The sequence below is a fragment of the Sphingobacterium sp. GVS05A genome (assembly GCF_019969845.1).
Lineage (GTDB): Bacteria > Bacteroidota > Bacteroidia > Sphingobacteriales > Sphingobacteriaceae > Sphingobacterium.
The window spans coordinates 1-355,093 of sequence record NZ_JAHXYR010000009.1 but is presented as its reverse complement, the minus strand read 5'-3'; the positions used below and the strand labels follow the sequence as shown (position 1 = coordinate 355,093).

The window sequence follows — 355,093 nt, the reverse complement described above, 5'->3', positions numbered from 1 at the left end:
CGCTATATTCCGATGGCATTGCGCCCTCTTTATCTTTTTTTTGTTTCCCTCCGTTTCCGTTGGGACTGCAAAGGTAGAAATCTTTTTTGAAATTCCAAAAAACTTTTGAAGTTTTTTTTCTTTTTCTTTTTCCCGATTTCCGCGCTCAACTTCCGTTAAACCCTTCTTTTTTCAGTGGTCACCCCTTCCGAAGTAACCGTCCCTCCCTTGCGGAGTGGTGCAAAGATAGGGAGTTTACTAACAAACTTCCAAGCCTTTTGTTCTTATTTATTTCAATATATCCGTAACTCGCTGTGAACTTGGCGGATTCTTTTTGTAAAACAGCATCCCGGGGGGCGCCGGGATGCAAAAATGGACGGTTATACGGGAAAATGCAGGGAAAATGCAGGGGAAAGACCACAGAAAGGTCGCAGGAACGTGGATGGAGGAACCGGGGAATGCCGCACGGGTCTCGATACCCTGGGCGCAGAGGTTATAGAAAAGGTGGACTCATGTGAAAAAAGTGTCCCGGAGCGAAAAGAGGGCAAAAACAAAGATCATATAGGAAAAGGTAACCCGGAACGAAAAGAGGGACGCTAAACATAACAGCCGCATCCCCAAGGCGCCCTACCACCACGCCGCAGCAGGGACAGAAAGCCGGTATGCCCACAGCAGCGAACTTCCCGCAAAGATAGACGACCACAAACAGAAAAAAAGCCGATGAGCCGCAGCAGGCAGACCGGATCACGGACAGGTATAAAAACCGCAGCCGAAAAAAAGCGCAGACCATCCCGAAAGACAACCCAAAAAGAAGGGGCACCAAAGTAAGGACAAATCTACTGTTTAGTTAGGTTTAGTTTAGGTATTGTTTAGGTTTTAGCTAAACAATACCTAACTATACCCTAACCTAATCGTAGACTATTGCTACTTTAATACTGGGCTTATCATTAAAAAATACCAGGATTGGTATCCCTAAAGGCAAAAGCATCCCCCTTCAGGGTGGTGTTCGCACCTTCCTGCGAACTCCTCCGGCTTTTCTATACCATTTAACTATCGTTTGGATAGGGAAATTCAGAACGTGAGGGGAAGGGGGTACGGCTTCAGGGAGAATTCGTGCTGTTTCCGTGATGAGTCCGAGTTAGGCAGCGAGAACAGCAGTAGGAGTCTGGTCGAACCATGCCAACATCTGCTATCAGGCTCGTTTAAAGCCTAATTCAGCGCAGAAGAGTTTTCCAACCGCGGTTGAAAAGTTCCAAAATAAGCTAAAAAAAATATGGATCATTGGCTGGAAACGCAGTTTTTTGAAGCAAAGCATTCAAAAAACCACGGATCAAAAAATATAAATTGAGCAGTTTACTTGGCATAAAAAGGAATATATATGCCACTACCACCAACAGTTTTGAATAGTATCTCAAATATAATTTAAGATATAGACAGAATTAAGAAGAAAATGCATTTAGGCCCGTGATATCCTGACCAGTAATCAATAAATGAATATCGTGAGTTCCTTCATACGTAATAACCGATTCAAGATTCATCATATGTCGCATAATTGGGAAATCTCCAACAATGCCCATTCCTCCCAAAATCTGCCGGGATTCACGCGCGATCTGTAAAGCCATATTCACATTATTCCGTTTGGCCATCGAAATTTGCTGTGGAGTTGCTTTCCCTTCATTCTTTAAAAGCCCCAAGCGCCAAGACAACAACTGAGCCTTCGTAATTTCTGTCAGAAATTCAGCCAATTTTTTCTGTTGTAACTGAAAACCGCCAATTGGTCGGTCAAATTGCTGACGCTCCAGAGCATATTGAACAGCCGTTTCATAACAGTCGATCGCCGCTCCTATCACACCCCAAGATATTCCATACCGTGCAGAATTCAAACAAGACAGCGGCCCACGCATCGAATTTACCTCAGGCAATACATTTTCAGCGGGAATAAAGACATCATGAAAAACCAGCTCCCCAGTTTTAGAAGCTCGTAAAGACCACTTATGTAATGTTTCCGGTGTTTCAAAACCATCCATTCCACGTTCAACAATTACCCCTCGCACTTTTCCCGCTTCATCGCGTGCCCAAACTACAGCAAGATCACATACTGGCGAATTTGTAATCCACATCTTAGCACCGTTCAATAAAAAACCACCATTACTCGCTGTCAATCGCGTTTCCATCCCTCCGGGATCAGAACCGTGGTTCGGTTCGGTTAAACCAAAAGAGCCCACGAGTTCCCCGGAAGCAAGCCCCGGCAAATATTTACGGCGTTGCTCCTCGCTACCATAGGTATATATCGGATACATCACCAAAGAAGATTGCACCGAAGCCGCAGAACGAACCGCAGAATCACCGGCCTCGAGTTCCTGCATAATCAAACCATAAGAAATCTGATCTAATCCCGCACCACCATATTCTACTGGAATATAAGGACCTAAAGCACCTATTGCACCAAGTTTGGGCATCAACCCCTCTATGGCCTGATGTGCCTGTGCTGCATCTTCTATGACTGGTTTTATCTCTGACCGAACAAAATCCCGAACAGCACGACGCACAAGCTTGTGCTCCTCCGATAAAAGGTCATCCACTTGAAAATAATCAACATTTATTTGTTTCATAATCGTATAGTCTACATTAGCTTCTCTAAGATAATAAAATATTTTCAAACTGAACAATATTCACACAAAACTTGTTTAACAGAATTTTATTCCCTATATTTAACATATTCCACGAATAAAATAAACCATTATGATAAAAAAAGAACTTAAAATACTCGGCATAACATCCCAGAATTTAGGCTCGTCAACAGGCCAAAAGTGGTTTTCTTGTGGTGAAGTATTCGAATCCCTATCTCCTGTAGATGGAAAACTCATTGCAAAAGTGTCAGGTAGCAGCCAGAAGGATTATGAGACAGTCATCGGTGATGCCCAAAACGCTTTCAAAGCATGGCGACTTATCCCCGCTCCCAAGAGGGGAGACATTATCCGTCAACTAGGCGATAAATTACGAGAATTGAAACTGACACTCGGAAAATTAGTCTCCTATGAGATGGGGAAATCCTATCAAGAAGGTATGGGGGAAGTACAAGAAATGATTGACATTTGTGACTTCGCGCTGGGGCTATCCCGACAACTCTATGGCAATACCATTCATTCTGAACGTCCCGGCCATCGCATGTATGATCAATATCATCCTTTGGGTGTAGTCGGTATTATTACCGCCTTTAATTTCCCCGTAGCTGTGTGGGCATGGAATACGGCCATCGCTTTGGTTTGCGGAAACACAGTCGTATGGAAACCTAGCGAGAAAACGCCATTATGTGCCATTGCCTGTCAAAAACTATTAGCAGAAATCCTCCATGACAATGGATTACCTGAGGGTATCTCCAACTTGGTCATGGGCGACAAAGAAGTCGGTGAATGGCTTGCTGCTGACAACCGCATCTCCTTGGTGTCGGCAACAGGATCAACACGGATGGGAAAAGAAGTTGCTGTTACTGTCGCACAACGGCTGGGCAAAACGCTACTGGAACTTGGTGGCAACAATGCGATTATTGTCACCCCAGATGCGGACCTCCACATGACAATCATCGGTGCTGTATTTGGAGCCGTGGGAACAGCAGGACAACGCTGCACTAGCACACGACGACTGATTATCCATGAGAGCATCTACGACAAAGTCAAGAAACAACTGACAAAAGCCTATGGTCAATTAAAAATTGGCGACCCATTGGACACAAAAAATCATGTAGGACCATTGATTGATAAAGCCGCCGTAAAATCATACTTAAACGCACTAGACAAAATTAAAACACAAGGGGGAAAACTTCTAATTAAAGGGAAAGTAATAGAAGGGAAAGGTTATGAAAGTGGTTGCTATGTACAACCTGTTATTGCCGAAGTCGAAAATCATTATGAGATCGTTCAACATGAAACTTTCGCTCCCATTCTATACTTAATCAAGTATCAAGGCGACATAGGCAATGCTATCGCATTGCAAAATGGCGTCAGCCAAGGCCTGTCCTCAGCTGTGATGACAAACAATCTGAGAGAAGCCGAACTATTTCTTAGTGCGGCCGGATCGGATTGTGGCATAGCAAACGTCAATATCGGTACCTCAGGTGCAGAAATCGGTGGGGCCTTTGGCGGAGAAAAAGATACCGGAGGCGGTAGAGAATCTGGTTCGGATGCATGGAAAGCATATATGCGTCGCCAGACAAATACCATTAATTACACAACAGACTTACCATTGGCACAAGGTATAAAATTCGATTTATAAACCATTCAGATTCGAAATTATGAGCAACGTACATGAAAGACTAAGTAAACATATATTGGCAGACGGGTTTCCACTGGTCATGGATATGGAAAAATCGCACGGCTCTTATGTTGTCGATGAAAATGGGGACGAATACCTGGATATGTTTAGCATGTTTGCCTCTATGGCTGTTGGCTATAACCATCCCCATCTGGTTAAGCATCGTGAGTTTCTGGGCAAAATGGCAGTCAACAAGCCTGCTATATCGGACATCTACCCCAAAGAATTCGCAGATTTTGTGGATACCTTCGACCGTGTGGCAATACCAAAAGAACTCCCCTATGCATTTTTTATTTCCGGCGGAGCACTAGCTGTGGAAAATGCATTGAAAGCAGCCTTTGACTGGAAAACAAGACTTAATTTCGCTCAGGGCATACAAAAAGAAGCGAGTCAGGTCATCCATTTTAAACAGGCTTTTCACGGTAGATCGGGCTATACACTCTCTTTAACAAATACGCAGGACCCCCGAAAGTACTTGTATTTTCCAAAGTTCAATTGGCCACGTATTGTAAACCCCAAATTAACGTATCCATTAACGACAGAAAATATCAGCCAAACAATAACCGTAGAGGAGAAAGCAATCGCAGAGATCAATCAGGCCATCCACGACAATCCCAACGATATTGCCTGCATTATCATTGAACCAATACAGGGCGAGGGTGGAGACAATCATTTTCGGAAAGAATTTTTCCAGCAACTGCGCCAGATATGCGACAAGAATGAAATTCTCCTGATTTTCGATGAAGTACAAACGGGGCTGGGTATTACCGGAAAAATGTGGGCTTATCAACATTATGATGTTATACCTGATGTACTTGCATTTGGCAAGAAAGCCCAGGTTTGTGGCATATTAGCCAATAAGGAAAAATTTGATCAAGTCGAACATCATGTGTTTAAGGAATCCAGCCGGATCAACTCCACCTTTGGAGGAGATTTTATAGATATGCTCCGCTTTAAACTAATTCTTGAAGTTATCGAACAGGAAAATCTCTTGGTTAATGCTGCTGAAAAAGGAACTCACCTTAAGAGTAAACTACAAGAAGTTATGAAAGATAGACCGCAGCTCAGTAATTTAAGGGGTGAAGGGTTATTTGTTGCCCTGGATTTTGATTCTGCAGATTCCCGTAACGAATTTATTAAAAGGGCTTATGCCAATAAATTAATTATATTGGGTTGTGGTGAAAAAAGTATTCGATTCAGACCGCATCTTAATATCAGTAAGGAAGATATTGACAAAACGATCATAATCATCGAAGACAGTCTATAAAAAAATGCAGTACTATTGGTGACTCATTCACAAATAGTACTGCATTTTTTTAACAGTATTGACCAAGGTCATTATTTTCTACAAACATTTGGGCGATCTATGTCTACAAGTTCTGATATCCCATATTCATCAAAAAGATCCAATAAGGCATCTGTTCCTTCTTCCAGTTTGAAATCCATCTCTTCCTTATAAACTGGAATCATTGCATAGAAATTAATGATATTGCCATCTTTTGTTTGAAGTTCTAAAAATTTCTCATCAAAGCTCAACATCGGAGGCAATAAGAGCATACAGCCAAAACCGGTATTTGCTATTTCTTCGGCCTCCATCCCATTGGGAATAGTATGGCCATAACCTAACCATGTTTTATACTCATGAGGAAAACGCGCTAACCTTTTCAAAAAGTAGACTGGCCAGTAGTTGTTATCATCCTGAAACTCTTCATCGCCTATTTTCCAATCAGCAGGAAGAACAACCATTAACTCGGCACGCTCATAAGCTTCCTTATCGTCTATTTCCTCTGGAACGTTCATGGGAAGGTCACTCATTCCAGAAGTTACCAGGATATTGTATGGATAATTCGCACTAGGCTTGATCCAGTGTACATCAATATGCACTAATTCGGATATAATTTCGTGAAATACCAGATCTGGTTCAGCTATATATTTTGTCAAATGCTCTTCTATCTCTTCAAGATACACACATTGTACCTCAGGGAATAGGTCTTTCGGATCTTTTTCCTCGGGCTGATCTTCATAACGATATATGGTCGAACCGCCGGCGGTAATTTCAACATCTTTCTTTTCAGTGGAAGATTCATCTTCTCCCCCGCTCATGATTTTTTTGACTTTATCCCAAAATGACATATGAAGTGAATAAATGGTTAATTTCCTAAATTACTTTTGCATTTCAATTATTCAATAACAGCAACTACTGGCTGCCGAAATTTTGTTTTGACTGGCTTTCCCTTGACTAAAGCTGGCATCCACTGTGGTGATTTCCGCATTGCCGCCAATACGGCTTTCGCAAATTCGGGGCTAACCTTTTCCCTATTCTCGATTTCAATATTACAAATAGCCCCATCCTCACAAACGATAAAATTAAGAATTGCAGTCTGTTTAGAGCCATATTTTGCATACGCAACACTATCCATAGCTCCGACAGTTCGTGTCAAATCGAGATTATTCTGTAAAAATCTGGACCAGGCCACCACCCCGCCCTTAAAATAAGGAAAATCATCTACCTTTTGGGCTAGACTATCTGCAGGTATGTTACGAACAGCAGCAGTCTGCGCCCGTGAAGTCAAACAAACGATAAAAAGCAGGGCTGTCGAAACAGTAATTTTAAAATTTGGTGAATACATACCTGATCCTATCCATAATCATACCATTTTAACGCGTATTTGGAGCAACTTATTACTTTATTTTCTTCAGATTCAATTTATAGGCATATCAACATCCGTAACAAAAGCTCCTTGATCATCCAGTAAAAAGCTAATTGGTTGTTCTGGATTTTTAATAATTTCGAACAAGGTCAAACCCCAAGGTTTCCAGAAATTTTCCACTACCTGACCGTAGGTCTTATTCTGCCAATGATCGAATATAGGCTTCATAGACATATCCGCTAACGGCATAGGTTCAACATATACTTTCTGAGGTGTATTTAAATAAGTGTAATCCGGCAGGCGGTTAAAAAGGTAAGCAGAGTAGAAATAGCGCGCACACAACTCTTCAAACTGTATGGGGTGAAGCTTTTTCCCTGCAATTGTCTTCAATATGTCTTCATGATAGATATTGTTTGTTGCATTATCCTGAAGGCAGGCAATAACCGCAAAATCTTTCATTCGAATAGAAAAAATCAAGGTATTTATTTCATCACGATACATAAAAGTATCAGGCGCATTTTCTACTGGCACTACAACAAGGGAAAATGGGAAAGTATTTTCAAATTCCATCGGAACGACCAACGACTGCAACATGGCGTGCAAGTTAGTAAAACGCTGTGCCAGCGCCTGCGAAAAGTTCATATCCTCACCTGAGGCTTTCTGTTGGCGGATTCCAGCAAGAATTTCGTTATAGACAACGCCATAGATAATTTTTGACATCCATTGAAAAAGTAGCAGAGGATCTAATTGGCTGACCGCTTCGTAGCCCTGCTCAAATGATTGCTCAACGGCACGTTCCATTTGTTCTATTGCTTCAGCTGTATCAATCGAACATGGAAGCTTGAGTGACTTATAAGTCACTAGATTCTCATCCAACATTTTGAAAGGCTTATCTTCCAATTGAAAAGATTTCATCATCCAAACAGGAAAGACCTGGATGCTCTCTTCCTCAGACTGAAGTTTATTGCCTGTTAAAAAACAAATAGCTGGATCAAACTGAAATTGTTTGAATGGATTATACAAAGTTGTTGCCATAATGCCAGCAAAGTTAATACAAATCAAAAAGGACACAAGAAAAGGAAAACCTTATTACGATATGGTGACTTGTTTATTGAATTTATTTTATTTTCAGAAATTTTTGAAAATTAAAAAACTATATATAAATTTGAGTAAGAAATAAAAATGAAGATGGAATTACAAGAAGCAAAACAGCAATTTATAGATACTTGGGGAGCGTTGGGTTCCGAATGGGGGATCAACAAATCCGTTGCTCAGGTACATGCATTACTCCTTTCTGCGAGCAATCCTATGTCTACAGACGAAATCATGGAGAAGCTGGTTATCTCCAGAGGTAATGCTAACATGAGTATCCGTCAATTGGTCGATTATGGTATTGTTTACAAAAAACATATTGCAGGAGACCGAAAGGAATATTTCGTTGCGGAGAAAGACGTATTAAAATGGGCGATGAAAATTGCTGTTATGCGCAAGCAAAAAGAACTTGATCCGGTCATGGATATTCTCAGAGAAATCAGCAAAAATACAGAGAAAGATAAAACGCCAGAAGGCAAGGAGTTTCATAAGACGGTAAAAGATATCCAGGTATTAACAGATCAACTCGAAACCATCGCAAACAAACTATTCAATACTAGCGGCGGGGATCTGTTACTAAAATTAATCAAACTAATGATGTAATCTTATGAACTTTAATATCCTTGCTTACGCGATATATGGCTTGCTAACCTGCTACATTATCCTTTGGGTAGGTCGCTTGTTTCACAAAAACGGTCGGATTTTTATTCTTTCGTTGTTTAAAAACAACATTGCACTAACAGACACGACAAACAACTTATTGCTTATGGGATATTATTTGCTCAATATTGGTTATGCCGTCATTCAATTCAGTTACTGGAAACAAATCCAAACATTTGAGGATATGATCAGCAGTATTGCATTAAAAACAGGAACATTATTATTTGTACTTGTCTGCATGCACTACTTTAATATGCTTGGCATTTATTTCTTCGCTAAAAAGACAAATTCATTCACTATTAAATCATAATATCATGGGAAATTTAACAGTTATCGGGTATTTTATTTATCTACCCATTGCAATTGCACTGACCTATTATGTTGCGTATGTGCTTTTCAAAAATAGCATCGTGTACATGAATGATATTTTTGCGGGGCGACCGGAAGTCGCCAATGCGACAAACAATCTTTTCCGGATTGGTTTCTACCTCATGAACCTGGGATTTGCTTTGTATATCCTTGAGATTAGCTTATATGAACCAAGTGTACAGGAACTCATTGAGCGACTCAGCTATAAAATCGGTGGATTCAGCATTTATTTAGGTGTCATGCTTTTTCTGAATATGTTCCTATTCTTCCGGGGCAAAAGAATCGCAAAACAAAGAAGAAATATGCCAGCAACAATTAACGAGTAAAACAGATCTCTAAAAACGGTATTATCATGCCTAAAATAGTTATTGCAGGTGGAACAGGTTTTGTCGGACAATATCTTTCCAAAAGATTCCAAATAATGGGATATCAGGTGATCCTCGTTGGTCGGCAGAAAGGAAATATAACCTGGACCGATACGGATGGCATTTCAGCCGCACTTGAACATGCTGAAATGTTGATCAACCTCGCGGGCAAGTCCGTCAATTGTCGCTATAACGCCAGCAACAAAGCGCAGATATTTTCTTCAAGAACAGAGACCACAAGTATTTTAGGCAAGGCAATTGAAAATTGCAGCCATCCTCCTATTCTTTGGTTAAATGCAAGCACCGCAACAATCTACCGTCATGCAGAGGATCGTCCAATGACAGAAAGCAGCGGTGAGATCGGAACGGGATTTTCCGTCGAGGTCGCAAAGAAATGGGAGAAGACATTTTTCGATTTCCACTTACCCCGCACCAGGCAGGTTGCTCTTCGGATGGCTATTGTCCTAGGCGCCGATGGTGGTGTTATACAACCTTTTAAAAATCTTGTTCGATTCGGTTTAGGTGGAATACAAGGTAATGGTGATCAATATTTTAGCTGGATACATATTGAAGATCTATTCCAGATTATCTTATTTATACAAAAACATCATGAAATAGATGGCATCATAAATTGTGCTGCCCCCAATCCGATTACGAATAAGACCTTTATGGAGACTTTTCGAAGCATCATGCATCGAAAAATTGGTCTCCCCTCACCGAAATGGTTGTTGGAAATAGGTGCTTTATTGATCGGGACGGAAACTGAGCTTTTGTTAAAAAGTCGTTGGGTAATACCGGAAAGATTAGCGGGATCTGGGTTTGGATTTCAATTTCCAACGATTGGAAAGGCTTTAGACGATATTCTAACCGAGAGATAAATAGCTACGATGCTAGCTACAACGTGGGATAGGTATACCTATCCCACGTTAACTTTAAAGTTTTCGAATACAAGTGGAGCATTTACAATAGCTCCCTCACTGTTTTTAACACCCTTAAACTCCGAGGTCTTCCCTTTTTCCAAAAGATTCTTCATCTCTTTTTCTTCCAGAAAAATACCGTTCAATGTTCGCCAGATCTTAAAATCACAACCGCGGGCGTAGTGATCACATTGTGCCACCCGATCATAGAGAAGGATTAAGCCTTTCTCACATTTAGGACATTTGATTTTCCCCTTTTGTTGTGGTTTGACTTCCTCTTGCGCCAATGAAATTCGCAGTGTCAATAATTCTTTGGTAATTTTCGCAGTGTAGTCCTTTATATGTTTCATAAAAACATCATAAGAAACCTTATTGGCCCGCATTTCCTCCAGCTTTTGCTCCCATTTTCCAGTCAATGTTACCTTCGCAATCGAACGATCTTTAACTAGGTTATACACAGCCAGTCCTTTTTCAGTCGGAATCAGTTTTTTCTTATCCCGTTTGATATAGTCGCGCTGAAAAAGTGTCTCTATCGTGGCAGCACGGGTAGCTGGTGTTCCCAAACCGCAGTCTTTCATCGCCTGACGCATTTCATCGTCTTCAATTTCTTTACCGGATGTTTCCATCGCTTTTAAGAGGGAAGCTTCGGTATGGATCGGACGTGCCTTGGTAAAACGCTCAGCAAGTTCCAACGTCAATATTTGCAGTAATTCCTCAGCCAGCAACTTAGGTAACTGCGCGTTCTCATTGTCTTGGTCATCGTTGTTCTTATCTTCATCCGGAGCTTCGATCTGCTCAGCAGAAAGACGCCAGCCGTATTGTTTGATGACCGTCCCTTTTGCGATCAGCTCGACACCTTGTGCATCTATCGTAACTGTGGTGATATCCTTGATACAGACTTCCGAGAAACTCTCGACCATACGCTTAGCAATCATGTTGTAAATATTTTGCTGTTCTTTCAACATGTGGCCGGGCTTTTCATCAGTAACCAACAGCGCATGGTGATCGGTTACCTTTTTGTCATCAACAGAACGCTTATTTAACTTTGCCCCGATTAAATTCTTGGCAATGGATGCAATAGATTCCTCTGCATAATCCGAGAGATGCTGAAAAAGCGCTTCTATCTGTTCGAAAACATCCTCACCGATGTAACGGGATCCTGTACGGGGATAGGTAATAACCTTTTTCTCATAAAGCGTCTGCGCAATACTCAGGGTTTGGTCGGCTGAGTAGCCATATTTTTTGTTTGCATCCTGTTGCAGGGAAGTTAAGTCAAACAATAAAGGGGGTTGTTCCTTTGTCTCTTTGGCCTCTACTTTAGCAACACGCGCATTTGTCCCAACAGTCAATCGAGCGATTGTCTGTTCGGCAACATCTTTTTTATCTATTTTATTTGAAGTAGCTTTAAAGCTTATATTATCTTTCTCAAAGCCTGCCTGGATTTTATAAAATGCCTGCGGCTTAAAATCTTTATTTTCGAGGTATCGCGAGCAGATCATCGCCAAAGTAGGTGTCTGTACTCTTCCCAAAGAAAGAAGTCCTTTGTTACCTGCAGCCAAAGTGATTGCCTGTGTGGCATTGATCCCGATCAACCAATCCGATTCTGATCTCGACCGGGCAGACATATATAAACTATCGTATTCAGTACCTTCTTTTAAATTCGCGAAACCTTCTTTGATGGCCTTATCCGTCTGGCTTGAAATCCAAAGCCGTTTAAACGGCACCTTTGAACCCAAGAAGTAATAGATATTACGAAAGATAAGCTCACCTTCCCGTCCGGCATCCGTCGCTACAATAATTTCTTCGGCCTGTTCTAATAGTGATTTTATCGTATTGAGCTGTTTGACCGCACCGCTATCATCCATCTGCTTTCCGTCCCGTTTGACTTTTTTCGATTCCAGTTTAAAATTTGCAGGGATGATGGGAAGATTGGAAATCGTCCAGCTATTATAACCGTAAGCCTGAGGCGTACACAATTGAACCAAATGACCAAAAGCATAGGTAAAAGCATAGCCATTTCCGGCGATATAGCCATCTTTGACTTCTTTCGCTCCCATCACACGGGCCAGATCACGAGCCACGGAGGGCTTTTCAGCTATTACAACCTTCATTTTAGCGTATTGAGATTTGAATATTGAGATTTGAGATGCTACATGTACATGCCCTTAGCTTATCGAGTACTTTCATTTTACTTTGACAAGATAACTTACAAAAGTAAGCATGATCTTAACAAATCGATAAACAGGATCACTAGTTAACAAACTAAATTGTTCGCAAACCTATTCGATACTCGGAATTGTTATTCCTTTAATCTTACGATAAAGTTCAATGGCATATACATCGGTCATTCCAGAAACAAAATCCAGCACAGAACGGATTTTGGAATAGGAGTCCTGTTTGTCTGTATAAAACTGCTCCGGAATCAAAGCAACTAATTTCTTGTCGTAATTATTTTTGTTCTTTTTGAGGTATGCCGGTACAAACTCTTTCAACAGGGCATCCATAACACGATAGCCTGCAATCTCAATCTGGACTACAGTTGGCGCATTATAGATCTTCGCTATAGAAATTTTCGAAATTTTGCTCATTTGCTTTACAATACTGTCATCCAGTGCATCCATCAATGCGGATGAAAAAGTACCCGATAAAAACTGTTCTTGCTCACGGACAAATACATCAACACAGCCTTTGATGAGGGTATTAATTGCCTTAGCCCGTAAAAGCGCCACACGACTCGGTGTATCAAGCAAACCGTCCAATCGGTCACGAAGATTTTCGGAACCACATAATGGCAACAAAAGTTCTTCTACTTCTTGGTAGGATAATATTTTTAAATGATGCGCATCCTCCAGATCAATGATATTATAACAGATATCGTCGGCCGCTTCGACAAGATACACCAAGGGATGTCTCAAATAGCCCTTGGGATTGGAAGGGTCTCTTAGCAACCCTAACTCGTCCGCAATTTTCTCAAAAGCTTTTTGCTCCTCTGTAAAAAAACCATATTTTTTGCGATGATGGCTTTTTTTGACATGCCCATCGATAGCTAAACAAGGATATTTCACAATAGATGCCAAAGAGGTATAGGTCAAAGCGAATCCTTTTGGATCTTTTCCCTGAAAAGCGTGAGTCAAAATCCGCAGGGCATTGGCATTACCTTCAAAATGGGTCAGATCTGCCCATTCTTCTGCTGTTACCTGTTCCTGATATTTCCGTCCATCTCCATCTGTGAAGTAGGTAGATATCGCAGATTCCCCTGAGTGTCCAAATGCAGGGTTCCCTAAATCATGGGATAGACAGGCCGCCGAGATAATATTTCCGACCTCTTGTAGGAACGGATATTCGGAGTCTATATTTGGGTTTTCTTCCTTTAACTGTGCATAGAACATACGGCCGAGAGAGCGACCTACACTGGCTACTTCCAAGCTATGTGTCAACCTATTGTGTACAAACACAGCGCCTGGAAGCGGAAAAACCTGAGTTTTATTCTGTAATCTTCGAAATGGGGAAGAAAAAATCAATCGATCATAATCCCGTTGAAATTCCGATCGAGCCACAAGGTAGCTATCAGCTGTTCTATCTTCATACCCCCAGCGTTTTGCAGAAAGCAAATCTTTCCAGTTCATTTTTTCAGACATAGCGCAAATATACCATTTCTCCAATAATTGGTTTGAACCAAATCTCAAAATGAAAAATTTTACAGGCAGCTGTTACCGAGGTCATTTTTATACAGGTAATATTCTGTATCTTTAGCTTTCAATACCAACAGGAACAATCATGACTAAATATCAATCACTTATTCCAAAATATTTTGAAGGCATTATAGAGGGGAAAAATACCCATTTACTTTTATTAAAAAATGAGGGTGGCATGCAGGTGCTCTTAACGGATTATGGTGCTCGCATTGTCAGTATCTTAGTCCCCGACAACAAAGGTAATCTGGTTGATGTTGCGCTTGGCTTTGATTCAATTCAGGGCTATCTGGAATCGGACGAAAAATACCATGGATGTACTGCTGGCCGTTTTGCAAACCGTATTGCAAATGGCAAATTTGAAATCAATGGAAATCCGTATACACTTCCTCAAAATAATGGGGTCAATTGTTTGCATGGGGGTATCTCAGGCTTCCACGATAAAGTTTGGGATCGCAGAGTTACCTATCAATCTCATGTAGAATTTTACTATGTTTCTAAAGATGGTGAAGAAGGCTTCCCTGGGAACTTAAAAGTAATGGTTTCTTATACCCTAACCAGAAACAACGAAATCGTCATCAAATACCACGCGCAATCAGATGCTGACACACATGTTAACTTAACAAATCACACCTATTTCAATCTTGATGGAGAAGGGAGTGGAGACGTATTGCAACAGGTGCTTCAAATAAATTCAGATGACGTGCTCTTTGTCGATGAAAATCAAATACCCTATGCGGTCGTACCGGTCGAAGGCACTCCTTTTGACTTTAGAACCCCAAAAAAGATTGCGCAGGATATTACAGAAAATGATGAGCAGCTCATCTCGGCCAAAGGCTACGATCATTGTTATGTCAATAATAAACCAATCTCGCAGCCTTGCGCAACGGTCTATTCAAAAAATACAGGAATACAGCTAGATGTATTTACTACCGAGCCGGGCGTGCAGCTTTACACGGGGAATTGGATGACAGGGAACGACATAGGGAAAAGAGGAAATAAATATTTACCCTATGCGGGATTCTGTCTGGAAACGCAACATTTCCCCGACAGCCCCAATCAAGCTGAATTTCCTTCAACATTGTTAAAAGCCGGAGCGCAATTTGATTCTGAAACGCACTTCAAGTTTTCAATAAAGAAATAACAAGAAAGGACCAAAATCTTTAAGAATTTGGTCCTTTCTCATTGTATTTAAGAGCGTATTCCCCTCCGTGAAAACGCTTCAATTTCATTCGTAAGCTCAACGATACACACCGCTCCTATTTCACCAATTCTTCCAGGGCCTTTTCTACCTTTTCGAATTCGAAAGTCGCTTTCACCTGCTGAAACATGCGCTGAATCTGGTCGTTACAAAGATTCCCGATACTGCCTTCATGTGTATGATTCACCTCCTTGGACGGTTTGAAACGCCCTTCATCAATATCAATACCAATAGTCCGATACGCTTCACGGAAAGGCACACCTTTGAGCACCTCATTGTTTACAACCTCTACCGAGAATAGATAATCGTATTTTGGGTCATCAAGAATATTGTCTTTTACAGAAATATTTGCCAGCATAAACGTGGCTATTTCAAGACATTCATTAAGTGACTTAAATGCTGGGAATAGATTTTCTTTCAACAACTGAAGATCCCTGTGATAACCTGAAGGAAGGTTCGTTGTCATCAAAGCGATTTCATTTGGTAAGGCCTGAATTTTATTACAACGGGACCGAATTAGCTCAAATACATCAGGGTTTTTTTTATGTGGCATTATACTGGAGCCCGTTGTCAAATGCGCTGGAAAGGATATAAAACCAAAATTTTGATTGATATATAGACAGACATCCATCGCGAATTTAGCTAGGGTTGCCGCAATAGAACTCATCCCCTGTGCCAGAATACGCTCGGTCTTTCCTCTCCCCATCTGTGCATAAACTACATTATAATTCAAATCTTCAAACCCTAATAACTGGGTTGTCATCGTTCTATTTAGTGGAAAAGATGAACCATAGCCCGCAGCAGATCCCAGCGGGTTTTTATTACAAACCTTCCATGCAGCTTTCATCATTTCAAGGTCATCCACTAAACTTTCTGCATAAGCGCCAAACCACAAACCAAAGGATGAAGGCATCGCAATTTGAAGATGTGTATATCCCGGAATCAAAATATGCTTATAACGCTCACTAAGTTGAATCAATTCATTGAAGAAAGATTCCGTATTCTGAATAATATTTTGGATTTCGGAACGGAAATATAATTTCAGATCTACAAGTACCTGATCATTGCGGGATCGACCTGAATGAATTTTCTTTCCTGCTTCACCGATACGCTGTGTAAGTAGCATCTCAACCTGTGAATGTACATCTTCTACCGAATCTTCAATCTGAAAATCCCCTGCTAAAATTTCTTTATAGATATTTTTCAATTCCTTCTGTACCACAACAAGATCTTCATCAGTCATGAGGTTGATACTATTTAACATACGTGTATGCGCCAAAGAGCCCAATACGTCCGCTGCTGCAAGTTGTAGGTCCATCACACGGTCATTACCTACAGTAAATGATTCCACAAATGAATCAACATCTATATTTTTTTGCCAGATTTTCATTAATATATTTTGTTTTATGATAACGAAATTATGATGAGCCGATTATTCATTTCGGTTTAGCTGCTGCTCATAGCCCACAATAATTTTCTCAGAATATTTATTTGTATGTCATTATATCCCCGCATTAAAGACATTTATATGCCTTACAGCGATAAGTTTTTTTATATCCATCACACGATCATACGCTGTATCCATTTTTTTTTTGCGCATGAAACAATCATAAGCTCATTATACTATCTGCGGTTCTAAAACGATCGAATTGATTACGGATATTTATATATATTATTAACATGACAAAAATACCAATTGCAAATGGTTATATCAATGCCAAGCTGTTTTAGGTTCAACATTATTCATGGAAAGGGTAAAAAGTAGAATTTTTGACGTAGGAAAAACGCTGTTACAAAAAAAAACAAATGTTAAAAGTTTGTTAAATCGCAATAAACACATTTTATAAGTAAGCACTCACTTTATTTTTAAAACTTATTTTGTCAGTTTTTTAAGTATTCCTATGTTTGTAGTGTAAGGGAGATGAAAAAATAAAAGCCGGTAAGGTTAGTAAATACTTACCACTTTAAATACACCGAATTTTAGAACCAAATATGATAGACCCCAACGTCTTAAAACTTGCAAGAAATTACCTAACCAATTGTGAATCGAAATTTAAAGGCACGTCAAACCAAGATGTGCCTTTTTTCGTATTCATACCACTGGAGTTAGTCAACATGTAGCGTATATTCTTGCCTAAAATACTTATCTTTGTGTATCATATTGAGAATATTCAACATAAAACGTATACGATGGGAACAGAAAGCAAGAGACAGCAACGTTTTGCTGGGGTCATTCAACAGGATTTAGCATCATTATTTCAACGCGATGGCAAGGCATGGGCTCCAGGGGCATTCATTACGGTTACACGTGTTCGAGTTACTCCCGATCTAGCTATCGCACGTGTTTATTTAAGCTTTCTAAACACGAAGACTGCACAGGAAGATATTAAAGCTATTCGTACCAAAACATCTGAGATACGCTATAAGTTGGGATCAAAAATTAAAAACCAGGTAAAAATTGTCCCTCAATTGGACTTTTTCCTTGATGATACCAATGAATATGTGGAGCACATGGACAAATTATTTGAAGAAATAAGTAAAGAGCCACGCCAACCAGAAGAATAATATACCTTAAACTGGCTGATCTAAGAATCAATGATATTTGAACTGGATAGCAAAAAGCTGGATTTTCCACATCCGAGCTACGCCGAAAAAGATGGCCTATTGGCCATCGGAGGTGACCTTTCGGCTGAACGGCTATTATTAGCTTATAGCAATGGTATTTTTCCTTGGTTTAGTGATGATAGCCCAATATTATGGTATGCCCCTAATCCACGCTTCGTCATTTATCCATCCAAGATAAAGATCAGTAAGAGTATGGCTTCGTGTATACGGAAGAATACATTTTCTATCTCCATAGACAAAAACTTCGATGAAGTCATTAGATCTTGTTCTTCGATCAATAGAAAGGATCAAGATGGAACATGGATCACAGAAGACATGATCAGGGCCTATACAAACCTATATACCATGGGCTATGCCCACTCTGTTGAAGTGTCGCAAGAGGGGGTACTTGTAGGCGGACTTTATGGCGTTCTGATCAATGGTGTATTTTGTGGAGAAAGCATGTTTTCCAAAGTACCTAATGCATCCAAAGCTGCGTTGATCTATCTCGCACAAGAAATAGACCTACAGTTGATTGACTGCCAATTTCATACCGTCCATTTGGAGAGTATGGGCGGTGAATACCTTCCCCTATTAGATTATTTAGCAATACTAACAAAAGATCCAAGATATGAACAGCCCCTATAGCAAACATTTCGATATTGACACAGCGATAACTTACTTGACTACACCTGGCTCAGGTCTACTTTCACGTGAAACAAAACAATGGCGTGCGCAACGGGACCAAGAATTCCATGATTCGAACACAACACTTCGTGAACAACAGGCTGCTGCCTTGGATTCCTGCAGAAATACACTTGGACAATTCTTCAATTGCTCCGGAAACAACGTTTTTCTGTCAAGCTGCTTTTCTTTTGCATTCAACGCATTGTTAGCGGGCCTACCTAAGCATTATAAGGTTCTGCTTTTGGATAATGATTATCCTTCGGTAAATTTCCCAACAATAATAACTGGGTTTGAGCACAGCTTCGTCACTATGGACGAACAGCTTGAGGCTAATATATTGGATGCTATAGCTAACTTTAAGCCAGATGTACTTATTCTATCGATTGTTCAGTATATCTCTGGTTTAAAAATAGACCTTTCTTTTATACAGGAATTAAAACATCAGCATCCTGAATTGCTAATTATTGGTGATGGTACACAATTTTTAGGAACAGATTTATTTGATTTTAATTCCTCAGGCTTCGACGCTGTGCTAAGTAGCGGATATAAATGGCTTATGGCTGGATTCGGAAATGGTTTTATTCTATTAAACGATCGGCTTAAAGAAATCCTCTACGCTGACATACAGAAAAACTACAGTTATCTCAACAATCAATGGATGAATAAATCTGTCGTTCAACTTTGTTTTGAACCGGGGCATTTGGACACCTTAGCTCATGGAACCCTACAACAGTCTCTGATGCAGTTTGAACAATGGGGTTATCCTGAAACAGTTTCATACACACAAGATCTGGTGGCGCAAGCGCGAGTTGAACTGGCCAATAGAGGGCTACTACTGGATAGCATTATCAATAGGCGTCCACAAAGCAATATCTTCAATATACAGATTAACCCAAACAATTTTCAACTCCTGATAGATGAGGGTATAAAATGTTTTCCTCGCGGCACTGGCATTCGTGTTGGATTCCACCTCTACAATGACCATGCAGATCTTGAAAAGCTATTACATATTATAGATACAAAAATAAATTAACCATGAAATTTAGAATAGGCGACTTAGTCAGGTTTGTAGATGAGCCCATTGAAGGACATATCACTTCCATGCAAGCCAACAATATTGTAGGAGTAACGGATGAAACAGGATTCGAAATTCCTGTTCCTATGGACAAGATAACCCTCGTTTTTGGAAATATGCGACGAGCGGATGATGAGCTTGATCAACATGCAACTCCGTTGACCCCAAACCGATTTATCGAAAAAGGGATTTTACTGGCCATTTCCGGAGATCACAAAGATGGATTAGCCAAGTTGTATATCATCAATGAGACAAGTTATGAACTCCTCGTATCGGTTTCTGAAGCTACAGCAAATAAAGTGAAAGGACTTTTTAGCAATAAAATACCACCACATGATTTCATCCAATTCTATACAGGAAACTTTGCTAATGTGGGTAAATGGCCAACATTCCGTTTTCAAATCATTAGACATAGCAGCAGTTTGCAGGAACTGACTAATCCGATCAATAAGGAACAACGTGTACGTCCTGTGGACCTGACTAATCCAAAGGTGCTTCATGAAATTTTGGATGAAAAAATCTGGTCTTATGAACTGGACAAAATTGAAGAAGATTTAGGGCTAGATAAATTAAAGACGCATTTTATACCGCATCGTCCAAACAAAAAATAAGCTAGATAAATTATCTAGCTTATTTTTTTAATGCCCTATTCATTTGTTGCCCCAATCTTCTTTGTGCTCAACAACAACAACAGAATACCGATTAGATAGACTATCCAGCCCCAACGCATATGGAGTGATTTGGAAAGCAGTTTGTCCGCAAAACCCCAGTCAAAATAGTTGTTGATTTTAAACCATACTGCAGAAACACTTAATAGATACCAACATGCTGCCAATCTGGTCATCCATTGATAGGCGCGAACCGCACGAACAAAAAATAACAATGCTGTTATTCCCAAAATCAGCATAGTAATAAAAAATAAATAGGCGTCCACCTGATAAAGGTTCCAATTACCTTTGATAGGAACTTTTAAAAATGGAGTCATACTGGACAAAAAACAAACGATAAGTCCAACAATGGCAAAATACTTCCTAATGATGACCATGGTTCAAATTACTTTAAAATTGACACGAATATAAGTTGAATATCGCCACTTATATAACTTGTCTTCAATTTTCTGAAAAATTAATCTATTTTTAAAACGAAATTCTCGTACAGAATTCCGAACAAAGAGCTATACCTCAAAAAATAACAGTAAAGCGAGCAAAATTAATCGCGTAATAACTGGGTTAGAAGAGTATTTGAAAGGAATTCCTACCTGAAAGTTTATTTTAAATTTAAGCCGGATATTAAACATGAAAAGAGCGTTTGAAGAAACTGCAGCGGAGCAGATACCACAGCCGAAATCAAAGAAAAAAAAATATATTTTTTTCGGAATTGTCTTGCTATTGGCCATACTTGCCGGTGGGGGATATTATAATTTTGTCAAACGGCAAGACCTTCATGCTATACCTGTAGATAGTGCAGCAACAGCCGTAGACGGATTTGAGAATGCAGATCCAAAGGATCTCGAAGAGGCCGATGGCTGGAGCTCCATTGATGACTACGCCCATTGGAACAATGCCATCTTTACAATCCCTGAATATGACAATATTCCATTACGTTACCGCAGAGGCATTACAAAAATCTTTATGGGGAATAGCTACCTGGAACCTTCTGGTGATAAGCCCATCTATAAATTTACCCGTATAAAGGATCGTGCAAAATCGGTATTCTGTTACGGTAATTTTACTGATCGTCATGACGCAGATAATTGGAACAAAGAAATGGCGTTTCTTGTCGAAAAGAATGACTATCAAAGCAGTGCGATCTGGATTATATCAGCAAAAGGAGATATTTTGTTTTGGAAAGAATATTCCAGTGAACTTCCTTTGATCAATAGTTTTAAAAAAGGACAGAAGATTTTTATGGATGAGATGAAATTAGTGCCCGCTCCAGCCGATGGAATTATTGTTAAAAACAAAAGTTCTAAATATGCCTTGATTTACAATAAAGGAACAAAAACTTTTGATACCTATTATCAGTATAGTGACAGTGAAATTAAAGAAGCAACCACTGCTGAAGAGGGCCCTTATATGGAGGAATTGGAAGACATAACTATAGACTCAGCACAAACAAATACAGGCAATAATGAATAGTTTAATGCCTTCGGTAGACCGAGATTTTCATCACACATCAACGTGATGAAAATCATCTATTCGAAAAATAAAATATAACACACTAAATTACAACTTATTAATCACAAAAAACATCTATTTAAAATCTTTCTAAATTAATCCCTTTGACAGATTTTTGACACAAGCACAAAGCATTTAAGCTACATTTGTACCGTTAAATATAAGCGAGGGATTAGAGCTTTGAAAAATCTTAAAGTATTAGCGTTTACTCATAAACATGTCGAATTAAAAGATCTAGGTAATCTAGTGATCTGCAATGAGGATTTAGAAAGTCGCCTCATTAGCCTAAAGCACAGCCTAGATATTCCGGAGATCTTTTACATTGGTACTTGTAACCGGGTAGAGTTTGTATTTTATGGAGCTCACGAATTGACCAACGAATTTATTGCGGAATTTATGGGAAAATTGAATTTCTGTGTTCCGCAAGAGCGACTTCAATGTTATTTGGGTCAGGTCAACAAATATGAAGGAATGGATGCTTTACATCATTTACTTCGTATGTCCTGCTCGCTTGAAAGCTTGGTTGTTGGAGAAAAAGAAATCTTAGCGCAGGTACGTAGAGCTTATGACCGCTGTAGAGAAGCTGGTTTCACGGGTGATTTCCTTCGTCTAATGATGGACAGATTGGTAAAGACAGCAAAAGAAGTTTATACCTATACTAAAATTTCCAGAAACCCGATTTCCGTTGTCTCTCTTGCCTACCGCAAACTACGCGAATTAAAGTTAATTGAAAACCCTAGAATCGTCATTATCGGATCAGGGGAAACAAACCAAAACTTAGCGAAATATTTCCAAAAAAATCAAAAAGCCAAATTTGTCGTTTTTAATCGCACGCTTGAAAACGCAAAAGCATTAGCTGAGGAGTTAAACGCTGAGGCGTATCCGCTTGCTAGCATTAACGAATACAAAGAAGGTTTTGATATTCTGATTACATGTACCGGTGCTCCAACATCAATTATTGATAATACCTTGTACCAATCACTATTAAATGGTGAAACCGACAAGAAAATTATCATTGATTTAGCTGTTCCAAATGATATTGATGCCGAAGTAATCAAAAATCACCCGATTCATTACATCGAAGTCAGTAGTCTGCAAGCTATTGCGGAGAAAAATATCCAGGAACGTTATAATGAATTGGATAGTGCAGAAAAAATCATCCAAGACAATATTCAGGAATTCTTACCACTCATCAAACAGAGACGTGTAGAGGTCGCCATGCGTGAAGTTCCTGAAAAGATTAAAGAAATCAAATCATTTGCTTTAAACGAGGTCTTTGCCCAAGAAGTACAGGCATTGACACCTGAAGCAAGAGAAGTATTGGAAAAAGTCATTAACTATATGGAAAAGAAATACATCAAAGTTCCAATGGTAATGGCGAAAGAGATTTTGGTTAAAACACCTGAGATCGAGAAAAACTAATTATAATCATTTCCTGACAAAATACATGTGTTACTTTCTTAACAGGTGACCAACACTGGTGTTCGTATGCGGTTTCCTTTTTGTCATAGCCCTACCGCTATTCTAATTTTCGGTTTATCAATCATTTCCTTTTAGATAATGACAGTAACGTGTCAACATATTCCACCTATTTATTTATTTTTGCTTCGATAAATGGTATTAAACACATTTTAATAGGTAAAGTAAATTAACGTGAATAGAAAACTAATTATTGGCACCCGGGGAAGTATTCTTGCAATGTGGCAGGCAAATTTTGTGAAAGACCGACTACAGGAAATCGGTATCGGAGCAGAGTTAAAAGTCATCAAAACTCAAGGTGATATTATTCAGCACCTCCGTCTGGATAAATTGGAAGGTAAAGGATTTTTCACCAAAGAACTTGAGGAGGAACTTTTGAATGGAACCATAGATTTAGCTGTACACTCACACAAAGATTTACCTACAATCAATCCGCCGGGATTGATTATTGCGGCTGTTTCTGAACGGGAGGATCCTTCCGAATTATTGATTATCCACAAGGATTGCGTAGATATCAAGAAGCGTCTATCCCTAAAACATAACGCAACTGTCGGAACATCTTCCAACCGTAGAAAAGCACAAATATCGGCTTTACGCCCAGACCTCGAATTCGACGATCTAAGAGGTAACCTCCAAACAAGAATGCAGAAGCTGCGCGACGAGCAATACGATGCGATTGTGCTGGCAAAAGCCGGTATCAGCCGTATCGAAATGGATATCACAGACTTTCATGTCGAAGAAATTCCACCGGTAGAAATTATCCCTGCTCCGGCACAAGGTGTCTTAGCTATTCAGATCCGTGAAGTCGACAAAGAACTCTTTACTGCATTGCAACCATTAAATAACAATGAGGTTGCTAAAACCATTGCTGTAGAACGTTTGGTATTGAACAAATTTGACGCTGGATGTCATGCACCACTTGGATGTTATTGCCGCAAAAGTGGTGATGAGTACGAAGCTTGGGCTTCCATTGCTGATACAAGTGAAGACTTTCCTGACCGTGTATACTTGAGAGATACCGATCCAACTCGATTGGCTGAGCGTATTTTCAGCAAGTACGCAAAAGATCGTAAGTTGCCGCAATCTGTCTTTATTTCCAGGGAAGTAGACGAAAATTCCTACTTCGCCCGTGCAATGGCCAAACATAGTATCACTATCGAAGGCCGTTCATTGATCAAAATATTTCCGATCATCAATAAGTTGGATCCTTTTATCTTAAAACATGTCGATTGGATCATATTTTCAAGTAAGAACGGGATTGAGCATTTCTTCAATTTGGAGCCTCGGTTAAGTAAAAAGACCAAAATTGGCGTTATCGGCCGTGGTTCGGAAGAAATATTACGTAAGTACGATCGCGTAGCGGATTTTTCCGGTGATAGTGAAGGTATTAATATGGATGAAATCGCCAAGAAATTTGCCGAATTGGCAAATGGTGGAACGGTACTTATCCCGCGTGCAAAGGAATCGCTTGAGACTATTCAGAAAGCACTAAGTCCAGAGACTAAAATCATTAATATCCCAGTCTATGAGACTGTACTGGAAGAGGACGTCGATCCATCCAATGCAGAAGTACTGGTATTTACAAGCCCTAGTAATGTAGAGGCTTATTTTGCGGACAATCTTTTAGAACCCGGACAAAAAGTCATCTGCATCGGTCGTTCAACCGGAGCCAAGTTTGATGAGATGAATGTTCCATATACACTTCCCTATTCACCAGACGAGATCGGCCTCTCAGAGGCTGTTTTTGGCTTAGAATATTAAATAGTATTGCGTAGTTAGTATTGAGCAGTTGGCAAAAGGATTTACTGCCTTGCAATTGAACAACACTGGATCACTAGATAATAAATTAAATATAATGTTACAACGTCCGAGAAGAAATCGTAAATCTGCCGTGATTCGCGACATGATTCAAGAGACACGTTTAGACGCGTCAAATTTGATTTTTCCACTTTTTATTGTAGATGGCCAAAATCAAAAAACCGAGGTTAAATCAATGCCAGGTATCTATCGCTATTCGATAGATAATTTATTGAAAGAAGTAGAGAGCTGCCTCAAATTAGGCTTACGTTCATTTGACCTATTTCCCAATATTGAAGAATCATTGAAGGACAAATATGCGACGGAGAGTTACCGTGACGGAAGTTTGTATTTACGCGCCATTGCAGCGGTAAAGAAAAATTTCCCAGAAGCCTGTATTGTTACCGATGTAGCGATGGATCCTTACAGCAGCGATGGTCATGATGGAATTGTCGAAAATGGCGAGATCCTAAACGACGAAACATTGGAAGTATTGGGCAAGATGGCTCTCGCACATGCGCAGTCCGGTGCAGATATTATCGCACCATCGGATATGATGGACGGACGTATCGGGTATATTCGTGAGCTATTGGACCATAATGGCTTCACAAACGTGTCTTTAATGTCGTATACGGCGAAGTATGCATCAGCATATTACGGCCCTTTCAGAGATGCTTTGGGTTCTGCTCCTAAACATGGGGATAAGAAAACGTATCAGATGAACCCCGCAAATGCAAAAGAAGCACTTATCGAGGCCCAGTTAGACGCGCAAGAAGGTGCGGATTTTCTAATGGTTAAACCAGGACTTCCTTATTTAGATATTGTGAAACTTCTCGCTGATAATTTTGATCTCCCAATCGCGGTGTATAATGTCAGTGGTGAATATGCTATGTTAAAAGCTGCCATTCAAAATGGTTGGCTGGATGAACGTGTGATCCTGGAAACGTTATTAAGTTTCAGACGTGCGGGCGCAACAGCAATTTTATCCTACCACGCCAAAGAAGTTCTGGAAAAAGGTTTTATATAGGCAAATAAGATCGGGTTTTAGCGCTAAAAACAGCGAATTGCTCAAAGACAAAAGTAAATATTGAAAAGGTTCGAAATTAAGTTTTCGAACCTTTTTTTGATCAAATAAACTCAACAAAAGAGATCACTTTATTTATCAATAAACAAAAAATACTATTGCGAAAAAAAGAGGATACCCCGACTTTCAAATAAGGAATATCACTGAATTCTTGATTCCTTACGTTTCCATGAGACTTATCTTGGCAAAAAAAGATAACTTCGCATTCAAATATAATGACTATGCAAGCACCTGATATTTCAAGAGCAAAATCTGCTGAATTATTTGAAAAAGCAAAACAATATTTCCCCGGCGGTGTGAATTCTCCGGTTCGGGCTTTTAAATCCGTATTTGGTACCCCATTATTTATAGAACGGGGTGACAAAGCACATCTTTGGGATGCCGACGGCAATGAGTTCATCGATTTCTGCTGTTCGTGGGGTCCTTTGATTTTGGGACACAATAACGATCAGGTTCGCGAGGCCGTTGCCGCACAATTAGGTAAAGGATTGAGTTTTGGCGCACCTACTGCTCTGGAAAATCAACTCGCCGAATTGATTATTGAAAAAAATAAATATATCGAGAAAATCCGCTTCGTCAGTTCAGGAACCGAGGCTGTAATGTCTGCAATCCGCTTGGCAAGAGGATATACCAAACGTGATAAGATTATCAAATTTGATGGCTGTTACCACGGTCATTCGGATTCGCTTTTAGTGAAGGCTGGTTCTGGATTGGTTACTTTCGGAGAAACTTCTTCGGCCGGTGTTCCCAAAGCCTTTGCAGATGAAACAATCGTCATCGAGTTAAATGACAAAGACGCGCTAAGAGCTGCTTTTACAGAATTTAAAGATCAGATTGCTGCTGTGATCATTGAAGGTATTCCAGCCAACAATGGTCTATTAATGCAATCCAAAGAATACATGCATTTCCTACGTGATATCACAAAAGAAAATGGAAGTATGCTAATCATGGATGAGGTCATCACCGGATTCCGGATCGGTTTTGAAGGAGCTTCTGCTTACTACGAAATCCAGCCAGATATTATCACCTATGGCAAGATCATAGGCGGTGGTATGCCTGTGGGAGCCTATGGAGCATCCAAAGAGCTTATGGCTTGTATATCACCTGACGGTGCCGTTTATCAAGCTGGTACCTTGTCAGGGAATCCTGTGGCCATGGCAGCAGGTATTGCAGCCTTGACTATTTTGGCGCAAGATGATTTCTACACAAACTTAAATGCGAAAACTGCGGCATTCGTTCAAGATCTTCGTAATTATATCGCTGAAAAAGGCTATCAAGTACAATTATTCCATGTTGCCTCTATCTTCTGGTTTGCATTTACTGAGCAAGAAGATATCAAGAAAGCAAGTGAAATTGATCCTGCTTCCATGGAATCATACAAAATCATGCACCGCGAACTCCTGAATAGAGGGGTTTATTTCGGTCCTTCGGGCTATGAAGTTGGTTTTGTTTCTGCTGCGCATACCGAAGCGGATTTAAATACCGCCAAGAAGCATATTTTCGATGCCTTGGACATCGTCTTTCATTCATAAAAGGAAAGTATAATACTACAATGCCCCAAAAACTATTTTAGTTCTTGGGGCATTTATATGCTGTTTAATAAGGAATCTCTATCTCAGCTAAAGTTCCTGTTGAACTACAGTATGGGTATCAGCCAATTTAGTGGCGAGCTTTTTATCCTTTGATTTTATCTTATTCAATCCTTGAACAAGCTCATCCAGCGAAAATTTACCTTTTATATCCATAAATACACTTTCATCTCCTTCGTCATGGACCAATAGTGAAACCCGGCTGATCACATTATCTTTATCAATACGTGCATTAATCGAGATCTCCTCCCCTTCACTGTTGATCACCAGTAGCTCCTCAAATTTGTTCTTCTTTAAAAACTTATGGTAATCTTCCAGAATCAATGCATTCTTTTCCTGATCATTATTTGATAATGTCATCATCCTGAATTTTTTCAACTTTTTGACGATGCCCGCCATTACCTTTGCATCCTCGCCGTTCTCATCCTGCAAGGCCTTTTTGATAAATGGTTTTGTCAACCACATTGGCAAATTGATAGCAACGATCTCTGCATTATTCGAAACATTGGACCCCCTGACGAAATCCATGTTGGAGCCTTTTTTGATGATGCAGGATTGCAATGAAAATAGCACTCCAATTAGGCATAACAATGTTAGTAATCTTTTCATCTGTATAAATTTGTTTTTCAGTTGTGATGAAGCTATCAGATTTATTCACTTCCCAGTGTGAGTGAATAAATCATGATGGTTTCATAGTATCTACTTTTTATTGTTATTCTGTTTGTCCTTACTCACTTTGTTGTTTCCTTCGTTGACCAAGTTTGTCACGTCTTTCAAAGGTATCGCCCCATCAAGAATCATAAATAAATTTTGCCCATCTCCATTTATTGTAAGCAACAAATTGTTGAGGATATCTGCATTCGCAGACATATTCTCCACCATGAATCGAATATCTTGACCTTCACTGTTGAGCGACATAAGTTCCTCGTATTTTAAATTTGAAACCGCACCACGAATGATACCTGTCAAGTCCTTATCTTCGCCATCTTCTACAATTAACATACGTAAAGATTTAACATTCTTGAGTAATGGCGTAATCGTTTCCATATCCTCATCATCAATTTTTAAGTTCCCTAACAATTTGAACATAGGGGCTCCAATTTTAAGCGTCGTTACTCCTTTTTTCCCTTGATATTGCTCGAAAAGTTTATCTAACTTGGAAATCTGTGCGTTTGCCATACTTGCTACAAGTAAAAGGCAAGCTATTAATAATCCTTTCATATTGTTTTAGTTAATCGATATTGACATTTGTTTTATATTCATTGCTTTATCTACTCCATTTTCCAGATTATTTGCCAATAATCCCAATGAACGGAGCGTCAGTTCTACAGCCTCCTCTTCGTTGGCAACAGGTTTACCGTTTAATACAACATAATCCGCTTGGTATCCTTCCTCCATTTGCTGCAAAGATTGGACAACCTTCTTCTTTTTCGCTATCATTCTCTTTGATTGCAGGCGCTGATTGGAACGCTTCGAAGTATTTGACGTGAGCATTGCACTTCGTTTCCTGTCCCTGCTTGTTATGGTCTCCACATCCGAATGAACTGTTGCTTCACTGTTCTCCGTCACCTCCTTCGTCGACGGTCTTTGAGGTTCTTTTATCTCTTTATTAGCAAGTACCGACGGCTGTATAGCTGGCTCTTGATTCAGATAAAAAGTTAATCCCATAACCGCCAGGAGAATTGCCGCAGCAGCATATTTTATCCAGATATTGTCTCGCCATCTGATGATTTTTTTATCTGCTTTGACTTGATTTTCAAAATCCTCAAACGACCAGTCCATTTTCACATCCTTTTCCTGATCCAATAGCTGAAAGAACAGTTCATCCGATTTTTTCAGTTCCCTTTCTTCCTCCGATGACGACTTGCCATCAAAGTATTTATCTTTCAATTCCTCTAATCTTCTGTTTTTCATCATTACAAATTTGAGTTTCACTATTAAGATAGCTATTGGATCTATTTTTTATTTGAATAAATCCGGAAGCTTTCATAATTAAATAATTTTGTCAACTGCTCCTTTACTTTCTGTCTGGCCCGCATCAGATTAACTCTAACAGCAGACTCCCCCATTTCCAACACTTCACCGATCTCCTCTATATCATAATCCTCCACATCGCGTAGGTGCATTACAAGACGCTGCTTCTCAGGCAGCGAGTTGATCATCTCTAAAATTATTTCTTTCGTATTTCCAACAGAATTTTCTGTTGTTGAAATAATCTGATATTGTTCGGCAAAATCTGTACGGACTTTATCTCTTTTTATCCGGTTTAGTGCTTCATTTTTAACACTCTGCATGCAAAATGCCTCTAAATTTTTATATTGGCACAATTTATCTTTCCCCTGCCATAGACGCATCATCACATTTTGAACCGCATCAAACGCCTCATCTTCATCAACCAAGATCCGTTTCGCAAAGCGAAATAGCTTATCCTTATGGACGAAAACGGTATTTTTAAATTGTTCTTGGTTCATTTTAGTATTTAGTGTTGAGATGCTAGATTTGAGATTTTGATTGTACAAACCTGCTTACCTAATTTTTCTTTATTCGTTTTAAATACACGCTATATCATTTCCTTTACCATTTTTGCATTCTATATAAGCAAGACATCTCAAGCATTCTATTTATTACATCTAATATGAATATTTTTTTAAAATATTTATTTGTCCAAATAATAGGTTCTGATTGCTCTGGCTCTTACCTGCTTCCAGGAACAATTAAACAAGTTTTATTCCAGCTGAATATAACATATTCCTACAATCAAAACCTTGTTTTACCATTACTACAAACAAAAGATCCTGCACAATTGTTATTTAAGATGCTGAGTGTTAAAAATTTAAATAAAAAGATCATGAAATACTACAGAATTACCGGCATTACCGCCGCATTAACTTTATTAATCGGAGCTATTGGATGTAATAATTCAACCAAAAAGGGCACCGACCATACAGATTCAATGGGTGGTACCGATACGAGTATTGCACAGAAAATGGATTCCATTTCCGTTAGTCCAATTGCAGATTCAAAACAATTTCCAGGAGCGAGTCTAGGAATCTCTTCCATAAGCGCTGAAAAAGTAGGTACAGACTCCGCAAAAGTTACCGTGAAATATAATGTTAGCAACTTTAAGCTTACTGAAATGACAGCGGACGAGCATGCAGCTCATATGGCGAACTCGCATGATGGGCAGCATATCCACTTTATTTTGGACAATAAACCATATACTGCATTATATAAACCGGAACATAGTGTTACTTTGGCTCTAAATTCTGAACATTATCTCCTATCGTTTTTGTCGCGGTCTTATCACGAATCCATTAAAACAGCTGAGGCCTCAAAATTGATTAAATTCAAGATAGATGCAACGGGTAAATTGACACAGGAGCCAACACCTAAAGAAGCATCCTTATTCTATTCTCGTCCAAAAGGAGAATACAAAGGTAATGAAACCAAAAATGTCCTTTTAGATTTCTATCTGGTCAACACAAGTATTGCTCCCGACGGTAACAAGATTAGCGCGGATATTAACGGTCAAACTTTTACTTTGGACAAATGGGGGCCCTATGAGATTAAGGGTTTACCTATGGGGAATAACAAAGTAAAATTAACCTTGGTAGATAAAGAGGGAAATGCCGTTACCGGCGATAATGTATCGGTAGAACGAGATATTAAACTCTCCGAAAAATAGTCATTTAAAAGTAAGCGCCTAATATTAAAATATCAGGCGCTTACTTTTTGTAACAGTACATTTGTGGATCATTGTATTACCATCTTAGCTACGGTAATTTCTCAAAATCAATTTTCGGTGCAGTATTTTTATTGACAAGGTCAAACTTGCTACCCGGTTTAACAATCTCATTAAAGAAACCTCCGTTTCTTAAAAAGTAGCCATTTTTTGTCGTTCCACCCATAGCATCAATACGTTGATGAGCACGGTAGGTATTATCGACACTAAATGAAGCGGATTGAACAGCGCGCCATTGACCATCATAAACCCATTGATTTTTAAATTCCACCTGTCTTCCTAAATACCCCTGATTCGGACTAAAATTCTCTAAGAAACTATGAAATCTTTTTAAATATGTATTTGTTTGCGGACGTTTGAAACTAGCAATTACATTCCATGCATTTTCCTCAGGCACAAAAAACCAAGCGGTATAGTCTGTATTTCCTTTTCCATCTGGAACACCTTTCAACAAGAATTTATAGGTTTCACCCGCTTTCCAGAAATATTTACGGTAACTCTGCCCGCCAGATCCCTCGTTACCAAATTCTCCTGTATGCACGTCTTTTCCTTTCTTCAATAAATGGATTTTTTGATCTTCTGGAATACTTTTGGGATCATCCGTATGGAAGGGGCTCCAAACGGAAAAAAGAATACGTCGTTCGGTCTCCGAGTTCACCTGTATCCCGAAGTAGCCCTCTCCAAAACCATTGGCCATAAAATATGAACCGATTTTATCTTCTCCTTTTGGTACAGTTACCTCATTGTAATAATAGCTGACATTCCCTTCACTCGGTATCGTATAATTTAAATGACAGGAAGGACCACGACGCGACCAATAGTAATAATCAGGATCATTTGAGTAGGTAAGACCTTCAGATGCAGCTTCTCCACTAACAATTAATTCTGTTACATCGGCAAAGGTATCACCCGACTTACTTAATCCTTTTAAATTCACCTGTACGTAGCCCGGCGTTTTGACATGAATAGCCAAGGCCGCTGTTTCGGATAGCTCAGTCCCTTTGATATCTAAGGAACTCTTTTTTCCCAAGGCAGAAATCTCTATTTTGGAGGAATTTCCAGCATCGGCTTTTGCTTTGAGCTTCAATTCAAGATTTCCGGTTTTCTCAGTTCTGAAATATACCGATGCAATGCTTTGGTCACTCGACCATTTCACCAATCCATTGCGGCCTGAAATTTCTGCACCACCACCTTGTCCGGTAGTAATAAAAGCATTGCCCGCGAGCGGAACAGAATAAGATTTCGTAGAGATCTGCGCATTAACACCTAATGAAAGGCAAGATAAGGCACCTAAAAAAAAATACTTAATAAAATGTTTTCTTTCCATTTGGGTATAATCTAATGGGCTATTGCCCGTTTCTTTTTTTATAATCATCGTTCCTGCCCCTGCCTCTAGATTGTAAAGCAGATTTATAATTGTTCAGGGAAACTGGATTATTTTATGAAGATAAAACTTAGATTGTGATGAAAAGAAACCAAATGTACATCAATCGATTGTGTAAAAAAAATAGTATTAAAACAATACCTATTCATGTAAGCTGAGTTCGGTAACCATCTTCTGATAATTATTCAGAAAATACGTATAGAGTTTAAACTGTTCCGTTTCTTCATATTCCACCTGTTGCAAGCCGAATTCAGACACGGTATAAATCTCCGCGTTTGGATAAGCCAGCAAAATTGGTGAATGGGTAGCAATAATAAATTGGGACTTATCATTGACCAATTGATTCATTCTCGTTAGTAGCCGAAATTGACTATTGATGGAAAGTGCTGATTCAGGTTCATCAAGCAGATACAGTCCACGTCCCGAAAAGCGTTTATGCATTAAATTAAGAAAACTCTCTCCATGAGAGCACTCATGCAATGAACCACCATAATTTGTCTCGAGAGCTCCCAAATCATCTTCAAATACATCATCAACCTCAGTTGCCACATTATAAAAGCTTTCGGCCCGTAAGAAAAACCCATCATTTTCACGAAAGGCTGTTCTTATGACCTGCAGGTCATTAAAAAGTTCAGAATGGGAATCTTTCGTATGGAAATTAAAATTCTTAGTACCTCCTTCGGGATTGAAACCAGCATTAATTGCAATAGCCTCCACCAAAGTGGACTTACCCGAACCATTCTCGCCAATGATAAAGGTTACGGGGGATCTAAAACGCAATTCATTCAAATTCAATATTGAAGCAATATTAAATGGATAAGCTATTCGATCCTCGATTGGTTTTGTATTTCTTATGGAATGAATATAATGCATAGAATGTGATCGTAATGAAGTACTAAGCTTTCCGAAATGTCTGTGCAACGTAATAGATCACAGGAATAAAAATAAATCCCAGTGTCAACGGCAGAAACCAGACACCCAACCCAGCTGAAGTTCCTGCCGAATTTGGAATAGCCTTGAAAGTGATTACACCAAAAATAACTACAACAATAAATTTCAAGTACCGTATCATACAACTTGCATTCGCATATTGCCGGAAGGCATTTTCTTCAGTTATCCGAACGGGATAGTTAAAAATATGTGGAAATCGATTTAGGATGGTCATCCCTATAAATAGTATTGTGGCAATAATTGGTAAAGCAAAAATAGTCTCTTTCCCACCAAAACTATCCGCATTTCCTGCAGCATTATAATGCACTGGAATCGTTTCAGGTAGTTTATAATAATTTATAGCAACCAGATACCATAACGTGAATAAGGACAGGTAACCCATTAATTCCAATATGATATCGCCGAGCGTCGGTATGAGTTTTATACGTGGTCTTTTTTCCATTTTGAAATTGATTATCGCTACATTGGTTTGGCTAAACAAGATCGAATAAAACTCGATTTTATACTCACTAAGTTAAGAAACATACGGTAACAATACAAAGCATAAACCGACTGCTAACTACCCCAATATTGCATTTAAATTGGCCTAATACCTGAACAGTCATTGAGCGTATTCACATTATTCTTTATACAAACCGCTACGGGCATAAAAAAAGTGAAGCGGTTATCCTCTTCACTTTTCCACACAGTGTTAATAACTATATTGATAACTGTATTTCATGGAGTTTTCACCCATCCTGATTATTCACATTCTGTTAATACAGCTGTTGAATAAGTCATAAATAACTAAAAACCAACGCTCTTTAAATTTAATCCTGTACGCTCATTCAATCCGAACATTAAGTTCATATTTTGCACGGCTTGTCCAGATGCTCCTTTCAACAAATTATCTGTAGCATTTAAGATCAGCAACTTATTTCCATGTTTCTCCAAATGGATAATACTTTTATTGGTATTTACGACTTGTTTGAGGTCGATATTGCTGCGGCTAACGTGCGTAAATGGATGTGTTGCATAATACGCTTCGTACAACTCGTAAGCTTGTTCCTCCGTTAAATCGGAGTCTACATAAATCGCTGAGAAAATTCCCCTTGCAAAATCACCACGCTGTGGAACGAAATTTATCTTTTCAGCAGCCCGCGCTAACAACGAATCACCAGACGCTGGCAAAAATCCACTTTGTAATTGATCCAAGGACTCCGAAATTTCCTGTAGGTGTTGATGTTCGAAAGACTTGTATGCAGAAAGATTGTTGTTACGCCAAGAGAAGTGCGTGGTTGCCCCAGGCTTCTGTCCGGCACCAGTAGATCCGGTCGTTGCATTAACATGAATCTGATCGGGTAATAAGCCCTTGCTCGCCAATGGCAATAATGCCAATTGAATATTGGTGGCAAAACAACCCGGATTGGCAATATACTGCGCAGATCTGATCGCTTCCCTATTTAATTCCGGAAGTCCATATACAAATTGCTGCCCTTGGTATAATGTATTTGCCCGAAGACGATAATCTTGCGAAAGGTCGATAATCTTTACAGCTGATGCTACCGGATTCGCATCTAAAAACTTACGTGCATCACCATGTCCTACACATAGAAACAAGACGTCAATATCACTATGAAAGTCAGAAGAGAAGGTTAGTTCTGTATCACCGAACAGATCATTGTGAACTTCATATAATTTGTTACCTGCGTTAGATGCACTGTTAGCAAACACAATTTCTACTTCAGGATGATAAATCAATACCCGCAATAATTCTCCGCCTGTATATCCTGCTGAACCAACGATTCCTACTTTTATCATATTTTTATTTCGTATTGAGTAGCTAGTATTAAGACTTTACTTCTGCAAGCCGGTGGCTTACAGAAGTATCCTTATTTCTTTATTTTTGATTTACTTTATGCCAGATAATAGTCTGGTTTCCGAAAATTTTCGAGAAACCTTTCACATCATCACCAGTATAACCTTTATTCATCTCACCGTAGCTACCGAATTTATTGGACATTAAATCATGCTCAGACTCAATACCAATCACAACAAAACGATAAGGATGCAATTCAACGATCACACGGCCCGTTACAGTGTCTTGTGAAGACTGTAAGAATGCTTCAATATCGCGCATCACAGGATCGTGCATCTGTCCTTCGTGCATATAATTTCCATAGAAAGCAGCGATTTGATCTTTCCACGATAATTGCCATTTAGTCAGCGTATGTTTTTCCAAGGTGTGGTGTGCCTTAATTAAAATCACTGAAGCTGCGGCTTCAAAACCTACACGACCTTTGATACCAATGATTGTATCACCTACGTGAATATCACGACCGATGCCATAAGGCTGCGCAATTGCCTGCAGTTCCTGAATAACTTTCACAGATGCCATTTTCTCTCCGTTTAAAGCAACTGGCTCGCCTTTTTCAAAATCTATTGTGATCTGTTGGGGTTCTGAAGAAGTCACTGGTGTTGGCCATGCTGATTCCGGTAAATATTGATTGGATGTCAATGTTTCTGCTCCACCTACAGAAGTACCCCAAAGACCTTTGTTGATCGAATACTTGGCTTTTTCTGCCGAATATTCAACACCATGTTTATTCAAGTATTCTATTTCAGCTTCACGGGATAACTGTAGATCACGAATAGGTGTGATAATTTCAACCCCTGGGATCAAGGTTTGAAAAATCATGTCAAAACGTACTTGGTCATTTCCAGCACCAGTAGAACCATGTGCAACACATTCAGCTCCGATTTTCTTCGCATAGTTTGCAATGGCAGTTGCCTGACATACACGTTCAGCGGATACTGACAATGGGTATGTTGCATTTTTCAACACATTACCAAAAATCAAGTATTTAATAGTTTCGCGGTAATAGTCTGCTGTTTCGTCAATCGCTGTATGTGATTTTACGCCTAATGCATAAGCACGTGCTTCAATATTCTTCAATTCTTCATCCGAAAAACCACCTGTATTTACGACAACGGAATGAACCTCTAAACCTAAATCTTGCGTCAGATAAATACAACAAAACGAAGTATCTAATCCTCCGCTGAATGCTAAAACTACTTTTTTCATTGAGATAAATTGTTTTTAATGTGGTGAAACGATTATGAACCAATCCGGCTCTATTCAAACCCTAAATTGACCGTTTCATTGCCTGTTCATTATTTATTTTCAATGGCTGCTACGCCAGTTGACATGCTATGTATGATTCTTATTAAAATCCTTTGGCAACTTTATTATGCTTTGGAAAATTGACCGCAATAAACTTATTTGCCGACTTCCAAAACTTTGCCTGTATACGTTTTAATAACGATTGTTTTTGTGTGATTCTTTCCAAACGCTCCTTTGCTTCATGCTTGCGCTGAATCTTTTCTCTCAGTTCACGTTCTTTTTCCTCGGGATCCCAAAGCATAGCTGTACACATGCAGTTCTTACGGTCCTTGCTCATTAAGATCTCGTAATTAACACAGCTCTGACATCCTTTCCAAAATTCGTCATCGGTCGTCAATTCTGAATAAGGTACCGGTTCATACCCCAGTTCCGAATTAATTTTCATGACAGCAAAACCCGTTGTCAGACCAAATATCTTCGCTTTGGGATATTGCTCACGAGACAAATCAAACACCCTTTTCTTAATGGCTTTTGCCAAACCAACTTTTCGAAATTCGGGATTGACAATAAGTCCTGAATTTGCGACGTAATCGCCATGGCCCCAAGTTTCAATATAGCAAAACCCTGCCCATCGACCGTCTCTATGCAAAGCAATCACTGCTTTACCTTCATTCATTTTCTTGGCAACATACTCTGGTTTACGACGCGCAATACCAGTACCACGAGCCTTTGCAGACTCGAACATTTCGTTGCAAATAACCTCTGCATAGTGCGCATGCTCAGGTTTAGCCGGAATAATTAAAAAATCTGATATAGTCATTGACTTACGACCCTAATAATAAAACAACAACTATTGCTGCGTTTTGTTACTGAATAAATAAAATAATGGATTCAAAAACCATCGGACAATCATGGTTTTGCTTGGAAAGATTCACTACCTCAAATCAAGCCCGAGGTAGTATGGGTCGTCGGAAGCGTAAAACAGGTATTTCTACGAAAATGAAAGCACAGAACACCTTTCTCATAAACTTCTCAAAAGTTTGAGTATAAGAATAGTCGTTCTTTTTGCTCTGTTTCATTTTATTTCTCTGTCAATTGTTTCTGACGATGCAAATGTATAAAAATATTTTTTTCTTTTCCACAATATTATCATGGATTTTTTGCAAAAATTAAAAAATTACAATCAAGCATCAAAACCGCCCTGCAACCTTCATTTTCAAGCAATTAATCAACTATAACTGGGGCATGCCCCCACACTCCAACTGATATTAATTTGACAATAAAACTGATAAAGGTTTAAGGCTTTGTCAATTGAAAAGCAGTGTTTTTTCTATGGGTTCGTTATTTTTAGACAAAAACGATACTTTTGTATACATCATTTAGAGGAAAATAGCATGTCACCGAGTTTAATTTTCTATATTATCTTTGCTGTGCCTTATATCATCTTTATGTATTGGCTTGTCAAACAGGACAAACATAAATATGCTTGGGGGCTTGCAGTTATCACTATAGTTGCCATATTGGCGATCTACGTATCGCAGAAAGCAAGCAAAGTTGCGATGGACAACTATCAGCAACATCAAATCGATTCTCGAGAAATCGAACGAGAAGAACGTTTACAAAAACAACAGGATAGCATCAATCATGCTCAACAATAAAAAAGCGGCTTTTGCCGCTTTTTTATTGTTGTCATCATATTCTATTTTAGTGGCCGATCCCTTCCAGTTTAAACAGAAAGGCATATTCCATCGCAATTTCTTTCAAATAGTCAAATCTGCCCGAGGCACCTCCATGTCCATAATCCATATCCGTCTTCAAAAGTAAAACGGAATTCCCGGTTTTGACCGTCCGTAATTTTGCTACCCATTTGGCGGGCTCAAAATATTGAACCTGGCTATCGTGCAATCCCGTTGTAACCAGTAGATTTGGATATTCTTTCGGCTCGATATTCTCATAAGGTGAATAACTTTTCATATAAAAATAAGCATCAGACTCATTGGGATTGCCCCATTCATCATACTCATTTGTTGTTAATGGTATTGTCTCATCCAACATGGTATTCACAACATCCACAAATGGCACCTGTGCTATAATACCCTGATATTGCGCTGCTGCAATATTCGCAACTACGCCCATCAGAAGTCCTCCGGCACTGCCTCCTTGCGCATAAAGGTGGTCTGGCGATGTATAACGTCGTTCAATAAGACACTTACCACAATCCACAAAATCATAAAAAGTATTCATTTTATGCATCATCTTCCCATCCTCATACCACTGACGCCCCATTTCTTCGCCACCACGAATATGGGCCAATGCATATATAAAACCACGATCCAATAAACTCAAGCGATTGCTGGAAAAACTAGGATCCATAGAGGCTCCATAAGAACCATAGGCATATTGCAATAAGGGAGCTGTGCCATCTAATTGAGTTCCCTCCTTATAAACAAGAGAAATAGGCACCCTTACTCCATCCCTCGCCAAAGCATAGATACGTTCAGTCTTATAGGCACTCTGGTCATAGCCGCCCAAAACTTCCTGTTGTTTCAACAATGTTTTGCTGCGATCCCCCATATTATACGCGTATACGGAACTAGGTGTTACCAATGAAGTATATCCATAACGCAGGTTTTCGGAATTGTATTCAACATTTATCCCTGGATATACTGTATAGGCCACCTCTCCAAAATCCAGATAATGCTGCTCTTGGCTGTTCAGATCATAAATTGCCAACTGTGTCAATCCATCTTTTCGTTCAGCTATTGCCAAAAATGATCTGAATTCCTCAATATCGCTTACGAGGACATCTGGCCGATGCGCTATAAATGTGGTCCAATGTTCCCGATCTGTTTTGTCCAATGGACATTGCATAATTCTGAAATTAATAGCTTCATCATTGGTCAATATTAAAAAACGATCCTCCAAAGGAACTATGGTGTAAAGCACATCATTTCGGCGTGGTTGAAACAACTTAAAATCATTACTGGGAAGATCGGCATCCAACAACCATATTTCAGAGGACAGGGTACCTTCCGAACTGATAATAATGTATTTACCATTTTTTGATTTACCAACTGCGATATAATTTGTGTTATCTTTTTCCTCATACACAGACACATCTGCGGAAACATCGGTTCCAAGCGTATGCCGCATAATTTTTTCACTCAGTAATGTTACGGGGTTCTTGGCTGTATAAAACAGGGTCTGGTTATCATTAGCCCAAATTGCAGCACCTTCGGTATTAGCGATCCGATCGGGGTAGATCTCACCTGTCTCCAGATTCTTGATATATACCGTGTATTCCCTTCGGGAAACTGTATCCACACTAAAAGCCAACAAGCGATTGTCAGGACTGATCGAAAAGCCTTTTGCTGCGTAATAGGCATAACCTTCTGCGAGATGATCTATATCCAATAAGAGCTCTTCGTCAGCATCTAAGGTCCCTTTCTTACGGCAAAACTTGAAATATTGATTTCCTTCCTCTGTTCTACTGTAATAATAGTAACCATTTTTAAAATAGGGTACCGACTCATCTTTTTCCTTGATGCGAGATTTCATTTCCCGGAATAAGTCTTCTTGAAAAGATTCCGTCTCCTTTAACATCGCGGCAGTATAGGTATTTTCCGCGGTCAGATAGTCGATAACCTCCGCTGATCGTTGTCCTTTTTTGAAATAGTCAATCATCCAGTAATAATCGTCAATGACAGTATCTCCATGAATCTGTCTTTTATAAGGATGCACTGCAGCTATTGGAGCCAAAACTTCCGGCCACGGTATATTTTTGTTATGTTGCATATATAATATGAATGCGCTAAATCTCTTTTTTAAATAAAAACAAATACGATTTGTACTTTGCTATTCTATCACTCCCCAGAACATTGAATTTAATGCATTTCTAGAGAAATAGCAAAACTATATATAAACAGGAATAGATTGACTGTAATATCCCCTTCATTTTGATATATATATTATAAGCCGATCTATTCTGTCTCCTTCATTATCTACATAAAAGTCACTTTTAATAAAAATTAACAATTCAACAGGGCCAATAATACTATATTTGCTACTGTGCTAGGAGAAAATTTTATGAATTTAAAGAAATCACTATATCTGATTGCCTTGGGTGCTTTGCCGATGACCACCTTTGCTCAGGCTGAGGCTGTTCCTCTGAATTGGTATAACTTAGATTACAACACGGATGGTGTAATGGGTATCAGTACGGAGAAAGCGTATAAAACTTTATTAAAGGGAAAAAAATCAACACCCGTTATTGTCGGTGTATTAGACGGTGGTGTGGATGTTTTCCACGAAGATCTGAAGGATGTCGTTTGGATCAATACAAAAGACAGTCTTTCCAACGGGAAAGATGCTGATGGTAATGGCTATATCAATGACAAATATGGCTGGAACTTTATTGGTAACGCCGATGGAAAAGATGTTCAATTTGACAATCTGGAATTAACAAGGCAATTGCGGATTTTAGACAAAAAATTTGCCCACGTCACCCCAACCACTGAGCTGAATGAAGCAGACAGAAAGGCTTTTTTAGCGTATCAAGAAATGGTGGCAAAATACAAGAATAAGCTCGAAGAAGCCAAAATGGGACAGTTTTCCTATGATGCCCTTAAGCGCAATTTGGACGCTGTGGTTCGTGAAATAGGCAAAAAACCTGAAGAAATCACATTGGCTGATCTAGAAAATTTCAATCCAAAATCGAACAATCAACGTATCGCTCTGGGTTATGCAAAAGACGAAATTCAAACGAATGGCTTTGTCAAATTTTTTGACGATATCACTGAGGGAGCGAAGTATTTCAACAATCAAGTTGACTACCATTTAAATAAAGAATATGACTCCCGTCCCATTATTGGCGACAATTACGAGGATGCTTCCGAACGTCATTACGGAAATGCGGATGTAAAGGGGCCTGATGCGCTCCATGGAAGTCATGTTGCGGGCATCATCGGTGCTAAACGCAACAATAATATTGGTATAAACGGTGTTGCAGACAATGTCAAAATACTAACAGTACGTTTGGTGCCGGATGGCGATGAACATGATAAAGATGTCGCAAATGCGATCCGTTATGCAGTAGATAATGGAGCGAAAGTGCTCAATATGAGCTTCGGAAAAAGCTACTCACACAACAAGCAAACAGTGGATGACGCTGTTAAATATGCTGAATCCAAAGATGTCCTACTGGTACATGCTGCCGGAAATGACAGTGAGGATAATGATGTGGAGCCCAATTTTCCAATGAAATACTATACGAATGCGAAGGGGGATACCACAGGAATAGCAAATACCTGGATCACTGTCGGAGCAAGTGGTTTACATCCGGACAACGAACTTCTAGCAGACTTTTCCAATTATGGAAAAAAAACAGTTGATGTTTTTGCTCCGGGTGTGCGGATTAATTCTACTATTCCAGATTCAAAATATAAAGAAGAACAAGGTACAAGTATGGCTGCCCCTGTCGTTGCGGGACTAGCAGCTATGATACGCTCTTATTACCCCAATCTCTCTGCTGCAGAAACCAAGCAAATTATTCTGGAATCTGTTGTAAAGCCGGAACAAACGGTCCAGGTAAAAATTAGTGAAGAGGCCACAAAAACGGTCAAATTTTCGGATATTTCTGTCACTGGAGGAATTGTCAATGCATATAATGCCATCATAAAGGCCGAAGAATTTAGTAATAAAAAGAAAAAATAAATAATATTCTCATTTTTCGTATACCAAAACTATCTTTTGTCCGTTTAATTAATTAACTTACAGGGACAAAACTTAAGATGCTTATGGTAGAAAACTTTACCCAATCAGAAAACGAAGTTCAAAATTTACTAACCCAAAACGAGAAGGTAATGACTGATGAGGATATAGAAAATGAATTGAAACTTCAATTACCCAAAATGTTGCTTAATCCAAGCAAAAAATGTATTGCGAATATCATGGCATATTCCAAACAAATGGAAAAAAGAAAGGCCTAATCCTGAGATTAGGCCTTATTTATTGGAATAAAATCCCCCCCCTCCCTCATTACCTAAGTCGATAAATAGCTTCATAGTATTCCTAAAATAATGCCGTAAGCCTCATGTTACGCGAATTATTTCATTATCTATTTATACTGTAAAAATCAATTTGATAAGCACTGAGTAAGCCGCAAGTTTTCTTTTTTAATGGAAATTTTGGGTAGTTTTGGAGTGATGTTAAAACAAGAACGATACAAGGCTTTTGTGGAATATTTTACCAAAAATAATCCCGATGCGCAAACAGAGCTCAACTATAGTAATCCTTATGAATTACTCGTGGCGGTTATTCTGTCTGCCCAATGCACAGACAAGAGAATTAATCAGGTAACGCCAAAGCTATTTGAACGTTACCCGGACGCACATACTTTAGCCGCTTCAAGCGTCGATGAAGTATTTACTTATATCCGCTCGGTAAGCTATCCAAATAACAAAGCCAAGCATCTGGTAGGAATGGCACAAATGCTTATTGAAAAATTTAACAATATCGTGCCTGAGCAGATTGAGGATTTGGTTAAACTCCCAGGCGTTGGTAGAAAAACGGCCAATGTCATTTCTTCTGTGGTATATCATAACCCTGCAATGGCTGTCGATACACATGTATTCCGTGTGGCTAACCGGCTTGGTTTAACCTACCGAGCAACAACCCCATTGGCGGTAGAGAAACAATTAGTCAAAAATCTCCCGAAAGAGACCATTGCCGTTGCGCACCATTGGTTGATCCTGCATGGACGATATATTTGTCTGGCCCGAAAACCGCTTTGCGAAAAATGCCCGATTACCTACATGTGTAAATACTTTGAGAAAACCCATCACATAAAGAGTGCTCAAAGCACAATAGAAATAAAAAACTAATTTTTTTAGTGAAAACATTTGGTTTATTATTTTTTATTTTTAATTTTGATAAATATATACTAAAAATATGAGCAACACAGATAAATTAAAAGCGTTACAGCTGACGTTAGATAAATTGGAAAAGAACTTTGGAAAAGGTTCGATTATGAAATTAGGAGATACAGCTGTTGAGCCTATCGAGGCGATTTCTACAGGATCCTTAGGTCTGGATATTGCTTTAGGAATTGGCGGTGTTCCAAAAGGGCGTATCATTGAAATATATGGACCTGAATCTTCGGGTAAAACGACATTAGCAACACACATTGTTGCTGAAGCACAGAAAAAAGGCGGTATTGCAGCAATTATTGATGCGGAACACGCTTTTGATAAATATTATGCACAAAAGCTAGGTGTTGATGTTGAGAACTTATTAATTTCTCAGCCAGATAATGGTGAACAAGGTTTAGAAATTGCGGACAATTTAATTCGCTCAGGTGCCATTGATGTTATTGTAATTGACTCTGTAGCTGCATTAGTACCTAAAGGTGAGATTGAAGGTGAAATGGGTGATTCAAAAATGGGTCTTCAAGCCCGTTTAATGTCTCAAGCATTACGTAAATTGACCGGAACAATTTCCAAAACAAACTGTTGTTGTATTTTCATCAACCAATTACGTGAAAAAATTGGTGTGATGTTCGGTAACCCAGAAACAACAACTGGTGGTAACGCATTGAAGTTCTATGCTTCTGTACGTTTGGATATCCGTCGTACATCACAGATTAAAGATTCTGACGAGGTATCTGGTAACCGTGTAAAAGTTAAAATTGTAAAAAATAAAGTAGCACCTCCTTTCCGTATTGCGGAGTTTGATATCATCTTTGGTGAAGGTATCTCAAAAGTCGGTGAAATCATTGACTTAGGTGTTGAATATGGCATCATCAAAAAAGCGGGTTCATGGTTTAGCTATGGTGAAACCAAATTAGGACAAGGTAGAGATGCTGTAAAAGCCCTATTGTTTGACAATCCAGATCTAATGGATGAACTTGAGGCAAAAATCCGTACTGAAGTAACAGGAGAAGATCCAATGCTTCATGTAGAGGAAAATAAAGACTAGTTGCTGTAAAAATTAGTATAATGTAGGTAGCCATCCTTTTTGGGATGGCTATTTTTTTGCTCCCTCCCCTCACAAAACCTCCATTAAGTTTAAATGATTATTTTGTTACATGTCCAAAGTTTTGAGTTTGTACGCTATGATTTTAGTATTTTTAGCGGAGCGAACATAAATCGCTGACTTCATTCTAAACTTAACTTTGAAAAATGAACCATAAGCTAATTGCATTTCTTTTGATCCTTTTTGGATCAGTATTCCATCTAAGTGCACAAAAAATCCGCGTACTTTCCTTCAATATTCATCATGGGAATCCACCCTCAGAAAAGGAATCTGTTGTCAATCTCGATACCATCGCTCAAATTATTAAAAACAGTAATGCGGACCTTGTAGGATTGCAAGAAATTGATGTCAACCTAGGGCGCTCCCACAACGAGGATCAAGCCAAAAGATTAGCTGAGCTAACAGGAATGCACTACATTTTCTCCAAAGGAATAGACCTTGAAAAAGGTGAATATGGCACAGCAATATTATCGAAACATCCAATAGAACGTGCAGAAAAACATTTTCTACCTTCCCCCGTCGAAAGCGAACGTCGAAGCTTATCCATTGTTGAAGTGCGTATCAACAATAGGAAGATCTTATTTGCGAACACTCACTTGGATCTAAAAGACAAAAACAAAATCGCACAGGCTAAGTTCATTACATCCCGTTTCAAAAATGAAAAGCTACCGACGATTCTGGTCGGCGATTTAAACTCCGAACCCACTGATCCTGCAATCGTAGAACTTGGCAAAATATTCACAAAAACGACGAGTCAAAATGGATTAACCTTTCCACAAGATAAGCCTAATACCGAAATAGACTATATTATGGTCAATACGTCATCACATCCAAAATTCTTCAACCACCGTGTCCTTGAAGAGAAATATGCGAGCGACCATCGGCCATTATATGTTGAAATCGAAATTAAATAACCCATTATGAATTTTAATAGAAGAAGATTTTTAGAAGCGCTAGCGCTGGCAGGAATTACATTGCCCAATATCAGCGTCGCTAAAGAAACAGAAACAGAAAATCTCGAAGGAGATTTTAGTTTTATAGTACCTGCTTACTTACAAAACCAGACAGAGAAAGGCATCAGCATCTTTACGATCTTGAGCAAACCTGCTCTAGCTTGGTTGGAAATCCTTGACAATGCAGGTAATGTACAGCAAACAATCCATCAATCCGAAGATGGTATGATTAATGCAAATACAGATTTCTTTCATTTTACTGTCGAAGAGGCTCCCCGATCATTCCGCTATCGCATCAAGGCAAAAGAAATTCAAAAATTCGATCCCTATAAGATTGTCTATGCGCAAGAAATCGAAACGCCAATCTTTGAGGCCAAGCTGGCGAAAAACAATCAAGAAGAAATTCGTTGCCTGGTCTATAATGATGTCCATGAAGAAAAAAGTAGCTATCGTGATCTTGTCCCCAATCAAGACACCTCAATCTATGATTTCTTTGTCCTGAATGGAGACTCTTTTCATTATGTGAGCAATCAGGAAGACATTACAGAAAAATTATTGAAGCCTATCGAATTCATTGCGACAGGTAAACCTTTCATTATGAACCGTGGGAACCATGAAACGAGAGGCTCCTTTGCCCGCAATTTCAAAAGGTATTTCGGTTATCCCAACAATAAATATTACCAAGCTTTCAAAAGGGGACCTATTTTTTGGATTATGCTGGACAGCGGTGAGGATAAACCCGACAGCCATGAAGTGTATGCTGGTACCGTAGATTACGACAATTACAGAAAAGAACAGGCAAAGTGGCTGGAAACTGTATTACAATCTAAAGAAAGAAAATCGGCCCAACATACGGTGGTTATCAGCCATATCCCTATATTCCATTCAGATGAATGGCATGGCACATTGCATAACCGGGAATGCTTCCATCCTTTGTTTCAGAAATATAAAATAGATGCGATGGTCTCTGGCCATACGCATCAATATGGATACTATCCAGCAGATAAGGATCACAATTATCCTGTATTTATAGGCGGTGGTCCAAAAGCTGGAAAAAGGACCATTATCGATATTTCGGGATCTGCCAAATCATTGGCTATTCGAATGATCCGAGACGATGGAACCGAACTCGGACAGTTTAAAAAATAACAAAGGCACTCCACATAGCGGAGTGCCTTTATTATGTTGAATGTATCCGTTATCGTCGATAGAGCTTGCAACCAAGCTATGGCTACCGTCCGTGCAGGAGATAATTCGATTTATTTTATTCGCCTTTTTCTAAGAAAGGATATCTGTAATCCGTATCCGGATTGAAGGTTTCTTTGATTGTACGTGGAGATACCCAACGCAACAAGTTGATCATAGATCCAGCTTTGTCGTTTGTACCTGAACCTCTCGAACCACCAAATGGTTGTTGACCCACCACAGCACCAGTACATTTATCATTCACATAGAAGTTACCCGCAGCATGTCTCAATTTATCTGTAGCTAAATTAATGGCATAGCGGTCTTGTGCGATAATTGAACCAGTCAATGCATAGATCGAAGTTGTATCAACGATATCTAATGTTTCTTCGAACTTAGCATCTTCATAAACGTATACGGTCAATACTGGGCCGAACAATTCTTCAACCATTGTTTCGTAATCTGGCTTTGAAGCTTCAATAATCGTTGGGTGAATGAAATAGCCTTTAGACTTATCATAAGTACCACCAACTACGATCTCTGCCTCATTGGATTCTTTCGCACGGTCGATGTATTTCGCTAATTTATCAAATGATTTCTCGTCGATAACTGCATTGAAAAAATTTGTAAAATCCTCAGTTCCACCGATTGTAAATGACTTCACATCTGTTGTCATAGACTCCTTCAATGCTGGCCACAATGATTTAGGAATATATGCACGTGAGGCTGCTGAACATTTTTGACCTTGGTATTCAAATGCTCCACGAACCAAAGCTGTATTTGCAGCTTTTAGATCAGCTGAAGGGTGTACAACAATAAAATCTTTACCACCTGTCTCACCGACGATACGTGGATAAGTTTTATAACGGTGGATATTATCACCGATAGTTTTCCAGATATCTTGGAATACACCTGTTGAACCAGTAAAGTGAATACCAGCAAAATCAGGGTGTTGGAAAATCACATCACCAGCATCTGGTCCCGAAACATACACTAAATTGATAACACCATCCGGAAGTCCAGCTTCACGGAAGATTTTCATCAGTACGTTTGCTGAGTAGATCTGCGTATTAGATGGTTTCCATACAACAACATTTCCCATCATAGCAACACATGAAGGTAAGTTACCTGCAATAGCTGTAAAATTGAACGGCGTCAATGCAAACACAAAGCCTTCTAGAGGACGTTGTTCTACGCGGTTCCATACACCTTTTCCAGATACAGGAGGTTGTTGCTTATAGATTTCGCTCATATATTGCACGTTGAAACGCAAGAAATCTATGATCTCACAAGCCGAGTCAATTTCCGCTTGATATGGGTTCTTCGATTGACCCAACATTGTCGCAGCATTTAACTCATAACGGTATTTCCCTGAAATCAATTCAGCTGCTTTCAAGAATATCGCGGCACGATCTTCCCATGCTAGATTCTCCCAATCCTTTTTAGCCGCCAAAGCAGCATTGATTGCATCTGTTACATGAGATTTCTCGCCTTGATTGTATTGACCTAAAATATGTTGGTGGTCATGTGGAGGAGCTAGGTTTACTTTTTTAGAAGTAGTTATTTCTTTACCACCAATATACATTGGGATATCGATTTGTTTCGAACGTGCTTCATCAATTGCTGCTTTCAACAACTTACGTTCTTTCGTTCCGACAGCGTAAGTATACACCGGTTCATTTGCAGGAACAGGAACTGTAAAAAATCCTTTAGACATATTACAATTATTTATTTTTCAACTTATTAGCACCACACTAAATGGTACCAACATGAGTAAAATTACCTTAAATTTTATGAATACCCAAAGTTACTCTCCCTCTTTGAGCACCTTGGAAAAGATACGTTTAAATTTTTCCAATTTCGGTTTAATAACCAATTGACAATATGGTTCCTTCCCATTTAACCTATAATAGTCTTGATGATAGTCCTCTGCGGGATAAAAGACATCTGCTGGGACGACCTCAGTTACGATCGGTTCGTTATATACATCCTCCTTATTTAGAGCCGCGATATAAAACTGCACTTTATCCAACTGATCCTTGCTATGGACAAATACGGCCGATCGGTATTGTGTCCCTACATCATCCCCCTGACGGTTGAGTTGTGTAGGGTCGTGCGCGACAAAAAAGGCTTCCAATAATTTATCGTAACTGATCACTTTCGGATCATAAATAATATCGGTTGCCTCAGCATGCCCCGTATTACCTGTACAGACCTGAGCATAGCTGGGATTGACTACCCATCCGCCTGTATATCCGGAAACAACTTTCTGCACCCCTTTCAACTCCTTAAACTGTGCTTCAGTACACCAAAAACAACCTGCAGCAAATGTTGCCGTATCCAAGCTCCCTACACTTTTTGCTGGTAGTTTAGAAAAGTCCGATTTCGCGGCCTTCGGCTCTTGAGCTCGACAAGAACTCAACAAAAAAATAACTGCAAAAATTATAATAATATCTTTCATGGACATATCATTACTTTGTGGATTGATAAGGGATCCTGATCGTCAGTGATTCGTATATATTCGGCAACAAATTGCAAAAATACCTACTGTTTTGACCCTGTATCCCATAAAACAAAGAAGCGACAATAAACTCATATTGTCGCTTCCTTTTGTACCTATCAAAATGGTCAATTATTTTGCGGCAGCGTAATTTTGTGCTACTGCATCCCAATTGATAACATTAAAGATTTCCTCCAAATAAGCTGGACGTTTATTTTGGAATTTCAAGTAGTACGCATGTTCCCAAACGTCAATACCTAAAACTGGTATTCCTTTTACCTCAGCAACATCCATCAATGGATTGTCTTGATTAGGCGTAGAAGTTACCGCTAATTTACCATCAGCTCCTACGATCAACCATGCCCAGCCTGATCCAAAACGCGTAGCACCAGCAGCCTGAAGTTGTTTTTTTAACTCATCAAAAGAACCGAAAGTTGCATTGATTGCTTCTGCCAATTCACCTGTTGGAGCTCCACCAGCATTTGGACCTAAAACTTTCCAAAACAAAGAGTGGTTGAAATGACCACCACCATTGTTGCGAACAGCTGCTGAATATTTGCTCACATTCTTGATAATATCTAATAAAGATAAGTTCTCTGCATCTGTTCCTGCGATTGCTTTATTTAAGTTGTCCACGTATGCCTGATGGTGTCTGTCATGGTGGATTTCCATTGTAGTCTTGTCAATATGTGGTTCTAATGCGTCGGCTGCGTATGGTAACGCTTCTAATTCAAATGCCATATCTATTTTAATTTAAATGTTTATTACTTCGTTTTTATATACAAATATAACACAATATAGCCTGTTATGTTTTTATGTGTTACAATAAATTCAATATTTCGTTAACGTTTTTGACGAAAAAATGATTTTACCAAATCAGCACACTCTTCCTGCAAAACACCTTGGGTAACGACGGTTTTCGGATGTAAAATCTTATCATGAAAATGGGAATAACCACGCTTTTCATCCTTCGCACCGTAGACAATTTTACTGATATGGGTCCAATATGCCGCCCCAGCACACATGATGCAGGGTTCTATGGTCACATATAATGTACAATCGTCCAGATATTTTCCGCCAAGATAATTTGCGGCCGCTGTAAAGGCCTGCATTTCAGCATGGGCAGTTACATCATTCAAGCGTTGTGTGAGATTATGCCCTTTACCGATAATACGTCCTTTATGCACGATAACAGCACCAATTGGAACCTCTCCTTCTTCGAAAGCTTTCTTTGCTTCATTTAGTGCCATGCGCATAAATGACTCATCGCTATCGATTAATTGTGTTCCTTCAAAATCTATAAATGTCATGCCACAAACTTAACTAAGTTTCGATCCATTTGGTAATTTTCTGTCCACAGAAGTCAAAATAATATCACCATTTGCATCAGCGAATCCAGTCACTAGACACTCAGAAAAAAAATTAGCGATCTGTTTCTTTGGGAAATTCACGACAGCAACAACTTGTTTCCCGATCAGTTCCTCCTTACTATAATGTACTGTAATCTGGGCACTGCTTTGCAATATTCCGATTTCACTCCCAAAATCAAGTTTCAATTGATAAGCTGGCTTTTTAGCTTTCGGAAAATCCTGTACGTCCAAAATAGTTCCCACACGTAAATCTAATTTTTCGAAATCCGTCCAACTAATGGTATCATTCATAATCTATTGCTATCGATGTCCTGAATTTCTTTACCAATTGTAAATATAATATAAGAGGGTTTGCGTTTTAAACGCGAAGAGAGTTTATGGATCAATTTGTCTTCCTCGCCTGCTTGAAAAGCAAGATCCTCATCGCTTAGATGGTTATACTTGCGACGGAGTTTTTCTTTCGCAACCTGCCATTGTTCTTCGTTAATTTTAAGCATAACTATGATTTAGGTATAAAATTTGTATATCTTTACCAAACTTGTGAAAGTTTGTTTAAAGATACAATATATACATAAATAAAAAATTATGAAAAAGATTTTACCAGCATTACTATTGATTTGTGGTAGCGTAGCAACAGCACAAGCGCAGCTATTGCCTGGATTTGAGGTCGGTTTAAAAGGCGCCTTGAATTTTTCTAAATTTAAAAGCGATGGCAAGTATTTCAGTTCAGACAATAAAGCAGGTTACCAAGCAGGTCTTTATGGACGTGTTGGTGTATTGGGATTCCATGTTCAACCTGAGGTCTATTTAACAGGTAAAAACACCACTGTAAAAGCAGAAAATGGAGAAACTACTGATGTTAAGTTTACTACAGTTGATATTCCTGTATTATTAGGTAAACGTTTTGGCTTGGGTCCAATCGGAGCGAGAATCCAGACTGGTCCAATTTTTTCGTTTAAAGTGGATGATAACCAAGACAAAATCATCGATCAGTTGAATCCAAACAGCTACAAAAAAAGTGGTACCTCTTGGGCTTTCGGTGTCGGTGCTGATATTTCGAGCTTGCGTGTAGATCTACGTTACGAAATGGGCTTGAACAAGGTCAACAATGAGAGTCAGGCAAATCCAAAAATCAACATGTGGAGTATTGGTTTAGGCTATAGATTATTCAGTATCCTATAGTACATTAACCCGAGTATATATACCATTAAAAAGTCCGTTTTTATCCAAAACGGACTTTTTATTTTAAGAAACTTTAGAACCGTTCTAAATTATTCCTTTTTCTTGTCAAAATGGTATCATATTTAATAGCAAATAGTAGATTTGCCTAATTAAAATTAAATTACAAGGATAATGAGTAAATCAAAGCCAGTTTTCAGTTCTTCGATTGGGAAGAAGCTAATCATGAGCTTAACAGGAATCTTCCTATGTTTATTCCTAGTTGTTCATTTGGTTGGTAACTTGCAATTATTTAAAGATGATGCGGGTCTAGCGTTCAACAAATACGCTTATTTCATGACTCACTTTACACCAATCAAAGTTGTTTCTTACTTATTGTACGCTTCGGTCATCGTTCACGTCATCTACGCCATTACATTGTCGATGAAAAACAAAGCCGCCCGTCCTATTGGTTACGCCAAATATGATGGTCAAGCAAACAGTAAATGGAATTCACGCAACATGGGTATCTTAGGTACTGTCATTTTAGTATTCCTAGCTACGCACATGTCTAATTTTTGGTGGAAGTTTCACAATGATGAAGTTCCGTACATCGAATACCGTACTGATTTGGCAACTGGGCAAACAACAGCTAGAGAACTTCAAGCTTCTGAATTCCACGACTACCAAGAAACGGTAGAAAACAACGTTCAAATCTTAAAAGCAAGAGATTTGTACAAACAAGTTGACTTTGCCTTCAAAAATGTAGCTTTAGTCGCTTTATATCTTGTTGCGATGGCAGCTTTGGCATTCCACTTAATTCATGGTTTCCAATCTGCATTCCAAACTTTAGGTTTCAACCACAGAAGATATATTGGAATTATCAGAGCAATCGGAGTTTGGGTATTTGGGGTATTAATTCCAATTGGCTTTGCAATGATGCCATTGTTTTTCTTCTTTAAATAATTCAGAATCTTTTAAGATGAGGCCTTAGGCTTTATCGATCAATATAAAATTAAGAGATATGTTAGATTCAAAAGTACCAGCGGGCCCATTAGCCCAAAAGTGGTCAAATCATAAATTTAATCTTAAGTTGGTTAACCCTGCTAACAAACGTAAATTTACAGTTATAGTTGTTGGTACAGGACTTGCTGGTGCATCTGCAGCAGCATCTTTAGCTGAGTTAGGATATAATGTAATTACCTTCTGTTACCAAGATTCACCTCGTCGTGCGCACTCAATTGCGGCGCAAGGTGGTATTAACGCGGCAAAGAGCTACCAAAATGATGGTGACTCTGTGTTCCGTTTATTCTACGATACAATTAAAGGTGGTGACTACCGTTCACGTGAGGCAAACGTTTACCGTTTAGCTGAAGTATCGGTCAACATCATCGACCAATGTGTTGCGCAAGGTGTTCCTTTTGCACGTGAATATGGTGGCTTATTGGACAACCGTTCTTTCGGTGGTGCTCAGGTAAGCCGTACGTTCTATGCGCGTGGTCAAACTGGACAACAATTGTTGTTAGGTGCGTACTCAGCATTGAACCGTCAAATCAAAAAAGGAAAAGTAAAATCATATACTCGTCATGAGATGTTGGATTTGGTCATGATCGATGGTCATGCCAAAGGTATCGTAACTCGTGACCTGGTATCAGGTAAAGTTGAAACACATGCAGCACATGCTGTATTGATGTGTACTGGCGGTTATGGTAACGTATTCTTCTTGTCTACAAATGCAATGGGATGTAACGTTACAGCAGCTTGGAGAGCGCACAAACGTGGTGCTTACTTCGCTAACCCTTGTTATACACAGATTCACCCAACTTGTATTCCTGTAACTGGAGATCACCAATCTAAATTGACGTTGATGTCAGAGTCATTACGTAACGATGGTCGTGTATGGGTTCCTAAGACTCAGGAAATGGCTGAAAGATTACGTAAAGGTGAAATCAAAGCCAACGACATCAAAGAAGATGACAGAGATTACTTCTTGGAACGTAAATACCCTTCATTTGGTAACTTAGTACCTCGTGACGTAGCATCACGTAATGCAAAAGAAGCTGTTGATGATGGTCGTGGTGTTGGTAAAACTGGTTTCGCAGTATTCTTGGATTTCAAAGAAGCTATTGGTCGTCTAGGCGAAGATGCTGTACGTGCTAAATACGGTAACTTATTTGACATGTACTACCAAATCACTGACGAAAACCCTTATAAACAACCAATGCGTATCTACCCTGCTGTTCACTATACAATGGGTGGTGTATGGGTTGACTACAACTTGATGACTACAATCCCAGGTTTGTATGCTTTAGGTGAGTGTAACTTCTCTGACCACGGTGCAAACCGCTTAGGAGCTTCGGCATTGATGCAAGGTCTTGCTGATGGTTATTTCGTGATCCCTTACACTGTGGGTGATTACCTAGCTAAACTAGGTTCTTTCGCACCAGTAGATCACAACCATCCTGCTTTCGAATCTACGCGTAAAGAAGTTGAAGAGAAAATCAACAAATTGTTATCTCTAAACGGTACTCAAACTGTTGATGATATCCACAAAAAATTAGGTCTCATCATGTGGGAATACTGTGGAATGGCACGTACTGCTGAAGGATTACAGAAAGCACAAGGTTTGATCCAAGAGTTGAAAAAAGAATTCTGGACTAACGTTAGAGTTCTTGGAGAGAACGAAGAATTAAATCTTTCTTTAGAGAAAGCTGGCCGTGTAGCTGACTTCTTGGAATTGGGTGAATTAATGGTTGTTGATGCATTGCAACGCGCTGAATCTTGTGGTGGTCACTTCCGTCTGGAAAGCCAAACAGAAGAAGGTGAAGCAAAACGTAATGACGAGGAATTCGCGTATGTATCTGCGTGGGAATACAAAGGAGACAATGTACCTGAGGAATTACACAAGGAAGACTTGGTATTCGAAAACGTTCAGTTAACACAAAGAAGTTATAAATAAGAAGGAAAATTATCATGGCACAACATATGAATTTAACGCTGAAAGTTTGGCGTCAAAAAAATGATAAAGATAAAGGTCAATTTGTAACTTATCAGGCAAACGACATCGCTGATGATATGTCTTTCCTAGAGATGCTTGATATTGTGAATGAGGAATTGACACGTAAAGGTGAAGACCCTGTATATTTCGATCACGATTGTCGTGAAGGCATCTGCGGGATGTGTTCATTAGTAATCAATGGTCGCCCTCATGGTCCTAAAGAAGGTACTACAACATGTCAATTGCACATGCGTAGTTTCCACGATGGGCAAACGATCGTAATCGAACCTTGGAGAGCTGCTGCATTTCCAGTATTGAAAGACCTTGCCGTTGACCGTACTGCTTTTGACCGCATTCAACAAGCAGGTGGATATGTGAATATCAATACAGGTGGTGTCCCTGATGCCAATGTCATTCCTATTCCGAAACGTATCGCTGACGAAGCTTTCGAATCTGCTACTTGTATCGGTTGTGGTGCTTGTGTTGCAGCTTGTAAAAATGCTTCTGCAATGTTATTCGTATCTGCTAAAGTATCTCAATTTGCATTATTGCCGCAAGGTCAAACTGAGCGTTACGAACGTGCACAAGCAATGGTAGATCAAATGGATGCTGAGGGATTCGGTAACTGTACCAATACTGGTGCTTGCGAAGCTGAATGTCCAGTAGGTATTAAATTAACTAATATCGCGCGTTTAAACCGCGAATACTTGACTGCGAAAATTTTCAAACAAGAAGAACCGCACGCTTAAGCATTTTAGAATAAAATAATATAAAAGTCCTTGCCCTGAGAAAGCAAGGACTTTTTTTTATATTTACAATAATGTAATTTGACGCACGTGAATTCTGGTATAAAAATTCGTTTACTTCTACTGATCTTAACACTATGCTTTATAGGAACAGCTATCACCATCAAAGAATCTGTTACAAATAAGGAAATACTCGACATTGACACTAAATCCCTCAATGATTATGTTGCCAAGCAAGAGAAAAAAGTAGATCGTCTTTTTAAGGATTCCTTGCTTCTCAAAACATTTAAGAATTATGATCAATATCCTATAGCTGTCTATCAAGCTTTTGAAAGGTATAAAAATGATGAAAAGGTCTATTTATTCTTATTTAAGGATCATGAACCAAAAATGTGGAGTACACATTTATTTGTTCCCATCACAGATCAGGGCTTTTTGGAAAAGTCAAATTTTGTCCAGGATGATAACCGCTCTTATATCGTCCGTAAAAAAACAATCGGAAATATAAGTATACTTGCGTATATCCTTGTTAAGCCTTATACCAATAACAACAATCCGTATCTAAACTCCTCTTTACGACGAAATTTCTTCGATACGCGAAACATTGACATTGCGTCTTATACAGATACGGTAGCGATCAAAAACATCTATAGTAACGAAGGGTCCTACCTCTTTTCTGTGAAGCTCAAAGATGGTGACCATGAAAATATCTATACCATCCTGCAGTTCTTTTGCTGGTTGCTGGCATGGATTGCACTGTTGATATTCTTCAATAGTCTCTGTCTACACATGGCCAAGACCAAAAGGGCCTGGTGGGCAATAGCACTACTTGCGGGTGTGTTTATCCTAGTCAAATTTTCGGATCTAAAATGGAATCTACTCTCCGAAAATGCGACATTCGCTATATTTGACTCGCGCAACTATGCCTACAATAGCTTCTTTCCTAATATTTGGTCCGTTTTATCAACCACAATATTGATTCTCTGGCTCATATTATTTATCTACTCTATCCGAAAAGAACTCAATTTCGATAAAATAAAAAGCATTCGGATCTTTAAACTACCCATCGCGATTGCATTTATATTGAGTATTTATTTATCCTTTGCATTTTTATATGATATCGCCGGGACATTAATTACCCATTCAAATAATATCTATTTTGACTTCACCAAACTCGTTGATCTGCATTTCCTGAGCTGGGTGGATCTTGGCATTGTCGGTATGGGGATTCTAGCATTAAATATTTACATAGACCTGGTGTTGTTCATTCTTAAAAAGTTAGAACTAAAGCCCACCCAACTATTAAATATTCAACTAGCCAGTGTCATCTTTGTCATTCTCATTATTTCGATCTACATTGAAAAGAACAGCTTGGTCAATCTGCTTTTGGCGCTGATTATTCTGATCAAATCCTTTGGTGAGAAATATTTCGACAGGCATGTATTGACCAACTATATTGCCGTTTTGATCCTTTGGGCTATCATAAGTGCGATTACTCATGCACGTTTCTACCAAGAACGCGATCTTATTGATATGAAGATATTGTTGAACAATCTCCAGTCAGAAGACGACCTGAACGCTGTTTCGCTATTTTCGGACATCGAGAGCGGCATCTCTAACGATAAGGAATTAAAACACCTCTTTAACATCAGTCTACCCTATACCAATACAGAGGAAATCAATAACTTCATCAAGAAGAAATACTTTAGTGGATATCTCTCGAAATATGAATTTAAAGCATATTATTATGATCAGAATAATATTCCATTAAACCCCAATGGCCAAAACAGAATTAATGAATATCGGGAAAAAGTAATCAATAAGTCAATAAAGGTAACTCAAAATTTTTACCGCGCCAGTGCTGAACTCGGGACACATGAATACTTTTCGATCATTCCAGTAACGATCGATCAAAACAGGATCGTTAACGTGATCATCAATCTATCTAACAAGGATTTCAGCTACACAGTACCCTATCCTGAGATATTAACAGATATGCGCATCAACAATTCGCAATACTATAATAAAGGAGAGTATTCGATTGCCCTATATAAAGGTGGTTCGCTGGTTACACAGTTTGGAAAATATACATATGAAAATAACCTTCGTGGATTAAAGGGTGGACCCGGAGAATATATTGAAGTGCTTGATCGAGATTCATACCTGCATATGGCCTATATTGCCAATACCTTTTCGACTTATATCATTAGCAAACAAAAACCTTCTTTCTGGGATTATGTAGCCACAACCTCTTTCTTATTTTTGGTATTTTTCATGATTTTCGTGATTTTCCATTATGCGGCGGCATTTTATATTTTTCTCAAGAATACAAAACTTACGTTCCGCAACTTGAAATATCAGTTTTATAAAATCATAAACAAAATACAATATTCCACACGTATCCAGACCTCGATTATTTCATCGGTTATATTAGCTATTTTGATATCAGCCGTGATTTCATATATCAGTATCAATAAACAACTCTACAATAACAACAGGAATAGCAAAGAGCGTTTTATTATCGAACTGGGCAAGCGGTTGGAAAATATGTTAACCTCTACCGAGGAAATCCCTAATGAAGACCAGCTTACCAATATTTTAAAAACTTTATCCGAAACGATATCAAAGGATTTCAATTTGTACTCAAAATCGGGGAAATTATTATATAGTTCCCAGCCAAGAATCTATGATCTGGAGCTGTTCTCCATGTTCATCAATCCAGCCGCCCTCAAAAATCTCTCCCTGCTTAAAAAATCAGAAACAATTGAAGATGAGCGCATTGGAACATTCCAATTTGAGACGAGTTATGCCACAATAAGGGACAAGGACTATAGTACGTTGGCCTATATTGGCATTCCGAATTTTTCCCTTCAAAAGGAAGAGAATATCAATAAGAACTTATTATTAAACACTATTGTTAATATTTATTCTTTAATTATCATAGGTTTCGGCTTTTATGCGACTTTCGTAGCCAATAGTGTGACCAATCCGCTCAGTATAATCAGTAAAAAAATATCCCAGTTACGATTGGGGCAGCCTAATGAACCTTTATTCTGGCAGCGAAATGACGAAATAGGAACATTGATCAAAGAGTACAACCTTATGATCATAAAGCTGGAAGACTACGCCAATAAAATAAAGGATACCGAGCGTGAATCGACCTGGCGGGAAATGGCACAACAGATTGCCCATGAGATCAAAAATCCGTTAACACCGATGAAATTGGGTATACAACAGCTCAGAAGATCCTATAAAGATGATGATCCTAAATTTCCTGATCGCTTCAATAAATTTTCAACTTCGTTTATTGAACAAATAGATGCTTTAACCCAAATTGCCTCAGAGTTTTCCCACTTTGCAAAATTTCCAACGACTGTGATGGAAAATATCAATATTGTGGAGAAAATAACGAAGTCGATATCAGTATACAATAATACGCCAAATGTCAACATCCGATTAATAAACAATGCTGATCAAAAAACATTGATTGTTAAAGCAGATGGAAACGAGTTATTAAGGACGTTCAATAATTTGATAAAAAACGCTATTGAAGGGGGGTATGGACGAAAAAACATGAAGATAGAGATCTCTATCGAACGATACTCTGACAAGTTCGTCAAAATAGATGTCAAGGATAATGGCTATGGTATCCCCGCAGCAATGAAAGATAAAATATTCCAGATCAACTTCACAACGAAGAGTTCAGGAAATGGTCTAGGTTTGGTACTTGTGAAGAAAACAATCGAAGCAAGTAATGGACAGATCTATTTTGAGACAATGGAGGGTGAAGGCACTACATTCCATATTTTGCTTCCGTTACAACAAATTGAATCTTAATTATCGTGGATGTTATGAGTCTCACCTCATATAGGAGACTTGGCTCACAAAGAGCTCCTTCTCTTTACTAGGACCAAGTTATCATCGGACAGATGAGAAGTATGATCAGTTAATTCCAATAGATTCTTTGTTAAGGGCTTTACACACAAAGTCTACAGCTCCTATTGACCTTCCTAAAATAAGGGAAGAATAAAAGTAGCACTGCTACCAAACGGGTTCTAAATACGAAATACGGCTGAAAAAAGTAAAAGTGAACCTGCTCAGTATTGAAGATTTAAAGCCGCTCTCAAGCGTATTATATATAAAACTAAAGCAAAAGGGGCAGTCCAACTCTGAACTGCCCCTTCTTTATTCTTATAATAATATTTTGCTAACGCAATACAACGGTTGATCTACCCATGATCGCATTGTCTTCATAAAGCAATATCGTATATGCTCCCTTGGTAAAACCATCCTCAGCAGCCCAGTACACGATATAATCCTCGCCCTTATTCGTAAACAAAATATTATGTTTAAAGGTATACTGTAATTTTTCACCGTGTACAAAAAAGATATTGTCACCTTGGACGACAAGATTTCCCTGAGGATCGATTATTCGTATAAAAATGTCACGTTCTCCGCTTCTTGCAAGCGAGTTGTCTGCGATAGTGAAATTGATTTTCAATTTATCCACCCGTTTAGCGCGCTCTTCAACAGATTCCTTCCCGTTTCTTTTGACCTCAAGGCCATTGATACTGATACTTGAAACCTTCAAAGCAGATGCTGTTGTCACCTTCTCCTTCAATTCAGAATTAGTGGTTGTCAAGGAAGTAATTTGCTTATTTTTCTCGACTACCGATTCATTTAAATTAGAATTCTGCTTTGATAAAATTTGATTTTCTTGAATCAATCGTTGAACATCTACGCGATAGTTATCAACTTGTTTTTTCAACAGGTTGATTTTGCGTTGAGCGTCATCAATATCCCTAGGAGTAATACTCTTATTTTCAAGCTTTTTGCGAAGTTCTGCAATCTCAGTTCTAGAGTCTTCCTTTTGTACAGTCATTTCAGGAGTCAATTGAACATTTTCAACATCAATCTTATCCAATTCGGCTTCTATCCGATCGATTTGTACCTGAAGGTTTTCTTTTTCCACTGTTAAGGCATAGACTTTTTCGCCGTTCGTCTTAAACTTAACATAAAAATATATATTCGTTGCTAGTAACGCCGCTATCGCAATGATGAAGAAATAAACTTTAGAAGAATCTTTCTTCTTCTCATCTTCCTTCTTACTCGAAACAACCTCTGAATTCATCATAATACATGCACTGTCATTTTCATCATATGAACTTATCGATTCATATCAATTAAATGTTTAAACAAAAATTATTCCAGTTTTATTTTTTCTCTATTATTTATGATTATTCAAAATAGTTTAAGGTCTCAAAACCACCTTGTTTCAGATATTCTTCCTTTCTCATCAAGTGAAGATCTGATTGTACCATATCTGTTACCAACATTTGGAGGTCATATTTAGGAATCCAACCCAGCTTGGTATTTGCTTTTGTTGGATCTCCAATGAGTAAGTCAACCTCCGTTGGCCGGTAATAAGCAGGATCCACTTTAACAACAGTTTGTCCAAACTTAATAAGCGATTTATCAATATTTAATTCGGTCAAACGCTCCTCGTCGACATCTATTATAACGCCTTTTTCCTGTTCGCCTTTTCCACTAAATTCTATTTCTATCCCCAATTCGGCAAAGGCCAAACGAACAAAATCTCTAACAGTTGTCGTAACTCCGGTTGCAATTACAAAATCCTCAGGTTTTTCCTGTTGGAGGATTAACCACATTGCTTCAACATAATCTTTTGCATGTCCCCAATCACGTTGAGCGGAAAGATTTCCAAGGTAAAGTTTGTCCTGCAAACCTAACGCAATTTTTGCTACTGCTCGGGTAATTTTACGGGTCACAAATGTTTCTCCCCTGACAGGGCTTTCGTGGTTGAACAAAATTCCATTACAAGCGTACATCTTGTAAGCTTCCCGATAGTTAACTGTAATCCAGTAACCATACATTTTGGCAACAGCATAAGGACTTCTCGGATAAAAAGGAGTCGTCTCACTTTGTGGCACCGCTTGCACAAGACCATATAATTCTGACGTTGACGCCTGATAAATACGCGTCTTCTCAATCATCCCAAGTAATCTGACTGCTTCCAATATACGGAGCGTGCCGATACCGTCAGCATTGGCTGTATACTCAGGTGTATCAAAGCTTACTTTTACGTGGGATTGAGCTGCAAGATTATAGATTTCATCAGGCTGAGTCTCTTGAATGACACGGATCAAATTGGTCGAATCCGTCAAATCACCGAAATGCAAGGTGAAATTTCTATTGTCAAGATGAGGATCTTGATAAAGGTGATCAATACGATCCGTATTGAACAGAGAGCTACGGCGTTTTAGACCATGTACCTTATAACCTTTTTTCAATAGGAATTCTGCTAAATAGGCACCATCTTGACCTGTGATACCTGTTATCAATGCAGTTTTCGTGTTTTGTTCAGCCATATTTCTAGTTATATTAAGCATGTCCTAAGCTAATCCACAGGGCTCATGCTATTTTTATCAGATCAATCTGTTTTTAAAGGTGATGAAGCGAGTTGAATAAATCACAATCGTTTCGGACTGTAAAAGTATTAAATTTTCAACAAAAAAAGCCATAGGAATTCCTATAGCTTCTCGTTATTCTTTTTTTCTCGTTTGACTTTAGTTTACGCGGGAAAAATTAAACACTAAATATGCTTCACCATTGGCAACTGTCAACGGCATTTTCATGACTAATTTATTACCATCAGAATAAGATAGATCCAAACGGTAACCTGTTGTAACGTTTTTAGCTTTGTCTCCTGCATAGATCTTTTTAAATTGGAATTGTGGTTCACCTAAACCTTTTCCAGGATTATAGATAGACCAAAAAATCTCACGCGATGCACCTGGAGCACATAAAGTACCTTGCGCATTGAACGTGATTGATCCCTTTCCATTTCCAATAAAGTTCCAGTTACTACCGACAAAACACTCCGCCGGAGCTTCTTCAAAGACACTTTTAATAGTGAAAGTCGAAGGCAAATTTTCTCTATCGATTGAATTTAGTGTCCAAGTTCCTTTCACCGCAGATTTCCATTCTGAAGCGCTAGGTCCCGAAGCTGCACTTGTATTGGAAGAACCATTACCAGGATTTCCAGATGATGTACCTTGCTTTTGTGCACCACAAGAGAACAAGGTCACCGTAGCAAAAATTGTTGCTAATGATAAAACGAATCGATTCATATGTATAAATTTTAATTTCAAATTGTATTTTTGGGGTAAATTAATCCACAGATCATGAACGTAACAGCCAAAAATCATACCATAAGCAAAATAATAGCAAAAACTCTTTTAAGGTTATTTATTATCCTCTTGGCATTCGCTGCCTATCCGCTTTTCTTAGGACAGGAAGCCAAAGCAAAATTAAGCCAAATAAGCCTCGCTTTCACAAATAAGGTTGCCTTCATTGCCCCTATTTTATTATTTTGCTTTATCGTCGGATTAATGATTGCTGTGCTTAAGCACAAATATAATAGAATTGACCTAAATTGGCTATTTTCTCTTGCGACTATATTCGGTATTTTATACCTGATATTATTGTATTCAAGAATTTACCCAACTATTGCCTAGGTTCAATTGCACAATTCGACAAAGTTCCTAACTTTGAATTTTCCAAAATCGCTATTATAATTGATCAAGATTGGAAAAATAAACTTCTATGGACAAAAAAAAAGGTTTAAAGATCCTAAAAAACATACTAAAGATTGTCGTTACTGTAGGAGCCTTGTATTGGGTTTTCAGTAAAGTTTCACTCAAAGATCTCAAAGAAGCTGTAATTAATTCAAATCCCATCTATTTATTTTTAGCCTTATTAGCTTATAGTATATCGATATTTATATCCTCTTCGCGCTTACTGACCTTTTTAAGGGCTATTGGCTTAGATGTATCTGAAAAATACAATTTAAAACTCTATCAATTGGGGCTATTCTATAACCTGATTCTACCCGGTGGAGTAGGTGGAGATGGCTACAAGATCTTCTTCCTCCGGAAAAGGTTCAGTATTAAAGGCAGAAAATTATTTACGGCATTATTTCTAGATAGACTAAGTGGCTTATGGGCCTTATGCTTAATTATTGCGGCTTTAATTACCTATATGCCACAACTGGGCATACCAAATTACCTGACGATCATATTATTCATATTGGGTAGTATCCTTTACTATTTTATTGTCACAAAATTTTTCAAAGAGTACAAGGCTACCTTTTTAAAGGCACATTTAAAAGCAATAGGTGTACAGTCTATGCAAGTAATCGCTGCAATTTTGATTCTTTACGCGCTAGGATTTAATGGAAAGTTTTCACCTTACTTATTTCTATTTCTCGCATCTTCATTAGTATCTATTATTCCTTTTTCAGTAGGCGGATTGGGTATGCGCGAACTTGTTATCATGTGGGGAGCAGGTATATTTCACGTAGATTCACACAATGCTGTATTGATCACATTGTTATTTTATATTATCTCAGCGATGGTCGCTCTTTCAGGAATTTATTTTATCTTCAATCCCAAAGCAATCGGAGAGGATAAACTCCCTTCTGTAGAGGAAGTTGAGCAAAGTCAAAAATTAGAAGAATAAGCATGGCGAATATTATTATCACAGGAGCAAGTAGCGGAGTTGGGTTTGAAGCGGTACTTGATTTGACCTCAAAAAAGGACAACAAGGTTATCGCATTGGCCCGATCAGCAGACAAATTGAGGAAACTTCATGAAATTGCAAGTCAGCTCAATCATGATGGAGGAACACTCTTCCCCGCTCAATTTGATATCGTCTATGACGACTACGCAACATTGGTCCCTTTTATTCAATCGAAATTCGATACTGTTGATATCCTGATCAACAATGCTGGAGCATTAGTGAATAAACCTTTTATGGAAACCAGTGGACAGGATTTTGCAGAAATGCTCCAAACAAATGTGATGGGACATGTTAATATGATCCAGCATATCGTTCCATTCATGCATGAAGGTTCACATATTGTCAATATCAGTAGTATGGGAGGGTTTCAAGGCTCGCTGAAATTCCCAGGTCTATCCGCCTATTCTACTAGTAAAGGTGCATTAGCAATTTTAACGGAATGTCTGGCTGAAGAATTTAAGGAAAGAGGAATCAAAGTCAACTGCTTGGCCCTAGGATCATCACAAACTGAAATGTTTGAAGCCGCTTTTCCAGGAATGGAGGCAGGTACATTAGCTTTTGAAATGGGCAGATATATTGCGGAGTTTGCGCAGAATGGGCACAAATATTTTAACGGCAAAATCCTACCTGTTGCCAACACAACACCATAACAAATAGTGACCCGATAGCAATTTAACAATTAGCATCAAAATATTCATATATGAAAGGGCTATATCAAAAGTCGATTTTTCAAATGACTCAAATGAAATTTTGAAACTTCATTAAATCAAATGAAAAATGACCAAGTTCCTAATGAACTTTGGTCATTTTTTCAGGTCTTTCTGTATTTTTAAAACTATCCCCACAATTTAACTCTGATTTGCAATCAGGCTTTTTAATTTTGAGACAATCCCTTTAACGTTCTCCTTTATAACGGGCAGCTATTCCATATTGCCCAAAGGTACATTTCATAGCCACTAGCATCGAAATTCAATTACTTTGTTTTCAATTTAAGCCACTTGGTCAGATCATCCATCAATTGCTCATTGAAACTTTCCGGATTTTCAAAATATTCCTCAATTTTTCCTGTTTGCGCATTTTGAAACAGATGATTCAAATTTGGATAGTCTTTAATGGTAACATCTGTCGTATTCAAGTGCAAGCGTTGAAGTGCATAGATATTTTCATTTGCAGGAACCTGAATATCCTTGCCTCCAAAAGAAGCAAAAACAGGTACTTTTACTTGTTTCAGATAATATGCAGGATCAATACGTAGGAAAGTTTTGAACCATGGGATCAACATCGGGCTCAATTTAACTTTCATATCAGATGTTAATGCACTTCCATTGTTTTGACGGATAAGTTCTTCTTCCAATGATTCTGCCAAAGTCTTCGGCGGCTCGTCCCTTAGCAGAATGTCATATAGCTTTCTGTTATTAAGCTTATTTGCCTCCAACGCAGGCTCAGATAGTCCAGCCACTTTCCCCAAAGCATAGCTTTGCAAGATCAATAAGGAATCACCTTTGAGGACTGGTCCAGACAACAAAGCAATATAATCGACCTTATCGTTTTCAGCAGCAACTATTTCTGCTATCAAAGCACCTTCACTATGGCCAATGATACCAATTTTATCAGTCTTGACCATTTGCTGTTTGCTTAGAAAATCCACGGCCGCATTTGCATCCGATGCAAAATCAATTGTAGTCGCCAAGTTAACCTCACCTTTCGAACCACCAATACCGCGGTCATCATAACGTAAAACTGCAAAGCCATTTTTGCTGAGATGATCTGCTAAGATCTTAAATGGTCTATGACCAAAAACTTCCGAATCTCTATTTTGCTGTCCACTCCCATTGACCAAAATAACAGCGGGGAAAGCCCCCCCACCCTTTGGATAGGTCAGGGTACCTACCAGAGAAGCATTGCCCTTTGTATTTTGAAATGAAACATCCTGTTCAATATAATCATACGGAGGAAAGACATCTTGCTTGCGTGAAAGCCCGCTTTGCTCGTTCTCACTACGCACCAATATCATCGCAGATTCGAAATTTCCTTGTTTCATGACACCCTTCATCACATCCTTGTCTCGATCCAGATAGCCCGTATATGAAAGCCCAATTGCTTTGACATCCATTGAGATCGAATCCTTATGTGTTTTTATTGTATTAACTGGAAACTTCAATGAGGTCTGCATTGGGCTTTCAAAGGTCCCTACCCAATTCGCATTACTATCCTTCTTTAGGTTGAACACCAAAAGTAATTTCTGTCCGGACACATTCACCTCACCCTTCCACGAGCCATCAAAGGTTTGCGCACCAGCACATGAAAAATGTAAAAAGATCAAAAATAAGTAGAGAATTTTCTTCATAGTTTTCCGGCCGTTAAAAATAAAACTGTATACCTAAATCAAGCATAAAATATAATGCCACAAACAAAATGCTTACCCAAATCTTTTTATTGTTAACAGCGATGTTCATTCCTTTTACCAATAAATAGAACTGATAAAACAAGAGAAATAACACAAAGATCCCAAATAAGCCAAATAGTACCATCTGTCCCTTGTCAATGCTCGACAAGGTATGGTCACCATTTTTTAACGCTTGATCTATCTCATTGGTAAACTTATCCTGATTGATCAACTTACTCAAGAGCAACATTAAATAAAGTGGAAATGGAGCAATCAATATAACATTCAATACGTCAATAATCCTTGTCTTATGATTGGCAACAACTCCCACAATATATAAAAGAATTAAAGGAGCCAAAACCATATAGGTATGAACTTTTAACACCGCAATAAAGGAAACAGTTACTTCGGGCTTATAGAAGTGCATAAAGCCATTGAACTGCTGACCTGATAAATAAATAAGGTAACTGGATAATAAGAAACCGATGATTCCCACGAGAAACAATGTCCCTTCTGAAAAATCCGCAAACGGATTTAAAAATAGCTGTTTAATTTTCATTGGCGAGCGAATTTAATTTATGGATCAGATCATCCAAAATATTACGAACCGTTGGGTAGGATTTACCCATCTGGTTGGCCATTTCTTTTAAACTACCTGAATACTTTAAGAAATTGAGGACAAACTCCTGCTCTTCTACTGTCAACTGCATCAGTAAGGGTAAAGTAAACTTACCGACAACTTCGGTGTCGCAGGAATCGCAGACCAGCTTGGAGACTTTCAATTTTGCATCACAACATGGACAATTTACAGGTATCTTTTTCATTTAACAATAAGACTATTGATATTATTAAATTTAATATTAATAATATTAAAATCAAACACAATATTATCAATATTTTTCAAAATCATTGCTTAATGATATATTTGTAAACAATAAAAAAAGCATATGAAAAAGTTTTTAGGCTATATTCTATCTATTATATTTTGGTTTTGTTTTGGCTTATCCTTGATTATATTCCACCCCATCCAATGGCTGTGCTTGAAATTCGGTGGCTATAATGCACACAAAAAAAGTGTTGACATCTTAAATGCATGCCTCGTCGCGTCTTACTATACATTATTCAATAGGGTTACTTTTATAGACAACAAATCTATCCCTCTAGGGCAACCCATTATATTTGTTGCCAATCATCAAAGTACCTTTGACATTCCACCGCTCATTTATTTTCTGCGGAGATTTCATGGAAAGTTTATCTCAAAAATTGAGCTGGCCAGTGGTATACCGAGTATTTCGTTTAATCTAAAACATGGTGGCGCAGCCAATATCGATCGTAATGACGCCAAACAATCGATAGCTGAGATTCTGAAACTTGCCAACAATATGAAAACAAAGAATTGGTCGGCCTTTATCTTTCCAGAAGGAACTCGATCAAAAACAGGTAAGATGAAAGCTTTTCATGTAGGTGGTATTGCAACATTATTAAAGAAAAACCCAAATGCATTAGTCGTCCCGATTGCAATCAAAGGATCATATGAGATGGTACAATATGGTATGTATCCGTTGACTCCTTTTCTGCATATGACATGGGAGGTACTTGATCCACTAGATACAAAGGATAAAGATATTGAGGAAATTGTAAAACTAGCCGAAGAGACTATTAAGCAGAAAGTTGAAAAATAAAGTAGAATTATTTGACTTGCCTACCCTTCCAGTCATACTTTCCAATATTCCCCAATATTCCAATATAAGCTAAATACAGAATATGGGCCAAACTCAATATAGGAAGATACCAGAGCAGATTAGTCCGTTTTGCAAAATTGGTTAAAGGCTGGATAAACAACAGTTCGACTGTCATTTTAAGTAGCAATGCAAAAAGGACAACCCAAGCAAGTGTCTTAATACCTGCAACTGCAAGAATGGCTCCGACCAATAATAACACATTAAACAGCCAAATAGCGATCCCTAAAGCAATAACTCCCTTATTTTTATACTTGGTACTCTTAGATGCCCAACGTCTTCGTTGGCTGATAAATGACCTAAGATCGGGCTTGGCATCTGTATACACGATCGCTTTCTCCGATTTACAGAAAGCAATTCTTTCAGGGTACTTCTCCGCCACTTTATGCAAAAATAACTCGTCATCCCCTGAAGCCAGTTCATCAATACCTTTAAAACCGCCCATTTGTTTGAATATATCTTTTCGGTAAGCCAAATTTGCACCATTACAGGTTGTAGGTTTTCTATTACCTATACTCGCTGCACCAAGACCTATGAGATACAGGAATTCCAAGGTTTGTAGCCGTTCAAAAAAGCTCTTTTCCTCCGAGTATACGACTGGAGAAGACAATAAATAAGCATCTTCCTTTTCAAATGTCCCGATCACTGTCGCAAGCCAATTTGCCCCCATCCTACAGTCTGCATCCGTAGTAATAACAATCTCTCCCTTGCAGCAGTCAATTGCCCTTGAAATCGCCAGCTTCTTATAGGAATTCATTCGACCATTCTCATTTAACTGAATCAATTTCACACCTCGCTCTGCATATTCTTTTACTATAGTGGAAGTGTTGTCATTCGAATGATCATCAATAATAATAAGTTCAAGAAGTTCACTCGGAAAATTTTGGTTCAATATTGATTCTATCGTTCTCCGGATATTTAATTCTTCATTCCGTGCAGCGATAATAACTGATACAGTCTTGGTAGAAGGTAAGAGACCTGTGGGCGCTTGAATCGTGGCCCAGCCTTTTCGCATCCACAATACTAAAATAGCATACACGCACGCAAAACTGATCAATAAATAGCTAAGAATTTGTATCACCGAAAAAATTAATCTTAAAAACAAAAATAGAACCAAATATCGCAGGGAGAATCAAATTGACAAACCAGATACACGATACAATTGCCATCACCGCAATTTCTTGTGTTGTAATATAGCTATAAAGATTACTTGCCACAAAGCTACGTACACTAAAATCGAAAATATCCAATGTCGGCAAAGCTGCCTGAACAAAAAAGAGGATAAAGATCATCAAAACCATGGAAAGAAGTGGCAGCTCAGGTAAGGTCAGCTTCATCAAAATAATATACTGCGAAGTAAAAATAATAAACCTTGCCAGTGAGTTTACCAAAACAATGCTCAACTCAGGTGCGGAATAATGCTCCAATACCTCAAAAAAAGGTCTTATTTTCGCCAAAAACTTAATTCGGCCCACAAGCATATCCACCCATCTCACATTAAAATACAAGATGACAAATCCAGCAGCGTAAATAATGGCGAGCAACCAGACACCAAATTGAACGGATAAAGGCGTGGATAAAAACTTACAAATAAACCAAGCTATGCTCAGCGAGCCTGCAACACTTGTCAATACCAGTTGAGCAAACAACCCTACCCCCATAGCAACAGCTCCTTTAGCCCTATTTTGCGGCTTCAGGAACAACACCCGCCCCCCATACTCGCCGATCCTATTCGGGGTAAAAATCGCCCATGTAAGTCCACAAAAAACGGATTGAAATGCCTTCCAGAAGGATATATGCTCCAGTTTGGATGCAAGATAGCGCCATTTAACCACCTCCAGAAGCCAGTTTACAAGCATTAAAACAACAATCAAGATCAATGTCCAGACAACAGAATGTTGCTCTAATCCTGTGATTAGCGTCTTAAACTTATCGATATTGCTCTTATCAGATACTTTGGTAATAATGTACCATGTTGCAAGTGCAAACACAAGTATCTTCAATAAAAGACTAATATATTTTTTTTGTCTCCCAGTCAACTTTTGATAATTAGAGAGCAATGTTACTAAATTTTAGCCAAATGATTAAGTTTTGTGTACAGCAATCCACTTATAAAAAGCAAAATTTGTAATATTGTACATGCAGAAGGAAAAGGCGAAAGAAAGAATCATTTTAGGGATCGATCCTGGGACAGTAGTACTTGGATACGGAATTATTAAAGAAGTGGGTAATACAATCTCCCTTATTTCAATGGGTGTCATCAAAATGGGGCATCTCGACGATCATGCCCTAAAATTGCAGCGCATCTTCAAAAAGACCTCTGCATTAATGCAAGAATATAATCCAGACTGTGTTGCGCTGGAATCACCCTTTTATGGCAAAAACATTCAAGTGATGCTCAAACTAGGACGAGCACAGGGTGTTGCCATGGCAGCAGCACTGGCACAGGATATTCCCATCTTTGAATATTCACCCAGAAAAATAAAGCAATCCGTTACGGGAAATGGAAATGCCACGAAAGAACAGGTTTCTGCCATGCTCAAAAATCTCTTAAAATTCGAAGAGACACCTCAATTTCTAGATGCAACAGATGGGCTGGCAATTGCAGTTTGTCATTCGTTTCAAAAAAATAGTACCTCAGGCAGCGGCAAATCCTATTCAGGTTGGTCCTCTTTTATCAAAGACAACAAAGACCGAATCAAATAACTACATCTGTACCTGTCGAATCACATTTTTAACGTTTAATTCCACAATATCAGTCATTGTCTTGCACTTCAAATAAGAATTATTTTGGTAAAACTCCGCGTAGCCTTCGCGCAGTTGTTTAATATTTTCCGGTGTTGAAAGGATCTGAGTCTGCGAAGCATCCCGAAGATCAGCAATTCGATGCCGCTCACTTCGGACCCGATGTACGATCGACGATCGCTCCTCCTGTTGGTATTGCAATACCGTTTTTTCAGTTAGATGTTCCATCGCAAGCTTGACATATGGATAGTTCTCTTTAAAAAACTGTGGCATATATACCTTGGGATTTCCCTCATAAAATTGTTGATCAAAATCAATTGCTCTGATCCGAAACTGAAAGTCATCAAAATCAGGTGTAATCTGCATGACAAAATTATAGGCACGCATATCTCCCAGCAGCGTGATAATACAACGTTCATTAAACTTGACAAATTCCTTCGAAATACGTGTCAAATTGTAATCGGGTGTAAACATCCTTGTTTGCGAAAATATATCACCAGGGATACCAACTATATGCTCTTCAACCAGTGTATCCTGATCCACCATATAGTTGACCTGATTTGGAGATAATATTTCCTCTAATTCTAAACCATAGATCCGTGATGCATCCGCCTGTTTGATATAAAAATAATCATAAACGTCATTCAATCGGTTTACGATACGAATCCGAAATGGTCTTGTATTACCAAAACCACAGTATTCAACACGGTCTATATATTTGTGCTGTACAATACGCGTGTTACCGGAAGCTTTAAGCTTTGCATAGATGACCTTTAGCCCGTCATATAATTGGTCAATCAGATATTGAGGATAAAGTGGTGTTTCCCAGAACGTATCATTACCAAATTTGTCCATGACCGGCACGGTCTCTGTAAAATTCAATAAATCCTTATAACCAATGGGCAGCTTTTCATCCCGTTGATATAGCTTAAGATATTTATGAAGCCCTTCCCCTACCTCAAAGATCGGCTTCTTCCTCGAAATCTTTACATCTTGAACTTCTTCCATCTTTATTTTAGTCTTGAGATATTAGATAAGCGTATTGAGACTTTGGTTTAACATATATGCTGCTTATTTACTTGTCTTTTGTTTTTGATCTTTATCCTACATCTTTATCGTCTAACTGACTTTAATAACAAGATAACGAAACAATCCGATAACCTTACAATAAAATCACCTCTAAAACAATTATAAGCACTTTCAATCAAAAACATATAACATTATCAATATCAATAAGTATTTTTTATTAAATTTACATCTATAAACCGAAAATTCTTAGTAATTTTGAAATAAATTTAATTATTTTAGCTATTGGTCAGATTTTGATGTATGACCAATGAATGAAACACAAAACCCATTGTTAATGGAAAATCAATATGCAAACTATGATCTAGACAATTTGGATATCCAAATCCTGTCTATTCTAATGAATGATGCTTCTATTCCTTATACTGAGATAGCGAAAAAGCTAATTGTATCAGGTGGTACCATCCACGTTAGAATGAAGAAGATGGAAGAATTAGGTATCATCAGAGGTTCAAATCTTATTATCAATCCTCAAAAAGTTGGATTTGACATCACTGCCTTTCTCGGTATCTATCTAGAAAAAGGTTCACAATATGCAGATGCGGTAGATAAGTTGAAAGAAATCAAAGAAGTGGTTGAGCTACACTATTGTACCGGCCAATACAGTATTTTTGCAAAAATTATCTGTAGGGACACTGTCCACCTCAGAAAAGTATTGAACGAAGATATCCAATCGGTACCTGGGATCCAGCGTACGGAAACGATTATCTCCCTTGAAGAAAGTATTAAGCGTCAGATCAGTTTAGTCTAGTATAAAAAAAGCTTCCAACAGTTGGAAGCTTTTTTTATACGATCTTTTGTAGCATCGCTATATACAAATCAATTCCTTCCCTAATTTCATCAATATAGATAAATTCATCCGCCATATGCGATCTTGCACTATCCCCTGGCCCCAGCTTTAAAGAAGGTACCGGAATAAGCGCTTGATCACTCATCGTCGGAGATCCATATAGTTTCCGGCCAAGCGTTATTCCTGCTTGGACAATTGGGTGTTCTTCCGGAATAGAAGAAGATTTCAAACGCGTAGAGCGAGCCGAAACTTCTGAAGAGACATGGGATTTGATTATCGCTAAGGTTTCTTGATTGGTATAAGCATCAGTTGTTCTTACATCGACAACAAAACTACAGTTGGCGGGCACCACATTGTGTTGCGACCCCGCTTGAATCATCGTCACTGACATTTTGATCGGGCCTAAGGTTGCTGATGTTTTTTCAAAAGCATACTCCTTAAACCATTGAATATCCTTAATTGCTTTATAAATAGCATTATCACCCTCGTTACGAGCGGCATGCCCTGCTATTCCTATTGCATTACAATCCAATACCATCAGCCCTTTTTCAGCTACGGCAAGATCCATCAGTGTTGGCTCGCCAACGATTGCAAAATCAATTGTTCCAATATCTTCCAAGACAGATTCAATACCATTTCGACCTGAGATTTCCTCTTCAGCACTCGCAGCCAGACAAAAATTATATTTTAAATCCTTCTCTTCGTAAAAATACAAAAAGGCGGCAATCAGTGACACCAAACACCCGCCTGCATCATTACTACCCAAGCCATAGAGCTTCCCCTCCTCTACCGTAGGAACCAATGGATCGCGGGTATAACCAGGGTTAGCCTTTACTGTATCATGGTGTGAATTAAGTAGGATTGTTGGCTTATTTGTTTCGTAATGTGCATTGTATACCCAAACGTTGTTTCCCTTCCTAAAGGTCTTAATATTCCTTTCTTTGAAGAAGGCCTCAATCAGATCTGCTGTCAACATTTCCTCCCGACTTAGGGAAGATACAGCGATCAACTGTTTCAATAAAGCTAGACTATCCTGAAATAAGCTATCTTTATCCTTCATGATATAGTCCTCCTGCTTTATCCGCAGACAATTTTATTCCCTTGATAAATGCAGAACTAAAACCATTATGTTCCATCTCATTCAATCCGGCAATAGTACATCCTTTCGGCGACGTAACTTTATCAATCTCACCTTCTGGATGAGCATTCGTATGTAACAATAAATCCGCAGCACCTTTAGCCGTTTGAACGGCCATTTTCAAGGCATCATGCGCATGGAAACCTATTTCAACCCCACCTTGCGACGCTGCTCGGATAGCACGCAGGAAAAAGGCTATTCCACAGGCACACAAGGCAGTTGCCGAAGTCATTAGATCTTCATTGATAACGACAACTGATCCAACGGTCTCAAACATCTTCTCGACCTCAGCAAGACTAACATCCGAAGCATTATCGCTAGCAATACAAGTCATCGACTGAGCAATCGCGATTGCCGTATTCGGCATAGCACGTATTACAGTTGCATCCTCACCCAATACCGCTTTCAGGTCAGTACATGAAACACCAGATACAATGGATACAAAAATCTGGTTTTTCTTATCTATTTCGGGAGCAACTTCAACCAATACCTTTTTTAACTGCTGTGGTAGTATGGCGAATACAATAATATCAGCGCCTTTAACAGCAGCTTTATTATCATTACTTACCGAGAATCCTTGGCTTGCCTCTTCAGCCAAAGCATTCAGATTTCTCCGGGTCAATGTAATATCAGCAGCACTGGCAAATGCACTTTTTACAAGCCCTTTTGCCAAGGATAGACCGATATTGCCACTTCCGATAATAGTGACCTTTTTCATAGTTGGGTTTAGATTAGATTACATGATTACTTTAATGTCAAGCAGGTACCAAACTGTCCCTGTTGGAACAAGTGTAAATTATTGGCATGACCAATATATACCTCCTGAACTCCTTTATTTATTGCATTAAATGCATTTTGTAGTTTCGGAATCATACCATCATTAACAATTCCCGATTCTTTGAGATATTCAAATTCCTCAGATTTAATCGTTGGTATAACCGAGTTTTCATCCGTCACATCCCGTAATACACCATTCTTCTCGAAACAATACACCAATGACGTTTCATATAAAGACGCCAGAGAAACCGCCAACGAAGATGCAATGGTATCTGCATTAGTGTTAAGCAGCTGTCCTAAACCGTTATGAGTGATAGCGGAGAACACAGGAATAAAACCCGCTTCCAAGAATTTTTTTATAGCCAGTGTATTCACAGAATCATGCAATAAATCCCCTACAAAACCATAGTCAATATCCTTGACAGGGCGTTTTATAGCCTTTATCACATCGCCATCAGCACCAGTTAAACCTACAGCATCACATTTTAATTTTTGTAATTTGGCAACGATGGTTTTATTTGTTAATCCAGCATATACCATCGTGACTATACGAAGCATATCCTCGTCAGTCACCCTACGGCCTTCAACCATCTGAGCTTGTACACCAAGCTCGCTTGCCAAACGTGTCGCAATTTTACCACCGCCATGCACTAGGATCTTCTTCCCAGACAATGCAGAAAATTTCTCTAAAAAAGAATCCAACAGACGCTCATCATCGATAATATTTCCGCCAATTTTTATAATATTTAATACACTATTAGCCATTACGCAACTTTTCCCAAATAAAAATAGTTTCTCAATAATCAAAAGATCGGTCTTAGACTAGATCTTCCAGCATTCGTTTTAAAACAACCTGAGCTGCCCAGACACGATTACTTGCCTCTTTAATAACTAACGAGTTCGGTCCATCCAAGATTTCAGAGGACAACTCCAGATCCCGTCTTACAGGCAAACAATGCATGACCTTCGCATCATTTGTCAAAGACAGTTTTTCGTTATCCATCATCCAATCCTCATCTACCGTATATACCTCGCCATATTCCTGATAGGATGACCAGTTTTTCACATAAACAAAATCAGCGTCTTTCAGGCTTTCATTTAAATTCGTTGAAATCGTAGCTCCTTTTGTAAAATCCTTGCTCAGTTCATAACCCATAGGTTGCGCAATCGTAAACTCTACAAGCCCTTCTTCCTGTGCCTTACACATCCATTCTGCAAAGGAGTTCGGCACAGCTTGTGGCAAAGCTTTCACATGCGGAGCCCAAGCCAATACAACCTTTGGTTTAGCCGTCTTCTTATGCTCAGTAATGGTAATGATATCCGTCAAACTCTGTAATGGATGACGTGTGGCACTTTCCAAAGAAACAACAGGGACACCACAATACTTAATAAATTTATTGAATAAATCCTCGCTGTAGTCCTCCTCTCGGTCCTTTAGCTTCGGAAAAGATCGCAATCCGAGTATATCACAATATTCGCCCATCACCGCTGCCGCTTCGCGGATATGCTCAACAGTACTGCCGTTCATCACGACACCATCCTGTGTTTCCAATGCCCAACCATCCTTGTCCATGTTCATGACCATCACATTCATCCCCAAGTTCATTGCCGCTTTTTGGGTACTCAGACGAGTACGCAAGCTAGGGTTCAAAAACACAAGACCCAACGTCTTATGTTTACCAAGATCTTGGTTATCATAAGGTGCCGCTTTTAGCGCTAACGCCTCCTGGACAACGTCTGCTACACTGGATACGTCTTTTACAGAGAAAAACTTTTTCATCTATACAAATCATTTATGGGGGTATTTTCTATGGCACAACACGCTGTGCTACCCGCTTTGTTTATTTATTGCTGATGGAATAATTCAGATTGATCTTCCGTCATATCGGGAGGCTAATCATTATTATTTCATCTATTATCTTTAAGCGACTACAACCGCCTTTATATGTTCTTTTAATGCTAATAAAAATTGATCAGCATGCTCTTTGGTAATATTTAATGCTGGAAGCAATCGAATAACATTCGGTTTAGCCTCCCCCGTAAAAATACGATTCTTTAACAAAAGATCTTTCTTTACATGTGCCAAAGATGCTGGAAGTTCAATTCCGATCATTAATCCTCTACCTCTCACTTCTACAATCTCTTCAATTTTCTTTAGTTCGTCAATGAGATACTGCCCTACAGTATTCGCATTCTCCATCAAACGATCTTGTTGGATGACCTCCAAAACAGCCAAAGCTGCAGCACAGGCCAGATGGTTGCCGCCGAAGGTTGTCCCCAAACTACCGTGGGAAGCTTTAAACTTAGGAGAGATACTTATTGCACCGATAGGAAACCCATTCCCCATTCCCTTCGCCATCGTGTAAATATCTGCATCTACTCCAGAATAATCCTGTGCATAGAAAGAACCTGTCCGACCATAGCCACATTGCACCTCATCAGCAATAAATACTGCATTATATTGGTCACAAAGTGAGCGAATCAATTGAAGAAAGGCAACGGATGCTTCCCTAATTCCACCAACACCTTGAATACTTTCGATAATAACAGAAGATATCTCTTCACCATGAGTTGAAAATACCTCCTTTAGTGCATCCTCATCATTAAAGGGCAGAAAAATAACGTTCTCTGTTTCGTTAATAGGTGCAACAATACTAGGGTTGTCCGTCGCAGCTACAGCCAACGACGTTCTACCGTGGAAAGATTTAGAGAATGCAATCACCTTTTTTCTTTTATTATAAAAGGACGCGAGCTTCAATGCATTTTCATTCGCCTCAGCGCCGGAATTACAGAGGAATAAGTCATAATCAACCTTACCAGATACTTCGCCAAGCAATCGTGCAAGTTCACGCTGAATTGGAATTTCAACAGAATTAGAATAGAATCCGATACGATTCAACTGTTCTGTAATACGTTGCACATAGCGTGGATGCGTGTGTCCGATCGATATCACGGCATGACCACCATACAAGTCCAAATAAGCATTTCCTTCGGCATCCCACACCGTAGATCCATTAGCTTTAACTATGTTAATGGGATTAATGGGATAAACATCAAATGGTTTCATCTTAATGAATTATAGATTGATAAACGAAATAGCTTGTAATAGAAAAAGCTATCAGATTTTAGCATTACAAATATATCAGTTATAACGGTAGGAATGGTCATAAAATAAAAAAAGTCCCCTTAAAAAGAGGACTTTTTCTATGATAACGGGAACAATATTATTCTCCGTCAACTTTTTCTTCACCTTCTACTTCAGCTTTTACTTCCGCCGGAGCGTCAGTTTCAGCAGGAGAAGCAGCTTTTTTAGCACCGCCACGACGACGAGTAGCTTTTTTCTCAGCTGCAGCAGCTTTTTTACCGTAGATTTCGTTGTAATCAACTAGCTCGATGAAAGCCATTTCTGCGTTATCACCTAAACGGTTTTCCATTTTGATGATACGAGTGTAACCACCTGGACGGTTAGCTACTTTTTCAGAAATTTCGCGGAACAAGATAGAAACTGCGTCTTTATCTTTCAAATAAGCGAATACTGTACGACGAGAGTGTGTTGTGTCGTTTTTAGATTTAGTAATCAAAGGCTCAACGTATGTACGCAATGCTTTAGCTTTAGCCAAAGTCGTCGTGATACGTTTGTGTAGGATTAATGATGTTGCCATGTTAGCCAACATTGCTTTTCTATGGCTATCCGTACGGCCTAAGTGATTTACTTTTTTTCCGTGTCTCATTTTGATTTTATTATACTATATATACCGTTCTTGTTTTACCAAAATTGCTAAACTTTTCAGAGGCAATACGCCCATCTTCTTCAGCAATCAGCTTCAAGAGGAATTACATATAGTGGTCGCTTAATAAATTATTATTCTTCGTCTAATTTATATTTTGCTAAGTTCATTCCGAATGATAAACCTTTAGATTTAACTAATTCTTGGATTTCGCTTAACGATTTTTTACCGAAGTTTCTGAATTTCAACATGTCAGCTACGTCGTAAGTTACCAACTCAGCTAATGTGCGAATATCAGCAGCTTTCAAACAATTCAATGCACGCACTGAAAGGTCAAGGTCTACTAGTTCAGTTTTCAAAATCTTACGCATATGCAAGATTTCTTCATCTACTACTTTAGTTTCTTCTTTCGTTTGAGACTCAAGAAGCATATTCTCATCAGAGAATAAGATAAAGTGTTGAATTAAGATCTTAGCAGCCTCTTTTAAAGCTTCTTCGGGGTGAATTGAGCCATCTGTAGAGATATCTAGCAACAATTTCTCGTAGTCAGTTTTTTGCTCTACACGGTAATTCTCAATGGTATATTTAACATTCTTGATCGGAGTAAAGATCGAATCGATAGCGATAACACCTACTGGAGCATCAGTCACCTTATTCTCATCTGCATTTACATATCCACGACCTTTAGCAATACTCAATTCCAATTCAATTGTCACTGCGTTATCCATGTTACAGATTACTAAGTCTGGATTTAAGACAGTAAAGTTATTAGAGAATTTTGTGATATCACCAGCTAAGAATTGTTCTTGACCATTGATTACTACAAATACCTTTTCGTTGTCGCCAATCTCACCTGTTTTTTTGAAACGAATTTGTTTCAAGTTCAAGATAATTTCAGTTACGTCTTCAACAACACCTTTGATCGTTGAAAATTCGTGCGAAACGCCAGAAAACCTTATCGACGTAATTGCATATCCTTCTAACGAGGACAATAGAATACGGCGCAAAGCATTACCAATGGTTACACCAAAACCAGGCTCCAATGGACGAAATTCAAACGTACCATCAAAATCCGTAGATTTTTGCATGATAACTTTATCCGGTCTTTGAAATGCTAAAATTGCCATTTATTTTCTTTTAATGTTTTATTTGTAATAATAATTGTAATACAATAGAAAGATGCATACCCCAAAAATGGACTATGCATACTTCTATTTTATTTATTATTTAGAGTATAACTCAACGATTAAGTTCTCTTTGATGTTTTCAGGAATATCAGATCTTTCTGGATAGCTTAAGAAAGTACCTGTCAATTCTTTCGCATTCCACTCTAACCAAGAAAATTTGTTTACAGTACGACCTGCAACTGAATTTGTGATGGCTTCAAGAGTTTGAGAACGTTCACGAACTGCTACAACGTCACCTGGACGCAAGCTATATGATGGAATGTTAACAACACTTCCGTTAACAGTAATGTGTTTGTGAGATACCAACTGACGAGCAGCGGCACGAGAAGTAGCAATACCTAAACGGTAAACTACGTTGTCCAAGCGAGCTTCTAATAATTTCAAGAAGATCTCACCTGTAATACCTTGTTTAGAGGCAGCTTTAACAAATAAGTTTGCGAACTGACGCTCCAATACACCGTAAGTGTATTTTGCTTTTTGTTTTTCTAACAACTGAATAGCGTATTCAGATTGTTTACCTCTGCGTTTAGAAGCTCCGTGTTGTCCAGGAGGGTAATTTTTCTTTTCTAACGCTTTATCTGGGCCGAAGATCGGCTCTCTAAATTTACGGGCAATTTTGGACTTAGGTCCTGTATATCTAGCCATTTTTTTTTACAATTAAAGTATCTATCAGCCTATAGCCAATGAATCTTATCTTTAAATTAATTAAACTCTTCTGCGTTTTGGAGGACGACAACCGTTGTGAGGAAGTGGAGTGATATCTTTGATAGTAGTCACATCGATTCCTACAGTTTGTAATGTTCTGATTGCAGATTCACGACCTGCACCAGGTCCTTTAACAAACACTTCAACTTTGCGTAAACCCAAATCATGAGCAACTTTTCCACAATCTTGTGCAGCCTGACCAGCAGCATATGGAGTGTTCTTTTTAGAACCACGGAAACCCATTTTACCAGCACTAGACCAAGAAATAGTTTGTCCTTGATTGTTAGTCAAAGTTACAATGATATTATTAAACGTTGCGTTAATGTGAGCCTGACCTACAGGTTCAATAACAACGATACGCTTTTTTGCAGCTTTTTTAGTTTTAGCCATTTCTTATTTATTATTTAGTAGCTTTTTTCTTGTTTGCAACTGTCTTACGTTTACCTTTACGAGTACGTGAGTTGTTTTTAGTACGTTGACCACGAACTGGTAAGTGTTTACGGTGACGCAATCCACGGTAACAACCGATATCCATTAAACGTTTGATGTTTAATTGAACTTCTGAACGCAATGCACCTTCTACTTTCAATTCATCGTTGATGATGCTACGAATTGCTGCCAATTGCTCATCATTCCACTCTTGTACCTTCACATCTTCGCTGATACCAGCTTTTTCCAAGATATATTCAGCTCTTGTACGACCGATACCAAAAATATAGGTAAGGCCGATCACACCTCTTTTGTTTTTAGGTAAATCAATACCTGCTATCCTTGCCATATAATATTAAGCTATTATTTTTTTAATGAATTAACCCTGACGTTGTTTAAACTTAGGGTTCTTTTTGTTGATTACAAAAACTTTACCTTTACGACGGATGATCTTACAGTCCGCGCTACGTTTTTTTATTGATGCTCTTACTTTCATGATATTTATTTTTTCAAAAGCTTGTGCTAATTAAAAGGCTTACGACTATTTATAGCGGTAAGTGATCCTTCCCTTAGTCAAATCATACGGAGACATTTCCAATTTAACTTTATCCCCAGGTAAAATTTTGATATAGTGCATACGCATTTTACCAGAAATATGGGCAATGATTTCATGTCCATTTTCCAATTCTACCCTAAACATAGCATTAGAAAGTGCCTCTCTAATTATACCGTCTTGTTCTATTGAGGCTTGTTTAGCCATATATTCTCGATTAAATTTAATTTAAAAGCCTGCGAACAGGAGTGCAAAGATAAATAAAAATAATTGAAAACCAACTACTTTTTGTTCAAAACTTTCTCTACATGTTCGAATGTCAGCAACACATCTGGTTCACCTTTTCGGATTGCAACCATCTGTTCGAAGTGCGCCGATAACTTCCCATCTACTGTACTTACAGTCCAACCATCATCCCAAAAACGAACGCCTGCGCGTCCCGCATTGATCATCGGCTCGATACAAATAACCAAACCTTCTTCCAATTTTGGACCTGCGCCACGTTTTCCGTAATTCGGAACCTCTGGCTTCTCATGTAAATGATATCCAACTCCATGTCCGACCAGTTCGCGTACAATTCCGAAACCGAACTTGCTCACGTACTCTTGAACTGCAGAGGAAATATCTCCAACACGTTTACCGGCCACAGCCTGTTCAACACCTTTGTACAATGATTCCTTTGTGACATCCAACAACAATTGCGCTTCCTCAGAAATCTCACCAACACCAAAAGTATAGGCTGAATCACTGATAAAACCGTTCAAATTGACACCCCCATCGACCGAAACAAGATCACCATCTTTAATTTCGTAATCGCTAGGAAAACCGTGCACAATCTGATCGTTGACAGAGATACACAAAGAGTATGGAAATCCATGATAATTTAAGAACGCTGGCGTTCCACCGTTATCATGAATATACTCATAAGCTAATTTATCAAGAGATATAGTTTTTACCCCAGGTTTAATCACTTTTGCGATTTCACCAAGCAATTGCGAAAGCACATCTGCTGACTTCCGCAATTGCTCTATATCATCTGCTGACTTATAAAATACTTTAGACATCTAAAGAAATTAAATTGCCGAATGATCCATTCCCTCAACAGACGCGGCCGAACGACCTTTAATACGACCTGTTTTCATCAATCCATCGTAATGACGCATCAATAAATGAGATTCGATCTGTTGCAAAGTATCCAACACCACACCTACTAAAATCAATAATGACGTACCTCCGTAGAAGTGCGCAAATTGATTATTAATACCAAACAAACTTGCAATAGCAGGTAGAATAGCAATGATCGCTAGGAAAATTGCACCTGGAAATGTAATATTTGATATTACGCGGTCTATAAAATTACTAGTTTCCAATCCCGGTTTAATACCTGGAACAAAACCTCCGTTTTTCTTCATGTCATCTGACATCTGTTGTGGATTAACCATGATCGCTGTATAGAAGAACGTAAATGCGATAATTAAAACCGCAAAAGTCACGTTGTACGCTACAGAAGTATAGTTACTCAACGAAGTCAAAAATTCCGACTGAAGATTTGGGAAGAACTGTCCTAAACTCATCGGCACAAACATAATTGCCTGTGCAAAAATGATCGGCATTACACCTGCAGCATTTACCTTTAACGGTATATACTGACGTACTCCACCGACTTGCTTGTTTCCGACAATTTTCTTCGCGTATTGTACAGGGATCTTACGAACCCCTTGTACGATCAAGATCGTAAAGATCACAACGAAAAATAAAGCCACAAATTCAAGCAACAATGGAATTGGACCACCACCACCTTTCGCCATTCTAGAAACCCATTCCGCAGTGATACCACTTGGCAATTGAGCGATAATACCAGTCATGATGATCAAAGAAATACCATTACCGATACCTTTATCAGTAATTTTTTCCCCTAACCACATCACAAATAAAGTACCGCCTGTCAAAACTATGGCAGTCAGAATCGTGAACAATGGGTCAGCGATTGTCTTAGCACCTGGCTCGATCTGAGTACGTACATAAGCAAAAGCCTGAAGCAAAGTAATCCCTAATGTTAAATAGCGAGTAATCTGATTCATTTTTTGACGACCACTTTCCCCTTCTTTCTGCATCTTTTGGAAGTAAGGAACCGCGATGCCCAACAATTGAACAACAATGGATGCCGAGATATATGGCATTACCCCTAACGCAAAGATAGCTGAACGAGAGAACGAGCCCCCCGCAAACATATCCAATAGTCCCAATAAACCCTCTTTTTGACCGGAAGCCAAAGCTTGAGGATTTACACCTGGTAATACCACGTGACATCCAATACGGTAAATCAAAAGAAAAAGTAAGGTATTTAGAATACGCGTACGTAAATCATCGATTTTCCAAATATTGGTTAAGGTTGTGATTAGTTTCTTCATTTATTAAATTTTAACGATAGAACCGCCTGCAGCTTCGATAGCTTTTTGAGCAGAAGCAGTAAACGCGTGCGCTGTTACTTCAACTTTAGCTTTCAACTCACCGCGACCCAAGATTTTTACTTTGTCATTTTTAGACACTAATCCATGAGCTTTTAATGCATCGAAATCTACAGCTGTCAAATTGAATTTCTCGATCAACGCTTGCAAAGTATCTAGGTTGACACCATTGTACTCAACACGGTTGATGTTTTTGAAACCAAATTTAGGTACACGACGTTGCAAAGGCATCTGACCACCTTCGAAACCGATTTTCGTAGAGTGACCTGAACGAGAACCAGCACCTTTGTGACCACGTGTAGAAGTACCACCACGACCAGAACCAGTACCACGACCGATACGTTTGCTACCTTTTACTGCACCTTTTGCAGGTTTTAAATTACTTAAGTTCATTTTTAAACTAAATTGTGCTAGCCCTTCGCTCTCACTAAACAGGTACTAGCGATTAAAAAATAATTATTATTAATAACAAGTAATGGAAAGAGCCCAAAGACCCTTTCCATATGCTAATATTAAATAGTTTCGATAGCTACTAAATGGTTTACTTTACGTACCATTCCAATGATTGATGGAGTAGCTTCAACTTCTACTGAGTGGTTGATTCTTTTCAAACCTAATGCCTCAATAGTTTTCTTTTGGCGCTCGCTTCTGTCGATAACGCTCTTTATCTGGGTGATTTTGATTTTTGCCATGATAATTAACCGTTAAATACTTTATTCAAATCGACACCGCGGTGTTGTGCTACTGTATATGCATCACGCATGTTTGCTAAAGCAGTTACAGTTGCTTTTACCACGTTGTGTGGGTTAGAAGAACCTAATGATTTAGCCAATACGTCTTTGATACCAGCAGACTCCAATACTGCACGCATTGCACCACCTGCCAAAACTCCTGTACCACCTACAGCTGGTTTAATCAAAACTGAACCACCAGAATATTTACCATATTGTGCGTGAGGAACAGTACCTTTGATTACAGGAACTTTCACTAAATTTTTCTTTGCGTCGTCGATACCTTTAGTGATAGCTTCAGTTACCTCTTTCGCTTTACCTAAACCGTAACCAACGATACCGTTTTCATCACCTACTACAACAATTGCAGAGAAGCTGAAAGTACGACCACCTTTAGTAACTTTAGCTACACGTTGGATACTTACTAAGCGATCTTTCAATTCAATTTCGCTTGATTTTACTCTTTTTATATTGCTTAATGCCATTTCTTTCTAAGATTAAAAGTCTAAACCGCCTTCGCGAGCACCTTCAGCCAAAGATTTGATACGGCCATGGTATAAGTACCCATTACGGTCAAAAACTACTTTATTAATACCTGCTGCTACTGCTTTTTCAGCAACCAATTTACCTACAGCTTTAGATTGATCAACTTTGTTACCAGATGCAACAAATTCTTTTGACAAGCTAGATGCAGCAACTAATGTTTTACCTGCATTGTCATCAATGATTTGCGCATAGATACCTTTGTTGCTTCTAAAAACCGATAAACGTGGACGTTCAGACGTTCCAGCAAGGTTTTTTCTGATTCCTTTTTTGATTCTCTCTCTACGAGATGCTTTTTGTCCTGCCATGATTATTATTTTTTAGCTGATTTACCTGCTTTTCTTCTCAACACTTCGCCTTCAAACTTGATACCTTTTCCTTTGTAAGGTTCTGGTTTACGGAAGCCACGGATTTTAGCCGCGATCTGACCGATCAATTGTTTGTCAGCACATTCTAAAGTGATTGTAGGGTTTTTACCTTTTTCAGCAGTAGTTGATACTTTAACTTCATTTGGCAATACAAAAACAATCTGGTGAGAGAAACCTAAAGTTAACTCTAATACATTACCAGTACTTGTAGCACGGTAACCTACACCGACTAACTCTTGAGTAGTTTTGTAACCTTCAGTCACACCTTGAACCATGTTGTTCAACAGGGAACGGTATAGACCGTGTAATGCTTTGTGTTTCTTTTGATCAGTTGGACGCGTCACGACGATATTGCCTTCTTCTTGAGCAATAGTGATGTCACGGTCAACTTGTTGTGTTAATTCGCCTTTAGGACCTTTTACTGAAACTAAGTTTTTGTCCGAAATAGTAACAGTTACCCCAGCAGGGATAGCGATAGGCGCTTTTCCAATTCTTGACATTTCTTTGTGTTTTTACCTAGATTAATAAACGTAACATAAAACTTCACCACCAACATTTTGAAGTCTAGCTTCTTTATCTGTCATTACACCTTTAGATGTTGACAAGATAGCAATACCTAAACCATTCAAAACACGAGGCATAGTATCAACGCTTGCATACTTTCTTAAACCAGGTTTACTCACACGTGTCAACGTACGAATAGCCGGAATTTTGCTAATTGGGTTATATTTCAATGCGATTTTGATCGTACCCTGTACGCCATTCTCATCGAATTTGTAATTAGCAATGTAACCTTTATCAAAAAGAACTTTAGTGATTTCTTTTTTAAGGTTCGATGCAGGAATTTCAACAACCCTGTGGTTGGCCTTGATGGCATTCCTTACTCGTGTAAGGTAATCCGCAATTGGATCTGTAGTCATTATATATGAAAATTTGTGACAGCGGTTTCCCTCCCAACCATTGGTATGGGACCTTCTATCTGTTAAACAATTTTAAAATGCAAAAACCCCGGCAATCCCTAGTAGAATTGCCCGGGCAAAATTAAGTATTTTTTTTAAATTACCAAGAAGCTTTTTTCACCCCTGGGATCTTGCCATCTAAAGCCATCTCACGGAAAGTTACACGAGAGATACCGAATTGACGCATATATCCTTTAGGACGGCCAGTCAATTTACAACGGTTGTGTAAACGTACCGGAGAAGCATTTTTAGGTAATTTATCTAATGCAACGTAATCGCCAGCAGCTTTTAATTCTGCACGTTTCGCCGCATATTTAGCTACCAATTTAGCGCGTTTTACTTCGCGTGCTTTTAATCCTTCCTTAGCCATTGTTATTAGTATTTTGATTTTTAAATGGTAAACCGAACTGTTTCAACAATTCTAAAGCTTCAACATCATTTTGAGCAGAAGTCACAAAAGTGATATCCATACCTTGGATCTTGTTGATTTTATCAATGTTGATCTCAGGGAAAATGATTTGTTCAGTGATACCTAAGTTATAGTTACCACGTCCGTCAAAACCTTTATCGTTGATACCGCGGAAGTCACGAATACGTGGAAGCGATACTGCTACCAAACGATCCAAGAATTCAAACATGTTGTTGTCACGTAAAGTAACACGTGCCCCTACAGGCATACCTTTACGTAATTTAAAGTTTGAAATATCTTTTTTCGATTTTGTAGCAACAGCTTGTTGACCTGTAATCAAAGTCAATTCAGCGATAGCGTTATCGATTAATTTTTTGTCAGCTGTTGCAGCTCCTACGCCTTGTGAAACAACGATTTTCTCAAGTTTAGGAACCTGCATAATACTTTTATACTGAAATTTTTCTTGAAGTGCTTTACGGATTTCCTCCGCATATTTCACTTTTAATCTTGGTACGTAAGTCATTATTTAATTTCCTCCCCTGATTTTTTAGCGTAACGAACTAATTTACCATCTGTATTTAACTTACGACCTACACGGGTAGTTTCACCTGTTTTAGGATCGATAACAGCTAAATTAGAGATGTGAATACCAGCTTCTTTCTCAATGATACCACCATTAGGATTAGCTGCACTTGGTTTAGTGTGTTTTTTTACGATGTTAGCGCCTTCAACGATAGCTCTATTTTTATCCACTAAAACAGTTAATACTTTTCCTTGAACACCTTTAGAGTTACCAGCGATAACTTTCACTAAATCACCTTTTTTAATTTTGATTTTGTGCGTAGTCGTTTTTGTTTTCTTGATTGCCATAATTATAAAACCTCCGGTGCTAGTGATACAATTTTCATGAACTGTTTCTCACGCAATTCTCTGGCAACAGGGCCGAAGATACGCGAGCCACGTGGCTCATCATTATTATTTAATAATACAGCGGCGTTGTCATCAAAACGGATATAAGAACCATCTTTACGACGGATTTCTTTTTTCGTTCTAACTACTACTGCTTTAGAAACGGAACCTTTTTTCACGTTTCCTGAAGGCATAGCGCTTTTCACTGTCACAACAATCTTATCTCCGATTGATGCATAACGCTTACGCGTACCGCCCAATACACGGATTACTAAAACTTCTTTAGCACCGCTATTGTCAGCTACATTAAGTCTTGATTCTTGTTGTACCATGTTATTTAGCTCTTTCTATAATTTCAACTAATCTCCAGTTTTTTGTTTTACTCAGCGGACGAGTTTCCATGATTAATACCGTATCGCCGATACCGCAGGTATTAGTTTCGTCATGAGCTTTGAATTTAGTAGTTTTTTTAACGAACTTACCGTAGATAGGGTGTTTTACTTTACGTTCAACAGTTACTACGATAGACTTGTCCATTTTGTTGCTAACTACTAAGCCGATTCTTGTTTTTCTTAAATTTCTTTCCATTTCGACTTAATTTTACGCCTCAGAGGCTGTTTCATTTTTAGCTGCAGCTTTGCGTGCACTGATCTCTGTACTAATACGGGCGATAGCTCTGCGTGCTGCTTTGATCACGTTAGGGTTCTCAATAGCTGAAACAGCATGTGCAAATTTCAATTTTGTAAGGGCCGTTTTCTCCTCGACTAGACGAGCTGCTAGGTCCTCATTAGATAATTCTAAAATTTCTGAATTTTTCATGTTTTTTCAGTTGTTATTTGGGTTATCATCCGTTTATATATAGCGTTAGGGGTAACGGCCCTAACGCTTAAATGATGACATTACCAAGATTTTTATGCTTCAACGTAGTCTCTACGAATCACAAACTTAGTTTGAACCGGAAGTTTTTGAGCTGCAAGGCGTAAAGCTTCTTTGGCAATTTCCAAAGGCACACCTTCTGCTTCAAATAACATACGGCCTGGGCGTACTACTGCTACCCAGTATTCTGGAGCACCCTTACCTTTACCCATACGTACCTCTGCAGGCTTTTTCGTAACAGGTTTGTCAGGGAAAATACGAATCCAAACTTGACCTTCACGTTTCATATAACGTGTAACCGCAATACGAGCTGCCTCGATTTGACGACTAGTGATCCATGCTTGCTCCATTGTTTTGATACCGAAAGAACCGAAAGCTAACTCCGCTCCACGAGAAGCGTTACCTTTCATGCGGCCTTTCTGCATCTTTCTGAACTTCGTTCTTTTTGGCTGTAACATGTTCGTATACTTTTTAAATCTGCTTCTTCAGCAGGTTTTTGTTGTAATCTAAATAAACTCTATTAATCTTTTTTCGGACCACGGTTATTTCCACCACGGTTGTTTCCACCACGGCTATTTCCACCGCGACCACCTTTGTTACGGTTGTCACGACGTTCGCCACCACCTTCGTGGTTGCCACGTGATTTTACACCAGATGCTTGACCAATGTTTGGAGATAGGTCACGTTTACCGTAAACCTCACCTTTACAGATCCAAACTTTGATACCGATTTTACCGTATGTAGTCAATGCTTCAGCTAAAGCGTAGTCGATATCAGCACGCAATGTGTGTAAAGGAGTTCTTCCTTCTTTGTATTGTTCAGTACGTGCCATTTCAGCACCACCTAAACGACCAGAACACATGATTTTGATACCTTCTGCACCCATACGCATTGTAGAAGCGATTGAAGTTTTCATTGCACGACGGAATGAAATACGCGCCTCTAATTGCTTAGCGACACCTTCAGCTACTAACTTAGCATCTAACTCAGGGCGTTTGATCTCGAAAATATTGATTTGAACATCCTTTTTAGTCAGTTTTTTCAACTCTTCTTTGATCTTGTCAACTTCTTGACCACCTTTTCCGATAACGATACCTGGACGAGCAGTGTGAATTGTAACAGTGATACGTTTTAAAGTTCTTTCGATAACAACTTTAGCTACACCACCTTTTGCAATACGAACAGAAAGATATTTTCTGATTTTTTCGTCTTCAACTAATTTATCGGAATAGTTTTTACCTCCGAACCAGTTAGAATCCCAACCTTTGATGATTCCTAATCTGCTACCTATTGGATTTGCTTTTTGTCCCATTTCTCAATAAATTAGTTTTGTTCAACGTTTAATTTGCTATCAACTACCAACGTAACGTGATTTGAACGTTTACGAACTCTGTATCCGCGACCTTGAGGAGCTGGACGCAATCTTTTCAATTGACGACCTCCACCTACTGATACTTCTTTTACAATAAGTTCGCTTTCTTCCACTGATTTACCTTCGTTTTTGGCTTCCCAGTTTTTGATTGCAGATAATAATAATTTTTCTACACGAGCAGCAGCTTCTTTACTAGAGTGTTTCAAAATGTATAATGCATTTTCAACACGCTGACCACGAATTAAGTCTACCACTAAACGCATCTTACGAGGCGAAGTTGGGCAGTTCAATAATTTGGCATCCGAAGCTCCACCTTGTTGAGCTTTCTCTTGCTCTTTGCGCTGTCTAATTAAGACAGACTTTTTAAGTTTTTTTGTTGCTTCCATTACCTATTATTTTTTCTTTTCTGCGTGGCCTCTGAATGTACGCGTAGGCGCGAATTCACCAAGCTTGTGACCTACCATATTTTCTGTTACATAAACAGGGATAAATTTATTCCCGTTGTGCACTGCGAAGGTATGGCCAACAAAATCAGGTGAAATCATTGATCTACGAGACCATGTTTTGATAACTGACTTTTTGTTAGTTTCATTCATAGAAAGAACTTTTCTCTCTAAGTTGTGATCGATATAAGGACCTTTTTTAATTGAACGAGCCATTATTTTTTCCTTCTCTCAATGATGTAACGATTCGATGTTTTCTTCTTGTAACGTGTTTTGAAGCCTTTAGCTAATACACCTGTACGTGAGCGTGGGTGACCTCCTGAAGTACGGCCTTCACCACCACCCATTGGGTGATCTACTGGGTTCATTGCAACACCACGAACTCTTGGACGACGACCTAACCAACGTTTGCGACCTGCTTTACCTAACACTTGGTTAGATCTTTCATGGTTCGATACTGAACCAATTGTAGCAACACAAGTCAATAAGATCATACGTGTTTCGCCTGAAGGCAATTTGATGATGGCATATTTACCATCACGAGCAGACAATTGAGCATAAGTACCAGCCGAACGAGCAATTGAACCACCTTGACCAGGATTTAATTCAATGTTGTGGATGATAGAACCCAATGGAATGTTTGCTAATGGTAATGTATTACCAACTTCTGGGGCAACTTTATCACCTGCTACTACAGTTTGACCAACTTTTAAACCAGCTGGAGCAATGATGTAGCGTTTTTCACCATCTACGTAGTGCAACAATGCAATACGAGCAGTACGGTTTGGATCGTACTCAATAGTAGCTACTTTTGCAGGGATATCTTTTTTATCGCGTTTGAAATCAATTAATCGGTATACTTTTTTATGTCCCCCACCGAGATAACGCATAGTCATTTTACCGGAGTTATTACGACCACCTGATTTCTTGTTGATTTTTACTACTAACGATTTTTCAGGAACGTTTGTAGTAACATCAGAATAATCTGCGCCTATTCTGAAACGAGTACCAGGGGTTACCGGTTTGAATCTTTTAACTGCCATCTTAAATTATATAGTACTGTAAAAGTCAATAGTTTCGCCATCTTTAATAGTAATGATAGCTTTTTTATACTTAGGAGCTCTACCAGATACGAAACCTGCTTTTGTGTAACGGCTTTTTGCTTTACCTGCTACAACCGCAGTGTTTACAGCAAGAACTGTAACACCGAACATAGCTTCAACAGCTGATTTAATCTGGATTTTGTTTGCTCTGTGATCTACTTTGAAAGCGTAACGGTTTAATTTTTCCGTTAACATAGAAGCTTTCTCAGTCAAGATAGGTTTTTTGATAATTTCCATATTACTTAGCTAATGCTTCCTCCAAAGTTTTAACAGAATCTGTAGTTAACAATAGTTTTGTTGCATTTAATACATCATATGTATTTAAATCAGAAGCAACAATAACTTTTGCTTTTTTCAAGTTTCTGCTTGATAAATAAACATTTTTATCATATGCTGGCAAAACCAATAAAGTTTTTTCGTCAGCAATGTTCAACGCGTTTACTAAAGCTACATAGTTTTTTGTTTTGCAAGAATCAAATTGAACTGCATCCAAAATAACTACGTTGTTATCTTGAGCCTTGTAAGACAACGCTGATTTACGTGCTACTTGTTTCAATTTTTTATTCAATTTGAACGAGTAATCACGAGGTTGAGGACCGAATACACGACCACCACCATTAAACAATGGAGATTTGATAGAACCCGCACGAGCACCACCAGTACCTTTTTGTTTGTGTAATTTACGAGTTGAACCCGCGATTTCATTACGTTGTTTAGATTTGTGAGTTCCTTGGCGTTGGTTCGCTAAGTATTGTTTCACGTCCAAATAGATCGCATGATCGTTAGGCTCTAACCCAAATACCGACTCAGGAAGTTGCACCTTGGCACCTGTTTCTTTACCTGATAAATTTAAAACTTTAACTTCCATCTCTACTATTTGTCTACGATTACATAAGAACCTTTAGCTCCTGGAATGGAACCACTAACAACGATAAGGTTTTGCTCAGCGTAAACTTTCAACACCTGTAAGTTTTGAACTTTAACTCTGTCACCACCTGTACGACCAGCCATGCGCATACCTTTAAATACGCGTGAAGGCCATGATGAAGCACCTAATGAACCTGGAGCACGTAATCTGTTGTGCTGACCGTGAGTCGCACCACCTACACCACCAAATCCATGACGTTTCATTACACCTTGGAAACCTTTACCTTTTGAAGTACCGACTACATCTACGAATTCGCCTTCCTCGAAAAGTGTAACGTCAACTACGTCACCAAGTTGTTTTGCATCTGGGAAAGTTTTAAACTCTACCAACTTACGCTTAGGCGTTGTGTTTGCTTTCGCAAAGTGCCCTTTCAAAGGAGCTGTCGTGTTTTTCTCCTTAGCTTCGTCGAAACCAAGTTGAATTGCCGAGTAGCCATCCTTTTCTTCCGTACGTATCTGCGTAACCACGCACGGCCCGGCCTGAATCACTGTACAAGGAATATTTTTCCCATCAGCGTTAAACAGGCTCGTCATTCCTACTTTTTTTCCAATAATACCTGACATGTTGTAAATTAATTAATTAAAAGTCCTTCGAAGCAGTAGGGCTTCGCTCAAGACACACTATTCCCATTAAGGGACTGCAAAGTTACAAACATTTTTATAACTGTCAAATAATTAGTGAATTATTTTTTTTATTTTCTACTTTACCCCATTATCAGTTTTTATTCGTCCAATTACACAGCTCTTCTTCCCGAGCATAACAGCCCGCACAAAAAATATAAAAAAACAATATTTCTATTTTCCTACTGCCACACAGCTGTCATTGATTCAGCTAATTTTGAAATGTCTTAACAAAGTAAGACGCTTAGTATAGACTAAAATTTAAATACTTTAATACGATAATCATGAAAACAGAAATCATTTCCAAGAACGAACTACTTGCACATTGGTTGGGCCACAGAAATTTAACAAGACAAGCAATCGAAAAATTCCCTGAAGAAGCACTTTTCAACTATAAAGTAGAGGGCATGCGGACATTTGCTGAAATGATCCAAGAGCTTTTGGGTATTGCTGTCCCAGGGCTGCAGGAAATTGTCAACAATAAAAGCGGCGAACTTAATGAGAAGTTTAGCTTTACCACCAAGGCTCAACTGCTACAAGCTTGGGACGAAGCCACTCCGCAGATCAGTGCATTATTCGACAAGATTCCAACAGAACGTTTCTCCGAAGAATTTAACCTGTTCGGACAATACAATTCACCGATCATCCACAGTATATTCTATTTCATCGATAATGAGATCCACCACCGTGGTCAAGGATTTGTCTATTTACGTTTGCTGGGTATCCAACCTCCATTTTTCTGGGAGCGGGATTAACTTGTTAGATGAGAGATATTAGATTTGATATGGGAGATTCTAGTATTACTAGTCGAAGACGCTCTATATAATATTGGAGACCTGCCACATTATTATCACTGACATCTTAAAATCTATATCATAATAGCGATACTTGTTCGGGTTTAATTCAGATACCGGACAAGTATTCTTTTTAGTAATCTCGCGACGGGGAACCCCAAGCCCCTAACCTCAGATTAAACTTGTTCGATTGCTGCCGCCAGCAATCGTTTTACGGTTCCTTTTAGCGATTCCGGCTCTATAATCTTCCCTTTATCAGCAAACATCAAGTACCAGCGGGCAAAGCCCCCCTCAACATGAATGCTTTCAAAGTGCATTTCAACATAAGTATCGGTAACCACTTCTTTTTGAAATCCAAAGTAATGGCGATCCCATTCCATATATCGCGCCATCTCCTTGTCTACCTGAACCACCACTTTGGTTGTTGGTATTTCGTGTTTCTTATTCAGAAAAAATGAAAGCTCAGGATGGTCTTTTCCAAAATCGTCGGCGAGTATCCGGATATTGCTGATCCGGTCCAGACGAAATTGCCTATAATCCTTTCGGAGTTTACAAAAAGCAAGAATATACCAAAACTTGCTTTCCACAAAAATACCGACTGCTTCGATTTCACGTTTTTCTGGAGTTTTATCAGACGGCTTGGAATAGTAGATTTCTACACATTTTTTTGCGGCTATGCTTTCTATAAGCGTATTGGTTCCATGCGTTAATTTTTCATTGAATTGATGACGTTCTCCCCGTACCAAAAAATTATCCCCGACCAGAGCAACATGCTCCTTTTCATTCCCTCTTAAAATAGCCTTCATTTTGAGCATGGCTGTCGTAAAATGGTGGGCGAGATTTTTGTCCGTATACTTTTCAACCAATTTCTCTGCAGCGACAAAACTCAAGGCCTCCTCTCGGCTAAATTGCAACGGTGGCATCTTATACCCCTCAACCAACGAGTAGCCATTTCCTGCTTCGCCATAAATAGGTATTCCAGCTTGCATCAGGGAGCGGATATCCCGATAGATTGTCCGCAGACTTACTTCATATTTTTCTGCCAGCGCAGCGGCTGTCACCACAGGCTTTGCTTGCAGATGCATATAAATAGCAAGGATACGGTCGAATCTTTTCTGAATGTCGGTCATAAGTGTAAAGGTACGAGTTATTCCATATTTTTGAAGGAAATGATATTGATTAAAACAGCATGACAAAACAAAAAATCACGACCCAAATACATGAATCGTGATTTTTTTATTACCAAAAGTCTTTAGGTATACGCCGCTTATTGTTTTGTCCCTTGGAAGAAGTATTCTATATCACTATTGGCTTCAGCCTCCGTAGAGATCTGGATATTCTTATCATCAAGTTTATAGGTAATTGAGCCCATAGGCCCCTGACCGGAAATATGGATATTGGAAATGTTTTGAACAGGGAATGTTTTTGCTGTAGCTCTACTGTAAGCCTCTCCTGTTTTCACCGTAGCTTTCACCTTGCCATCATCGACTTTAGAAACAGTGATAATCGCGTTAAAATATTCAGCATCACCGCCGATGACCATTTTCCCTTTAAACGTGCCTACAATGGCATCTATTTTTCCTGAGACTGTTGGCTCATCCTTATCTTTGCTACATCCGACAAAGATCATTGCAACCATTGCCACTAGGCAAAGGATCATTAGGTTTTTGTTTATTGTTTTCATCTTTTGCATATCTATATAAGCAAAAGTAGAAATACACTGTGCACAGGACAATACCACGAAATAGGGTAATTTACCCTCCTAATTTTAGGGTAGTTACTCGAAATGAATTAGAGCAAGTTTTCCTTAAATAGTATTGTCAACAGTTCTGCGGTATTTTTTACGGCAAATTTCTGAATTAGATTTTTCCGATAAGTATCCACTGTCAATGGGCTTAAGAATAGCTTTTCGGCAATTTGTGCACTTGTCTTTCCCTCTGCCAACAATTGTAACACTTGCTTCTCGCGCATTGTCAATGAGGGTAGTTGTCGGGTTGGGGAGGCCGCTATGATCCGTTGTGTTGCCCCACATAAGGCCATGTTACCTTGAGAAACTTTCTGAATACAAGTAATAATTTCCTCCGCATCGGCACTTTTCAAAATATATCCAGCTGCACCATTTGCAAGCATCTGTAGTATGCTATTGCGCGCCATATGATTACTAAAGCCAACGATGATAAGCTCAGGATGGTTCTTCTTGAGTTCACCACAGAGATCGATACCATTCGCATCGGGCAAAGCGATATCCAACAAGAGCAGATCTACCTGATCCTGTTTCAAAAAATCGGTCAGCGCCTGTCCCAGCGAAAACCCCAGTACGCGGTCGTAGGATAGATTTTCTTTTAAAAATGATTTGATCCCTTCGATGGCAATTGGATGATCGTCCAAGATAGCCAATGTTTTATTTTGCTCAGACATGTATTTCGATATTGACACTTGTTCCCACCCCAGGCTGCGACAAGATATTCATTTTTCCATTTAAATATTCAACTCTCATTTGTACATTTTTAAGTCCCATTCCCCCATTAGCTTCCACAACCGCCTCCACATCAAATCCTTCACCATTGTCGTCCACCCCGATCAAAAAGCCTTGCTCGTTTTGCAGGCATTGCACAATGATTTGATCGGCATTCCCATGTCGAATGGCATTGTTGATCAATTCCTGAATAATACGATAGATATTGACCTGCATATTCTCCGCAATAGCTTTGGAAAGGCAATTGCACTGCAACTCAATGGCAACAGCACCATGTTGCATCGAAGTACAGAGATCTTCAAGTGCAACCAATAACCCCGAGCGTGATAAGTTTTCGGGCATCATATTGTGTGCGATCAGCCTGACATCCGATATCATCTGATCCAGCTGAGATTTTATCCCAGCCAATACAGGCAGATTCCCTTCAGAAGAGATCTGAAGTCTCATCGCAGTCAAATGGCCACCAAGGCCATCATGTAAATCACGGGCAACCCGATGACGCTCCAGTTCCTCACCTTCCAATAGTGCTTTGGTCACCTGAAGCTCTTGCTGCTTTGCCAACAGTTCCATATCGCGCTGCGACCTCTTTCTATGCTGACGATATAAATAAACAGACAAACCGAGCAACAACAGCAATACCAAAGAAAATATACCCAATATATAATTATACAAACGCTGGTTTTTCTGTTGAAGTACAGTTTGCTTCTGTTCAAACTCCAATCTCATGATCTTCTCGTTCTTCTCGGCCGTTCTAAATTTGGTTTCAAGACCGGCTATTTCACTTTTATAAGCAGCTTGGGCCAAACTGTCTTTAATGGCAACATGTTTTCCCAGCCATTTATAAGCATTAGGGTAATCCTTTAATTTGGCATAGGTGTCAGACAAATCCTTGGCAAATTGCTGCATGTTACTTGTCATGTCATAAGGCATATCCCGCATGACAATCTTAAGCTCCTTCAATGCCAGTTCATATTTCTCCAAACTAAAATAGATATTAAACTTCTGATAATGCATCATGCCGATCTCATAAGGCATATTTAGCCGTTCCGCAATTTTCAGTGCTTTCTCGACAACCTCAAGGGCCTTCGTGAAATCATTTTTCGCACAATAATACATGCTGGCTGTCTCACCATAGTTTAGGTGAGCTACGGACTCCTTTAGCGTATCTAAAATTTGCTCTGATTTTAACAGATAGGACTTCGCTAAGTTAAGTTCGCGAGATTCAACATATTCCCGGGCCAGATTTAATAGCGATATTGCATGTCTCTCTTTTGACAGGGGATATTTCTCATAGAGTTCAAGCCCTTTTTTAAAATAATAGATCCCCTTTTCCTGATCGCCGATTTCCTTAAAAGCAAAGCCAATCGTTTGATAGGATTTTGCAGCTTGATTATAATCCCTCTGTTTGATTGCTGCGGGAATTATTTTATCAATCTGGATCCGTACCATTCCTTTCCGATCATCTTTATGATCGATGATCATGGCATAATTCCACCAGGCCTTCACCCAAAATTCATAAGCTTCCTTAGTCTTAAATTTTTCAAGCATCTCCGCAGCTTGTTTATAAAGCTGTAGACATTCATCAGTCTCACCTGCTGTCATAAAGATATGGGAGGCACTATAATATGTATACAGTGCTTTCAGGTAAGGCTTCGTTACGCATAATTTCTGTGCTGCACCCAAATAACTCGTCGCAGCGGCTGTATCCTTTCTGTCAAACATGAGTTTATTCGTCAGCAACAGCGCTGCTCTGGCTTTCACGCTATCGTTCTTAACGATATTGAATACAGTACGCAGACTGTCAATGGAACTGATAGATGCCCCGCCCTGCTGTAATGCAGAAGTGGATAAAAGCATAATGCACAGCAGCATCGTAAGAAAAACAAGTTTTTTCATCTATTGAGTTTATTGACAGATTGGTCAAATTCCACGACACAAAATGCAAAAAAAAGACAATATATTGTCGTTTTCTGACGATATTTTATACGCCTATCCCCATCCCTTGTTACATAAGATTTAGTAATATTCTTGAATCCGAAATCCGTCATATCAATTATAAGATGTAAACCAACAAATAAGATCAAGATAGCTTGGACCGACAAAGTCCCCTCAACTCCGTTAAGGTATACCAAAACTAAAGTATAAGACATTGTCTTCAATTAGGAGCCAACTAGGGATCTTACTTTCATTTAATAGGGACTTTATACGGATCTTATTCGGACTTCACCCGGACCTCATTCGGATAAAAGCGTATAATCTCCCTATTATATCCCTGTTTTATATCAGTTAATTTACAATAAGTATACTAGTTGAGGTAAGCCTTTCACCCACTTGCCTCTTAAAAGAGTCAAACCAATTATGAATGAATTTATGCCACGAGTAAATAGTGGAGCAAACAATAGTCGAAAAACAGTCAAACCAGTACCGAGATTGAAACAGCCCTTAAAAGACAGCTATTCGTTTAGGCTGAATTGATCCTAAATTCTATAAAAAACGCCTGCCTCAGCAAAATGAGACAGACGTTTTCAAAATATCTTGTTATTAATTATTCGTTTTCTATATCCAAAGAAGTACATCCCTGGGTATCAGACAAAACGACATTTTCAAAAGTATAGTATTGTCCTGAGCCAGAATAACCGCAACTCATCATATATCGCATAGACAGTCCATATGGGCAGCTTGCATAGATATAATGGCTTCCTCTCTGTAAATTAACAGTATATCCCCGTGTATTTGCCGGAACAGTAACATGTTGAGTTGAACCACCAGAAAAATTGGGGCTAAAAGTTAAATAAATAGGTGAACTAGTAAAATTCCAGACATAAAACTCAAAGGTATCGCTAAGGTTCGCTGTACTTTTACCTGCTACCTTTTTGTTGGAGAGATGAGTCGTTAAAGTTTTATTTGCTGCTTTCGAACCCTTAACAAGATTTGTGGTTCCATGATCTCGCGCTTGAACCAATAAGCTAACGCTTATCAATAGCATAAATGCTACTATAAAAGATTTTTTTAACATAATTTAAAATTGTTTATAAATAATTGAAGAAACGATAAGCTTTTTACAGCGTATCAAAAAATAAATCTCCGCTTTCAATACGCCATAGGCAACCTCCTTTCATGTTAGTTACTAACAGGATAAACCGAATCGATCGCTTATCCCAATGAAAATATATGTAATGGTCGTTCCAATTCTTCCAGGATTATTTTCTTATCCTGTTTGAATAGCAATATCAATGATCTTTTCCTTTCCCAAGGTTTTTAGTTTGTTTTCATTTTTATTGTGTTTGTTATTTCTTCCGCTCTTTGTAAACATCTGCTCCAATAATATCCGGAGTCAACGTATGATCTATAATCATTGTTTCACCATTCCATGCCTTTTTAGCTGTCCAACTTGCATCAGGGGCAGTCCATAGCGGATCGTTTGGCGGTAAGCCCAGAATAATAAAGGCTTCTGAGCATAAATATTCACTTCCTGTAGAAACATAGGTTTCGCCCACTTCCGGTTGATGACCCGCAAAACCAATATTTAACCAACCGGAGCTATTAAAAGTACCTGGCATTTCAATCTGTCTTTTTATTACTGTATAAAGCGCACATCGCACCTGAGCTGGTTCGATTCGTTTTTCTAATTCGTGCATATATGCAATTTTCGACAGCAGCTGAAAAGCACCGAAACGGTAACTCAATGAACGTCCTACTGGTGGATAAGTTCCTTCTGGAGAGATTAAACGTTCTTGTATGGTCGCGTATCTTCTGGCGCGATCTAGGAATATCGGATAGAGGTTTGCTATATCCAAATTAGCATTCTTCAGTTCCAGACTAGTTTCTAAAAGCATCGGATGTATCACAAAGCTATTGTAATAATCGTAATGAAAGTTAGGGCCGTCACCGTATATTCCATCGCCTTTATACCAGGAAACCATTAGGTCAATAGCCCTGTCCAACCGACTTTTATCGACAACTTTATCATATTTTAAGAAAAAGGCTTCGATTTCGGAGCTAAATAACACCCAGTTATTGCCATAGGCATTCATTTCGCGGGTCAGGTTAAATGCATTGATCACATTTTTCTTGGTCTGATCATCTAATTTACCCCAGAGTTGATTTGGAGACCTTAAGAGTGCTTGCGCTAAAAATGCAGCATCCACCAGCGCTTGACTTTGTGTTTTGGGATGCTTTCTAAAATTCATATAATCCGGATTATTGGGATCCGTTGCGTTTTTTATACAGGCAATGGATAAATCGATATATCTCTTTCTCAACTTACCTTCGGCTGTATTATCCGGTCCAAGTTCAAGCCAAGGTGCCATTCCTGCCATTAACCGACCGAATGCTTCCAAGTAAGTACAACCTGTCCGGTCCAGATTGTTACGCGATTCGATCGGCATTGTTTTAACTAATTCACCTTTGCTCAATGCCATTAATACAGGATCAGCAATTTTGGTAAGCGTTTTTACCAAATATGCCCGCTGCTGTAGACCATTATTTTCCTCTTTGTTTTGAGCAAATAATACCTGTGGCACTAATAATATGATAATGACTAATTTTTTATAGTTCATATTACTGGAATTAGTTATTTTAAAATGGAATTAGTTCCCCTCACCCGTTACCCATAGATAATGCCTCTATTGTTTGATCACTTTTTCGCCATTGAGCATTCGGTCATATCTGATCAATGCCTCTACGTAATAATAATCGGCATAAGTCAATGGCACATCTACCTCCGTTTTATGCGGAATAGAACCGACACTATGTTTCAATATGTAACCCCCAGCTTCTTTGTAGTCCGCTTTGTATGGTTTAGAGGAAAGTGACTTTAACATCTGCTCACCTTTGGAAATGTACAATTGACTTTCACTGCCCTTTGTATATTGTGCCAATTCTAACAATGCGGAAGCTGTAACCGCAGCAGTAGAAACATCACGTAGATCCTTTTGATTATAATACTTACTTTCCCTGGTCAATTTATTTTGATCCATATCCCAATACGGAATCAGATCCTTTGGAAGATTGGGATGATTAAGGTAAAACTTAGCGATATTCCGTGCTTGTTCCAGGTATTTCTTTTCACCTGTTTCGCGGTACATCATTGTATATCCATATAATCCCCAAGCTTGTCCCCTTGCCCATGCAGACTCATCGAATGCTCCTTGTGCAGTTTTTCTTGAGATTATACTTCCATTATCCGGATTATAATCTACCACGTGGTAAGAACTGTAGTCTTTTCGATAATGGTTGACCATTGTCGTATTTGCATGCCGTATGGCAATATCCCGAAATCTTTTGTCTCCTGTCATTTTGGACACTTCGGTCAAAAATTCCAGATTCATCATATTATCAATAATAACTGGATATGTCCACGGTTGCCCGTCCCAATTCTTACCGCCATCCCATGAGCGGATTGTTTTTGGAGCTTCATGAAAGCGTGTTGCCAATGAAGCAGCACCTGTACTTAACACGCCTTTATATGCTGTAGAATCACCTGTCAACCGTAATGCATTACCGAAACTACAATAAAGCATAAACCCAAGATCATGTGTTCCTTTATTATTTTTCTCCTTTTCTAAATGTTTTAGTTTTCGTTTTGCCTCATCCAACAACTTCTCATCTTTTGTATATTCATAAAGATAGAGCACAGTACCCGGATAAAATCCGGAACACCACCAGCTAGAGCCCCAATTGACATATTTCCCATCTTTAAAGGTGGTAGGAATATCCGACTCCTGGATGGACGAAGCTAGATAGTTAATCTGTTTATGTGCATCTTCAAGATTGGTTTTGACAAATTCTTTGTTCAGTCCTAATTTGGCTGTTGTTAAATTCTTCTGACTAGAACATGATATTGCTTGTACGCCAAGCCCAATCATTAAAGCTCCTGTAATATAGTGTTGTATCTTCATATTAGTATTGAGTATTGAGATATGAGTATCAAGATTTTACTTATACAAGTCTAAGACTTACCTAGTATCTCTATTTTTTTAATTTCTACCTTTTGCCTATTTAGTATTGAGACCTGCGTATTAAGTTTTTACTTAATAAGAGTCTAAGACCTACCTAGTATCTCTATTTTTTTAATTTCTACCTTTTGCCTATTTAGTATTGAGACCTGCGTATTAAGTTTTTACTTAATAAGAGTCTAAGACCTACCTAGTATCTCTATTTTTTTAATTTCTACCTTTTGCCTATTTAGTATTGAGACCTGCGTATTAAGTTTTTACTTAATAAGAGTCTAAGACCTACCTAGTATCTCTATTTTTTTAGTATTTAGATTATGAATAAAAGAACAAGGAATTAGTAACTGACGTAATAATCTTTCGGAAACTGTTCCGCATTCCAGCATTTCTGTGATGTCCATTTCTGTGGGACACATGTCCAGAACTCATCCGTAGCGGGTAATCCTAAGGGTAGGAACGACAACGATGCCACATACATTGATCCGGCGTTGGTATAATAGTCGGCCAAATTTGACTGCTGGTCTCCAACCACCCCCATACGCAGCCATCCTGACGGAGCGAAAGTTTTGTCAATATAGATATGTCTGAGTACTGCCGTCAGGGCTGCCCTCACTTGACCTTTTGAAATATCGTCCGGCAACTTATTTTCTAAGGCTACAGTTGCCAAAGGTTGAAACGCTGCATTCTTGTAGGTAGACGAACGTCCTACAACCACATAGTATCCTTCAGGCGATATCATCCGTTCTAAATGATGTGCATAACGCTGCATGCGTTTATAGGCACGTTCATACATTTCTTTGTATTTTCCACCAGCGGAGATATTATGACGAAGTGATTCGACCTGCATGCAATGGATCACATAGCCATTGTAATGGTCAAAGCTAAAACGAGCCCCATCACTATACCAACCATCACCAACATACCATTCCTGATCAAATTTATTGACCGCGTAGTCTATTTTCTCACGCGCACATTCCTCGCCAGCACTATATAGGAAAGTTTCTGTCATTGCAGCAAAAAGCAACCAGTTACTTTCATTAGGTTTAATCTTACGTAATAGTTTGAATTCTTCGACAACCCTTTTCTTTGTTACCTGATCCAATGGTTCCCAAAGTGCTTTGGGTGCTCTCAGGAACGCAAGGGCTAGATGTGCAGCATCTACTAGTGTCTGCGATGAGGGACCGCGCCATGTAAAATAGTCCGGAGATTTAGGATCTACACCATATTGAATACCCAATAAGGCTTGATCACGTAATTTCTTACGTAATTTCCCCTCTTCAGTGCTGTCATCAGCTAAAGCCAGCCAAGGTGCCATGCCTGCCAGCAATCGACCGAAAGCCTCGAGATAACCAACTCCCGGATCTCTACTGTCAAAAGTAGGACTGACCTCCATCGGCATCTTTTTGCGCCATTGCTGTTTACTGATATTATCCAATATAGGTGTGGCCATCTTGCTTAGTATTGAAACCCAATAAGCACGGTCATTCCCAGCATAACTTATACTTTCATCGGATAAAACACTTGCCTTCGCCCCCATTGGCAACGAGGCCGTCAATGCACCAACGCCAGCACCGCCTAACAATTTTAATACAGATCTTCTCTTCATCGATAATGGTTTATAAGTAAATGTGCACGCTACAAGCGCACATAAAACACTAAAAATCTTTATTTTAATATAGAAAAACAAGCTAAAAAGAATCAATCGCCCGTGCAATCGTTTGCCAGAGCGATTGATCCATAACTTTGTTACATCTTAATTACTATTTCCATACCGGATTCTGCACCAGATTCGGATTTAAGGACAATTCTGAGATAGGAAGCGGCCAGAGATAATCACGAGCGGGATCAAATTTCCGAGTTGCTGCTGTCTGTGCAATCACATAACCTTCAGGTGTAAGATTCACAACAGGCTGTTCTGCATATTCGCCTTTGAAAAATTGAATACCTAGTGTAGGCAACGGTAATACCTTTTCTGCAATTTTCCACCGGATAATATCCCAATAACGGTGTTCACCTTCTATTGCAAATTCTACTCTACGCTCTCTTCGAATTTCCTCCAACATATTCATCTGATGGTCTGTCGCAAAAGCATTCGTCAATTTGGGCATGCCTGCGCGCGCGCGAACTATATTTAAAGATTTATCCAGGTCAGTATCTGAAATTTTTCCATCCAGTTCATAGACTGCTTCTGCATAAGACAACAATACTTCAGGATATCGAATAATTTTATGCTCATTGAAACTCGCTTGGTTCACCCAATCTGTATCATTAAAATATTTAAAGGTTTTATATCCCGTTTGTGTAAATGAAAACATAGGCTGGTATTTGGAACCATTGATATAGGCATCTCCTGTCTTAAAAACAGTCATTGCCAGACGAGGATCTCTATTTTCAAACTCCGTTAATGTGCTTACACTTGGTTTATAATAAGGTGATCTATTCGCACCCTCTCTAGGTAAACCATCAATATACAAGTAAGCGTCCACTAAATAACGTGTAGGTGTAATCGCCCCTTGCTCTATATTCCGGCTATAATTATGTGTCGAGATTCTATCCGTCATATCTTTCCCATATAAACGGGGTAATATGACTTCCTTATTTGCATAACCGTTTCCTTCTTTTTGAAAAAGATAATAATAACTCTTTTCTGGGTTAGCTCCATAAGTAAAAAGCTTAAAATAACCTGTTGAAATAATATCATTGGCCGTATTTTTCGCTAATGTCAGGTGTTTTTTAGCATCTCCAAATTGATGATACTTTTCAAAAGTTCCTTCAAAAAGTGCAAGTCTAACCTTAAGCGCCTGTGCAACACTTTTATTGATTCGGCCGTAATCGGTGGATTTTGTCGCACTGGCCTCAGGTAAATTTTGGATCGCATAATCCAGGTCACTATAAATCAGATTGACAACTTCATCACGTGTTCCTCTTGGCGCTTGAAGCAATTCATCCCCAAGGTCCATGGTACGGGTTATGATCGGCATTCCTCCAAATCTCTTGAGCAATTCGCCATAAGCATAAGCTCTAAAAAATCGTGCTTCAGCGCTATATTTCGTTATAACAACTGCGTCTAGCGACATCTTTTCTGCCTTTTCCAAGACAGTATTTACTGCGCGGATTAGCTGATAATTACTTGTATAATCTCCGCTACCATTAGGCACCAAGCGGGATCCATCGCTGATCGAATTGTTACCTGTAGAACGAGAATCATCAGTCCAATTTGCGGCGCTATTTTCGCCTATTCCTGGCAAGAAGGTATAAAGATAATTTACCCCCATCAGCAAGTGCTGTTCGGTTTTCCAAAAAGACGCATCCGTCACCCTAGTCTCATCTATCTTATTATCTAAATCCTTCATACATGATGAAAATAGGATATTGGCCGACGCGATTAGGACTCCCAATTTTGCAACTCTCTTTATAATGGTTTTTGATTTATTTATTTCGATTTTCATAATTTCCCAGGTTTTAAAACGTAACATTTACCCCTAATGTGAATGAACGGAAAAATGGATATCCGAATGCCTGTCCATTTGGCGTTTCAGGATCATAATAAGGGTTCCATGATTTTTTAAATTCAAATAGATCTTCGCCGGAGAAAAAGACTCTTAAACGTTCTATTTTCGCTCTTGTCGTCAATTCCTTTGGTAAGGTATAGCCCAATTGGATATTTTTCATGCGTGCATAGGCACCATTGACTACCCATTTATCGGAAATCCTTGTATTACTTCCCCCACCCATAACTGGTCTTGGGAACATTGCATTTGGATTTTCTGGCGTCCAGTAATCTTTATGGATGGCCCAGGCCTGCCGCCAGCTTTCAACATAAGGAAGGGTCAAAACGGAAGGTAGTAAAAACTCTCTTTTCCCAACACCTTGAATAAATGCACTAAAATCAAATCCTTTATAATTAAAACCTAGATTCAATCCGAAAGAATATCTTGGATTTTGAGTACCGAGGTATACTAAATCACCTGGATCTTCTAAGTTACCTTTGCCAGAGGAAATAATTCCATCACCATTTACATCAACATAGCGAATATCTCCAGGCCCCAAATTAGGGTTTTGATGATTTACCTGGTTATTTTTTATCTCATCAGCATTTTGGAAGTAACCATCCGTACGGTATCCAAAAATTGAGTTTTTAGAATATCCTTCTAAAAGGGAAGCGACACCATTACTTACATTGGTTCTATTTAAAAATTTAACAACTTTATTGTTATTATCAGATAAGTTAGCACCAATAGAATAATTGAAATCCTCCCCTATCTTATCACGCCAATTTAAGCTCAGTTCCCAGCCCCAAGAATCAAAATCGCCAATATTAGTACTCGGGCTTCCAATACCAAATACACCTGGTTGAATGACTACCCCATAAGTTCCTCTTGTTTGTCTCCAAAAATAGGAGAATGATCCATCGAGTTTTCTATTGAACATCGCAAAATCCAATCCTACATCAGTATTTGTCACTTTTTCCCATTTTCTTAAAGGTGACGCGGCGGCGTTAATCCAATAATAGGTATTACGGACATTATTAAATGGATATGCATCGCCCTTAGATAATAGATTTGTATAGTCATAATTGCTTGCGCGAGGATTATCACTATTGGGGTCATTGGCTTGTTTACCCCAGGCAGCTCTCAATTTTAATTCATTGAATATTTTAGAAGCAGCCCCAAACCAAGATTCATTATTTATCCGCCATCCTGCAGAGATACCAGGTAAAGTGATCCAGCGGTTAGCTGGAGATAAACGAGAACTTCCCTCTCTATTTAAGGTTCCCTGGATAATATATTTTTGATCAAAAACATATTGCGCGGTACCAAAGAAAGAAATCAATGTATTGGTTTGTATATTATCGCCAACAGTGGTGTTATTTTTATCCCCAAACTGACTTAAAGCCAAGACGTCATCCGTTGGAAGATTAGAAGCCGACGCGCCAATATAATCGTAGCGATAATCGTCATAACGGTAGCCTCCACGTGCTAATACTTCATGTTTTTCATTAAAAGTGCGATTATACTCACCTACTGCTTGCCAATTGTTCGTTAATGTCTGAGAACGTCCTTTCATTATTGAATTAAGATTAATTCCCCCTGCCCATCCTGTTCGTCCATTTACATTATACATTGGGACTGGTATTCTAGTATTATTATCATTTTCGACTACTATCCTTGGACTATATAAAACGCGTAGTTTTAAACCTTCTGTAAAAACATCCTTTGCCCCCAATTCAAAACTACCGCCAATTTCTTGAATGACATTATTGTTACGTCCACCATCCTTTAATAACCCAACAGTTTCGCCAGCAGCACTTCCAGCAGCATATTTTGTATCACCACTTTCGGGAAGATATATCGGACTTAGGCTCCGCGATGAAACAATATTATAGATCAATCCATAATCATTACTGGCTCCCAAAACGCTTGTATTTCTCTCCGATCTACTGTATAATATTTTAGAGTCCAAGCTAAATATCTTGGAAAGTTCTCTATGATAATTAAACCGTCCATTCAAACGTTTATAGTCATCTGGGCCAAATCTAAAAATTCCTTTATCCATGATATAGCCTAAAGAAAACAAGTAATTATCCTTTTCTGTACTTCCTGAAATAGATAGATTTTGATTTAAACGGGTTGATTTATCTTTGAGTAAAATCTCTGGATAATTATAATTGCCAAAATATTGATATGCAGTGGGGTTAGTTGGGTTAATTCTATAATATTGATTGGGATCCTTCATCAAGGCAATTAATTCAGCTGACCAATCTGGAGATTGACCGGCATTAATACGAGCTAGGTTCTGCATCTCAGCCTCCTCCCAGCTATTAATCCGCTCTGGAAAAAGTCCCATCTTTTTTGCCGTCCACATCCCTTGATAGTTTACCTTCAATTTTCCCTGACCAGATTTTGTCGTCACAAGAACAACACCGGCTGCTCCCCTAGAGCCATATATAGCAGTTGCCGAGGCATCTTTCAGAATAGATATACTTGCAATATCGTCCGGATTGGTGTAGGTTAAACTACCGGGAACGCCATCAATAAGTACCAATGGATTAGATGACCCCGTAGATAGATCCCCACGAATATTAACCGAAAAGCCCTCGGCGCCCGGCTGTCCACCAGAGCGAGTCACAACTAAGCCGGGTGCAGCTCCCTGCATTGCAGACATGACATTGGATATTGGGCGGGAATCCAGAACTTTTTGATCTATTGTAGATACCGAACTCGTCAAATTTGCTTTTTTCTGTGTTCCATATCCTACAACAACGACTTCATCAATTGCCGAACTTGCCCCCTCCAGCGTGACGTTAACTATTTTGCGATTGTTTAGTGCTATCTCTTGGTTTTGATAACCAACATAAGAAATTACTAGCGTTGCGTTAGGGTTTACAGATAAGGAATAGGTTCCTGATCCATTTGTAGAAGTTGAGACTGTTCCGCCCTTCTCACGAATTGTTACACCTGATAGCGGTGTTCCTTGACTGTCTTTGATTTGGCCTGTTACATTTACTTTCTGCTGGGCATGAACTGCACCTACAGAAAATAGCGTCATAGCGGACAATCCAATTGCGTAAAACTTAGCCATACTTTAGGAAATTGGTTTTATAATTAAAAATGGTTACTTAACTATGTCAAAATTGAGCAAGAACGACGATTTAGTAGGGTGATTTTTATAAATATTAAGGGGTAAAATCTTAAATTTGATGCTGTAACCTCTATTTATCTATGAAATTCCCAGTACAACAGATTCGAAGCATTGCCATCACTTTATTGCTCCTCTGCTCAAGTATCATTTGTTGTGCCCAGCACTTTAGTTTCGAAACTCTGACACAGGATAACATCCTGGACAAACAGGCGGTACTGACAATCGCGCAGGATCGACAAGGTAAATTATGGTTTGGTGGGGGAAACAACCTATTTATTTATGATTCCAGAAATGTGACCAATGTTTTAGTCACGGACTCGATTTTCAAAAATGTAGATTACATCAATAAGATTAATATCAATGCCCGCAATGATATTTTTATTGCAACCGCAACGAAACTCTTCATTTTTAATATAGACAAAAGAAAACCTGTCTATCAACAAGACAAGTCATTTGAACTTCCTTTAGTTATTCATGATATTTACGTTCATGGCAATAACACCATCCTCTGTTCCGCTCGCGGGCTATATCTTGCCGTCCCTTTAGGAAATTCCTATACCATAAAATCGATCCTGACCCGCAATCATGTCCAAGCTATTGTTCCTGTTAATTCGACAACATATGCAGTTGCCAGCGATAGTGGTATTGAATTTTGCACGTTAAAAGAGAATAAGATAACGTCCATCGAACGTATCTCATTACCGCTAAAAGATCAGGGTATCGTCAGCACTTTTTATTATCAAAATGGCACATTATGGATTGGGACAAAACTTCAGGGATTATTTCAATATCGACTATCGGATAAGCATTGGCAGCACATTCATGAAGGGAACAGCAACCTTCTAAGTAATAACATCCGAAAAATCAATAAAGGCCCAAATAATACATTATTGCTGGGCACACTAAAAGGGCTTTCTGTCTTTACCGGTAGTACACCTTTTATTAATTACAAGCACAATACTTTGGTTCCGCATTCACTAAGCCAAAATTCCATTTATGATATATTTGTCGACGATCAACAAATTATTTGGTTAGGCACTTATTTTGGCGGCATCAATGCCATTTATCCGAATATGATTCCCTTACATGTTTATTCGAGTCGTGAGTTGCCTCAAAACAGGCTAAATAGCGATATTATTGGCAGTTTTGCAGAATCCCCAGATGCTTATTGGATCGGAACGGAGGAGGAGGGAATAAATCTTTTGGATAAAAAGACGGGAACGATGCAACCTTTTCCCAAACTATCGCGATCTAATCTGATCAAGGACTTGTCAATACGTAACAATGTCCTCTATGCGGCACAGCATGGTGGCGGTTATTCGATCATTGACTTAAAAACTAAAACTGCACGCCATGTCCTCTTGGACAAAAATCCGCTACATTTAAAAAATAATATCTATAGCATCTATGCCGGAGTAGACAATTATCTGTACCTGGGTACAAATGCTGGTTTATATATTGCACCTCCGGAGAAACCGCCATATCCGGTCAAAGGACTTCCTACCACATTGGCGGATATCCAAGCCGATAATAAAAATTGTGTTTATTTTTTATTAGGTGGGCGGCTTTACAAGCAAGATCCCACGACAAAAGTTATTCAACTATTTACGGACCCAAAATTATCCATTCAAGGGTTTTATGTCCATCCTGATGGTGATATCTGGTTTACAACTGCAACCGAATTGTATCATTTGGGCGATATCAAGCCTCTAGCCCGTTTTCATAATAACAACTTAGGCTGGCCTGTCATTATCGACAAACATTTCTGGATCAGCAGCAAAAATGGACTGATTTTCTTCGATCCGACAACAAAGTATAATACTATACTTAATCAGTACGATGGTCTCCCTGTTAAAAATATGCAAGGGGCAAAGGTCTATAGCAGCGAAGCCGGATTTTTATTCGTGACTACATTGAATGGTTTAGTTTCGATCGACACGCGAAAAATCACTTTCAATCAGAAAAAACCGAATGTGCTTTTTAGAAATATATTCCTTGAAGATACACCCTTAAACTATGGTCGCATCCAGCAAGGTGATCAGCCCAATAACTATACGTTGCAATTACGTTATGACGAGAATTTTATCACGGTCAATTTTTCGAGTTCCAATTTTATCAAACCACAGAAAAATAGATATCGTTATAAACTAGAAGGTTTTGATAAGGATTGGATAGAAACCGGTACGCCAAGTGTCAGATATACCAATATTCCCGAAGGAAGGCATACACTCAGTGTATATGCCAGCAATAACGATGGTATCTGGAGCAGTACCCCTCTACAAATAAACATGGATATAAAGCCTCCGCTCTGGAGAACTTGGTGGGCTTACCTCTTATACGCCGGATTATTTACCCTCGGTGTACACTTTGTTATCAGGTTTGTCGTAGAACGCCAGATGCTGATCAATTCTGAAAGAGAACAGGAGAAGAAAATCAAATTCTTTACACAAATTTCACATGAGATTCGTACCCCGCTGACCTTGATCATGTCACCTCTGGATGAAATCATCACCGAAACGGCCAACTTATCGGCCACGCAATCTAAGATAAAACGGATTAAAAAGAATGCAGCTAAATTATTGGGGGTTGTTAACGAGCTACTTGATTTCAAAAAATTTGATGACAAGCACTTCATCTTGAAACAGAGCGATATCCCTTTCAGGGAATATATTGAAGATACATTCTACCTCCTCAATGATCTTGCTCAGAATAAACATATCAATTATTATATCCGACAATTGGATGCCGTAGGGTTACAATCCATAGACGCTGTTCAATTTGACAAGGTCATGTTCAATCTATTGTCAAACGCCATTAAGTATACACCCGAGAATGGCACAGTTTATCTTGAACTCCTTGAGAGCGAAGACAACATCATTATCAACATCGTTGACAACGGGATTGGCATCGCAACGGACAATCAATTCAAGATCTTTGAAGAATATTATCGGGAGGAACAAGCAAATGACAGTATAGGTACTGGTATCGGACTAGCCTTAACCAAGCAAATTGTCCTACAGCATCAGGGAGAGATCCGTTGTTTTACCATGAAAGATGATAAAGGAGAGTGGACAGTGTTCAACCTACGTTTGCCAAAGCTATCGAAAGTCCGCATGTCCTCTCCTACAGACTCCCCGATGACCATAATAGATGAATCAAATTCAACAATTCCGACCATATTGGGCAGATCTTTGCAACAGACCATTCTCATTGTCGAAGACAATAGAGAGCTATTGGATACCATTGTTCATTTGTTTCAGGATAGCTATACCGTCATCACGGCTGTCAATGGAGAAGATGCCTTATCGAAAGCGCAAGAGTATATTCCCGACTTGATCTTATCTGATCTGATGATGCCTTATATGAATGGAACCCAGTTGTGCCAGGCAGTAAAAACAAATATCGCAACCAGTCATATTCCTGTTATCCTGTTGACTGCAGTGACAGACAATGAATCACAAACACAAGCCCTACAATACGGAGCAAACATCTATCTAACAAAACCTTTTGACAATAGGCTGTTGTTTCTATCTGTCCAGAATCTCATAGCAATCAGTCATAAAAAGAGCAAGGAATTTCAGGTCAAAAAAACAGATTTCGACAATGAACTGGATGCTCAATTTATTGCCACATTAGATCAACTGATCGAAGATAATATGCAGTCGGATGACTTTGATGTTAATTTTATCTCCCGAAAGATGGGAATGAGCACACCTATTATTTACCGAAAGCTCCGGGCGATATCCAACCTTTCAATCAATAATTATGTGAAAATGTACCGGCTTAACAGAGCGAAGGAGTTGCTAAAATCTTCGATGAATGTCAGTGAAGTCGCCTATGCAGTCGGATTTTCTGAAAGAAAGTACTTTAGCAGGGAGTTCAAGAAACAATTTGGGTATAATCCGTCAGAGCAAGTAGCGGATTCCTACGAAGATGATTAAAAAACAAAAGGGATTAAATATTTGAAAAGAGACTGTAGTAGGATACGAATAAATTTAAAAGTAACAAAGGCGCCTAAATGGGCGCCTTTGTTATCTTTACCTTGGTATCTTTACGCTATTTACTTCGCGATTTCTTTAATCATTGGTTCGCCATCCAAGAGCCTTTTATAGCGCACTAATGCCTCTACATAATAGTAGTCAGCATATGTCAGTGGTACATCAATCTCCGAATTTAGAGGAAGCGCCCCCACACTATGTTGAAGAATATAGCCTCCATTTTGGCCATAAGTAGCCAAATAAGGTGCTTGAGATAGATTTTTGATCATTGTCTCCGCTTTATCGAAGTAAAGTGCAGATTCGCTACCCTTAGTGTATTTCGAAAGCTCTAATAGCGCCGAAGCATACAAAGCAGCGGCAGAGACGTCTCTTAAGTCTTTATTCGGGTACATCTTATCAGATGCAGCGATCTTATCCTTATCAAAATCCCAGTACGGAATTAGATCGGAGGGTAGATCTGGATTGTCAAGAATGTATTTCGCTATCAGCTGTGCCTGCTTTAAAAACTCCTTTTTCTTTGTTTCACGGTACATCATTGTATAACCGTATAAAGCCCACCCCTGTCCCCGTGACCAGGCAGACTCATCAAATGCACCTTGATGTGTCTTTTTGGATCGTACTTTACCTGTATTCTTATCATAATCGATCACGTGGTAAGAACTATAATCTTTCCGAAAATGGTTTTTTAATGTTGTTTCAGCATGTGCGACCGCAATATCATAATACTTTTTATCTCCTGTTATTTTAGAAACCTGTGTCAAAAACTCCAAGTTCATCATATTGTCTATAATGACGGGATAATCCCAGGACCCGTGATCCCATGAACGGATAGTTTTTGTCTTCGGACTATAACGCGACGCTAATGAATTTGCTCCTGTTGTCAAAACTGGTTCATATTGCTGCGTCTTTCCGGTCAATCGAAGGGCATTTCCAAAACTACAGAACAACATAAAGCCCAAGTCATGCGTACCTTTGTTATTCTTCTCTCTTTCCAAGTGGGTTAATTTATTCTCAGCTTTCTTTAATAGATCCGGATCTTTGGTTCCTTCATATAAATAAAATAAAGTCCCAGGATAGAATCCCGAACACCACCAGCTCGATGACGAAAAAACCTCTTTACCATTTTCAAATGTTTTCGGAAACTTATCCGCTGGCGTTTCCTTATCCAAAACTTTAATCTGCTTGGCAGCTGCATCAAGTTGCTGTTGTACAAACTCTTTCGACAGTTTCAATTTCACAGTTTGTCCATGGACCAAAGTACCTGTCCCCAGAGCAGCCCATAAAATCATAAAAATTTGCTTTCTAAATCTCATTATTTATATTCCCTTTCTATACGTTGTTTATTTTGCTTGCTTTTATTTATTTACTTTCACGGATAGTGACTATAGCTCCCTTATTGAGTTCTAATCGGATTAAACCATCCTCCTGCTTCGTATACTTACCCTTTCCTTTTATTTTAAAGATTGGGTTAGGCATATCGAGCTTTAGTTTTAATGTTCCACCGTATTGGCTTTTAACTTCAACAGCTATTGTATTCCCATTTTTACGTTGCGCAGAAATCAAATTGCCCCCATCCGCTAAAAAATTGTTAAAGGAGACATCCTTCCATTTGCTCGGAACAGCTGGGAATACGCGCAATATCCCATTCCAATATTGCAGACATAGCTCCTGTATACTTGCCATGGCGGCCAACGGCGTTTCGATCACAGGACCACTTTCTGCATAGAGGGTATTCGCTTTTACATATTTGTTCAATAAAACATCCAACGAGGCTAAAGCTGCATCGCCGCGTCCTATCATGGCATACATCGAAGCCGCCCCTGAAAAGGAATACCCTTGAAGCCATTGCTTTTTACTCTGCCAATGTGCAATAGATTTTTCGATCAGCTCTCTATTTTCCTTTTGATCCCAGTTTACATCATAAAAAGGATAAATCATCATCAGATGCGAATAGTGTCGATGTGACTCGTCATAGGGTACATCTTTGGCAATCATAAAACCATCAGTGTTTTGTGGGTATTCAACCAAATGTGCCAGCACATCCTTCCACACCTTATGAAGTGGATCGTTGCCTCCACGTTCGTCATCTAGTTCCAGTAAAGCCTTTAAGCCCCACTTTAGGATTGATAGGTCGTAGTTTGTATTATAAGCAAATCCTTTTGAATATTCAGGGGAATAGGTTTTAACAGCGATAGCATATTTCCCATTTTGATCTTTCTCCAGCAAATGCAAATGGTAGTTGATTGCTTCCTTCAAAAGTAGAAATAGACGATCATACACATCTCGCGACAGTGTTGCCCGATAATACTGATAGTAGCTGTGCAGCAGCCATACAAGGTTACCAAGTTCTTTATCACCATCAGAAGCTTTTTCAAGGGAGACACCTTTTTGCAATAATACTGGACTCCATAAATCCGATGCAGAAGAACGACCTACGGCTATACTATTGTAACGATAGGGCTCTGGAACATTAAGACGCAGATTATCCTTATTTTTGTCAATCATTTGAATCAAGGAATTAGCGATATCCAGGTGATTTGCTTTAAAAGTCGGCGAATATGCGAGCTGTATATTTAGATTGAGCCAATAAGCTGGCCAGGGAGTGGGACTCGTCCACGGTCCTTGCAGATCCATAGCTGGCTTGTCCGATCTGGTTGCGCTTGCCAGCTTGTATAATTGCATATCGTAGAAACTTTGATAAGTTGAATCAGGCAGTTCGAGTGTAGATGCCTTAAAATAGCTTGTCCACCATTGACGATGTTGTGTCAGCCCCTTCGCTATTTTCCTATTGTCGATTTTTTTGAGATAATCCAGAGTTTCTTTTGTAAAATCCTTTCCTTCTTGGCTGTAGCCAACTGTGATAACATAAGTGTCAAGATCTTTGGATGATCGAAGTAAATAAGCTGTGGTATATCCCCCACCCGCTGTTAATGCTTGTTCATAATATTTTATGTGACCTTGTTGTCCATTCTTTCCAGCAGGATTGGCAAGGTATATCTTTGGTTTTTGGGTATAGGAAAATTTCATTCGCGGACTGATTGCCGAATCGGCCACCCAATTGAGCGAGTACTTTCCCGTAAAATCTTTTTTTAACACCTCTAATAAGATAATGTTATCGTTGGAAAGTGTCGTCGTTTTCACTTTGATCTGTCCCTGATCTGTCGAGACAGTCGCAACAGCATAAGCCTCCTTTAGATAGATATCACCCTTGCTTTGGGCTATTGCACTCCCCAGGTCCAGATTAAAGTACCCCAATGGCAGACGGGCCTTATCGAACAACTTCTCATCCGAATTTGCACGGTGGTCATATACATCGGTTCGGCCGATGTCAATACGCACCGATTTGTTACCCGATAGGTAGGTCATCGTTCCTAATAGACCATTCCCTGTAAACACACCCTCATATATCGTATTTCCGAGTGGCGCAACTTTAAATTGCCCAAATCCCATTATGGGTAGGATTGTCGCAAAAATAATTATGAATAGTGTTTTTGGTCTCATCATATCAGTTTCCTTCTGTTGAAGGCTCCATAAAGATGCTTGATTATCCAAGCATAATCAAGCTTGTTTTACGAAAACGATTGAGTGGCTTCACGAGTTTCCGGTATCATATCATCTGATTTTTATGTGAGTACCAACTGGATGAATACAAACCAAGGCTGCTATTCAGGTATTAATAGGATCAATAAATCGTTCTGTCCTTTCAAAATGCCACATACTGCGGTTCTATTATCACAAGGTGATTAGATTGTGTTCTAGAAAATTTGTGCGCTTTAATAAGAAATTCGAATAGTATAGTTCATGTAACAATTCTGTAACTAAATATAAGCTTTGTACAATAGAATCGAACCTTAAATATGAAAGAAATGAATTTAGAGCTATCCTTTTATTATTTTTTCATAAAACAAGAAGAAACAATACATAAAATTTTAGTTATCAGTTTATATTTATCAGTTTTTTATCTATTTTTAGGTTCAATATCCAATTGCAGTTAATTTTAACAGCCTAAAATGGATCAATTATAAAACAACTAATCCAACCAACATGAAAGAACAGAATTCATCAAGGCGTGATTTCATTAAAAAATCAGTGGTAGGTGCTGCAGCATTTTCTATTGTACCACGCTTTGTACTTGGAGGCCAAGGCTATCTTGCTCCGAGTGATCATCTAACCAAAGGAGTAATTGGCGTCGGAAATATGGGCCGTGGACACTTCGGCTATGCCGGAACAAAAACAGTTGCCATTTGTGACGTTGACAAAAGCCATCTTGCAGCTGCACAAAGTGACTTGGGTGGCGGCATAAAAGAATACCATGATTTTAGAGAATTAATCAAATCTCCAGAGGTAGATATTGTCCACATTGCTACTCCGCCGCACTGGCATGGCCTTATGTCTATAGAGGCTGCTAAAGCAGGAAAAGATATCTGGTGTGAAAAGCCAATGACGCGTACCATTGGTGAAGGTAAGAAAGTGAAAGAAGCCATTGCACAACACGGAAATATGTTCCGTCTGAACACCTGGTTTCGCTTCAAAGATGATTTTTATGGAATGAATGTTCCTGTTAGTAAAATCAAAAAACTGGTAGATACAGGCATGTTGGGTTGGCCATTAAAAGTAACAATAAGTAAACATACAGGATTTGACTGGAAATTCTATTGGGTAGGAAAAGAGAACCTACCAGAAGAACAAGTGCCAGCCGAACTAGACTACGAATTTTGGTTGGGTCCAGCGCCATATAAACCTTACAATAAACATCGCGTACACACGACTTTTAGAGGGTATTGGGATTATGATGGTGGTGGATTAGGTGATATGGGCCAGCATTATATGGATCCAGTGCAATATTTCTTAGGTAAGGACAATGAAAGCCCTGTGAGTGTAGATGTGGACGCACCACAGCAACACCCAGATGCCGTTGGTACCTGGAGACGCATTACTTTCACTTATGCTGATGGTTGTCAGATCATTTTAGATGGCGAGGCCAAAGATGAAAAAGCGGCTTATATTGAAGGACCTAAAGGTAAATTATATAAAGGATTTGCATCCGATATTCCTGATCTGGAAAGAAAACTGGCGCAATACCCTGAGCCTGCTCCGCAAATCACTGATTTTTTGGAATCCGTACGGACACGCGAAAAATTTGCCCTCAATGAAATAAACGGACACCGCTCCTGTACATTGGTTAATATGGGATTAGCAGCACTGCGCCTCAACCGCTCATTAAAATACGATTCTCAAAATGAGCAATTTATTGATGATGATGCTGCAAATCGTTTAATTCACCAACCAATGAGGGGTCCTTGGTCTATCTAACAATTATAATACGATGAAATATCATGAACCAAAAAAGACATCAGAACACTGGATGGATAGCAGTAATCATGGTAGCTTCATGCCGATAAAAGATAAATAATCTCAATGAAAAAGATATTTAATTCGCTGGCTGTATTGCTTCTCATCTCGAGCGCCTCATATGCCCAGCAACCGCAAAATAGAACCACAGCTACCAAAATAGCTGATGTGCTGGCTCAGCAACCCGCAGAGGAAAAAGAAAAGTTCCTGCTCGCCATGCATGAGCTGGAAGGATTTTCTTCCGAAGACATCGTTGCTTTCCTTAAAGGCCTAAAAGCACCAGGAAGTAATAATGCTCCAATTGAATTTGCTGCCAACAGCTATTCTTTTTATGTCAATCAGCCTGGAAAAGAGCAACAAAAAAAGATATTTGTTGAAGGTCTAGCAAAATCCATTGCACAACTGAGCGAACCTACAAATCAAGTTTTCGCTTTACGTTTGCTCCGCCAGTGCGCAGATAACTCCGCAATCTCAGCTGTGGCAAATTGTTTAACGAACGACAATCTAGCTGATGCAGCTGCGAGAACTTTGGTCTCTATCCGTACCAGCGAGTCAGCTGCGGCCTTGGAAAAAGCATTAGCAGCTTCTACGACAGAAAAAACTGCAATCGCTATTGTTACAGCACTAGGCGATTTAAAGGTTGCAAATGCGGAAAATGCTATTTTGGATTTCACCAAAAAATATAACTCTGATGCCTTCCAACGTACCGCTTTGATCGCACTAAGTAAAATTGGTGGTGCAGCTTCCGCTTCGTTATTCCAAAATAAATTGAACGATGCGGCATACAGTTACGATAAATTTGATGCTGTCGGACTAGGTATTGATTATGCACAATCGCTGATCGACAATAAGCATGATCAAGATGCCATCAAATTCCTGAACAAATTCTTCCAGGAATCACAGAAAGCGAAATCCATCAACGGACAATTTGCTTCATTGAAATTATTGGCGGCCATCAATCCAGGTAAGCAACAAAAAAATCTGCTTTCTGCTGTAAAGAGTGATAATGGTGCATACCGTAACCTTGCGTTGCAATTGCTCGGTAAATATGGTAAAGGTAGTGATGCGAAAAGCCTGCTGGCTCTAGCGAGTAAAGCTACACCAGAGGTACAGGAAAGTGTCCTAAACTATCTCGCACACAACGGATCTGCGAGCAGTTTAAAAGCAATCCAGGCCTTAGTCGGCAAAACGACTTCGCCAGTGACAAAATTGGCAGGATTAAGCGCGATCAACACACTTTCACAAGGAAAAGAGACCAATACCCTAATACAGGCCTTTGATGCGGATCAAGAATTTAACAATTCTGTTAAGGCGCTTATCCTGTCTTCAAAGGATGCTAATGTGATCAATGATGTCAATACTGCACTCGCTTCTGTTGATGACAGCAAAAAAGTTCAGTTATTGGATATATTGAGCAAACGCTCCAATAATGCGTCTTCAAAAGCTGTTCTATCGATTAAAACAACAAATCCAACAGTAGAGGAAGCAATAAATAAAGCTTTACCCAATGTCGCTCAGGAATCTGATCTTGAAGAACTTTTCAATAGACTGAACAATACCACTGATCCGAAATCGGCAGCGTTATTGCAGAAAGCAGTTGTCAATGTTGTTCAATCAAGCCCTAATGCAAAAGGATTAACAGGAAAATTAGCTGCAAATATCTCAAAATCAGCCGCTCCGAGTGCTGCAAAATATTTCCCAATTTTTGCTGGACTTGGTGACGATCAATCGTTGCAAGCAGTCGGCAATTACGTAAATAATAATAATCCGGAATTAAGGACTGCAGCCATTACATCGTTGTCAAGTTGGTCATCCGCTAATGCACTTCCTAAACTAGTATCCTTATCAAGAACAGAAAAAGATGACAACCTATTCAATACGGTTTACAGAGGATTAATCAAGTCTATTTCATCTTCGGCTAGTACGGCTGATCAAAAAACACTTTTATTACGTGACGCATTTAGTGTTGCAAAGACTGTAGAACAGAAGAAGGCTGCACTTTCTGCCCTTCAACCAACAGGTACTTACCAAGCTTTTATTTTTGCTGCGGATAAAATGGCTGATTCACAGCTGGGAGAAACCGCTGCCAATACAGCCATGAATATCGCCATGGACAATAAATACTATGGTAGCAAAGTCAGAGAAGTACTAGAACAGGTAATTGGCAAACTATCCGGTAGCGAGAGTGGTTACCTGAAAGAAGCCGTTGTTCGCTATCTTTCTGAAATGCCAGTAAAAGAGGGTTATGTATCCCTTTTCAATGGTAAGGACCTTAGCGGCTGGAAAGGATTAGTCGCTGATCCAATCAAACGAGGTAAAATGAATGCCAAAACACTGGCAACCGAACAAGCGAAAGCAGATGAGATCATGCGCAAGGGTTGGTCTGCCTCAAATGGAGAAATTGTTTTTAGTGGAAAAGGAGATAATCTGGCTACCATAAAACAATATGGAGATTTTGAGATGCTTGTAGACTGGAAATTGGAGAACTATGGTGGTATAGAGGGTGATGCAGGTATCTACTTGAGAGGTACTCCACAAGTACAAATTTGGGATATCGCCAATACGAGAGTTGGTGCTCAGGTAGGCTCAGGAGGATTGTACAACAACCAAAAAAATGAAAGCAAACCGCTCAAGGTTGCAGACAACGCTACTGGTGAATGGAATACGTTTAAAATCAAAATGGTTGACGATAAAGTCACGGTTTGGTTAAATGGTCAATTGGTCACCGATAATATTCCACTGGAAAATTATTGGGACAGAAATCAATCCATTTTTCCAACAGAGCAGATCGAACTCCAAGCTCATGGGTCAGTTGTTTACTACAGAGATCTTTTCATCAAGGAATTCCCTAGGAAGCAGATCTTCAAAATAAGCGAGCAAGAGAAAAAAGATGGTTTTGAGGTGCTATTTGACGGAACAAATCTGGACAAATGGACTGAAAACAAAGCATACATCATCAATGATGAAGGTTATATCTGGGTATACCCCAATGCTAAATTTGGCGGAAACTTGTATACAAAAGAAGAGTACTCAGATTTTATCTATCGCTTTGACTTCAAATTGACACCAGGAGCTAACAACGGTGTGGGGATACGTGCCCCATTAGAAGGTGATGCGGCTTATGAAGCCATGGAAATCCAAGTTCTTGATAATGATGCCGATGTCTATAAAGATTTAAAACCCTATCAATATCATGGCTCTATATACGGTGTAGTAACAGCTAAAAGAGGTTACTTAAAACCATTGGGCGAGTGGAACTCCGAAGAAATCTATGTAAAAGGCAACCGTGTCAAAGTAACATTGAACGGTACTGTAATTGTCGATGCTGATATTGCAGAAGCCAGTAAAAATGGAACGCTGGATGGTAAAGAGCATCCAGGTTTAAAACGTACAAGTGGTCATGTTGGTTTCCTGGGACATGGAACTGAAGTATTCTTCAAAGACATTCGAGTAAAAAAACTCAAATAGTTTTACCAAGTGTAAAAAAAGGGGATAAGGAATCTTATCCCCTTTTTTCTTAAAGAACGGCTTGTTTGACAAGTGAGAAAAATAACCGAATGATTCCAAAACTTTTATTAAATTAAGGTTCTAGGATTCTAATTCAAAATATGATGTTTTATGACAAAAGCCGTAAACTTACTGATTAACAAAAAATTGGATAGTAAACCCGAAAAGAAAAATCTATTCAATAAACTTTCTATTATCAAATTAATAGCCGAATTAGGATCTGTATCAGTAAACGACATTGTAAAAAATCTCTCCCTAAGCCTTCCTACGGTCAACAGCCTGATTGCTGAACTATTGGAGGACAATATTGTCCGTCAATTTGACAAGGGAGAATCTATCGGTGGTCGCAAACCAAACCTATATCGGCTGTGTGATGGATTATTTCAAGTGTTATGTATCGAGTTGCAGCGCTTCTCCATCACACTGAGCATCATGGACAACAATCAAAATATAGTTGCTGAAACTGTAGAACTGGATAATGAATTATCACGCAATGCCGATAATCTCCACGATATTACGCAGATTATCGATCAATATTTATTGGAAAAATTAGTAGATACGGAAAATCTAACCGGGCTAATTGTTAGCATGCCTGGTCTAATCAACGCTGAGGAGGGAACTAATGAAACATTTCTGCATGACACATCGCAATCTATTACAGCTTACTTCGAGAACAAATACAGAAAACCTGTTTATATCCTCAATGACGTAAAAGGCGCCGCATATGCAGAACTAAAATTTGGTTTGGCCAAAAACACGAGAAATAGCCTCATTATTTTAATGGATTGGGGAATAGGACTTGGAATAGTTTCCAATGGTGAAGTTTATCTCGGACGGGATGGTTATTCCGGCGAGGTGGGCCATATGCCATTTATTGATAATGGTGAATTGTGTTATTGCGGAAAAAGAGGTTGTCTTGAAACTGTGGCTTCAGGAATTGCCTTAGTCAACAATGCAAAACAGGAGATCCAAAAAGGTGAACTTACCAAGCTCAATGAATTACATAAAGAGGAATTAGATCACCTAACACCAACTCATGTAATCGAGGCGGCTAATAAAGGTGATCAATTTGCCATAAACCAAATTTCCAAATTGGGTACAAATCTAGGTAAAGCTTTTGCTTCTTTGATCCAGCTACTCAATCCCGAACTTATTGTACTTGGAGGCAAAATCGCCAAAGCCAATGAATTAATTACGATCCCGATACAACAGGCAATCAATTCTTATACAATGGCGATATTAAAAGAACATTGCGATATAAAAGTATCGAGCTTGAATCTGGACAGTAATACAATAGGTTTGACAAACTATTTTATCACAAAGTATTTGTCTGTTGAATTGCTCCAGAAATCCAAAATCTAAAACTGACCTGTACTCAATAATACCAGAGTACAGGCTCTTTCAGTTTTAATACCATTCTCCATAGCTATCTGCTCTAACTCAGCATTCTCAGCCCCCGGATTAAAGATTATACGCTTTGGTTTCGTAGCCAAAATATAATTATAATACTCCTTTTGATTCTGCTCTCCAAGATACATGGTTACTGTGTCTATATCACTATGCACTTCACCTTTCTTCTCGATAGGCACGCCAGCCACTTCTCCCCCGCTCAAACCGATGTTAACAATATCATGTCCGTGCTTACGGAGCATATTCGCTGCCTTATTTGAATAACGCGAAGGGTTCGTACTTGCACCTAAGATTAATGTCTTTTTCATACTTATTTGTTCATCAACTAAATGGCGAAAAGGCATTTACACAGCCTTCATCGGTATTGGAGTTTTAATCCTGTAGTTTCCTTTGAACACGCAGCCTTTATTTTCTACAGCGATCAAAAGAATGGATCTATTCATCAATAATAAAATCGCCATGGGTACTGTAGGCATTCTTACGCAAAACTGGCATCCCCAAAATTTTATAAAGTTCATCCAATTTCACCAAGCTGCCATTTGTCATATTGGAAAGTAAAACAATCACAATATTCCTTTTCAGATCCCGCACATAAATGTGACGAAAACCGTGCCACCATCCTGTATGATAGACAATATGATCGTTTCCATGTTCAAATGTCCGCCATCCGTATCCGTAGCTAAAAATGCCTTTTTTTGCATCAGGGTAACCGCGATAAGCCGAATCCAAGGTTGATTGCTTCAATAATCGTCTATCCCGCAGCGCCAGATCAAAGCGGTATAGGTCACGTACTGTACTGTAAACGCCCTTGTCACCCAATGGGCCATCTTGAAAATTCTGTACAACAGATCTTCGCCATACCTTGTCATGCCCAATAACGTTGGTTGGGATCTTATCGTATACAGCCTTTGACAAGGCGGCTGTATTCGTCATACCTGCAACATTGAAGACACTATCTTTCATATAGGTCGCATAATCCTGCTTCGACACCTTTTCGATAATAGCTCCTAAAACCATAAAATTGGAATTATTATAAAAAAATCGACCACCTGGAGCACCATATCTATTCGGCTTGAATTCGGTCAGCATTTTCATAACATCCTGGTTTGTCATTCCCTTTTTACGATCAGGCCAGTGGTCCTCCGAAAAATAGACATAGTTAGGTAAACCCGAACGGTGGGTCAATAGCATTTTAATAGTAATACCGGGATAGGGAAAATCAGGATAAAAATCATTGATAGTCTGATCCAAACGTAATTTTCCCGCTTCGACCAACTTCAATATACCTACAGCCGTTATTGGTTTGGTGACTGAAGCCAGTTCAAATTTATCATCAATTGCCAAGCTATCGCGCTTCAGGTAATTGGCCCAGCCAAAAGTATTTTGATATAAAATTTTTCCATCCTTAGCCACTAGCACGTTTCCATTGAATGCCGCCTTTGAATGCAAGTTTTTCATAAAGGCATCAATCTTTGGATCAGCATCCTGGGGATTGTAAATGAGTCTTGTACTATCTATTTTTGCTTGTGCTATCGCCGCCTCTTTTTGTTTTTTCTCTTTTGAACTACAAGCGATTGTAGACACGAACAAAAGAGCTGCCATTCCCTTTAAAAAAAATAATTTCACGTATTGCTTCTCCTGGATTTTCTATATTGTATTATGTTTGCCTATTTCACTAAGGCAATTCTGTATCTCATTTTTTACACGATCTTTATATCGCAATCATCCTATTCCTACGCTGATTAATATGTATTCTTTTTGATTTTCAATAAAGAACCGAGTTTAAAGATAATAATGCTAAAATGAAGATTTTAGTATAAAAAAACGAATTTTTAGAACAAAAAAAGCCACTTTATTACTAAAGTGGCTAATATTTTATTGGCTTGTGGAATCTAAGCTAGTAATCTAACTGGATTTTCTACCAATGCTTTTAAAGTCTGTAAGAATGCAGCACCTGTTGCGCCATCTACCACACGGTGGTCACAGCCCAAAGTTACTTTCATTACGTTACCAGGAACCACAGCACCATTTTTCACAACAGGAACAGCTTGGATAGCTCCTACTGAAAGAATAGCACCATCAGGAGAGTTAATGATAGATGTAAACTCATCTATTCCAAACATTCCCAAGTTGGAAACTGTGAAAGTAGATCCTTCCCAATCCGCTGGTTGTAATTTTTTAGCTTTCGCTTTTTGAGCAAAATCTTTCACCTCAGCAGAGATGTGAGATAATGATTTACCATCCGCAAAACGTACCACAGGAACTAATAAGCCATCTTCAACTGCCATAGCCACACCAATGTTGGTATGTTCGTTGAAACGAATTTTATCTCCTTGCCAAGACGAATTCACTGCTGGGTGTTTTTTCAATGCGACAGCAACGGCTTTCACCACGATATCATTGAATGATACTTTTACTGGAGCGATCTCATTGATTTGCGCACGAGCAACCATTGCATTATCCATATCGATAGAAACTGTCAAGTAGAAGTGCGGTGCAGTAAACAATGATTCTGCCAAACGGCGCGCAATTGTCTTACGCATTTGGTTGACAGGTTTCTCTGTATAACGTTCTTCACCAACATAGGTAGGCAAAGTAATTGCTTTTGTTTCTGTAGCAGGAGCCGCTGCAGCTGCTGTTGCAGCAGGTTTTGCCGCTGCAGGAACAAAAGATTCAACATCTTTTTTCACGATACGACCACCATCTGCTGATCCTTTGATATCGCTCAAGTTGATGCCTTTGTCTTTTGCAATCTTACGTGCTAATGGAGAAGCCTTTACACGAGCATCATCATTTGTAACAGATGCTACTGGAGCCGCAGTTGCAGTAGGAGCTGAATCAGCCTTAGGTGCTTCCGCAGTTTCCGCTTTTGCAGGAGCAGATTTTTGATTCAATAAAGGTGTAATATCAGTTCCCGCAGGACCAACAATAGCAATAATATCATTTACTTTTGCTGCTTCTCCGGCTTCAAGACCAACATATAACAATGTACCGTCAGCATAAGCTGTAACTTCCATTGTCGCTTTATCCGTTTCTACATCAGCAATAGCGTCATCAGATTTGATCGTGTCACCAACTTTGAAATTCCATTGCGCAATAACACCTTCTTTCATGGTATCACTCAACAACGGCATTGTGATCACAGTACATCCCAATTCCTCGGCTGTAACTGTGCTAGCCGAAGATTCTGGACCAGAAACTTCTTCGGCTTTTTTTTCTTCAGCTTGTTCTGGTGCTTTCTCAGCTGCAGGAGCATCACCACTCAACAAAGCTTGAAAATCTTCACCAGGTTCACCCAAAACAGCGATAACAGCATCGATAGCTACTGCTTCACCTTCTTTAGGGCCAATATATAAAAGAGTACCTTCTTGGTAAGACTCAAAGTCCATTGTAGCTTTATCTGTTTCAATTTCAGCTACTAAATCACCAGAATTTACTTTATCACCAACATTTTTGTGCCATTTTGCGATGACCCCTTCGGTCATTGTATCGCTCATTTTGGGCATTCTTACTACTTCAGCCATTCTGTATTATATTATCAAGTTAAAGAGTATTAATCTAAAATAAATGGATAGTCTTGTTGTACATAAACATCTTTGTACAATTCGTCTGCAGTTGGGTAAGGAGATTCTTCCGCAAACTTCACCGACTCATCAACTACTTTTTTCACATCAGCCTCAATCTCAGCAAACCATGCATCATCCGCATATTTGTTTTCCAAAATAGCATGTTTAGTAGCCAATAATGGATCGCGGTCTTTATACGCTTCTAATTCCTCTTTCGTACGATATTTCGCCGGGTCAGACATGGAGTGTCCTTTATAACGGTAAGTACGGATTTCTAAGAATGTAGGACCTTCGCCAGCACGAGCACGTTGAACAGCCTCATCCATTGCGTTGTGTACAGCAACAACATCCATTCCGTCTACAGGAGCAGAAGGCATATCAAAACCTAATCCCATTTTGTAAATGTCCTGCATGTTAGTTGTACGTTGTACAGAAGTACCCATCGCATAACCGTTGTTTTCACACACGAAGATAACTGGAAGTTTCCACAACATCGCCATGTTTAGTGTTTCGTTGAATGCACCTTGACGTACAGCTCCATCGCCCATATAACAGATGTTTACATTATCTGTACCAAGATATTTCTCAGCAAATGCGATACCAGCACCTAAAGGAATCTGACCACCGACAATACCATGGCCACCCATGAATTTATGTTCTTTAGAAAAGAAGTGCATTGAGCCTCCTTTACCTTTTGAACAACCAGTGATCTTTCCATATAATTCAGCCATACAAGCATTTGCAGAAACGCCTTTAGCCAAAGCGTGGGCGTGATCACGATAAGCAGTGATTAAAGAATCCTCAGGTTTGATAACCGACATCGTTCCAGCGACTACTGCCTCTTGTCCTATGTACAAGTGACAGAAACCACGAATCTTTTGCTGTCCGTAAAGTTGACCTGCTTTTTCTTCAAACTTACGCATAAGTAACATAGACTTATACCACTCCAAATATGTCTCTTTTGTTATAGGTGTTGAACTCATTTCAAAGTTTTGATTTTCTTACAATTCTAGACTACAAATCTAATAATTTTGGATGAATTTTCTTGGTCAAAAATCAATTTTATTTACACTTTAAGACACTTCTAAGACATTTGATTTAAAGTATATAGCATTTTTCAGCAAATAAATGAACGGCACAATCAAATAAATCAAAAACTTATGAAAATAAAAAAGCCAAACGACTTAATAATCATTTGGCTTTATCTATTTTATATAAATTGTTTGCTAACGCAGTTTTTGGATAAGCTCACTTTCGGTAACCTTCACCTGCTCCCCACTTTCCATGTCCTTGAGTGATAATTGACCGGATGAAACCTCTTCATCTCCAACCAACAACACGTAAGGGATTCCTTTTCCATCGGCATAAGCCATCTGCTTTTTCAGCTTTACTGGAGCGGCATATAGTTCTACAGCAATATTTTCTTTACGAAGTTTATTGAGCAAACCTAGTGTGTAGGTTTCAAGTTGTTTATCAAAATTGATAATCAACAGCTTGGTAGAATCCGCTTTATTTGCTGGGAATAAATTCAATTCTTCCAATACGTCGTATATACGGTCAGCACCGAATGAGACGCCCACTCCTGTCAGATCCTTCAATCCGAACATCCCTGTAAGGTCATCATAACGGCCACCACCACCAATACTTCCCATAGCTACTTCATTTGTCTTTACCTCGAAAATACAGCCTGTATAATAATTGAGACCTCGCGCCAATGTAATATCCAGATCAATTATACGGGTCAATAGCTCCGTATCCTCGCTCAACTTGGTAATATAATCGAAAACCTCCTCTATTTCAGCAATACCTGTCAAACCAATGGAAGAATCGGCCAAGATAGATTTTAACGACGCAAGTTTCTCCCCATTTGAACCTTCCAATAAGATGATCGGTTTCAACAGATCCAGATCGGCTTCGGTAAAACCTCTTTCCAACAATTCTTTATTGACCCCATCCAATCCGATTTTATCCAACTTATCAATGGCGACAGTCATATCGACAATAAGTTCTGGCTTTCCGATAATTTCGGCGATACCAGAAAGGATCTTCCGGTTGTTGATTTTAATATTAAAATCCTTCAGTCCAAAACGTTCGAAAGCCTCTTGATAAATCAGAATAAATTCAGCTTCATTCAGCAAGCTTTCTGATCCCACCACATCAACATCACATTGGTAAAATTCACGGTAACGGCCTCTTTGTGGACGATCCGCACGCCAGACTTGTTGTACCTGAAAACGCTTAAATGGTAAGGAGATATCATTTTGATGCATCACAACGTAACGTGCAAAAGGCACCGTCAAATCATATCTTAGTGCTTTTTCAGAAATATGAGGAATTAGCTTATTCGAATTTTTATCTTGTAGTAGACTATCTGGAGCTTTTGTCAAATAGTCTCCGGAATTAAGGATCTTAAAGATCAATTTATCACCTTCATCACCGTATTTACCTGTTAAGGTCGTTAAATTCTCAAATGAAGGCGTCTGTATTTCATTGTAACCATATTTTTTAAACACAGCTTTCAATGTATCAAAAATATAATTACGTTTGATCATTTCGGAAGGCGAAAAATCACGGGTACCTTTCGCCAAAGAAGGTTTTACTGTTGCCATATCCGGCAAAGTTAATATTTAGTGGGGACTAAATAAATTAAAGAATAAAAATCCTTTATTCTACTTCCAGAATCTTGAGGAATTCGCAGGCTTTTTCCGCTGCTAATTTTTCAGCCGACTTTTTATTAAAATCGCGTCCCAGACCACATACAACTCCATCTACAACGGCTTCGACACTAAACATCTTCGAAGATTCACCCTCTGGATTATCCGTTTGTTGAAATAGGATTTCTTTTCCGGTATGCTGACACCATTCGATCAATCGACTTTTGAAATTAGTCTCGGTCTGCTCCAGCAGTTGGATATCAACATGTGGTTTAATAATACGGTTTAGGAGAAAGCTTTTTGTGAACACATAGCCTTTGTCCAGATACACTGCACCAATCAGCGCTTCAAATGCATCACCTAACAAAGATCCTTGTTTGTTCGGGAAACTGATCATTCGGGCATCAAACTGTATCATTTCGTTGAATCCTAGTTTTCTGGAAAGTTGGTTCAGGTTTGCACGACTCACGATTTTGGAACGCATTTCAGTTAGGAAACCTTCGTCTTTATACGGATATTTCTTGAACAATAATTCGGCAACGACAGAACCTAAAACAGCATCACCCAAGAATTCCAGGCGTTCATTACTGTTCTTAGCCCCTTCTTTGATTGTTACTGCAACAGACTTATGTCTAAATGCCATCTTGTACAAATGCACATTCCCGGGAACAAAACCTAATAGGTTTTTTAGTTTCTTAACATATTCCCGATCCGGCGAAATATATAACTTGTATATCCTTGAAAAAGGCATCTCATCTAAAAATAAGGCGACAAGTTCTAATTAAAGAACCTGTCGCTAGCTCATATTACCAAACCATGTTTGAAGGATCAAACATTAAGCTTTATATTTTTTTACAATCACGGTAGCATTGTGGCCACCGAATCCAAATGTATTACTCAACGCCGCATTCACTGTACGTTTTTGCGCTTTGTTGAATGTAAAATTCAATTTATTATCAATTTCCGGATCATCTGTGAAGTGATTGATTGTCGGTGGGACAATATCATTTTGCACAGCTAAGATCGAAGCGATAGTTTCTATAGCCCCTGCAGCACCCAAAAGGTGTCCAGTCATTGATTTAGTTGAACTGATATTCAATTTATATGCGTGTTCACCAAACAGATCAACAATAGCCTTTGTTTCACTGATATCGCCGACCGGTGTAGATGTTCCATGGACATTGATATAATCAATATCTGAAAAATCCATCTCTGCATCATTGACAGCCATTGTCATTGCCAGTTTAGCGCCCAATCCTTCTGGATGCGAAGCTGTGATATGGTGTGCATCGGCACTCATTCCACCACCTGCAATCTCTGCATAGATTTTTGCACCACGTGCTAAGGCATGCTCTAAGCTTTCTAAGATCAAGGCACCTGAACCTTCACCCGAAACAAAACCATCTCTGTCTTTATCAAAAGGACGAGAAGCTGTTTTGGGATCATCATTTCTTGTTGACAAAGCATGCATAGCGTTGAATCCACCGATTCCAGCCTCATTGACTGTGGCTTCTGATCCACCGGTAACAATCACATCTGCTTTTCCCATACGAATATAGTTGAAAGCATCAATCATTGCATTGGTAGCAGAGGCACAGGCCGATACTGCTGAAAAGTTGGGACCGCGAAGGCCATGACGCATTGAAATATGTCCTGGAGCAATATCAACGAGCATCTTAGGAATAAAGAAAGGATTGAAACGTGGTGTTCCATCTCCCTTTGCAAAGTTGGCAACTTCTTCTGTAAAAGTTGTCAGACCTCCAATTCCTGAGCCCCATATTACTCCGATACGATTTGTATCTAATTTTTCAAAATCTAAGCCAGCATCTTTAATTGCCTCATCAGTAGACGCAATTGCATACTGTACAAAAGGATCGACTTTACGAGCTTCCTTACGATCCATGAAATCATGTGGATCAAACCCCTTTACCTCACACGCAAACTGAGTTTTGAATTTTGACGCATCAAAATGCGTAATAGGAGCAGCTCCGCTTACACCATTTATTAACGCCTCCCAGTATTCTGAGACGGTATTACCAATTGGTGTAAGGGCGCCTAATCCTGTTACTACTACTCTTTTAAGCTCCATTTATTACGATTAGCCTAATTAAATTAGTTAGTTAACGTTTTTTTCTAAATAAGCGATTGCTTGACCAACAGTACCGATAGTCTCTGCTTGATCATCAGGAATAGCAACGTTGAATTCTTTTTCAAACTCCATGATCAACTCAACAGTGTCAAGTGAATCAGCACCTAAATCATTAGTGAATGAAGCTTCTGGTGTTACTTCGTTTTCGTCTACACCTAATTTTTCAACGATAATTGCTTTTACTCTTGAAGCGATATCTGACATGATTTTATAGTTTAATTGTTTAATAAATCTGTGCAAAGAAAAATAAATTTCATCAAAATTCAAACCTAAATTGATATTTAGATGAAAGTCACCATGTTAGGCGACCGAACTTATTCGCGTCTTATACTAGCTAACCCACTCTATATTAACTTAGTTCAAGTATAACAAAAATTATTTTGTATTCCAAACACTCAGCTAATTAACTCAAATTTTACACAAAAAGTATATTCCTACCTTAAAATTATTAGTACCTTCGTTAGCATAAGGACATATATTTTAGAAAAAAAGTGGTCAATAAGTTAGTAGCAAGGTTAGACATGGATATGGATGAAGAGTTAGATTTCACCCTACTCGCCATCACCTGCCCGCTTAAAGATTACCGCCTCTGCCATTTTATCAACAAAGTGACAAACCTGGATTTTTCCAGGGGCAAAGAGAGCAAATACGACCATGATGGTCGCCCAAAAAATAAATCAGAAGAAGAGCTTGAATATCACATCATCTTTGACGCAAAGAAAAAAATAAGCTATCACTTCACTGCTTTTCATTATCTCAGTCCGGATTCCGACACAGAATATTTTCTTATTAACAATAAAAGTATTGAAGGAACCTTTTTAATTCCCGAAAACCCCCATTTTGATTTCTTTGTCATCATCAAAAATTACATCTGCGAAGACGATGTTGAACATATAATCAAAAGGATCAGCAAATTACCGGAAGTGGTCATTGCAAAAGAAATATCACCAAAAATATTGAAATCTAAAGAAAATCTCATATTTTAGCAGACTGTAGGTTAGTGTAGCAAATACACCTAACTGTAAATCTAAATTAATTCGATTTAGTTTTGACAAAAGACAACAATACGGCTTGCCGTTTGTTGTCATAAATGAAGAACATTAAAAATACAAAATAACAGATGGAAAAAGTTCAAAAAAGGACTAAAATTGTCGCAACATTAGGCCCTGCTTCGGCAGACAAACAAGTTTTGACCAACATGATTGCCAAAGGGGTTGATGTGTGTCGGTTGAATTTCTCTCATGGCAGTCAGGCAGATCACCTTAAGGTAATCGAAACTATAAATGCAATAAATAATGAAACCGGATTCAATGTTGCCATCTTAGCTGACTTACAAGGTCCAAAGATTCGGATCGGAAAAATGAAAGAAGGCGGTGCTGTCCTCGTAAATGGTTCAAAAGTTGAAATTACCACACATGAACTCATTGGAGACGAAAACAGAATCTACATTACATACGAAAACTTTCCAAACGATGTTGAAGCCAACGAAATCATATTACTTGATGACGGAAAACTTCAACTTCGTGTTTTAGAGACCAACCATAAAGACACTGTTACTTGTGAAGTGGTGCATGGTGGTGTCCTTACTTCACGTAAAGGTGTAAACTTACCAAACACCAAAGTATCTATCCCTTCATTGACTGAAGAAGATTTGGATAACTTAAACTTTGCGTTGGATCACGGAGCTGACTGGATCGCGATGTCATTCGTCCGTTCGGCAGAAGATATTGCACAATGTAAAGAAATCATTGCTGCAAAAGGAAGCCATGCACGCGTAATCGCGAAAGTAGAAAAACCTGAAGCAATCGAAAACATCGATGCAATCATCGAAGCTACCGACGCTGTCATGGTTGCTCGTGGTGACTTGGGGGTTGAACTTCCAATGGAAGAGGTACCAGGGCTTCAGAAGATCATTGTCCAAAAATGTAGAGACCTTTCAAAACCTGTAATTATTGCTACGCAAATGCTAGAGAGCATGATTACGACACCTCGTCCTACTCGTGCTGAAGTAAACGATGTTGCCAATTCAGTATTGGATGGTGCAGATGCAGTGATGCTAAGTGGCGAGACTTCTGTGGGTGAATTCCCTGAGATTGTAATCGAAACAATGAGTAAGATTATTATCCACGTGGAACAAACTTCTTATCCTTATTATAATGAGAAAGTTAGTGAAATCCACGACGGAACACTTATTCCAGACGCGATTTGCGCATCTTCAGTTTATCTTGCTCAAAAAACAAATGCTTCAGCAATCGCTGTATTGACTTCTTCTGGAGCAACTGCATTTGAAATTACAAGCTACAGACCAAACGTAGACATCTTGGTATTTACCGGAACAGAAAAACTATTGAAACAATTGAGTTTGCTTTGGGGTGTGAAAACATTTATCTATGACAAATTTGAAAGTACTGATGGTTCTATCCATGATGTCAATAGATTTATTGTAAAAAACAACTATGTTAAACCAGGATCAATTATCATCAATACCGCATCAACTCCGTTAATTGAAAAAGGTAAAACAAATACAATCCGTGTTTCTCAGTTGTAAGAAATAGGATCATAAAAAAGAAAGGCATTCTCATCGTGAGAATGCCTTTCTTTTTTATTTCTTAGGGTATAGGGAGTCAATCTTTAATTTGAAATCTTTTACTTTCAAACTATCTTCCAATAGCCTAAACCGCAATGTATCCTGTTGTGATTTCCTTCGCTTGGGTGATTTTTCTGTTCCCGGCATAGGTGCCAGACCATCCAGCTTTTTGAATTTCTGAACAGGCATATTATACTTAGCCGATGTGGTATCTAATCCAAGGACTGGCATCTTGGATTGTTTATCCTGCAGTAACGGACGATGCTCTTTTAGCTTGATCTGACCGAAAGCAATCCCCACTGTAAAAGACAATGCCAATGATAATACATAAGTTTTCATAACATAATCTATTTTAACTCCTAATTTACAACAACATAACCAAGATTTAAAGCAATTGCTGTTAAACATTGTTAAAACAACTCCAAAACAAGTTAGCATCTTTATATTTGTAACAATTCAAGTAAAGCAGCAGATGGAATGTGGGAATGGCTCAGAATCACAGGATGTAATGAGCTCATGATGCTATTGAAAATATATATTTGCAAAACATAATTTCATGAAGAAAAATAGTATTGTATTAATCATTGGACTAATGTCTTTGGCACTAATCGGCGTATTGGCTATGCAATTCTATTTTCTACGAGATTCCTACCGTCAAAAATCACAGCTCTTTGACGAGTCGGTCAATGCTGCACTTACTGCTGTTGCCGGAAAACTCGAGCGACGTGAAGTCGTCGATTTCGCGAAAGTACAACAGGAGCGTAATATCGAAAAATCCAAACAGGAACAGGCGAAACAACAACAGTTGACCGAGCAGCTCCAGCTTCAAACTCAAATTGAGAATCTAAGAGGCAAACTGGAGCAGATCTATCAAAAATATAAATTAGAAGAAGATAGATTAAAAGCAACCTATCCAAATATTATTAACATTGAAAACTGGTTTTACGAAACTTATGTTAAAAGAACACAATATCAGGATTTGGTTGAAATCAACATTGTCAAGACTCCCACAAGTGGGCTATATTATCAAGAAGACGTTATCGTTTCAGCAACAAAAACAATTCCACGTATTGAAGCTAAAGATGACAGTACACGGTTTTTAATTGTCCATATTGATGATTTCAAGCGATTACTTGGAAAGAGTATCGTAGCTCTCCCCCCAAGATCTAATCCAAAACTGTCGAAACGAATTTTTGAGCTAGAAACAAAATTAAATAAACTGTCGAAAAAAAATGCAGGCTACGGATTCAATGTTTATGATTCTGTTGCCATGCTTGGTGGTAAAAAAGCTGATTACATCGAAGATGTCGCTATCGGAATGGAATTGGCGAAAAGACCACTTAAGGATCGGTTGAACATTATTATTGTTCAAGAACTTCTAAAGGAAGAATTGATCCATCGTGACATCAAAGCACCGTTTAATATCGAGATATGGAGCACCAGCAATATTTTGCTAAATAATATTCTGAATGAGGCCGAACTAAATAATCCCATAAATACCACAAAGTATTCTACAGCGCTATTTAAAGGCGATGTTGGCGCTGCCCCAGGGAAGCTGACCATATACTTCCCGAACAAAAAAGCGATCATAGCAGACAATATGAGCTATTTGCTACTTCCTATGCTCACTCTTTTGTTTTTATTGGTCGGATGTTTTGCTTATACACTCATCATTATCTTTAGACAAAAGAAGGTATCTGAGATGAAAACTGACTTCATTAATAACATGACCCATGAGTTTAAAACTCCTGTGGCCACGATCATGATCGCCAGTGAATCACTTAAGGACCCTGACATCAATGCGGACCACAAACGTGTACAGAAATTGGCTAATATCATCTACGATGAGAATGTTCGCCTCGGAAATCATATTGAGCGGGTATTAGATTTAGCAAAACTGGAGAAAGAAACATTAAAACTTGATCGTGAAGATGTCCATATCAATGATCTTGTAGCCGCTGTCACAGACAGTATGCAGCTCCGGATGCAGAATATCGGCGGAAAATTCAGTGTCGATCTCGCGGCGACAAAAGATATTGTAGTCGGGGATGAACTGCATTTCTCCAATGTATTTTATAACCTAATGGACAATGCGATTAAGTACAGCAAAGGAGATCTACATGTAAATATCGGTTCTAAAAATATTGGCGATAACATTGTTATTACCATCGCTGACAACGGAATTGGTATGAGCAGAGATCACCTCCAAAAGATATTCGATCAATTTTATCGTATCCCCACCGGAAATGTCCACAACGTTAAAGGTTTTGGTCTGGGCTTAAGTTATGTTCAGGATATTTTGAGAAGACTCAATGGAAGAATCACCGTAAAAAGTGAGAAAGATAAGGGCACAACCTTTGAAGTAATTTTGCCCGTAAAAAAATAACACGTTCCTTTTTTGTATATTCAGGGAACATTAGTGAAAATTAATAGATTCATTATGCAAAAGATATTATTAGCAGAGGATGATCCCAATTTGGGGGATCTTTTAAAGGACTATCTCGAATTAAAGGGAAAATTTGACGTTACGCTCTGTATTGATGGAGACGAAGCCGTTTCCCAGTTCAAAAAAAATGATTATGATTTATGCATTTTCGATGTCATGATGCCTAAAAAAGACGGTTTTACCGTGGGCCGTGAGATCAGAAAAACAAATAGCACCGTACCGATTATCTTCGCTACTGCAAAAGGCATGATGGAGGACAAGACAGAAGCGTTTGAATTAGGTGGAGATGATTATATCACAAAACCTTTCCGTGTTGAGGAGTTACTTCTTCGGATTAATGCTTTATTGAAACGAAGCGTCAGAGACAAAGAGGATGAAGTAGTTGCAGATAAGTTTGAAATTGGAGATTACTTCTTCGATTATACGAGTCAGCAGATTTCCTACAAGGGTCAAATGCAAAAACTATCGACAAAAGAGGCTGAATTGCTTCGCCTACTTTGTTTAAAAAAGAATGATGTATTGACCCGGGAAGAAGCTTTATTAAAAATATGGCATGACGACAATTACTTCACAGGTAGAAGTATGGACGTATTCCTGAGCAAACTTCGTAAGTACCTAAGAGAAGACAGCAAGGTTGAAATCGTCAATGTCCACGGTAAAGGTTACAAACTCTTGGTGAGTTAAAGGCATAGAGGGTGAGATACCAATGCGTGATTTCACCCTCCTTTCCAATGAAAAGAAAGAAATAAAACATTTCTATCCTTAGTAGAATATAAAAAATAGATGCACTTTTATAAAAAATTTGCATATCAAAAAGAAATGTTCTAACTTAGCATCGCTTATAGAGAAAGGCAGAGGGAATAGACCCGATGAAGCCTTAGCAACCTGTCCCTTGACAAGGTGCTAAATTCTACCCTACTTGATATGGGAATGATAAGCCGAAGTCACCGAATTCTAGTGTGTCCTTCTCTCTCTAGCAAGAAATATAGTTGAAAAGAAATATTAAAAACATTATTATGTTATTGACTAACAATTTAGGTTACCCTCGTGTGGGCGCGTTCCGCGAATTGAAAAAAGCCAATGAGGCCTATTGGGCTAAAAAATCTTCTGTTGAGGAATTATTGGACACAGCAAAAAAAATTCGTGAAGGCAATTGGAAAACACAAAAAGATGCTGGAATAGATTTGATCCCTTCCAACGACTTCTCTTTTTACGATCAAGTATTGGATTTAACCCTTACTGTTGGTGCGATTCCTGCTCGTTACCATTCTTTATTGAATAAAGTAGACAGCAACTACAGCTTAGACTTATATTTTGCAATGGCGCGGGGTTTCCAACAAGAGGGAATCGATGTGACTGCAATGGAAATGACAAAGTGGTTGGATACCAACTACCACTATATGGTTCCTGAATTCACAAAAGATCAAGAGTTTAAATTGACTTCTGAGAAGTTCTTAAATGAATACAACGAAGCAAAATCATTGGGTATTGAGACAAAACCAGTTTTACTTGGTCCAATCACTTACCTTTTGATCGGTAAAGAAAAAGAAGCTGGTTTCGACCGTATCGACCTATTGGACAAATTAGTTCCTGTATATGAGCAAATCTTGTCTAAATTGGCAGAAGCTGGAGCACAATATGTTCAGATCGACGAGCCTTTCTTGGCTTTGGATTTAGATGCAAAAGTAAAAGCATTATACCAACCTACGTTTGAGAAATTGGCTGCTGCTGCCAAAAACATCAAATTGATCGCGACAACTTACTTCGAAGCTTTAAAAGACAACGAAGATATCGCGGTTAACTTACCGATCCATGCATTACACTTGGATTTAGTACGTGGAGAAAACCAATTGGATACCGTTTTAGCTAAAGTTCCAGCTTCATTGACATTATCTTTAGGTATTGTTGAAGGCCGTAACATCTGGAAAAACGATTACGAAAAATCATTGGTTAAAATCAAACAAGCAGTTGATGCATTAGGCAAAGACCGCGTTTGGATTGCTCCTTCTTCCTCTTTATTGCATGTTCCTTTTGACTTAGATAATGAGCACAATGAGCAATCATTACCTGCTGAAGTTAAAAACTGGTTAGCATTTGCAAAACAGAAATTAGCGGAAGTAAAAGATCTAGCCGTCTTAGCAGAAGGTGAAGTTGATGCAGAAACAACAAAACGTTTCGAAGCCAACAAAGCTGCAGCAGAAAGCCGTCGTACTTCTCCGTTGATCCACAAACCAGAAGTTAAAACACGCACCAGCAACATTACTGATGATGATGCAAAACGTACATCAGTTTTTGCTGACCGTAAAGCGGCACAACAAGCGAAATTCAACTTGCCAGCGTTCCCTACGACAACAATCGGTTCTTTCCCACAAACAAAAGATGTGCGTAAGTGGAGAGCTGATCTGAAAAAGGGATCGATCACACAAGAAGAGTACGATAAAGCGATTGCTGAAGAAACAGAAAATACAATCCGTCTTCAAGAGCAATTGGATATTGACGTATTGGTTCACGGTGAGTTCGAACGTAATGACATGGTTGAATACTTCGGTGAGCAATTAGCTGGATATGCATTCACACAAAACGGTTGGGTACAATCCTACGGTTCACGTTGTGTGAAACCTCCAATTATTTACGGAGATGTATACCGTCCAGAAGATATGACTGTACGTTGGTCATCATACGCTCAATCATTGACAAATCGTCCGGTTAAAGGGATGTTGACTGGTCCTGTTACAATTTTACAGTGGTCTTTCGTACGTAACGATCAACCACGTTCAACAACAACTTACCAAATCGCATTGGCGATCTTAGACGAAGTACAAGCTTTGGAAAAAGCAGGTATCAAAATCATTCAGATCGATGAGCCAGCGATCCGCGAAGGATTACCATTGCGCAAAGCAGATCAAAAAGATTACTTAAACTGGGCTGTACGTGCATTCCGTGTGTCTTCATCTAATGTAGAGGATGATACGCAGATCCACACACACATGTGTTACTCTGAGTTTAACAACGTGATCGAAGATATCGCAGCAATGGATGCTGACGTAATTACAATTGAGACTTCACGTTCTCAAATGAAATTATTGAATGCTTTTGCAGGTGATTTCAAATACCCGAACGATATCGGTCCTGGTGTATACGATATCCACTCACCACGCGTACCAAGCAAAGATGAGATGGTAGACCTATTGCGCAAAGCAAAAGCAGTAGTTCCTTCGGAACAACTTTGGGTTAACCCTGACTGTGGTTTGAAAACTCGTGCTTGGCCTGAAACTAAAGCTGCTTTAGAATCTATGGTTGAAGCTGCGAAAATCTTAAGAGCAGAATAATTCTTAAACTATATTGATAAAAGGGGCTGTCTCAAAAATGTGAGATAGCCCCTTTCTTTTATTCAATTTTTCGGTTTCTATTTATTGTTTAAATATTTGATATTCAGTATTTTTATATAAAATATCAGAGACATTTATGGCCAAGCGCGTACCAGTTTTTAAGCCCTACTACCAGGACCAGATCATGGCGATTCCTCCAACACTGGATGAACTGGTATCCAGGTCGCACCCTGTACGGATCGTAAACGATGTTATCAACCGTATCAATATACAGGGGCTCCTGGATGCCTATAAAATAAAGGGCAGTTCTAGTTATCATCCACAGATGTTGTTGAAAGTGCTGGTTTATGGCTATGTGAGCAATGTTTACAGCAGCCGCAAACTGGAGACGGCCTGTCGGGAAAATATCAACTTCATGTGGCTGAGCGGGATGAGTTTTCCGGATCATAATACCATCAACAGATTTCGTGGGGTCCGTTTAAAGGATGCCCTACGCAGTGTATTTGAAGAAGTCGTTAAATTACTGGCTGATGAAGGGTTGTTGAGCATAGAAGATATCTATACCGATGGTACCAAGATCGAAGCGAATGCCAACCGGTATACTTTTGTATGGAAAAAGGCTATCCAGACCAATAAGCAGAAGATGGGGGCAGCATTAAAAGAAATATGGGATTATGCCCAGAGCGTAGCCAAATATGAGGATGAGCTTCCTGAACCTCCGGACCTGACTGAAATTGACAGGGATAAAGTTCAGGCCACTGTGGACAGACTGAATGCTGTGCTGGAGGGGAATCCCTGGGTGAATAAAAAGATGCGGGCGAAATTGCGTTATGCCACCAAGAATTATCCGGGCAAGATAGCGCAGTACCAGGAGCAGGAGGCTGTGCTGGGGGAGCGAAACAGTTACAGCAAGACTGATACGGATGCAACCTTCATGCGTATGAAAGATGACCATATGAACAATGGCCAGCTCAAGCCGGGTTACAATATACAGATATCTACTTCCAATCAGTTCATTGTCAACTTTACCATCCACTCAAATCCTACTGATACCAGCACATTGCCCGTACATCTGGCCCAGCATGAACATAGCTACGACAGCTATCCGGATAGCCTTACCGCGGATGCGGGCTATGGGAGTGAGGAAAATTATACTTTTCTGCAGGACAAAGAAACAGCAGCTTATATCAAATACGCATCATTCGATAAAGGGCAAAAAGGAAGCAACAGGGATAAAAATCCGTTTTCTGCCGACAAATTGTTTTATAACAGTGAACAGGACTGCTATATCTGTCCGATGGGTCAGCAGATGAAGTGTATAGGTGTTTTTAAACAAAAAACATCAACCGGGTTTGAACAGCAGCTCAGGAAATATCAGGCCAAAAACTGCGATGGCTGTCCATTGAATGGAGCCTGCCACAAAAGTACAACCAACAGGATTATCCAGGTAAACCAAAACCTCAACAGACAAAAAGCCAGAGCGCGGGAGCTGCTCAGCAGTGAGCCTGGGATTGCCAAACGAAAGCAACGATGTCACGATGTGGAATCGGTCTTCGGAAATATCAAACAGAACCATGGGTTCCGCCGGTTTATGCTCCGTGGGAAAGAAAAAGTGTCAATAGAATGGGGATTATTGGCTATCGCACAAAATATCCGAAAAAAGGCAGACTAAAAAAAGGCCGCTTTCGACCCCTATTTGGTTCTATGAACCTAAAAACCCATCTTAAGAAAATACTCAATAAAGATCATAGCGATAACGAAAAAAAGGGGCCGTATCAAAATAGCTATTTTGATACGGCCCCTTTTTTTTTTGAATACTTTATCCGGAATCGAGCGTCTTCGTCAGTTATTTACTTCGCTTTTTGCCCGTCTTATTCATTTCCAATTTTCCTTTAATCCGATCTTCAATAGACTTTATGATCGTGGACAGATCGCTGTTCAGATTATCCAATTTAGCCATTTTGAGGATTTTTAAAGCCTTTTTGTATTTCTTTAATTTCTCAAGCAGCAGCACCTTCTTAATCCAGATTACAGCCAGGGACATCCCCGGCAATGTCAACGCATATTTGATGGTTTTCTTTGCCGCTTCGTAATCCCCCATGTCTATCAGGGTCTGTATAAAATAAGGATACACCTCCAAAGCATGCACATTATGGCTTAGAGCTTCCTGAAAATATTTCTTTGCCTGTTCATAATCAAACAGCTGCTCCGCATAGACCCGCCCCATTAGGCACAATGCCATCGTATTGGATTCATCGTATGACAAGGCATAGGATAAGGATTCTAGCGTATCCTCCAGATAATATGGATAATTATCCAAGGCCTGGAGAACATATTTATTCACTGAATTCATCGTTTTTTTAAAACATTACATGAGTATTGAGCTTCTTGCGGCTACCTCTAGCCACACAGATGCCATTTCCTTTTATCGGTTAGATCATCTCAAATGATCGCGTGGCAATACAGACATCACAATCCGATGTCACATACAAATGCCAAAATTGGTCCGGAAAAGAAGATTAAGAGAGTGCGGTATTCCGGAGAATATGCCCAAGACTCTTCTTTAAGGACGAAGCTGGGGTTTTTAGTATAGCAAACATATTCTTCCGTTTTTTTATTTTATATTAATACCTTATTATGCTGCAAAGATTCAAAATATTTATCAAATTACAAAATATTTGATTATTAACAACTTACAAATACGTTATAACATTGGCATATTATTGTCATATCGTTTTTTTTAAAATCATCAACCTTTTGATCATTTTCGTTTCATGGAAAGTCAAACAGTAAATCAACTCATCAAACAATCTAGAAAGCTCAGAGGACTGACACAACAGGATCTCGCCAATCAAGCCGGTCTATCTTTAAGAACAGTACAACGAATCGAAAAGGGGACAGAAGAGATCAGTGGTTTCAGTTTAAGGCAAATCAGTCAGATTTTAGAAATTCCTTTAGAACAATTAATTATGCCAAATGTAAATCAAATCAGTATCGACAAAAACCAAAGTGGAAGCATAAAGGCTCTTTACCTCGCTTCCCTAACATTTCTGGTCAACCCCCTATTAGGCCTATTGGTCCCAGCCATTATGGGCTACACCAAGCAAAATAAAGATGCCCAATACAGCATTCATCTAAAAAAGATCATCATCATACATGCCACCGGTCTTTTATTTCTCGGCGCCTTTATAGGTTATATTCTTGCAGCAGATTTTTTAAAAATTGAGTTGCCTTCATCTTTAAATTACATCTTTAACAGCTGGCTTTTTCTTCTAATCCCCGTATGCTATTATGTCGTGATTATTACTTTCACAGCAGTAAACTATTTTCGAATTAAAGGATCCGATGTAAGTTAAGAATGACTGGTATTCAATTTGCTCGAATCGAAATTCGTGATTCGAGCAAGCTGAAAACACGGTTGCATGAATAGGTTTCAGAAAATCAGAAGGACATTTCCCAGAAGAGATAAAGAGGGAAAGCGGTGACATTGAGGAGAAATTGTTGTTAAATATTATAACGGATTTTTTTTCACAACCAATATCAAGTCTTTTTCTAAAGCCAGATATCCCATCTCATAAATAAAATTATAAGTCTGACCTTTACTTGTCGTAATTGTATGTGTGTGAAATTTGAAATCAAATCCCAGTCTTTTTAACTTTTCCCGCTGTACCTTCAGCATGCCTTTCTCCTCCCCGTTTAATACTTCCATGAGAATACGGCGATTCTTACGCAAAATATTATTCACATTGCGAACCAGATTAGTTTGATCGCTATTCAGTTTATTGTTATATGTATTTCGGCAAGAGTCATCACAAAAGCGCTTATCCGACCTTCCTCTTATATTTTCTCCACATTCCAAACAGACTTTTTCCATAGTGTTCAATATGAAATTTAAACGACAACAAACGGTTACAACCGACTATAGTCGAATACAAATGGTAAACAGACGATTAATATCCCCTCTCCTTTTCATCTTTGCTCAAGGTCATTCCACATCCATTGGAGGTTATGGCCTATAACTAAAATAAGAATTATTAGAAACATTTAAAAATTAGACAAAATGAGCACATTACGTAACAAAGTACAATTAATCGGTCATTTAGGAAATGATCCTATCATCAGAACCACTTCAACAGGGACAAATTATACTGTTTTACGACTTGCCACAAATGATCTTTTCAAAAACAGAGCAGGTGAATGGGTTGAAGAAGTACAATGGCATACACTTGTTGTTTGGGGTAAGCAAAACAATACCATTGAAAAGAAATGTAGTCGCGGGACCAAGCTGATGGTTGAAGGGAAACTTACCTATCGTAACTATGAAAATGCTGATGGGGTAAAAAGGTATATTACCGAAATCAAAGTTGACAGCTTTTTGATTCTATCGGATCAAACTTGCTCAAACGAGGAAATACCTGTACTACAAGAGGAGGATGAGGATGAACTCCCGTTTTAATTTAGGGATAAAAAGAAAGTAGGACTCCTAACGCAGTCCTACTTTCTGTCTTATATCAAAAAAATTATTTTGTTGCACTCGCAGTTAACTCCGTCGCTAGCTTTTGAGCATACTCTGTCCATAGCTTTGCATCTTCAGGAGTTAATTTAGTAAGAGCAGTAGCTGTTTTTGTAGCCCACTCCTGTTGTTTTCCAGCTAACTCCTGGATTTTAGTCGCATCTCCACTTTTAGCAGCAGCAACATATTCATTCACATATTTTGTGTAATCGTCTGCCAACTGTTGTGCTTCTGGAGAGCTAAACTTTGGCACTGCAGTAGTCGTAGTTGTTTCTGTCGTTGTTGTCTGTGCAACACCGCCCTTAGTATCAGTTGTGGTGACTGTATCCTTTGTTTCTACTTTTTTGCTGTCTGCATTGTTACAAGAAGCAAAGAAAAGTGCAGCAATTGCCGCAGATAATACCATTTTTTTCATCTGTATAAATTTGTTTTTTAAATTGTGATGAAGCTATCAAATTTATTCACCCCGCAGAGAGGTCAAATAAATCGTGATGGTTTCATGAAACGAATAAGTTTATAATAAATTAAAATTATTTACCAACTTAAATTTGGATTATTTTAATTTATAATCCAAATATATTTTTTTCACAAAACAAATAAATATTAAAAAAGCTCAGTTTTTCTCTTTTCCATGCGTTTAAATTTAAATCTCCGATGATTGAAATAGTCTTCGATTGTAACAAAACCATAGCTTTAATCACGATTCTGTTTTCTCCAAGTCTCCAAAGGAAAATATTCTCCAGAAACGATGTCCAGGATCTGGATATTCTTACAGTCACTCTTGTCCAAATAGAAATGATAATAGGGTTCAAATCTTACTTCACTATTATATCCGGCGGTAAGGGAATACAATTCCTTTCCATCCTGTTTCAAACTATCGATCATAAACGAGATATTGGCTTTGTGATCAGTCAAGCTATCCAAATTTCTTTTGCTTTCCTCAACCTCTTTCAGCGCCAAGATTAATTTCATCGCCTTTTCTGTTGAACAACCAGTTTTCTCGCCCATCTTAGCTGAATTTTCAATTTTCTCTACAGCTGGTTTTTCAGGTATTTGGTCGCTTTTCGCTTTATTAGACTGATTGTTTTGACAGCTGATAAAAACAAGGAATGATATCAAAAGGACAAATAAGATCCGTTTTTTCATTTGTATAAATTATTGATAAGTGTTGGTCTCATCGGTATAAATGAGCTCGTGTTTTGTCCCGACCACCAATGCAAGTCTATATTCTTTCAAATTTACCATACAATTTCCAGAAGTTTCCCTTCTCGGCCAACACAAAGTCGGCTTTTTTCCAAGCGTTTAACACCAGGCTTATTTCTCTTTCTGCCATGGTATATTTCCCAATAAAGAATTCCTCTGCCGAAAAACACAGTCCAAAGGCATTATTTAGTGTATGTAAGCTTTCAATATCAATTTCTTCAAAAAATAGAATCGCCTGTGCTGTTACAGCAAAATCACTCGGAACTGGTATCGCATCCATATACTCTATCGCAATAAAACGATTACGGCTCTGTAGTGGGAATTCAATGACCGGAAGTTCATTCAATTTTGACACATAAGTACAGGCATCTAATAATGCCTCCCTTTCCAACAGCGGAACCTGCGACAATCGTTTGCCACCTAATGTAGGAATATCGGGCTGAAAATAATCGTTAAAATTGAGGATCTCATTAACGGATAGATTTTTTTCAATTAGATGCTGCACAGGAATGCCAAAATAATTTGCAATTTTCAAAACAATCTCGATTTTTGGTTCAGCGCGCATCTCTTCATAAGATGAAATATTACCTCTAGTGAGATTAAAAACATCTCCAAAAGCCTGTTGACTCAATCCTTTCACCTTTCTCAGCTTCTTAATATTATTCCCGACGTTACTCATTTTAAAAAAAAATTAATTTTTTCTTGCAAAATATTTTTGCAATTCACTATCTTTATGCAAAGAATATGTGCAATATATAAAAAACTTGATTATGTACTTCTCAAAAATTGAAAATTATATCGCCAATATCGGTTATAACATCACTCATAAAGATGAAAAAGAAGGTGTTTTTGTTATCGAAAACGAAGATGATGGTATTCGCAATCTCATTGTGGGTATTGCGCAGCCTATCATAATTTTCGAGCAGTACCTATTTACCCTAAACAACGAAAACGTGGACATGTTCAAATCGTTGCTCATCAAAAATAGAGATATCATCCATGGCGGATTTGCCTTGACAGAGGATGGCAAAAAGGTCATATTCCGATATACCATGCAAATACATAATCTCGATCAAAATGAATTTGATGCTGCCATTAATTCGCTCAGTCTTTTGATCAGCGAATATTATAATCAGTTAATAAGTTTTTCAAAATTATAGAATAATGAATATTTTTAAGAGAATTTTCAGAATCGGTCAAGCAGAAATCCACGCTGTAGTGGACAAAATGGAGGACCCCATCAAAATGACGGAACAAGGTATCCGTGAGATGAAAGAAGACCTAGAGCAATCGTTGGAAGCTTACGCAAAAGTAAAAGCGCTAGCCATACGTACGCAGAATAACTGTGAAAAGAAAAAAGAAGAGGCCAATGACTTTGAAAACAAAGCCATTTTATTATTGCAAAAGGCTCAAAAAGGCGAACTTTCTACTGAAAAAGCAGAAAGCTTAGCCAAAGAAGCCCTATTACTGAAAAAGCAATTGTTGATCGAAGCCACCGAATTGGAAAAACAAGCGACAATCCACCAAAGCTCTGCGGAAGAGTTGCACAAGAATGTGGATATACTTAAATTCAATATTTCCAAATGGGAAAGTGAGTTATCAACCTTAAAAGCACGGGTTAAAGTATCCAATGCAGCCAAAATGGTCAATCGACAACTTGCTAATATTGATTCCAACAGTACCATTTCCATGTTGGAACGCATGAAAGAAAAGGTCGAAGAGGATGAGGCTCTGGCCAAAGCCTATGGTGAGATCGCGACGGGCAACAAAAGTAGGATAGATGAAATCAATGAGAACATCGGTGGTTCGGATTCCGTCAACAGTGAACTGGAAGAGTTAAAACGAAAATTAAATAATGATGCGGAGATTTGAGTATAAAACAGTCAAAATCGAGCCCAAAGGTTTCTGGGGAACCAAATTGGATCCGGACAAAATCGACGAGATCCTGAATGATCTAGGGAATCAGGGCTGGGAATTGGTCACAATGCAAGATCTTGAAGTCAATGGCCACTCTTGGTCGTTTCATTACACGTTCAAACGAGAAAAAATTTAAAAGAAAATACAATGACAGAATTAATCAATATCTTATTCAATCCATTATCAAATGGCATCATGACTGTCCTTACAGGACTTTCTGTAGTGTATTGGTTTTTTATGTTTCTCATGGGCGATGGTGTACATCTATTTGATACGGACGCAGATGTAGACCTTCATCCTACTCCTGATGTCGGCGACGTAGATGGCTCGCATGGTATGAACACCGACGGATCAGATCACCCACACCATCATACAGACTCCGATACGCATACTGAACCGGGCTTCTTTGCCAAGGCAATGGATTATATCAATGTCGGAAAAGTGCCGATTATGCTTATTGTCACCATGTTTAAATTCATTGGCTGGGTGATTACCATTGTATCTTCATTGTATATTGACGTCGCATCCTGGGGAATAAAATCGGTCTTGATCTTAATTCCTGTTTTTATCGTTACGTTTTTCTTAATGCATTTTCTGACCAAACCGCTCGCAAGAATGTTTAAAAATATTGGCTATAATGGCGAAGAGAGCCATGACTTCCTGGGTCGCATGGGAAAAATGCGCGCAAGTATTGAAGGCAAAAAAGTAGGTTCTGCTGAATTTATCATCCAACAAGACCCTATCCGTCTCAATGTCGTGAGCCATAATGGTGAAAAGATCGGCTATGGAGATGATGTCATTATCGTGGACGAATCCAAGGACAAAAAATATTATTATGTCACCAAGGAAATCACCATAGACAATATTTAAAATTGATGAGCAAAACAGAAGTGCCCTGTCAGCGCAAAAGCTTACGCAAGCAAAATCTAAATACTCATATTTAAATACTAAAATCTAAATAAATACTAATCATATGCTATATCAACCTCTTTTATTTTTAAGTGGCTTAAACGGAATTATATTGCTAATTGTCGGTTTAGCTGTCTTTCTAATTTTTGCATTCTTTGTTGTACTGAGTGCATTCTATAAAAAAATCCCACAGGGAAAAGCGATTGTCCGGACGGGGGTCGGCGGGACAAAAGTTGCTTTCAATAAGGGTATGTATGTCGTCCCTGTTTTCCACAAAATGGAGATCATGGACATCTCTATCAAAAAAATTGAGATTGCCCGTATGCAAAGCGAGGGATTGATCTGTAAAGATAATATCCGTGCAGATATTAAGGTGGCATTCTTTGTCCGTGTCAACAAAAATGTGGATGATGTGATCAACGTTGCCCAGAATTTGGGCTGTGACCGTGCAAGTGAGCCTGAGACTTTAAAAAGCATCTTTGAATCTAAATTTTCTGAAGCGCTAAAGACCGTAGGTAAGAAATTCGATTTTATCGAATTGTATGAAGCCCGTCGCGAATTTCGTGATGAAATCCTCAATATCATTGGTACCGACCTGAACGGTTATATCCTTGATGACTGTGCGATCGACTATCTGGAGCAGACAGATATCGAACACTTAAATCCCAGCAACATCCTGGATAGTGAAGGTATCAAGAAAATCACCGAACTGACAGCAAAACAAAATATCAATGCCAACTTCATCCGTCGTGACGAAGAGAAATTGATCAAAAAACAAAACGTAGAAGCACGTGAGGCGATTTTAGAACTGGATCGTCAACTTGCCGAAAAAGAAGAAAAACAAAAACGTGAAATCGATAATATCAAAGCCCGCGAAGAAGCAGAGATAGCAAAAGTACGTGAGGAAGAGCGCCTGAAATATGAAAGTGTCCGAATTTCGACCGAAGAGCAGTTGGCTGTACAGGAAGAAAATAAGCTGCGTCAGATAATCATCGCCGAAAAGAACAAGCAACGTACGGATGCTGTCGAAACAGAACGTGTGGAAAAAGACCGTGCACTGGAACAGACAGAGCGTGAGCGTATAGTCACTTTGGCTCAGATTGACAAAGAACGTTCGATTGAGACCGAAAAGAAAAGTATCCAGGGTGTAATCAAAGAACGCGTCCAATTAGAAAAAGGTGTTATCGAAGAACAACAAGGAGTCAAAGATATTGAAGTATTCCGCGAAGTAGAACGGAAGAAACAAGCGGGCGTTATTGCAGCATCACAAGAAGCAGAAGAGAAATTAATTTCCACAGTAAAAGCTGCTGAAGCAGCGAAAATTGCTGCAGAACAAGAAGCAGAGAAAAAAGTGATTGACGCTGAAGCAGCACGTAAGATCGCTGAAAAGCGTGCACAGGAATTATTAATAGACGCCGAAGCGAAAAAAGAAGCATCACTCAAAGAGGCCGAAAGCCGTAAGATCATAGCTGAAGCTCAAGCGAAAGAAGAAGCCGCAATAGGTTTATCGGAAGCCGAAGTAATGGTCGCAAAAGCCGAAGCCGAAGAGAAGCAAGGCACTGTACAGGCAAATGTTATTGAGAAGAAAGCTGAAGCCATGCGCAAAGAAGGTTTAGCACAAGCGGACGTTGTTCGTGAAAAAGCACTTGCCGAAGCGAAAGGTATCGAAGAAAAAGCCGAAGCCATGAAAAAACTGGATGGTGTGGGTAAAGACCACGAAGAGTTCAAATTACAGTTACAAAAAGAACGGGACATCGAACTTGCACAAATCAATATCCAAAAAGATATTGCACAAGCACAGGCCGGTGTATTGTCCGAGGCACTTAAAACAGCGAAGATTGACATCGTCGGAGGTGAAACCATGTTTTTCGAAAACATTGTACGTCAGGTATCCAATTCCAAAGGTTTTGACCATCTGATTGACAATTCGAAACATGCGACTGATATTAAAAATTCGCTATTGGGCCCAGACGGAAAAGGTGATCTTACTGAAAAAGTGCGTGGATTAGCGGATAAATATGGGATCTCATCCAATGATATCAAGAACTTAACAGTTTCTGCGGCGTTGATCAAATTGCAGCAAGCAGCTACAGACGCCGAGAACGGTGAAGATGCAGGTTTTATCAATTCCCTATTTGGGTTGGCAAAAAACCTAGGCATTTCCAATAAAAAGCTGTAACCATATTCATCATCTTGAGCCTTGTAAAGCGTCAAATCTTAACAGGCTCAAGATAATATCCCAAAAACCAAAGCAATCACATGATACGTTTTGTCCTATTTTCTATTTTTCTGGGCTTAAATACCCTCTTGGTAACTGCTCAGACAGTTCAGCAACGATTGGATTCACTATTCCAATCTTTGAATCAGGACGGTGAATTCAGCGGAGCATTCTTGGTAGTCGACAGTGGTAAAGTTGTTTTTGAGAAATATATAGGTTTTGAAAACCCTGCAAAAACGGAAAAAATAAATAGCAATAGTCGTTTTGAATTGGCCTCGGTGAGTAAGCAGTTTACTGCTATGGCCATTATGCAATTGGAAGAAAAAGGCAAGCTCTCCTATGAAGATGATATTACCAAATATTTCTCGCGTATAAAATTCAAAAATGTCCGTATTAAAAATCTATTGCGCCATACCTCGGGAATACCGGAATTTTTGGCATGGGATCAGCAATGGATCGATAAGAAAAAAATAAATACAAATCAGGACTTCCTCAAAATAATTGAGACAAAGATTGACAGCACCTCCTTTAAGCCAGGTGATCAATACGCTTATTCAAATACGAACTACCTACTCCTGGCTCTGATTGTAGAAAAAGTATCTGGGCAATCTTTTGCTTCCTATATGCAGCAGCATATATTCAAACCTGCGGGGATGAACAATACCTCTGTATTTTCGGCGCGTTCACCCAATGCCAACCTTAAAAACTACGCAAAAGGAATGGCCTATGATGCGAAGACCAAGAGCTTCAAAAATGTTGATGACTTTCCTGCATTTAGCTATCTAACTTATTTTGATGGCGGAAGTGGGCCCTATGGAATAAGCAGTACAGCTCAAGATTTATTCCAATGGAACCAGGCTATCCAAAACAATACGTTATTAACGCGTCAGAATTTCATGAAGGCCATCTCTGTCGATACGCTCAATAATGGCAAATCCATTAAAATGGCAGGTTTGTACTATGGTTTTGGCTGGCTCTTTACCGACAGCACCAACAGTGAAAGCAAGATGCATTTTCACACAGGGGGATACCCAGGCTATAAAACGATCAACATTCGAGATTTTAAAGAACAAAAATATTTCATCGCTTTAATGAACAAATGGAATACAGTTGATGTATATCCATTGACATCAACTGTTAATGCAATTCTTCAAAAAAGAAAAGCTCCAGTTATTGAACGTGAAAAATTAACGGGAGCAATCATACTTATGGAGTTTCAGATAAAACAGCTCTTGGGCACATATGAATACACAAAACAACCTGAATTGAAGTTTAAAATTACCGCGAACGATGATGGTAATCTATTTGCCCAGTTATCGGGACAATCAGCCATTGAAGTCTATCCCAAGAATGATTTAGAGTTATTTTATACGGCAGTGCAAGCCGTGCTGAAATTCAGCAAAGAAAATGATCAGATCACAGCGCTGACGTTGTATCAAAATGGTCAGGAATTAAAATTCAATAAAGTTAAATAAGTCAAGAACTAGCGGAACTTATGCCAGAAGAAAACGTAATAAATCAGAACGACAGCCTTGACCAAGGTGCATATGAGATTATCCGAAAGCGACTTCTTACACAAAAAGAAGAACTAGCGACCAAGCTCCTACAATTGAATGAAGCCCGTAAAGAAGTCTTCAATTCAACGAGCTTTGTCCTCAAAGCCAATCAACGGATTACCACAGAAAACAACTGTGTTGCCCGCGGCATTCTGGCCTTGGATAATCAATGTATCTTTGGGTATAACGTGCATTTTGGACTGCGTACCGAGATCAAGCTGGAAGATGTTTTCAGTGTTTATGCATTTGAGAATAATCAATTTATTCCGCAGCCCCTCGACCTGATCAACGATCAAAATTTTATCTCAGATTATCAAAATCTATATAAATACTATAGGGACTCCATATTCTCCAAATTTCGTAGGACGGAGAACTATTTGTACATGATCTTTCAGACCAGCAAAAATCCTGCTGACCTCAAAGCATTCAAATGGTTAATCAAAGATGGTAAGCTCCAGTATCAAGATGACCGCAGCATCCATGAAGTCAAATTGCCCAACCAATTTGAATTTGACTGGACAAAAACAACGCTCGAAGACCGTCGACTGGGAAAATATCCCCATATATCCATTATGGATAAGATCTTTATTGAGGCGATCAATGGCGACATCACCTTCAAGATCGAAAACAATACAGACAGTGGCAAAGGGATCTATTCCGAAAAAGTGGTCAATGTAGACCAACAATTGGACGATGCCGATTATTACTATGCAGATCTCGGCAATCTTATTGCGGTACGTATCAAGCCTTACCAGGAAGATTTCAGGGCCTTTGTCTATAACCAACGGACGAAGGAAGTAATCAACCTCAAATCACTGAATGAATCAGCAATATTGTTACCGGACAATCAAGGGATTATTTTTTCCAATGGATACTACTTACAAAATGGTACACATAAGGTTTTTGACGCCCAGTTTGAACATGTATCGTTCCTGCGTAGGATAGCTTCCCCCAATGGTGAAGATTTTCTGTATATATTCTGTCAGGAGGAAACCAATACTTATATCCTACTGTCATATAACATCATTCAGCAGCATGTCGAGACCCCGATAATCTGCAATGGATTTACCCTATTCAAAGATGGTAGCTTAATTTATTTCCGCACCGAGGCGGAAGCCACCAGACATCATCAGGTGCAGATCTGGGAAACGCCCTATATGGCCATGCTCAAAGAAAATGAGCAGAAGAAAGATGATCCCCTTTATAAAGTAGGCAATAAACAGATCGTGCAGGCGATGGCCGAGGCTCAGGAGGTTATACAGCTGATCAACAAAGAGGACAGCTACGAAGGTTTATACGAAGATATCCTCAAAAAGTCCACGGTTTTATTGGATTCCTATTTCTGGATAAAAGATGACGCTTTATCAAATCTTGGCCAGCCATTAACACAGATCAAGGAAGTCGCCAATACCGCTATTGATGAGTTTGTCAAAGTACAGACACAACGCAAACATGCTGCAGAATTAAATCTAGCAGCAGAAAAGAAGATGGAAGAACTCTCCTTCTCCATCAATAGTATCATTGTGGACAAACTCGATCAGCTCGTCCACCAATTGGCCGACTCCCGTCGTCTCCAGGGTGAAATCATCGACCTTAAAAATGTAAAATATATTGATACGGTCAGGATAGATAGCCTATTGGAAAAACTACAGCGTATCACCTCCGAACTGGCCGAAAAGACCATTGCTTTTCTCCTACGTGACGAGGCCCTGCTTCCTTACGAACAAAAGGTGGAACAGCAGAAGAAAAATGTGGAGGCCATAGTTAAGGTCTATGATGCCAAAGCAATCGAGGAAGCCAATTCAGCCATTTCAAGCGAACTGGAACTATTGATTGATATCCTCAATAGTCTAAAAATTGACGACTCCACACAAACAACCAAAATCATTGAGAAGATTTCGGTTATCTTCTCCTCCTTAAATGAAGTGCGTGCACAGCTTACGCGAAAACTCAATTCATTGAAGAGTACGGAAGCAATAGCCGAATTCTCTGCGCAGCTGACTCTGTTGGAGCAATCCGTAACCAACTACCTCGAACTGTCAACGACAACCGAAAAGGTAGACGAGTATTACACAAAAGTCATCGTTCAGCTGGAAGAACTTGAAAGTAAATTTTCTGAATTTGAAGATTTTGCCCTTAAGATCGCGGACAAACGTGATGAGGTTATCAAGGCTTTTAATTCCCGCAGGGAACAAATCGTTGAACAGATCAACAAGCGTACCTCTTCGCTCGAACAGATCGGTCTTCGTGTATTAAAAAACGTTGAAAACAAATCCAAGACATTTGCAACACGGGAAGAGATCCTCAGCTTCTTTGCCTCGGATCTGATGATCGACAAGATCAGACAGTTGGTACAGGAGCTAAAAACACTGCAGGATGTCTCAAAAGCAGAAAACCTTGAAAATCTGTTAAAGAAATCACAGGAAGATGCCTTACGCGTTTTACGCGACAAAAATGATCTCTTTGTTGATGGCGAAAATATCATTGCATTGGGCAAGCATAAGTTTGCAGTCAATAGTCAATCCCTCAGCCTGACCTTGCTGCGCAGAAATGATGAACTGTATTTCCACTTGACCGGGACAAGTTTCTATCAAAAGGTGCAGGCCGAGGAAATCAACAGTTTTCAGGACATCTGGGATCAGGAACTTGTCTCTGAAAATAAGGAAGTCTATCGTGCAGAATATCTTGCATACAAAGCTTTCATTGCTTCAAAAGGACAACAAGATTTTGATGCCGCATTATTTATCACACAGACCGTGGAGCAAAGTTATTCGGAAGGTTATGTCAAAGGAGTTCACAATGTGGATGCACTGTTGATTTATGATACGGTCAAACAGTTGGACAGCAAATTGGATCTGCTTCGCTATGATCCCCTCTTGCGCACAATGGCTCAGCTATTTTGGCAATCCCTTTCGGATGATCAACGGACAAAGCAGCTGGCACTGATATACTCGACGTACACAATATTAAAAACGTTTCCAAATTCAAATCGTTACCAGTCGGTCATTGATGAACTGACCAAGTTATTCAATGCATGGGAGACACATTTGGATCGCTCCACCATTCATGGCCGTGACCTGGCGACGTACCTTTTTCAGACGTTTACAAGCTACAATACCTTTGTCGTCAGCGAACAGTCCGATGAACTGAAAAAGGCTTTTATTCGATTGCTGGAATCCAAGAAAAGTTACAAGCTATTTGAAGCGGATATTCAGAACGAACAATTTAGCTTGGTAGATCGCTTTTACCTGACCTTAAACTGGCTCAACTCCTTCGTGGACGAACATCCGGAATATCTTAAGCTACGTAAGTATATTGAGGAAGCAGCGATCTTGTTGCTTTATCCGACCCATGACTATCACCTGATCATAGCAAAAGACCAAGCACATATCAGCGGATTAAAAGGCAATCATGCGATCCTGAACAATGGGGAGGAACATATCCAATATCATGAGTTTTTAGCACGTCTGGCACAATTCAGTGAGTATAATGTACCTCGTTTTGTGGCTTTCTCCACACTGAAGGAACAGCTTGCGAAGTCCTATGCCAAAGAACTAAAGATCGGTGAGTTTGAGCCCAAAGTACTGACCTCCTTTGTCCGTAATAAGCTGATCAACGAAGTTTACTTCCCATTGATCGGAAATAACCTCGCCAAACAGCTGGGAGCCGCAGGCGACAACAAGCGTACGGCCCGTATGGGAATGCTTCTATTGATATCGCCTCCGGGTTACGGTAAGACCACTTTAATGGAATATCTTGCCAAAACGATGGGCTTACATTTCGTCAAAATCAATGGCCCGACCATTGGTCATTCCATTACATCCATTGATCCGATTGAAGCAAAAACATCCGGAGAACGGGAAGAACTGAAAAAGATCAATCTTGCATTTGAGATGGCTGACAACGTCATGCTGTATCTGGACGATATCCAGCACTTAAATCCGGAATTCTTACAGAAATTCATTTCTCTTGCCGATGGTCAGCGTAAGATTGATGGCATATTTGAGGGCGAGAGCAAGACCTATGACCTCCGTGGCAAGCGCTTCTGCATCGTAATGGCCGGAAATCCATACACAGAAAGCGGCTCCAAATTTCAGATTCCCGACATGCTTGCCAACCGTGCCGATGTGTACAATCTGGGAGATGTGATCGGTGATACTGAAGCATTATTCAACCTCAGTCTGATCGAAAATGCGGCGATTGAAAACAGTTACCTCGAAAAGATTGCAAGCAAATCGTTTAACGACTTCTATGCCCTGGTCAATTATGCACAGTCTGTTATGGATCAATTACCCGACTTAGAAGGCAACTACCTGAAACAGGATATTGATGACTTTATCGCGGTGCTGCGACATGTACTGAAAATCAGAAATGTCGTGATCAAAGTGAATCAGAATTATATTCAGAGCGCAGCGATGCAGGATAATTACCGTACCGAACCACCATTCAAAATGCAGGGATCCTATCGGAATATGAGCAAACTGGTGGCACAGGTGGTACCGATGATGAATGAGCAGGAAATTGATCAGGTTCTTCTTGCGCACTATGAGAGCGAATCGCAGACACTCACAGCGGATACCGAAAGCAATCTCTTAAAACTAAAAGAGCTTGCCGAGCTGATAAACCCTGTTGAACTGGAACGTTGGGAAACCATCAAGGAAATCTTCCGCAAGAACAACAAACACGGTGGACTTGCCAAAGACGATAAAGTATTCGGTCAGCTACTGGACTTCAATGAAAATCTGGAAGGTATTATTCAGGCTATTCGGGAGTATAAGAACTAAAACCATAAACTTTATTTTTCTCCATTGGTCTATCCAAACCAATGGAGAAAAATAATTTATAAGATGATTTAGCTAAGATGGCATCTACAGTCATTCCGAAGCACGATTGCCCTATTTCACAGCCCCCGAAGAAACGGTAAATATTCCGTAATCGTCAATAAGCATCCGCTCCTTGGTCACCCCATTATACGCCATAATCCGATCCAGTTCTTTCTGCGAACGTCGGCGCATGACCCAATCTTTCTTTTGATGACTGTTCAGCACAAAAGCGATCATTTTCAACTGTGGATGCCATGGCTGTCCGGTATAGACCAGATGGCTGTTTTCCTCACAAATGGAAGTCGCACCATGCACCGCCCTGCTCGCCATTTCATTGTTGCCAAACAATTCGAAAATACCAGAGATCACCACAATATTAGGTTCAAAATCCAGCTTGCTGTAAGTCTCCAGATCAAAACAGTCGTAATTGCTGAAACGTATTCCTTGGAACCTTTTCTTCTTGATGATTTTCTCTCCCACAGCAATATTTGACAACATAAACTCGTTGATCACGATCTCCACTTCCGGATATTTTTCTTTGATGTCAAACAAATAATTTCCGGTACCACCAGCGATATCCAATATTTTCACAAGCCGGCCTGTAGACTTGACCTGCTCAATATTCTCTTCCAATAGACGTAATAGATGCTGTTTGCGTATGCGGATTCCTTTCCAGCCGATCGCTTCCAAGTACCCTTTATCAATGACTTTACCTAGCCCCAACCTGCCTTTCGGCTCATTGCGATATACATAATCCAATGAAATTCCTGAATCAAAACCAAACTGAAGCCCTAAGTTCATGCCATGACTCAATGATCCGATCTTGCCTAAAGTCCATTTCTGGAAAGCATAATTTAGCTTCTCAGCCGCAGGCATCACCTTATGATACAATTTTTCATATTCTTTTACCGAAAACTCGTCGGGCTCTAACCCTTGTTCAGGCTTTTTCCTTGCATAGGCTTTCGTAATAAAATCTTTTAAATAGGTATACACTTTCTGTCTGTTGGATTCAAACAGTATACCATGATAAAAATTGCGCAGGGTAATAAATGTCTTTAGCTTGGAAGCGATGGAAACGAAGAATTGCTTTTGCACTGAGTTTTTAACCACATAGTCCTTTTCGGCGGATAGCACAATCACGGGAATATCGATTGCGGCTGCATCGTCTACGATACGCACACCAGCTTTCAATAGATCAACCAATAAAGCGCCGTTAATGGATTTTGAGATTAGGGGATCAGCATCATAAGCCTGTTGTTGCTCAATATCATGGGTCAGTACCTTCGCCTTGACATAGCTTTGGATAACAAGATCCTTTTTCAGCTTGGTTCCAAGCGCAATCATCTGGTTGGCCAATGGTACATACAGTTTAATCTCAAAGGCAGGGGCCAATAAAGCCATACCTGCAATCGGAGGGGCAAAATCATGTACCCAAGCACTCACAATGACCCCAGCAATACTATTGGCGATGACAAAGACATCCTTCGTATCAACCGCATATTCGGCGCGGATATAGGCCACAAAACTGTCCAGATCGCGCACATTATCCATGAATACTGGTGATACGGGCACTTTGGTATGGCCATGTCCCCGCAGATCAAATGCAAAGATGGAATAATCGGCAAACTGTGGATCGGTAGCCATCTCTTGCAGGCGTTCTGAATGTTCATGCCCACGGTGCAATACAACTAAAGCCTTTTGTCCCTTTTGATAATTCCAAACACGATATAGCAGCTCCCCTTGATCGAAACTCTTAAAATAACCTGATTTCATCTTTTTATAATTTATTCCATCAATACAATGGTGTATGTAATTTTAGTATCTATTCAGCTATGGCTGTTAAAAACAAAGACCAAGCCACCCTTTTTGATTAGGATCTGTCCGCGACGATAATTTTCATCAACGGGATCGCATGATCCTGTAACACCATATGTCTATTGATCGACTTCACCCGATCAATAGCTTTATTTAAATCTAAAGATAATAATTTCTGAATCATCAGAATAGCAAAAATCATGCTCCTACTATAACCCATTGTACAATGAATGATCATATTTTCATGTTCATCCAATGTGTGATAAGCGGATACCATTGCGTCTATGGTCACATGGGCATCATACACACTGATCTCCGCAATATCCAGCAAAGGGAAAGAATAATACTTTTCCATGGCACCCAAGAGTCTCACTTCCTCCAGCTCAGCTGCGAGGTCAAAAACAACCAGATTGCGATCCAACCCCATGACTACAAGTTCCGAAGCGTTCAACCTTGGCCCCACATAACAGCGGGGTAGTAATTCCATCAGCGACGGATTATTTTTCTTTCTAAAAAAACGCCACGTCAACCAGTACACAAATTGGTAAGGAGCGTAAAATACTTTCTTGATCAGCGGTATTCGACCCCGATGATCCTTTAAAAACCCCGTATTACCGCACAGGTAATTGTTACCAACCGCAAAGCAGACTAAGGCTATCCAAGCAAAAACAATCAGCGGCAATACGTATCCCTCGCAGAGCAGTGCCAGTAGCATGAATATCCAGCCGATGAGGTAATAAGTATTCGCTGGCTGTTGATTTCTGCCCCACTCCTTATTTGGAAAGAGTATAAAACTGACCTGAACCAATATGCAAGCTGTCAGTAGATCGATTACATGGTGTTGATATACCGTCAATGTTCCCAGGCCCATCAACAGAAGCCAGATGCCAAAGATTATTTTCTTCCATCCGTTGAACTTCCAACACAGCACCGACCAAAAAAGACAAGCATAAGCGACATGCAGGGAGGGTGCCTGATTAAAAGGCGAATCATATTCCTTTAAGAAGGAAAAGAAAATGTTAAACAGAGGATTTTCAACCGACGGTCTGTCAAAAGAAAACCGCAGCGGAAAAAGGAGAAAGCACAATGCCGCAATCAGGGTGACAAACGTAAATCGCTTTGCATAACACAGGAGTTCGCTCTTTTGTCCGCAATAAAATGGCACAAGGCAAAAAAATAGTCCACTGCTCATATAGGGCAGAATCATCCATGGAATGAATGGGATGTACTGTTCAAAAGCAAATACAAAAGAAGGTACCGCAGCTAAACTGGAGGCGTAGGCTGCAGTATAAAGATAGGTAAGTTGAAAAAGTAACAGGCAATAGATGGCAACAAGGAGCTGCCCGCCTACTTTCTTTAATCGTTTTTCATCCATTTGGCTTTCCTAAACATGATTTTACTTAATAATACATGAGGGAGCAGGCCTAAAAATCCCATCAACCATTTCATACGCTTCGGAAAAATCACGATTTTTTTCTTTTGCTGTATCGCTTTTAAGATGCGTTGCGCGGCATCGTCTACACTGATCAAAAAGGGCTTTTTGGAGAGATCCTGCTGATTAAGTTGACGGAGCTTAGTTGTATCCACATACCCTGGTGCGATGACTGTCACTGCAATCCCATACGGAAGCAATGCCCTCCGATAAGCTTCTGCCATTTGGATTGCGGCTCGCTTTGTTTTGCTGTACAAACTTGAATTCGGAAAGTCTAAAGTTCCCGAGACGGATGCTATTGTCGCGATCTGCCCCTTTGATTGTCCACGCATGGCTTCGCTGGCGACTTCAAAACAGTTCAGGGTACCGAGCATATTGACTCGGAGCATCTCACCTGCCTCTTCATAACTGATACGCTGTGCCACATCATCAGCATAACTTCCGGTACAATTGATAAAAAGATCCAATGCCACATGATTACAGAAGGAATCAACGGCATCAGCCAAAGCATCCCGATTACATACATCTACTTCAAACTTGATGAGCGCATCGTCTGCTTGTTGATTGGTCAACTTTGAAAGGTCTCGACCACATACAGCAACTTCAGCCCCCTGTTGGAGATAGCATTGTGCTAGTGCCAAACCTATTCCGCTTGTTCCGCCTGCGATAAATACCTTCATTTTATAAAAAAATAGCGATTATTTTACCCGCTTGATCGGGCTATCTTGTCAAACAAATAAACCTTCGATGTATGCCACCTAAGTTTTCCAATAGATCCCGTATTAAACCATATACAATTCCAAGCTCTCCAGAACTTCATAATTTATGTACATTGTGAACGATCTCTTCGCTCGCATGGCCTCTCTCCAAACTACCATTATTCTGATATCTCGGGCACTACGCCATACGCAGTTCCAACGTCTTCCGATATCCATAATTCCACTGTGCTTCCATAGCGGTGGCAAATTCATCCAGACTTGCTGGTAGGGACAATGTTATTTCAAATCTACGCCAATCTATACCTTTTTTACAATAGTTTCCTGCTAACTGTTCCGCGGCATCCCTTGTATCGATCCATCGGATCCCCTGAAATTGCCGATCAATATCCCGCAAGCGTTGGTTTCCGCTGAAGCCCAATACCGCCCTTACCAATCCCTCTTCCTGCAATTTATACGGCGGCTTCCGCTCACAGATAACTTCTGCGGCCAAAGACTGCGCCAACTCTACAGGGACCAGATCAATGGCTCCACCGGCATAAAATTCCCCATTCCGCTGTATCGGCTCTATATAAAACATATCGGACATGGAAATACGAACAGCCTCCAACAATGTCACCGCTGAATTTATCGCTATCGTTGAGGTAACAGCACTTTGTCCATAATTTTCACCTTGAATTTGAATGCTATCCAAATTTACGTTCGATAGTACACTTGTATTTCCCATCAGGATTTTCTGATAGAGCTTACGTTGGCCACGTCTCTCCCCAACTCCCGAACGGTCAAAAAGCATTTTCGAACCAATAATAATCGACGGTATTTCCTCCGAAAATGGGCGGTTCAAAGTTGGTAATAAGGGCGAAAGATCATATTCCATATCGACCAGATAACGATCAAAGACATCTTCCAGATAAGGAGCAGATCGTTTATCCCACTGCTTTTTTAACACATACCACCCCAGTTTACCCAGATGACGTTGTTCCGTAAGCTGATGCCCACAGAAGAAGCGATAAAACTCTTCGGATTGGAGATAAGATTTCCGCTCTGCATCTGTTGCAAAAGCCTGAATAATCGCAGCAGCCAGCGATCCACCGCAGGCGGCAATCAGTAGATCCGGTTTTAACCCCAGTTCCTCCAGCGCGGCATACATTCCCAAGTACAAGCCAAAACGAGTACCACCTCCTGAAAATAAAACTGCCCGCTGATAATTCATTTCGCGATATATTAGATATGATATTCTGGTTTTACTTACAAATTCGTCATTTCTATCAAACAAATCAAACCATAGAAAACAGGTGCATTAAACACCAAGCTATCTATCCGATCCAGTAATCCACCATGTCCGGGGATTAATGTACCCGTATCCTTGACTCCCGTCTTGCGTTTCAAAAAGGAGAAAAGCACATCACCACAAAATCCCAATGAACCAAAGAGCAGACCAAGCAACGAAAAGCAGATAAAATCCCCAAATGGCAATAACAGATAGCCCAAGATATTACTCAAAATTACCGTCAGCCCGATCCCACCGATACATCCGGCAACAGTTTTGTTTGGACTGATACGCGGAACAATCTTTCGTTTACCAAAGAATTTACCCATTAGATATTGGAATACATCGTTCAGTTCCGTTAAAACAATGATATAGGCTACAAGCCGTAATCCCATGAGCTCATCCTGATTGATTTGTACTGCTCGGATAAAGGCCAGTTGGCTGAATGCAAGCAGACAGGCAGCCGCTCCAAAGGTCATCCCGATAGCAGCACTCATCGCTGTTTTCTGTCCCAACCGGAAAAACAGCCCAACTCCTATGCACAATAGTGTCGCCCAACATAGATAGGCGCTGTATGAACAGTGGATTAAAAGGATCAGCTGCAATAGACCCGCTACAATAGCAAAGGGCAGTGCAAAACTAAAATTGGGGACAAACATCTTCATAAACTCGCGCATGCCCTGAAACGTCAGCCAGGAAACAAACAGCAATGTTATTGTTTGCGGAACGAAAACGATAGCCAGTACCAGTACGATATAACCCCAGCTTCTGACCCGTACAGGTACGTCAGCAAACTTGCCCTTCGGATTGGATACTTCACTCATGTACCACCAATGCCTTTCTTAATCGCGTTATCGAACTCAAGACCAATAGCAAACATAGCACAGCAAAAATATAAACTGAAATAGTCGTTATCGAGACCTGTAACAAGCTCAAAATACCATATACGCCGAGCAACAATGCACGGTCACTTTTACCCATGGGCCCATCATAACGACGATCATTGGCCACAACTTTTCCAATCAGACCACAGAATTCATTGATGACACACAAAATAATAAAGCATACCACCAGATATAAACTCTCAGGATGAAATTTCAGCAAGGGAAAAAAGATCAGGACATCGGAGACAATATCGCCTACCTCGTTCAAGACTTCCCCTTTTTTACTTGTCTGATTGAAAAGACGGGCCATCATGCCATCCAATGCATTGAAGGCCATCCGCAATAATAAACCGATCGGTAATACCAAGAACAAAATTGACATCCGGTCAGCGTACCAAAACGATACTGCGATAACCAAAGACAAAACGATCGACCCAATAGTTATCTGATTGGCTGTTACCTTTTTCCGATGCAAGAAAGTCAGAATCGGCATCAATAACTGCTGAAACTTTGGTTTTAATTTATAAACAGAAATCATATATGCGCTATATAGCTTACTTTTTTTATTTTTTTTAAAAAAAACTTTTGATAGTGTAAAAAATACACTATATTTATACCATCATAATTTAGGTTTATAATTGGTTATTTAAGGTTTTCATTCTCCCCGATTGAAAACCTTTTTTTTTGCCCACTAAATCACGAACTACCATCGCCCGCCTGCGCCTCCACCACCTGAAGAACCACCGCCAAAACTTCCACCGCCACTACTACTGGATCCACCGCCACCAGACCTGCTCGATGAAGACCGCACTTTAACAGGTATAGTATGCTCACCATGAGATACGCGATGCCCACAGTTCTTACATTTATCAAAACGTTCCTCCAAGCCCTGCGAACTGTATGTTGCAGATCGGATCGTATGTGAAAGTCCCGTTTCAAACGTACGGTAATGACATTGAGGACAATCAATGTACCCCGCATTTTCATCCCAGGGAACCAACTTGGTTTCATTGCTTATCTGATCTACCCAAATCTCATAAGATCGACTACCAATTTTCTCCTCCATGAGTTGTCCCTGATCTAGGTAAGCACTTTCTCTGATAGATACATCATCCTTATTCATCCGTAACCAACGCCCCGAACCATCCGGAGGGGTCAATCGTAGTTCATTCCTTCGAATCCGCTTATTTATTCCAAAAAGATCAAACAGCGCCAAAGGACTTAGCAATAAAGGAACAAGTCCCCAAATGCGAAATTTACGTAAGGCTTGCTGGATATTCTCCTCATCGCGATAAGAATTGACAATCTGCGTACGGCTCGCATTATATTTCATCGCCAATGTAATACTGCCAAATATAAAAATAAAGTAAGGAAGGTTTTTCCATTGATAAACGACTTCAAAGTTGTTCAACGCAAAAGCACATATAAACACACTGGCAAACATCAACATCCCCATACAACCACAGCCGCTGACCAGTGGTGGAAAATACTTACTTTTCTTGGTCAGTTGCCCTTTTATCGCGCGGGTCACCTCACCCAGCCAGATATAACAGACGGCAAATAAAGCTAGCACCAAAAGTGAATTTCGCAGGATAGGACTGCTGAAGCTCCAGATCGGAGTTGCCTCAGGCATCAGGCGCTCCAATTCAGCCTTGCTATCAGGCGACATTAGAATGGTTTTGATAAACTGTGAAGCCTCAGAAACTCCTTGGTCATAATTTCCATTTCGAAAATTAGGCACCAGATACTTCTCACCGATCCGCTTTAAATAGGCATCAGGCAAGGTACTTTCCATCCCATATCCCGTAATAAAACGATATTCCCGCCGATCTTTGGCAATAAACAATAATAAACCATTGTTACTCCCCTTCTTGCCGATACCCCAGGTATTAAATAGTTTAAGTGCAAATTCAAAATCGCTGTCACCGACATAGTCATTGACCAATACAATGGCATATTCACTTTTGGTAGCTGCTTCGATCTGTGTGGATAAACCATCCAGTTCAGCTACAGTACCCGATGACAAGATCCCATCAGGATTGGAGACAAAATAGTCTTGCCCTTTCTGCTTCGGACTAGGTACATTATCGACAGTATACTGTGCCAATACCGGAACAGCATTTAAACAGCAGCTTAGCCAAAATAAAAGGAAGATATAGAGTTGATGTGATCTATGCATATTTTTTAGAATAACTCAAACAACAAAATTTGGTTCATTGTCACGATATTAAGAAAAAAAAATCAAACAAAGGTTTCCATCAAAAAAAAGCCCATAATCAACCGATTATGGGCCTGTATAATTCAATATTCGTTTGAGACTCTCCGTCCTATTAATGTATCCTAGCAATTACTTTATATAACCGTTTTGTTGAACTATAGCCACAGTACGCGGGCCTGTTTATCGCTATCAATGACCAAGCCAGTGTAAAATCAAGACACCGATCAATCCAATAACAGAAACCAGCGTTTCCATCACCGTCCATGAGCGAAATGTATCCTTCACGCTCACTCCAAAATAAGATTTAAACATCCAAAACCCCGGATCGTTGACGTGTGAGAACATGAGACTGCCCGCTCCGGTCGCTAGCACCATTAATTCAGGAGTAACATCTCCTGCTTGCACAATGGGGAGCATAATGCCCGCTGCCGTGAGTCCAGCAACACTTGCCGAACCGATAACTAGGCGAATGATACCGGCTATTAACCATGCAAGCACAAGAGGTGACAAGCTAAGGTCTGCAGTTAGGTCAGCGATGTAGTTCGCTACACCACTATCTACCAAAATTTGCTTGAAGGCGCCTGATGCTGCAATGATAAAAAGGATCATCATTATCCCACGGATTGCTTCTTCCACACTTTCTGACTGCTCCCGCAAACTTTTACCTTGGCGGATCCCCATCGTGTACATCGCCACCAGAGATGCAATCATTAAAGCCACCACCGGGTCACCCAAGAAACGTAGTGCCGTCAGCCAAGGGGAATCTTCTGGGAATATTAGATGTGCAAATGAACCAAAAGCAATTAAAATTATTGGAAACAGTCCCGTAAATATACTTATTGCAAATCCAGGAAGCTCTTTCCTATCTGCCTGATTGTATTCAGGAAAAAACTCCGCCGGTGGGTTGGTCGGAATACGCTTAAGCATCCTACCAAAGAGCGGCCCACCAATGATTATGGCTGGAATTGCCACAACAATGCCATAGGCCATTGTCAAACCTATATCCGCATTGTAAGTAACCGCTATGGCTGTAGCTCCCGGATGCGGTGGCAAATAACCGTGCGTCACAGACAGCGCTGCCAGCAGTGGAATACCCACGTAAAGCAAGGGCATTTTATTGGAAGCACATACCATGAAAACAAACGGTACCAAGACGATAAAACCGACATTGTAAAATAAAGGAATTCCTACTAAAAAGCCCGTGAGAACCATTGCCCAAGGTAAGTTCTTTCTGCCAAATACCGCCGTTAGTTTCGTTGTAATCTTTTCTGCAGCGCCCCCCTCCGCCATCAATTTACCCAGTAAAGACCCGAAAGCCAACAAAAGTGCCAATTGGCCCATAGTACTACTCACTCCGGTTTCAACGGATTTAAGGATATCGACGGCATTCATATTCATAGCAAAACCAACCGCAACAGAGGTTATCAGTAATGAAAAGATCGTGTTTAACCTGACGACAGTGACTAAAAGAAGTAGCAAAGCTACTCCCAAAATAACGATGATTAGAGGCATAATAATTTACATCTAGTTAAAACTCACCTTCCAATATATGGTACAGGCGTTCAAATTTCTGGAAGTTCTTCATATATACGGCGTGATTCTCTTCACTCGGTTTGTAATAGTACTCGGTATCTTGTGTTCCCTCTGTTTGCTTGTTTTTTACGGAAGGCTCCCCTCGCTGTATACCCAATGCTTCCAAGCCTATCAATGCTGCTCCCCATGCAGAGCTTTCTACCGTATTTTTGGTGAATACAGGTTTATTGAAAATGTCTGCAAGCATTTGCAGCAACAACGATGAACGTGCTAAGCCGCCGCTTGCAAAGATCGTATGAATGGGGCCAGTATTCTCCTCTAATGCGATTCCTACACTGTAAATTGCAAACAACATCCCTTCCATCATGGCCCGCGCAAAGTACGCCCTGCCATGATGGAGCTGTATTCCAAAATAAACGCCTTTTGCATTGGAATTCCAATGTGGTGCCCGTTCACCAGTTAGATAGGGCAAGAATATCAAGCCCTCTGCCCCGGGAACGACGGAGTCGACCAAAGCATTTAACGCAGCAGAAGAATCTTCATCCGTTTCCGTTTGGGTAAATTCATGCAAAAAATTATCTCGAAACCAGTTGCGTAATACACCGCCATTGTTAACCGCGCCACCAATTATATATTCATTTGGCCTCAGTAGGTAGGTAAATAGCCTTTGTTTTTTTTCTTGATTTGCCTGCGAACTTGCTACACGAATAGCACCACTGGTACCGACAGTTATCGAAGCCACCCCAGGACTAATAGCCCCTACCCCCAGATTAGCCAAACAACCATCGCTACCACCTATAACAAAAGGGGTATCTGCAGGGATCTGCATCAAGGCCGCAATTTCTCGGTTAGGCATATTTAAAATATAGTCGACCGGAACTGGTGATGCTAGTTTCTCTTCCGATATGCCCGTCAATCTTAACGCCTGATCAGACCACCTTAGCTGATGTATGTCGAAAAGCCCTGTTGCAGATGCAATGGAATGATCGACCACATAAACTCCAAAGAGCCTGTAAAAAAGAAATTCTTTGATCCCGATAAACTTGTGCGACTGAGCAAATAATTTTTGATCGTTGGACTTTATCCACATTAATTTGCAAAGCAAAGACATGGGATGTATTGGTGTGCCCGTCTGCTGGTACAACAGCCTGCCCGCCTCACTTGCCTGCAAGGCAACCGCAATATCCTCGCTTCTGCGATCTGCCCATATCATGCAATTGCTAAGTGGCTTGCCCACCGAATCAACAGCGATCAGTCCGTGCATAGCACTGCTCACTGAAATACATACGGGTTTCGGTATCTCGGCACTAGATTGCTTTAAGCCAATCATTACATGTGCAATAGACTCAATACATGCGCCGTAAACAATCTCCGGATCTTGCTCATACCAGCCTTCCGACGGGTTTAATATGGGATAAGGTATACTATGCTGCGACAAGATGTTACCTTCGTTGTCAAATGCAACAGCTTTCGCAGATGATGTCCCAATGTCTAATCCAATGATCATAAATAAAATTGATGTTTAGAAGAGTTCAATATACGGATTATCTGTTGGTTTACAACAAAAGACTCAATACCAGCGAAGTAATTGAAGCGAGAAAAGCGCCTCATACCGATCTGCTGATAATTGTCTTTCATAGTATCAACAAAAATGGTAAACTTCAACTTAGAAAAAAACGGTATCAAACGATGAGTATAGATAAAATGAATAACTACGATTTTGGAATAGTTGGACTCGGCGTAATGGGACGTAATTTATTGCTGAACATCGCCGACAACGGTTTCGCGAGGTATTGAAAGATGCTATCGCAAACGGGATACCTGTACCCGGATACGTAAACGCACTTTCTTATTTTGATGCCTACCGGTCCGAAAAATTACCTACAAATATTATACAAACACAACGAGACTATTTTGGCGCACATACCTATGAATGTATTGATCAGGAAGGTATCTTTCACACACTTTGGGATTAAGGGACAAAAGCTTGAAAATTCGATTTAATCTTCGTTTTAAACGCTAAAAAGCGGCTTTTTTATATAAAGCCGCTTTTTATAACTGAGCCTCCTATCGGGATGAACCAATGACCTACTACTGATTACAAGTCAGTTGCTCTACCAGCTGAGCTAAGGAGGCTTCGTTTACAGATAAAGTTTCTGATTTCTGTGCTGCAAATATCGGGATTTGAACAAAAACTTGTAGCGTATGTTATATGAGATAGACTAACAGCATACGTTTACACTTCGTTGATTTAGATGTTATCGTTCAATATCCTTTAAGCTGCTCATTTTCTTATATTCCAAGAATCCTTTGATATCCTCAAAATGTTCACGGACACGCTTATTTCCAAACTCAAATACTTTTTCTGCTAAGCCGTCCAAAAAGTCCCGGTCGTGTGAAACAAGGATCAATGTACCATCAAAATCCTTTAAGGCATCTTTGATAATATCTTTGGTTTTCATGTCCAAATGGTTGGTAGGCTCATCGAGAATCAACACATTCACTGGCTCCAAAAGAAGTTTTATCATGGCCAAACGAGTTCGCTCTCCACCAGATAATACCTTTACCTTTTTAGTCGTGTCATCACCACTAAACATAAAAGCACCCAAGAGATCTTTCATTTTAACACGCACATCGCCTATTGCAATTTGATCGATGGTATCAAAAACAGTCAATTCACCATCAAGCAATGCCGCCTGATTTTGGGCAAAGTAACCGATCTTGGCGTTATGCCCCACCTTCAATGTACCTTCAAAATCTATTTCACCCATAATCGCTTTGATCATGGTCGATTTACCCTCTCCATTTTTACCGACAAAGGCAACTTTTTCGCCACGTTCAATCACCATATTGGCTTTATGGAATACCACATGCTCATCATAAGCCTTGGTAAGATCCTCCACAATGACAGGGTATTGACCCGATCGAGGTGAAGGTGGAAATTTCAGGCGCAGCGCCGAAGTATCTACTTCGTCAATTTCGATAACTTCCAGCTTTTCCAACATCTTTACGCGCGACTGCACCTGTAGAGTCTTCGAGTAAGTACCTCTGAAACGATCAATGAATTCCTGATTGTCAGCAATAAAACGTTGTTGCTCCTCATAAGCTTTCAATTGATGCTGACGTCTTTCCTGACGCAACTCCAAATAATGGCTATACTTGGCTCTATAATCATAGATACGGCCCATCGTTACCTCGATGGTACGGTTGGTTATATTATCAACAAAGGCTCTATCGTGTGAAATAACAATAACTGCCTTGGCAGAATTGACAAGGAAATCCTCCAGCCATTGGATACTCTCGATATCCATGTGGTTGGTTGGCTCATCCAACAAAATCAGATCCGGTTTCTTCAATAGTATTTTGGCAAGCTCGATACGCATACGCCACCCCCCGGAAAACTCCGAAGTCTGTCTGGTAAAGTCAGAACGCTCGAAACCAAGCCCCTTCAACACCTTTTCTACTTCTGCATCGTAATTGACCTCTTCGATTGAATAAAACTTCTCGCTTAGTTCCGACACCCGCTCGATCAATTGCATATAATCATCCGACTCATAATCTGTACGGATATTCAATTGCTCGTTCAGCTGCTCCAATTCATCCCGCATTCCATAAACCTCTTCAAAAGCCTTCGAGGTCTCCTCAAAGACCGTCACATGATCCTGCGTCAGCAAATGTTGCGGTAGATAAGCAATGACGGCATCTTTTGGCCCCGCCACATTACCTGTCGTAGGTTTACCCACTCCAGCGATAATTTTCAACAGGGTAGATTTACCAGCACCATTCTTACCCATCAATGCAATCTTATCATTCTCATTGATCGAGAAAGATACATCCGAAAAAAGAGTCGTTCCCCCAAAGGAAACAGAAATATTATTTACGTCAATCACTGTATGTACACTTAAATTTGCCACAAAGATAAGCGAATCAATCTTATAAATATACAATGGATCATTTTTGTGTATCTTTGCGCCATGCGTTTTGATATTATTACGGTCCTACCAGACCTTTTGGAAAGTCCATTTGCACACTCTATTTTGCAACGTGCAAAGAATAAAGGCCTCGCGGAGATATATGTACACAATTTAAGAGATTACTCAACAAATAAGCACAAAAGTGTGGACGATTACCCCTATGGCGGCGGCTCCGGCATGGTACTACAGATCGAACCCTTCGCTAAGTGTATTGAACAATTGCAAGCCGAACGGACATACGATGAAATCATCTATATGACTCCCGATGGAGAAACCTTCAATCAGGATATTGCAAATGGGCTCTCGACAAAAAGTAACATGATGATTCTCTGTGGCCACTACAAAGGTATAGACCAACGCATCAGAGATATATATGTGACAAAGGAAATCTCTATAGGTGATTATGTGCTGTCCGGAGGCGAACTTCCAGCGGCAATTGTTACAGACGCCATCATCCGTTTGATCCCCGGAGTTCTATCGGACGAAACCTCTGCGCTTTCAGATTCTTTTCAGGACGGATTGTTGGATGCACCGATCTATACACGCCCTGCAGAGTGGAAAGGGCACAAAGTACCCGATATTTTACTCAGTGGACATGAAGCAAAAATTGCTGCATGGAAGGACGAACAACAGCTAAAAAGAACACAAGAACGACGCCCTGATTTATTAAATGATTAAGAAATAAGGGGATTTTTTGTTTTTTTATCACAAAAAGTTTGGTTATTTATTTTTTTTTATAAATTTGTGTAATAATGACACGAAGATATACAAATACAAATTGGTGGTGGCCTGAAGCAATAAGCATCGGGAATCAATTGGTATTGTCATAATATTTCATAATCAACCAAAACCATTTGTGGAAATTCCAAACCCGATGCTAACCAGTATCGGGTTTTTTTTGTATAAAATTTATCATAACGAAGAAAAGAATAAAATGAAGTATAAATTCAAAACACAGAGCAGAAAGTTGCTTGCCGACACAACAACACCGGTGAGTATTTATCTTCGATTAAGGGATATCTTTCCAAATTCACTCTTATTGGAAAGCTCCGACTACCATAGCCGTGACAACAATATCAGCTATATCTGTTGCCAGCCCATTGCAGGGATTCAACTAGATGAGCGAGAGTTAATATTAACCTATCCCGGAAAAGAACGAATTGTAAAAAATGCACAAGAAATAGAATTACGTCAGGAGGTATCCGATTTCAGGAATTCTTTTGAAGATTCTACGATAGCCGAACTGAACCTAATCTCCAACGGTCTATTTGGCTACTTTACATTTGATTGCATCGAACATTTTGAGGATATCAAACTGACGACACCCGTCGATCCGGCACGGAAAATACCGTTTATGCAGTACCATGTCTACAAGTATGTGATTGCCATCGACCATTTCCGTAATCAGCTTTATATCTTCGAACATCTTTTGGAAGATGAAGAGTCAGAACTGGAACGCATGCAATTCCTGATCCAGAACAAAAACTTCCCAGAGTATACGTTCAAATTGGCCGGAGAGGAAAGTTCCAACCGTACTGATGAAGATCATCGCCAATTGGTGAAAAAGATGAAAGAACATATCCAACGTGGGGATGTCTTTCAAATCGTTCCATCCCGAGGCTTCCGAACACCATTCTCAGGTGATGAATTTAATGTCTACCGTGCATTACGTTCCATTAACCCCTCGCCTTACCTATTCTATTTTGATTATGGTGACTTTAAACTATTCGGTTCATCGCCTGAGGCACAATTGCGCATCCATGGCAAGCAGGCTACGATCTTCCCGATTGCCGGAACATTCAAAAGAACCGGAAACATGGAGGAAGACCAAAAGATTGCCTCTAGGCTAAAACAGGATCCGAAAGAAACCTCCGAACATGTGATGTTGGTAGACCTTGCACGTAATGACCTGAGCAGACACTGTACACAGGTTAAAGTAGAATCCTATATGGAACCACAATACTACTCGCATATCATCCATTTGGTATCGAAGGTAACAGGGGTATTAAAAGATAATATCAATCCATTCGACATTGTAGGCGACACCTACCCTGCCGGGACGCTCTCTGGAGCTCCAAAACACATGGCATTGACACTCATTGACCGCTACGAGGGATTGCAACGTTCGTTCTACTCCGGAGCGATTGGCTTTATGGGCTTCAATGGCGATTTCAATCATGCCATCATGATTCGTTCATTCCTCAGTAAACAAAACACCTTGCACTATCAAGCTGGTGGTGGAATTGTATTGGACTCTGACCCTGAAATGGAACTTCAGGAAGTCAACAATAAAATAGCTGCTTTGCGAAAAGCATTACAATTAGCAGAAACGTTATGATCAGACCATTAGAATACTGTGTCAATACACAACATATCAATGTTTCGATAGACACCATCGACAACCGCATCGTTGAATTGCTGGCTTTGCGGAAGACCTATCTCAATAAGGCAAAAGTATTAGATGATCATACCGATGCCGGGCAGCATATTATTAAAAATATCAGCAGCAATCAGGCGACACTGGCAAAGAAATTCGACCTGCCAGTGGAATTTGTTCAAGCGATATTTCAGGAAATAGATAATTACTTTAATCAGGACTATACAACAAGAGGCTATGAGCAACAATAAAATCGTCGTCATTGACAATTACGATTCATTCACCTATAATTTGGTTCATTTGCTACAGGAGTTGGGACAGGACTATGTGGTGTTGAGAAATGATAAATTCAAATTGGAAGAGCTGGAAGCATTCGATAAAATACTTCTTTCCCCAGGTCCCGGGATTCCGGAAGAGGCAGGTCTATTGCTTGACGTGATCCGCACCTATGCTCCGCACAAAAGTATATTGGGCATCTGCCTGGGGCAGCAGGCTATCGCCGAAGTATTTGGTGGCACACTATTTAATATGGAAAAACCGCTGCATGGGGTTGCTACCAACATTATTGTCACTGATGAATCCGAAAAGTTATTCCAGGACTTCCCGAAAGATTCCAAAATAGGACGCTACCATTCATGGGCTGTAAACAAAGAGACATTGCCAAGCACACTTAAAGTGACAGCCGTAGACGAGAATGGCATCATCATGGCACTGACACATACGGAGTATGATGTGCGAGGTATGCAGTTCCATCCGGAATCAGTACTGACAACAAATGGAAAAAAATTAATTGAAAACTGGTTATCTTAATACTCAACACAAAAAATGACGATACTCGATAAAATCATTGAACGAAAAAGAATAGAAGTAGAAAAGGCGAAGGCCTTAGTTCCATTCGAAGAGCTGTTGAACTATCCCTATTTCAATGTAGCCTGTCTTTCTTTACGGGAATCTATATTAGATCCTGAAAAAACAGGGATTATAGCTGAATATAAACGAGCATCACCTTCAAAAGGAGATATCAACAGTACGGCAAAAGTCGAAGATGTTGTCAAGGCTTATGAAGAAGCTGGCGCCTCAGCAGTATCTGTGCTGACCGATGGGGAGTTTTTCAAGGGCAATCTTAAAGATCTTTCCAAAGCAAGGGAAGCAATTAACATCCCTATTTTGCGTAAAGAATTCATTGTCGACAAATATCAGATTACTGAGGCCAAGGCTTATGGTGCCGATGTCATCCTTTTAATAGCGGCCTGCCTCAAAAAGGAAGAAGTTCAGGAGTTTGCCGCCTATGCACATCAGATCGGACTCAATGTATTGCTTGAAGTACACAATGAACAGGAACTTTTGGATAATCTTTTCGACGATATTGATGCCATTGGTGTCAACAATAGAAACTTAAAAGATTTTTCCGTAGATCTAAACCATTCGTACGAGCTTTTGGATAAAATTCCATCCGAATATATTAAAGTTTCTGAAAGTGGCATCTCTGACCCAACGACTATTAAAGCATTGAAAAAGGCTGGTTTCCAAAGCTTTCTAATCGGTGAAAATTTTATGAAAACTGCAGATCCGGGTAAAGCGATCAAGGATTTCGTAAAAGAAATTTAGAAATTATTTAAAACGAATCTAAATAAGCCTATCTTTGCGTCAGAACAAGCAGAGAACTGGTATTTTGGAAAAAGAGTTTTTTATTATAGATAAAGCAGGTTTTGAGCAAATATATCTTCAACACTGGGAAGGTATGTTTGCCTTTTGCCTGAGCAGTATCAAAGATGAGGAGCATTCCAAGGAAATTGTACAGGATGTTTTCAAATCACTTTGGGAGCGACGTGAAGAGCTTCGTCTCATCGAGGTTGAACGGTATCTGATCAGATCAGTAAAGCTCAAAACATTTGAATACATCCGCAATAAAGTATCACGACAACAACACCTAGACAATATTTCAAATACAAGAGAAGAACATTACGTAGATAATTCGCTGATCGCTGATGAACTAGCCAAGAAGATATCAAATCTGATCGATAGTTTGCCCAAGCAATGTAAAAATGTATTTCGCATGAGCAGAGAACAGGGGCTCACCAACAAGGAAATTGCGCATAAGCTCTATATTTCTGAACGAGCGGTAGAATATCATATTTCACGGGCATTAAAAACATTAAAAACAGAACTAACGGAATATATATCCTAAATTTATCTATACAAAAGAAATCCTGTACTTTTGTCAGGAAGTATATCATATGAAAATAGACCATAAACTCATAGAGAAATATCATTTAGGCCAATGCTCTCCCACAGAACAATTTCTAGTGGAGGAATGGTTATTGGATGACACCCTCGAGTCGGAGCCCTTGTCTATTTCCATCACTAAAAAAACAAAATTAGAAACGGATATCTGGGCCGAGCTGAGCAGCCATATTGATCAGTCTGGAGTCCCAACAATAGCTCCTGCTAAAAAATATAACTTTACATATACTGGAATAGCAGCCAGTATCGTACTGTTACTCTGTTTTGGTTTTTATCAATTCAGTCAGGATGCCGAAAAAACTGCCGCCATCTTTGATAACGGAACGAGTGCTGGACTGAAATATATTAACCAAAATAGTTACAATATCATCCTCGGTAAAAATGCACGGGCTGAGATCAATACGGATACCGGGGAATTCAAAACCTCGGGCAATATGATGTTCATTCCCAAAAAAAACTTTGCCTTTAGCTTTTTTGGAACAGATAAAAAGAAGGAACTCAAACATGGGGAAACATATTTTGTATTAAAACCACAAAAAAATGGCAAGCAGGTAATAATCTCTAAATCGGAACTTACCTTTTTAGCCCCTACCATCCAACACGAACTGAAAATACAATTTAATATCATCTAAATAAGAAGATCTTCAATTAGTCCATACACTCATGCTATCCAACCGCTTCACGCTATTCTTATCCTTGTTATTACTTCATTTAGTAATAAGCTGCAGAACAGAAGATGAGGGCAGAAATACCGACGGGAAGTACAGTCTCTATACGATGAATAAAGATCTCGGAAACACGATCATCACCTCAAATACCATTGATAGTGGAAATCTGACCATTTCAAAAAATGGCATAGACATTCCGACACAACAATTCGACCGAAGCATCATTGCTAAGGACAAGCATTTTTATTTTTTAAGAGCGGGAAAATTCAGAAAATATACACTTGAATCAAATGGATTAAAGGAAATTGCACAGTTGGCTATGCAAGATCAGCATATTGAAAATATAAACTGGCTTGATCGAGACACATTACTCCTATTTACTTCGGACAACAAAACAAACCGTCGGCTATGGGTCTATAAAATTACCGTCAACGATTTCAAAATCAACCAACAGCAAGAAGTAAAACTACCTTCAGCCTCAGCGGACTTTAAGATTCTTTCTGTCGGGTTTGGTACCATACATCAACAACAGTTATTGATCGGTTATACCTTTAATAAAGTGATTAATGAGACTGACTTTACCACAATAGATACAATGTATATTGCGACACTGGATAAGAAGACTTTACAATTAGAAAATATACAAAAAGATACTCGTTCCTCTTACCCCGGAGGAGTCAATACTGTTCAATCTTATAGCTTTCATGACGAAAATGGCAATTTCTATTTTATGTCCTGCCCTGGTATAGCATTAGGCAACAGCCCATCAAAACCTACCGCAATTTTCAGAATTGACAACAATTCGCCCCACATCAACCCTACTTATTTTCTTAATCTAACAGCAAAAACGCACAATCACGCTTATGGCATGTGGTATTTGGGCAACAATCAGGCTATCATCCGAAGTGAACGTAGAGATCGCTACACAGACTTTAGTGATCATCATTCCACCTATCAATTTGAGTACTATGTGGTCGATCTTATCAGCCAAACTACGACAAAATTAAACCTACCCTTCGACAAGGGAACACGCAAAGAATCTGTTCTCGTTGAAAATGGGAAAGCCTATATCACAATAGACGATGCAAAGGATCAGCATCAAGTTTGGATCTATGATATCAAATCAAAAGATATTCAGGTTGGTCTTACCCTAGATCAAGCGACTGATTTTATTGTCAGAATAGACCGACTACATTAAATTTCTAACTGATATTCAGTTTATTAAAAAATAATAATTTTTATTTACTTATTTGACCTTCGGTAGATTTAGAGTTACGCAACTTCTCTATGTGTAATTAATCTAAATAAAGTAATGTCAAAATTTAAAGTAGTATGGTTATTCTTTTTCCTAATCATATCATTTCCTTCACATTCCCAACAACTAGCCGAAGTCAAAGGTAATGTTACCAATACATCAAACGAACCTATTCATGGGGCAACAATTGTTCTATCAGGTACAAATAAAGGAGCCAAAGCTGACAAAAATGGTTTTTTCAAAATAAGTGGAATCTCTTTCGGAAATCATCAGGTTACAATTTCCGCGGTCGGATATCAGACTATAAATCGGTCAGTAGCCTGTAGTAAAAATGTTATTGATCTATCCGGAATACAAATGACCCCAGATCAAAAAATCATGGCGGAAGTTGAAGTTATAGGTAGATCCACTACAAGTGAAGTAACACGACAACCTTACAACGTCTCTGCAATAGATGCAAAAAAACTGTACAATACGACTTTAGACATCGGTCAGGCACTTAATAGAGTTTCGGGCGTACGCTTGAGAGAGTCTGGCGGTGTTGGATCAAATATGTCTTTTAGTATTAATGGATTTTCCGGCAATCAGGTGAAATTATTTCTGGATGGTATTCCGATGGACAATTTTGGTTCATCATTTCAATTGAATAATATCCCGATCAATTTTGCCGAGCGTGTGGAAGTGTACAAAGGCGTTGTTCCGGTATGGCTGGGTGGCGATGCCTTAGGTGGTGCTGTGAATATTGTCACCAAAAATGACCCTGGTAAGTACCTTGATGCTTCTTATTCTTTTGGTTCCTTCAACACACATAAAACTGCGGTAAATGCAGGATACATCTCGAATAACGGGTTAACGATGACCTTGTCGGCCTTCCAAAACTATTCGGACAACAATTACTGGGTGAATGTGCGGGCGGCTGATTTTGAAACCGGAAAATATACCAATGGAAGAAGAAGGCGTTTCCACGACACCTACCGAAATGAAACCATGGTTTATAATATCGGAGTCTCCAACAAGAAATATGCAGATCAGCTACTTTTTGGAATAACACTGGGTGAAAACAAAAAAGAAATCCAGACCGGAAACCACATGGACGATGTTTATGGAGGCCGGGAAGCTTTGGGAAATATCATTCAACCCAGTGTAAAATATATCAAAAAAGATCTATTTGTAAAGGGACTAGATGTCAACATATTTGGCCGATACAACCTCGGTAAAGAACGCAGTCTGGATACAGTGAATAGAAGATTTACCTGGTCCGGAGAAAGTGAACCCAAAGATAAAAATAACCCCAATGCTCCCGGAGGTGAAAACGAACTACGCGATTATCGTTTCAACAATAACAATGGCAACTTCATTGCCAACCTCTCCTATGCGATCAATGAAAAACACCATTTTATGGTCAATCACTTATTGACAACGTTTGACCGCAAAGGAAAAGATAAATATTACCCAGATCTCGAAATCAACAAGTTGCCACGAAAAACCACAAAAAATATTACTGCATTAGGTTATCGTACCAACATAGCCGATCAATGGGATTTAAATGTATTTGTAAAAAATTACAATCAAAAAGGTAAATACTTTGAAGAAGTCAAGAAAAATGAAATCTACAAAAATGTAGAAACGACGGTCAATAAATTAGGCTATGGCTTTGCGGCTTCCTACTTTGTCAATCCAACCCTACAATTGAAAGCTTCCTATGAGAAAGCCTCCAGATTACCTGAAAACAACGAATTATTTGGCGATGCACAAGATTTGAGCGCAAATCCAACACTTAAACCAGAGAATAGCCATAACATCAATGTCGGCCTCTCCTACGCAAAAAAATGGAATGAGAATAACCATATCATCATAGATGCTAACTATACCTATAGAAATGCAACTGATTTTATAAGACTCTACATCAGCCCATTAAGCTCAAACAACAAAAGAGAGAGTAAATACCTCAATTTAAGGAGTGTACTCAATAATGGAGTAGATCTTAATCTAAAATATTTCTATAAAAATCAGTTTTCAATCGGTGGTAATCTAACCTACCAAAATATAATTAATAATACGAAATATGAGCCCGGTCAACTCGTAGAAAGCAGTGTTTACAAGGATCGCATGCCTAATATCCCCTATTTATATGGTAATGCAGATGCTGCCTATTATTTGCACCACTTCGGAGGTAAACATAATACATTGACGATCGGTTACAACCTCCAATATATCCATGCTTTCTTTTTGGACTTTCCAAGTTTAGGCACACCAGCACAGCGTTTCATTATTCCCAAACAACTATCCCATGATGTCAACATTGTCTATGCGATGGCTTCAGGAAAATACAATGTTGCGCTGGAATGTAATAACCTAACCGACGCAACACGATACGACAATTTCGAAATGCAGAAACCTAGTCGGTCTTTCAATGTCAAATTCAGATACTTTATACGCAAAAAATAACACACAATTTATTAAATAACTCAAAATGAAAAAGTCAAATTACTTAAGATTGCTTACAGTAGCCTGTGGCGTATTAACAATTACCGCTTGTTCAAAGGACAAGCCTGTTGAAGGAGGAGAAGATTCAGGAAACTCGAAAAAGAAAGAAAAATTTGTCTTTATCGTAACTGGTCAAGGGAGTTCGGAGTCAGGTTCATCAGGTACTTATATTGTTACTACGGATGATGTTAGCCAAGGTAATTTAAGTATTGTAGGTAACGGTATGCCAGCAACAGAATTCTCTTTTATCAATCAAAACAACCATGTTTTTGGTCTGACATACGGTGGCCAAGGCCCGATAACTCCTTATGCTATTGATGCCAAAGGCGATCTGCAAAGACTTAAAGATGACCAGGTAAATGCCGAAACCGCAGGTATCTATGGTAATTTCGGTGATAAAAATGTGATTTTAGGGACAACCAACCGAAGTATCGTAAACCCAGTTGCGACGCTAAGAAACTATGATGCTCAAAATTTCTCCATCGCCAACAAAAACACGGTCGATCTTTCCAAAGTATTGGGCGGCAAACGCATGGCGATCTGGACAGGTGTATTCCAAGTAGGTAATAAGGTCTATATTCCTTTCCAATCTGGAGATGGTTCAAATAACTGGGGTGGAAATTTTACGACGACCGACACGACCTATATCGGTATCTTCTCTTATCCTGAACTTAAATTTGAAAAAACAATCCGTGATGGAAGAGGTTCCCATATCGGAAACTGGTTTGCTCAACAAGGTTTAGCAGTAGACGATAAAGGTGATGCATATGTATGGTTCTCGGCAAATGAAGCATCATTGGCTACAAAAAATAAATCTGGATTCCTGAGAATCAAAAAAGGAACGGATGAATTTGATAAAGATTATTATTTCGATATCGAATCTCTTGGAAAGGGTAAAATAGCAAGAGGTAGTTATCTCAAAGACAACAAATTTTTAATGACGATCTACAACAAGGGTGAACAGTCCGAAGGTGTAGGCGGTGGTCTTGTCAAATTATATATCGTAGATATACAGACCAAAAAAATGACAGAAATCATAGAGATTCCTTCACATGAACAACAAGGTTATAAAGATGTCGTATATGTTGACAAAGGTGGCGCTAAGGCTTACTATACCTGTCAGGATAAAGACGACAAACAATATTACACCTATATCATTGATATCAACAACGCTACAGCAAAAAGAGGGTTGAAATTTACTGGAATATCCCAAGTATCATCAATGAGCAAAATCAGTTATTAATCATCCGCAATGATCCGATCTGCCGACCAACATGTGCAGATCGGATTATAAAAAAACGTTTCCCATTATGCTCAGTAAAATTAATGCCTGGCTACACCTTTGGTTAGGAATCGCTGCGGGTATTCCTGTTATCATCTTAGGAATTACAGGCTGCGTACTTGTCTTTGAACATGATATCAAAGAATTAACCACAAACTATATTCAGGTCACAGCTCAAAAATCAGAAGAACAGCTTCCCCCATCTGCGATCTATAAATCTGTTAAAGCGATGCTTCCCGATTATGAAATTGCGAGCTCATGGTATTATGGTCTCGACAAATCAGTCAAAGTAAGTCTAGATCACTCTGACAGTCTTGTCTATGTAAACCCTTATACAGCCGAAGTGCTGGCGATTGTCAACCATGAGGATTTTTTCCATTTCATGGATGAAGGGCATCGTCATCTTTGGATGCCCACAAAAATAGGCAGGCAGGTCGTTGGCTGGAGCACCTTTATCTTTTTCATACTGCTGATCACAGGCCTAGTATTATGGTGGCCAAAGAAGTGGAACCGTAGATCAAGAGAACAGAGTTTTACCATTAAATGGAAAGCTAAATTTAAACGTGTCAATTATGACCTCCACAACGTATTGGGTTTCTATGCGCTAACGATCGCATTCGTCATGTGTTTTACAGGGCTCATCATGAGTTTTCCCTGGGTCCGCAGTTCTGTGGTTTGGATGACGGGAGGCTATCCCAACAAACCAAAAACGGAAAAGAATAATAAACCTGAGCTTCCGGATCAGCCGTTAAATGATGCGTTGGTGGTCGCCGATCAAATCTGGTATAAAGTGCGTCATGAATATGCAAAATTCAACAAAGAAGCTGTTATTGTCCACTATCCCGAAAAAGAAGATAAAGCGGTGTATGCCTGTACGGACATGACCAACGGAAGCTGGAGAGACCTTAATTTTGATCGCAATACACTGGAACTCACCGGCCGCAAGCAAGGCCCAATCGATGAAGCCAATACCACGGAATGGCTCATGCGTTCCAATTACGCCCTGCATACCGGTTTTATCGGTGGAATGACCACCAAAATAATTTACTTCATCGCATCGCTTATCTGCACGACTCTACCTATAACAGGATTCTACATCTGGTGGGGAAAGAAAAAAAAGTCAACAAAAAAAACAAGACGTCCACAATTAGCAACAACTTAATTATATAATCATGCCTAATATCCTCCGTTATCTCTTAAGTCTCCTTTGGATCTGTACCCTATTTACAAGCCAAGCTCAAAAAGCAAATCATATCAAGGGACAGACTGTGGGCGAAGATAAACAGGCCATTCCTTATGTAAGTATTTCGCTTTATCACGTCAATGATGGTACACTGGTTAATACAGCACACTCAGATAGTACCGGAAATTTCAGGTTTACCAATACAAAAGCGGGTAGCTATTTTATTAAAGTCAAAAGCCTTACTCATCAGGATACTTTCAGTCCCCATTTCAGGCTGGACGAACATTTTGACGAGTATGATCTTGGCAAGATCCTATTATTGCAAAACAATGCCTATCTCGCTGAGGTCATCGTCGAAAGAAAAAAACAATTTATCGAACAGCAACAGGACAAGTTGGTCTTCAATATTGAAAACTCAATGCTCGCAGACGGCAACAACGGACTGGAATTACTCAGCAAGATTCCAGGTGTCGCTGTCGACGAAAGTGGTTCGCTAAGTATTAAAGGTAAATCTGGAGCGACGGTCATGATCAATGGGAAAATTACATACCTGTCTGCCGATCAATTGGCCAATCTCCTACGGAGTACCTCTTCAATGGACATCAATAAAATCGAGGTCATGTCCAATCCAAATGCAAAACAGGATGCTGCTGGATCCGCAGGTATCATCAACATTGTATTAAAGAAAGGACTCAAACAAGGGTTTAATGGTTCCGTATCGGCTAATGCCGGTGCCGGTAGAGGAGCACATCTTGGCGGGAGTCTAAACCTTAATTATCGTACAGAAAAAATCAACGTATTCGGGATTTATAATCAGTATTTCCAAAATCTGAAATATTACAACTCACTTACGCGTTATTTTTACACTGATCAGGGATCAGTCCCCGAATCGTATTCACAGCAGGAGAACACCATTCAGCCCAAACTCCGATCTAATAATTTTAGAGTAGGCATGGACTACAGCATAAATCCCAAACAGACGATAGGTTTCTTAATTAATGGAGGATTCGGGAAATATCCAAAGTACGAGCCCACCACGAATAATTTCCGAAACTTTAATACCGATAATCTAGTATGGTCATCCACGACCATCACGGCGGGCAAAGAGCGTTGGCGAGATATGCTGTACAATGTCAATTATAATTTAAAGCTCAATGATAAAGGTCATGAATTAAAAATAGATCTCGACCTTGTTGACCACTATTCAAAAATGGATCAGCAGCTGAATACAGCATACAACAATGTCGGAGCTTCAACACCGCCTGCAAGTTCCTCCAGAATAGGTGATATCCCTTCAGACAATAAGGTATATGTCGCCAAGCTAGATTATACACTTCCACTTCCAAAGGAATATAAACTGGAAGCCGGCTGGAAGAGCAGTTACGTACGCACTGAAAACGATCTACATTATGATACATTACAAAATGATCAATATGTTCCGGATCTGGGTACAAGTAATCACTTTATCTACAAAGAGACTATTCATGCGGGTTATCTAAATCTATCAAAAAGCTGGCATAAGTTTTCAACGCAAATAGGCGTTCGCGGGGAACACACCCGTACACGTAGTCATCAAATTACATTGAACGACCAATTTGAAAGATCCTATTTCAAACTATTCCCAGCAGCGTTTTTCACTTATATAGCCAATGACAATCATAAAGTACAGACCAGCTACAGCTATCGCGTACAACGGCCTTCGTTTTGGGATTTAAATCCATTCAGGGTATACACAGATCCTTTTTCCTATGCTGAGGGAAATTCGAACTTAAACCCAGCATACGAACACTCCTTTGAACTAGGCTATACTTACGCAAGCAAATACGTCTTAACGCTGAATTATGCACAGCGGTCAAATGTTGTCAACGAGATATTAGGAAGAGATCCACTTAATCCCTATATTACTTTTGAAAGACCCGAAAACATAGGTTCTTTTAAAAATTATGGGATCTCCTTTATTGCCCCGACCCAATTTACCAGCTGGTGGTCGGCAACCCATTTTGCGAACTATTATCGGAACGAATATGAATTGCCACAAGAAGATGGGCTAATTGTCCGCAAGGGCAATACATTAAGTCTAAATAGCCAAAATTCGTTCAAATTGCCTAAGGATTGGTCTATCGAATTGGGGGGCAACTATGTATCTGGCTTGACGGTAGGGATCAGTCATATCAAAAGCTACGGACAGGTATATTCCGGCATCCAAAAAAACTTCCTCAATAAAAAAGCCACACTGAAATTAGTGGTTAACGACATTTTCAGAACCAACAATCGACGATATGAAACGATCTCGCCGACCATCAGGCTCATCGGTAGATCTAACCCCGACAGTAGAACCGCCATCTTATCTTTCAACTACCGTTTCGGTGGTTCTCAGAATGCAACAGCACAACGCGCTACGGGTTCTGAAGACATAAAAAGTCGACTCTAAACTCATGACAGTTAGCTAACTTTATACTAATACCAAATTTTGTACCTTTGTAAAAAAAAAATTGAAGATGTCGGTCAAGATTGGTGAAAATATTGAGTTGGGAAAATTCCCATTGTTACTTGCTCCGATGGAGGATGTCAGCGATCCCCCATTTCGGTATGTTTGCAAACAAAATGGTGTTGATTTAATGTATACTGAATTCATTTCCTCAGAAGGACTGATTCGTGATGCGGCTAAATCTGTTCAAAAACTTGATATTTTTGAATATGAACGGCCTATCGGTATCCAGATATTCGGTGGAGATATTGAAAGTATGCGTCAATCAGCTGAAATCTGCACAAAAGCAAATCCAAATCTAATCGACATCAATTACGGCTGCCCTGTTAAGAAAGTGGTCTGTAAGGGAGCTGGCTCTTCCTTATTGCAAGACATTGATAAAATGGTTGCAATGACCAAAGCTGTTGTTGAAGCAACTCATCTACCGGTGACAGTAAAAACTCGTCTTGGCTGGGATGACAATACCAAAAATGTATACGAAGTAGCAGAGCGATTGCAAGATGTCGGCATCAAAGCATTAGCAATACATGGCCGTACCCGTGCACAATTGTACAAAGGTCAGGCAGACTGGTCTATGATCCGTGATATCAAACGCAATCCACGCATTCAGATTCCAATTTTTGGGAACGGTGATGTGGATTCGGTGGAGAAAGCCGCTGCCTGGAGACAAGAATATGAGGTTGATGGTATTATGATCGGTCGCGCTGCAATTGGTTACCCATGGATCTTTAGAGAAATCAAACATTTCTTCCATACAGGCGAACGCCTGGAGGGACCTACAATTGCCGAACGTGTCGAGGTATGTAAAACACACTTAAACAAATCCATTGAATGGAAAGGTGATAAATTAGGGATCTTTGAAATGCGGAGACATTACGCAAATTATTTCAAAGGAATTCCGAATTTTAAAGAATCCAGAATGAAACTTGTCAGCTTACAAACGCAAGATGAAATTTTGGATGTACTCCATGATATTGAACATACCTTCGAAACTGAATTATTTTAAGATTTTCCAATAATTGAAAAAGGCGACAATCAATTGATTGTCGCCTTTTCTATGTCTTGAACAAACCCGCTATTTTCTTCGAATTAATTTCATCAGCCCATTCTTTTCAAGGAAAAAAGTAATCCCCAGCAGCAGCAATAACATGGCGTTTCCGAGCCAGATATTACTATGAAAAACTTGAAAGCTCAACCAGGAAATCAACAGCCCTACACCAAGATAGACCGAGATCTTGATCATCTTATAAGGTATGGGATAATACTTCTGGCCCCAGTAAAGTGAAAAGGCGATCATGACTAGATATACAACTGTTGTTGATAAAACAGCACCAACATAGGAATAAGTTGGGATAAGCCAAACATTGAGCATAATTGTAATTAGCGCTCCTATGCCCGAAATATAAATAGCGTAACGTGTATGATCTGTCAACTTATACCAAATCGATAAATTCATATATATTCCTAGCAGCACATAATTAAATAAAAGAATGGGGACAATTTTAAGCCCAGTCCAGTATGTTGCGATCTCTTTTTCATTACCCTTGATAAAATATTTCAGCCAATCCAGATTGACTGTCAATCCGACCATTGCGATAACCATAAGGATAACAAAATACTCCATGATTAGTGCGTAGGTTTTCGATGCGTTCTGGTTTTTTGAATATGAAAAGAAGAAAGGTTCCGCCCCTAATCTAAAAGCTGTAACAAATAAGCTTAAAAATACGGCCAATTTAGCAACTGCACCATATATACCTAAATCATCTTTCCCCGCCTCCCCAGGCACCAATTTCAGAAAGAACATTTTGTCTAGATTCTCATTAATAATAAATGAAATATTAGCGACTAAAATGGGGAAGCTATACTTTAACATTTCATTCATTAATCTTTTATCTAGGCTAAATCGGAAAGTTAACAATTCAGGCAGTAATAGAATTAATGTTACGATACTTGCGAGAAGATTGGAAATAAAAACATAACCGATCCAACCTTCTTTGAACCATGTTCCAGCAAAATCGGCCCAAAAGGTGTACTTATGTACCCAATCCGGCAAGAACAAAATAAAGAACAAATTTGAAATCACGGTAATACCAATATTGACAAATTTCAGCGCGCTATACTTATAAGGTCTCCCTTCGGCACGCAATTTTGTAAATGGTATGACAGCAAGCGCATCCGCAACGAGAATAAATGCAAAGTATTTGATATATTGCTCATAAAGAGACACATCCCCACCGTCCGCAAACCACGAAGCAATAGGTCTTGTGAAAACAAATACGGACAACAATAATAATCCGGAGGTAATTAAAGTAATAAAGAAACTATTGTTGTAAACTTTATTCTTATCCTGTGGTTCAACTTTCTGCAAATAGCGGAAATAAGTTGTCTCCATTCCAAATGCTAGAATAGCATTCAGCATGGACATCCACGCATAAAAATTAGAATAAATTCCATAGATCGCTGCATCCTTGAATTTACGGAGATAGAGCGGTGTCATCAGGAATCCTATCATTCTTGAAACGATAGTAGTCACACCATAGATAACGGTATCGCTGAGAAATTTCTTTATTGTTGACACTAGGCTTGGGATTGGACTCTTTTAATCACTTCAAAATTAGAAAAGCCCTTCAGCTCACCTTCCTTAACTTCAACAGCTTCAACATTTGCATCCTCTGGACCTTCCTGGCAGAAGTCCAACATTGAATCAAGTGCAAAATCGTCACCCTCAGCTTCGATATAGACAGATCCATCCTTTTGATTGAGCACAAAGCCTTTTACACCAACCTGATCTGCAACGGCTTTGGCCGTCAATCGAAAAAAGACTCCCTGTACTTTACCCCTTATTGAAATATTCAAATGTTTCATAAGAGCAAAAGTACAGAAGTTTTTGTGGAATTAAATACTATGCTAACCGTTTGATCTTAACTTTATCTGTCAGACGCATGTGTTCCATACCTTGGAGCAAAACAATTCCCGGCTTTTTACCGACCTCCAAAGAGCCGTATTCATCCTGAATATTCAACGCAACAGCTCCGTTGATCGTAGCCCATTGAATGGTTTGCAAGAAATCCAAATCTTCGAAATGTTCATGCAATGTCTTCAACTCTTCCAATACTGAAAGCGTATCGTTCGATGCCAAACTATCGGTTCCGATAACTAATGGTTGTCCAGCATTTATAAAATTATAAACCTTAGGTAAGGCACCTTCGATATATAAATTTGCTTTCGGACACAAACACCACACGACATCCCGATCCATACGCTCCACAAAATCCAAATCTTTTAATGAAGTATAAGTGTTATGAACTAACAACAACTTATTCGGATAAGGCAAATAAGGTAAGTAAGACTGGATCGAATTCCGGGCTTGTGCTTTAATAGAATCTGCATTTTTTCCAATACTCTTATAGAAGTCCAGAAACTCCCCCGTTTTGTATCTAAACAATTTATTCTCTTCATCACTCTCTTGATTATGAATACTAATGATGTTAGTCTCAGGGACAGCTTTTTTGAATTTTTTGAAAAGAGCTTTTGAACAGGAATAAGGTGCATGTGGCGTAATGGACACATGGCCATTTCTGAATTCTTGTGTCAACGATTTCGCTTCTTTTAATTTAAAATCAGCTTCTTCAGGTTCAACACCAATGACTTCCACAAATGTATGATAAAGTATTTGCGATTCCTCCTTCAATGTAGAGGAGTTATCTGTATTCGCATGGTCGCCCACTGCTACAATACCATTTTCATACATCTCCTTATCCGCTTTTGCCATTGCATCATCCATTTTCTTCATTGAAGCACTCCGTGAGGTCATCACCTGACTCAAGAAATTCGGTAGACCGGTACCTTTAGGTACTACACCTTTCATATGTGACAATTCAATATGGCAATGGGCGTTGATAAAACCTGGAATAATAACGCCATCATACCTTTCGATCTTGACCTTATCATTCAAAGTAAACGATGTGGGGTCGTAAATACCCTGAATTACCCCCTCTTCATCTACCGCCACAATACCATCTTTTATTGGCATTGAAGTGATCGGTAGAATATAATTTGCGCTTAAATATTTTAACATTTTATCTCCTCACTCTCAAATTAGTAATTAAAAATTTTTGACCGATATGAATACATACTAACAGTAGAAAACTCTATGCCAAGGTACCTAAAAAGAACAATAAATACCAAAAACAAGCCTAAACGTAAAACTTTAAACCATAAGGAAATTTTAACGATTTTTTAACGCGACTACCCTTTTGTCAAAAAACATATCACGTTATACCATTCCGATTTTAATGTATATATTCGCATCATCGAATAGGGGTGCCTTGTTTTGTCAGAAACACAAATAAGGGCTGAGATTATACCCAACAGATTAAGTTCTGTGCACCTGATCCAGGTAATGCTGGCGGAGGGAGAGGTTAGTTAAATAGAACGATCATAGTGACCCCTTTCTATGATTTGTTTAACTTAAACAAAATACATCAACATGATCAAATTTTTGATTTGTAGCGCTTTAGCTACTGTTTCTATCCAAATTGCTGTTGCTCAGCACAATTTGACGATTAAGACCGTAGAAAGGAACACACAAACGCCGCTACAAAATGCATCTGTATCCCTGGATGGACAGGCTTCTTTTACAACCAAATCGGACAAAGATGGTCTGATCAAATTGTATAATATTCAGAAAGGGAAGCATTCAGTTCAAGTTTCTTTTATAGGATATCAAACCTGGACCCAAAACCTGAACATTGAGCGTGATATGGAATTGACTGTCCAACTTGATCCGAAAACAATTCGTACAGAAGAAGTACTCGTTGTATCTACCAGAGCCAAAAAGAATGCCCCAACAACATTCAAGAATATCTCAAAAGAAGAGATTTCCCGAAATAATCTGGGGCAGGATATACCCTATCTATTGAATCAAACGCCTTCTGTCCAGGTCAACTCCGATGCCGGAGCCGGCATAGGATATACAAACATGACCATTCGGGGATCTGACAACCAGCGCATCAATGTAACTCTTAATGGAATTCCACTAAATGATGCTGAAAGTATGGGCTCATTCTTTGTCAATCTTCCTGACTTCGCATCATCTACTGAAAGCATTCAAGTGCAACGGGGGATTGGAACTTCGACAAATGGCGCTGGTTCCTTCGGCGCCTCGTTAAATATTCAATCAAATACTTTAGCCGAAAAACCCTATGCCGAACTTAACAATTCATTTGGATCTTACAGCACTTGGAAAAATACAGCGAAGCTAGGTACAGGATTGATCAACGACAAATTTGCTTTCAATGCTCGGTTATCAAGGATTAGCAGCAATGGCTATATCGAAAGAGGCGCCTCAGACCTACAATCTTTTTATATCGACGGTGGCTACTACGGTAAGAAACACATTTTAAAAGGAATCGTATTCTGGGGAAAAGAAAAAACATACCAGGCTTGGAACGGGGTACCAGAACCCTTGATCACAGGGGACAGATCCCGTATGGATGATTATGCAGATAATGGTCTTGGTGTATCCGGTACAGAAAAAGACCGTTTTATGAATGCTGGGCGGAACTATAATCTATATACCTACAAAAACCAAACGGACAATTATACACAGAAGCATCACCAACTTCATTACACCAATATCCTCAGCGAGAAGCTCACGCTAAATACCGCGCTACATTATACAAGAGGCTATGGTTACTATGAAGAGATGAGACCAGCCGATAAATTAAGTAAATATGGTTTACCAGACGTCATCATTGGCCAGGACACCATAAAAAAAACAGATCTAGTCCGCAGAAGATGGCTTGATAATTACTTTTATGGTATGACCTACGCCCTTAATTACAAACCCAATGATCAACTTGAAATAATATGGGGTGGTGCATATAATCAATACAAGGGAAAACATTATGGTGAAGTAATCTGGGCGCAGTATGCCTCAACGGGATTTATAGATGACAAATATTACTTTGGAAAATCGCAGAAAAACGACTTCAGCAATTTCTTAAAGGTAGATTACAAATTGGATAAATGGATTCTAATGGCCGACGTGCAATACCGAAATGTAGACTATCGCATGTATGGCGATGATGATAAGGTCAAAAACTATAATTACCACCCAAAATTCAATTTCCTAAATCCTAAGGCTGGAGCAACCTATCTATTAAATGATCATGCAAATATCTATGCTTCCTATGCCTTCGCACAAAAGGAACCCGTCCGGAAAGATTTCATAGAGAAAAACAGCAAACTTCCGGATCCAACGCCAGAAAAAATGCAGGACATTGAAATTGGATATAGATTCACCAATACAAAATTAAATATTGGATTGAATGGATACGGTATGTTTTATAAGGACCAATTGATTCCGACAGGTGAAATCAGTGATACCGGAGCTCCTATCCGACAAAATGTGAAAAACAGTTATCGCATTGGACTGGAATTTGACGGATCCTGGAACATCAATAAGCAATTGAACTGGAAGGCTACTGCTACCTTCAGCCAGAATAAGATCAAGAATTTTGAAGAAGTCATGGGTGACCTCAGAATCTCCTATCCAAAGACAGATATTGCGCTGTCTCCAAATACGATTATATCCAGTAATTTCTCCTATAGCCCTGTTGAACCGCTCACATTTTCATTGCTGTCAAAGTATGTAGGACGACAATATCTCGATAATTCCTCAGCGAAAGAAAGAAGCATCTCTTCATCCTTTGTCAATAATCTACTGGCGAATTATAATTTTACAGCTTTAGGCATAAAGGACATTAACTTAAGTTTACAGGTAAATAACTTATTGAATGAAAAGTATGAAACAAACGGTTATACTTTTGGTTGGATGGAAGGCGATACCAGAAAATATTACAATTTTTACTTTCCACAGGCACCTACAAACTTTATGTTAGGCTTAAATATCAAATTTTAACAATTAGAATCCCACATATATAGAAAGCCTCCTTTTCCTAAATAGAAAAGGAGGCTTTTTTGGGCACCAATAAATACGAGATTAGATCGTGTTTGACGATCGGAATTTTTAACTTTGGTTTTATACTTTTCATTATGCGTGCAGTAATACAACGGGTAAAACATGCTTCCTGTACAGTAGACGAACAGATCACCGGGCAGATTCAAAAAGGTTTAGTGATCCTATTGGGAATAGAAGAAGCCGATACAATTGAAGACTTAAAATGGTTGGGACAAAAATTCGTTAACCTACGGATTTTTGAAGATGAGCAGGGACTAATGAACAAATCTATACTGGATATCGGCGGCAATATCTTACTGATTTCTCAGTTCACCCTATTTGCTCAGACAAAAAAAGGAAATAGGCCATCATTTATTCGGGCGGCCAAACCTGATACCGCCAAACCGCTTTACGAAGAAATGGCCAAACTGCTTTCCCAACTGATCGATCAGCCTGTTCAGCTTGGCGTATTTGGAGCTGACATGAAAATCAATCTATTGAACGATGGTCCCGTTACCATTATTATGGATACAAAAGATAAGGACAATTTTTAAACTACTTAATCCGAAAAAATGACAATCAAAGAAGCACAAGAAGTAATTGATAAATGGATCAATACAACGGGGATACGCTATTTCAATGAGCTGACAAATACAGCCATGCTTATGGAAGAAGTTGGCGAAGTCGCCCGGATCATGGCGAGACAATATGGTGAACAGTCTTTCAAAAAATCAGATAAAGAAGTTAATCTCGCTGATGAAATGGCCGATGTATTGTTTGTTTTAATGTGTCTTGCAAATCAAACGGGCATAGACCTGACCGACGCATTGGAAAAGAACCTGCAAAAGAAATCTATTCGGGATGCAGACCGTCATAAAAACAACGAAAAATTAAAATAACACCTTTGTTTTTCAGAGGTATACAAGGTTTAATATTAATCTTACGCACAATTTTAGAGCAGATATTATGAATAAACTATTTATTTATTCGCTAATAGGAAGTTTGCTATTCGCTTCATGTTCCAATACCCGCAGGCAGCTTGACGCCCATAAAACGCGCCCCGAGACATTCAACAAAGCAGCGGTGGTAACAGCACACCCCATAGCTTCGGAAGTTGGCGTCATGGCGCTAAAAAAGGGAGGAAATGCCATTGATGCTGCCGTTGCGGTGCAGTTTGCCCTCGCTGTAGTATATCCAAATGCAGGAAATATTGGTGGCGGTGGTTTTATGCTATATCGCAACAATAAGGGGCAGTACGATGCACTAGACTTTCGGGAAACCGCTCCTAAACAGGCTCACCGGGATATGTATCTGGATGCACAAAAGAATGTTATCCCTGATTTGAGCCTATACAGTGCGCTCGCATCGGGTGTGCCCGGTTCTGTCGCCGGCATGTGGGACGCCCATCAGAAATATGGGAAGCTAGCCTGGAAAGAATTGCTCTTACCCGCAATCGAACTTGCGCGAAAAGGTTTCAAGATCAGTGAAAGGCAGGCCCACGAGTTTGAAAGCCATAAAGAGCGATTTGTGAAGCTGAATCCCACTGGTTCCGCAATTATCAAAAATACAACCTGGAAAACTGGTGACCTATTTGTACAAGAAGATCTAGCCAATACTATCGAAAGAATCGCTAATGAAGGACGTGACGGCTTCTATAAAGGAAAGACCGCCGATCTGCTCATTGCAGAAATGAATAAAGGTAAGGGGATCATTACCCATGAGGATCTAACGAGCTACAAGGCGCTCTGGCGTGCCCCGATTGCATCGAGCTATAGAGGACACAAGGTTGTTTCTATGCCTCCACCATCGAGCGGCGGAACCTCTCTACTGGCCTTGTTAAAGTCAGTTGAACAATTCCCGCTTCAGCGTTGGGGCTTTCAGACAGACTCCACAATACGTGTCATCGTTGAAGCAGAACGTCATGTGTATGCAAATAGAGCTAAATATTTAGGGGATCCCGATTTTATCAATGTCCCTGTGAAACAACTGATAGATTCCACGACAAATGCCGCGAAACTGAATCCGTTTAATTTTCATCAGGCAACACTGAGTAAAAACGTCAATGCAGATGTCATTCCGGGTTATGAAAGTGAGCAAACAACTCATTTCAATATTGTTGATGAGCAGGGAAATGCTGTTTCCATCACCACCACGCTCAATGATTCCTATGGATCTGGTGTTATCGTAGATGGTGCAGGGTTTTTATTGAACAATGAAATGGACGATTTTTCAATAAAGACCGGTGTACCTAATATGTATGGTTTGACAGGAGAAAAGGCAAATGAAATTCAGCCTGGGAAAAGAATGTTGAGTTCTATGACACCTACTATTCTAGAAAAAGATGGTAAACTATTTATGGTGGTGGGGACACCGGGCGGATCAACTATTATTACCTCCGTTTTTCAAACCATATTGAATGTGATTGACTTTGGACAAAATGCACAATCCGCTGTCAGTTCACCCCGATTCCACCACCAGTGGTTACCTGACCGCATTGATGTTGAGCAAGATGCGATTGATGCAACATTGCGAGACAAATTGACGAAGGATGGCTATGTAATAAATCCCAGAGGAACAATAGGACGTGTAGAAAATATTCTTATCCTTCCAAATGGCAAATTGCAGACCGGTGCTGATCCTCGTGGAGACGATATGGCAAAAGGATATTAAACATCAAATAAAAAGGCTCATCTGGAATCCCAGATGAGCCTTTTTTATATTAGATAGTTCGGATGATCTTACATCATTCCACCCATACCACCACCCATTGGAGGAGCACCAGCACCTACAGGGTTTTCTTCAGCCTCGTCAGCCAATACACACTCTGTTGTCAACAACATTGAAGCAACTGAAGCTGCATTTTCCAAAGCAATACGGGATACTTTAGTAGGGTCAATTACACCTGCTGCGATTAAGTTCTCGTAACGGTCAGTACGTGCGTTGTAACCAAAGTCAGCTGTACCTTCTTTTACTTTTTGAACGATCACTGCACCTTCAATACCTGCATTATTACAGATTTGACGCAAAGGCTCTTCGATAGCGCGTTTGATAATATCGATACCGATTTGCTCATCTTCGTTTTCACCTTTAAGGTTTACCAAAGCTTCAGTAGCACGGATAAATGCAACACCACCACCAGCAACGATACCTTCTTCAACTGCAGCACGAGTTGCATGTAAAGCATCATCAACACGATCTTTTTTCTCTTTCATCTCTACCTCAGTAGTAGCACCTACGTACAATACGGCAACACCACCTGACAATTTTGCCAAACGCTCTTGCAATTTCTCACGATCGTAGTCAGAAGTTGTTGTTTCGATTTGTGAACGGATTTGAGCAACGCGAGCTTTGATGTCATCTACGTTACCACCACCGTTGATAATTGTTGTATTATCTTTGTCAACTTGAACTTTTTCAGCTTGACCTAAATAAGATAACTCAGCATTCTCCAATTTGAAACCTCTTTCTTCAGAGATTACTGTACCACCAGTTAAGATAGCGATATCTTCTAACATTGCTTTACGACGGTCACCAAAACCTGGAGCTTTTACAGCTGCCACTTTCAGTGAACCACGGATTTTATTGACAACTAATGTTGCAAGAGCTTCACCATCTAAATCTTCAGCAATGATCAACAATGGTTTACCAGTTTGAACTTGTTTTTCCAAGATAGGCAACAACTCTTTCATGTTGCTAATTTTCTTGTCGTAGATCAATATGTAAGGGTTATCTAATTCCGCTTCCATTTTGTCAGAGTTCGTAACAAAGTATGGGGATAAATATCCACGGTCAAATTGCATACCTTCTACAGTTTTTACTTCTGTTTCAGTACCTTTTGCTTCTTCAACGGTGATAACACCATCGTTACCAACTTTTTCCATTGCCTGCGCAATCAAAGAACCGATGATCTCATCGTTATTCGCAGAGATCGCTGCTACTTGTTTAATTTTATTGTTATCTTGACCAACTACTTGAGATTGAGATTTCAAGTTAGCAACAACAGCTGCAACGGCTTTGTCAATACCACGTTTTAAATCCATTGGATTAGCACCTGCAGCTACAGATTTGATACCTGGAGCAACGATTGCTTGTGCCAATACAGTAGCCGTAGTTGTACCATCACCCGCTTGATCAGCAGTTTTAGAAGCAACTTCTTTTACCATTTGAGCACCCATATTTTCCAAAGCATCTTTCAATTCGATTTCTTTCGCAACTGAAACACCATCTTTAGTAATTACTGGTGCACCGAATTTCTTCTCAATAATTACGTTACGTCCTTTTGGACCCAATGTTACTTTAACAGCATTAGCTAAAGTGTCTACACCTTTTTTAAGGGCCTCACGAGCCTCAACGTTATATTTTACTTGTTTTGCCATTTTTTTAGTATTGAGTATTGAGATATTGGTAGTGAGACTCTAATGTTACAAGTCTGCAGCTACGAACTGCCTCAATTTTTTAAATTTTAACTTTGTAATTTAGACTTTTAATCCCTTAGATAACAGCGTAAATATCAGACTCACGCATAATTAAGTACTCTTTTCCTTCGTAAGTAATTTCAGTACCTGCATATTTACCATATAATACTTTGTCACCTACTTTTACAGTTAACGGCTCGTCAACTTTACCAGTACCTACAGCAACTACTGTACCTTGAGATGGTTTTTCTTTTGCTGTATCGGGAATATATAACCCTGAAGCTGTTTTTTCTTCTGCTGGAGCAGCTTCTACTACTACTCTATCTCCGATAGGTTGGATACTTAATGCCATAATTAATTTACTTTTTATCTGTTATTGAATTTATTTTTATGTTATAATCGTTATAGACACATCATCTTTTATGCCAATTGTAAATAAGATGATGTATAAGACAATTTTTCACCGAAAACTTAACATGTTCACAAATAAAAGCACATTTTGCTGTCACACTGTCACTGTTTGTCTGACATCCTTACAAAACTCTGTTTGCCATTTCGATCATACTTCAATAGGCAGACTGACAAACCGCGTATAACAAAAAAAGGCCTCGTCTAAATTGTAGACGAGGCCTTTTGAATTTCTTTGTTCGCAACTATTTCTTAGCTTCTTCAGTTGGCTTAGCTGCTGGCGTTGTAGCCGGAGTTTTTTGTTCTGATTGCGCCGGAGCAGCTTGCTCTTGTCCTGCTGGAGCACCTGCAGGTTTCTGTGCTGGTGTACCCAAGTTCAAAGGTCCTGGTTGTTGAGCTGGGGCTTCAATTTGACCACCCAAACCACCTTTAGATGTACTTGGTGATGACCCCATAATGTTAACACCCAAACTAAAAATCATAATAGCAATAACCATGATCCATGTACCTTTTTCCAAAAAGTCTCCTGTACGTTTTACACCCATTAAGTTTGTTCCTCCGGAAAAACCAGATGATAAACCACCACCTTTTGGATTTTGGATTAAAACCAAAAATGCTAAAATAATACTAGCTAATATGATAAGACCAATTAATAATCCTTGCATCTCTTTATGTAATTAATTTAATTTCTTTTCTAATTCTGTTATGCGTGCCGCAAAGTAAGCATTTTTTTCTGGATATTTCAAAACTAATTTTTCGTAAACCTCTATTGCTTTAGGATATAAACCTTGTTCGGTATATATTTTTGCAAGGGTCTCCGTCACCAATGAATACTGATCTTCCGAGCTCTTTCTCGCTTTATTCTCCAAATCTAACTTTTCAGCCTGCAATGGTTGGATAATAGGCTCTTCGCGGATAAATTTCTCGATCACCTCATCCGTTTTGCGCGGAATATGGAAAGAGATTGTTGTTTTCACTTCATCACTGAGTTTTGCCTCTGGTGATTGTAGGTGAAAAATATTTTCCCGAATTTGTTGATCCAATAGCTGGCTATCCAATTTTTCATGGATCTTTGCAATATCATCATTTGATGGTGTCATTGGGCCCAACGGCGACTTTACATAAGGTTGGTACGTTTCAGCATACTCAAGTCTCGTCTTATGCAACCACCATAGGAAACTATAGGGCATTGTATCATCATCGTAGACTGTGACACGCTCCTGCGTATCCTCCAATGACTGAACTGCAATTTCGGAATGAGCGGGCTCAACAGTTTCAGTTGACTCAATAATGGTGGTCTGTTGTTTTGCTTCACGCGAACGAAAATAATCCTGCGCTACACCTGCTTGAATCAAACGGTCCAATTCATCTGTCTTCTCCACCTCTTCAACATCATTTTCCTCCAGCTCAACCTCAGCATCTACCGCTACCGCTTCCTCAACGACAACACCTTCCGACAAGCCACCCTCAATTTCCTCATCAAGAACGATGTCTTCCAATTGGATTTCTTTCACTGCCACCCCTGGCCTGCTATGCATAAATTCGTATAACCAATTTGGGGACGAAGCATACAACAATGCAGATGATAGATTCTGAACAGGTTTGCTTTCACCAAAAACTTTACGTTCATATATAAATCGCAAACTTTGCGCATAGGGATATTTTTCAATCAAAGCCAAAATTACATCTTCATCAATAGACTCCGGATGATTGATTGCTCGAAAGAAAAGGTCGTTATTCGATAGTGGCATAGTAATATTCATCTTGGAACAGGATTACCAGTTAGCAAATGCCTTATTATAAATATCCTCTGTCAACATTTGGATAATCTCCTTACCCAAGGTCTCCTCCTGTGCACTCTGAAGATTTCCCGCGAACTCTTTGAAACGTGTAAAAGGTTGCTCAAAGTCGTCTTTAGGATTGAGCTTATTATGATAGGAGACTTTAATTGTAATCGTCATTCTATTCATCGCAGCGCGGTCTGTTCCTGCTTCAACGGCGGCTGGACTGATTGTATAGTCTGTAATGAACCCTTCAAAAGTAGCATCACCATCTTGGTTGACCTGGCTTAATCGGGATTGGTTTCGAATACGTTCCTTTAATGCCTCTGTAAAATTCTGGCTTAAAGTCGGATAAACCAAAGGTGCGATATTTTCGAAATATTGAATATTGACGGTCTTCATTCCTTCTGGAATGGATCCTCCTGTAAATCCATATTTCACACCACAACTATTCATGATGAATAGAAAAGCGGTTGTGAGAAAGGTATATAAAATTCTTCTTGGCAACATGTGCAAAACCTTAGTCTAAATTTAAGTCTTTAATTTTCCGATACAAAGTTCTTTCGGAAATTCCCAATTCTTGTGCTGCAGCTTTCCGTTTACCGCGATGTTTTTTCAAGGCTTTTTTGATCAGATCCGACTCCTTATCTACCAAAGACAAAGACTCTTCCACCTCTTGTGCATCTTGCAGATAATCGTCCTGCGCAACAGGGTTCTTCAATACATTTGCGGTATTATTATTATTCGGCGAATGTATCGTCAAGGTTGGCGCGATACCGTATCCTTCGGTATCGGATTTTATCTGTGGTTCAATTTCCTGATAGAGCTGATTGATATAAGGAGAATTTTGATCGAATGTAGAAGAATCCACACCTTTCTGGATCAACTCGACTACGAGCTTTTTCAGATCGACCATATCTTTCTTCATATCGAACAGAACCTTATACAGGAGATCTCTCTCAGAGAAATCCTCTTTTGCGTTATTATTGGATGAAACTATAGCTGGTAGACTCGTACGTGATTCATTTGGCAAATAGTTTTGAAGTATATGCGCGTCAACAATACGTTCTTTCTCTAAAACAGCAATTTGTTCGGCGACATTTTTCAATTGACGCACATTCCCTGGCCAGTTATAGTTACGCAGCATATTTTGTGCATCTTCAGTAAGTTGCACGCCAGGAGAGCGATATTTTTCCGAAAAATCGACAATAAACTTGCGGAACAATAAATTGATGTCTTCGGGACGTTCTCTGAGTGAAGGCACACGCAGAGGGACGGTATTTAGACGGTAATAAAGATCCTCCCTAAATTTACCTTTTTGAACAGCTTCAAACATATTGACGTTTGTCGCAGCAACCACACGCACATTGGTTTTTTGAACCTTCGATGATCCCACACGAATATACTCCCCGGATTCCAGAACACGTAGTAATCGGGCTTGTGTACCTAAAGGTAACTCCCCAACCTCGTCCAAGAAAATTGTCCCACCATCAACCACTTCAAAATAGCCCTTACGTGCTTCATGCGCTCCTGTAAAGGAACCTTTCTCATGTCCGAATAATTCAGAGTCTATTGTTCCCTCTGGTATTGCTCCACAGTTGACCGCTATAAATGGGCCATGCTTACGGGAACTCAATTGATGGATAATATGCGAAAAAACTTCTTTACCACTACCGCTTTCACCTTGTATTAATACAGAAATATCAGTTGGAGCCACCTGCCGGGCAATATCTATCGCCCGATTTAACAACGGTGAATTACCGATGATTCCAAACCTATTTTTTATATCTTGGTTATCCATAAATTTCCAGTTGGAAATAAATTTATATTAAGTTTTCTTAATCAACAATTTTACCGAGCAAGGTTGCTGATGTACATGATTCCACAAGCACATTGACATAATCCCCTTGTTTGTAGCGAGGGTCTATAGGAAACACAACCAAGGCATTCTGATCATTACGACCACAAAAATCAAACTCAGATCTTTTTGAAAAACCTTCTATCAGAACTTTACAGACTTTTCCAATAAAATGTTGGTAACGATATAAGCTATGGTCACGTTGTTTGTTGATTACCTCAGTCAAACGACGTTTTTTGACATCTTCTGGAATATCATCTTCATAACGCTTTGCAGCTAATGTACCTGGTCTTTCAGAATAAGCAAACATGTATGCAAAATCATATTTCACATAATCCATCATGGATAACGTTTCCTGATGTTCTGCTTCCGTTTCTGTACAGAATCCTGTAATTACGTCAGTAGAAATCGCACAATCTGGAATAATTTTGCGGATAGCGTCTACACGTTCCATATACCACTCACGATCGTAAGTACGATTCATAAGCTCCAATACCCTAGAATTCCCAGATTGCACTGGCAAATGGATATAGTTACAAACATTTTCATGTGATGCGATTGCATACAAAACTTCATCCGTAATATCTTTTGGATGGGAAGTCGAAAAACGAACCCGTAAAAGTGGACTCACCTCTGCGACCATGGTCAATAATTTAGCAAACGTCACTGTCTCACCAGGAGTTTCTCCTTCTGCAACTGGCGCTGTATGCTTATAGGAATCTACATTTTGACCCAATAAGGTCACTTCTTTATATCCAGCGTTGAATAAATCCTGTGCTTCTTTCACAATAGAATGTGGATCGCGGCTACGCTCACGTCCTCTGGTAAAAGGAACCACACAGAACGAACACATGTTATCGCAACCACGCATGATAGAAATAAAGGCCGTTACACCATTTGAATTTAATCGAACCGGATTAATATCAGCATAAGTCTCCTCACGTGAAAGCAATACGTTCACTGCTTTTGCTCCGTCATCTACCTTTTCAATTAAGTTAGGAAGATCACGATACGCATCAGGACCTACTACAACATCAACTAATTTTTCTTCCTCTAGAAACTTCGATTTTAAGCGCTCAGCCATACAGCCTAGTACGCCGACGATCATTCCAGGATTTCTGGTCTTAGCCGCCTCAAATTCTTTCAGTCGATTACGAACACGTTGCTCTGCATTCTCACGGATTGAACAGGTATTAATAAAGACAACATCAGCTTCCTGATAATTCTTTGTCGTTTCAAAACCCTTATCCAACAAAATAGAAGCAACGATCTCACTATCCGAGAAGTTCATTTGGCAACCGTAACTTTCAATATACAGTTTACGTCCATTACTGATCTTTGGATCTTGTTCCAATAACAATGCCTCACCCTGACGAGATTCGTCGTGTTCCTTAGTTGTATGTGTTAAATCTAGCATAGCTCAATTTTCAAAGACTACAAAGTTAGAAATTAAAATCCATATAATGACAGTTTGTCAGCCAGAAATATGGTTTATACTTTGTCAAATTTGTGAAGTGAATAATATATATCATAGCGGTCTGGCGGGATACTTCACAAAAAAGCGCGGATAGATTCCGCGCCTTCTGTTATTTTTGAAATTCAACAGACTCAACATTTAGAAGAGTCAAACATATTTACTCCTAAAGGAGCAATATGTTTAGCTCGTTATTGACCAGCTTGTTGTTTTGCTTCTTTCTTCATTTGGTCACCAGCAACAATTACGATCTCAACACGACGGTTTTGAGCACGTCCAGCTTCAGTATCGTTGCTTGCAATTGGCTCAGAGAAATTTCTTCCTTCAGTTTTAACACGTGAAGAAGCCAAACCTTTAGATACCGCAAATGCACGTACCGAATTTGCACGGTCCAAAGAAACTTTGTCATTTGCAGCTAGAGTCCCCACATTATCTGTGTGTCCGATAACTAAAATTTCTGTTCCTTGCTCTTTATTTAATGTTGCAACCAAATTTGCAATATTATCCTTTGCAGATGCTTTCAAATCAGATTTATTGAAATCAAACAAAATACCTGAATCAAATTTTACAACAATACCTTCTGCAGATTGAGTCACTTCAGCACCTTCTACTGTTTTAGAAATCTCAGCAGCTTGTTTGTCCATTTTCTTACCGATCAATACACCAGCTGCACCACCAATGGCCGCACCTGCCAATGTACCAATAGCCGTATTACCAGCCTTACCACCAATTAATGCGCCTAAAGCACCACCCGCAACACCACCGATCACCCCACCTTTAGTCGTATTATTTGTATTTTGGATTGTAGAACAACTTCCAAATAACATAGCCGAGGTTGCAACAGTCAAACCAAATACAGCTAATTTTCTATTCATTTTCATATCTATCTAAGACTTTTAATATTCAAATTAAATTACTATTCATGTTAAAATCAAACAAAGTGCCAAAAGCATCCTTTTTTAACTTTTTTGTTACCATACTCCAAAAAAAGCATCACAACGTTGATAAATGAAGACGATAAGCTACAAATAATCTTGACGGTCAATGTTCACAAGAACTAACAGCATAAAATGAAAAATGTTTTATTTCTCTTGGGTCTTAACTTCAATATCAGGCAATAATGATCCTTTTGGACGTCCTTTTGCTTCAAAATCCGCTAAAGATTGCTGTACATAATTCATCAAATCATATTGCCCCCAATGTTCAGCTAAATCAAATGAGGGACGATAACGTATCATAAATGCGTCTAAATCAGCGCTATCCAATTTCGTTAATTTTTGGACAGCTGCCCTTGAAAAGATACGGTCTACTTGCAATTCTTCTTTTTCCCGGTCCATAAAGCGTCCAAAACGTTTCGCATTTTTCGCCTCACGTCCAAAAAGATTATAAAGCGCGGTAGCAGGACTACCTAAATAGGTTCCAAATTTATTTTTCCCGCCATTATAGACCCCTTTTTTTGAATAATTCCCCATGGCATCATTCAACTCAGCTTCCTTAGACTTTCGTTCTACAATGACTGTTTCAAGCTTAATTCCCTCCTGCATCTCAATATAGAATTCATTCAGGTTTGTCAAAACAGTCTTTACAGGTGAAAATCCAACTTTAGTGAAAGAAAGAGAATCTCCGACAGAGGCGTCTATCGTGAACACCCCAAAAGAGTTCGTCAACGCTGATCTGCTCGTGCGCAAATTCAGGACCACCACATCACCAATTCTATTGGCAGTTCCCCTTTGCATCACCATACCTGACACTTTCTGTATATGTTGGGCCTTTGCACCGAATGCCATCAAAAGCAATATCAAGATGCCGAATAGCCCCCCTATATGTATATGTATTCTTTTCATTAGAATATATTGTTTTATCACGCTAGTTTTCTCAGGCATTTATCTTGCCATTAGCGTTTTTTGGAAGCTATGAAGTAATATCAACGACTCTAAATCCAAAAGACCTGATTCTCCGGTCTGCTCATTATAGCTTTTTGATTCCATCATGCTTTCAACCTATTTCGCTAAAAATAGTAATAGTTTGACAATTGTATTGTTAAAAAAGTTTAAATATTCTTTCTCTATTTATAGGGGTAGAAAACAAAATTGGCTCCCTCAGCAACAACGACAAACAAACACATATAATCCTTCGCAGATTTATAATTCTGAATAAAAGCAGCTTTACGATCCTCCTGAATGATATCCAATTCGACAAATTCCTCCAAAGTAGAAGCATTGATTGTCCAATTAGTTTCCAGATCTACACGATCTAAAATCACTTCACCCACGGAAACCTCATGTTGATGTGCTACAAAAATCGGATAGGAAGAATAGCCCTCCTCTATGATCTCCATCGCAACTTCACGGATCGACTCACTATAAAAATCAAGATCTACCTGCAAACTTTTCAAGGGGCTCTGCCCAGTAGATGGCGCTTCCTCATTTCTGGATCCGCTCGAAAATAAATCCTCTACTTCCATAATATTATGATTTTTTTAGTTCCAATAGAACGACATTTTCTACGTGTTGTGTATGGGGAAACATATCTACTGGCTTGATACGTTTTACATCGTATTTTTCTGCCAATAGCACTAAATCTCTCGCCTGTGTCGCTGCATTACAACTCACGTAAACAATTCTCGGAGACTCCATTTCCAATAACCGGGCCACAACATCCGCATGCATACCTGCTCTTGGCGGATCCGTAATCACGACATCTGGTTTCCCATGCTCAGCAATAAAAGATGGTATCAACACATCTTTCATATCTCCAGCGTAAAACTTTGTATTGTTGATATTATTGATCGCTGAATTGACCTTTGCGTCTTCAATTGCAGTAGGTACGTACTCAACTCCGATCACTTCTTTTGCCTTCTTAGCAACAAAATTCGCAATTGTACCAGCTCCTGTATATAAGTCATAAACCAACTCATCCCCCTTTAAATCCGCAAAATCACGTGTGATCTTATAGAGTTCATATGCTTGTGCAGAATTGGTCTGATAAAATGATTTCGGCCCGACCTTATAACGAAGACCTTCCATTTCCTCATAAATAAAATCCCGGCCCGCATACACGTAAATATCTTGATCAAAGATGGTATCATTGCGCTTTTGATTCACAATATAAAGGAGTGAAGCTATTTGCGGATATTTTTCATTGATGAAATTCATTAACAATTCCACTTGTCCTTCTTCTGGGTAGGCAAAAACCACAATGACCATCATCTCCCCAGTAGAAGAAATACGGATAATCAGATTTCGCAATACCCCTGTATGCTCACGAAGATCATAGAAGGTCATCCCCTTGCTTAGTGCAAAGTCCCGTATGGTATTCCGCACCTCATTGGAAGGATCTCCCTGAAGAAAACAATGATCGATATCTAAGATTTTATCAAAACGTCCGGGCACATGGAAGCCCAAAGCATTCATTTCCAATTGTGATGAATCTTCATCAACAGAGGTCAACCATTTCTTATTGGAAAATGTATATTCCAATTTATTTCTATAATACTCCGTTTGAGCTGATCCCAAAATATCTTCCATGGAGGAAGTATCGACCTTCCCAATACGGGATAAAGCATTATAAACAGATTGTTGCTTGAATTTTAATTGGGCTTCATAGCTCATGTGTTGCCATTTACAGCCACCACAAATACCAAAATGCTCACAAAAAGGATCAACGCGATAAGTAGAAGCTTCTTTTAAACTCGTCACCCGGGCTTCAGCAAAATTCTTCTTCTTGCGCATTAACTCCACATCGACAACATCACCGGGGACAGCTTTTTCGACAAACAAAACCAAATCATCAGTTTTACCTACACCTCTACCTTCTTCGGCAATATCAATGATTGCGATATCTTTCAAGAACTTTTTTTCTTGCGGAATTCTTCTACTCATAGTTTGCAAAAATACAATTTTTTATAATGATTTTCCACTGACCTACATGGTCTTAAAAAAAAGACCTTTTGGGCATCACAATAATCCATTTCCATCACCCCAATTCCATCTGTATTCAAAATGATTCAAGCAATATCAACGACCATCATTCAAGTATCAACGATGATATAAGTTTAGTACAAACAGCTATGAAAATCGACTAAAAGTTCTTTCTGCCCAATAAACTGAACCTAGCAAGCTCATTGATCCCCTAATAAAAAAATACGAATCAATAAAAAACAAACAATTCAGAAAAAAATTGAAGATAATTTAAAAGTGGATAACCGAAAAATACTAGACAAATAAGACCTACGTCATTTAGAGTATAGTTGCCTGAACGAGATAAGGAAGAATCTCCTTTTGAAAAGAAATGAAATTTTTACGCACATCGGCATCTGAAACAGCTGTAAAAGCAAAAGAGAATACAATGCTCTTACTTGATTTGATCAGAAATGTCAGTTTTTCCTCACTGATCGCCTCATTAATCTTTTCATTCTGAATAAATGTGCTTAAAAGCAAAAATTCCAAATCCTCAGATAGTGTTTTTAGATATTCCTGTGCATTGGCAGACTCACGAATAAATTCCCAGCCAATCAACTCATTACATGCGGTATAGGTTAGTCGGCTGACACGAAGAATAGTGGACGCCAAAAAAGAGGCCATATCATCCTCATATCTTGTCGTCTTTAAGATTTCCAACAAACTCGCCCGCAGATAATCCATCAAGATAGCATGCAAAATCATCTCCTTACTATCAAAATACTTATAAACAGTCGCTTTAGCAATCTTAGCTTTTTTCGCTAAGGTGTTTACACTGGTTTTATGATAACCATTTTGACGAAAGAGTTCTCGTGCGGTTCTTTTTATGGATTCAATGATATGATCTGGTTCCATATTCTTCAGATAAGACTACCACACATCACACTATTTCCAATTCCTAAACAGAACAAGATGCGCTTTAAGAGTGGCAATAGTGTGATGGTTTCAATAGTCTTTATTAGCATTGATTTATATTAGTTCAGTCTCAAATTGAGATAAGAAACGTGTATCATTTTCAGAGAAAAGTCGCAAATCTTTGATCACATATTTAAGGTTTGTAATCCTTTCGATACCCATACCGAAGGCAAAACCTGAATACTTTTTACTGTCGATACCGCAATTCTCAAGTACATTCGGATCTACCATTCCACAACCTAAAATCTCTACCCAACCTGAATATTTACAAAGATTACATCCTGCACCTTTACAGATCGTACAAGAAATATCCATCTCCGCAGAAGGTTCTGTAAAAGGGAAATAAGAAGGACGGAAACGCACTTTAGTTCCCTCGCCATACATTTCTTGAACAAAATGATATAAAGTCTGCTTCAAATCAGCAAACGAAACATTTTCATCCACATATAATCCTTCTACCTGATGAAAGAAACAATGTGCGCGAGCAGAAATTGCTTCGTTCCGATACACACGTCCAGGCATAATCGCACGGAAAGGCGGTTTACCAGCTTCCATAAGGCGAACCTGAACAGAAGATGTATGCGTTCTTAGCGTAATATCGTTACCTTCTTGCTTTTTGATAAAGAATGTATCTTGCATATCACGAGCCGGATGTTCAGGAGGAAAGTTCAACGCGGAGAAATTGTGCCAATCATCTTCAATCTCTGGCCCCTCAGAAACGATAAAGCCCAGCTTTTTAAAGATCTCAACGATTTCCTTACGTACCAATGAGATCGGATGTCTAGACCCCAATTGAAATCCATTACCAGGCAACGTAAGATCACCTTCCATTTGTTGGGATTTCTGTTTCTCACCGGAACCAAATTTCTCTTGTGCTTCCTTGAATGTATTTTCTGCCAACTGCTTAAATTCATTCAGTACTTTCCCCAAAGTACGTTTTTCCTCAGGAGTAACTGTTTTGAATTCGTCAAAAAGATTTTTCACGATCCCTTTGGAAACCAAAAACTTCAATCTGAAATTTTCTACATCGGCTGAAGAAGATGGCACAAACGCCTTAATTTCTTCAGTATACTGCGTAATTTTATCTTGCAACATAATTACGACAAACATAGCCAAAATTTCCGCCAAAAAGAAATTTTCGCGATCTCTCAACTCGTGTCAAAAGCGCTCCTGTAAAGAAAATCAGCATTTACGAATCGATGGGACAAAGGTCTTTGTAATCAACTCTTTGAGCCTACACAAATGGTTCGATTCTTTTTTATTGTGATTAAAAGGAATTAGAAATATGTCAAAAATCAAAAAGAGCAGATTTTTCATCTGCTCTTTTGCCCATAACTATATTTAATATAAAATGATAATCTTCTAATATTCAAAGCTACCTTTAAGTTCGATTAAAATGGAAGCGGATTATCTTCCTGATCATTTTCGGTAAAATCAACTTCGATTTCTTTATCCTCAGCTTTCTGCGCCGGTGTACTTGCAACATTCCCCGTGTTAGCAGCTCCAGTAGGTTCAAAATCCGATTTCCGTCCCAAAAGGGTAAAAGTCTCTGCAACTACTTCAGTAGCATAGCGTCTGATCCCCTCTTTATCTTCGTAGGTACGTGTACGTAATCGACCTTCGATATAGACCAATTTGCCTTTAGTAAGGTATTTTACTGCCACATCCGCCAAACCGCGCCACATGACGATATTGTGCCATTCGGTTTGTTCTACTCGTTTTCCGTCCTTGTTATACGTTTCTGAAGTTGCCAATGGGAAACTGGCAACGGAGACATTGCCTTCTAAATATCTAATTTCGGGATCTTTTCCAAGATGTCCCACTAAAATAACTTTGTTAACTCCTGACATAATTTAAAAGCATAAATGGTTAAAAATTGGATCTTTCCAAAAAGGTAAAGATCAACTTGTGTTTAGCTAATTTATCTAAATCTTTTAAAAATACATAATCCCAATTGGATTTTTTTTGATTTAGACCGCCCTCTAACCGCACTTCAAAGAATGTCGCATAAATATTCTGATGGCTCAGAATATGTTTAATTTGTTTTTGTAGAAGTTTGATCTCCGCCTTATCCCCAAAATAATGGACAAATTGTTCATCTCCAAGGAGCTCGAATATACTTAATGTTCGATCAGACTCGATCAGGGGAAACTCGTATAAATTCTGCCAGACATCGCCTTCTCCGCGTTTTGACATCAAAATTTGCGCTTCGTCTTTAAGGATAAAATAATTAAAGTACCGTTCTCTGCTTGCTTTGCCTTTAAGTTTAATTGGCAATCGATCGACCTCTCCCTGTAGCAAAGCGTAACAAGATGTATTAAACATACAAGTAATACACAAAGGTTGCTTCGGCTTACAATGAATAGCCCCAAAATCCATAATGGCCTGATTGTATAATGCCGGATGGTCCTGATCCAAATTTTCCTGAGCGATAGCCGTAAAAATTTTCTTTCCCTCAGTAGAATTAATCGCTGTGTCTATGCCATAATATCTTGACAGCACACGGAACACATTCCCATCCAGTACTGCCTGAGCCTCATTATTGGCAAAGGATGAAATTGCGGCAGCGGTATATTCACCTATACCGGGAAGCTTTAGCAAGGTCTTATAGTCTACGGGAAAAATGCCGTTATATTCATCACGGACGATTCGTGCGGCCTTATGCATATTTCGTCCCCTTGAATAATAACCTAGTCCCTGCCAAAGGTGTAAAATATCATCTTCCTCTGCGTTAGCAAAGTCAACGACTGTCTCAAACCGTTCCACAAATCGTAAATAGTAAGGCAGCCCTTGTTCTACTCGAGTCTGTTGCAGGATAATCTCAGAGAGCCAAATTTTATAGGCATCTCTTGTTTCCCGCCATGGTAAATCACGCTTATGCTGTTGATACCATCCCTGCAATTCCGCACCAAATGTCATAACAACAAAAATGCACAATTTTTCAGCATTTTCAAGCAGCGTACAAACAAAGATCGGTTCCCGCTATCAAATCAAAACCTAAAACAAGTGTTCGAATACTCACCTCTTATTTTTTCGCATTGCGAAGCGACGTAATCTGTTCATCCGGTTCCAAAATGGCATTTTCCAAGGAAATGGAACCATTATATTTTTCTTTTAATGCCTGATACAAGCGTCCGTCATAGGAGACAGCAAAGCGCCCATCAGCTTTCAGATACACGGGCAAATGACGATTGCCTACATCAAAACAGAATTCCCCGACCACAGAAAGATCTTGACTGTCAAGCAATACACAAAGACAAGGTAAGATATTGACCTGTATAAACAGATCTTCGCTATGATAAATACATTGCCCCGACTGTAAAGCCGTGCTGTCATCCCGTTGTATCTTTACCGTATTGCCCTTACGCGTTTTGCGATGGATAACACGTTTATTCACTTCAAAGTAGGAAAGATCCAAAATATCCGATTCACGATTGAATTTAACATGCTCAAAATTGGGAATGGACTCAATGAGGATTTCGGAAGGCTCTTTCGATTTACGCATATTTCAGTCCTTCCTCCGTTTTACTCTTGTTTACCCTCTTTTTCCGCGGGCTGGCTGTACTTTTCTTTTTAGCGACAACAGATTCGGTCAAAACCGATTCTGCAACAACCGCTTCTGCCACAACTGGTAAAGGCTCAGCCCCCTCATTTTCGATAACTTCAACTTCTTTTGACTCCGACAGTTTATGCATGGTAAAGTCCCAGCACAATTGCCCCAACATTTGCAGAAAATCATAGAGCAATTCACCATCAGAACCCAGCGCTCGTAAAATAACGACATCTGATGATGCCTGGGTAAATCCATAAGAGATGTCATTATATTCTACGGTCAATATTTCATCAAGCTCGTTCTTTAATTCCTGCGCAAAAAGAGCGGAGAATATAAAGGTCGCTTGATGGGTGTAACCTTCAAAGAAGAGCATCTTCTGAATGGGCTGCTTTTTGGGTTGCAACAGCTGATTATCAATAAAGGCCAGTTTTCCTGATCTGAAAATCTTAGTCTGTGTATGCAAACGATCAAATTCAAATGCTTCTTTCATATAGATCCGCCCGACACTGATAATATCACCCCACATCAAAACTGCATCTTCTGCCAAATGAATATGATTGGTCGCCTTGAATATGGAGTCTTTAAAAGGCGTGACCGGATGCGGAATGTAATGCAATATCCCCCCTGAGGCAACCTGCACATCTGTATGCTGGCCGGCACCAGTTTTCATCGGGTGCAATTTATTGAAAGACTGCGTAAACAGCTTTAATTGGGCCTCTTCCTTTACATGGATATCAATATGAAGATGATCTGTATCCATAATACCGGGTGATGCACTCATGATAATCATTTCCAGATGGTCGGTTAGATTCGCTGCTCCATAATGCGTCAATTTATAAGGCGCATTATGGTAGCTTTCTTTCAGTCTGCTTCTACCGTCCTCTTTGGCTACATTTAATACTATCTTACTATCCATATCCTATTGTTTTTAGCCTACTTGTTCTAATAAAGCGTATTCCTTGATCCATTTCTTTACATCTTCCAACCCTTCTAATGTCATCAGATTCGTAAAAATAAAAGGACGTTCTCCGCGCATGCGCAATGTATCGCGGCGCATGACCTCCAAATCTGCATGTACATAGGGCGCCAAATCAATTTTATTGATCAATAGCAAATCTGAGCGTGTGATACCAGGGCCACCTTTACGCGGCATTTTTTCTCCTTCGGCAACATCAAGAACAAAGATGGTTAAATCCGCTAAATCTGGGCTGAATGTTGCTGTCAGGTTATCCCCGCCACTTTCAACAAAAATAAGCTCCACATCCTCAAAACGATTGGCCAATTCTTCTACGGCTTCAATATTCATCGATGCGTCCTCGCGGATCGCGGTATGTGGGCATCCACCAGTCTCTACACCAATGATACGTTCTGCTGGTAGGGCCGAATTTTGCTGTAGATACATCGCATCTTCACGTGTGTAAATATCATTTGTAACAACACAGATGCTATAATCTGCGGACATCGAACGTGTCAATCGTTCGATCAAAGCAGTCTTGCCCGATCCTACAGGTCCGGCAACACCAATTTTTACATAATTTCTTTTTGACGTCTTTTTCATCTTTATTTATTTTTTCGATCGATTAGATGAAGTTTATGATGCTTAAAATTTACCTTGCTCTATCAGATAAAATAAATTTTAAGTATAGCAGTAATCTTGCTTTTACGATATATAGATACGTGTATACAACTTTTCATGTTGCATACAACGGATATCTTGTGCGATACAACAATTACCGATTAAATCCTCTTCCAACGCTGGTTGCGCGATAACCAACTTATTGATTAATGGCTGCAACTTAAACAGAATCTGTTGTGCATCCATTTGACTAATAGGGACCAGTTTCGCGCAGTTGGTCATAATACCATTGAGTGAATTGTAATAAAAAGCACTCAATGCATCTGAATAACTAATCCCTTGCGCATGTGCAAACATGGCAAATGCCATCGCGTAATGCCCATGCAATTCTTGTGTATTTATTGCTTTTAAATAAGCTGAACAACGTTTAACCGGCTGCAATTTTTCAGTCAGCTTCAAGAAGCGTATTCCTAATTTTTTACTTGCATCCCGAATTTCATAAGGCGCTTTAAAGGCCGTGATCAAGGCATCTAATTCTGCTACCTTCTTCTTTGTTGCCTTTGTTTCGCATAATTGCCAAGTCTTATGAAAAAAGGCCGCATCGTTGTAATAGAAGCTATGTTCCAATAAAGTCTGTGCGTACTCTTTGGCAGTTTTCGAGTCCTGTACAAGACCTTTGGTTATATAGGTTTCCAATCCATAGGAATGTGTGAACCCTCCAATCGGAAAAACGGAATCATTGATCTGCATCAATGTCAACAATGGATTCATATGTAAATTATTTGTTTTTTAATGGTCATATGGAATATCCAGGTTACTTTGTTCTATCACTCCTGCTAGCAATCGCCTGATCATACTTTGTGATCATTAGATTTATGTAGCTACAATATGGATATTTCATATTATATCTCCTTTGCTAGTGTGATTTTATTTTGCACTACAGCATACTGATGTATGCGCAATGTATGCGTGCGTTCGATTACCCGTGACTCTTTCGTTGGTGTAAATCCCGCCCGCAGTAATTGTTCCCACAGCGGATTTTCGTAAGCCGCTATGATTTCATGATCTTTGTTGATAAAAACAGGGATATGCTTATTGCCTATTTCTAAACATATTCTTGCCATATCCAATACATTTTTTGGTCGTACAACCAAACAAGGACAGGGCAATATTCGGACAACGATACGGAGCTCCTCTGTTTCAAACAGAATATCACCATCAAACAAGGAGTCTTCACCCAGATTCTTAAATCCGATCTCTCGGCCCCGAACGGTAAATCCCCGAATGACACGTCGCTCGGTATCAAACCATTCAAGCTCTAAAAAATCAAGTTCCGTAGCATCCTGCTCCCTGCCATCCGCCCAAATATTGCCTTTAATGTCTCTTGCTAAAATCATATATTCTGAATTAGAACAGGAAGTAACGTTGTGCCATTGGAAGCTCTTTTAATGGCTCACAAGTAGCTAAAACACCATCTACTGTTACTTCATACGTTTCTGGATTGACCACGATATTTGGTGTGGCATGATTATGTACCATATCCTTTTTCATCACTGTACGACAGCCTTCTACTGGCAAACATTTACGTGATAAATTCAATTTTTGGATATTTCCATTCTCTAAAGATATTTTTGAAACGAAGTTGAAACACAATTTTGATACTGCTTTACCATAGTTTCCGAACATCGGTCTGTAGATGATAGGCTGTGGTGTAGGGATAGAAGCATTCGCATCGCCCATTTTCGCACCTAGGATCATACCACCTTTGATAATCAGCTCTGGTTTCACACCAAACAACTCTGGCTTCCACAAGATCAAATCGGCATATTTACCTGTCTCAATAGACCCGATATATTTATCAATACCATGCGCTTTTGCAGGGTTGATTGTAAATTTAGACACATAACGTTTTACACGGAAGTTGTCATTATCTTTACCCTTATCCTCAGCCAAAGGACCACGTTGTATCTTCATTTTATGTGCCGTCTGGAATGTACGCGAGATAACCTCACCCACACGTCCCATTGCCTGGCTATCCGAACTCATAATAGAGAATACACCCATATCTTGAAGAATATCTTCAGCAGCGATCGTTTGTGGACGGATACGTGAATCTGCAAAGGCAACATCTTCTTTCACATTTTTATCCAAGTGATGGCAGACCATCAACATATCAAGATGCTCTTCTGCGGTATTTACTGTAAACGGTTTTGTCGGGTTGGTCGATGCAGGGAGAATGTTTGGATACATCGCAATTTTGATGATATCAGGTGCGTGCCCACCACCAGCTCCTTCTGTATGGAACGTGTGGATAACACGTCCGTCGATTGCAGCAACGGTATCTTCTAAGAAACCAGCTTCATTCAATGTATCCGTGTGTATAGCTACTTGTACATCGTATTTATCAGCAACTTTTAACGCTGCATCGATAGTCGCAGGCGTAGCACCCCAGTCTTCATGGATTTTCACCCCTAATGCACCAGCTTCAATTTGCTCTTCGATCGGTTTGGTTGTCGAAACGTTACCTTTACCGAAGAAACCAACGTTGATCGGTAGGTTTTCAAACGCTTCAAACATACGCTCGATATACCATTTGCCCGAAGTGACCGTTGTTGCCAATGTACCATCTGCTGGACCGGCACCACCGCCGATAAATGTAGTTACACCTGAGTATAATGCAGTTTCGATCTGTTGTGGTGATATAAAGTGAATGTGGGTATCAATACCACCGGCAGTAAGGATATAACCAGCGCCACCATGCACTTCTGTAGAAGCTCCGATAATCATACCTTCGGTTACACCATCCTGCACGTCAGGGTTACCCGCTTTTCCGATTCCAACAATTTTACCATCCTTGATACCGATATCAGCTTTCACAATACCCCAGTGGTCAATAATGATTACATTGGTAATACAGAAGTCTAAAACACCCTCATCGCGCAGGGCTCGGGCAGATTGCCCCATCCCATCACGGATCGTCTTACCACCACCGAATTTATTTTCTTCGCCATATACGTTGAAATCTTTTTCAATTTCAATAAACAACTCCGTATCAGCTAAACGCACCTTATCACCCGTTGTCGGGCCAAAAAGAGCAGCATATTTTTCTCTAGGGATGTAAAGTTCCCCATCAATATATTTAACAGATGATTTGTCTAAACCTAGTTTATCTAAACCAAGCGCATGTAGACCAACGGTAGATCCCAATGTCGTGAGTCCTACCACCTTAATCCATTCGCGTCTATTCCATCCTCCCATTCTATATTATTTAGATTGTCTGAATTTTAATTTTTTCATTTTCTCAACAGCTTTTGATTTGACATTTTGGTCAGTATACTTCCCATTTGTCAATCCATTGAAACCGTGAATTTCTTTGCTTCCTCCAAATTCAACCAGTACAACAGACTTCTGTTCACCTGGTTCAAACCGTACCGCTGTACTTGCAGGAATATTCAAGCGCATACCAAATGCTTTTTCGCGGTCAAACGAAAGCAATTTGTTCGCTTCAAAAAAATGATAGTGTGAACCTACCTGAATCGGTCTATCGCCTTCATTTTTTACAACAAGGCTAGTGGTTCTACGCCCCACGTTAGCTTTGATTTCTTCTTTTTTTAAAATGTATTCTCCTGGAATCATATGATTAAGATTTATTAACGAATAGGATCATGAACTGTTACCAACTTGGTACCGTCCGGAAAAGTAACCTCAATCTGCACATCATGGATCATCTCAGGGACACCTTCCATCACTTGGCTTCTTTTCAATAAGGTCGTACCATAAGACATTAAGTCCGCAACAGACCGACCATCTCTTGCTTCCTCCATAATCTGAGCACTGATATAGGCAATACATTCAGGGTAATTTAGTTTCACCCCGCGCTTTAGTCGCTTTGCTGCCAATTCTCCTGCTAAATGCAATAGCAGCTTTTCTGTTTCTCTTGGTGTTAAACGCATAAAAAATAATTATTTGTTATTTTGTTAAAGGAATTATTACAAGACCGGAATTGTAAAATATGCTCCAAAGGCAACACGGTTATATTGACTTTTACCCATATCCATATGTCCCTTGTAGTTTACTGTATTACCTACATAACCAAGGTAGAATCGCAAATCCTGATTATGAAAAGGCTTATGTTGTAGGGTAGCAAAGTAGGTCCAGTTTTGACGGAAATTTTTGCCAACTTGATCGTCATCTCTTGATCCGGCAGTCTCATAACCACCTTTCAGAGCTACCTCCCATTTTTCACTTAAAAACTGATCATACCGTACAATTGCCGAAGCGTAATTGACATCCTTTGCCAAAACACGTCCTGTTCCCGTACGTCCATAAAAGTCATTGATCGCCGATGATGCAATCAAGGCATGGTCAACACCTAAATAAGAATATTGCAGGTCTAAATAGACCATTTGCTTCGGCGTTTTAAACTTGTTTGCCAAAGAGATGGAATGATTGGTATGCCCCTTCGCAAACTGAGAGATATTATAGGACCATTTCGTATTGATTTTTTTATCCATAAAGGCTCCTACCCAAGTAAAGTAAGCACCCATTGGCACATCAGATCGCTCCAGATCACCTACTGCAAAACCATTTTTGGTATGCACATCCATAAAACTATCGTTTGTCGTATTATAAACTTGTGCATGTAAGGAATGATTAGGGTTAACTTCATAGGACAATGTTCCCCCGACCACAAATAAATTCAGAATACGGTCAACATAATCCGTGAATTTATACTCGTAAATAGGATTATTTTCAAACTCGTAGCTACCCACGATAGCACTCTGCTTACCCGCTGTGACGGACCATTTCAGATCCTTTCCAAACTTATATTTGATATAGGCCATATCCAATGCCCTTGATCCATTGTCCTGGCTGGTTGGTGCGAATGATCTATTCAGACGAAAACGTACTTTATAGGAAAGCTGATCATTGTCATCACCGGTCATCAAGATACGGGCATCGTCCAGATTTGCTTTTGCCTGACCGGAGCCATCGCTGTTATCAGCCTGCAGACCTGCACGCAGCAAAACATCCAATTGAAATGATTTTGCCCTAGCTGGTTCCTTTGACAATAGACTACTTCTGGATAATAAGCTATTTCTTTCTGCTGGAATGGAATCTGTTGGAGCCTGTTCCTGCGCCTCTAATGCCGCAATGCCCAAACCCAACGTTGTAATAAGTGAAAGTGTTTTTTTCATCCGTTTAAACCGTTTTTTATTCGTGATGAAGCTATCAGATTTATTCCTTTATAGGTTTGAATAAATCATGATGGTTTCATATGATATACCTATCTCTGGTACAAGTATATCGCGGCAAATTAAAAATGGGATAAGGATGAGATTAAAATGAGATTAGAAAGCAATTTTAGGCAGCGTGACAACAACCTGGGTACCTTGGCCTTCTGCAGAATACAGATGGAGCTCAGCACCATGAAGATCAAAGATATTCTTGGCTAAAACAAGCCCTAGGCCATTTCCATAGATATCCCCGACATTGGATGCGCGATAAAAGGAAGTAAAAATATGGGGCTGATCTTTCTGCGGAATTCCGATCCCTTTATCAAATACTTTAATTGTAATATTTCGGTCATCACAGCTAATAGCGACCTGAACCTGCTCACCATTGCCATATTTATACGCATTGGAGATAATATTGCTAAATGCGATATAGAACAGATCGGGATTAGCAAATACAGTTAACTCATCGCTATCCTCAGGGATTTGAGTAAGGTCAAAAGACAACCTAAAATCTTTATGAATGCTTCGTTCAGCCTTATAAATTTCATAGAGCAATTCGTCAATGCGAATGAGCACCTTATTATCTACCTCTCCTTTAAAGCCCATACGGGATAATTGAAGGAGATTATTAATAATGAGTTCCATCTTATCCGCATACTTGGCAATCGTCTCCAATGAATAGTAGGCTTCGTGTTCTTTTGGGATTAGATTTCGTGCAAGTTCGGCCTCACCACCAATAATTGTTAGCGGTGTCTTTAATGAATGGGATGCATTTCCGATAAAACTCTGTTGCGACTGTACAGAAATATCCAAACGACTGAGCATCGAGTTGAGGTTAGCAATTAATACCCCTAACTCATCTTTAGCATTGCTAAATTTACTGGATAGTCTATAGTCCAGATTGGCAATATCCACTTTCCCCAAATCACTGTTGATATCTTTTATAGGCTTTAGTAGTCTATCTGCAAAATAAAATGACATGAGGATAATCAATAGAATTGCTAAGAATCCACCTGTAATTAAGGTACGGTCTAATTGACGTTGTTCATCATGGCCATACTCATCTATACCTTCGGATACGACTATAAGGTTATCATGATGGAGATTGTCATTAAAGAATACCGCAACAAATGCAGTCTTGTTATGCATATATCTGCCTTTGCCATTCTTAATAACTTCTTTATAAAAGCTCATGGGCATGGGTAGATTGGGTTTAAACCGAATACTGTCGCTACCTTTCACCACCCGTAGCAAATGGTCTGTCCCTTCGGACAGCTGCTTGAGGTATTTGCGTTTTACCTGAATATATAATTCTTTGTTTTCTTCTTTTTGATGGACTATATGATCTCCAACGATAACTGCATTTTCTTCTAAACGGTGAAAAAACTTAGTCTGCAAACTATCGTAGGTAAAATAAGAAACATAGAGGGCAAAGACAACAAGCAAAAGCGTGCTGATGATTGAAAATAAGAGTACAATCTTGGTCCTAATTTTCATGACGGATGACATAGCCCATACCAATAACTGTATGGATCAGTTTACGGGCAAATTGCTTGTCAATTTTTTTACGTAAATAGTTGACATAGACATCCACCACATTGGTACTTAGATCGACATCCATACCCCATACTTCCTCTAGGATGTCTATTCGTGTCAATACCTTATTACGATTGAGCATTAAGAATTCCAATAAGCGGAATTCGGTGGCTGTAAGTATGATCGGAGATTCCCCGCGTTGAACAGATTTGCTATCCCGATCCAATTGCAGGTCATCAAATGTCAAGACGTTCTTTTGTTCAGTCACTGTTTTGGACTTGCGGCTATAGCGATTTATACGAGCCTTTAGTTCCTCCAAGCGAAACGGTTTGGTCAGGTAATCATCCGCATCACGTTCAAAAGCTTCCACAATATCTTCGGTTTGGTTCAGTGCAGTAAGGATAATAATCGGGACTTCATTATTGGACATCCGGATGTTTTTACATACATCAAGACCATTCATCCCCGGCAACATCACATCCAGCAAAATGAGATCATAATGATTTAATCCGGCCATTTTCAAACCAGTATAGCCATCCATTGCAATGCTAATGTTATAGCCTTCTTCCTTTAGCCCTCTTTCTATTAAGGATATGACCGACGGTTCGTCTTCTATAAGCAGTAGTTCCACAGATATTGTTTTAAAAAGTAAACTTAAGGTTTGTAAAATACAAAAATATCGCCGCTCGTCTTACCTAAGCAGCTGAATGCCCTGAAATTCAAAAATTCTTGACTTTTATATGATATTTTTGTGATGATAAAAACGCACTTATTATTTTCCGGCCTGTTATCATCACCTATATTTTACAATATGGCATTTGAATACAATAATATCAAAATTTCTGCATGATTTTTCCCAATCGGCAAAAGATTATTTCACAAACCGACCAAATTTCAATACTTTCGTATTCTAATTTGTATTTCCAATGAAACATTTTTTCCTTTGCATAGCCTTTTTCACGTTAGTTTTTGTTAAAACCAGTTCAGCTCAACAAAAGGTCTTTAAAATAACCTATCAGTTTGCAGACCCCGAAACAGGCACAGATACATTAGCTTCTGAATTTATCAAAATTTTGGCCGAAAACGGAGAGGCATTGATGCACGCCTATATTTGTAAAGATCAAATGCGTGTAGAGACTTTGCTGTTTGGAAAATCCATACAGATTAGCAACATCAAAGACGAGACTTCTTATCTGATCGACGAAAATAGCAAAACATATACTTCAACGGATCTTGCTTCCGGTAAACTTATTGAAACATCAGCGGGTGGAGATTACGCTTACTCAAGTGATTTTGAAATGAGCTTAATTCCGAATGAAAAGAAAGTTATCGCAGGATTGTCCTGCAAAAAAGCAACATTTAATCTGGCAGGCAGTAAAGATAAACAAACAGAAATCACGGTCTGGTATGCGGAAAATTTACCAAAATTATATTGGGGAACCTACGATTATCTAGAAAAGGTACCCGGAGCAGCGCTATCTATCGGTGCCGAAGGTTTAGGAATCCAAGCGACGAAAGTTGAAGAAGTTCCTTACGATACGGCATTATTCGAAATTCCAGAAGGTTATGAAGAAGGAGAAGCAGAAGAAACTGCGACCGACTCTGCTCTAAATGATCATTTATCTTGGTATCAAGATCCCAATACTGAATTTTTTGGCGTACAGGATAGCTTAGGCAATAAACTCACGCCAGCAAAATATGCTTCCATATATGCGTACGTAGGTGATTATGCTATCGTCACCGATGCAGCTCAGATGTTTGGCCTGATTGACTTACAGGGAAAAGAAGTTATCCCTTGTCAATACGAATCGTTAAGTTTAGATACGGAAGGTGCACCATTAGTATTTATGAAAGATCAGAAGTATGGTCTGTTGGATAACAGCGGTAAACTATTGCTTGCTGCAAAATATGACTTCATCTCCGTCCCAAGTTTGAGCCATGCCTTATATAACGAAGGAGACTTGACTGGTGTACTCGATCTAAAAGGGAACATATTGATTCCTGCGAAATACGAAACTATTTCGGAGTATCGCGACAATCTAGCACTGATTGTCGAAAATCTAACCTATCAGTTAGTTGACAAATCCGGCAAAAATTTGTTACCTACAGGTCAGGAATATTTATCTTTTGCTGGCGAGAAATTATTATTGGTTTTTAAAGACAACAAATATGGATATCTCGACTACAGTGGCAAAGTGACCATTCCTTTTAAATTCCAAAATGCACAACCCTTTGAAAATGGATTAGCCTTGGTCAGCGAAGACCTTGAGAATTTTTACTATATTAATGCAAAAGGAAAGTTTATAAAAAAGTATGAAGAGTAATCCACAAACATTCTATCTTTCAACATTGCATCGCGGGAAATACATGTTTATTCTATTGACCTCGATTCTATTGATAGGGATAGGGATGTCGAAAGTTCCGATTCAAGAAATTTATAAGATAATCATCGCTCTTTTGATGGTTCCCCTTGCACTGTATTTGGCGATCAAGTGTTCTACGCTGGATTCAACATGGCGGTTGGATGCAGATACACTCACCGTCAGCAATTCAAAAAAAACAGTTGAATTCCCCTTGAACAACATTTCGCATATTCGAAATCTCAGACGCTCCGGCGGCAATTTGATTATTATAAACCAAAACAAAGGTTCCGCTTTTCGTACCTGGCGTAATAAGTTATTTCAGAAAGAGGATGACCTGCCCCTATTGACCCAAGCGCTCAAAGAGGCTAATATTGAGTATTACGATATGTAATAGCGTACATTCCACGGTAACATTTGTTACCGTTTTTTGTAATAGCGGTATGTACCTTTGTCATATAACTTAAGAACAAGCTATGTTATTGGAATACATCAAACAACCATGGCCTTGGTATATTTCGGGGCCTTTAATTGCATTAGTCATGTACTTATTGCTAAAACAAGGAAAAGATTTCGGTATGTCGAATAATCTGCGGACGATGTGTACGATATTAGGTGCCGGTAAATCATCCTCTTTTTTTCGCTTCGACTGGAAGACGCAATCCTGGAATCTTCTTGTGGTACTAGGGACCGCCATTGGAGGATTCATTGCCCATTACTTTTTAAGCGACGGCTCTGCTGCGCAAATCAATGCAAAAAGTGTCGCTGATTTAAAGGAACTAGGCATAATAGATCAACTACAGGGCTATCTTCCCGAATCTATCTTTATTTTTAATGGCTCTTGGTTTCAGTTTTTAATACTGAGCATTAGCGGACTATTGATTGGCTTCGGGACAAGATATGCCGGAGGTTGCTCTTCCGGACACGCCATCTCAGGACTCAGCAATTTCCAGCTTCCCTCTTTAATCGCTGTCATTGGCTTTTTTATAGGTGGCATCATGATGGTTCACTTCTTATTTCCTTTAATCTTCGCATAAATGAAAGCAGTAAAATTTATATTGATTGGGATCTTATTTGGGATCATTTTATACAAATCAGAAGCAGCTTCATGGTATCGCATTTATGAGATGTTTCAGTTCCGTTCTTTCCATATGTATGGCATGATCGGTACAGCACTCGCAACAGCGATTATTATTGTACAAATTATCAAACGGAAACAGATTAAAGACAGCAATGGCATGCAGATCGCATTTCAGGCGAAAGACAAAAGCATCACACGCTATCTCGTCGGTGGCACTATTTTCGGGCTGGGCTGGGCATTGTCAGGAGCCTGTCCGGGACCTATGTTTGCATTGATCGGCTCAGGCTATTTGACATTGGGCATTGTACTGATCTTCGCCATCCTAGGGACATGGATCTATGGTTTACTTAGACACAAGCTGCCTCATTAAGCCGAGAATAGACAATCATGAGTCTGTGGGTATAACAATAGCATTTGATTTAGCAAGCATGGAATTACTATTTATAATTGGCTTTTTATTGGCGATATTGGTTGGGCTATCAATGGGTTTGATGGGGAGTGGCGGCAGTATTTTAACACTACCGATCTTCGTGTACCTATTTCATATTGAGCCCCAATATGCACTTGATTATTCGCTGTTCTCCATCGGAATACTGGCCATAATCGGCTCAATTAAACCTCTGACCAGAGGCGAAATAGATCTAAAGACCACAGCATTCTTTTTGGTTCCGTCTTTACTGTCGGTCTACTTGACCAAGCGCCACCTGTTGACCGCCATACCAACGCAATTTCATCTTGCAGAAATAGCGGTCTCCAGAAATCACGTTATTATGCTGCTATTTTCGATTGTTATACTGATTTCCGCACTGGCAATGATCCGCAGAAGGAAACAGGTCGAAATACCAGCTGTCACGATGCATATTGGTCAAGTCCTCAAAATAATTATCGCGGGTCTGCTGGTCGGTGCCATGACAGGACTTGTCGGTGCCGGAGGGGGTTTTATTATTGTACCCTCGTTGGTGCTCCTTTTGGGAATTCCATTAAAACAGGCTATCGCAACATCGCTATTCATCATTGGGTTAAATGCCTCCTTTGGTCTGGTAGCAAACTACCAACTCTTGAACCACATGAATTGGCCGATATTACTTACTTTTACGTTAATCACTTTAATAGGCCTTCAGATTGGTTCCAAATGGAAAGACAAATTGGAGGTGGTACGACTACAGGGGATCTTTGGTTATTTCCTGATCAGTATCGGTATCCTAATTTTTACTTTCGAAATCATTCAATTTGTAAATCACTAAAAATCATATATTATGTTTTTTCAACACATTTTTGAGTCATCTTTAGCACATTCAAGTTATTTAATTGGCTGTCAGGCCAAGGGTGTTGCCATGGTAATTGACCCCAAAAGAGATGTCGACACTTACTTAGAGATTGCAGCAAAAAACAATTTAAAAATTACACATATTGCCGAAACACATATCCATGCTGATTATCTCTCTGGAACATTGGAATTAGCCGAACTAACAGGCGCCCAATGTTACCTTTCCGACGAAGGAGGCGAGGATTGGCAATATGAATTTCCCCATATCGGATTAAAAGACGGTGATCAGATCCATCTTGGAAATCTAATTTTTAAGGTGCTCCATACTCCTGGACATACGCCTGAGAGTCTTAGTTTTGTTTTAATTGATACGCCAGCAACAATGGATCCGGTGATGATATTTACAGGTGATTTTGTATTTGTTGGAGATATTGGCCGTCCAGATCTTTTGGAGAATGCCGCTGGCCTCATTGGTACCAAGGAAGTTGGTGCACAGCAGATGTTTAAGTCTTTACAGCATTTTTTGACTTTACCAGATTATATCCAGGTGTGGCCTGCCCATGGCGCTGGATCAGCATGTGGTAAAGCATTGGGTGCTGTACCTAGCTCAACCGTTGGTTATGAACGGATACGCAACTGGGCGTTTCAATATCAAAATAATGAAAGTGATTTTGTTGCGGAACTTTTAGAAGGACAGCCTGAGCCGCCGCGCTATTTTGCCATGATGAAGAAACTCAACAAAATCATGCGTCCGCTACAGACAAGCGTACCTCAGTATCCCAAGCTTTCGATGGAAGAGTTTACCAGACTGTATCAGTCAGGTACCACCGTCATCGATACACGACATAAATTTGATTTTGCGAAAGGTTATCTTCCCAACAGCATCAACATACAACATAATCGGACATTCAACACCTGGGCCGGCTGGATATTGGATTACACAAAACCATTTATTCTTATCATAGATGAAAACGAACAGGACGAAATTGCACGTAAATTAATGCGCATAGGTCTTGACAATGTTGTCGGCTATATTACAGTCGAAGCCATTCCACAATTGGGAATTCCTTTGGAGCAACAACAGCTTATCGGATTTCAGGAAATGAATGATGTCCTTGACAATCCCAACGTTCAGATTCTGGATGTCAGGAATACAGCCGAATTTACGGCAGGACATCTACCACATGCCACACATCTCTTTGTTGGAACAATTGAAGACAATCTAGACAAAATTGATCGCACAAAAGAATTATACCTGCATTGTCAATCTGGAGACCGGGCGACAATTGCAGCTTCGATCTTAGCTAAAAATGGAATTAAAGACATCAAAATATATAGTGCGTCCATCAATGACTGGAAAGCAAAAGGTGGTCTATTAGTTAAATAGCCTGTTGAATAAAATAGCTCCAGAAATAAATCCTGGAGCTATTTTATTTTCACATAATCTCAGTCATTCAGCTGCTTCTATAAGCTATTCCTGTTAATTCGAAGGAATTCAATAACCTCATCTTTCTTTTCCTCCATCTTCCCTTTCTTCTCCACGAATTGATGATTATAGATGGTCAGGTATTGATGGTCATCGGTATCCGATTCGTACACTTCTGCCGTTGCAAAAGAAAAATGCTCTTCTTCATCGGAAAGATGATCGTAGACATAGGCAAAATCATGATTGGCCAATGTGTTCGCCATAGCATCTTTGTCCTCAACAAACTTTAATCGCCCCGGTAAAATCCGTTTGTTCATCCAGATCTCGTCTTTCTCTGAAAAAGGATAAATGGTAATACCCCGGAAAGCCATAATAATAGGTGTAATCAGAATGATTGCCATTTCAATTCCCCATACGGCCCAAAGCATCCCTCCTGACACAGTTGATTTCTTCAAGCTAAATGTACCAACCTCATTTAAGCCCTGTAATGCCTCCCAGATAAAAGAGGGGTGCATAAAAAATGCTTTAAAGCCTTCTAGGCTAAAAGAAGATTTCACCCAGGTGTCTCCACCCATGGTACCTTCAGCATTATACATCAACGAAACAAACAGAGCCCACTGTGCATAAAAACCAACTATAGCAACGATCAGTGTGATGATAATCGCAACACCTTTGTTCCTGAGCTTCCATTGTTTGAAACAAAAATTAAGCAGATAAAACAGTCCTGCTCCAAATCCAAGTGTGATAAAGACATTGAAATAGACAATCGGAATAAACCACTGTAAGGCGATATAGACAATTGCCAAAATAATTGACCCTACAATACCCAACACAAGCGAGCCGATTAATGCGAAAGCAGGCACCTTCCCCGAAGGCTTATAATACAGATTTTCCATAAATTTATTTGTAATATTTAGTAACTCATCAGATAAATTTTCTAACCAAAACCAAGCCAATTATTAATAATCAAATCACTTTTCGTCAAGATTTGATGACATTTAGTACGATTGGGCTGATTAATCGGCATTTCTTGAGACAATTTTGTAAGTTTGGAACATGAAAATCAAAATATTGTCCTTTCTAGCACTTATATGTGTCATAAATATTGGAGGACAGGAAGTAAAGGCCCAGAGAAAAGGATTCTGGCAGCAGAAGGTTGACTATACAATGGACGTCAACGTGGATGAAAAAGCTTATCAATATGATGGAAAAATGGCTTTGAAATATAGCAACAATTCAGGCCAATCCTTAAAAAAAGTTTATTTTCATTTATATTTTAACGCATTCCAACCAGGATCAATGATGGATTACCGGTTGAAAAACATCAGCGATCCAGATAAACGGATGGTATCAAATATTGGCACCAAAGAAAAACCAATATTACAAAGCCGTATCGAAACGTTACAACCCAATCAGATCGGCTACCAAAAAATCAAAAGCCTCAGCGTGAATGGGGTCAATACAAGCTATAAGATAGATGGTACCATACTAGAAGTCACCCTACCCACTGCGATCCAAGATGGAGAAACAGCTAATTTTAATATAGAATGGACTGCACAGGTACCTGAACAGATCCGGAGGTCAGGCCGCAATTCGGCAGAAGGCGTAGCGCTTTCTATGGCACAATGGTATCCGAAGATGGCTCAGTTTGATGAATTCGGCTGGCATCTCGACGAATATATAGGTCGTGAGTTTATAGCCCCTTTCGGCAACTTTGACGTCACTATACACCTCAACAAGAATTATGTTGTCGGTGCATCAGGTGTTCTTCAAAATCCAGATGAGGTAAAAGGCTATCAGGCAAAAGCGAAAGTAAAAGCCAGCAATGGTAAGGCTACATGGCATTACAAAGCCCAAAATATTCACGATTTCGTTTGGGCTGCAGACCCCAAATTTATTGTAGACTCGGCTGCTAGCAAAAATGGAATCAAAGTTTATACAGTTTACCTTCCTACTGACAAAGAGGTCATTTCAAATTGGAAGACAGCCCTGGGCCTATCAACCGAATTTTTCGATTTCTGCAGTGCTAAGTTTGGCACTTATCCTTGGCCAACCTACACCATCATCCAAGGCGGCGACGGCGGTATGGAATATGGAACAGCGACATTGATTACCGGTGGCCGTAATCTGAAAAGCCTTGTTGGTGTAATTTTTCACGAATCTGCTCACTCCTGGTATCAACATTTATTTGGAATCAATGAAACCGTAGATGAGTGGTTTGATGAAGGATTTACTTCCTATGTGGAAGAATTGGCCATGCAGCATCTCTTCGAAAAAAGAGGAGCCATTGCATCCAATCCTCTTATCGATGCTTATCGGGCTTATTATAAACTTGCACTTTCGGGCAAGGAAGAGCCGATGAGCCTGCTTGCGGATTATTACAATACGAATTATGGGTATAGTAATGAGGCTTACAATAAGGGTGCTGTGCTAGCGGAGCAATTAGGCTACATTATCGGTCAGGAAAATCTAGAGAAAACCTTTTTGAAATTCTACGACATCTGGAAATTCAAACATCCTACACCTAATGATTTCAAACGTGTTGCAGAGGATGTATCCGGAATAAACCTGAAGTGGTATTTCAATTTGTTCATCAATACGACACGCCAAATTGATTATGCAATTGGCCATGTAACTGATTCAGAAATTCAACTGCTCAATAAATCAAACTTTGCGATGCCACTCGATATACTTGTAGAATATCAAGATGGAAGCAAAGAACTATTTTACATTCCTTTACGTGAAATGCGCGGTGAAAAACCGGAGGAAAATTTTGAGATCTACAAGGGTATAAAACGCACAGTACTGAAGGATTGGTTCTGGACAAACCCTGAATATAAAATTTCAGTCAATAAGGCACCAAAAAGAATCACAATAGATCCATCGCTTCGGCTTGCGGATGTGGAATCGGCGAACAATAGCCTCACACGCTAATTCAAATGCTGAAAAAATAAGCATCTATAAACAGATTGCTGTTCCTTTGATGAAATCATAAAAATCATAAAGAGCTGTATCATACTAAAAATTTGATACAGCTCTTTTATTATACCTTCAAAGGAATGACCATATTCCAGGTCCGTTCAAACTGATAAGACTCCGCCCCATCTCCTGTAGCCGCAAAAAGATGTGTCGGTTTCCCATTTTCAAATAGTAGAAATGGCCGTTCAAAATTGGCTTGATGGCTGACAGAACCATCATTCCAACGGATCGTCTTGGAATAGGCTTTAACTGCTTTTGACAGATGCCAATCAATTCCATCTTTCGAATACGCATAGATACCGCCGCCCTCTTCCCCACAGATTTTGCCATAGCGGTCTTTCATAATCAATTCAAAATGCCGACCATTATGCCATACGAAAGGATCTTCCACATCATTTTCATGATTTTGATCGCTATGGAAAGAAAAAATAGGTTTATTAGACAAACGAAGATATGGCCCCAAGAACGAATCTGCTTGCGCCGCCCCCAATAGCAAAGGGGGATTATAATTCACAGGTGATGATTTATAGATCAAATATACCTTTCCGTCTGGCAAAACTACCGGAGAAGGATTGGATGTTATGGAAGTATCCCACTCCCCTAGCCTCGGATTCAAAATCGGTTGATCGACGCGCTTCCAAGGACCTGATATCGACTTTGAATAAGCCATTCCAATACGTTTATGCATCCAAGCCTTCTGTCCCAACCCCGATTCCCAAACATTCTCGGAAAAACTAGGATTGGGCTCCTCATAATTGTTTCCAAAATAATAAAGCACATAATAGTCACCATTTTTAACAATCCGAGGATTGTGGGTTGTACAACCATCAAAATACCTTTTCCCACGGGCAGGCAATACCACTTCGACAAATTCATAAGGCCCCTCCGGTGTATCAGCAATCGCTCGCACGACTTCGGAATTGGTAACCCAATTACCAAAGCCATATTTTTTGCTCCAACGTGATGCAAACATATGATATCTACCATCTTCGCCCTTAATCACTGAAGGATCCCATATCCAATAATCTCTCATCGCAAATCCGCCTCCCTTTGGTGCTGGGAGCAACTTATCGACAAATGCTTCTTCATACCGATTATTCACCGCAAACCCTTGCTGTGAAAGCAGTAGCATACTCGATGCACCAATGACATTTTTCAGAAAGTCACGACGGGAAGATATTTTCATAAGATTGGTTTTTTGATTATGTAAAATGAATCTGACCATCAAGATAGAAAATAACTCCTTTGTTGTCAAACTCTTTATCTCCTATTTTTAAAAGACTATTTCTAAAAATAACCCCCATTCAACATTGACGTTACATAACACGGGTTTTGCTTCCCAATAAAAATATCCAAGGATGGTGGAAACGACTCCACAAATGGAAGAAAAAATGTGAATAAACGCCGAAGTTGGACCAGTCTTGGTATATTTGTGCCCATGATTTACATCCATATCCCATTCTGCAAACAGGCTTGCCATTATTGTGATTTCCATTTCAGTACTTCACTGCAATACAAGACCGAAATGGTTAATGCCCTTTTGCGAGAAATCGAACTTAGGTCTCCATATTTGGAAGACAGAAAAGTTGAATCCATTTATTTTGGTGGTGGGACTCCCTCGCTGTTGGAGGCGGACGAAATCTCAAAGATCATTGATGCTGTTGCCAAACAATTTGACATAAGTGATCATGCTGAAATTACGTTGGAAGCTAATCCAGATGATCTTAATGCTGCAAAAGTGAATGCATTAAGATCAACTCCCGTGAATAGGTTCAGTATAGGGGTACAATCTTTTTTTGAGGAAGATCTGAAATGGATGAATCGGGCGCATACCAGACAGGAAGCATCCGCAGCAATCATGCGTGTACAGGATGCAGGATTTGAGAACATCACCTGTGATCTTATTTATGGCTACCCCTTGTTGACGGATGAAAAATGGCGTTACAATATGCAACAACTGATCGATTTTGCAATCCCCCATATCTCTTCTTACTCAATGACTGTGGAAGCCAAAACAGCACTAGATCATTTCATCAAGAAGGGCATGAGTCCAGCCATTGATTCAGATCAGGCGGCCGATCAGATGAATCTGCTGATCGAAACATTGAAAGGTGCGGGTTATGAACAATATGAAATTTCCAATTTTGCTAAAAATGGCTTATATGCACGTCACAATACTAACTATTGGAAAGGCAAACATTACCTAGGTATCGGCCCTTCGGCCCATTCATTCAATGGTCATTCTAGATCGTGGAATATCGCCAATAACGCCAAGTATATCGGCTCCATACAGACCAACCAGCTTCCCTTGGAGATCGAGCATCTATCTGTCCGCGATCAGATCAATGAGTGTATTATGACCTCACTGCGCACCATGTGGGGGCTTGATCTGGAGCAGTTAGAAAAGAATTTTGATTACACCGTTAAAAGCAAAATTATGGAAGATGCCGCACCATTTCTCGAGCAGCAACAATTAATTTTAGACGATAGTAAATTGAGATTAACAGATTCTGGTAAATTAATGGCGGACCATATCATGTCCGAATTATTTATTATTGAAAATTAACAACAAAAAAGTCTGAAAAATTATCAAAACAGCAATAATAAACATATTTTTATTTAAATAATTACGAAAATGAAAATCAAATCGCTTTTTTAGCTCTGTTTATACTATGTTTGCAACATAATCTATTATAAAAATATTATGTTACATAGTCCTTCTTTTGACTTAGAAATCAAAAGTTACAGAGAGCAGCAAAATGCAGCCGTCGAACTGATTCAAATCATTAGTAATCTTTGGTATAACCAGGCTGTTGAGCTCGTTCTGTTCAGAGAGCAGCTTGTTGATGAAAAAGTAAGTGTGATTCTCAACCACCTCCGGGAAAGCACTATCCTTACCGGCAATATACTGTCCATATTTGATCTATTGAATGTTGCCCGGGGATTGGAAAAATTAAATCTAGCTCCCGCTCGAATTGATCTCGGTAAACTTGCGACTAAAGCCACAAACGACCAGATCAATGTGGAGGATTTGTCTTCTTTTATTTTCAATGAATTAGAGGGAATCGCCAAGTGGCAGGAATTAACACCCCGCGATGTTGTACTCTATGGTTTCGGTCGTATTGGTCGTCTGCTGGCGCGCGAACTTATTAATAAATCGGGTTCTGGCAAGCAACTTCGTCTACGTGCAATAGTCACTAGGGATCCCAACGATGCCAAATCATTGTTAAAAAGAGCTGCTCTCCTAAAAAGCGATTCTATACACGGCGAATTTGAGGGTGAAGTTTATACAGACCCTAAAAAAAATGCGCTAATTATTAATGGTATCACGGTCTACGTCATCTCTGCTAAGCAACCTGAAAATATTGATTATACAGCATACAGCATCAATAATGCATTGGTTATCGATAATACAGGTGCCTTTCGTGATGAAAAAGAACTTGCACGCCATTTAGCCTCTAAAGGCGCTTCTCAAGTATTGTTGACGGCACCTGGCAAAGGGGTACCCAACATTGTTTACGGTGTAAACGAAAGCACGATAGATCTGGAAAAACATGCTATTTTTTCAGCAGCCTCCTGTACCACAAATGCTATTGCGCCTATTTTGGCCGTCCTCGAAGAGAAAATAGGTATCCTGAAAGGCCATATAGAAACTATTCATTCCTATACGAATGATCAAAATCTGGTGGATAATATGCACAAAAAATCCAGAAGAGGTCGTGCTGCGGCGCTGAACATGGTCATTACGGAGACTGGGGCTGGAAGTGCTGTTTCAAAAGTCCTCCCGACATTAACAGGCAAACTCACCTCCAACGCAATCCGGGTACCTGTCCCTAATGGGTCATTAGCAATATTAAATTTAGAATTGACATCAGCCATATCTTTGGAACAAATAAACACACTCTTAAAAACGAGTGCTTTGGAAGGCAATCTTGTCGAACAGATTAAATTCTCAAGCAATGATGAGCTTGTCTCTACGGATATAATAGGTACAACAGCAGCCGCTGTCATTGATGGACCAGCAACTATTGTTTCAGCTGATGGTAAAAATATTGTACTCTATGTATGGTATGATAATGAGTATGGTTATTCCCATCAAGTTATGCGTTTATCGCGGCATATTGCGGGTGTAAGAAGGTATACGTACTATTAGAATCCAATTTTCAATATAAAAATAGGGTATCCAAAAGGATCGGATACCCTATTTTTCTTTAATTTCGTTCGTCTACTCTTAGCGTCTCTTTTTCAGCTATTCAATTCCCGGCTAGTTTGCTTTTAACTTTGGAGCAGCTTTCTTTATATTTTTATAAATTGGCATTCTTCAAATATTTTATGATAATGGGTGTTGCTCCCGCTTTTTGCTGTACATATTGGCGTGCAGATTTCGCTGCTTCTACACGTTTTGATTGATCCTGCAATCGTTCAAAGACATCCATAAACCCCTTAATGTCAGCAAATGAAAAGCCTCCCCCCTGTTCTATCAGATCTTTCGCTTCCTGAAATTTCTTAAAATTGGGACCAAACAGTACTGGCATTCCATAGGTTGCCGCTTCCAGTGTATTATGTATCCCCACACCAAATCCGCCGCCGATATAGGCGAGCTGACCAAAACCGTACAAAGAAGATAAAAGTCCAATATTGTCTATGATCAATACCTTTGCTTCCGTTAAAGTCGTCATGTCATATTCCGTCATTTTTGAAAAACGAAGTGCCGCAGGCCACAGATTTAATATGCTGACAATATGGCCCTCATTGATCTCGTGTGGCGCTAAGATCAGCTTATATTCTTGAAACCGTTGGAGCAGTTCTTTCAATAATTTCTCATCCTCAGGCCAGGTACTTCCAGCCACCAAAACAGGAGCTGTTTCCACAAAAGCCGCTATCAACGGTATTTCTTTTCGAACCTTAGGCAGGTCAATCACACGATCAAAACGTGTATCACCTGCTAATCCCGCATTTCGAATTCCAAATTCCTTCAATAGACGCACACTTTCCTCATTCTGAACAAAGAAATAAGTCACAAAGCCCAGAATTTTCAGAAAAAAAGTACCATAAGCCTGAAAGAAAATCTGTTCGGGTCTAAAAATTGCCGAAACAAGAAATAATGGAATAGACCTGCTGTGTAAGCCTTCAAAATAATAATACCAATATTCATATTTTGTAAAGACTGCAAATGAGGGATTGATCAGGTCTAAAAACAGTCGTGCATTCTGAGCCGTGTCATAAGGTAAATAGAAAACATGATCCGCCAGATTGGTATTCTTTCTGATCTCATAGCCCGAAGGAGAATAAAATGTTACAATTATTTTATGGTCTAAATAATTATTTTTTATGGCCTCCAAAACAGGTCTGCCCTGCTCAAATTCGCCCAATGAAGCGAAGTGAAACCAGATATGTTTTTGGCTAGAGTCAACCGATTGTTTCATCCGCAAATACCAGTCTTTTCGCCCTGTTACCATGAGGCGCGCTTTGGCATGAAAAGGGGCCAAAATACGCAATAAGAGTCCATAAAGAAAGATTCCAATTGAATAAAGCAAACGCATGTTGTTAAAATAATGTTTATCTTAGTCAAAGATATCAAACCCATTTCATTAATAAGGAACCATTGAGTGGAAAATAAACATCGCAAACGGATTTTGATCACTGGAGCAGCAGGCTTCCTTGGTTCCCACCTTTGCGATCGCTTTATTGCCGAAGATTACGATGTTATTGGGATGGATAACCTGATCACTGGAGACCTACAGAATATCGCACATTTATTTAAGCTGGAGAATTTCGACTTTTATCATCACGATGTTTCGAAGTTTGTGCATATTCCGGGAGATTTGGATTATATCCTCCATTTCGCTTCTCCAGCCAGTCCAGTTGATTATCTCAAAATCCCTATTCAGACACTCAAAGTCGGTTCCTTAGGTACACATAATCTCCTTGGCTTAGCTAGGGCAAAACAAGCCCGGATATTAGTAGCATCGACCTCAGAAGTCTATGGCGACCCTTTGGTCTCACCACAGTCAGAAGATTATTGGGGAAATGTTAACCCTGTCGGTCCCAGAGGGGTATATGATGAAGCCAAAAGATTTCAGGAAGCAATTACGATGGCCTATCATAATGCACATGGGCTTGACACACGTATCGTGCGAATATTTAACACCTTTGGATCCAGAATGCGTCTAAATGACGGGCGTGCCATCCCAACGTTTATAGCACAAGCTATTCGAGGCGAAGACATTACTCTTTTTGGTGATGGTTCACAAACACGGTCGTTCTGTTATATCGATGATCAAATCGAAGGCATTTATAGGTTGTTGCATTCAAATTGTATACAACCCATAAACATAGGCAACCCAGATGAAATATCACTATTGCAGTTGGCACAGGAGATCATAGAACTAACTGCTAGCTCAAGTAAGATCAGCCATAGACCATTGCCCATAGACGACCCTAAACAACGTAAACCGGATATTGGTATGGCGAAGGCAAAATTGAATTGGCAGCCCAAAATAGACCGAAAATTAGGCTTAGAAAAAACCATAGATTTTTACAGAAAGGTTCCTTTGGAAACTTTATCACATAAAGACTTTACATACTATAATCAAAAATAATGAGCAAAAAAATATTAGTCACAGGCGGAACAGGCTATATTGGTTCTCACACAGTTGTCGAACTACATCAGGCGGGATATATTCCTGTAATCGTTGATGATCTTTCCAATTCAAATATCAAGATATTAGATCAAATAGAAAAAATCATCGGGATTAAACCTGAATTTCATCAATTCGATCTTTGTGATACCAATAAAGTAAATGAATTTGTGAAAAATAACAGTGATATTTCAGGGATTATTCATTTTGCAGCATCCAAAGCTGTAGGTGAATCCGTTCAAAACCCTTTAAAATACTATCACAATAATTTTTTCTCCTTGATCAACATCTTGGAATCTTATCGGAATAAACCGATTAATTTTGTATTCTCTTCAAGCTGTACAGTTTACGGCGAACCAGACTATCTTCCTGTCAATGAAAGTGCTCCTGTAAAAAAAGCAACTTCACCTTACGGAAATACAAAACAGATAGCCGAAGAGATTCTTGAAGAAACAGCTACTGCATACGATAACTATAACATTATCGCCCTACGTTACTTTAATCCAGTAGGTGCGCATGAGTCTGCATTGATAGGCGAATTGCCAAATGGTGTACCTCAAAACTTACTACCATTCATTACACAGACCGCAATCGGGAAAAGAGAGAAACTAACAGTATTTGGAGACGATTATGATACGCCAGATGGTTCTTGTGTACGTGATTACATTCATGTGGTCGATTTAGCAAAAGCCCACGTCGCTGCAATCAAATTATTGGAAAAAGGAAACCCTAACGGTAAATATGATGTATTCAATGTAGGAACCGGTAACGGCTATTCAGTACTTGAAGCTATCAAAGCATTTGAGAAAGCTTCTGGTCAAAAATTGAATTATGAAATTGGCCCACGTCGGGATGGCGATATCATCAAGGTATATGGTGATGTAACCAAATCGGCAGATCAATTGCATTGGAAAGCTGCATTGGGTATCGATGAGATGATGGACTCAGCATGGGCATGGGAAAAAAACCTGAAAGAAAATCCTTTGGATTAAATAGAGCCCGTTGAGCTCTACACTTAATATGACCTTCTTCGTAACCGGGACGGTCATATTAAGTGTAGTATTAAATTGGATTATTTGCATCCATTCTCTTTTTGCAAAAAAAACTCCCCGATCCGCAGCTCATCCTATCCATCTCAAAGCTGAAAAGCAGCCAGAATAGAAGCTGGATTAAAATTCACTTCATTGAGTACATTTGACCGATAGCTTCCTTTTTCCAGATACAGCATGGTAAATCCAACAAATATAGAACTACCGACAAAATCGCCACATTTAATGATCAAGTTTTTTGCAGGTATCATATTCTCTTTATACTTAACATCGTATTCCCATTCTACCCCTTTTATCTCAATAGGCTCAAGCTGGTCAAAGTTGAATGAGAACGCCTGAAATTTGAATACCACCGCATTGCATTTTTCAGGAAAGACCAGCGCTCTTTTGATATCAAACTCCGGGAATGATATTTTAAGATCTTTTTTCTTGTTCATGGAAACTACCGGATCGATAAAAAAATAATCCTGCATGTGACAGTTTTCATTGAACTGAAAATTCACCAATCTATCCAATATGCTGTTGCTCAGTGTGCGGCTTCCCTTTTCGCAATCAAGATTTGTTTTTATTGCCCGGTAGATCTGCCTATTTAGCCGATTGCCCATCTGCCCATCATGAAGCCCTTGATGTATTTCGCCAAAACACATCCGGATCAGAGCGCCAGCACGACTTACATTTCCAAAATCTTTACCTGCTCTTTTGGTATCATCGGTCTGTTTGACCCGGTATGGCCTGCTTTGCAGGTAGTTTTTATTGCCAACTTTTCTATTCACCAGCGGACCGACCAGGCCCCTGATAAATCCATTATCATTTATTCCCATACCTAAAGATACCACAGTAAAGCCCTGTAATCAAGCATCTTGTTGATTTTTAAGGATTTCCAAATTCGAGTAAAATGACAATTGTAAATCTTGCAATTTTCAAGGGACTTTGTTGTAAATAGCTTATGGGCAAGTTCGTCCCACGCTCGCCCTGCTCCCAACTTGTAAAAAATGTGCACGCACAGTGAAAGCACCTTAAAAGGTGGACTCAACGTGCACGCACTGTGCACTGAACCTGCCTACAGGGCGAGCTTGGCAATAACATGGTCTTAACTTGGTCCCCATGGGATCCCTTTAACAGCCGAAGGGCGACAGTAGACATCCCAAAGAAGCGACTTGACAAAATATGTTCTTGATATCGATGGATTAACTTTTTAGAAAAATCAGCCCCAGTTCGATTCGACCGGCTTGGTAGAATCATTGCGTAATAAAAAACGAAAACAAGCATCACAATCTTTCTGCAAAGCATTCTTAGCGTCAAGATAAGTAAGAAATTACCCTTTAGACAAGCTCTTTATCAGAAATATATTCCATCAATATTCCGGCTTGTCCACCAAGTTTCTTTTTCAAACGTTGCATTGATTTTTTGATTGCATCAGGAGTAACGCCCAAAACATTGGCAACCTCTCTATTATTTAAGCCCATTTTCATAAGCACAATCACCCTCAGGTTAGATTCGGTAATATCTGGAAATTTAGCTTGGATATCCTGTAATAAGTTCGGAAACTCCTTAGCCAGCAAAAACTTAAATTCCTGCCATTTCTCATCAGTTATAAGATGGGACTGCAAAAGTGTTTTAAGTTCATCCCGGTCTTTGACACTTGTCTCCCCCATTTCATCAAGCATTGAAGAAAGAAGATCTATCTGTTCATTATTACGCTTGAGATATACCATATACTCCTCGAGCTGACTTTTGGAACTCATCAATTCCTTGTCCAATTCGGCTTTGGTATACTTTAGATTCAACAATTGGTATTCATATTCCCGCATACGCTTGCGTGAACGGTATCGAAATGCATTATAAATAAAAAAGGACAATACCAATACAAACAAACTCAATATCACCCACAATCTCGTCTCAGCGCGCTTCTTTTTGATGAGCGCCTGAGCCAATAATAGTTTATCAGCATATTTTTGTTTGTCAGCCATAAATTTCAATTGCGACAAAACGGGGTCCCCATCCAGAAATCGCAATGAATCCTGAAGTTGTTCGATACGTCGACGTGCGTTTAATTCTTGCTTCAAGTCGCCATTTTGAATAGCAAGATTCAACTTATGCCCTTCCAGCTCCAGTATTGTTTTTTTGTCATCAGCTCCTTCCAATAGATGTTCGGTGTCCTTGATCATTTGACGAACTTCTCGATTTGCGCCCATAGAAATACACAAGCGGATCCGCATCATTAAAGCGAAAATGGTATTTTTATTATTACCCAGCGATTTCGAGATTTCCAGATCTTTATCTAAAAGTGACAATGCCTTTTGATAATCTTTCATTCCTTCGTAGATCCGTGCCTGATTGCCCAAGGTCTTGGCATAGCGAAGAGAATCCTTCTCAGAAAGCGCCAGATTTTGGGCAATCTCAAAATTTTTCATTGCCTGCGCCGTATCCCCACCACTTTTTAAAGTTAATAAGCCAAGGTTGTCTAAGATCTCAGCTTTCAGTTTTGGAGAAATGCCTGCTTGCTGTTGGCCAAGTTCCAAATACTTAATTCCCGTTCCATAATCGCCCAAAGTTCCGAAAAAATAACCAAGCTTTTTGTAAGTATGCGTCAGATCTAACACCAGATCCTTTGGTATATCCTCTAAGCCCTTTTCACCCTCTAATAGTAGAGGAAGTGCCTCAGAAGCTTTTAGACATCTATACAGATAAAAACCATACATCACTTTTACCCAAGCTTTGACATTCTGATAACTATAATCCTTTTCCAGATCGAGGGCCTTTAGGTAGTATTTATCACTAAAGCTATTTCTTCCACCTTCACTGTCAAAAGATTGATCCGCTAACAAGCAATAATAAATTGCAAGCAATGCATTGTCGTTTTTCCGAATGGCCTGATTGAAATATGGAGTTAGGTATGTGCTCAACGCCGAACTAGAAGTCTGATACTTCTGTGATTCCCGGATAATAGTTTCATAAAAATTCTTTTCTTCTGCCGAAGAATTAGAATCCATGATATCCATTCCAAAAACAGCGCGACTGGGAATTATCGTTATAAAAAAAAGTATAATAAAAAATCTCAGCATAACGGCATAGAAATCGAATTTCTCACTAAAAATAAAAAATAATTTTAATTAAATCAGCATACAATAAAATCAGTATACAGATAAAAGAAAAATACACTGATCCGATAAAATAAATCGATAAACGGAGATTCCAGGACATCTTAAAGATCACTAGAATGAGGTATCATACCCATGAGAACTAAAATTATAAATGCGATTTGGAGTAATCGCCTTAGTCAATTCAACATCGTGTTCATTTCGATCAGCGATTCGTCTTATTGGATCAAAAAAAGATAATCCTACACGTTGGGTTTCTCCCGCACAAAGTGCAAAAAAACGATCATAAAATCCTTTTCCATAACCGACTCGATGACCATCAACATCAAATGCCAATAAAGGAACAAGGATAAAATCAATAACTGAAGGGGGTACTTCTACTCCGGAAACAGGCTCCGCAATTCCCCATTCATTCGTCTCGAAAATCGTTTGATGATCAAGGATATAGTGTTGCATAGAATAGTCCGAAAAGTTTGAACGGGATACGACCAAGATGATCTTCGGAAAAAATTCCTTCACATAATTTATGATCGGATAAGTATCGGGTTCATGATATTTTTGGATTGGAAGAAAAACATGCATATAGCTAACCTTTGTTAGCTCTATTTTTTGAAATTGCAACAGTAATTCGTGGTTAAGACTTTCCTCATCTTCTTTGGAAAGTTGGCATCTTTTAATCTTAAACTCCTGTCTTAATTCCTTTTTAGATTTCATGCTTAAAGATAATTTTTTTATTCCATCATTCAGATAAAACGCATCCAGTAAATGGATAATCTAATTCCCGTTAATGAAACTGTAAATAGACGGAACCAAGCAAAAAAAAACGGCCTTGTAGCGAGCGCTATCAAGACCGAATAATCAACCTAAACCTAAAATCTTATATTACTTTACGCGTTCGATATAGTTACCTGTTTGCGTATCGACTCTGACTTTCTCTCCCTGATTAATGAATAAAGGCACCATAATCTCAACTCCTGTTTCTACAGTAGCTTTTTTCAAAGCATTTGTAGAAGTATCTCCCTTCACTGCTGGCTCCGTATATGTAATTTCCAATTCAACACTTTTAGGTGCTTCTGCCATAATAGGCTCATCACTTTCAAAAGCAATAATGACAGTCATTCCTTCTTTTAGAAAACGCGCTGAATCACCAAACAAAAACTTAGGAATATTGAATTGCTCGTATGTATTATTGTCCATCACGACGAAAAATTCGCCATCCTCGTATAGATATTGGTAATCACTCGTTTCAACACGCGCAATCTCCACACTCTCATCAACTCTAAAACGATATTCGACTAATTTCCCAGTCTTCACGTTACGCATTCTTGCTTGATAAAAAGCGCGCAAATTACCTGGTGTACGGTGTATATATTCTTCTACAGAGACTAACTCTCCATTAAATCTTAAAATATTTCCTGATTTTACCTCTGATGCCTTAGCCATTCTTTGAATTGAACTTTAAACGGTTATCTCATTATTGAGTCGTCAAAAATACAAAAACTAATTGTTTTATTAAAATTTCATTCGCTACTTTTTGAAGTCGACAATAGAAATTGTTTCGTCACAAAATTCGTATTCTTTTTTTTGATTTGAACAGATAATAAACAATCTAAAATCGAGCTTGGTACACGCTATTAAATTCAGATACCATTCCTCTCCTGCACTATCCAGATTACTTGTTGGCTCGTCCAACAACACTAAATTCGAATTAGAGCAACAGGCCAGTACCAGTTTAACCCGTTGGCGCATTCCTGATGAAAAATGCTTTATTTCTTTGTCCAGAGCACTTTCCAACCCCAACAAATTTAAAACACGCTCTTTATCAAAACCCTGAAGATAACTTTTAAATTGAAAATGAAAATCGAACAGCTCACGCAAGGTAAACTCTTCGATCAATTCTATATATGGTGCAGCGATAGTCAGATGTTGGTAAACCTGATCGATACCAATGATGCTCTCGCCATTCGTATAAACCAATTCACCTTCAGAAGATGACAGGCTGCCAGAAAGAACCTTCAACAAGGTGGATTTTCCAGAACCATTCTGTCCGAGGACAGCATAGCTCTTTCCGGATTCAAAACGATAGTTAATATGCCTGAAAATCCATTCACTGTTATATCTTCGACCAATATCCTTTAATGTTATTTCCAAAGCTATAAAAATCGGTAAAGCTATTACATCGCTCTATTGTTGAATCCTTTCATGATACCCCTTCCGGAATTCCGAATGAAATCCAAAATTTCATCACGGATCTCTGTTGCCTGATATTCAGCCTCAATAATCTCTATTGCTTTGGCGAGATTTCGGTTCTGAACAAATAGAATACGGTAAAGATTTTGAATTTCAGCTATCTGCTCTTCCGAAAACCCTCTTCTCCGCAATCCTACAGAGTTAATTCCGGCATATGAAATCGGCTCACGGGCTGCTTTTACAAATGGAGGAATATCTTTCCGTACCAAAGAACCTCCTGTAACGAATGCATGCGAACCAATTTTCACAAATTGATGTACTGCAACCATTCCCGCTAAAACAACATAATCTCCTACTGTGATATGTCCTGCAAGGGTACTATTATTCGAAAAAACGCAATTATCACCCACTTCACAATCGTGTGCGACGTGACTGTAAGCTTGAATCAAACAGTTTTTACCAATGACGGTTTTATAACGATCCTTCGTTCCTCTATTGATTGTTACACATTCACGAATCGTTGTATTATCTCCAATTTCTGCTGTTGTAATCTCGCCATCAAATTTTAAGTCTTGAGGTTCGCCAGAAATCACGGCACCCGGATATATCTTACAGTTCTTTCCAATTCGAGCTCCATCCATAATGGTTACATTTGAGCCAATCCAAGTACCTTCTCCAATGACAACGTCTTTGTAAATGGTTACAAATGGTTCAATGACCACATTTTTAGCAATCTTTGCTTCTGGATGAATATAAGCTAATGGCTGTATCATCTATACTTCTTTAGTTGTTATTTACTCTTACGATCTGTGCCATAAGTTCTGCTTCGCAGACAATTTTCTCTCCCACCATGGCCACACCTTTCATTTTAGCGATACCTCTCCGGATCGGTTCCATGAGATCACATCTAAAAATAACACAGTCCCCTGGGGTTACTTGGGCTTTAAAACGTGCATTCTCGATTTTGAGAAATAATGTTAGCCAGTTTTCAGGATCTGGAACAGTCTTTAGAACCAATATACCACCGGTCTGCGCCATTGCTTCAACTTGCAATACACCAGGGAATAATGGAGCCCCAGGAAAATGTCCCATAAATAAGTCTTCATTCATGGTAACATTCTTTAACCCCACAACATGTGTCTCGGTTAATTCCAAAATTTTATCGACCATAAGCATTGGCTGACGATGCGGAAGGATTTTCATAATCTCCACAGTATCATACAACGCTGGCATATTTGGATCGTAAACTTTTATTTTTTTACGTGTTTTATCTTTCTTAATCTGCTCTTTGATTTTCTTTGCAAAGGCAACATTTGCAGCATGCCCTGGACGAGCAGCCATAATATGGCCTTTTAAAGGTCTACCTACGAGTGCCAAATCACCAACCATATCCAACAGTTTATGTCGGGCTGGCTCATTCTGATGACGCAATTGATTATTATTCAGAATACCTTCTTTTGCAACAGCAACGGTCTCTTTATGAAAAAGGTGTGCCAGCTTCTGCAACTCCTCAGGCGAAGTTTCTTTATCAACGATAACAATTGCATTGCTAAGATCCCCTCCCTTGATGAGTCCGTGGTCGACTAACATCTCCAATTCGTGTAGAAAACAAAACGTACGTGAAGAAGCTATTTCTGCTTTAAAATCTTCTATGGAAGTAATTGCAGCGTGTTGACTACCCAAAACAGGTGAATTGAAATCAATCATACAAGTCAAACGATAACCATCCATAGGCATTCCCAGTATCTCAACTTTACGATCTGGCTCTGCATAATGAATATTATTGGAGATCTCATAATAATCTCTGTCTGCATCTTGTTCTTCAAACCCCGCTTCTTCCAACAATTTCACAAAAATTGCTGAACTCCCATCCAATATTGGAATTTCAGGTCCATCAATATCAATCAGGACATTGTCGATTTGAAGACCAATTAATGATGCCATTAAATGCTCGATTGTACTGACACTTGCTCCATTTTGAGAAATAGTGGTTCCTCTTGAAGTGTCTGTGACATTATCTGCATCAACCAAAATCTCCGGTTGACCGTCTAAATCTACACGTCTGAACTTAAACCAGTGATTTTCCGGAGCTGGTTTGATTGTCATCGATACAATTTTTCCTGTATGAAGACCTACCCCCGAAATTTCAACCTCGTTTTTGATGGTTCTCTGTTTCACATTCATTTCTAATAACATATTTTTAAATCAAAACTTCTTTTGACAAAACCATCATGAGATTATAATATCATATCGAGATAGCAGCCAGCTAGGGCCGCTCATGATAGCTTCATTACAATTAAATAACAGTTTATTTCAATGAAAAAAGATTATTTCAACTTCGATTCTATTAATTTTTCCAACTCTTGGATGCGTTTCTCCAACTCTGGAAGGCGAGCAAATATGACATTTGATCGAAGCTGAGGCTGATACGGCATCACTGGTGTGCCACCCCATTTTTTTCCTTCGTCTTTAATTGACCGATTAACGCCCGATTGAGCCTGTATTTGCGAACCTTTAGCCACGACAATATGCCCTACGACACCAACCTGGCCACCTAAAACCACGCGCTCTCCAATTTTTGCACTTCCAGAAATACCCGTCTGAGCAGCTATAACTGTATTTTTACCTACATCTACGTTGTGCGCTATTTGAATTAGATTATCCAATTTGACCCCGTCACGTATAATAGTAGCTCCCATTGTAGCCCTATCGATCACCGTATTCGCGCCAATCTCGACATTGTCTTCTATCTGAACATAGCCTATTTGCGGAACCTTTTTGTAAGTACCATCTTCCTGCGGCGCAAAACCAAAACCATCCGAACCAATCACAACGCCCGAATGAACAACCACATTCTTACCAACTTTACAATCATGATAAATCTTTACTCCTGGATAAAGGGTTGTATTATCATCAATCGTAACTTTATCCCCTATAAAAACCTGTGGATAAATTTTAACATTATCGCCGATCGCAACTCCCTTACCAATATAAGCAAACGCTCCAATATACCCGCCAGCTCCTATTGTCGCCTCAGGGTGTATAAAACAAGGTTCTTCGCGTCCACTTTTGTCAAGACGAAACTCATTATACATATTCAATATGGTAGAGAAAGCCGCATAGGCATTCTTAACGCGAATAATCGTCAGTGTGGGTTTGGTCGCTTGCATCAATTGCAAATCTTCATTCACAATGACTATTGATGCATCAGTAGTATAAATAAAATGCTCATATTTTGGATTTGACAAAAAAGAAAGATCGCCTTTTTTACCTTCCTCAATTTTGGCAAGGTTACCTACAGTAACTTCAGGATTCCCTTCAATCCTTCCTTCTAATAATGTCCCTATTTGTTGAGCAGTAAATTGCATGGTACAAATCTATGTTTTTTTATTAAAAAATAACTATCCGATGGAAGGAATTGCAATATATCCTACCTCTTTCGGATAACATAATGCATATTTGGACACATTTTTTGACAACGCTTCTAAATTTCCAAGATCCGACGCTTCAGTAATATCAATAAGTTCTCCCGACTTCAATAATATCTTGATTTGATCATTAGTAGGGTTATATGCGCGATTATGAATTTCCTGTGTAAACACATAATAATGAATATCCTCTTCCTTTACACCTAAGGATTCCCGTACTTTGGCTTTTACCAGTTCTATATAATCTGGGGGAAAGGGTTTATTGCTCATAACTGAACGATACAGGTCTCTTTTCATTATTCGCTGACACATTTTACTCAAAATCTTATCCTCATGCAGCTCCCATGTTTTTATCGCTGACATAATATCCGTATCATCTAAACGAGTGAACCAGTCCAAATGCAACGGGTCAGCCATAAAATTTGTTCGGTCAATCTCTTGGCTTAAAAACCAATGGAATGCAGGGGTAGAAAAGAGTTTTGCTCCAGATGCCGTTAAATATTTTGCTCTTTGTAAAATTTTAATCAATAATTGCTCTGCCCCTATAACTGTTTTATGTAAATACACTTGCCAATACATTAGTCTCCGCGCAATAATAAATTTTTCCACAGAATAAAGTCCTTTGTATTCAACTACAATCTCGTCATTCACAACATTCAACATCTTTATAATACGGTCAAATGAAATTACTCCTTCAGAAACGCCAGTAAAAAAGCTATCTCTATTCAGATAATCCATCCGGTCTACATCCAATTGGCTAGAAACAAGCTGATGGAGAAATTTTCGAGCGTATTTATTATTAAAAATATCAATCGCCATGCTTAATCCCCCTCCCAAGTCCTGATTCATCCGATCCATCAACAAAGAGGAAAGTAATTCATGCGAAACGCCTGCAATCAAACTATGTTCCAGTGAATGGGAAAAGGGACCGTGACCGATATCGTGTAGCAAAATTGCAGCTAAGACAGCTTCTTCTTCCTTTTCAGAGATCTGGACACCTTTACTTCGAAGCGTCTCCAATGCCATAGACATCAAATGCATCGCTCCTATCGCGTGCTGAAATCGTGTATGTAACGCCCCTGGATAGACCAAATGAGTCATACTCACCTGTTTAACATAACGAAGACGCTGAAAATAGGGATGTTGTACAAGGTCAAAGACCAAACCAGTAGGAATAGCAACAAACCCGTATACAGGATCATTGATGATTTTATTTTTGTTCAATGCGGCGATAAATTAATGCTACTTTTCAACATATTAAATAGAAAACCCACTTATGTAAAACACAAACTTATGGTTATCACTAATATAAACTTAAAACAAAGATAGTTAGTTCATCGTTAAGAAATGTTAAAAATAAATCTAAAGCACGATATTTGCTTATGTTAGCACGATATTGAAATCCATTCAATGAACGAGGTATTTTCTTTTGTTACAATTTGAGTAACATATCAACCTCTCTTATAGTAGACATATATAACAAAATGCAAAAAACACATATTCTCTGGGCTGATGACGAAATTGACTTTCTAAAACCTCATATCTTATTTTTAGAAAGTAAGGGGTATAAAGTTGACACAGTCAACAATGGAAATGATGCGGTTGAAGCCTTTAAAAATGGTTTTTTTCACTTGATATTTCTGGATGAAAACATGCCGGGGCTAACCGGGCTCGAAACACTTGCGATCATCAAATCCATTAATCCTACAGTTCCTATCGTACTCGTCACCAAAAATGAAGAGGAACATGTTATGGAAGATGCCATCGGATCTAAAATAGATGACTATTTAATCAAACCTGTAAATCCCAAGCAGATTTTGATGACAATAAAAAAACTTACTGAAAATAAACGTATTGTCAATGAGAAAACTTCTATGGCCTATCAGCAAGATTTCCGCAATTTGGGTATGATCTTAAATGATGATCTGGATTTCGATCAATGGTCAGAAGTATATAAAAAACTTGTTTACTGGGAATTATCACTTGAGAAGCTTGATGACAACAACATGCATGAAATCCTGACCATGCAAAAGTCGGAAGCGAACATGCAATTTTCAAAGTTTGTAGAAAATAACTATATCAATTGGATCAATCGTCCGGAAAATGCACCTATTTTATCCCATCAGTTGTTTAAAAAGAAAGTATTTCCAGTACTTCAGGATGAAATCTCTACCTTTTTCTTCCTGATAGATAATTTGCGTTTTGATCAATGGAAAATCATCAACGAAGTGATTACAGATTATTTTAGACTGGAAGAGGAGATCAACTATTTCAGCATCCTTCCAACTGCAACGCAATATGCAAGAAATGCTATCTTCAGCGGCTTAACACCCTTAGAAATGGAAAAACGGTTTCCTAAGCTATGGCAAAATGACGAAGATGAGGGGGGCAAGAACTTATATGAAGACAAATTTTTAGATGATCAGGTCAAAAGGTTATATCGTAAACCGATAAAACATTCTTACACCAAAGTTTTAACACTTGAGCAAGGCAAGGACGTTTTAGATAATTTAGGAAACTTGATGCATAATCAGCTCAATGTTCTGGTCTACAACTTCGTTGATATGCTATCCCATGCACGCACGGACAGCTCCATGATCCGTGAACTGGCGAATGATGAAGCGGCATACCGTTCGCTTACCTTATCCTGGTTTGAGCACTCACCTCTTTTAGAGACACTTAAATGGCTTTCACAGAAAAAAGTACGTGTTATTATCACAACGGACCATGGGACGATTCGGGTAAAAAAACCGAGCAAAATCGTTGGAGATAGAAATACAAATACGAACCTCCGCTATAAACAAGGGAAAAATCTAAACTACATTGAAAAAGACGTATTCACGATAAAGAATCCCCATGATGCACAGTTGCCCAAACTTCATGTGAGCTCAACCTATGTATTCGCCAAAGAGGATTCCTACTTTGTTTATCCAAACAATTACAATCAATTTGTTAATTACTTTAACGGAACATTCCAACATGGAGGAATATCATTAGAAGAAATGATCATCCCCTTTGCGACATACTTGCCGAAATAGTAATTTTGCAACATGGAAATTATCGTAAATACAACGGCAGATCTTTCTGTTGCAGCCCAAACTCTTTTGACCAGGTTTCCAAAGGATCGAATTTTTCTGCTATATGGCCCAATGGGGGCAGGAAAAACGACCTTTATAAAATATTTGTGTGAACAATTAGGTGTAAAAGATAGCACGTCGAGTCCTACCTTCTCGATTGTTAATGAATATGATTCTGATAACGGGCCAATCTATCATTTTGATTTTTATCGGATTAAAGATGAACAGGAGGCATTTGACTTTGGTTACGAGGAATATTTCTATTCGGGAGCATATTGCTTTATTGAGTGGCCTGAAAAAATACCAAATTTGTTGCCCGAAGAAGCGAAAGAAATACATATCAGCATCATAGACGCTGCTACCCGAAAAATATCTATCCGTTAATCTATCTTTTATCATATTCCATTATGGCTCATTCATCGTCTTGTCAATATATTCCTTCAGATATCCACGTACCGGGGTTAGCAGCTATTCACGCCGAACATTTAAGTTTCTCATTTCATGAAAACAATGTACAGTTTGCTGTTGAAAATGCTTCTTTTGATATTGAAGGGGGGAAAATAACGGCTATCATCGGTGAGTCCGGAAGTGGAAAAAGTACCCTACTTAAATTAATCTATGGCTTGTTAGAACCTAGGGACGGTGTCGTGCGGTATAAAGGCTGGCAAGTTCCTACGCGCAAAGACAAGCTAATACCCGGACATGATGCTATGAAACTCGTTTCGCAAGGATTCGACGATTTAAATACCTATGCGAATGTATGGGATAATGTTGCTTCACAGCTACCCAATACGGATATCAAACGCAAGCAGGATAAAACCGCGGAGATTTTACAACGTTTACGCATAGATCATTTGGCAAAAAAACGAGTTGCCGATATCAGTGGTGGAGAAAAGCAACGCGTTGCCATCTGCCGTGCATTGATCAATGAACCTGAGGTATTATTGATGGATGAACCATTTAACCAAGTTGACGCATCTTTTCGAGATACTTTGCAACAGGACATCAAGGATATTGTGAAGGAAACAGGTCTTACGATAATTTTGGTTTCGCATGACCCCACTGAGGTGCTTGCGCTGGCAGACAACCTTATTGTCATGAAATCAGGAAAAATATTAGATCAAAATAATCCACACCTATTATATAGCCAGCCATCACACCCTTATACAGCACAATTGTTGGCAAAAAGTAATATCCTAAATCCCCAACAAGCTCAAAATTTAGGCATAGCAAGTGAAAAGCCCATTGCAATTCATCAAGAATGGATTTCTATTATGCTCGCCGATGAATCACCTTTCTTTGTAAAAGACACTAAATTTAGAGGCTTCTATTATGAAATCGTTGTTTCAAACAATGTGGTTGACCTACATTGCACAACCATTTCACAGCTAATCCCTCAGAAAAATCAAGCGGTTGATCTAACAATTTCCCATTGGATTCCTTTCGATTAATTCAACGTGGACATCCAGGATAGAAATGCATCAAACCATTTTTTTTCTGAAGTTTTGTTGATCAAGCCAAAGCCGTGGCCGCCTTGTTCAAACACATAGATTGTATTTGGGACATGCACCTTATCCAATGCTGCCATCATTCGGTAGCTGTTTTCAATCGGAACAGATTTGTCATCTTTGGCATGCACAAAGAAAACAGGACAGACCTCAGGAGAAACCTGTAAATCTGAAGAGAATAATTGAACAAGTTCTTCGGATGGATTTTCTCCAATCAGATTGATTTTAGAACCTTTATGCGTCACATCATTCTGCATAGAAATAACTGGATATATTAGTCCTGCAAAGTCCGGTCGAAGTGACACATGTGAAGGATTGGAAATATATTCTTTCTTAAATTTGGTCACTAAGGTTGATGCCAAATGCCCTCCCGCCGAAAAACCTATAACGCCAACTTTTTTGAATTGTGGATTGGAAGTGCGAATCAATTGTACTGCCCGTTGAGCATCCTGAAGCGGCCCAATACTCTTATCCCGCATGATATTGGGTGACGGTAATCTATATTGTAATACATAAGCCGAATATCCATTTCTTACGAGTTCCTTAGCGACGGCATGCCCTTCATGATCCATTGCGATATGTGCGTATCCACCTCCAGGGATCACAAGTACAGCAATATTTTTGGCCGCACTTTCAGCTGGAGTATAAGCAAATAATTTGGGTATATTTTTTTCCAAAAGAACCTGATCTTTATCCGTTGCATTCGGAATAGTATCCGGGTAAAGATTTATAACTTCCTGAGCCTTTGCAAGCGAAACCAAAGAACATAAGATCATAAGAATTTTTTTCATCTGTATTATCTAATTATATAATATGAGGTGTCCTTTATAGTGAAGAAACTACCAATAAGTCCAAATCTTTTGCCGTCATATTAAATCGGGAAGCGATATCGGCATTGGTTAGGTTGCCTTGGTACAGATAGATTGAACTTCTTATCCCTGGGCTTTTCCAAATCGCATTTTTCAATCCGCCCAACTCGGCGAAGTCCAGCAAGATGGACGTGAAAATATTACTCATTGCATAAGTCGCTGTACGAGCGACCCGAGAAGCTATATTGGGAACACAATAATGAATGACATCAAATTTCCGAAAAACAGGTTTATCATGTGACGTTACTTCCGATGTCTCAAAATTCCCGCCTTGATCGATACTGACATCTATTACAACCGAGTTCGGTTTCATCTTTGAAACCGTTTCTTCGGAAATCACACAAGCAGAGCGGCCATTGCGTGCGCGTAATGCACCAATAACGACATCTGAACTTATTACTGCTTTATTGAGAATAATTGGTTGAATAACCGAAGTGAATACAAGACTGCCGAGGTTGTTTTGCAAACGACGGAGTTTATAAATTGAGTTGTCAAATACTTTTACCTGTGCACCCAGCGCCAAGGCTGTTCGTGCAGCCTGTTCCCCAACTGTGCCCGCGCCTATAATGACGACTTCTGTAGAAGCTACTCCTGTAACACCACCTAGCATGAGTCCCTTTCCACCAAAAGCATTACTTAAATACTCTCCAGCGATCAAAGTCGCCGTCGCCCCAACAATTTCGCTCATCGCCCGCACCACAGCTAAACATCCCCCCTCATCCCGCAGATATTCATAGGATATCGCGGTAATCTTCTTATGCATCAGCGCCTTTAACACCTCAACATTCATTAAGGAAGGCTGTTGGGAAGACAAGAGTAATTGCCTTTCTTTCATCAATTTAACCTCAGAGACGGTAGGACTACCAACTTTAATGATCAAATCGGCCTGGTATATTTCCTCTCTGGATGACACGATCCGAGCTCCTTGTTCACTATAATGGTGATCCAAAAAATTTGCTCCGGCTCCGGCTCCGGTCTCAATCAATACCTCATGCCCGTTTTCGACCAGTAATGCTACTGCCAATGGTGTCAGACATATACGCTTTTCCTGAAGAGAGATCTCTTTTGGGATCCCAATAAAAAGACTTTTCCCGTTCTTTTTCTTCTCAAAAAGCATTTCTTTTGGAGAAATCATGGCCTGACTCGCAAGCTTCCCTAACTCATTCATTTTATTAAATTGACTTTAGTTAAAATTACAATAAATAATCAATCTAATCAAACGAAGATAAAATTGTCATAATACCTCATCGTTGTCGAAGCAATAACACAAATCATAGATCTCCTATTATCCTTTTGGAACCATTATATGCTGTGGAAGATTAATGCATATAAAGACCATGGGAATGAAACAAAATTATCTACATTTGTCTAAATTAATCAGATATAATACCATGCTAAGTAAAATCAGTATAGTACCCAGATGGATCATTTTTTTATTGGATATTTTCAGTGTCTCTATAGCCTATCTCCTTGCAAACGTCATTTATTACGATTTTAACTTCGACTTTCTCCTTGACATAGATTTCAGCATAAGGTATATCCTATTTATAAGCGTCTGCTCCCTATCATTTTACTTATTCAAGATGTATACGGGGATAATTCGTTACACGAGCGCGATTGACTCCATCCGAATATTATCCACCATAATATTTAGCGTGTTCATGCTTTTAGTCATCAAACTGATTATTCAAGCAAATGAAATTGAACGGAATATTCCCACGGCGTTAATTATCTTTTTTGCGCTCTTCTCATTTTTAATATTAACAGTATATCGAACTATTATTAAAATTTTCTTTCTCTATACAAAAAAGGTCAATGGCACCAGAAAGAAAACCTTGATTTATGGCGCAGGTGATCTCGGTATCGCCGTAAAAAGAACATTAGATCATGATGTACGATCGAAAAATGCTATAATTGGTTTTTTGGATGATAATGACCAGAAGATCAACAAAGTGATTGATGGAACGAAAATTTATTCATCCAAGAAGTTTAATCATCTGATCAATACCTTAAATGTTGAAGAAGTCATTATAGCATCACATAATATTCCTTCAGAGCGCAAGAATGCAATCACGGATATTGCTTTAGAGCGAAATGTAAGTATATTAACACTTCCACCTGTCAAAAAAATCATGAATGGGGATCTTAATCCCAATCAGATCCAAAAAATAAAAATTGAAGATCTTTTAGAAAGGGATCCAATCAAAATCAATGACGATCATATCCTAAACCAAACCAAAGGTAAAAGGATCCTTGTTACTGGTGCAGCTGGATCAATAGGGAGCGAAATCGCCTCACAATTGGGTAAATATGAGCCTCAAATGATTATTCTCTGTGATCAGGCGGAATCCCCATTGCACAATTTACAACTGGATTTACAAGACGAGTTTCCAAATCAGGTATATCACACTTATATAGCAGATATCAGAAGTACAAAAAGAATGCGTTTACTCTTTGAAACATTCAAACCACATTATGTATATCATGCGGCAGCTTATAAACACGTACCTATGATGGAAAACCATCCACTTGAAGCTGTACAAACCAATGTTATGGGTACTAAAAACCTAGCTGATCTGGCGGTGGAATTTCAGGTCGAAAAATTCGTTTTCGTTTCTACAGACAAGGCTGTTAATCCAACAAATATTATGGGGGCGACAAAACGAATTGCCGAAATATATGTACAGGCCCTAAACAATCATTTGGAAAGCTTATCGAATGGAGACGTCAATACCAAATTTATTACCACACGTTTTGGTAATGTTCTTGGCTCAAATGGTTCTGTTATTCCTAGATTTAGAGATCAGATCCAAAAAGGAGGCCCTGTTACAGTAACTCACCCCGAAATTACACGTTATTTTATGACTATCCCCGAAGCCTGCCGGCTTGTTCTTGAAGCTGGAGCAATGGGTCAGGGTGGAGAAATATTCGTCTTTGACATGGGTAAATCAGTGAAGATCGTTGAACTTGCCAAGAAGATGATACGTCTTTCCGGATTTAAACCGAATGAAGATATCGAAATAAAGTTTACAGGTCTAAGACCAGGTGAAAAATTATATGAAGAGCTCTTAAACGATCTAGAAAACACCCTTCCGACGCATCATGAGAAAATTATGATCGCCAAGGTCCGTGAAAATAATTATAACATTGTAAGCCTGAAACTAGCGGAATTAAAATTGCGGTTAGCAACGCAAAATAAAAATGAGGTCGTCTATCAAATGAAGCTTATTGTTCCGGAATTTAAAAGTAAAAATTCGATCTATGAACAACTGGATAAAGAAATCGAATTATCAAATGAGTCTGAAAACAAAAGTTAATTCACTTTAAAATTTGTAAAACACTTGCAAATTTGCTCGAAAAGTGTATTTTTGCAACCATATTTTACTGATTAGTAATGTCTAAAAATACAAATAATACAAATCAAGGTTTGAAACCTTCAAAAGGATCTTTTTTTCAAGATAACCAAAAAAGCGTTGCGTTTATTTTAGGTGGTATCGTTGTATTGATTTTGCTGTACTTTGGATACGAAAAACTTTACTTGCAACCAAGAGCAGAGGAAGCATCGAATCGTATGTATAAGGCCGAGCAGCTTGTTACAATTGATTCTTTACAGAATAAAGCGATTTCAGGAGATGGCGCATTCCTTGGTTTCAAGCAAATTGCAGACGAATATTCAAATACAAAATCTGCAAATATTGCAAATGCATATTTAGGAGGTCTTTACTTACGTCAAGGTAAATTTGATGATGCTGTAAAAGCATTAGAAAAATATTCCCCTACAGGAAGTCAAATCTTAGACCCACTAGTTATTGGTTTGACAGGAGATGCTTATTCAGAGTTAAAAGACTATAAAAAAGCAGCGGATTATTACAAACAAGCTTCTGAAAAATCGAGCAACTCATATACAACTCCATTATTCCTAAAAAAATTAGGTCTTGTTTATGAGGCACAAAATGACTACAAAAGTGCTGAAACAGCTTACAAAAAGATCAAAACAGATTTTCCAGAAAGCCAAGAAGCTTCTACTATCGACGGTCTATTGGGTAGAGTACAAGCACATTTATAAGAAATCATAAATACACAAAAAAGAGGCTATTTGATAGCCTCTTTTTTTGTGACCATCTAAAATCACTATCTTTGCATCTATTATGGCAAGTAGCATTAAAAATCTATCAGACTTTTCGCATATCCAAGTTGCGGATGCGAGTCCATTCAAATTTGCAATCGTAGTTGCACAGTGGAATGCAGAAATTACTGGTGCACTATTGAACGGTGCTATCTCAGGTTTAGAAAAACATGGTGCAAAAGAAAGCAATATCGAAGTTATCGAGGTTCCAGGAAGCTTCGAGCTGACCTCTGGAGCAGATCTGGCATTGAGAAATCAAAGCTTTGATGCTGTTATCTGTCTGGGTTGTGTAATCCAGGGAGAAACTCGCCATTTCGATTTTATTTGTCATGCGGTAGCTAATGGCGTTTCAAACGTAGGAATGAAGTACAACAAACCGGTTATCTTTGGTGTACTGACTACAGACAATCTTCAACAAGCTTTGGACCGTGCCGGTGGAAAACATGGCAATAAGGGTGAAGAAGCTGCTATTACGGCAATACAAATGGCTGCCATTGCTAAAAAATTCTAGTTTGGTATCAATTTTGTCTATTATTTAATCATGAAAAAGTATTCTTGGCTAAAACATAGAAACGCACAAGTACTTTAATTTTAAATAAATCGATTAATAAAGTATAATAATATCTTATTAATCGATTTTTATTTTTTAGATATGATTATGAAAACATTATCGAACATACTCTTAGCATTTATGCTATCATTCCTTTCTTTAGGGCATTTATCTGCTCAAGATGATAGCCTGAATAAGCAAATCTGGCGCAGTATTGGTGGCCAAGGTAAATGGGATTCCTTACAGTATCTCGCTTTTTCTGCAAAGGGTAATACAGTATCGGAAGAGTTGTCCAATGAAGAACGTAAATTCCTCTTTAACCGTACAACAGGAGAATGTAGATTCGATGGATTTAGCGGATCTGATCAGGTGACCTATTTATTCAATTTTAAAAGAAGCAGTACAGATAAGCTTTTTATTGCGGGCAATGTATCTACTGACGGTCAAGAAATAAAGAAATCCATAAAAAATCAACTTTTTGCAGATTTAAATCTGCTCCTGTTACCCACACTTATAGAGCAAAGAAGTGTTCAGTTTAAAAATCAGGAAGAACGATTTATTGGCGGGCAAAAATTAACAGTTGCAAGTATTACATCATCAGGTCCAGTTCTCGGTTTCAAACTAGACGGTTTAATCTATATAGATCAAAATACCGGTGAGATTACGCGTTATGAATACACTGATAAAACAGAAAAAATCAGTTATGAGGTAAGCAAATACAAAGAAATAGGTGATGGAATACGTCTACCTAGTTTGTTTAGTGCTTCAAGCAACGACAAGAGAACCTGTGTATTCTCTTCGATATCTTCATTTGTGCAAGTCGAGCAAAAGAAATTTAAAGAATTATAGTTATTATGATCAATTGGATAGAATTAAATACAGAAGAACAATTACAAGAACTTTATCAATCGGATAAGGTGTCCGCCATATTCAAACACAGCACAACCTGTGGTATCAGTAACATGGCAAAACGCAGCTTAGAACGGATGTCAAATACTGTTGATCAGGACTATTCTATTTATCTTTTAGACCTGTTGCGCTACCGGGCACTTTCCAATGAAATTGCTCAACGATGGAATATTGAGCATCAATCACCGCAGATACTGATTGTCGAAGGTAAAAACAGCCTTTATGATGCCTCACATGGGGATATTCAATTTGACGAAATTGAAAAATACCTATAATTATTTGATCTTAAATATTTTGCCTTCATCATAGGCACTCAATGTAAGGTTATCCCAAGTGATCACTCCATTGGATTTTTTCTTTAATCCACGTGGATTTTTGGCCACGATTACTTGGGATTCCCCAACCACTTTTACAGTATTTTGTCGAACTATGATAGCAGTTCCCTCATCAATCCCAATACAGGTCTTGTCAGGGAACTCCGCTAAGGCAGTAAAAAGTCGATTATATCGACTTCTCTTTACAAAATGCTGATCTATAATCGCAGATTTTATCAATCCCAGACCCTTGGCTGTCTCTAAATTTTGATGTTCCAGTCTATTGAAGGTAGGCCGATAGACCGAATCTTTTAATTGATTACCTGTTATCATTGTCTCGCTCATAATAGCGGCACCGGCGCTTGTTCCCGCTATACACGCACCTTGTTGATAAGCTGCATGAATCGCATCGAACAATGCTGTATGCGCTACGATCGACATAAAACGATTTTGATCTCCCCCTGTAATATAAATCAGTTTTGCATGGCGTACCGAATCAACTAGCTTCCGATCTTCAGCATCCGATTTCGAAAAATTAATACTGGTGATCTTATTTTTTGTCACTTCCTTTAGTTGATTTACCATCCCCTCTACAGACTCATCGGGAACCGTCGAAGCCATCGGTAAGATCATAATGTAATCCTTTGGTGAAAGCTGCGCTGCTTCGACCAAAGCTTCCATCAGATGTTCATCTTTATACCCACCACCAATGACAAACAATGTTCCTTTAGGTGAAATTCGTGATTTCTGGTAGGTGAAAGAACACAAAACGATTACCGCGATAATACACAACAACTTTTTCATAACAGCTTTCCTTAGATTATACGTTTGATTACTTATAAATTTCTACTTTTATCTTACCCTCCTTTGTCACCGTCCCTCTATACATCCCTTCGGTATTAAACGGCATGGCGACATGACCTTCTTTATCCATAACAATCATTCCACCATCTCCGCCCATTTTGCCAATGCGATCAATGACAGCTTGACCGGCATGCCATACATTATCATTTTTATATTCCATTAAGGCCGAAACAGAATATGCGGCTACATTACGAATATAGAATTCACCCCAACCGGTACAGGAAACCGCGCAGGTTGCATTATTAGCATAAGTCCCTGCGCCAATAATTGGTGAATCGCCAACACGACCAAATTTTTTGTTCGTCATCCCACCGGTCGAAGTACCCGCAGCTAAATTACCATGATTATCCAATGCGACACAACCCACTGTCCCAAATTTAGAATCCTTATTAAGAATCCCCAAACGGGAACTCTGTTTCTGATCATGATCCAGCTGTGTTTTGGTACTGTCCTCTTTTTTAATTTTTTGCAAGGCATCCCAACGCATTTTCGTCCAAAAATAAGATGGATCGACGATTTGCAAACCAGCTTCTTTGGCAAACTCTTCTGCTCCTTTGCCCACCATCATGACATGTTCCGATTTCTCCATGACCGCACGCGCTGCGGAAATTGGATTTCTAATGGTGGTGACTCCAGCAACTGCACCAGCAGCTAATGTCTTTCCATCCATGATAGAAGCATCCAATTCGTTTTTTCCCTCATTCGTAAAGACAGCTCCCTTGCCTGCATTAAACAAAGGAGAATCTTCCATTACATGAATCGCCTGTTCAACGGCATCTAAACTGGAATTCCCCTTCTTCAATTGGTTATAACCAGCTTGTAGAGCCTGCTCTAAAACTGTTTTATACGCCTGCTCCATGGAGTCAGTCATATTTTTTTTCAAAATTGTCCCTGCGCCACCATGAATTGCCAGAACAAATTGTTCCTTCACCATGTCTTGCTTTTCCTTTACGCCATTGTGATTACAAGAAGCTGCAACCGCAGCACTTCCAATAATCATGGCTATCATTGCATGTATCTTCATTTTATTATTTTGTATAACCAGGATTTTGCACCATATTTTTGTTGACAAATATTTCATCTGCGGGAATAGGAAGATTGTATTGTGCTTTTGTCGACTCCAACAATATTGCTCCCGCCGTATTTACAGCATCTTGGGCACCTCTACGAATAGGCATTTTCCTTCTTTTCAAATCAAAAAAACGATGGCCTTCAAATGCTAACTCCTTGTAGCGCTCCACTAAAATAGCATCAATAAGTTCCTCTTTCGAAGCAATCACTTGGTTTTGATAATCTTGGATTCGAGCTTTTCGCAAGACGTTCAAATCATTATTTGCTTCATTGAACTTATTTGTTTCGGCATTAGCTTCAGCCCGAATTAAATACATCTCCCCCGTTCTAAATAATTTAACATCCACAAGACCAGCTGTTGCATCAGCTTCTTTACGGCCCAAATATTTTCCAATCAGATACTGTTGTTTCCCTGCTCCCCGATTGGGATCATCGAGAATATAGCTTCCAAAACGAATATCTTTATTCTTGTTAAATAAAGCGATCAATTTATTGGAAGGTGTGTAAAGTGCTATTTCGCCATCCTGCCTAAAGAACATCGCTCCGATAGGCCCTTCAGCTGGAGAACCATCTTCTTTGGGTAGATCTGCTGCAGTCCTACGCAATGAAAAAACCACTTCATTGGAACTCTCATCTGACCATATTTTTGGAAAAGAAGTCCTATCAGCCAATGGCTTTGCAGCAATGACTTTTGATGAAGCAGCAATTGCCAGTGGCCAATCTTTTGCATATAAAGCGGCTCTTGCCTGCAATGCATACAAACCCGTTTTAGAAAAGCGGTAAACAGCCTCTTCATCTCCAATTAAGTCCAAAGCCTCATTAATGTCCTTTTTGACTAAACTGATTACTTCGGCAACTGTTTTCCGTGATGGATGTCCAATTTCAGACTTCAACATATAGGGAATCCCCAATGCTGTAGGCTCATAGCTCGCTGCATAAGCTCTCAAAAGCTCAACATGAGCAAAAGCACGGATTGCAAGCAATTCGCCTTGGTAATGCTTTTTCTTATCAGCATCTACTTTCTCCAATTTTTCCAGTCCTGCCAAAGCGCGATTCGCACGATCTATGACCACATAGTATTCACCAAAAGCACTCGTCACCGATAAACTTGAGGCTGTATATTGCCAACGATAAGCACTAACATTTCCGACGGTGTTTTCCAGTGGATAAATTGCTTCATCCGAGACAACCACACTATTTCCTATGAGTGTATAGGTCATACCAGCGTAAGCACCCTTGATGGCCATATCGATATCATCCAGATTACGGTAAGCCTTTTCGGGATCAATCGTATCTGAAGGTTTTAGATCTAATTTATTACAGGAATAGAAAGTCGACAAACCCACAGTAAAGAGGCCGATTACTAATATATTTTTAAATGATTTCATTGCCGTAGTCCTTTTTAAAAATTAACACTGAATCCTGCTGTATATGTTCTCGGAGCTGGATAGTTAAAACGACTTATCCCTTCACTATTTTCGGGATCAAGCCCCCTCCAGGACGTCCAGGTCAATAAATTTTGCCCCTGAAAGAAAATTCGGCATCCTTTAATTACCTTTTGATCCCCAAACAATGTTTTCGGAAACTGATAAACTAAATTGACATTCCGTAATCTGAGGAAAGAGGCATCCTGAATATCTTTGGACGTATATTCGCGTGGTACATCAATCCGCTGTAAAATGGCATTATCTCCCGGTTGCTTCCAACGATCAGTAAGCATGCGTATACTTTGGTTACTCGTCATATAGCCTGAATTTTCATTATAAAAATCCTCGTTATTCCAACGGCGGACGTCACTCACAAATGCAAACAAAGCATCCAACGAGAGGCTCTTCCAGCGGACAGTTGTATTAAACCCACCAACCCACTTTGGAAACATACTGCCAGATTTTGTAACGGCCTGTGAAGTTTCATCGTATTCGGTTGTTATACTACCATCGCGGTTATAATACTGCGCATCACCCGTTTGGGGATTAACCCCTGCCCACTCAGGTGCATAATAGGTTCCATATGGCAAGCCCACACGCATGATCCGTGTATCTCCATCTAAAACCTCTGTCAATGCATCAGAAAGATATAATATGGTATTTTTATTATAGGAAGCATTGACCCCTAAAGTCAGCCCCCAATCTTCCCTCTTAATGACATCACCGGATAAGCTCATTTCCACCCCTCTATTACGCATCTTGCCCGTACTCAATGGTAGCTTACGATCCAAGAATCCCGATGTCAAGGAAATCGGCTGATCAAAAAACATGTTTTTGGTTATTTTATTATAATAATCCATGGCAACACGAAGCCGCTTTGATGAAAAAAGCTCTAAATCAAATCCAGCATTGAATTCATCCACATATTCCCAGTCATAATTTGGATTTCCGGGATCATAAGGACGAATGGCTGTTTCACCACCATAGGTAATGTCCTTTCTAAAAGTTGCTAAGTAATTGAAATCACCATTGATTGTACTGGCCGTGGTACCGTAACTAGCTCGTAGGGATAGGCCTTGTATGAATTCATTGGACTTCAAGAATTCCTCTTCCTTGACATTCCAATTTGCGCCGAAGGAGTAGAAACCATGCCAACGATTCGCCTCCGCTACACGGGAAGAGCCATCATAACGATAACTTGCCGTCAACGAGTAACGATTGTCATAAGTATACCTTCCCAGGGCCATATACGAAGCCAATGCATATTTGGTCCGCCCACCCAAAATGGCTGGTAAATAGGTCGGACTTACAGTTACACCATTCGGATTTTCCGGTAGACGGCTATCAATACCGTAACCTTTGTACCCAAAGGCGCGGTTACGTCGATATAAATATTCAAAATAAGCCGAGAGCTCCAAATTATGCTTTTCGTCAAAAGTATTTTGATAGGTTAATCCTGTGGTACTGATCACATTGGTAGACCGGAGATTGTCTTCTGCAAATAATCCCTTTCCCCCAAGTGTCGGATCTCGATCCCGTGATCCATAATAAGAATCCGGGTTGATATAATCTTGGCCGGTAGTCGTATTATAGTCTATACCCAATCGGGTGTGAACTTTTAAGGTCGGTAGCAATTGATAATTTAGATTGAGGCCAACATTGGTATTAAACAACTCAGAAGAGCTACTTGAGTTGAGCAGACGTTCCAATCCGGCACTCCCTTCACGCTGATCCAAAATAAAGTAATCGTCTTCATTACCAAAATGAATGAGCGTTCCGTCCGGTGCATACGGATATTCATAAGGTAGTGCATAATAAACCGATGCCATAGACGATCCGACACGTGAAGCTCCTACACCTTCGGTAAATTTCGAATTTGTATACCCAAGGGTCACATTTACACCTCCTGAAAGCTTCCCTTTATCAAAATCTACATTATTTTTCAAGGTATACCGATCAAGACCAGATCGAATGGCAACACCCTCCTGTTTATAGTATCCTGCACTGCTATAGAACCGCACATGCTCCCCGCCTCCACTTATATTCACCTGCTGATCCATAAACTTTCCGTTACGAAAGAAGTAATCACGCCAGTCAACATTAATCCCTCTCAAACTATCCAAAATTTGAGCTGCTCGCGCTTTATAAGCGGAAGTTCCACCCGCTACGTCGGGATTTTTAGGTGAATAAGTCCATCCGGGACCTATACCTTCATTGTTATCTGGATCGACAAAGGGCCCCAATTCTTCTTCAAATTGCAAACGTTGCTGTGTATTCATCATTTGGAATTTTGGCCGTGTCAGTTTGGAAAGACCATATTGAGAGTTAAAATTCACAGCTAGCTGGCCAGATTTACCTTTTTTTGTCGTGATAACTATAACACCGTTTGAACCTCTGGATCCGTATAAAGATTTTCCTGTTGCATCGCGCAATACATTGACAGATTCAAAATCATTCGCGCTGAAATTCTTCAGTTCAGATGTGGCAATAGGAATTCCATCGATCACATACAGAGGATCCGAAATACCATTTATGGAACCAATTCCCCGGATAACGACAGAAGCAGTAGCACCGGGTTGTCCTGAACTAGCCATCACACTCATCCCCGGAACACGCCCCTGCAGCATTTGGTCAACAGAAGCCATAGGTACCTGTTCCAGATCTTTTGCTTTTACTGTCGTTGAAACATTGGCGGACTGTTTTTTCGAATAATTCGTATATCCTGTCACCGTCACATCCTCCAACACCGTGCTCTTATTTGCCAATACAATCGTTAGCGGCCCAGAACCACTGACAGTATTACGCTGTCGACCATAGCCCACGGAGGAGAACTCCAATTGATCCCCTAGTTTTGCGGCTATACTGAAACTACCATCTGGAGCAGACTGTGCGGTTGTTCCTGCCGTCGAATTTCTGACAGTGACGCCTCCGATGCCCTGGCCCTTCTCATCAATAACTTTTCCGCGAATAATTTGTTGCAACAGTACAAATGAATTTCCATGATTGGCAGATGAGATGGATTTGCTTCCAGTCTTGGCAATAGTTGGTGCTAGGTTTAGGGCGAGCGCTAGTGTCATCAGCGCCTGTGCGTGCATGCTACCTCTCATAATTATCTACATTTTTGGTCAGTGGTAAAGCGTATCAACATGGATAACTTTAGCTAACCTAAAATGCAAATAATTATCGAACAAATGAAATGTTTTTTGCCTTATTCATCTTCTTTGTCCCACCAGTCGGATGCCTGTAAATCATCTATTTCTCGGCGGTCTTTCTTGGTAGGTCTCCCTGTTCCACGGTCTCGCTTAAGCACAGGTGCCTGAAATACCGATTTGTAGCCTACAGTATCTTCTACAGGTGTTTGATCTTCATAAAACTGAACAGCAGTTTTTGCATCCACCCGCCGCTCGAGAAGACCGATCACTTTAACAACTTTCTTTTCTATTCCTTTTTGGATATGATAGACATCGCCGATTTTAACTTCGTAAGAGGGTTTAATATTTTGACCATTCAGCTTGACCCGTCCTGCCTTACAGGCTTCGGTTGCCAAAGTTCTTGTCTTAAACAATCTTATCGACCATAAATATTTATCAATTCTCAATTTTTCTGATGCTGCAGCCATAGTACAAAAATAGTTATATTAGCAAATTATCGTGGTATTCCCACGGAAATTAACATATTTCCCCTATGAACATTTTCTTCATGGCAGGGAGAGAGCGATAAAGTTGCTTTTAAATGCAACTTTATCTAAGTTTGTACATCAAAATAAACAAATTCAAATAAGCAAACAAATAATATGGTAGAGCCACTTAAAAAATTGATTGAGGAAGCTTGGGAAGATAGACAATTATTGGAGTATAAAGAATATACAGAAGCAATCCGTACGGTGATCATGAAGCTAGACAGCGGTGAAATCCGTGTAGCGGAATTGATCGGCACGAGATGGCATGTAAATGACTGGATCAAGAAAGCTGTGATCTTGTATTTCCCGATCAACGATATGCGTGAAATGACAGCAGGTCCTTTTGTATTCCATGACAAAATGAAGTTAAAAACGGATTACAAACACACGGGTGTGCGTGTTGTTCCTGGCGCTTCTGCTCGTTTAGGTGCTTATTTAGCGAAAGGGGTAATTATGATGCCTTCTTATGTTAACATCGGTGCTTATGTAGACGAAGGTACCATGGTAGATACATGGGCAACAGTCGGTTCCTGTGCTCAAATTGGTAAACATGTACACTTAAGTGGAGGTGTTGGTATCGGTGGCGTACTTGAGCCAGTTCAAGCTGCTCCGGTTATCATCGAAGACAATGTATTTATTGGATCAAGAGCGATCGTTGTTGAAGGAATTCGCGTAGAAAAAGAAGCTGTATTAGGCGCTAATGTCGTATTGACTGCATCAACCAAAATTATTGATGTTACTGGTCCTGAACCTGTAGAATACAAAGGTTATGTACCTGCCCGTTCGGTTGTTATCCCTGGATCGTATACTAAAAAATTCGCAGCTGGCGAGTATCAAGTTCCTTGCGCATTGATCATTGGTCAACGTAAAGAATCTACTGATAAGAAAACTTCATTAAATGATGCTCTGCGTGAGCATAATGTAGCTGTCTAAATTCAAGGTCAGAACTAAAAGAAATAAAAAATGAGTGCATTTGTGGATCGTGAGGATTTGAACAAAGCGTTGGAAACGTTAAAAGCAGGCGGATTAATTTTATACCCAACAGATACAATTTGGGGGATAGGCTGTGATGCCACTAATCCTGATGCCGTAGAGAAAATCTTTCAATTGAAAGGAAGAGATAAGTCCAAAAGTCTGATCGTCCTTTTACATAACGACAACCAATTGGCAAGTTATGTCAACGAAATCCCTGATGTTGCTTATCAACTTATTGAATATACAGACAAGCCATTAACAATTGTCTATTCGAATGCCAAAAATCTTGCTCCCAATGCCATTGCAGAGGACGGTTCGATTGGCATTCGAATTGTCAAACATCCTTTTTGTGAACAGCTTCTACAACGTTTCCGTAAACCTATTATCTCTACTTCAGCAAATATTAGTGGTGAGCCAACAGCGAAAGATTTTGACGAAATAGCTGAAGAGATCAAAGCAGGTGTAGACTATATTGTTGAATACGACAGGCATGTGAAGACTGATGGTAAATCGTCTACCATTATGAAGCTAGACCCAAGTGGTAAATTTGAATTTATTCGAAAGTAATATAAATCCATCATGATGTACTCAAACTCACAGTAGATTGAATAAACGGTGTTAGTTATCTTGCATGCAGCTTTCATATAGACGCGATGAAAATCGAGCCTGTGAGCTCAGGGAGTAAACCGGATAGCTTCATCACAAAATTGAAACCGCCGAAGGCAGCGTGATTGATGAACAAATAATTTATACAGATGAAAAAGATCATTTTATTTTTTGCATTGGCAATTGCTGTAAGCACGCAATTATACGCTCAGAAAAAGGAGATTCCTTCAGCGAAACCGGGTGTGAAATATGGAAAGGAAATTCAGGCTAATAAAGCGATTTCTGTTGCTAAACTGGAAAAAGAACTAAGTAGCAAGAATACCTTCAATGGTAAAATTGAAGGCAAAGTCGTTGAAGTCTGCAAAAAGAAAGGCTGTTTCATGACCTTACAACGCGATGGAGAGGAACCTATCATGGTACGTTTTAAAGATTATGGATTCTTTATGCCCGCAGATATCATCGGTAAGACAGTTGTTGTCGAAGGTGTAGCCAAGCGGAAAGAAACTTCAGTCGCTTCATTGCAACATGCCGCAAAAGATCTCGGTAAATCTCAAGCCGAAATAAATCAGATTACTCAGCCAAAAAACGATATTAATATTGTTGCTGATGGGGTTCTTGTCGTAAGATGAAAAAATTTCAAACAGCAACTGCCCCATCCATCAATGTAGGTGGAAAGCTAATGACATTTGACAAGCCTGTTATTATGGGTATTCTCAATGTTACACCAGATTCCTTTTTTGATGGTGGAGATAATACCACGGTAGAGAAAGCGCTGGAAAAAGCAAGTAGTCTCTTAACGGCAGGCGCTCAAATCCTCGATATTGGGGCCTATTCTTCACGTCCCGGCGCGCCATTAATCTCTTCTCAGGAAGAAATGGACAGAGCGCTTCCCCCTATCCTGGCAATCAGAAACGCCTTTCCAGAAGCGATCTTATCCATAGACACCTTCCGGGCGGATGTCGCTGCAGAAGCCATTGACGCGGGTGTACATATTGTCAATGACGTATCAGGAGGCACGCTTGATGAGGAGATGTTTGCAACAGTAGCCAAATATCAGGTGCCTTATATCCTCATGCATATGCGTGGAACTCCAGAAACCATGCAAGGACAAACCGAATATACCGACATCGTGACTGATGTTGCTACCTTTTTGGGACAATGTATAGCTCGTTTAAGAGATCTGGGTGTAAAGGATATAATCCTCGATCCTGGGTTTGGCTTTGCCAAAACAATCGATCAAAATTACGAGCTGCTTTATCGGGTCGATGAATTACACTATCTTGGTCTACCAATTTTAGGTGGCATATCACGTAAATCCATGATCTACAAAAAATTGGGTACTACAGCCCAAGAAGCACTCAATGGTACAACGGCATTAAATACCCTACTTTTGGAAAGAGGTGTACAGATACTCCGTGTCCATGATGTGGCAGAAGCTAAACAGCTTGTTGATCTCTTCTATTAGAGCAATGTGCACACTATTTGTATAAACATCGTTCCGGGTATCTCATATTTACCTCCCAATAAATGTTGGATCACTTAATGTTTCTATAAAAGCGATAATATCCTGCTGTTCCTGTTCTGATAATGGAATTCGATTACCGTTTTCTTTAAGAATAGGATCGAGATTTTCCGCTGCTAACACGCCTTTATCGAAATAATCCAAAACAGATCTTAAAGTTGGAAATTGACCAAAACTCCCATAAGGGGCCGTATACATGGCATTTCTTAACGACGGAACACGAAATGCCATCTGATCCTCAATACGCCCTGTGACCCGGCCACGGCCGACTTCTTCTGAATTTGGATTCAATGGAAACCCTACATTCCTAAAGCTTTGATCAGTAAATAGCGCTGTACTATGACAACTTGCACATTTACTCTTGAAAGTAGTATACCCTCTCTCTTCTTCCGCTGTAAATCGCTCCCCTTCATTTCTTTTTACACGATCATATTTGCTATTTGCAGAGATCAATGTATACTCGTATTGTGCAATACTGCGATAAATTCGATCAGCCGTTATGCTTGCATCGCCAAATGCTTTTTGAAATAATTTTTTATAATCGGTATCAACAGCAATTTTACCAATCACCTCAAGAATAGAAGAGTTCATTTCTTCATGTGTTATAATCGGAACGAGAGGTTGTTTTTCCAATTGCAGGATATTTCCATCCCAATTATAAAACTTCATAAATGCCATATTCTGAATTGCAGGGGTATTACGAAGTCCCACCCGTCCATAAATTCCGACAGCCTGTTGCTTTCCATCTGAAAAAGCTAGACTGGGATTGTGACAACTCGCACAGGAAATCGTATTATTTCCGCTGAACCTCTTTTCATTAAATAATTTCTCGCCCAATTCAACACCATATTTTGTAGGTCTATTTTGTACTACGGAGCCATTTAGCGCTGAAAATTCAGCTGGTATCTCCAGAGAAATTTCTGGGTTGTCCTCCTTGATTGATTCGTTTATATCCCTTTTACTGCAGGATAGCACAATCAACAAAACACTTAAAACGCAGATTACTTTTTTCATTCGAATAAATGATTTGCAAATAAGAATCGGGGTATTATACCGCTATAGTTCCCTACTAACGAACAAAGGGTCTGTTAGATTTTATGTTAAGACAGGGCCATCATTGGAACAGCACAGACATTCCAATCTGAATATTCCTAAGTTCCTGATGGCCCTGCTATCAATTTATATTTCCTTTAATTATTTTCGACACGCTCGACAGAAAACATGCCGCTTTTATCCTCTTTACCATCACCACCAATATTGTTTACAAACACTTCCATGGCTGCCATGCTGCTATGAAGGCTCGGTGTTGTTGCGTTTTTCGACGTTAGGATTACTTTTGTTTTTCCACTTAAGAGTTTATCAAAGTCAGCTTTGATCGTGATTTTAGGTGTATTGCTTCCCACAACAGCAGTCGTCGTTAGATCCAATGTGATATCGCGATAAGCATCCACGCCCTGCGTATATGTTTCAGGTTTACCTCCCTCTCCATTCAGTGTACTTCCAGTGTGCACCTGAAATGCATTATTTTCACCGCCATAAAATCCTTCGATCTTCGTAAATCGATATCCCGTAGCCCATTGCCACATCATATCGGTATCATTAGCTCCCGCTGCAGCATAAAACAGCGGAAATCTGACCTGATCCAATGTATTGATTTCTTGCTTTACCCCTAATCCAAATTTGAGCTGACGATACTCCCCTACAGGTATATTGGTCAATACATAATCCAAACTCGCTTGCTTGCTTTGGTTAACCACAGTAGCCCCTTTATCCAGGTCATTTACATTGTAAGGAATTTCAGTCCCATCTGTTTTAACAAGTCGAATATTACTGACAACGTACTTAAGTTCCGAGAGGTGGTGTGCTTGATCCTTTTCTGATGTGGTAACGGTAGCATCAGTAGATTCAGCTCCTCCAAGGACAATGGTGTTATTTTTAAATGTATTGTTAAAATGTAAGCTAATATTATTTGCTACGGGGTTGTTATCGTTTTTGCTACAGGAAATCATTATTAATGAAACAGCAGATAAAATTAGATAGTTCGTTAATTTTTTCATTGTATGTGTTATTTAAATGTGATTGATTTTTTTAAAAATTGACTTTTAGGGAGGTAAAAATATTCCGTCCCATTCGCGGAATATTTCCCCAATCCGCATAGGTACTATAATATTCATTCAACAGGTTCTCAGCTCCAACCTGAAAGACAGATTTGAACTTGCCGAGGCTGAAACTGTAATCCGCAGATAAGTTCCATATTTTATAGGAAGCCGTTTGATCTTCACCATAGGCTGGACTGTAATTGGTCTGGGCAAAATCCCCATTTAATGAAGTCCGCAAGCCTATTCTTTTATAGCCATAATGAAGTGCTGTCTGATAGCTTAACGGCCGTATAAAAGGGAGATTCCCCTCTTCGTCGTCCTTACCTCTAGCGTAGGTTAGCACCGCTTTCCAATGCAGGTTATCCAGGACTTTATAATCTATGCTCATCGCTGTATTAAACAGCGTCCCATACTTTAAAGATGTATAACCCTTCACACCAACGGATTGATAATTCATAGGACTTCCTAAACTCAAAATCCGTCCGATGATATAATTGTCGATGTAGAAGTAGTTCACTTTTGCGGATACACTTAGCTTTTCCGTTTTGAATCCAACACTGGCATTAACCTCATAAGAGATTTCATTTTTGAGATCAGGGTTTCCGATGTAATCGTAACGGTCAAAGCTATTGTAGATATAATAACCATAGGCTTCGGAAACGGATGGTGCACGATGTCCAAACCCTGTTCCGACAGAAATATCAAACTGATTTAAGTTTAACTCGTAACTGGCATGTAGCCCTGGAAGCCATCTATTCTTTTTTTGCGGTGCTCCCGGATGAAAAATCCAGTTAAATTCCACATATTTAGAATAATTGTAGTTCCAGCCCAACGATCCACCCAAGTTCACTTTACTCCGATCTGAAATCTCCCAGGAATTATTCATTGCAAGACTCGCAAAACGGGTTGTTACCCAGGGCCAGCTATAGGCAAACATGGTCTGTTTGGATCGATCCTGTGGGTACATCCGCATTTCCGCTATCGAAAGATTATCATAAGCATTTAGCTGTACTTCTGAAGAATATCGGTCTTTCTTTAAATTTATTTTTGACACCAATCCATAGGTTGTACTCCATCCGGGCATATCCATATGTACCAAATTCTCCGGCCGTGTCGTATCATCCATATAGTGCTCCACGGCATTGAAATAAACTTTGGTATCCCACACTTTTACCATCCCTTCCTCAAACAATTGCTTATAGGATGCTGATGTAATAATCGCCCGTGATAACCATAGATCCATCGGTAAAGCTGGAAAGCCAACATCTTTTGCCCGATCAAATATCGCATCTACCCTGATGGCAGAAAGTGGACTTGTCTTATAGGCTAGACCCAATGATGCATTCAGTTTATTATATTGCGAGTGCAGTACTTCCTTGTTGTTTCCGTCATAATAATTACCGACTTTACGAAAGGCAATACTACCATCAGCAACGAAATTATCTGTTGAATAGAATAGATTTCCAAGGTTAAATACTTGTTTATTGTTAAACTCAAAACCTGTCTGATACGCACCACCTACTTTTTGTTGCAGACCAAAAGGCGTACTTCTCCTTTTGAGATCAATACTTCCAGCCACTGTCGCGCCATGCATATTCCCTTCTTGCCCAGATTTAATATCAATGGAAGAAAGGTTATTGCTTTCCACGTAGGAAGTTATGGGGTCCATCTTATCTGTGCAGGCACCAAAAATATGCATACCATCAATTGTGATTGTGGAACGCTCAGTACTCATGTTATTCAGTAAGGGTTCCCATGCATAGGCCCCACGTTTGATAAAGCTGATATTGTCTGATGAAGCCAAAAATTCATCGACGGAGACGGCCATTTTCATGTCACTTTCAATCTTTCGCTTGATCGCCGCTTCAACATTGACTTCCCCCAAACGTCTCGTTGTATCTCTTTTTACTGGGATGCTTTGCCCATGTACTTTCAATCCAAGAGAAAGAATAAAAAGAATAACACTTAGTTTCTTCATAACTCTTAGAATAGGATATCAAGGTACAACTCACTTTTACGACCCTCTACTCCCGGGGTAAAATCCTTTGGCACCTCGGTACCACGGATTACTTTTCCATCTGGATTCAACAAGATGAAATTTAAGGTCCAGTTGCCTGTCATCGTATAATTCACAATACCATGATATAAACCATCCGCTTCCTGTATCAAATCTTTATTATTGGGAGACGAGTGATTGCCCATAGACGGTTCAGGCATACGTGGGTCTAACTTCAGTGTATAACGATCGACTTGCGAATAGGAAAACTGCAATTGATCAGCGATGCTCTTCGATGAAGAATCAAGTGGCTTATTCAATTTATAGATACCAGCGACCAATTTATTTTCAGCAACACTAGGCTTCTTTGGAGAAACCAATGCTATGACATATTGCTCATCATCTTTCCCTCTGAACATAGTCATATTCAGATTTTTATTGGTTTGTTGTCGGACCAATACTTCTTGTATCACAGAGAAATTTTGACTGCCAACTGTAAAATTGACATTGATTTCCCAACTGCCCTCCGCACCACTTTCGCTGGTAAAAACTGTATAACCCGAGAAATACTTATCGTCCGATTTATAACTGAAATTATACTGATTTGGACATGATCTTTTCTCTCCTGAAACAGCAGTCTGGATTGGCAAAAATGTAATGCTGGACACTTCCAGAGGAGTATTCGTTTGCGTGTTCTTGATTCTCACGCGGATATCATTATAACCGCGATACAATACGCCATTCAACGCCTCGATGCTAATCGTGTAACCAGCGCTTACAAAGTTTGTAACCTCTTTAAATTCAACATCTTCTTCAACCACTTCCCCTCTTTCGGCTTCATAATTTGTTTTTCCCTTTGTACATGATCCGAGAAATACGCATGTTATAGCAACATAAAAAACTATTGTTTTTATCAATATACTTACCTTCATAAAAATACCATCTTAGCTTAGTTAACAGGAGACTCATCTTAGTGTAGGGTAAGTATAGTTAGAAGACAACAAAAACGACGACAGAAAGGTATGCCCAACAAAAAGGGATAACAATACATAGCCTATCCGTAGAATCTTCTAAATTAACTGGAATCCGACATCTAAAAAGCCGATAACCTGTTTAAATAAAGTTTTCATCCGTTTAATTTTTTATTCAGTTGTGATGAAGCGATCAGATTTATTCGTCGAGTGTGTGTTTTCAGCGGCATTCATGAGCTCGCTTTGCTCGGTTATTCGTTCTCTTATAAGATTGAAAAATCATGATGGTTTCATCGGAATAAACTATTCCTTAAACAGGATGAGGTGACCACGAGGAACTATTTGTCGCTCTACGTGAACAACAAAAAACTCATGATGATTCCTTAAAATGAATTTAAACTAATGGAGGATGGAAAATGGTAAAAATAGGTCTGTAAGAATAATTTTCGTTGTATTCAGGGAACGAGCGTTCCGCAACATCTTCTTGAAATAAAGAAGAGACCTTAAAGTCAAAATTCTGGGAGTTATTGATAAAAACGACATCGATAATACGTGATTCAAGGTTCTTTTGCTCCTTTTCTTCGTGTTCACGCATTTTTTTCATTAGGATACATTGTCCTCTACACGAAAGGGCGTTCTCATTGAAACGGTTGATACATTCGTAGCGTGCAATGTAATCTCGATTGAGCTCAAAAATGGACCACAGCCATACTGTTGAGAAGCTCTGGAGGAGCATCAAAGGCAATAAAATCCATATGAACTGTCTAGCTTTCATCTTGTGAGTTCGGCAAATATATAAATGAATCCTTGATTAAACAAATTCAATAGGAACAATATAGTCCCCAGGTAAGGTTTTACCTGGGGACTGAAAAATCAAAAAACAGATTATTTTGGTATAACTGTAAGCACTGCTTTTTTATTACCGGCAGTTAAATCCAGCATGAATAAATAGGTTTTTCCAGCTTCTAGCATTTTACCAGTTTTGATACCCAAATTTCCGGAATCACGTCCATTTTTACCATCACCAACAAAAACTAAATCACTTGAGGTTGTAACATCCGTACCACCAAATTCTCCACCCCAGCCCTTCTGATGGAAAAACTTAAAATTGATATTATCGGTGTTGATAGACTCGCCTGCTCTAAATGTAATTTGGTACTTTTTATTACCCAATGGGGCTAAACAGAGTGCTTTATCTGTATTCCAGCCCACCTGATTATTGGATACTTTTGGTTTTCCAACACCTTCTCCAATAATCCACACGGCTCCAGTTCCATCTTCCTGCAATTTAGCAAGGTCATTTCCGGCCATTGCTTCAACGACAAAATACTTTAGCGCGAAGTCTGCTGTAATCCGGTATTTTCCGTTAACACCATTGAAAGTAATAGCCCCGTCAGCTGATTGGCTGAAGAAATCCGGATCAATCCACCAATCTTTTAGATCCTCGATACCATCTATCGTAACCGCATTACCCTTGGTCATATTCAGTTCCGCCTTGAAATGTGTATCATCAAGACGACTAAATACTGTCCCATCGATTGCATAAGCGACAATAAATGGTGATGCCTGATAAGTCAACGTATTCAATGCGATACTATACACACCAGAGGTCGAATTTGAGAAAGGAATATCCAATGTGGATCCGAGTGTAACGGCATTATTGACCCATCCAAAATTCATGCTATTTCCCTGCTCACCAACCTTTGGCGCTTGAATATATCCTTTTACAGAAAACGGAAAATTCTCTTTGGCCGCATATTGATTTCGACCTGTTTTCTCCATCCGATAGGACTTTGATTCGGTAACCAAAGTGAGATAAGGAAAATCCGGACGGCTTAAGTCTATATCAAAGGATTGTTCGGTTTTTTTCTGACTAATATTCTGCAAAACAAACTTAATCGTAGCTTTCCCGTCTGGAATATCTTTCAAAAAAGGGACGTAAATTTTTCCGCTATAATCGCCATTCTCCTTTGTGCGAATTGTCATTTCGGCAACCTTGTCATCCGTAAAATATAATTGAGCTTTCAGTGTAGATAACGCGACTTCACTATCCGATACATGAATATTAAATACGAGACTATCCCCAAAATGAGCAGCAGAAATAGCTGATTTCAATTCAATTTTGGGATCACCAATTTGATAGACATATTTTTCATCCTTTTTACAAGAACTTACAACAGCTATTGTTCCCAATAGTATATTGATGAGATATCTTTTCATAATCCCGTTATTTAGTTTTTCCAACGATAAGAGACGACTGAATTTGCGGGCACCTCGTAGCTAAAATGATTTTTACCATCTGCCAGCGTAATCTTCCGGTTATCATTCGATTCATTTAACAACACCATAGCGTAGGTACCATCTGTATTTTGAAAGGCACTATAAACCAGCCCTTCTGCTGTATATCCTGTAGCGCCAATTCGTGTCGCTCCGGATTTAACTACAGATGAAAGATGGCCTACAATATAATAATGCGAGTTGCGTGTGATGCTCTTATAATTTGATTTGCTAATATCGACAGCACCATAACAGGTTTGACAACCACCTTCGCGATTCGGCCCCTTATCAGTATCCAACATCAAATTCCAAACAATAACACCCTTGCTCCAGTTATTGACCGTTCCCAACGCTACTTCGCGCATATCTTCCATCAAACGCTTGTTAAGGTTACGCCCGTCATTCCATTCGCCGATCGATGTCTCTGTAAAGACCAGCTCCTTATCCGGACGTTGATTATGAATATCAATTAGCTCGGCTTTATCTCCCCCATAGTTGTGATAAGCCGCTCCAGCGATAAAGGAAGCCGCCCCGGCGTCATTATAGATTTTAATAGGATAATCTTCCTGATCGGCCATATTATCGTAATTATAATTATGGTCAAACGCGTAGATCTTCGTCGCAATACTTGCAGCCTTGAGCTGTGGACCTAGAGATTGTTTAATAAATGCTTGTTGCTCCTGCCATGACATGTACATTGAAGCAGAATTTTTTCGATTCAATGGCTCATTTTGAACAGTAATTGAATAAATATTAATGCCCTCCTTCTTCATTGCTTGAAGCCATTGTACAAAATACCAACCATAATCCTGATAGTATCTCGGATTTAACTGACCGCTAGTCCAAGAATCGAAAGGTTTTAAATCTGTCAGATTATTGACCTTCATCCATTTTGGCGGAGTCCATGGTGAACCCATGATTTTGACGTTTGGATTGATGGCCAGTATTTCTTTCAACACGGGAATGACATATTGTGTTTCTTCAGACTGCAACCCAAAATTTTCCTTTCCTTCTTTGTCCCAACACGTATACTCGCTCAATGAAAAATCAGAACATCCGATAGCAATACGAATATAGCTCATGCCCATACCGTCCTTATCGGAGAAAGTTTCCGTAAGAAATTTCGTCCGATCCTCCTTACTCATTTTCATTAGATTATAACAGGTAGAACCGGTAATAGCTGCACCAAATCCGTCCATTGTCTGAAACTTCTGAGCGGGATTTAAGGTAATTGTGCTGGGCGACATATTAAACTTTGTACTAAAATCGACATATTTTTTTGTCAGATCATAGGCTCGGTTTGTATTAGTCATCACAATAGTGACATCGCCAGATTTTTTGATATCATCACCTTGTGAGGGTGTGAAGCTATCACGGTTACAAGATGTTGCCGTGATCAAACAGGACAACAAGAATGTATATATCATAGTGTTATTATTACGTTTCATAAACAATTAAAATAATTAGTATCCTGGATTCTGAACTAAGTTAGGATTCTGGTCAATTTTAGGCTGTGGAATCGGCAGACGGTAGGAATTCTTTGTAAACGGATATACCTGTGCCTTTCTTCCTGAGTCCTTCGCATACACCGCATTCATGACAGTTTCCACCTTATCCAAACGAACTAGATCAAACCAACGCTGCCCCTCGAAGGCTAATTCCAGACGACGTTCTTTCAGATATGCTTCCAATAAAGCATCTTTATTCGACCGAGTTCCCGCAGGTAATTTGGGCAATTTTACACGTGTACGGATCTTATCAATAATGTCAGCTGCACCGGAAAGATTTGACCCCAATTGGATCATGGCTTCAGCCTTTAGCAATAAAATATCGGCATACCGTAGCTTGACGATACTGCTCATACCCGAACGCAATTTAAACATAAAAGGATAATGGCTCGAAGGGTAATAGTTGCTCCAGGTTGTTGTATAGTAGACAATCGCTTGCTCCATCCGAATTTGGTCTGCCTCATTCGTATATGCCTGTATCAAATCACGCGATGGTGTGACCCATTTGGCCCAGGTAAATGCATTGTCGTAATTGGAGAGGTCGCGACCAAACATCCAAGTCGCCCAGTTTCCAGATCCAGGCATAAATTGCGCCTCTAAAATTGATTCTTTTGTATTTCGTTGCCCTAAATCGGTCTTGGCCGCATTCACTTCATATAAATCTCCATAATTAGGGTTCAAATCAAATCCATCTCCAGCCAATGCATCTGCATACTGAATCACTTTATTATAATCTCTGAGCGGTTTCTCAGCATATAGCTTTACCAACATAGCTCGGGCTACAGACTTTGTAAACAAAGTTTTATTTGCATTGTTATTGACCGAGGCATCAACCAGGGCCTCCAAAAGATCCTTCTCAATCTGTTTATGCGCTTCCTCTTCAGTTGCTTGCTTGGGGAAATACTCTGGGTATACCGCTTCGATATTTTCCGCGGTAATATCTTTTCCTTGTGTTGTAATTACTGGAATGGATCCAAATATGCGCACCATATCAAACATCGCCAGCGCCCGAAAGATTTTACCCTGCGCCTTGTAGACTTTGATGTCAGCGTCACTAATCGATTTATCCGCAACACTATCGACATTGATTATTAAACGGTTGGCCCGCGCAATATCTTCCAGATAACGTGCCCAATCTCGATCAACAACCGAATTGGATCCCTCAATGGAATTATTCTCAAATGGTACAACTTCCGCACCCGTTGTTCCTGCGTACGCATTGTCAGCATGCGAATCGCCAATCAGCAATAAATCAAGGTACCAATGCTCTTGCCGATCTCGCATCTGTTGGTAAATCCCGGAAAGAAAATTATCAACCTCGCTTCTGTTCTTAAAGACGATCTGTGTTCCATTTTCAGTTTTACCTTGACTCACATCTGTATAGCTGTCCAGAGGATCACGATTTAGCGAGCAAGATGCCAGCAACAAGCCTGTTATGAACAAAGGTAAAACGTATTTAATATTTGTTTTTTTCATCACAATTCAATTAAAATTCAACATTTACACCAAGTACAAAAGATCTATTTTGTGGATATGTCCCCCAATCGAGACCTTGTACTCTTCCCGAGTTCCCCCACTGGTTTACCTCCGGATCCATGCCTGAATATTTAGTTAGCGTAAATAGGTTGCTTGCTGAAAAATAAGGCTGAATCTTTTGAATTCCAATCTTTTTCAAACGTTCAGGTGCGATAGAATAACCCAATGAAATATTTTTCACACGCAAATAGCTTCCATCTTCCACAAAATAAGATGAATTTTTGATATCAAAACCTGCTTTGGGCACATGTGTAATCTGTCCCGGTACACGCCAACGATCGAGTACAACTGTCGTTTGGTTACGACCATCATACATTCCCTCTGTTTCCATTCTGCTCGCATTGAAAATATCATTACCGTAAGTGCCCTGCAGAAATATACTTAAGTCAAAATTTTTCCAAGAAAAACTATTTGTCAATCCGTACACGAATTTTGGATTGGGGTCTCCGATATAAGTGAGATCGGAGGGAGAAGTTTTACCATCACCATTCAGATCTCTATACATCAATTCACCCGTCTCCGGATTTACACCATCGGAGATATAACCATAAAATCCACCTAAAGGCCTTCCAGGTTCATTTCTAACAACTGTTGCATTGACTAGATTATTTGTAACCGCATCATTGTAGATTTTTGTAAAAACAAGCTTATCCAGACGGTTCTTATTAAACGAGATATTGAAATCCGTATTCCATGTAAAATCGCCTGTGAGATTCTTGGAGTTGATCCCAATCTCAAATCCTTTATTGGTCATCTCGCCCTCATTCCGTTTAATTGTACTAGCCGAAGAAGACCCTGTAGGCAAGCTCACTTCCATCAACATATCTGTTGTTTTTTTATGGTAGTAATCTAAAGTCAGGTTCAATCGATTATTTAATGTAGAAAAATCAATCCCCACGTTCGCTTGGGTCGTTGTTTCCCATTTTAAATCTGTCGCTCGCAAGGTGGTCGAATTCCCAATATTTGGCGGAGAATATTGATATTTGTCTTCAAACCAAGGTAAACGCTGAATCACATTGAATGAAAGATAAGAATAGTCCCCCAATCCGGATTGATTCCCGGTCTGGCCCCATCCCCCGCGTATTTTAAAGTCATTGATCCACTCCACGTCCTTCATAAAATCCTCGGCAGATAAACGCCATGCTGCCGATACCGAAGGGAAATATCCCCATCGACCAGAAGGGCTTAATTTTGATGATCCATCCGCACGCATATTTGCTGTTACAAGATATTTTCCATCGTAATTGTACATCGCACGGGCAAAATAGGATAGGATGGCCCAATTGGATGCCCCCGACCCAGTTCCATTCCATGAAATCTTGTTTGCCGCATTGAGCGTCTGTATAATACCATTAGCATAATTGGAACCATAAATATAACTATTGGAGTATTTGGAATCTGTCCAGGATGACCCTGCCATTGCCTCCAAGCTATGTTTTCCAAAACTTCTGCTGTAAGTCAGCACATTATCCCAAGTCAATACCGTGTTTGTGTTGCGAGCGTCAGATGCCTCTCCAAACTGATTTCTACCCTGTTGCGTAATCCAGGGATCTAAAAACGTTGTCAGTACGCCCGATCGTCTGTCCATTGAAAAAGAGGACTTCCAGGTTAAATTGGGCATAAAGGATATCAATACACTTCCTGTTGCCAATAATCTATTCTCCCGATTGTTGTTATTCTTGGTTCGTTCGAGATTTTCTAAAGGGCTGTTTATATTTAGCCCATTGAAATTGGTATTGTATCGATCAGGAAATAGGGGATCCCATATTGCTGCATAAGTTGGCGTATTAATGATCGAAGTAACCACTCCGCCACGATTAGATCCATTGCCCGAGATAATCCCGTTGGTATTGTAATCCGCATAAGATAAATTGGCATTAACCTTCATCCATCTTTTTACCTGATTATCTATATTCGCTTTGAAGTTATAACGTCTAAAGAATGAACCCTGCAGCGTGCCTTTCTCTGTCAGATAGCCCCCACCCAAATAATAGCGTAATTTCTCATTACCATCGGAGATTGATAACTGGTAATTCTGTTGAACTCCAGTTTTATATGTTTCCTTAAACCAGTCTGTTTGATCAGTAAGCCCTTCAGGCAGCTTAACATAACCTGTCTCATCCATCAACTCCTTGTATTGTGCGGTATTCAGGACTTTTACGGTATTATTAACCACATTTGCTGTAGCTTGCGCTCCTAAGGTAATTTTAGCTTCCCCTGCTTTCCCGGATTTTGTGGTCACGAGAATAACACCATTTGCTCCGCGCGAACCATAAATAGCTGCAGAAGAAGCATCCTTTAAAATCTGAATGTCCGTAATATCACTTGGCGATAAAAATTTGATGTCCTCAACAGGTAATCCATCGACAACATAAAGTGGGTCGTTTGAACCATTAAATGAGGTTGTACCCCGGACTTTAATTGACATCTCACCACCGGGTGCTCCATTGGGTTGGATCACAGATACACCTGCTGCCTTCCCTTGTATGGCCTGACCCAGACTTACTACTGGTCTCTTTTCCAGATCTTTGGTCGATACCGAAGAAATTGCGGTGGTTACATCTTTCCGTTTTACGGCACCATAACCGATCACAATAACGTCTTCAAGTACATTGGTCGATGCGTTCAGCTGAACAGTCATTGTACTATTAGCCGGCAATTCTTTATTGTCGTAGCCAACAAAACTAAATTGAAGAATACTACCTTGAACAGCTGACATTTGAAAACGCCCATCTCCGTTACTGGAGACCGCATTACTGGTACCTTTCTGTGTAATTGTTACGCCAGTGAGTGGTTTCTGATTCTGGGCATCCAGCACCCGTCCACTGACCTGAATACGGTCTTGTGCAAACACCGAATTCAACCAGGTACACAAGAAAATCAGCCCTATTGAAAAGGTTACTTTTCGAGTAAAGTAAATCATATGAAATAAAAAAAATTGGTTATTGTTTTGTCTTTGGTTATTCCAAACTAGCGAGGAGTTTCCCCTGCTCCATCGCTCAAAACAAAACTAGCAGGACCGAAACAGGAAAAAAAGCGGCGGTACTTAAAAAGTACCTCTCAAAAAATACAAAACACTATAATACAGAGCTATACAAAAACAAACACAAGATAAAAAGTACTAAAAAGAGATCGAATGCAGGCTTGAATTACTAGTTATTCGGTATGTATCAGCGGATATTAAGGTCGATCAATAGTTGCAATTTGACAAACAGAAGCCTCAAAGGCATCGCGATGGCCAGCTGCTTTGTTACGTACCTTGGTCCTATAGTTATAAACTGTACGAAGGGAATATCTAAGAAAACTAGCGATCTTAACCGAGTCATCTATTCCTAGACGAATGAGGGCAAAAATACGCAGTTCTGTATTGAGCAATTCGTTTTTCTTCGGATATATCTTCTCGTCCTCCTGAAGGAGGGCATTAAATTCATCAACAAACGTTGGATAAAGGTTCAAAAAGATCCGATCAAAATTGATATAGAGTTGTTGTATCTCCCTTTCTTCCATCTGTGTTGATTTCAATTGCTCCCGGATTGCTTCCCACTGGTGATTGGAAGCCTTTTTCAGCAATGCTTTTCGTATATCTTCCATTTTGTCAATATAACTTGAACACATATCAAAAAATTGCGCAATATACTCCTCTTTAATGTGATTGGATTCTGAGAGTTTTAAATTCGTTTGATTGATTTCAGTATTCAATGACCGCAACTGCTGATTGGTTCCTGACAATTCCGACCTGATCCTTCGCAAATGCTGGACTTGACGATAGATTACAATCAAGCCGATAATTACACCGATCAACAAAATACTAACCACAACAACCAAGGCAATCAATTGCTTATTCTGACTATTGATTTTCTGTTGGTATGCAGCATTAATGATTGGGTAGGAAGAAGTGCCCTCAATAATCCGATAACGCACTTTACACAACATCGCATCATCAATCGTTTTTTCAATATAGCGAAAGGCACGATCAAAATCCTGTTTATCATAGTAAGCTAGTGCTAAATCATGAAATGATGCATTGTCTCGATTTGCCATCTCAATATCCGCACTCGCTGAAACAGCCAGATAATAAAGTTGACCGGCCGTATTTTTTTCGTATTTATAGATCAAGCTAATAAAATAGGACAATAAGGCGCGCTGCTCCAAGTCTTTCTGATTTTCGGCCCAAAGCTTGAAAAACTGCTTTTTCGCATCTTCCCGACTGCCATTAAATAAGGTCTTTATCGCAACGGTCGTCCGATATTCCAATGAAGATTTCGGTAAAACCTGCAATAGTGAATCTCGATAGCGTTCACTTGCCTGATAATATTCCTGGCGGTTATTACTTTGTCCATAATGACTATAAAATGAGCTATAAGTATCATAATATTTGGCTAAAAGTTTAGTAGCAAGGCCCGCGGGACTAATTTGGTTCAACAGTTTTGATGCTTCAATATAACGTCCAATCGTCGAATAAACCCAGGCTAAGTCTAGTTGAATAACTGTATGAAGTGAGTCATTGTTGGCCGGAGCTAATTTTTGGCAAAGCGTGATATAGGTAAGTGCAGCATCGGAATCGAACTTTTTATAGTTCTCAAAAATTTCATAATTCTTCTCAAAAAAACGGATTTGATCAGCTTCAAGTGCTTTCGCCTCTTGTTTTAGTTTATCTAATTTGTCTTCCCGATTTTTAACATACATCTTCTGATTTTCCATTAGATATTCTAACCGTTGAAAAATCTTGGTACTATCCGAATAGTCCTGAGCAGTTAGTAAAAAACTTAAATGAAATAGAAAAATGAAAACAAAAATGCGCTGCAACATAATAAAGCCCGGTTCAACATAGTCAAAGCTAAACTACATAAAAATAACAATAAAAAAGAGGACATCTCACGACGGCCTCTTTCCTTGACCCTTTTTTGGGTCTAAGAATTAACAAATTAATTCTTTATCGCATGAAAAATAGTTTTCCTAATTAGCTGAACATTGGGTTTATTTCCACCCACCTCCCAAAGCTTTGTAAAGTAAAATCTGGTTTAAGGTATTTTCTTTCTCCAGTTCAACTTTTCCAATCTGGGCTTCCAAGGATTCTTTTTGAGCTGTAACCACATCCAGCGATGTCACACGTCCCGCAATAAAAAGTTCCTGTGCTGCTTCAATGGAAAGGTCCAAGGCTTTTACATGTTCGTCCACAAATGTTCTACGTCTACTGATTGCCTCTTGAGTCATAATGACATTAGAAACTTCGTTATAAGCATTCACAACAGATTTTTCATAGTCTAAAAACGCTATTCCATAATCGGCTTTTGCAACTTCATACTGTGTCTTCAATTGTCTTTGATTTAATATAGGCAGCGTGATACCACCAAATAAATTATAGGCAATAGATTTGTCCAGATTAAACAACTTGTTGAAACTGAAGCTCTGTAGGCCGACAAAAGGGCTAATCGCTACCGAAGGTAGAAAGGCCAATCGTGATGCTTCTTGATTGTTTGACGATGCCATCATCTTCAGGTAAGCTGTTTTAATATCTGGACGCTGATTGACCAGATCATCTGGTGTACCAAAAGTCATTGCATGATATAGATTTGTGTTTTCAATATATTCACTGCGCTTAATAGGCTGATAATATCGTCCTAGCAATCCGTTGATATGATGTTCCCACAGTGCAATCTCCTGACTTAATTTCTCCTGAGCAGATTTAGAATTTGCCAATAGTGCTTTAAACTGCTGAACAGACAGTTCCGTGGCATAACCGGCATCTTTTTTTACCTCAACGACTTCAAGGGCATTTGTATGCAGCTCAATATTACGGTTATACACCTTGATCTTTTGATCGAGGGCCATTAACTCATAATAGGCCGTTGCAATATTGGATACCAATTCTGTTTCTAACAGGCGTTTTCCTTCCTGTTCGGCCAAAAAACCAAAATAAGCAGCTTGCTTTTGACTTTTTAATTTACCCCATAGATCAATTTCCCACGATGAACGAAGTCCAATAAAATAATCTGGGATAAATGGTTCTGGAAGCTTTTCATCACTTTTCAAATTATCCGAAAAATTTGAATCATAGTTACCGATACCAGATTCTGTATAGTGGCCATACTTGCGTATCCCACCCTCAACAGCTGCTTCTACAGTCGGTCCTAATGCAGCCTTCCGCTGTTTAAAATAAGCTTGTGCAGACTCTAACCGTAAGATCGATTGACGAATATCAATATTATGCTGTAATGCGGAATCAATCAATGCAACTAAAAGTGGATCCTTAAAAATATCGCGCCAGGACCGGTTCCCTACATTTACGCTATCCATAGCAGTCCTTTCTGAAAATGCTGTCGGTACAGCAATTTTCTCAGGTTGTGCTGCCTTCTTGGGGACCGAACAGCTACCAAAAAGAATTAGTGCTGCAATCACTAACGAAGTCTGTTTTATAACCTGTTTTTTATTCTCCTTTTTTGAGAATAAGATAACCAGCCCCGGGATAACAATAACACCTAATATCGTCCCGATAAGCATCCCACCGACTGCGGCTGTACCAATACTCCGGTTCCCCAAAGCACCAGCGCCACTTGCCATCATTAATGGAATCAATCCAGCAATAAATGCGAAAGAAGTCATCAAAATAGGACGTAAACGCGCGACAGCCCCCTCAATTGAAGCAGTCACAATATCCATTCCCTGCTTATATTTCAAATTTGCGTATTCCACAATTAGGATCGCATTTTTACCCAAAAGACCGATCAACATGACCAATGCGACCTGAGCATAAATATTGTTTTCCAAGCCAAATATTTTCAGGAAAATAAAGGCTCCAAAAATTCCTGCAGGTAAACAAAGGAGAACTGGTAATGGTAATAAAAAGCTTTCGTACTGGGCACACAACAACAGGTAAACAAAGAGTAAACAAAGCGCAAAAATATACAGGGCCTGATTTCCTGAAATCTTCTGTTCGCGGGTCATCCCCGACCATTCGATACTGTAACCCTGCGGCAAAGATGAAGCAATCTTTTCAACTTCCTCGATCGCCTGTCCTGAACTAAACCCAGGGGAAGACTGACCTGTCACCATCGCTGAGCTAAACATATTATAACGGGTAATCTGCTCTGGACCGTAAATACGCTCCATGGAAATAAAAGCATTATAAGGTACCATCTCTCCGGTTTCATTCTTTACATATAGACGGAGTACATCCTCAGGCCGCTGGCGATACTCAGGTCCTGCCTGTACCATCACCTTATACATTTGCCCGTAACGGATGAAGTTTGTTGCATATAGACTCCCCATCAAGGTTTGTAGGGTATTCATTGCATTTTCTACAGATATACCTTTCTTTGCAGCCATATCATAGTCTACTTTCAGCATATACTGCGGAAAGTTAACATCAAAACTGGAACTGATATCCTGAATGACTTCACTTTTCTCCATATCCTCCATAAATTTCTGCAATACCTCCGCCGTCTTATTGAGATCTTCATTACCGCTACGGTCTAACAACCGTAATTCAAAGCCTGAAGAGTTACCAAATCCCGGAACTGTCGGTGGAGGGAAGAAATCAATCTGCCCATCTACAAAATCCTTTGTTTTCTCCCGCAATTCCTTGATCACATCATCGACCGTCTGATCTCTTTCCTTCCAGGGTTTAAGGTTAATCATCCCCATCCCATAAGATGCACCGGAGACCTCAGTAACGATACTATATCCCGATAAGGTTGAAACGGTTTCGACAATATCCAACTTACGTGCAACAGAATCAATCTTATCCAATACACGCTCGGTACGATCTACTGTTGCCCCCGGAGGTGTAGTTACCGAGACATAGATCATACCTTGATCTTCTGTTGGAATAAAGCCCGATGGCAATATGGCACTACTTCCCCAAGTAGCAACAAAGAATCCACCCAACAATAGTAGTGTGAGTCCACGCCTAGCACTTGTTTTCATCAATATTCCTTTATATCCGAAAGCGGTTCGGTCATAAATAGCATTGAATTGCTTGAAAAAACGATCCAACCAATTATTGGATGGTTTACGATCATGTGGTGATTTTAAGAAAAGTGCACACAATGCCGGTGTCAACGTTAGGGCATTTATACCCGAAATAACGATAGCCGCGGCTAAAGTCAGCGAAAATTGCCTATAAAATATGCCCACTGGCCCTGAAAGAAAGGCCACAGGAACGAAAACTGCCGACATCACCAATGTGATCGCTACTACAGCGCCCCCAACTTCTTTCATTGCTTCCAAGGTAGCTTCCATGGGTTGTAGATGTTCTTCCTCCATCTTGGCGTAAACTGCTTCCACAACCACAATCCCGTTGTCGACCACAATTCCGATTGCCAATACCAATGCAAATAGTGTTAACAAGTTGATTGAAAAGCCTAACATCTGCATGAAAAACAAGGCACCAATCAGACAGACTGGTACCGCCAGAATTGGGATAACAGTCGCTCTAAAATCCTGTAAAAAGATAAACACTACGATAAAAACCAATAGAAATGCTTCCAGTAGAGTCTTTATAACCGATGATATAGACGCATCCAAGAAACGTGATACATCATAGCCCATGGTATAGGTCATACCCGCCGGAAATGAAGTCTGCTTCAGTTCAGCCATACGATCTTTTACCCGCTGAATAACCTCCTGTGCATTTGATCCTGGTAGCTGTTTTAACATGATAGACGCAGATGGGCGTCCGTCTGTTTTGGAGACCATTTCATAATCCAGGGAACCAAATTCAACGTCTGCTACATCCTTGATACGAATAATCGAACCATTGGAATTTGCACGGATAGGCACATTGGCATATTCATCAATCTCTGTGAATTTTCCTGGATAACGCAAGACGTACTGTTGCATATTGCGCATTTTGTCTGAGCTAATCCCAGTTTGCCCAGGCGCAGCTTCAATATTCTGTTTGCGCAAAGCCGCTACCACATCTTCGGCAGAGATATTATATGCCGCCATACGATCGGGTTTTACCCATACACGCATCGCATAATCACGCATACCCATAATCTGAGCGAGTCCTACCCCTTCAATACGTTTCAGCTCTTTAAGGATATTGATATCGGCGAAATTATAGATGAAACGTTCATCTGCAGTTTCATCCTCAGTAAAGACATTCAGGTACATCAACATGGAGTTGACTTCCTTCTCTGTCGTTACCCCAGCTTTAATAACCTCCTCAGGCAATTCATCCAGTACAGTCGTCACCCTGTTCTGAACATTGACCGCAGCAATATCCGGGTCCGTTCCTACTTCAAAGAAAATCTGTATCACCGTACTTCCGTTATTAGTAGATACGGAGTTCATATAGGTCATCCCTGCAACACCATTGATCGCCTTTTCCAATGGAATAGCGACGGCATTGGTACTTACTTCGGCATTCGCTCCTGTATAATTGGCGTTTACAACCACCGACGGCGGTACAATGTCTGGGAATTGCGTAATCGGCAACGTAAATAATGCCAGTAAGCCCAAGAGTGTAATAAAAACCGATATTACAAGCGATAATATGGGCCTTTTTATAAATGTTTCAAACATAATTTATCCTCCGCTACAGCTTCCTCAATTTTGGATTAATTTTCATTCCATTACGCAAATTTTGCACGCCTTCATAAACCACTTTAACATTGGGATCGAGGCCTCCCTCAACAATGTAATAATGGCCAACACGAGGACCAGCAACAAAAGGTGTCATCTTGACCGTACTATCGGCCTGCATGGTATAAACATAAGTCTTGTCCTGTATCTCGAATACTGATTTTTGATGTACAAATGCATGTTCTCCAGTTTCCATCGGCACAGCAATCTTACCAGTAGCACCGTGCTTCAGGATATGTTCTTTATTTGGAAATTGCACCCGAAGGGCAATAGACCCCGTGTTTGCCTCAAATTCACTTTCGACAATATGCGCGACCCCTTCATGCGGGTATAAGGCCCCATTCGCCAAAATTAATTTCACCGTTTTACGAGTTTCCTTACCATTCATTTTATCTTGCATCATCGTCAGGTATTCCCGTTCTGAAATATCAAAATAAACATTGACCTGGCTTAGATCAGAAATCGTCGTGATGAGGCTTCCCTCTGTCAGTAGCGAACCTTCCTTCAATAGGATCCGGTCTATTCGACCATCAAATGGTGCCTGGATAACCGTATAATCCAATCTCGTTTGGGCTTGATTAACTAAAGCACGGGCTTCTTCAATTTTAGAATTAGCGGCCTTCAACTGAATTTTCAATAGATTATATTCCGAAGGACTCACAATATTTTTATCCACCAACTTTTGGGTTCTTTCCATCTCAAGCTTGATTTTTTGAGCTTCAGCAATGGAATTATCATATTGTGCTTTTGCTTTGGCAACCTCCGAGCGATACTCTTCGTTATTGTATCTGAATAAAATCTGGCCTTTTTTTACCCAAGCACCCTCGTCCACATAGATTTTATCTAGAAACCCATTTAATTTGGATCGAATCTCAACATTTTTCAAGGCCTGAATATCTGCAATATATTCCTGATAGACAGTCGTATCCATTACAACAAGCGGCGTAATTGGTATATTCTTAATTTCTTCCTTTTGCTCGGCATTAGCATTGGAGGAGCTGCAAGAAGCCAGCATCCCTACCACACCCAATAATAGGCACAGTGCAAATAATTTCTTCATAAAAACGATAAAAATAAAATGTAAAACTAGATGGGAGCTACAATAATATTGTGTAGGAATGCACCAGAGCTACTGCTCCTGGATACCAGAAAAAATAAAAAACACTATTATTTTATAGACTCCAATAGAAAAGTATAGGAGAATCCTTAGAAAGGCCGGAATCTATATAAAAATTGATAATATCCTGGTCGACAAAGAGTTTTTGACCGATAAAATGGATGTATTTTGTCCTTGGAAAAGCACAATGCAGTAAATACAATTCCAAAAACAAATATGAAAATGGACAGTACCTGACTATTGACAGAAAATATACGGTAGTCATCCTGCAATAGAACTTTCTCTTCTTGTGAAGAATGAATAGGTTCTAAATCCAATACATCATCCAAAAAATACTCCACTATCGTCTCTCCCGCATGCAAAACTTGCCCCGTCGTCGATGAGAATGACTCATACGTCAAGAGATTGAGATACGCAAAGAGTGTTAAAAGATGGAATAATTTACCTAACATATCGAATTTTCGAACCACAAAGGTATGACTTTAAATAGCCAAGATTATTTTATTCGTGTAAAAAAAACATGACAGCAAATAGATTGGTCATCATGGTTTTTATATATTACACTTTTCTTGGACGAGCCGTACCCGTTATTTGTTTTTTACTACAAAATTTTATTTGCTTCCTTACCTTTCGTACTAAAACTTTTCGTTACTGAAAGAATATGGAGCATCGTCCTTCTTGGTTCCTCTATTTTTATTCGGTTCTGTACTCATTTTGAATTCCAGATCTGCTCCTTTTAGGAGATCCGAATAGCGAATATAGTTTTTCTCATAAGCTTTTCCATTCCAGGAAAGCTGGTTTACATAAACCTGATCGCCCCGCTCTTGTTTCGCATGAATACGGACCTCTTTCCCACTTTCGAGTTTTAAGGTAACCTTATCAAACTGAGGTGAACCAATAACATATTCCCCTGATCCGGGCGAAACAGGATAAAATCCCAATGATGAAAACACATACCAAGCAGAAGTCTGCCCATTATCTTCATCACCACAGTAACCATCTGGTGTCGGAAGATACAGTTTATCCATGATCTTACGGACCCAATATTGTGCCTTCCATGGTTCTGCGGCATAGTTATAAAGGTAAGGCATATGTTGGATCGGTTGATTACCATGTGCATATTGCCCCATATTCATCACCTGCATTTCACGCATCTCGTGGATCATGCTACGACTTTTCATACCTTCATAACTTGGGATAACAAAGACAGTATCCAACATGGAAACGAAAGATTTATTTCCGCCCATCAAATCTATTAGTCCCTGTGGATCATGAAATACACAAAAACTCCAATGCCACGCATTACCCTCAGTATATTCACGGGACCAAGCACTTGGGTCAAAATTCCCTACGAAAGAACCATCAGCTTTTTTACCACGCATCAACTTTGTCGTTGGGTCAAAAAGATTTTTGTAATTCATCGCCCGTTGTGCGTAAATAGCTGTTTCAGATTTTGGTTTACCTAAGGTCTTTCCAAATTCATAAATACACCAATCGTTATAAGCATATTCCAAGGAGCGAGCCACGTTCTGGTCAACTTTTACATCTGCTGGAATATAACCTAGTTTATTATAGTACTCATGGCCAAAACGTCCAGTAGAAGAATGTTTAGGATACGCATTATTTGCCCCATGTTTCAGGGCCTCCCAAAGGATCTCTTTATCATAACCTGTTCGATTAGTGACCAAAGCGTCCGCTACTACCGATGCAGAATTATTACCGATCATAGACGCACGATGTCCTGGTGAAGACCATTCTGGCAAATATCCACTTTCCTTGTAAGCATTCACTAAGCCCTCCTGCATGCGATCATTCATAGATGGATAGAGCAAGTTCAAAAGTGGAAATAAACTTCTAAATGTATCCCAAAAACCTGTATCTGTGAACATTTCGCCAGGTAAGACCTGGCCGTTATAAGGGCTATAATGAATTCGTCTTCCTGAACCATCAATTTCGGAGAAATCTCGTGGAAATAATGTTGAACGGTAGAGACAGGAATAAAATGTACGCAAACGATCCACGTTTTTATCCTCTACCTGAACACGCCCCAGTACCTCATTCCATTGTTGTTTACCTTCATCTGCAACCTGCTCAAATGTTTTAGACTTCACTTCATTAAGATTAAGCTCCGCTTGTTCAAAACTAATAAAGGAGGAAGCAACCTTTGCCATCACCTTCTCTCCTCTTTGTAAAGAAGGGAAGCCAATAATCGCTCCAGCATGATCATCCTGAATTTCCAATTCATTATCCTTGATATTGCCATTCCTTACTCCGGCTTTATACGAAAAAGGTCGATCAAAAGTTATGATAAAATAATTCTTAAAATTATCTGGAACACCACCACTATTTTTGGTCGAATAGCCGATAATTTTATTTTCTTGAGGAATAACCTTGATATATGATCCCTTATCAAAGGCATCAATAACGACATAAGCCTGTTCTGTTTTGGGAAATGTAAATTGAAATACCGCAGCTCGTTGGGAAGGCGTAAGCTCAGTAGTGACATCATGATCTGCCAGGTAAACACTATAATAATAAGGTTTCACAACCTCGGCTTTATGGGAAAACCAGCTTGCCCGTTTTTCTTGATCAAACTGCGGTTTGCCCGTCATGGGCATCAATGAAAACTGTCCATAATCGTTATTCCAAGGACTTGGTTGATGCGTTTGCTTAAATCCTTTGATCTTATCCGCAGTATAGGTATATACCCAACCATCACCCATATTACCTGTCTGCGGTGTCCAGAAGTTCATTCCCCAAGGACGCGCGATGGCAGGATAGGTATTCCCATTCGACAGCTCGTATTTAGATTCTGTACCGATCAAGGGATTTACATAGTCTACGGGAGAAGATTGTTGCGCTAAACTTACATGAGACGCAAAAAGAAAAAGGACTCCGCCTGTTATTTTTTTAATGTTAAACATAATTCTTGTTTTGGTTGAAGCCGTCCTAAAATTCATCAAAAAGCTAAAACGTATTAGTAAATATAAATAAGAAATTTAAATATAGAGGATAACAAGTCTATTTTCACAAGATGGTTACAAAAAATCCCCTATTCAAGTGGTTACTTGAATAGGGGATTGTATCTTTTAAAACACGACCAAACGAAATTTTATCCGTTCTATCGGATATCGTTTGGCATCTGTTTTAATTTTATCATTCGTATAGTCAAATATTTTATTTACGCGGTTTACTACTCATTGTATAGATCAATTCGCCACCATTCGTTAGGCTACTATACGATAGTTTCAAATTATCCAAGAGTTTACCATTCAAAGTCACCGATTTAACATATACATTCTTCTCAGATTGGTTACGCACAGTAATGGCAATACTTTTCCCGTTTTCTAGATTGATCTTTGCAGATTTCACCAATGGGCTTCCAATCCAATAGGTATCTTCGCCCGGTGCTACAGGATAAAATCCAAGTGCTGTAAACAGATACCAAGCAGACATCTGTCCGCAGTCATCATTTCCACCCAACCCAGCATGTCCATTATGATATTGATTTCGAATAATCTGACGTAGACGTGCCTGCGCTTTCCAAGGGCTTTGGGTCATGTTATACAAATAAGCGACATGATGTGAAGGCTCGTTTCCATGTACATAATTCCCAATAATTCCATCCCGGGTGATATCCTCGGTATGCTCAAAATATCTATCGGGAAGTTCCATTGTAAATAAAGAATCCAGATAGGTCTCCAGTTTCTTTTGCCCCCCCATAAGCTCCATCATCTCCCGAGGTTGATGTGGGACATACAAGCTATAATTCCAGGAATTCCCTTCGATAAAGCCTTGTCCATGGGTATCTAATACATCAAATTTCTCCTTAAACTTTCCTTGAGAATTCTTTGGTCGCATAAAACCAATCGCCGGATCATATAGCGATTTCCAACTCTCAGCACGTTTCGAAAAAGCACGGTAGATATCTTCTTTACCCAGCTTCTTTGCCAATTGAGCAATACACCAATCATCGTAAGCATATTCCAGTGTATTGGAAACTGAAGTACCAGATACATCATCCGGAACATAGCCTTTATCCATATAGGCTCCTATTCCTTCATAATTACGTGTATTTGCAGTTTGCACACAAGCCTGTAATGCCGCTTCGGGATCACCTTTATACACGCCTTTCAATATGGCATCAACAATGACAGATACGGAGTGATAACCACTCATACACCAATTGTCATTGGCATAATGCGACCAGATCGGCAACATTTTCAATACGCTCTGATCGTAATGCGCCATCATCGACGCTACGATATCTGCATTGCGAGAAGGGGTAATCAGATTCAGAAGTGGGTGGAATGCTCTAAACGTATCCCAAAGCGAAAACGAAGTATAATTCGTAAAACCCTTAGCCTGATGAATCTCCTGATCCAATCCTTTATATTCACCATTTTGATCCATATAAACGGTTGGCATCAGACTTGCATGATACATGGCAGTGTAGAAATTGACTAAATCCTCCTTGTTCAACATATCCACTTCAATCTTGTGAAGTTCCTTTTCCCATGCCGTTTGTCCCGAATGCACATAGCCCTCAAAATTCCAGTTCGGAGCTTCAACTTCCATATTATTGAGTGCATTCTTCATACTTACTGGGCTGAGCGCAACTTTCATCAGAATAGATTCGTCGGCTTTCGTATCGAAGTCCAAATGTAGCTTGATGTTGTGAGCGGCTAGATCGGGAAAATTATGCTGTTGATCAAACTTACGCCAAAAACCGTTATACACTGATTTTCCATCTTCATATTTAGCGCCATAGTTTTTGAAAGGTTTGGATGTCTTTATTGCAAAATAAACGGTACGCGTCCGGGACCATCCATTCGTTTGGCGATACCCTACCAAGGTTGAGTCATTCAATACCTTGACAACTGTCCAAACATTTTTACCGTCATAATTATAAATTCCAGCAGTTAAATCCACCACAAGATGTGAAGCATCTGATTTCGGGAAGGTATAACGATGGATCCCTACGCGTGTTGTTGTTGTTAATTCTGCCTTAATCTGATGTTTATCAAGCAAAACACTATAGTAGTTGGGCTCGGCACGTTCATTTGCATGCGAATAAGGAGATCTATACCCCTCCTGAGGTTTATCTGCAGTTCCTGGATTGAGCTGCACCTTCCCTTGGGTTGGCATAACTAATATATCCCCAAGATCAGAGTGGCCAGTACCACTAAAGTGTGTATGGCTAAAGCCAACAATCGTTGGATCACCATATTGGTATCCAGCACAGTATTTATACACATCACCATTGTACTGTCCATTTACAGCATAGGATAAGGTATCCGTATCTGGACTTAGCTGCACCGCCCCGAAAGGAACGGTCGCCCCAGGGAAAGTATGTCCCATTCGAGCGGTTCCGATCAGTGGTTTGACATACTGAATCAATTTGGTTTCCTGCGCTCTTAATAAATAAGGGGCACATAGCAAACCGAAACAAACTAAACTTCTTATGTTCATCGCTTAAGGATTAGATCTTTGGATTTTGACTATAAGCACTCCACAACTCGTCAATCGTCTTTCCGGTCTGCGCTTTCCAGAAATCATCTGTATACGTTTTACTCCGCATTGCTCCATCCAATTTTTTAACAAAATCCTTTTTCACATTTTTGTTAATCCAATAGAGGAATCGTGCTGTAGTACGGTAAGAATCTGTGTACTTTTGTTTCGCTGTATACTCAGGTAATTTCCAATTTGCTCCAGCATTATCTATTCCGTCATCAAAACGAACAAAATCCGCTACCCCTTCGGTTACCCACCAAGGTCCGGCCCCATCAGGATAAGCCTGAACAATGTGCATCACTTCATGCGTAACAACATCGATATCACCCGGATTTTTAGCAAACCACTCCGGACTATATCGTACAATACCTCCAGCTGTTGCGGCCACACCCTTATAATCTGGATCAATAACAAAAGACACCTTCTTTATGGTCTTGTTATTATATTTTTTTGCCAGCTTGGGATAATTAGTAAAATAGGTTGCTACCAATCTTTCCTTTAATGCAGGACTAAAATCTTTGTCTTTATTGATCCAGATCAAGGTGTATCCTCCTTTAGTGATACTGTCGACATCTACAGCCACCTTTCGATCATTTTGCGTATGCTGCCAATTATCTTGTGCCGAAAGCGAACAAGAGTACATTAAAGCTGCAACAGCAAGCGTTCTTTTCAAATATTTAAAGTTCATAATTAGGTTATTGTTATTTTCTTATTTTTTCTTTTTTGTTTTTTTTGAATTCACACCCGTCTTCAATTCACTTGTCATCGAATATGGAGCTGCACCAAAGGTTGTTCCCCTATTATAGTTTGGTTTGGCTGTCATATCAAAATTAAGATTCCCACCTTCATGGAGTGCCTTATGACTTAACCAGTTTTTACCATAATTTGTTCCATTCAACTGCAGCGCATTGACATAAACATTTTCATTCGAATTCTTAGGTGCATCTATTGTCAATGTCTTACCATTTTCGAAAGTTAATGTAGCTTTTTTAAATAAAGGAGCCCCGAGCACATATTCGTCTGTCGCTGGACAAACCGGATAAAAACCTAAAGCAGAAAATACGTACCAGGCCGATGTTTGACCATTATCTTCATCACCACAATAACCGTCAGGAGTAGGCTTATACATTCTGTTCATAACCTGACGCACCCAATACTGCGTTTTCCATGGTTGGCCAGCATAATTATACAGGTATGGCATATGCTGAATCGGCTGGTTGCCGTGCGCATATTGCCCCATATTAGCAACCTGCATCTCCCGAATTTCATGGATAATACCACCATAATAGCTATCATCATAATTTGGAGCCTGAACAAATACAGAATCCAACATATTGACAAAAGTTTTCTCTCCACCCATTAAATCAATCAGTCCCTGCACATCATGGAAGACACTCCAGGAGTAATGCCAGCTATTACCTTCAGTGAATGCATCCCCCCATTTCAATGGATTGAAAGGAGCTTGGAATTTACCATCTTTATTTTTACCACGCATTAAATTGGTGGAAGGATCAAATAAGTTCTTATAATTTTGAGCACGTTTAGCATAGAGATCAATTTCAGCCTTAGGACGGTTCAATGCTTTTGCCAATTGGTATATTGTAAAGTCATCATAAGCATATTCCAATGTCCGGGCAGCATTTTCATTGATTTTAACATCATAAGGAACGTAGCCTAGACTATTGTAATATTCAACACCTTTGCGTCCTACAGCTGTCATTGGCCCTTCATTGTTTGCACCATGTTGCAAGGCCTCATATAGTTTGTTGATATCATAACCACGCAAGCCTTTCATATAGGCATCCGATACTACCGAAGCAGAGTTGTTACCAACCATGATATCAGCATATCCAGGGCTACTCCATTCAGGGAGAAATCCACCCTCCAGATAAGCATTAAGCAATCCCTCCTGCATTTCTTTATTGATAGAAGGATACATAAAGTTTAGGAAAGGATACAAGGCTCTAAAGGTATCCCAAAAACCTGTACCGCCAAACAAATATCCTGGTAGCGTTTTACCATTATATGGGCTGTAATGGACGGCCTTTCCTTGCGCATCGATTTCATATAGTTTATTCGGAAAAAACAATGTGCGGTACATTGTAGAATAAAATGTGCGCAATTGATCAATATCATCACCTTCTACCTTAATTTTACCTAAGGTCGTATTCCATATCTGGCGTCCATCTTCTTTAATTTGGTCAAATGACTTATTACCAAGCTCATTTAAGTTTAACATAGCTTGGTCAGCACTGATAAAAGAGGACGCAACCTTTACCTGAACAGGTTTTGATTTATCCTTAACTTTGAAACCAACGATAGCGCCTGTATGGTCACCTTTGATTTTCAGCTGGCCATCTTTCTTTTCTTTTCCCTCCCAAGTAGCAACACTAGCAAAAGGTTGATCGAAAACAAGGACAAAATAGTTCTTAAAATTTTCTGGCAATGGGCCGCGCGCATATTTCGACGAGTAGCCAATGATCATATTTTCTTCGGGGATTATCTGAACTTCTGACCCTTTTTCATAAGCGTCCAAAACGATATAAGCATCATCCGTCTTATTGAAAGAGATACGAAACATCGCGGCACGTTCAGTCGGTGTCATCTCTGCTGTCACATCGTGATCAGCCAAGTACACTGAGTAATAATATGGTTTTACAATTTCCGCTTTATGTGAAAACCAGCTTGCACGTTCATCCTGATCAAAAACAGGCTTTCCAGTAACAGGCATAATAGAGAAAACACCGTAATCATTCATCCAAGGAGAAGGCTGATGTGTCTGCTTCAAACCACGGATTTTATCAGCTGTATATTGATACTGCCATCCATCGCCATTTTTCCCGGTCTGTGGTGTCCACATATTCATCCCCCATGGTCTTGCTATGGAAGGATAAGTATTCCCGTTGGATAGTTCAAATTTGGATTCTGTACCCATCAAAGGATTCACCAAATCGACAGCCTCCATTTGCTGTCCTCTAAACTTCTGAGCCAAAACCGGTTTTGCGCAAAACAAACCCAAGGACAGTAATGACCCTAGAAAAACACTGAATGATTTCTTCATTATTTAGGATATATATAAATATTTCTACTAAAACGTATTAGTAAAGATATAAAAAAGAATATTAAATCAAAAAAACTCGAAGCTTTCGCATATTAGGTCTTATGATTTTTACAATAAGGCTTTACTTTCTCTAAGACAAACTTCGGATTTACCCTACTTCAGGCTTTGATACTATCTTTTGATCAAATTTGTCGAAATCACATATTCCTTCGGACTGGTAATTCCACGATCTATTTCCTTCAACAATACCTTCACACAAGTCTTTGCCAATGGCTCCAATGGTTGTTGGATGCAGGAGATCTTAGGATTTAATATATCGAACAATTCATGATCGTCAAAAGAAAATAACGGAAAATTAAAATGTTCCCCTCCTTCAGTCCGAAGCGATTTCAAACCGAGGATGCAGAGATAATTGGTCGTAAAAAATAAACCATCTAAGTCCATATTTTTAGACACCCAGCTCCGCACAGCAGCTATACCCTTTTGTCGTAAACGACGATATGGTAATTGCAGTATCCTCGCCTTCATACCTGTTTCCTCACAAAACTTTAGATAAGCCTCTTTACGAGCGAGCATCTGGGGCTGATCCGAATCGATTGTAATCAATCCAAAATTTTCACATCCAATAGACTGTAAGTATGAACAGGCCTTCCGGCTGCTATCACCATTGTCAATATGAACATAATGTGTCGCTACTTCTGGTGAATTTCGATCAAAAACGACCAAAGGAACTTTATTTTCCAAGATTTTTCGTTGATGTTCGTCCAAATTTACAGTAGGTGCTAACAGTATACCTTCAACTTTCTTTTCGAGCATAAAATCAATAATGTCCTGCGCATTTTGAGGATCTCCCAAAGTACTACTGTAGAGTACATGGTAATTTTTCTTACGCAAAAGCTCTTCGACATATAGCGCAAAAGGACCGAAAAAGGAATCGCCAATATTTTCGACAATCAACCCAATTGTATTCGAACGTCCCGTAGCCAAGCTCTTCGCCAAAGAATTGGGCTTATAGCCAACTTTTGCTACATAATCCAACACGCGCCTCTCAAGGTCTTTACTGATACGCGCCTGTTGGGCTTTATGATTGATCACCAATGAAACAGTAGATTTAGAGACATTCAGTTCCTGTGCAATTTCTTTAATAGATTTGGCCATAAGAGCATTTCATAAAATTAAGTGAAATTAGAAAATAAAATGAAAAGTACCCTCCTTCCATGATCAATGAATTCTTAAACAATCGTATGCATAAAATTATCTGAACATGTTTTTGACACACCCGTTTATATTACCGTGCTTATTTCAACAATTGAAACTCTTTATGCTGGTGACATTTCGTTATTCCTAACTTTCTGTATAATATCAAACAACTTACTTGTGACAACTCGACGTTCTTGGTTACAATAGCCATGTTTACTAGCTCCTTATCTCACCAACACAATAACATCTGAGGTCAGCTAAAGCATCTTCACCATGATACTATAACACTACATATTCAATACTTCACGCATACTGGAGCCCTATTTTGTCAACGAAGTATCATTTACCGATCTATATCAAAAAACCCTAATTTTTGTCGAATATTAATAAATATTCAAAAGTAAACACAAAAATCTAAGCTACTTTACCATTTTTTAATGAAAATGTTAATTTTTTTTTAAATTTACTCGCTACTAGCTCCTTATGAAAGACACCAAATCATACCAATACCAAGAACTTCTCCCCCTTATACAACAAGGGGATCAGCGAGCTTTTTCGGCATTATATGATTTATTTGCCCCCGATCTTACTTCTTTTATAGCAAAAAAAATCAGCAGCCGTGAAATCGCTGAGGATATCCTACATGACCTTTTTATTTCAGTATGGAAAAATAGGGCTTTCATTGCAGAAATAGAGTCTCTTCCGGCTTATCTATTTAGTTCTTGCCGCTATTTGGTGCTTGCCCATTACCGCAAAGAGATGAAAATACAGATTACTCAGGGCATTGAACATCTTGAGTTTGAAGACCAATCCATACCAATCGAGGATCGACTTTATTACCGTTACATCATCGACATTGTTGCCAAAGAAGTAGAAAATCTTCCTCAAAAATGTCAAGAAGTATTCAAGTTGAGCCGCGAATATTATATGAGTAACAAAGAGATTGCTATAAAATTAGGAATCAGTGAATCCACTGTAGAAAAACATATCAACAAGGCTATTCGCCATTTACGCACCGCAACAGGTAATCTATTTCACTTTATCTTATTCTTTTAGTTATCCGCAATCTTCTATTAATGAAAAAAAATATTTTTTTTCATTTTGAGTGGAGGCTCCTTCCTTTTTACATCACTTGTATTATAACCAACCAGTATAACGTTGCGATTTATGAAGCAAGTGAAAGAATTATATAGGCTGATAAGCATTTTTCTGAGCCGATCCGAAAATATTGAGGAACGTAAACAACTTTTTAAGTGGTTTGATCAGCAATCGGCTGGTCAAATACCAGCAGAACAGTTTTCTACCATCCAGAAGAATGTGAAAAATCGCTTGTTAGCAGAAATTGCCGTAATAGAAAAAAAATCCAATAATATAAAGTACATAAGGACTATCAGTACAGCAGCAGCCGTATTGATAATCGCTTTTTTCACCTATAGATACTGGCCTGCAACTGAGCACATTGCTTCCAACAAACTACTCGCGTCGATTCCTCCAGGAAGCGAGAAGGCTATTATCATCCTAGCAGATGGCAAACAGATCAATCTCGATGAGTTATCGCTAAATCAGAGAATCCAAGTCGGAGAGACAATTCTAACAAAAGATGCTCAGGGGAAAATCAGTTATCGAAATGCCACTACCGGAAAAATTATTCCGCAACAAAACACATTAAAAACTCCTAAAGGAGCAACCTATGAACTCGTTTTAGCAGATGGCACATTGGTTAGTCTCAACGCTGACTCGAAGCTAACTTATCCTTCTTCATTTGAATCGGGAGACCGTATTGTCGAGTTGGAAGGTGAAGCTTATTTTCGGGTAACAAAAACAAAAGACCGCAAAGGTTTCATTGTTAAGACAAAAAACCAACAAACGAAGGTCCTCGGCACAAAATTTAATATCAATGCCTATTCAGATGAAGAAGGTGTCCGTACCAGTCTAGAAGAAGGTTCAGTGATTGTTTCCAAACAGCGCAGTGCCGTTAAGTTAAGGCCCAACGAGCAGGCATTTTCCGAGAACGGAAAACTCCGTTCGAAGACCATCAATATAGACCAAGTACTTAGTTGGAAAAGCGGTCAATTCTGTTTTGATGGGACAAATACATCTGAAGTATTTAAAGCAATCGCAAGGTGGTATGATATAGATGTCACGTATAATGGAACGAGCAATGCCAGTCAATATCGTGGGAAAATTCCCCGGAATTTAAGTTTAGATAAGCTTATTCAGCTTCTGAATTATGCAAATATCCAAACAAAAGCTGTTATATGGAAGAATAATAGAATCAACTTAATCATCACATAACCAAAATTATTACTGAAATGAAAAGCGAAAAACTACCACCCTAATTCCTGGCTATTGATATCAATAAAGACGGATCCTGTTGGCGCAGAACCCGTCCAACTTATTGGTATTAAAGTATCGTCTAACTTCTAAATTATTAACACGTTAAAACCAAACGAATTTAATGAAATTTACCTTAACTCCGTTCATTAAGAAGGAGAAAGATTTTCATTCGACCAATTTGGACGCTAACCTAGCATCCTATATATGGCGAATTTATGAAAAACAAAAGCCTCTTTGTGCGCGCCCATTATCTAGATCTCTCATGAGGATCAACTTAATCACCCTACTACTAGGCCTAGGTCTGTCTCAAGTAGATGCAAACACCTATGCCCAACAGATTAGCTTAAAAAAGCAAAAATCGAGTCTGGAATCGATCTTAAAAAACCTCGAAAAACAGAGCGGTTATTCATTTTTTTACAAGAAAAATGAGATCAACCAGATCATCGACTTAACTGCTGAAATCAAGGACACCCCCTTTAAACAAGCGTTAAATGTTATTCTTAACAAAGCAAATCTGTCTTATGACTTTTTTGATAAAACAGTAGTTGTTAAAAAAAATACAGAAAGGCAACGACAAATAACTAGAATAACATTAGTTCCAGAACGAGTCGTCCTAACCACGCAACAACAATATGTAAAAGGAAGAGTAATTGATGACGAAGGGAGACCGGTCTCGGGAGCATCAATTCGCCTTAAAGAAGATGCACGAAAAGGCGTTATGAGTCTCCCTGACGGAAGCTTTGCATTGCCCATATCTTCACTAAACGAAATTCTGGTTATAACTTCCTTGGGCTACGAAAGACAGGAAATTAAAGCGAGCTTAAATCCAGATAAGATGGTTATTCGCTTAAAAAAACAAGAAAACGCTCTTGAAGAAGCAGTTGTTTCTACAGGTATTTTTAAGAAGGAAGATAAAAGCTTTACTGGGGCATCGCGTACGATCACGACAAAAGAACTGCGGCAATATGGCGCCAGAAACCTCGTAACCTCTTTACGCAATATCGATCCATCATTCAATATCATTGAGAATAACCTTTTCGGTAATGACCCCAATCGGCTTCCAGAAATTCAGATGCGTGGTAATTCCAGTATCCCAAATGTGAATGAAATTCAAAGCGAATCCGCAAGCCAACTCAACACACCGCTCATTGTTTTAGATGGTTTTCAAACCTCTCTCCAGGCACTGATTGATATTAATGAGAATGATGTCGCTTCAATTACCCTCTTAAAAGATGCTGCAGCGACTGCACTTTACGGTTCACGGGGTGCTAATGGTGTCATTGTCATTACAACAAAACTTCCACGGCCGGGCAAATTAAGATTAAGTTTTGGTACTGAGCTAAAAGTGGAAAACGCTGACTTATCTGCTTACCACCTTCTTAACGCAAAAGACAAACTTGAACTAGAACGTATTACCGGACTTTATAACTCACCCAATGCAAGTGCGGATATACCCAATAAACGTTACTATAATTTTCTGCTAGATGAAGTTAATAGCGGGGTAGAAACGGATTGGATGGCCATCCCATTACGTACTTCTTACGCTTTGAGAAGTAATTTAAGATTAGAAGGAGGAGATAACCAGTTCCGATATTCTGCCGGTATTCAAAATAATAACACGGCAGGTGTGATGAAGGGTTCTTCCAGAAATACGTTAAATGGATCCATCACCTTATCCTACACCTATAAAAATTTAATATTTAGAAATTACTTAAATATCAATAACATTAAAAATCAGCAGTCACCATATGGATCATTCAGTGATTATTTTGAACTGAATCCGTATTGGCGGCCGTACGATAAAGACGGAAATGTCAATAAAGTCTTGGGTGACCCCGGTACGACAGACTATTCAAATATATGGACTACCCTCCCAACGAACCCATTATATAATGCTACTCTAAAAACATTTGACAAAGGAGAACAAACAGATATAACCAATCAGACTGCTGTCGAATGGTCGATTCAAGAAGGATTAAGATTAATTGGTAAATTCAGCTTTACGAAATCGGATAAACAGTCCGATGCGTTTAAACCGGCAGAACATACTGACTTTGCCAATTATACTGGAGTTGATGTCTTTAGAAAAGGAGCTTATTGGATTGGTCTCAATCGTGGAATGAAATACGAGGGAGCTTTAAATCTATCCTACAGCAAAAAAATAAAAGAAAAACATCAGGTTTTTGTCGGAACAGAGGCGAATATTTTTCAGGATAACACATCGCAACTAACAAACGCCGCAGAAGGTTTTCCAAACAGTGATCTTGATTTTCCATCGATGGCACTGCAATATATGAAAGATGGAAAACCTTCAGGAAACGAATACTACTATCGCACAGTAGGTTTCGTTGGAAATGCCAATTATAACTTTGATAACCGTTATTTTATTGACGGCACATTCCGAATGGATGGCTCATCACAATTTGGCGCCAACAAGCGTTTTGCGCCTTTTTGGTCAGCAGGTCTCGGTTGGAATTTGCACGAAGAAAAGTTCTTTAAAAAGAATGAAGTCGTCAATCGACTTAAATTGCGTGGATCTGTAGGGACATCCGGATCTACTAAGTTTAATACCTATCAGGCATTGACGACCTATAGCTACTACACTTCAGATAGGTACTATAATTGGCTGGGAGCTTATGTCTTGGGCCTCGGCAATCCGGATCTAAAATGGCAGCAGGTGCTTAAATACAATATCGGAACCGATATCGACCTTTTCGACCGTTATTTAACTTTACAGGCCAACTATTATATTGAAAACACCAATGACCTCGTTTCGTCCGTTAATACCCCCGCATCAAGTGGTGTAGGCTATTATACAGCCAACATCGGAAAATTACGAAATAAAGGATTCGAGTTATATGCGACAGTCTATCTGATAAAAAAGCCAACCGGTTTAACCTGGTCGGTATCTGGTTCAATATTGCATAACAAAAATAAAGTACTTGAAACTTCACAAGCATTAAAAGACGCACAGAAAACACTTCAGGGGGATCTCTATAATGCCAACAAAATGTATATCGAGGGATATTCTAGCAACGCTATTTGGGTCGTCCCATCCCTGGGAATAGACCCGAGCACAGGTAAAGAGCTTTATCTCGCTGCTGATGGCACACCAACCTACACCTGGGCCTCAAAAGATGTTACTGCTGTCGGAAACACGGACCCTAAAGTTTGGGGTAATTTCAATACGATGTTACGCTACAAAGGATTCACCTTTACCGCCTCATTGGGATACCGTTTTGGAGGTCAAACTTATAATAGAACGTTGGCTGAAAGAGTCGAAACTAGCAGTTACAAATATAATGTCGACGAACGCGTCTATACTGGTCGATGGCAAAATCCTGGCGACTATGCCCCATTCAAAGGATTATTAAACACAAATCCAACCTATAAAACGTCCCGATTTGTCCAAGATGAAAACACCATTTATGCAAGAAGTTTCAATTTCCAATATGATTTTCGCTACATGAACTGGGTAAAGAAAATCGGCTTCGAAAACGTCAATATAGGGCTGGATGTATCTGATCCATTTATCATTTCTAGTATCCGCCAAGAACGAGGAACAAATTATCCATTTTCGAGGCAGGTAACGTTTAGTCTTAACGCAACATTTTAACAAAATGAAAAAACATATCATATTAGCGAGTTTAATAAGTTCTCTATTTTTAGGTTCATGCAATAAATTTTTGGATGTCCTACCTCGAACCCAAATACCGGCGGATAAGTTATTCGATTCCGAACAGGGTTTTAAAGATGCATTAACGGGTGTTTACATTTCTGCGAAAAGTAACACAGCCTATGGGAAGGCCTTAACTTTCGGGACCATAGAAAGTTTAATCTCAAGCTGGGATGTAACCACAAACACCTTGGAACAACAGCTCGGACTTTTCAATTATTCCGACAATCGCGTAATTGATCAATTCAATGCCATATTTGCAAAGCAATATGCAACAATCGCGGCAATAAACTCTATTCTGCAGAATCTAGAATCCAATAAATCCATCTTTAAGACAGACGGAGTATATCAGGTAATCAAAGCAGAATGCCTGGGTTTACGCGCCTATATCCACTTTGATCTTATGCGGCTTTATGGCCCCATGCCCACTGAATCTGGGATCGGAAATCAGCTCGCTTATGTAACCGAATTCAACAGAGAAATCCATCAACATATTTCTTATGAAGAATATAAAAGCAAAATTTTCACCGATCTGAAACAGGCGGAAGAACTTATCAAAGAATTCGACCCTATGCTTTCCTATTCCATGAATGATGTGCGAAATCCAAATGGTTTCGGAAGCAATTACAAATCATTGGACGACTTCTTATCTTATCGCAATATGCGCATGAACTACTACGCAATGAAAGCTTTGGAAGCCCGTGCAAGTTTATGGTATGGCGAGAAACAAAATGCGTACAACGCAGCAAAGGAAGTGGTCGAAGCAAAAGACACGAATGGAGATCTGAAGTTCAAATTAGCAACCGGAAAAGAATTTACGGCAACGAATTATATTCTTACATCTGAACAGATATTCGGACTCTACGCTTTTGATTTAGCGAAAACCTATACTGATAACTTTGGCAACGCGACATATCGCAAGGGAACTTCTGCAACAACTATTACAAATCAATTATATGGTAATACTGGAACTGATTTTAGAGAATCATCGCTTTGGAATATCGTTACCTTGGCAAATGGTTCCAAATACAATGTGATTAGAAAGTTTTGGGTTACTGCCGACAATGTGACTGTTTTAACAGATTATAAACAACTTCCTATGCTACGTACCAGTGAACTTTATCTCATTTTAGCAGAAACAGCTCCGTTCAGCGAAGGGGTAGAATACTTAAAAACATTCAGGGCAAATCGGAATATATCAAATCTTACCATACCAGGGGATGTCCCAACATTACAAAACGAGATTATCAAGGAATACCGGAAAGAATTCTATGGTGAAGGACAGGCTTTTTATGCTTACAAAAGGCTCAATGTTCCCAAAACGTTAATCCTGTTTGCACCATCTACAGCAGTTGTAAACTACCTTTTACCCATGCCAACAGTTGAATCAATTAATTAATCACCATTATGAAACCATATTTTTTATTAATTATAGTTGGTATCGCATGCATCTTGTTCAATAGCTGCAAAAAAGACCAATATTATATATTTGATGATATCCCACGATTGCAATTTGGACCACCCATTTCTACTCTTAAACTCAATGAATATACCGATTCGTTAAAATCTGAAACATTCTTTTACGAAGCAGAGGATACTCATCAAGATACCGTGTATTTTGATATCTATACCGTTGGAGAAACATCGAAAAAGGACAGAAAATATCAGCTTCAACAAATACAGCTAAATGGAGTGGAAAATGCTATTCCAGGAAAACACTTCATTGCTTTTGATGATCCTGCTGTTGCGAACCTCTATATTATCCAGTCCGACTCTGTACATGCAAGAGTGCCTATCGTAATCTTAAGAGATGGAGAATTAAAAAACAAAACTGTCAATCTTGGTATTTCGATCGTTACTAATGAGAATTTTGCTATTGGTGAACCCACTAAATCTTGGCGAAAGTTACAATTTACCGATCGTCTTAGCCAACCTAATGCCTGGACAGCCTCCTATTCAACCTATTATTTCGGAGCATACAGTGTTCGGAAACATGAATTCATGATTGAGGTTACCGGTCAGCGTTGGGATCAAAATTTTATATCCACTCTTCCCTTGGATCAAATGAATTATTATAAATCTATCCTTGGAATGGCGGTGATAGATTACAATAAGCAACATCCGGATGCACCTTTACGTGCAGAAAATGGTGACCTCATTACTTTTCCTAATTAAACTAAGCGATGAAAAAGATAAATATTTACATATTACTCCTTGGCTGTCTCTCCATTTTAGCTTGTTCAAAAGATAAAAGCAACTATGACTACAGCGAAGCCGAGCATATCGAGATTGAAGGCATTGAAGCAAAATATGCTGTCATTTCGCTAAAAGATACCTTAAAAATTTCTCCAACAGCAAAATCAAATAAAGACGGTGAATTAGAATATAGATGGGGATTTTACGAAACAAATGTTCAAGGCAGGTCTGAACCATTGGATACAATCGCCCGGAGCCAAAACCTCCGCTACTTTATCACCGAGGACGCCAAGGACTGGATAGCGGTCTGCATCGTTAAAAACAAAAAAACTGGTTATAGCCAGTACAAAACTGCCACCGTAACGGTAAGTACACAGTTTACACGGGGCTGGTATGTCCTTAAAGATGACGGCAACAATTCAGATTTAGACCTATACCTTACCCCTCAAAATAATGTGGTAAATGGAAAAATCGAAAATGTATACAGCGCGGCAAATAATCACAAAATCGAAGGAAAGGCAAATTTTATTAGCTTTTCTTCAAGTTATAAAAGCAATATCTTAAATCCCGCTTCTTATTCAAATACACGGGCATTATTTCTTGTTACAGACAAAGATGTACAAGCCATTAATATCAATAATCTAAAGAAAATAAGAGACAAGCAGAATCTATTCTTAGGAGGAGCCCAAACGATATCTGGAACTACGGGAGCTTTTTTAGGAAGTAGTGCCAATTATATTCTTAATAATGGACAGCTATATAACATCTATGCTATGAGCGCCAATACTGGACAGTTTGGAAACAAGGCGATGATCGATGGAAACAATAGTACTTACGAATTGTCAAAATTTATGATCTCTGGAGCTAGTAACGACCCCATTCTATTCGACAATTTAGGCGGAAATTTTGTCACGCTGGCTAATGGATCTGGATCCACTATGACCATATTTTCGGATGATAAGGACAACGATATCGGTACCAAGAATAATAATCAGAAAGCGCTGTTTATGGGTATGAAATCAAATATCTACCTACCTGATCCCGATTATTATTATAAAACTGTCGGATATGCAATTTTGCAGGACAAAACTGACCCAAGTTTAAAATCCCTCTGTGCATTAGAAAAAAACAAGTATGTCTTAAAAATAAAAAAAGATAGCATAGGACCTTCCTCCAAATTATACGATGCGAGCCTGCATACATTATTATTTGAAGATGAAAACCTTCTCTATTTTGTCAATAACAATCAAGTATATAGCAAAAATCTTAGCAATGGTTTTGAACAATTGCAGTTTAATGCCCCTGGGGGAGAACAGATCACCTTTATCAAACATCTAAAATATTCAGAATCAGGATATGCTTTCAATTTCTTCGTAGTTGGAACAAAAATCGGATCGAACTATAAAATCAGAATGTTTACAAAAAGTTCTGGGAATCTAGATTCGAATCCAGTCCAAACACTTGAGGGAGCCGGTACAGCGCGGGCGATAATCTATATTGCTCCCCCCGTCTCTGACTATACTTACCCTTGGTCTTATTAGTCCTTAATTACCTTAAAATACTAAAAATGAAAAAACACATCATAACCGTTATAACATTACTTACCACAAGTGTTGCCTTTGCTCAATTACCAGTTCTAATCAAAGGAACAATTGACAAAGAGTTTATCAAACCAGTCAAACTCTTCAAGGTCGTTGAAGGCGATATGGTAGAGATCGCTTCTGCACAACCACAATTGAATAAAAAGTTCGGCTTCACCTTCTATCCTGAGTACGAGGGATTTTATGCTATTGGTTCGGGAACAACAGGCAGTCAAACAGATAATAATATCTTCTATTTTAAGCCGGGCGATCAACTCGAACTGACCGTCTCTGAAAAAAACTACCAATTGACCGGCACAAATAACAGTAAGGAAAACCAGATTCTCAACCGTTGGCACGACGAAGTCAACCCAATAGAACAAAAGGCCTTCAATTGGATGAAAGTCCAAAGTACTTTTGTCGATTTCTTCCCGGATTTAGAGACCGTAGTTGCGAAAGCAAATACTTTCACGAGAAATAATAAAAGTGGAAACTCCAAATTTGACAGCAGATTACAAGATTATATCCAATGGGACCTTGCTGCCAATGCTACAAACTTTCTCAATACCCCACGTTCGGCACACCCTGCAGTAGAAGAATATACGGATTACTACAAGAGTCTCCCGTTGACCAATTTTGCAAAAAATGCATCGATAGTCTATCAAATGCCTTGGGGAAATCGCACGTTGGGCGGCATCTCATCGGTAACCCGTCGCACGGCAAATATTCCTTACGAAAAAGGGATTGCAGGCCTACAAAAAGATATGCAGCTTCTTCCCAACGACACCTTAAAAGGAGACGTTGTCTTGAGTTATCTAGCCAGACAAAAAGATTATGCTAGTTATAAGGAAGCTGCAGATAAATACCTCTCCTATTTTTTAACAGCAAGCCAAAAGCAACGCGCGACAGGGATCATGAATGACATGGCTCAATTAAAAAGTGGTGACCAGGGGCTTAACTTTTCTTTCCCAGACAATAATGGAAAAACTGTGAAATTCGCTGATTTAAAAGGTAAAGTTGTATTAATAGACGTATGGGCAACTTGGTGCGGTCCCTGTAAAGCAGAGATACCACATCTCAAAAAGCTTGAAAAAGAAATGCACGGAACCGATGTTCAAGTGGTGAGTATCTCCGTTGATGAGGAAAAAGATAAAGCCAAATGGTTAAAAATGATTAAAGACGAGCAACTCGGTGGTCTTCAGCTTTTTGCTTCCGGATGGGGTGATTTTGCCAAATATTACAAAATCACAGGCATTCCACGCTTTATGGTTTTCGACAAACAAGGTAAAGTTGTCACCATAGACTCACCACGTCCATCGAGCCCAGAATTAAAACAACTCCTCGAAAAAGTATTAGCAACGAAATAGGCATGAATAAACTTTGGATTTACTTCCTATTCTTAACGTTATCCCCCTCGCTTCTATCTGCGCAGGGGGACAGCGTTACAATAAAAGGGAAAATAACGTCACCTGCAGTAGACCCTGTAGCAAAGCTGAGCATATCATTTATCGACACGCAAGGTAAAAGACAAGGTTTCGCAACTCCAGTAAAGGATAGATCATTTGAAATCAAGATCCCAAAACAAGCACAGGTAGTTGATGCTACCTTACGTACCATTGGCAAAGATCCAAATGCCAGCGCATTACAACAGGTCATGCGCTTTCCTCTCAATGTGTTTATTTTTGAAGATGATATCATTATAGACGGTAATGCCGAGGAACTTGATTTAGCGCAGGTCAAAGGTGGAGAGGAAAACAATAAATATAATAACCTGCGTCAGTCTACAGCAGGATTTGTAAAGCAAAAAAATAGATTATACAGTCCAATTCTCGAGGGAAAGATAAGTACTGAATCTCCAGAAGGTAAAAAGATACTTGAACAGCTTAGTCAATTGGGTAAAAAAGAAAATGATCTTCAGAAAAAATTCATAGAAAATTACACTGAATCCTATGTCAGTTTATTTTTGCTTTACAGAATGAAGTCTAGCTATACTTCCGAAGACTATAAATTAGCATTTAATCGTCTTGCTTCGAATTACAAATCAACAGAGATGGGTAAAGCAATAGCGTCGACAATTGCAAAAGAAACCGTGACCGCGAAAGGGAAAGCGGCACCACTATTTACACGGACAACTGCCCACGGAACTCCTTTTAAATTAGAAAAGATGCAGGGCCGCGTTATTCTCTTGGACTTTTGGGGCAGTTGGTGTGGCCCATGCCGTGCAAGTATGCCACACCTCCAACAGCTTTACAGTCGTTACAAAAACAAAGGCTTTGAAATTATCGGTATTGCCCAAGAACGAGGTAAAACACTTGATGAGTCAAAAAACAGCTGGTACAAAGCTATAGAAGAACTCAGTTTACCTTGGACAAATGTGCTAAATAACGAGAACAAGGAGCAAATGGATATTGTAAAAGAATATCAGATCAGCGGTTTTCCAACAAAAATTCTAGTGGATGAAAATGGAAAGATCATTTTACGGGTTATTGCCTCAGCAACAGATGATATTGACATTGCACTGAAAAAGATCTACGGCTACTAACCTAATGAGATCAATTACTAAAGACAATAACTTAAAACCATGCCTTACAAACCAATAATCAAAGCTGGAAGCCTCTTACTATTAACAGTCTGGGCCTCATGGTCAAAAGCTCAGCTAGCGGCACAATTACCGGCTAAACTACTGACCTGTTTTGAACAGAAAGACACCTCTATGATAACAGGCGAACTCGCAGCAAATTTTTCCGTAGCAGGACATACTGGTGCAGGAGCAAGCTTCCGCTTAAACCAAATTGTCAAAAATTACCCCCTAAAAGCCGTACATATTGTCTCTGAGAAAAAAACAAAAAGAGGGACATTACTTCAAATAGAGGTCACAGATGCAAAGGGTAAGACAACAAGCAATCAGGCCCTAGTCGATAACAAGGGAAAGCTGATCTACTTCAGCCTTTTTGATCAGCTTTATGGACTAAAAAGAGAAAGTAAGCCCAAATTACGGGCGGTCATTCCATTTGAAAACAAGAATGGATCCATTTACCTGCAGGTAAAAATCAATGGATACGAAAAGCCATTAAGACTTCTGTTTGACACTGGAGCTGATGGCATGGCCGTCAACCAGCAACTTGCTGAGGCTATTGGTTTAAAGGTGACCCGTGAGAATAATGCTTCCGTCGTGGGGGGCAATACAAAGATCCAGGTATCGGACAACAATAGTATTTTATTGGACACGCTTAAGCTGGCTGGACAGGGTATTGCTATCTTTCCCGAAATGGGTAAAGAAGGAGATGGGATTATCGGCAATACATTGATACGCCAATTTATCACGCATATCGACTACGATAAAAACACGATTTCATTGTACGATTTCGGAGATTTTCAATACAAAGATAAGGGAACTGCAGTACCGATTACAATACCTGCCGGTGTAATGATATTGCCCGGACAGCTTGAGATCGTCAAGGACAAGAGTTACTCGGGGCATTTTGTTTTCGACACAGGCGCTTCCTATGACCTGATCTGCTTCCGCCCTTTTGTACGCCAAAACAAACTGCTGGTCAGCGGATTCAAACCCGAGGCTCAGGCCGCAACAGTAAGCATGGGAGTTTCCTCTCCTACCTTTGCGGGCAAAAGCTATCAATTTGCCATTTCTCCACTGCCCCCAATGCAGGGCTTGCCTGTCACACTAATGGGCGGTAGTGCAGGGAACGAACAATGGCAACCTGGTTTCGATGGTTCAATTGGGGTGCGCCTATTAAGTCGCTATAATATCACCATAAATTTGGCAGAAAGTGAGGTATATTTCTCCCCCAATAGATTACATGCCCATCCGCAGGATTTCTTAGTTAGGAGTTACCAGTTTGGTTGGGATAATGCCGGGCAGCTGAAAGCACTTGGAGTCGTAGGAGCCGTCGAAAATCAAACGGGTCTGAAAACAGGAGATTTGATTCAACGTATAGACAAGTATACGGTCGATCAATTGAAAAAAAATCCGACCCTGATAGATGAGATTCGATTAAAAGCAGCAGGAGAATCTATTTCGATTACCAGGACTGACAATAATATCGTAGATATCTAATCACGCTAAAAAGATATACTACCCTTAATCCTCAAAACAAATTGTATGAAAAAGCTTATTTTTTATATTATCATAGCCTATTACGGCGTATTCTTTTCAAACCCGGCAATTGCCCAGGAAAAAATCTTCCAAGGCAGTTATGCGGAATGTCAAGCTCAGGCAAAAAAGGAAAACAAACTCATTCTGATCGATCTGTACTTTGTTGGTTGTATGCCTTGTGCAGAAATGGACAAACAAGTATTTCCGGATCCGGCTGTTACTAAAGAACTCAACGACAATTATATTCTGTACAAAACAGATGTCATGAAAGAGACAGACGGGAAGAAATTAGCCCGTAAGTACGCTGCCCCAGGATTTCCGACCTATGTCATTGTAAGCCCTGAAGGTAAAACAATATTGACTGAATCAGGCTTCTTTGGCGTAGACCGATTTGTCCCTTTGTTAAAGGACGCTGTCCGACGCAACAGATCAGGCCAATACCTCGCATTTAACAATACTTTAGACAACAGTTATCCCGCCGCCTACAGTGAGCGTTTTATCAAAACCGGAGCAAAATTTGATTTTGCAGAACTAGAAGGATATCTCGATCAACAAAAGGACTTGTTCAATGAGACAGCTTTCCTAGCCAATAGCGTCACTTACTTTACGAAATACAATAATTGGGCTTATGACAATCTTCCAAGATTGATTAAATTATACGGCGGGAATCTACTCCGCAACAAAATTTCAACAATTGCCAAAACAAAAAGTAAACAATACGGGGCAGCACAGCAATTGGATAGTTTAACGACCATGCTAGCTTATATACGTCCCACGTTCAATGAAAAATTATGGGAGGTATTTTTACCAGGGTTTGTTACTAGTTACTATGCCAGCTCCCAAAATGCGGCCACCTATTTTGCACTGATAGACCAATATAAACTATATCCTACTTGGGATGAACGCAGCAACGCTTTCGGACCGGTCATTATTGATCAGTCAAAAAATCCGACAATCCTGAAATCTATACGAGCTGAATATCTAGCCGCAGAGCAACGAAAAACATTGGATCCTGTGGACAGTTATCGGCTAATCCTATTACATTACTATTTAAAAGATTTTGATAAGGCTTCCAGCTGTATGAAAAGATTATTAAAATCAGATTCAACATCTCCGTTCCTTGCCATAGACAAAAATGACTTGCAAGACTTAAATGAAGCCATCTCAAAAAAAGATGCCAGTTTATTTAAAGCAAAAGATATTAAGAAGATAATTCCATTTAAATTAAGTTAACTATCTATATCATGATAAGAAAAACCATTTTATTGCTCACTACCTTAGCGTGCTCAGTTGTAGCATTCGCGCAACAGCCGAGCAACATTACAGGAACGACAGATCCGGCAAAAGTAAAACGTGTCGGACTATTTAAAGTATTAAATGGCCGTTTAAAAGAAATCGCCACATCCACTCCCGATGCATTGGGACGATTTGCATTTCGCTTTACTCCTGAATATGAAGGCTTGTATGCTGTGGGCAGCGGCAATGCACAAAACCAACAGGGTCTTTTCCGATTTTACTTCAAAGGAAATGAGGATTTAAATCTAAAATTGAGTCAAAGTGACTATGAATTGACAGGTAAAAATAGTCCAGAAAATGAGATGTTATACACTTGGGATAAACAGTCGAAAACTTTTCACAATAAAGGCACTACTCCTGGGGGAATGAGCACCTATGTTGATTTCTTCCCTGAAGTTGAACAATTCAAAGGAAAACTGGATGCCATCAAAAAGAGCGCAAAAACAGGGAATCCGAATTTTGACAAATTCTTTCCCGAACTAGTTGATTATGATTTTGCTTATTATGCAATCTCTTATCTTTACATGCCGCGCACAGCCCATCCAAGTAAAGAGGAAATGAGCGATTTTTATACACAGTTCAACGCTGATCGATACCTGACAACTGAATTATTAAAATTTCCCTACGGCGACCGCTTTATGAGCAGTATGATTTATCGCAAGCTGGATTTGTCAACAAAACCAACATTTGATCAACAAGTTGCGGCAATCGGACCAGATGTACTGAAAGGACAATATGTATTGCAACGACTTGAGGGGACACGCTCCTATGGTGACTTTCAGGAAATGAATGAAAAATACAAAAAGTATTTTACGCTACCTGAGCAAATCGAACGGGCAAAAGTGGTAGAAGCTCGATTAGTCGAAACAAAAACAGGTGTACCTGCTTTCCGGTTTAACTATCCAGATATAAATGGCAAAAATACGGGTCTTGCAGACCTTAAAGGCAAGGTTGTCTTGATTGACATGTGGGCGACCTGGTGTGGTCCATGCCGGGCAGAAGAACCTCATTGGGAAAAATTAAACGAAGAATTTAGAGGAAAACCTGTCGCATTTGTAGGTGTATCAGTAGACCAGGATAAACCCAAATGGGACACCTATGTGAAAGAGAAAAAATTAAAAGGTATTCAGCTACATGCTGGTTCTGACAATGAACTTTCCAATGCTTACAAAGTCAATTCCATACCACGTTATATATTGATTGACAAAGCCGGAAACCTCATCACTCCAGATAGCCCAAGACCAAGCGATCCCAAATTAAAAGCTTTGCTTGAGGAATGGATTAAAAAATAAAAAACCGAATATCAACGGACCTAAAACACAAAAGCCCCCAGTTCAAATAAAACTGGGAGCTTTTATTATTTAACAAATATGCTAATCATATCCTTTTCAACAACCGACATCTGTTGATTTTTATCCCAATTGTGGATCAGTCTTCGAATGGCTCCCCGTCTCTACGCGACCGGCGAATTGGCGGACAAATTTACTTCCGGCAATCTGTAAGGTAACATCATACCAACCACTCACTTTCTGAGATTCTATAATCCACTTGATAGATTTATCAGCATTCAATACTGTATTTTTCTTCCAAGAACTGTAGGCGTTATCTTTCACCTGTACATGAAGTGCTTTGTCTCCTTTATTGCTCGCTTCGAGGATTAGGTTTCCTGTGGGAATTCCTTTCTTCCCGATCTCATAGGTTGCGACAACAGACAAAGATTCTCCTTCACCTTTAAAGCTACGCATAAACCCATTTGGCCCATATACTGTTAGATCATAATAACCATCTTTAAAGTCTGTCCGGTTCCAGTCAAAGCTCAAATCCTCACCAGCGATAACCGCAAATGGCCAAAAACTTACACCATCTTTATAACTTGGTCCACTATACACATTAAAAGGGCTACTCAAGGATTTCGTTCCGAAAATCTTATTACCCACGGACATTGTCAGTTTTACGTTGTCCTTATCAATAGATTCACTCGAATACAATTCATATGCCAGCGCATTGGAATTTTTTTGACCTTTTTCTTGTCTTGCCAATTGTGCAGCCTTTCCAGTAGCGTGCAAAGCTTGCATCTCATCTGCTGTCCATACATGGAAATTATTCGGTAGCGGTTTCGATTTGGCCTGATCAATTGCATAAATCTGTTGATTGCGATCCAAGAATGGCAGTTCTACAGCAGTTCCTCCTTCTGCTTTACGGAATACCGAAGTCAGATCTCCCGTTATAGCACGCCGCCAAGAACTGATATTATGCTCTTTCACATCCTTCCCAAGTTTCTTATCGAAGAAATGCTCCATAAATTGTATGGTCGAAGTGATATCGCAGACCTCCGAATTTACCCAGCCACCTTTGCTCCATGGGGACGCAATGATCAGAGGCACCCGATAGCCCAAACCAACCGGTCCCTCAGTGGCATGTTCCTTCTTCTCACCACTGGCAAGTTCCTGCTCCAAACTCACATATTCATCACTATAATCCAATCCGGCGGAAGTTTTTCCCGATCGGGCATCTGCCGGATTAGGAGCTACAAACGGAGGAATATGATCAAAGTAACCATCATTTTCGTCGTAGTTTAGTATAAAAACCGTTTTCTTCCAAACCTCAGGATTTTCGGTCAGTATATTCAATATTTCGGATACATACCAAGCCCCATACATCGGTGCACTGGGGTGATCAGAAAAACATTGTGGTGCAACCAGCCAAGATACTGTAGGTAAATCCCCAGACTTTACATCTTTCCGAAACTGATGTAATACATCCCCTTTTGGTACAGTAATCTGTTCTCCTTCGTGTACAACAGTAGCGGTTTCACGATAAAACACGTCATCCTCATTTGTCTGAAAAGCGCGCTCATGCAAAGCGATTTGCTCTTTAGGAAGTTGCTGGAATGCCTGTTCGGTAAGTCGCTCTAGCTGTTTCTTATAACTGTTCAGCTGCTCCTGTTTTTGCTTAAGCTTATTTTGGGTCTTCTGTACACTTTCGGTTCCATTATTTGCCAATGCTTTTTCAAGCTCCTGGATCTCAGCAGGCAGTTCAACGACACGCTTACGCATAAATTCCAAGTGGCTTTTTTTGAATTCAATATGGTATTGAGAAAACCACTCTAAGTTATTGTCTGTAAAATTACCTAACCATTCTTCTCCATTAAGACCGCTCTCCATACTGACTTCATTCTGATATACCTTCCAAGGGATACCCGCCTCCTCCAGACGTTCAGGAAAAGTTTTCCAATGTGCCCAACGGTTGAAATAAATATCCGAATTACGAATCAACGGTTTTGCACCTTTATTGGGTAAACAAGTTCCTGTCCAGAAAAAATGACGATTGGTTGTCGTACCTGTAATGGACGAACAAAAATGCTGGTCACAGATGGTAAACGCATCGGCTAATGCATAATAGAAGGGAATATCTTCACGGGTATAATAGCCCATGGTCAACGGGATCTCACTCAGCACCTTTCCTCCGGGACGCTTCGCCTCAATCCAGTTATCATGTTTACCCTGGTTACGTGCTGCCATTTGATTTTCCCAGGAATGGGGAAGATTTCCTGTCCAGGCTGCATTGGAATTCTTGATATCCAATCGAAAGGGTGAGTAGGTCTTTCCTGAAGCGGAAGCCTGCAACCAAACCGGATTTCCACTAGGCAACTCGATAGCTCTTGGATCATTAAATCCCCGTACACCCCTCAGTGTACCAAAACTATGGTCAAAGGAGCGGTTTTCCTGCATTAACAAAACAATATGCTCGGCATCTAAAAAAGAACTCCCCGCAACTGGTTCAATCGCCAAAGCGCGTTGTATCGCATCCGGTACAGCGCTCTGCAAACCAAAAACCCCAGCCAGCAATGAAGCCTTCTTAATAAAATCTCTTCTACTATCCATAAAAACAGCTATTATATCTCTTATAAATTCAATGGTCTATCAGCGAATATATTCATTCGTCATCGCTTTTTATGTAACGTTTTTAACAAAAATCCCCGCACACGATTGATCTCATGCGCGGGGATAGTTTTCACGATAAAAAATCAACAGATCAAAGTATTACCTATTTTAAGATCCACATCAGTTGATTGATTTCATCTTTTCCACCATATTGATTCGCCAATGCTGCATCAAGATTACTTCCATTATAATTATATTCACTTGCAGGATAACGCCAGCGGATTGGGATTTTGGTCGGATCATCAGCATTTAAACTTGATGCTGGATTAATTTTCCATTTCGGATATCCTGTACGACGGTAATCATAGTAGGGATTTATCCTTCCTTGTAAAAAACTGGCCAAATATTTTTGTGTCATGATCGCTTCTATCTGTGCTTCTTTGCTAACAGGAAACTGATTTCCATAAGCCGTTATAGCATTGGCGATATAAGTCGCATCCATTGGCATATTATGGGTGTATTGCGTAATATTGGGTGTATTATCTGCAATAAATTTCATTGAAGCTTCAATTCCCTTTTTATACCAGTTGACTGCGGACTCTGCTATCCAACCTCGTGAGCTTGCTTCAGCAATTATGAAACATAAATGTGCATATGAAAATTGCTGTGTAGGCTCTCCACTTACCAACTCTGTATATCGGTCATTTAATTTGGAATAGTCATTCTTCTTTTTTAAATCTGCGATATCACCAAAAGCCAAAGAAGGATCAATTCCCACATAAGCATCAAATTCATTCATCTGTTTTCCACTGCTAATCTGCAAAGCTGAAGGATTTGCATAAAAAAACAAACGTCTGTCTTGATACTGTTTCAAACGGTCTATAATTTCGGTTGAGACAACTGGATAAATCACAAAGCTATTACTGATTTTATAAAAAGGATAGGTTTGTCCGCTTTTGTCAGATCGAATCAATTGAAAATTATCAGCATTACCAGTAAAAATCGGCTTATTTGATAAAATTGACTGAAAACGTCCCTTTATATTTAAGTCTGTATCTGATTCTTTTTTACTCAATTGAATCAAAACATTTAAGGCAAAACTATTCACTAACTTTCTCCATTTAGTGACATCACCACCGTACATGGGATCCCCAGCAAATTTTGCTCCGCTTGCAAACAACTGATCCGCCTTTTCCAGTTCGTCCAATATGCCGAGAAAAACCTCTTTTTGGCTATCATATTTTGGAAAGTAAAGTTTATCCGATTCACCTTTTAGTGCTTCTTTGTAGGGTATATCTCCCACACTCATTGTTGCTTCGTAAAATTTAACTGCCCTTGCAAAATACATCAATCCATTGTATGCGTTTGCCAAGACATCTGTTGCTGCATATTGGCCCATAAAATGAGCATCATTAATTGCATTCATTGATATGGCCCCCTCGCCAAATCCGTTGTATTGAAATCCTTCTACCAATTCAGTCCAGGCGATCTCTTTCGTTAACAGATATGGTTGCATAAAGGACTTTTGGCTAGGTTGGTTAGCCAAATTTAGAATAATTCGTGTAGCCAACATCGAAGAATTGACTTGCACAGGTGTTTCTGGATTTGTATTTATCTCGTCAAATTTAGAACAACTCGTAGACGAGATCAACGCTCCAATCGCTATATATATACCCAATTTTTTCATTTTCATCTTAATTTCGGTAATCATTAGAAAGTAACATTTAGATTAAAGCCTATGTAACGCATTGACGGTGAGTTTAAATCCTCCGATCCAACATCAGGGTCCGAAAAACGATACTCCTTTGTCCATAGTAAAAGATTCTGTCCTGTAACACCTACACTAGCACGTTTCGCTTTAAATTTCGATGCGATCCGCTCAGGCACACGATAGTTAAGTGATAATTCTCGAAGTTTAATAAATGTTTCATCCCAATAATTTTGTCGACCAGAATACCCAGACTTCCAGTAAGTTTCATAAGAAACAACTTTATCATTAGGCGCAAAAACTCGTGTATCTTCGGCAATTTGTCCATACTTATCATAAGTAACCGCACCAGAAACAATTTTTACACCGGGAGCAACGAAAGTTCGATTTCCATTGACAACTTCTTCGTACCGATACGAATTATCCGAATCTGGGTGTGCACCAGTCTGCCATAAACGCGCATTCATCCCCGAATAAGACATTCCCTTAATCCGCCCATCAAGGCTCAAAGACAGGGAGAAATCTTTATAACGAAATTGATTTGTCAATCCTCCAAACCATTTAGGTGCTGTATAACCAAATAACTGAGCCGCATACTTTGCAGATATAGGCATCCCGGAGGCATTGTTCACAATTTGTCCATCGGGAGATCGTTCCCAGTCCTTAACGGTAATATAATCGGTACGAGCGCCTTCTTTCACATATAGGGCATCAGCGGAATAAGTAGGATCTAGTTTATGGAAGTACTCTAAATTTTGAGACATATTTAGGATAATATCCCATTGAAAATTCTCTTTTTTTATAGCGGCAGTTCCTAAAGTGATCTCATGACCTTTCGTCATTTTTTCCTCTTGCGTATTAATCAATCGTGATGTGTAACCCGATGATCCTGATATCGTTGCATATGTTGTAACATTGTGCAATAGCCGAAAATAACGAGTGTAATTACCGTAAAAACGATTCTTCAGTACAGCAAAATCAAAACCAAATTCCGTCAAATCACGCTGTGTTGGCGATATCGAATAGTCTTTAATCGAATTGGGATAAGAGGCTGTTGGTAATCCATCCCATACATTGTTACTAATAGAAAAGGCCTGGTTAATTTCATAGGGGGAGGGTACGGTTTTCGTTATTGCCCAAGAACCACGTACCTTAAACATATCCAGCCAAGTTGGTTTCGACGCGAGGAGATCACTCACAACTACACTACTAGAAAGGGAAGGATAAAAATACGAACGATGTGCTTTAGATAATGCCGACGACCAATCGTTACGCCCAGTTGCCTCAACAAAAACAGCATTTCTCCATGACAAAGATAGACGACCATATACACTATTCACCATTTCTTTTGTCTTACTTTCCACTGCAGATACAGGATCAATTGAATTGCGCAATGAGTAAAATCCAGGAATCGACAAACCATTCACTGTCGAGCCAGTTATTGTATTATCGCGTCGATAAAAGATAGCTCCACCCAACAAACCGTCAAAGCCAAAGTCACCGATCTTTTTCTTTGCTGTAAAGATTGCATCATTTGTTGTGCTAAAACCATCTTGATTTTGAGTCCAATACTTGCCCTTACTATCAAAGCCAGCGTAACCACCACGTGTACCGTAAATGCCCATTGGATTACGTTGTTCTCTTTTCTGCCCATAGTAATCGTAACCAGAGCGTACCATAAGCTTTCCCCAATCCGAAACCTTATAGTTCAAGGTTAGGGCAGCATTAATCTTATTGACCAATTCGGGAGTAACTTTTTCATATGCTGTCAAATAAGGATTATCATACCACGCTTTATACATCCAATTTTGCGATTGATCTTTGATCAGCCAGTAGTCTTTATAGTCTAACAGATTATATTCTGGACCAGTCCATACTAGAATATTATAGATATATCCTTGATCATTATATCCAGCTCCGAAGTTACTTGTCGCCGAACGCCGGTTATAAGCCAATCTTGTTTCGATATCAACACGGTCGCTTATTTTTGTCTGTCCAGCAACAGACATATTGGTCATGTTTAACTTCTGATTAGGATACTGTCCCTTATTATAAATATGGTTTATTGACGTGCGAATACTCCCATGTTCACCCTGATTCGTAAAGCTGATAGAATTGTTGGAAATAAAACCCGGTTCGAGGAAATTTTTAAAATTGTCCTTCCCTCTGGACAACAATTCCATATCTTCCAATTGTTTTGTCAATGGGTTCCATTGTTTGGCAGTACGCCCGATATCCAACTTATCTCCCCAAACATAATCGTCATTATTGAATTTCCCGCCTTCACCTGATGAGTAACCATGTTGTACCTCTGGAAGAGCTAAATATCCAGAAAAAAACATATTGTTACTATTTACAGCAATTTCGGTTCCTTTTTCAGCAAGCCCCTTTTTTGTGGTGATCATAATTGCTCCTCCGGCTCCCATACTTCCATATAAGGCTGTGGCAGTGGCTCCTTTCAGAACAGTCATATCTTCTATATTGTCCACGGGGACATCACGTAAGGTCAGATTTTCATATGCCACACCATCAATAACCAAAATAGGTGTCAGTCCTCTAACCTGAATCTGTGGAGTGCTATTAAATTCGGTGCTGTTCAGAACCCTAACCCCCGAGACACGCCCAGTTAGTGTTGTTCCAACGTCAACCCCCTTTACACGCGTTAAATCATCACCTTTGATACTCTGTGTCGCGTAACCGAGTGCCTTTTGCTCTCGCTTAATACCCAAGGCTGTTACAACCACTTCCTCCAAAGACTCTGATGATTTTGACAATTTAATTAGTCCAGCCTCAGCAACGGTGACTTCCTTTGTTTCATAACCGATATACGAGATGAGTAAGACTCCAGCACTTGATGTTCCGTGTAATCTAAAATTACCTTCTTCATTACTTGTCGCCGTTGCGGATCCCCCTTTCACACGAATGGTAACACCAGCAATAGGCTGGCCCGTTTCCTGATCTACAACTTTACCATGAATTTCCTTTTGAGTGTCCACAGAAATAACAACTCCAACTTTTTCGTCGCCATTAATCCGTTTAGAAACAACATAAAGTTTGTCATCAATTTTTTTTACCTCAAGATTTCCATTTGAAATCGTCTGTATGAACTGGACAATCTGATCTTTTTTGAGATGACCAATGTCAGCTCGCTCATTAATCTTCTGATTAGATATTGACGCATCATAACCAAATTTAACATTGAATTTCTGTTCCATTCGCGTAAGGATTTTTCCTATCCCTTCACTTGCAGAAAATTGGGCGGCCATGCTTTGAAGTGCTAAAGACTGAAATAGCAATGCTCCTCCCATAAGTTTTAAATAGTAATTGGTTCTTTTCATAAATTACTTTTTATGGATAATTGTTTGATTAAATGCGGTATTGAGAATTTTCAAAGATTTTTCCAGATCGTTTGCAGGCAGATAACCTGTAAAACTTTCTGTTTGAAAGGAATCAATCAATTCCAAATTATATGTTGGATAGAGATTATTGAGGTCCCCTACAATCTGCGAAAGTGGGACTTGATTGAATGATAAAAAGTCACTTTTCCAATTGGAAGCTGTCATGGTATCAATAGCAATTACATTGAATTGCTTATGATGCATATCATAATCTACTTGTTGGCCAGGAAGGATAATAGAATGTTGTTGGTCATGTTTAACCTGAACTTTCCCATGATTTAAAACCAAACGTGTCTGTTGGGGAGAACATGTCAGATTGAATGCAGTCCCTAAAACCCGTACATCAAAATCACCTGAATTGACTATGACAAAAGCCTTGTGGGGATTCTTAGCAACCTCAAAAAAAGCCTCACCCGACAATTTTACTTTTCTCAGGCTATCCGTCTCAAAATCAGACATTACTACAACACGGGCCCCTTGACGCAAGGAGATTTTCGTACCATCCTCTAAAACAACACGTTTGACAAATTTAGTCGGGTTATAATATTGAATCGCCACGAAGCTTAGATCTTTTGGTACCGGATTAAAAACAAGTGAGAACAAAAAGGCAAAACCAACTAGCAACATCGTCGCTGCAATACCCATTAGCGTCCTTGACCGTCTCCAAATAGGTCTCACCTTAGATTTTAATTCAGCCCCCGTAATCGCATAAAAAATATCATCTGATATAGAATTATCTAAATCACAGGTACTATCATCCAACGCGATTATCTCCTCCAAATCGGGCAAATCATCTTTATCGCAAGAAGTCAGTAAATCTAAAAATATAGTGTTTTCCTGTGGGGTTAATTCCCCCAGTAAGTATTTTCGGTATAGTGCAGCTAGTTTGGGATCCATCATCTTTGCCATCATTTAAATACATATACGTATCTAAAAGACGATAAGACGACGCTACACTAAAAAATAGTTAAGAAGATCAACAGGGCTGTTGAAATCTCAAAATTATCCAGGATATATTGACGTACAAACTTGTTTCCCTTGACCAATTGATCGCGGACTGTATTGACAGAAATGCCCAAGCGGTCGGCAATTTCCTGATTATCCAAAAATTCTTCTTTACTCAAAAGGAATATTTCTAGGCGAGCCTTAGGAAGCTTTTCAATTGCCTCACGATAGACGCGTTCCAAGTCTTTAAAACGGATGGATTCTTCATTTGAATTGTCCACTTGTTTGGAACCATCAATGCCATCAAGTTTAAATTGAACCCGTACCTTTTGCTTCCTTAATTCGTCAAATACAAGATTCTTAGCAATTGTGTATAAATAAGACTGAGGATTCTTATTTCCATCTAATTCTCCCCACTTTTTCCAAATACGAGAAAATGCTTCCTGAACCAAATCGGCGGCAGTATCTTCTTCTTTCAGATGTAACAAGGCATATTTATATACCTTATCTTTATAGGACAGAAAGAAATTTTTAAAATCTGGAATGTTGTCGTTTTCAATAGGCATCCTTCACCACTAATAATTGATCTTACAAGTTTAGGTAGAATTTTCCAAAATATTTGAATGAATCTACATCATAAATCAAAGCATGTTCTTACCTAATATAGAGATAACAATTTAGCTACAATAAGTTTACACTAAATTAATCTACAAGTGGGCAGTTTGGGTATAGATGACTAAAACAATGTTGCGAAAGCAAGAGATCAGTTATATCAATAGGATCTAATTCAATAAAAAATCCCATTGTAGATTCCAATGGGATTAAAAAATTATATGTGCTTAATAGAAAGCGTTTATTTTATAAGCGGAAATGGTCCTAGAAAGTAACTCCCCCTTTTATAGAAACGTAGGAAAAAATCCAGTATTGGTTCTTCCAATGGGAAGAAGAATTGTTTATCTACCTCCGTTTTGAATAAGTTAGCATAGTACTTTGGCAATTCGCTAGGGAAAAAATCCTCTACCAAAAGGTTCAAGAAATATCGCGCATAAGGCACATCTGATTCAGTCCCCTTTTCTTCTTTTTCAATAAAAGGATTATGTTTCAACGGGAAAAACTCTTCTATTCCGCCAAATACCTCTAGACCAGTCTTTGGATTGAAGAAAACGGTTACTTTCGCATCCGCTGTAAGTTCCAAATTCGATTCTGGCAATGGCGATTCCTCCTTGCTAGGATATTTTTGCTGATATCTTTGAAAGAATTCGTTTGCAAACTCTTTTACTTCTCGTCCCTCCATGAAAGCTACAGCAGCTTTTTGTTCAGACTGGAATAATTTCCCCATATCTTTCAATTGCTTTTCTGTTTTTTTCAGGCTCTTGTCCTTACCGTTCATCGCTTCAATACGGTAAGTCATTTCATATTGTTCTGGCAGATCAAAATTCACTTCTTCCGGATTGACTACTGTCATAATTCCTGACAGATTCCAAGCTTCTTTCCAAGGAACAATTTCCATATAAAAGGATAATACGGCAGTAGGCTCCGCAAATTCCTGAATCGAATCCTTGTAAATCTTGAATGCTGTTTTTGTGCCAATATGTTTTACATGGACAAACTGTTCATCGGTCTTTACATAGTCAAAAAAACTATGGATGCGATTACCCAGTGTTTTTACCGAGTTATATAGACCATGTTCCTTACCCACCACCTCAGCAACAAATTCGGAAGATTTAAGAGCAAATAAGTGTAGTCTATAATTGTTAAAATGATTATCACGGACACGATAAATCATTTGTTGCAATTGAGTTTGATCATGCTGATATCTTCCCAATTCCGCCACCTGCATCAAGTGGTTAAGGTTGGTGTTATACTCTCCCGCAGTCAGATAGTTTGTTGCGACAAGTTTTTCGATAAAATTACGGACCTCAAAATAGTTCGCATTTTCATCTAATGAATATTCTGCATTTAACTTTGGATTTTCAGGGGCCACTTCATAATGTTCCTCCAAAATTGCATAAGCCAGGTCCGTTATCAACTGTATCAAACGGCCCTGAGGATCAATAAACAAATGTGGATTCCGTTCACTAAAAAATAACCAGGTCAATACAGCGACATCTTCGCTATTGATATCTTCAGGATAGTAATCCGTTAGATTATTATCCTTGTAGAAAGGCAAAAACTGGCTGTATAGTTCTTTATGGATGGTCCTAAAAGCAGCAAATATCCCTGTATTGGCAATAACATCCTCTAGATAACAGGTGAGATAAATACTTAATGTTTTTAATGCGTCAGTGTTAATGAGGTCATTTGTCTCCGGCTCTTCAAACCACAACGTCGACAGACTATCGTTGATCTGATTGGCAACTCTTAAATAATAACTATCTATATCGTTTGCTTTCTGGTAAGTATGGTGTGCAATCCAATCTTGAATAAAAATTTTGTTTCCTCTCATATGAAAAATGCTAAATCCAAAAGTAGCCAAATTTTCGAAATTTCCACGATTGCAAAACACAAGCATAGACGAAAATAATTTAGATATTCTTTCCGGTCAATAAAAGACAAAACAGCCGTAGATGAATTAGCTCAATGATGATAGAGGATCGTCTAACAGAAACAAAAAGGGGCTGTCTCAAAAATGTGAGATAGCCCCTTTCTTTTATTCAATTTTTCGGTTTCTATTTATTGTTTAAATATTTGATATTCAGTATTTTTATATAAAATATCAGAGACATTTATGGCCAAGCGCGTACCAGTTTTTAAGCCCTACTACCAGGACCAGATCATGGCGATTCCTCCAACACTGGATGAACTGGTATCCAGGTCGCACCCTGTACGGATCGTAAACGATGTTATCAACCGTATCAATATACAGGGGCTCCTGGATGCCTATAAAATAAAGGGCAGTTCTAGTTATCATCCACAGATGTTGTTGAAAGTGCTGGTTTATGGCTATGTGAGCAATGTTTACAGCAGCCGCAAACTGGAGACGGCCTGTCGGGAAAATATCAACTTCATGTGGCTGAGCGGGATGAGTTTTCCGGATCATAATACCATCAACAGATTTCGTGGGGTCCGTTTAAAGGATGCCCTACGCAGTGTATTTGAAGAAGTCGTTAAATTACTGGCTGATGAAGGGTTGTTGAGCATAGAAGATATCTATACCGATGGTACCAAGATCGAAGCGAATGCCAACCGGTATACTTTTGTATGGAAAAAGGCTATCCAGACCAATAAGCAGAAGATGGGGGCAGCATTAAAAGAAATATGGGATTATGCCCAGAGCGTAGCCAAATATGAGGATGAGCTTCCTGAACCTCCGGACCTGACTGAAATTGACAGGGATAAAGTTCAGGCCACTGTGGACAGACTGAATGCTGTGCTGGAGGGGAATCCCTGGGTGAATAAAAAGATGCGGGCGAAATTGCGTTATGCCACCAAGAATTATCCGGGCAAGATAGCGCAGTACCAGGAGCAGGAGGCTGTGCTGGGGGAGCGAAACAGTTACAGCAAGACTGATACGGATGCAACCTTCATGCGTATGAAAGATGACCATATGAACAATGGCCAGCTCAAGCCGGGTTACAATATACAGATATCTACTTCCAATCAGTTCATTGTCAACTTTACCATCCACTCAAATCCTACTGATACCAGCACATTGCCCGTACATCTGGCCCAGCATGAACATAGCTACGACAGCTATCCGGATAGCCTTACCGCGGATGCGGGCTATGGGAGTGAGGAAAATTATACTTTTCTGCAGGACAAAGAAACAGCAGCTTATATCAAATACGCATCATTCGATAAAGGGCAAAAAGGAAGCAACAGGGATAAAAATCCGTTTTCTGCCGACAAATTGTTTTATAACAGTGAACAGGACTGCTATATCTGTCCGATGGGTCAGCAGATGAAGTGTATAGGTGTTTTTAAACAAAAAACATCAACCGGGTTTGAACAGCAGCTCAGGAAATATCAGGCCAAAAACTGCGATGGCTGTCCATTGAATGGAGCCTGCCACAAAAGTACAACCAACAGGATTATCCAGGTAAACCAAAACCTCAACAGACAAAAAGCCAGAGCGCGGGAGCTGCTCAGCAGTGAGCCTGGGATTGCCAAACGAAAGCAACGATGTCACGATGTGGAATCGGTCTTCGGAAATATCAAACAGAACCATGGGTTCCGCCGGTTTATGCTCCGTGGGAAAGAAAAAGTGTCAATAGAATGGGGATTATTGGCTATCGCACAAAATATCCGAAAAAAGGCAGACTAAAAAAAGGCCGCTTTCGACCCCTATTTGGTTCTATGAACCTAAAAACCCATCTTAAGAAAATACTCAATAAAGATCATAGCGATAACGAAAAAAAGGGGCCGTATCAAAATAGCTATTTTGATACGGCCCCTGTATCGTAAATTTTATTTTTTCTTTATCCTGCAGCAATTACATTATCATTGCTTTTCAAATGATCCTGAAGTGTCGCATTTAAAATATTACATGTTTTTAGTAAATCGCGAATCGGATATTTTGCAACGATATCTTCTAATGCTGCAAGGTGGCGACTGTGATGTACATCCGTTCCTACAAAATCATACATACCCGATTTAATCATTGTCAAGGCCGCAGATTTCACCTCGACACCATAATATCTACTGATAGAAAGAAGGTTCAATTGTAGCATACAGCCAGCGTCTTTGATCTGTTTGTACATATTGAAATTATAGTGATAGTAATTATAACGTTCCGGGTGTGCTAATATTGGCTGATAACCCAGTCTTTGTATATCTAAAATAGTTTGAAATAAAGCTTTGGACTCCTGCAGATAGGACATCTCTATAAGCACATATCCTCCAGGCATAACACAAAGCTCGTTCGTATCAATCAATCTCGCAATGCCATCATCTATCATATGTTCAGCAGCATGATAGATCGCAGGACTGTTAGGAAGTTGTTTTATTCCGTTTACCAATTTATCTTTGGCATCCTCAATTGTTCCGATTGTATTCGGATGCACACCTTCCATAATATGTGGTGTACAAATAAATTTTTCAAATCCCATTCTTCCCAAGCCTTTCAACAAATCAATAGATTGTTCAATGGACTGACTCCCATCGTCTATTCCAGGAAGGATATGATTGTGCATATCTACCTCTAAAAAAGAGAGTGTACCTACAACCTTAATCTTTGACTCTTGAGTTTTGTTTCCAAATAGTTTTGAAAATATCCCCATATTATATAAAGTATAAATCGTTTCGTTATCGTATTATTGTGTAAACAATAAACCACAAAAATACCATTATCAGTTCAAAATAGCGTAATATTATTTTAACATTATAAAAATATAACCATAATATTACAAACTTTGCATCAAACAATCGGGTTATAAAATTGTTTGGCGCTCAGTTCAATACCATCTTATTTACTGATCTCCTGCAGGATCTGATCAATCATATAGCTGATAGCACCTTCTTTTGTCTGTGGCAGTTTTGTTGATATTTCAGCCTCCATACGGTTGCCCACAATACCCTTCGAAGTGATTGCTGTACTACCATATTGATTCAATTGCGACACAGTTTGCTCCCATTGTCTTCCTGGACTTACGCCCATCTCTTTTAACATAGCGGGCAACTTTTGCAGATCAATCGCAGCAGACATTTTGTTTTGCTTCATCAACTTAATAAAATCTTTATTTGCAGAGCCAGCCGTTTTATTTTGACGGATATCATGTAAAGACAAAGAATCATTACTTACCATCACCAAATCATCTTTCAGAAGGACATACATTGGAAAATCTAGCCCTTTTTTGGACGAGAATGCGTAGATGCCATCCTGTATTTTACCAAAGGTTTTAGCTACAGCAAGATCTAGTCCCTTTCTAAACAAACGCTGGTCTTTTGATGTAAACATCCAGATAAAGACAGGTAGTGTCTCGTCCTTTGTCTTCTTTACCTCTGTTGCATTATAATCATCGTCATAACTATAATCAATATATTCCTTTCTGAACTTGCGTAAACCATTCACCACAAATAGATGATCCCCCGGCATTACTTGAGCAATCGCTTTCTCATCCAATGCAACTTCAAGTGCCATTAATCCCCATTCAACCAAATCTTGCTGAGGGCCAAGTAATCCGCTATAATATTTTGCTGTATAACTAGGCATATCTCTCAAATAGGCTTCTGAATTAATATTAACGTTAAAGAACCCAAGTGTTTTATCAGTCAGATATTTGTTGAATTTTCCATTTGGTTTTCTTGCATATAATCGCTTGGACATTTCAGCAAGATCCCGATCTAATCCCACAGAGCCTCTTAATCGCAATACATTTCCATCCTGCAACAAATCCAGCATTCCGTCCTGATATCCGGTTTTAAATTTGTCCATATTAATCCCCATATAGAGGTAAGGAATGGTTTTATAAGGTATAAGACCACGATAGAGTTCCTCGATATGCGGTACATATAGACGGATCAATCCTAAGTTTTTGAGAACTTTTTCCTGATCTGAAACTGAAAGAGGTTTATAGGAAGCAGACAGCAAACGTGTCGCTTCTCCGAGCAACCACTTATCACGAAGCGCATTGCGTATAGAATCATTTTTTCTATTTTGATTCTCGTATTCTGTATAAAGCGAATCGTAATAACTTGGATCATGCATTTCCTCCGCCTCGGCGGCAGCAACAGCTGCATCGGCAGCAATATCAACAGCTTCCACCTGAGCTACGACCGTATCTGGTACACTCTCTACAATCACCGGAGGAGACAGTGGTTCCAGTACCTTTTCATCTTCGTCCCACTCCACCACTGCTGCCGTTGCCGAATCCACTACCGCAGTTGTGGAATCCAGTTCGGGAGAATATGCGTCAGCCGCAGGTGCCATGTAAGCAACCTTCTTTATTCCATATCGGTTAGCAACGGAATCATTCTCGAAGAAAGTTGTACTCATTGTCGACGAAATAAAGCGTGCCACACGGTCGTTGTAAACCAACACGCTACCCGCCTTCATCCCGATGCTTGAATATCCATTGGCAAAGGGCTTAGATTCACCGACATCATGTAGCAATTTTTCAAATTGCACTTTATTGGACAACGGAAATATAAACTCGAGAAAACTGACACTGTCTGTCTTTCTGTTATAGAAATAAGACGTTTGTGACAAATCAATACCTAAGTTTTTGATATCATTCCCCACTGAAGCACCTGATTTTTCAAGTTGCTTGAACAGCCCCGCCTTCTGAAGCAACTCATTCAACTTGTTTGCATTTGCCTTCTGAACGATTTCCTTCACATTAAACGCAGCGATAATTTCTGCATCTTCAGGAATGAGCTTGACTAAATCTTGTGACTTCACAGGCCCCATCAAAGAGAGACATGCGAGTCCAGTCAATAAAATTTTTGATTTCATATAGGTTATTTTGTTAATGTGATTTTATTTGCCAAAGTAGACTTTCCATAAACCAAGTCTGTAAATGGTAATTTTAGTAGTACGCCCTTCTTATTGCCTGCAACTTTTGCTTTGCTATTATCCTGAGCCGCTATCGCTTTTTCAAAACGCACAATCTGAGTATAAAAAGCACCAGCAAACTGATTGGTGTTGTCGCTTCCCAACTGATTAAATTTAGCCTTCCAGTTGCTCGAGGCGACAAATTTACGTTCAAAAACGTTGGTCTGAGCGTTATAATAGTATCTATTTGAATTTGATATTTTTGTCTTAAACCGATTAGCCAATATATCCGAAAAAGCATTTAACGACTCGATCTGACTAAAGTCACAGGATATATTTACAATAAAATTTGTGAAATCCGTTTGATACTGAACATTGGAGATACCCTTTGTCTGCTTGAGCAACTGAACTGCTGCCTTAATCTCCTTTTCCATCTCAGCCTGCGTTGGTATCTGTATTCCTTTTATACTTTTCATCTTCATCAAAGAAGATACCTTCGTTTTACTTTTACTCAGGTTCAATGTTGCCGCAATATGTCCCGAACCATTGGGTTTAAGGTCAATCTGTTCAACAAAGTCAAAACAGCTTGACAAAGTAAAAGTCATCAACAATGCACATATAACCACATAAAACCTGCTCAACGGTTCTTTTAATCTAAAAACTATCTTCATTTCTTTTCAGTACCGATTAATAAATTATCAAATCAATATATGTTCGGGCATTAACAGCAAACATTGTGCTATTTTCGTCACTTTAGGAAAATTTTAAAAAAAAGCGATATCCAATAACATATTTAGCACTAATATTTATCGTTATTTAAAAACAACCGTCTTCCTCTAAAATTATTCAATAACCACAATAAATATATCTAAAAATCAAATAGATGCATTCCCGAAGCATTTGCTTGCACAAAAAGGCAGGTTTATGCCCCGATAATCCAACTTTTCTTAGGTACTTTTGCCCCTCTTTGCGAACAAACACTAACGATCAATATGATTTACAAGTCCAGGACTGTTCCACAACATACAATGTGGCGAATAGTTTATTTTATGATTACGTTGCTTACCCTTAATTCATGTGAAAAAAATGAGTCCAGGATGGAGCGAGCTGCATTACAATTTACACCTACAATTGTTGGCCAAATTAACACCAAAGCTACTGGATCCTCTTGGGACAAAGGCGACCAAATTGGCGTTTATATGATCAAATCAGGTCAGCGATTAAAATCAACATCCATTGTGAATACTGTCAACAATCATGTATTCGCGATTAATGGCTCCTTATTTCAAAGCAAGTCACCTATCTTTTTACCAAATGAACAGGTAGATTTCATTGCATATTATCCTTATAAATCCATTACTGATTTTCAATATCCAATCGATCTGAGTGATCAGTCAAACCAGTCAGCATTGGATTTCATGTATGCCAGCAATGCAAAAAATATCAACAAAACCAACAATACTGTCCCACTCAATTTTGTAAGACAATTGAGCAAGATTGTGATTCATCTTTCCATTACCAATACAGCGGGTTTAGAAGCCAATCAGATTGCCGTCAGTATACCTTCGGTACACACACAAGGAGGATTTGATCTCTCAGCCGCAAAACTAAATGTTAACCTTACTGAAAAGAAAGATATACAAGGAAAAGTTTCGGTGAATACCAACCAAACAGCTATCGTGGAATTCGTTCTCCTTCCCAGAGAGGATATCACGGGAAAGGCTATTAAATTTATCGCTCCTAATGGTGATAGTTATACCTGGACAACACCACAACATCAAAATCTGAAAAACCTAATAGCTGGAAATCGTTACAGTTTTGATGTCAAAATTGACAATGGTAAACCAAATGGCGGGATCGGCGATTCACAAGCCTATCTGGAAATCCCCAAAATGACCAATTTAAACGATAATGAAGTGTTCATACAGCACTTTCTTCCTGATGCAAGCACACAAAGAAACTATGCAATGTTGTATGATAAAAAGCTAAAAATGGCTTACTGGGTAGCTTATCCATTATATAATAGCATTTTAGGTTCGGGCAATCGTACAGATGCTTGGGGATATGATCCTTCTATATCAACAGCATTCCAACCAAATCTATTTAAAGGGTTTCAACCAACGGGCTATGACAGAGGTCATCAGCTACCTAGCGCTGACCGCAACCTGAATATTACCCACAATAAAACAACATTTTATTTTACCAATATGACGGCACAGGCATCCCGTCTCAATCAAGGTCTTTGGGCAAACCTGGAAACAAAGGTACGGACCTGGACCGCGCAATGTGATACCATGTATGTTGTAACGGGAGCAATGCCCACAACTGATACCGATAATCTGCTGGACTTCGCGCAAGACAACGACAAAAAAGATATCGCAAAACCAAAATACTATTTCAAAGCGTTAGCCATGAAGAAAGGAAGCGAATATTACACAATAGCCTATAAGATTGATAATGTTACTCCACCTGCCAAAAGTACTTTTGACAATTATAAACTAACAGTGAGTGAACTGGAAAAAGTAACAGGATTTACATTTTTTCCCGATTTAGATAACAGGAAAAAAGAAAGTATCAATACCAGTATCTGGAAATAATTCATCTTCGGCTTAATCGGATTATTTTATTCCAATTAAGACAGTAGCTTAAAGCTTGATAAGCCTTAAAAATACCAAGATCTCCACAGTAAAAAGACAAGGCACGCTGAATTGCGCCTTGTCTTTTTATTTACAGGTATAGCCGCGATGCGTCAAAAAACTTGACATTCTTGTAAAAAACACCATTTCACCCCTAAAATGAACGCTCAATCCTTCATTGTTTTTTATTAGATTTAACCCATGAAGCTTATAATATTCGATCTAGATGGAACATTATTGGATACATTACAAGATCTTGGAGACAGTTGCAACGTGATCCTTCAGCGATTTGGTTATCCTATACATCAGTTACCGGCCTACAAGAAATTTGTAGGTAATGGTGTACAGAAACTAATCGAACGGGCCCTTCCCGAACATGCACGAACCACTGAAATAATAACAACACTGCTAACGGCATTTAAGACCTACTACGAAGAGCAGACAATATCTCATACACGACCCTATTCTGGAATTATCTCCTTATTACAGACGCTTAAATCTTCAGGATATCTCATCTCTGTAGCATCCAATAAATATCATGAGGCGGTTATCCCGTTAATGGAAAAATATTTTCCTACGATCTCTTTTGATCTGATCCTTGGTCACCGCACAGGACATCCGGCCAAACCCGATCCAGAGATTGTCTGGGATACGCTCCAGACATTAGGAATAGCAAAAGAAAACTGTTATTATGTTGGCGATTCCTCTGTTGATATGGACACAGCCAATAACGCGGGGGTGACAGCTATTGGTGTTACCTGGGGTTTTCGCGATGAAAACGAATTGAGGCAACACGGTGCAAAGCATATTATTCACGTTCCACAGGAACTACTGAATATTGTATAAAAGAAAAAGCTGAACTTTATTCCAACAATGGTTTAAGTTCAGCTTTTTGGAATTAAAATATTGTAGTTAGCTACATTTTAGCATCCATCAGCTTTTCACTTTGCGACTTTGGTTTTCCTAATTTCATCTTGATCACAAAAGCTTTATTTGAGTTAAACGAATTGGGAAGCCGAATATCGTAATATGTATTTTTGTCTAAGTCTAGACCAATATCCGTATGGCGTAATTCTAAAGATTGTCCATTTTGGAGTATAGTAGCAGTAACCGGAACTTCAGCGGCACCCTTAGGAACAGCGATACGAACAATATTATTGACTGGACGATTAAAGACCGTAAGGTAAAGGTTATCTTCTTTTTTTGTAAAGTAACCCAATTTGGATGGAGCAAGACCAGCATGTCTGACACCATATACCGCTTCACCATTTATCTTGATCCAGTCTCCGATCTCCTTGGCGAGCTTATCCTCTCCAGGATGCATATGACCATTCCCGTCAGGGCCAAAGTTTAGCACGAAATTGCCATTCATGGAAACGCAATTCATCAACATATCGATGAGATCATCTGAGGTCTTGGTATAAATCCCAGACCAGTCTTTCATATAGCCCCAACCATTCGGTGGAATCGTCATGACACAATCCCAGTCACGTCCTTCCAACCATTCAAACTCCTTCGGCATTTTTCGTTCCCAACCTTGTTCATAGTCACCTAGCATCTCGCCGTTGGAGTCAAAATGCCGCTTTTCAAATTCATCATTTCTAAATCGGCTTCCGATAATCAATCCGGGATGCTTTTCACGCAGCTCTTTTTCTAATTTATACGTAAAATCGTACGCTTGGATCCAAGATTGATCCCAAGTACCATCAAACCAAAAACCTTTTATTTGCGGGTAGTTTTCCAGAAGTTCTAGCAACTGATTACGCGTGTATTCCAAAAACTTATTGAATTTAGCCTTTTCTTCAGGAGTAGAGGGAGCTTTCCCCATATAGTTTGAATTATTCCATTCTAGAATTGAAAAATACAAAAATACATCTATTCCTTCCGCTGTATAAGCGTCTACGACCTGCTTGACGATATCTTTTTTATAAAGGCTTTTCTTGACGGTATAGTCTGTATACTTAGAAGGCCAAAGGGCAAATCCATCATGATGCTTTGTGGTAAAAATAAGATACTTTGCCCCCATTTCTTTTGCCTGTTTAGCCCAGCTTTTTGCGTCAAAACCTGTAGGATTGAACTTTCTGTAGAGATTATCATAAGTATTCTTCCAATCCTTCGGTGCTGTTGGCCCACTCCAGGTACGTATCCATTCGGATGCCGCGGCTCCTTTTCGAGCACTGACCCCTTCCCATTCATTACCAGGAATTGCATACAAACCCCAATGGATAAATTGTCCTAATCCATAGTTTCGGAACCGTTCCATCGCCTCATCTGTCCGATGTGCAGGCGTCAAAGGGCCATATTTCACCTCTACTTTGTTTTCGACTTTCTTGCGAGGACCTGTCCATTGTGCCGAAGTAGTTTTTATCCCCAGCAATATACTGCCGAGAATCAATGTTGTGATTAATTTATTATATTTCATCTTATCATTATTTCTTTGAAAATGATTACTCCCAACGACAAATAAATCTGTGTTTATTGACCCGATATATGTTGTCCATCCGATTATTACTTTGGATTATCTATATATTGTTTTTGCGATTTCTTGATAACCGCAGGCTCTGGATTACTGTCCTTAAATGGATCAAAATAATAAAGTCCCTGATCGCGGTATAAGGGCAAATGCTTTTTTAACTTTTTTGTAAATTCATCAAAATCACGCCCTATTCCAGTTACCCATGCTGCCTCCGCTAATGCGGCTATTCTAGGGAACACAAGATAATCTAAACGATTGACATTGGTCACCGTCTCAGTCCAAAGATTAGCTTGAATACCCAAGACCTGTTTTTTTCTTTTCCCCAAACTATCCAATTGATTTCCAGCGAAATTGTACACATCCTGCAAAGGATTGAAGCCTTTCCCCCATTTGCGACCGTACTTATGATTCTCTTGTTGTACAAAGTCAAAATACATGGGCAACCTAGGCGTTAGGATAACCTGATAGCCCTTATCCAAAATCTTGTTTAGCTGTTCTGGTTTATCATGACGCCACCACATCATGACCGTCTGATCCTTAGCCAGCTTCGCATCCACCATTTCATCCCAAACAATAATCTTTCCGTTTATCCCAGCCACAGAATCAGCCATACGACGAATAAAATACTCTTCCACTTCTTTGTTGGACTTTAGACCTACTGTCTTTTTCAATTCCTGAACTTTGGCATCATTATCCCAGGCATCACTACCGAAAGCGACCTCATCTCCTCCTAAATGAATATAGACAGAGGGAAACAGTGTTTTCACTTCACGCAAAACATCAGTCAAAAATGTATATGTTGTATTTTTAGCAGGATGAAAAGTAAAATCGGGATGTTTTTCGTTCCCCCCACCAGAGAGAAAAGGATAAGCCCGGTTTGCGGCTGTAGCATGTCCCGGCATATCAATTTCAGGAATGACCTCAATATTTCGCTCAGCAGCATAGGTGATGATCTCACTGATATCAGCTTGACTATAATACTGTACGGGAGCGTAAGGATCGAGATAATTGCCTATCCCCCCAACTTGAGTTAACCAAGGGTATTTTTGTATACTTAAACGCCAAGCCGGTTCATCTGTCAAATGCCAATGGAATTTATTCAACTTGTAAAAAGCCATCCAATCCAGTAAAGATTTCACTTTCTCCTTACCAAAAAAATGGCGCGATTCATCTAGCATAAACCCTCGCCAGGCAAATTGAGGTTTGTCTTCGATCTCTATTGTGTTTAATCGAATCTGATTATCTTTGTGCTCCGCAACTGAAAACAGTTGGTCAACACTCGATATAGCGTTGAGAATGCCCGCCTGAGCAGAAGCATAAATTTTTATAGATGCCCCCGTAATTGATAGCTTGTAAGCCTCTTCATCCAATTCATCATCTCTTATCAAACAGATATTCGCAGCATCTCGCTGATCTGTAACATAACTGGTCAGGCCATATTTTGCCAATACAAGTCTTTGAAAGTACTGTCTTCCTGTCCCGAATGCCGGATCAGCAAAAACAAGGAATGTGTTCTTTACAAGAATCTGTTTATCAGAGACTTTCGCATACAATGGCTTTGGAATAATGTCAACTTGTCCCTGAACATGTTGCATAACAAAAAAAGAGAAGCAGAAAAGAAAGATGCTATTTAAGTTCATCAAAATTTGGTTTAGTAAGTTTCAAAACAATATTCCAACATATCGCCATCGTAAATACTGTTTGTCAAATTTAATCATCTGCGGAAAACAAAAAAAGGAAGATACCCTAAGATATCTTCCTGATTCTCATTACCAATTGGGATTCTGTGTAATTTTAGGATTTTTAGCTATCTCTGAAGTTGGAATTGGCCACAGGTAATCTTTGGCCGGATCAAATCTTCTTAATGAAGCTTCCTGTAAAATAATATAATTTTTATTATTCAGATTGAGCTTAGTTTTGTCCCATTTTTGATCTTTATCAGTCAAATATTCTGCAAATAAATAACTTCCAAATAATGTCTTTGGCATTTCTACTTCTGCTGTTTTCCAACGGAGTAAGTCCCAATACGCAAATCCCTCGAAAGCTAACTCTACACGTCTTTCTCTTCTAATTTCTTCCCGCATATTCAGGCCATTTCCACTCACAAAGGCATTCGAAATTTTAGTCATAGCAACGAAATTAGGGTTCTGTACAGTACCAATATTTACCTGTGGTAACCTGCTTCTTAACAGATTAATCGTTTTATCCAAATCTTCATCGTCTATGGATTCATTCAACTCATAAACGGCTTCAGCATAATTCAACAATACTTCGGCAAACCTTAAAATAGGTTTATCTATGTATGAAGCTTGTCTTGCCCAAAATGGTTCATTCGCATATTTCCGGATACCGAATCCACTGCGTTGTCTGGTTGGATTTGGAATAGTATAGGGTCCCCCTGAAATATATTCATCTCCTCTTTTAAAGAGTGTAAATGTCATCCGCGGATCTTTTTTATCAAAGTATTGCGCATGCGTCATATTTTGATCCGGCTCCTGATATAATGGAGATTTATCCTTAGGAAGACCATCCGCCATCAGGTAGCTATCTACAAAATTTTGTGTAGGTACAATAGTGTTCCCTTCATAATATCGCTGAACAGGTGTAGAGACAATACTGTTGGCCTGATTGATACCATATACTTTTGTAATAATATTTTCTTTATTGGCTCTTCCATCACCTGCTTCCTGAAATAGATTAAAATAAGCTTTATTTTCAACTTGCCCCTTGGCTCCAGTCTGCGGCTGTGTAAATAGAGCATGTTGTCCTGAGCTCATCACGGCCTCAGCGGCCTCTTTAGCTAAAGTCAAATATTTTCTATAGTCCCCATATTTATGAAACTTTTCTCGTGTTCCTTCAAACAAAGCAACCCGCGATTTAAAAGCCAAAGCAGCTGTTTTTGAAATACGTCCATATTCCTTTGCTGAATTTATTTCATCTGCAGTTCGTAAACTACTGATTGCAAAATCCAAATCATCAAGGATTAGCGCTAAGATCTCCTCACGCGTTGCACGCGGTAGAAAAGCGTCTGGATCATCGGCATTCATTGTTTTAGTAATTAAAGGAACCCCTCCAAAACGCTTCAACATCTCAAAATAGTACCAGGCTCTAAAGAATCGGGCCTCACCGACATACCAATTGACCTGGGTCACATCTCCACCTTTTGCCAAAACTTCTGCAGATTTCTCAATCAATTTATTGGCCTGATAGATATTGTAATAACTATAATCATCACTTGTTGCAGGTTTCGCACGTGATCCATCGGAAATTGCATCTCCTTTATCATTCGGATAAGCATCTGTGGACCAATTATCCGTTGTTACATCCTTCGTTGTTAAGCCTGGCAATGTTGAGTAAAAAAAGTTCGCGGCCAAACGAAGATCTTCAACTTTATTCCAAAAATTAGCATCACTCATATTTGTTTCCGGAATCTCTTCTATTTTACAGGAAGATACTGAGCTAAAAGCAATGGATGCTAAAAGGATATATATAAATTTCTTTTTCATGTTATTCAGTTTTAAAAATCAAGGTTTATTCCAAAAGATACAGTTCTCGCAAACGGGTATGGAGAAGCAATCTCCGTCGTACTACCTTCTTTTATTGTTTTCATTTCTGGATCGACTACCCCCTTGAATACGCCCATTTTTGAAAGTGTAAATAGGTCTTCTCCCGAAGCATAAAATCTGACGCGTGAAAAAGGTAATCTCTTCATCTGATCCTTTGTCAACGTATAACCAATCTGCACATTTTTAAGTCGCGCATAGGCCCCGTTCAAGAACCACTTACTCGACTCCTGGAAGTTTTGCGTCGCTTCCAAAAATGGCCTTGGGAAAGCTGCATTGGTATTCTCTGGCGTCCAATAATCTGTCTGAAAAGACATTGGCATATACCAAGAAGCCAACAGAGGCTGAATTAATTCATTGCTTGGCTTAAATTTGCGTTTCGCAATTCCCTGAATAAATAAGCTTAGATCAAAACCTTTATAGCCTAAATTGATATTAAATCCGTATTGGTATCTTGGGTTAATATCGCCTAGGTAAACAAGATCTCCAGAGTCACCTAAGGTACTACCTCCCGGACTTATTTTTCCATCACCGTTGACATCGACGTATTTTATATCTCCCAAGCCTGGAACTCCTGCTTTATTAACAATTTCCTTGTAACTAGGTGCATTATCCAATTCGGATTGCGATTGAAAATATCCATCCGCTTGATACGCCCAAATTGAATTTAAGGCATACCCTTCAACTAATTTATTAACACCAGGATTAACTACATTATTGACACCGCCGTATTTAACTAACTTATTCTGGTTATCTGAAAGATTAAAGTTAACGCCATATGAGAAGTCTTCCCCCACTTTATTATTATATCCTAAATTAAACTCCCAGCCCCAAGTTTTAAGTTTTCCATCATTGGATTTCGGCACTTTAATACCAAGTGTTCCAGGAAGGCTTACGGCCACCAACATATTATTGTTAAGCTTATTATAGTAATCAAATGAACCTTTAAGTTTTCGGTTTAAAAAACTAAAATCTAGTCCGAAATTACGCGTCTCTACAGTTTCCCAAGAAAGCCCTTTGGATGGTGTTAGCAAATCCTGGTATAGATATGTTTGTCTTGCGTCTCCAAGCACAATATTCGAATTTGTCAGTAATTGTGCAATATAGTCATAGTAGCCAATTCCTTCTTTTGAGCCCACTTTACCCCAGGAAACACGAGGCTTTAACTCATTGACAACATGCGAAATACCCTCAAACCAAGTTTCCTTAGACATATTCCAGCCCGCAGAAAAGGAAGGAAATACTTTTACACGGTTACCAGGCGACAGACGGGAGCTTTCATCACTTCGCACAGTAGCTTCAAACAGATACTTCTCTTGATAATTATAATTAAATCGACCAAAATAAGATTGCATTTTCTCCCGCGAACCAAACTGAGTATTGGATTTATTTACAGGATCAGATGTGAAATTCAAGCTTGGGTTGTCATTGACATAAAGGTTCTTCGTGGAAGCTCCTACATACTGATAATCGTAAGAATAGAATTGATAACCGCCCATAATCTGAAAATTATGATCCTCAGTAATGTTAAACTTATAGTCTAAAATTGCCTGATAATTTTGCGACAATGTTTTATAATTTGTTATTGAGTAGTTATTCGGGTTATTCAATTGACTGGCAGTCGATTTAGAAGGACCCGAATAATACGTTACTGTCCGCCTAAAATTCCTGTTTTCGAGTGCCGTATTCTCACGACTATACATTAACTTAACATCCAATCCCTTGATAAAATTGTTAAATGTTGCCGTCACATTGTTAAAGTAGATATCTTTACGGTCACGGTTAAACCCACCGTCTTTCATCAAGGCGTAACCAATAGCTGACGAAGTACCGCTCCGATAGTAAGTACCATCTTCGTTATAAAGCGGGAAACGCATACGTGAGGAATAGAATTGACGTAAAAGACCGTTTCCACCGCCATCGATACCATAGCCACCATCCTGGGGATTATCTGTCGCCTGATTAATGTAGGCTGAACCAACATCCAACTTAATATATTTGTTTACTTGTGCAGAAATATTGGCTCTTGCATTCCAGCGTTCAAAGTGGTCTTCACCCACTTTAAACATACCCGCCTGACTCATATTTCCTAAGGAAGCCATATAGGTGACCTTATCACTACCACCGGTTATCTGTAGGTTGTGATTATATAGATTGTAAGATTTTTTTGCAACCTGATCTATTAAATTTTGCTGGTTGTAGGTACGCCATTGTCCATTTGCTCCTTCGACAAAAACAGGTCCATTCACGGCATAATTAAGATCCTCATCAGTATATTCAGGAGCTAGACCTGCATTAGCCCTTCCTAAATTCATATACTTCATCTCATCCACCAAGGAAAGGCGATCAGGCATATTTGAAGGCATTTGCCAGGCAATATTACTCAATAGTGAGATACGAGATGGTCCTTTTTGCCCTTTTTTTGTTGTAATCAGAATAACACCACCCGCTGATTGTGCACCATAAATCGCTGTCGCCCCCCCATCTTTGAGGACACTTATATTCTCGATATCATTGGGATTCAGCGCAGTAAAAGTTCCTTCAGAACTAATCACACCATCAATAACATACAGTGGAGATACACTTCCATTGGCTGATGAAGCCCCACGAATCTGTATATTCAGTCCTTGATCGCCAGGTCTTCCAGATTGTCGGGTGACTACCAATCCTGGAGCAGCACCCTGTAGCAAATTAGCAACTGTTGGCGCTGGTCTATTCTGCAAGATCTTTGTGTCAACCTGTGAAACTGCACTCGTCAGATTTGTTTTCTTTTGTGAACCGTATCCCACCACAACAACCTCGTCCAGCATATCTTCCGATTTGGCGAGGGTCATCTGGGATGATTGATTCGCAGCTGCCTCTTTAGAAACATAACCAACAGAATTAAAAAGTAGCACTGCATTCGAGGAGGACACAGCTAAGGAGAATTTCCCTTGACTATCCGTTGATGTTGAATGTGCAGTCCCTTTCTCAGAGACCGTCACCCCCGCGATAGGTTTTCCATTTTCATCAACAACTGTACCATTGATTTTCTGCTGAAAAACAGACATTGAAGTGCCATTTTTTATTGTTGATAGATGGGAATTTTTAGCCTGCGTAGTGCCCATTAATGAAAATGCGACCATCGGCGTCAAGAAAGCGAGATGGCAATATAATCTCGTTTTTCTAAATTGGTTTCCGTAGTGAGATCTATTCATATTATGTTTTCTAAGGTTTGTTAGTGTTGGTAATTTGGTCTTATATCTAATGCAATTGTAAAGAAATTATTAAGTTATTACCCAAGACCAAAGCCACACAATCGTTTGCGCTATTCTCGAAAACGTTGTAGTGTACATCCTACAAACAGGATAATAAAGAAATAAATAACATGTCAATTGAAAAATAAATTACACAAAATAAATTTATTTTCATTTTACTGTTTTTCGAAAAAGAAGCTAATTAGGCATTGTCTTTTTGTTGGTTATATTTGAAAACGAAACAAATACCCTAAGTTTAAAACCACATGATCAAAAGGATTTTTTATACGCTCTTCTTAATCGGGATAACGATGCTGAACCTGCATGCCAGAACCGTCATTCCGTTCAATGCAAACTGGTCGTTCAAAAAAGGTCCATTTTTCAGCTCAGCCCTTGACTATAACCTCACGTTTGATGGAAAATGGCAGCTTGTAACCTTACCACATACCTGGAATGCAACAGATATGCAGACAAACGAAATCAAACCAGGTGGCCTTGGAAAAAACGAACGCTTTTATACTGGTGACGCTTATTACCGCAAAACATTTGTTCCTGGATCAGATTGGAAAGGTAAACGCATTTTCATCCGATTTGAGGGAGTTAACACAAATACCGAGGTTTATTTAAATAATAAACCCCTTCCTGCCAAAACGGGGAAAAATGAAGTTAATTACGATAATTCCCAACGAAATGGCAACTACAGTTTTGTTGGTCGACATCAGGGCGGCTATTCCGCTTTTGTCTTTGAATTAACCAATATGCTTCAATCGGGAGTGGACAACGAGCTGTTGGTCAAAGTAAATAACGAAGCAAGTCCTCAGGTTATTCCGGTCAACCATACCCTATTCCCCATGTACGGAGGTATTTATCGGCCTGTTGAACTTATTATTACTGAAGATATCCATGTTGCCGTGAATGATTTTGCTTCCCAAGGAATCTATGTCACGCAGCAAAATGTTTCGAAAAAAGCTGCGGATATCGCTTTGAAGATAAAAATTGACAACAAGTCTGGAAAAATACAACCGATCGAATTGCTAACAACCATTTTTGAAAAAAATGGCAGCATAAAAGCAAAGCAACAAACGGCTTATACATTACCGCCTCAGGGCCGTCAGGTATTATCACAACAAATTGCAGTCAAAAATCCACACCTATGGCAAGGATTGGATGATCCTTACCTCTACCGTGTGGTAACACAGATTAAAAAAGATGGCCAAATCATCGATGAAGTGACGACACCTTTAGGTATTCGCAAGTTTGAATTGCGTACTGGCCAAGGTTTCTTTTTAAATGACATCAAGTATCCTCTATATGGCGTATGCCGGCATCAGGACCGCTGGGGCAAAGGCTCAGCCTTGAGCAACGCCGACCACGATGAAGATCTATCCATTATCAAAGAAATGGGAGCCACTTCCATCCGTCTGGCACACTATCAGCAGTCAGCATATTTCTATTCCAAATGCGATAGTATCGGGCTTGTGATCTGGGCTGAAATCCCATTTGTGAATCGCGTGACGACATTGGAAGACAATAACGCCCAACAGCAGTTGAAAGAACTAATTCGACAAAATTTTAATCATCCTTCCATCTATATCTGGGGGATGCATAACGAAGTTTACTCCCCGTCTGCCTACACCGTAGAACTCACGACCAAACTAAATGATCTCGCTAAATCCGAAGATCCGGATCGTTACACCGTCTCCGTAAGCGGATACAATGTAATTGATCATCCGGTTAACAACAACGCCGATGTACAAGGGATCAACCACTATTTCGGCTGGTATAACGGTGAATTGGAAGACAAATCCCCAAAGGATGACGATGTAGCCACATGGGCGCAACGGATAAGTAAAGAGTTCAAAGACTACAAGATTATCTTTTCTGAATACGGTGCCGAAGCAGTTCCTGAGGATCAGGCGGAAGAGGTAGGCAATTTCGGCAACCAATGGAGCAATCCATCATTTTTCCCAGAAGAATATGCGACAAAATTCCATGAAGTCCATTGGGGCGTAATCTCCAAAAGCCCTATTTTTCTAGGGTCATACGTGTGGAATACTTTTGATTTCGCCACACCGATTACCGCACTGAACGTTAATCCAAGAAATTATAAAGGACTGGTTTCTTTTGATAGAAAATTGAAAAAAGATGGCTTCTACTGGTATAAAGCAAATTGGAGCAAAGAACCGGTATTGTATCTCACCCAACGCCGTATGATCAATCGCGGAAATGAAATTACTCCAGTAACCATCTATTCCAATAGAGGCGAACCAACCTTAACTGTTAACGGAACTGTTATCAAAGGCGTTAGAAAAGGGCAAACAGATGTGCATTACATTTTTGATAACGTCAAACTTACGAAGGGGGCTAACACGATCGAAGCTAAGATCATACAAAAAGACGGAAAGATATTGACAGATCGTATTCATTGGAATTACGATCCATCTTATAAGCAAAATGCATCAGGACCAACCAAATCAAAAACTGAACACGTAGGTCTCTAATACGAAAACTAAAACCTAAAAAAGCCACACTAGTCCCTGCATTAGTGTGGCTTTTTTGGGTCATTGACCGACATAAGCCAAGCGTTTACCGAGATTCTCTCCTGATTAGCCTAATGACTCTCCCCTCTTCAGCAAATCTCGCCTACCTTTGAGATATCAAATAAGAAATAAAAACATTAAAAAAATAAACATCATGGCAACTAAAACAACATTCAGTATCAACAGCAAAACGATCACAAAAGCTTTTCAAGATCTTTTTGATTCATTTAAAAGCTCACGTTTAAAGGTTTCTTCCAAAAATGGACAGGAATATCTAAACATATCATTATTGTTAGCGGTGATCATCGGAGTTATTTTCCCTATAGCTTTTGTGGTCCTTATTATCCTTACTTTGATTTGCAGCCTTCAGTTGGCCATCTTACAAGAAGATAAACAGGAGGAAGAAAAACAAAAAATGATTGAACTAAAATAAACGCTGTACTTGACATAACATAACATAAACGGGATGCCCAGCGCTGGGCATCCCGTTCTATTTTTATATACATTTAGAAATCGGAAAATACACTACTCCAAAATAGGATTAAATTCTCCACCCCAGTCTTTATTTTGCTTGATATTTGGGTTTTTATCTATCACAGATTGAGCAATCGGGAAGAAATAATATGTATCTGGCACCAGATTGATTTTATTTCCGGTACTCGGCACCTGCAATACATTGTACTTAAACTGATTTTCTTTCAGTTGGTAATTTTTTGCCAGGTCTGCTGCCGTTTTTAGATCCATATCGCTTCCGTTTGCATTGATCGCAATCGCTTCCACTCCCTGCTTGGTTTTATTGTTCAGGACAGCAAGCTTACGCAGGCGACGTAAATCCCAAAAGCGGTGCCCTTCGAAGCAGAACTCGATATTTCTTTCCGCCAATAAAGCTTCCCGCATATCGGATTTATTTCCCGCAACGATACCATAGCTATTATCTACCCCCGGTTCGATACCCGCGCGCATCCGGATCTGTTTTAAAAGGGACATTGCTGTAGCCAAATCCCCTGTTTCATTTGCTGTTTCAGCATAATTCAACATCACTTCCGCATAGCGCATCAGCACAAAATCCACATCATATTGAGTCTCCACCTGCGTTTGTCGTAAGGAAAGCTTTGAATTCTTCAAAATAAAAAAGCCTGTATACCGATCTCTATTCGAGGAGGTTGTACCAGCTTTTGGATTTTCTCCAAAATTATCCAATGCATCCGCGATGCCCAGCGAGGTATATTGTCTTTTCCCTGTTTTACCTGAAACCTCATAGACCTTCCCGTTCCAAACAATAGATTTATCAAAACGGGGATCACGGTTCTCCCAATAGCTTTGTAGGAACTGTTCATCTGTTTTATGGTATTTACCCGTCGGATCTGTATATAACTTACCATCTTTCATGGGAAATTCTTTCACAAAATCCCAAGTTGGTACAGCACTGGCAGTCCCTCGGCTTTCGGAGCCCGGTCGCACCCCATTGTCCCAGTTAGCAACCTTATTGGGGTAAGAGTTTATCACAGCAAAGACCACCTCCGGGCCTTTCTCCACCAATGCAATATTATAGTAATCAGCGGTCAGGTTATAGCCCTGTGCCTTTAGCTGCTCATAGGCTTTTTTATTCACCGCATTTGCTTCTACCCAATAGGCATTTCCATAAGGATTGGAAGGATTAAATTGTGGCGACGCTTTATACAACAATACTTTAGCTTTAAAGGCTAAGGCAAAATTACCATCAATACGTCCATAATCAGCCGCACCTTTCGCTATGGTCATCGGCAAATAAGTCAGCGCCTCATCCAAATCTTTTATCATTAAATCAAAACATTCCTTGGTACTATTCCGTGGAACTTTCAATTCATCATCTTCCAGATCCTGTGGTTTTGTGATGTAGGGTACCCCACCATGATGCTTGACCATATTGAAATACATATAAGCACGCATAAAAAGTGCCTGACCTAAGATGGATTTCTTTGTCGCATCATTTAATCCTGTACTTCCAGACACCTTTTGGATAGCGGTATTGATCTTACGCATGGTTGTATAATCCCAAGCTTTGTAGGCCGTATTATTGACCGTCACCGCATTCAAAGGGAAATTAATTCCAGCAAGCTGTTGCGAATTATTGTCTGCGCCACTGTTCCAGTTGCCGAATAAGGTATATAAATTAGCCAGATAAGCATTGACAAGATTGGGATCATTCCACACCTTGTCTTCATTTACCGAATTGAGATCCTCAATATCCAATACATTTTTGCAAGAAGCCGTTGTCAGCAACAAGGCAACTAGCGGATAAAATATCTTTTTCATCATTAAAAATCAATTAAAATTTAACATCAAGGCCCAATGTGAACGTTTTCATCACTGGATAGGAATCGTACATTTTTTGCTCTGGATCATGGAATTCCTTCATCGGCGAAAAAACAAATAGATTCGTACCATTTAAGAATACGTTGACACTCTTCATTTTGATTTTTTCCATCATTGCTTGCGGCAGTGTGTAGGAAATATTTAAATCCCGTAATCGCATATAAGCTCCATTGCGGATCCAGAATGTCGACGAGGTTGCCCCTGATTCCTGCCAATTATAGCCTACAGGTCGTGGGTATTTAGCATCCGTATTATCTGGGGTCCAGACATCCGAAGTCCAGATCGGGTAATAAGGTCTAAAGGTATCCCCATGTTGCCGCATTCCTGCCCCTTCCTGATTGCTGATCACACGATCATAAGCCAATACCCCTTGAAATAAAGCAGAGACATAAAACCCCTTCCAGCTGGCGTTAAATCCAAATCCATAGTTAATGCGAGGCGTATTATTCTCCGAAAGTAACTGCATATCATTATCATCGATAATGCCATCAGGCTGGTCCGAGTAATTCTGCCCACGGATATCTTTATATAGAATCATCCCAGGATAAGGATCACGTCCATAGGTTTTAAAGCCTTTTCCTTTCAGCGCATCAGCTTCCGCCTGCGTACGGACCAGTCCCGAAGCTTCCAAACCAATAATGCGATTTTCAGGTCGCCCTACCTTGGACCGAAAATTTTCCCGCCCTCCTGCCGCGTAGGAAGGTTCTTCGTCAAAAATATCCCATCGGTCTTTTGCATAACCCATATTCGCATTCAAACCGTAAGAAACTTCACCAACCCTATCATTCCAGTTGAGTGAGAGCTCGCCCCCTCTAAAGCTTCGTGCCGCATAGTTTTCAGGTGCCAGCCCTCTACCATAATTATCCGGAACCTTAATCCCCCTCGTTCCGAGAATATCACTCTCTTTGCGGATAAAGCCATCTAAACTACCCGTCAGTTTATTGTGAACAAAACCAAAGTCTATCCCTACGTTATAACTCTTTGATTTTGTCCAGGTAAGGTTCGTGGTCGGGTTATCAAGGTATGTTACCCCGGTGTAATAGCTATCGCCAAAAATATATCCCGGCACCGGTGTTCTGCTTCCTGTTCGCGAAGTGATGATCGAGCTATATTTCTCCATATACGAATAGGGTAATATCGAATAGCCTTCCACATCCACAAAGTTGCCCGAACTTCCGTACGATGCCCGTAGTTTTAGATCACTGACTGTATTTTTGATGGACGAAAAGAAGTTCTCATCCGACATACGCCAGCCCAGGGACATGGATGGGAAAAATCCCCAGCGCTTATCATTTGGGAATAAAGGCGAACCATCGTAACGGAAAGAAAACTCGGCAATATACTTATCCGCATAGTTATAGTTCGCCCGACCGATCACCCCGCGTCGTGCGTCCATTAATTCAAAAGCATCTGTTGATCGCATGCTCCTGTCTGTCGGATAAATATACATCTGATCCAAGGGGATAATTGGATTTTCCGCGCGCGATGTGATGTTCGTATTGCCTGATTTAAACTGCTCATAAACAACCAGACCATCCACCGTATGTTTGCCAAATTTGCGGTTATAGTTGAGGAACCAGTCCACCTGGTATTGCCATTTTCGCTGTGGGTTATAGTCCATAAAAGGTTGAGCCTGGCTAAAAGTGAATACATTTGTCCTATCCTCTGACGGTGGGGCTGGTATGAAGCGGTTCCCATTCGGATTCAGCGAAGTAAATGTATAGTTCTTTTGGAAACTCATATAACGTTTGCGCATGTAGTCTTCCGCTACATAACTTCCCACCAGTTTTGTAGAAAGTCCCTCTAACAGTTTATCCAATTTTAAATTAAGGGTCATGATCGGATTCACCTGACGTACTTTGCGATCAATGTACCGATCGCCGATGACCTGGTCAATCACATTCCAGGCCTGCCAGCTTCCCATCGGTGTCTGTACTGGATAAGCCGTTGGAGTATTGCTCGGCGTCCCATCCGCAGTTAGATAGAAGGGATACATCTTAGGCCAGTTGAAAGTAACGCGGTAAAAATCCGAAACATCGAAATCATCATCACTGGCAGATGTGCTAAATGGCCAGAAGAACCTATTGGAATTCGTCTGATTGGCTGAGATATTAAAATCCATACTAAATGCGTCACTGATCTTAGCTGAAATATTGCTGCGGAGATTAAATTTTTCGTGATCCAGCGATTTATAAGATCCGTTTTCTTTCCGATAGCTCAATAAAGCATAATAGGTAATCTTGTCGCCACCACCGTTAACAGCAATAGACTGCCTATGGCTGAAAGGATTTCGCCAGATCACATCATTGGTATTATAATTTTTGTCTTTAAAATAGTCAAATTCGCGCTGCCCATTTGGAGCCACCCACGGTTCACTTTTCTTGCCCTGTTCCCAACGGAATTGGGAAACTCGATTCTGATAGATTAGCTCATCCGTAGCGGTAGTCAGATTGGCCAATAAAGTCTGTGTTGGTGCACTGAAGGAATAATTACTCTGCACATTGAATACCGGTGCTTGGGCAGTACCTTTTTTTGTCGTCACCAGTACAACGCCATTCCCTGCTCTTGTACCATATACAGCGGCGGTTCCGGCATCTTTCAAAAAACTCATTTGATCGACTTCATTTGCTTCCAGCGCATCAAAAGCCGCTTTGTCGCGCACCACACCATCAATCACATAAAGCGGTTCGACAGCAGCACCACGGATACGTAAGGAAGAGGAAGCTCCGGCCATCCCTGAGGTATTGGTCACATTCACCCCGGCAGCCCTGCCCGCCAAGGTATTGGACAGATTGGATGGCGAGATATTTTTCAGTTGTTCGGAGTTTACCGCTGCGACAGCCCCGGTTAGATTTCCCTTTTTTTGCTTACCATAGCCCACGATAACAACCTCTTCCAACGATTCGGTATTTCGAATCATCGTCACAGCAATCGTTCCACTGCTCACCGCGACCTCTTGTCGCGCATAACCCTGATAATTGATAACCAAAAAATCTCCCTGTTTGGCGCGAATGGAAAAGCTACCATTGGCATCAGTCGCTGCTTGAATCGTACTACCTTTCACGGTAATCGTAGCGCCAGCGAGTGGGTCGCCTTTTTCATTCTTTACACTACCCGAAATTTGCTGCTGTTCGACATGAAAATAGCTCAATTTCGATTTCAAATTGCTCGCAATTAAATTAGGGGACGAGCATAAAAGACCTAGACCTAAAAGACTTAAAGGTCTGGCTTTGCTGTAAAAAAGATAATTCTTTTTCATAATTAAGATGGAGGTATTTAGATAATAGTTTACAAACAATTACCAAAGGTTTATTGGTATTTTGTCTTTTATAAAAAAATCATAAAAGACAGTTGATTCTATCAGGAAATTAAATAAAAGAATTTGAAAATAAAAATGAAATTGAATAAAAGAAACTGAAAACAAGATTGTTTTTTTACATTTCACAGACATGTTATTAGAATAATTAACCCGTTGTTTTTATAAAACAACGGGTATAGCGGGGACTTTTCGCTCTAAAAAGAACAAATATTTAGAAATTAGAAGGTTTTTCTAACAACAAAAGCAGCTACCGAGTCAGCTGCTTTTGTCCAATCGAAAAATATATTGGATATACTATCTTTTCTCGGTTTTGTTGAAAGGAAGGGTTGGTGACAGATTAAATGTAAAATTGCCTTTTGAATCTACGCCACCAGCCCCCCTTACCCGAGCCTTGATTTCGTACTTGGCATTCGGATTATAATCTCTCACGGCGAAATTGTAATAAAAGGGTTTAATCTTATTCGTTCCTCTAAATTTGTCCGCAAGCGCATGATGTCGATCCTCATCAATAATACGACCATCTTGCAGCAATTGGACAGCATCTATCTCCAGAAAATTCTTGCCTTCTACAAAGAAAAAACCAGCTTGTGCCCGTCCATTGTCATAGATCTTCTTTGTCACATCAAAGGTTAATGTACTATACTCCTCTTTAATGTCATCACTTTTCCAGCTACCTGCGATATAACCGCCGGTATGATAGTAATCAATCCGCATAGAATCCAGACGTGGAAGATTAGCATCCAGTCTACGGCAAAACTCCGCATAATCTTTCTTTGACTTAGAAGCCCAGCCTATTTCAGCGACGGCAAGTAAGCGTGGAAAATTCTGCACATTCATATCTTTGATATCCTGGGCAATCGCCGACCACATATTCCCCTGTACCCCCAACACCAATTGATCCTCCATTGCTGTCAGCCCATTTGATGGATCAAAGTCATAGACCCTTTTTAAGGAATTAATCTGCGGATAGGCCAGGTCGGTCATTGTGCCATCATTGCGATCTGCCTGTGTAATATCGAAATACAAATGCGAGGCTGGTGTCGCCACAGCCTTAAATCCATCTTTGGTCGCCTCCTTAATCGCCTCCTCTCCAAGCCAACTCATAATAGCTGTACTTTTGGGAAGATTCTTAGCATCGGCCAAGATATCATTCCAACCAATAGGCTTTTTCCCTTTCTGAACAATGATAGCCGATACACGTTGTACAAAATAACTTTGTAATGCTTTGACATCGGCAATCTGATGCTGCTTCATAAAATCCTGTACATGTGGTTCCTTTTCCCATAAATCATGACGGACCTCATCCCCTCCAAAATGAATATAGCTTCCTGGAAATAGACTGGCAATCTCGGTAAACACATCATCCAAAAATTGATAGGTCGTCTCTTTTGTCGGATCAAGTGTATTTGGTGTAAACTGATTACCCCAATAACTCCAGGACGACACGAAAGGAAAAATATGATTGGGGTAAGAATTCTTATTCACCCCCAAAGCAGGATAGGCCAATATTGTTGGCCAGGAGTGTCCCGGTACATCAATTTCAGGAACAATTGTAATATTGCGTTCTCTAGCATACTGAACCACCTCCTTTATCTGCTCCTGCGTATAAAAACCGCTACGCTCAGCCGGTTGTTTTTCAGTACGGTGGAAGACAGTCGTATTCTCTGCCGTTAATTTTGGATATTTTTTTATTTCGATACGCCAGCCCTGATCATCCGTCAAATGCCAATGAAAAGTATTCATTTTATATAAAGCCATTGCATCCAGGTACTTCTTCACTGTGTTTATCGAATAGAATGTTCGGCTTACATCTTTCATATACCCCCGCCAGTGGTATCGGGGATAATCTTTGATCGCAACAGCAGGAATGGACCAAGTGGATTCATTTACAGCACGATTAGTTGTCTCGATTGCAGCGGGCAGGAGCTGGCGCAACGATTGTGATGCATTGAAAAGACCATGTGTTGTCTTTGCCTTCACCGTAACCTTTTTAGTAGACACATCCAATTGATACCCTTCATCACTAGGCAGATCCAGTTTTTTATCTAAAATAAACTCTATCGTATTGCTTGATTGCCTTTTTTCCGTCATTGGATAATGACTTGCTTGCCGCAATTGCTTAATGAACAGGTCCACATCTTTAACACTACAATTTTTAAAACTTACGGTCGTTTGTGGATCAAATTGGAATAAACCTTCCCCGTAAGTGATTTCCTGTGGTTTTGGAATGATATTTACAATAGGTTGCGCGTGGCTTACCTGTCCGATAATTAACGACAACATTGCTGAAATAAACAGTTTTTTCATCAGTTTTACAATTTGTTCCTTTATTAAAAATGAATTATTTTGAGCCAAAATTTGACTCATTTAGGTTTCCATCGGTAAAATAGAAAATAAAAATTGTACTACCGACTCGTCATTTCAATCAAACGATTGTGTAAGTTTTTTAAAAAGTAGCGATTAATTGACAGTTATAAACAACAGCTTTCATTTTTAAGTCTTAAATTTGAATTCCATACTAAATAAAGAGGCTGTAATTAATTTATTGGTTGAAAGAGTAAACAACGTGAAAAATAATAGAAAAATATTTATTTTCAGGACAGTTTTAATTGCTTTTCTGATTCTTTCTTTAGTGTATATCGGTTCGATATTTACCTATCAATATATTGAATATCAAAAAACCGAAGCTCGTCTAAATAAAGCCTATAGCTCTAAAAATCAGTTGACAAGTTTATTTTATGAGCTGTTTGCCTCTTATAATGCTGCGGGGAATGCATTCCGTTCATATACGGTAGATTTCAGTGCTCAAAATTTGGCAAACTATACAAAAAACCTAGATAGCCTTCGTTTTTATATTGACTCTCTTTCTACCCTTTCTTCCAAAAAAGGAATATCGTTCTCAACCAATACACCACTGGAACAAAACATACATCTCTCTGATGAATTCGCACGCATCAAGAAATCCGTAGATAATATGATTTTCCTGGCAAAGGACTCCCTTTCCCTTTTAACTAAAACCAGTCGAACATTACGTCCAACAACCAATCGGATAGATGCGGATTCCGTTGTTAGCAGAATATTACGAGATACCTCCTTAACTGTCAGCAAAAAAGATACAATTGTCAGAAAAAAGGAAAAACTGCTCACCAGGATTTTCAAAGCAAAAAATGACACTTTAGTCTCTGACAAATTTGAACAGCAATTTAATGTCAATCAGATCAAAGCAATCCATAGCCAGATACAGACATTAATTGAACAGAATGAATCGTTCTATAAGCAAGATTTCAGCAAAATCCGTCGTTCTTTTGTCGCGCTTCAGGACAAAGAAAGACAACTCCTACAATCAAACTATGCCCTTTTTAGCACGATCAGCACCGCCCTGCTCAAGATAAAAACACAAGAAGATGAGTCCTTACGGGCGGCAGAGATACAGGATTTCAAATTGTATAAGGAAAACTCTGCCTTTTTCGGAAATCAAGTTATTGCCTCAATCATTCTAATGATTATTATGGTGACCCTAATTCTGTCCTATCATTATAATACCATTATTTACGAACGTAAAATCACAGCAGCACGAGATTATGCATTGCGTACAGCCAAAGAAAAAACCAGTATATTGGCTAACGTGAGCCATGATGTACGTACACCAGTCAATTCGCTGGTCAGCGTCATTGACCTCTTAAAGAACAACACGTCCAACAATCGCGTTAATCCAGCATTATTGGATTCCATCACAAAGGATATCCATGTTATCAATGATACTGTTGAAGATATACTCAATCTTGGCAAATTAGAATCAGGCATGCTGGAAATTAAAGAAGAATATTTTTCACCAGCCAACTTACTTGCCAATCTGATAAAAATGCAACAAAGCCAGGCTGATAAAAAAGGGCTTAAGCTAATCAGCAATATTGCCATAGAACCAGACACCTTGATTAAGAGCGGAGCATATCGCTTGCGTCAGATCGTGTCCAATCTTCTGAGTAATGCCATTAAATATACCGACAAAGGACAAGTAGAGATTAAAGCATTCATCAACCCGGACGGAAAGAAAACCTTACAGGTAGAGGTTTCAGATACAGGAAAAGGTATTTCTTCTAAAGATCAGGAACATATTTTTGAACAATATTATATGACTGACCTCAGGGCCAAAAATAGTTTTGGATTGGGATTGCATATTTCCAAGCTTATGGCGGAGCAACTAAATGGAACATTAAGTGTGCAAAGTAAACAAGGAAGAGGATCGACATTTACATTAATCGTTCCTATTGCTGATGAAAAGAAAAGCCTGACACAAGTGGTTATACAGGACAATCTGCCGCTAAACTCACGTATTGTCATTGTCGATGATAACCCGATCAACAATTTATTTGTTAAGCAGGCTCTACAGCAGTTCAAAGATGTGCAAATTTTTCAAGATTCATCACTGGCGATGGAGTATCTTCAAAATAACACCAGTGATATTGTCATCACTGACCTTAACATGAATGGCCCTAGCGGCTGGGATATTTTGAATTTAGTCAAAGGAAACAATACTATCCATGGCACGAACAGCAAAGTAATTGCATTAACATCGGATGAATCACAGGTAACCGTACAGAGTCCTCAGGGGCAGATCCATCAGTTCGATGGGATCATGGTCAAGCCTTTTAATTTAGCAACATTCGTCCAAATTTTAACATCATAGATTGTATCGCTCGATTATACTGTCATTAACGTCCAATATCAATTGCTGCTAACATCGACACGAAATCAAGTAAACATAAAGTAAAAACAAAGGGGCCAGCAAAAATTGTTGTCCCTTTTTTCGTGCTAATTCTTCATAATCTTGAAGCACTTCATTATAACCTTAGTTGCTGTTAATCGTTAAAATATTGAACAGGCCTTCTGCTTACAATCCAATAGCATTTCAACATCATCTTCAGAACTTAAATCTTTGATGGCTTTTACCCCATCATATGTTCGAGGAATATCTGTTTGATTGGCTTCCCATTTCTCACTTGGTAAACTATAGCTAGTCTCTCCTCAAATATGTGTTTTCTTATAAATAATGAATCCCAAAAGTTTTTGTCTAACTTGTGGGATTCATTTCATTATAGCGATGACTTATTAATTTAAGCTAGCCAGCTCGAGGATACTGCACTTCCTGAAACATCCAGTTTTCTATAGGCACATTGTCCAGCTGAATTGTCCTCACAAATACCAGATTGGTTTCCATGACCAGATATATTTACATTACAGAATCCACTATGGCATCGCTTCACAACAACAACGCCCCATGGAAGGAGAACAAACTGAGCCACTACAATAAGCCGAAATCGACCAAACAGGCCTGACCAGGCAAAGAACAAAATACAGTTCCGCCTGTAGGTAGTAAAATAAGAGTTCCTCCATAACTGCGGCGCCATTGCTCTTCGGAATCTTTTGGGAAGTATGTAAACGCAAGAAGCCCTTGACTGTTTCCAGCAAGGGCTTCTGTGTAAAAAAAGGCACCGACCTACTCTCCCACCTGTTACGGCAATACCATCGGCTCTGGCGGGCTTGACTGCTCTGTTCGGAATGGGAAGA

301 protein-coding genes, 1 tRNA gene, 1 pseudogene and 2 riboswitches are annotated in these 355,093 nt (G+C 39.4%); of the genes and pseudogenes, 115 read left to right on the top strand and 188 right to left on the bottom strand.

Annotation, left to right across the window (positions count from 1 at the left end; all coding sequences use genetic code 11):
• Positions 1–351 precede the first annotated feature (351 nt).
• Positions 352–579: a hypothetical protein gene (locus tag LC454_RS21985; RefSeq protein ID WP_223584595.1), complete on the top strand. Its 228-nt coding sequence runs from the start codon at positions 352–354 to the stop codon at positions 577–579.
• An 839-nt stretch (positions 580–1,418) separates the two neighbouring features.
• On the opposite strand, the gene LC454_RS21980 is transcribed toward LC454_RS21985, so the two are convergent.
• Complete coding sequence (locus tag LC454_RS21980) at positions 1,419–2,591, bottom strand: acyl-CoA dehydrogenase family protein (RefSeq protein ID WP_223584594.1); 1,173 nt, start codon at positions 2,589–2,591, stop codon at positions 1,419–1,421.
• A gap of 130 nt (positions 2,592–2,721) precedes the next feature.
• Here LC454_RS21980 and LC454_RS21975 point away from each other — a divergent pair, with 130 nt between their 5' ends.
• Together LC454_RS21975 and lat are read left to right on the top strand one after the other, a co-directional pair.
• Positions 2,722–4,251: an aldehyde dehydrogenase family protein gene (locus LC454_RS21975; protein ID WP_223584593.1), complete on the top strand. Its 1,530-nt coding sequence runs from the start codon at positions 2,722–2,724 to the stop codon at positions 4,249–4,251.
• Between the two features lie 19 nt (positions 4,252–4,270).
• Complete coding sequence (gene lat / locus LC454_RS21970; RefSeq protein ID WP_223584592.1) at positions 4,271–5,557, top strand: L-lysine 6-transaminase; 1,287 nt, start codon at positions 4,271–4,273, stop codon at positions 5,555–5,557.
• Positions 5,558–5,628: 71 nt separating this feature from the next.
• Here lat and LC454_RS21965 read toward each other — a convergent pair whose 3' ends face one another.
• The 3 genes from LC454_RS21965 to LC454_RS21955 form a co-directional block, all read right to left on the bottom strand.
• Complete coding sequence (locus tag LC454_RS21965; protein ID WP_223584591.1) at positions 5,629–6,393, bottom strand: suppressor of fused domain protein; 765 nt, start codon at positions 6,391–6,393, stop codon at positions 5,629–5,631.
• A 77-nt stretch (positions 6,394–6,470) separates the two neighbouring features.
• Entirely contained in the window at positions 6,471–6,920 is a 450-nt protein-coding gene (locus tag LC454_RS21960; RefSeq protein ID WP_223584590.1) for an energy transducer TonB, read from the bottom strand.
• Between the two features lie 72 nt (positions 6,921–6,992).
• Positions 6,993–7,976: a hypothetical protein gene (locus tag LC454_RS21955; RefSeq protein ID WP_223584589.1), complete on the bottom strand. Its 984-nt coding sequence runs from the start codon at positions 7,974–7,976 to the stop codon at positions 6,993–6,995.
• Positions 7,977–8,129: 153 nt separating this feature from the next.
• On the opposite strand from LC454_RS21955, the gene LC454_RS21950 reads away from it, so the two are divergent.
• From LC454_RS21950 to LC454_RS21935, 4 genes are read left to right on the top strand one after another with little or no spacing between them, the layout of a single operon-like run.
• A complete protein-coding gene (locus LC454_RS21950; protein ID WP_120261913.1) occupies positions 8,130–8,636 on the top strand; it encodes a GbsR/MarR family transcriptional regulator in 507 nt (168 codons plus the stop codon).
• Between the two features lie 4 nt (positions 8,637–8,640).
• A complete protein-coding gene (locus tag LC454_RS21945) occupies positions 8,641–9,003 on the top strand; it encodes a hypothetical protein (protein ID WP_223584588.1) in 363 nt (120 codons plus the stop codon).
• 4 nt (positions 9,004–9,007) lie between these two features.
• A complete protein-coding gene (locus LC454_RS21940; protein ID WP_120261664.1) occupies positions 9,008–9,388 on the top strand; it encodes a hypothetical protein in 381 nt (126 codons plus the stop codon).
• 26 nt (positions 9,389–9,414) lie between these two features.
• Entirely contained in the window at positions 9,415–10,305 is an 891-nt protein-coding gene (locus LC454_RS21935) for a TIGR01777 family oxidoreductase (protein ID WP_223584587.1), read from the top strand.
• A 38-nt stretch (positions 10,306–10,343) separates the two neighbouring features.
• Here LC454_RS21935 and LC454_RS21930 read toward each other — a convergent pair whose 3' ends face one another.
• Together LC454_RS21930 and LC454_RS21925 are read right to left on the bottom strand one after the other, a co-directional pair.
• Positions 10,344–12,455 carry a type IA DNA topoisomerase gene (locus LC454_RS21930; protein ID WP_223584586.1) on the bottom strand — a complete coding sequence of 704 codons (2,112 nt, stop codon included), beginning with the start codon at positions 12,453–12,455 and terminating at the stop codon, positions 10,344–10,346.
• Between the two features lie 168 nt (positions 12,456–12,623).
• Entirely contained in the window at positions 12,624–13,982 is a 1,359-nt protein-coding gene (locus tag LC454_RS21925; RefSeq protein WP_223584585.1) for a deoxyguanosinetriphosphate triphosphohydrolase, read from the bottom strand.
• A 139-nt stretch (positions 13,983–14,121) separates the two neighbouring features.
• Between LC454_RS21925 and LC454_RS21920 the strand changes: the two genes are divergently transcribed.
• Positions 14,122–15,180 (top strand): aldose epimerase family protein, encoded by a 1,059-nt coding sequence (locus LC454_RS21920; protein WP_223584584.1) that lies wholly within the window; start codon positions 14,122–14,124, stop codon positions 15,178–15,180.
• Between the two features lie 115 nt (positions 15,181–15,295).
• Here the strand turns inward: LC454_RS21920 and argH are convergent, their stop codons facing one another.
• Positions 15,296–16,627, bottom strand: a complete 1,332-nt coding sequence (gene argH, locus LC454_RS21915) for an argininosuccinate lyase (RefSeq protein WP_223584583.1) — start codon at positions 16,625–16,627, stop codon at positions 15,296–15,298.
• Between the two features lie 800 nt (positions 16,628–17,427).
• Here argH and rbfA point away from each other — a divergent pair.
• Genes rbfA through LC454_RS21895 form a run of 4 tightly spaced genes read left to right on the top strand, consistent with a single transcriptional unit; the run spans position 17,428 to position 20,214 of the window.
• Entirely contained in the window at positions 17,428–17,802 is a 375-nt protein-coding gene (gene rbfA / locus LC454_RS21910; protein ID WP_223584582.1) for a 30S ribosome-binding factor RbfA, read from the top strand.
• 30 nt (positions 17,803–17,832) lie between these two features.
• On the top strand, positions 17,833–18,489 hold the full coding sequence (gene aat, locus LC454_RS21905; protein WP_223584581.1) for a leucyl/phenylalanyl-tRNA--protein transferase: 657 nt from the start codon (positions 17,833–17,835) through the stop codon (positions 18,487–18,489).
• A complete protein-coding gene (locus LC454_RS21900) occupies positions 18,473–19,561 on the top strand; it encodes an aminotransferase class V-fold PLP-dependent enzyme (RefSeq protein WP_223584580.1) in 1,089 nt (362 codons plus the stop codon). Before aat ends, LC454_RS21900 begins: the two co-directional genes overlap by 17 nt.
• Positions 19,562–19,563: 2 nt before the next feature.
• Complete coding sequence (locus LC454_RS21895; protein WP_223584579.1) at positions 19,564–20,214, top strand: hypothetical protein; 651 nt, start codon at positions 19,564–19,566, stop codon at positions 20,212–20,214.
• Positions 20,215–20,249: 35 nt separating this feature from the next.
• Here LC454_RS21895 and LC454_RS21890 read toward each other — a convergent pair whose 3' ends face one another.
• A complete protein-coding gene (locus tag LC454_RS21890) occupies positions 20,250–20,648 on the bottom strand; it encodes a hypothetical protein (RefSeq protein ID WP_223584578.1) in 399 nt (132 codons plus the stop codon).
• A 250-nt stretch (positions 20,649–20,898) separates the two neighbouring features.
• Between LC454_RS21890 and LC454_RS21885 the strand changes: the two genes are divergently transcribed.
• The 5 genes from LC454_RS21885 to hemL all read left to right on the top strand — a co-directional run bounded on the left by LC454_RS21885 (position 20,899) and on the right by hemL (position 27,672).
• Positions 20,899–21,741: a hypothetical protein gene (locus LC454_RS21885; RefSeq protein ID WP_223584577.1), complete on the top strand. Its 843-nt coding sequence runs from the start codon at positions 20,899–20,901 to the stop codon at positions 21,739–21,741.
• Between the two features lie 219 nt (positions 21,742–21,960).
• Entirely contained in the window at positions 21,961–23,202 is a 1,242-nt protein-coding gene (hemA, locus tag LC454_RS21880) for a glutamyl-tRNA reductase (RefSeq protein ID WP_223584576.1), read from the top strand.
• A 231-nt stretch (positions 23,203–23,433) separates the two neighbouring features.
• Positions 23,434–25,020 (top strand): hydroxymethylbilane synthase, encoded by a 1,587-nt coding sequence (gene hemC, locus LC454_RS21875; protein WP_223584575.1) that lies wholly within the window; start codon positions 23,434–23,436, stop codon positions 25,018–25,020.
• Between the two features lie 94 nt (positions 25,021–25,114).
• A complete protein-coding gene (hemB, locus tag LC454_RS21870) occupies positions 25,115–26,083 on the top strand; it encodes a porphobilinogen synthase (protein WP_120261678.1) in 969 nt (322 codons plus the stop codon).
• A 278-nt stretch (positions 26,084–26,361) separates the two neighbouring features.
• On the top strand, positions 26,362–27,672 hold the full coding sequence (gene hemL, locus LC454_RS21865; protein ID WP_223584574.1) for a glutamate-1-semialdehyde 2,1-aminomutase: 1,311 nt from the start codon (positions 26,362–26,364) through the stop codon (positions 27,670–27,672).
• Between the two features lie 87 nt (positions 27,673–27,759).
• Here hemL and LC454_RS21860 read toward each other — a convergent pair whose 3' ends face one another.
• From LC454_RS21860 to LC454_RS21845, 4 genes are all read right to left on the bottom strand, one after another.
• Positions 27,760–28,338, bottom strand: a complete 579-nt coding sequence (locus LC454_RS21860) for a DUF4252 domain-containing protein (protein ID WP_223584573.1) — start codon at positions 28,336–28,338, stop codon at positions 27,760–27,762.
• Between the two features lie 90 nt (positions 28,339–28,428).
• Positions 28,429–28,950: a DUF4252 domain-containing protein gene (locus LC454_RS21855; RefSeq protein WP_120261681.1), complete on the bottom strand. Its 522-nt coding sequence runs from the start codon at positions 28,948–28,950 to the stop codon at positions 28,429–28,431.
• 6 nt (positions 28,951–28,956) lie between these two features.
• Entirely contained in the window at positions 28,957–29,646 is a 690-nt protein-coding gene (locus LC454_RS21850) for a hypothetical protein (protein WP_223584572.1), read from the bottom strand.
• Between the two features lie 38 nt (positions 29,647–29,684).
• Positions 29,685–30,200 (bottom strand): RNA polymerase sigma factor, encoded by a 516-nt coding sequence (locus tag LC454_RS21845; RefSeq protein WP_223584571.1) that lies wholly within the window; start codon positions 30,198–30,200, stop codon positions 29,685–29,687.
• Between the two features lie 377 nt (positions 30,201–30,577).
• On the opposite strand from LC454_RS21845, the gene LC454_RS21840 reads away from it, so the two are divergent.
• Positions 30,578–31,414 carry a hypothetical protein gene (locus LC454_RS21840; protein WP_223584570.1) on the top strand — a complete coding sequence of 279 codons (837 nt, stop codon included), beginning with the start codon at positions 30,578–30,580 and terminating at the stop codon, positions 31,412–31,414.
• 88 nt (positions 31,415–31,502) lie between these two features.
• Here the strand turns inward: LC454_RS21840 and LC454_RS21835 are convergent, their stop codons facing one another.
• From LC454_RS21835 to LC454_RS21810, 6 genes are all read right to left on the bottom strand, one after another.
• Positions 31,503–32,798, bottom strand: a complete 1,296-nt coding sequence (locus LC454_RS21835; protein WP_223584569.1) for a DUF3472 domain-containing protein — start codon at positions 32,796–32,798, stop codon at positions 31,503–31,505.
• A 198-nt stretch (positions 32,799–32,996) separates the two neighbouring features.
• A complete protein-coding gene (locus LC454_RS21830; protein ID WP_223584568.1) occupies positions 32,997–33,728 on the bottom strand; it encodes an AAA family ATPase in 732 nt (243 codons plus the stop codon).
• A gap of 22 nt (positions 33,729–33,750) precedes the next feature.
• Positions 33,751–34,248, bottom strand: a complete 498-nt coding sequence (locus LC454_RS21825) for a DUF1648 domain-containing protein (protein ID WP_223584567.1) — start codon at positions 34,246–34,248, stop codon at positions 33,751–33,753.
• A gap of 344 nt (positions 34,249–34,592) precedes the next feature.
• Positions 34,593–35,606, bottom strand: coding sequence for an N-acetyl-gamma-glutamyl-phosphate reductase (argC, locus tag LC454_RS21820; RefSeq protein ID WP_223584566.1), 1,014 nt, complete (start codon positions 35,604–35,606; stop codon positions 34,593–34,595).
• A 79-nt stretch (positions 35,607–35,685) separates the two neighbouring features.
• A complete protein-coding gene (gene argG / locus LC454_RS21815; protein ID WP_120261690.1) occupies positions 35,686–36,870 on the bottom strand; it encodes an argininosuccinate synthase in 1,185 nt (394 codons plus the stop codon).
• Positions 36,871–37,012: 142 nt separating this feature from the next.
• Positions 37,013–37,729, bottom strand: coding sequence for a GNAT family N-acetyltransferase (locus tag LC454_RS21810; RefSeq protein ID WP_223584560.1), 717 nt, complete (start codon positions 37,727–37,729; stop codon positions 37,013–37,015).
• Between the two features lie 574 nt (positions 37,730–38,303).
• On the opposite strand from LC454_RS21810, the gene LC454_RS21805 reads away from it, so the two are divergent.
• Positions 38,304–38,567 carry a hypothetical protein gene (locus LC454_RS21805; RefSeq protein WP_223584558.1) on the top strand — a complete coding sequence of 88 codons (264 nt, stop codon included), beginning with the start codon at positions 38,304–38,306 and terminating at the stop codon, positions 38,565–38,567.
• 46 nt (positions 38,568–38,613) lie between these two features.
• Here LC454_RS21805 and LC454_RS21800 read toward each other — a convergent pair whose 3' ends face one another.
• Positions 38,614–40,704: a S9 family peptidase gene (locus LC454_RS21800; protein ID WP_223584556.1), complete on the bottom strand. Its 2,091-nt coding sequence runs from the start codon at positions 40,702–40,704 to the stop codon at positions 38,614–38,616.
• A gap of 291 nt (positions 40,705–40,995) precedes the next feature.
• Here LC454_RS21800 and LC454_RS21795 point away from each other — a divergent pair, with 291 nt between their 5' ends.
• From LC454_RS21795 to LC454_RS21770, 6 genes are all read left to right on the top strand, one after another.
• The gene (locus LC454_RS21795; protein ID WP_223584555.1) at positions 40,996–42,621 is read left to right on the top strand and encodes a S8 family peptidase; all 1,626 of its coding nucleotides are present in this window, start codon (positions 40,996–40,998) and stop codon (positions 42,619–42,621) included.
• Between the two features lie 83 nt (positions 42,622–42,704).
• Positions 42,705–42,896, top strand: a complete 192-nt coding sequence (locus LC454_RS21790) for a hypothetical protein (protein WP_147420472.1) — start codon at positions 42,705–42,707, stop codon at positions 42,894–42,896.
• Positions 42,897–43,112: 216 nt separating this feature from the next.
• Entirely contained in the window at positions 43,113–43,790 is a 678-nt protein-coding gene (gene nth, locus LC454_RS21785) for an endonuclease III (protein ID WP_223584604.1), read from the top strand.
• A 67-nt stretch (positions 43,791–43,857) separates the two neighbouring features.
• The gene (gene recA, locus LC454_RS21780) at positions 43,858–44,883 is read left to right on the top strand and encodes a recombinase RecA (RefSeq protein WP_223584554.1); all 1,026 of its coding nucleotides are present in this window, start codon (positions 43,858–43,860) and stop codon (positions 44,881–44,883) included.
• A gap of 203 nt (positions 44,884–45,086) precedes the next feature.
• Positions 45,087–45,854, top strand: a complete 768-nt coding sequence (locus LC454_RS21775) for an endonuclease/exonuclease/phosphatase family protein (RefSeq protein ID WP_223584553.1) — start codon at positions 45,087–45,089, stop codon at positions 45,852–45,854.
• 6 nt (positions 45,855–45,860) lie between these two features.
• Positions 45,861–47,042 carry a metallophosphoesterase family protein gene (locus tag LC454_RS21770; protein ID WP_223584552.1) on the top strand — a complete coding sequence of 394 codons (1,182 nt, stop codon included), beginning with the start codon at positions 45,861–45,863 and terminating at the stop codon, positions 47,040–47,042.
• A 115-nt stretch (positions 47,043–47,157) separates the two neighbouring features.
• Here LC454_RS21770 and pruA read toward each other — a convergent pair whose 3' ends face one another.
• The 6 genes from pruA to LC454_RS21740 all read right to left on the bottom strand — a co-directional run bounded on the left by pruA (position 47,158) and on the right by LC454_RS21740 (position 51,445).
• Positions 47,158–48,795, bottom strand: a complete 1,638-nt coding sequence (gene pruA, locus LC454_RS21765) for an L-glutamate gamma-semialdehyde dehydrogenase (RefSeq protein WP_223584551.1) — start codon at positions 48,793–48,795, stop codon at positions 47,158–47,160.
• Positions 48,796–48,885: 90 nt separating this feature from the next.
• Positions 48,886–49,539: a peptide-methionine (S)-S-oxide reductase MsrA gene (gene msrA / locus LC454_RS21760; protein ID WP_223584550.1), complete on the bottom strand. Its 654-nt coding sequence runs from the start codon at positions 49,537–49,539 to the stop codon at positions 48,886–48,888.
• Positions 49,540–49,710: 171 nt separating this feature from the next.
• Positions 49,711–50,319 (bottom strand): superoxide dismutase, encoded by a 609-nt coding sequence (locus LC454_RS21755; protein WP_223584548.1) that lies wholly within the window; start codon positions 50,317–50,319, stop codon positions 49,711–49,713.
• Positions 50,320–50,420: 101 nt separating this feature from the next.
• The gene (locus LC454_RS21750) at positions 50,421–50,888 is read right to left on the bottom strand and encodes a nucleoside deaminase (RefSeq protein ID WP_108636169.1); all 468 of its coding nucleotides are present in this window, start codon (positions 50,886–50,888) and stop codon (positions 50,421–50,423) included.
• Positions 50,889–50,897: 9 nt separating this feature from the next.
• Positions 50,898–51,239: a tRNA-binding protein gene (locus tag LC454_RS21745; RefSeq protein WP_223584547.1), complete on the bottom strand. Its 342-nt coding sequence runs from the start codon at positions 51,237–51,239 to the stop codon at positions 50,898–50,900.
• Positions 51,236–51,445 (bottom strand): hypothetical protein, encoded by a 210-nt coding sequence (locus LC454_RS21740; protein ID WP_120261705.1) that lies wholly within the window; start codon positions 51,443–51,445, stop codon positions 51,236–51,238. Before LC454_RS21740 ends, LC454_RS21745 begins: the two co-directional genes overlap by 4 nt.
• A gap of 88 nt (positions 51,446–51,533) precedes the next feature.
• Here LC454_RS21740 and LC454_RS21735 point away from each other — a divergent pair, with 88 nt between their 5' ends.
• The 5 genes from LC454_RS21735 (at position 51,534) to LC454_RS26570 (ending at position 59,687) form a co-directional block, all read left to right on the top strand.
• Entirely contained in the window at positions 51,534–52,130 is a 597-nt protein-coding gene (locus tag LC454_RS21735) for a porin family protein (RefSeq protein WP_223584546.1), read from the top strand.
• A gap of 171 nt (positions 52,131–52,301) precedes the next feature.
• Positions 52,302–53,072: a succinate dehydrogenase cytochrome b subunit gene (locus tag LC454_RS21730; protein WP_120261707.1), complete on the top strand. Its 771-nt coding sequence runs from the start codon at positions 52,302–52,304 to the stop codon at positions 53,070–53,072.
• 58 nt (positions 53,073–53,130) lie between these two features.
• Complete coding sequence (locus LC454_RS21725) at positions 53,131–55,065, top strand: fumarate reductase/succinate dehydrogenase flavoprotein subunit (protein WP_104385185.1); 1,935 nt, start codon at positions 53,131–53,133, stop codon at positions 55,063–55,065.
• Positions 55,066–55,079: 14 nt separating this feature from the next.
• On the top strand, positions 55,080–55,853 hold the full coding sequence (locus tag LC454_RS21720; RefSeq protein WP_199768744.1) for a succinate dehydrogenase/fumarate reductase iron-sulfur subunit: 774 nt from the start codon (positions 55,080–55,082) through the stop codon (positions 55,851–55,853).
• Positions 55,854–55,940: 87 nt separating this feature from the next.
• A complete protein-coding gene (locus tag LC454_RS26570) occupies positions 55,941–59,687 on the top strand; it encodes an ATP-binding protein (protein WP_223584545.1) in 3,747 nt (1,248 codons plus the stop codon).
• Between the two features lie 370 nt (positions 59,688–60,057).
• Here the strand turns inward: LC454_RS26570 and LC454_RS21710 are convergent, their stop codons facing one another.
• The 3 genes from LC454_RS21710 to LC454_RS21700 form a co-directional block, all read right to left on the bottom strand.
• Positions 60,058–60,984: a hypothetical protein gene (locus LC454_RS21710; protein ID WP_223584543.1), complete on the bottom strand. Its 927-nt coding sequence runs from the start codon at positions 60,982–60,984 to the stop codon at positions 60,058–60,060.
• A gap of 103 nt (positions 60,985–61,087) precedes the next feature.
• Positions 61,088–62,239: a GDP-mannose 4,6-dehydratase gene (gmd, locus tag LC454_RS21705; RefSeq protein WP_223584542.1), complete on the bottom strand. Its 1,152-nt coding sequence runs from the start codon at positions 62,237–62,239 to the stop codon at positions 61,088–61,090.
• A 198-nt stretch (positions 62,240–62,437) separates the two neighbouring features.
• Positions 62,438–63,001, bottom strand: coding sequence for a lipocalin family protein (locus LC454_RS21700; RefSeq protein WP_223584541.1), 564 nt, complete (start codon positions 62,999–63,001; stop codon positions 62,438–62,440).
• A 54-nt stretch (positions 63,002–63,055) separates the two neighbouring features.
• Between LC454_RS21700 and LC454_RS21695 the strand changes: the two genes are divergently transcribed.
• From LC454_RS21695 to LC454_RS21685, 3 genes are all read left to right on the top strand, one after another.
• Complete coding sequence (locus tag LC454_RS21695) at positions 63,056–63,388, top strand: hypothetical protein (protein WP_120261712.1); 333 nt, start codon at positions 63,056–63,058, stop codon at positions 63,386–63,388.
• An 88-nt stretch (positions 63,389–63,476) separates the two neighbouring features.
• A complete protein-coding gene (locus LC454_RS21690) occupies positions 63,477–64,391 on the top strand; it encodes a lysylphosphatidylglycerol synthase transmembrane domain-containing protein (protein WP_223584539.1) in 915 nt (304 codons plus the stop codon).
• A gap of 2 nt (positions 64,392–64,393) precedes the next feature.
• On the top strand, positions 64,394–65,101 hold the full coding sequence (locus LC454_RS21685; RefSeq protein WP_223584534.1) for an SDR family NAD(P)-dependent oxidoreductase: 708 nt from the start codon (positions 64,394–64,396) through the stop codon (positions 65,099–65,101).
• A gap of 323 nt (positions 65,102–65,424) precedes the next feature.
• Here LC454_RS21685 and LC454_RS21680 read toward each other — a convergent pair whose 3' ends face one another.
• The 3 genes from LC454_RS21680 to LC454_RS21670 are packed head-to-tail and all read right to left on the bottom strand — an operon-like array spanning position 65,425 to position 67,661.
• Entirely contained in the window at positions 65,425–66,798 is a 1,374-nt protein-coding gene (locus LC454_RS21680) for an alpha/beta hydrolase family protein (protein ID WP_223584532.1), read from the bottom strand.
• A gap of 13 nt (positions 66,799–66,811) precedes the next feature.
• Positions 66,812–67,396 (bottom strand): YIP1 family protein, encoded by a 585-nt coding sequence (locus LC454_RS21675; protein WP_223584530.1) that lies wholly within the window; start codon positions 67,394–67,396, stop codon positions 66,812–66,814.
• Positions 67,386–67,661 carry a DUF2089 family protein gene (locus LC454_RS21670; RefSeq protein WP_120261717.1) on the bottom strand — a complete coding sequence of 92 codons (276 nt, stop codon included), beginning with the start codon at positions 67,659–67,661 and terminating at the stop codon, positions 67,386–67,388. Before LC454_RS21670 ends, LC454_RS21675 begins: the two co-directional genes overlap by 11 nt.
• 123 nt (positions 67,662–67,784) lie before the next feature.
• Between LC454_RS21670 and LC454_RS21665 the strand changes: the two genes are divergently transcribed.
• Positions 67,785–68,519, top strand: coding sequence for a lysophospholipid acyltransferase family protein (locus LC454_RS21665; RefSeq protein WP_223584528.1), 735 nt, complete (start codon positions 67,785–67,787; stop codon positions 68,517–68,519).
• 7 nt (positions 68,520–68,526) lie between these two features.
• On the opposite strand, the gene LC454_RS21660 is transcribed toward LC454_RS21665, so the two are convergent.
• Together LC454_RS21660 and LC454_RS21655 are read right to left on the bottom strand one after the other, a co-directional pair.
• Positions 68,527–69,657, bottom strand: coding sequence for a glycosyltransferase (locus tag LC454_RS21660; protein ID WP_223584527.1), 1,131 nt, complete (start codon positions 69,655–69,657; stop codon positions 68,527–68,529).
• Positions 69,641–70,579 carry a flippase-like domain-containing protein gene (locus LC454_RS21655; RefSeq protein ID WP_262903129.1) on the bottom strand — a complete coding sequence of 313 codons (939 nt, stop codon included), beginning with the start codon at positions 70,577–70,579 and terminating at the stop codon, positions 69,641–69,643. The genes LC454_RS21660 and LC454_RS21655 overlap by 17 nt, the downstream gene beginning before the upstream one ends.
• A gap of 136 nt (positions 70,580–70,715) precedes the next feature.
• Here LC454_RS21655 and ruvC point away from each other — a divergent pair, with 136 nt between their 5' ends.
• Entirely contained in the window at positions 70,716–71,282 is a 567-nt protein-coding gene (ruvC, locus tag LC454_RS21650) for a crossover junction endodeoxyribonuclease RuvC (RefSeq protein ID WP_120261721.1), read from the top strand.
• Here ruvC and LC454_RS21645 read toward each other — a convergent pair whose 3' ends face one another.
• Positions 71,283–72,329, bottom strand: a complete 1,047-nt coding sequence (locus LC454_RS21645) for a hypothetical protein (protein WP_120261722.1) — start codon at positions 72,327–72,329, stop codon at positions 71,283–71,285.
• Positions 72,330–72,684: 355 nt separating this feature from the next.
• Between LC454_RS21645 and LC454_RS21640 the strand changes: the two genes are divergently transcribed.
• Positions 72,685–73,158: an Lrp/AsnC ligand binding domain-containing protein gene (locus tag LC454_RS21640; protein ID WP_046674894.1), complete on the top strand. Its 474-nt coding sequence runs from the start codon at positions 72,685–72,687 to the stop codon at positions 73,156–73,158.
• 34 nt (positions 73,159–73,192) lie between these two features.
• Here the strand turns inward: LC454_RS21640 and LC454_RS21635 are convergent, their stop codons facing one another.
• From LC454_RS21635 to rplC, 34 genes are all read right to left on the bottom strand, one after another.
• Entirely contained in the window at positions 73,193–74,257 is a 1,065-nt protein-coding gene (locus LC454_RS21635; RefSeq protein ID WP_223584525.1) for a M20 family metallo-hydrolase, read from the bottom strand.
• Positions 74,247–75,053 carry a pyrroline-5-carboxylate reductase gene (proC, locus tag LC454_RS21630; protein WP_223584523.1) on the bottom strand — a complete coding sequence of 269 codons (807 nt, stop codon included), beginning with the start codon at positions 75,051–75,053 and terminating at the stop codon, positions 74,247–74,249. Before proC ends, LC454_RS21635 begins: the two co-directional genes overlap by 11 nt.
• Before the next feature lie 26 nt (positions 75,054–75,079).
• On the bottom strand, positions 75,080–75,877 hold the full coding sequence (gene argB / locus LC454_RS21625; protein ID WP_120261725.1) for an acetylglutamate kinase: 798 nt from the start codon (positions 75,875–75,877) through the stop codon (positions 75,080–75,082).
• A gap of 52 nt (positions 75,878–75,929) precedes the next feature.
• The gene (locus tag LC454_RS21620) at positions 75,930–76,892 is read right to left on the bottom strand and encodes an acetylornithine carbamoyltransferase (RefSeq protein WP_120261726.1); all 963 of its coding nucleotides are present in this window, start codon (positions 76,890–76,892) and stop codon (positions 75,930–75,932) included.
• A 141-nt stretch (positions 76,893–77,033) separates the two neighbouring features.
• Positions 77,034–78,179: an aspartate aminotransferase family protein gene (locus LC454_RS21615; RefSeq protein ID WP_223584522.1), complete on the bottom strand. Its 1,146-nt coding sequence runs from the start codon at positions 78,177–78,179 to the stop codon at positions 77,034–77,036.
• Positions 78,180–78,336: 157 nt separating this feature from the next.
• A complete protein-coding gene (rplQ, locus tag LC454_RS21610) occupies positions 78,337–78,843 on the bottom strand; it encodes a 50S ribosomal protein L17 (protein WP_223584520.1) in 507 nt (168 codons plus the stop codon).
• 131 nt (positions 78,844–78,974) lie between these two features.
• Entirely contained in the window at positions 78,975–79,967 is a 993-nt protein-coding gene (locus LC454_RS21605; RefSeq protein WP_077438111.1) for a DNA-directed RNA polymerase subunit alpha, read from the bottom strand.
• A 96-nt stretch (positions 79,968–80,063) separates the two neighbouring features.
• Positions 80,064–80,672 (bottom strand): 30S ribosomal protein S4, encoded by a 609-nt coding sequence (gene rpsD / locus LC454_RS21600; RefSeq protein ID WP_223584518.1) that lies wholly within the window; start codon positions 80,670–80,672, stop codon positions 80,064–80,066.
• A 60-nt stretch (positions 80,673–80,732) separates the two neighbouring features.
• A complete protein-coding gene (gene rpsK / locus LC454_RS21595; protein WP_046674885.1) occupies positions 80,733–81,122 on the bottom strand; it encodes a 30S ribosomal protein S11 in 390 nt (129 codons plus the stop codon).
• Between the two features lie 10 nt (positions 81,123–81,132).
• Positions 81,133–81,510, bottom strand: a complete 378-nt coding sequence (gene rpsM / locus LC454_RS21590) for a 30S ribosomal protein S13 (protein ID WP_120261730.1) — start codon at positions 81,508–81,510, stop codon at positions 81,133–81,135.
• A 30-nt stretch (positions 81,511–81,540) separates the two neighbouring features.
• Positions 81,541–81,657 carry a type B 50S ribosomal protein L36 gene (gene ykgO, locus LC454_RS21585; RefSeq protein ID WP_013665024.1) on the bottom strand — a complete coding sequence of 39 codons (117 nt, stop codon included), beginning with the start codon at positions 81,655–81,657 and terminating at the stop codon, positions 81,541–81,543.
• Positions 81,658–81,702: 45 nt separating this feature from the next.
• A complete protein-coding gene (infA, locus tag LC454_RS21580) occupies positions 81,703–81,921 on the bottom strand; it encodes a translation initiation factor IF-1 (protein ID WP_002997456.1) in 219 nt (72 codons plus the stop codon).
• A 74-nt stretch (positions 81,922–81,995) separates the two neighbouring features.
• The gene (map, locus tag LC454_RS21575) at positions 81,996–82,778 is read right to left on the bottom strand and encodes a type I methionyl aminopeptidase (protein WP_104385207.1); all 783 of its coding nucleotides are present in this window, start codon (positions 82,776–82,778) and stop codon (positions 81,996–81,998) included.
• Between the two features lie 9 nt (positions 82,779–82,787).
• Positions 82,788–84,125 (bottom strand): preprotein translocase subunit SecY, encoded by a 1,338-nt coding sequence (gene secY, locus LC454_RS21570; protein ID WP_223584516.1) that lies wholly within the window; start codon positions 84,123–84,125, stop codon positions 82,788–82,790.
• 3 nt (positions 84,126–84,128) lie between these two features.
• Positions 84,129–84,575, bottom strand: a complete 447-nt coding sequence (gene rplO / locus LC454_RS21565; protein WP_120261731.1) for a 50S ribosomal protein L15 — start codon at positions 84,573–84,575, stop codon at positions 84,129–84,131.
• Positions 84,576–84,694: 119 nt separating this feature from the next.
• Positions 84,695–84,874, bottom strand: coding sequence for a 50S ribosomal protein L30 (gene rpmD, locus LC454_RS21560; RefSeq protein WP_046674880.1), 180 nt, complete (start codon positions 84,872–84,874; stop codon positions 84,695–84,697).
• Positions 84,875–84,879: 5 nt separating this feature from the next.
• The gene (rpsE, locus tag LC454_RS21555) at positions 84,880–85,398 is read right to left on the bottom strand and encodes a 30S ribosomal protein S5 (protein WP_104385209.1); all 519 of its coding nucleotides are present in this window, start codon (positions 85,396–85,398) and stop codon (positions 84,880–84,882) included.
• Between the two features lie 12 nt (positions 85,399–85,410).
• Positions 85,411–85,773 (bottom strand): 50S ribosomal protein L18, encoded by a 363-nt coding sequence (gene rplR / locus LC454_RS21550; protein ID WP_172392455.1) that lies wholly within the window; start codon positions 85,771–85,773, stop codon positions 85,411–85,413.
• A complete protein-coding gene (gene rplF, locus LC454_RS21545; RefSeq protein WP_120261733.1) occupies positions 85,770–86,324 on the bottom strand; it encodes a 50S ribosomal protein L6 in 555 nt (184 codons plus the stop codon). The genes rplR and rplF overlap by 4 nt, the downstream gene beginning before the upstream one ends.
• A 21-nt stretch (positions 86,325–86,345) precedes the next feature.
• Positions 86,346–86,747, bottom strand: a complete 402-nt coding sequence (gene rpsH, locus LC454_RS21540; RefSeq protein WP_223584601.1) for a 30S ribosomal protein S8 — start codon at positions 86,745–86,747, stop codon at positions 86,346–86,348.
• 136 nt (positions 86,748–86,883) lie between these two features.
• The gene (rpsN, locus tag LC454_RS21535) at positions 86,884–87,153 is read right to left on the bottom strand and encodes a 30S ribosomal protein S14 (RefSeq protein ID WP_028071569.1); all 270 of its coding nucleotides are present in this window, start codon (positions 87,151–87,153) and stop codon (positions 86,884–86,886) included.
• On the bottom strand, positions 87,146–87,715 hold the full coding sequence (gene rplE / locus LC454_RS21530; protein WP_046674875.1) for a 50S ribosomal protein L5: 570 nt from the start codon (positions 87,713–87,715) through the stop codon (positions 87,146–87,148). The genes rpsN and rplE overlap by 8 nt, the downstream gene beginning before the upstream one ends.
• Positions 87,715–88,062, bottom strand: a complete 348-nt coding sequence (gene rplX / locus LC454_RS21525) for a 50S ribosomal protein L24 (RefSeq protein WP_262903128.1) — start codon at positions 88,060–88,062, stop codon at positions 87,715–87,717. The genes rplE and rplX overlap by 1 nt, the downstream gene beginning before the upstream one ends.
• 2 nt (positions 88,063–88,064) lie before the next feature.
• Complete coding sequence (rplN, locus tag LC454_RS21520; RefSeq protein ID WP_223584515.1) at positions 88,065–88,433, bottom strand: 50S ribosomal protein L14; 369 nt, start codon at positions 88,431–88,433, stop codon at positions 88,065–88,067.
• A gap of 1 nt (position 88,434) precedes the next feature.
• Positions 88,435–88,689 (bottom strand): 30S ribosomal protein S17, encoded by a 255-nt coding sequence (gene rpsQ / locus LC454_RS21515; RefSeq protein ID WP_153844936.1) that lies wholly within the window; start codon positions 88,687–88,689, stop codon positions 88,435–88,437.
• Positions 88,690–88,701: 12 nt separating this feature from the next.
• Positions 88,702–88,920, bottom strand: a complete 219-nt coding sequence (rpmC, locus tag LC454_RS21510; RefSeq protein ID WP_108636200.1) for a 50S ribosomal protein L29 — start codon at positions 88,918–88,920, stop codon at positions 88,702–88,704.
• 92 nt (positions 88,921–89,012) lie between these two features.
• Positions 89,013–89,435 (bottom strand): 50S ribosomal protein L16, encoded by a 423-nt coding sequence (rplP, locus tag LC454_RS21505; protein ID WP_046674870.1) that lies wholly within the window; start codon positions 89,433–89,435, stop codon positions 89,013–89,015.
• A gap of 62 nt (positions 89,436–89,497) precedes the next feature.
• Positions 89,498–90,289 (bottom strand): 30S ribosomal protein S3, encoded by a 792-nt coding sequence (gene rpsC, locus LC454_RS21500; RefSeq protein WP_108636201.1) that lies wholly within the window; start codon positions 90,287–90,289, stop codon positions 89,498–89,500.
• Positions 90,290–90,300: 11 nt separating this feature from the next.
• Positions 90,301–90,735, bottom strand: coding sequence for a 50S ribosomal protein L22 (gene rplV, locus LC454_RS21495; protein WP_077438121.1), 435 nt, complete (start codon positions 90,733–90,735; stop codon positions 90,301–90,303).
• Positions 90,736–90,741: 6 nt separating this feature from the next.
• A complete protein-coding gene (gene rpsS / locus LC454_RS21490; RefSeq protein ID WP_002997495.1) occupies positions 90,742–91,008 on the bottom strand; it encodes a 30S ribosomal protein S19 in 267 nt (88 codons plus the stop codon).
• Entirely contained in the window at positions 91,008–91,835 is an 828-nt protein-coding gene (rplB, locus tag LC454_RS21485) for a 50S ribosomal protein L2 (RefSeq protein WP_172392283.1), read from the bottom strand. The genes rpsS and rplB overlap by 1 nt, the downstream gene beginning before the upstream one ends.
• Before the next feature lie 6 nt (positions 91,836–91,841).
• Positions 91,842–92,132 (bottom strand): 50S ribosomal protein L23, encoded by a 291-nt coding sequence (rplW, locus tag LC454_RS21480; protein WP_223584514.1) that lies wholly within the window; start codon positions 92,130–92,132, stop codon positions 91,842–91,844.
• A 1-nt stretch (position 92,133) separates the two neighbouring features.
• Entirely contained in the window at positions 92,134–92,763 is a 630-nt protein-coding gene (gene rplD, locus LC454_RS21475) for a 50S ribosomal protein L4 (protein ID WP_120261738.1), read from the bottom strand.
• A 5-nt stretch (positions 92,764–92,768) separates the two neighbouring features.
• A complete protein-coding gene (gene rplC / locus LC454_RS21470; RefSeq protein WP_104385215.1) occupies positions 92,769–93,386 on the bottom strand; it encodes a 50S ribosomal protein L3 in 618 nt (205 codons plus the stop codon).
• A gap of 341 nt (positions 93,387–93,727) precedes the next feature.
• On the opposite strand from rplC, the gene LC454_RS21465 reads away from it, so the two are divergent.
• The gene (locus tag LC454_RS21465) at positions 93,728–94,198 is read left to right on the top strand and encodes a DinB family protein (RefSeq protein WP_223584513.1); all 471 of its coding nucleotides are present in this window, start codon (positions 93,728–93,730) and stop codon (positions 94,196–94,198) included.
• Between the two features lie 215 nt (positions 94,199–94,413).
• Here the strand turns inward: LC454_RS21465 and LC454_RS21460 are convergent, their stop codons facing one another.
• The 10 genes from LC454_RS21460 to LC454_RS21415 form a co-directional block, all read right to left on the bottom strand.
• Positions 94,414–95,367, bottom strand: a complete 954-nt coding sequence (locus tag LC454_RS21460) for a helix-turn-helix transcriptional regulator (RefSeq protein WP_223584512.1) — start codon at positions 95,365–95,367, stop codon at positions 94,414–94,416.
• A gap of 137 nt (positions 95,368–95,504) precedes the next feature.
• The gene (locus LC454_RS21455; RefSeq protein ID WP_223584511.1) at positions 95,505–95,921 is read right to left on the bottom strand and encodes a hypothetical protein; all 417 of its coding nucleotides are present in this window, start codon (positions 95,919–95,921) and stop codon (positions 95,505–95,507) included.
• A gap of 107 nt (positions 95,922–96,028) precedes the next feature.
• Positions 96,029–96,655 carry a response regulator gene (locus tag LC454_RS21450; protein ID WP_223584510.1) on the bottom strand — a complete coding sequence of 209 codons (627 nt, stop codon included), beginning with the start codon at positions 96,653–96,655 and terminating at the stop codon, positions 96,029–96,031.
• Positions 96,648–98,609: a sensor histidine kinase gene (locus tag LC454_RS21445; RefSeq protein WP_223584509.1), complete on the bottom strand. Its 1,962-nt coding sequence runs from the start codon at positions 98,607–98,609 to the stop codon at positions 96,648–96,650. The genes LC454_RS21450 and LC454_RS21445 overlap by 8 nt, the downstream gene beginning before the upstream one ends.
• A gap of 649 nt (positions 98,610–99,258) precedes the next feature.
• Complete coding sequence (locus LC454_RS21440; RefSeq protein ID WP_223584508.1) at positions 99,259–99,729, bottom strand: hypothetical protein; 471 nt, start codon at positions 99,727–99,729, stop codon at positions 99,259–99,261.
• A 271-nt stretch (positions 99,730–100,000) separates the two neighbouring features.
• Positions 100,001–101,272 carry a DUF2264 domain-containing protein gene (locus LC454_RS21435; protein WP_223584507.1) on the bottom strand — a complete coding sequence of 424 codons (1,272 nt, stop codon included), beginning with the start codon at positions 101,270–101,272 and terminating at the stop codon, positions 100,001–100,003.
• Between the two features lie 66 nt (positions 101,273–101,338).
• Positions 101,339–102,613: a glycoside hydrolase family 88 protein gene (locus LC454_RS21430; RefSeq protein ID WP_223584506.1), complete on the bottom strand. Its 1,275-nt coding sequence runs from the start codon at positions 102,611–102,613 to the stop codon at positions 101,339–101,341.
• A gap of 391 nt (positions 102,614–103,004) precedes the next feature.
• Entirely contained in the window at positions 103,005–104,273 is a 1,269-nt protein-coding gene (locus LC454_RS21425) for a DUF2264 domain-containing protein (protein ID WP_223584505.1), read from the bottom strand.
• A 154-nt stretch (positions 104,274–104,427) separates the two neighbouring features.
• A complete protein-coding gene (locus LC454_RS21420; protein WP_223584504.1) occupies positions 104,428–106,116 on the bottom strand; it encodes a RagB/SusD family nutrient uptake outer membrane protein in 1,689 nt (562 codons plus the stop codon).
• Between the two features lie 13 nt (positions 106,117–106,129).
• On the bottom strand, positions 106,130–109,249 hold the full coding sequence (locus tag LC454_RS21415) for a SusC/RagA family TonB-linked outer membrane protein (RefSeq protein WP_223584503.1): 3,120 nt from the start codon (positions 109,247–109,249) through the stop codon (positions 106,130–106,132).
• A 140-nt stretch (positions 109,250–109,389) separates the two neighbouring features.
• Here LC454_RS21415 and LC454_RS21410 point away from each other — a divergent pair, with 140 nt between their 5' ends.
• A complete protein-coding gene (locus tag LC454_RS21410; RefSeq protein ID WP_223584502.1) occupies positions 109,390–113,250 on the top strand; it encodes a hybrid sensor histidine kinase/response regulator transcription factor in 3,861 nt (1,286 codons plus the stop codon).
• A 119-nt stretch (positions 113,251–113,369) separates the two neighbouring features.
• Here LC454_RS21410 and LC454_RS21405 read toward each other — a convergent pair whose 3' ends face one another.
• Positions 113,370–114,620 carry a glycoside hydrolase family 88 protein gene (locus LC454_RS21405; protein WP_223584501.1) on the bottom strand — a complete coding sequence of 417 codons (1,251 nt, stop codon included), beginning with the start codon at positions 114,618–114,620 and terminating at the stop codon, positions 113,370–113,372.
• A gap of 46 nt (positions 114,621–114,666) precedes the next feature.
• The gene (locus LC454_RS21400) at positions 114,667–116,811 is read right to left on the bottom strand and encodes a glycosyl hydrolase family 95 catalytic domain-containing protein (protein ID WP_223584500.1); all 2,145 of its coding nucleotides are present in this window, start codon (positions 116,809–116,811) and stop codon (positions 114,667–114,669) included.
• Positions 116,812–117,351: 540 nt separating this feature from the next.
• On the opposite strand from LC454_RS21400, the gene LC454_RS21395 reads away from it, so the two are divergent.
• The 3 genes from LC454_RS21395 (at position 117,352) to LC454_RS21385 (ending at position 123,528) form a co-directional block, all read left to right on the top strand.
• On the top strand, positions 117,352–118,620 hold the full coding sequence (locus LC454_RS21395) for a Gfo/Idh/MocA family oxidoreductase (protein ID WP_120261754.1): 1,269 nt from the start codon (positions 117,352–117,354) through the stop codon (positions 118,618–118,620).
• Between the two features lie 105 nt (positions 118,621–118,725).
• Positions 118,726–122,127, top strand: a complete 3,402-nt coding sequence (locus LC454_RS21390) for a family 16 glycoside hydrolase (protein WP_223584499.1) — start codon at positions 118,726–118,728, stop codon at positions 122,125–122,127.
• A gap of 150 nt (positions 122,128–122,277) precedes the next feature.
• Entirely contained in the window at positions 122,278–123,528 is a 1,251-nt protein-coding gene (locus tag LC454_RS21385) for an ROK family protein (protein WP_223584497.1), read from the top strand.
• Here LC454_RS21385 and LC454_RS21380 read toward each other — a convergent pair.
• The 8 genes from LC454_RS21380 to LC454_RS21345 form a co-directional block, all read right to left on the bottom strand.
• Complete coding sequence (locus LC454_RS21380) at positions 123,525–123,884, bottom strand: CoA-binding protein (RefSeq protein WP_223584495.1); 360 nt, start codon at positions 123,882–123,884, stop codon at positions 123,525–123,527. The two genes, LC454_RS21385 and LC454_RS21380, sit on opposite strands and share 4 nt — an antisense overlap.
• A gap of 127 nt (positions 123,885–124,011) precedes the next feature.
• Positions 124,012–125,178, bottom strand: a complete 1,167-nt coding sequence (locus tag LC454_RS21375) for a serine hydrolase domain-containing protein (protein WP_223584493.1) — start codon at positions 125,176–125,178, stop codon at positions 124,012–124,014.
• Between the two features lie 290 nt (positions 125,179–125,468).
• Positions 125,469–127,100 (bottom strand): pyruvate dehydrogenase complex dihydrolipoamide acetyltransferase, encoded by a 1,632-nt coding sequence (locus tag LC454_RS21370; protein ID WP_223584491.1) that lies wholly within the window; start codon positions 127,098–127,100, stop codon positions 125,469–125,471.
• Between the two features lie 29 nt (positions 127,101–127,129).
• Positions 127,130–128,125, bottom strand: a complete 996-nt coding sequence (gene pdhA, locus LC454_RS21365) for a pyruvate dehydrogenase (acetyl-transferring) E1 component subunit alpha (protein ID WP_223584489.1) — start codon at positions 128,123–128,125, stop codon at positions 127,130–127,132.
• Between the two features lie 243 nt (positions 128,126–128,368).
• Complete coding sequence (gene hisS, locus LC454_RS21360) at positions 128,369–129,751, bottom strand: histidine--tRNA ligase (RefSeq protein WP_223584487.1); 1,383 nt, start codon at positions 129,749–129,751, stop codon at positions 128,369–128,371.
• Positions 129,752–129,806: 55 nt separating this feature from the next.
• Positions 129,807–130,547, bottom strand: coding sequence for a ribonuclease III (gene rnc / locus LC454_RS21355; protein WP_120261762.1), 741 nt, complete (start codon positions 130,545–130,547; stop codon positions 129,807–129,809).
• A gap of 84 nt (positions 130,548–130,631) precedes the next feature.
• A complete protein-coding gene (fabF, locus tag LC454_RS21350) occupies positions 130,632–131,885 on the bottom strand; it encodes a beta-ketoacyl-ACP synthase II (RefSeq protein ID WP_120261763.1) in 1,254 nt (417 codons plus the stop codon).
• 27 nt (positions 131,886–131,912) lie between these two features.
• Positions 131,913–132,149 carry an acyl carrier protein gene (locus LC454_RS21345; protein WP_028070665.1) on the bottom strand — a complete coding sequence of 79 codons (237 nt, stop codon included), beginning with the start codon at positions 132,147–132,149 and terminating at the stop codon, positions 131,913–131,915.
• A gap of 317 nt (positions 132,150–132,466) precedes the next feature.
• On the opposite strand from LC454_RS21345, the gene LC454_RS21340 reads away from it, so the two are divergent.
• Both LC454_RS21340 and pyk read left to right on the top strand, forming a co-directional pair.
• Entirely contained in the window at positions 132,467–132,931 is a 465-nt protein-coding gene (locus LC454_RS21340; protein ID WP_104385234.1) for an IPExxxVDY family protein, read from the top strand.
• Positions 132,932–133,065: 134 nt separating this feature from the next.
• Complete coding sequence (pyk, locus tag LC454_RS21335; RefSeq protein WP_120261765.1) at positions 133,066–134,493, top strand: pyruvate kinase; 1,428 nt, start codon at positions 133,066–133,068, stop codon at positions 134,491–134,493.
• A gap of 54 nt (positions 134,494–134,547) precedes the next feature.
• Here pyk and LC454_RS21330 read toward each other — a convergent pair whose 3' ends face one another.
• Positions 134,548–134,871, bottom strand: coding sequence for a hypothetical protein (locus LC454_RS21330; RefSeq protein ID WP_120261766.1), 324 nt, complete (start codon positions 134,869–134,871; stop codon positions 134,548–134,550).
• 217 nt (positions 134,872–135,088) lie between these two features.
• Between LC454_RS21330 and LC454_RS21325 the strand changes: the two genes are divergently transcribed.
• The 4 genes from LC454_RS21325 to LC454_RS21310 all read left to right on the top strand — a co-directional run bounded on the left by LC454_RS21325 (position 135,089) and on the right by LC454_RS21310 (position 141,979).
• Positions 135,089–136,918 (top strand): ATP-binding protein, encoded by a 1,830-nt coding sequence (locus tag LC454_RS21325; RefSeq protein WP_223584485.1) that lies wholly within the window; start codon positions 135,089–135,091, stop codon positions 136,916–136,918.
• 54 nt (positions 136,919–136,972) lie between these two features.
• Positions 136,973–137,662 (top strand): response regulator transcription factor, encoded by a 690-nt coding sequence (locus LC454_RS21320; protein ID WP_120261768.1) that lies wholly within the window; start codon positions 136,973–136,975, stop codon positions 137,660–137,662.
• A 152-nt stretch (positions 137,663–137,814) separates the two neighbouring features.
• A riboswitch (SAM riboswitch) is annotated at positions 137,815–137,918 on the top strand.
• Between the two features lie 76 nt (positions 137,919–137,994).
• The gene (metE, locus tag LC454_RS21315; protein WP_262903127.1) at positions 137,995–140,307 is read left to right on the top strand and encodes a 5-methyltetrahydropteroyltriglutamate--homocysteine S-methyltransferase; all 2,313 of its coding nucleotides are present in this window, start codon (positions 137,995–137,997) and stop codon (positions 140,305–140,307) included.
• A gap of 136 nt (positions 140,308–140,443) precedes the next feature.
• Complete coding sequence (locus tag LC454_RS21310; RefSeq protein WP_223584284.1) at positions 140,444–141,979, top strand: IS1182 family transposase; 1,536 nt, start codon at positions 140,444–140,446, stop codon at positions 141,977–141,979.
• 174 nt (positions 141,980–142,153) lie between these two features.
• Here LC454_RS21310 and LC454_RS21305 read toward each other — a convergent pair whose 3' ends face one another.
• Complete coding sequence (locus LC454_RS21305; protein WP_223584483.1) at positions 142,154–142,660, bottom strand: tetratricopeptide repeat protein; 507 nt, start codon at positions 142,658–142,660, stop codon at positions 142,154–142,156.
• Positions 142,661–143,081: 421 nt separating this feature from the next.
• Between LC454_RS21305 and LC454_RS21300 the strand changes: the two genes are divergently transcribed.
• Positions 143,082–143,663, top strand: a complete 582-nt coding sequence (locus LC454_RS21300; protein ID WP_223584482.1) for a helix-turn-helix domain-containing protein — start codon at positions 143,082–143,084, stop codon at positions 143,661–143,663.
• 155 nt (positions 143,664–143,818) lie between these two features.
• Here the strand turns inward: LC454_RS21300 and LC454_RS21295 are convergent, their stop codons facing one another.
• A complete protein-coding gene (locus LC454_RS21295; protein WP_223584480.1) occupies positions 143,819–144,181 on the bottom strand; it encodes a hypothetical protein in 363 nt (120 codons plus the stop codon).
• 186 nt (positions 144,182–144,367) lie between these two features.
• Here LC454_RS21295 and LC454_RS21290 point away from each other — a divergent pair, with 186 nt between their 5' ends.
• Positions 144,368–144,763, top strand: a complete 396-nt coding sequence (locus LC454_RS21290) for a single-stranded DNA-binding protein (RefSeq protein ID WP_223584479.1) — start codon at positions 144,368–144,370, stop codon at positions 144,761–144,763.
• 64 nt (positions 144,764–144,827) lie between these two features.
• Here LC454_RS21290 and LC454_RS21285 read toward each other — a convergent pair whose 3' ends face one another.
• From LC454_RS21285 to LC454_RS21275, 3 genes are all read right to left on the bottom strand, one after another.
• Positions 144,828–145,226 carry a hypothetical protein gene (locus LC454_RS21285; RefSeq protein WP_223584477.1) on the bottom strand — a complete coding sequence of 133 codons (399 nt, stop codon included), beginning with the start codon at positions 145,224–145,226 and terminating at the stop codon, positions 144,828–144,830.
• Positions 145,227–145,513: 287 nt separating this feature from the next.
• Entirely contained in the window at positions 145,514–145,966 is a 453-nt protein-coding gene (locus LC454_RS21280; protein WP_223584469.1) for a hypothetical protein, read from the bottom strand.
• 76 nt (positions 145,967–146,042) lie between these two features.
• Positions 146,043–146,702, bottom strand: a complete 660-nt coding sequence (locus LC454_RS21275) for a helix-turn-helix domain-containing protein (RefSeq protein ID WP_223584467.1) — start codon at positions 146,700–146,702, stop codon at positions 146,043–146,045.
• 91 nt (positions 146,703–146,793) lie between these two features.
• Here LC454_RS21275 and LC454_RS21270 point away from each other — a divergent pair, with 91 nt between their 5' ends.
• From LC454_RS21270 to LC454_RS21240, 7 genes are all read left to right on the top strand, one after another.
• Positions 146,794–147,183 carry a YbjN domain-containing protein gene (locus tag LC454_RS21270; RefSeq protein ID WP_223584466.1) on the top strand — a complete coding sequence of 130 codons (390 nt, stop codon included), beginning with the start codon at positions 146,794–146,796 and terminating at the stop codon, positions 147,181–147,183.
• 4 nt (positions 147,184–147,187) lie between these two features.
• Positions 147,188–147,895, top strand: a complete 708-nt coding sequence (locus tag LC454_RS21265; protein WP_223584465.1) for a PspA/IM30 family protein — start codon at positions 147,188–147,190, stop codon at positions 147,893–147,895.
• Positions 147,879–148,076 carry a DUF4177 domain-containing protein gene (locus LC454_RS21260; RefSeq protein ID WP_223584464.1) on the top strand — a complete coding sequence of 66 codons (198 nt, stop codon included), beginning with the start codon at positions 147,879–147,881 and terminating at the stop codon, positions 148,074–148,076. The genes LC454_RS21265 and LC454_RS21260 overlap by 17 nt, the downstream gene beginning before the upstream one ends.
• A gap of 11 nt (positions 148,077–148,087) precedes the next feature.
• Positions 148,088–148,810 carry an OB-fold-containig protein gene (locus LC454_RS21255; protein ID WP_223584462.1) on the top strand — a complete coding sequence of 241 codons (723 nt, stop codon included), beginning with the start codon at positions 148,088–148,090 and terminating at the stop codon, positions 148,808–148,810.
• Between the two features lie 103 nt (positions 148,811–148,913).
• Positions 148,914–151,028, top strand: coding sequence for a flotillin family protein (locus tag LC454_RS21250; RefSeq protein WP_223584461.1), 2,115 nt, complete (start codon positions 148,914–148,916; stop codon positions 151,026–151,028).
• A gap of 80 nt (positions 151,029–151,108) precedes the next feature.
• Positions 151,109–152,542, top strand: coding sequence for a serine hydrolase domain-containing protein (locus tag LC454_RS21245; RefSeq protein WP_223584460.1), 1,434 nt, complete (start codon positions 151,109–151,111; stop codon positions 152,540–152,542).
• 20 nt (positions 152,543–152,562) lie between these two features.
• Positions 152,563–157,407, top strand: a complete 4,845-nt coding sequence (locus LC454_RS21240) for a DNA repair ATPase (RefSeq protein ID WP_223584459.1) — start codon at positions 152,563–152,565, stop codon at positions 157,405–157,407.
• Between the two features lie 111 nt (positions 157,408–157,518).
• Here the strand turns inward: LC454_RS21240 and LC454_RS21235 are convergent, their stop codons facing one another.
• From LC454_RS21235 to LC454_RS21195, 9 genes are all read right to left on the bottom strand, one after another.
• A complete protein-coding gene (locus LC454_RS21235) occupies positions 157,519–159,219 on the bottom strand; it encodes a bifunctional alpha/beta hydrolase/class I SAM-dependent methyltransferase (protein ID WP_223584458.1) in 1,701 nt (566 codons plus the stop codon).
• 97 nt (positions 159,220–159,316) lie between these two features.
• The gene (locus LC454_RS21230) at positions 159,317–160,636 is read right to left on the bottom strand and encodes a phosphatase PAP2 family protein (protein ID WP_223584457.1); all 1,320 of its coding nucleotides are present in this window, start codon (positions 160,634–160,636) and stop codon (positions 159,317–159,319) included.
• Positions 160,618–161,373 (bottom strand): SDR family NAD(P)-dependent oxidoreductase, encoded by a 756-nt coding sequence (locus LC454_RS21225; protein ID WP_223584456.1) that lies wholly within the window; start codon positions 161,371–161,373, stop codon positions 160,618–160,620. Before LC454_RS21225 ends, LC454_RS21230 begins: the two co-directional genes overlap by 19 nt.
• A 217-nt stretch (positions 161,374–161,590) precedes the next feature.
• The gene (locus LC454_RS21220) at positions 161,591–162,622 is read right to left on the bottom strand and encodes a patatin-like phospholipase family protein (RefSeq protein ID WP_223584455.1); all 1,032 of its coding nucleotides are present in this window, start codon (positions 162,620–162,622) and stop codon (positions 161,591–161,593) included.
• 35 nt (positions 162,623–162,657) lie between these two features.
• Entirely contained in the window at positions 162,658–163,503 is an 846-nt protein-coding gene (locus LC454_RS21215) for a phosphatidate cytidylyltransferase (protein WP_223584453.1), read from the bottom strand.
• On the bottom strand, positions 163,496–164,101 hold the full coding sequence (locus LC454_RS21210) for a CDP-alcohol phosphatidyltransferase family protein (protein ID WP_223584451.1): 606 nt from the start codon (positions 164,099–164,101) through the stop codon (positions 163,496–163,498). Before LC454_RS21210 ends, LC454_RS21215 begins: the two co-directional genes overlap by 8 nt.
• Positions 164,102–164,266: 165 nt before the next feature.
• Positions 164,267–165,742 (bottom strand): TPM domain-containing protein, encoded by a 1,476-nt coding sequence (locus tag LC454_RS21205; protein WP_223584449.1) that lies wholly within the window; start codon positions 165,740–165,742, stop codon positions 164,267–164,269.
• A 228-nt stretch (positions 165,743–165,970) separates the two neighbouring features.
• Positions 165,971–167,293, bottom strand: coding sequence for a gluconate:H+ symporter (locus tag LC454_RS21200; protein WP_223584448.1), 1,323 nt, complete (start codon positions 167,291–167,293; stop codon positions 165,971–165,973).
• Positions 167,294–167,309: 16 nt separating this feature from the next.
• Positions 167,310–168,821, bottom strand: a complete 1,512-nt coding sequence (locus tag LC454_RS21195; RefSeq protein WP_223584446.1) for a gluconokinase — start codon at positions 168,819–168,821, stop codon at positions 167,310–167,312.
• Positions 168,822–168,832: 11 nt separating this feature from the next.
• Between LC454_RS21195 and LC454_RS21190 the strand changes: the two genes are divergently transcribed.
• Together LC454_RS21190 and LC454_RS21185 are read left to right on the top strand one after the other, a co-directional pair.
• Positions 168,833–169,111: a hypothetical protein gene (locus LC454_RS21190; RefSeq protein WP_223584444.1), complete on the top strand. Its 279-nt coding sequence runs from the start codon at positions 168,833–168,835 to the stop codon at positions 169,109–169,111.
• Positions 169,108–169,290 (top strand): hypothetical protein, encoded by a 183-nt coding sequence (locus tag LC454_RS21185; protein ID WP_262903126.1) that lies wholly within the window; start codon positions 169,108–169,110, stop codon positions 169,288–169,290. The genes LC454_RS21190 and LC454_RS21185 overlap by 4 nt, the downstream gene beginning before the upstream one ends.
• A gap of 85 nt (positions 169,291–169,375) precedes the next feature.
• On the opposite strand, the gene LC454_RS21180 is transcribed toward LC454_RS21185, so the two are convergent.
• Positions 169,376–169,450 (bottom strand) — tRNA-Thr (locus tag LC454_RS21180).
• 122 nt (positions 169,451–169,572) lie between these two features.
• Positions 169,573–171,204, bottom strand: a complete 1,632-nt coding sequence (locus tag LC454_RS21175) for an ABC-F family ATP-binding cassette domain-containing protein (protein ID WP_104385401.1) — start codon at positions 171,202–171,204, stop codon at positions 169,573–169,575.
• 84 nt (positions 171,205–171,288) lie between these two features.
• On the opposite strand from LC454_RS21175, the gene trmD reads away from it, so the two are divergent.
• The 13 genes from trmD (at position 171,289) to dusB (ending at position 186,278) form a co-directional block, all read left to right on the top strand.
• Complete coding sequence (gene trmD, locus LC454_RS21170) at positions 171,289–171,966, top strand: tRNA (guanosine(37)-N1)-methyltransferase TrmD (RefSeq protein ID WP_223584442.1); 678 nt, start codon at positions 171,289–171,291, stop codon at positions 171,964–171,966.
• 256 nt (positions 171,967–172,222) lie between these two features.
• Positions 172,223–173,626: an anthranilate synthase component I family protein gene (locus LC454_RS21165; RefSeq protein WP_223584439.1), complete on the top strand. Its 1,404-nt coding sequence runs from the start codon at positions 172,223–172,225 to the stop codon at positions 173,624–173,626.
• Entirely contained in the window at positions 173,623–173,916 is a 294-nt protein-coding gene (locus tag LC454_RS21160; RefSeq protein WP_120261797.1) for a chorismate mutase, read from the top strand. The genes LC454_RS21165 and LC454_RS21160 overlap by 4 nt, the downstream gene beginning before the upstream one ends.
• Positions 173,903–174,475, top strand: coding sequence for an anthranilate synthase component II (locus LC454_RS21155; RefSeq protein WP_223584437.1), 573 nt, complete (start codon positions 173,903–173,905; stop codon positions 174,473–174,475). Before LC454_RS21160 ends, LC454_RS21155 begins: the two co-directional genes overlap by 14 nt.
• Positions 174,476–174,490: 15 nt before the next feature.
• Positions 174,491–175,273, top strand: coding sequence for an indole-3-glycerol phosphate synthase TrpC (gene trpC, locus LC454_RS21150; RefSeq protein WP_223584435.1), 783 nt, complete (start codon positions 174,491–174,493; stop codon positions 175,271–175,273).
• 34 nt (positions 175,274–175,307) lie between these two features.
• A complete protein-coding gene (locus LC454_RS21145; protein ID WP_223584429.1) occupies positions 175,308–175,853 on the top strand; it encodes an RNA polymerase sigma-70 factor in 546 nt (181 codons plus the stop codon).
• 49 nt (positions 175,854–175,902) lie between these two features.
• Positions 175,903–176,541, top strand: a complete 639-nt coding sequence (locus tag LC454_RS21140; protein ID WP_223584428.1) for a hypothetical protein — start codon at positions 175,903–175,905, stop codon at positions 176,539–176,541.
• Positions 176,542–176,686: 145 nt separating this feature from the next.
• Positions 176,687–177,775, top strand: coding sequence for a DUF4374 domain-containing protein (locus tag LC454_RS21135; protein WP_223584427.1), 1,089 nt, complete (start codon positions 176,687–176,689; stop codon positions 177,773–177,775).
• A gap of 114 nt (positions 177,776–177,889) precedes the next feature.
• Complete coding sequence (locus tag LC454_RS21130) at positions 177,890–180,280, top strand: TonB-dependent receptor (protein ID WP_223584426.1); 2,391 nt, start codon at positions 177,890–177,892, stop codon at positions 180,278–180,280.
• A 25-nt stretch (positions 180,281–180,305) separates the two neighbouring features.
• Positions 180,306–181,562 (top strand): DUF4374 domain-containing protein, encoded by a 1,257-nt coding sequence (locus LC454_RS21125; protein WP_223584425.1) that lies wholly within the window; start codon positions 180,306–180,308, stop codon positions 181,560–181,562.
• A 67-nt stretch (positions 181,563–181,629) separates the two neighbouring features.
• Positions 181,630–182,763, top strand: coding sequence for a PepSY-associated TM helix domain-containing protein (locus LC454_RS21120; protein ID WP_223584424.1), 1,134 nt, complete (start codon positions 181,630–181,632; stop codon positions 182,761–182,763).
• A gap of 10 nt (positions 182,764–182,773) precedes the next feature.
• Entirely contained in the window at positions 182,774–185,215 is a 2,442-nt protein-coding gene (locus tag LC454_RS21115) for an outer membrane beta-barrel family protein (RefSeq protein WP_223584423.1), read from the top strand.
• Between the two features lie 67 nt (positions 185,216–185,282).
• A complete protein-coding gene (dusB, locus tag LC454_RS21110) occupies positions 185,283–186,278 on the top strand; it encodes a tRNA dihydrouridine synthase DusB (RefSeq protein WP_223584422.1) in 996 nt (331 codons plus the stop codon).
• A gap of 69 nt (positions 186,279–186,347) precedes the next feature.
• On the opposite strand, the gene LC454_RS26565 is transcribed toward dusB, so the two are convergent.
• Genes LC454_RS26565 through LC454_RS21095 form a run of 3 tightly spaced genes read right to left on the bottom strand, consistent with a single transcriptional unit; the run spans position 186,348 to position 189,350 of the window.
• The gene (locus LC454_RS26565) at positions 186,348–187,850 is read right to left on the bottom strand and encodes a lipopolysaccharide biosynthesis protein (protein WP_223584421.1); all 1,503 of its coding nucleotides are present in this window, start codon (positions 187,848–187,850) and stop codon (positions 186,348–186,350) included.
• Positions 187,850–188,137, bottom strand: a complete 288-nt coding sequence (locus LC454_RS21100) for an acylphosphatase (protein WP_223584419.1) — start codon at positions 188,135–188,137, stop codon at positions 187,850–187,852. The genes LC454_RS26565 and LC454_RS21100 overlap by 1 nt, the downstream gene beginning before the upstream one ends.
• A 37-nt stretch (positions 188,138–188,174) precedes the next feature.
• A complete protein-coding gene (locus LC454_RS21095; RefSeq protein WP_223584418.1) occupies positions 188,175–189,350 on the bottom strand; it encodes an amidohydrolase family protein in 1,176 nt (391 codons plus the stop codon).
• A gap of 231 nt (positions 189,351–189,581) precedes the next feature.
• Positions 189,582–189,707, top strand: a riboswitch (TPP riboswitch).
• A gap of 54 nt (positions 189,708–189,761) precedes the next feature.
• On the opposite strand from LC454_RS21095, the gene LC454_RS21090 reads away from it, so the two are divergent.
• From LC454_RS21090 to ggt, 4 genes are all read left to right on the top strand, one after another.
• Complete coding sequence (locus LC454_RS21090; RefSeq protein WP_223584417.1) at positions 189,762–192,197, top strand: TonB-dependent receptor; 2,436 nt, start codon at positions 189,762–189,764, stop codon at positions 192,195–192,197.
• Between the two features lie 134 nt (positions 192,198–192,331).
• Entirely contained in the window at positions 192,332–192,790 is a 459-nt protein-coding gene (gene dtd, locus LC454_RS21085; protein ID WP_120261918.1) for a D-aminoacyl-tRNA deacylase, read from the top strand.
• A gap of 18 nt (positions 192,791–192,808) precedes the next feature.
• Positions 192,809–193,135 carry a nucleotide pyrophosphohydrolase gene (locus LC454_RS21080; RefSeq protein ID WP_108636271.1) on the top strand — a complete coding sequence of 109 codons (327 nt, stop codon included), beginning with the start codon at positions 192,809–192,811 and terminating at the stop codon, positions 193,133–193,135.
• A gap of 67 nt (positions 193,136–193,202) precedes the next feature.
• The gene (ggt, locus tag LC454_RS21075; protein ID WP_223584415.1) at positions 193,203–194,906 is read left to right on the top strand and encodes a gamma-glutamyltransferase; all 1,704 of its coding nucleotides are present in this window, start codon (positions 193,203–193,205) and stop codon (positions 194,904–194,906) included.
• Positions 194,907–194,974: 68 nt separating this feature from the next.
• Here the strand turns inward: ggt and groL are convergent, their stop codons facing one another.
• From groL to LC454_RS20945, 26 genes and pseudogenes are all read right to left on the bottom strand, one after another.
• Positions 194,975–196,612 carry a chaperonin GroEL gene (gene groL, locus LC454_RS21070; protein ID WP_223584413.1) on the bottom strand — a complete coding sequence of 546 codons (1,638 nt, stop codon included), beginning with the start codon at positions 196,610–196,612 and terminating at the stop codon, positions 194,975–194,977.
• A gap of 115 nt (positions 196,613–196,727) precedes the next feature.
• A complete protein-coding gene (groES, locus tag LC454_RS21065) occupies positions 196,728–197,003 on the bottom strand; it encodes a co-chaperone GroES (RefSeq protein WP_088160030.1) in 276 nt (91 codons plus the stop codon).
• 301 nt (positions 197,004–197,304) lie between these two features.
• A complete protein-coding gene (gene secG / locus LC454_RS21060) occupies positions 197,305–197,724 on the bottom strand; it encodes a preprotein translocase subunit SecG (RefSeq protein ID WP_223584411.1) in 420 nt (139 codons plus the stop codon).
• Positions 197,725–197,736: 12 nt separating this feature from the next.
• On the bottom strand, positions 197,737–198,822 hold the full coding sequence (locus LC454_RS21055; RefSeq protein ID WP_223584409.1) for a hypothetical protein: 1,086 nt from the start codon (positions 198,820–198,822) through the stop codon (positions 197,737–197,739).
• Positions 198,823–198,834: 12 nt separating this feature from the next.
• The gene (locus LC454_RS21050) at positions 198,835–199,350 is read right to left on the bottom strand and encodes an LptE family protein (RefSeq protein WP_223584407.1); all 516 of its coding nucleotides are present in this window, start codon (positions 199,348–199,350) and stop codon (positions 198,835–198,837) included.
• 10 nt (positions 199,351–199,360) lie between these two features.
• Complete coding sequence (locus LC454_RS21045; RefSeq protein ID WP_223584405.1) at positions 199,361–200,641, bottom strand: sigma-54 interaction domain-containing protein; 1,281 nt, start codon at positions 200,639–200,641, stop codon at positions 199,361–199,363.
• A gap of 37 nt (positions 200,642–200,678) precedes the next feature.
• A complete protein-coding gene (miaB, locus tag LC454_RS21040; RefSeq protein ID WP_223584403.1) occupies positions 200,679–202,115 on the bottom strand; it encodes a tRNA (N6-isopentenyl adenosine(37)-C2)-methylthiotransferase MiaB in 1,437 nt (478 codons plus the stop codon).
• 248 nt (positions 202,116–202,363) lie between these two features.
• On the bottom strand, positions 202,364–203,047 hold the full coding sequence (locus LC454_RS21035; RefSeq protein ID WP_410528667.1) for an OmpA family protein: 684 nt from the start codon (positions 203,045–203,047) through the stop codon (positions 202,364–202,366).
• A 207-nt stretch (positions 203,048–203,254) separates the two neighbouring features.
• On the bottom strand, positions 203,255–204,016 hold the full coding sequence (locus LC454_RS21030) for a hypothetical protein (RefSeq protein WP_223584399.1): 762 nt from the start codon (positions 204,014–204,016) through the stop codon (positions 203,255–203,257).
• A gap of 221 nt (positions 204,017–204,237) precedes the next feature.
• Positions 204,238–204,636 (bottom strand): hypothetical protein, encoded by a 399-nt coding sequence (locus tag LC454_RS21025; RefSeq protein WP_223584397.1) that lies wholly within the window; start codon positions 204,634–204,636, stop codon positions 204,238–204,240.
• 4 nt (positions 204,637–204,640) lie between these two features.
• Entirely contained in the window at positions 204,641–206,053 is a 1,413-nt protein-coding gene (rlmD, locus tag LC454_RS21020; RefSeq protein ID WP_223584395.1) for a 23S rRNA (uracil(1939)-C(5))-methyltransferase RlmD, read from the bottom strand.
• A gap of 357 nt (positions 206,054–206,410) precedes the next feature.
• Positions 206,411–206,986, bottom strand: a complete 576-nt coding sequence (locus tag LC454_RS21015) for a TetR/AcrR family transcriptional regulator (RefSeq protein ID WP_223584387.1) — start codon at positions 206,984–206,986, stop codon at positions 206,411–206,413.
• Positions 206,987–207,100: 114 nt separating this feature from the next.
• Positions 207,101–208,141, bottom strand: coding sequence for a phenylalanine--tRNA ligase subunit alpha (gene pheS, locus LC454_RS21010; RefSeq protein ID WP_223584381.1), 1,041 nt, complete (start codon positions 208,139–208,141; stop codon positions 207,101–207,103).
• Between the two features lie 296 nt (positions 208,142–208,437).
• On the bottom strand, positions 208,438–208,896 hold the full coding sequence (locus tag LC454_RS21005; protein WP_077438209.1) for a single-stranded DNA-binding protein: 459 nt from the start codon (positions 208,894–208,896) through the stop codon (positions 208,438–208,440).
• Between the two features lie 19 nt (positions 208,897–208,915).
• Positions 208,916–209,965, bottom strand: coding sequence for an A/G-specific adenine glycosylase (gene mutY / locus LC454_RS21000; protein WP_223584376.1), 1,050 nt, complete (start codon positions 209,963–209,965; stop codon positions 208,916–208,918).
• Positions 209,966–210,071: 106 nt separating this feature from the next.
• Positions 210,072–210,551 (bottom strand): urease accessory protein UreE, encoded by a 480-nt coding sequence (locus LC454_RS20995; protein ID WP_223584374.1) that lies wholly within the window; start codon positions 210,549–210,551, stop codon positions 210,072–210,074.
• Positions 210,544–211,515 (bottom strand): urease accessory protein UreD, encoded by a 972-nt coding sequence (locus tag LC454_RS20990; RefSeq protein WP_223584372.1) that lies wholly within the window; start codon positions 211,513–211,515, stop codon positions 210,544–210,546. Before LC454_RS20990 ends, LC454_RS20995 begins: the two co-directional genes overlap by 8 nt.
• Before the next feature lie 12 nt (positions 211,516–211,527).
• Positions 211,528–212,157 (bottom strand): urease accessory protein UreG, encoded by a 630-nt coding sequence (gene ureG / locus LC454_RS20985; protein ID WP_120261827.1) that lies wholly within the window; start codon positions 212,155–212,157, stop codon positions 211,528–211,530.
• A 102-nt stretch (positions 212,158–212,259) separates the two neighbouring features.
• Complete coding sequence (locus LC454_RS20980; protein WP_223584371.1) at positions 212,260–212,946, bottom strand: urease accessory protein UreF; 687 nt, start codon at positions 212,944–212,946, stop codon at positions 212,260–212,262.
• A gap of 131 nt (positions 212,947–213,077) precedes the next feature.
• Positions 213,078–213,572, bottom strand: a complete 495-nt coding sequence (locus LC454_RS20975) for an urease accessory protein UreE (protein ID WP_223584369.1) — start codon at positions 213,570–213,572, stop codon at positions 213,078–213,080.
• A gap of 10 nt (positions 213,573–213,582) precedes the next feature.
• On the bottom strand, positions 213,583–215,433 hold the full coding sequence (gene ureC, locus LC454_RS20970) for an urease subunit alpha (RefSeq protein WP_223584367.1): 1,851 nt from the start codon (positions 215,431–215,433) through the stop codon (positions 213,583–213,585).
• A gap of 81 nt (positions 215,434–215,514) precedes the next feature.
• Positions 215,515–215,811: pseudogene (ureB, locus tag LC454_RS20965) on the bottom strand (urease subunit beta); the annotation flags it as partial.
• Positions 215,812–215,825: 14 nt separating this feature from the next.
• Entirely contained in the window at positions 215,826–216,128 is a 303-nt protein-coding gene (ureA, locus tag LC454_RS20960) for an urease subunit gamma (protein WP_046674789.1), read from the bottom strand.
• Positions 216,129–216,164: 36 nt separating this feature from the next.
• A complete protein-coding gene (locus LC454_RS20955) occupies positions 216,165–217,373 on the bottom strand; it encodes a porin (RefSeq protein WP_223584365.1) in 1,209 nt (402 codons plus the stop codon).
• Between the two features lie 153 nt (positions 217,374–217,526).
• On the bottom strand, positions 217,527–218,909 hold the full coding sequence (locus LC454_RS20950) for a sensor histidine kinase (RefSeq protein ID WP_223584363.1): 1,383 nt from the start codon (positions 218,907–218,909) through the stop codon (positions 217,527–217,529).
• On the bottom strand, positions 218,899–219,579 hold the full coding sequence (locus LC454_RS20945) for a response regulator transcription factor (RefSeq protein ID WP_077438218.1): 681 nt from the start codon (positions 219,577–219,579) through the stop codon (positions 218,899–218,901). The genes LC454_RS20950 and LC454_RS20945 overlap by 11 nt, the downstream gene beginning before the upstream one ends.
• A gap of 295 nt (positions 219,580–219,874) precedes the next feature.
• Between LC454_RS20945 and LC454_RS20940 the strand changes: the two genes are divergently transcribed.
• From LC454_RS20940 to LC454_RS20915, 6 genes are all read left to right on the top strand, one after another.
• Entirely contained in the window at positions 219,875–221,272 is a 1,398-nt protein-coding gene (locus LC454_RS20940; RefSeq protein ID WP_223584362.1) for a WG repeat-containing protein, read from the top strand.
• Positions 221,262–221,702, top strand: a complete 441-nt coding sequence (locus LC454_RS20935; RefSeq protein WP_223584360.1) for a hypothetical protein — start codon at positions 221,262–221,264, stop codon at positions 221,700–221,702. The genes LC454_RS20940 and LC454_RS20935 overlap by 11 nt, the downstream gene beginning before the upstream one ends.
• 82 nt (positions 221,703–221,784) lie before the next feature.
• On the top strand, positions 221,785–222,345 hold the full coding sequence (locus LC454_RS20930) for a YeeE/YedE family protein (RefSeq protein ID WP_223584358.1): 561 nt from the start codon (positions 221,785–221,787) through the stop codon (positions 222,343–222,345).
• The gene (locus LC454_RS20925; RefSeq protein WP_223584357.1) at positions 222,346–222,759 is read left to right on the top strand and encodes a DUF6691 family protein; all 414 of its coding nucleotides are present in this window, start codon (positions 222,346–222,348) and stop codon (positions 222,757–222,759) included.
• Positions 222,760–222,817: 58 nt separating this feature from the next.
• Complete coding sequence (locus LC454_RS20920) at positions 222,818–223,633, top strand: sulfite exporter TauE/SafE family protein (RefSeq protein WP_223584356.1); 816 nt, start codon at positions 222,818–222,820, stop codon at positions 223,631–223,633.
• 12 nt (positions 223,634–223,645) lie between these two features.
• Positions 223,646–225,043, top strand: coding sequence for an MBL fold metallo-hydrolase (locus LC454_RS20915; protein WP_223584355.1), 1,398 nt, complete (start codon positions 223,646–223,648; stop codon positions 225,041–225,043).
• A gap of 77 nt (positions 225,044–225,120) precedes the next feature.
• On the opposite strand, the gene LC454_RS20910 is transcribed toward LC454_RS20915, so the two are convergent.
• Positions 225,121–225,978 carry a hypothetical protein gene (locus LC454_RS20910; protein WP_077438224.1) on the bottom strand — a complete coding sequence of 286 codons (858 nt, stop codon included), beginning with the start codon at positions 225,976–225,978 and terminating at the stop codon, positions 225,121–225,123.
• Between the two features lie 160 nt (positions 225,979–226,138).
• On the opposite strand from LC454_RS20910, the gene LC454_RS20905 reads away from it, so the two are divergent.
• On the top strand, positions 226,139–228,016 hold the full coding sequence (locus LC454_RS20905; RefSeq protein WP_223584353.1) for a M1 family metallopeptidase: 1,878 nt from the start codon (positions 226,139–226,141) through the stop codon (positions 228,014–228,016).
• A 109-nt stretch (positions 228,017–228,125) separates the two neighbouring features.
• Here the strand turns inward: LC454_RS20905 and LC454_RS20900 are convergent, their stop codons facing one another.
• Positions 228,126–229,247 (bottom strand): glycoside hydrolase family protein, encoded by a 1,122-nt coding sequence (locus tag LC454_RS20900; RefSeq protein ID WP_223584351.1) that lies wholly within the window; start codon positions 229,245–229,247, stop codon positions 228,126–228,128.
• Between the two features lie 207 nt (positions 229,248–229,454).
• Here LC454_RS20900 and hemW point away from each other — a divergent pair, with 207 nt between their 5' ends.
• Together hemW and LC454_RS20890 are read left to right on the top strand one after the other, a co-directional pair.
• Entirely contained in the window at positions 229,455–230,627 is a 1,173-nt protein-coding gene (gene hemW, locus LC454_RS20895; protein WP_317196277.1) for a radical SAM family heme chaperone HemW, read from the top strand.
• Between the two features lie 138 nt (positions 230,628–230,765).
• Positions 230,766–232,214: a glyceraldehyde-3-phosphate dehydrogenase gene (locus LC454_RS20890; RefSeq protein WP_223584349.1), complete on the top strand. Its 1,449-nt coding sequence runs from the start codon at positions 230,766–230,768 to the stop codon at positions 232,212–232,214.
• Positions 232,215–232,365: 151 nt separating this feature from the next.
• Here the strand turns inward: LC454_RS20890 and LC454_RS20885 are convergent, their stop codons facing one another.
• Positions 232,366–233,604, bottom strand: coding sequence for a 3-deoxy-D-manno-octulosonic acid transferase (locus LC454_RS20885; RefSeq protein ID WP_223584348.1), 1,239 nt, complete (start codon positions 233,602–233,604; stop codon positions 232,366–232,368).
• A 66-nt stretch (positions 233,605–233,670) separates the two neighbouring features.
• Between LC454_RS20885 and LC454_RS20880 the strand changes: the two genes are divergently transcribed.
• Both LC454_RS20880 and galE read left to right on the top strand, forming a co-directional pair.
• Positions 233,671–234,663 (top strand): UDP-glucuronic acid decarboxylase family protein, encoded by a 993-nt coding sequence (locus tag LC454_RS20880; RefSeq protein WP_223584347.1) that lies wholly within the window; start codon positions 233,671–233,673, stop codon positions 234,661–234,663.
• The gene (galE, locus tag LC454_RS20875; RefSeq protein ID WP_223584340.1) at positions 234,663–235,694 is read left to right on the top strand and encodes a UDP-glucose 4-epimerase GalE; all 1,032 of its coding nucleotides are present in this window, start codon (positions 234,663–234,665) and stop codon (positions 235,692–235,694) included. Before LC454_RS20880 ends, galE begins: the two co-directional genes overlap by 1 nt.
• A gap of 143 nt (positions 235,695–235,837) precedes the next feature.
• Here galE and LC454_RS20870 read toward each other — a convergent pair whose 3' ends face one another.
• From LC454_RS20870 to LC454_RS20830, 9 genes are all read right to left on the bottom strand, one after another.
• Positions 235,838–236,572: a hypothetical protein gene (locus LC454_RS20870; protein WP_223584339.1), complete on the bottom strand. Its 735-nt coding sequence runs from the start codon at positions 236,570–236,572 to the stop codon at positions 235,838–235,840.
• A 501-nt stretch (positions 236,573–237,073) separates the two neighbouring features.
• Complete coding sequence (locus tag LC454_RS20865; protein ID WP_223584338.1) at positions 237,074–238,744, bottom strand: tetratricopeptide repeat protein; 1,671 nt, start codon at positions 238,742–238,744, stop codon at positions 237,074–237,076.
• Positions 238,745–238,966: 222 nt separating this feature from the next.
• Positions 238,967–239,566 carry a 5-formyltetrahydrofolate cyclo-ligase gene (locus LC454_RS20860; RefSeq protein WP_223584337.1) on the bottom strand — a complete coding sequence of 200 codons (600 nt, stop codon included), beginning with the start codon at positions 239,564–239,566 and terminating at the stop codon, positions 238,967–238,969.
• Between the two features lie 168 nt (positions 239,567–239,734).
• On the bottom strand, positions 239,735–240,295 hold the full coding sequence (efp, locus tag LC454_RS20855) for an elongation factor P (protein ID WP_120261848.1): 561 nt from the start codon (positions 240,293–240,295) through the stop codon (positions 239,735–239,737).
• 84 nt (positions 240,296–240,379) lie between these two features.
• Complete coding sequence (locus tag LC454_RS20850) at positions 240,380–241,003, bottom strand: ATP-binding cassette domain-containing protein (RefSeq protein WP_223584336.1); 624 nt, start codon at positions 241,001–241,003, stop codon at positions 240,380–240,382.
• Positions 241,004–241,026: 23 nt separating this feature from the next.
• A complete protein-coding gene (gene lpxA / locus LC454_RS20845) occupies positions 241,027–241,815 on the bottom strand; it encodes an acyl-ACP--UDP-N-acetylglucosamine O-acyltransferase (RefSeq protein ID WP_075990789.1) in 789 nt (262 codons plus the stop codon).
• A 10-nt stretch (positions 241,816–241,825) separates the two neighbouring features.
• On the bottom strand, positions 241,826–243,226 hold the full coding sequence (locus tag LC454_RS20840; protein WP_223584335.1) for a bifunctional UDP-3-O-[3-hydroxymyristoyl] N-acetylglucosamine deacetylase/3-hydroxyacyl-ACP dehydratase: 1,401 nt from the start codon (positions 243,224–243,226) through the stop codon (positions 241,826–241,828).
• A gap of 143 nt (positions 243,227–243,369) precedes the next feature.
• A complete protein-coding gene (gene lpxD / locus LC454_RS20835) occupies positions 243,370–244,410 on the bottom strand; it encodes a UDP-3-O-(3-hydroxymyristoyl)glucosamine N-acyltransferase (protein ID WP_223584334.1) in 1,041 nt (346 codons plus the stop codon).
• A gap of 33 nt (positions 244,411–244,443) precedes the next feature.
• Positions 244,444–245,694, bottom strand: coding sequence for an HD domain-containing protein (locus LC454_RS20830; RefSeq protein ID WP_223584333.1), 1,251 nt, complete (start codon positions 245,692–245,694; stop codon positions 244,444–244,446).
• 260 nt (positions 245,695–245,954) lie between these two features.
• On the opposite strand from LC454_RS20830, the gene LC454_RS20825 reads away from it, so the two are divergent.
• Genes LC454_RS20825 through LC454_RS20815 form a run of 3 tightly spaced genes read left to right on the top strand, consistent with a single transcriptional unit; the run spans position 245,955 to position 248,998 of the window.
• Positions 245,955–247,508: a bifunctional response regulator/alkaline phosphatase family protein gene (locus tag LC454_RS20825; protein ID WP_223584332.1), complete on the top strand. Its 1,554-nt coding sequence runs from the start codon at positions 245,955–245,957 to the stop codon at positions 247,506–247,508.
• Between the two features lie 12 nt (positions 247,509–247,520).
• The gene (tsaE, locus tag LC454_RS20820; RefSeq protein WP_223584331.1) at positions 247,521–247,931 is read left to right on the top strand and encodes a tRNA (adenosine(37)-N6)-threonylcarbamoyltransferase complex ATPase subunit type 1 TsaE; all 411 of its coding nucleotides are present in this window, start codon (positions 247,521–247,523) and stop codon (positions 247,929–247,931) included.
• 23 nt (positions 247,932–247,954) lie between these two features.
• Positions 247,955–248,998 carry an ABC transporter ATP-binding protein gene (locus LC454_RS20815; RefSeq protein ID WP_223584330.1) on the top strand — a complete coding sequence of 348 codons (1,044 nt, stop codon included), beginning with the start codon at positions 247,955–247,957 and terminating at the stop codon, positions 248,996–248,998.
• Here LC454_RS20815 and LC454_RS20810 read toward each other — a convergent pair.
• The gene (locus LC454_RS20810; protein WP_223584329.1) at positions 248,995–249,846 is read right to left on the bottom strand and encodes an alpha/beta hydrolase; all 852 of its coding nucleotides are present in this window, start codon (positions 249,844–249,846) and stop codon (positions 248,995–248,997) included. The two genes, LC454_RS20815 and LC454_RS20810, sit on opposite strands and share 4 nt — an antisense overlap.
• Before the next feature lie 34 nt (positions 249,847–249,880).
• Entirely contained in the window at positions 249,881–251,092 is a 1,212-nt protein-coding gene (locus tag LC454_RS20805; RefSeq protein ID WP_223584328.1) for an alanine dehydrogenase, read from the bottom strand.
• Positions 251,093–251,246: 154 nt separating this feature from the next.
• Between LC454_RS20805 and LC454_RS20800 the strand changes: the two genes are divergently transcribed.
• The 5 genes from LC454_RS20800 (at position 251,247) to ytxJ (ending at position 255,784) form a co-directional block, all read left to right on the top strand.
• Positions 251,247–253,241, top strand: coding sequence for a polysaccharide biosynthesis protein (locus tag LC454_RS20800; protein WP_410528666.1), 1,995 nt, complete (start codon positions 251,247–251,249; stop codon positions 253,239–253,241).
• A gap of 77 nt (positions 253,242–253,318) precedes the next feature.
• Entirely contained in the window at positions 253,319–253,990 is a 672-nt protein-coding gene (locus LC454_RS20795) for a tetratricopeptide repeat protein (RefSeq protein WP_120261859.1), read from the top strand.
• Positions 253,991–254,072: 82 nt separating this feature from the next.
• Positions 254,073–254,561, top strand: coding sequence for a 6,7-dimethyl-8-ribityllumazine synthase (ribH, locus tag LC454_RS20790; protein ID WP_223584327.1), 489 nt, complete (start codon positions 254,073–254,075; stop codon positions 254,559–254,561).
• A 147-nt stretch (positions 254,562–254,708) separates the two neighbouring features.
• Positions 254,709–255,449 (top strand): hypothetical protein, encoded by a 741-nt coding sequence (locus LC454_RS20785; protein WP_223584326.1) that lies wholly within the window; start codon positions 254,709–254,711, stop codon positions 255,447–255,449.
• A gap of 5 nt (positions 255,450–255,454) precedes the next feature.
• Positions 255,455–255,784 carry a bacillithiol system redox-active protein YtxJ gene (gene ytxJ, locus LC454_RS20780; RefSeq protein WP_223584325.1) on the top strand — a complete coding sequence of 110 codons (330 nt, stop codon included), beginning with the start codon at positions 255,455–255,457 and terminating at the stop codon, positions 255,782–255,784.
• On the opposite strand, the gene LC454_RS20775 is transcribed toward ytxJ, so the two are convergent.
• From LC454_RS20775 to LC454_RS20755, 5 genes are all read right to left on the bottom strand, one after another.
• Positions 255,785–256,627 (bottom strand): cyanophycinase, encoded by an 843-nt coding sequence (locus tag LC454_RS20775; protein WP_223584324.1) that lies wholly within the window; start codon positions 256,625–256,627, stop codon positions 255,785–255,787.
• Positions 256,628–256,655: 28 nt separating this feature from the next.
• Entirely contained in the window at positions 256,656–257,711 is a 1,056-nt protein-coding gene (locus LC454_RS20770) for an isoaspartyl peptidase/L-asparaginase family protein (protein ID WP_223584323.1), read from the bottom strand.
• 4 nt (positions 257,712–257,715) lie between these two features.
• Entirely contained in the window at positions 257,716–259,146 is a 1,431-nt protein-coding gene (locus LC454_RS20765; protein WP_223584322.1) for a RagB/SusD family nutrient uptake outer membrane protein, read from the bottom strand.
• Positions 259,147–259,160: 14 nt separating this feature from the next.
• Entirely contained in the window at positions 259,161–262,292 is a 3,132-nt protein-coding gene (locus tag LC454_RS20760) for a SusC/RagA family TonB-linked outer membrane protein (protein WP_223584321.1), read from the bottom strand.
• Positions 262,293–262,393: 101 nt separating this feature from the next.
• Complete coding sequence (locus LC454_RS20755; protein ID WP_223584320.1) at positions 262,394–262,804, bottom strand: RNA-binding S4 domain-containing protein; 411 nt, start codon at positions 262,802–262,804, stop codon at positions 262,394–262,396.
• 174 nt (positions 262,805–262,978) lie between these two features.
• On the opposite strand from LC454_RS20755, the gene LC454_RS20750 reads away from it, so the two are divergent.
• From LC454_RS20750 to folP, 4 genes are all read left to right on the top strand, one after another.
• Entirely contained in the window at positions 262,979–263,797 is an 819-nt protein-coding gene (locus tag LC454_RS20750; RefSeq protein ID WP_077438248.1) for a 2,3,4,5-tetrahydropyridine-2,6-dicarboxylate N-succinyltransferase, read from the top strand.
• 30 nt (positions 263,798–263,827) lie between these two features.
• Positions 263,828–264,406, top strand: coding sequence for an L-threonylcarbamoyladenylate synthase (locus LC454_RS20745; RefSeq protein WP_223584319.1), 579 nt, complete (start codon positions 263,828–263,830; stop codon positions 264,404–264,406).
• A gap of 188 nt (positions 264,407–264,594) precedes the next feature.
• A complete protein-coding gene (locus LC454_RS20740) occupies positions 264,595–265,074 on the top strand; it encodes a DUF4920 domain-containing protein (RefSeq protein WP_223584318.1) in 480 nt (159 codons plus the stop codon).
• Positions 265,071–265,910: a dihydropteroate synthase gene (folP, locus tag LC454_RS20735; protein WP_223584317.1), complete on the top strand. Its 840-nt coding sequence runs from the start codon at positions 265,071–265,073 to the stop codon at positions 265,908–265,910. The genes LC454_RS20740 and folP overlap by 4 nt, the downstream gene beginning before the upstream one ends.
• Positions 265,911–265,958: 48 nt before the next feature.
• Here the strand turns inward: folP and LC454_RS20730 are convergent, their stop codons facing one another.
• The 18 genes from LC454_RS20730 to LC454_RS20645 form a co-directional block, all read right to left on the bottom strand.
• On the bottom strand, positions 265,959–266,981 hold the full coding sequence (locus LC454_RS20730) for a cytochrome-c peroxidase (RefSeq protein WP_223584316.1): 1,023 nt from the start codon (positions 266,979–266,981) through the stop codon (positions 265,959–265,961).
• Between the two features lie 176 nt (positions 266,982–267,157).
• Positions 267,158–268,024 carry an MbnP family protein gene (locus LC454_RS20725; RefSeq protein WP_223584315.1) on the bottom strand — a complete coding sequence of 289 codons (867 nt, stop codon included), beginning with the start codon at positions 268,022–268,024 and terminating at the stop codon, positions 267,158–267,160.
• A 31-nt stretch (positions 268,025–268,055) separates the two neighbouring features.
• Positions 268,056–270,044, bottom strand: coding sequence for a TonB-dependent receptor plug domain-containing protein (locus LC454_RS20720; protein WP_223584314.1), 1,989 nt, complete (start codon positions 270,042–270,044; stop codon positions 268,056–268,058).
• 5 nt (positions 270,045–270,049) lie between these two features.
• Complete coding sequence (locus LC454_RS20715; protein WP_223584313.1) at positions 270,050–270,994, bottom strand: FixH family protein; 945 nt, start codon at positions 270,992–270,994, stop codon at positions 270,050–270,052.
• A 433-nt stretch (positions 270,995–271,427) separates the two neighbouring features.
• Positions 271,428–271,808 (bottom strand): hypothetical protein, encoded by a 381-nt coding sequence (locus LC454_RS20710; protein ID WP_120261872.1) that lies wholly within the window; start codon positions 271,806–271,808, stop codon positions 271,428–271,430.
• A 110-nt stretch (positions 271,809–271,918) separates the two neighbouring features.
• On the bottom strand, positions 271,919–273,253 hold the full coding sequence (locus LC454_RS20705; RefSeq protein ID WP_223584312.1) for a DUF5125 domain-containing protein: 1,335 nt from the start codon (positions 273,251–273,253) through the stop codon (positions 271,919–271,921).
• An 11-nt stretch (positions 273,254–273,264) separates the two neighbouring features.
• Positions 273,265–274,737 carry a glycoside hydrolase family 30 protein gene (locus LC454_RS20700; RefSeq protein ID WP_120261926.1) on the bottom strand — a complete coding sequence of 491 codons (1,473 nt, stop codon included), beginning with the start codon at positions 274,735–274,737 and terminating at the stop codon, positions 273,265–273,267.
• Positions 274,738–274,773: 36 nt separating this feature from the next.
• On the bottom strand, positions 274,774–276,294 hold the full coding sequence (locus LC454_RS20695; protein WP_223584311.1) for a RagB/SusD family nutrient uptake outer membrane protein: 1,521 nt from the start codon (positions 276,292–276,294) through the stop codon (positions 274,774–274,776).
• Positions 276,295–276,304: 10 nt separating this feature from the next.
• Positions 276,305–279,277: a SusC/RagA family TonB-linked outer membrane protein gene (locus tag LC454_RS20690; protein ID WP_223584310.1), complete on the bottom strand. Its 2,973-nt coding sequence runs from the start codon at positions 279,275–279,277 to the stop codon at positions 276,305–276,307.
• Positions 279,278–279,534: 257 nt separating this feature from the next.
• A complete protein-coding gene (locus LC454_RS20685) occupies positions 279,535–281,055 on the bottom strand; it encodes a DUF6377 domain-containing protein (RefSeq protein ID WP_223584309.1) in 1,521 nt (506 codons plus the stop codon).
• A 276-nt stretch (positions 281,056–281,331) separates the two neighbouring features.
• Positions 281,332–285,882 carry an efflux RND transporter permease subunit gene (locus LC454_RS20680; RefSeq protein WP_223584308.1) on the bottom strand — a complete coding sequence of 1,517 codons (4,551 nt, stop codon included), beginning with the start codon at positions 285,880–285,882 and terminating at the stop codon, positions 281,332–281,334.
• Between the two features lie 13 nt (positions 285,883–285,895).
• Positions 285,896–287,002 carry an efflux RND transporter periplasmic adaptor subunit gene (locus LC454_RS20675; protein ID WP_223584307.1) on the bottom strand — a complete coding sequence of 369 codons (1,107 nt, stop codon included), beginning with the start codon at positions 287,000–287,002 and terminating at the stop codon, positions 285,896–285,898.
• A 146-nt stretch (positions 287,003–287,148) separates the two neighbouring features.
• Positions 287,149–287,511 carry a hypothetical protein gene (locus LC454_RS20670; RefSeq protein ID WP_120261878.1) on the bottom strand — a complete coding sequence of 121 codons (363 nt, stop codon included), beginning with the start codon at positions 287,509–287,511 and terminating at the stop codon, positions 287,149–287,151.
• 183 nt (positions 287,512–287,694) lie between these two features.
• Positions 287,695–289,983, bottom strand: a complete 2,289-nt coding sequence (locus tag LC454_RS20665) for a GH92 family glycosyl hydrolase (RefSeq protein ID WP_223584306.1) — start codon at positions 289,981–289,983, stop codon at positions 287,695–287,697.
• A gap of 253 nt (positions 289,984–290,236) precedes the next feature.
• Positions 290,237–292,531, bottom strand: a complete 2,295-nt coding sequence (locus LC454_RS20660) for a GH92 family glycosyl hydrolase (RefSeq protein ID WP_223584305.1) — start codon at positions 292,529–292,531, stop codon at positions 290,237–290,239.
• Between the two features lie 10 nt (positions 292,532–292,541).
• The gene (locus LC454_RS20655) at positions 292,542–293,261 is read right to left on the bottom strand and encodes a basic secretory family protein (RefSeq protein WP_223584304.1); all 720 of its coding nucleotides are present in this window, start codon (positions 293,259–293,261) and stop codon (positions 292,542–292,544) included.
• A 21-nt stretch (positions 293,262–293,282) separates the two neighbouring features.
• The gene (locus tag LC454_RS20650) at positions 293,283–295,634 is read right to left on the bottom strand and encodes a GH92 family glycosyl hydrolase (RefSeq protein WP_223584303.1); all 2,352 of its coding nucleotides are present in this window, start codon (positions 295,632–295,634) and stop codon (positions 293,283–293,285) included.
• A gap of 171 nt (positions 295,635–295,805) precedes the next feature.
• Positions 295,806–296,792, bottom strand: a complete 987-nt coding sequence (locus LC454_RS20645; protein ID WP_223584302.1) for a LacI family DNA-binding transcriptional regulator — start codon at positions 296,790–296,792, stop codon at positions 295,806–295,808.
• A 525-nt stretch (positions 296,793–297,317) separates the two neighbouring features.
• Between LC454_RS20645 and LC454_RS20640 the strand changes: the two genes are divergently transcribed.
• The 11 genes from LC454_RS20640 (at position 297,318) to LC454_RS20590 (ending at position 313,325) form a co-directional block, all read left to right on the top strand.
• Complete coding sequence (locus tag LC454_RS20640; RefSeq protein ID WP_223584301.1) at positions 297,318–297,890, top strand: RNA polymerase sigma factor; 573 nt, start codon at positions 297,318–297,320, stop codon at positions 297,888–297,890.
• A gap of 111 nt (positions 297,891–298,001) precedes the next feature.
• Entirely contained in the window at positions 298,002–299,129 is a 1,128-nt protein-coding gene (locus LC454_RS20635) for a FecR family protein (protein ID WP_223584300.1), read from the top strand.
• A 304-nt stretch (positions 299,130–299,433) separates the two neighbouring features.
• On the top strand, positions 299,434–302,787 hold the full coding sequence (locus LC454_RS20630; protein ID WP_223584299.1) for a SusC/RagA family TonB-linked outer membrane protein: 3,354 nt from the start codon (positions 299,434–299,436) through the stop codon (positions 302,785–302,787).
• A gap of 4 nt (positions 302,788–302,791) precedes the next feature.
• Positions 302,792–304,246 (top strand): RagB/SusD family nutrient uptake outer membrane protein, encoded by a 1,455-nt coding sequence (locus LC454_RS20625; protein WP_223584298.1) that lies wholly within the window; start codon positions 302,792–302,794, stop codon positions 304,244–304,246.
• Between the two features lie 8 nt (positions 304,247–304,254).
• Positions 304,255–305,022: a DUF4843 domain-containing protein gene (locus LC454_RS20620; RefSeq protein ID WP_223584297.1), complete on the top strand. Its 768-nt coding sequence runs from the start codon at positions 304,255–304,257 to the stop codon at positions 305,020–305,022.
• Positions 305,023–305,030: 8 nt separating this feature from the next.
• Entirely contained in the window at positions 305,031–306,584 is a 1,554-nt protein-coding gene (locus LC454_RS20615; protein WP_223584296.1) for a PKD-like family lipoprotein, read from the top strand.
• Between the two features lie 26 nt (positions 306,585–306,610).
• The gene (locus LC454_RS20610) at positions 306,611–307,990 is read left to right on the top strand and encodes a TlpA family protein disulfide reductase (protein ID WP_223584295.1); all 1,380 of its coding nucleotides are present in this window, start codon (positions 306,611–306,613) and stop codon (positions 307,988–307,990) included.
• Positions 307,991–307,992: 2 nt separating this feature from the next.
• Entirely contained in the window at positions 307,993–309,165 is a 1,173-nt protein-coding gene (locus tag LC454_RS20605) for a TlpA family protein disulfide reductase (RefSeq protein WP_223584294.1), read from the top strand.
• 39 nt (positions 309,166–309,204) lie between these two features.
• Positions 309,205–310,698, top strand: coding sequence for a retropepsin-like aspartic protease (locus tag LC454_RS20600; RefSeq protein WP_223584293.1), 1,494 nt, complete (start codon positions 309,205–309,207; stop codon positions 310,696–310,698).
• Between the two features lie 45 nt (positions 310,699–310,743).
• Positions 310,744–311,970: a thioredoxin family protein gene (locus LC454_RS20595; RefSeq protein ID WP_223584292.1), complete on the top strand. Its 1,227-nt coding sequence runs from the start codon at positions 310,744–310,746 to the stop codon at positions 311,968–311,970.
• An 11-nt stretch (positions 311,971–311,981) separates the two neighbouring features.
• Positions 311,982–313,325 (top strand): TlpA family protein disulfide reductase, encoded by a 1,344-nt coding sequence (locus tag LC454_RS20590; protein WP_223584291.1) that lies wholly within the window; start codon positions 311,982–311,984, stop codon positions 313,323–313,325.
• Positions 313,326–313,445: 120 nt separating this feature from the next.
• Here the strand turns inward: LC454_RS20590 and LC454_RS20585 are convergent, their stop codons facing one another.
• The 6 genes from LC454_RS20585 to LC454_RS20560 all read right to left on the bottom strand — a co-directional run bounded on the left by LC454_RS20585 (position 313,446) and on the right by LC454_RS20560 (position 324,414).
• Positions 313,446–315,917 (bottom strand): phosphocholine-specific phospholipase C, encoded by a 2,472-nt coding sequence (locus LC454_RS20585; RefSeq protein WP_223584290.1) that lies wholly within the window; start codon positions 315,915–315,917, stop codon positions 313,446–313,448.
• 163 nt (positions 315,918–316,080) lie between these two features.
• Positions 316,081–317,610 (bottom strand): SusD/RagB family nutrient-binding outer membrane lipoprotein, encoded by a 1,530-nt coding sequence (locus LC454_RS20580; RefSeq protein ID WP_223584289.1) that lies wholly within the window; start codon positions 317,608–317,610, stop codon positions 316,081–316,083.
• Between the two features lie 17 nt (positions 317,611–317,627).
• Complete coding sequence (locus tag LC454_RS20575; RefSeq protein ID WP_223584288.1) at positions 317,628–320,963, bottom strand: SusC/RagA family TonB-linked outer membrane protein; 3,336 nt, start codon at positions 320,961–320,963, stop codon at positions 317,628–317,630.
• Positions 320,964–320,966: 3 nt separating this feature from the next.
• Complete coding sequence (locus LC454_RS20570) at positions 320,967–321,923, bottom strand: FecR family protein (protein WP_223584287.1); 957 nt, start codon at positions 321,921–321,923, stop codon at positions 320,967–320,969.
• 56 nt (positions 321,924–321,979) lie between these two features.
• A complete protein-coding gene (locus tag LC454_RS20565) occupies positions 321,980–322,534 on the bottom strand; it encodes an RNA polymerase sigma factor (RefSeq protein WP_223584286.1) in 555 nt (184 codons plus the stop codon).
• Between the two features lie 287 nt (positions 322,535–322,821).
• Complete coding sequence (locus tag LC454_RS20560; protein WP_223584285.1) at positions 322,822–324,414, bottom strand: DUF3843 family protein; 1,593 nt, start codon at positions 324,412–324,414, stop codon at positions 322,822–322,824.
• Between the two features lie 282 nt (positions 324,415–324,696).
• Here LC454_RS20560 and LC454_RS20555 point away from each other — a divergent pair, with 282 nt between their 5' ends.
• Positions 324,697–326,232, top strand: a complete 1,536-nt coding sequence (locus tag LC454_RS20555; protein WP_223584284.1) for an IS1182 family transposase — start codon at positions 324,697–324,699, stop codon at positions 326,230–326,232.
• 154 nt (positions 326,233–326,386) lie between these two features.
• Here LC454_RS20555 and LC454_RS20550 read toward each other — a convergent pair whose 3' ends face one another.
• The 3 genes from LC454_RS20550 to LC454_RS20540 all read right to left on the bottom strand — a co-directional run bounded on the left by LC454_RS20550 (position 326,387) and on the right by LC454_RS20540 (position 330,071).
• Entirely contained in the window at positions 326,387–327,187 is an 801-nt protein-coding gene (locus LC454_RS20550) for a tyrosine-protein phosphatase (RefSeq protein ID WP_223584283.1), read from the bottom strand.
• A gap of 185 nt (positions 327,188–327,372) precedes the next feature.
• Positions 327,373–329,361, bottom strand: a complete 1,989-nt coding sequence (locus tag LC454_RS20545; protein ID WP_223584282.1) for a DUF4836 family protein — start codon at positions 329,359–329,361, stop codon at positions 327,373–327,375.
• A 5-nt stretch (positions 329,362–329,366) separates the two neighbouring features.
• Positions 329,367–330,071: a hypothetical protein gene (locus LC454_RS20540; protein WP_223584281.1), complete on the bottom strand. Its 705-nt coding sequence runs from the start codon at positions 330,069–330,071 to the stop codon at positions 329,367–329,369.
• 426 nt (positions 330,072–330,497) lie between these two features.
• On the opposite strand from LC454_RS20540, the gene LC454_RS20535 reads away from it, so the two are divergent.
• Entirely contained in the window at positions 330,498–331,997 is a 1,500-nt protein-coding gene (locus tag LC454_RS20535; RefSeq protein WP_223584280.1) for a DNA/RNA non-specific endonuclease, read from the top strand.
• 240 nt (positions 331,998–332,237) lie between these two features.
• Positions 332,238–332,882, top strand: a complete 645-nt coding sequence (locus tag LC454_RS20530; RefSeq protein ID WP_223584279.1) for an HAD family hydrolase — start codon at positions 332,238–332,240, stop codon at positions 332,880–332,882.
• A gap of 70 nt (positions 332,883–332,952) precedes the next feature.
• Here LC454_RS20530 and LC454_RS20525 read toward each other — a convergent pair whose 3' ends face one another.
• The 4 genes from LC454_RS20525 to LC454_RS20510 all read right to left on the bottom strand — a co-directional run bounded on the left by LC454_RS20525 (position 332,953) and on the right by LC454_RS20510 (position 341,272).
• On the bottom strand, positions 332,953–334,458 hold the full coding sequence (locus LC454_RS20525; RefSeq protein ID WP_223584278.1) for an alpha-L-fucosidase: 1,506 nt from the start codon (positions 334,456–334,458) through the stop codon (positions 332,953–332,955).
• A gap of 86 nt (positions 334,459–334,544) precedes the next feature.
• Positions 334,545–336,152, bottom strand: a complete 1,608-nt coding sequence (locus tag LC454_RS20520) for a beta-N-acetylhexosaminidase (RefSeq protein ID WP_223584277.1) — start codon at positions 336,150–336,152, stop codon at positions 334,545–334,547.
• A 129-nt stretch (positions 336,153–336,281) separates the two neighbouring features.
• Positions 336,282–338,018 (bottom strand): RagB/SusD family nutrient uptake outer membrane protein, encoded by a 1,737-nt coding sequence (locus LC454_RS20515; protein WP_223584276.1) that lies wholly within the window; start codon positions 338,016–338,018, stop codon positions 336,282–336,284.
• An 11-nt stretch (positions 338,019–338,029) separates the two neighbouring features.
• On the bottom strand, positions 338,030–341,272 hold the full coding sequence (locus LC454_RS20510) for a SusC/RagA family TonB-linked outer membrane protein (RefSeq protein ID WP_223584275.1): 3,243 nt from the start codon (positions 341,270–341,272) through the stop codon (positions 338,030–338,032).
• Between the two features lie 305 nt (positions 341,273–341,577).
• Between LC454_RS20510 and LC454_RS20505 the strand changes: the two genes are divergently transcribed.
• Together LC454_RS20505 and LC454_RS20500 are read left to right on the top strand one after the other, a co-directional pair.
• A complete protein-coding gene (locus LC454_RS20505) occupies positions 341,578–343,812 on the top strand; it encodes a glycoside hydrolase family 2 protein (protein ID WP_223584274.1) in 2,235 nt (744 codons plus the stop codon).
• Positions 343,813–344,005: 193 nt separating this feature from the next.
• Positions 344,006–344,284 carry a DUF4342 domain-containing protein gene (locus tag LC454_RS20500; protein WP_223584273.1) on the top strand — a complete coding sequence of 93 codons (279 nt, stop codon included), beginning with the start codon at positions 344,006–344,008 and terminating at the stop codon, positions 344,282–344,284.
• Positions 344,285–344,376: 92 nt separating this feature from the next.
• Here LC454_RS20500 and LC454_RS20495 read toward each other — a convergent pair whose 3' ends face one another.
• The 3 genes from LC454_RS20495 to LC454_RS20485 all read right to left on the bottom strand — a co-directional run bounded on the left by LC454_RS20495 (position 344,377) and on the right by LC454_RS20485 (position 351,832).
• Positions 344,377–346,149 carry a RagB/SusD family nutrient uptake outer membrane protein gene (locus LC454_RS20495; protein WP_223584272.1) on the bottom strand — a complete coding sequence of 591 codons (1,773 nt, stop codon included), beginning with the start codon at positions 346,147–346,149 and terminating at the stop codon, positions 344,377–344,379.
• A 10-nt stretch (positions 346,150–346,159) separates the two neighbouring features.
• Entirely contained in the window at positions 346,160–349,465 is a 3,306-nt protein-coding gene (locus LC454_RS20490; RefSeq protein ID WP_223584271.1) for a SusC/RagA family TonB-linked outer membrane protein, read from the bottom strand.
• A gap of 354 nt (positions 349,466–349,819) precedes the next feature.
• A complete protein-coding gene (locus LC454_RS20485; RefSeq protein WP_223584270.1) occupies positions 349,820–351,832 on the bottom strand; it encodes a beta-N-acetylhexosaminidase in 2,013 nt (670 codons plus the stop codon).
• Positions 351,833–352,091: 259 nt separating this feature from the next.
• On the opposite strand from LC454_RS20485, the gene LC454_RS26560 reads away from it, so the two are divergent.
• On the top strand, positions 352,092–354,212 hold the full coding sequence (locus tag LC454_RS26560; RefSeq protein WP_223584269.1) for a hybrid sensor histidine kinase/response regulator: 2,121 nt from the start codon (positions 352,092–352,094) through the stop codon (positions 354,210–354,212).
• Positions 354,213–354,772: 560 nt separating this feature from the next.
• Here the strand turns inward: LC454_RS26560 and LC454_RS20475 are convergent.
• Positions 354,773–355,093 (bottom strand): hypothetical protein (locus tag LC454_RS20475; RefSeq protein WP_223584268.1); only part of this gene is annotated, 321 nt, incomplete at its 5' end.

What these genes read in the sequence shown, in the direction of transcription:
- LC454_RS21985 (WP_223584595.1), top strand. Translation starts at nt 352, where the DNA reads ATGGACGGTTATACGGGAAAATGCAGGGAAAATGCAGGGGAAAGACCA.
- LC454_RS21980 (WP_223584594.1), bottom strand. Translation starts at nt 2,591, where the DNA reads ATGAAACAAATAAATGTTGATTATTTTCAAGTGGATGACCTTTTATCG.
- LC454_RS21975 (WP_223584593.1), top strand. Translation starts at nt 2,722, where the DNA reads ATGATAAAAAAAGAACTTAAAATACTCGGCATAACATCCCAGAATTTA.
- lat (WP_223584592.1), top strand. Translation starts at nt 4,271, where the DNA reads ATGAGCAACGTACATGAAAGACTAAGTAAACATATATTGGCAGACGGG.
- LC454_RS21965 (WP_223584591.1), bottom strand. Translation starts at nt 6,393, where the DNA reads ATGAGCGGGGGAGAAGATGAATCTTCCACTGAAAAGAAAGATGTTGAA.
- LC454_RS21960 (WP_223584590.1), bottom strand. Translation starts at nt 6,920, where the DNA reads ATGTATTCACCAAATTTTAAAATTACTGTTTCGACAGCCCTGCTTTTT.
- LC454_RS21955 (WP_223584589.1), bottom strand. Translation starts at nt 7,976, where the DNA reads ATGGCAACAACTTTGTATAATCCATTCAAACAATTTCAGTTTGATCCA.
- LC454_RS21950 (WP_120261913.1), top strand. Translation starts at nt 8,130, where the DNA reads ATGGAATTACAAGAAGCAAAACAGCAATTTATAGATACTTGGGGAGCG.
- LC454_RS21945 (WP_223584588.1), top strand. Translation starts at nt 8,641, where the DNA reads ATGAACTTTAATATCCTTGCTTACGCGATATATGGCTTGCTAACCTGC.
- LC454_RS21940 (WP_120261664.1), top strand. Translation starts at nt 9,008, where the DNA reads ATGGGAAATTTAACAGTTATCGGGTATTTTATTTATCTACCCATTGCA.
- LC454_RS21935 (WP_223584587.1), top strand. Translation starts at nt 9,415, where the DNA reads ATGCCTAAAATAGTTATTGCAGGTGGAACAGGTTTTGTCGGACAATAT.
- LC454_RS21930 (WP_223584586.1), bottom strand. Translation starts at nt 12,455, where the DNA reads ATGAAGGTTGTAATAGCTGAAAAGCCCTCCGTGGCTCGTGATCTGGCC.
- LC454_RS21925 (WP_223584585.1), bottom strand. Translation starts at nt 13,982, where the DNA reads ATGTCTGAAAAAATGAACTGGAAAGATTTGCTTTCTGCAAAACGCTGG.
- LC454_RS21920 (WP_223584584.1), top strand. Translation starts at nt 14,122, where the DNA reads ATGACTAAATATCAATCACTTATTCCAAAATATTTTGAAGGCATTATA.
- argH (WP_223584583.1), bottom strand. Translation starts at nt 16,627, where the DNA reads ATGAAAATCTGGCAAAAAAATATAGATGTTGATTCATTTGTGGAATCA.
- rbfA (WP_223584582.1), top strand. Translation starts at nt 17,428, where the DNA reads ATGGGAACAGAAAGCAAGAGACAGCAACGTTTTGCTGGGGTCATTCAA.
- aat (WP_223584581.1), top strand. Translation starts at nt 17,833, where the DNA reads ATGATATTTGAACTGGATAGCAAAAAGCTGGATTTTCCACATCCGAGC.
- LC454_RS21900 (WP_223584580.1), top strand. Translation starts at nt 18,473, where the DNA reads ATGAACAGCCCCTATAGCAAACATTTCGATATTGACACAGCGATAACT.
- LC454_RS21895 (WP_223584579.1), top strand. Translation starts at nt 19,564, where the DNA reads ATGAAATTTAGAATAGGCGACTTAGTCAGGTTTGTAGATGAGCCCATT.
- LC454_RS21890 (WP_223584578.1), bottom strand. Translation starts at nt 20,648, where the DNA reads ATGGTCATCATTAGGAAGTATTTTGCCATTGTTGGACTTATCGTTTGT.
- LC454_RS21885 (WP_223584577.1), top strand. Translation starts at nt 20,899, where the DNA reads ATGAAAAGAGCGTTTGAAGAAACTGCAGCGGAGCAGATACCACAGCCG.
- hemB (WP_120261678.1), top strand. Translation starts at nt 25,115, where the DNA reads ATGTTACAACGTCCGAGAAGAAATCGTAAATCTGCCGTGATTCGCGAC.
- hemL (WP_223584574.1), top strand. Translation starts at nt 26,362, where the DNA reads ATGCAAGCACCTGATATTTCAAGAGCAAAATCTGCTGAATTATTTGAA.
- LC454_RS21860 (WP_223584573.1), bottom strand. Translation starts at nt 28,338, where the DNA reads ATGAAAAGATTACTAACATTGTTATGCCTAATTGGAGTGCTATTTTCA.
- LC454_RS21855 (WP_120261681.1), bottom strand. Translation starts at nt 28,950, where the DNA reads ATGAAAGGATTATTAATAGCTTGCCTTTTACTTGTAGCAAGTATGGCA.
- LC454_RS21850 (WP_223584572.1), bottom strand. Translation starts at nt 29,646, where the DNA reads ATGATGAAAAACAGAAGATTAGAGGAATTGAAAGATAAATACTTTGAT.
- LC454_RS21845 (WP_223584571.1), bottom strand. Translation starts at nt 30,200, where the DNA reads ATGAACCAAGAACAATTTAAAAATACCGTTTTCGTCCATAAGGATAAG.
- LC454_RS21840 (WP_223584570.1), top strand. Translation starts at nt 30,578, where the DNA reads ATGAAATACTACAGAATTACCGGCATTACCGCCGCATTAACTTTATTA.
- LC454_RS21835 (WP_223584569.1), bottom strand. Translation starts at nt 32,798, where the DNA reads ATGGAAAGAAAACATTTTATTAAGTATTTTTTTTTAGGTGCCTTATCT.
- LC454_RS21830 (WP_223584568.1), bottom strand. Translation starts at nt 33,728, where the DNA reads ATGCATTATATTCATTCCATAAGAAATACAAAACCAATCGAGGATCGA.
- LC454_RS21825 (WP_223584567.1), bottom strand. Translation starts at nt 34,248, where the DNA reads ATGGAAAAAAGACCACGTATAAAACTCATACCGACGCTCGGCGATATC.
- argC (WP_223584566.1), bottom strand. Translation starts at nt 35,606, where the DNA reads ATGATAAAAGTAGGAATCGTTGGTTCAGCAGGATATACAGGCGGAGAA.
- argG (WP_120261690.1), bottom strand. Translation starts at nt 36,870, where the DNA reads ATGAAAAAAGTAGTTTTAGCATTCAGCGGAGGATTAGATACTTCGTTT.
- LC454_RS21810 (WP_223584560.1), bottom strand. Translation starts at nt 37,729, where the DNA reads ATGACTATATCAGATTTTTTAATTATTCCGGCTAAACCTGAGCATGCG.
- LC454_RS21805 (WP_223584558.1), top strand. Translation starts at nt 38,304, where the DNA reads ATGTCACCGAGTTTAATTTTCTATATTATCTTTGCTGTGCCTTATATC.
- LC454_RS21800 (WP_223584556.1), bottom strand. Translation starts at nt 40,704, where the DNA reads ATGCAACATAACAAAAATATACCGTGGCCGGAAGTTTTGGCTCCAATA.
- LC454_RS21795 (WP_223584555.1), top strand. Translation starts at nt 40,996, where the DNA reads ATGAATTTAAAGAAATCACTATATCTGATTGCCTTGGGTGCTTTGCCG.
- LC454_RS21790 (WP_147420472.1), top strand. Translation starts at nt 42,705, where the DNA reads ATGGTAGAAAACTTTACCCAATCAGAAAACGAAGTTCAAAATTTACTA.
- nth (WP_223584604.1), top strand. Translation starts at nt 43,113, where the DNA reads ATGTTAAAACAAGAACGATACAAGGCTTTTGTGGAATATTTTACCAAA.
- recA (WP_223584554.1), top strand. Translation starts at nt 43,858, where the DNA reads ATGAGCAACACAGATAAATTAAAAGCGTTACAGCTGACGTTAGATAAA.
- LC454_RS21775 (WP_223584553.1), top strand. Translation starts at nt 45,087, where the DNA reads ATGAACCATAAGCTAATTGCATTTCTTTTGATCCTTTTTGGATCAGTA.
- LC454_RS21770 (WP_223584552.1), top strand. Translation starts at nt 45,861, where the DNA reads ATGAATTTTAATAGAAGAAGATTTTTAGAAGCGCTAGCGCTGGCAGGA.
- pruA (WP_223584551.1), bottom strand. Translation starts at nt 48,795, where the DNA reads ATGTCTAAAGGATTTTTTACAGTTCCTGTTCCTGCAAATGAACCGGTG.
- msrA (WP_223584550.1), bottom strand. Translation starts at nt 49,539, where the DNA reads ATGAAAGATATTATTATAATTTTTGCAGTTATTTTTTTGTTGAGTTCT.
- LC454_RS21755 (WP_223584548.1), bottom strand. Translation starts at nt 50,319, where the DNA reads ATGGCATTTGAATTAGAAGCGTTACCATACGCAGCCGACGCATTAGAA.
- LC454_RS21750 (WP_108636169.1), bottom strand. Translation starts at nt 50,888, where the DNA reads ATGACATTTATAGATTTTGAAGGAACACAATTAATCGATAGCGATGAG.
- LC454_RS21745 (WP_223584547.1), bottom strand. Translation starts at nt 51,239, where the DNA reads ATGAATGATACCATTAGTTGGACGGATTTCGAAAAATTAGATTTACGT.
- LC454_RS21740 (WP_120261705.1), bottom strand. Translation starts at nt 51,445, where the DNA reads ATGCTTAAAATTAACGAAGAACAATGGCAGGTTGCGAAAGAAAAACTC.
- LC454_RS21735 (WP_223584546.1), top strand. Translation starts at nt 51,534, where the DNA reads ATGAAAAAGATTTTACCAGCATTACTATTGATTTGTGGTAGCGTAGCA.
- LC454_RS21730 (WP_120261707.1), top strand. Translation starts at nt 52,302, where the DNA reads ATGAGTAAATCAAAGCCAGTTTTCAGTTCTTCGATTGGGAAGAAGCTA.
- LC454_RS21725 (WP_104385185.1), top strand. Translation starts at nt 53,131, where the DNA reads ATGTTAGATTCAAAAGTACCAGCGGGCCCATTAGCCCAAAAGTGGTCA.
- LC454_RS21720 (WP_199768744.1), top strand. Translation starts at nt 55,080, where the DNA reads ATGGCACAACATATGAATTTAACGCTGAAAGTTTGGCGTCAAAAAAAT.
- LC454_RS21710 (WP_223584543.1), bottom strand. Translation starts at nt 60,984, where the DNA reads ATGATGAATTCAGAGGTTGTTTCGAGTAAGAAGGAAGATGAGAAGAAG.
- gmd (WP_223584542.1), bottom strand. Translation starts at nt 62,239, where the DNA reads ATGGCTGAACAAAACACGAAAACTGCATTGATAACAGGTATCACAGGT.
- LC454_RS21700 (WP_223584541.1), bottom strand. Translation starts at nt 63,001, where the DNA reads ATGAATCGATTCGTTTTATCATTAGCAACAATTTTTGCTACGGTGACC.
- LC454_RS21695 (WP_120261712.1), top strand. Translation starts at nt 63,056, where the DNA reads ATGAACGTAACAGCCAAAAATCATACCATAAGCAAAATAATAGCAAAA.
- LC454_RS21690 (WP_223584539.1), top strand. Translation starts at nt 63,477, where the DNA reads ATGGACAAAAAAAAAGGTTTAAAGATCCTAAAAAACATACTAAAGATT.
- LC454_RS21685 (WP_223584534.1), top strand. Translation starts at nt 64,394, where the DNA reads ATGGCGAATATTATTATCACAGGAGCAAGTAGCGGAGTTGGGTTTGAA.
- LC454_RS21680 (WP_223584532.1), bottom strand. Translation starts at nt 66,798, where the DNA reads ATGAAGAAAATTCTCTACTTATTTTTGATCTTTTTACATTTTTCATGT.
- LC454_RS21675 (WP_223584530.1), bottom strand. Translation starts at nt 67,396, where the DNA reads ATGAAAATTAAACAGCTATTTTTAAATCCGTTTGCGGATTTTTCAGAA.
- LC454_RS21670 (WP_120261717.1), bottom strand. Translation starts at nt 67,661, where the DNA reads ATGAAAAAGATACCTGTAAATTGTCCATGTTGTGATGCAAAATTGAAA.
- LC454_RS21665 (WP_223584528.1), top strand. Translation starts at nt 67,785, where the DNA reads ATGAAAAAGTTTTTAGGCTATATTCTATCTATTATATTTTGGTTTTGT.
- ruvC (WP_120261721.1), top strand. Translation starts at nt 70,716, where the DNA reads ATGCAGAAGGAAAAGGCGAAAGAAAGAATCATTTTAGGGATCGATCCT.
- LC454_RS21645 (WP_120261722.1), bottom strand. Translation starts at nt 72,329, where the DNA reads ATGGAAGAAGTTCAAGATGTAAAGATTTCGAGGAAGAAGCCGATCTTT.
- LC454_RS21640 (WP_046674894.1), top strand. Translation starts at nt 72,685, where the DNA reads ATGGAAAATCAATATGCAAACTATGATCTAGACAATTTGGATATCCAA.
- LC454_RS21635 (WP_223584525.1), bottom strand. Translation starts at nt 74,257, where the DNA reads ATGAAGGATAAAGATAGCTTATTTCAGGATAGTCTAGCTTTATTGAAA.
- proC (WP_223584523.1), bottom strand. Translation starts at nt 75,053, where the DNA reads ATGAAAAAGGTCACTATTATCGGAAGTGGCAATATCGGTCTATCCTTG.
- argB (WP_120261725.1), bottom strand. Translation starts at nt 75,877, where the DNA reads ATGGCTAATAGTGTATTAAATATTATAAAAATTGGCGGAAATATTATC.
- LC454_RS21620 (WP_120261726.1), bottom strand. Translation starts at nt 76,892, where the DNA reads ATGAAAAAGTTTTTCTCTGTAAAAGACGTATCCAGTGTAGCAGACGTT.
- LC454_RS21615 (WP_223584522.1), bottom strand. Translation starts at nt 78,179, where the DNA reads ATGAAACCATTTGATGTTTATCCCATTAATCCCATTAACATAGTTAAA.
- rplQ (WP_223584520.1), bottom strand. Translation starts at nt 78,843, where the DNA reads ATGAGACACGGAAAAAAAGTAAATCACTTAGGCCGTACGGATAGCCAT.
- LC454_RS21605 (WP_077438111.1), bottom strand. Translation starts at nt 79,967, where the DNA reads ATGGCAATTTTAGCATTTCAAAGACCGGATAAAGTTATCATGCAAAAA.
- rpsD (WP_223584518.1), bottom strand. Translation starts at nt 80,672, where the DNA reads ATGGCTAGATATACAGGACCTAAGTCCAAAATTGCCCGTAAATTTAGA.
- rpsK (WP_046674885.1), bottom strand. Translation starts at nt 81,122, where the DNA reads ATGGCTAAAACTAAAAAAGCTGCAAAAAAGCGTATCGTTGTTATTGAA.
- rpsM (WP_120261730.1), bottom strand. Translation starts at nt 81,510, where the DNA reads ATGGCAAGGATAGCAGGTATTGATTTACCTAAAAACAAAAGAGGTGTG.
- ykgO (WP_013665024.1), bottom strand. Translation starts at nt 81,657, where the DNA reads ATGAAAGTAAGAGCATCAATAAAAAAACGTAGCGCGGACTGTAAGATC.
- infA (WP_002997456.1), bottom strand. Translation starts at nt 81,921, where the DNA reads ATGGCTAAACAAGCCTCAATAGAACAAGACGGTATAATTAGAGAGGCA.
- map (WP_104385207.1), bottom strand. Translation starts at nt 82,778, where the DNA reads ATGTCTAAAGTATTTTATAAGTCAGCAGATGATATAGAGCAATTGCGG.
- secY (WP_223584516.1), bottom strand. Translation starts at nt 84,125, where the DNA reads ATGAAGAAACTAATCACAACCTTAACCAATATTTGGAAAATCGATGAT.
- rplO (WP_120261731.1), bottom strand. Translation starts at nt 84,575, where the DNA reads ATGAACTTAAGTAATTTAAAACCTGCAAAAGGTGCAGTAAAAGGTAGC.
- rpmD (WP_046674880.1), bottom strand. Translation starts at nt 84,874, where the DNA reads ATGGCAAAAATCAAAATCACCCAGATAAAGAGCGTTATCGACAGAAGC.
- rpsE (WP_104385209.1), bottom strand. Translation starts at nt 85,398, where the DNA reads ATGGCATTAAGCAATATAAAAAGAGTAAAATCAAGCGAAATTGAATTG.
- rplF (WP_120261733.1), bottom strand. Translation starts at nt 86,324, where the DNA reads ATGTCAAGAATTGGAAAAGCGCCTATCGCTATCCCTGCTGGGGTAACT.
- rpsN (WP_028071569.1), bottom strand. Translation starts at nt 87,153, where the DNA reads ATGGCTAAGGAAGGATTAAAAGCACGCGAAGTAAAACGCGCTAAATTG.
- rplE (WP_046674875.1), bottom strand. Translation starts at nt 87,715, where the DNA reads ATGACTTACGTACCAAGATTAAAAGTGAAATATGCGGAGGAAATCCGT.
- rplX (WP_262903128.1), bottom strand. Translation starts at nt 88,062, where the DNA reads ATGGCAATCAAGAAAACAAAAACGACTACGCACAAAATCAAAATTAAA.
- rplN (WP_223584515.1), bottom strand. Translation starts at nt 88,433, where the DNA reads ATGGTACAACAAGAATCAAGACTTAATGTAGCTGACAATAGCGGTGCT.
- rpsQ (WP_153844936.1), bottom strand. Translation starts at nt 88,689, where the DNA reads ATGGAAAGAAATTTAAGAAAAACAAGAATCGGCTTAGTAGTTAGCAAC.
- rpmC (WP_108636200.1), bottom strand. Translation starts at nt 88,920, where the DNA reads ATGAAAAATTCAGAAATTTTAGAATTATCTAATGAGGACCTAGCAGCT.
- rplP (WP_046674870.1), bottom strand. Translation starts at nt 89,435, where the DNA reads ATGTTACAGCCAAAAAGAACGAAGTTCAGAAAGATGCAGAAAGGCCGC.
- rpsC (WP_108636201.1), bottom strand. Translation starts at nt 90,289, where the DNA reads ATGGGACAAAAAGCAAATCCAATAGGTAGCAGATTAGGAATCATCAAA.
- rplV (WP_077438121.1), bottom strand. Translation starts at nt 90,735, where the DNA reads ATGGAAGCAACAAAAAAACTTAAAAAGTCTGTCTTAATTAGACAGCGC.
- rpsS (WP_002997495.1), bottom strand. Translation starts at nt 91,008, where the DNA reads ATGGCTCGTTCAATTAAAAAAGGTCCTTATATCGATCACAACTTAGAG.
- rplB (WP_172392283.1), bottom strand. Translation starts at nt 91,835, where the DNA reads ATGGCAGTTAAAAGATTCAAACCGGTAACCCCTGGTACTCGTTTCAGA.
- rplW (WP_223584514.1), bottom strand. Translation starts at nt 92,132, where the DNA reads ATGGAAATTATCAAAAAACCTATCTTGACTGAGAAAGCTTCTATGTTA.
- rplD (WP_120261738.1), bottom strand. Translation starts at nt 92,763, where the DNA reads ATGGAAGTTAAAGTTTTAAATTTATCAGGTAAAGAAACAGGTGCCAAG.
- rplC (WP_104385215.1), bottom strand. Translation starts at nt 93,386, where the DNA reads ATGTCAGGTATTATTGGAAAAAAAGTAGGAATGACGAGCCTGTTTAAC.
- LC454_RS21465 (WP_223584513.1), top strand. Translation starts at nt 93,728, where the DNA reads ATGAAAACAGAAATCATTTCCAAGAACGAACTACTTGCACATTGGTTG.
- LC454_RS21460 (WP_223584512.1), bottom strand. Translation starts at nt 95,367, where the DNA reads ATGACCGACATTCAGAAAAGATTCGACCGTATCCTTGCTATTTATATG.
- LC454_RS21455 (WP_223584511.1), bottom strand. Translation starts at nt 95,921, where the DNA reads ATGAAAACAATAAACAAAAACCTAATGATCCTTTGCCTAGTGGCAATG.
- LC454_RS21450 (WP_223584510.1), bottom strand. Translation starts at nt 96,655, where the DNA reads ATGTCTGAGCAAAATAAAACATTGGCTATCTTGGACGATCATCCAATT.
- LC454_RS21445 (WP_223584509.1), bottom strand. Translation starts at nt 98,609, where the DNA reads ATGAAAAAACTTGTTTTTCTTACGATGCTGCTGTGCATTATGCTTTTA.
- LC454_RS21440 (WP_223584508.1), bottom strand. Translation starts at nt 99,729, where the DNA reads ATGTTAAAAAAATCTTTTATAGTAGCATTTATGCTATTGATAAGCGTT.
- LC454_RS21435 (WP_223584507.1), bottom strand. Translation starts at nt 101,272, where the DNA reads ATGAACTATAAAAAATTAGTCATTATCATATTATTAGTGCCACAGGTA.
- LC454_RS21430 (WP_223584506.1), bottom strand. Translation starts at nt 102,613, where the DNA reads ATGAAGATACAACACTATATTACAGGAGCTTTAATGATTGGGCTTGGC.
- LC454_RS21425 (WP_223584505.1), bottom strand. Translation starts at nt 104,273, where the DNA reads ATGAAGAGAAGATCTGTATTAAAATTGTTAGGCGGTGCTGGCGTTGGT.
- LC454_RS21420 (WP_223584504.1), bottom strand. Translation starts at nt 106,116, where the DNA reads ATGAAAATCGAAATAAATAAATCAAAAACCATTATAAAGAGAGTTGCA.
- LC454_RS21415 (WP_223584503.1), bottom strand. Translation starts at nt 109,249, where the DNA reads ATGGCTAAGTTTTACGCAATTGGATTGTCCGCTATGACGCTATTTTCT.
- LC454_RS21410 (WP_223584502.1), top strand. Translation starts at nt 109,390, where the DNA reads ATGAAATTCCCAGTACAACAGATTCGAAGCATTGCCATCACTTTATTG.
- LC454_RS21405 (WP_223584501.1), bottom strand. Translation starts at nt 114,620, where the DNA reads ATGAGATTTAGAAAGCAAATTTTTATGATTTTATGGGCTGCTCTGGGG.
- LC454_RS21400 (WP_223584500.1), bottom strand. Translation starts at nt 116,811, where the DNA reads ATGATGAGACCAAAAACACTATTCATAATTATTTTTGCGACAATCCTA.
- LC454_RS21395 (WP_120261754.1), top strand. Translation starts at nt 117,352, where the DNA reads ATGAAAGAACAGAATTCATCAAGGCGTGATTTCATTAAAAAATCAGTG.
- LC454_RS21390 (WP_223584499.1), top strand. Translation starts at nt 118,726, where the DNA reads ATGAAAAAGATATTTAATTCGCTGGCTGTATTGCTTCTCATCTCGAGC.
- LC454_RS21385 (WP_223584497.1), top strand. Translation starts at nt 122,278, where the DNA reads ATGACAAAAGCCGTAAACTTACTGATTAACAAAAAATTGGATAGTAAA.
- LC454_RS21380 (WP_223584495.1), bottom strand. Translation starts at nt 123,884, where the DNA reads ATGAAAAAGACATTAATCTTAGGTGCAAGTACGAACCCTTCGCGTTAT.
- LC454_RS21375 (WP_223584493.1), bottom strand. Translation starts at nt 125,178, where the DNA reads ATGGCAGCTCTTTTGTTCGTGTCTACAATCGCTTGTAGTTCAAAAGAG.
- LC454_RS21370 (WP_223584491.1), bottom strand. Translation starts at nt 127,100, where the DNA reads ATGGCTGAAGTAGTAAGAATGCCCAAAATGAGCGATACAATGACCGAA.
- pdhA (WP_223584489.1), bottom strand. Translation starts at nt 128,125, where the DNA reads ATGAGTTCAACACCTATAACAAAAGAGACATATTTGGAGTGGTATAAG.
- hisS (WP_223584487.1), bottom strand. Translation starts at nt 129,751, where the DNA reads ATGGCAACAGTAAAACCTTCTTTGGCGAAAGGTACCCGTGATTTTTCG.
- rnc (WP_120261762.1), bottom strand. Translation starts at nt 130,547, where the DNA reads ATGCCTTTTTCAAGGATATACAAGTTATATATTTCGCCGGATCGGGAA.
- fabF (WP_120261763.1), bottom strand. Translation starts at nt 131,885, where the DNA reads ATGGAGCTTAAAAGAGTAGTAGTAACAGGATTAGGCGCCCTTACACCA.
- LC454_RS21345 (WP_028070665.1), bottom strand. Translation starts at nt 132,149, where the DNA reads ATGTCAGATATCGCTTCAAGAGTAAAAGCAATTATCGTTGAAAAATTA.
- LC454_RS21340 (WP_104385234.1), top strand. Translation starts at nt 132,467, where the DNA reads ATGGATATGGATGAAGAGTTAGATTTCACCCTACTCGCCATCACCTGC.
- pyk (WP_120261765.1), top strand. Translation starts at nt 133,066, where the DNA reads ATGGAAAAAGTTCAAAAAAGGACTAAAATTGTCGCAACATTAGGCCCT.
- LC454_RS21330 (WP_120261766.1), bottom strand. Translation starts at nt 134,871, where the DNA reads ATGAAAACTTATGTATTATCATTGGCATTGTCTTTTACAGTGGGGATT.
- LC454_RS21325 (WP_223584485.1), top strand. Translation starts at nt 135,089, where the DNA reads ATGAAGAAAAATAGTATTGTATTAATCATTGGACTAATGTCTTTGGCA.
- LC454_RS21320 (WP_120261768.1), top strand. Translation starts at nt 136,973, where the DNA reads ATGCAAAAGATATTATTAGCAGAGGATGATCCCAATTTGGGGGATCTT.
- metE (WP_262903127.1), top strand. Translation starts at nt 137,995, where the DNA reads ATGTTATTGACTAACAATTTAGGTTACCCTCGTGTGGGCGCGTTCCGC.
- LC454_RS21310 (WP_223584284.1), top strand. Translation starts at nt 140,444, where the DNA reads ATGGCCAAGCGCGTACCAGTTTTTAAGCCCTACTACCAGGACCAGATC.
- LC454_RS21305 (WP_223584483.1), bottom strand. Translation starts at nt 142,660, where the DNA reads ATGAATTCAGTGAATAAATATGTTCTCCAGGCCTTGGATAATTATCCA.
- LC454_RS21300 (WP_223584482.1), top strand. Translation starts at nt 143,082, where the DNA reads ATGGAAAGTCAAACAGTAAATCAACTCATCAAACAATCTAGAAAGCTC.
- LC454_RS21295 (WP_223584480.1), bottom strand. Translation starts at nt 144,181, where the DNA reads ATGGAAAAAGTCTGTTTGGAATGTGGAGAAAATATAAGAGGAAGGTCG.
- LC454_RS21290 (WP_223584479.1), top strand. Translation starts at nt 144,368, where the DNA reads ATGAGCACATTACGTAACAAAGTACAATTAATCGGTCATTTAGGAAAT.
- LC454_RS21285 (WP_223584477.1), bottom strand. Translation starts at nt 145,226, where the DNA reads ATGGTATTATCTGCGGCAATTGCTGCACTTTTCTTTGCTTCTTGTAAC.
- LC454_RS21280 (WP_223584469.1), bottom strand. Translation starts at nt 145,966, where the DNA reads ATGAAAAAACGGATCTTATTTGTCCTTTTGATATCATTCCTTGTTTTT.
- LC454_RS21275 (WP_223584467.1), bottom strand. Translation starts at nt 146,702, where the DNA reads ATGAGTAACGTCGGGAATAATATTAAGAAGCTGAGAAAGGTGAAAGGA.
- LC454_RS21270 (WP_223584466.1), top strand. Translation starts at nt 146,794, where the DNA reads ATGTACTTCTCAAAAATTGAAAATTATATCGCCAATATCGGTTATAAC.
- LC454_RS21265 (WP_223584465.1), top strand. Translation starts at nt 147,188, where the DNA reads ATGAATATTTTTAAGAGAATTTTCAGAATCGGTCAAGCAGAAATCCAC.
- LC454_RS21260 (WP_223584464.1), top strand. Translation starts at nt 147,879, where the DNA reads ATGATGCGGAGATTTGAGTATAAAACAGTCAAAATCGAGCCCAAAGGT.
- LC454_RS21255 (WP_223584462.1), top strand. Translation starts at nt 148,088, where the DNA reads ATGACAGAATTAATCAATATCTTATTCAATCCATTATCAAATGGCATC.
- LC454_RS21250 (WP_223584461.1), top strand. Translation starts at nt 148,914, where the DNA reads ATGCTATATCAACCTCTTTTATTTTTAAGTGGCTTAAACGGAATTATA.
- LC454_RS21245 (WP_223584460.1), top strand. Translation starts at nt 151,109, where the DNA reads ATGATACGTTTTGTCCTATTTTCTATTTTTCTGGGCTTAAATACCCTC.
- LC454_RS21240 (WP_223584459.1), top strand. Translation starts at nt 152,563, where the DNA reads ATGCCAGAAGAAAACGTAATAAATCAGAACGACAGCCTTGACCAAGGT.
- LC454_RS21235 (WP_223584458.1), bottom strand. Translation starts at nt 159,219, where the DNA reads ATGAAATCAGGTTATTTTAAGAGTTTCGATCAAGGGGAGCTGCTATAT.
- LC454_RS21230 (WP_223584457.1), bottom strand. Translation starts at nt 160,636, where the DNA reads ATGGATGAAAAACGATTAAAGAAAGTAGGCGGGCAGCTCCTTGTTGCC.
- LC454_RS21225 (WP_223584456.1), bottom strand. Translation starts at nt 161,373, where the DNA reads ATGAAGGTATTTATCGCAGGCGGAACAAGCGGAATAGGTTTGGCACTA.
- LC454_RS21220 (WP_223584455.1), bottom strand. Translation starts at nt 162,622, where the DNA reads ATGAATTATCAGCGGGCAGTTTTATTTTCAGGAGGTGGTACTCGTTTT.
- LC454_RS21215 (WP_223584453.1), bottom strand. Translation starts at nt 163,503, where the DNA reads ATGAGTGAAGTATCCAATCCGAAGGGCAAGTTTGCTGACGTACCTGTA.
- LC454_RS21210 (WP_223584451.1), bottom strand. Translation starts at nt 164,101, where the DNA reads ATGATTTCTGTTTATAAATTAAAACCAAAGTTTCAGCAGTTATTGATG.
- LC454_RS21205 (WP_223584449.1), bottom strand. Translation starts at nt 165,742, where the DNA reads ATGCATAGATCACATCAACTCTATATCTTCCTTTTATTTTGGCTAAGC.
- LC454_RS21200 (WP_223584448.1), bottom strand. Translation starts at nt 167,293, where the DNA reads ATGCCTCTAATCATCGTTATTTTGGGAGTAGCTTTGCTACTTCTTTTA.
- LC454_RS21195 (WP_223584446.1), bottom strand. Translation starts at nt 168,821, where the DNA reads ATGATCATTGGATTAGACATTGGGACATCATCTGCGAAAGCTGTTGCA.
- LC454_RS21190 (WP_223584444.1), top strand. Translation starts at nt 168,833, where the DNA reads ATGTTTAGAAGAGTTCAATATACGGATTATCTGTTGGTTTACAACAAA.
- trmD (WP_223584442.1), top strand. Translation starts at nt 171,289, where the DNA reads ATGCGTTTTGATATTATTACGGTCCTACCAGACCTTTTGGAAAGTCCA.
- LC454_RS21165 (WP_223584439.1), top strand. Translation starts at nt 172,223, where the DNA reads ATGAAGTATAAATTCAAAACACAGAGCAGAAAGTTGCTTGCCGACACA.
- LC454_RS21160 (WP_120261797.1), top strand. Translation starts at nt 173,623, where the DNA reads ATGATCAGACCATTAGAATACTGTGTCAATACACAACATATCAATGTT.
- LC454_RS21155 (WP_223584437.1), top strand. Translation starts at nt 173,903, where the DNA reads ATGAGCAACAATAAAATCGTCGTCATTGACAATTACGATTCATTCACC.
- trpC (WP_223584435.1), top strand. Translation starts at nt 174,491, where the DNA reads ATGACGATACTCGATAAAATCATTGAACGAAAAAGAATAGAAGTAGAA.
- LC454_RS21140 (WP_223584428.1), top strand. Translation starts at nt 175,903, where the DNA reads ATGAAAATAGACCATAAACTCATAGAGAAATATCATTTAGGCCAATGC.
- LC454_RS21135 (WP_223584427.1), top strand. Translation starts at nt 176,687, where the DNA reads ATGAATAAAGATCTCGGAAACACGATCATCACCTCAAATACCATTGAT.
- LC454_RS21130 (WP_223584426.1), top strand. Translation starts at nt 177,890, where the DNA reads ATGTCAAAATTTAAAGTAGTATGGTTATTCTTTTTCCTAATCATATCA.
- LC454_RS21125 (WP_223584425.1), top strand. Translation starts at nt 180,306, where the DNA reads ATGAAAAAGTCAAATTACTTAAGATTGCTTACAGTAGCCTGTGGCGTA.
- LC454_RS21120 (WP_223584424.1), top strand. Translation starts at nt 181,630, where the DNA reads ATGCTCAGTAAAATTAATGCCTGGCTACACCTTTGGTTAGGAATCGCT.
- LC454_RS21115 (WP_223584423.1), top strand. Translation starts at nt 182,774, where the DNA reads ATGCCTAATATCCTCCGTTATCTCTTAAGTCTCCTTTGGATCTGTACC.
- dusB (WP_223584422.1), top strand. Translation starts at nt 185,283, where the DNA reads ATGTCGGTCAAGATTGGTGAAAATATTGAGTTGGGAAAATTCCCATTG.
- LC454_RS21100 (WP_223584419.1), bottom strand. Translation starts at nt 188,137, where the DNA reads ATGAAACATTTGAATATTTCAATAAGGGGTAAAGTACAGGGAGTCTTT.
- LC454_RS21095 (WP_223584418.1), bottom strand. Translation starts at nt 189,350, where the DNA reads ATGTTAAAATATTTAAGCGCAAATTATATTCTACCGATCACTTCAATG.
- LC454_RS21090 (WP_223584417.1), top strand. Translation starts at nt 189,762, where the DNA reads ATGATCAAATTTTTGATTTGTAGCGCTTTAGCTACTGTTTCTATCCAA.
- dtd (WP_120261918.1), top strand. Translation starts at nt 192,332, where the DNA reads ATGCGTGCAGTAATACAACGGGTAAAACATGCTTCCTGTACAGTAGAC.
- LC454_RS21080 (WP_108636271.1), top strand. Translation starts at nt 192,809, where the DNA reads ATGACAATCAAAGAAGCACAAGAAGTAATTGATAAATGGATCAATACA.
- ggt (WP_223584415.1), top strand. Translation starts at nt 193,203, where the DNA reads ATGAATAAACTATTTATTTATTCGCTAATAGGAAGTTTGCTATTCGCT.
- groL (WP_223584413.1), bottom strand. Translation starts at nt 196,612, where the DNA reads ATGGCAAAACAAGTAAAATATAACGTTGAGGCTCGTGAGGCCCTTAAA.
- groES (WP_088160030.1), bottom strand. Translation starts at nt 197,003, where the DNA reads ATGGCATTAAGTATCCAACCTATCGGAGATAGAGTAGTAGTAGAAGCT.
- secG (WP_223584411.1), bottom strand. Translation starts at nt 197,724, where the DNA reads ATGCAAGGATTATTAATTGGTCTTATCATATTAGCTAGTATTATTTTA.
- LC454_RS21055 (WP_223584409.1), bottom strand. Translation starts at nt 198,822, where the DNA reads ATGAATATTACTATGCCACTATCGAATAACGACCTTTTCTTTCGAGCA.
- LC454_RS21050 (WP_223584407.1), bottom strand. Translation starts at nt 199,350, where the DNA reads ATGTTGCCAAGAAGAATTTTATATACCTTTCTCACAACCGCTTTTCTA.
- LC454_RS21045 (WP_223584405.1), bottom strand. Translation starts at nt 200,641, where the DNA reads ATGGATAACCAAGATATAAAAAATAGGTTTGGAATCATCGGTAATTCA.
- miaB (WP_223584403.1), bottom strand. Translation starts at nt 202,115, where the DNA reads ATGCTAGATTTAACACATACAACTAAGGAACACGACGAATCTCGTCAG.
- LC454_RS21035 (WP_410528667.1), bottom strand. Translation starts at nt 203,047, where the DNA reads ATGAATAGAAAATTAGCTGTATTTGGTTTGACTGTTGCAACCTCGGCT.
- LC454_RS21030 (WP_223584399.1), bottom strand. Translation starts at nt 204,016, where the DNA reads ATGAAAAGAATACATATACATATAGGGGGGCTATTCGGCATCTTGATA.
- LC454_RS21025 (WP_223584397.1), bottom strand. Translation starts at nt 204,636, where the DNA reads ATGGAAGTAGAGGATTTATTTTCGAGCGGATCCAGAAATGAGGAAGCG.
- rlmD (WP_223584395.1), bottom strand. Translation starts at nt 206,053, where the DNA reads ATGAGTAGAAGAATTCCGCAAGAAAAAAAGTTCTTGAAAGATATCGCA.
- LC454_RS21015 (WP_223584387.1), bottom strand. Translation starts at nt 206,986, where the DNA reads ATGGAACCAGATCATATCATTGAATCCATAAAAAGAACCGCACGAGAA.
- pheS (WP_223584381.1), bottom strand. Translation starts at nt 208,141, where the DNA reads ATGTTGCAAGATAAAATTACGCAGTATACTGAAGAAATTAAGGCGTTT.
- LC454_RS21005 (WP_077438209.1), bottom strand. Translation starts at nt 208,896, where the DNA reads ATGTCAGGAGTTAACAAAGTTATTTTAGTGGGACATCTTGGAAAAGAT.
- mutY (WP_223584376.1), bottom strand. Translation starts at nt 209,965, where the DNA reads ATGACATTTGGTGCGGAATTGCAGGGATGGTATCAACAGCATAAGCGT.
- LC454_RS20995 (WP_223584374.1), bottom strand. Translation starts at nt 210,551, where the DNA reads ATGCGTAAATCGAAAGAGCCTTCCGAAATCCTCATTGAGTCCATTCCC.
- LC454_RS20990 (WP_223584372.1), bottom strand. Translation starts at nt 211,515, where the DNA reads ATGGATAGTAAGATAGTATTAAATGTAGCCAAAGAGGACGGTAGAAGC.
- ureG (WP_120261827.1), bottom strand. Translation starts at nt 212,157, where the DNA reads ATGAAAAAGACGTCAAAAAGAAATTATGTAAAAATTGGTGTTGCCGGA.
- LC454_RS20980 (WP_223584371.1), bottom strand. Translation starts at nt 212,946, where the DNA reads ATGAATCCATTGTTGACATTGATGCAGATCAATGATTCCGTTTTTCCG.
- LC454_RS20975 (WP_223584369.1), bottom strand. Translation starts at nt 213,572, where the DNA reads ATGATTTTAGCAAGAGACATTAAAGGCAATATTTGGGCGGATGGCAGG.
- ureC (WP_223584367.1), bottom strand. Translation starts at nt 215,433, where the DNA reads ATGGGAGGATGGAATAGACGCGAATGGATTAAGGTGGTAGGACTCACG.
- ureA (WP_046674789.1), bottom strand. Translation starts at nt 216,128, where the DNA reads ATGCGTTTAACACCAAGAGAAACAGAAAAGCTGCTATTGCATTTAGCA.
- LC454_RS20955 (WP_223584365.1), bottom strand. Translation starts at nt 217,373, where the DNA reads ATGAAAAAAACACTTTCACTTATTACAACGTTGGGTTTGGGCATTGCG.
- LC454_RS20950 (WP_223584363.1), bottom strand. Translation starts at nt 218,909, where the DNA reads ATGAAAATTAGGACCAAGATTGTACTCTTATTTTCAATCATCAGCACG.
- LC454_RS20940 (WP_223584362.1), top strand. Translation starts at nt 219,875, where the DNA reads ATGAAACATTTTTTCCTTTGCATAGCCTTTTTCACGTTAGTTTTTGTT.
- LC454_RS20935 (WP_223584360.1), top strand. Translation starts at nt 221,262, where the DNA reads ATGAAGAGTAATCCACAAACATTCTATCTTTCAACATTGCATCGCGGG.
- LC454_RS20930 (WP_223584358.1), top strand. Translation starts at nt 221,785, where the DNA reads ATGTTATTGGAATACATCAAACAACCATGGCCTTGGTATATTTCGGGG.
- LC454_RS20925 (WP_223584357.1), top strand. Translation starts at nt 222,346, where the DNA reads ATGAAAGCAGTAAAATTTATATTGATTGGGATCTTATTTGGGATCATT.
- LC454_RS20920 (WP_223584356.1), top strand. Translation starts at nt 222,818, where the DNA reads ATGGAATTACTATTTATAATTGGCTTTTTATTGGCGATATTGGTTGGG.
- LC454_RS20915 (WP_223584355.1), top strand. Translation starts at nt 223,646, where the DNA reads ATGTTTTTTCAACACATTTTTGAGTCATCTTTAGCACATTCAAGTTAT.
- LC454_RS20910 (WP_077438224.1), bottom strand. Translation starts at nt 225,978, where the DNA reads ATGGAAAATCTGTATTATAAGCCTTCGGGGAAGGTGCCTGCTTTCGCA.
- LC454_RS20905 (WP_223584353.1), top strand. Translation starts at nt 226,139, where the DNA reads ATGAAAATCAAAATATTGTCCTTTCTAGCACTTATATGTGTCATAAAT.
- LC454_RS20900 (WP_223584351.1), bottom strand. Translation starts at nt 229,247, where the DNA reads ATGAAAATATCTTCCCGTCGTGACTTTCTGAAAAATGTCATTGGTGCA.
- LC454_RS20890 (WP_223584349.1), top strand. Translation starts at nt 230,766, where the DNA reads ATGTTACATAGTCCTTCTTTTGACTTAGAAATCAAAAGTTACAGAGAG.
- LC454_RS20885 (WP_223584348.1), bottom strand. Translation starts at nt 233,604, where the DNA reads ATGCGTTTGCTTTATTCAATTGGAATCTTTCTTTATGGACTCTTATTG.
- galE (WP_223584340.1), top strand. Translation starts at nt 234,663, where the DNA reads ATGAGCAAAAAAATATTAGTCACAGGCGGAACAGGCTATATTGGTTCT.
- LC454_RS20870 (WP_223584339.1), bottom strand. Translation starts at nt 236,572, where the DNA reads ATGGGAATAAATGATAATGGATTTATCAGGGGCCTGGTCGGTCCGCTG.
- LC454_RS20865 (WP_223584338.1), bottom strand. Translation starts at nt 238,744, where the DNA reads ATGGATTCTAATTCTTCGGCAGAAGAAAAGAATTTTTATGAAACTATT.
- LC454_RS20860 (WP_223584337.1), bottom strand. Translation starts at nt 239,566, where the DNA reads ATGAAATCTAAAAAGGAATTAAGACAGGAGTTTAAGATTAAAAGATGC.
- efp (WP_120261848.1), bottom strand. Translation starts at nt 240,295, where the DNA reads ATGGCTAAGGCATCAGAGGTAAAATCAGGAAATATTTTAAGATTTAAT.
- lpxA (WP_075990789.1), bottom strand. Translation starts at nt 241,815, where the DNA reads ATGATACAGCCATTAGCTTATATTCATCCAGAAGCAAAGATTGCTAAA.
- LC454_RS20840 (WP_223584335.1), bottom strand. Translation starts at nt 243,226, where the DNA reads ATGAATGTGAAACAGAGAACCATCAAAAACGAGGTTGAAATTTCGGGG.
- lpxD (WP_223584334.1), bottom strand. Translation starts at nt 244,410, where the DNA reads ATGCAATTTACTGCTCAACAAATAGGGACATTATTAGAAGGAAGGATT.
- LC454_RS20825 (WP_223584332.1), top strand. Translation starts at nt 245,955, where the DNA reads ATGCAAAAAACACATATTCTCTGGGCTGATGACGAAATTGACTTTCTA.
- tsaE (WP_223584331.1), top strand. Translation starts at nt 247,521, where the DNA reads ATGGAAATTATCGTAAATACAACGGCAGATCTTTCTGTTGCAGCCCAA.
- LC454_RS20815 (WP_223584330.1), top strand. Translation starts at nt 247,955, where the DNA reads ATGGCTCATTCATCGTCTTGTCAATATATTCCTTCAGATATCCACGTA.
- LC454_RS20810 (WP_223584329.1), bottom strand. Translation starts at nt 249,846, where the DNA reads ATGAAAAAAATTCTTATGATCTTATGTTCTTTGGTTTCGCTTGCAAAG.
- LC454_RS20805 (WP_223584328.1), bottom strand. Translation starts at nt 251,092, where the DNA reads ATGAATGAGTTAGGGAAGCTTGCGAGTCAGGCCATGATTTCTCCAAAA.
- LC454_RS20800 (WP_410528666.1), top strand. Translation starts at nt 251,247, where the DNA reads ATGCATATAAAGACCATGGGAATGAAACAAAATTATCTACATTTGTCT.
- LC454_RS20795 (WP_120261859.1), top strand. Translation starts at nt 253,319, where the DNA reads ATGTCTAAAAATACAAATAATACAAATCAAGGTTTGAAACCTTCAAAA.
- ribH (WP_223584327.1), top strand. Translation starts at nt 254,073, where the DNA reads ATGGCAAGTAGCATTAAAAATCTATCAGACTTTTCGCATATCCAAGTT.
- LC454_RS20785 (WP_223584326.1), top strand. Translation starts at nt 254,709, where the DNA reads ATGAAAACATTATCGAACATACTCTTAGCATTTATGCTATCATTCCTT.
- ytxJ (WP_223584325.1), top strand. Translation starts at nt 255,455, where the DNA reads ATGATCAATTGGATAGAATTAAATACAGAAGAACAATTACAAGAACTT.
- LC454_RS20775 (WP_223584324.1), bottom strand. Translation starts at nt 256,627, where the DNA reads ATGAAAAAGTTGTTGTGTATTATCGCGGTAATCGTTTTGTGTTCTTTC.
- LC454_RS20770 (WP_223584323.1), bottom strand. Translation starts at nt 257,711, where the DNA reads ATGAAGATACATGCAATGATAGCCATGATTATTGGAAGTGCTGCGGTT.
- LC454_RS20765 (WP_223584322.1), bottom strand. Translation starts at nt 259,146, where the DNA reads ATGAAATCATTTAAAAATATATTAGTAATCGGCCTCTTTACTGTGGGT.
- LC454_RS20760 (WP_223584321.1), bottom strand. Translation starts at nt 262,292, where the DNA reads ATGAGAGGTAGCATGCACGCACAGGCGCTGATGACACTAGCGCTCGCC.
- LC454_RS20755 (WP_223584320.1), bottom strand. Translation starts at nt 262,804, where the DNA reads ATGGCTGCAGCATCAGAAAAATTGAGAATTGATAAATATTTATGGTCG.
- LC454_RS20750 (WP_077438248.1), top strand. Translation starts at nt 262,979, where the DNA reads ATGGTAGAGCCACTTAAAAAATTGATTGAGGAAGCTTGGGAAGATAGA.
- LC454_RS20745 (WP_223584319.1), top strand. Translation starts at nt 263,828, where the DNA reads ATGAGTGCATTTGTGGATCGTGAGGATTTGAACAAAGCGTTGGAAACG.
- LC454_RS20740 (WP_223584318.1), top strand. Translation starts at nt 264,595, where the DNA reads ATGAAAAAGATCATTTTATTTTTTGCATTGGCAATTGCTGTAAGCACG.
- folP (WP_223584317.1), top strand. Translation starts at nt 265,071, where the DNA reads ATGAAAAAATTTCAAACAGCAACTGCCCCATCCATCAATGTAGGTGGA.
- LC454_RS20730 (WP_223584316.1), bottom strand. Translation starts at nt 266,981, where the DNA reads ATGAAAAAAGTAATCTGCGTTTTAAGTGTTTTGTTGATTGTGCTATCC.
- LC454_RS20725 (WP_223584315.1), bottom strand. Translation starts at nt 268,024, where the DNA reads ATGAAAAAATTAACGAACTATCTAATTTTATCTGCTGTTTCATTAATA.
- LC454_RS20720 (WP_223584314.1), bottom strand. Translation starts at nt 270,044, where the DNA reads ATGAAGAAACTAAGTGTTATTCTTTTTATTCTTTCTCTTGGATTGAAA.
- LC454_RS20715 (WP_223584313.1), bottom strand. Translation starts at nt 270,994, where the DNA reads ATGAAGGTAAGTATATTGATAAAAACAATAGTTTTTTATGTTGCTATA.
- LC454_RS20710 (WP_120261872.1), bottom strand. Translation starts at nt 271,808, where the DNA reads ATGAAAGCTAGACAGTTCATATGGATTTTATTGCCTTTGATGCTCCTC.
- LC454_RS20705 (WP_223584312.1), bottom strand. Translation starts at nt 273,253, where the DNA reads ATGAAAAGATATCTCATCAATATACTATTGGGAACAATAGCTGTTGTA.
- LC454_RS20700 (WP_120261926.1), bottom strand. Translation starts at nt 274,737, where the DNA reads ATGATATATACATTCTTGTTGTCCTGTTTGATCACGGCAACATCTTGT.
- LC454_RS20695 (WP_223584311.1), bottom strand. Translation starts at nt 276,294, where the DNA reads ATGAAAAAAACAAATATTAAATACGTTTTACCTTTGTTCATAACAGGC.
- LC454_RS20690 (WP_223584310.1), bottom strand. Translation starts at nt 279,277, where the DNA reads ATGATTTACTTTACTCGAAAAGTAACCTTTTCAATAGGGCTGATTTTC.
- LC454_RS20685 (WP_223584309.1), bottom strand. Translation starts at nt 281,055, where the DNA reads ATGGAAAATCAGAAGATGTATGTTAAAAATCGGGAAGACAAATTAGAT.
- LC454_RS20680 (WP_223584308.1), bottom strand. Translation starts at nt 285,882, where the DNA reads ATGTTTGAAACATTTATAAAAAGGCCCATATTATCGCTTGTAATATCG.
- LC454_RS20675 (WP_223584307.1), bottom strand. Translation starts at nt 287,002, where the DNA reads ATGAAGAAATTATTTGCACTGTGCCTATTATTGGGTGTGGTAGGGATG.
- LC454_RS20670 (WP_120261878.1), bottom strand. Translation starts at nt 287,511, where the DNA reads ATGTTAGGTAAATTATTCCATCTTTTAACACTCTTTGCGTATCTCAAT.
- LC454_RS20665 (WP_223584306.1), bottom strand. Translation starts at nt 289,983, where the DNA reads ATGTTTAACATTAAAAAAATAACAGGCGGAGTCCTTTTTCTTTTTGCG.
- LC454_RS20660 (WP_223584305.1), bottom strand. Translation starts at nt 292,531, where the DNA reads ATGAACATAAGAAGTTTAGTTTGTTTCGGTTTGCTATGTGCCCCTTAT.
- LC454_RS20655 (WP_223584304.1), bottom strand. Translation starts at nt 293,261, where the DNA reads ATGAACTTTAAATATTTGAAAAGAACGCTTGCTGTTGCAGCTTTAATG.
- LC454_RS20650 (WP_223584303.1), bottom strand. Translation starts at nt 295,634, where the DNA reads ATGAAGAAATCATTCAGTGTTTTTCTAGGGTCATTACTGTCCTTGGGT.
- LC454_RS20645 (WP_223584302.1), bottom strand. Translation starts at nt 296,792, where the DNA reads ATGGCCAAATCTATTAAAGAAATTGCACAGGAACTGAATGTCTCTAAA.
- LC454_RS20640 (WP_223584301.1), top strand. Translation starts at nt 297,318, where the DNA reads ATGAAAGACACCAAATCATACCAATACCAAGAACTTCTCCCCCTTATA.
- LC454_RS20635 (WP_223584300.1), top strand. Translation starts at nt 298,002, where the DNA reads ATGAAGCAAGTGAAAGAATTATATAGGCTGATAAGCATTTTTCTGAGC.
- LC454_RS20630 (WP_223584299.1), top strand. Translation starts at nt 299,434, where the DNA reads ATGAGGATCAACTTAATCACCCTACTACTAGGCCTAGGTCTGTCTCAA.
- LC454_RS20625 (WP_223584298.1), top strand. Translation starts at nt 302,792, where the DNA reads ATGAAAAAACATATCATATTAGCGAGTTTAATAAGTTCTCTATTTTTA.
- LC454_RS20620 (WP_223584297.1), top strand. Translation starts at nt 304,255, where the DNA reads ATGAAACCATATTTTTTATTAATTATAGTTGGTATCGCATGCATCTTG.
- LC454_RS20615 (WP_223584296.1), top strand. Translation starts at nt 305,031, where the DNA reads ATGAAAAAGATAAATATTTACATATTACTCCTTGGCTGTCTCTCCATT.
- LC454_RS20610 (WP_223584295.1), top strand. Translation starts at nt 306,611, where the DNA reads ATGAAAAAACACATCATAACCGTTATAACATTACTTACCACAAGTGTT.
- LC454_RS20605 (WP_223584294.1), top strand. Translation starts at nt 307,993, where the DNA reads ATGAATAAACTTTGGATTTACTTCCTATTCTTAACGTTATCCCCCTCG.
- LC454_RS20600 (WP_223584293.1), top strand. Translation starts at nt 309,205, where the DNA reads ATGCCTTACAAACCAATAATCAAAGCTGGAAGCCTCTTACTATTAACA.
- LC454_RS20595 (WP_223584292.1), top strand. Translation starts at nt 310,744, where the DNA reads ATGAAAAAGCTTATTTTTTATATTATCATAGCCTATTACGGCGTATTC.
- LC454_RS20590 (WP_223584291.1), top strand. Translation starts at nt 311,982, where the DNA reads ATGATAAGAAAAACCATTTTATTGCTCACTACCTTAGCGTGCTCAGTT.
- LC454_RS20585 (WP_223584290.1), bottom strand. Translation starts at nt 315,917, where the DNA reads ATGGATAGTAGAAGAGATTTTATTAAGAAGGCTTCATTGCTGGCTGGG.
- LC454_RS20580 (WP_223584289.1), bottom strand. Translation starts at nt 317,610, where the DNA reads ATGAAAATGAAAAAATTGGGTATATATATAGCGATTGGAGCGTTGATC.
- LC454_RS20575 (WP_223584288.1), bottom strand. Translation starts at nt 320,963, where the DNA reads ATGAAAAGAACCAATTACTATTTAAAACTTATGGGAGGAGCATTGCTA.
- LC454_RS20570 (WP_223584287.1), bottom strand. Translation starts at nt 321,923, where the DNA reads ATGATGGATCCCAAACTAGCTGCACTATACCGAAAATACTTACTGGGG.
- LC454_RS20565 (WP_223584286.1), bottom strand. Translation starts at nt 322,534, where the DNA reads ATGCCTATTGAAAACGACAACATTCCAGATTTTAAAAATTTCTTTCTG.
- LC454_RS20560 (WP_223584285.1), bottom strand. Translation starts at nt 324,414, where the DNA reads ATGAGAGGAAACAAAATTTTTATTCAAGATTGGATTGCACACCATACT.
- LC454_RS20555 (WP_223584284.1), top strand. Translation starts at nt 324,697, where the DNA reads ATGGCCAAGCGCGTACCAGTTTTTAAGCCCTACTACCAGGACCAGATC.
- LC454_RS20550 (WP_223584283.1), bottom strand. Translation starts at nt 327,187, where the DNA reads ATGGGGATATTTTCAAAACTATTTGGAAACAAAACTCAAGAGTCAAAG.
- LC454_RS20545 (WP_223584282.1), bottom strand. Translation starts at nt 329,361, where the DNA reads ATGAAATCAAAAATTTTATTGACTGGACTCGCATGTCTCTCTTTGATG.
- LC454_RS20540 (WP_223584281.1), bottom strand. Translation starts at nt 330,071, where the DNA reads ATGAAGATAGTTTTTAGATTAAAAGAACCGTTGAGCAGGTTTTATGTG.
- LC454_RS20535 (WP_223584280.1), top strand. Translation starts at nt 330,498, where the DNA reads ATGGAGCGAGCTGCATTACAATTTACACCTACAATTGTTGGCCAAATT.
- LC454_RS20530 (WP_223584279.1), top strand. Translation starts at nt 332,238, where the DNA reads ATGAAGCTTATAATATTCGATCTAGATGGAACATTATTGGATACATTA.
- LC454_RS20525 (WP_223584278.1), bottom strand. Translation starts at nt 334,458, where the DNA reads ATGAAATATAATAAATTAATCACAACATTGATTCTCGGCAGTATATTG.
- LC454_RS20520 (WP_223584277.1), bottom strand. Translation starts at nt 336,152, where the DNA reads ATGAACTTAAATAGCATCTTTCTTTTCTGCTTCTCTTTTTTTGTTATG.
- LC454_RS20515 (WP_223584276.1), bottom strand. Translation starts at nt 338,018, where the DNA reads ATGAAAAAGAAATTTATATATATCCTTTTAGCATCCATTGCTTTTAGC.
- LC454_RS20510 (WP_223584275.1), bottom strand. Translation starts at nt 341,272, where the DNA reads ATGAATAGATCTCACTACGGAAACCAATTTAGAAAAACGAGATTATAT.
- LC454_RS20505 (WP_223584274.1), top strand. Translation starts at nt 341,578, where the DNA reads ATGATCAAAAGGATTTTTTATACGCTCTTCTTAATCGGGATAACGATG.
- LC454_RS20500 (WP_223584273.1), top strand. Translation starts at nt 344,006, where the DNA reads ATGGCAACTAAAACAACATTCAGTATCAACAGCAAAACGATCACAAAA.
- LC454_RS20495 (WP_223584272.1), bottom strand. Translation starts at nt 346,149, where the DNA reads ATGATGAAAAAGATATTTTATCCGCTAGTTGCCTTGTTGCTGACAACG.
- LC454_RS20490 (WP_223584271.1), bottom strand. Translation starts at nt 349,465, where the DNA reads ATGAAAAAGAATTATCTTTTTTACAGCAAAGCCAGACCTTTAAGTCTT.
- LC454_RS20485 (WP_223584270.1), bottom strand. Translation starts at nt 351,832, where the DNA reads ATGAAAAAACTGTTTATTTCAGCAATGTTGTCGTTAATTATCGGACAG.